The sequence below is a fragment of the Streptomyces sp. NPDC048211 genome, assembly GCF_043202315.1.
GTDB lineage: Bacteria > Actinomycetota > Actinomycetes > Streptomycetales > Streptomycetaceae > Streptomyces.
The window spans coordinates 1-458439 of sequence record NZ_JBIDAD010000003.1; the positions used below are offsets into that span (position 1 = coordinate 1).

The 458439-nt window shown below is 70.2% G+C and carries 387 protein-coding genes and 25 pseudogenes (1 of these 412 only partly in view); 202 read left to right on the forward strand and 210 right to left on the reverse strand.

Features of this window, described 5'->3' with window-relative positions:
* Positions 1 to 78: 78 nt before the first annotated feature.
* Together ACGFZA_RS12770 and ACGFZA_RS12775 are read right to left on the reverse strand one after the other, a co-directional pair.
* Entirely contained in the window at positions 79 to 303 is a 225-nt protein-coding gene (locus ACGFZA_RS12770; protein WP_393678909.1) for a YrhB domain-containing protein, read from the reverse strand.
* Between the two features lie 282 nt (positions 304 to 585).
* Positions 586 to 1005, reverse strand: coding sequence for a DUF6193 family natural product biosynthesis protein (locus ACGFZA_RS12775; protein ID WP_393678910.1), 420 nt, complete (start codon positions 1003 to 1005; stop codon positions 586 to 588).
* 863 nt (positions 1006 to 1868) lie between these two features.
* Between ACGFZA_RS12775 and ACGFZA_RS12780 the strand changes: the two genes are divergently transcribed.
* A complete protein-coding gene (locus ACGFZA_RS12780; RefSeq protein ID WP_393678911.1) occupies positions 1869 to 2498 on the forward strand; it encodes a DUF6000 family protein in 630 nt (209 codons plus the stop codon).
* Between the two features lie 2 nt (positions 2499 to 2500).
* Positions 2501 to 2905, forward strand: a complete 405-nt coding sequence (locus ACGFZA_RS12785) for a DUF5958 family protein (protein WP_393678912.1) — start codon at positions 2501 to 2503, stop codon at positions 2903 to 2905.
* Between the two features lie 65 nt (positions 2906 to 2970).
* On the opposite strand, the gene ACGFZA_RS12790 is transcribed toward ACGFZA_RS12785, so the two are convergent.
* Both ACGFZA_RS12790 and ACGFZA_RS12795 read right to left on the reverse strand, forming a co-directional pair.
* Positions 2971 to 3150, reverse strand: coding sequence for a hypothetical protein (locus ACGFZA_RS12790; RefSeq protein ID WP_393678913.1), 180 nt, complete (start codon positions 3148 to 3150; stop codon positions 2971 to 2973).
* 345 nt (positions 3151 to 3495) lie between these two features.
* The gene (locus tag ACGFZA_RS12795) at positions 3496 to 3921 is read right to left on the reverse strand and encodes a hypothetical protein (RefSeq protein ID WP_393678914.1); all 426 of its coding nucleotides are present in this window, start codon (positions 3919 to 3921) and stop codon (positions 3496 to 3498) included.
* A 317-nt stretch (positions 3922 to 4238) separates the two neighbouring features.
* On the opposite strand from ACGFZA_RS12795, the gene ACGFZA_RS12800 reads away from it, so the two are divergent.
* From ACGFZA_RS12800 to ACGFZA_RS12825, 6 genes and pseudogenes are all read left to right on the forward strand, one after another.
* The gene (locus ACGFZA_RS12800) at positions 4239 to 4895 is read left to right on the forward strand and encodes a site-specific integrase (protein WP_393678915.1); all 657 of its coding nucleotides are present in this window, start codon (positions 4239 to 4241) and stop codon (positions 4893 to 4895) included.
* A gap of 16 nt (positions 4896 to 4911) precedes the next feature.
* Positions 4912 to 5397 (forward strand): hypothetical protein, encoded by a 486-nt coding sequence (locus ACGFZA_RS12805; RefSeq protein ID WP_393678916.1) that lies wholly within the window; start codon positions 4912 to 4914, stop codon positions 5395 to 5397.
* Between the two features lie 130 nt (positions 5398 to 5527).
* Positions 5528 to 5794 (forward strand): annotated as a pseudogene (locus tag ACGFZA_RS12810) (Tn3 family transposase); the annotation flags it as partial.
* 48 nt (positions 5795 to 5842) lie between these two features.
* The gene (locus ACGFZA_RS12815) at positions 5843 to 6340 is read left to right on the forward strand and encodes a DUF4265 domain-containing protein (protein ID WP_393678917.1); all 498 of its coding nucleotides are present in this window, start codon (positions 5843 to 5845) and stop codon (positions 6338 to 6340) included.
* Between the two features lie 165 nt (positions 6341 to 6505).
* A complete protein-coding gene (locus ACGFZA_RS12820; protein ID WP_393678918.1) occupies positions 6506 to 7516 on the forward strand; it encodes a recombinase family protein in 1011 nt (336 codons plus the stop codon).
* A gap of 26 nt (positions 7517 to 7542) precedes the next feature.
* Positions 7543 to 7785, forward strand: a complete 243-nt coding sequence (locus ACGFZA_RS12825) for a helix-turn-helix domain-containing protein (protein ID WP_393678919.1) — start codon at positions 7543 to 7545, stop codon at positions 7783 to 7785.
* 17 nt (positions 7786 to 7802) lie between these two features.
* On the opposite strand, the gene ACGFZA_RS12830 is transcribed toward ACGFZA_RS12825, so the two are convergent.
* Positions 7803 to 8288, reverse strand: a complete 486-nt coding sequence (locus ACGFZA_RS12830) for an XF1762 family protein (RefSeq protein WP_393678920.1) — start codon at positions 8286 to 8288, stop codon at positions 7803 to 7805.
* A gap of 160 nt (positions 8289 to 8448) precedes the next feature.
* Between ACGFZA_RS12830 and ACGFZA_RS12835 the strand changes: the two genes are divergently transcribed.
* Positions 8449 to 9504 (forward strand): hypothetical protein, encoded by a 1056-nt coding sequence (locus ACGFZA_RS12835; protein ID WP_393678921.1) that lies wholly within the window; start codon positions 8449 to 8451, stop codon positions 9502 to 9504.
* A gap of 207 nt (positions 9505 to 9711) precedes the next feature.
* The gene (locus ACGFZA_RS12840) at positions 9712 to 10251 is read left to right on the forward strand and encodes a hypothetical protein (protein WP_393678922.1); all 540 of its coding nucleotides are present in this window, start codon (positions 9712 to 9714) and stop codon (positions 10249 to 10251) included.
* Positions 10252 to 10270: 19 nt separating this feature from the next.
* Here ACGFZA_RS12840 and ACGFZA_RS12845 read toward each other — a convergent pair.
* Positions 10271 to 10644 (reverse strand): annotated as a pseudogene (locus ACGFZA_RS12845) (transposase); the annotation flags it as partial.
* Between the two features lie 47 nt (positions 10645 to 10691).
* On the opposite strand from ACGFZA_RS12845, the gene ACGFZA_RS12850 reads away from it, so the two are divergent.
* Both ACGFZA_RS12850 and ACGFZA_RS12855 read left to right on the forward strand, forming a co-directional pair.
* Positions 10692 to 11503 (forward strand): IS5 family transposase gene (locus ACGFZA_RS12850; RefSeq protein WP_393679673.1). Its coding sequence is split into 2 segments (ribosomal slippage): positions 10692 to 11034 and positions 11034 to 11503, totalling 813 coding nucleotides; the frame shifts between segments, so codons are not numbered across the junction.
* A gap of 74 nt (positions 11504 to 11577) precedes the next feature.
* Positions 11578 to 12177: an SMI1/KNR4 family protein gene (locus tag ACGFZA_RS12855; protein ID WP_393678923.1), complete on the forward strand. Its 600-nt coding sequence runs from the start codon at positions 11578 to 11580 to the stop codon at positions 12175 to 12177.
* A 28-nt stretch (positions 12178 to 12205) separates the two neighbouring features.
* Here ACGFZA_RS12855 and ACGFZA_RS12860 read toward each other — a convergent pair.
* Positions 12206 to 12858 (reverse strand): annotated as a pseudogene (locus ACGFZA_RS12860) (transposase); the annotation flags it as partial.
* Between the two features lie 146 nt (positions 12859 to 13004).
* Here ACGFZA_RS12860 and ACGFZA_RS12865 point away from each other — a divergent pair.
* Positions 13005 to 13891 (forward strand): annotated as a pseudogene (locus ACGFZA_RS12865) (IS5 family transposase).
* A 64-nt stretch (positions 13892 to 13955) separates the two neighbouring features.
* Here ACGFZA_RS12865 and ACGFZA_RS12870 read toward each other — a convergent pair.
* The 3 genes from ACGFZA_RS12870 to ACGFZA_RS12880 all read right to left on the reverse strand — a co-directional run bounded on the left by ACGFZA_RS12870 (position 13956) and on the right by ACGFZA_RS12880 (position 15658).
* Positions 13956 to 14705, reverse strand: coding sequence for a class I SAM-dependent methyltransferase (locus ACGFZA_RS12870; RefSeq protein WP_393678924.1), 750 nt, complete (start codon positions 14703 to 14705; stop codon positions 13956 to 13958).
* A gap of 230 nt (positions 14706 to 14935) precedes the next feature.
* Positions 14936 to 15103, reverse strand: coding sequence for a hypothetical protein (locus ACGFZA_RS12875; RefSeq protein WP_393679715.1), 168 nt, complete (start codon positions 15101 to 15103; stop codon positions 14936 to 14938).
* A gap of 60 nt (positions 15104 to 15163) precedes the next feature.
* The gene (locus ACGFZA_RS12880; RefSeq protein WP_393678925.1) at positions 15164 to 15658 is read right to left on the reverse strand and encodes an RrF2 family transcriptional regulator; all 495 of its coding nucleotides are present in this window, start codon (positions 15656 to 15658) and stop codon (positions 15164 to 15166) included.
* 119 nt (positions 15659 to 15777) lie between these two features.
* On the opposite strand from ACGFZA_RS12880, the gene ACGFZA_RS12885 reads away from it, so the two are divergent.
* From ACGFZA_RS12885 to ACGFZA_RS12900, 4 genes and pseudogenes are all read left to right on the forward strand, one after another.
* Positions 15778 to 17220 carry an MFS transporter gene (locus ACGFZA_RS12885; RefSeq protein WP_393678926.1) on the forward strand — a complete coding sequence of 481 codons (1443 nt, stop codon included), beginning with the start codon at positions 15778 to 15780 and terminating at the stop codon, positions 17218 to 17220.
* A gap of 816 nt (positions 17221 to 18036) precedes the next feature.
* Positions 18037 to 18129, forward strand: a pseudogene (locus tag ACGFZA_RS12890) (IS5/IS1182 family transposase); the annotation flags it as partial.
* A gap of 161 nt (positions 18130 to 18290) precedes the next feature.
* On the forward strand, positions 18291 to 19421 hold the full coding sequence (locus tag ACGFZA_RS12895; protein WP_393678927.1) for a hypothetical protein: 1131 nt from the start codon (positions 18291 to 18293) through the stop codon (positions 19419 to 19421).
* Positions 19422 to 19693: 272 nt separating this feature from the next.
* Complete coding sequence (locus tag ACGFZA_RS12900) at positions 19694 to 19873, forward strand: hypothetical protein (protein ID WP_393678928.1); 180 nt, start codon at positions 19694 to 19696, stop codon at positions 19871 to 19873.
* Positions 19874 to 20043: 170 nt separating this feature from the next.
* On the opposite strand, the pseudogene ACGFZA_RS12905 reads toward ACGFZA_RS12900, so the two are convergent.
* Positions 20044 to 20800, reverse strand: a pseudogene (locus ACGFZA_RS12905) (transposase family protein).
* Between the two features lie 816 nt (positions 20801 to 21616).
* On the opposite strand from ACGFZA_RS12905, the gene ACGFZA_RS12910 reads away from it, so the two are divergent.
* The gene (locus ACGFZA_RS12910; RefSeq protein ID WP_393678929.1) at positions 21617 to 22228 is read left to right on the forward strand and encodes an RNA polymerase sigma factor; all 612 of its coding nucleotides are present in this window, start codon (positions 21617 to 21619) and stop codon (positions 22226 to 22228) included.
* A gap of 412 nt (positions 22229 to 22640) precedes the next feature.
* Positions 22641 to 23171, forward strand: coding sequence for a CU044_5270 family protein (locus ACGFZA_RS12915; protein WP_393678930.1), 531 nt, complete (start codon positions 22641 to 22643; stop codon positions 23169 to 23171).
* Between the two features lie 239 nt (positions 23172 to 23410).
* On the opposite strand, the pseudogene ACGFZA_RS12920 reads toward ACGFZA_RS12915, so the two are convergent.
* From ACGFZA_RS12920 to ACGFZA_RS12930, 3 genes and pseudogenes are all read right to left on the reverse strand, one after another.
* Positions 23411 to 23719 (reverse strand): annotated as a pseudogene (locus tag ACGFZA_RS12920) (transposase); the annotation flags it as partial.
* A 16-nt stretch (positions 23720 to 23735) separates the two neighbouring features.
* Positions 23736 to 24005 (reverse strand): transposase, encoded by a 270-nt coding sequence (locus tag ACGFZA_RS12925; RefSeq protein ID WP_393678931.1) that lies wholly within the window; start codon positions 24003 to 24005, stop codon positions 23736 to 23738.
* Between the two features lie 289 nt (positions 24006 to 24294).
* Complete coding sequence (locus ACGFZA_RS12930) at positions 24295 to 25011, reverse strand: DUF2993 domain-containing protein (RefSeq protein ID WP_393678932.1); 717 nt, start codon at positions 25009 to 25011, stop codon at positions 24295 to 24297.
* A gap of 588 nt (positions 25012 to 25599) precedes the next feature.
* On the opposite strand from ACGFZA_RS12930, the gene ACGFZA_RS12935 reads away from it, so the two are divergent.
* Positions 25600 to 26550, forward strand: coding sequence for a methylenetetrahydrofolate reductase (locus ACGFZA_RS12935; RefSeq protein WP_393678933.1), 951 nt, complete (start codon positions 25600 to 25602; stop codon positions 26548 to 26550).
* 48 nt (positions 26551 to 26598) lie between these two features.
* Here the strand turns inward: ACGFZA_RS12935 and ACGFZA_RS12940 are convergent.
* Both ACGFZA_RS12940 and ACGFZA_RS12945 read right to left on the reverse strand, forming a co-directional pair.
* Positions 26599 to 27099 (reverse strand): annotated as a pseudogene (locus tag ACGFZA_RS12940) (transposase); the annotation flags it as partial.
* Positions 27100 to 27153: 54 nt separating this feature from the next.
* Positions 27154 to 27684 (reverse strand): transposase family protein, encoded by a 531-nt coding sequence (locus ACGFZA_RS12945; protein ID WP_393678934.1) that lies wholly within the window; start codon positions 27682 to 27684, stop codon positions 27154 to 27156.
* A 116-nt stretch (positions 27685 to 27800) separates the two neighbouring features.
* Between ACGFZA_RS12945 and ACGFZA_RS12950 the strand changes: the two genes are divergently transcribed.
* The 3 genes from ACGFZA_RS12950 (at position 27801) to ACGFZA_RS12960 (ending at position 29335) form a co-directional block, all read left to right on the forward strand.
* Positions 27801 to 28463 carry a transposase gene (locus ACGFZA_RS12950; RefSeq protein WP_393678935.1) on the forward strand — a complete coding sequence of 221 codons (663 nt, stop codon included), beginning with the start codon at positions 27801 to 27803 and terminating at the stop codon, positions 28461 to 28463.
* 324 nt (positions 28464 to 28787) lie between these two features.
* On the forward strand, positions 28788 to 29066 hold the full coding sequence (locus ACGFZA_RS12955; protein ID WP_393678936.1) for a hypothetical protein: 279 nt from the start codon (positions 28788 to 28790) through the stop codon (positions 29064 to 29066).
* Positions 29063 to 29335, forward strand: coding sequence for a hypothetical protein (locus tag ACGFZA_RS12960; RefSeq protein ID WP_393678937.1), 273 nt, complete (start codon positions 29063 to 29065; stop codon positions 29333 to 29335). The genes ACGFZA_RS12955 and ACGFZA_RS12960 overlap by 4 nt, the downstream gene beginning before the upstream one ends.
* A 175-nt stretch (positions 29336 to 29510) precedes the next feature.
* Here ACGFZA_RS12960 and ACGFZA_RS12965 read toward each other — a convergent pair whose 3' ends face one another.
* Positions 29511 to 30080, reverse strand: a complete 570-nt coding sequence (locus ACGFZA_RS12965; RefSeq protein ID WP_393678938.1) for a transposase domain-containing protein — start codon at positions 30078 to 30080, stop codon at positions 29511 to 29513.
* 140 nt (positions 30081 to 30220) lie between these two features.
* On the opposite strand from ACGFZA_RS12965, the gene ACGFZA_RS12970 reads away from it, so the two are divergent.
* Both ACGFZA_RS12970 and ACGFZA_RS12975 read left to right on the forward strand, forming a co-directional pair.
* Positions 30221 to 31453: a PP2C family protein-serine/threonine phosphatase gene (locus tag ACGFZA_RS12970; protein WP_393678939.1), complete on the forward strand. Its 1233-nt coding sequence runs from the start codon at positions 30221 to 30223 to the stop codon at positions 31451 to 31453.
* Between the two features lie 254 nt (positions 31454 to 31707).
* A pseudogene (locus tag ACGFZA_RS12975) lies at positions 31708 to 32042 on the forward strand (helix-turn-helix domain-containing protein).
* A 58-nt stretch (positions 32043 to 32100) separates the two neighbouring features.
* Here ACGFZA_RS12975 and ACGFZA_RS12980 read toward each other — a convergent pair.
* Both ACGFZA_RS12980 and ACGFZA_RS12985 read right to left on the reverse strand, forming a co-directional pair.
* Positions 32101 to 33003 carry a prenyltransferase/squalene oxidase repeat-containing protein gene (locus ACGFZA_RS12980; protein WP_393678940.1) on the reverse strand — a complete coding sequence of 301 codons (903 nt, stop codon included), beginning with the start codon at positions 33001 to 33003 and terminating at the stop codon, positions 32101 to 32103.
* 137 nt (positions 33004 to 33140) lie between these two features.
* On the reverse strand, positions 33141 to 33707 hold the full coding sequence (locus tag ACGFZA_RS12985) for a hypothetical protein (RefSeq protein ID WP_393678941.1): 567 nt from the start codon (positions 33705 to 33707) through the stop codon (positions 33141 to 33143).
* A 928-nt stretch (positions 33708 to 34635) separates the two neighbouring features.
* Between ACGFZA_RS12985 and ACGFZA_RS12990 the strand changes: the two genes are divergently transcribed.
* Positions 34636 to 34974, forward strand: coding sequence for a hypothetical protein (locus ACGFZA_RS12990; protein ID WP_393678942.1), 339 nt, complete (start codon positions 34636 to 34638; stop codon positions 34972 to 34974).
* A gap of 115 nt (positions 34975 to 35089) precedes the next feature.
* Here the strand turns inward: ACGFZA_RS12990 and ACGFZA_RS12995 are convergent, their stop codons facing one another.
* Positions 35090 to 36106: a LacI family DNA-binding transcriptional regulator gene (locus ACGFZA_RS12995; protein ID WP_393678943.1), complete on the reverse strand. Its 1017-nt coding sequence runs from the start codon at positions 36104 to 36106 to the stop codon at positions 35090 to 35092.
* A 115-nt stretch (positions 36107 to 36221) separates the two neighbouring features.
* Between ACGFZA_RS12995 and ACGFZA_RS13000 the strand changes: the two genes are divergently transcribed.
* Positions 36222 to 37073, forward strand: coding sequence for a phytanoyl-CoA dioxygenase family protein (locus tag ACGFZA_RS13000; RefSeq protein WP_393678944.1), 852 nt, complete (start codon positions 36222 to 36224; stop codon positions 37071 to 37073).
* Between the two features lie 121 nt (positions 37074 to 37194).
* Here ACGFZA_RS13000 and ACGFZA_RS13005 read toward each other — a convergent pair.
* A pseudogene (locus ACGFZA_RS13005) lies at positions 37195 to 37389 on the reverse strand (IS630 family transposase); the annotation flags it as partial.
* Between the two features lie 163 nt (positions 37390 to 37552).
* Here ACGFZA_RS13005 and ACGFZA_RS13010 point away from each other — a divergent pair.
* Both ACGFZA_RS13010 and ACGFZA_RS13015 read left to right on the forward strand, forming a co-directional pair.
* Positions 37553 to 38305, forward strand: a pseudogene (locus ACGFZA_RS13010) (IS3 family transposase); the annotation flags it as partial.
* Between the two features lie 34 nt (positions 38306 to 38339).
* Complete coding sequence (locus ACGFZA_RS13015; RefSeq protein ID WP_393679676.1) at positions 38340 to 38606, forward strand: transposase; 267 nt, start codon at positions 38340 to 38342, stop codon at positions 38604 to 38606.
* A 15-nt stretch (positions 38607 to 38621) separates the two neighbouring features.
* Here ACGFZA_RS13015 and ACGFZA_RS13020 read toward each other — a convergent pair whose 3' ends face one another.
* Entirely contained in the window at positions 38622 to 39062 is a 441-nt protein-coding gene (locus ACGFZA_RS13020) for a hypothetical protein (RefSeq protein ID WP_393678945.1), read from the reverse strand.
* 203 nt (positions 39063 to 39265) lie between these two features.
* Here ACGFZA_RS13020 and ACGFZA_RS13025 point away from each other — a divergent pair.
* Positions 39266 to 39436 (forward strand): annotated as a pseudogene (locus ACGFZA_RS13025) (IS3 family transposase); the annotation flags it as partial.
* 389 nt (positions 39437 to 39825) lie between these two features.
* Here the strand turns inward: ACGFZA_RS13025 and ACGFZA_RS13030 are convergent.
* Complete coding sequence (locus ACGFZA_RS13030) at positions 39826 to 40734, reverse strand: helix-turn-helix domain-containing protein (protein WP_393678946.1); 909 nt, start codon at positions 40732 to 40734, stop codon at positions 39826 to 39828.
* Between the two features lie 121 nt (positions 40735 to 40855).
* On the opposite strand from ACGFZA_RS13030, the gene ACGFZA_RS13035 reads away from it, so the two are divergent.
* From ACGFZA_RS13035 to ACGFZA_RS13055, 5 genes and pseudogenes are all read left to right on the forward strand, one after another.
* Positions 40856 to 41278, forward strand: a complete 423-nt coding sequence (locus ACGFZA_RS13035; RefSeq protein ID WP_393678947.1) for a hypothetical protein — start codon at positions 40856 to 40858, stop codon at positions 41276 to 41278.
* Positions 41275 to 42315, forward strand: a complete 1041-nt coding sequence (locus tag ACGFZA_RS13040; protein WP_393678948.1) for an NAD(P)-dependent alcohol dehydrogenase — start codon at positions 41275 to 41277, stop codon at positions 42313 to 42315. Before ACGFZA_RS13035 ends, ACGFZA_RS13040 begins: the two co-directional genes overlap by 4 nt.
* 352 nt (positions 42316 to 42667) lie before the next feature.
* Positions 42668 to 43035: pseudogene (locus ACGFZA_RS13045) on the forward strand (VOC family protein).
* Positions 43036 to 43255: 220 nt separating this feature from the next.
* The gene (locus ACGFZA_RS13050; RefSeq protein ID WP_393678949.1) at positions 43256 to 43921 is read left to right on the forward strand and encodes a DUF1772 domain-containing protein; all 666 of its coding nucleotides are present in this window, start codon (positions 43256 to 43258) and stop codon (positions 43919 to 43921) included.
* 21 nt (positions 43922 to 43942) lie between these two features.
* Positions 43943 to 44377: pseudogene (locus ACGFZA_RS13055) on the forward strand (transposase); the annotation flags it as partial.
* Between the two features lie 22 nt (positions 44378 to 44399).
* Here ACGFZA_RS13055 and ACGFZA_RS13060 read toward each other — a convergent pair.
* The 3 genes and pseudogenes from ACGFZA_RS13060 to ACGFZA_RS13070 all read right to left on the reverse strand — a co-directional run bounded on the left by ACGFZA_RS13060 (position 44400) and on the right by ACGFZA_RS13070 (position 45763).
* On the reverse strand, positions 44400 to 44579 hold the full coding sequence (locus ACGFZA_RS13060; protein WP_393678950.1) for a hypothetical protein: 180 nt from the start codon (positions 44577 to 44579) through the stop codon (positions 44400 to 44402).
* A 272-nt stretch (positions 44580 to 44851) separates the two neighbouring features.
* A pseudogene (locus ACGFZA_RS13065) lies at positions 44852 to 45313 on the reverse strand (PQQ-binding-like beta-propeller repeat protein); the annotation flags it as partial.
* A gap of 324 nt (positions 45314 to 45637) precedes the next feature.
* Positions 45638 to 45763 carry a hypothetical protein gene (locus tag ACGFZA_RS13070; RefSeq protein ID WP_393678951.1) on the reverse strand — a complete coding sequence of 42 codons (126 nt, stop codon included), beginning with the start codon at positions 45761 to 45763 and terminating at the stop codon, positions 45638 to 45640.
* Between the two features lie 23 nt (positions 45764 to 45786).
* Here ACGFZA_RS13070 and ACGFZA_RS13075 point away from each other — a divergent pair, with 23 nt between their 5' ends.
* Both ACGFZA_RS13075 and ACGFZA_RS13080 read left to right on the forward strand, forming a co-directional pair.
* The gene (locus ACGFZA_RS13075) at positions 45787 to 46077 is read left to right on the forward strand and encodes a TetR-like C-terminal domain-containing protein (protein ID WP_393678952.1); all 291 of its coding nucleotides are present in this window, start codon (positions 45787 to 45789) and stop codon (positions 46075 to 46077) included.
* Between the two features lie 446 nt (positions 46078 to 46523).
* Positions 46524 to 47249 carry a DUF2625 domain-containing protein gene (locus tag ACGFZA_RS13080; RefSeq protein WP_393678953.1) on the forward strand — a complete coding sequence of 242 codons (726 nt, stop codon included), beginning with the start codon at positions 46524 to 46526 and terminating at the stop codon, positions 47247 to 47249.
* A 74-nt stretch (positions 47250 to 47323) separates the two neighbouring features.
* On the opposite strand, the gene ACGFZA_RS13085 is transcribed toward ACGFZA_RS13080, so the two are convergent.
* The 4 genes from ACGFZA_RS13085 to ACGFZA_RS13100 form a co-directional block, all read right to left on the reverse strand.
* Entirely contained in the window at positions 47324 to 47965 is a 642-nt protein-coding gene (locus ACGFZA_RS13085; protein WP_393678954.1) for an SRPBCC family protein, read from the reverse strand.
* 76 nt (positions 47966 to 48041) lie between these two features.
* On the reverse strand, positions 48042 to 50465 hold the full coding sequence (locus ACGFZA_RS13090) for a xanthine dehydrogenase family protein molybdopterin-binding subunit (RefSeq protein WP_393678955.1): 2424 nt from the start codon (positions 50463 to 50465) through the stop codon (positions 48042 to 48044).
* A gap of 5 nt (positions 50466 to 50470) precedes the next feature.
* Positions 50471 to 51007, reverse strand: a complete 537-nt coding sequence (locus tag ACGFZA_RS13095) for a (2Fe-2S)-binding protein (RefSeq protein ID WP_385272602.1) — start codon at positions 51005 to 51007, stop codon at positions 50471 to 50473.
* Positions 51007 to 51876 carry an FAD binding domain-containing protein gene (locus ACGFZA_RS13100; RefSeq protein WP_393678956.1) on the reverse strand — a complete coding sequence of 290 codons (870 nt, stop codon included), beginning with the start codon at positions 51874 to 51876 and terminating at the stop codon, positions 51007 to 51009. The genes ACGFZA_RS13095 and ACGFZA_RS13100 overlap by 1 nt, the downstream gene beginning before the upstream one ends.
* A gap of 137 nt (positions 51877 to 52013) precedes the next feature.
* On the opposite strand from ACGFZA_RS13100, the gene ACGFZA_RS13105 reads away from it, so the two are divergent.
* Both ACGFZA_RS13105 and ACGFZA_RS13110 read left to right on the forward strand, forming a co-directional pair.
* The gene (locus ACGFZA_RS13105; RefSeq protein ID WP_393678957.1) at positions 52014 to 53108 is read left to right on the forward strand and encodes an XdhC family protein; all 1095 of its coding nucleotides are present in this window, start codon (positions 52014 to 52016) and stop codon (positions 53106 to 53108) included.
* 75 nt (positions 53109 to 53183) lie between these two features.
* Positions 53184 to 54467 carry a TetR family transcriptional regulator gene (locus ACGFZA_RS13110; protein WP_385272594.1) on the forward strand — a complete coding sequence of 428 codons (1284 nt, stop codon included), beginning with the start codon at positions 53184 to 53186 and terminating at the stop codon, positions 54465 to 54467.
* A gap of 801 nt (positions 54468 to 55268) precedes the next feature.
* Here ACGFZA_RS13110 and ACGFZA_RS13115 read toward each other — a convergent pair.
* On the reverse strand, positions 55269 to 56141 hold the full coding sequence (locus tag ACGFZA_RS13115; RefSeq protein WP_393678958.1) for an SMI1/KNR4 family protein: 873 nt from the start codon (positions 56139 to 56141) through the stop codon (positions 55269 to 55271).
* A gap of 763 nt (positions 56142 to 56904) precedes the next feature.
* Here ACGFZA_RS13115 and ACGFZA_RS13120 point away from each other — a divergent pair.
* Positions 56905 to 57324 carry a hypothetical protein gene (locus ACGFZA_RS13120; RefSeq protein ID WP_393678959.1) on the forward strand — a complete coding sequence of 140 codons (420 nt, stop codon included), beginning with the start codon at positions 56905 to 56907 and terminating at the stop codon, positions 57322 to 57324.
* Between the two features lie 300 nt (positions 57325 to 57624).
* On the opposite strand, the gene ACGFZA_RS13125 is transcribed toward ACGFZA_RS13120, so the two are convergent.
* The 3 genes from ACGFZA_RS13125 to ACGFZA_RS13135 all read right to left on the reverse strand — a co-directional run bounded on the left by ACGFZA_RS13125 (position 57625) and on the right by ACGFZA_RS13135 (position 61312).
* On the reverse strand, positions 57625 to 58860 hold the full coding sequence (locus ACGFZA_RS13125) for a glycoside hydrolase family 64 protein (protein ID WP_385272562.1): 1236 nt from the start codon (positions 58858 to 58860) through the stop codon (positions 57625 to 57627).
* Between the two features lie 996 nt (positions 58861 to 59856).
* Positions 59857 to 60267, reverse strand: coding sequence for a cupin domain-containing protein (locus ACGFZA_RS13130; protein ID WP_393678960.1), 411 nt, complete (start codon positions 60265 to 60267; stop codon positions 59857 to 59859).
* A gap of 28 nt (positions 60268 to 60295) precedes the next feature.
* Positions 60296 to 61312, reverse strand: a complete 1017-nt coding sequence (locus tag ACGFZA_RS13135) for a zinc-dependent alcohol dehydrogenase family protein (RefSeq protein ID WP_385272556.1) — start codon at positions 61310 to 61312, stop codon at positions 60296 to 60298.
* Between the two features lie 263 nt (positions 61313 to 61575).
* Here ACGFZA_RS13135 and ACGFZA_RS13140 point away from each other — a divergent pair, with 263 nt between their 5' ends.
* The 3 genes from ACGFZA_RS13140 (at position 61576) to ACGFZA_RS13150 (ending at position 65564) form a co-directional block, all read left to right on the forward strand.
* Entirely contained in the window at positions 61576 to 62475 is a 900-nt protein-coding gene (locus ACGFZA_RS13140; protein ID WP_385272553.1) for a helix-turn-helix transcriptional regulator, read from the forward strand.
* Positions 62476 to 63298: 823 nt separating this feature from the next.
* Positions 63299 to 63964, forward strand: coding sequence for a nitroreductase (locus tag ACGFZA_RS13145; RefSeq protein WP_393678961.1), 666 nt, complete (start codon positions 63299 to 63301; stop codon positions 63962 to 63964).
* Positions 63965 to 64574: 610 nt separating this feature from the next.
* Complete coding sequence (locus ACGFZA_RS13150; protein ID WP_393678962.1) at positions 64575 to 65564, forward strand: GNAT family N-acetyltransferase; 990 nt, start codon at positions 64575 to 64577, stop codon at positions 65562 to 65564.
* 144 nt (positions 65565 to 65708) lie between these two features.
* On the opposite strand, the gene ACGFZA_RS13155 is transcribed toward ACGFZA_RS13150, so the two are convergent.
* Both ACGFZA_RS13155 and ACGFZA_RS13160 read right to left on the reverse strand, forming a co-directional pair.
* Complete coding sequence (locus tag ACGFZA_RS13155; protein ID WP_393678963.1) at positions 65709 to 65957, reverse strand: hypothetical protein; 249 nt, start codon at positions 65955 to 65957, stop codon at positions 65709 to 65711.
* Between the two features lie 364 nt (positions 65958 to 66321).
* Positions 66322 to 67365, reverse strand: coding sequence for an SGNH/GDSL hydrolase family protein (locus ACGFZA_RS13160; protein ID WP_385272541.1), 1044 nt, complete (start codon positions 67363 to 67365; stop codon positions 66322 to 66324).
* Positions 67366 to 67802: 437 nt separating this feature from the next.
* Between ACGFZA_RS13160 and ACGFZA_RS13165 the strand changes: the two genes are divergently transcribed.
* Complete coding sequence (locus ACGFZA_RS13165) at positions 67803 to 67982, forward strand: DUF6191 domain-containing protein (protein ID WP_385272539.1); 180 nt, start codon at positions 67803 to 67805, stop codon at positions 67980 to 67982.
* 307 nt (positions 67983 to 68289) lie between these two features.
* Here ACGFZA_RS13165 and ACGFZA_RS13170 read toward each other — a convergent pair whose 3' ends face one another.
* Together ACGFZA_RS13170 and ACGFZA_RS13175 are read right to left on the reverse strand one after the other, a co-directional pair.
* A complete protein-coding gene (locus tag ACGFZA_RS13170; protein ID WP_393678964.1) occupies positions 68290 to 68652 on the reverse strand; it encodes an SRPBCC family protein in 363 nt (120 codons plus the stop codon).
* Positions 68653 to 69291: 639 nt separating this feature from the next.
* Entirely contained in the window at positions 69292 to 69795 is a 504-nt protein-coding gene (locus ACGFZA_RS13175) for a lamin tail domain-containing protein (protein ID WP_385272533.1), read from the reverse strand.
* A 142-nt stretch (positions 69796 to 69937) separates the two neighbouring features.
* Here ACGFZA_RS13175 and ACGFZA_RS13180 point away from each other — a divergent pair.
* Positions 69938 to 70072: pseudogene (locus ACGFZA_RS13180) on the forward strand (AAA family ATPase); the annotation flags it as partial.
* A 2-nt stretch (positions 70073 to 70074) separates the two neighbouring features.
* Here the strand turns inward: ACGFZA_RS13180 and ACGFZA_RS13185 are convergent.
* Positions 70075 to 70860 carry a GNAT family N-acetyltransferase gene (locus tag ACGFZA_RS13185; RefSeq protein WP_393678965.1) on the reverse strand — a complete coding sequence of 262 codons (786 nt, stop codon included), beginning with the start codon at positions 70858 to 70860 and terminating at the stop codon, positions 70075 to 70077.
* A gap of 93 nt (positions 70861 to 70953) precedes the next feature.
* Here ACGFZA_RS13185 and ACGFZA_RS13190 point away from each other — a divergent pair, with 93 nt between their 5' ends.
* A complete protein-coding gene (locus ACGFZA_RS13190; protein ID WP_393678966.1) occupies positions 70954 to 71127 on the forward strand; it encodes a hypothetical protein in 174 nt (57 codons plus the stop codon).
* A 137-nt stretch (positions 71128 to 71264) separates the two neighbouring features.
* Here ACGFZA_RS13190 and ACGFZA_RS13195 read toward each other — a convergent pair whose 3' ends face one another.
* Positions 71265 to 71633, reverse strand: a complete 369-nt coding sequence (locus ACGFZA_RS13195; protein WP_385272524.1) for a nuclear transport factor 2 family protein — start codon at positions 71631 to 71633, stop codon at positions 71265 to 71267.
* Positions 71634 to 71730: 97 nt separating this feature from the next.
* Between ACGFZA_RS13195 and ACGFZA_RS13200 the strand changes: the two genes are divergently transcribed.
* The 6 genes and pseudogenes from ACGFZA_RS13200 (at position 71731) to ACGFZA_RS13225 (ending at position 76595) form a co-directional block, all read left to right on the forward strand.
* A complete protein-coding gene (locus ACGFZA_RS13200) occupies positions 71731 to 72273 on the forward strand; it encodes a winged helix-turn-helix transcriptional regulator (protein WP_385272521.1) in 543 nt (180 codons plus the stop codon).
* Positions 72274 to 72668: 395 nt separating this feature from the next.
* Positions 72669 to 73136, forward strand: a complete 468-nt coding sequence (locus ACGFZA_RS13205; protein ID WP_393678967.1) for a hypothetical protein — start codon at positions 72669 to 72671, stop codon at positions 73134 to 73136.
* Between the two features lie 24 nt (positions 73137 to 73160).
* Positions 73161 to 73376 (forward strand): hypothetical protein, encoded by a 216-nt coding sequence (locus ACGFZA_RS13210; protein WP_385272515.1) that lies wholly within the window; start codon positions 73161 to 73163, stop codon positions 73374 to 73376.
* A gap of 271 nt (positions 73377 to 73647) precedes the next feature.
* Positions 73648 to 74217: a hypothetical protein gene (locus ACGFZA_RS13215; protein WP_385272512.1), complete on the forward strand. Its 570-nt coding sequence runs from the start codon at positions 73648 to 73650 to the stop codon at positions 74215 to 74217.
* 38 nt (positions 74218 to 74255) lie between these two features.
* Positions 74256 to 74499, forward strand: a pseudogene (locus ACGFZA_RS13220) (transposase); the annotation flags it as partial.
* Between the two features lie 335 nt (positions 74500 to 74834).
* Positions 74835 to 76595 (forward strand): RICIN domain-containing protein, encoded by a 1761-nt coding sequence (locus ACGFZA_RS13225; protein ID WP_385272509.1) that lies wholly within the window; start codon positions 74835 to 74837, stop codon positions 76593 to 76595.
* 87 nt (positions 76596 to 76682) lie between these two features.
* Here the strand turns inward: ACGFZA_RS13225 and ACGFZA_RS13230 are convergent, their stop codons facing one another.
* From ACGFZA_RS13230 to ACGFZA_RS13245, 4 genes are all read right to left on the reverse strand, one after another.
* A complete protein-coding gene (locus tag ACGFZA_RS13230; RefSeq protein WP_393678968.1) occupies positions 76683 to 78503 on the reverse strand; it encodes a glycoside hydrolase family 2 protein in 1821 nt (606 codons plus the stop codon).
* Between the two features lie 68 nt (positions 78504 to 78571).
* A complete protein-coding gene (locus ACGFZA_RS13235) occupies positions 78572 to 79471 on the reverse strand; it encodes a carbohydrate ABC transporter permease (protein WP_393678969.1) in 900 nt (299 codons plus the stop codon).
* A gap of 2 nt (positions 79472 to 79473) precedes the next feature.
* On the reverse strand, positions 79474 to 80406 hold the full coding sequence (locus tag ACGFZA_RS13240) for a carbohydrate ABC transporter permease (RefSeq protein WP_385272500.1): 933 nt from the start codon (positions 80404 to 80406) through the stop codon (positions 79474 to 79476).
* 22 nt (positions 80407 to 80428) lie between these two features.
* Positions 80429 to 81799 carry an extracellular solute-binding protein gene (locus tag ACGFZA_RS13245; protein ID WP_393678970.1) on the reverse strand — a complete coding sequence of 457 codons (1371 nt, stop codon included), beginning with the start codon at positions 81797 to 81799 and terminating at the stop codon, positions 80429 to 80431.
* A 267-nt stretch (positions 81800 to 82066) separates the two neighbouring features.
* Between ACGFZA_RS13245 and ACGFZA_RS13250 the strand changes: the two genes are divergently transcribed.
* On the forward strand, positions 82067 to 83137 hold the full coding sequence (locus ACGFZA_RS13250) for a LacI family DNA-binding transcriptional regulator (RefSeq protein ID WP_393678971.1): 1071 nt from the start codon (positions 82067 to 82069) through the stop codon (positions 83135 to 83137).
* A 280-nt stretch (positions 83138 to 83417) separates the two neighbouring features.
* Here ACGFZA_RS13250 and ACGFZA_RS13255 read toward each other — a convergent pair whose 3' ends face one another.
* Together ACGFZA_RS13255 and ACGFZA_RS13260 are read right to left on the reverse strand one after the other, a co-directional pair.
* Positions 83418 to 83735: a metal-sensitive transcriptional regulator gene (locus ACGFZA_RS13255; protein WP_393678972.1), complete on the reverse strand. Its 318-nt coding sequence runs from the start codon at positions 83733 to 83735 to the stop codon at positions 83418 to 83420.
* Positions 83732 to 84133: a DUF302 domain-containing protein gene (locus ACGFZA_RS13260; RefSeq protein ID WP_393678973.1), complete on the reverse strand. Its 402-nt coding sequence runs from the start codon at positions 84131 to 84133 to the stop codon at positions 83732 to 83734. The genes ACGFZA_RS13255 and ACGFZA_RS13260 overlap by 4 nt, the downstream gene beginning before the upstream one ends.
* 120 nt (positions 84134 to 84253) lie before the next feature.
* Between ACGFZA_RS13260 and ACGFZA_RS13265 the strand changes: the two genes are divergently transcribed.
* From ACGFZA_RS13265 to ACGFZA_RS13280, 4 genes are read left to right on the forward strand one after another with little or no spacing between them, the layout of a single operon-like run.
* Complete coding sequence (locus ACGFZA_RS13265; RefSeq protein ID WP_393678974.1) at positions 84254 to 85627, forward strand: rhodanese-like domain-containing protein; 1374 nt, start codon at positions 84254 to 84256, stop codon at positions 85625 to 85627.
* A 30-nt stretch (positions 85628 to 85657) separates the two neighbouring features.
* A complete protein-coding gene (locus tag ACGFZA_RS13270) occupies positions 85658 to 86017 on the forward strand; it encodes a rhodanese-like domain-containing protein (RefSeq protein ID WP_385272482.1) in 360 nt (119 codons plus the stop codon).
* Positions 86014 to 86757, forward strand: coding sequence for a sulfite exporter TauE/SafE family protein (locus ACGFZA_RS13275; protein ID WP_385272479.1), 744 nt, complete (start codon positions 86014 to 86016; stop codon positions 86755 to 86757). The genes ACGFZA_RS13270 and ACGFZA_RS13275 overlap by 4 nt, the downstream gene beginning before the upstream one ends.
* A 35-nt stretch (positions 86758 to 86792) precedes the next feature.
* Complete coding sequence (locus tag ACGFZA_RS13280) at positions 86793 to 87362, forward strand: rhodanese-like domain-containing protein (protein ID WP_385272476.1); 570 nt, start codon at positions 86793 to 86795, stop codon at positions 87360 to 87362.
* 399 nt (positions 87363 to 87761) lie between these two features.
* Here the strand turns inward: ACGFZA_RS13280 and ACGFZA_RS13285 are convergent, their stop codons facing one another.
* Complete coding sequence (locus tag ACGFZA_RS13285) at positions 87762 to 91484, reverse strand: S8 family serine peptidase (RefSeq protein ID WP_393678975.1); 3723 nt, start codon at positions 91482 to 91484, stop codon at positions 87762 to 87764.
* Positions 91485 to 92733: 1249 nt separating this feature from the next.
* Between ACGFZA_RS13285 and ACGFZA_RS13290 the strand changes: the two genes are divergently transcribed.
* Positions 92734 to 93582 carry a universal stress protein gene (locus ACGFZA_RS13290; protein WP_393678976.1) on the forward strand — a complete coding sequence of 283 codons (849 nt, stop codon included), beginning with the start codon at positions 92734 to 92736 and terminating at the stop codon, positions 93580 to 93582.
* A gap of 347 nt (positions 93583 to 93929) precedes the next feature.
* Here the strand turns inward: ACGFZA_RS13290 and ACGFZA_RS13295 are convergent, their stop codons facing one another.
* The 6 genes from ACGFZA_RS13295 to ACGFZA_RS13320 form a co-directional block, all read right to left on the reverse strand.
* The gene (locus ACGFZA_RS13295; RefSeq protein WP_385272464.1) at positions 93930 to 94535 is read right to left on the reverse strand and encodes a dihydrofolate reductase family protein; all 606 of its coding nucleotides are present in this window, start codon (positions 94533 to 94535) and stop codon (positions 93930 to 93932) included.
* A gap of 1027 nt (positions 94536 to 95562) precedes the next feature.
* Positions 95563 to 97683, reverse strand: a complete 2121-nt coding sequence (locus ACGFZA_RS13300) for a phosphocholine-specific phospholipase C (protein ID WP_393678977.1) — start codon at positions 97681 to 97683, stop codon at positions 95563 to 95565.
* A gap of 510 nt (positions 97684 to 98193) precedes the next feature.
* Positions 98194 to 98535 carry a thioredoxin family protein gene (locus tag ACGFZA_RS13305; protein ID WP_385272458.1) on the reverse strand — a complete coding sequence of 114 codons (342 nt, stop codon included), beginning with the start codon at positions 98533 to 98535 and terminating at the stop codon, positions 98194 to 98196.
* A 363-nt stretch (positions 98536 to 98898) separates the two neighbouring features.
* On the reverse strand, positions 98899 to 101124 hold the full coding sequence (locus tag ACGFZA_RS13310; RefSeq protein WP_393678978.1) for a hypothetical protein: 2226 nt from the start codon (positions 101122 to 101124) through the stop codon (positions 98899 to 98901).
* A 479-nt stretch (positions 101125 to 101603) separates the two neighbouring features.
* Positions 101604 to 103304 (reverse strand): protein kinase, encoded by a 1701-nt coding sequence (locus ACGFZA_RS13315; protein ID WP_393678979.1) that lies wholly within the window; start codon positions 103302 to 103304, stop codon positions 101604 to 101606.
* 509 nt (positions 103305 to 103813) lie between these two features.
* On the reverse strand, positions 103814 to 104110 hold the full coding sequence (locus ACGFZA_RS13320) for a winged helix-turn-helix transcriptional regulator (RefSeq protein ID WP_393679678.1): 297 nt from the start codon (positions 104108 to 104110) through the stop codon (positions 103814 to 103816).
* Between the two features lie 139 nt (positions 104111 to 104249).
* On the opposite strand from ACGFZA_RS13320, the gene ACGFZA_RS13325 reads away from it, so the two are divergent.
* From ACGFZA_RS13325 to ACGFZA_RS13340, 4 genes are all read left to right on the forward strand, one after another.
* Complete coding sequence (locus ACGFZA_RS13325) at positions 104250 to 104915, forward strand: carboxymuconolactone decarboxylase family protein (RefSeq protein ID WP_393678980.1); 666 nt, start codon at positions 104250 to 104252, stop codon at positions 104913 to 104915.
* Between the two features lie 2 nt (positions 104916 to 104917).
* Positions 104918 to 106645 carry an L-aspartate oxidase gene (locus tag ACGFZA_RS13330; protein ID WP_393678981.1) on the forward strand — a complete coding sequence of 576 codons (1728 nt, stop codon included), beginning with the start codon at positions 104918 to 104920 and terminating at the stop codon, positions 106643 to 106645.
* Entirely contained in the window at positions 106587 to 107000 is a 414-nt protein-coding gene (locus ACGFZA_RS13335) for a nicotinate-nucleotide diphosphorylase (RefSeq protein ID WP_393678982.1), read from the forward strand. The genes ACGFZA_RS13330 and ACGFZA_RS13335 overlap by 59 nt, the downstream gene beginning before the upstream one ends.
* A gap of 65 nt (positions 107001 to 107065) precedes the next feature.
* Positions 107066 to 107359, forward strand: coding sequence for a DUF1330 domain-containing protein (locus tag ACGFZA_RS13340; RefSeq protein WP_385272440.1), 294 nt, complete (start codon positions 107066 to 107068; stop codon positions 107357 to 107359).
* Between the two features lie 851 nt (positions 107360 to 108210).
* Here ACGFZA_RS13340 and ACGFZA_RS13345 read toward each other — a convergent pair.
* Positions 108211 to 109176, reverse strand: coding sequence for a zinc-binding dehydrogenase (locus ACGFZA_RS13345; RefSeq protein ID WP_385272437.1), 966 nt, complete (start codon positions 109174 to 109176; stop codon positions 108211 to 108213).
* A gap of 166 nt (positions 109177 to 109342) precedes the next feature.
* Between ACGFZA_RS13345 and ACGFZA_RS13350 the strand changes: the two genes are divergently transcribed.
* From ACGFZA_RS13350 to ACGFZA_RS13360, 3 genes are all read left to right on the forward strand, one after another.
* The gene (locus ACGFZA_RS13350; RefSeq protein WP_393678983.1) at positions 109343 to 109972 is read left to right on the forward strand and encodes a TetR/AcrR family transcriptional regulator; all 630 of its coding nucleotides are present in this window, start codon (positions 109343 to 109345) and stop codon (positions 109970 to 109972) included.
* Between the two features lie 361 nt (positions 109973 to 110333).
* On the forward strand, positions 110334 to 110825 hold the full coding sequence (locus ACGFZA_RS13355; RefSeq protein ID WP_385272431.1) for a DUF2975 domain-containing protein: 492 nt from the start codon (positions 110334 to 110336) through the stop codon (positions 110823 to 110825).
* Positions 110825 to 111052, forward strand: a complete 228-nt coding sequence (locus tag ACGFZA_RS13360) for a helix-turn-helix domain-containing protein (protein WP_385272428.1) — start codon at positions 110825 to 110827, stop codon at positions 111050 to 111052. Before ACGFZA_RS13355 ends, ACGFZA_RS13360 begins: the two co-directional genes overlap by 1 nt.
* Before the next feature lie 285 nt (positions 111053 to 111337).
* Here ACGFZA_RS13360 and ACGFZA_RS13365 read toward each other — a convergent pair whose 3' ends face one another.
* On the reverse strand, positions 111338 to 112405 hold the full coding sequence (locus tag ACGFZA_RS13365) for a glycoside hydrolase family 43 protein (RefSeq protein ID WP_393678984.1): 1068 nt from the start codon (positions 112403 to 112405) through the stop codon (positions 111338 to 111340).
* A 193-nt stretch (positions 112406 to 112598) separates the two neighbouring features.
* Entirely contained in the window at positions 112599 to 113096 is a 498-nt protein-coding gene (locus ACGFZA_RS13370) for a TspO/MBR family protein (RefSeq protein WP_393678985.1), read from the reverse strand.
* A 159-nt stretch (positions 113097 to 113255) separates the two neighbouring features.
* On the opposite strand from ACGFZA_RS13370, the gene ACGFZA_RS13375 reads away from it, so the two are divergent.
* Positions 113256 to 114260: a YdcF family protein gene (locus ACGFZA_RS13375; RefSeq protein WP_393678986.1), complete on the forward strand. Its 1005-nt coding sequence runs from the start codon at positions 113256 to 113258 to the stop codon at positions 114258 to 114260.
* A gap of 285 nt (positions 114261 to 114545) precedes the next feature.
* Entirely contained in the window at positions 114546 to 115184 is a 639-nt protein-coding gene (locus ACGFZA_RS13380) for a hypothetical protein (RefSeq protein ID WP_385272416.1), read from the forward strand.
* A 587-nt stretch (positions 115185 to 115771) separates the two neighbouring features.
* On the opposite strand, the gene ACGFZA_RS13385 is transcribed toward ACGFZA_RS13380, so the two are convergent.
* A complete protein-coding gene (locus ACGFZA_RS13385; RefSeq protein WP_385272414.1) occupies positions 115772 to 116950 on the reverse strand; it encodes a PP2C family protein-serine/threonine phosphatase in 1179 nt (392 codons plus the stop codon).
* A gap of 336 nt (positions 116951 to 117286) precedes the next feature.
* Here ACGFZA_RS13385 and ACGFZA_RS13390 point away from each other — a divergent pair, with 336 nt between their 5' ends.
* Positions 117287 to 117496: a DUF6480 family protein gene (locus ACGFZA_RS13390; protein WP_393678987.1), complete on the forward strand. Its 210-nt coding sequence runs from the start codon at positions 117287 to 117289 to the stop codon at positions 117494 to 117496.
* Between the two features lie 269 nt (positions 117497 to 117765).
* Here ACGFZA_RS13390 and ACGFZA_RS13395 read toward each other — a convergent pair.
* Positions 117766 to 118966, reverse strand: a pseudogene (locus tag ACGFZA_RS13395) (spore photoproduct lyase family protein).
* A 404-nt stretch (positions 118967 to 119370) separates the two neighbouring features.
* A complete protein-coding gene (locus tag ACGFZA_RS13400) occupies positions 119371 to 119607 on the reverse strand; it encodes a DUF2945 domain-containing protein (RefSeq protein ID WP_385272408.1) in 237 nt (78 codons plus the stop codon).
* A 486-nt stretch (positions 119608 to 120093) separates the two neighbouring features.
* Between ACGFZA_RS13400 and ACGFZA_RS13405 the strand changes: the two genes are divergently transcribed.
* The 3 genes from ACGFZA_RS13405 (at position 120094) to ACGFZA_RS13415 (ending at position 122226) form a co-directional block, all read left to right on the forward strand.
* A complete protein-coding gene (locus ACGFZA_RS13405; RefSeq protein ID WP_371604899.1) occupies positions 120094 to 120171 on the forward strand; it encodes a 50S ribosomal protein bL37 in 78 nt (25 codons plus the stop codon).
* A 908-nt stretch (positions 120172 to 121079) separates the two neighbouring features.
* Positions 121080 to 121352 (forward strand): hypothetical protein, encoded by a 273-nt coding sequence (locus tag ACGFZA_RS13410; RefSeq protein ID WP_385272404.1) that lies wholly within the window; start codon positions 121080 to 121082, stop codon positions 121350 to 121352.
* 457 nt (positions 121353 to 121809) lie between these two features.
* Positions 121810 to 122226: a hypothetical protein gene (locus ACGFZA_RS13415; protein WP_385272401.1), complete on the forward strand. Its 417-nt coding sequence runs from the start codon at positions 121810 to 121812 to the stop codon at positions 122224 to 122226.
* 148 nt (positions 122227 to 122374) lie between these two features.
* Here ACGFZA_RS13415 and ACGFZA_RS13420 read toward each other — a convergent pair whose 3' ends face one another.
* Entirely contained in the window at positions 122375 to 123553 is a 1179-nt protein-coding gene (locus tag ACGFZA_RS13420; protein ID WP_393678988.1) for an alpha/beta fold hydrolase, read from the reverse strand.
* Positions 123554 to 123697: 144 nt separating this feature from the next.
* Here ACGFZA_RS13420 and ACGFZA_RS13425 point away from each other — a divergent pair, with 144 nt between their 5' ends.
* Complete coding sequence (locus tag ACGFZA_RS13425) at positions 123698 to 124294, forward strand: hypothetical protein (RefSeq protein ID WP_393678989.1); 597 nt, start codon at positions 123698 to 123700, stop codon at positions 124292 to 124294.
* A gap of 461 nt (positions 124295 to 124755) precedes the next feature.
* Here the strand turns inward: ACGFZA_RS13425 and ACGFZA_RS13430 are convergent, their stop codons facing one another.
* Both ACGFZA_RS13430 and ACGFZA_RS13435 read right to left on the reverse strand, forming a co-directional pair.
* Positions 124756 to 124917 (reverse strand): hypothetical protein, encoded by a 162-nt coding sequence (locus ACGFZA_RS13430; protein ID WP_385272390.1) that lies wholly within the window; start codon positions 124915 to 124917, stop codon positions 124756 to 124758.
* Between the two features lie 103 nt (positions 124918 to 125020).
* A complete protein-coding gene (locus ACGFZA_RS13435) occupies positions 125021 to 125590 on the reverse strand; it encodes an SMI1/KNR4 family protein (RefSeq protein WP_393678990.1) in 570 nt (189 codons plus the stop codon).
* Positions 125591 to 126142: 552 nt separating this feature from the next.
* Between ACGFZA_RS13435 and ACGFZA_RS13440 the strand changes: the two genes are divergently transcribed.
* Entirely contained in the window at positions 126143 to 126775 is a 633-nt protein-coding gene (locus ACGFZA_RS13440; protein ID WP_393678991.1) for a DUF2461 family protein, read from the forward strand.
* A 200-nt stretch (positions 126776 to 126975) separates the two neighbouring features.
* On the opposite strand, the gene ACGFZA_RS13445 is transcribed toward ACGFZA_RS13440, so the two are convergent.
* Complete coding sequence (locus ACGFZA_RS13445; protein WP_393678992.1) at positions 126976 to 127665, reverse strand: TetR/AcrR family transcriptional regulator; 690 nt, start codon at positions 127663 to 127665, stop codon at positions 126976 to 126978.
* 141 nt (positions 127666 to 127806) lie between these two features.
* Here ACGFZA_RS13445 and ACGFZA_RS13450 point away from each other — a divergent pair, with 141 nt between their 5' ends.
* Together ACGFZA_RS13450 and ACGFZA_RS13455 are read left to right on the forward strand one after the other, a co-directional pair.
* Positions 127807 to 128658, forward strand: coding sequence for a patatin-like phospholipase family protein (locus ACGFZA_RS13450; RefSeq protein ID WP_393678993.1), 852 nt, complete (start codon positions 127807 to 127809; stop codon positions 128656 to 128658).
* A 34-nt stretch (positions 128659 to 128692) separates the two neighbouring features.
* The gene (locus ACGFZA_RS13455; RefSeq protein WP_393678994.1) at positions 128693 to 129874 is read left to right on the forward strand and encodes a cytochrome P450; all 1182 of its coding nucleotides are present in this window, start codon (positions 128693 to 128695) and stop codon (positions 129872 to 129874) included.
* Between the two features lie 288 nt (positions 129875 to 130162).
* Here ACGFZA_RS13455 and ACGFZA_RS13460 read toward each other — a convergent pair whose 3' ends face one another.
* The 6 genes from ACGFZA_RS13460 to ACGFZA_RS13485 all read right to left on the reverse strand — a co-directional run bounded on the left by ACGFZA_RS13460 (position 130163) and on the right by ACGFZA_RS13485 (position 139028).
* Entirely contained in the window at positions 130163 to 130453 is a 291-nt protein-coding gene (locus tag ACGFZA_RS13460) for a hypothetical protein (RefSeq protein WP_385272373.1), read from the reverse strand.
* A gap of 245 nt (positions 130454 to 130698) precedes the next feature.
* Positions 130699 to 131529 (reverse strand): TIGR02569 family protein, encoded by an 831-nt coding sequence (locus ACGFZA_RS13465; RefSeq protein ID WP_393678995.1) that lies wholly within the window; start codon positions 131527 to 131529, stop codon positions 130699 to 130701.
* 465 nt (positions 131530 to 131994) lie between these two features.
* Positions 131995 to 134742, reverse strand: a complete 2748-nt coding sequence (locus tag ACGFZA_RS13470) for a phosphoesterase (protein ID WP_393678996.1) — start codon at positions 134740 to 134742, stop codon at positions 131995 to 131997.
* Positions 134743 to 134746: 4 nt separating this feature from the next.
* Positions 134747 to 136117, reverse strand: a complete 1371-nt coding sequence (locus ACGFZA_RS13475) for an ABC transporter permease (protein WP_393678997.1) — start codon at positions 136115 to 136117, stop codon at positions 134747 to 134749.
* Complete coding sequence (locus tag ACGFZA_RS13480; protein ID WP_393678998.1) at positions 136114 to 137055, reverse strand: ABC transporter ATP-binding protein; 942 nt, start codon at positions 137053 to 137055, stop codon at positions 136114 to 136116. The genes ACGFZA_RS13475 and ACGFZA_RS13480 overlap by 4 nt, the downstream gene beginning before the upstream one ends.
* Before the next feature lie 785 nt (positions 137056 to 137840).
* Entirely contained in the window at positions 137841 to 139028 is a 1188-nt protein-coding gene (locus ACGFZA_RS13485) for an MFS transporter (protein ID WP_385272358.1), read from the reverse strand.
* An 88-nt stretch (positions 139029 to 139116) separates the two neighbouring features.
* On the opposite strand from ACGFZA_RS13485, the gene ACGFZA_RS13490 reads away from it, so the two are divergent.
* From ACGFZA_RS13490 to ACGFZA_RS13505, 4 genes are all read left to right on the forward strand, one after another.
* Positions 139117 to 139878 carry a DeoR/GlpR family DNA-binding transcription regulator gene (locus ACGFZA_RS13490; RefSeq protein ID WP_385272676.1) on the forward strand — a complete coding sequence of 254 codons (762 nt, stop codon included), beginning with the start codon at positions 139117 to 139119 and terminating at the stop codon, positions 139876 to 139878.
* 166 nt (positions 139879 to 140044) lie between these two features.
* Positions 140045 to 141133 (forward strand): LacI family DNA-binding transcriptional regulator, encoded by a 1089-nt coding sequence (locus ACGFZA_RS13495; RefSeq protein ID WP_393678999.1) that lies wholly within the window; start codon positions 140045 to 140047, stop codon positions 141131 to 141133.
* Positions 141134 to 141255: 122 nt separating this feature from the next.
* On the forward strand, positions 141256 to 142257 hold the full coding sequence (locus ACGFZA_RS13500) for a phosphotransferase family protein (protein WP_393679000.1): 1002 nt from the start codon (positions 141256 to 141258) through the stop codon (positions 142255 to 142257).
* 50 nt (positions 142258 to 142307) lie between these two features.
* Entirely contained in the window at positions 142308 to 143702 is a 1395-nt protein-coding gene (locus tag ACGFZA_RS13505; protein WP_393679001.1) for an MATE family efflux transporter, read from the forward strand.
* 743 nt (positions 143703 to 144445) lie between these two features.
* On the opposite strand, the gene ACGFZA_RS13510 is transcribed toward ACGFZA_RS13505, so the two are convergent.
* Positions 144446 to 144970, reverse strand: a complete 525-nt coding sequence (locus ACGFZA_RS13510; RefSeq protein ID WP_393679002.1) for a hypothetical protein — start codon at positions 144968 to 144970, stop codon at positions 144446 to 144448.
* Between the two features lie 682 nt (positions 144971 to 145652).
* Positions 145653 to 147197, reverse strand: coding sequence for an alpha/beta hydrolase (locus tag ACGFZA_RS13515; RefSeq protein ID WP_393679003.1), 1545 nt, complete (start codon positions 147195 to 147197; stop codon positions 145653 to 145655).
* Between the two features lie 554 nt (positions 147198 to 147751).
* On the opposite strand from ACGFZA_RS13515, the gene ACGFZA_RS13520 reads away from it, so the two are divergent.
* Complete coding sequence (locus tag ACGFZA_RS13520; protein WP_393679004.1) at positions 147752 to 148648, forward strand: hypothetical protein; 897 nt, start codon at positions 147752 to 147754, stop codon at positions 148646 to 148648.
* A gap of 248 nt (positions 148649 to 148896) precedes the next feature.
* A complete protein-coding gene (locus ACGFZA_RS13525) occupies positions 148897 to 149691 on the forward strand; it encodes a hypothetical protein (RefSeq protein WP_393679005.1) in 795 nt (264 codons plus the stop codon).
* A gap of 124 nt (positions 149692 to 149815) precedes the next feature.
* Here the strand turns inward: ACGFZA_RS13525 and ACGFZA_RS13530 are convergent.
* Positions 149816 to 149965, reverse strand: a pseudogene (locus tag ACGFZA_RS13530) (IS5/IS1182 family transposase); the annotation flags it as partial.
* Between the two features lie 53 nt (positions 149966 to 150018).
* Complete coding sequence (locus tag ACGFZA_RS13535) at positions 150019 to 150255, reverse strand: DUF6924 domain-containing protein (RefSeq protein ID WP_393679006.1); 237 nt, start codon at positions 150253 to 150255, stop codon at positions 150019 to 150021.
* A gap of 1014 nt (positions 150256 to 151269) precedes the next feature.
* Between ACGFZA_RS13535 and ACGFZA_RS13540 the strand changes: the two genes are divergently transcribed.
* The 3 genes from ACGFZA_RS13540 to ACGFZA_RS13550 all read left to right on the forward strand — a co-directional run bounded on the left by ACGFZA_RS13540 (position 151270) and on the right by ACGFZA_RS13550 (position 153874).
* Positions 151270 to 152013, forward strand: a complete 744-nt coding sequence (locus tag ACGFZA_RS13540; protein ID WP_393679007.1) for an IPT/TIG domain-containing protein — start codon at positions 151270 to 151272, stop codon at positions 152011 to 152013.
* A 256-nt stretch (positions 152014 to 152269) separates the two neighbouring features.
* Entirely contained in the window at positions 152270 to 153211 is a 942-nt protein-coding gene (locus ACGFZA_RS13545; RefSeq protein ID WP_393679008.1) for an IPT/TIG domain-containing protein, read from the forward strand.
* Positions 153212 to 153409: 198 nt separating this feature from the next.
* Positions 153410 to 153874: an Ig-like domain-containing protein gene (locus tag ACGFZA_RS13550; RefSeq protein ID WP_393679009.1), complete on the forward strand. Its 465-nt coding sequence runs from the start codon at positions 153410 to 153412 to the stop codon at positions 153872 to 153874.
* 398 nt (positions 153875 to 154272) lie between these two features.
* On the opposite strand, the gene ACGFZA_RS13555 is transcribed toward ACGFZA_RS13550, so the two are convergent.
* Positions 154273 to 155442 (reverse strand): HEAT repeat domain-containing protein, encoded by a 1170-nt coding sequence (locus tag ACGFZA_RS13555; RefSeq protein ID WP_393679010.1) that lies wholly within the window; start codon positions 155440 to 155442, stop codon positions 154273 to 154275.
* Between the two features lie 165 nt (positions 155443 to 155607).
* Here ACGFZA_RS13555 and ACGFZA_RS13560 point away from each other — a divergent pair, with 165 nt between their 5' ends.
* On the forward strand, positions 155608 to 156147 hold the full coding sequence (locus tag ACGFZA_RS13560) for a hypothetical protein (RefSeq protein ID WP_393679011.1): 540 nt from the start codon (positions 155608 to 155610) through the stop codon (positions 156145 to 156147).
* Positions 156148 to 157217: 1070 nt separating this feature from the next.
* Here the strand turns inward: ACGFZA_RS13560 and ACGFZA_RS13565 are convergent.
* Positions 157218 to 157673: a MarR family winged helix-turn-helix transcriptional regulator gene (locus tag ACGFZA_RS13565; RefSeq protein ID WP_393679012.1), complete on the reverse strand. Its 456-nt coding sequence runs from the start codon at positions 157671 to 157673 to the stop codon at positions 157218 to 157220.
* Between the two features lie 132 nt (positions 157674 to 157805).
* Between ACGFZA_RS13565 and ACGFZA_RS13570 the strand changes: the two genes are divergently transcribed.
* Together ACGFZA_RS13570 and ACGFZA_RS13575 are read left to right on the forward strand one after the other, a co-directional pair.
* Complete coding sequence (locus tag ACGFZA_RS13570; RefSeq protein ID WP_385272311.1) at positions 157806 to 158021, forward strand: hypothetical protein; 216 nt, start codon at positions 157806 to 157808, stop codon at positions 158019 to 158021.
* Between the two features lie 335 nt (positions 158022 to 158356).
* Positions 158357 to 159562: an RNA ligase gene (locus ACGFZA_RS13575; RefSeq protein ID WP_393679013.1), complete on the forward strand. Its 1206-nt coding sequence runs from the start codon at positions 158357 to 158359 to the stop codon at positions 159560 to 159562.
* Positions 159563 to 160289: 727 nt separating this feature from the next.
* Here ACGFZA_RS13575 and ACGFZA_RS13580 read toward each other — a convergent pair.
* Positions 160290 to 161189, reverse strand: a complete 900-nt coding sequence (locus tag ACGFZA_RS13580) for a methyltransferase domain-containing protein (RefSeq protein WP_393679014.1) — start codon at positions 161187 to 161189, stop codon at positions 160290 to 160292.
* Between the two features lie 575 nt (positions 161190 to 161764).
* Here ACGFZA_RS13580 and ACGFZA_RS13585 point away from each other — a divergent pair.
* Positions 161765 to 162838 (forward strand): alpha/beta hydrolase, encoded by a 1074-nt coding sequence (locus ACGFZA_RS13585; protein ID WP_393679680.1) that lies wholly within the window; start codon positions 161765 to 161767, stop codon positions 162836 to 162838.
* Between the two features lie 595 nt (positions 162839 to 163433).
* Here the strand turns inward: ACGFZA_RS13585 and ACGFZA_RS13590 are convergent.
* Positions 163434 to 164012, reverse strand: a complete 579-nt coding sequence (locus ACGFZA_RS13590; RefSeq protein WP_393679015.1) for a suppressor of fused domain protein — start codon at positions 164010 to 164012, stop codon at positions 163434 to 163436.
* Positions 164013 to 164227: 215 nt separating this feature from the next.
* Positions 164228 to 164992 carry a dienelactone hydrolase family protein gene (locus tag ACGFZA_RS13595; RefSeq protein ID WP_385272297.1) on the reverse strand — a complete coding sequence of 255 codons (765 nt, stop codon included), beginning with the start codon at positions 164990 to 164992 and terminating at the stop codon, positions 164228 to 164230.
* A gap of 693 nt (positions 164993 to 165685) precedes the next feature.
* Here ACGFZA_RS13595 and ACGFZA_RS13600 point away from each other — a divergent pair.
* The 10 genes and pseudogenes from ACGFZA_RS13600 (at position 165686) to ACGFZA_RS13645 (ending at position 173443) form a co-directional block, all read left to right on the forward strand.
* A complete protein-coding gene (locus ACGFZA_RS13600) occupies positions 165686 to 166741 on the forward strand; it encodes a GDSL-type esterase/lipase family protein (RefSeq protein ID WP_393679016.1) in 1056 nt (351 codons plus the stop codon).
* A gap of 572 nt (positions 166742 to 167313) precedes the next feature.
* Positions 167314 to 167733, forward strand: coding sequence for an HIT family protein (locus ACGFZA_RS13605; protein WP_393679682.1), 420 nt, complete (start codon positions 167314 to 167316; stop codon positions 167731 to 167733).
* Positions 167734 to 167895: 162 nt separating this feature from the next.
* Positions 167896 to 168153, forward strand: a pseudogene (locus ACGFZA_RS13610) (transposase); the annotation flags it as partial.
* 52 nt (positions 168154 to 168205) lie between these two features.
* Positions 168206 to 169189, forward strand: coding sequence for a GNAT family N-acetyltransferase (locus ACGFZA_RS13615; RefSeq protein ID WP_393679017.1), 984 nt, complete (start codon positions 168206 to 168208; stop codon positions 169187 to 169189).
* Positions 169190 to 169564: 375 nt separating this feature from the next.
* Positions 169565 to 170323 carry a hypothetical protein gene (locus ACGFZA_RS13620; RefSeq protein ID WP_393679684.1) on the forward strand — a complete coding sequence of 253 codons (759 nt, stop codon included), beginning with the start codon at positions 169565 to 169567 and terminating at the stop codon, positions 170321 to 170323.
* 141 nt (positions 170324 to 170464) lie between these two features.
* Positions 170465 to 170701 (forward strand): annotated as a pseudogene (locus ACGFZA_RS13625) (hypothetical protein); the annotation flags it as partial.
* A gap of 100 nt (positions 170702 to 170801) precedes the next feature.
* Positions 170802 to 171110, forward strand: coding sequence for a transposase family protein (locus ACGFZA_RS13630; protein WP_393679018.1), 309 nt, complete (start codon positions 170802 to 170804; stop codon positions 171108 to 171110).
* Positions 171111 to 171198: 88 nt separating this feature from the next.
* On the forward strand, positions 171199 to 171444 hold the full coding sequence (locus tag ACGFZA_RS13635) for a hypothetical protein (RefSeq protein WP_393679019.1): 246 nt from the start codon (positions 171199 to 171201) through the stop codon (positions 171442 to 171444).
* 797 nt (positions 171445 to 172241) lie between these two features.
* Positions 172242 to 172412, forward strand: a pseudogene (locus tag ACGFZA_RS13640) (IS5/IS1182 family transposase); the annotation flags it as partial.
* Between the two features lie 134 nt (positions 172413 to 172546).
* Positions 172547 to 173443, forward strand: coding sequence for an alpha/beta fold hydrolase (locus ACGFZA_RS13645; protein WP_393679020.1), 897 nt, complete (start codon positions 172547 to 172549; stop codon positions 173441 to 173443).
* Positions 173444 to 173495: 52 nt separating this feature from the next.
* On the opposite strand, the gene ACGFZA_RS13650 is transcribed toward ACGFZA_RS13645, so the two are convergent.
* Together ACGFZA_RS13650 and ACGFZA_RS13655 are read right to left on the reverse strand one after the other, a co-directional pair.
* On the reverse strand, positions 173496 to 173669 hold the full coding sequence (locus ACGFZA_RS13650) for a hypothetical protein (protein WP_393679021.1): 174 nt from the start codon (positions 173667 to 173669) through the stop codon (positions 173496 to 173498).
* A 195-nt stretch (positions 173670 to 173864) separates the two neighbouring features.
* The gene (locus ACGFZA_RS13655) at positions 173865 to 174431 is read right to left on the reverse strand and encodes a TetR/AcrR family transcriptional regulator (protein ID WP_385272277.1); all 567 of its coding nucleotides are present in this window, start codon (positions 174429 to 174431) and stop codon (positions 173865 to 173867) included.
* Between the two features lie 147 nt (positions 174432 to 174578).
* Between ACGFZA_RS13655 and ACGFZA_RS13660 the strand changes: the two genes are divergently transcribed.
* The 3 genes and pseudogenes from ACGFZA_RS13660 (at position 174579) to ACGFZA_RS13670 (ending at position 178088) form a co-directional block, all read left to right on the forward strand.
* Positions 174579 to 176048, forward strand: a complete 1470-nt coding sequence (locus ACGFZA_RS13660; protein WP_393679022.1) for a DHA2 family efflux MFS transporter permease subunit — start codon at positions 174579 to 174581, stop codon at positions 176046 to 176048.
* Positions 176049 to 176181: 133 nt separating this feature from the next.
* On the forward strand, positions 176182 to 176835 hold the full coding sequence (locus ACGFZA_RS13665) for a CatB-related O-acetyltransferase (RefSeq protein WP_385272670.1): 654 nt from the start codon (positions 176182 to 176184) through the stop codon (positions 176833 to 176835).
* An 84-nt stretch (positions 176836 to 176919) separates the two neighbouring features.
* Positions 176920 to 178088: pseudogene (locus ACGFZA_RS13670) on the forward strand (macrolide family glycosyltransferase).
* A 309-nt stretch (positions 178089 to 178397) separates the two neighbouring features.
* Here the strand turns inward: ACGFZA_RS13670 and ACGFZA_RS13675 are convergent.
* The 5 genes from ACGFZA_RS13675 to ACGFZA_RS13695 form a co-directional block, all read right to left on the reverse strand.
* On the reverse strand, positions 178398 to 179264 hold the full coding sequence (locus ACGFZA_RS13675; protein WP_385272664.1) for a GNAT family N-acetyltransferase: 867 nt from the start codon (positions 179262 to 179264) through the stop codon (positions 178398 to 178400).
* A gap of 460 nt (positions 179265 to 179724) precedes the next feature.
* Positions 179725 to 180600, reverse strand: coding sequence for an endonuclease/exonuclease/phosphatase family protein (locus ACGFZA_RS13680; RefSeq protein ID WP_385272271.1), 876 nt, complete (start codon positions 180598 to 180600; stop codon positions 179725 to 179727).
* A 257-nt stretch (positions 180601 to 180857) separates the two neighbouring features.
* Positions 180858 to 181883, reverse strand: a complete 1026-nt coding sequence (locus ACGFZA_RS13685) for an iron-containing redox enzyme family protein (protein ID WP_385272268.1) — start codon at positions 181881 to 181883, stop codon at positions 180858 to 180860.
* Positions 181864 to 182112, reverse strand: coding sequence for a CDGSH iron-sulfur domain-containing protein (locus tag ACGFZA_RS13690; RefSeq protein ID WP_385272265.1), 249 nt, complete (start codon positions 182110 to 182112; stop codon positions 181864 to 181866). Before ACGFZA_RS13690 ends, ACGFZA_RS13685 begins: the two co-directional genes overlap by 20 nt.
* 13 nt (positions 182113 to 182125) lie before the next feature.
* Entirely contained in the window at positions 182126 to 182812 is a 687-nt protein-coding gene (locus ACGFZA_RS13695; protein ID WP_385272262.1) for a HemK2/MTQ2 family protein methyltransferase, read from the reverse strand.
* Between the two features lie 778 nt (positions 182813 to 183590).
* On the opposite strand from ACGFZA_RS13695, the pseudogene ACGFZA_RS13700 reads away from it, so the two are divergent.
* Positions 183591 to 183929 (forward strand): annotated as a pseudogene (locus ACGFZA_RS13700) (SRPBCC family protein); the annotation flags it as partial.
* A 379-nt stretch (positions 183930 to 184308) separates the two neighbouring features.
* A complete protein-coding gene (locus ACGFZA_RS13705) occupies positions 184309 to 185487 on the forward strand; it encodes a PP2C family protein-serine/threonine phosphatase (protein ID WP_385272256.1) in 1179 nt (392 codons plus the stop codon).
* A gap of 39 nt (positions 185488 to 185526) precedes the next feature.
* Here the strand turns inward: ACGFZA_RS13705 and ACGFZA_RS13710 are convergent, their stop codons facing one another.
* The gene (locus tag ACGFZA_RS13710) at positions 185527 to 185682 is read right to left on the reverse strand and encodes a DUF6131 family protein (RefSeq protein ID WP_385272253.1); all 156 of its coding nucleotides are present in this window, start codon (positions 185680 to 185682) and stop codon (positions 185527 to 185529) included.
* A 388-nt stretch (positions 185683 to 186070) separates the two neighbouring features.
* On the opposite strand from ACGFZA_RS13710, the gene ACGFZA_RS13715 reads away from it, so the two are divergent.
* Positions 186071 to 186283 (forward strand): hypothetical protein, encoded by a 213-nt coding sequence (locus ACGFZA_RS13715; protein WP_385272250.1) that lies wholly within the window; start codon positions 186071 to 186073, stop codon positions 186281 to 186283.
* A gap of 210 nt (positions 186284 to 186493) precedes the next feature.
* On the opposite strand, the gene ACGFZA_RS13720 is transcribed toward ACGFZA_RS13715, so the two are convergent.
* Positions 186494 to 187315, reverse strand: coding sequence for a maleylpyruvate isomerase N-terminal domain-containing protein (locus ACGFZA_RS13720; RefSeq protein WP_393679023.1), 822 nt, complete (start codon positions 187313 to 187315; stop codon positions 186494 to 186496).
* A gap of 150 nt (positions 187316 to 187465) precedes the next feature.
* On the reverse strand, positions 187466 to 187960 hold the full coding sequence (locus ACGFZA_RS13725; RefSeq protein ID WP_393679024.1) for an HIT family protein: 495 nt from the start codon (positions 187958 to 187960) through the stop codon (positions 187466 to 187468).
* Positions 187961 to 188698: 738 nt separating this feature from the next.
* On the opposite strand from ACGFZA_RS13725, the gene ACGFZA_RS13730 reads away from it, so the two are divergent.
* The 3 genes from ACGFZA_RS13730 to ACGFZA_RS13740 all read left to right on the forward strand — a co-directional run bounded on the left by ACGFZA_RS13730 (position 188699) and on the right by ACGFZA_RS13740 (position 192441).
* The gene (locus ACGFZA_RS13730; protein ID WP_393679025.1) at positions 188699 to 190111 is read left to right on the forward strand and encodes a family 2B encapsulin nanocompartment shell protein; all 1413 of its coding nucleotides are present in this window, start codon (positions 188699 to 188701) and stop codon (positions 190109 to 190111) included.
* A 109-nt stretch (positions 190112 to 190220) separates the two neighbouring features.
* Complete coding sequence (locus ACGFZA_RS13735; RefSeq protein WP_393679026.1) at positions 190221 to 191549, forward strand: family 2 encapsulin nanocompartment cargo protein terpene cyclase; 1329 nt, start codon at positions 190221 to 190223, stop codon at positions 191547 to 191549.
* Positions 191550 to 191553: 4 nt separating this feature from the next.
* Entirely contained in the window at positions 191554 to 192441 is an 888-nt protein-coding gene (locus ACGFZA_RS13740) for a geranyl diphosphate 2-C-methyltransferase (RefSeq protein WP_385272235.1), read from the forward strand.
* Positions 192442 to 192697: 256 nt separating this feature from the next.
* Here ACGFZA_RS13740 and ACGFZA_RS13745 read toward each other — a convergent pair whose 3' ends face one another.
* The 6 genes from ACGFZA_RS13745 to ACGFZA_RS13770 all read right to left on the reverse strand — a co-directional run bounded on the left by ACGFZA_RS13745 (position 192698) and on the right by ACGFZA_RS13770 (position 201355).
* A complete protein-coding gene (locus ACGFZA_RS13745) occupies positions 192698 to 195034 on the reverse strand; it encodes a glycoside hydrolase family 3 N-terminal domain-containing protein (RefSeq protein WP_393679027.1) in 2337 nt (778 codons plus the stop codon).
* 55 nt (positions 195035 to 195089) lie between these two features.
* Complete coding sequence (locus tag ACGFZA_RS13750) at positions 195090 to 197024, reverse strand: cellulase family glycosylhydrolase (RefSeq protein WP_393679028.1); 1935 nt, start codon at positions 197022 to 197024, stop codon at positions 195090 to 195092.
* Positions 197025 to 197165: 141 nt separating this feature from the next.
* A complete protein-coding gene (locus tag ACGFZA_RS13755; protein WP_385272661.1) occupies positions 197166 to 198167 on the reverse strand; it encodes a LacI family DNA-binding transcriptional regulator in 1002 nt (333 codons plus the stop codon).
* 89 nt (positions 198168 to 198256) lie between these two features.
* Complete coding sequence (locus ACGFZA_RS13760; RefSeq protein ID WP_326734094.1) at positions 198257 to 199084, reverse strand: carbohydrate ABC transporter permease; 828 nt, start codon at positions 199082 to 199084, stop codon at positions 198257 to 198259.
* A 13-nt stretch (positions 199085 to 199097) separates the two neighbouring features.
* Positions 199098 to 200039 carry a carbohydrate ABC transporter permease gene (locus ACGFZA_RS13765; protein ID WP_385272226.1) on the reverse strand — a complete coding sequence of 314 codons (942 nt, stop codon included), beginning with the start codon at positions 200037 to 200039 and terminating at the stop codon, positions 199098 to 199100.
* Positions 200040 to 200071: 32 nt separating this feature from the next.
* Positions 200072 to 201355 carry an ABC transporter substrate-binding protein gene (locus ACGFZA_RS13770; RefSeq protein ID WP_393679029.1) on the reverse strand — a complete coding sequence of 428 codons (1284 nt, stop codon included), beginning with the start codon at positions 201353 to 201355 and terminating at the stop codon, positions 200072 to 200074.
* A gap of 357 nt (positions 201356 to 201712) precedes the next feature.
* On the opposite strand from ACGFZA_RS13770, the gene ACGFZA_RS13775 reads away from it, so the two are divergent.
* Complete coding sequence (locus ACGFZA_RS13775) at positions 201713 to 202246, forward strand: GNAT family N-acetyltransferase (protein WP_393679030.1); 534 nt, start codon at positions 201713 to 201715, stop codon at positions 202244 to 202246.
* Between the two features lie 194 nt (positions 202247 to 202440).
* Here ACGFZA_RS13775 and ACGFZA_RS13780 read toward each other — a convergent pair whose 3' ends face one another.
* The 6 genes from ACGFZA_RS13780 to ACGFZA_RS13805 all read right to left on the reverse strand — a co-directional run bounded on the left by ACGFZA_RS13780 (position 202441) and on the right by ACGFZA_RS13805 (position 227808).
* On the reverse strand, positions 202441 to 202998 hold the full coding sequence (locus ACGFZA_RS13780) for an SMI1/KNR4 family protein (RefSeq protein ID WP_393679031.1): 558 nt from the start codon (positions 202996 to 202998) through the stop codon (positions 202441 to 202443).
* A gap of 232 nt (positions 202999 to 203230) precedes the next feature.
* Positions 203231 to 204121: an aminoglycoside phosphotransferase family protein gene (locus ACGFZA_RS13785; RefSeq protein ID WP_385272214.1), complete on the reverse strand. Its 891-nt coding sequence runs from the start codon at positions 204119 to 204121 to the stop codon at positions 203231 to 203233.
* A gap of 220 nt (positions 204122 to 204341) precedes the next feature.
* Positions 204342 to 204842, reverse strand: coding sequence for a hypothetical protein (locus tag ACGFZA_RS13790; RefSeq protein WP_393679032.1), 501 nt, complete (start codon positions 204840 to 204842; stop codon positions 204342 to 204344).
* 232 nt (positions 204843 to 205074) lie between these two features.
* Positions 205075 to 212649, reverse strand: coding sequence for an amino acid adenylation domain-containing protein (locus tag ACGFZA_RS13795; RefSeq protein WP_393679033.1), 7575 nt, complete (start codon positions 212647 to 212649; stop codon positions 205075 to 205077).
* A complete protein-coding gene (locus ACGFZA_RS13800) occupies positions 212646 to 227162 on the reverse strand; it encodes an amino acid adenylation domain-containing protein (protein WP_393679034.1) in 14517 nt (4838 codons plus the stop codon). The genes ACGFZA_RS13795 and ACGFZA_RS13800 overlap by 4 nt, the downstream gene beginning before the upstream one ends.
* 427 nt (positions 227163 to 227589) lie before the next feature.
* A complete protein-coding gene (locus ACGFZA_RS13805; protein WP_385272201.1) occupies positions 227590 to 227808 on the reverse strand; it encodes an MbtH family protein in 219 nt (72 codons plus the stop codon).
* A gap of 736 nt (positions 227809 to 228544) precedes the next feature.
* Between ACGFZA_RS13805 and ACGFZA_RS13810 the strand changes: the two genes are divergently transcribed.
* Entirely contained in the window at positions 228545 to 228925 is a 381-nt protein-coding gene (locus ACGFZA_RS13810) for an FKBP-type peptidyl-prolyl cis-trans isomerase (protein ID WP_385272198.1), read from the forward strand.
* Positions 228926 to 229201: 276 nt separating this feature from the next.
* Here ACGFZA_RS13810 and ACGFZA_RS13815 read toward each other — a convergent pair whose 3' ends face one another.
* Positions 229202 to 230572 carry a DEAD/DEAH box helicase gene (locus ACGFZA_RS13815; RefSeq protein ID WP_393679035.1) on the reverse strand — a complete coding sequence of 457 codons (1371 nt, stop codon included), beginning with the start codon at positions 230570 to 230572 and terminating at the stop codon, positions 229202 to 229204.
* Positions 230573 to 231056: 484 nt separating this feature from the next.
* On the opposite strand from ACGFZA_RS13815, the gene ACGFZA_RS13820 reads away from it, so the two are divergent.
* Together ACGFZA_RS13820 and ACGFZA_RS13825 are read left to right on the forward strand one after the other, a co-directional pair.
* A complete protein-coding gene (locus ACGFZA_RS13820) occupies positions 231057 to 231542 on the forward strand; it encodes a potassium channel family protein (protein ID WP_393679036.1) in 486 nt (161 codons plus the stop codon).
* A 362-nt stretch (positions 231543 to 231904) separates the two neighbouring features.
* Positions 231905 to 232417 (forward strand): tetratricopeptide repeat protein, encoded by a 513-nt coding sequence (locus tag ACGFZA_RS13825; RefSeq protein WP_385272189.1) that lies wholly within the window; start codon positions 231905 to 231907, stop codon positions 232415 to 232417.
* Positions 232418 to 232616: 199 nt separating this feature from the next.
* Here ACGFZA_RS13825 and ACGFZA_RS13830 read toward each other — a convergent pair whose 3' ends face one another.
* On the reverse strand, positions 232617 to 233288 hold the full coding sequence (locus ACGFZA_RS13830) for an enoyl-CoA hydratase-related protein (protein WP_385272186.1): 672 nt from the start codon (positions 233286 to 233288) through the stop codon (positions 232617 to 232619).
* Positions 233289 to 234294: 1006 nt separating this feature from the next.
* Here ACGFZA_RS13830 and ACGFZA_RS13835 point away from each other — a divergent pair.
* The 6 genes from ACGFZA_RS13835 (at position 234295) to ACGFZA_RS13860 (ending at position 237711) form a co-directional block, all read left to right on the forward strand.
* Complete coding sequence (locus ACGFZA_RS13835; RefSeq protein ID WP_385272183.1) at positions 234295 to 234930, forward strand: sugar O-acetyltransferase; 636 nt, start codon at positions 234295 to 234297, stop codon at positions 234928 to 234930.
* 227 nt (positions 234931 to 235157) lie between these two features.
* Positions 235158 to 235319, forward strand: coding sequence for a hypothetical protein (locus ACGFZA_RS13840; protein ID WP_385272180.1), 162 nt, complete (start codon positions 235158 to 235160; stop codon positions 235317 to 235319).
* A 72-nt stretch (positions 235320 to 235391) separates the two neighbouring features.
* Complete coding sequence (locus tag ACGFZA_RS13845) at positions 235392 to 236045, forward strand: hypothetical protein (protein ID WP_385272177.1); 654 nt, start codon at positions 235392 to 235394, stop codon at positions 236043 to 236045.
* 54 nt (positions 236046 to 236099) lie between these two features.
* Positions 236100 to 236420: a hypothetical protein gene (locus ACGFZA_RS13850; protein ID WP_385272174.1), complete on the forward strand. Its 321-nt coding sequence runs from the start codon at positions 236100 to 236102 to the stop codon at positions 236418 to 236420.
* 163 nt (positions 236421 to 236583) lie between these two features.
* Positions 236584 to 236721 (forward strand): hypothetical protein, encoded by a 138-nt coding sequence (locus ACGFZA_RS13855; RefSeq protein ID WP_393679037.1) that lies wholly within the window; start codon positions 236584 to 236586, stop codon positions 236719 to 236721.
* 108 nt (positions 236722 to 236829) lie between these two features.
* Positions 236830 to 237711 (forward strand): NmrA family NAD(P)-binding protein, encoded by an 882-nt coding sequence (locus tag ACGFZA_RS13860; protein ID WP_393679038.1) that lies wholly within the window; start codon positions 236830 to 236832, stop codon positions 237709 to 237711.
* Positions 237712 to 237747: 36 nt separating this feature from the next.
* Here the strand turns inward: ACGFZA_RS13860 and ACGFZA_RS13865 are convergent, their stop codons facing one another.
* Positions 237748 to 238281: a LysR family substrate-binding domain-containing protein gene (locus ACGFZA_RS13865; protein WP_393679687.1), complete on the reverse strand. Its 534-nt coding sequence runs from the start codon at positions 238279 to 238281 to the stop codon at positions 237748 to 237750.
* A gap of 541 nt (positions 238282 to 238822) precedes the next feature.
* On the opposite strand from ACGFZA_RS13865, the gene ACGFZA_RS13870 reads away from it, so the two are divergent.
* Positions 238823 to 242731, forward strand: a complete 3909-nt coding sequence (locus tag ACGFZA_RS13870; protein ID WP_393679039.1) for a glycoside hydrolase family 2 TIM barrel-domain containing protein — start codon at positions 238823 to 238825, stop codon at positions 242729 to 242731.
* Between the two features lie 315 nt (positions 242732 to 243046).
* On the opposite strand, the gene ACGFZA_RS13875 is transcribed toward ACGFZA_RS13870, so the two are convergent.
* The 4 genes from ACGFZA_RS13875 to ACGFZA_RS13890 all read right to left on the reverse strand — a co-directional run bounded on the left by ACGFZA_RS13875 (position 243047) and on the right by ACGFZA_RS13890 (position 247587).
* Complete coding sequence (locus ACGFZA_RS13875; RefSeq protein WP_385272162.1) at positions 243047 to 243457, reverse strand: SgcJ/EcaC family oxidoreductase; 411 nt, start codon at positions 243455 to 243457, stop codon at positions 243047 to 243049.
* 106 nt (positions 243458 to 243563) lie between these two features.
* Complete coding sequence (locus ACGFZA_RS13880) at positions 243564 to 244544, reverse strand: sigma-70 family RNA polymerase sigma factor (RefSeq protein WP_393679040.1); 981 nt, start codon at positions 244542 to 244544, stop codon at positions 243564 to 243566.
* A 202-nt stretch (positions 244545 to 244746) separates the two neighbouring features.
* Positions 244747 to 245427, reverse strand: a complete 681-nt coding sequence (locus ACGFZA_RS13885) for a vWA domain-containing protein (protein WP_385272655.1) — start codon at positions 245425 to 245427, stop codon at positions 244747 to 244749.
* A gap of 336 nt (positions 245428 to 245763) precedes the next feature.
* The gene (locus ACGFZA_RS13890; protein ID WP_393679041.1) at positions 245764 to 247587 is read right to left on the reverse strand and encodes an NAD-binding lipoprotein; all 1824 of its coding nucleotides are present in this window, start codon (positions 247585 to 247587) and stop codon (positions 245764 to 245766) included.
* A 725-nt stretch (positions 247588 to 248312) separates the two neighbouring features.
* Between ACGFZA_RS13890 and ACGFZA_RS13895 the strand changes: the two genes are divergently transcribed.
* On the forward strand, positions 248313 to 250151 hold the full coding sequence (locus ACGFZA_RS13895) for a cellulase family glycosylhydrolase (RefSeq protein WP_385272154.1): 1839 nt from the start codon (positions 248313 to 248315) through the stop codon (positions 250149 to 250151).
* A gap of 187 nt (positions 250152 to 250338) precedes the next feature.
* On the opposite strand, the gene ACGFZA_RS13900 is transcribed toward ACGFZA_RS13895, so the two are convergent.
* Together ACGFZA_RS13900 and ACGFZA_RS13905 are read right to left on the reverse strand one after the other, a co-directional pair.
* The gene (locus ACGFZA_RS13900) at positions 250339 to 250773 is read right to left on the reverse strand and encodes an SRPBCC family protein (protein WP_385272152.1); all 435 of its coding nucleotides are present in this window, start codon (positions 250771 to 250773) and stop codon (positions 250339 to 250341) included.
* 80 nt (positions 250774 to 250853) lie between these two features.
* On the reverse strand, positions 250854 to 251234 hold the full coding sequence (locus ACGFZA_RS13905) for a VOC family protein (protein WP_385272149.1): 381 nt from the start codon (positions 251232 to 251234) through the stop codon (positions 250854 to 250856).
* Positions 251235 to 251516: 282 nt separating this feature from the next.
* Here ACGFZA_RS13905 and ACGFZA_RS13910 point away from each other — a divergent pair, with 282 nt between their 5' ends.
* Positions 251517 to 252398 carry an oxygenase MpaB family protein gene (locus ACGFZA_RS13910; protein ID WP_393679042.1) on the forward strand — a complete coding sequence of 294 codons (882 nt, stop codon included), beginning with the start codon at positions 251517 to 251519 and terminating at the stop codon, positions 252396 to 252398.
* Positions 252399 to 252439: 41 nt separating this feature from the next.
* Here ACGFZA_RS13910 and ACGFZA_RS13915 read toward each other — a convergent pair whose 3' ends face one another.
* The 5 genes from ACGFZA_RS13915 to ACGFZA_RS13935 all read right to left on the reverse strand — a co-directional run bounded on the left by ACGFZA_RS13915 (position 252440) and on the right by ACGFZA_RS13935 (position 259955).
* Entirely contained in the window at positions 252440 to 255529 is a 3090-nt protein-coding gene (locus ACGFZA_RS13915) for an alpha-mannosidase (RefSeq protein ID WP_393679043.1), read from the reverse strand.
* An 89-nt stretch (positions 255530 to 255618) separates the two neighbouring features.
* On the reverse strand, positions 255619 to 256794 hold the full coding sequence (locus tag ACGFZA_RS13920) for a glycoside hydrolase family 76 protein (protein WP_393679044.1): 1176 nt from the start codon (positions 256792 to 256794) through the stop codon (positions 255619 to 255621).
* Positions 256795 to 256867: 73 nt separating this feature from the next.
* Positions 256868 to 257698, reverse strand: coding sequence for a carbohydrate ABC transporter permease (locus tag ACGFZA_RS13925; protein WP_385272137.1), 831 nt, complete (start codon positions 257696 to 257698; stop codon positions 256868 to 256870).
* A 2-nt stretch (positions 257699 to 257700) separates the two neighbouring features.
* On the reverse strand, positions 257701 to 258642 hold the full coding sequence (locus ACGFZA_RS13930; protein ID WP_393679045.1) for a carbohydrate ABC transporter permease: 942 nt from the start codon (positions 258640 to 258642) through the stop codon (positions 257701 to 257703).
* Positions 258639 to 259955 (reverse strand): ABC transporter substrate-binding protein, encoded by a 1317-nt coding sequence (locus ACGFZA_RS13935; protein ID WP_393679046.1) that lies wholly within the window; start codon positions 259953 to 259955, stop codon positions 258639 to 258641. The genes ACGFZA_RS13930 and ACGFZA_RS13935 overlap by 4 nt, the downstream gene beginning before the upstream one ends.
* A gap of 270 nt (positions 259956 to 260225) precedes the next feature.
* Here ACGFZA_RS13935 and ACGFZA_RS13940 point away from each other — a divergent pair, with 270 nt between their 5' ends.
* The 11 genes from ACGFZA_RS13940 (at position 260226) to ACGFZA_RS13990 (ending at position 275317) form a co-directional block, all read left to right on the forward strand.
* Positions 260226 to 261938, forward strand: a complete 1713-nt coding sequence (locus tag ACGFZA_RS13940; RefSeq protein WP_393679047.1) for a class I mannose-6-phosphate isomerase — start codon at positions 260226 to 260228, stop codon at positions 261936 to 261938.
* Positions 261935 to 262861 carry an ROK family protein gene (locus ACGFZA_RS13945; protein WP_393679048.1) on the forward strand — a complete coding sequence of 309 codons (927 nt, stop codon included), beginning with the start codon at positions 261935 to 261937 and terminating at the stop codon, positions 262859 to 262861. Before ACGFZA_RS13940 ends, ACGFZA_RS13945 begins: the two co-directional genes overlap by 4 nt.
* 55 nt (positions 262862 to 262916) lie before the next feature.
* Positions 262917 to 263933: a LacI family DNA-binding transcriptional regulator gene (locus tag ACGFZA_RS13950; RefSeq protein WP_385272122.1), complete on the forward strand. Its 1017-nt coding sequence runs from the start codon at positions 262917 to 262919 to the stop codon at positions 263931 to 263933.
* 74 nt (positions 263934 to 264007) lie between these two features.
* Positions 264008 to 267088 carry an alpha-mannosidase gene (locus ACGFZA_RS13955; RefSeq protein ID WP_393679049.1) on the forward strand — a complete coding sequence of 1027 codons (3081 nt, stop codon included), beginning with the start codon at positions 264008 to 264010 and terminating at the stop codon, positions 267086 to 267088.
* A 240-nt stretch (positions 267089 to 267328) separates the two neighbouring features.
* A complete protein-coding gene (locus ACGFZA_RS13960; RefSeq protein ID WP_393679050.1) occupies positions 267329 to 268129 on the forward strand; it encodes an alpha/beta fold hydrolase in 801 nt (266 codons plus the stop codon).
* A gap of 2 nt (positions 268130 to 268131) precedes the next feature.
* The gene (locus tag ACGFZA_RS13965) at positions 268132 to 269379 is read left to right on the forward strand and encodes a PP2C family protein-serine/threonine phosphatase (RefSeq protein ID WP_393679051.1); all 1248 of its coding nucleotides are present in this window, start codon (positions 268132 to 268134) and stop codon (positions 269377 to 269379) included.
* Between the two features lie 390 nt (positions 269380 to 269769).
* Positions 269770 to 271524, forward strand: a complete 1755-nt coding sequence (locus ACGFZA_RS13970) for a diacylglycerol kinase family protein (RefSeq protein WP_385272110.1) — start codon at positions 269770 to 269772, stop codon at positions 271522 to 271524.
* Positions 271525 to 272478, forward strand: coding sequence for a YihY/virulence factor BrkB family protein (locus tag ACGFZA_RS13975; RefSeq protein ID WP_385272107.1), 954 nt, complete (start codon positions 271525 to 271527; stop codon positions 272476 to 272478). It begins immediately after the preceding gene.
* Positions 272479 to 273252 (forward strand): phosphatase PAP2 family protein, encoded by a 774-nt coding sequence (locus tag ACGFZA_RS13980; RefSeq protein ID WP_385272104.1) that lies wholly within the window; start codon positions 272479 to 272481, stop codon positions 273250 to 273252.
* A 698-nt stretch (positions 273253 to 273950) separates the two neighbouring features.
* Positions 273951 to 274214, forward strand: coding sequence for a hypothetical protein (locus ACGFZA_RS13985; RefSeq protein ID WP_393679052.1), 264 nt, complete (start codon positions 273951 to 273953; stop codon positions 274212 to 274214).
* A 197-nt stretch (positions 274215 to 274411) separates the two neighbouring features.
* On the forward strand, positions 274412 to 275317 hold the full coding sequence (locus tag ACGFZA_RS13990; protein WP_385272098.1) for an NAD-dependent protein deacetylase: 906 nt from the start codon (positions 274412 to 274414) through the stop codon (positions 275315 to 275317).
* 178 nt (positions 275318 to 275495) lie between these two features.
* On the opposite strand, the gene ACGFZA_RS13995 is transcribed toward ACGFZA_RS13990, so the two are convergent.
* Complete coding sequence (locus ACGFZA_RS13995; RefSeq protein ID WP_393679053.1) at positions 275496 to 277424, reverse strand: rhamnogalacturonan lyase; 1929 nt, start codon at positions 277422 to 277424, stop codon at positions 275496 to 275498.
* Between the two features lie 276 nt (positions 277425 to 277700).
* Here ACGFZA_RS13995 and ACGFZA_RS14000 point away from each other — a divergent pair, with 276 nt between their 5' ends.
* Positions 277701 to 278783: an NAD-dependent epimerase/dehydratase family protein gene (locus ACGFZA_RS14000; RefSeq protein ID WP_393679054.1), complete on the forward strand. Its 1083-nt coding sequence runs from the start codon at positions 277701 to 277703 to the stop codon at positions 278781 to 278783.
* 3 nt (positions 278784 to 278786) lie between these two features.
* On the opposite strand, the gene ACGFZA_RS14005 is transcribed toward ACGFZA_RS14000, so the two are convergent.
* Positions 278787 to 279893: a sensor histidine kinase gene (locus ACGFZA_RS14005; protein WP_385272090.1), complete on the reverse strand. Its 1107-nt coding sequence runs from the start codon at positions 279891 to 279893 to the stop codon at positions 278787 to 278789.
* Positions 279890 to 280654 (reverse strand): response regulator transcription factor, encoded by a 765-nt coding sequence (locus ACGFZA_RS14010; RefSeq protein WP_385272087.1) that lies wholly within the window; start codon positions 280652 to 280654, stop codon positions 279890 to 279892. The genes ACGFZA_RS14005 and ACGFZA_RS14010 overlap by 4 nt, the downstream gene beginning before the upstream one ends.
* A gap of 192 nt (positions 280655 to 280846) precedes the next feature.
* Here ACGFZA_RS14010 and ACGFZA_RS14015 point away from each other — a divergent pair, with 192 nt between their 5' ends.
* Genes ACGFZA_RS14015 through ACGFZA_RS14025 form a run of 3 tightly spaced genes read left to right on the forward strand, consistent with a single transcriptional unit; the run spans position 280847 to position 283031 of the window.
* Complete coding sequence (locus tag ACGFZA_RS14015) at positions 280847 to 281551, forward strand: glycosyltransferase family 2 protein (RefSeq protein ID WP_393679055.1); 705 nt, start codon at positions 280847 to 280849, stop codon at positions 281549 to 281551.
* Positions 281548 to 282225, forward strand: a complete 678-nt coding sequence (locus tag ACGFZA_RS14020; RefSeq protein ID WP_385272081.1) for a DUF2064 domain-containing protein — start codon at positions 281548 to 281550, stop codon at positions 282223 to 282225. The genes ACGFZA_RS14015 and ACGFZA_RS14020 overlap by 4 nt, the downstream gene beginning before the upstream one ends.
* On the forward strand, positions 282222 to 283031 hold the full coding sequence (locus ACGFZA_RS14025) for a class I SAM-dependent methyltransferase (RefSeq protein WP_393679056.1): 810 nt from the start codon (positions 282222 to 282224) through the stop codon (positions 283029 to 283031). The genes ACGFZA_RS14020 and ACGFZA_RS14025 overlap by 4 nt, the downstream gene beginning before the upstream one ends.
* 325 nt (positions 283032 to 283356) lie before the next feature.
* Here the strand turns inward: ACGFZA_RS14025 and ACGFZA_RS14030 are convergent, their stop codons facing one another.
* Positions 283357 to 284667 carry a molybdopterin-dependent oxidoreductase gene (locus ACGFZA_RS14030; RefSeq protein WP_385272075.1) on the reverse strand — a complete coding sequence of 437 codons (1311 nt, stop codon included), beginning with the start codon at positions 284665 to 284667 and terminating at the stop codon, positions 283357 to 283359.
* A gap of 203 nt (positions 284668 to 284870) precedes the next feature.
* Here ACGFZA_RS14030 and ACGFZA_RS14035 point away from each other — a divergent pair, with 203 nt between their 5' ends.
* The 3 genes from ACGFZA_RS14035 to ACGFZA_RS14045 all read left to right on the forward strand — a co-directional run bounded on the left by ACGFZA_RS14035 (position 284871) and on the right by ACGFZA_RS14045 (position 288060).
* Positions 284871 to 286265 carry a hypothetical protein gene (locus tag ACGFZA_RS14035; RefSeq protein ID WP_393679057.1) on the forward strand — a complete coding sequence of 465 codons (1395 nt, stop codon included), beginning with the start codon at positions 284871 to 284873 and terminating at the stop codon, positions 286263 to 286265.
* A gap of 115 nt (positions 286266 to 286380) precedes the next feature.
* On the forward strand, positions 286381 to 287052 hold the full coding sequence (locus ACGFZA_RS14040; protein WP_393679058.1) for a HEAT repeat domain-containing protein: 672 nt from the start codon (positions 286381 to 286383) through the stop codon (positions 287050 to 287052).
* Positions 287053 to 287055: 3 nt separating this feature from the next.
* Positions 287056 to 288060 (forward strand): HEAT repeat domain-containing protein, encoded by a 1005-nt coding sequence (locus ACGFZA_RS14045; protein WP_393679059.1) that lies wholly within the window; start codon positions 287056 to 287058, stop codon positions 288058 to 288060.
* Positions 288061 to 288143: 83 nt separating this feature from the next.
* Here the strand turns inward: ACGFZA_RS14045 and ACGFZA_RS14050 are convergent, their stop codons facing one another.
* Complete coding sequence (locus ACGFZA_RS14050; protein ID WP_393679060.1) at positions 288144 to 289193, reverse strand: zinc-binding dehydrogenase; 1050 nt, start codon at positions 289191 to 289193, stop codon at positions 288144 to 288146.
* Positions 289194 to 289284: 91 nt separating this feature from the next.
* Between ACGFZA_RS14050 and ACGFZA_RS14055 the strand changes: the two genes are divergently transcribed.
* Entirely contained in the window at positions 289285 to 289839 is a 555-nt protein-coding gene (locus ACGFZA_RS14055) for a TetR/AcrR family transcriptional regulator (RefSeq protein ID WP_385272060.1), read from the forward strand.
* A 50-nt stretch (positions 289840 to 289889) separates the two neighbouring features.
* Here the strand turns inward: ACGFZA_RS14055 and ACGFZA_RS14060 are convergent, their stop codons facing one another.
* Entirely contained in the window at positions 289890 to 290327 is a 438-nt protein-coding gene (locus tag ACGFZA_RS14060) for a glutaredoxin domain-containing protein (RefSeq protein WP_385272058.1), read from the reverse strand.
* A 204-nt stretch (positions 290328 to 290531) separates the two neighbouring features.
* Complete coding sequence (locus tag ACGFZA_RS14065; RefSeq protein WP_385272055.1) at positions 290532 to 292055, reverse strand: catalase; 1524 nt, start codon at positions 292053 to 292055, stop codon at positions 290532 to 290534.
* Between the two features lie 532 nt (positions 292056 to 292587).
* Here ACGFZA_RS14065 and ACGFZA_RS14070 point away from each other — a divergent pair.
* Positions 292588 to 293076: a flavin reductase family protein gene (locus ACGFZA_RS14070; protein ID WP_393679061.1), complete on the forward strand. Its 489-nt coding sequence runs from the start codon at positions 292588 to 292590 to the stop codon at positions 293074 to 293076.
* Positions 293077 to 293314: 238 nt separating this feature from the next.
* On the opposite strand, the gene ACGFZA_RS14075 is transcribed toward ACGFZA_RS14070, so the two are convergent.
* Positions 293315 to 293485, reverse strand: coding sequence for a hydrophobic protein (locus ACGFZA_RS14075; RefSeq protein WP_326734156.1), 171 nt, complete (start codon positions 293483 to 293485; stop codon positions 293315 to 293317).
* A 337-nt stretch (positions 293486 to 293822) separates the two neighbouring features.
* Here ACGFZA_RS14075 and ACGFZA_RS14080 point away from each other — a divergent pair, with 337 nt between their 5' ends.
* Both ACGFZA_RS14080 and ACGFZA_RS14085 read left to right on the forward strand, forming a co-directional pair.
* A complete protein-coding gene (locus ACGFZA_RS14080) occupies positions 293823 to 294476 on the forward strand; it encodes a class I SAM-dependent methyltransferase (protein WP_385272048.1) in 654 nt (217 codons plus the stop codon).
* A 107-nt stretch (positions 294477 to 294583) separates the two neighbouring features.
* Positions 294584 to 295474 carry an LLM class F420-dependent oxidoreductase gene (locus ACGFZA_RS14085; RefSeq protein ID WP_393679062.1) on the forward strand — a complete coding sequence of 297 codons (891 nt, stop codon included), beginning with the start codon at positions 294584 to 294586 and terminating at the stop codon, positions 295472 to 295474.
* A gap of 171 nt (positions 295475 to 295645) precedes the next feature.
* On the opposite strand, the gene ACGFZA_RS14090 is transcribed toward ACGFZA_RS14085, so the two are convergent.
* The 4 genes from ACGFZA_RS14090 to ACGFZA_RS14105 all read right to left on the reverse strand — a co-directional run bounded on the left by ACGFZA_RS14090 (position 295646) and on the right by ACGFZA_RS14105 (position 300572).
* Complete coding sequence (locus ACGFZA_RS14090; RefSeq protein ID WP_385272042.1) at positions 295646 to 296095, reverse strand: spore-associated protein; 450 nt, start codon at positions 296093 to 296095, stop codon at positions 295646 to 295648.
* A 125-nt stretch (positions 296096 to 296220) separates the two neighbouring features.
* A complete protein-coding gene (locus ACGFZA_RS14095) occupies positions 296221 to 297393 on the reverse strand; it encodes a serine hydrolase domain-containing protein (RefSeq protein ID WP_385272039.1) in 1173 nt (390 codons plus the stop codon).
* A 226-nt stretch (positions 297394 to 297619) separates the two neighbouring features.
* The gene (locus ACGFZA_RS14100; protein ID WP_393679063.1) at positions 297620 to 298873 is read right to left on the reverse strand and encodes an amidohydrolase; all 1254 of its coding nucleotides are present in this window, start codon (positions 298871 to 298873) and stop codon (positions 297620 to 297622) included.
* A gap of 157 nt (positions 298874 to 299030) precedes the next feature.
* Complete coding sequence (locus ACGFZA_RS14105) at positions 299031 to 300572, reverse strand: isocitrate lyase/phosphoenolpyruvate mutase family protein (RefSeq protein ID WP_393679064.1); 1542 nt, start codon at positions 300570 to 300572, stop codon at positions 299031 to 299033.
* Positions 300573 to 300638: 66 nt separating this feature from the next.
* On the opposite strand from ACGFZA_RS14105, the gene ACGFZA_RS14110 reads away from it, so the two are divergent.
* Entirely contained in the window at positions 300639 to 301316 is a 678-nt protein-coding gene (locus ACGFZA_RS14110; RefSeq protein WP_393679065.1) for an ArsR/SmtB family transcription factor, read from the forward strand.
* Between the two features lie 173 nt (positions 301317 to 301489).
* Positions 301490 to 301948 (forward strand): nuclear transport factor 2 family protein, encoded by a 459-nt coding sequence (locus ACGFZA_RS14115; RefSeq protein WP_393679066.1) that lies wholly within the window; start codon positions 301490 to 301492, stop codon positions 301946 to 301948.
* 36 nt (positions 301949 to 301984) lie between these two features.
* Here ACGFZA_RS14115 and ACGFZA_RS14120 read toward each other — a convergent pair whose 3' ends face one another.
* The gene (locus tag ACGFZA_RS14120) at positions 301985 to 304009 is read right to left on the reverse strand and encodes a prolyl oligopeptidase family protein (RefSeq protein WP_385272025.1); all 2025 of its coding nucleotides are present in this window, start codon (positions 304007 to 304009) and stop codon (positions 301985 to 301987) included.
* Positions 304010 to 304149: 140 nt separating this feature from the next.
* Here ACGFZA_RS14120 and ligD point away from each other — a divergent pair, with 140 nt between their 5' ends.
* Positions 304150 to 305118 (forward strand): non-homologous end-joining DNA ligase, encoded by a 969-nt coding sequence (gene ligD, locus ACGFZA_RS14125; protein ID WP_385272022.1) that lies wholly within the window; start codon positions 304150 to 304152, stop codon positions 305116 to 305118.
* A 44-nt stretch (positions 305119 to 305162) separates the two neighbouring features.
* On the opposite strand, the gene ACGFZA_RS14130 is transcribed toward ligD, so the two are convergent.
* A complete protein-coding gene (locus ACGFZA_RS14130) occupies positions 305163 to 306257 on the reverse strand; it encodes a protein kinase family protein (protein WP_385272019.1) in 1095 nt (364 codons plus the stop codon).
* A 305-nt stretch (positions 306258 to 306562) separates the two neighbouring features.
* Between ACGFZA_RS14130 and ACGFZA_RS14135 the strand changes: the two genes are divergently transcribed.
* From ACGFZA_RS14135 to ACGFZA_RS14150, 4 genes are all read left to right on the forward strand, one after another.
* Complete coding sequence (locus ACGFZA_RS14135) at positions 306563 to 307366, forward strand: methyltransferase domain-containing protein (RefSeq protein WP_393679067.1); 804 nt, start codon at positions 306563 to 306565, stop codon at positions 307364 to 307366.
* A 128-nt stretch (positions 307367 to 307494) separates the two neighbouring features.
* A complete protein-coding gene (locus tag ACGFZA_RS14140; protein ID WP_393679068.1) occupies positions 307495 to 308019 on the forward strand; it encodes a GNAT family N-acetyltransferase in 525 nt (174 codons plus the stop codon).
* Positions 308020 to 308140: 121 nt separating this feature from the next.
* Positions 308141 to 308551 carry a VOC family protein gene (locus tag ACGFZA_RS14145; protein ID WP_385272010.1) on the forward strand — a complete coding sequence of 137 codons (411 nt, stop codon included), beginning with the start codon at positions 308141 to 308143 and terminating at the stop codon, positions 308549 to 308551.
* A 140-nt stretch (positions 308552 to 308691) separates the two neighbouring features.
* Complete coding sequence (locus tag ACGFZA_RS14150) at positions 308692 to 309195, forward strand: helix-turn-helix transcriptional regulator (protein ID WP_393679069.1); 504 nt, start codon at positions 308692 to 308694, stop codon at positions 309193 to 309195.
* Positions 309196 to 309348: 153 nt separating this feature from the next.
* Here the strand turns inward: ACGFZA_RS14150 and ACGFZA_RS14155 are convergent, their stop codons facing one another.
* Positions 309349 to 309900 (reverse strand): DinB family protein, encoded by a 552-nt coding sequence (locus ACGFZA_RS14155; protein WP_393679070.1) that lies wholly within the window; start codon positions 309898 to 309900, stop codon positions 309349 to 309351.
* 411 nt (positions 309901 to 310311) lie between these two features.
* Here ACGFZA_RS14155 and helR point away from each other — a divergent pair, with 411 nt between their 5' ends.
* Entirely contained in the window at positions 310312 to 312456 is a 2145-nt protein-coding gene (gene helR, locus ACGFZA_RS14160; RefSeq protein WP_393679071.1) for an RNA polymerase recycling motor ATPase HelR, read from the forward strand.
* Between the two features lie 114 nt (positions 312457 to 312570).
* Here the strand turns inward: helR and ACGFZA_RS14165 are convergent, their stop codons facing one another.
* Entirely contained in the window at positions 312571 to 314127 is a 1557-nt protein-coding gene (locus ACGFZA_RS14165) for a polysaccharide lyase family 1 protein (protein WP_393679072.1), read from the reverse strand.
* A 715-nt stretch (positions 314128 to 314842) separates the two neighbouring features.
* On the opposite strand from ACGFZA_RS14165, the gene ACGFZA_RS14170 reads away from it, so the two are divergent.
* Positions 314843 to 315934, forward strand: coding sequence for a PucR family transcriptional regulator (locus ACGFZA_RS14170; RefSeq protein ID WP_393679074.1), 1092 nt, complete (start codon positions 314843 to 314845; stop codon positions 315932 to 315934).
* 138 nt (positions 315935 to 316072) lie between these two features.
* Here the strand turns inward: ACGFZA_RS14170 and ACGFZA_RS14175 are convergent, their stop codons facing one another.
* From ACGFZA_RS14175 to ACGFZA_RS14185, 3 genes are all read right to left on the reverse strand, one after another.
* Positions 316073 to 317473 (reverse strand): carboxylesterase/lipase family protein, encoded by a 1401-nt coding sequence (locus tag ACGFZA_RS14175; RefSeq protein ID WP_393679076.1) that lies wholly within the window; start codon positions 317471 to 317473, stop codon positions 316073 to 316075.
* 119 nt (positions 317474 to 317592) lie between these two features.
* Positions 317593 to 318468, reverse strand: a complete 876-nt coding sequence (locus ACGFZA_RS14180) for an alpha/beta hydrolase family protein (RefSeq protein WP_393679078.1) — start codon at positions 318466 to 318468, stop codon at positions 317593 to 317595.
* Between the two features lie 252 nt (positions 318469 to 318720).
* Complete coding sequence (locus ACGFZA_RS14185; protein ID WP_393679080.1) at positions 318721 to 320250, reverse strand: long-chain fatty acid--CoA ligase; 1530 nt, start codon at positions 320248 to 320250, stop codon at positions 318721 to 318723.
* 139 nt (positions 320251 to 320389) lie between these two features.
* Between ACGFZA_RS14185 and ACGFZA_RS14190 the strand changes: the two genes are divergently transcribed.
* Positions 320390 to 321607: a PucR family transcriptional regulator gene (locus tag ACGFZA_RS14190; protein ID WP_385271984.1), complete on the forward strand. Its 1218-nt coding sequence runs from the start codon at positions 320390 to 320392 to the stop codon at positions 321605 to 321607.
* A gap of 181 nt (positions 321608 to 321788) precedes the next feature.
* The gene (locus ACGFZA_RS14195; protein WP_385272652.1) at positions 321789 to 322934 is read left to right on the forward strand and encodes an MFS transporter; all 1146 of its coding nucleotides are present in this window, start codon (positions 321789 to 321791) and stop codon (positions 322932 to 322934) included.
* 106 nt (positions 322935 to 323040) lie between these two features.
* Here the strand turns inward: ACGFZA_RS14195 and ACGFZA_RS14200 are convergent, their stop codons facing one another.
* Both ACGFZA_RS14200 and ACGFZA_RS14205 read right to left on the reverse strand, forming a co-directional pair.
* Positions 323041 to 323856 (reverse strand): phosphotransferase, encoded by an 816-nt coding sequence (locus tag ACGFZA_RS14200; protein ID WP_393679083.1) that lies wholly within the window; start codon positions 323854 to 323856, stop codon positions 323041 to 323043.
* A 236-nt stretch (positions 323857 to 324092) separates the two neighbouring features.
* Positions 324093 to 324827, reverse strand: a complete 735-nt coding sequence (locus ACGFZA_RS14205) for a DUF4232 domain-containing protein (RefSeq protein WP_393679085.1) — start codon at positions 324825 to 324827, stop codon at positions 324093 to 324095.
* 211 nt (positions 324828 to 325038) lie between these two features.
* Here ACGFZA_RS14205 and ACGFZA_RS14210 point away from each other — a divergent pair, with 211 nt between their 5' ends.
* Positions 325039 to 325266, forward strand: coding sequence for a hypothetical protein (locus ACGFZA_RS14210; protein ID WP_385271975.1), 228 nt, complete (start codon positions 325039 to 325041; stop codon positions 325264 to 325266).
* A gap of 150 nt (positions 325267 to 325416) precedes the next feature.
* Here the strand turns inward: ACGFZA_RS14210 and ACGFZA_RS14215 are convergent, their stop codons facing one another.
* Positions 325417 to 326127: a DUF6215 domain-containing protein gene (locus tag ACGFZA_RS14215; protein WP_385271972.1), complete on the reverse strand. Its 711-nt coding sequence runs from the start codon at positions 326125 to 326127 to the stop codon at positions 325417 to 325419.
* 177 nt (positions 326128 to 326304) lie between these two features.
* Complete coding sequence (locus ACGFZA_RS14220) at positions 326305 to 327573, reverse strand: MFS transporter (RefSeq protein ID WP_385271969.1); 1269 nt, start codon at positions 327571 to 327573, stop codon at positions 326305 to 326307.
* A 97-nt stretch (positions 327574 to 327670) separates the two neighbouring features.
* On the opposite strand from ACGFZA_RS14220, the gene ACGFZA_RS14225 reads away from it, so the two are divergent.
* Positions 327671 to 328054 carry an ArsR/SmtB family transcription factor gene (locus ACGFZA_RS14225; protein WP_385271966.1) on the forward strand — a complete coding sequence of 128 codons (384 nt, stop codon included), beginning with the start codon at positions 327671 to 327673 and terminating at the stop codon, positions 328052 to 328054.
* A gap of 158 nt (positions 328055 to 328212) precedes the next feature.
* On the opposite strand, the gene ACGFZA_RS14230 is transcribed toward ACGFZA_RS14225, so the two are convergent.
* Entirely contained in the window at positions 328213 to 328623 is a 411-nt protein-coding gene (locus ACGFZA_RS14230) for an SRPBCC family protein (RefSeq protein WP_385271963.1), read from the reverse strand.
* Positions 328624 to 328739: 116 nt separating this feature from the next.
* Between ACGFZA_RS14230 and ACGFZA_RS14235 the strand changes: the two genes are divergently transcribed.
* Positions 328740 to 329480: a DUF6193 family natural product biosynthesis protein gene (locus ACGFZA_RS14235; RefSeq protein WP_393679090.1), complete on the forward strand. Its 741-nt coding sequence runs from the start codon at positions 328740 to 328742 to the stop codon at positions 329478 to 329480.
* Between the two features lie 41 nt (positions 329481 to 329521).
* On the opposite strand, the gene ACGFZA_RS14240 is transcribed toward ACGFZA_RS14235, so the two are convergent.
* Together ACGFZA_RS14240 and ACGFZA_RS14245 are read right to left on the reverse strand one after the other, a co-directional pair.
* Positions 329522 to 330205, reverse strand: coding sequence for a class F sortase (locus ACGFZA_RS14240; protein WP_385272649.1), 684 nt, complete (start codon positions 330203 to 330205; stop codon positions 329522 to 329524).
* 141 nt (positions 330206 to 330346) lie between these two features.
* Positions 330347 to 330868, reverse strand: a complete 522-nt coding sequence (locus ACGFZA_RS14245) for a hypothetical protein (protein WP_385271957.1) — start codon at positions 330866 to 330868, stop codon at positions 330347 to 330349.
* Between the two features lie 347 nt (positions 330869 to 331215).
* On the opposite strand from ACGFZA_RS14245, the gene ACGFZA_RS14250 reads away from it, so the two are divergent.
* Entirely contained in the window at positions 331216 to 331923 is a 708-nt protein-coding gene (locus ACGFZA_RS14250) for a DUF2470 domain-containing protein (RefSeq protein ID WP_393679093.1), read from the forward strand.
* A gap of 96 nt (positions 331924 to 332019) precedes the next feature.
* Here ACGFZA_RS14250 and ACGFZA_RS14255 read toward each other — a convergent pair whose 3' ends face one another.
* On the reverse strand, positions 332020 to 332886 hold the full coding sequence (locus ACGFZA_RS14255) for a serine hydrolase (RefSeq protein WP_393679096.1): 867 nt from the start codon (positions 332884 to 332886) through the stop codon (positions 332020 to 332022).
* A 44-nt stretch (positions 332887 to 332930) separates the two neighbouring features.
* Positions 332931 to 333803, reverse strand: a complete 873-nt coding sequence (locus tag ACGFZA_RS14260; protein ID WP_393679690.1) for a LysR family transcriptional regulator — start codon at positions 333801 to 333803, stop codon at positions 332931 to 332933.
* Between the two features lie 197 nt (positions 333804 to 334000).
* Between ACGFZA_RS14260 and ACGFZA_RS14265 the strand changes: the two genes are divergently transcribed.
* Positions 334001 to 335653 carry a penicillin-binding transpeptidase domain-containing protein gene (locus tag ACGFZA_RS14265; protein WP_393679098.1) on the forward strand — a complete coding sequence of 551 codons (1653 nt, stop codon included), beginning with the start codon at positions 334001 to 334003 and terminating at the stop codon, positions 335651 to 335653.
* A gap of 48 nt (positions 335654 to 335701) precedes the next feature.
* Here ACGFZA_RS14265 and ACGFZA_RS14270 read toward each other — a convergent pair whose 3' ends face one another.
* The gene (locus ACGFZA_RS14270) at positions 335702 to 336202 is read right to left on the reverse strand and encodes a hypothetical protein (RefSeq protein WP_393679101.1); all 501 of its coding nucleotides are present in this window, start codon (positions 336200 to 336202) and stop codon (positions 335702 to 335704) included.
* Positions 336203 to 336630: 428 nt separating this feature from the next.
* Here ACGFZA_RS14270 and ACGFZA_RS14275 point away from each other — a divergent pair, with 428 nt between their 5' ends.
* Positions 336631 to 337269 (forward strand): DUF1707 domain-containing protein, encoded by a 639-nt coding sequence (locus ACGFZA_RS14275; protein ID WP_385271945.1) that lies wholly within the window; start codon positions 336631 to 336633, stop codon positions 337267 to 337269.
* Here ACGFZA_RS14275 and ACGFZA_RS14280 read toward each other — a convergent pair.
* The gene (locus ACGFZA_RS14280; RefSeq protein ID WP_393679103.1) at positions 337196 to 338386 is read right to left on the reverse strand and encodes an alkene reductase; all 1191 of its coding nucleotides are present in this window, start codon (positions 338384 to 338386) and stop codon (positions 337196 to 337198) included. The two genes, ACGFZA_RS14275 and ACGFZA_RS14280, sit on opposite strands and share 74 nt — an antisense overlap.
* Positions 338387 to 338438: 52 nt before the next feature.
* Between ACGFZA_RS14280 and ACGFZA_RS14285 the strand changes: the two genes are divergently transcribed.
* A complete protein-coding gene (locus ACGFZA_RS14285; RefSeq protein WP_385272640.1) occupies positions 338439 to 338822 on the forward strand; it encodes a MerR family transcriptional regulator in 384 nt (127 codons plus the stop codon).
* 158 nt (positions 338823 to 338980) lie between these two features.
* Here ACGFZA_RS14285 and ACGFZA_RS14290 read toward each other — a convergent pair whose 3' ends face one another.
* Complete coding sequence (locus tag ACGFZA_RS14290) at positions 338981 to 339553, reverse strand: winged helix-turn-helix domain-containing protein (protein ID WP_393679105.1); 573 nt, start codon at positions 339551 to 339553, stop codon at positions 338981 to 338983.
* Between the two features lie 87 nt (positions 339554 to 339640).
* Between ACGFZA_RS14290 and def the strand changes: the two genes are divergently transcribed.
* On the forward strand, positions 339641 to 340300 hold the full coding sequence (gene def, locus ACGFZA_RS14295) for a peptide deformylase (RefSeq protein WP_385271936.1): 660 nt from the start codon (positions 339641 to 339643) through the stop codon (positions 340298 to 340300).
* A 194-nt stretch (positions 340301 to 340494) separates the two neighbouring features.
* Here def and ACGFZA_RS14300 read toward each other — a convergent pair whose 3' ends face one another.
* Complete coding sequence (locus ACGFZA_RS14300) at positions 340495 to 341040, reverse strand: MOSC domain-containing protein (protein ID WP_385272637.1); 546 nt, start codon at positions 341038 to 341040, stop codon at positions 340495 to 340497.
* A gap of 5 nt (positions 341041 to 341045) precedes the next feature.
* Positions 341046 to 341360, reverse strand: a complete 315-nt coding sequence (locus ACGFZA_RS14305) for an NIPSNAP family protein (RefSeq protein ID WP_385271933.1) — start codon at positions 341358 to 341360, stop codon at positions 341046 to 341048.
* Between the two features lie 216 nt (positions 341361 to 341576).
* On the opposite strand from ACGFZA_RS14305, the gene ACGFZA_RS14310 reads away from it, so the two are divergent.
* Positions 341577 to 341765 (forward strand): DUF6381 family protein, encoded by a 189-nt coding sequence (locus ACGFZA_RS14310; RefSeq protein ID WP_385271930.1) that lies wholly within the window; start codon positions 341577 to 341579, stop codon positions 341763 to 341765.
* 124 nt (positions 341766 to 341889) lie between these two features.
* On the opposite strand, the gene ACGFZA_RS14315 is transcribed toward ACGFZA_RS14310, so the two are convergent.
* The 7 genes from ACGFZA_RS14315 to ACGFZA_RS14345 all read right to left on the reverse strand — a co-directional run bounded on the left by ACGFZA_RS14315 (position 341890) and on the right by ACGFZA_RS14345 (position 346737).
* Complete coding sequence (locus tag ACGFZA_RS14315; RefSeq protein ID WP_385285082.1) at positions 341890 to 342288, reverse strand: DUF6221 family protein; 399 nt, start codon at positions 342286 to 342288, stop codon at positions 341890 to 341892.
* 188 nt (positions 342289 to 342476) lie between these two features.
* Positions 342477 to 342923: a nitroreductase family deazaflavin-dependent oxidoreductase gene (locus ACGFZA_RS14320; protein ID WP_393679111.1), complete on the reverse strand. Its 447-nt coding sequence runs from the start codon at positions 342921 to 342923 to the stop codon at positions 342477 to 342479.
* Positions 342924 to 343059: 136 nt separating this feature from the next.
* Positions 343060 to 343572, reverse strand: a complete 513-nt coding sequence (locus tag ACGFZA_RS14325; protein WP_393679113.1) for a GNAT family N-acetyltransferase — start codon at positions 343570 to 343572, stop codon at positions 343060 to 343062.
* A gap of 131 nt (positions 343573 to 343703) precedes the next feature.
* A complete protein-coding gene (locus ACGFZA_RS14330) occupies positions 343704 to 344219 on the reverse strand; it encodes a lytic polysaccharide monooxygenase auxiliary activity family 9 protein (RefSeq protein WP_385285077.1) in 516 nt (171 codons plus the stop codon).
* 377 nt (positions 344220 to 344596) lie between these two features.
* Complete coding sequence (locus tag ACGFZA_RS14335) at positions 344597 to 345112, reverse strand: DinB family protein (protein ID WP_393679115.1); 516 nt, start codon at positions 345110 to 345112, stop codon at positions 344597 to 344599.
* A 41-nt stretch (positions 345113 to 345153) separates the two neighbouring features.
* Positions 345154 to 345936: a DUF4389 domain-containing protein gene (locus tag ACGFZA_RS14340; RefSeq protein WP_393679117.1), complete on the reverse strand. Its 783-nt coding sequence runs from the start codon at positions 345934 to 345936 to the stop codon at positions 345154 to 345156.
* Between the two features lie 180 nt (positions 345937 to 346116).
* Positions 346117 to 346737, reverse strand: a complete 621-nt coding sequence (locus ACGFZA_RS14345) for a VanZ family protein (protein ID WP_385285072.1) — start codon at positions 346735 to 346737, stop codon at positions 346117 to 346119.
* 182 nt (positions 346738 to 346919) lie between these two features.
* Here ACGFZA_RS14345 and ACGFZA_RS14350 point away from each other — a divergent pair, with 182 nt between their 5' ends.
* The 3 genes from ACGFZA_RS14350 (at position 346920) to ACGFZA_RS14360 (ending at position 350712) form a co-directional block, all read left to right on the forward strand.
* A complete protein-coding gene (locus ACGFZA_RS14350; RefSeq protein WP_393679120.1) occupies positions 346920 to 348449 on the forward strand; it encodes an SDR family oxidoreductase in 1530 nt (509 codons plus the stop codon).
* Between the two features lie 68 nt (positions 348450 to 348517).
* Complete coding sequence (locus tag ACGFZA_RS14355; protein ID WP_393679122.1) at positions 348518 to 349891, forward strand: cryptochrome/photolyase family protein; 1374 nt, start codon at positions 348518 to 348520, stop codon at positions 349889 to 349891.
* 131 nt (positions 349892 to 350022) lie between these two features.
* Positions 350023 to 350712, forward strand: a complete 690-nt coding sequence (locus ACGFZA_RS14360; RefSeq protein WP_385285068.1) for a DUF1275 family protein — start codon at positions 350023 to 350025, stop codon at positions 350710 to 350712.
* A 179-nt stretch (positions 350713 to 350891) separates the two neighbouring features.
* Here the strand turns inward: ACGFZA_RS14360 and ACGFZA_RS14365 are convergent, their stop codons facing one another.
* Positions 350892 to 351155: a type B 50S ribosomal protein L31 gene (locus tag ACGFZA_RS14365; protein WP_393679125.1), complete on the reverse strand. Its 264-nt coding sequence runs from the start codon at positions 351153 to 351155 to the stop codon at positions 350892 to 350894.
* A 68-nt stretch (positions 351156 to 351223) separates the two neighbouring features.
* Positions 351224 to 351388 (reverse strand): 50S ribosomal protein L33, encoded by a 165-nt coding sequence (gene rpmG / locus ACGFZA_RS14370; RefSeq protein ID WP_393679127.1) that lies wholly within the window; start codon positions 351386 to 351388, stop codon positions 351224 to 351226.
* A gap of 242 nt (positions 351389 to 351630) precedes the next feature.
* Between rpmG and ACGFZA_RS14375 the strand changes: the two genes are divergently transcribed.
* Together ACGFZA_RS14375 and ACGFZA_RS14380 are read left to right on the forward strand one after the other, a co-directional pair.
* Entirely contained in the window at positions 351631 to 351924 is a 294-nt protein-coding gene (locus ACGFZA_RS14375) for a hypothetical protein (RefSeq protein ID WP_385285064.1), read from the forward strand.
* A 346-nt stretch (positions 351925 to 352270) separates the two neighbouring features.
* Positions 352271 to 353731, forward strand: a complete 1461-nt coding sequence (locus ACGFZA_RS14380) for a PP2C family protein-serine/threonine phosphatase (protein WP_393679130.1) — start codon at positions 352271 to 352273, stop codon at positions 353729 to 353731.
* A 163-nt stretch (positions 353732 to 353894) separates the two neighbouring features.
* On the opposite strand, the gene ACGFZA_RS14385 is transcribed toward ACGFZA_RS14380, so the two are convergent.
* The gene (locus ACGFZA_RS14385) at positions 353895 to 355391 is read right to left on the reverse strand and encodes a hypothetical protein (protein ID WP_385285060.1); all 1497 of its coding nucleotides are present in this window, start codon (positions 355389 to 355391) and stop codon (positions 353895 to 353897) included.
* A 231-nt stretch (positions 355392 to 355622) separates the two neighbouring features.
* Between ACGFZA_RS14385 and ACGFZA_RS14390 the strand changes: the two genes are divergently transcribed.
* Positions 355623 to 356762: an aminoglycoside phosphotransferase family protein gene (locus tag ACGFZA_RS14390; RefSeq protein ID WP_385285058.1), complete on the forward strand. Its 1140-nt coding sequence runs from the start codon at positions 355623 to 355625 to the stop codon at positions 356760 to 356762.
* 99 nt (positions 356763 to 356861) lie between these two features.
* Here the strand turns inward: ACGFZA_RS14390 and ACGFZA_RS14395 are convergent, their stop codons facing one another.
* Positions 356862 to 358193, reverse strand: a complete 1332-nt coding sequence (locus tag ACGFZA_RS14395) for an N-acetylmuramoyl-L-alanine amidase (protein ID WP_385285057.1) — start codon at positions 358191 to 358193, stop codon at positions 356862 to 356864.
* A gap of 402 nt (positions 358194 to 358595) precedes the next feature.
* Between ACGFZA_RS14395 and ACGFZA_RS14400 the strand changes: the two genes are divergently transcribed.
* Positions 358596 to 360809 (forward strand): germacradienol/geosmin synthase, encoded by a 2214-nt coding sequence (locus tag ACGFZA_RS14400; RefSeq protein WP_385285056.1) that lies wholly within the window; start codon positions 358596 to 358598, stop codon positions 360807 to 360809.
* Here the strand turns inward: ACGFZA_RS14400 and ACGFZA_RS14405 are convergent.
* The 9 genes from ACGFZA_RS14405 to ACGFZA_RS14445 form a co-directional block, all read right to left on the reverse strand.
* Positions 360785 to 363019, reverse strand: a complete 2235-nt coding sequence (locus tag ACGFZA_RS14405; protein WP_393679693.1) for a glycoside hydrolase N-terminal domain-containing protein — start codon at positions 363017 to 363019, stop codon at positions 360785 to 360787. The genes ACGFZA_RS14400 and ACGFZA_RS14405 overlap by 25 nt on opposite strands.
* A 300-nt stretch (positions 363020 to 363319) precedes the next feature.
* Entirely contained in the window at positions 363320 to 363820 is a 501-nt protein-coding gene (locus ACGFZA_RS14410) for a hypothetical protein (RefSeq protein WP_018550733.1), read from the reverse strand.
* Between the two features lie 93 nt (positions 363821 to 363913).
* Complete coding sequence (locus tag ACGFZA_RS14415) at positions 363914 to 364324, reverse strand: ACT domain-containing protein (protein WP_385285055.1); 411 nt, start codon at positions 364322 to 364324, stop codon at positions 363914 to 363916.
* Positions 364325 to 364534: 210 nt separating this feature from the next.
* Positions 364535 to 364756, reverse strand: a complete 222-nt coding sequence (locus ACGFZA_RS14420) for a superinfection immunity protein (RefSeq protein WP_385285053.1) — start codon at positions 364754 to 364756, stop codon at positions 364535 to 364537.
* A 215-nt stretch (positions 364757 to 364971) separates the two neighbouring features.
* Positions 364972 to 365232, reverse strand: coding sequence for a DUF397 domain-containing protein (locus ACGFZA_RS14425; RefSeq protein ID WP_393679135.1), 261 nt, complete (start codon positions 365230 to 365232; stop codon positions 364972 to 364974).
* 173 nt (positions 365233 to 365405) lie between these two features.
* Positions 365406 to 366572, reverse strand: a complete 1167-nt coding sequence (locus ACGFZA_RS14430; RefSeq protein ID WP_393679137.1) for a thiolase domain-containing protein — start codon at positions 366570 to 366572, stop codon at positions 365406 to 365408.
* A complete protein-coding gene (locus ACGFZA_RS14435; RefSeq protein ID WP_385285049.1) occupies positions 366565 to 367617 on the reverse strand; it encodes a thiolase domain-containing protein in 1053 nt (350 codons plus the stop codon). The genes ACGFZA_RS14430 and ACGFZA_RS14435 overlap by 8 nt, the downstream gene beginning before the upstream one ends.
* Positions 367618 to 368559, reverse strand: coding sequence for a Zn-ribbon domain-containing OB-fold protein (locus ACGFZA_RS14440; RefSeq protein ID WP_385285048.1), 942 nt, complete (start codon positions 368557 to 368559; stop codon positions 367618 to 367620).
* 15 nt (positions 368560 to 368574) lie between these two features.
* Positions 368575 to 369375 (reverse strand): crotonase/enoyl-CoA hydratase family protein, encoded by an 801-nt coding sequence (locus tag ACGFZA_RS14445; protein ID WP_385285047.1) that lies wholly within the window; start codon positions 369373 to 369375, stop codon positions 368575 to 368577.
* A 165-nt stretch (positions 369376 to 369540) separates the two neighbouring features.
* Between ACGFZA_RS14445 and ACGFZA_RS14450 the strand changes: the two genes are divergently transcribed.
* From ACGFZA_RS14450 to ACGFZA_RS14460, 3 genes are all read left to right on the forward strand, one after another.
* On the forward strand, positions 369541 to 371169 hold the full coding sequence (locus ACGFZA_RS14450) for an acyl-CoA synthetase (RefSeq protein ID WP_393679140.1): 1629 nt from the start codon (positions 369541 to 369543) through the stop codon (positions 371167 to 371169).
* Between the two features lie 142 nt (positions 371170 to 371311).
* Positions 371312 to 372385: a nitrous oxide reductase family maturation protein NosD gene (locus ACGFZA_RS14455; protein ID WP_393679142.1), complete on the forward strand. Its 1074-nt coding sequence runs from the start codon at positions 371312 to 371314 to the stop codon at positions 372383 to 372385.
* Between the two features lie 35 nt (positions 372386 to 372420).
* Positions 372421 to 373482 (forward strand): methyltransferase, encoded by a 1062-nt coding sequence (locus ACGFZA_RS14460; protein ID WP_393679144.1) that lies wholly within the window; start codon positions 372421 to 372423, stop codon positions 373480 to 373482.
* A 73-nt stretch (positions 373483 to 373555) separates the two neighbouring features.
* Here the strand turns inward: ACGFZA_RS14460 and ACGFZA_RS14465 are convergent, their stop codons facing one another.
* The 7 genes from ACGFZA_RS14465 to ACGFZA_RS14495 all read right to left on the reverse strand — a co-directional run bounded on the left by ACGFZA_RS14465 (position 373556) and on the right by ACGFZA_RS14495 (position 378873).
* The gene (locus ACGFZA_RS14465) at positions 373556 to 373888 is read right to left on the reverse strand and encodes a TcmI family type II polyketide cyclase (RefSeq protein ID WP_385285040.1); all 333 of its coding nucleotides are present in this window, start codon (positions 373886 to 373888) and stop codon (positions 373556 to 373558) included.
* Positions 373889 to 373963: 75 nt separating this feature from the next.
* Positions 373964 to 374443, reverse strand: coding sequence for an SRPBCC family protein (locus ACGFZA_RS14470; protein ID WP_385285039.1), 480 nt, complete (start codon positions 374441 to 374443; stop codon positions 373964 to 373966).
* Between the two features lies 1 nt (position 374444).
* Complete coding sequence (locus ACGFZA_RS14475) at positions 374445 to 374702, reverse strand: phosphopantetheine-binding protein (protein ID WP_385285037.1); 258 nt, start codon at positions 374700 to 374702, stop codon at positions 374445 to 374447.
* A 38-nt stretch (positions 374703 to 374740) separates the two neighbouring features.
* Positions 374741 to 375979 (reverse strand): beta-ketoacyl synthase N-terminal-like domain-containing protein, encoded by a 1239-nt coding sequence (locus ACGFZA_RS14480; RefSeq protein WP_385285035.1) that lies wholly within the window; start codon positions 375977 to 375979, stop codon positions 374741 to 374743.
* A complete protein-coding gene (locus tag ACGFZA_RS14485; RefSeq protein WP_393679148.1) occupies positions 375976 to 377244 on the reverse strand; it encodes a beta-ketoacyl-[acyl-carrier-protein] synthase family protein in 1269 nt (422 codons plus the stop codon). The genes ACGFZA_RS14480 and ACGFZA_RS14485 overlap by 4 nt, the downstream gene beginning before the upstream one ends.
* Positions 377241 to 377675, reverse strand: a complete 435-nt coding sequence (locus ACGFZA_RS14490; protein WP_326734226.1) for a cupin domain-containing protein — start codon at positions 377673 to 377675, stop codon at positions 377241 to 377243. Before ACGFZA_RS14490 ends, ACGFZA_RS14485 begins: the two co-directional genes overlap by 4 nt.
* Positions 377676 to 377751: 76 nt before the next feature.
* Positions 377752 to 378873, reverse strand: a complete 1122-nt coding sequence (locus ACGFZA_RS14495) for a SchA/CurD-like domain-containing protein (RefSeq protein WP_306068699.1) — start codon at positions 378871 to 378873, stop codon at positions 377752 to 377754.
* Between the two features lie 264 nt (positions 378874 to 379137).
* Between ACGFZA_RS14495 and ACGFZA_RS14500 the strand changes: the two genes are divergently transcribed.
* Complete coding sequence (locus tag ACGFZA_RS14500; RefSeq protein WP_393679151.1) at positions 379138 to 380772, forward strand: FAD-dependent oxidoreductase; 1635 nt, start codon at positions 379138 to 379140, stop codon at positions 380770 to 380772.
* A 15-nt stretch (positions 380773 to 380787) separates the two neighbouring features.
* Here ACGFZA_RS14500 and ACGFZA_RS14505 read toward each other — a convergent pair whose 3' ends face one another.
* The gene (locus ACGFZA_RS14505; RefSeq protein WP_393679153.1) at positions 380788 to 382311 is read right to left on the reverse strand and encodes an alpha/beta fold hydrolase; all 1524 of its coding nucleotides are present in this window, start codon (positions 382309 to 382311) and stop codon (positions 380788 to 380790) included.
* A gap of 131 nt (positions 382312 to 382442) precedes the next feature.
* Here ACGFZA_RS14505 and ACGFZA_RS14510 point away from each other — a divergent pair.
* Positions 382443 to 382795, forward strand: a pseudogene (locus tag ACGFZA_RS14510) (phenylacetate--CoA ligase); the annotation flags it as partial.
* Positions 382796 to 382863: 68 nt separating this feature from the next.
* Here ACGFZA_RS14510 and ACGFZA_RS14515 read toward each other — a convergent pair.
* The gene (locus ACGFZA_RS14515; RefSeq protein WP_393679155.1) at positions 382864 to 384363 is read right to left on the reverse strand and encodes an acyl-CoA synthetase; all 1500 of its coding nucleotides are present in this window, start codon (positions 384361 to 384363) and stop codon (positions 382864 to 382866) included.
* Positions 384364 to 384513: 150 nt separating this feature from the next.
* Here ACGFZA_RS14515 and ACGFZA_RS14520 point away from each other — a divergent pair, with 150 nt between their 5' ends.
* Positions 384514 to 386931, forward strand: a complete 2418-nt coding sequence (locus ACGFZA_RS14520) for a penicillin acylase family protein (protein ID WP_393679157.1) — start codon at positions 384514 to 384516, stop codon at positions 386929 to 386931.
* A gap of 91 nt (positions 386932 to 387022) precedes the next feature.
* Here the strand turns inward: ACGFZA_RS14520 and ACGFZA_RS14525 are convergent, their stop codons facing one another.
* Together ACGFZA_RS14525 and ACGFZA_RS14530 are read right to left on the reverse strand one after the other, a co-directional pair.
* Positions 387023 to 388564 carry an acyl-CoA synthetase gene (locus tag ACGFZA_RS14525; protein ID WP_393679159.1) on the reverse strand — a complete coding sequence of 514 codons (1542 nt, stop codon included), beginning with the start codon at positions 388562 to 388564 and terminating at the stop codon, positions 387023 to 387025.
* Positions 388561 to 389670, reverse strand: coding sequence for an NAD(P)H-dependent flavin oxidoreductase (locus ACGFZA_RS14530; protein WP_393679161.1), 1110 nt, complete (start codon positions 389668 to 389670; stop codon positions 388561 to 388563). The genes ACGFZA_RS14525 and ACGFZA_RS14530 overlap by 4 nt, the downstream gene beginning before the upstream one ends.
* Positions 389671 to 389864: 194 nt before the next feature.
* On the opposite strand from ACGFZA_RS14530, the gene ACGFZA_RS14535 reads away from it, so the two are divergent.
* A complete protein-coding gene (locus ACGFZA_RS14535) occupies positions 389865 to 391727 on the forward strand; it encodes a serine hydrolase (RefSeq protein ID WP_393679163.1) in 1863 nt (620 codons plus the stop codon).
* Between the two features lie 206 nt (positions 391728 to 391933).
* Here ACGFZA_RS14535 and ACGFZA_RS14540 read toward each other — a convergent pair whose 3' ends face one another.
* Positions 391934 to 392791, reverse strand: coding sequence for an alpha/beta fold hydrolase (locus ACGFZA_RS14540; protein WP_393679165.1), 858 nt, complete (start codon positions 392789 to 392791; stop codon positions 391934 to 391936).
* Between the two features lie 99 nt (positions 392792 to 392890).
* Here ACGFZA_RS14540 and ACGFZA_RS14545 point away from each other — a divergent pair, with 99 nt between their 5' ends.
* Entirely contained in the window at positions 392891 to 393301 is a 411-nt protein-coding gene (locus ACGFZA_RS14545; protein WP_393679167.1) for a winged helix-turn-helix transcriptional regulator, read from the forward strand.
* Positions 393302 to 393584: 283 nt separating this feature from the next.
* Here the strand turns inward: ACGFZA_RS14545 and ACGFZA_RS14550 are convergent, their stop codons facing one another.
* Both ACGFZA_RS14550 and ACGFZA_RS14555 read right to left on the reverse strand, forming a co-directional pair.
* Complete coding sequence (locus ACGFZA_RS14550) at positions 393585 to 395933, reverse strand: ABC transporter permease (protein WP_393679169.1); 2349 nt, start codon at positions 395931 to 395933, stop codon at positions 393585 to 393587.
* On the reverse strand, positions 395930 to 396652 hold the full coding sequence (locus ACGFZA_RS14555) for an ABC transporter ATP-binding protein (protein WP_393679171.1): 723 nt from the start codon (positions 396650 to 396652) through the stop codon (positions 395930 to 395932). The genes ACGFZA_RS14550 and ACGFZA_RS14555 overlap by 4 nt, the downstream gene beginning before the upstream one ends.
* A gap of 161 nt (positions 396653 to 396813) precedes the next feature.
* On the opposite strand from ACGFZA_RS14555, the gene ACGFZA_RS14560 reads away from it, so the two are divergent.
* Both ACGFZA_RS14560 and ACGFZA_RS14565 read left to right on the forward strand, forming a co-directional pair.
* Positions 396814 to 398178: a sensor histidine kinase gene (locus ACGFZA_RS14560; RefSeq protein ID WP_393679173.1), complete on the forward strand. Its 1365-nt coding sequence runs from the start codon at positions 396814 to 396816 to the stop codon at positions 398176 to 398178.
* The gene (locus tag ACGFZA_RS14565) at positions 398175 to 398873 is read left to right on the forward strand and encodes a response regulator (RefSeq protein WP_393679174.1); all 699 of its coding nucleotides are present in this window, start codon (positions 398175 to 398177) and stop codon (positions 398871 to 398873) included. The genes ACGFZA_RS14560 and ACGFZA_RS14565 overlap by 4 nt, the downstream gene beginning before the upstream one ends.
* Positions 398874 to 399031: 158 nt before the next feature.
* On the opposite strand, the gene ACGFZA_RS14570 is transcribed toward ACGFZA_RS14565, so the two are convergent.
* Positions 399032 to 399469, reverse strand: a complete 438-nt coding sequence (locus tag ACGFZA_RS14570; RefSeq protein ID WP_385285008.1) for a VOC family protein — start codon at positions 399467 to 399469, stop codon at positions 399032 to 399034.
* 607 nt (positions 399470 to 400076) lie between these two features.
* On the opposite strand from ACGFZA_RS14570, the gene ACGFZA_RS14575 reads away from it, so the two are divergent.
* Positions 400077 to 401465, forward strand: coding sequence for an endo-1,4-beta-xylanase (locus ACGFZA_RS14575; protein WP_393679176.1), 1389 nt, complete (start codon positions 400077 to 400079; stop codon positions 401463 to 401465).
* A 140-nt stretch (positions 401466 to 401605) separates the two neighbouring features.
* Here ACGFZA_RS14575 and ACGFZA_RS14580 read toward each other — a convergent pair whose 3' ends face one another.
* Positions 401606 to 402688 carry a LacI family DNA-binding transcriptional regulator gene (locus ACGFZA_RS14580; protein ID WP_385285006.1) on the reverse strand — a complete coding sequence of 361 codons (1083 nt, stop codon included), beginning with the start codon at positions 402686 to 402688 and terminating at the stop codon, positions 401606 to 401608.
* Between the two features lie 225 nt (positions 402689 to 402913).
* Between ACGFZA_RS14580 and ACGFZA_RS14585 the strand changes: the two genes are divergently transcribed.
* From ACGFZA_RS14585 to ACGFZA_RS14635, 11 genes are all read left to right on the forward strand, one after another.
* Positions 402914 to 404182: an ABC transporter substrate-binding protein gene (locus ACGFZA_RS14585; RefSeq protein WP_385285004.1), complete on the forward strand. Its 1269-nt coding sequence runs from the start codon at positions 402914 to 402916 to the stop codon at positions 404180 to 404182.
* Between the two features lie 144 nt (positions 404183 to 404326).
* Positions 404327 to 405163: a carbohydrate ABC transporter permease gene (locus tag ACGFZA_RS14590; RefSeq protein WP_385285002.1), complete on the forward strand. Its 837-nt coding sequence runs from the start codon at positions 404327 to 404329 to the stop codon at positions 405161 to 405163.
* On the forward strand, positions 405150 to 406073 hold the full coding sequence (locus ACGFZA_RS14595; protein ID WP_385285000.1) for a carbohydrate ABC transporter permease: 924 nt from the start codon (positions 405150 to 405152) through the stop codon (positions 406071 to 406073). Before ACGFZA_RS14590 ends, ACGFZA_RS14595 begins: the two co-directional genes overlap by 14 nt.
* 45 nt (positions 406074 to 406118) lie before the next feature.
* On the forward strand, positions 406119 to 406883 hold the full coding sequence (locus ACGFZA_RS14600; RefSeq protein ID WP_385284998.1) for an SDR family NAD(P)-dependent oxidoreductase: 765 nt from the start codon (positions 406119 to 406121) through the stop codon (positions 406881 to 406883).
* Positions 406871 to 408658 carry a heparinase II/III family protein gene (locus ACGFZA_RS14605; protein WP_393679180.1) on the forward strand — a complete coding sequence of 596 codons (1788 nt, stop codon included), beginning with the start codon at positions 406871 to 406873 and terminating at the stop codon, positions 408656 to 408658. Before ACGFZA_RS14600 ends, ACGFZA_RS14605 begins: the two co-directional genes overlap by 13 nt.
* A gap of 3 nt (positions 408659 to 408661) precedes the next feature.
* Positions 408662 to 410641 (forward strand): hypothetical protein, encoded by a 1980-nt coding sequence (locus ACGFZA_RS14610; protein ID WP_385284995.1) that lies wholly within the window; start codon positions 408662 to 408664, stop codon positions 410639 to 410641.
* Positions 410642 to 410643: 2 nt separating this feature from the next.
* On the forward strand, positions 410644 to 411246 hold the full coding sequence (locus ACGFZA_RS14615; RefSeq protein WP_393679182.1) for a hypothetical protein: 603 nt from the start codon (positions 410644 to 410646) through the stop codon (positions 411244 to 411246).
* Positions 411243 to 412322, forward strand: coding sequence for a DUF1565 domain-containing protein (locus tag ACGFZA_RS14620; RefSeq protein ID WP_393679184.1), 1080 nt, complete (start codon positions 411243 to 411245; stop codon positions 412320 to 412322). The genes ACGFZA_RS14615 and ACGFZA_RS14620 overlap by 4 nt, the downstream gene beginning before the upstream one ends.
* Positions 412319 to 413470 (forward strand): SGNH/GDSL hydrolase family protein, encoded by a 1152-nt coding sequence (locus ACGFZA_RS14625; protein ID WP_393679186.1) that lies wholly within the window; start codon positions 412319 to 412321, stop codon positions 413468 to 413470. Before ACGFZA_RS14620 ends, ACGFZA_RS14625 begins: the two co-directional genes overlap by 4 nt.
* Before the next feature lie 10 nt (positions 413471 to 413480).
* Positions 413481 to 415907 (forward strand): polysaccharide lyase 8 family protein, encoded by a 2427-nt coding sequence (locus tag ACGFZA_RS14630; protein ID WP_393679188.1) that lies wholly within the window; start codon positions 413481 to 413483, stop codon positions 415905 to 415907.
* A 4-nt stretch (positions 415908 to 415911) separates the two neighbouring features.
* On the forward strand, positions 415912 to 416886 hold the full coding sequence (locus tag ACGFZA_RS14635; RefSeq protein WP_385282678.1) for an acetylxylan esterase: 975 nt from the start codon (positions 415912 to 415914) through the stop codon (positions 416884 to 416886).
* Between the two features lie 28 nt (positions 416887 to 416914).
* Here the strand turns inward: ACGFZA_RS14635 and ACGFZA_RS14640 are convergent, their stop codons facing one another.
* The 7 genes from ACGFZA_RS14640 to ACGFZA_RS14670 form a co-directional block, all read right to left on the reverse strand.
* The gene (locus tag ACGFZA_RS14640; protein WP_385282680.1) at positions 416915 to 418459 is read right to left on the reverse strand and encodes a phytoene desaturase family protein; all 1545 of its coding nucleotides are present in this window, start codon (positions 418457 to 418459) and stop codon (positions 416915 to 416917) included.
* 55 nt (positions 418460 to 418514) lie between these two features.
* Complete coding sequence (locus tag ACGFZA_RS14645; RefSeq protein ID WP_393679191.1) at positions 418515 to 420758, reverse strand: tetratricopeptide repeat protein; 2244 nt, start codon at positions 420756 to 420758, stop codon at positions 418515 to 418517.
* 17 nt (positions 420759 to 420775) lie between these two features.
* Positions 420776 to 421675: an oxygenase MpaB family protein gene (locus ACGFZA_RS14650; RefSeq protein WP_393679193.1), complete on the reverse strand. Its 900-nt coding sequence runs from the start codon at positions 421673 to 421675 to the stop codon at positions 420776 to 420778.
* Positions 421676 to 422134: 459 nt separating this feature from the next.
* Positions 422135 to 423799: a sigma-70 family RNA polymerase sigma factor gene (locus ACGFZA_RS14655; RefSeq protein ID WP_393679195.1), complete on the reverse strand. Its 1665-nt coding sequence runs from the start codon at positions 423797 to 423799 to the stop codon at positions 422135 to 422137.
* A gap of 105 nt (positions 423800 to 423904) precedes the next feature.
* Positions 423905 to 425083 carry an acyl-CoA dehydrogenase family protein gene (locus ACGFZA_RS14660; protein WP_393679197.1) on the reverse strand — a complete coding sequence of 393 codons (1179 nt, stop codon included), beginning with the start codon at positions 425081 to 425083 and terminating at the stop codon, positions 423905 to 423907.
* Between the two features lie 103 nt (positions 425084 to 425186).
* Positions 425187 to 426344 carry a methyltransferase gene (locus ACGFZA_RS14665; RefSeq protein ID WP_393679199.1) on the reverse strand — a complete coding sequence of 386 codons (1158 nt, stop codon included), beginning with the start codon at positions 426342 to 426344 and terminating at the stop codon, positions 425187 to 425189.
* A 128-nt stretch (positions 426345 to 426472) separates the two neighbouring features.
* Positions 426473 to 426670, reverse strand: coding sequence for a hypothetical protein (locus ACGFZA_RS14670; protein ID WP_385282696.1), 198 nt, complete (start codon positions 426668 to 426670; stop codon positions 426473 to 426475).
* Between the two features lie 239 nt (positions 426671 to 426909).
* On the opposite strand from ACGFZA_RS14670, the gene ACGFZA_RS14675 reads away from it, so the two are divergent.
* A complete protein-coding gene (locus tag ACGFZA_RS14675; protein ID WP_385282699.1) occupies positions 426910 to 427734 on the forward strand; it encodes an endonuclease I family protein in 825 nt (274 codons plus the stop codon).
* Positions 427735 to 427883: 149 nt separating this feature from the next.
* Here the strand turns inward: ACGFZA_RS14675 and glsA are convergent, their stop codons facing one another.
* From glsA to ACGFZA_RS14690, 3 genes are all read right to left on the reverse strand, one after another.
* Entirely contained in the window at positions 427884 to 429254 is a 1371-nt protein-coding gene (glsA, locus tag ACGFZA_RS14680) for a glutaminase A (RefSeq protein WP_393679202.1), read from the reverse strand.
* Positions 429255 to 429267: 13 nt separating this feature from the next.
* On the reverse strand, positions 429268 to 429780 hold the full coding sequence (locus ACGFZA_RS14685) for a hypothetical protein (RefSeq protein ID WP_385282705.1): 513 nt from the start codon (positions 429778 to 429780) through the stop codon (positions 429268 to 429270).
* Between the two features lie 136 nt (positions 429781 to 429916).
* The gene (locus ACGFZA_RS14690) at positions 429917 to 430411 is read right to left on the reverse strand and encodes a DUF1269 domain-containing protein (protein WP_385282708.1); all 495 of its coding nucleotides are present in this window, start codon (positions 430409 to 430411) and stop codon (positions 429917 to 429919) included.
* Positions 430412 to 430532: 121 nt separating this feature from the next.
* Between ACGFZA_RS14690 and ACGFZA_RS14695 the strand changes: the two genes are divergently transcribed.
* Together ACGFZA_RS14695 and ACGFZA_RS14700 are read left to right on the forward strand one after the other, a co-directional pair.
* Positions 430533 to 431648, forward strand: a complete 1116-nt coding sequence (locus ACGFZA_RS14695) for a chemotaxis protein (RefSeq protein WP_385282711.1) — start codon at positions 430533 to 430535, stop codon at positions 431646 to 431648.
* Between the two features lie 76 nt (positions 431649 to 431724).
* On the forward strand, positions 431725 to 432048 hold the full coding sequence (locus ACGFZA_RS14700; RefSeq protein ID WP_362545656.1) for a plasmid stabilization protein: 324 nt from the start codon (positions 431725 to 431727) through the stop codon (positions 432046 to 432048).
* Positions 432049 to 432108: 60 nt separating this feature from the next.
* Here ACGFZA_RS14700 and ACGFZA_RS14705 read toward each other — a convergent pair whose 3' ends face one another.
* The 7 genes from ACGFZA_RS14705 to ACGFZA_RS14735 all read right to left on the reverse strand — a co-directional run bounded on the left by ACGFZA_RS14705 (position 432109) and on the right by ACGFZA_RS14735 (position 441106).
* The gene (locus ACGFZA_RS14705; RefSeq protein WP_393679206.1) at positions 432109 to 434496 is read right to left on the reverse strand and encodes a phosphoketolase; all 2388 of its coding nucleotides are present in this window, start codon (positions 434494 to 434496) and stop codon (positions 432109 to 432111) included.
* A gap of 33 nt (positions 434497 to 434529) precedes the next feature.
* Positions 434530 to 435942, reverse strand: a complete 1413-nt coding sequence (locus ACGFZA_RS14710) for an NADP-dependent succinic semialdehyde dehydrogenase (RefSeq protein ID WP_385282716.1) — start codon at positions 435940 to 435942, stop codon at positions 434530 to 434532.
* A 184-nt stretch (positions 435943 to 436126) separates the two neighbouring features.
* Positions 436127 to 436636 (reverse strand): ATP-binding protein, encoded by a 510-nt coding sequence (locus ACGFZA_RS14715; RefSeq protein ID WP_393679208.1) that lies wholly within the window; start codon positions 436634 to 436636, stop codon positions 436127 to 436129.
* A gap of 190 nt (positions 436637 to 436826) precedes the next feature.
* A complete protein-coding gene (locus ACGFZA_RS14720; RefSeq protein ID WP_393679210.1) occupies positions 436827 to 438926 on the reverse strand; it encodes a xanthine dehydrogenase family protein molybdopterin-binding subunit in 2100 nt (699 codons plus the stop codon).
* 143 nt (positions 438927 to 439069) lie between these two features.
* A complete protein-coding gene (locus ACGFZA_RS14725; RefSeq protein ID WP_385282724.1) occupies positions 439070 to 440056 on the reverse strand; it encodes an FAD binding domain-containing protein in 987 nt (328 codons plus the stop codon).
* Complete coding sequence (locus tag ACGFZA_RS14730) at positions 440053 to 440619, reverse strand: 2Fe-2S iron-sulfur cluster-binding protein (RefSeq protein WP_393679213.1); 567 nt, start codon at positions 440617 to 440619, stop codon at positions 440053 to 440055. The genes ACGFZA_RS14725 and ACGFZA_RS14730 overlap by 4 nt, the downstream gene beginning before the upstream one ends.
* 94 nt (positions 440620 to 440713) lie before the next feature.
* Positions 440714 to 441106 carry a hypothetical protein gene (locus tag ACGFZA_RS14735; RefSeq protein WP_393679215.1) on the reverse strand — a complete coding sequence of 131 codons (393 nt, stop codon included), beginning with the start codon at positions 441104 to 441106 and terminating at the stop codon, positions 440714 to 440716.
* Positions 441107 to 441306: 200 nt separating this feature from the next.
* On the opposite strand from ACGFZA_RS14735, the gene ACGFZA_RS14740 reads away from it, so the two are divergent.
* Complete coding sequence (locus ACGFZA_RS14740) at positions 441307 to 441639, forward strand: DUF6479 family protein (protein ID WP_385282731.1); 333 nt, start codon at positions 441307 to 441309, stop codon at positions 441637 to 441639.
* A gap of 170 nt (positions 441640 to 441809) precedes the next feature.
* Positions 441810 to 442637: a VOC family protein gene (locus ACGFZA_RS14745; protein WP_393679218.1), complete on the forward strand. Its 828-nt coding sequence runs from the start codon at positions 441810 to 441812 to the stop codon at positions 442635 to 442637.
* Between the two features lie 12 nt (positions 442638 to 442649).
* Here the strand turns inward: ACGFZA_RS14745 and ACGFZA_RS14750 are convergent, their stop codons facing one another.
* From ACGFZA_RS14750 to ACGFZA_RS14760, 3 genes are all read right to left on the reverse strand, one after another.
* Entirely contained in the window at positions 442650 to 443162 is a 513-nt protein-coding gene (locus ACGFZA_RS14750) for a DUF6328 family protein (RefSeq protein WP_385282736.1), read from the reverse strand.
* A gap of 133 nt (positions 443163 to 443295) precedes the next feature.
* Positions 443296 to 443787 (reverse strand): GNAT family N-acetyltransferase, encoded by a 492-nt coding sequence (locus ACGFZA_RS14755; RefSeq protein ID WP_385282738.1) that lies wholly within the window; start codon positions 443785 to 443787, stop codon positions 443296 to 443298.
* Between the two features lie 47 nt (positions 443788 to 443834).
* Positions 443835 to 444239, reverse strand: a complete 405-nt coding sequence (locus ACGFZA_RS14760; protein WP_385282741.1) for a DUF1992 domain-containing protein — start codon at positions 444237 to 444239, stop codon at positions 443835 to 443837.
* A gap of 237 nt (positions 444240 to 444476) precedes the next feature.
* Here ACGFZA_RS14760 and ACGFZA_RS14765 point away from each other — a divergent pair, with 237 nt between their 5' ends.
* Entirely contained in the window at positions 444477 to 445052 is a 576-nt protein-coding gene (locus ACGFZA_RS14765) for a hypothetical protein (RefSeq protein WP_385282745.1), read from the forward strand.
* Positions 445049 to 445621 (forward strand): hypothetical protein, encoded by a 573-nt coding sequence (locus ACGFZA_RS14770; protein ID WP_393679222.1) that lies wholly within the window; start codon positions 445049 to 445051, stop codon positions 445619 to 445621. The genes ACGFZA_RS14765 and ACGFZA_RS14770 overlap by 4 nt, the downstream gene beginning before the upstream one ends.
* A gap of 195 nt (positions 445622 to 445816) precedes the next feature.
* Here the strand turns inward: ACGFZA_RS14770 and ACGFZA_RS14775 are convergent, their stop codons facing one another.
* The 3 genes from ACGFZA_RS14775 to ACGFZA_RS14785 form a co-directional block, all read right to left on the reverse strand.
* Entirely contained in the window at positions 445817 to 446617 is an 801-nt protein-coding gene (locus tag ACGFZA_RS14775; protein WP_385282750.1) for a tyrosine-protein phosphatase, read from the reverse strand.
* 414 nt (positions 446618 to 447031) lie between these two features.
* Entirely contained in the window at positions 447032 to 447385 is a 354-nt protein-coding gene (locus ACGFZA_RS14780; RefSeq protein ID WP_385282753.1) for an SHOCT domain-containing protein, read from the reverse strand.
* Between the two features lie 52 nt (positions 447386 to 447437).
* A complete protein-coding gene (locus tag ACGFZA_RS14785; RefSeq protein WP_385282756.1) occupies positions 447438 to 447866 on the reverse strand; it encodes a DUF6325 family protein in 429 nt (142 codons plus the stop codon).
* A gap of 270 nt (positions 447867 to 448136) precedes the next feature.
* On the opposite strand from ACGFZA_RS14785, the gene mutA reads away from it, so the two are divergent.
* Genes mutA through meaB form a run of 3 tightly spaced genes read left to right on the forward strand, consistent with a single transcriptional unit; the run spans position 448137 to position 453217 of the window.
* Entirely contained in the window at positions 448137 to 449993 is a 1857-nt protein-coding gene (mutA, locus tag ACGFZA_RS14790) for a methylmalonyl-CoA mutase small subunit (protein WP_393679225.1), read from the forward strand.
* Entirely contained in the window at positions 449993 to 452194 is a 2202-nt protein-coding gene (scpA, locus tag ACGFZA_RS14795) for a methylmalonyl-CoA mutase (RefSeq protein ID WP_393679227.1), read from the forward strand. Before mutA ends, scpA begins: the two co-directional genes overlap by 1 nt.
* Before the next feature lie 12 nt (positions 452195 to 452206).
* Positions 452207 to 453217 carry a methylmalonyl Co-A mutase-associated GTPase MeaB gene (gene meaB / locus ACGFZA_RS14800; protein WP_385282764.1) on the forward strand — a complete coding sequence of 337 codons (1011 nt, stop codon included), beginning with the start codon at positions 452207 to 452209 and terminating at the stop codon, positions 453215 to 453217.
* A 173-nt stretch (positions 453218 to 453390) separates the two neighbouring features.
* Here the strand turns inward: meaB and ACGFZA_RS14805 are convergent, their stop codons facing one another.
* The gene (locus ACGFZA_RS14805) at positions 453391 to 454272 is read right to left on the reverse strand and encodes a GNAT family N-acetyltransferase (RefSeq protein ID WP_393679230.1); all 882 of its coding nucleotides are present in this window, start codon (positions 454270 to 454272) and stop codon (positions 453391 to 453393) included.
* A 343-nt stretch (positions 454273 to 454615) separates the two neighbouring features.
* Between ACGFZA_RS14805 and rho the strand changes: the two genes are divergently transcribed.
* Positions 454616 to 455764 carry a transcription termination factor Rho gene (rho, locus tag ACGFZA_RS14810; protein WP_393679233.1) on the forward strand — a complete coding sequence of 383 codons (1149 nt, stop codon included), beginning with the start codon at positions 454616 to 454618 and terminating at the stop codon, positions 455762 to 455764.
* Positions 455765 to 455781: 17 nt separating this feature from the next.
* On the opposite strand, the gene ACGFZA_RS14815 is transcribed toward rho, so the two are convergent.
* The 3 genes from ACGFZA_RS14815 to ctaD all read right to left on the reverse strand — a co-directional run.
* Positions 455782 to 457146 carry an NAD(P)/FAD-dependent oxidoreductase gene (locus ACGFZA_RS14815; protein ID WP_393679235.1) on the reverse strand — a complete coding sequence of 455 codons (1365 nt, stop codon included), beginning with the start codon at positions 457144 to 457146 and terminating at the stop codon, positions 455782 to 455784.
* A gap of 133 nt (positions 457147 to 457279) precedes the next feature.
* Positions 457280 to 457627: a hypothetical protein gene (locus tag ACGFZA_RS14820; RefSeq protein WP_385282774.1), complete on the reverse strand. Its 348-nt coding sequence runs from the start codon at positions 457625 to 457627 to the stop codon at positions 457280 to 457282.
* 29 nt (positions 457628 to 457656) lie between these two features.
* Positions 457657 to 458439, reverse strand: the end of a protein-coding gene (gene ctaD, locus ACGFZA_RS14825; RefSeq protein WP_385282777.1) for a cytochrome c oxidase subunit I. It continues 1047 nt past the right edge of the window; only the last 783 of its 1830 coding nucleotides appear in the window; its start codon lies off the right edge, out of view; its stop codon occupies positions 457657 to 457659.

The window sequence follows — 458439 nt, forward strand, 5'->3', positions numbered from 1 at the left end:
GGCACGAAGATGACCTCTCAGGAGCGTCGAAGCCGTCATCTTGCCACTGGACCTTGTCGTGCCTGCCTCCACCATCATTTACGGGACAAGTCTTAGGTACGGCCCGTTCCCTGCGAGCATGAACTCCGGATTCCGAGTACGCACGAACTCCTCGGACGTCCAGGAGACGATCCACACCAGTTCGTGCTCCTCGACGTCCACCACAGCCATGCGCAGTGCGTCCGCACCCGCAGCCCGCCACCTCTGATAGTCGCGTTCCAGTTGTTCCTCAACGGCCCGAACGGCGGCTTCTCGCTCGATCACGCCTGAAGCATTCCGCACGGGACCGGCCCCGGCCAGTGATTTCCCGCGGCCTGTAGGGCCGCGTAGGGACAGCCACCTGAACTCCTTGCCCAGGAGTACGGCAGCCGCGGAACAAGTGCTCTGTGCCAGTATCGAAGAAGCTCGGGTGCTGCCTTCTCCGAACTACTGATGGGTGGTCACTTGGATCTCCCCACTCGCGGCCACCTGACGGGCAGCTATTTGGCCGCGAGGTTACTGACTGCCCGTAACAAGATTCGGCCTGTCTCTTCCTGTCCTGATGCGTCACTCATCCCTATCGGCGGTTCCCGCAACAGTTGGACCCAGCCCTGTGGGGAGGCAGGACATCGCCGCAGCGACCGCCTCTTCGGCCGTGGCCGTCTCGCCGATCACGATGGAGTGGGGATGCTCCATCACGAGGTACGGGCCGCCGTTGCGCGACGGAGCGATGGCCACCTCGACGCGAAACGGGAACCCAGTGCAGGAGCTGAAGCCGAGCGTCCAGTGACTGGAGAACACGTAGAGCTGTCGAAGCTTCGGATCGGCATGTGCCGCTTGCACCAGTTCGCCGAAGGCAGGGAAATCCGGGGCCTCGGCAGCCTCTTCCCGCATCGTGCGCCATTGCAGCTCAACGACCGAGGCCGGACCGCGTTCGAGAGCCTCGGCGCGCTCGCTGACAAGCAGAAACGGCAGGTCGGCCCGCACTTCCCGCAAACTCGTGCCCCGATCCATGCCGCACCAGCCCTGACGACATCGGCCAGGTCAGAGGCGGCTCCCGTGATGAGCTCAATCCCCTGGCCCCAGCCGGAAATGCCGAACCAGCGGTCATCTGCCCCGATGTAGACGGACAGCGGCCGGCGCCCCGGGACCGACGAGGCGATACCCGCCGAAACGGGACTCCCGTCCTGGGTTACCACTGTGAGATCGATGCTGAGTTCGGCGGCCAGCCGTTCCAGCGCGGCCGCCAGGCTGTCGGCCGCAGCCAGGTCGGGATAGAGATCAGAGTTCACCCGCACAGTCTGCCGTCGCAACGCCGCGCGGGGAACGGCGATCAGACCTGGCTGGGAGCAGCTAACTGTGTGCGCGTAACTCCGCGTGACCGCCGCTGCCAGCCCGGGGAACGTGACTGGCCGCCGGTGGGGACCGTAAGTGGGGAATCGCTGGCCGTGCGCGGGTAAATGATCTTGGGGGCGGCATGCCGTTTGCGAAGGATCCGGCGGTGTGGAGACCGTGGTAGCGCGAGCAGCAATCTCTCGGAAGGTAGGAATTCCCAGGTCGACAGACTGCTGCTTCCGAGAGATCTGGGCGTCGAGTTGGGCTAGCTTCTCCTCGGCGTGGGTCAGGCTGCTCTGCAGCCCTTCGATCTCGCCGAGCCCAGCCTTCCCTTTCGGCTTCCAAGATGCGCGTGAGGAGGTTGTCGCGGATTTCGACAAGCCGGGGACGTTCTGTCACGTGGACGATCAGGGCAGGGCATCGGACACAAGCTTCTCTGAACCAGTAACTATGGTCCGTTGAGGAAGTCGGCAAACCTGTGGCACATGAGTACCGTGCCGGGCCAGGATGCGGCTATGCGTGATGTCCAGAGCGATCCCGAGTTGCAGGATGTGGTTCGGCGGATCGTCACGCCTGATCGGCGATACCTTCGGTTGGGCGGGAGCGTTTTCCGGTTGAGCCCGGTTGATCGCTCCGCGTTTGTGCGGGATCTGGCTCAGGCTGCGTACGAAATCACTCCGGCGGAGCTCGGCGTCCTCTTCGAGGGTGGATGGCGCGAGCGCAAGACTGCCGCCTGGCTGGTTGCTGCGGCCCACAGGTCCGAGTTCCGCGAGCTCATAGGCCGGCTCCTGCTGGCCAGCGAGGGGCCGTATGCGGGCGCGGCATACTGCGTCGCCCTTGCGAAGTTCGGTACTGCAGCGGACGCCGAACTGTTCAGCACATACCTTGATCACTACTTGTCGCGTCCCGACCTCGACTACGACCAGGCAGTCGTCCTTGGGACGCTTCTGTACCTCGATGAGATTCTCGGCTCCGAGTACACGACACGGTTCCTTGCCCCGGCCGGTCCCTGGGACCGATGGCTCGAAGTCCGGGCCGTGGCGGCTCTCGACCCGCATGACTGTCGGCAGGCCGTGCAGCAACTGTGCGCTTTCGTTGACGAGACCGCTGAGGGCTTCGCCGCCTCACTGGCCTGCGGGAGCTGATCATGACCGAGCGAGACATCATCCTCAACGAACTCGCCCAAGGACTGCACCCGATGGCACAGGGCATCGAGTGGTTCGACACCCACAGCCCGGAGGAGCAGGCCGAGATACTCCTGTTTCTACGCCACCACTGCGTGCAGGCGCGCGCCATCACCGAAGACGGGCCGGAGAGCATCCGACGTGCCGGGCTGCGCCCGACACACACGCCTGCGGTGCTGATCGCCTGCGGCCCGATCGATCAGCAACTGGGGAAGATCGCCGGCCTCGCCCCTGCCGACGAACGCCGCAAAGCGTTCCGGCTCCTGGTCGCGGTGCTCGGGGTCGCGGACGAACGGCGCCGCGAGCGCATCTGTTCCGGTGGATGCGGTCACTGGTGGCACAACCTGCCCGTAGCCAGCGGATGGTGAACGATTTCCCGCCGCTGTTATCTGCCCCTGGACTCGATCTGCGGCAAGACGGGCTGCGGTCAGTGTCATGCGCTCGTGTCGCCGGCGTCGGAGTCGATCACCGCGCTCAGGGCCCGCAAGGCGCCATCGTATTGGTGACGGTCGAACTGGAACGGACCGAATGCCATGTAGTCGCGCGTCTTGCGGTGCGATTGCTCAAAAGCGTTCCAGGTTACGAGATCCACTGTTGCGGTGATGCGCGCCATGAGCGGCCAGCACCCCCGGCCAGCACCCCCACTCGCCGCATTCACAACCGAGGACGGGAGTCTTTGGCCCCATCGCACTGGTGGACAGTCCAAGGAAGTGGTTCTGCATCGGGCCCAACCGGAAGAACTCTGGGATCAGACCGCCGTAGGCATCACGAGCCGGCTGCATCCCGGCCGCGATCTCGAACTCATCGATCAGCTCGGTGAGGGGCGCTCCGTCGACGTGGGGGACGACCACGAGCAGACCCCTGTCGCCACGGTGCTGGCAATCGAACCGGATCGCGGATCTCCACCAGGCGGCCGCGCTGGGCGGGGTCGGGGCGCAGGAGGGAGCAGCCGACAGAGTCAGGAGCGCCCATGCTCGCGGTTGAGCTCGTGGTAGCCGCGGAAGTCGAAGAACCGCAGGCCGTCGATCATCGCTCCAGACAGGATTTCCGGCAGGGTCCAAGGGTGGGGGGTGTAGTCGTCCGTTGCCACGCCTCCATGCTCAAGCAGCAGCGCGATCATTCGGTGAACCTCTGCGGTGCCGTCGATCCGCCCGGAGATGTCGATCTGCACCGCCCAAGTGGGGTGATGTCCGACGGCCGCGTCAAGGATCGCCACATCCTCGGGATCCCAATCGGAGAAGAGGTAGCCGGTCTGCTCATCGTCGATGTCGATGTAGAGGTTGCCGTCCAGAGTCCACGGATTGCGCTGCTCGGGCAGATGCCGATTGAGCGAGGCGACGGTCGCAGCTCGCTCACCTGCGGGAAACACGAAGACAGTTCGCATGGGTTGGAGCGTAGGCAGTTCAGCTTCGTGGCGACCATGGATCTCAGGGACGGTGCTGGTCCGTCGACGCAGTGGTGTTGCGGATGGCGACGTCGGCGAAGGTCGGCATGTCGAGATCGACTGTGGAGGGTCGGCGGGCTGCTTCGGCATCGAAGCTGGTCCAGCTTGCCTTGCGCGCCGGTGAGGCTGACCTGGAGGCCCTCGACTTCGCCCAGCCATCCTTCCCGCTCCGCCTCAGCGATCCGGGCGATCAGGTTGTCACGGATGTAGCAGGCGGGTGCGTACAAGGCCGGCGAGAGGGATGGCCCGGCCGACCAATGCCTCACCGCCCTGCTCACCTACGCCGGCCGCGCCCTCGGCACCAGCCTCTGCACTACACCCCGCACGACTTCCGCAGAATCTTCGTCACCGACGCCCTGCGCTCCGGCCTGCCGCCGCACATCGCCGCCCGCATCTGCGGCCACCAGACCGTCGACACCACGCTCGGGTACGCCGCGATCTACCCGGAGGACGTCATCACCCACCACCGGGCCTTCATCGCCCGCCGCCGCTCGCTGCGGCCCAGCGAGGAGTACCGCGAACCCACCGCCCAGGAGTGGCGCGACTTCCTGGACCACTTCGAGCTGCGAAAGGTCGCCCTGGGCGTGTGCGCACGCGACTTCGGCATCCCGTGCGTCCACGAGCACGCCTGCATCCGCTGCCCCGTCCTTCGGCCCGACCCCGCGCAGATGCCCCGGCTGCAGGTGATCCACGCCAACCTGGGCGACCGGCTCCGCGAGGCCAAGGAACAGGGCTGGCTCGGCGAAGTCGCCGCGATCGAGGCCAGCCTCGCCGCCGCCGAGCACAAGCTCGCCGCCATGCGCGACCTCGCCACCCGGCACACCACCGTCCACCTCAGCATGCCCGACTTCCGCAGCGTCGTCGCGCGCGTCGACTCCGAGCGGCCAAACGAAGGTGCGAAGCAGCAGGTCTAAGGACTACAACGAGGAGATGACCGTCTTCCTCTGTTCCAAGTGCGGCACCGCGATCACGCCGGAGCTGACCGAACTGGCCGCCGTTCCCAACGTCTCCGGCGACGAACGCGACCGGGACAAGGAGACACGCCGGGCACCCTCCACCGTTCCGCGGGGCCGCCACGTGATCGATCCCGAGCCCTGGGGGACTCCCTACGTCGTGCAGGACGACCAGGAGGACCCGAAGCCGGCCCAGTCCCGAGGGCCACTGGTCTGCCGCGAGGAGGGCTTCGTCATCTCGGCGGGCATCCCGGGCACGGTGCTGATGCACCCGGAGGACGCCCCCGACCTTCAACCGCTCCCCAACTGGGAGAACAGCACCGGCTGCTGCGGGCCCACCGGCAACGAAGGACTCAACCGAGCCTGCCCTTGCGGCGCCGCGGTCGCGACGCTCGCGGCGGACTGCTTCGGGCCCTACGAACTGCACCTCGCCCCTGTCCGGACCTACGCGTTCTCCCGGTAGGCCCGCGCAACGGCCGCCCCGGAGCGTGACACGCCCGGGACGGTCGTTCACCCAGCTACTTCACGACTACTTTCAGTGGCAAACGCACTTCGCGGACGAGCTCAGCGTCGAGCTGGGCTAGTTCGGATAAGACCAGCTCGGCGCGCTCGGCCTGGTCCTCAACGCCATCGTCCTCTGGACCACGAAGTACATCGACGCCGCCGTCACCCAGCTCCGCGCCGAGGGCCACGAGCTGCGGGACGAGGACATCGCCCGCCTTTCCCCGCTCAAGCACGCGAACCTCAACGTGCTCGGCCGCTACAGCTTCAACGCCTCCACCCCGGCCGCCGGCGCCCTGCGCCCGCTGCGCGACCCGGTCGCGGCCGGGCTCGGGCTGGATGAGGACGACGAAGAGTAGACGGGACCTCGGCCTCTCCCCAGGAGCCGGACTGTAGATGATGGCGTGGTGACGAACATCAGCGACGCCCATGTGAAGGTCCACTTCCGGGTGGAGATTGACGAGGACGGCTGGCCGCCCGCAAGCGTTGAGAGCCTCTGGGCAGTGGACCTCGGCGACGGAACAGTGCGTCTCGACAACACCCCATGGTTCGTCCGCGGCATCGCGAGCGGCGATGTCATCGGCGTGGACGTTGACGATGACGGCTTGCGCTGGGCCGGGGAGACCGTTCACCCCTCCGAGAACTGCACCGTCCGGTTGATCGTGCTGAAGGACGGTGGCTCTGAGGCGGCCCGGGAGACCGTGCTGGAGACCTTCCACCGGCTCGGTACCACCGGCGAGGGCATCGAGCAGTTCCGGATGGTCGCGCTCGACGTCCCTCCGGGAGCGGACATTCAGCGGATTCGCAAGCTGCTCGAACACGGCGAGGCGAAGGGTTGGTGGCACTGGGAGGAGGGATGTGTAACTGCCGCTTGGAAAGCCAGTGCAGACACGAAGAACGAGTGAGCACAGCGACAACGAAGGGTGCGAACTTGGGACCACTCTCACAAATGTTCCTCTGTGAGAGTTCTGCGAGAGCTCCCGGAGCGATCACGTTTCCGCAGGTCGCCGTTCGCAAAAGTCCTCTCGAAACCCGCACGTTGTGCGAGGCACTTCTGAGAGCCTTTCCGGATGGATCTCACGCCCGATCGGGCCGCATTGGCGGTAGAACGGCACAAATGCTCGAACTGTGACGCTCCCGCCGGCTCCGCCTGCCGCACCCGCGGCGGGAAGACCGCCGCGAAGTACCACACCCCCCGCTTCGTACTCGTACCCGCGCTCCGTGAGGAACTCGAAGTCCTCGTCCCCGCCGACCGCCACCCCGGCCGCGCGTGGAAGCAGGGCCCGGCGCTCGCCGTCGTACCCGCGCCCTGCACCGAGCGCCCGGTCCGCATCGGGTACGCGAGGACATCGACCGCCCGGCAGGAGCTGGCGAACCAGCTCGAAGCCCTGCACCGCGCGGAGTGCCACAAGGTCTTCCAGGAGCAGATCAGCACCCGGGTCAAGGTGCGGCCCGAACTAGAGAAGGCGCTCACGCTGGCCCACCAGTTCAAGGAGGCCGCGCCCGAGACGCCCGTCATCCTTACCGTCCACGAGCTCAAGCGCCTCGCGCGCAAAGCCGCCGAGCTGATGACGCTGTCCGCCGAGCTCCAGGCCGGCGGCATCCAGCTCGAACTCCTCACCGGCCCGCTCACCGGGATCTACGACCCCAACGGCATGGGCGCCATGTTCTTCGCCGTCCTCGCCGTCGCCGGGCAGATCGAGCGCAACTACATCCGGGAAAAGACCCTCGAAGGCCAGGTCGCCGCGGCGGCCAAGGGCAACCACGGCGGACGCCCGAAGGTCATCGACGACGACATGCTCACCTTCGCCATCGCGCTGAAGGACAAGGGCGTCCCCGTCCCCGAGATCGCGAAGAAGCTCACCATCAAGGACGGCAAGAACGCGGGCAAGTCCCCCTCGGTTGCCTCCCTCTACCGGGCGTTCGCCGAAGCCGAGCAGGCCGCCGCAGTGGACGACAACCTGCCGCTGCGGCCCAAGCCCGTCCGGATCCGCCGGCCCGAGGACCCGCTCACCCCCGAGGAGGTCGAGCTGCGCGACCGCCTCCAGGCCCAGCCCCACCCGAACGCCGAGCTGCGGTAGTCCTGCCCACGACCTGCCTCGATCCCATGATCACCGGCTTAGCGTTAACCGCTGTATCGCTGTTCCCCAAGGCCGAGGTTCAGCGGCGCATCCTCGCGTTCATCCGGGGCGCCATCGCCGACACGGGCGAGGCCCCGACGGTCCGGGAGATCGCCGCCGGCGTCGGGCTGCGCTCCCCCTCGACAGTGAAGTACCACCTGGGCAGGCTGGAGGAAGGCGGGTACCTGAGCCACGAACCAGGGCGCCACAGGTCCATCCGGCTCACGTAGAAGAGCGCGGCAACGGCCTATGGGGCTTCCCGCAGCATCCGGCCGATCCGGTCCGTGCCGTGGGACTCGCGGGGGCGGCTGCGGCAGTTCCAGCCCTGTCGTGACGCGCGCTGCGCGATGATCCGCCACCCGGCGCCGCGCAAGCTGGCCCCGCTCTCCCCGTCCTGTGTGTACGTGACGAGACGCGTGTAGCCGAGGGCCTTCGCTGCGCGCCATGCTGCGCCGTACAGGTGCGAGTTCGCGTTGACCGTGCCGTCCGTGGCCGTGCGGGTGACTTCGAGGGTCTGGCCGTTGTCGAGCATCCGTGCCACCGGGCGGCCGACCATGGCAACCGCGCGCAGCACGCCAGCTTCGTCGGCAGCGCCCACGCAGAACACTGCTCCGGCCGGAGGCTTGTGGTGTCGGTGCCACTCACTGACGAACGCCTTGGCGTCCTTCTGCCTGATCGGCACAAGGTGCAGTCGCAGTCGCCCCGGATCGGCGCCGGGGGTCGGTCGGGGCACGGAGTCCTCCACGGTGCGGGGGCGCTCTGCTGCGCCCCGCAGGCCGGCACCATGCGGTTCTCAGGCCGTTACCGTCCCCGGCTCGGCTGCTGGCCGGGGGTCCGCCTCGAATCTGCAAACTGGGTGCGCGCGGCAACGGCAAGACGGAGAATCAGGGCCCATGGACACGGAACAAGCCGTTCGGCGCTTCGGCCCTCAATTCGTCGCCGAACAGCGCAGCCGCTACGGCAGGCGTCCGCCGGAAAGTCGGATGCTCTCGTACGACCTGGCGGTGCTGGACGAGTACGAGCCCTGGCGGGCCTGGCTGGACGAACAGCTCGATCTCCTGCCGGGCGCCGCCGCAGGAGTCTTCGCCGCGAACCTGTGGCGAGACCAGAACTTCTGGCCCTACGTCATCGAGCTGGCCGCTGGGGCGGCACTGCGGCAGCAAGGCTTCGGCGTGGAGTACGAGCGACGATGGGGAAATCTGACACCGGACTGGACCGTCGTGGATGGAGGCGGCGCACCGGTGGCGCTGGTGGAGGTGCTTACCCACAGCCCCCCGAAGGGCACGTTCGCCAAGATGAAGGCGTGGCACGCCCTGGTCGAGCGTCTGAAGCAGGTGCCGGTCCCCGTCGTCCTGACTGTGGCCGGTGACCCCTCACGGCCCCTCGCTGCGCCCGATGCCCGTACCTCGAAAAGGATCGCGCTGGACCTACGCAACGCCCTGCTCTCACCCCTGCACCTGACTGTCTTCCGGAGCCAGGGTTACACCTTCCTGCTCCAGGCGGACCGGAACACCGGCCAGACCATGCAGGCGCCCGGGATGAGCACCATCCTCATTCCCCCGAGCAACGTGGCCGGCGTCGTCTCCGCCCGATCGGTCACTGCCGGAATCGAGGAGAAGGTCCGCAAGTATCGTGCGCTCGCCCAGGAAGCCGGACTTCCACTGATCGTGGCTGCGGGCGCGCACAAGTTCACTGGCCTTCACGTTGAGCAGCTTGACGACCTGCTCAAGGGCTCCCCCACGCTGCGCTTCCAGTTCAACTACGGCGACCCGTTCATCAACGCCCCCGTCGAAATAGATCCGTCCAACCCGCCGCGCTGGACCATGCCCCCCGAACTGGCTGGCGTGCTCTGGGTGAACAACGACTTCCCCTTCGCCACCGCATGGCGCCCCAACGCGAACACACGGACTCCCGCTCCGCCCGCACTCATCGCTCCACCGGTGGGCTGATACAGAGGTGGCCGAGAGCCCAGGACACTAGGGCGCGTATCGAGTCGCGATCAATCGGTGGGACTCGGCTTGTTGGCGGGGCGGCGTGTGCGGCCCCAACATCACCAGGCCATACCAAGGCCACCGAATCGGGCGGGTCCGGTAGACCCGCTGGACAGGAGCACCACTACCGTCTCCGCTGCTGAGTGGCGTGTAGCGTGTCGCGGCATGACGCTGCCGGAGCTGCCTCAAAACAGTGCCCTGCTTGACCTGCTGCGGCTGCAGGGGGTTCCGGAAGAGCGTGGTGCCTATGCCCACGAAGGGTGGGAACTGCATACCCACCCTGATCTGGTCGAGAGACTTGAGGGCCTTGCTCCCCAGTGGCCTGTCCTAGCGACGTTCGGGGTGCCGGTGCTCGCAGCCAAGGGCATCGCCGCGGTCGTTGCGTGGGGCGTGGGCATCCTGCTGGTGCGCCTTCCCGAAGCACCGACCGAGGCCCTGGAGCTCGCGGAAGCATGCCCGCCGCTGACGGATCCCGGCCAAGGTTGGTATTCGGTCTGCCCCTGGCAGAGTGAGCTTCACTCGGCGGAGTCCCAGGCCCAGCTGTCGCTGTTGATCCGGCATGCGCTCTCGCACGCGGCGACCCTGTCGGAGGACGACAGCATCGACTGGCAGGGGCGCCCGGTGCAGGCTCCCGGCGCACGCAAGGGGAAGGCCGCGGGCAGACGACCCAGCAGGGTCCAGGGCGGACGCGGGCGACGGCGCTAGGGTGCCGAACGGGTCATGATTACCGGGCTCCCCTGGTGAGGTCTTTGATCCAGATTACCGAGGCACGGAGGTGTAGTCCGGCGAGGTAACTCTCGGGGGGGTCTTGTCGTACCGGATGGCGATGCCGCGCCAGGCTTTCAGCTTATTGATCAGCCGCTCGACGGTGTTCCGTTCTTTGTAAAGGTCGTCGTCGAGGTTGATGGGCCGGCCACCCCTGGACCCCTTTCTCTTGCGGTTGGCGGCCTGGTCAGCCTTCTCCGGGATGGCGGCCTTGATGCCGCGTCTGCGCAGGTAGGCTCGGTTGCCGCGGGACGCATACGCCTTGTCGCCCGCAACAGCATCGGAGAGAGTGCGGGGCCGGCCAACGAGTCCGCGGATCCGGACCTTCCTAAGAGATCGTCTCAACTGGCTTGATCACTAAGCTGACGGCCGTGATGGCGATGGTGGAACGTCTGGTGCCGGACGGGCTGTGGGAGCTGTTCCAGCGGGTGGTCCCGGCTGCGCCGGTTCGTCCGCAGGGCGGCGGTCGTCGGCGCTACGGCGATCGCGAAGTACTGGCCGCGATCCTGTTCGTAGCCACAACCGGCTGTACCTGGCGACAGCTACCGCCAGGCTTCGGCCCGTCCGGGGCGACCGCGCACCGCCGCTTCACCGAGTGGAGCCGGGCCCGAGTATGGGGCAAGCTCCACCGCCTGCTCCTGGACGAACTCGGCGCACGCGGGGAGCTGGACTGGTCCAGGTGCGCAATCGACTCGGTGAACATGCGCGCAACAAAAGGGGGGATCTGACGGGTCCGAATCCCGTAGATCGCGGCAAGAAGGGGTCAAAGATCCACTTGATCACCGAGCGAACCGGTCTGCCCCTCTCGATCGGGATCTCCGCCGCGAATACCCACGACAGTCAGGGTCTCGAACCCCTCGTACGCGGCATCCCGCCCGTCCGCTCACACCGTGGACCGCGTCGGCGACGGCCCGCCAAGCTCCACGGCGACAAGGGGTACGACTACGATCACCTGCGCCGGTGGCTGCGCTCACGGAACATCACCCCGCGCATCGCGCGCAAGGGTATCGAGTCCTCCCAGCGCTTGGGCCGCTACCGCTGGACTGTGGAGCGGACGGTCGCCTGGCTTGCCGGGTGCCGCCGCCTGCACCGTCGCTACGAACGCAAGGCAGGACACTTCCTCGCCTTCGCCGGCATCGCTGCCGCTCTGATCTGCTACCGCAGACTTGCGAAGGTCATCACCTCGACGTGATCCGTAGAGTACGGCTCTAGAGGGTGCGGCCCCAACGCGCTGGACCGCACCGCGGACATACCGTCGAGGAACTCATGACTGACTACCTGGCCGCCGTGTTGGAGATGCTCGGCCCGGCCCAAAACCGCTACGCGGACCCAGCTGCCTGGGACCGACTCCACGCAGAGCTCGGCATAGAACTTCCGCTCGACTACAGGGCCCTCGTGGACGCGTTCGCCCCCATCCAGATCAACGGGCACCTGTACCTCTCCCACCCCGCGACCGAACAGTGGAACCTGGGCCAAAACATTCGCAGCACGATCAAGGCGTGGTCCGAGGTGCCGTGGGACGACCTCCATCTCGACCCGGACGAGGACCCCCGCCAGCTCTTCGGACTCGACGAGCTGAGCTTTGGCACCCGCAACGGGCTGTGGCCGATCGCGAGCACCGACCGAGGCGAAACCATCTTCCTGATCGCTGCCCCTGAGGCTCCGAGGTACCTGGTGAGCTATGACGAAACCTGGGCAGAGCACCGCATGAGCTTCGCCGAATGGCTCTACCGCTATCTCATCGGCGAGGACATGAGCGGGCCCAACAGTGCAGCCCTTTACCCGGGCCCCGTGAAGTTGGAGCGCCTTCCGATGTCCGCTGACGAACGCACCGTCCCTTGGTACGGCCCAGACCGCGGCATGTGAGAGGCCGCCGCTCCAGTCACAGCAGCTACCTAATGAGATCACTTCTAAGGACAGGGATGAACTGCGGGCTGTCGGCTGCCTGTCCGGCAGTCAGGATGAACGCCAGTGGACGACACTTGCGGTCAGCGGCGAGGTGAACCTTGCTGGTCTGCCCGCCCCGTGAACGCCCAAGGAGAGCCGCTTTCAGTCGGAGCTTTCGGCGCCGCTGGACGCGCCGTCGCTCCTCGCGGTCAGGATCTGCTTCGACGTCGTGTCCGCTTTGTTCTTCGAGACCGCCCCTTTTGATCTGGCCTTCTCCTCTTCGGCGGCTGCCTACTCCATGGCGGCAAGCATGTCCTCGCCAAGGTGCATCCCGGCGGCATCATGGTGGGCACGCGCGGTGGTGGAGTCGATGCTGACCAGCGACAGGTCCACCTCACCCCGCTTCGCAGCCTCCGTAATCAGACTCTCCAGCAGGGCCTCGAACACGCCAGCGTTACGCCACTGACGGAAGCGGTTGGAAACGGCCGACCAGGCACCGAACTCCTGCGGCATCTCCCGCCACTGCCCGCCGGTCTTGAACCGCCAGATCACACCCTCGAACTGCTGCCGCAGCCGCTCGGGATACGGACCGTACTCACCGACCGGCAGATGCGACCCGATGAACTCCCACTCATCATTCGTCAGTTGCGCACGCGTCACCCAACACGATCTACCTCATCAGGCTCCGCAACGCGGGCGGGTCTCGCCGATTGATCGCGACTCGATACGCACCCTAGGGCGCGTATCGAGTCATGATCTGCGGGATTCGCCCTCACTCCACGGCGTGATCCGGTAGATCGTCTTGCGTGACGCGAGTGCAACTGACTGATGCGGAGTGGGAGTTCATCGGGCCGTACCTGCCCATCGGTGAGTACAACCGCTTCCGCCAGTGGCGGGACGCGGGAGTGTTCGAGGCCCTGTTGGAGGGGCTGATCGCCGAAGCAGCGAAGCGGGGCGAGGTGGACCTGTCGCTGGTCAGCATCGACTCCACCACTGCGCGGGCTCACCACGACGCTGCCGGGATACACCTGGACGAGGACGTCCTCACCGCACTGGAGGAGGTTGCCACCCAGGAGGAGAAGGCCAGGTCAAAGGGGGCGGCCTCGAAGAACAAAACGGGCAGGCAGTCGAGAGCGATCCCAAGCGGAAGGAGCGACGGCGGATCCGCCGGCGGCGCAAGCTCCGGCTGAAGGCCGCCCTGGGACGCTCCAGGGGTGGGCAGACCAGTAAGGTCCACCTCGCTGCCGACCGCAGGTGTCGCCCGCTGGCGTTCGTCCTGACCGCGGGGCAGGCCGCGGACAGTCCGCAGTTCATCCCTGTGCTGGGGAAGATTAGGGTCCGAGGGCCCCTCGGACGCCCCCTCACGCGGCCGGACGCGGTCGCCGGCGACAAGGCATACTCATCGCGCGGCAACCGCGCCCACCTGCGGCAACGCGGCATCAAGGCAGTCATCCCGGAGAAGAGGGACCAAGCCGCCAACCGGGAGAAGAAGGGCTCCAGAGGCGGTCGACCCGTCGGTCACGATGCCGACCTCTACAAAGAGAGGAACACCGTCGAGCGCATGATTAACAAGCTCAAAGCCTGGCGGGGCATCGCCACCCGGTTTGACAAGGCACCCGGCAGCTACCTCGCCGGCCTGCACCTGCGTGCTTCGATGATCTGGATCAAAGACCTCACCCGTACCACCCAGTGAGTGCAGCTCGATACACGCGGGTGACCTGACAGTCACCAGCCGCTGGCGTCGAAGACTTGCCCGGTCAGAGCGGGCCAGCCGTCCTGTAGACGGAGACGTGGGAGCGCGACTCTGCGGTGAATTCCTCTCCCGTCCAGTCTGCGTGCCTGGACTCCAGCGTCATTCCGGCCAGCTCGGCCATCAGGTCGAGTTCAGCCGGCCAAATGTATCGGTGTGGGCTGCGAAACAGGCTGGCCTCGCGGCCACCGTCGGCGTCGAAACCGAAGTGGTACGAGACGACCTGCTGGCGCAGAACATCGTAGGTGTCGAGCCCGATATAGCCCGGTGCCGACCCAAAAACCACGCCCTGCTGACCTGGCGCCAACTTGCGAAGCTCGGGGACCCACAGCTCGATGACGAACCGCCCACCCGGCGCGAGGTGGCGTGCGGCGTTTCGGAAGCAGGCAACCTGCTCAGCCTGCGTGAGCAGGACCGAGATGCCGTTGTAGACGAGGTAGACGAGCTGGAACTCGCCCGGGACTCGCGCAGCGACCATGTCGCCGACGACGACCGGAATGGCCGCCTCGTCCGCTTGGGTACGGAGCTGATCGACCATCGGCTTCGACAGCTCGATGCCACTGACCGAGACTCCGCGCTCCGCGAGCGGCAGTGCCACCCGCCCCGTCCCGATGGCGAACTCCAGCGCCCGCCCGCCCCCGGTGAGCTCCGCCAGGCGGTCCACCGTCGGCCCCAGCACCTCCAATGCGAACATGCCGGTCCCAGGGGTGTCGTAGCTCTGAGCGGCCTGGGCATCCCAAATCTCACTTTGAAGCATAAGCAGCGATGATTGACCACCGTCCGAGGAACGTCAACGCACTTTCTCCACAGCCGAGATGAGGGCGCGCCACCGCGGGCTCCTATTCGGCTCAACGATGGCACCCCGAGAAGCACCGGCGATGCTCTACGTTCCGGCCAGGCCCATGACGTGACGTGCCCCTCTCCCACACTGGTGGACACCTTGGGGCGGACTCAAGCGGTCACATTGATCACGACTCGATACGCGCCCTAGTCCGCGCCGGAGCCCGCTTCGAACGCGGCCAGCTCATTGAGCGTCCCGAGGCCCTCGTCGCTTGACCTAGCGACGTCTCGGAGCAGGTCGGCCCAGGACTCGGCGGACTCTCGGTAGCCGTCGGCCATCGCGATCAGCTCCTTGGCGCCGTCACCTCTGGACACCTACGGCCTCAGCGCCAGCCATCAGGCACCGGCACGTGAAAACGCTTCTGTTGGGGCCTCCTACACGAAAGCGGGCAGTGGACCGGAAGGGTCTTTGAGCCAGGCGCGGGCGCGCTCGCGCAGGATGACGGGGAGCCTGCTGCTGAGGTCGGCGACGGTGACGCCTCGCAGGGAGTCGCGCCAGGCGCGGTCGGCGTCATACATGACCTGTGCCACACCACACGGCGTCTCGCACCGTTCGACGGGCAGGGCGCAGGCGCCGCGCTGCCGGATTTCTGTACAGACGAATGGGGGTGCCGAGCCCTCGATGGCCTCCACGATGTCGAGCACGGTAATGCTGTCGGGGGTTCGTGCGAGGCGGAATCCTCCGCGTGGCCCGGAGGAGGCAGCCAGGACGCCGCTGCGCACAAGGGATTTGAGGTGCTTGGCCAGGTAGGCGTCCGGTAGGCCGTAGTACCCGGCCAGCATCGTACGCGGCACGGCGGCACCGTCCTCTGCGTGTGCGAGCAGGAGGCAGCAGTGCACTGCCCACTCGACACCTTGCGACAGCTTCATGCCGGCCATCCTAGTTGATGGATATAGAGTATCGATGATATCGATGTTATGTGACGAACTTAGACGCTCCGTCCGAGACGCCTTGGCCTGCAGGTCGTCCCGCTCCTCGTGAGTGGCGCATGCTTGCTGTAGCACTGACCGCCACCTTCATGGCGAGCTTTGACCTCTTCATCGTCAATGTCGCCACCGAGACACTGCGCGCGGACCTGAGTGCGAGCGATGCCGAGTTGGGGCTCGTCGTGTCCGGCTATGCGTTCACGTACGCGGCAGGACTGGTGACCGGCGGCCGGCTCGGTGACCGGTACGGCTATCGGCGAATCTTCGTGACCGGCATGGCGTCCTTCACATTCGCCTCACTGCTGTGCGGCCTCGCGCAGTCTCCGGCCCTGCTTGTCATGGGCCGCCTCGCGCAGGGCCTCGCGGCCGCCGCGATGGTGCCCCAGGTGCTGTCCCTAGTCACGGCGCGTTTTCCCGCGGCCCATCGGGGCCGGGCAACAGCCTGGCACGGCGCAGTCAGCGGAATGGGCGCGATCGCCGGACAACTGGTCGGCGGCGTCATGCTGGAGGCGAACATCCTGGGCCTTGGCTGGCGCATGGTGTTCCTGGTGAACGTTCCTGTAGGCGCCGCTGCCTGCACGCTCGCAGGCAGCCTCTTGCCGAAACTGGTGGGCGCACGTCACCGGTTCGACCCGGTCGGCGCCACCGCGGTCACCCTGACGCTTGCCCTGATCCTCGCACCTCTGTCCCTGGGCCGGGACGAGGGGTGGCCCGGGTGGGCGTGGGCTTGCCTGGCTGCGTCCGTACCTGCCGTCTGGCTGACCCTGCGCTGGCAGAGGACGCTTCGGGCGCGGGGCGGCGAGCCAGTGCTGGACCCGTCCCTTTTCCGTAACCGCCCGTACACGACGCTTGTCAGCGCCGTCGGCCTTTTCCAGCTGTACTTCGGCGCATATATGTTCACATTGGCGCTCCTTCTGCAGGCAGGCCTTGACGCAAGTCCCCTCGCAGCGGCCCTCACCTTCCTCCCCCAAGCGGTGCTCTACAGCATCGGCTCGCTGCTCAGTGGGCGGCTGACGGCCCGGCACGGCGCAGTGGTTCCGGAAGTCGGAGGGATGCTGATCACTCTGGGGCTGGGGCTCCTCGCCGCGCAGCTGGTCCTGACGGGGAACCACACGGAGGCCGTGGACCTGATTCCCTCTCTCATCCTCGTCGGACTCGGCAACGGCCTTCTGTTGCCAGCGCTGATGGGCGCGGCCCTGTCCCACGTAGGCCCGCAGGAAGCAGGCGCAGCGTCGGGTGCCCTCAACACTGTGCAGCAATCGGCAAGCTCCGTCGGGGTGGCCTTGTTCGGCACGATCTTCTTCTCCGTAGCGGGGCATGGGCTGCGTGAGGCATACGCCGCGATGGCTACCGTCACGTTTGCCTTCATCGCCCTGACCGCAGCGTCGGTGGTCCTCCTGCGGACAAGCTGGGCGAAGACCCCGGCTCTCCCACGGATGGACGCAGCAACGTCGTTCGGAGACGAAAGGTCTGCCCCAAATCAGAACGACATGCCTCCCTGTTAGCCGAAGGCCAGGGCACTGCCTCCGGTGCGGCGGCTGAGACGGGCCGGGAACGTAGGCGCCCACGGACGTGCTCACTCCGACGGGCACACTTTTGCCGTGCCCGGGAGGCGCACCGAGGCGGAAGACAAGCAGCGCCGGGCCGCGCAGCGCGAGGTGGAGCGCCGGTTCTGCACGCCGTGGGGTGCAAGTTCAGTGACGAGTTCGGAGACAAGGCCACGGTGCGCGGCGGGACCTGGACGGCCGGGGACGCTTCGGTGTGCATTCAGTGCCGCGTTGATGACGTCGCCCGCCGGGATGCCTTCGCCGGAGCCGCCTGCATTGAGGCCGCCGGACCGCCAGAGCGGGAGGACGACCCCGGGTTGGGGCCGGGGCTGGTTTCGCCAGCGGATCGGACAACGCCGAACCGCACCCGGGCGATCACAGATCCGGGTGCGGAGCGTTTGCGTGCCTCGCCACGGCATCCCGGGACGGGCGCGTACGCCGGGGCGATGCCGCAGCCCGGGTGTGCATGCGTTGGCCGGGAGGTTGCCCGTGCAGAGCAGTCCTCGGCCGTGGACTGTGATCGGTGGAGTGCTCATGCGTTTCACCCACATCCGTAGATGCCGCTCTCGGGCAGCATCTCCCCGGATATCTTCCGGTGTATGTCACCGGGGCCCGACCGGCGACCCGGTGCACCACCGGCGCGAAGGCGGAGGCGGTGCCGCCTCGTACCGGTGGGCGTGGCCGCCGCGCCATTCGCCCCAGACCGCCCCTGCGCAGGAACTCGACGACGTCGTGGTCGTCGTGGACGAGGCCGGCGATCTGCCCGCGATACCGCGACTCGGGCGCCACCGCTGGACCATCGAACGGACCACGTCTTGGCTCGCCGGCTATCGACGACTCCACCGCCGCTACGAACGCAAGGCGACCAATCCCTGGCCTTCACCAGCATCATCTGCGCCCTCATCTCTACCGCCGATTCGCCACCGCATTCAGGCGTACTCTGTCGCGAGATCGAACATAGGCGAGTGGCAGTTCGCCGGAGGAAGGAACCATGCCGTGCCCCCGCTGGGCTGCCTTGGGGGGGAACCATGAACGACGACCGTACGGCACTGCCGCGGCGTGCGACCTGGTGGTGCCGGGTGACAGGAACGGCGGCGCTGGCGGCGGGGGCACTTACCACCCTCTGCCTGCTCTTCCCGACGCCCGAATCCGGCGTCGGGAGCGACCTGGTGGTTCGGTACGCGGTCCTGACCGCATTCCTCACCACCCTCTGGTGGGTCGGTGCGCTTCTGGCCTCTCCGCTGGTCCTTCCCCCATTGTCGGCCGATCCCGGCCGCGCGGCCATACCCGCCCGGCTGCCACGCCGACGCAGGATGCGGGCGATGCTCATACCCGGGTTCATGCTGTCCGTGCTCCCGCTCGTTGTGGCCCGCACGATAGGCGCCCACGCCGGACCGCTGGCACCTGCCATGAACCTGATCACAGTGGTCGCCGGGTTCGTGTCTCTGTATCTGCTGCGCCTGTGGGTGGTCAGCCTTTTCGCCGGTGGCGGCCCTCACGCGGGCCCGGCCGAGCTGCGTAGGGATGCCGCCGCCGGTACGGTTGCCGCCCGCCGGGTCCGGGTGGGCAAGGCCCAGTGGGACTGCGAGGGCAATGTGACCTGGCCGGCGCGTCGGCTGTCGCTCACGGCCGACGACCAGACCTTCGCGCTGCGGACCGCGGACGAGAAGAACACAGCCTTCCGCTGGCTCGACCTCGAACCAGGCATCGCCCTTGAGGGCCGATACGGCTGGCTTTGCTGGGCCGCGGCTGGCGGATCCTGGGGCGAACCGACGGAGGCGATGGGCGCAGCCCTGATCACGGACGATGGATACGTAATCTGGGGCGTGACTGATCGCTACGCCGCAGAGTCGGCGTACGCGCCGGAGTACGCGCAACCCACCACATCCCGCCGCGTTCGCCGGGCCCCCCGCACCTCCCAGTACCGCGCCGCCGCGCACCTTCCCGCGCTGGCCATGGCCGCGGCGACGCTACTCACTCTCGTCATGGCCGAGCGCGGACCGGGACCCGACGCGGTGGCGTGGATCTTGGCCCTGATAGCCGCGTACACCGGCGTGCGCGGCATCTACCGCTTCACGGAGGACTTCGACACGACTCCGGGCCCCGGCTGGCTGCAATCGACGACCGAGAGGGCCCGGCGCCCACGCCAGGACCCATAGGCCACGATCTCCCGGTGGGGCGCTGCTCACCAGACACCTGCACCGCCGCGCCTGACTGCCCGCGCCCTCTGGCGCCCCGGGCCTTCGCGCCTACCAGCACCACACCGCGGGGCGGGAACAGTGCTGTTTGCGCTTCGGGTGAACCACTGGCTTCGGCTACTGCTCGATAAGCCCTCTACGCGACGGTCGGGCGCACCGGGTTCGAACCGGTGAGGGCCTGGCCAAAACCGACGGCCTCCAGGGCGAAGGAGGCGTCGCACGGATCCGGGTCGATGCTGCACAGGAGTGACCGCAACGGCGATGCGCTCCACGGCATCCGCGAGCAGTTCAGGCATCCGCAGATCGGAGTCGGCGAACTCGGCGGCTGCTTCGATGTCGTCGGACTCTACGGCCCGCAGGTAGCTGAAGGCGCTGAGCACCGCGTCGCGTCATCGGGTCGAGCGGCGCGGTGACGGTGCCAGGAAGCCCAAGCACCGGAGGACTTCGACCGGACCTCGACGTCGGGAGCTCCTGCAAGCACTCGGGATCTTCCAGAGGGCTACGCCCGAACAGCTGTGGAAGCTGACCCGTCCGGACAACCAGCACGACCGGCTCACGCGGGACAACTGAGCCCTTTCCAACCTCACGCTGACACGCGGTGAAGGACAAGAACGGCCTGGACGATCGCGGTGACGCGGTTGGTGCTGCAGCGGAGCTTCCGCAGAAGGCGCCAGCCCCTTGAGGGTGGCCATGGCCTGTTCGCCGAGGCGGCGGATCTTGGCGTGGGTGCTGTTGTGCCGGCGCTTCCATCGCTTGAGGCGGCGGCCTCGGAACGGGACTCGGACGGGGTGGCCGGCCCCCTGGTACGCCTTGTCCGCCCAGCACTTCAGCTCGGCTGCGGCGAGCGCGTCGATGATCCCGTGGGTCCGTGCGGCGCTCAGGTCGTGGCCTGACCCGGGCAGGGCGGGGGACGCCCACAGCAGCCGTCCGAACGGGTCGGTGAGAACCTGGACGTTCATGCCGTGGCGCTTGTGTTTCCCGGAGTGGTACGGGGTGTCGGCGACGATCCGGTCGATCGCCAGGAGGGTGCCGTCCAGGATCACAAACTCCTTCATCCGAATGGTCTTCATCGCCTCGGTCAGGGTCGGGGCGAGGGCGGCCAGGACTTCGATGACCTCGCGTATGTAGTGGTAGACCGTCGCGACGCCGATGCGGAACCCGGCGGCGAGCTGGGCATAGGTATCGCCGCACCGCAGGTGAGCCAAGGCGGGCAGGGCCTGTCGGCCTGCGGACAGACGCCGCCAGCACGTTCCGTTCTCTCGCCGCCGGGCATGCAACCGAGCACTCAGATAGCGCAGGGTGCGGCTGGACAGATCAATCGACGACGGGTGGACAAGCACGCGAAGCTCTTGGTGGGGCACGGTGGATCTTGGTCGTGGACGCCTCCTACCAGGAGCTTCATCGCGTTGCAGAGCCGCCCAAGTGACGGACACCGCCGTCAGGTTGGAAACAGCTCACTGCATCGCCCTCCAGCGGCAGCTGGATTCGTCACGGCCCCGAGATGGGCCCGGGCAAGACTCGTCATGCAGATATCCGCGGCGCGTCAGTCCAGTCGAAAGATCACTCGAATACTTCTACTTCGCTATTTCTGGGACGAACCTTTCACTCAACTCGCCGTCAATTTCGTCGGTGGCGAGGGCCGCCACACCGTGCTGCGCCGCGAACCGATGCGCCACCCCGTCGCTGTCACGCATCGCTGTGGTCATCGATCGCCATGACGAAGCGCTCCACACGCACACCGCCCTGGCTGCCCACCATCCGCCGTCCGGCCCGATCACCCAGCACCCTGGCCCGGGCACTACCAGCGGTACAGGCCTCGCCCACGACGTTCTCGCAGCCCTGGGCAAGCCGCCCATGCTCCCGGGCCCGCTTTCCCGGCGGCCGTCAGCCCGCCTGGGAAGCTGCCACGGCCTGGATGACCGCCCTGCCCGCAAGCCGGGTGACCGTCCTGCGCGCGCTCCGCCTCACCGCCCCGCCGTGCGATGAGCCTGCTGCAGCTACAGGCCCTTTCCGGTGTCCACCTGGCCTTGGCCTGCCACCGCCCTCACCTTCCCGCCGTTCTGCACCAGAGGCACGTGGTGGGATTGAGACGCTTACCTGACTCCCGTGACGCAGATCACGGGAACCGGCCCTCGGCGTACGGACAGTCAAGGGGCGTGGACATACAACTGAGGCCGCGCATAAGAGCCGGCGACCACGAGGCATTCGGAGAAATGTTCGACGCGTGCTCCCGCTCCGTCTACAACCACGCATACCGGCTGACGGGTGACTGGGGGCTCCCCGAGGACATCGTCTCGCTGACCTTCCTGGAGGCATGGCGGCTACGCGGGACGGTGGAGGAGGAGGGCGGATCGCTGCGGCCGTGGCTGCTCGGAATCGCGACCAACGTCACCCGCAACACCCGGCGGGCCGCGCGCCGCCACTCCGCGGCCCTGGCGCGGCTTCCGCGCCAGCAGAGCGTGCGGGACTTCTCGGACGAGGTCGCGGGACGGATCGATGACTCCAAGCAGCTCGCCCTCGTGCGGACGGCCCTCGATGCCCTGCGCACGCCGGAGCGGGAGGTGCTGGCCCTGTGCGTCTGGGCGGGCCTCGGCTACGCGGCGGCCGCGCTGGCACTCGGCCTGCCGGTAGGGACAGTCAGGTCCCGGCTGTCGAGGGCCCGCACGAAACTCGCGCTTGCCCTGGAACCGGACGGCGCGCGCGGACAGGAAAGAGATGACCGCACCACTTCGGTCAAGCCCAGGCCCATTCAGGAGGGAAACCGATGAACCACGTTCCTCAGCTCCCCGAGAGGGACCTCCCGCCGGGTCACCACCACGTTCTCAAGGAGCATCTGATGCGTGAGATCCGTATGGACGCAGCAACTGGCGCCAACCCCCGAGCAGGCCGTGCGCGGTGGCTGCGCCCGGCCGTAGCCGTGCCCGCGGTCGCTGTCACAGCTGCTGCGGCGACCTTCACAGGCGTGCAGGTGACAGGCCCTGACGCCGAAGGCACGAGAGCAGAGCCGACGCAGGTCGTGCAACTCCTCGATGACATCGCGCTCGCGGCCGAGAAGACGGATGCGCCGGGAACGATCCACGACAACCAGTACGTGTACGTCGACAGCAAGGTGGCGTACGCCTCCACAGCGGCCGACGGCACTACCGTGCCGAAGCTCGACCCCGTGCACCGCCGACCGGTGTGGAAATCTGTGGACGGTGCCGCAGCGGGCTGGTCCGCGAGAAGCTGCCGTACCTGCCCGGCAAGGGCGAGACGAAGCTGGAGCGTGACACCCCCGGCGTCGCAAGCAACACGAACTACCGTCACCTCCAGACCCTGCCGACCGACCCCGCCAAGATGCTCGACTGGCTCCACAAGGCGAGCAGCGGCGGCAAGAGCGAGGACCAGAACACTTTCGTCCTGGTCGGTACCCTCTCGCACGAAACTCTCATGCCGCCCAAGGTGGCTGCTGCGCTCTACCGAGCCACCGCGAAGATCCCGGGAGTCGTCGTCCACGACGCGGTGGACGCGGCCGGGCGGCACGGGATCGCGATCGGGCGCGAGGACGCCGGAGTCATGGAACAGCTCATCTTCGACAAGAAGACCAAGACATTCCTGGGGGAGCGCGAGGTCGCGGTGCGAGATGCCGGCCAGATGAAGAAGGGTGATCTGCTCGGTATGAGCGCGGTCATGCACCGCATGGTCGTCGACGGGCTCGGCCAGCGGCCGTAGGAACGCGAAGAGCGCAGAACGGTGGCCGTCGTTGGCCCCTGCAAGGCCTCGTCTGCCCAGTCAAGGACCAGGTCTCGCGTGCACCAGGTCTCGTACGCGTTCCTCGGTTCAGGGCGATTGTGCTTGTCATAGCCGAGATGGTCGGCGATCTCGCCCTCCAAGGGCAGACTCCAGCAGCCGCTCGGCCTGGGACCGGGAAACCAGCGCCTCGGTCGCCTGGTCATCTCGGCCACAGGAACAGGGGGCCGTCGCCCGTTTGTGGGGCGGCGGCCTTCGCTGCGCCCCACTCGTGGATGCGCCCGCACGATGGTGGAGTCGACGGAAACGTCCCAGTCGATCTCGCCTGCAACGTTGGCCGCGGCCTGGACCTGCTGGAACAGACGCTCCCACGTCCCGTCGGCTGACCACAGCCGGTGCCGTTCATAAACAGTCTTCCACGACCCGAACCGTTCGGGCAGGTCACGCCGCTGCACGCCGGTCCGCACGCGGTGCAGAATCCCGTCGATCACCGCCATAAACTCACACGAGTCCTGACGAATGGTGCGTATCCGACCGGGACCTCGCTCACCCGAAGGTCCGAGAAGAGCAAGGCCACCTGGTGCGCGTTGGTTTCAATGGCACCTCGCGTCGTGCTCGTGCCGCCCACAGCGTCTCGCCAGAGAGCGCCAGCACGTCTGAAATCAGCTCCGTCAGAGCCGTCTCATCGTTGAGAACTCGACGTAAAGGTAGACGCGCGCCCTCGGCATCCAGCACCACGCAGTGGTGGTGTTCCTTGCCGAGGTCCACACCGGCCCAGATCTGGGACACGGTCACCTCCGCCAGCTCGTCGTCCAATAGCAGTCCCGCAGACGACCTCGCCGACGTTGTCCTACGAAGCGATCAAGTCGCGTATCCCCATTAGCGGTCGAGTCGTCGCGGGGCTCCGGGCGGCCAAGTTCTTTGAGCCATCCAACGGCGACAAGCTCACAGCCATACCCAGAACCCCCGGGTCCGTCGATCTTACGAATCACCGACTCAGACCCACGCTTGGAAGGTAGGACAAGCTAAGTCGGGTATCCGGAGGGGGCTCCGCGTCCTCGGATACCCGGCTGCGGGTCGCGCCACGTCATCGGTGCGCGGCCCGTCACCTCGTGTACATCGAAGAACCGAGCACGACCTGGTGGCCGGTGATCCCGAAGTTCACCCCCGACGGCGCGGAACGGGCAGCGGTGAAGCCGGCGTTCCGCGGCAGGGACACCCGCCACACGTAGGAGCGTCCGCCGATGCCCGGCACCGCGACGCTGATCTCGTCGCCCTGCGCCAGCAGACTCCCGCCGGTGTCGACCTCACGGCCCTCCCAGGTGCCGCTGACCCGGATACGCGCCTCCTGCCCGTGTGACCCGGCCGCTGGACCGACGGTGAGCGCCCCGCCCTTGCCCATCAGCCGCGTGATCACACCGGAAAGCGCCTCATAGGAGAAGGACACGTCGCCGGTAACCAGGTTCGCCTGCGCCGTGCGGGAGGACAGCGAGGTGACCCTCACGTCGTGCAGGTCGAGGGCGAGCTTCCGCACGTCGAGGTAGTCGCCCTGCGCGTTCGACGTCGTGTTAAGCGAGAAGTTCCCCGCGCTGATCGTGACATGGTCGAGCTCGCGGCCAGCCGCCTGGCTGAGGAACGGGAAACCGTGGATCGACACATGGGTGTAACCATCCGTCGAGCCCGAGCCGTATCCGTACTTCTGCTGCGCGAGCTGAGCCGCCTCCCCCTCCGCGAAGTGCACCGCGACCCGGTCCGCCACCGTAAACAGCACAGCCAGGCCGACGGCCACGATCGCGAGCACCCTGACCCAACGCCGCCTCATTCCCCTGCCCCCCATCCCACTGCCGCGCCCCCCTGGCAGCGACCACGCCGCCGAACAGACACACGGCGACGGGGCATAGTATCCGCACGGCCCGAGGCCGCGTGCCCACCATCGGCGGACTGAACCGCCCCACGTTTCTCAGCGGCTGGTTTGTGCGGTTTCAGGTGATGGTCGTCCGGACGCCTGCGAGCCGGTGGCGACAGCGTATGTGCCGGGTCGGACACAGGTCACGCATGTGGTGGTCAAAGTGCCACCGTGACGGGCCCAGGGGTCGTGACCATCCGTTGCAGTCGAACGATGCCGTCACCATCCGCGACGGCTTCCCAAGATCTGTGCCAGAACCCACTTCGGTTGCGTGGTGTGCTGTCGGGGCCTGGCTCCTTCGCATCCGCGGGTAAGACAGGGGGCGTCTGGCCGGAGAGCGCCCTGCGGATGCCGGCCGAGTTATTGTCAAATCCTGTGGATCTGATCAACGCGGTCGTTCCATCGGAGCCTTGTTTTGGTTCCCTCGGGCAAGAGCGGTCGAATCCGGTCTCACAGAGCGGCGTTCGCCTGCTGCCTGGTGAATGGGCTGGTAGCTTCCGCGACATGATCGACCACAGAGACAGCACGGCTCTCCGGACGCTGGTGACCAACGCCGACGCCGAAAGCGGCATCCTGCTGTTCGGCATCACGCCGCCGCGTCTGAGCACCGCCCCCGAGCGGATACGGGAGATCACCGCGGCCACGTTGGCACGGTTGGACTTCCTCGACCTGGACGGTCTGGCGCTCTACGACATCGACGACGAGAGCGACCGCAATCCTGCGGAGCGGCCGTTTCCATACCTGCCGACCATGGACCCCGCCGCCTACCACGCGGAATACCTCGGCGAGTGGAACCGCCCTGCGGTTATCTACCGGTGCGTCGGCAAGTACCCCGAGGCGGAGCTGCGGACTTGGCTGCAGATGGCCGACACGGACCGAGTGCTCAGCGTCTTCGTCGGTGCGGCCTCGAAAGACAAGACGGTGCGGACCCGCCTGTCCGAGGCGCAGGCCCTGCGCCGCGACGTCCGCCCGGAGCTGCTGCTCGGCGGCGTCGCCATCACCGAGCGCCCCGACGAGCATCTGCGGCTGCTCGCCAAGCAGGAGGCGGGATGCGCGTACTTCATCTCGCAGGTCGTCTACAACGCCGACGCGGTGAAGAGCATGGTCTCCGACTACTACTACGCCTGCCGCGAGCGGCGGCTCGCACCCAAGCCCGTCGTGTTCACGCTCTCGGTATGCGGCTCTGTGAAGACGCTGACGTTCCTCAAATGGCTCGGAGTCGACGTGCCACGCTGGATTGAGAACTCGCTGCTCCACGCCGACGACACCCTGGCCGAGTCGTACGAGCACTGCTTGGCCAACGCCCGTGACCTGGTCGCCTTCTGCCGCAGGCTCGGCATGCCGTTCGGCTTCCTCGTAGAGAGCGTATCGATCCGCAAAGTCGAGATCGATGCCTCGGTCGCCCTCGCCGGCGAGGTGAGCGGACTGCTCGGGCGCGGTCGACCATCCGTATGAGGCCGGCCATGAACGTGCAGGTGTCAAGTTCTCTGATCATGACGTAGCTCAGGCTGCTGTGACTTCCTCACGCTCGAAGAGGACTCCCTTCTCGAAGCGGGCTCCGACACGGACCAGGGAGACCAGGTGAGGCGCGTTGACCGCGCGCCATCGGGCCTGGGCGGACTCGACGAGCTTGAAGACCATCGCGAGGGCAGCGTCCGGGCTGCCGGCCCCGCGGGTGACCTTGGTTCGAAGCTTGACCGTGCTGAAAGTCGATTCAATCGGATTTGTCGTGCGCAGATGGACCCAATGCTCCGCGGGGAAGTCGTAGAACGCCAGCAGCTCGTCGACATCGCCGGTGATCTTCTTGACGGCCTTGGGCCACTTCGCCCCGTACGTCTTCTCGAACGCCTTGACCGCCTTGTCCGCGTGCGTGCGGTCCTCAGCGTTGCAGATCTCCTGGAGAGCCTTCTTCGCGCCGGGCTGCGCGGACCTCGGCAACGCGTTCATGACATTACGGATCTTGTGAACCCAACACCTCTGGCGCCTGGCCTGCGGAAACACCTCTGCATGGCCTGCGGGGCTCCAGGTCGACCAGGATGGGTGCCGTGCAAATCGCCTTTACGGAGCGAAATCGTCCACTCCAAGCACTCTGACCAGGTCCGGAGGCGGTTCGGGAACGGCGCGTAGGGGCTGCAGGAGAGTGTCCTTCGCGACCCGGATGCTCAGCGCGGCAGCCAACCGCGCCCCCGGCCGCCCTGCCAGCGTCAGCGCGATCGAGGTGAGCACCGCGCGAAGCAGCGGGGTGTATCGGGCGCGGGGGCTGGTCAGCCCGGGGATCTGCTCGGCGAACGTCACCGCTGAGCAACGGGTGGTGAGGCATCTGAACCGGCGTACCGTCAGCTCGATCGCGACCGGGGAACCGCCGACAGGAGCGTCAGCGAGTCGTCTCACGTACCGGCCGTCCACTCGCCACGACGGCATCATGCAGGCCGGGCATCTCGCCGGGAAAGTCAGGCACGACGTACGAAACGTGACCAGCCCGGCTGCCCGCTCGATCGACTCCACGACCACACCTGTCAAATGCGGTAGCAACCGCCCCAAATCCCCTGAACCGCACCCCAGAGACTGCCCAGCTCGGTCGGGTGACATCACAAGATCCTCGACAGAGCCCGTAATTCCCCAGGCAGAAGTTCATGTAATTCCCCAGGCTCCCGGTCGTGGCCCAGGTTTCTCGGGCCGACGACGCTGCTCGTTAGAGTGCCTGCATGTCGAAGACGAGCGTGAGCAACGAGACAGGCAGCCTGCTCTGCCTCTGGGTGGAACCGTGGGGAACTGACCACTGGATGCGTCCGGGTGAGGAGTTCACCGTCGTGACCGAGACGGAGCCCGAAGAGTCGCCGTTCAACGTCGTCGTTCATGATCAGGGCATCACGGTGTGGGCGAATTCGGTAAGTGACGCCGAGGTCTTCGACAAGATCGGCAATCCGGCGCCGTGCGGGCATCAGTGGCCTGCCGACGCCGGATTCTCACCGATCCGGTCGTCAGGTGAGTGGCTTGACGGGCCTGTCGGTGGGGTTCTTGGGCCGCTTGTTCGGGCGGTAGCTGGGGCTGTTCATAGACGGTTCCGTACCCGAACCGGTGTTCCGTGGCGGGACGTGCCGGAGCGATACGGGCCCTGGGCCAGGTCGTACGACCTGTTCCGGCGTTGGCAACGGGACGGCGCCTGGCAGCGGATCTTCAGCGAGCTGCAGGCCCAGGCCGACGCCCAGGGCCTCATCACCAGGGACCTCAACATCGACTCCACCGTGTGCCGCGCCCATCAGCACGCCGCCGGAGCGCGGAAAAGGGGGACCTCCAGGTTGAGCCGCCCGGCGGGATCAGCGTCGAGTCGGACGATCACGGCCTCGGCCGCTCGCGCGGCGGCCTGATCACCAAGCTGCAACTGGCACGATTTGGTCGAGCACGACCACCGACGGCAGGCCCCGGCGTGAAGGGGAATCGACCGCATCTGGCTTCGCCGGGGCAGGAAGTGGGGCGGTGTGCGTGCCCCGTCGGCCGGCGATGGGTGTTTGCGCTTGCCGAGCAGTTCGGTCTCCTTGTTTCGCCGCCCCGGAGCTCCGGTGCCGGGAGGTGTCCGTGTCGTGCGGAGAGGCAGTCACACGTTTCCGGTCCAGCCTGCGAACAGCGCGATGCAGGCGACACTGCGCGCGGTCGTGTAGGACACTCGAAGTCCCCCGACCTGGAGGACGAGTATGAGCGCCCAGCCCGAGACCCCGCGAGACCGTCGCATGCCTGGCATTCCGCATACCATCAACGCCATCGCAGATGCCCTCGACGGTCCCGACAGCACCCGTTTCAAAGCGGAAGTGCTGGCCGCGGAGGAAGCATCCGTCCCCGGCGTAATGCGCCGCTGGTGGAAGACAGCCATGATCAACCGTGTCCCCGAGGCCGCACGCAGCCGTGCGAACGCCGAACGCGGGAACTCCCTGCTGTCCGTGGACGATCTCATCGCCCGCATCAACATCGCATGAGTTGGAGCGTCTGGACCGAGGAGATCCCTGCGCAGACTGTTCTCGACATGCCAGTTGAGCTTCGGGGAAAGACAGCGTATTTCCTGAGAGCACTGGCGATCGAGGTCGCAGGCGCGCTTGATCTCGGGCGGCGCCCGCCCGGCGACCCGATGGACGATATCGGTGTGCGGTACTCGCTGGAAGTCCCCGGGGAGCCGGTCATCATCGAGTACATGATCATGCGAGACGCGAAGGAGATCCGCATTCCCGTCCTCGTCTGGTTCTACTGAGCGTGCAGGTACGCCAGTCAGGTCTGTGAAGCACGCTCCGGCGAAGTTCCGGTCGCCCAGCAGCATCCCGGGCGCAGCTCGCCGGTCAGGCGGTCGGCGTATTCCAGCTCACCGGTGGTGGCCGGGCCGAATGCTGCCCCGATCAGCGCCCGGGTCCCGCAGGCCACCAGTGCCGTCAGCCGGATCTGCGGATAGCCCCCGGCCAGCCCCGCTGTTGCACCGCTGTTTGGAGAACACGGCGAGATTCGCCGGGGTGTCCGGCACCGGCAGCGTCCTGTCGACCGCCACCACCAGCAGCCCGCGCCACCGCGTCGCGACCGCTGTCGTGGCCACCGGGCCGCGGACCAGGTCGAACAGTGCCTTCAACGGTGCGGCCCCCAGACGCTGACGGGCCTGTCGTAACGCGCTGCCTGACACACCCCAGGCCCGCCAGACCAGCGCACAACCGGTCGAAAACCTGCCGATAGCCCAGCTCAGCGAACAACGCTCCGGCCAGCAGCAGATAGACCGTGACTCGTGCCGGTACCTGCCGGACCCGCCGCTGAACAGTCCCGGTCGCTGCCAGCACTTCATCGACCATCTCGAAAGGCACGATCCGGGTCAGCTCGCGCTCACCCAAACTGCATAACACCAGGTCAAAACCATGCCCACTGTGCAGATTCACCGACCGGCGACACAATTGCTCGGTGTCCGCCGTACGCGGGTCCAGGAGCTCGCCGGGGTGACCGGAGCCAGCAGGTGACATGCCGCCTATGGCGCAATGGGGCCCTGGGTGGTCGGGCTGGGTCACGCTGTGGGCGTTCGGCCGCTGTTACGTCGGGATCCCGCGGGTCCAGTGCGACAGGTTTCGCGGGACACGCTGTTGTACAAGAGGCGAAGGGCGTCGTGAAGCACTCCGGGATCGACTACGAGGCGGTTTTTCAGGCCTTGCCGGCGGCAGCGGCCCTGCTCACCACCGACCTGGTGTACGCAGACGTCAACGAGGCTTATCTGCGCGCGTCGGGGCGCACCCGAAGCCAGATCGTCGGCCGCTACATGTTCGATGTGTTCCCGGACAACCCCAACGATCCCGCCGCGAGCGGCACGCGTAACCTCCAGGCGTCGCTGCTGCGGGTGGCGGCCACCGGGGAGCGTGACGCCATGGCGCTACAGCGCTACGACGTCGAGGACCCCGACCGGCCCGGCCGGTGGGAGGAGCGGTACTGGAGCCCGGTCAACGCCCCGGTCGTCGACGCGGACGGGCAAGTGGCGCTGGTGCTGCACCGGGTGGAGGAGGTCACCGAACTGCTCCGCGCCCGTGGCGGGCGCTTCGGCGGGGAGGACCGGACCAGGGCTCTGGAGGCCGAGCTGTACACCCGCGCCCGGGAGCTCCAGGAGGTCAACGAGCGGCTGCGCCGGGCCCACGCCCGCGAACGCGAGGTCGCCCTGAGCCTGCAGTCCGCGATGCTCCCCGCGCCCGGCCCGCTGGGCCGCCACCGTGGTGCCGTGCGCTACCAGCCCTCAGTCGGGTCGCTGAACGTGTGCGGCGACTGGTACGACCTGGCCGAACTGCCCGGCGGGTGTTTCGCGGTCGCCGTGGGCGACGTCGTCGGCCACGGCCTGACCGCGGCGGGCGTCATGGGCCAGCTCCGCAGTGCGCTCAGCGCAGCCGTCCGTGTGGCCGACGGCCCCGCGGCGGCCCTCGACGCCCTCGGCCTCTACGCCCGCTCGGTGGAGGGCGCCGAGTCGACCACCGCTCTGCAGACGGTCATCGACGGCGACAGCCGCACCGTGACCTACAGCAGCGCCGGCCACCCCCCGCCCGCTCTGCTGCACGCCGACGGGACAGTCGAGTTCCTCGACCGGGCCACCGACCCGCCGCTCGGCGCCCGCTTCGAGCACGTTCCGAGAATCCAGGCCGAAGCGGCCTTTTCCGAGGGCGCAACCCTCGTTCTCTACACTGACGGCCTCATCGAACGCCGCCGCGAGGACATCGACACCGGTCTGAACCGGCTCGCCGACTGCCTCGGCCGTCACGGACAGGCGGATGCGGACACCCTCGCGGACACCCTGCTGGCGGAACTGATCCCCCCGGGTGGCAACACGGACGACACCGCCCTGGTCGTCGTCCGCCTGTGACCGGGCCGCGCAGCAGCGTCCCGGACCTGCACGCGCACCCGGTGACGTGCCGTTGCGCGACGGTCCTCAGGCGAGGCTCCCGTTGCTCTTCAGTTCGGCTGTCCGGAGCGGTTCGTGCAGCAGTAGGTCGGACACGCCTACGGCTCGACGACAGCCTTGTACACGTGGGTGTCTGACGAGTACCGCAACCGGCTGATCGAAAGCGCGCTGCGGCGACGGCTGGAGGCCCGCACGAAGCAGGAGAGGGCGCTGTCGTGGTGAAGCGCATGGGGAATGTGTGGAACCTGCGTCGGCTGATGGCCGAGCGGGACATGTTCCAGACCACCGATCTGATCAAGCCCTGGCCGAGCACGGGGTCCATCTCTCCCGAGAGCAGGTCTACCGCCTCGTCACTCAGGTCCCGCAGAGGCTGTCGATGGACGTGCTGGCCGCGCTCTGCTCGATCCTCCACGTCACCCCGGCGAACCTGATCACCGTCACCGAGACCTACGTCCAGGTCGCGAAGACGACCGCGACGGGCGAGACCACCACCGCCGCAAAGGCCCCGTCGGCACGCCGAGTACGCCTGACCCGACCGGGAGACCAATGACGGCCCCCGCCTCTGCCTCGGACACCTGGCGCCGGTGCACCGTGTGGTGCGGGGGTGGTCACGGTTCCAGGCCCGTTCGCGTGTGCCGCGTCCCGCCGTCGCAGGCGGCGAGGGCCAGCAGTGCCCAGATGTCGGCGAAGACGGGGGCGTCGAACAGCAGGGGGCGTGGTGCGACCTGGTCGAGCAGCGCGGTGAATCCGCCCTCACGCTCCTGGCGAGACAGTAAATGTTCTACCCCGTCGCGTACGACGGGGTTCTCGGTAACGTGACGTCCGGTGGCGGACAGGGCGAGCAGGGAGTAGCACGTGCTGGTCGTGTCGCTGGGGTCGCCGGGCCGGTATCCCCAGCCGCCGTCGCTGTTCTGCGCCTCGGTGAGGAAGCGTGCCGCGGCGTCGCTGGCCCGGTCGATGCGCTCGGCCAGCGGGGTACGGGTGGTGTCGGGGAGCGAGTCCAGGGCTTCCATGGCCCGCCAGATGGTGTTGGCTTCGCTCAGGCTCCAGCTCCGCTCGAATGTCCCGTCCGGGTGCTGGGCATCGAGCAGCCATCGCCCCGCACCCCGCAGCAGGCCGGTGTCCTGACCGCCCGCCCCGGTCAGCGCGCTGAGGGCGCCCCCGGTCATGCCGGCCTCCGAGGGGTCGCCGCGCGTGTAGGTCGGGAACCCGCCGTCCTCACCCACGATGCCGCGGAGATACTCCGCAGCATCCGCCAACGCGGGCTGGTGGCGGGCAGGGGCCACGGTGGCCAGGCACGCGACCACGTATGAGGTGGTGTCCACATCGCTGTGCCCCATGCTCTCGCCGAACGTCCACCCGCCGTCGGGCGTCTGCTGCGTGATCAGGTAGCCGCACAGCCGGTCCAGCAGCGCGGGTTGTGCCTTCGCGCGGGCCAGGGCCAGGCCGGCGACCGCGGTAGTGAACACGTCCAGGTTCGCGATGCTCGGCACCCCGCCGTCACGGTCCATGGAGGCGAGGACACGCCGCGCTCGATGAGCGGGTCGTCCGGGGCGCAGCACTGTGCGGCAAGCAGGGCCAGCAGGTGCGCGGTGGTGTGGTTCTCCCACACCGGTGCCCTGCTGGAGTCCAGCAGGTCCAGCAGGCGTTACCGTTCGGGTGCCGTGATCTGTGAGGCGGCGTCGAGCCCGTGTGTGACCAGTACCCGGACGCTCAGCATCGTCATCTCGATCCAGGTGACCGAGTTGTCCTGGCCCGGGGCCTGACGGACCGGGCGCAGCATCGCCGGGTCGAAGCGGACAGCGCCGACAACAGCCAGGTAGACGTCGAACAGCAGGCGCTTGCGGGCGCGGGAGAAGTGGTAGAAGGCGGCCAGTAGTTCTTCCCCGACCACGTCGGTGGTGAGCGTCGTACCGTGCAGGACGGACCGCACGAGTGCCCGGTCGAAGCCGGTGGGCTGCGCCTGCGGTGCGGCCAGATGCTCCAGCAGGCGCCGAAGCTCGTGCGGGTGGGTGCCGCGGCGGCGCAGCAGCACGGCCAGCAGCGCGGTTTCCAGGGTGCGGCCGGAACATGGCCGGCGTACGGCACCACTCGCATCGACGGCCGCACTCAGGTGCGCGACCGCCCTGGAGCGAGCGGCTGCAAGTCCCGCCCCGATGGGTGCCGGTATGGAACCCGGGTAGGCAGTGGCTGGTTCCTTGTCGTTCTGCAGCATGCGTCACGCTCCTTGCCACAGGGCTGCCCCTGCGGGCCGGCATTCGGACCGAACCGGTGCAGTCGACCACCGCAGGAAATCCCTGCGGTCATCCCGCTCCTACCGCACCGCCGCGACGGACCGAGCGGCGGTTCCCGCAGACTTCGGACAACCAGCCACGCAGGCGGAAGGCCGAACGGATACCTGAGCCGTAGAAGAACGTACAGGCGCACATTTCGAGAGACCGCCCCGCCGGGGCCAGCTCCTCCGAACGGGTGACAGCCCTATTGACACCCTGCCTCCGGCTCGCCCGCAAGGACCGGCGGGCTTCCACGCTCCGCGCGTTGCAGGGCCTGGGCCACCACGGCCGCGCCACGCGTCGCGACCGACGCCGACGCGGCGGGCATGGTCGCCAGACCCGCCGCACACAGCGCCGCACCGGACCGCGCCGGGCGACGAGCCTGCCGGAAAGAGGGACTCACGCGGCCATGCGTTCCCCTGCCCGGTCCCCGCAGGCGGGCCTGGGACACGGCGCCGTAGTCGAGCTCGAAGAGGCGCACGTCGCTGGTCTTGGTCGGCCACGCGAGCCCGCAGCCTTAAGGGCTGCTGAGGGGATGTCGGCTTCACCCACGCGGTGGTTTTCCGGCGGTGCCCCGACTGCCAGGAGCACAACATCGTGCGCAGACGACTTCGTCTGCGTCGTCTGCGGCAGCGATCTACCGGCGGCGTGCATCGTGGGCCCCACCGCGTGACGCCCGAGGGCCACAGCCTGGCCTCCGCCGGGTGAACTTCCCGCGCTCCCGCGTATGGGCGAACATTACCCGGAGGCGGAATAGAGGACCGTGCGGCCGGGACAGGTAGCTGCCATGACTCTCCTGCGTAACTGGCGGCCCCGCACCAGCGCGATCCTCGCGGCAGCTGTCCCTACATCGAGAAGTGAGGGGACACCATGGGCACGAGCGTGACTGACGAACAGATCCGGGCTTTGGCCGCAACCGCGAAGCCCTACAGCCTGGCGCTCCTTCAGTGGAGTGCGGAGCGGGCCCCGGACGGGGCGGACGCAATTGAATGGGAACACCAGCGGCGCATGGTGTCGCTGCGCGCCGAGGGAGTGATCGCCATCCTGTGCCCGGTCGCCTCCGACACCATGGCCGGTGTCGCGATTATGACCGTGCCGGCTGAGGAGGCCGCAGAGATCATGGCTGAGGACCCTTGCGTGCGAGCGGGGATGATGCGTTGCGAGGTTCACCCGTGCCACGGCTTCCCCGGAGACGCCCTCCCTCTATGAACCACGCACAGATACCGCGATCCCACACCATCGATGGCACGCAGCCGAGCGTAGCTCGCATGCACAACTGCTTTGGCCATACGCCCAGGCCTGCCGCCGCACCGGCCAGCCCCGCTCAATCCGTCGGACCGCTGCTGGCGCGTCTGTCCAGGAGGTGGGGGATCACGATGTCGAGGGGTGGCACCGTCGAGGCGGGGCTGTATATCCGGTCGGCGAGGCATTGCAGGGCGCGCTCGGCGATCTGGCGCTTGTCCGGAACCACCGTGGTCAGGGGTGGGTTCGCGTACCGCCCGTCCTCGATCCCGTCGAATCCCACCATGGCGATGTCCTGCGGAACACGTACGCCTCGCGAGACGGCGGCATGAAGCGCGCCCAGAGCGAGTTCGTCACTGAACGCGAAGACGGCGTCAGGCTGCTTGTCCGCCTCCAGGAGCGCCGTCATCGCCTGCGCTCCGTCCTTGCGGTGCAGTGTGGTCACCGACCGTTCCAGGGTGGGGTCAGGCTTCAGCCCGGCGCGACGCAGCGCCTGTCGGTAGCCCGCCAGCCGCTGCCTGGCGGTCTCGTTACGCAGATGGGGCTGCACGCCGATTGCGGCAATGCGCTTGCGCCCGCTCCGGAGCAGGTGCGTCGTGGCCTCATCGGCGGCGAGAACGCTGTCGACGGCGACACGATCGGCCACTCCGTGAGCCGCCTGCTCGCCGAGCAGCACGACCGGCACTTCCCGGGAGCGGCCGGTCAGTTCCTCCGGGCCGAGTGACCAGGGGCTGACGATGAGGCCGTCGACCAGACGACCGCCGGCCCCTTCCAGCAAGCGCCTTTCCGCCTCGCTGTCACCGAAGGTCTGATCGATGACAACGGTCCACGACCTTTGCTGAGCAACTTCGACGATCAGGCCGGCGAGCTCGCCGAAGTAGGGCGAGTGGAGTTCGGGGATGACCAGACCGATCAGCCCGGTACGGCCGGCACGCAGGTTGCGGGCAGCGACATTCGGACGGTAGCCCAGTTCGTCCAGGGCGGCCTGAACCCGGGCCCGCGTCTCGTCGGCCACGGCCCCTGAACCGCTGACCACGTTCGAAACGGTGCGCGTCGAGACCCCGGCGAGGGCGGCGACATCTTTCAGACGACTACTCACGGTTGGCATCTTCGCACGTGACGATCACTGGCACCAGAAGTCCGAGCCAGCTATTGCAACGTCGCATTCCACGTTGCAACATGAGCGCAGTCATCGCAGCACAAGGAGGCGCACCATGAGCGCGCACAACTTCCCGGGAATCGCCGTCAGCGAACTGGACATCGACGTCTCACCAGACGTGGAAGCCCTCTACAGGGATGGGATCACCGCACGTAAGGGCGCCTTCACCACGACGTGGGCGGATCAGCTCGGTGCAGACGTGGACACAGCGTTCAAGGACGCCCTGAGCCGCCCTGGCGGCGCCGTCGGCCGCGGCCCCAACCGGTTCTACGTCGAGATTCACCCCGAGCAGATCAGGGGCTTCGTAGAGCTGGTGGAGCACCCCTGGGTACGGTCACTGTGCACCGCGACGCTGGGCCCGCACTACCGCATCGTGGAGCTCGGATTCGACGTCCCGCTGGAGGGCGCCGTCAACCAGCCGTGGCACCGCGACTTCCCCATCCCCGACGAAACGCGTCGCGAACGGCGTCTCACCTCCCTCGCGTTCAACGTGACCACCGTCGACACAGCACAGGACATGGGACCCTTCGAGATCGCTCCGGGAACCCAGTGGGACGACAGCCCCGAGTTCGAGCACGGCATGTTCCCACCCAGGTCGCACTACGGCCGCTACCAGGGGCGAGCGGTCCGCAAGTTCCCTCAGCGCGGCGACATCTCCGCCCGGACCGCGCTGACGATCCACCGCGGGACCACCAATCACTCCGCCAAGCCCCGCCCCGTCCTGGTTCTGGGAATCGATGGACCGGAGGCGACCAACGGGGACCGGCACGACACCGCAGTCACCCGCGCCTACTGGGACGCTCTGCCCGAGCGGGTACGCCGACACCTCGACTGCCCCGTCGCGGACGAGCTGACACCCATGACACAGAAGCACACCATCGAGGGTCTGGTCATGGGAGATGCCTGAGGCGACCGCCGCGCCGGAGGTCACCCATGCCGGCATCGGCCGTCATCCCCCGCAGGTCTACGCGGTGGCTGCCGCGTCCGCGCTGGGCGGCCTGCTCTCTTCGGATACGACACAGGCATCAGATCACGTCCCGGATCCGGTCCGCGCTGGCGAACGTGGCCTCGGCGATCTTCGCCACGGGCATGCCCTTGGCGGACAGCAGCACTATCTGGGCCCGCCACCAGGTCACCACCGACCCGGTGCCCCTGCAGTTGGTCCGCAGCAGCCGTCTGCCCTCGGCTTCATCGATCTCGCGGGCCCGCACGCGCTCCGCCATCGGCCCAGCCTGGCGCACGTCGCTCCGTCCGAAGCTGCACCCGGACGGCGCGTCACATCTGCGACTGAGCATGTAGTTGAGGAATTGCCACCTGCTGTGGTGAGCCTGGCGCTTCGACGTCGTCAGTGAAGGCGCGCAGCAGATGTTGTACCAGCAGCGCCAGGCCGCCCGGATACGGGCCGTGCACCAGGAATCGGACGGCACCTACGGAGCCCCGAGAATCACCGCCGAACTCCGGGAGACGGGCGGCGAGGCGGTCAACCACAAACGCGTCGCTCGGATCATGCGGGCGTCCGGGATCGAAGGGGTCCGGTTGCGCCGCCGGTACCGCACCACCGTCCCCGACCCGGCCGCGGCCAAAGCGCCGGACCTGATCCGCCGCGACTTCACCGCGGACAAGCCCAACACGAAGTACGTCGGCAACGTCACCTACCTGCCCATCGGGGGCGGGAAGTTTTGCTACCTGGCGACCGTCATCGACCTTGCCTCGCGGCGTGTGGCCGGCTGGGCGATGGCCGACCACATGCGCGCGAACCTCGTCACCGACGCCCTCGCGGCGGCGGTCCGCACCCGCGGCAGCCTCGCCGGATCGGTCATGCACACCGACCACGGAGCTCAGTACACGAGCAGGATTTTCGACCAAGCTTGCAGGTCAGCAGGGGCACTGAGAAGCATGAGCGCGGTCGGCTCCAGCGCGGACAACGCACTCGCCGAGTCCTTCAACGCGACCTTCAAACGCGAGACCCTCAAGGGACGAAAGAGCTGGCCGACCGAGCGCGAGGTCCGACTCGACACCTTCCGGTAGCTCCACCGCTACAATACCCGACGCCGGCACTCCCACCTCGGACAACGATCACCGATCGCCTTCGAAAACACCTTCCACCTCACACCAACTAAGCTGACACCAGCCGCATAACCCGTGTTCAGGATTCAGGGTCACGGCCCATGCCCTGCTCGGCGACAAGGGCTATGACTCCAATGCCCACCGCGACGAGCTGCGACAAAGGCGGATCCTGCCTGTCATCTCACGCAGGGAATCACAGGACATCAAAGGCATGGGCAAGCTCCGCTATGTCGTGGAGCAGACTTTCGCCCTACTTCATCAGTTCAAACGTCTCGCCGTCCGCTGGGAACGCCGCACCGAACTCCACGACGCTTTCGTCTCTCTGGCTTGCAGCCTGATCTGCTGGCGACGCCTCAAGAAGGCTTCATCATGATGGTGTTACGGGCTCTCACGGCTTGTCGCGCCACTGTGAAAATTTTAGGCCGGGTCCAAGCTTGACCGAGGTGACGTCGTCGACTCGTTGGTTCGGAGTGTGCTCGCTGGTCGAGCTCTCTATCGATCCTTCGGCGAGACCCCCTTGATGAAAGGGAACCCGGTCGACGACCTCGCCCTCATCGTTGAGAAAGTCCAGGGTGCCCGTAATGGTGTTGTAGTGCTGTTCGCGCAGAATGCCGTCTACCGTCATCCGCACCGTCTTCCCCTTCCCCGAAGGGCGGGACAGGTGCAGATGCTCACGCGCCGCCCGAGCCACCGCGGGTGACGTGGCTTCCGTGTTGACCGGGAAGGCCTCGTCACGCTTGTCGTCCAAGGCGTAGAGGAGCAGGCTGAGCAGTGCGGCAGACAAGGCCGCTACGGCGGCCCACGACAGAAGGCGTGATCGGCGAGACATCCTGGCATCCTTGCACGTCGTCTCCGTGCCCTCCCTCCCATGGCCACTACAATTCCGTTTGTCGACTTCGTCGGCCGCTGGTGTGGAGTCCGGGCGCGCTGCCACCATCCCGGCCCTGACCGGCCAGGTCGGCAACCGCCTTCGGCCGTCGTCACACCGGTCACGACCAGCCAGGGACGCCTAACAAGATCGTGTTCCGAGCTCTCAAGGGACGAAAGAGCTGGCTCAACGAGCGCGAGGCCCGACTCGACGCCTTCCGATGGCTCCACCGCTACAACACCCGACGCCGACACTCCCGCCTCGGACAACGATCACCGATCGCCTTCGAAAACACCTTCCACCGCACACCAACTACGCTGACACCAGCCGCATAACCCGTGTTCAGGATTCGGAATCAAGGCCCCTCGCGGAACTCCTTGGGATACGACTTGGGCACTGCAACATCCTTCCAGGCCGCCTCCCAGCAAGCCAGGTCAAGATGTCACCGGATCATCCAGTAGTCCTCTCGCTGCGTGAGCACCCGCAACTCGTCGCCCCGGCAGGCACCCCTCTGGCTGGGCTCGTGGCTGCAATGGCCGCCGCGGCAGCGCTCGTGCGGCGTGCCCCCGGCTCCGGGCTCCGGGCTCCGGGCTCCGACCAACGGCCCGCGCTGGTGGGAAGGGCTGGCGCTCCCCAACCGGCACCGCAGAGGTCCCTTGCGGGGCTCGTCCGTACACGCGCTCAGCTCCCCATTCAATGGCTGGCCTACTCGAATAAGTACAGGTCAGACATCGAATGGGGAGCTTTCGGTGTGCACGATGCCGGCACTTGCGGGGCTAACCCCCGGCCCCCGCATCCTCTGGACGCCCGCGCTCGGACCGCAGCTCACCCATCGCTCGAGGAGTTCGGCCAGCATGGCACTCGTCGCTTGGTCAGCCGGTAGGAACGCCTCAAGCCGTAGTTCGGCGATGGTGACGTCGATGGCGGTGCCGAAATGGGTGAGCGTGGTGATGAGCGTCAGCTCCCTGTCGTCGGCGGGATCGTGTGTTCGCAGGCGCAGCGGTACGGCGAAGCCGAGGTGGTGCGGTGACGGGCACGGGCGTGGTGGTGCCAGGCCGATGAGTTCGTGGGCCAGGCGTTGGAGTTGGTCGTCCGGGTTGCGCACGCTCTCGGCTTGGACGCTGTCGATGATGTGCCACGCCCACTCGTCGAGGTTGACGATGCGCGGTGCGAGGCCCTGCGGGTGCAGCAGCACCCGGGGAACGTTCACCGGTGGTACGAGCAGATGCGGAGCCACACCGGCGGCGAGGGCGTGGAAGGCGGTGTTGGCCGAGACGAGGTCACCGTGTCGGTCGACGACCACCGCCGGATACGGCAGGTGGCCGTGCAGGATCCGTTCGAGGGCGGTGCGAATCGGAGCGAGTTGGGGGTCGTCCAGGCGGGTCTGTGGGTAGACCGGTGCGAATCCGGCCGCCAGGAGCAGTTCATTGCGCTCGCGGATCGGCACCTGCAGGGCTTCGCCCAGCCGGATGATCATTGATCGTCCGGGGGCTGACCGTCCGCTCTCGATGAAGCTGAGGTGCCGCTGTGTGGTTCCGGCGCGCATGGCCAGTTCCAGCTGGCTGACGCGCCGCCGGGTGCGCCACTCGCGCAACGCTCCGGCGAGACCGTCCCTGCTCGATTCGCTGATCACCCCTCTTGTCTAACCCGTCCGGCTATTGATCCGCGATTCCCTGCGAGGAATTGCCGCGTGACGGCTGGCGGCTGCACGGTCGTTGCCGCACACCGCCCATTCGCAACCGAGGGGAACAGCCATGGCTGACATTGACATCCACGACCTCACCGACCGCTACGTCGCGGTGTGGAACGAACCCGACGGGGAGCGGCGCCGCGCCGCGATCCGCGAACTGTGGTCCGCCGACGCCGTCCACGTGCTGCAGCCTCCCAGCGAGATCCTGCGGACCGCTGAAGGGCTGGGCTTCGACCGTCTCCTTCTGGAGGCGCGCGGCCACCGTGCGCTGGAGTTCCGCGTGACGCGGGCCCACGAGGAGTTCGTCGCGGCGGGCACCTTCGTCTTCCGGTCGCGCAACAACAGCGACCGGCTCCGCGACGTCGTCAAGTTCAACTGGGAGATGGCCCCCCGGGACGGTGGTGAGGTCGCCGGCGTCGGGCTGGAGATCCTCGTGCTCGGCCCGGACGGCCGCATCGTCAGCGACTACCAGTTCATCGAGGGATGAGCGCGTCGACGGCCGCGCGCCCGTCGATGGTGCGCAGCTACCACCTCACCACCGGCGGCGGCATCGATGGCCTGTCACTGCGTACGCACACACCCCGCACCCCCGGGGCGGGGGAGGTCGCGGTCGCGGTCCATGCCACCTCGCTCAGCTTCCGGGAACTTCTGGTGCTGCGGGGGCAGTACGTGCTGCCTGTCGAACCGGACGTCATACCCGTCTCGGACGGTGCCGGTGAGGTCGTCGCCGTCGGACCGGACGTCCGGCGGGTGCGCCCAGGCGACCGCGTCACCGCCGCACTGTTCCCGCGGTGGTTGGACGGCCCGCTGGAACCGTCGTACCTGCCGCAACTGGGTGGCTCGCTCGACGGAATGCTGACGGAACTGGCCATCCTCCCCGAGGCTGCCCTGGTGCCCGTCCCCGACCACCTCTCCTACGCCGAAGCGGCAACTCTGCCCTGCGCCGCCGTCACGGCATGGAACGCCCTGACCGGCGACGGCCGCGGAGTCCAGCGCGGACAGACCGTACTGGCCACCGGCTCCGGCGGCGTGTCGCTGTTCACGGTGCAGTTCGGCAAAATCCTGGGCGCCAGAGTGATCGTCACGACAAGCTGCACGGACAAGGAACAGCGCCTGCGCGATCTGGGCGCCGACGAGGTGATCAACTACCGCGACACCCCGAACTGGCACACCGCCACCCGTGAACTCACCGCCGGACGAGGTGTCGACCGCGTCGTCGACACCGCCGGAACGCTGGAGCAGTCGCTGAAAGCGGTCGCCGTCGACGGACACATCGCCCTCGTCGGGTCTCTCTCCGGCAACTGGCCACCGATCGAACCTCGTCTGCTGTTCGGCGCCGCCGCTACGGTCCGCGCGCTGGCCGTCGGCAGCCGCGCGCAGTTCATCGCGATGAACAACGCCATCACCGCGCATCGGCTCCGACCAGTCCTCGACCGGACGTTCTCGTTCGAACAAGCCGCGGCGGCGTACGAGTACTACGCAACGGCCGGCCCGTTCGGAAAGGTGATCATCAAGATCAGATAGGCGGCGAGCGCACAGGCCGGGCATGGGCGGGAGAAATGGGGAGAGTCCCGCGTGCCGAACTGCATAGGGGCATCCCGCAGTGCGGCAGCGCCTCCCTCCGGTACGGACCCTCACACGGGGAAGCCGCATCGGTGCGCCCCCTGTGAACCGCCGCGCGCCAGTCGGCGAAGCTGCCGTCGGAATACCCGGCACGGACTTCGCCTCGCTGTGTAGGCATGTGCAACCCGTGCAGCCAGGTTCAGGCAATTTGAGGCACTGCCAGCCGCTCGGGCTCGGCATGGCTGAGACACCGATGAGTTCCCCGTCGTCGAACGGTCTATCCGGCGACCCGACCGTTCCCGATAGGAGTGCCATGTCCACCATTCAGCCAGTGATCCTGACTGCCCATCGCGATGTTCTGCTCGGCTTCTATACACAATTGTTGGGCGCTGAGGAGATCTTCCGGGTACCTGCGGAAGGACCGGCCTTCTACCTCGGCCTACGCATCGGCGACACCGACCTCGGATTGGTGGCCAAGGAGAACCGGAAACCGGGGCGGCACTGCGGATCCTGCTCAGCATCGGTGTCGACGACGTCGACGAGACGCTCACCCGAGTGGAGGCGCTCGGCGGAACGGACCGCAGCGGCCCCAATGACATGCCGTGGGGACAGCGCGTCGCCCACATCCAGGACCCTGACGGCAACGCGGTGAACCTCACTCAGCCGATCCCTGCCCGGTGACGCTCTTCCGCGGTGCCTGGGGCAGTCGTTGACTACTTGGCGCCCGCGGGCGTCACGGCCTCGCCCGCACACCCGTTCACCGCATCCCCGACGATCGCAACGCCCACCCCGCACGCGGCGTCCGGCGCACCGCCCTGGACCGCGCCCCGCGCGCCTTGCGCTGACTGCGGCCCGCCTACCGCACCGCCGCCACTCTCATCTTGAACGAAAGGCAACACGTGTGAAGAACCTCCAGCAGATCACCCTGATACTGAGTGCCCTCGCGACCGGCTTGATGGCCGGCCTGTTCGCGGCCTTCGCCTACTCCGTCATGCCGGGCCTGGCGCGCTCGTCCGACCGGACTTTCGTCGAGGCGATGCAGAACATCAACAAAGCCATCCTCAACCCGGTCTTCATGTTCCCCTTCATGGCCGCAATCCCCCTGCTCGGCCTTGCGGTCGTCCTGGCCTGGCGCGGCCACGGACGGGCCGCGCTGCCGTGGCTGATCGCCGCGCTGGTGCTCTACCTGCTCGCCTTCGTGGTCACCAGCGGCCTCAGCGTCCCCCTCAACGACCAACTCGCCAAGGCGGGCAGCCCCGACCACATCAAGGACCCCGCAGCCGTACGCGAGAACTTCGAGAGTGCCTGGGCCGCCTGGAACATCGTCCGCGCACTGCTCCACACCGCCGCCTTCGGCTGCCTGCTGTGGACGCTGATCGTCTTCGGCGCACATTGGACGCAGGAGGCCGCAGACGCCGCCACCCTCACCCCACGACCGCTCGCCGCGGAGCAGCCCGACGGCGGCATCCACCCCGGCCCTGAGCCGGTCACGGGTAGCCCCACGGCGCACGTGGGACCGACGCTGCAGGGGCAACGGGCTCCTTGGGCCCCGGGCCCGCGCCGGTAGGCTGTCCGCACGGCTGGGAACGGCCGCAAACGCGGCCTGGCCGTGGACGTCCTCGGCCTGGTCATCACAGTCGTCGTCCTCGCCGCGAACACCCACGACAACGCCGCGGGCATCGTCCTGCTGGACCAGGTCGCCGAGCACGCCGGCGGCACCGTCCGCAGAGCCCTGGCCGACCAGGGCTTCAAGAACCAGGTCGTCGCGCACGGCGCCGGCCTGGGAATCGATGTCAAAATCGTCGCACGCAACCCACAGGTCAAGGGGTTCGTGCCGCAGTCGAAGCGGTGGAGGGTCGAGCAGACCTACGGCATCCTGATACTGCACCGGCGCCTGGTCCGCGACTACGAGCACCACCCCTCCGCCTCCCGCGTCTATTGGGCGATGGCCCACGTCATGACCCGACGCCTCACCGGCGCGAACGCCCCCACCTGGCGCGAGACGCAGACGGCGACAGCGTGAACCTCCAGCCCCTGCTCGACGCCTAGACCTCCAGGAAAACGCCGCCCGGGCCCTTGCGGACGACCTCCGCGCACAGATCCACGACCTGCAGACCCGGCTGCGGGAGGCCGAGATCCACCTCGAACACCTCGCGATCACCCGCAAGACCGTCACCGGCCTCGCCGACCGGCTCCCGGCCGGCCCGCCGGACCTGCCCGAGCACCCGGACTACCCCCGCATCCTCGACGCCTTCAACCAGACGACCGGGCCGTTACGGCCAAGGACGTCTGCAAGGCCCTCGACAATGAACTGCTGCCGAAGATCGTCGAAGGCACCCGCGCCAAGCTGAAACGCCTGGTCAAACTTGGGATCCTCACCGAGGCCGTCACCGGCAACTTCGCCAGGAAGCAATAGCCGACGGAACCCGCGCCAGCGACCTCGCTGAAACCTCAACCAGAAACGGACATCAAATTACGAACCGTCCACTTAGGGTCGTCACTTTTGGAGGGCGTAGACGCTGCCGTCTTTGCTGCCGCCGTAGACCGCGTCGGACGCTACCGTTGGCTGGGCCTCCAGGCCGGCCTCGGTGGCGAAGGCCCAGCGCTGGTGGCCGGTCCGGGTGTCGAGGGCGTAGAGGTGGTTGTCCTCGCTGGCGGCGTAGACCAGGCCGTCCGCAGCGACTGGGGACGGGACGAAGGTGTTGCTGGTGCGGAAGGTCCAGCGCTTCTTGCCCGTCGCGGCGTCCAGCGCATACAGGTTGGCAATCTCGTCGCCGACGTAGAACACACCGTCGGCGACCGCCGGGGCGCAGAAGGAACGGTATCCGGGGACGGGTGGCTTCAGTTTGGTGCCGGTGACGGCCCAGCGCTGTGTCCCCGTTGTCGCGCTCAGCGCGTAGAGGCGGTTGCTGGACACGTAGAGCACACCGCCGGCCGCCACCGGGGCCGCGTTCACGAGTTCGCCGGTTTGGAATTCCCAGCGTTCTCCGGTCCGCTCCTGTACGGCAGCCCGTACCCGCTGAGCGCCGAGGAGATCACGCAGGTCTCGGGGCGACTGCGCTGATAGCCGCGGTTCAGCCGGCCATGGCCGCCACGATGCGGGGCAGGGGCTCCGTTTCGGGGCCGCCGCCCCAAGCGGTGGAAACGCTGCCACAACACCACCCACGCCAAGGTCCGTTGCCTCGACGAGCAGGCCACGGCCACCCTCAAGGGGTGGCCGTGGCCTGCGAAGGCTCCGCTGCAGAACCAACCGCATCACCGATCTGGTGAAGGCTCTGCGCGCTCAGAACATGCCGTTCTGATTGCGTGCCTCGTCGGGGATCTGTTGCATGACGTCCCAGTGTTCGGCGATCCGTCCGTCCTCCAGGCGGAAGATGTCGACGATCGCCGTTCCAGGGCCGCCGGGCACACGACCACCCTGGGCTCTACAAGGTGCTGCACGAGAGCAGCCTCAACCAGCGCACGGACATGCGCTTCAAGGAGGAGCTCGGACGTACGACGACGGCCGCGGTCCAACGGTGCATGAACGCCGGCCTGGCCCCAAAGGACGACGCCTCTACGGTGGCCCTCGACCTACGCGCCGCTGTGCACGGCGCGGTGTCCATGCGGATCAACCAGCCCGATCAACACTGGCCCCCACTGGAGGACCAGGCCGATCGCTTCCTCCGCAAGCTTGTGGGCACGTCTCCGGACTCAGTCCCCGAAGCCACAACCGGGGAGTAGCCACCGTGCCGGCGGGCAGCAGAAGGGCTTCGAGAGCCCGGGAGTGAAACGGGTCCCCTTCTCCGAGCGCCCGCCTGAGACCAGTCGGCCGAACTACCCCGATCGAACCGACGTCCACCATGATCGGTACGGCAACAGCCACTGACACCGGACCCGCCCACGGCCCGACCGCCCCTACGCCCTCGCTGCCCGCGAGGCTCTAGCCGCTCTCCTCACAAGGGCCAGTCCGAATCGAGGTCCATCCCTACTCGGCCCTGCCCGCCGACCCGGCCTGAGCGCGGCGCGGAGTGCCCGGAAAATCCGGCGGGCACCCCGCCGATCCCGCCGCGCGCGGCTGCCTGTCGGCAAAGGTGAAGAAGAGGGGAGGGTGCGGAGACGGCGACCGCCCCGTGCCGTTCACCGCCCCGCGGACCCCGGGCACCCATGGCGGGTGCGATCATCCTCGGATGCGAGGAATCGACGAACTGGCGCGGGTGGATGATCCGGCGTGGCCCGAGCTCCGGGAGATGCTGTCGGCAGGCTCCGTGCCCGTCCAGGTCCTGCCGGCGGACCCGGACGAGAGCCGCCGGACCCTGCTTCAGTTGCAGGTCACGGCGCGATCGACACTGGGGTCCCTGGCGTGGAACACCGGTGGGCTGCTCGTGGACGGCGGATGGGTGCGGGTGCTCGGCGGCGGGTCCCCCGCGAGCGGCGGGATCGCGAGCCTTGCGCAGGCCAACCGCTTCCCTGCGGACCTCGATCCCGCCTGGCATCCCACGGCCGGTCTCGTCGTCGGGTACGACGTGATCGGCGGCGTGTTCGCGCTGAACGGCGGCGACCCCGCTGCGGCCGGGCGTCCGGGCGCGCCCGGGCAGATGACGTACTTCGCTCCCGACACGCTTGAGTGGGAGGTGATGGAGATGGGCCACTCGGTGTGGGTCACCTGGATGCTCTCGGGCCGTCTGGACACCTTCTACGACGGGCTGCGCTGGCCCGACTGGCGTGCGGAGACCGCGGCCCTCACCTTCTCGCAGGGCATCACCGTCTATCCGTTCCTGTGGTCCAGGGAGGCGCGTGCCGATCTCGCGGCCACCAGCCGACAGCCCGTTCCGATGCGTGAAGTCGTCGGAGTCGCGGCGGACTTCGCCCGGCAGATGGGGCCGGCCGACCCGGGGTTTCTCGGCGACCTGTGACCGGGGCGCGCAGCGCGGCGACCCGCACCGGATCGCTCGCCCCGGATCACCCGCCCCCGATCGCCGCCCGCGGCTCAGCCCCGTGAGCGCCGGCGCAGCGCCTGAATGATCACGGCCGCGAAGAGTACAGCCGCGGCCGGGGCGGCGGCCTTCCTGAGAAGGACGGGCAGTGCCGCCGCGCCGAGGTCGACTGCTTCCGGCTCGGGTGCGAGCCCGCTCCGGAGAGCCGATGCCGGGGTCGCTGCCGCCGGGGTCGCCGAGGCGGTGCCGGGTCCGGCGTCCCGCAGCATGTCTTCGAGCCGGGTGGCGAACTGCTGCACAATGCGGTCCCCGACCTCGGTCATGATGCCCCGGCCGAACTGCGCGGGCCGGCCGGTGATGTCGAGGTCGGTACGGACGCGCACCAGCGTGCCGGCCGGGGCAGTGCTCAGGGTCGCGGTGACCGTGGCCGACGCGGTACCGGAGCCGCGGGTCTCGCTCCCGCTCAGGTCGAGGAGCATCGAGCGGGCCGCGTCGTCGCGGCTGAGGGTGCCCTCGCCGCGGTAACTCATCTGCACCGCGCCGACCTTGACCTTGACGCGGCCGGTGAACGTGTCGCCGTCGAGGGTGTCCAGCACGGCGCCGGGCATGCACGGGGCGACCCGGTTCAGGTCCTGGAAGAGAGTCCAGGCGTCGTCGACGCCGGCCGGGACGGTGAAGGAGTGATCAAGTTGCATGGTTGTCCAATCAGGGGGCGGCCGGCGGCACCGGGCCGTGGGCGGGAGGGAGGTCGGGTACGGGCGTGGCCGCGGCTCAGCCGGCGGCAGCCGTGCGGATGAGCGCGCGCACCCGGCTGGGCGAAAGCGGGCCGCGGTGCACGACCACGCCGTGGGGGCGCAGCGCGTCCTCGACCGCGTTGGCGAGTACCGCCTGCGGGGCGATGGCACCGCCCTCGCCGAGTCCCTTGACGCCGAGGTCGTTCATGGGGCTCGGGGTGAAGATCTCGTCCATGTCGAGGTCCGGGATCTCGGAGGATGTGGGCACCAGGTAGTCCATGTAGGTGCCGGTGCGGGGCTGGCCGTCGGGGCCGTACACCATCTCTTCGTACAGGGCGCCGCCGATACCCTGGGCGATGCCGCCGGTGACCTGCCCTTCCGCGATCATCGGGTTGACGATGTTGCCCGCGTCGTGGACGACGACGTAGTGCAGGATGTCGACCTCACCGGTCTCCTCGTCGACCTCGACGACGGCCGCGTGCGCGCCGCTGGCGACGGCGAAGCCCGGTGGGCGGAAGTGGACGGTCTCGCTGAGCTCGGTGCCGTGGCGCCCGTCGGTGGGTTCGGGGGTACCGGGCAGGGGCGCCTTGCCGGCCAGTTCGGCCAGGGTGATGGCCGGGCCGTCCGGTGCGGCGGCCGATATGGTTCCGTCGCTCAGCCCGAGGTCGCACGCCGGGACGCCGAGGCGGCGGGCAGCTGCTTCGACGATCTTCTCGCGGACGAGCAGGCCGGCCCGGTGGGTCGCGTTGCCGGCGTTGACGAGGGCGCGGCTGGCGATGGTGCCGACGCCGAACGGTGTGGCGTCGGTGTCGCCGCCGACGACGTCGATGGCCTCGACCGGCACTCCGATGGCGTCGGCTGCTATCTGGGCCATGGAGGTGCGGTGGCCCTGTCCTTGGGAGGGGGCTCCGATGGCCAGCCGCACCCGGCCTCGCGGGGTGATGTCGATGCGGGCGGTCTCGAAGGGTCCGAGCCCGGTCGCCTCGATGTACATGGCGAATCCGATTCCGACGCGCTTGCCGTCGCGGGCGCCTTCGCGCTGCCGCTCCCGTACCCGCTCGACGTCGGCTTTGGCGACGGCGCGGCGCAGCAGTTCGGGGAAGTCTCCGGAGTCGTAGGACTGCGGGTCGCCCGAGCGGTCCACCAGGCCGGTCGCGTACGGCATCTCGTCGGGCCGGACCAGGTTACGCGCCCTCAGTTCCTCGGGGGCGATGCCGAGTTCCGTGGCCAGCCGGTCCATGGCGCGTTCCATCGCGAAGACGGTCTCGGGGCGTCCGGCTCCGCGATAGGGGGTGGCGAAGGTGGTGTTGGTGAGCGCGCCGACGACGTCGATGTGGACGTTGGGGACGCGGTAGGGGCCCAGCAGGTGGCACAGGGAGTTGTACGGCACGACGAGGCCGGTCATGTTGTACGCGCCGAAGTTGACGGTGATGCGGTCGCGTACGGCGAGGAGGCGGCCTTCGGCGTCCGCGGCGAGTTCGATGCGGTGGATCTGTTCGCGGGCGTGCGAGGAGGCCGTGAGGTTCTCGTTGCGGTCCTCGCGCCACAGGACGGGACGGCGGAGGAGGCGGGCGGCGTGGGGGACGATGAGTTCCTCGACGTAGAGGATTCCCTTCTGCCCGAAGCCTCCGCCGACGTCGGCCGCGATGACGTGGACCCCGGCCGGTTCCAGGCCGAGGGTGTGGGCGACGGCGTCCCGCAGCCGGTGCGGGGTCTGGGTGCCGGACCAGACGGTGAGCCGGCCGCTGTACGGGTCGACCTGGGCGGAGACGGCGCGCGTCTCGATGGGCGAGGCGACGTACCGGTGGGCCTCGAACCGTTCGCTCACCACGGCGTGCGCCCCGGCGAACGCCGCTTCCGGGTCGCCGACGCGGGTGGCGACGGCGACGGCGGTGTTGTCAGGCAGGTCGTCGTGCAGCCGGACGGCGTCGTCGGCGAGTGCCTGTTCGGGGTCGACGAGCACGGGCTGCGGGGCGTACCGGACGTCGATGAGTTCCAGGGCGTCCTCGGCCAGGTAGCGGTTCTCGGCGAGGACGACGGCGACGGGCTGGCCGACGTAGAGGACCTTCTCAACGGCCAGCAGTGGCATGGGGGTCATCCGCACCGTCGGATCGAGCAGTTCGGCGAGCCCCGGCGGGGTGCGCAGTTCCTCCTTGTTCAGCATCGCGGGCAGACCGGCCACGTCGTCGCCGGTCCATACGGCGACGACGCCTGGTGCGGCGAGCGCCGCGGTCACGTCGACGGACTCGATACGGGCGTGCGCGTGCGGGCTGCGCAGGAAGGCGGCCTCGACGGCTCCGGGGAGGGCGAGGTCGTCGACGTAGCGGCCGTTGCCGCGCAGCAGCCGGTCGTCCTCGACCCGCGGGACGGACCGGCCGATCCAGGCGCCGGCGCCGGAGGGCGCGGAGGCGGAGGCCGCGGAGGCGGAGGCGGAGGGCGCGGAGGCGGGGGTCTGGGACATGGGGGTCACTCCCCGAATCGCTCGTCGAGTGCCTGGCAGACGGCACGGCGGATGTTGCGGTAGCCGGTGCACCGGCACAGGTGGCCGCTCAGCGCGTCGGCGACCTGTTCGTCGTCGGGGCGTGCGGGCTGCTCGGTCAGCGCGGTCGTCGTCATGACGAATCCGGGTGTGCAGAACCCGCACTGCATGCCGTGGCATTCGTGGAAGGCCCGCTGCACGGGGGTGAGCGGGGAGTCGGCTGAGGTCAGCCCCTCGACGGTGCGCAGTTCCGCGCCGTCGCACTGCACGGCGAGGGTCAGGCAGGTGCGCACCGGTTCGTCGTCGACCAGGACGGTGCAGGCTCCGCAGACTCCGTGTTCGCAGCCGACATGGGTGCCGGTGAGTCCGAGCCGGTCGCGCAGGAAGTCGCTGAGCAGCAGGCGGGACTCGACCTGGGCGGTGACGGGCCGTCCGTTGACGGTGAGAGTGACCGTGTGCCAGGCGGAGGGTTCGGCGAGCGGCGGTGCGAGCGCGGCGAGCGGGGTGGGTACGGAAGGGGTCATCAGCAGCGCTCCCAGGCGGTGGTGCAGGCGCGGACTAGGAGGTGGGCGGCGCCCTCGCGCCGGTACTCGGCGGTGGCGTGGACGTCGTCGGCGGGGGTGAGGTGGGTCAGTGCGGCGTGGGCTGCGGCGGCTCGCGCCCGCTCGCCGGCATCGCTGCCGACGAGTGCCTTCTCGGCGGCGGGCAGCCGTACCGGTACGGGGCCCGCGCCGCAGAAGACCACGCGGGCGTCGCGGACGGTACCCGCGGCGGGGTCCCGTTCGAGGACGACAGCGACGCCGATGGTGGCGAAGTCGCCATGCCTGCGGGTGAGTTCTTCGAAGGCCCAGCCGCGGGAGGCCGGGGCCGGCGGGAAGACGACCTCGGTGAGGAGTTCGTCCGCCTCGACGGCCGTGGAGAAGGTCGCGACGAAGAAGTTCCCGGCGGCGACCGTACGGGTACCGCGTGACCCGGTGATCACGAAGCGGGCGTCCAGGGCAAGTGCGGCGGTGGGGAGTTCGGCGGCCGGGTCGTGGTGGGCGAGACTGCCGCAGACCGTGCCCCGGTTGCGGATCTGCGGGTGCCCGATGTGGCCGATCGCGGCGGCCAGCAGCGGCCATCCCTCGCGTAGGGCGTCGTGGGCGGCGGCTCGGGCCTGCCGTACGGCCGCTCCGATACGGAGCCGGCCCGACCCGTCCACGTATAGGCGGCCGAGCTCGGGGATCCTGCTGATGTCCACCAGCACCTCGGGCCTGGCGAGGCGCATGTTCAGCATGGGTATCAGGGACTGGCCGCCCGCGACGACCTTGGCCTCGCGCTCCTCGTCGGCGAGGAGCGCGACCGCTTCGCCGACGCTGCCGGGAGCGGTGTAGTCGAACGGTGTGGGTTTCAACTGGTTCCACCGGACCTCTCGTGTCGTCGCTCCGTGGCGTTCGACACGGACGGATTTATCTAACTCCTGAAATGATTTACCTTAAAGTTTCTTCTTGGCAAGGGGTTGCCCGACATTCACGGCCCTCGGAGGGCGAGATGCGACACGTCATAGACCAGGCAGTCGCCTGGCAACGTTCCGGAATCCGCTTCGCCATGGCGACCGTCGTACGGACGTGGGGCTCGTCCCCGCACGGTCCGGGCGCGTCGATGCTGGTGTCGGAGAACGGCCGTGTCGTCGGCAGCGTCTCCGGCGGCTGCGTCGAGGCCGCCGTCTGCGCGACGGCGGAGGAGGTCCTCGCCGGCGCCGCCCCGGTGCTCGAACGCTGGGGTGTCGGCGACGAGGACGCCTTCGCGATCGGTCTGACCTGCGGCGGAACGATCGAGGTACTGACCCGCGAAGTAGAGGCGGACGCCCCTCTCGCCCGGCTCGCCGCCGACATCGCGGCCGGAAGGCCGGTGGCTCTGGTCACCCCCTTGGACGGCAACGGCTGCCTGGTCGTCGGGGGCGGGACGACCACGGGATCGATCGGCGACGCACAGGCGGACCGGGCGGCGTCCCTGGCCGCCGACGGCCTGCTCACCCGTGCCATCACTGGGCTCGTGACCAGCGGAAACGACTCGTCGGACGATGCCTGCTGCACGCCCGAGCGTGAGCTGCTGGTGCAGCCCGTCGCCTCCCGGCCCCGCCTGCTGATCTTCGGCGCGGCCGAGTTCGCCCGCCCGCTTGCGGACCTCGGCGCCGCGCTCGGCCTGCGCGTGACGGTCTGCGACGCCCGGCCGGCGTTCGCGACCGCCGCGCGCTTCCCGAGCGCCGACGAGGTCGTCACCGAGCGGCCCGACCGCTGGTTCCGCGACCACGAGCACCTGGTCGACACCTCCACCGCCGTCTGCGTACTGAGCCATGACACACGTTTCGACGTGCCGGTCCTCACTCTCGCCCTGCGCAGCGGGGCCGGGTACGTGGGCGCCATGGGAAGCCGCCGGACCCACGAGGACCGGCTCGGGCGGCTGCGCGCGGCGGGCCTGACCGACGCGGAACTGGCACGGCTCCGTTCCCCGATCGGGCTCGACCTCGGCGGCCGCGGACCGGAGGAAACGGCCCTGTCGATCCTGGCCGAGATCGTGTCGGTGCGGCGCGGCGGGACCGGACTCCCCCTCACGGTGAGGTCGGGGCCGGTCCACGGAACGTAACGATTTTTGAACGGCTGTTTTTATGAACGCTCGTTTAATCTGGACCTTGTGAACCGAGTGGACCCTGTAGAGCCAGTGGAACCCGAGCAGCCCGTGCAGTCGGAGAACGAGGGGCGTGCGCGGCCGGCCCCGGACCCGGCACGCGCAGCCGGCACCGCGGCCCGGCGGTCGTCCCGGCGCCGCCCCGGCTCCCACGACCCGGAGGGCAACCGCAACGCGGTTCTCGACGCTGCCCGGCGGCTGTTCGGCGCGCAGGGCTACCGGGGCGTGGGCGTACGCGCCATCGCGGCCGAGGCCGGGGTGACGCCCGGTCTGGTGATGGCCTACTTCGGGACCAAGGACGGTCTGTTCCGTGAAGCGGTGGGCAGCGGCTCGGGCGTCACGGACAACGTGCTGTCGGCCATGGCCACCGATGCCGGCGAGCTTCCCTCCGCCCTGGCCCGTGCCTACCTCGACCGCTGGGACCGTCTGCCGGCCGACGATCCCTGGCCGGCCCTGATCCGCTCAGCCGTCGGCCACCCGCCGAGCGCGGAACTCCTGCGCACCATCCTGGAGAAGCAGGTCGGCGAGCCCCTCGCACGACTCCTCGGCGACTCGGCACAGGCCGAGGTGCGCACGGCCGTCGTCCGGAGCGTCCTGTTCGGCGTGATCATGGAGCGCTATCTCTTCGCCCACGAACCCGCCGCCTCGGTTCCGACCGAAGAACTGGCGCCGGCGCTGACAGCCGTACTCGCCACCGCGTTCGGGGACGCCCTGGACCACGCACCACCGCCCCCTTCCCTCGACAAGGCGAACAAGGACGAGGAGGTGAACGTGGATGCGGACGCGGACGTGGACGCGGCCGATGCCGCAGACCGTGACACGGACGACGACGAGCGCCGTGGTCCCGTGGTGGTCGCGGCCGGGCCCGCGGACCACTCCCCCGCCACTCTGTTCGCGCGGCTCGACGAATGCGCCGCCGCGCACCGGGCGCTGGTCGGCCGAACCCTCCGGGCCTACGGCATCAGCGCACCCGCTTACGAGGTGCTCTCCGTTCTGCGGGACGCGGGCGAGCCGTACCGCCGCACGACCGGAGAGGTGGCCGCGGCCGGCACGGCGCGCGCGGGCGGCCTCACCCAGCACGCGGACCGCCTGGAGGCGGCGGGTCTCATCCGGCGGGAGCGCGACGCGGACGACCGCCGGGTCATCCGGCTGCGCCTCACACCGCAAGGCCTAGATCTGGCCGAGCGGCTGAACGCCGCTCGAACGGCGCAGGAACAGGCGCTCCTCGCCGGCCTGACCCCGGCCGACCGGCGCCGGCTCGCCGCGCTTCTCGGCACGCTGGGAGAGTCGCTGGGGGGCGGTGACGCGGGGCGGTGACGGGGTGGAGGTACGGTCCCAGCGAGGGGGCAAGGATCTGAAACCGACCGGGCGCCGCGGACCCTTCACCCCGTGCGGGCCGGGTGCGTAGGGTACGTCCGGGCCGCGTGCGCGGGGTACGTGCGGCCTGGCCGGTTACGGAACTGCCGTCTCCAACCACACAACCATCCGGCCTGAATCCGCCGCCGTCGAGTGGTCATCCATCGGTTGACCTGTGCGGTTGGGCAGGCCAGCAAGCACGCTCCAGCAAGGTCAGGTAGTGCGCTCCGGGGCCATATGCCGTGCTCAGTCACAGCTGGTGTGACTGAGCGCTGTAGTTGGCCCCTCTGGCCGACTACAGCGCTCAGCTCCCGTGGGGGGTGTGGCCCAGCCGGCTGGATCAGAGGGCCGAGGTCTCCCGTGATGAGTGTTTGTGTGATCTTGGGGCGGTCCCAGAGGGCCAGGATCTCGTTCGCGAGTGCCGCCGCGGGCAGGTGGTCCTGGTATCGCACCTTGATGGCTGCCGCCTTCAGGGTGCGCGGGACGGCACCGGCGTCCAGGAGGACGCGCCATTCCTCGGCGCCGATTTCCAGGAACTCCAGACCGGTGAGCTCAGCGACCTCCAGAGGGTCGGCCAGTGTGCCGGGCATGGCGGTCAGAGTGCGTAGGAGGGGTAGTCCGACGACAGGCCCGAGCCTGAAGGGTGTGCCGTGCCTGGCTCTGATGGACAGGACTTCCAGGGCGGGATGGGCGGCAGCCTCGATGGTCTCAAGGCTTCCGGGGCCGACTTCGGCCGCAGCCGGGAGCCGGTCTCCGCGGCAGTCACGGACTTCTTCCCGCATCCGGCCCAGGACGAAATCGGTGAGGGAATCGGCCACTAAGGGCTGCGAGGCTCTGTTCATGGTCAATCAGGATGATCTGCCCGTAGTAGCCGACGGGGCCGGGGGTCAGATCGACGGCGTATTCGTCACCGCCGTTGCCTCCGAAGCCGATCCAGCCGGGTGAGCCGGGTGAGCCGGCCAGGCCCTGCACCGCGGCATCGGACCCCGTGCTGACCGTGTGCCTGGCGCCGTGCTCCCAGCCAGGGTGACGCGCTGCCGCGTCGACGCTGTACAGGTGCCCCAGGCCGGAGAGCTCGCAGCCGACCGCTTCGCCGGCCCGGTTCGCCTCCTCGAAATCGCAGTTGTCGTCGCCGTACACCCGTGCCACCCGGTACAGCACCTTGAGTTCGTCGGACAACGTGATACCAAGGCGCGCTTCCGCAGCGGCGATCTCCTGCTCCGTCGCTCCGACGGCGCCGGGAAGCCGCTCACGCAGCGTCCGCTCAAGCAGTTTCGGATCCGCCGATGGCGCCGGCACTGCTCCGGGTACCGGATCGGGAGGGCGAAGCCAGGGGGCGGCAAGGGAGCTGTCGGCCAAGATGAGCACTCCCAGGTCCGGGTAGCCGTGAACCGGCTCCACGACCGGGCTCGGCCAGACCAGGCCGAGCGTGGTACGGCCATCCGGCTCAGCCTCCGCGCTGAACGCGATCTCCTGAACTCCGCCGCGTGCGAGTGCCCGCTGTACGTCCCGCACCGCTGCCCGCGCTGTCGGCGCCATGGATCCCCGGTACGCCAGGCTCGTGCCGTACTGGCTGATGCGTCCTGCGACACGCGCCGGCCGGGCGGCACGCCGTTCCGTGTCGTCGGACAGCATGAGCCGGAGCACAGGTTCCCAGGTTGCAAAGTCGGACACCGATGACAAGGGAGGTCTCTGATCAAGCATGTGCAGACCGTATGCGGAGCCAATGACAGGCGAGCCGCCGGGCCGCTGCTCGCCAACACCCCAGGCGAGAGATAGGGACCCACCCTGCGGTCGAGCTGCCTGAGCTGGGGCAACCCCAGGTCAGCGATGTGGGTCTTGCTTCGGGCCCGGGCCTGATCCATGGCCGTCAGCTTCTTGCAGGCTGCATGGAGTGGCCTTCGCCCCTGATGTTGGACACACTCTGAATCCTGAGGACCTGAGAACGGACATCTCGTGGTCATGAAGAACTACCCGCCGGAGTTCAAGGAGGACGCGGTCGCGCTGTGCTCACCAGCAACCGGGCGCCCAACGACTGGTATCCCCTCTTCCGTCGTCGCCGAGTCACTCCTCGACCGGCTCATCAACACCAGCCACCAGGCCGTCATGAACGGCCCCAGCTACCGCGCGAACAAACGCCCCAAGAACCCCACCGACAAGCCGCCCAGGCCTGCGATCACCTTGAAGGATGAGGCATCCCCCTCGCCGGCTTCGAGGGGGATGCCTCACAAGCGAGGAAGAGAAGGCGGTCCTGCTGAGCCACTTCCGGCGCCGTTGTCAGAGTTCGCGCTCCTTGGACGACAAAGACGCGGCACGTCCTCTCGCAGGGAGAAACCGACAGGTCAGAGTGGGAAATTGCTGGCATTCTGGTGCCATGGAACCAACCGACGATCAAGATTTGAGCGATGCGATCAGGGAGGCGAGTTCGCCTGCATGGTCCGTCAGGGCCTCTGCAGGACGGCTCCTGGCGGCAGCGTCTCAGATCGAGGCCGTCGCCGGTGTCCTCCACAGCCTCCTCCTCGACACACAGGACACCGCCGTGACCTCCGAAACGGCGACCGCCCTCCTGGCCCGCAGGGACCTGCCCGGCCTTCGTGCCGTTCTCGCAGCCCGCGCTCAGGCGGTCGACGTTGGAACCGCCGACCAGCTCAGCGCGGAACTTGACGGCGACCTACGCTGGATCACCTACGACGGCCACGCCGAACTCATCCAGCAACTCCAGACACTGACGTCCGATGCAGACCCAGAGGTTCGCGACGAGGCTCAGCGACGACTCTCGCTCCTCCGCGGATCAGACGGGGGACTCTCGGCCGACTGACCCTCAACGACAACGGGACCTCGCCCGGACGGAGCACCCCCGAGGGCCCTCCAGAGAAGCAGAACCTGCGGAATTGCGTGAACTTACCCCTGGGAAATACGCGATCGTCGACACGCGGGCGAGATCCCCGTCGCCCGGCTGTGGCACGCGGTTCCGCCGTACCGACGATCTGCGCAGTGTGGCTGAGGCTGCTGAAGACGTACCGAGGGTGAAAACCGGCCCCAGCGTCCTGCCCCGAGCGTCGGCATGACGAGGGCCCGCCGCAGCCCAGGCTGCGGCGGGCCCATGCACGGACAACTCCTAGTTGAACGGGTCCAGTGTGATGTACGCCTGCTGCGGGTCGCCGTCGTGCACGAGCGATTCGTGCGCGCCCACATCGTCGAAGGCGAAGCCGTAGGCCTTGCCGTCGGCCATCTGGGCGTGGATCTTGGCGGAGTAGTGATTGGTGACTGCGTCCTTGTAGAAGTTCGCGTCATTCGCGTCGGGCTGGTTGGGGTTGCTCAGCAGCGTCGACCGGTTGTAACCGGCGCACAGGGTGCGGGAGATGGGCCCCCGGACCAGGTCATTGGGCGCGTCGAGGAGCTTGTAGCAGCCGAAGATGCTGTCCGAGTCGGGCTTCTGGAAGCTGGTGACGACCGCTCCCGAACTGTTGGTGAAGTTCATGGTGTTGCCCTGAACCCGTCCGAAGTACTTGGTGTTCGGCTGGTCCCCGAACGGCTGGACGGTCAGCGTCTGCGAGGAGTACTTGCTCCAGACCCGGTTGACGTAGTCGTTCATGACGGAGGCCGGCAGCGCCCCGGCCTCGATGCCATGGCCGGGGGCGAGCGCCCGCAGGATCGTCCCGTCGGATCGGGTCCTGATGAGCCCGCCCCAGCCGCCGGACTGGCTGCGCAGGGAGTCGAAGAACGCCTTGTAGCCACCGGGCTTGAGGTGGCCGGTGGTCAGGGTGGTGCCGTTCGGGCGCTTCACCCCGACCGCGTAGGGGGCCGAGAACATGTCGACCTGGGTGCTGTTGATCCACAGGCCGGCGTCGTTGAGCGTGTACTCGGTCCAGTTGAAGAGGATGTTCGCGTTCGGGTCGCTCGGGTTCTGCACCGCGGGCTGCACCAGTCCGCCGGTAGTGAGCTTGAAGACCAGCTTCTGGCCGTAGGAGAAGTAGACCCGGCCGGAGAACTTCGGCATCCGGATCGTCTTCGACTGACCGTTGGCCGGGCCCGCGATGGATGCGTCGGGAGCGGGCGTCGGGGGGTTGCCACCGGCGGGCCACGGATGGAAGGTGCCGTTCGCGTCGGCCCAGCCCTGGCGCCCGGACGAGAGTTCGGTGCCGATGACGTAGACGTGCACCTGCTCGCCGCGTCCGGAGTTGTTGGTCAGCGTGAGCGGGATGGTCGTGGGGACGGCCGCAGCCTCGGTGGCGGCGGTGACCTGGGTGGCGACAAGACATCCGCCGGCCAGCGCGAGCGCGGCGGCCAGGGCGGCGACCCTGGGGCGGCGGGCCCGGTGCGCGCGTCGGGCGGAAGGAAGGTTGGCAGACAAGCTCTACTCCTCATCCGGAAGGCCGTGCTGTGGAGGTAACCGGTGTGAGACGCCCGAAGCGACTCTGAGAGCGCTCTCAGGATGGTTTCTGGAGCGTATCGATCGGTCAGGAACACGTCAATGTTCTGGTCTGGACCAGAATTCTCTGCCGCCCGAGGCAGAGGAACAGCGGCGAGGACTCGGTCGGAATGATCGACAGAACGTCGCCCCACATGGGCTCACGCACTCGTCGGGCACAAGCGTTCGGCGGGCTGCCGCGATCGTAGGGCCACGTGCGGCTGGTCGTTCCGCCGTGTCCCGCACCCGCATACTTGGGCTGTTCGCCGACCGGGTCGCAAGCTCACCCTACGACCCCGCTCGCGATGAGACCGATGCCTCACGGGCCGCCGCCGAGGCGTTCTGGTCCGAGGTCGGCGCACTGGTCGCGACCCGCGGCGGGGTCTTGCTGCAGGAGCGTCCGACCGGCATCGCGCACCGCTGGCACCTCCTGACGGCTCCTCACGAGATCAAGGCTGCGTATGGGCGTCTGGCCCCACGGGCGCGGCCCACGGTCTGGCCGGACCTCACTGACGACGTCGAGGCGATCCGCGCCGCCGTCCCGGTGCGGATCGCATTCAGCCGCTCGGCCAGCACCGTTGGACTGGAGTGCTCGGCGGCCGCATACGCGCTGTCGGCGGCGAACGCGATCGAGGGACCGGCCGCCTTGGGGTTCGGGCGCACGGCGCAGGAGCCGTCGCCGGTGAAGCCGCGGGCCGGAAACCCTCACCGCCCAGGCCGGCCACGAGGGCATCGAGGTGGCCGGCGTTACGGGAGACGGGAACGGCGTTGTAGCCGACGGCACCGAAGCGGAACGCTGCAGCCAGCCCCGGACCAGGGACTGCGCCGAAAGGGGCGATAGAGGTCACGGGGAGCCTGTCACGGGGGCCCATTGACGAGCACGTCACGGGCCGGTCCCGCCGCGATGTTGTGCGCGGCGTCGGGCGGCACCCGAGGCTGTCAGTCGGTGACTGGGGTGGCGGCGTACTCCTCGTCGGTGACGGGGTTCAGCCAGTGCACGACGTCGTGGGTGTCGTCGCCTTCGTTGATGGCCAGGTGGACCATCAGGCGGTTGGGGGCAGCGCCGTGCCAGTGCTCCTCGTCGGCCTCGAACAGGACGCGGTCCCCGGGCCGGATGACTTCCACCGGCCCGCCGCGGCGCTGGCACAGACCGACGCCTTCGGTGACGAAGACGGTCTGGCCCAGCGGGTGGCGGTGCCAGTGGGTGCGGGCGCCGGGCATGAAGTGCACCAGGCTGGCGGTGACCCGGGACGGGCTGGGGGCGGCGGCGACCGGGTCGATGTAGACGTCGCCGGTGAACCAGTCGGCGGGGCCCTTGGCGGTATCGATCGAGCTGCGGGTGATCTGCACGGGTGCTCCTTGTGCGGTGAGTGGGAGGTCAGGGCTTGAGGAGGGTCTTGATGGCACGCCGCTCGTCCATCGCCTTGTAGCCCTCGGCGACCTGCTCCAGGGGGAGGGTGAGGTCGAAGACCTTGCCCGGGTCGACGCGGCCGGTCAGGACACGGTCGATGAGGTCGGGCAGGTAGCGGCGTACGGGGGCGGGCCCGCCGCGCAGGCCGACGTGGGAGAAGAACAGCTCCTGGCCGTCGACGGCGACCCCGTGGGGGACGCCGACGAACCCGACGTTGCCGCCCGGCCGGGCGGCGTGCAGCGCCTGGCCCATGGCCTGGGCGGTGCCGACGCACTCCAGTACGGAGTCGGCTCCGATGCCGCCGGTCATCTCCTTGATCCGGGCGACGCCCTCCTCGCCGCGTTCGGTGACGATGTCGGTGGCGCCGAACTCGCGCGCGAGCTTCTGGCGGGGTTCGTGCCGTGACATGGCGATGATCCGCTCCGCGCCCATCTCCCTGGCCGCGATCACCCCGCACAGGCCGACCGCTCCGTCGCCGACGACCACGGCGGTGGAGCCGGGCCTCACCTCGGCAGCGTCCGCGGCCCACCAGCCGGTGCCCATCACGTCGGACACGGCAAGCAGACCGGGCCACAGCTCCTCGCCCGGCACCTCCTTGGTGGCGACCAGGGTGCCCTGGGCGTTGGGGATGCGGACGTACTCGGCCTGGCAGGTGGACATGAACTCGCGGTTCAGGCAGTTCGACTGGAAGCCATTGCGACAGTTCGCGCAGGTGTTGTCCGAGGTCGCGAACGAGCCGACGACGAACTGGCCCGGCTTGACCGAGGTGACCTCCGACCCGACCTCCTCAACGAAGCCGACGTACTCGTGGCCCATGGGATGTGCGTGCTCTGTCGGCTCCGCGCCGCGATAGGGCCACAGGTCGGAACCGCACACGCAGGTCACCGCTGTCCGGATGACGGCGTCGGTCGGCTTGAGGATCTTGGCATCGTCCACGGTCTCGAAACGGATGTCACCGGGGGCGTGGATCACTGCTCCGCGCATGAGGGAAGGCTCCTTGCCTGCTGATGCCTGCCGGCACCAGGAAGGTTCCGGCAGGCATCCGAATGGGTGATGGGCCCCGGCGCAGTCAGCGACTCCGCCGACTGCGGGCCCAGGGACCGGCGCCCGGCCTGCCCGCTGTGACGGGCGGCGCCGAGCGCCACGTCATCCAGGTAACCCCCATCCCGCGCGGGCAGCGAGTCACTGACAAGGGGTGTACCAGCAGTACACCCCTCCCACCCCGGGCAGGCCGTACCTTCGAAGGCATGGACAACCACGAGGAGGTCCGCGAGTTCCTCACCTCGCGGCGAGCCAAGATCACACCCGAGCGGGCCGGACTGCCCGCAGGCCCCCGGCGCCGCGTTCCCGGCCTTCGCAGGAGCGAGGTCGCCGCCCTGGCTGACATGAGCGTCGAGTACTACGCCAAGCTCGAACGCGGCAACCTCGCCGGCGTCTCCCCGTCCGTCCTGCAAGCCCTCGCCCGGGCCCTCCAGCTCGATGACGCCGAACGCGCCCACCTGCTGAACCTGGCCCACGCCGCCGACGGATCCGACGTCCTCAACCGCCCCCGCCGACGGCGTACGAAGGACCAGTGGCGGCCGCACCGCAGCCTGCAATGGACCCTGGACGCCATCACCGCAGGTCCCGCATTCGTCCGCAACGGCCGCATGGACATCCTCGCAGCCAATCCGCTCGCCCATGCCTTCTACACCGACGTCTACGCCGCCCCGGGTAACCAGGCGAACCTGGCCCGCTTCAACTTCCTCGACCCCGCCTCGCGCCGCTTCTACCCCGACTGGGACCTCTTCGCCGACGTCGCGGTCGCCATCCTGCGCACCGAAGCCGGGCGCAATCCGCACGACAAGGACCTGCACGACCTCGTCGGCGAGCTGTCCACCCGCAGCGAGGAATTCCGCACCCGCTGGGGCGCCCACAATGTCCGGCACCACGGAACCGGCACCAAACGGTTCCACCACTCGGCCGTCGGAGAGCTCACCCTCGCCTTCGAGGGCCTCGAAATGGCGGCCGAACCCGGCCTCACCCTCACCATCTACACGGCCGAACCCGGCTCGCCCTCCGAAGAGGGACTGCGCCTGCTCGCCTCGTGGGCGGCCACCCAGAACAGCGACAGCCCGTCCACCACCAGCGAGAATGCGGGTCGTTAGCGACACCACGCCAGGGCAGCTGGATACCGCAGCACCATGGTGGTCACCTCACATGGTGCCCGGCGCGGAGCTGGTCCCCGACGAGCGTCACCTTGCGGTCTTCTCGTGGCGGTGTTCATGGGATGGCCCAGCTTCAATCGGGCTCTCGTCCGGTGTCTCGCGGGCCCGGAATCCGGGGCCTGCTGAGCCGCTGCGAGTTCTTCGCGGGTCTGCTCCAGCTCCAGGGACAGCTCGGTGGGGACACGTACCAGTGCGCGAACCTTCACGATGTGGACCTGCGGGTGAACGACCGTGCCCACGGCCGGTGGTCTCGACGTGCAGCTAAGGGCTGTCCCGCAATTCCTGGCGGGCGCACGACGACAGCTACGGCACCTCGCCGCGTTGTCGAAACGCCCGAATACATCCAGTATGCGGGCGCCCCTCCGCCTTGCGATGCACCGCATCTGACGCCGCGCGCTGATCCACCAGGAATTGCGGGACAGCCCTTAGCGGCGGCGCGCGGGCTTCGTCAAGCGCGTTGGCTACCGCTACAGGTGGGATAGGCCCCGTTACTGCGGTGCCAGCTGCGGGGGCCCAGCTCGGGGCCGATTGCGCACTGAGGCATCTCATGCAGCCCTCTACGGCGTCACACCTGTCCCAGCATCCAGTGGAATCATCGCGGTCGTCACCGCCGTCGTGACCGTCATCGCCCTCGTCAAACGATAGGAAGAGCACGCTGTATCCGCCGCTGGCGCCCACGTCGGATTCTCGGTTCCGGCGGTGACCGCTCGGTGCTGACGTCTGAATGCGGTGGGGGCCCGATTAAATGAGAGGACGCGAAGACATGGACGTGTATGAGGCCGTGAACAGTCGCCGGGCAGTGCGGGCATTCAGCGATGAGCCAGTGCCCGCGGAGATCTTCGAGCGAGTGCTGACCGCAGCGACGCGAGCTCCGTCCAGCGGGAACCTTCAGCCGTGGCACCTGTACGTCGTGACTGGTGACCCATTGGCGGAACTCAAACGGACCGCGACAGCCAGGGCACTCGCGGGGGACCCGGGCGACGAGCGTGAGTACCCGATGTACCCGGACGGGCTGGCCTCGCCATATCTGGACCGTTTTACTGCTGCCGCCGCCCAGCGCTACGAATCGCTCGGCATCGAGCGCGACGACCCGGACCGGCCCAGAAAGATCGCCACCTTGAACTCGGAGGCGTTCGGGGCGCCGGCCGTACTGTTCTGCTACCTCGACCGGACGATGGGGCCCGGACAGTGGGCGGACGCGGGGATGTACCTGCAGACAGTCATGCTGTTGTTGAGGGCCGAGGGGCTGCACAGCTGCCCCCAGGTGATGTGGACCGTGTACCGGGAGACTGTCAGCCGGGCAGTCGGCGCTGACGGCGGGCTCGTGCTGTTCTGCGGCGTCTCCGTGGGTTTCGAGAAGGAGGGTGTCCCGCAACTACGCACCGTGCGTGCGGACATGACGGAAACCGTGAGCTTCATCGGAACGTGAACTTCAACGGCAGAGACGGCCAGGGCTGGCCCTGGCCCCTTGACCTGCACGGGGGCGACCGGGACCTGAGCCCGGACATCTCGTCCGGGCTCAGGGCTGGGACGAGAAGTACGCACGGGCCCTGGCGCTCACCAGCTCACCAGCTCACCAGCTCACCAATGAGCATCCGCATTTCCACGAGTTCCTCCACCTGGACAACGACGGCTGACCACTGAGGACCCGCAACTACCCGCACGACAGCGGCCCGTGAACCCACCGAAAGACCCTAGATGTCCGGATCCGCCAGTGCGACTGTCGCGTACTCCCGGGAGACGAGCCCCCGCCTGCTCCGGGTAGGCGGCACAGCCGCCACGATGCAGCAGTGCCATGCAGAGGAGCGTCGGTCATGGCTCGCTGCTCCCGGGGGTGTGGTCGTTAACGCTCTCCCCTGCTGTCGTCACTTATGACGGCCGTTGATCTGGCCCGTCAGGGAGTGCGGTGAGTGACGACACACTGTTCGCCGTGTGATCCGGTGACGGATCGAGGGGCGCGGCAAAACCCGTTGTTGGCGGGCAGTGCGGCGTGGGATAGGTGGTGGCAGTTCCATTGCCGTTGATCCTGGAGAGCCCTCGTGACCACAACCGTCCACCCCGTCGATCCCTACGACGACGCCGCGCTGCGTGCCTGGTATGCATGCTTCCGGGAGGGGGCCGTGGCCGGGCGCACCGATCCCCTCGTCGACTCCTTCGGCAGCCTGGCTCCCCGGCTGCGCGACCGGAGCGAGGCCGCGCCGCGCAGGGTCCGGGCAGTCGCCGCATACGAGGGCGGGGCCGTCGTCGGGGCCCTGCTGCTGGAGTTCCCGCTGACGGAGAACCGGCACGTCGCCGAGGTCGAGATCGACGTGCCGCCAGGCCATCGACGCCGAGGCGTCGGCGCTCTGCTGTTCGAACACGCCGTGGACGTGGCGCGGGCCGAGGGCCGCACCACTCTGTTCGGCGAGGTCCCGGTCCCCGACGGAACCGGCCCCGACGGAGCGCCGGGGTTGCGCTTCGCCGAGCGGCACGGCTTCAGCGTCGAACACGGCGAGGACCACTACGTGCTGCCGCTGCCGGCGGACGGCGCCGCGCCGGTCCGGGACGGCTACTCCTTGACCGGCTGGGTCGGCCCCTGCCCACAGGAGCACCTGGCCGCCTATGCCGCCCAGCGGACCGCGATGGGCCGCGACGTGCCGACCGGCACTCTCAACGTGGAGCCCCCGGTGTGGGACGGGGCCCGGGTCCGTGTGGCGGAGGGCCGGCACGTGAAGCAGGGATTCACCCCCGTCGTGACCATGGCCAGGGGGCCGGGTGGCGAGTACGCGGGCTACACGCTGATCCTTGTGATGGCCGACCAGGACGGGCAGGTGCTGCAGGGCGACACCCTGGTGCTGCGCGCGCACCGGGGTCACGGCCTCGGCGCTGCTCTCAAGGCCACCAACCTGGCCCGGCTGGTGGGGGTGTTCCCCGGTAGCACCCGCGTCCACACCTGGGTCGCCGGCACCAATACCGCCATGCTGGCCGTCAACCGCCGCTTCGGCTTCCGTCGAGTCGACTCCGAGGCCGTCGTCCAGCGACGCCTCTAGATGGCGGTGAGGAGGCGCGGCTGCTGTACTCCAGACGCCTCGCGATCCGCGGCATCCCTCTCTTCGGGCTTCGTCGTAGGGTGCCGGGGCGTGACGGTGGGGCGGGCGAAGCGGCACCATCGTGCACCGCTTCGGGGTGGAAGGTCAGCGGGCGGTTTCCCTGACGATCCATTGAGCGAGGTCGTCCACGGTTTCCGGCAGCTCGTGTCCCTGGTACCGAAGATCGACGTCCAGGTCATGTCCCAGGTGGGTCAGCACGCGGAAGTACTGCCGCGTGTCGAGGAGTACGCGGAGGCTGCTGTCTGCGGTGACCGTGTCTTCCGGGACGCCGGATTCAGCGGCGATGCACGTCGCGGCGGCGCTGAGCGCCTTGTCGTACGGAATTCTTTCCATGATCCGGATCGTAGATGCGGCACTGCTGCGACACCTTGGGTCAGCATCTCCCTCACCCGGACGTGTGGCCGGGGTACCTGCTTCCCGGACGGTGGCCCCGGGAAGCAGGTCGGCAGGAACTCTGTTGCGGCCACGCAGGGCGGGCCGAAGCCGAGGATGTGGTGGTTGCCACGGCGGCGTAGGGTGCCGGGGCGGGGCTGAGGGTGAGGCCTCGCCCCCGCCCCACGGACGTCAGTGGGTCGGAACCGGTGTACCGGACGGCGCGCTGGTCGATGCACCCCGTCCGGTACCGTCCGGCTGAGTGCCAGAGCGGCGCCGCGGGAGAGGGCCGCGCTTCCCCGCGGGGTGCCGGGGCCCCGTGCGATCAGCGTTCGAGGAGGGCGATGCGGATGGCCCGTTCCACGTGGGCAGCGGTGTTGGCGTGGCCCTCGGCGTTGGGGTGGACCAGGGTGACGCGCTTGCCGATCGGCCCGCAGTTGAGCGGGGTGCCGGGGAGCCTGGACGGCCAGTAGTCCTCGGCGTCGCCGCAGATCCCCTCGACCCACTTGGTGCCTGCGGGCTGGCAGGCGTCGTGGCCCACGCTGGAGGAGTAGACGTCGACGTAACGGTCGCCGAAGAAGTCCGTGACCCGCTGGATCGTGCTGTTCAGCTGCTTGAGGACGTCGTCACGGAGCCAGTCGACGTCGGCGTGCGTGATCGGGCCGAGCTCGGTGAGGGAGAGGCGGTTGCAGTCACTGCTCCGGTCCGGCAGGACCGCCGGGTAACCGACCGTGATCACCCTGGCGTTGGGCGCTGCCTCGTGCACCTGGGCCAGCATCTCGATGTACTCGTCCTGGACCCGGGCGAGCTTATCCTCGATGCTCTCCTCCCCCTCGGGGGGATTGGTGTAGTGCTCGCGGCAGGACTTCCCGACCGTGCCTGTTTCGAGGCATTTGAGGAGCATGCCGCCGAAGGGGAGGCTGTTCCCACCGACGCCGATCGTGACGATGTCGGTCCCGTCGTTGAGGTTGGCCCGCTTGATCTGCGGGTCCACCTCGGGCCAGCCGTCGGCCGGAGGCTGGACCGGGCTGATCGGCTTCTGCTTGTCCTTGGCGATGTCGGCGATGGTGGCGTTGCCGCAGCTGACATTGTTCAGGTGGACAGGTTTGCCCGGGGGGAACTCCGCGAGTTCCCGGTCGACGACGTCGGGATAGGCGTTGGTGGTCCGGTCGCAGCCGTCCCGCGACGGGTCGCCGAGCGCGGGCAGCGGGTCACCGACGAACCCGCCGGCGGTGTACGAGTCGCCCAGCGCGGCCCACACGTACTGGTCAGCCGCGCCGGCGGAGACCGAGGGCAAGACTGCGGCCGCTGTCAGCGTGAGCCCCATGACCAGCGCTCGGGTGCGCAGGCGGGAGACAGGGTGTCGCATGGATCCTCCAGGATCTGCAAAAGACGCCCCGGGCCGGATCGGCCCCAGGGCGGAAGGCACCTCGACCAAGATCATCGGCATCGGCGCTCCGCCCCTTGGGCAAAAACGGCCCTAGCGCCCCGATCGAGCTAAGTATTCAGATCATTCGTGCCGCCATCTGTCGCCATCTGCCAACACCCCACCAGGGCAGCCGATCCCGACAGTTTCCAGAGGGCCGGGCGCCCCCCGGCACCAGGCCGGCCAAGGCGCTCAGGCGAAGCAGAGCCGGAGTCGACCGAGGCCGACAAACTGGTGAGAGCCGCGCTGGGTTCGAGGGGAGTACCTGATCCACATGAGCAGCGATCACACTGCATCGCAGCACCGAGGCCTCTGCGGAGGGGCGACCCAATGAGCTGCGACATGCCCTCGCGTCCCGTACACCGTGTCATGGGCTGGGCGTGGGAGCCTCGGTCGCCGATGAGCTGCATGCATTCCTCAACTCGGCGAAGCGCGAAGAAATCGAACACCGCGGGGAGCAACAGGTCCTGAAAGACGACGCTCTGCACGGGACGCCACCCCGCATGGGGGTGGACCTGGAAGCCGGTACAGCGGTAATCCGGAGGAAGCCGAAGCCCTGAGCACGCACGGCACATTGGCCACCGATTCGCCACCGTCGGACGGTCCGCTCCCGGAAAGATCACCAAGAGCCGGATCGATGGTCCCGAAGGCATGATCTCTCCCACCGCACTGCCTCATGTACAGCCGGCCGGACTGCCTGCCACGGCCGGCGGAACGAGACAGACCCCGCGGTGTGGGTGCTGGCCGCCTCGGTGCCGGGCCCGCTGACCGGGGCCGACGGCCTTCGGCGCGTACAGAGTCCGCGACTGTCGCGCGCTCATGATCAATAGTTCAGACCGTCACCTGGCACGGCCCGTCATGGCCGGCTCATTGGTCCACCAGACGGCGCAACGCGCGGTGCGCCAGCAGCGCATACGCCCATACGACCGGGGCAGGGCCGTCGATGCGCAGCTCGGTCTCCGTGCCGGACGGCGTGCCGGCCCGGACAGCGTGCCACAGACGCATGCGCACCGGACCTGCTTGGACCCGCCACCGCCAGGTTCGGGCCTGATGGTCGACGGCCTCGACGACGAAGGCGACGCTCGGCCCCGCCACGGGCACCACCCGACCACGCATGCCCGCTCGCAGCTCCGCCTCCGTCTCCACAGCCCGGATCTGCGGAGCCCACATGGGCCAGGCCGCTGTCCGGACGTACCGCTGCCAGACCGTCTCCACACTTGCCGCGCCCACAGCGCGCACCGTTCTTCTCACCCTCCCACCATGCTCACAGAAGGGGAGCATGTGCTGGTCGGACAGGCCGCCCAGAAACAGACCCGTTGGCGGCGGCCGGACCGGTAGCAGCAGACGGGGACTTCGACCGGCTGCACCGCGTCCTCCTCGCGCAGCTGAACCCGGCCGGCTCGACGGGGCAGGAGCGTGTGTGGACGGTTCTCATACCGCGCGCAAGAAAGGGGGCGCCGGCACCCATTCCGTCGCCGGTCGACCACCGAAACGGGGCAGCTCACACCACCGATCGGCAACGACCCGGCACCCCGCTCAAAGCCGTCACGGGGTGATCTCCAGGGCCCGAGCAACGGGGTTTTGCCGACCAACAGGGTCCCGCACATGGATAACGCGGAGCTGAGCCCTCCGAACGGCACATCTCTCAGGCCTTCCCCCGCGGGGGCCGGTTGATGCTCGTCAGTCGGCGGACGAGCACCCCGAATCAACTGGCAACTGGGCTCCGGAGCGAACGGTCCGGGCAGAGGTCATCCGCGATCTACTCCCCCAGTATGCCGGGCAAGGTGTCAGCACTACATCTGACCGGTGCCCGCATCCCCGGCCACCTCGACCGTCGGCACGGACACGTCGCTCACCCCATCAGCGCTATCAGCCGTGGTAAGTGATGTAGCCGTTGCCGTCGCGGTCGTTGGCGTTCTTGGTGTACGAGTGGACGTCGGCGCGGGCGCCCGACGTCTTGTAGAGATAGATGGTGTCCTTGTCGTTGTTCCAGATGAAGTTGCAGTTCTGGCGGTAGGCGACGTTCTTGGCGTCGGAATCGGTGCCGTGTCCACCGCGCAGGCTGACGTAGTCGCCTGGCTGAAGGTAGTGGGACGCTTTGAAGGTGAACTTGTTGCCGGTGGCGTCCTTGACGACGTAGCCCTTGAGATTGACGGTCGTCGTGCGCGAGTAGTTTTTGATCGTCAGGTACTCGCTCTTGCTGTTGCCGCCCGAGCACTTGTTGGAGTCCTTGCCCGGTGCGTCGTACTGGACACCCTTGATCTTCAGGGCTGAGGAGTACTCGGCTGCCTGCGCAGGAGCGGCGGCGGTGAGGCCGAGCGCGATGACCGAAGCGGCAGCCGCGGCGCCGGCAATGGCGTGACGGGTGTTCATGAGGATTCCCCCTCAGTGGTACGGACAGAGCGTGCTGGAGCCTACCGAAACATGTGCCTGCGGCGTGAAGGAAATCTGAAGAATATGTGTGCAGCGCTCCGGTGGCCTGCCCTGGACATCCCTACGGGGCAGGCAGCAAAACGACACCGACCCCCGCCTCTGCGCGGCCGGCGTCGACCGCCTCACCTTCAACGGCACCGTCATCGAGACCGGCGACGACTCCTACCGCCCCGCCAGTACCCACGCACGAGCCGAAGAGCTCGCCAAGGCCGGCTGAGCTCAGGGTGACCACACATACGGCGTCGTCGTGGTGACCGCGTGCAGTCCAAGGCGGGTGAGGATCGGGGCACTGTCCGCTGAGGCGTCGACGTAGACGTAGGGGACATCACGGTCGGCGGCGAGTTGGGCTCGGTGGGCGACCATGGCCCGGTAGATGCCCTGTCCGCGCCATTCCTTGAGCGTCGAGCCACCCCAGAGGCCGCCGAAGTCGATGCCTTCCTTGAACACCAGCCAGGCGGCGCAGACGACTTCGGTGCGTGCCTCGGCAACGAGGACGATGGTGTTCTCTGGGGCGTTCTCGATCCGGGCGGTCAGGTCGTCAGCGAGCCAACTCCAGTCCTCGCCCCAGACGACGCTCTCCATAGCGGCGATGCGCTGAAGGTCCGATCTGGCGGTGACACGGCGGAGCGTGACGCCGTCGGGCAGAACGGGGTCGGCGGCAAGGTCTGCGGACTGGCCGATGAGCACGGTCTCGCTGTCCTCGGCGACGAAGCCGGCCGCCGTGAGTCGGTCGGTGATGTCGGCAGGGAGATCATGGGCGCGGGTCTTCCATTCGACCGCCTCGCCACGGGCAGCGTAGAAGTCACGCTGCTGCGCTATGAGCGGTTCGAGTTCTTCCCCGCACACACCGAGGTCGCGTGGGCCCGTGACGAAGCCACGGTGCCACCCGACGACACGGGTCAACGGGCCGTCATTTTCGATGCGGGCATTGCCGCCGGGCGGGGTGACACCACGGAGCTGGGCGTCATACGCGGTGCGGAGTTCGTTGATCAGAGCGTCCTTCATCCGAACACTGTACGGGCCGGGTGGAGTGATGGAACTCCGGTTGAAACCACGGGAACATCAGGCTGCGCGCCGGTGAGTGTTGCGGTGTCGCGAGTGCCCACCACCCTCAGTCCTGACGAGGAACAGGACGCCCGCTATGCGGTGACCGGCGCCAGCGATGCACTCCCTCGCTACGACACCCCGCCGCGCGACGGCGATGAGGTGCTGATCTTGCTTGCCGACCGGCCCTCCGCCACCTGCATGCGCGGCCCCACGGACGTCCGGTGACCGGCATGTGAGTGTCTCAGAGGTCAGCCCGTGGTTCTCGGTTCATACGCGGGGCGGCGACTGACGCAGGGGCACTGATCCTCTCGGCGTGCGCGCAGCGGCTGACAACACCGAGTCGCCCCACTGCCGCGCATCCCTCAGCGGTAGTCGTTCTCCTTGAGCGGGATCACCCAGGCGCGGCGTTCGCAGATCAGTCCGTCCCGCATGCGGAACACCTCACCCATGGTCATGCGCATCACGGTGTTCTCGTCGCCCACGGCCACGCTGCCGGCGATCTCCGCCATCACCACGTCCCCCTCCTCGATCATGCGCACGACTTCCAGCTTCGGCGGGGAGACGAAGCCGGGACCTTCGATCGCGGCGTCGTAGGCCTCTTTGCCGGTGAGGTTGAAGGCGCCGTAGACGGTCCACTCGATGTCGTCGGTCAGGCAACTGAGGATCTGGGCATGGTCGTTCCTACGGAAGCCATCAAGGTAACGCTCGACGGTCTGCTTATTGCGGGACATGGCACCTACCCCCTCGGGACCGCTTGCGCTTTGCAAGCGGTCCCGACCTTAGGCAAGGGTGCTGGTAAAATGCAAGCGGTAGCGTGGAGAGGACGACATGAAGGTCAAACCGCAGGCCGAGGGTCACTCGGGGCCGCGCTCCGCATGCCCGATCAACGCCGCCGTGGAGGTCTTCGGGGACCGCTGGACACTCCTCGTACTGCGGGACATGATCTTCGGGGACCGACGGCACTTCCGACAGCTCCAGGCAGGTTCAGAGGAAGGCATCGCCTCCAACATCCTCGCCGACCGGCTCGCACGGCTCGTCGATACGGGCCTGCTCACCCGCGACGACCCGGGCCCCGGCCGCCGCGCCACCTACAGCCTCACCGAGCCCGCCATCCAGCTTGTCCCGACTCTGGCGCACATCGGCGCCTGGGGCGTACGCCACCGCCCCACCACCCCGGACAGGCAGGCCGGCGCCGAATGGCTCCTGGCAGCAGGGCCGGAATTCTGGGACGACTTCATGGCCGAACTGCGCGAACGCCACCTGGGTATCGCCCGGCCCGAGAGCCCCCTGCCGCCCGCCTCCGAGCGGATGACCGCCGCGTACGCCCAAGCCCTGGCCGAGGAACGGGCCTCCGACCACGACACCGTGTGACCACAGGACCCACCGCACGCACTCCGCACTCCGCACCCCGCACCCCGCACCCCGCACACGGTGCCGCCCTCACTCCGGCGAGTAACGGATGCGGTTGCCCCAGGGCCCCGTCGGCCGACATCTGACCGATGGCGACCGCGACCGGCAACACCCGGGAGGAACTCCGGAGATTCCGGGTGCCGCAGTTCCTGCGCCGCCTCCTCTGCTCGTGCCTGTACCTGTGCCCGTACCCGTACCTGGGGAACGAGCCGGCGGATGACGGAGCTGCGGCCCTCCTCCGCCGGAACGGGCCTCCGTTACGCGACACAGCCTTGTGGGAAGCTCACGTCCGCCGTGCCCGAAGCCTGTAGAGGCACACCAAGTACCTTGTGTTGCAGACGTGTTGGAATGCTTTCATGGCTACTCCCGCTGGTGAAACCACGCGCCTGAGCCCGGCCGGGTTCACGCACCGCTTGCGTGCCGACATCGAACGGCTGAGAGACGAGGCGACACGCCAGAGAAAGCTCGCCCACCGCCGCGCCGAGTTCTGGGCCAGGACGGACATCGTCCTTGGTTTCCCCGCAGCCCTGTTCGCCGCCACGGCGGGAGCAGCAGGACTGACCTCGGCGGACGTGCGCGTTCCCGCCGCCCTCGCCGCTCTGGCCTCTGCCGGGTTCGCGGCCGGAGCGGGCTTCCTGCACAGCGACACCAGGCGCCGCGCCAACAAGCGCGCCCGGCACGCATGGGCCTCGGTCGAAGCCAAGGCCATGGTGGCACTGGGCCAGCAGCATGTAACCCACCAGGACCTCAGTGACCTGCTGGAATGCCGCCAGGCCGCGCTTGCGGCCTACGACAACGAGGAACCCCAGCCCGGGTCGACGTGATCCCTGCGGCTGGTCGCCCTGCTGGTGCAGGCCGTCGACTTCGACTTCATCCTTGCCCGGCACTTCCTGCTGCGCGGATTCTTCAGCTCGGTCGACGACCTGTCACCCGGGGTGGCCTCCATCGAGGGCATCCGCCTGCACCCCCTGCGTGGCGACGCTCCCGCCATGCGTTTCGCGCACGCCTCCGACACCCCGTCGAACGCCCTCTACCCCCGCGACTTCTCCCCTTCGAGACACTGAACGCCTTCGTGCAAGCCGACCGCACGGATACGGTCGACCCCTACATGCACGGCGTCCTGGCCGCCCTGGGCATCCGCAAGGGCGAGGGCTTCGCCCCGGCACCCCGCCACCGGGAACTGCTCGGCCTGGCCGCGCAGACCGGCTGGAAGACGGCCAAAGAACGACGATCTGCATCGGGTTCGCAGGCTGGTCACGGCTGCTCGCCCCTCTTCCGGAGTTTCTCCGACTATGGCAAGATCAACCTCCTTTGCCTGTTCCTACCGGGGGGATCATGCGCCACCTCACCACCGCTTCCACGCTCACGGCCGTCTGCTGGCTCAGCCTTACGGCCTGCACGGCAGGCGACGACCGGAGTACACCCGAGCCTCGCCCGCAGCCCACGCTGAAGCTGGGGCAGAGCGCGGACACCGCAGGTGTCGGAGGCCGAGGGGATGCCCAGATCACCGCGGATACCGTCGTCTACGTCGACAGCACTGGATTCGGCGCGCCGGAACACGGCCTCTTCGCTGTCGTCAACTACCAGTCGCGCAATCGGACCAAGTCGCGTGTGACGACGACCGCCGAACAGGGCGGCTGGCGATGGAAGACCGCCGATGGACACACCTTCACGGCGAGGAACAGCAAGGCCGCGGCAGAGGTCGCCCCCATCGGATTCAGCGAAGGCGGGGCGGCCCTTCCCGCCGAGACAGGTCACCAGGACGTGGCTGTCTTCGACATCACCGCAGCCGAGAAGGGCGGCACGCTCATCTACGTCGACGGCGACGGCACCGCCTTCCGTTGGAAGGTCCCTGCGAGCAACTCCGGTTCTGCGGTTCCCGCGTTGAAATTCGCCCTGAGCTAAGACCGTGTCCCACGTGGGTTCGGCGCGCTAGCCCGAGCATGCGGCGGGGTACGTGGAGTTGGGTTGTTCCGGACGGCCTGTGGGACATCACGGAGCCGCTGATCCCGCCGTCGAAGGTGCAGGCACAAGGCGTCAGGACTCAGGACACGCCTGGTGAGCCGCTCTTTGCGGTGATCATCTAAGTCCTGGTCAACGGGTGCCCCTGGCGGGCGCCCCTTCCGTGCTTCGGGACCGTCGCGGTCGACCGCCCACCGCAGGTTCCTGATCTGGTCACGAGTCGGCTTCCCGGCCGTGCTCGCGGCGGGCGAGGTGGACTGGCTTCACCTGGGGGACGGCTCGCAGGCCGCGGGACGGCGGTGCGACGCCCCTTCGTCGCGGCGGCCACCGGTCCGGAACCGGCGGCGTCCGCCTGGACCGGATGAGCCGACAACAGGGGACGCACCCTTATTTACATCGATGTACATGCGGCCCTACTGTGACGCCGTCAGCACGTTCGTAGGCCCGCGGGGACCACTCCCGCCCGTAGTGCGCGCCCTTGAGCAGTTCCGAGATGCCGAACGCCGCGGTACACATCCCGGCCGCCTGTCACGCCTCCGTTTCCCCGAGGAAGGAACCCCGTGCTCTCCTTACACCGACCACCCCGTTCCGGAAACCAGCGCTCGTTCGCCGCCCGCCCGCCGCGCCCCTCCCCCACGACCGTCGGCCGCCGCATCCGTGGGACGATGCGTGCCTTACTGCCGGTCCTCGCGGCCGTGCTGGGCCTGTTGCTCGCCGCGTCCACAGCCGCGCCGGCATCTGCCGTCACGTCCACCGCCTCGGTCAGCGGTCCTTCCGGGGCCCTCGCCGCAGCCACCGGCACGCCACTGGGCAGCGGGACCGGCCTCTATCCAAGGGCCATCCGGCTGGAGCACAGTGGCGCCGCCAACGGCCGGGTGCTCGCGAGCGTCGTGACCTTCGACGGGAACAACGGCATCGGCGCCATTCACGAGAGCACCGACGCCGGCGCGACCTTCCGGCAGGTGGGCAGGGTCGCCGATCCGGAGTCGGCGGCCGGGCAGGGGCTGTGCTGCTCCACGTTGTTCGAGCTCCCCCGCCAGATCGGGACCATGTCCCCCGGCACGCTCCTGTGGGCCGCCTCGGCCGGGCAGGACGAGCCGGACCGGCGTATGGCCCTGCGTGTGTGGCGGAGCGGCGACGTGGGCCGCACCTGGTCCTACTTGTCCTCCTGCGCCACGGCGACCGGGACGGGCGGCCTGTGGGAACCGGAGTTCTCCGTTGCCGCCGACGGCGCACTCGTCTGCCACTATGCCGACGAGACGGATCCGGCCCACAGTCAGAAACTGTCCGCCGCGCGTAGTTACGACGGGATCCACTGGCAGGACCGCCGCGACACGGTGGCCGGCGGCTGGCAACCGGACCGGCCGGGCATGCCCATGGTGCGCAAGCTGCCGAACGGCACGTACTTCATGAGCTACGAGATCTGCAATCCGGGCGGGCAGTACCAGTGCGTGGTGCACTACCGCACGTCTCCGGACGGATGGGACTGGGGCGACCCCGCCTCACTGGGGTTCCGTCCGGAGACCGTGGACGGCAAGTACTTCCGGGCCGCTCCCACCATCGCCTGGGCCCCCGCGCCCGGCGGCGGACCGAACGGCCGGATCCTGCTCGTCGGCCAGCAACTCCTCAACCGTGACGGCACACCCGCCGCGGACAGCGGGCGCACCATCCTCGCCAACACGGAGAACGGCACGGGCCCGTGGTACGAGATCGAGGCCCCCGTGCGGGTCACCGCGCCGACGGCGACCTACTGCCCGAACTACAGCTCCCCGCTGCTGCCCTCCGCGGACGGCCGGACGGTGCTGCAGATCGCGACCGACTGGGACGGCACCGTCTGCCGCCCGTACGTGGCCACCGGCCCGGTCACCGGCAGCGGTGACGCGGCCGGAGTCGTGGACGGGGCGCTGTACCGGCTGGTCAACGCCAACAGCGGCCACTGCCTGGACGTGGCCGGTGACTCCCGCGCCGCGGGCGGCAACGTCCAGCAGTGGACCTGCAACGGCCTGGCTCCGCAGCAGTGGACCCTGCGTGCGCGCGGAGGTGGCGCCTTCACCCTCACCGGACGCAACAGCGGCCACTGCCTGGACGTGGAGAACGGTTCCGCCGCGCCCGGGGCGAACGTACGCCAGTGGTACTGCAATGCCCAGGCCGCGCAGGACTGGCGGCTGGAGAACGCCGGGCGGGGGTACTACCGCTTGGTGGTGACGTCCGCCGGACAGTGTCTGGACGTCGCCCAGGGGTCCCGGACGGCTGGGGCCAATGTCCAGCAGTGGACCTGCAACGGCCAGCAGCCGCAGCTCTGGCGGCTCGAGCGGGTCTGAGATCTCGCGGTGCCCGCCCCGGTGGTAGGGGCGGGCACCGCGCTTTCGTCCCCGTCAGCCGGAGCGGGCACCGCTCACGCGTCCCCGTCAGCCGGCGTGCGGCTTCTCGATCGCGGCCGGCCGCAGCTGGGCGTCCCGGACGCGGGCGATGTCCAGTTTCGTGCTCCGGTCGAAGCGGTAGACGCCGTTCTGCTCCTGGAAGACATCGGTCAGCTGGGTGTAGCAGTAGCCGAACATCTCCGGGTCCTCCAGCAGCACGCCGGTGAGGCCCGCGAAGCGCTCGTGGAACTCGTCCTCGGTCCGCACCCGGTCGCCGTAGCCCCAGGAGACGGTGCGGTCGCTGCCCGACTCCCCGGCGGCGGCCTCCGGGTCCCACCAGATCCCACCGAACTCGCTGACGAAGTAGGGCTGGCCCCTGTACGGCTGCGAGTAGGCGGCTCCGGTCTCGTGGGCGTTGACGAAGGGCTCCCCCTTGGCAAGGCCGGAGACGAGCTTCCGGAAGGCGGCGGGGTCCTGCTCGTAGCTGTGGGAGTCGTAGATGTCGGTTTCCAGCACCCGGTGGGAGTAGCCGGAGGCATCGATCACCGGGCGGGAGGTGTCCATGGCCTTGGTGGCGAGGAACATCGCGCGGGTCACGTCGTCGAGCTGGGTGATGCGGTCGTGGAGTTTCTGATAGGTCTCGTTCAACGGGCACCAGCCGACGATCGAGGGGTGCGAGTAGTCGCGTTCCACGGCTTCGAGCCACTGGGCGACGAACGAGGCGTCGGGGCGCTGGTTGTCGCCCGAGGAACCGCCGATCTCACATCCCCAGTCGCCGAACTCGCCCCAGACCAGGTATCCGAGCCGGTCCGCGTGGTAGAGGAAGCGCTCTTCGAAGACCTTCTGGTGCAGCCGGGCTCCGTTGAAGCCTGCTTCCAGGGCGAGTTCGATGTCACGGACCAGAGCCTCGTCCGAGGGGGCGGTCATGAGGCCGTCGGGGTACCAGCCCTGGTCGAGGACGAGGCGCTGGAAGCGGGGGCTGCCGTTGAGGAGCACGGTCCTGCCCCGGACGGAGACGGCGCGCAGGCCCGCGTAGCTCTCGACGGTGTCGGCCACTTCCCCTGCGGCGTCGAGGAGTTCGAGCCGAAGGCCGTACAGGAAGGGGTCCTCGGGGCACCATTCGCGGCGCCGGTCCTCTGGGAGGGCCAGGTGAAGACGGGGCGCCAGGTCCAGGTCGGCGCGGGTCTCGGCACGGCAGACCTCGCCCGCGTCGTCGCTGAGGACGGCGCGTATCCGGTGGCCGGGGCGGTTGGCCGACAGGGGCAGTTCGAGGGAGAAGGCGGCGCCGGCCAGGTCGGGGGTGATCCGCGGGCGGCGGAGGTGCGCATCGGGGACCGGTTCGGCCCAGACGGTCTGCCAGATGCCGGTGGTCCGGGTGTAGTTGCAGTCGTGGTTGGCGTACTGGACCGCCTGCTTGCCCCGGGCCTGGGGGCCGGACTTCGGGTCGCGGGCGCGGACGGTGATCTCCACCTCCCGGCCGACGGGGAGGTGACCGAGGTCGGCGGTGAAGGGAGTGAAGCCGCCCCGGTGGCGTACCGCTTCGGTGCCGTCGACCCAGACAGTGGTGTCGTGGTCGACCGCCCCGAAGTGCAGCAGCGTCCGGCGTCCGGCCCATGCCTCGGGCGGGGTGAACCGCCGCCGGTACCAGACGGCTTCCAGGAAATCGGTGTCGCCGACACCCGACAGCTCGGACTCCGGGGCGAAGGGCACGAGGATCTCGCCGGTGAGGTCACGGTCGAGCAGTCCTCGTTCGAGGCCGCTGTCCCCCTGATCGGTCTCGAACTGCCAGGTCCCGTTGAGGTTGAGCCAGTCGCGGCGCACGAACTGCGGTCGCGGGTACTCCGGACGGGGGACGGAGGGGGTGTGCACAGGGGCTCCAGTCGGATGGTGAGGGCGGCCGGCCGGACGGCCGGCGCGCGGACAGAATGTCGGTGGGGTCAGCTTCCGCCGAGGCCCGTCGTGGCGACGGAATTGACGATGCGCCGCTGGAAGACGAGGAACATCACGATCAGCGGGAGCGCCGCCAGGAGGGCGGACGCCATGGCCTGGGCGTACTGGATGCCGTACGCGTCCTTGACGGTGGCGAGGCCCACCGGGAGTGTCATGAGGTCCGGGTCGTTGGTGACGACGAAGGGCCACATGAAGTTGTTCCACGCCCCGATGAAGACGAAGATCGCGACGGCGGACACGATCGGGCGGGACAGCGGGAGCACGATCGACAGGAAGACGCGGAGTTCGGAGGCGCCGTCGATGCGCGCGGCGTCCTCCAGCTCCCGGGGTATGCCGTCGAAGAAGCGCTTGAGGATGAAGACCATCATGGGCGCGACGACCTGCGGCAGGATGACCGCCGCGTAGGTGTCGACCAGGTGGAACATCGTCATCTGCTCGAAGAGCGGGACGATGAGCAGTTGCGGCGGGACCATGATCGCGGCGACGGTGACGGCGAGGAGGGCACGCCTCCCCCGGAAGGTTCCCCGGGAGAACCCGTACGCGGCGAGCGTCGAGACGGCCACGGTGAGCACGGTGACGAGGGCGGCTATCAGCACACTGTTGAAGGCCCAGGTGGGAACGTTGCCCCGCTCCAGGATCTGCCGGTAGGCGGAGAGTGTGAAGGCTCCCTTGAACGGGGACAGACCCGACTTCATCACGTCCTGCTCACTCTGTACCGAGGTCGCGACCGCCCAGAGGAAGGGCAGCAGCCAGACGACGGCCAGGACGGTCAGCGCTGTCGAGGCGAGTACACGGGGCACCCGTCCGTGGCCGAGCAGCAGAGGTGACCCGGACTCCTCGCGGTGCGGCCGGCGGGGGCGGCGGACGGGGGTGGAGATCGCGGACACGATCAGCCCTCCTGACGGAAGAGTCGGAGCTGCACGACGGAGACGACGATGACGATCGCGAAGAAGACGTAACTGACCGCTGAGGCGTAGCCCAGCCGGTATCCGGTGAACCCGACGTCGTAGACGTACTCCAGGATCGGACGGGTGGAACTGTTGGGACCGCCCTTGGTGAGGATGTAGATCTGGTCGAACACCTTGAGGGACGCCAGGACTTGGAGCATGGCCACCAGAACGGTGGTGTGGCGCAGCTGGGGCAGGGTGACGGACCACAGCCGCCGCCAGGCACCGGCGCCGTCGAGCGCGGCGGCCTCGTCGTAGGTGACGGGCAGGGACTGCAGGGCGGCGAGGTAGAGCAGGAAGTTGAAGCCGACCGTCCACCAGACGGTGAGGGCCGCCACGGACCACATCGCCACCGATTCGTCGGAGAGCCAGCCTACGGGCTCCATTCCCAGGGACGTCAGCAGTTGGTTGCCGAGGCCGATGTCGGGCTGGTAGAGCCAGGTCCAGATGAGGGTGACCACCGTGACGGGCAGCAGGTATGGGGCGAAGTACGCCAGCCGCCAGGCCCATTGGCCGGCGAGGCCGCTGTGCACGAGCAGGGCCATGGCCAGGGCCACCAGGACGAGGGGGACACAGGAGATCAGGGTGAAGAAGGCGGTGTTGCCCAGGCTGCTCCAGACGTCCGGGTCCTCGAACGCCTCGGCGTAGTTGGCGAGGCCGACGAATGCGGGCTCGCGGAGGGTGAGGGAGGTGTCGGTGAGGCTCATCCAGAGGCCCTGGACGATGGGCCAGACCAGGAAGAGTCCGAAGAACACCAGGAAGGGAAGGACGAACAGTGCTCCGCCTCCCGTGAGGGAGAACCGGCGCCGTGGCGCGGGCCGGGGTGCGGAGAGTTGCGGTGGTGCCGGGGCTCCGGCGGGCGCGGTGGTGGTCACGATGCGGCTCCTTCGGCTGTCGTCAGGCGACCGGATTGGGCTGGCGCAGCAGGGTGTCCGCTTCCCGGACCATCTGCCGTACCGCCTTCTCGGCGGAGGTGTTGCCGAGCAGCGCCGACTGGAGCGGCTGGCACATGCGGTTCTGGAAGTTGCCACCGGCCCCGGCGAACCAGTTCGGCGGGTCGAGTACGGCGATCTCGCCCGCGGCCGCGTACGAGGACTGGGGGTCGAGCTCCGCGTACTCGGGGCGGGACTGGACCGGCAGGTAGGCCGGGATGTGCCCCGCGCTCGCCCAGGTCAGGCTCTGCTTGACGATCTCGGCGATGTACCGGTGGGCCTCGCGGCGCCGGGCCGGGTCGGGGTCGTCCTGGGCCGGCAGGACGAAGCTGTGCGAGTCGGCGTAGACGGCCGGCCGGCCGAAGACCTGTGGGAAGGGGGCCGCGCCCAGGTGCTTGATGCCAGACTTCCGGAACGTGGGCAACTCCCACTCCCCCGCCATGATCATGCCGCCGCGGCCGTCCATGAACGCGGCCATCGCACCGTTGTAGTCGAGGTTGTTGGGGTTCGTGCGGCCGTCGAAGAGCTGCTTCATGAAGGTCACGACCTTCACCGCGGCCTCGATGTCGATCTGCGGCGGGCCGCCGTCGGGCAGGGTGAAGGACGCGCCGGTCTGGGCGTACAGCGCCGCGAACTGGCGCCAGCTCTGGGCGGTGTCGGTGACGTGCCCGAAGAGGATGCCGGATGTGCCGGTGACCTCGGCGAGCTTCTTCCCCGCGTCCAGGAACGCCTCGGGCGAGCCCATCGGTGCCAGGTCGCCTGATGGTTCGAGCAACCCGGCCTTGCCGGCCACGTCCTTGTCGTAGAAGACGATGAAGGGGTGGACATCCAACGGGATCGCGTAGACCGTGCCCCGGTGCTGGGCGCGCTTCCACACCGCGGGCGCGAAGTCCTTTTCCGATACGCCGAATTCGGCGAGGAGCTCCAGGTCGAGGGAGTCGAGCAGACCGCCTGGGGCGTATCCGGCCAGGCGTGACAGATGCAGCACGGCCACGTCCGAGGCGCGTCCGCCGGCCGCCGACATGGCGAGCTTGGTGTAGTACGACGGGCCCCAGTCCAGGATCGTCCGGTCCACGTCGAATCCGTCGGCTCCCCGGGAGACGGCCGCGATCATCTCGTCCATCAGCATGCCGTCGCCGCCCTGGAAGAGGTCCCAGACCTTCAGCGCGGAGGCGTCGGCACGGGCGGGCGAGGCGCAGCCGGTCAGCGGCGCCGCGGCCAGCAGCGCCGCCGCTCCGGCGGTCCCGTAACGCAGCAGCCCGCGGCGGCCGATGCCCGGCGCACGGGCCGGGTCCCCGGTGCCGGGCAGCCCGCGGGCAGGGGGTGCAGAGTTCATCACTGACCTTTCGACGGCCGGACGACGTGCCCGGCCGATGGCATGCGCCATCGGCACGGCAGCCGTCGGCCGCCCGCGCACATCAGGTGATCCGCGCCGGATCTCCCGGTGCGGTGACCTGTTTTTACATCGATGTACATTGGCTGTAAAGAGCTGCGTCGTTACCTGTGCGGGTTACTCCCCCGCGTCCGCCGCTCCGGATCCGTCCAGGGCACGCGGAAGGCTGCCGCATAGACTCGGCGCGTACCGAGGACGGGGAGGTTGCGGGTGGCACGGCCGAGGATCAAGGACGTCGCACGGCATGCGGGGGTGTCGGAGAAAACGGTGTCCAACGTGCTCAACGACTACGTCCATGTGTCCGACCGGACCAGGCGGGTGGTGCAGGAGGCGATCGACCACCTCGGTTACCGCATCAACCTCGCCGGACGGCACCTGCGCAGCGGACGGACGGGCATCATCGCCCTGGTAGTGCCCGAACTCGACGTCCCGTATTTCGCGGAACTGGCCCGCCATGTCGTCCGGGAGGCCGAGAGGCGCTCCCTGACCGTGCTGATCCACCAGTCCGGCGCGGACCGCGAGAAGGAGAAGGCGGCGTTGGCCGGTTTCGGTTCGGACTTCGTGGACGGCGTCATCCTCAGCCCTCTGGCCCTCGCGCCGGAGGACCTGCACGCGCACTCCGGGCCTCCGCCGACCGTCCTGCTGGGCGAACTGCTGACCGACGGCGCCGACCATGTGGCGATCGACAACGAGCTCGCGGCCCGCGAGGCCACCGAGCACCTGCTCGCGCTGGGACGCCGGCGCATCCTCACCGTGGGCGGGCGGGACGACGGGTGTGTCGGCACCGCCCAGGCGCGCACCCGCGGATACCGCGCCGCCCTGGCAGGGGCAGGCATCGCCTACGACCCGGCGCTCCTGCTGCCCGTGGAGGCGTTCCACATGAGCGACGGGGCGGCTGCCGTGCGCCGGGTACTGGACGAGGGGGTGCGGCCGGATGCGCTGCTGTGCCTCAACGACCAGCTGGCACTCGGGGCGTTGCGGGCGCTGCGCGGCTATGGGGCGCGGGTGCCCGAGGACGTGGCCGTCGTCGGCTTCGACGATGTCGAGGGCGGCCGGTTCAGCGTGCCGTCCCTGAGTACGGTCGCACCGGACAAGGAGGCGATCGCCCGGGTCGCCGTGGACCTTCTCCTGCGCCGCATCGACGAGGCCACGCGCCCGGAGCCCCGGCCGGACGACCTGGGTCGCCCCGGGTCGGTGTCCCCGCAGGACCGCGTCGTGGCACACAGGCTCGTACTGCGCGAGAGCACGGAGGGGGCTGGGGGGCGCGACGGAGAGTGGTGATCAGCGCTGCTCTTCTCATGGTGGCGGGGCGCGACGGATCATGGTGACCGGTTCCTCCCTCCTCATGGTGGAGCGCGACGGAGCATGGTGACCCGCTCCGCCCTCCTCATGGCGGCGGGCTCGCTGTCGTTCTGCGCGAAGGGGACGCTCCTCGCCTCCCGCCGGACGGGGACGACGAGGTGTGGAGGCAGGCGGCCCGCGGGAACGTGGCTCCGATGCCGTCGAGCGAGCCCGCAAAGTCGCGTCCGTCACACCCCGTTGCCGGAGCGGCGTGCGGCGATCAGGCCAGGGTGAGGAAGAGCTTTTCGAGTTCCGCCTCGTTCATGGCGGGGGTGCCCCCGTCCTCGGGGGCGGTCAGGCATTCACGCATGCGGCCTGCGATGATCTTGAAGCCCGCACGGTCCAGTGCGCGGCTGACGGCGGCGAGCTGCGTCACCACGTCGCGGCAGTCGCGGCCTTCCTCGACCATGGTGATCACTCCCGCCAGCTGCCCTTGTGCGCGGCGCAGGCGGTTGAGTACCGCCCGGGCGGAGGCTTCGTCCTCGGCGGCCGCAGCTCCGGCGGATTCCGGGGGCCGGTTCGGCAGGGTCGGGTTCATCCGTTGAGCTCCTCGGCGAGTTCGGTGAGCGCGTTGTCCAGCCTGCGGGTTGCCTCGTTCGCGACCGGAGTCATGGCGTCCAGGCCGGTCAGAGTGACCATGATGGTCGGGTCCACCACCTGCACCACCGTCTGCGATCCCTCGCTCCGGATCACCACGTTGCAGGGCAGCAGGAGTCCGATGCTCCGGTCGGCATCGAGGGCCTGCCCTGCCAGCTGAGGGTTGCAGGCGCCCAGGATCAGGTAGTCCCGCATGTCCCGGCCGAGCTTGGCCTTGAGGGTTGCGGCCATGTCGATCTCGGTGAGCACCCCGAAACCCTGCGCGGCAAGGGCCTGCTTGGCGGCGGTCACCGTACGGGGGAAGTCGGCGTGGACGCGGATGGTCCGGTCGTATCCCATGTTCTTCCTTCCAGTCTGGGGCGAATAGGGCGATTCACCCTCCCACTATACCCCCGGGGGTAATCTGTTACGGTCGATTTAATACCCAGGGGGGTATTACTCCGAGAAAGTGAGCGGCACATGTTCTTCGTCGACACCATCGAGATCGAGGGCCTGGGAAACCGGCACTACCTGGCCGGAGGCGCCCGGGCCGCGGTGGCGGTGGACCCGCCGCGTGACATCGACCGGGTGATCGCGGCGGCCGCCCGACGCGGGGTGCGCATCACGCACGTGGTGGAGACGCACATCCACAACGACTACGTGACGGGCGGCCTGGAACTGGCCCGGGTGACCGGCGCCGCCTACCTGGTGCCGGCCGCCGCCCACGTCTCCTTCACCCGCGTCCCCGTCAGCGACGGCGACGTGATCGAGCTGGACCGGGAACTCGCCGTGCGGGCCCTGGCCACCCCCGGTCACACGCCGCACCACACCGCCTATGTCCTGGAGGAGGGCGGGACGCCGGTCGCCGCGTTCACCGGCGGTTCCCTGCTCATCGGCACCGTGGGCCGTCCCGACCTGGTCGAACCTCGCCTCACCGAACACCTCGCCCGGGCCCAGCACGCCTCCGCTCACCGGCTCGCCGCGGAGCTCCCCGATGACACCTCGGTCCTGCCCACCCACGGATTCGGCAGCTTCTGCTCCTCCGGACAGGCCGAGGGCGACGCGAGCACCATCGGCCGGGAGAAGACCATGAACGCCGCCCTGGCCCAGGATGTCGACTCCTTCGTCGCCGACCTGCTGGCCGGCCTGGAGGACGTCCCCGCCTACTACGCACACATGGGGCCTGCCAACTCCGCCGGCCCGGACCCCGTCGACCTGACCGCGCCCCGCCGTGCGGACGCCGAGGAGATCGCCGGCCGCCTCGCAGCCGGCGAGTGGGTCGTGGACCTGCGCAACCGTGTCGCGTTCGCCCAGGGCCACGTTGCCGGCTCGTTCAACTTCGAGGCCGACGGCAAGATCGCCACCTACCTGGCGTGGATGATCCCCTGGGGCAAGCCCGTCACCCTGCTCGCCGAGACGCCCCAGCAGCTCGCCGATGCGCAGCGCGAACTGGTCCGGGTCGGGATCGACCGCCCCGCAGCCGCCGCGACCGGCGCCCCGTCCGACTGGCTGCGCCCCGGTGATGCCGCGGCCTCGTTCCGCCGTGCGGCCTTCGGCGACCTGGCAGCCAGGCTCTCTCGGCCGGAGGATCTGCCGGTGGTCCTGGATGTGCGCCGCGATTCCGAGCGTGCCGGCGGGTACATCGAGGGCTCGGTCCACATTCCCGTGCACACGCTGCACCGGCGGATCGACGAGGTGCCCGCCGGAGAAGTGTGGGTGCACTGCGCCGGCGGCATGCGGGCCGGGATCGCGGCCTCGCTGCTGGACGCAGCCGGGCGCGACGTGGTCGCCGTCGACGACGGCTTCGACCAAGCCGCGGAAGCCGGCCTGGCCCTTCGCACCGTCAGCTCCTGAACCCTTGTCGACACCGGGAGGAGTCCCACCATGCCCATTTTTCGAACCGGCCCCGGTCGCCTCGGCGTTGTCGAGGCCCACCACATGCTCCAGGCAGCCACCGCCGTACTGCTGGACGTACGCGAGACCGAGGAATGGCAGGCCGGGCACATCTCCGGCGCACAGCATCTGCCGTTGTCCGGACTGACGGCCGGAGCGGAGGTGCCAGGCGCGCCGGCCGGCTCGCGCCTCGTGCTGATCTGCCGCTCCGGGCAGCGTTCGCAGCATGCCGCCCGCCTCCTGCGCGAACGGGGCGTGGACGCGGTCGACGTCACCGGCGGCATGAAGGCGTGGGTCGGCCAGGGACTACCGGTCCAGGACACCGCCGGGGCAGCGGGAACCGTCATATGAGTGTGCTCGTCCTCTCCCTCCTGGCGGGAGCGGTGGTCGGCCTGGCGCTGGGCGGACTCGGCGGGGGCGGCAGCGTCCTGGCCGTACCCGCGCTGATCTACCTGCTCGGCTTCAGTCCCGTCGCCGCCACCACCGCGAGCCTGATCATCGTCGCCGCGACCTCCATCAGTTCCCTGGCCGCCCATGCCCGGGACGGCAACGTCCGCTGGCGGGCAGGGCTGCTGTTCGCTGCCGCGGGCATCGGCCCCGCCATGCTCGGCGGCATCGCCGCCGGCCGTATCCCTCCCTCCGTACTGACCGCCGCCTTCTCCGTGATCGCCGCTCTCGCGGCCTGGCGGATGCTCCGCCCCAGCGGGCCCGCATCAGACCGCTCCGTCCGGCCGACCAGGGCCGCAGGAGCCGGCGCCGGCCTGGGCGCCGTCACCGGCGTGCTCGGCGTCGGCGGAGGCTTCCTCGCCGTACCGGCCCTCGTCGGCGTCCTCGGCATGCGCATGAAGGCCGCCGTCGGCACCAGCCTCCTGGTCATCATCATCAACTCACTGGCCGCACTCGCCACCCGCTCAGGCACCGCCGACGGCCTCGACTGGGCCGTCATCGCCCCCTTCACGGGAGCCGCGGTACTCGGCGCCTGGGACGGCAAACGCCTCGCCACGAAGATCTCCGGCAACCGCTTGCAGCACGTCTTCGCCTACGTACTGCTCGCAGTGGCCGCCTTCATGCTCCTCGACACCCTCGTCTGACCCAGCCTCACCGAACCGAAGGACAGAACAGACCCATGAACTCCACTCTCACCACCGGCGCCGTGCGCGATCGTCTGCACACCTTCGTCGTGATCGACGTACGCACCCCCGGCGAATACGCCGGTGGGCACCTGCCGGGCGCCCACAACATTCCCCTCGACGACCTCGCACACGCCCTGCCCGCCCTCCGCGAGGCTGCCGGCCGCAGCGACCTGCTCATGGTCTGCGCCTCCGGCGCCCGCTCGCAGAACGCCGGCATCACGCTGTCCTCGCACGGCATACCCGCCGCCAGTCTCGAAGGGGGAACCGCAGCCTGGGCCTCGGCGGGCGGAGAACTGCACCGCCCCACCGCCACCGCAGCGCCCACATGGGCCATGGACCGCCAAGTCCGCCTCACAGCAGGCTCCGTCGTGCTGCTCGGGCTCCTCCTCGGCCAGGTGATCCACCCCGCTTTCCAACTGCTCTCCGCAGGCATCGCCGGCGGCCTCGTCTACTCCGCCCTCTCCAACAGCTGTGCCATGGCGTCCCTGCTCGGGAAGCTTCCCTACAACCGCACGAACCGCACCGACCTCGACAACACTCTCGCCGCACTAGGACACAACTGACGGCGAAGGGCGCAAGGACAGCTCAGTGGGTGTCGGCTGCCTGCCCCGGCGTGACGAGTGGCGCCGCACGTCGTACGAGACCGGGCCTACGCCTACGCCTTCGGCTGCAGGCGCGGGCGCGGACGCCGGTGAGCGTCCCGGCGACGCGGCGGTCCGGGTTCTCAGCGGCCCATTCCTGCCGGTCACGAAACCGGAAGCCGGCAGAAGGTGCCGATCAGGATGAAGGGCTCGGGCCGTCGCCCTCCGACGGGAGGGAGGGCGCTCGCCGGCGTGCCACTGTCCGGACCCGCCGTGGGAGAGCCCTCGGCCCATGAAACCCGCTGCCTCTGTTCCCCCGGTGCCGGGCCGGGGGAACAGAGGCAGCGGTCGTACAACGGTGGGTTCAGGCGCTTCTCCGGCTCATCGCACCCGTACCGCGTCGAGCACCGTCTGCTCGACGCTGCTGCCCGCGGAGTCGGTACCGCTGATGCGCAGCGAGACGGTGGTGGCCCCCTTGGGCGCGTGTACCCGGGTGTGCACGGAGTCGGCGTCCCGGTCCGACTTGGGAGTCGTCCAGGTCGTACCCCGGTCGTAGCTCAGTTCGACCTTCGCCTCGGTGAGTCTGACGGCGCCGCCGCCACCGTTGCGGAACCCCACGGCCAGATCGTGGGATGCGCGGGCCGACACCGAGGAGTCCAGGCGCACGCCCTCCAGGTCGTAGTCCGCCTCCAGCACGGGCAGGGCCACCGGGTCTTCGCCGGCGGGGCGCTGCGAGGCGAAGGTCCAGGCGGTGTGGGACTCGGTGCTCACGTTCCACCAGGACGCCTTGCGCTTGAAGTCGAACTCGAAGCGGTACGTGGTCCGGGCGTCCGGCAGGTTCTGGAGCACGACTCCGGGCTGGGCCCTGGTGCCGGTGAGCCGGCCGTCGGCGTAGACGCGGAAGGCGGTGGTGTCCGTGCCGTTGCCCCACGTTGCCTCTCCGTTGGTGCCGTCCGCGGACTGCCCCATACCGAAGAAGACCTTCATGGAGTCCCGGGTGCGGGCGGGACGGGAAATCGAGCTGGGGCTGGTGACCGTCGACGGGGTGCCGGGGTGAACGACCGGCTTGAGCCAATCGGTCCGATAGGTGCGTCGGGGCTCGTAGCTGCGTGCGTTGTCCGCGTACATCTCCTGGCCGCTGGCGGGCTCGTACAGGCGCTTCCACGTGGTGTCGCGCGCCGTTACGTACACGGTCCGGGCTGTACCGGGATGCGAGGAGGTGAATCCGCCACCGCCGATGCCGGTGAGGGTGGAGTAACCTCCCCAGCTCTCCTGGGCATTGCCCAGGGTGGCGGGGTCGGCTGCGGATGTGTGGTCGCTGACCTTCAGTGCGGCCAGGTCACGCAGGGTGGGCCGGTAGGTCTCGTCCGAGTGGATGCCGTCGTGGTGCGCGCTCAGGAGCTGGTACTGGTAACTCGGGCTCTTCTCCCCGCGCAGGCGAACGGTGACGGTCGAGCGCGCGGACTGTGCGGCGATGCTCGCCCCGACCGAGGCGGGCACGCCGAACACGGGCATCGCGGCCGGATAGACGTTGTCCAGTTCCTCGTCCTCACCGTTGACCACCATGACGGCGGCGGGCTTCGCCGCCGTGACGCGGCTCAGAAGCGTGTAGGAGTCCGCGATGTCACCGAGTCGCACCATGGCCAGCTTGCCCGCGGGATCGTGCGCGGCGATGTCCTCGTCCGAGCCCGCGCCGAGGTCGACGACCGGCAGCGTGCGCTTCCCGTCGAAGGTGGAGGACCTGCTGAAGTGGCGGGCCTTCAGGTCGAGTTTCCGTCCGCGCAGCAAGGCCTCCCCGGTGAGCGGGGGTGCCTCCAGGGACCACATGCTCGAGAAGTCGATTCGCGCGTCCCCGGCAGGTGTGGAAGGCAGGGCGTACGTGTCCTTGCCGATGCCCGCGATGAGTGTGATGCCCGCGCCGGTGGTCTGCTCGTCGGCGGCCAAGTTGACGGTGACGATCCGGCCGAGCTGCTCGGTCGGCCGGGGCGTGTCCGCCTGGACGGGTACTGCCTTGGTGCCGTCGACGGTGAGGTCGATGCCGTGGTCGGTGACGTCGACGTCGGGGAAGCCGAAGCTGACGACCTGGCCACCGTTGATGAGGTGTCCGATGGCCGCGTACCGGCCGGGCAGCACGTGCGCGCTTGCCACCCCTTGGGAGTTGGGGGTGAGGCTGACCGGCGGAACGCCCACCGTCCCCAGGCGGTAGAGGAGGATCGAGGACGCGGCGGCGGCGGGAGCGCCGTTGTGAACGGTGCCCTTGAGGCGCACGCTGTACGTGAGGATCTCGCGGAGGAAGCCGACTGTGGCGTGGGCCGCGACGCCCTCGCCGGTGGCGGTGATCGTACCCGTGTAGCCACCGATCGCGCCGGCGCTGTCGGGGTCGAGGGTGACGGAGACGTCCTTGGCGCCGCCCGCCGGAACGGTGATGCTGTCGGCGCCCAGGCTCATGGCGCCGGGGAGGGCCTCGCCGTCGTCGCGCCGGAAGGAACCCGCAAGCGCGAGGGTCGCGTCCTGGTGGCCGGCGTTGTGGAAGGTGACGGTCCTGGTGAGCGCGCCGGACGCGACGCCGTCGTTGAGGCGGCCGAAGGAGGCGTTGTCCGCCCAGACGGTCTCCTGGAGCGAGGCAGGGACGTCCACCCGCCCCGAGCCCTCGGCGAAAGCTCCGTTTCCGGAGACCTTCGCGCTGGACATGAGGACGCCCTTGAGATCGGCCGCCTTCCAGTCAGGACGACTCTGTGCGAGGAGCGCGGCGGCGCCTGCGACGTGCGGGGTGGCCATCGACGTACCGCTCGCCGCCGTGTAAAAGGCGTTCACCGGAGTGCCCATGGTGGTCCCCGCCGCACGGGCGGCGACGATGTCCACGCCGGGACCGGCGATGTCCGGCTTCAGGGCGTGGTCGCCGAAACGAGGGCCCCGACTGGAGAAGGAAGCGATCTTGTCGTCCCTGTCCACGGCGGCGACGGTCAGCGCGGAGTCCGCGACACCCGGGGTGCCGAGCGTGGTCGCGGCAGGTCCCTCGTTGCCCGCGCCGACCACGAACAGGGCGCCGGTCGTACGGGTGAGGTTGTCTACGGCGACGCTCACGGGGTCGGTGCCGTCGGAGGATTCGACGGCACCCAGGCTCATGTTGATCACACGCGCGCCGCCGTGCGCCGCCCACTCCATCCCGGCGAGGACCGAGGAGTCGTTGCCTCTGCCGGTGTCACCGAGGACCTTGCCGACCATCACGTCGGCGCCGGGAGCCACTCCCTTGTACCTGCCGTCCGAGGCGGCACCCGAGCCGACGATCGTGGAGGCCACATGAGTCCCGTGGCCGACGCGGTCCACGGCGTCCGGGGAGTCGGAGAAGTTGCGGATCTCCGTGATACGTCCCTCGAGGTCCGGGTGGGTGGCGTCGATGCCGGTGTCGAGGACGGCGACCTTGACACCCTTTCCGTCGTAGCCCGCCTTCCATGCCTCGGGGGCACCGATCTGCGGCACACTCACATCGAGTTGAGCCTTGACCTTCGCGTCAAGCCACACCTTCCTCACACCGTCCGCCAGTCGTGTGTCGGTGGCACCGTCCGCGCGCGCTCGCAGACCCGACCAGAGGCGACGGGAGTTCTCGGGCGGCACCTCGGCAGCGAGGCCTCGAACGGCCTTGAGTTCACGGGTCTTCCGCGCGCCTTCCGGGGCCCGTGCCGAGCCGTCCGCGTTCTGGACGATGAGCGGCAGGTCGGTACCTTCCGCGTAGCCCTGTTCGATGAGCGCGTCGATGTCGAAGAGACGCTCGTCGAGAGCATCGGCCCGGATCAGTTCGCGGGCCGACTCGGGGATCACGGTGATGTCGTCGCCATGGCGCTCGACCGCGGCCCGGGCGCGGGGATCATGGTCGGCGGGGACGAAGCCCACCGTGGCCGACTCCCCCTCCCCGGTGACGACGACGGTGTCACCGGTGATGAGCCGTACGGTGTGCACCTGCGCATCGGAGTCGGCAGACAGCGGGGCACCCGAGATCAGGGGACCCGGATGGCCTGCGGCTCCCGCCGGAGCACCGCTGATCGCGGCGCTCACCAGAGCGGCCGCAAGGGCGAGCGCGGTGATCGGTATCGAAGGTCTGAGCATGAGGCGGGGGGCTCCTTCCAGGAGCTGGGTGAAGATCACGAACAGGACAGCGGTAGTCGGGGACCGGGGCTACGTCACATGCACCGTGTGGAGGAGGGTCTGCTCCAGGGAGTTTCCCACCGAGTCGGTGCCATTGACGCATACGGGAATCCCCTTCGAGACACCGGGGGGTGTGGACAAGGCTTCTGACACTGTTGCGGATCTCGGCTGCCTTCAGGACCACAGTGTGACTCCGCTGCCGTCCGCCACCTCGGCCGAGCCCTTGACGGGGCTGGCGTCGGGGGCGCCGAAGTCGCGGGAGGGGGTGGTCTGGTGGTGGAACCTACCCACATCGACACACGACTTGAGGTCGACGTCGCTCAGGTCGTAGTCGGCCTGGAGGAGCCCGATCCTGTCCCTGACTCCCTCTCCCTCTGCCCCAGTCGCAGTCGCAGTCGCAGTCGCAGTCGCAGTCGCAGTCGCAGTCGCAGTCGCAGTCGACAAAGTGAAACACTGCCGGGGCAGCGGGAACCGCCATATGAGCGTGCTCGTCCTCTCCCTCCTGGCGGGAGCGGTGGTCGGTCTGGCCCGTGGGGCCGGGGTCCGACCGTCCTCACCTCGCACCTGACCCTGCTCAGAGCGAGGTTGGAAGTAGGCTCAGTCAGCCATCGCGACCGTCCGGCGGCGTACGCGGATCGAGCACGGCCATGTCGTCGTGGCCGTCACGTGGGTGATGACCTGCCAGGGCGGCGCGGCAGGCGGGGATCGCGGCGAGCGAGTTCGTCCCGTTCGTGCAAACCGTCTTGGCGCTCGCCGACTCCGTCCGCGTAGAGGATGACGGTGCTGTTCGCCGGCAGCATGAAGGAGTGGTCGGGCCGTTGCAGCGTGACGGCTCCCCGTACAGGCACCCCGGGATCCGGCCGCCCGGATGTGGCGGGCGTGTGCTGCGTGCGGGTTCGCTGAGTACCCCGTCTTCCGGGGAGGGGCGAGCAGGCGTTCCGAGGGAGCCGGCAAGCCGTCGGGCACCAGGCGCCGGGCCCTCCGTCCCGCAGAGCGGGGTCGAATCGGGCGTTTCATCACTGGCTCCCGGAGCGACGGAGGGAGCTGTGGCTCGCCGACCACCGAAACACAAATTAGCCATACGGCGCAAAACTGGGTGAAACGCCTACTCTTCGGTGGGGGAAGGTGTCGTCGCTCTGCTCGATGCCAGGCCCCGTATCGCTTGGCGAGTGGTAGTGCCGCGTCGCCTGTCCACGTGTGAGGAGACATCGTGCAGCAACCCATCATCGTCGGAGTCGACGGCACAGCGGACAGTCTGCTCGCAGCCGGATGGGCGGCTGGTGAGGCCCGCCGTCGAGGGGCGCCGCTCCTTCTGCTCCACGGGCACCAACCGTTCTTCGCCCACGATGCCGACAGCGCACATCAGGCGGCACAGCAGGCCCTCGACGGTGCCCTGGCCTGGGTGCGCGACCACTATGACGATGTCGAGGTGAGCGCCGAGCTGATTGCCCAGCCCGAGGCCGAGTTGCTGAGCGAGCGCGGCCGCGAAGCGCAGATGATCGTCCTCGGGTCCCGCAGGCCGGGTCCGGTGACCGGGTTTCTCCTCGGGTCGGTCGGTCTTCGCGTTCTGAGCCTGGCCGTCTGCCCCGTGGTGATGATCCGTGGCGGTGAGGTCAGCCGACGTCCGCAGAAGGGCGAGGTCGTGGCGGGCGTCCCCAAGGAGGAGAACGAGGCAGAGGTGGTCCTCGACTTCGCCTTCCGGGCAGCAGCGGCACATGGCGTCCCTCTGCGGGCGGCGCGGGCGTGGGATCTGCCTGCCATGTTCACGAACCAGTCCGGGGTCATGGGCCTCTCGGACAGGCCTGGCGAACTCGAGGGGGCACACCGTCAGGAGCTGGTCGGCCTTTTGAAACCGTGGCGCAGGCGCTACCCCGAGATCGCCGTCACCGAACACATCGAACTGGGATTCGCCGCGGAAATGCTGGTGTCGCTGGCCGCCGGCGCTCAGCTTCTGGTCGTCGGGCGGAGCAGGAGGACAGGCAGCCGCTATGTCGGGCACGTCGTCCATTCGACACTCCACTTCGCCAACGCTCCCATCGCCGTCGTCCCCACGAAGTAGGCATCTATCAGACGGGATCCCGCTTCTCTCTCGCGACGACGTTCTCGGATACAAGTTCGGACAGCCGCCGGCCCGCCACGGCGATGAACTCACGGCCCATCGCCCACACCACGGAGAAGGACTCCGACAAGAAGCGCCTCGCGGACCGCGGAGCACTCAAGGGCCGGACCGTCATCCTCCTCTGAAATCGTGCCCAGGGCCCCTCTGTCCGTGACCGCCATCCCCGGCTGCGGGCTACGTACCGGTGCCCGGCCGCTGTCGCAGGCCCTCGCTCCGAGGCTGTGATCAACAGGTCGGGCCCGGCGGCGCCGGCCGGGCTGCCGTACGGACCGGCGGACGCAGCGTCGTCACGCAGGGACGCCGAGGGGCGGGTGCTCAAGCACTCGGGGCCTGTACTCGACCATTTGGGTACGGCCGTCGAAGGTGCGGTGCTCGATCATGTCGAGGGCAACGTCCGGATAGCCGTCGTAGATGCGTTCCTCACCCGTGGCCCCGGTGATCACCGGGAACATCACGACCCGGAAGCGGTCGACGAGTCCGGCACTCAGCAGCGACCGGCACAGGCTGAGGCTGCCGATCGTGCTGAGGAGCCCCGAACCACTCGACTTCATGGCGCGGACCGCCGCGACGGCGTCGTCGCGGACGATCGCGGAGTTGGCCCACGTCAGTGGCTCCTTGAGAGAGGAGGAGAACACCACTTTGGAAGCCTGCGTGAGCCCGTCGACGGACGCCTCTTCCTCGGGCCTGAACTCGTCCTGGCCACTCGGGACCTCGCCTGCGGCGAAGCCCGACATCAGGCGATACGTGTTCGCTCCCATCAGGTAGGTGACCTCGGGCTGCTCGCCGAGCCATGCGAGGTACTCCGGGCCTTCGAGGCCCCAGAATCCCGGCCATCCCTCTCCTGATGCGTAGCCGTCGAGGGAAGTGATGAAGTCGACAAGAAGTTCCGACATGACGGTGTCCTTTCCGAGGTCTCACAAGATTGGACCGGTCGGAAGCCGAGAACTCATCGGCCGCCGGGCCGGCGAGGGTCAGCCCTTGAGGTAAGTCGCTGCGGCGCTGATCCACCAGGGATTACGGGACAGCCCTTGGTCAAAGGTGATCCGGTGCGTATGTTCCTCCGGTCTGCCTGCTGACTCAGGGAAGCCGCGCGGTGTCAGCTGACGGGGATCGGCACGCCTGCTGGCAGACCTCGCCGGCAACATCACCGCGTTGAGCACGATCTTTACCACCCCACCGCGGCCGCTCGACATCACCGCGCTCTTTCGTCAGCCGACCCCGCCGGCGCGCACGGCAACCCGGCTGCACCCGCGGCCGGGGTCGGCGACCGTGCACGGCAGCTCCGTCGGCGGACCGCTCCGGTGGCCCACCGACGAGGGCTATTGCCACGTTGCCCGTGGCCCGGCTCTACGCTCGCGACATCCCCTTCCCGTGCCCGCCCGGCGCGGACGCGAAGGGGTCCGGTGAGCCCTCGCGAAAGTTCTCCGTGCCGGCGCGTACGCCACAGTCGCCACCGCGATCGGCTCTCCGGTCAGCGGCCTTGGCCCACTACCGGACGATCCGAACGACGGGCCTCAAACCGGGACTCAGCGTTGACGCGGTTGCGGACGGTGAGAGCCGCCAGGCCGCGGAGGATGGGCTCCGTGACGTGGGAGGCCATCTCGATGCCGGCGGAAGCTCCACGTTATGGAGCACGCCCGAGCTCCCGGGTGCCGGGTGCGGGTGTCCTGTGCCCCGGCACCCGGCACCCGGCCCAGCCGTGGACCGCTTCGCGCGTGAATGCCGCGATGCTGACCAGCAGGGCCAGGACGACAAGGACAGCCTGGACCAGCCCGCTGCAGCTGAAGAGCGCGTGCCGGGACCCCGAGCTCGCGAGGGCGAAGCCGCCCGTGACTCTGTGCCCCCGCCTGACGCCGGAACGGCGGGCCGCCGGAACGGCGGGCCGCCGGAGAAGAGGGGCGCCCACCGCCCGGACCCGGGTCAGCCCGAGACGCTCGCCCGGCCGTTCTCGATGTGCCCCATCAGCCGACGCCGGAAGGCGTCATCCCCGCTGACCGTGATGTCCAGGTCGTACCAGCCATGCGCGTCGGCCGCAGAGTGCACCACCGTGCGGCTGCGCCCCGGCTTGACCTTGACGGTCCTGGTCCAGTCACTCAGGTCCGCCTCGTCGACGTATCCCCGGGGCCGCACGATGAAGGTGAGCGCCGTCCGGCCCGTGTTGCTCAGCGTGAGATGCAGATCGCGCTCACGGGCGTCGACCCGCGACGCGACCTCGGCCGGGGCACCGTCCTTCGCGGACCCGGCGAACTCCCGACGGAAGCCGTTCGGCCCCGTCACCGTGAACCTGTACGCCGCTCCGGTGACCGGCACCGTCCACTGTGCCGTGCCCTTCACGTCCCGGTGCTGCGGTACGGGGAACTCGCCCGCGTACGGATACAGCGCGAAGTGCGCCGACGCATGCCCCGTGTTGCTGAGGGCCAGCCGCACCGCGCCATCCACCACCTTCGCCTCCGCGTCCGGCTGGTACGGCAGTGCACGGGCCGGGCGGGTGCCCTGCTCCTGCACCGGCATGTGCTGCACGGCGGGCGGCATCGGCGACCAGCGGCCACTGAACGGCGGGATAGCGCCCGGCTGCTCCACCTCGGGTCGGCGACGTCCTCGCGAGAAGTCGAAAGCAGAGGTCAGGTCGCCGGTGACGGTACGCCGCCAGTCGCCGATGTTCGGTTCCTTCACCCCGGTCCAGCGCTCCAGGAACCGGATCACAGAGGTGTGGTCGAAGACCTCGGAGCAGACGTATCCGCCCACGGTCCACGGCGACACGACGAGCATCGGCACCCGCATGCCAAGACCTGTGGGCTTGCCCTCCCACTGCTCCTCGGTCACCTCGGGCGAGGCGACCGGCGGCGGCACGTGGTCGAAGAAGCCGTCGTTCTCGTCGTAGTTGATGATGACGGCGGTGTGCCGCCACACATCGGGGTGCTTGCCCAGCGCGTCCAGGACCTTGTAGACGATCGTCGCGCTGTGGATCGGCGAGGAGACGCTCGGGTGCTCCGAATCGACGGCGGAGGGCACCAGATAGGAGACCTCCGGCAAGGTGCCCGCCGCCACGTCCCTGGCGAACTCGTCGGCCAGCGTTCCTGTCTCCACCCGTCGCAACGCCTTCTCGAAGAGGCTGCGTTCGCCCTTGTCCAGGGTGGCGACGCCCTCCTCCAGCAGCCCGAACAGCCGCTCCCGCTCGGCTGCGTCCGCGTCCCGCACGGCGGAGTAGAACGACTCCATGTACGTGTGCCCGCCGGTCTTCGCCAGCGCCTTGCGGGCGATGGCCTTGAAGGTGGCGAAGAACTCGATCTGGTTGTCGGTGAAGTTCTCCCATTCGGTGTACGTGCGCCAGCTGCGGCCTGCCTTCTCCAGCCGCTCCGCGTAGGTGCCCCAGTCGTATCCCGGGTGGGTGCCCTCGTCGTACGCGTCATTGCCGACGGCCCGCTTGCCGTTCGGCTCGTTGCCCGTCTTCCCGCTCCACAGGTGGTTGCGGTTGGGGCTGGTCGAGGAGTGGATGGAGGAGTGGTAGGCGTCGCAGACCGTGAAGGTGTCGGCCAGCTCGTAGTGCAGCGGGATGTCACGGCGGTCGTAGTACGCCATGGTCGCGGCCGACTTCGCGGATACCCAGCCGTTCATCCACCCGCCGGCCCACGCCTTGCCACCGCCGCTCCAGGAGTGGTCGAGCGCACCGATGTACTGAAGATCCTTCTTCTGCGTCTCGGCGGCGCCGCGCACCGGGAACGGCAGAACGGAGGTGCCCAGCGGTGCGGGCTGCTCGAAGACCGGCTTGCCGGAGGGCAACTCGACGGCGTTGCGGTCACCGAAGCCGCGTACGCCCCGGAGCGTCCCGAAGTAGTGGTCGAAGGAACGGTTCTCCTGCATCAGGATCACCACATGCTTGATGACTCCGAGCCCGTCACCGCCTCCGGACCCCGCCGAATGTGCAGGCTGGGCGGCCATCGCGGCCTGCAGAGAAGGCGGCAGCAGCGACCCCGCCGCCGCGGCGCCGAGCGCACCGCCGCCGAACGCGAAGAGCCGTCGCCGTGAAATGTCCGTGGTCAAGTTGAGCCTCCCGAGTCCTGTCGTACAGCCGGGAAGCTAACCAAGCCGGGTGGCGCGGGGAAGGATTTCGTACGGCGTCGCGGTGAACCTCCAACAGGTCGTGCAGGAAGTCCAACCGTCCAGCACGCACCCCGGGCAGACCCGCACCGCCCCGTCCTCACCGCTCGCCGACGAAATGGCCGGGCTGCCGGCCATCCTGCGAGACCGGGGAACCCTGCCCGTTGCCGCTTTCGCGCAGCAATGAGTACGCCTGCTCGGCCTGCGGCGTCGCCGCCCGAAGTCCCTCCACGCCCCACAGCGACACCAGGCCCCGCCCGGAACTGTCTTGAACGTGTGCATGCCCCGGTGCGACGCCTGCGCCTGGCGCTGGGTCGAACACCGGCCACCGCCCGGAAGGTGTCTCGAAACCGATTCGTCAAAGGATGCGCGGTTCAGGATGGGTGCCGGCCCCTGAGTGTCGGCGGGCTCTGCTTCCGAACGAGCCATGCGCATTCGCCGCACTGTCGGCCATCAGATGTGTCCCTGAAGAAACTCCTCGATCTCGGCCGTGGTCAATGGGCCCGTGACGAGCGCCGTCGCCTCCCTCTCCTCCTTCAGCAGGACGCAGGACGGGGCGCCAGTGATCCCGTAACGCCCGGTTGCCTCCGGACAACGCGACATGTCGGTCCGCACGACGGTCAAACGGCCCACGTACTCCTCGGCGATGGCACCAACGACGAGGTCCATCGCCCGGCAGGGCTCGATTGCCTTGGGCCATGTCCCGATGAAGTACGCGAGAACCGGCACCGCGCTCATCCTGAGGATGAAATCGAACTCCGCGTCCTCACGGGGCTGGTGAACCCGCCTCGTCATGGATACTCCTGACCTTGTTTCCCGGCTTCCTGTCCCCATCATCCCCCGCACGGCGCGGCGGTCCGACCTGAACACGGTCCGCCGGCTGCGCCGGACCACCAGGAGCCGAGCGGGCACAGCGACCTCTGCCTCAGCTCTGACCTGCAGCTCTGACCTTCAGCTCGCAGGGGCGACTGCACGCCTGTGTCACCAGACCCTCACCCGGGCCGACCGCTCCCGTTGCGGGGAGGTCGGGTGGTTGGTAGGTCGAGGCGAGGTTTCGTGCGTCGTGGTACGGCCGGGGGCCGTGGGCGTGAAGGGCCTCGATGCGCCGCTTGGCCTCTCATCTCACGCAGGGTGCGGGCCGGGTCTTGCTCAGCGATCTCATCGACGCCCACGGGGCCAGAACAGGTACCCAAGCCCGAGAGCCGCGATGAAGATGGCGGATACGCTCCCCGCCGCCCACATCGCCGCGTCTCGTGACTGGAAGAACCCTGCCTGCAGGACCTGGACCACACCGGACACTCCGGCGGCCGCGATCACGGCCAGGAACACTTCCAGCTTCGCCCGCTGCCTGCCTTCCCGTCGCTCCTCCTCCTGGGTCTCCTGCTCCTCGCGCTGCCTGGCCAGTTTGGCGATGCTCGTCCCGAGCTGGTCCTTCGCCACCTCCTCGATCATGGCGTTCAGCTCCGCGACCCGCTGGTGAAAGGTTGACCCGTCCAGTACCCGCCGCAGGACGTCTGCCACGACTGGCGACGAAACCAGCGAGGGCGAGCGGATGAAGGTGATCGTCGATCTGACCGACGTCGCAAAGTCGTTCAGACGGACTCTCTCAGCGTCGAGTTCGTGCGCGAGCGCTCGCAGCGCCTGCGAACTGCCGCGCTGGTCGCGCTCCGCTGTGTCCACCCGCGCTCTGAACGCCTCCACGCGCTGGTAGTGGTCGACTAGTTCCAGGGACCAGCCCGTAAACAGCCCGTCGAGGGAGGCGACGAACTCCACGATGTGGCCTCGGCTGTTGTGTGTGAAGTCTGCCATCCCAGGGGCAATGATGGCCGTGGTGTTGGAGGTCCGCACGATCTGCTCGCCGGTCAGCCCCGTCATGGTGGTGGTCAGGTCGCTGGTGGGCGTGTACCGAGCCCACTCCGCGATGGAACCAATCAGGTGCGTCACCGGGTTGGTCAGCAACTGGGCGCCCATCACTCCCTGGAGGCCGGCGGCGGTGTGCACCTCCTGACGTGTTTCCCCGGCCGGCCCCCGAGTGGTGGTGGCCGCGTTCACCGCGACGACGACGTGGAACATCCCCGGACTTGCCAGGGCGCGCGAGCCGGCCCGGCCCTCGGCGTCACCCAAGCGCTCGCACACGTCCTCAGCAAGGTCCAGTGAGAGTTCAGACAGGCGTCGCCACTGAGCGGACCCCCCGGAGAAGGCTACGCGGGTGGACCCGTACTCCGGCGCCGCTCGCAGAGTCGCCGCGTAGAGGACAGCGGGGCCGGCATCCGCGATCTCCCGGCTGAAGCGCACGTAGTGGTTACCGAGCCGGGAGAAGCGGATCTCGGCCCGGACCCGCTCCAGCAGACAGCCGTCCGAGCTGCTGATAAGCACGTCAGGAAGCTCGACCAGCGCGCCGCCGTAACGTCGTTTGAAGGCATCCGAGCCGTTCCAGACGTCGTCCAGGTTCAGCGAGCTGTTGACGGAGACCGGCCTGGTTCCCCCCAGCGCCCAATAAGCACTCTGCGTGGCGACCGCGTCGAGCACCTCCTCGGGCGCCACGCCGCGCACTGCGAAGGGATAGAGATACACGATCTTCCCGTGCTCCACGCGCAGCCACTGAGCGTCCTTCCGCTCTGCCAGCGACAGTAACGCCAACCGGTGCGCCCGCAGTTCGCTCAGGTAACCGTAGTCAGTGACGTGAGCCCCGGCTTCAGCCACTTCGATCTGCGCAATCGCCTGGTCGAGCGGCTCGCCCGTCGCAAGGAACTCCTGGACTCCGCGCACCGCGCGGGCGACCGCCACCCCGCACACGTCGTCGATCTCCGCAATCCGCACGAGGAGGTAGTGGCTGAGATCGGGATGCCCGCTTGCTGCCTGCCGCGCGAGCTCGCCAGCTTCGCCGGCCTTCACCACGGCCGCGTTCAACGCCGCCTCCTGGGCGTCCAGCTGCCCGGTGACCATCGCGTTCTCCGCTTGGATTTGCGCCGCGACGCTCTCCATCAGAGCCACCACTGCCCGCCCTGACAGCTGGTCCGAAGCATCCAGACGCGCCCCGCGCTCCCGCAAGCACCGGGCGGCTGCCGCCAGCGTCTCCCACAAGGGCTCAAAATCGTAGGAGATATTCCACTCCGCTTCCACCGCGGTGAGGACGAACAACAGCAGGAACGGAACACCTCCAGGCGCGATCGCCGCCTTCTCCCACTGACGAAGGATCTCGGCAGCAGCCGCCTCGGTCCGGTCAACGGACCGACGCCCCCGCGGAGGATGATCCGGAACCGGATGAACATCCCACTGCGGCAGCACGACCAGGCGTTCGGTCTCCACCTGCAGACCTGCCAGCCACTCGCGTAACGGCCGTAACTCCCCCGCGGCCAAGGCTTCCATCATGGGTTGGTGCACCCTCAAATGGTAGATGTCACCGTGCTGCGGAGAAGGCACTTCCGGAAGTGTGGGAGGCGGACGCGGCCCTTGGCGAGCTGGGCCGGTTCGTCTGGATCACTTCCGCCGGCCGAGGTTGTCGTTGATGATGTCTGTGCGACTCGCCACCGCATCAGCGCTCTGACCTCGGCCTTCGGCGTCCTTGCCGACGTGATGCTGGTCGTTGCGGGCGTCAGTGAGTACCGCTCTGGAGCGTCGGTCCTCTGGCTCGTGGCTGGCACCGTGATCATGCTCAGCGCTTCGTACACGCTCGTGCGGGACTCTCAGCGGATCCGTACTGGGCCGACCGACTGACGGCGGTGCCGTTCCCATCAGTTCAATCGTTGTTCGTGTGTGCCGTTGACTGACGTGTGGTGGCCGTGAAGCGAGCCGTTACTCCCGGCGGAGGTAACCGGTCCGCGCGCCTGTCCAGGAACCGACCGGGCGGGAAGGAAACGCCGTCAGGCACCCTCCCGGACGGCCTTGACCGTCACCATCTGGGCGTCGGGAAGCAGGAGCTCCTCTCCCGACTGCGTCGTTCCGACCAGGCCGCCGTCGACGAAGCGGTTCGGGACGACGACCAGGAAGAGGTATCCCCCGCCCTCGGGCGCGAAGCAGACCTCGATCAGCCGGCCCCGCCGCATCGCCCGGTCGACGACCTGGAAGGCCTCCCGCCGTTCGTCCGCCCAGGACCGCACTCTGAACCGCCGCTCCAGCCGTCGGGGCCGCCACACCTCGACGTACACGCCGTACACGCCCGACAGGACACCGAGCGCGACGAAGGCACCGAAGCCGCCGACCACGATCAGACCTGAGGTGCCCACGGACTGGCCGGCTTCACGTCCCGAGGCGATCAGGACGATCGCCACCAGCCCGACGAGCAGTACCACCACACCGGCGAAGACGGCGAGGAGCCTCCCCCAGGTCAGGCCACGGGAGATCACGTCCCCCGACAGCAGTCGGGTCGGTGCCAGGGTCTCGGGCGGGAGCCTGGTGGGCGGATGGTGGGCAGCCGCCGCCCGACCGTGGACAGTCCCGCGCGCACCGTCCCCTCCCGCCGCTTCACGCGTCACGGTGTCCGCGGCCCTCAGGCCGGACGTCACCGCGTCGTCGGTCACGGTGCCCGGTGAAGCGTGTCCCATCCCGGCCTCCGTGCCCGGCGTCGAGCCGTCGGGCGTCATCCGTTCCGTCATGGCCTCGTCCAGACCGACGACGGTGGCGCCGCCGGGACCGGAGCTGGCACCGGGAGCGCGAGCCGTCGAGGGCGGCTCCTCGGGCACGGCGTGCTCGGGCGGCGCGTCCTCGGGCGGGACGGACCTCGGCAGCGGAAGGTCCGCGAGCCGCTCCCGCACCGCCGCCGCGCTCGGCGGCCGGCGCTCCGGCCGCTTGGCGAGGAGTTCCAGCAGCAAGGCGTCCCATGCGGGCGGAAGTCCGTCCCTGCGCAGGCCCGGCGCGTCGGGCGCCTCGTCCATGTGCTGCCGCAGAATGACCTGCCAGGGCCCGTCGGAGAAGGGCGGCCTGCCTGTGAGCGTGGCGTACAGGAGGCAGCCCAGGGAGTAGAGATCGCTGCGTGCGTCGACTGCGCCTCCGCCGCCCGCCTGCTCCGGGGACATGAAGGCGACGGTGCCGAGGACGTGGCCTGTGCGGGTGAGTGTCGTCAGGTCGAGGCCGGTGGCGTCGAGTCGGGCGATGCCGAAGTCCAGCACGGTCACATGCCCGTCGGGGCCGATCATCACGTTCGCCGGCTTCAGGTCCCGGTGCACGATTCCCGCACCGTGCATGGCCGCGAGCGCCTCGCAGATCTCTCCGCCCCACCTGGCGACCTCGGACAGCGAGGGTCTTCGTGCGGCGAGCACCCGGTTCAACGGCTCCCCGGGGATCTCCTCCATCACCAGATAGAGCACCGGGCGCCCGTCCACGACCGCCTCCCCTGCGTCGTGCGTCTCCACGATGTGCGGGTTGCGCAGCAGGGAGGCGACCTGGATCTCGCGGCGGAACCGGCTGGCCGGCTCCGAGGTCGCCCCTTCGGCCAGACCCGTCACCGTCTTCACCGCGACCCGGCGCTGGCGATAGGTGTCCGTGGCCCGCCAGACGGTGCCCATGCCTCCGGAACCGAGCGGCTCACCCAGCCGGTACCGTCCCCCGAGCAGCGTCCCCCGCATACCAACCTCCTTTGCACGGAGCCCCCTTGACTGTGCGCCGGATCATTCTCGACCGTACTCCCCCGCGCCGCCAGCGCTTGGGGAACGGCCCCGGACACTGGGACACGAGCCGCGCGGGTTCCCGCGACAGCCCCGAGCCGAGCACGCCGATCGGCAACCACACGCTCGCCCGCACCCCACCCCACCGCCCTCCAACAGAGCGCGGCTCTCCACTTGCGCACGGCCCAGGACGCCGAATCCGCCGGCCCCGCGGCGTGCAAGGCACAACCGGGCTACGCCGCCCGCCTCACGGCCACGGGGACGCCCCCTGATCCCCACGATTGATCAGAGGCGGGCGCGGTCGAAGACTCTTGCCGCAGGAATGACTCATGCCCAGATGCACTCGGCCGCGAAGCCGAGGACGAGCCGGTCGGGCCGGTCGGGCCGGCCCGTGTTCTCAATGGCGAGCGATTCCCGCGGGAACTCCGACTTACGGGCGCAGCACGGCTCCACCTGGCCGGACGTGACCTCTAGGTCTCCGTGGACTCCTGAGCGTTGCGTTCCAGCTCCTGTGCCCAGGTGATCGCCCACTCGTCGAGCCGGCTGAAGGCGCCACTGAGTTCTGTTCCCAGCCGGGTGAGCTCGTAGCCGTCGGCCGAGGAGGTGATGATCCCGCTCGATGTGAGTTCACGGAGGCGCTGGTAGAGGACGCTGGATGACAGCCCCTCGCACCGCGCCAGCAGCGCGCGGGCGCCGAGTGGCCCCGGGCGCAGCTCCCAGAGAATGCGCAGGGCCCACCGTCGGCCGAACAGGTCCAACGCGGCCATGAGAGGGCGGCCGGTCGTCGATCCACGTACCGGTATCCCTGGGCGTGGTACCGACATGGCCCTCCTTGCGTTTCGTTATTAGAAACATTAGCATCCACTCGGCGTTTCTGATTTCGAAACGAACTCGATGGGAGAACCGATGTCTCGGATAGCCCTGCTGGAACCGCCGTACAGCGACCGGGCCGGCGAGCTGCTCGCGCGCATGATGCCCGGGGACGCCCAACCGATCGGACTGTTCCGGATGTTCGTCCGCAACCTCTCGATGGCCGGCGCCATGCACGGGTGGGGCCGCTACGAGTTGGGCCGGCAGCTGACGCTGACCACGCGGGAACGCGAGATCGTCATCGACCGGACGTGCGCGCGGTGCGGCTGCGAGTACGAGTGGGGCGTGCACATGATGACGTTCGCCGAGCGGGTCGAACTCACCCGCGAGCAGGCGACGTCACTGGCGTACGGCGGTCCGGGTGATTCGTGCTGGACTTCCGAGCCGGAACGGCTGCTCATCCTCGCTGTCGACATGTTGCATGAGCGTTCCGACATCGATGACGCGTTGTGGGCACGGCTGGCCTCGGTCTTCGATGACCTCCAACTGCTCGACCTGCTGCTGTTGTGCGGGTGGTACCACGCCGTCAGCTTCGCAGCGCGCACCGCACGCCTACCGCGAGAGCCCGGCGCGCCACGCTTCTCCGACTTCACCGAGGCCCCCGACGGCCACGGCGGCGAGGAGGAACTCCGGGTGGCCGCACGGGCCGGCACCACCCGCGATGCCGCGCACACCCCACTCACCTCCGGGGGCTCCCAGTGACCGTGTCCGCCGCAGGAACGGGAACCACAGCCGGCCTGCGCCTGCACGCACCGGCCCCGGGCTGGTCGATCGACGCGGACGTCGTGGTCGTCGGATCCGGCGTGGCAGGTCTCACCGCGGCCCTGCGCTGCGAGGCGGCCGGCCTGCGCACCGTCGTCGTCACGAAGACCGGCCTGGGTGACGGCTCCACGCGCTGGGCCCAGGGCGGCATCGCGTCAGCCCAGGGCGAGGGCGACACCCCTCAGCAGCATCTGGACGACACGCTGGTCGCCGGGGCCGGGCTCTGCGACGAGAACGCGGTCCGTGCCCTGGTCACCGAGGGCCCTGACGCCGTACAGAGGCTGATCGACACCGGAGTCCACTTCGACACCTCACCCGAGGGCGACCTCCACCTCACCCGTGAGGGCGGCCACCACCGACGCCGCGTCGTCCACGCGGGCGGCGACGCCACGGGGGCGGAAGTCTCCCGCGCACTGGTCGAGGCGGTGCGGGCCGCGGCCCTTCGAACGATCGAAAACGCCCTGGTTCTCGACCTGTTGACGGATATCGAGGGCCGCGCGGCAGGCGTGACCCTGCACGTCATGGGCGAGGGCCAGCACGACGGAGTCGGCGCGGTCCGCGCACCCGCCGTCGTGCTGGCCACCGGCGGAATGGGCCAGGTCTACTCCGCGACGACCAACCCCTCCGTCTCTACGGGCGACGGCGTGGCGCTCGCACTGCGCGCCGGCGCAGAGGTCTCCGACCTTGAATTCGTCCAGTTCCACCCCACCGTCCTCTTTCTGGGCTCCGGCTCCGAGGGGCGACAGCCTCTGGTCTCCGAGGCGGTACGGGGCGAGGGCGCGCACCTGGTCGACGCGACCGGTACCCGCTTCATGCTGGGACAGCACGAACTTGCCGAACTGGCCCCCCGCGACATCGTCGCCAAGGCCGTCACCCGCCAGATGCAGCTCCATGGCACCGAGCACATGTACCTGGACGCCCGCCACTTCGGCAGCGAGATGTGGCAGACCCGCTTTCCCACGATCTTCGCCGCCTGCCGCAACCATGGCATTGACCCGGTCAAGGAGCCGATCCCCGTCTTCCCGGCAGCTCATCACGCAGCGGGCGGCGTACGCACCGACCTGCACGGCCGCACCACCGTCCCCGGCCTCTATGCCTGCGGCGAGGTGGCGTGCAACGGAGTCCACGGCGCCAACCGCCTCGCTTCCAACTCTCTTCTGGAGGGCTTGGTCTTCGCGGAACGAATCGCGGAACGCATCGCGCAACACATCACGGCGACGTCCCACAACCGCCCCGAACCGGAGGCCCCCAAGGGCAGCACGCTCCCGCTCCTGGCTCCCGAGTCCCGCCTCGCGATCCAGCGCATCATGACGAGGGGAGCCGGAGTGGTCCGCTCGTCGTCGAGCCTCGCCGAGGCTGCCGCGCGTCTCGAATCGATCAGGGCGGACGCCGACGCCGAAACCCCCGACGGCCGCAAGCCTGCGGTCCCCGGCGTCGAGTCCTGGGAGGCGACGAACCTCCTGTGCGTGGCCCGCGCCCTGGTCGCCGCCGCGCAGAGCCGCGAGGAGACACGTGGCTGCCACTGGCGCGAGGACCACGACGACCGCAAGGACGCCACCTGGCAGCGCCACTTGATCGTCACCATGCGCCCCGACCGTTCCCTCGCGGTTCGTGCCACAGCCGCAGCGGAATTCCCTCCGACCCTCCTTCCCCCACTCCAGGAACAGTGACCGTGACCACGGTGTCACCAGTGCCGTCGACAGCATCCGCGAGAACATGGCATCGGAGGGAAGGGCCGTGGCCATCGAAGTGGAGGTGGCCACGATTGCTCAGGTTCGCGAAGCACTGCAGGCCGAGCCGTCGTGGATCATGCTCGCCAACATGACGGTTCCGCAGTTGGCCGAGGCCGTCCGCCTTCGACGCGAGCTGGTACCCACCTCCGAGATCAGGCTGGATGCATCGGGCACGATCACCTTGGACGACCTGCGCGCGGTCGCGGAAACAGGTGTCGACGCCATCTCTGTCGGTTCGCTGACCCACAGCGCGCCGGCCATGGATCCGAGCATGCTTCTGAGCATCGATTGATCTTGAAAGACCATGAAGTGTGCATGCGAAGTCAGACAAAGGAAGTCGCGAACAGTGGAGGTCTCATGGCCAAGGGCTATTGGGTCAGCTCGTACCGCACCATCACCGACCCCGAGAAGCTGGCTGCCTACGACAGGCTGGCCCGTCCGGCGGTCCAGGCCGGGGGCGGACGGGTCCTCTCCCGTGGCGGCAGGGTCGTCGCACACGACGCCGGCATCGCCGAGCGCACGATTCTGATCGAGTTCGACAGCTTCGACCAGGCGGTCGCGGCACACGCGAGTCCGGCCTACCAGGAGGCGCTGGCCACGCTCGCGGACGCCGTCGAGCGCGACTTCCGCATCATCGAAGGCCTCGACTGACGCCCGACGCTGCGTCAGCGAGCACCACGGAGTCCGCTGTCGGGCCCACCACGGCTCTTCCGCGCCCCGCACCCTCGCGAAGGACGTCAGGCCGGTCGCGTCAGTAGCGACATCCGGATCGGCGGCGGTTCGCGGGGTGCGGCGGCGCGGACATCGGTTCCAGGAGCGGCCGCAGGCAGCGTCGGGCCACTTCGCCGTGAGCCGCCGGTACGCGCAGTCTGCGCATCGGCGTGCCGCCGGCTACCGAAGGTCCGGCCAACGATGCCGCTGGACTCGTTCCAGGTCATGGACCGAGGGCAGAGACGTCGACTCCCACCCCTCACAGCGGCTTTTCTCCCGGTCATGGGTCTCGATGGGGGCGCCCTCCGGCACCTGGCGTTCCGGGGACGGGGCCGCCCGCATGCGGGCCGGCGGCGGCTCAAGGCGGGTCACCTCCGCGGGTGCTTGGTTCTCCGGCGCCGACGTCCCCCGTCACGAGCACCGGCAGCCGTCCTGCTGCTGTTTGACATGCCGAAGCCACATCGAGGCTCGGCCGGTTACGGCTTCGTGGCGAACATGCCAGTGTCGGCCTCAGTGAGGATGCCGAGTTCTGCCTTCCGGCTCGCGACCCGGTTCGATGGCGCCTCACGTCTACACCTGCGTCGCCGAGGCGGTCGAGGTTTGCCGCCCACACCCCGACCTCGCAACCGCAGTCCGCAATGGACCCGCAGGGTTCGTGACACACGGCACCTCCTGGCGATCGACCGGAGCGCCACCGACCGCCCCTTCTGCTCGGGCGAGGAAGAGAAGGATGGTCGGAAAGATCGCCGGAAGCGGGTCCTGTTCCGTCGACCGGGCCTCCCTCCCCTGGCTCAGGGGGCCAGTACAACCCTGCCGAACACCTCTCCCGCGTCCATCATCCGGTGAGCCAGCACCGCTTGGTCCAGCGGCAGCACCTCGTGCACGACTGTGCGCAGCCTCCCGTGAGCGGCATCGGCGAACTGAGCCGACCGCACGGCCTGCCTGTCGAGGATGGGCACCGTGTCGGAGCTGAAGGTGGCGAACGACAGGGACCGGCGGAAGGCGTCCAGCAGCCGCATGCCGAAGTCTGCCGGCGGTTGCCCGCCGACCACACCGACGGACACGAACCGCCCGTTGGAATTCAGCCGGTCCAGGAAAGCGGGAAGCCGGGGACCTCCCACGACATCGATCACCACGTCGAAGCCCGACGGTGCGTTGGGGCCGGCGCCCTCGCCGGAGCGGTCGAGGATGTGGGTCGCGCCCAGGTCTCCGAGTCGGGCGCCGCGCTCCGCCGATGAGGTGGTGACCGCCACCGCGGCCGCGCCGCCCCTGACTGCGAGCTGGACCGCTGTGATCCCGATGCTGCCCGCCGCGCCGCGCACGAGCACGCTTTCACCGGGCGTGAAACGGGCGTGTCGCAGAGCGAAGTGAGCGACCACGCCGGAGCCTCCCAGAGCCACCGCGTCGGTGCCGCTCAGGCCGTCCGGCAAGGGCAGGAGTTCCTCGACCGCGGCGACAGCCATCTCGGCGTAACCACCGGACACCCCGGTGAACGCCCACACCCGCCGACCGATCCATGAGGTGTCCACGCCCCCTCCCACCGCGGTGACGCGTCCCGCGACCTCGCTGCCGAGGAGATGGCCCTCCTGAAAGCCGTAGGCAGCGAGTATTCCGCGGCGGATCACGGCGTCCACGCCGCCCACCCCGGCGGCTTCCGTGGCGATCAGCACCTGCCCGGGGGCAGGCACGGGCTCGGGCAGGTCGACGACTTCCAGACCGTCGGGGTTTCCGAACTCCCTGATCACGACGGCTTTCATCTCTACTCCTCGGGTCGGTGAACGTACGGGGCGCAGCGTCTGCGAGCGTGGGCGGCGAGCCCCGCCCCACCGAGCGAGGCAGCGTGAGTGAGGTTCCGGGACGCGCGGCATGACCACCATCGGAACGTAACGGACGCCCCCGTCCGTTTGACTGAAACGAGAGACCATGACCGGCCGTTTGTCTCACCCTTCCCGTTCCGACGCCCGCGACAACCGGGCCCGCATCCTGGACGCCGCCCGTACGGTGTTCGGCGAGAAGGGGCTGGGTGCGCCCATGCGCGAGGTCGCCCGGCACGCAGGCATCGGCCCCGCCACGCTGTACCGGCACTTCCCGACCAAGCAGGCACTGGTCCTGGAAACCTTCGCCGCGCAGCGGCGAGCCTGCCATGCAGCCATCCGCGACGCCCTCGCAGACTCGGATTCCTGGCATGGATTCCGGAGCCTGATCGAGCGGATCTGCGAACTCCACGCGCACAGCCGCGGATTCGCCGACGCCTTCATGACGGCCTTTCCGGAAGCCGTGGACTTCGCCGCCGACCGGGAGCGGACTGTACACGCGGTCGCCGAACTGGCCCGTCGCGCTCAGGAGACGGGCCAGCTGCACTCCGGCTTCGTGGTCGACGACCTGGTCCTGATGCTCATGGCTCACAGGTGCGTCCAGGACGCGCCGCCTGCCGCCCGGCTCGCGGCTTCGCGCCGCTTCGCCGCCTACGTGATCAAGGCATTCCGCGCCGAACCAGCGACAGAAGCGCCTGCCCCACTGCCGCCGGCTCCGCGCCTGCAGCACCCGCAGTAGCCCACCACGCCCGCTCTTGCCCGCCGGCGGGCCAGGCTGCCACCGTGCCGCAGTTCTCCGCGGCGCATGTCGTGAACAACACGCAGAACACCCTCAACCCCCTTGCCGCCAGGCACAAGCGCCGAGTGTTGTCCTCGAACCCCCACGATTACACCACCGTCACCATGCCCTCCAGGCGCGTTGGAAGATCACCCGTGCGCTCGAAGACGGTCATTTCTCAGCGGGCCTGCTCGGTGTCGGCCGCGCGCCGTGCGACGCGAGCGGCCGACAGTGAACGCCGCTGGTCGAGGCTACGAGCAACCCTTGCCTCGCCTATCGAAATTCGATAGATTTCCATCGTAGATCGATGGAAGGATGAGTCATGGGAAAGCTGGCAGTGCGCTCGCTGCGCGCCGTCCTCGTGGTGGTGCTCACCGGCACCGTGTTCGTGCAGGCATTGATGGTGTGGGCGTTGGTCAGCGGAAACGATCCGGAGGACGGGTCGCTCCCGCTGACCCCGCTGCGCGTGATCACGATCCTGGGCATCGGCACGGCCCAGTTCGCGCTGGTCTGCGTATGGCGACTGGTCACGATGGTGCGACGCGGAACCGTTTTCTCCCACGCCGCCTTCCGGCACGTGGACGGCATCATCGGCGCGATCGTCGCAGCAGCGCTCGTGTGGTTCGCGGTGACGGCCGTCAATGCCCCCGGCCAGCGGGACGACCCCGGCGTCACCCTCATCATGGGCGGAATCGGCGTGGCCATCCTGGGCGTCGCGCTCATCGTGCTCGTGCTGCGGATACTGCTCGCCCAGGCCGTCACACGTGATGTCGAAGCGGCACAGATGCAGGCCGAGTTGAACGAGGTGATCTGATGCCGATCGCCGTCGATATCGACGTGATGCTGGCCAGACGCAAGATGTCCGTGGGCGAGCTGGCGGAGCACATCGGGATCACGCCCGCCAACCTGGCGGTACTCAAGAACGGCCGCGCCAAGGCGGTGCGCTTCACGACGCTCGCCGCGCTCTGCGAGGTGCTCGAATGCCAGCCGGGCGACCTGCTCCGCTGGGAGGCCGAGGCCGAGGACACCACGGGCGAATGAACCGTTCCTGCGGGCGCGGACTCGCCGGTCCTGCTCGCCATGGGTCGACCCGTCCCACTGCGTGACACCGCCCGTGCCGTCCGCAGCAGCAGAAAGCGTGCCGTCCGGGCTGACGGCCAGGGCGGTGGTGCCTTCGGCGGTCCGTGTCTCAGCGGATGGCCGGCGCCGGAGCCTCCGTGGCCGCGGCCGCGCACGCATCCCGCGCCTTGCCCCGGCGACCGTCCCTCCCGATCCTCCTGGCCGACGCATCGGCTCGGCAGGTCATCTCGGCCGCAGTCCGCCTCCCTACTCGAAGAACTTGAGGCTCCAGCCCGTGTCGGCAGTCGGGCCGGGGACGTTGGCGCGGCTGTAGGTGGTGTTGCCCCACCAGGCGAACGTGCCCGTGTACCAGTAGCGGTTCTCCCAGGCGTAGGGCGTTCCCTTCGGTACGGCGTGGAACATCAGGGGGAACCTGGGGCCTGCGGGCGGACTGGTGTTGATGTCCCCGTTGAGCAGGACGAAGCTGTGATGGCCGGGACCGTTGACGTACAGCGTCGGATCCCAGCCGGACATCATCGTCGCGCGGCTGGAGCCGAACAGGCAGCCGTTCGACTTGTACCAGTCCCAGACGTACGTGGGGTCGCCGCCGGCCCGCAGCCGAAGGTCGGCCACGCAGTACTGGTCGCTCCAGCTGCCGTTGGCGGAGTACGTGATGTGCAACTGCCCGTTCGGATCCTTGATGGCCTCGGGGCCCTCGTTGATGAACGGGTTGCCCACGACTCGCTCCCAGCTCTCCCGCGGCTGCGAGATGACGTGGCGCGCCCCGGTCGGCGCGGTGGGGCTACTCATCCGCGCTATGTAGAGGTTCTGCTCGACGTTGGTGTCGCCTGCCCAGCCGGACCAGACGAACCAGCGCTGCCCGCCGAAGGTGAACAGGGTCCCGTCGATGGCCCATTTGTTGTCCGGCAGGGCGAGCTGACTCTCGCCGGTGTAACCGCTGTCGGGGCTCGCGGAGCTGATGACGTACATCCGGTGGGCAGACCCACGGCCGGCCGAGAAGTAGATGTAGTAGCGACCGCCGTCCGTGACGATCTCCGGAGCCCAGACCTCCCCGCGCCCGGCCGAGTCCGACCACACCTGCCGAGGGGTCGCCGACGCCAGCGCACCCGTCGAGGGCGCCTGCCGTACGGCGATCCCGCCACCGGCCGACTGCACCGACACATAGGTACTGCCGACCCGGATCACACTCGGATCCGCTGCCCTGATGGTCTGTTCCGCCTGGGCCTGCTCGGCGGACGACAGCGTCATGACGACAGCGAGAACACCGGAGAGCGCAACGGCGGCGGCGCGGGAAAGAAGGCGGGTGAGATTCATAGGTCCCGTTCCATGGTCGGCCTCCGCTGTGACGCGCGAGTCGGCGGCGGTGTTTACATCGATGGAAGAGCGCCCCCACAGCATCGCGATTCGACCTGGACATGTCAATGCGCTGTGCTGCTGGTTCACACCCCGGCTCATCCCGCTTCCCGCACGGCTCCGCTTCGACCGGCCCTGAGTGACCACCGCCTGATCAGCGCATGTTCCGGCGCCTGATGTCGGCATTCAGGAGCGTGGCGAACCCGCACCAAGCGGCGTACGGGGTCAGCGCGAGAGCGGCCGTGCGGTCAGCCTTCGCGACGCGGCCGATGAACTCGGCGTTGCTCACGTCGAGCAGAACGGTCCCCACCAGCCCGGCCTGTGTACTGCGCATGCGGAAGAACAGCCAGTTCCACGCCGTGTTCGCTGCGAGGTTCGTGCCGAGACTCACCGCCAGCACCCTGCGCTCCTCCGGGCGGGCCGCCAGGAGAGCCCGGCCACCGGCCCAGGCGATGCTCGCGTAGAGCGGGGTCCAGACGGCTCCGAAGGCCCAGGCAGGCGGTTGCCAGGGCGGCTTGGACAAGGACCGGTACCAGCGGGTGTCCGGCGCGACCGCCCGGCCACCGAGGGCCGCCGCCACCGTCACCCCCGCAGCGGTGGCCGCATACGTCTTCCACCGGCCCGACGCCGGCTGCCGCTCGCCTTCGCTCATCAGCCTCATGTTGCTTACCCCTACCCGTTCCAGCCCGGGCGACAGCCTGTCCTCCCCCACGAGAGCAGCGGCCCACGTGTGCTCCCGGACTTCCGCGTCGGCGATCCGTCCTTGCCGGGGCACCCGCGGGCCCAGCTCCCAGCCGCCTAGCATGTCGGCATGTTGGCCTACGTCCCGGCGTTCTTGATCTTCCTCGCCTTCTGTGTCGGCACGCTCCGCGAGCGCCGCCGTTTCAGCAACGCCGTCCTCCTCGGTCTCTCGTTCGTCCTCGCCGCAGCCGCCTGGCTCACAGAACTCGCCCGCTCGCAACCCGCGACGGGGAGGGAGATCGGCGTGGTGCTGTTCCTTCTGGTGTCGGTGGGCATCGTCATCCTGGCGTGGTTCTTGATCTCGAACGGCGTGACCATGGTGCGCAAGGAGGGCAGAAGCCCTGCCAACCTCCTGTCCCTGTTGGCAGGGCTTGCCCTGGTGGCCCTTCTCGCCCTGATGACCACAGCACTGACCCTGAAGAACGAAACCCTGATGGTGGTGACAGGCACAGTCCTGGCGCTGGCCGGTTACATCGCCTTCCTGTTCCTCTGTTTCATCGCGTACGCCTTCCTCTACGGACGTCTCCACATCCATCGCAAGGCCGACTACGTGGTGGTCCTCGGCGCCGGCCTCATCAACGGCGTCACGGTGTCGCCGCTGCTGGCCAGCCGCCTGGAGCGGGCCCGAGCCGTTCATACGAGGCTGGCGGCGCGAGGCCGGCAGCCCGTGCTCCTCGCCTCCGGCGGACAGGGCCCGGACGAAAGCCTGCCGGAGTCGCACGCGATGGCCGACTACCTGATCGAGCGCGGGTTCCCGGCTGCCCTGATCGAGCGTGAGGACCGCTCCACGACGACAGAGGAGAACCTGAGGTTCAGCAGATCCATCATGGAGAAGGCGCATCCCGACTACCGGTGTGTGGTCGTCACGAACAACTACCACGTCTTCCGCGCCGCGGTGACCGCCCGCCGGACGGGAGTCCGAGGCCAGGTGGTCGGGTCACCCACTGCCTCGTACTTCTGGCCCAGCGCGATGATCCGCGAGTTCGTCGCGATCCTCCTGACGTACTGGCGCACGAACCTCACCATCTGCCTCCTGCTCCTCCTGGGCGGGGTGGGCATCTGGCTGCTGAGCTGATCGGGCCCCGCTCGGCATCCTGCCGCCGGCCTGCCGCCGGCCTGCCGCCCCGTACGTACCGTCCCGTGTCGCGCTGGACATCCAATGGTTCAGCGATGTGGGCGGCGCATGGCTCCTCGACCTCGGCGTGGTCGCGTCGATCACCCGGGCGTCCCAGGCGTGGCGTGACGGCCGCAGCCCGGAGGCCGAAGACCGCTTTGAACCGTACGAGGCCGCTCCGGAGCGGTGTTCGGCGTACGGCGGCGTTACCGGTCAATCCAGGGCGGGCGGGCCAGACTGTCGGCCATGGCACAGGAGCGATTGCACTTCGACGGATGGATCGGGGCTGTCGGCACGACCTCGGGGACGCGGCTCGTGTGGGGACATTGGCCGCGGTCCCCGTTCGGGGCGTTCAGCGACGTCATGATCGAGCACCCGGACGGAGAGCGCTGCCTGCTGGCCCCCTCCCGCAGGATCGCCGAATTCGTCGCGGACACCTACGTATTCGAGCGCGTGGAGGTGGTCCCGGTGGACGTGAGGCGTGAGGGGACCCGTTGGTACGTCGGAGCGGGGCCGCTGGTGCTCGACGTGGTCACCGGTTCCCGGACCGCCCTGGGGCTGTTGCTGTGCGCGGTGCCGGCACCCCTGGCCCGCAGCCGCACCTGGGCCGCGCTGTGCGACGTACCGGCCCGTCTGCTGCCCGGTGTGCGCACGCTGGGGAGCGCGGGCCCGGACCGTCGCGAGTGGTACGGGGCCCGGGACCTGCACCGTGTCCGGGCCGCGACCGCGATCCTGGACGGTCGCCCTCTCGGAGGACTCGCTCCCGTCGACCCACCGGTCACGTTCGGGTTCGGGTCGGCGCCCCGCGTCCCGGCGGTGGTCCGGGTCACCTCCACCGTGGAGGTCACCGTGCCCCCGGGCCGGGGGCCCACCTCCACCGGCTGACCGTCCCGGCCCGCGGGACTACGCAATGTCGCGCGGGTGTTCGCTTGCTCCCGGTGAGCGAGCGACGAGCGAATGCGCGCATGGCCGGCCACCCGGGCGTGCCGGTCGATGGTTGGCCCATCGCGACGAGAAGGCGTCGTCCACGCACGGGTACAGCGAGTCCACTCCGCCCTCCGGCGCCACGGTCCGGCGGTCGTACAGCCAGTCGCCGAATGTCTGCGGGACAGGTGCAAGGAAAGCCGCGAGCGTCGGGCAGGACGAGGAACGGCCGATGGCTGCCAGTCGCTCACGCAAGGCCGGTCAGCCCTCCAGGCGCGGCGGGCCGGGGGCCGCGCGGGCGGGCCGCCGCGTCGGTCCACGGCCGCCCCCAGGGCGTGCGGTGAAAGTAGTGTCGTCCGGGAGGGCGGGGCTCGCGGCGTCCGGTGCGGTGCATCGCAAGGCGGAGGACCGCCCGCGTACTGGACGCACTCGGGCGACCCCGACAACGCGGCGAGGCGCCGTGCCAGACGCCGCGCGCCGGACGGGACCTTCACCACACGCCCCGGGCCCCCGGCCAGTTCGAAAGCCCAGCGAACTGCTCGCGTGGGTCACCGCTGCCGGGCGGGTCTTCGCCGGGAATTGCCGTGCCAGTCCAGGATCAGGACCGTCGCGTCGTCCTTGAGGCTGCCCTGGCAGGCATCCAGCACGGTGCGGGTCAGGCTCCGAACGGCCTCCCGCGGATGCTGGGTACCGGTTTCGCGAATCACCGAGGGCAGATCGGCGGCGGCCGCATCGCGATCCTGCATTCCGTCGGTGAGCAAGACCAAGCGGTCTCCGGGACGCAGGTGGAGTTGCTGCAGGCGATAGCCGGTCGGGGCCATCACACCGAAGGGCAGATTGACGGCGAGCGCGACTTCTTCGACGACCCCCTCACGCAGCCGAAGGGGGCGCGGGTGACCGGCGTTGACCAGCTCACACAGGCCCGTGTCGAGGTCGACACAGAGCAACTGCCCGGTGGCGAGACCACGACCGTGACTGAGCATGGCCTCGTGGGCATGGCTCGCCTGCTTGAGGGCGTCGCAACCGCTGCGGCGGGCCTGCCGCAGCGCTCCGACCAGCAAGGTGGCCAACAGTGCGGAATCGGTGTCGTGGCCCATCGCATCGGTGATGGACAGGTGCAGAGTGCTGCGGTCCAGCGTGTAGTCGTACGTGTCGCCACCGATGTCGTCGGCCGGGATCAACCCGGCGGCAAGCGTGAACTCGGCCGCCTCGCAGCAGGGGGCCGACGGAAGCAACTGGTGCTGGATCTCCGCGGCCAGGCTGGTCCGGGTGGTGCGCCGGCCCAGATGGTACAGATCGGTGAAGCGGCGGTCCGTGACGATGATGTAGGCCAGCGCGTGGGCGGCCTCGCGGACCTGCCGGAGCGCGGTCTCGCCCCCGGCCTGCAGCGTCACCTCCAGCACGCCGATGCGGTCGCCCCGGTTGGTGACCGGTGTGATGACCCGCCTGCCGCCGTCCGCGGCGGCTTCGACGTGCTGGCGCTGACTCTGCAGGACCTGATCGTAGAGACTTCCCCGCAACTCGATGGGCTCGGCAGGGTCGTCTGCGGCACCGGTCGCGGTCAGGCGCACCAGGCGCTCACCTATCAGGTCAACGAACAGGAACGACACCCGCTGCGCCCCCAGACGCTTCTGCAGGTCATGAGCCACCACGTCGACGGACTCACCGGGCGGGGCGGCCTCCGCAGCGGCCAGCAGTTCGCCCAGTTCCAGATCCATGCCCTCCACAGCAACCTCCTATCGGTTGCCGCACCTCCTTCCCTGCATCCCCGAATCCTCACCTCGTCACTGCATTGCGCCTGATCAGGGCAGCAGTTCGGCTGCCTGACCGGATGCCGCAGCCAGTGCTACGGCTGCCGACCGGCGGGCAGAGCCGCGTTCGGTGGTGGCATGGGCGGTACACCGACGCCCGTGCACCCCGGGGCACTCTGCGCCTATCGATGAGCGACAGTGCGTCACAACGGGTGGGCCCGGCGGCACGGCAAGGTCCCCGGGGCAAGGGATTCCGCCCGGGAGCGGGCTCTCAGCTTCCGGCGGCCCGCCGCGTCGTCGCACGCTGCGGGAGTGACGGGATGGAGAGAAGGTGGAGGTATGGCTATGTCACTGAACCCTCCGGGCGAGACGCCACCGGCCGAGGGCTCCATAGGCGAGGTCCATCAGCAACCGGCGGACGGAGGCATCTGGGAACACCCCAGGTTCTGGGCAGGGCTGATCCTGCTGGGGTCGATCTTCTTCGCCGCCTACTTCATAGGGCGCATATTCGGCTACGGATGACTCCTGGTCCTCGGCGGGCGACGGAACCCTTGCCGACGGCAGCGAAACGTCGGCCGCCAGTCTTCGACCACAGCGCACTCACGGCCGGGACGTCGGCTCCGGCCCGCCGGCACACTCGGCAGCGACGCCCGTGGAGGCGCGCTACTGAGACCGCGCCCGGCCAGGTGCTCCCTGGAGCGAACGACGACAACGTGACAGGCGCCGTCAGCAGGCGCGGAGGCCACACGCGGGTCGGCTCGGCAAGGATCGGCACGGCTCGGCACCCTCGCTCAGAAGGCGTACCTGACCTGCAGCCATGGCGCATGGGTGGACAGCAATCGTCGAAGCCGGGTCAGCGCTTCCTGTTTGACCGCCAGCGAGTAGCGCACGTTGACGGCTCCGTTCTGCGAGCGCTTGGTCTCCTGCGCCTCCGGCCGCCACAGCACCTCCTCGGCGCGGGGGGTGCCAGCCCAGGTTGACCTCGTGAAGCGTCTCGTTGTGCGTCAGCATGATGATCTCGGCAGCGGCCTGACGTTTCACGCGGGTGGGCAGGACGTCGTCGAGCCGCGTGAACAGTTCGGCCCAGTCCATTTGCCATCCCGGTCGCAACACTACGGGCGAGAGATTGAAGTGCACCTCGTAGCCGGCGTCGAAGAAGTCGGTGGCTGCCGCGATCCGCTCGTCGATCGAACTGGTTCGGATGTCGAGCAGACGGGCGTCGTGGTGGGGCATGAGGGAGAAGCGCACCCTGGTGCGGCCCTGCGGGTCGAGCGCGAGCAGGTCGGGGTTGACGAACTTTGTCGCGAAGGACGCCTTCGCCGAGGGCAGGCTGCGAAAGGCTGCGATGAGATCTGCCGTGTTGTCGCAGACCAGCGCGTCGACGGAACAGTCTCCGTTCTCGCCGATGTCGTAGACCCATGCCTGCGGATCGCACTGGTTGGGCTCCGTTTTGCGGCCCTGGGCCCGCACGTGGCGGCGGACATGGGCCACGATCTCCTCGATGTTGGTGAACATCGTGATGGGGTTGGCATAGCCCTTGCGGCGCGGGACGTAACAGTAGGCACAGGCCATGGCACACCCGTTGGACGGGCCCGGGGTGATCCAGTCGGCCGACCTGCCGTTGGGGCGTGTCCGCAGCGTGTGTTTCACACCGAGGACAAGCGTGTCGGTCTTGATACGCGCCCAGCGGGCGATGTTCCCGTCGTTGCCGTGGAGCGCGGGAATGCGCCAGTGGCTCTCGACTTCGGTCACGCGCGCTTCCGGGAGCCGGGCCACGATCTGCCGGCCCCGCGGGGAATCCAGAGCGGCCGGCTCCGCGTAGATCTCTCGCACGTCGAGCATCCGGCGGGCCTCCGGCCCGTCCCGGAAGGCCGGCTGTGCCGCACGTTCCGGGACCGAGTCCGACCACCCGAAGAGCGGCAGCTGTCGGGGCGCTCCCGACCCGTCTTCCGCCGGCTGCTGATTCACGCGTGTCTGTCCAATCCAGGCCATGCGACGCAGGCGGGTGCTCAAGCCGCGATTTCCGCTCGTCCGCTCTGTTTGCCATGTCGCGCCGGAGCGGCAGTCGCGCGATGCGCGGTTGGTCCAGCGGACATCGATATTACGGAACCTGCCCTGTCCCCCGCCGTCGAGAGCGTGGTGTTCGAACCCGCCGAGCGGCCCCGATGACCTTGCGCAGAGGGGCAAGGCACGCATCACCGAACTGCAGTTCGCGGATTCTCGGCAGCTGACGGCCGGTCGGCCCGACACCTGACCGTGGGCTCTCCTGCGCTGTTCTCGCACCCCACTTCGTGAGCACGCTCGGCGCCGGGCCACTTGGCCGGCGCTCCTGCGCTCGTGTCACCGGCATGGTTGCGGTGACCGACCGCATCCTGGCGCGCTCGTCCGCCGAGAGCTCATGCGCTGTCCCTGCCCTTCCTCCTACGCAGTGCCTCCGGACGGTGGACGGCCTTCTTGCCCGTTCCGGCGCTGCGTACCTCGTACTGAGGGTCTTCCTCGGAGGCGTCCACCGTCCTGCCCGCCACCTTGCCCCGCTCCTGCACCTTCCGGGTCACGGAGCCTTCCACGTCATGTCCATGGCTTCGCCAGGTGACATCGTCGCCCTTGGACAGTTCCTTCTCTTTCCCCGCCATGGCGAGCCCTCCATCCAGTCGTGCCTGGTTCGGCCGCCGAGCCGTCGTGCCCTTGGCCGACCAGTCCAGGATCGTGGCTGTGTGCCCTTCGCGCACGATGACGGAGTGCGCCGACCCGCTTGACCTGCGACGGAGCAGACGGCACTGGGTTCGGCCCGCCCCCTTGACCGCCCAGTCGACGGGACATCGATATTGCTACGGATCCACGTCGCGCAAGGCTGGGCCGGACACTTTCGGTCCGGGAAACCCACCCGCCCGGCACGTCACCGAAGCGGTGTTGCGCCGACGACGCTCCCAGCCGACCACGTGAAGGTCGGACACATCCTGACCGCAGGTCGAGGGGGTGAAGACGAACGCGGCGAGTCACACCACTCAGGTGCACGTACCGAAAGAGTTTTTCCCCGCGCGAGTGGGTAGGGGCTCTGTGATCGCCATAGGCGACAAACCAGCAGAAATATTCGAACGATGCAGATCAGGGAGAGTTTGATGTCCTCGAAGCGACGTCGGAAGAAGAAGGCCCGCCGTAAGAACGGCGCAAACCACGGCAGCCGTCCGCAGACCTGAGGGGCGCCCACACATCCGGGGACCATGGGTGACACCTGCCCGAAGTCCCCGGATGCGCGCCAGGCCGACGAGGCGTCGTCCGCCCAGGCCGGCGCCCCACCTGCACGGGATGACTCGGCCAGAACCTTCGCCGACCTGTCCCGGGGCAGGATCGAATCCACGTAGCCGGTGTCCACGCGCAGAGCACGGCCGCCCGCCGCCCTTGGTCACCGCGGCGCACGAGGCAACCGGGTGGACCACCAGATGAGCGATCTTCTCCGGTGCGAGGAGATCGCCGCGGGCAGTCACTCCGGCCGCTGGGCTCGTATGAACGCGTGTATACGCCTCTTCCCACGGAAGTCCTTGTCGACCACCCCGTAGACGCACTCTTCGACACCGCCGGGCGAGATCGCCCGGCGCGGCGACGCATTCCACCTCCGGCGAATGTTCGCGCAACCGCTCGACTGCGACTGGTACGGATTGCTGCGGCCGTTGACCGCTACACAGGCGCCCGCGCCAGCGAGTCCGACGGCGATGTTCGCGCCGACCCCCTGCGTGGAGCCGGTGACCAGGGCTGCACTTCCGGTGAGATTCACGCGCAGGGCAGTCGGCTTACGTGGATACATAAGGTTCAATCGCCCAAGAATGAGCAGCCAGCTCGATACCCCTCGTCCGCCTGATCGGGAGTGATCGGTACGAGGGCCCACGCCTCGGCATGGCTGTCCCGGGCTGGCATATCCGGAGAGGCTCCCGGCCGCACCGAAGCCGAACGCGGGCCCTCCGCCTGCGGGAGTGTCTACCGAAGGCCAAGCCACACGGCACCCGAACCGAAGCAAGTCCCCGTGTCCCAGAGGCACTTCGGGGTACCCGTGGTTCAGACCGGTCCGATTCGCGTGCCGGCCCCGGAGTGATCACGAAGGAGTGGACACATGACGACCCAGTACGGCAATCATCCGACCGGACAGCAGCCCTACGGCACACCCCCGAGTGCTACGACCGGCAACGTACTGAGCATCATCGCGATGGTGCTGGGCGTGGTCTCACTCGTCTTCCTGCCCATCGTCTTCGGTGTGGTCGGCCTGGTGCTGGCCATCGTCGCCAAGACGGTCCGGCACGAGCGCCTCGCCGTTCCCGCCATCGTGGTCAGCGCCGTGGGCCTGGTCGGCGGGATGATCCTCGGAGCCATAGTGGCCGGCTCCTGAACCGCGGCTGTGCCGGCTGTCATGCCTACCGGGCAGCACCGCACACAGCGCACCAGCCGTTCTGCGTCCTCATCATGAGCGCCCGAGAGTTGCTTCGGGCCGGGAGACACCGCAGAGCGGCTGGACCGGTCGGGGAACCGTACCGCCGCTCCGTACCGCCGCCCCCTCCCTTGGGCCCTGAACCCGCTGTCAGGTAGCGGTCCGGCCGTTGCCGCACAAGGACCGTGGAGGCCTTGCCCCCATCACTGAGCTTTCGCCGCCGCACGTGCTCTTCAGAGCCTCTGGCATGGTGCTCGGCCGGGAAGCTCGTGCTGGTCGCGGCCGGCAGTCTGCTGTCTTGACCGCCCGTCAGTGGGTGGCTCGGAGGTCCCGTCACGCCGGCCCCACACGAAGCGTCGCGCCAGGGCGATACGGTGACTTCATGCGATGGATGCGCAGCAGGGGGAAGGGAGTCACCTTGGTCGACGGACCTGATGAGAGCGGTCAACGAGGCCCCGATCCGAGACCGGACCTGGCACGGCGCTCGGCACCGTTCCTGCCCGCTGACATCGAGATCCGGCAGGTGTTCATCTGCCAGAGCGCGCCGAACTTCTTGTACTTCGTCGTCACCTATCTCACCGGACTGACGATGTTCGTGAACAAGTACCGTTGCGTGGCAGTCACCCAAGACGCCATTTACGTGTTGGACAGTGGCAAGCTGTCCGGCGGCGCCGGCCCACGGCGTCTCGCGGGCACGATGCCACGGCAGACCCGGCTCGGTCCGGTCTCCGGCCGTTGGGGGCAGGTGAGCATCCTTGGCGAGCGTCACTGGGTCCACAAGCGCTTCCACGCCCAGATCGCTGCTGCGGACAGGGAGACCGGTCTCGCTCGATGAAGCCTCACCCTCTTCGGCGTGCTGGTCGGAGGGGCCGGCGTGAGGTATCTCCGGGGACTCGTGCTGGGTCATGGGCGGGGGTCTTCGGTCTTGATCGGTCTGAGCCCTTCCTGGGCCGTTCGGCCCAGGAAGGGCGAGCGGATGGTGTTCAGGGTTCGAGCAGGAGCCCGAGGACATGGGCGAACTCTGCCGGCTCGGCGCTTGCGCCGAGGTGGTTGCCGGGCATGTCGATCAGAGGTAGGTCCAGAAGTTCAGCAAGCGCTCGGGTCGCCCGGCGCGCCATCTGGTGATGGCTCAGCGAGCCGGCGCACAGCGTCACCGAAACGCGTCGGATGGCCTCGGTGTCGGGGACGTAGAAGACCGTGGGTCCCGCCATCCGCCCCAGGAAGTAGCGGTTCTTGTCGAGTTCCTTGCCCGGCAGCTCGGGTAGCGCCATATGGGCGGGAGGTGTCTGATCCGGTCCTGTGTGGTGGGCCGCGGCGCTGAGGTCAAAGAACTCTTGCACTGCCCGCTGAGGATCAGCCTCCGCGACTGCGAAGGCTGCTGCGGCTCGGCCCGCCAGGTCTGGGTCGTCCAGGAGAGACACGAGGGGCGGCTCATGCAGGACGGCCCGGCCGACCATGTCAGGGTGCTGCTTGCCCAGCTCCAGCAACGTAACGGCGCCACCGCTTGTACCGACGAACAGGGCGGGCTCCCCGGTGAACCTGTCGACGAGGGCGGCAAGGTCCTCGGCAAGGACCTCAGGCGTGGGCGCAGCCATCCCTGGGACGGCGCGGCTGGCCCCTATGCCACGCGGGTCGTGGGTGACGACGGTAAACCGGTCGGCAAGTTCATGCGCCAGCGCTGCGAAACCGGCCCGCCCAGCCGGTGCGCCGACGAGGAAGAGCAGGGGTCCCTCACCCTGGACGCCGAAGGCGATCGTGCAGTCCGGTCGGTCGAGAAGGTCCGCCGGACTCGTGATCCGCTCAGTGAAGTCCGCGATCTTCCGAGTGATGACATCGAGCGCACGGTCCAGTTCCTCGCGCCTGTCGTGGACGCGACGGCGATGAGCTGTCAGCAACTCCACTCGGAGCCTGGCCGGATCAGCCACTTTGTCGTCGGCGCCTGTGAACTGCGCGATATCGGCCAGCGGCATGCCTGTCTCCCGGAGATGAATCAGCATGCGGATCAGCTCGACGTCGGCCGTGCTGTATTGGCGACGCCCCGCGCTGTCGCGCCGTGGAGACGGTACGACCCCGTGACGTTCGAAGTACCGCAATGTATCGGGGGCCAGACCGATCCACGCCGAGACCTCCGCGATGCCGAACGGTTCATCTCTCTCATTCATGCCTTGAGCCTCGCCCCTGGACCCCGGTACAGGTCAAGCGCTCGTCAGTCGGCCGCGGTTCAGCGACCTGTCCGGTCAGTGCAGCCGGCCCGGATCCCGACCGGGGAAGCGCAGCCTGGCATCCACGTGGCCGACAATGAGCGCATGAACGTCCCTGAACTGCTCGAATCCGTTTCCCTGCTCGTTCCGGAAGACTCCGCCACCGAGAACGACATCACGGTGCGGGACATCTGGGACTACCTCGTCCACGACGAGTGGGAGATTGCCCTGGGCCTGCTGGAGGAGCTCGGGGACGGTCGCTCGCTCCCTCTGGCGTTCTGGGAGAAGCTCGCTGACGCGGCCGAGCAGCTCCGGCTGGAGCGCAGCGCCACGTGGTGTCATTGGCGGTGTTCCGAGATCCGCAACGGCGTGATCCGGGCGGATCTTACGCTCCGTCCTGCCAACGAGGGGCGGCGCACGACGCCGTTCTCCGGCGCCGGTGTTCTGCGGCCCATGTGGGACATCGGCCACCTCTCGCCCACCGGTGGACGTGCGGTCAGCATTGCCCGGCTCTGGGTTGAGGACGTGCCCTGTCTGGAGCCCGGCGGGCGAGCCACGGTTCGGCTCGTGCCTCTCACTCCTTCCCACTGGACGCACGTCCGGCCCGGCCAGCAGATCACCATGCACGAGGACCGGACGGTGGCCGGCACCGCGGTCATCCTGGAGGTTCATCGCCCTGCCACCGCCATGACCGCAGGGTGACGTCCATTGGCCACAGCGTCCTTCCCTGGTGCACGTATCTCTGTGCTTGGTGACGCATTCACAGGAATACGCGACAACCGCCTCTCGGTGGCTCGTCAGCGGCCGCCTCCACGCCTGCGTTGGTGGACATCGATGACCTTGCACGGCAGGCGGTGACAAGGGCCGTCACATCGTGCGCGAGACGTTCCGTGTGACCATCGGCGGAGCCCATGCCGGGCTCGCCATAACCATCTTCATCGTGGTCTCGTTTGCCGCCCTCGGCGGTACCGTATGGGCTCTGATCATTGGCGGAGCGGTTGCGTTCTGGTTCGCCGTTGCCGTCTTCTCGGTCGTCGGTGGCGGCCGCCACGGGTGGGCCGCGGCCAAACGCGCTTACCTCATGACTTTTCGGCTGGGCCGGTTGGCTGTGATCTCCGCAAGGGCGTGGCCAACGCCGGCTGCAGCATCGGTAGCTCCGCCCGTCATGGACCTTCTCCGATCGCGGCGACAGGAACTGTGGCTTCGAAGCGGGCGGAGAGTTCGCCGATCAGGGTGGCGACCGCCCGGTGGCGCTTGAGGCGATTGATCGCGCGCTCGATCTTCCTCCTCCGGGCCCGCTGCAGCCCCAACCGGATGACCGTCATCGCCGCAGCCGTCCTTACCCTGGAACGTCAAACGCTGATGAATCCCATGGACATTCCAGGGTGAGTACGGATCGGCAATGGCCGTCATCCAGTTGGGAACGTCTCACGACCATACAAGTCGACCTTCGGTGACCCGACAGACCGGGTAGCTTCCCTCGGTGATCTGCGTCAACTTCTCCGCTACGGAATCGAAATACTGGGCCATCGATTCGTACTCGCCCGTGACCGTGACCTCACCCACGAACCACTTGCCGACGCGTCCGTCCCGCACATCGATGAACTTTCCCATCCAGCCGTCCTGGTCCGACAGGAACGGAATCCACTCGTTACGCCAGAACGGATTGTCCGGCTGGTCCGGAGGGTCGAATCCACCGGGCCTGGAACGGTTCGCGTAGAGCCTCTCCATCGCCCGGATGCCCAGAAAGAAGCTTCCCTCGTCGGGGAACCCGTCGAAGCCGCAGCATGCCACTTCGTCGTCGACGTCTTCCTCCGGCAGATCCAGATCGTTCTGCAACAGCCACGTCCGCAGGTCCCCATGCAGGGAGATCCCCATTCGTTCCTCGGCTGCCGCGAGCATCTGCTCCGTAGCGGGCCCTGGCAGATCCGCGTGATCGGCCGGCGCGTGCTCCCGAAGAAGACTCATCACACGGGACCAACTCACAGCCACACTCATCGCACTCTGCCCTCTCCATAGAGATGTCTCCGTCCGACTACACCCATGAGGAGGTTGGGAAGTACCGGCCGGACAACCATGCAGGGATGGTACTTCGAGCGTGCGTTCCATCCGGCCTGCGATCATCTTCCGCCCCGAAGCGCAGGATCGGCCCTCATCAAAGTGACCGTCCGCGACTTCTCGCAGAAGCGCTGCCTCGCCCTCCCGCACCTGCCCCCGCCAGCGTCAGCGTTGCCCAGCTCTGCCGGGCCGGGCCCGGCGGCGACTGTTCCGTCACCCAGGTCCCGCAGGCACAGGAACCGACCACGCCGCACGTCATCTGCCTGCTGCCCCAGCACCGCGCCGACTGGAGCCCACCTGATTCCACGGCATCCAGCAGACCGCCGCCCGCCCGAATCAATGGCACGCCAGTACGAGCATTTCTTGTTCGCATGCCGCGCGCCCAGTTCCTTCTCAAAAGCCTCACCGCAGAACGCTCGCAGGTCGTCCGCACCAGTCCCACGCTCTTCACGCGCGGCTCTCGCGAACGACCGGCTGGGCTATTCTCCGCGCATGCGCGAACAGTTCACCGGCTGGCCGGAACAGGCCATGGACGTGTTGTGGCAACTCCAGGGCGAACCGAACAAAGCCACCAGGGAGCGCTACCGCGCAGACCGTGAACGTCTGGTCCGGCAGCCCATGATCGCCCTGCTCAACGAGGTCGCGGACTTCGACGCCCGGTACGAGGACTTCTCGGTGTGGCACTTCCGCACCGGCTCCTGGTGGTGGCAGCACCAGAGCGCGGTGATCCGACTCGGCCGCAAGATCGAGCTCGGGCTCCGGTTCTCTCTGGACGGCCTGCGGATCCAGGGCGCCTGGTGGTATCCCGATCCCGGCCAGGTGGACATGTTCCGCAGGGCCGTGGCCGCCGAGGGCAGCGGCTCCGAACTGTCAGCCATCGTCGAGGAGGTGCGCCATAGGGGCTACGAGATCTCCGGGGACATGATGAAACGCCTCCCGCGTGGCTATCCGGCCGACCACCCCCGTGCGGACCTGCTGCGCCACCGTTCACTGATCGCCGCCCGTTCTCTCGGCTGCGAGGAATGGCTGCACACCCCCGTAGCGCTCGAACGGGTGCTCTCGGCGGCCAGCGATCTGGACCCCTTGCTCATGTGGCTGGTCCGCCACGTCAAGCGCGCCGCCTGACATCGCTCCCGGCCGACGGACTGACCATCTGGAGCCGTACTTCAGAAGCCGGTGTCACGGAGGAGGATTCGGCCGCCGGTGAGCGACACAATCCCCCTGCCCAGGGCGGGACAGGCCGAGAACCAGCAGGCCACGCGCGCAGGAAACGTCAAAGGTTCTGGTGGTGACTCAGGCCGGCAGGCCTGGGCTCCCCGGAGCCCTCACTCATCGTTCAAGCCCTTCAAGGGCGCCCGGTGCGGGCCCAGTTCCCTGAGGACGTCGCCGAGCTGGGGGGCTGTGAGGGCCCGGCCCGGCAGGGGGAAGGGCGCCGGGCGCAGGCCGTCCAGGAGCAGGGCGAGGGGGCGGTGCCAGGCGTCCGGCGCAGTCGCGGCCGCCAGGGCCGGGACGGCGCGGCCCAGAGCGGCCAGCGCGAACAGGACGTCCTCGGTGGTCACGTCCGCGCGGACGGCGCCCTCCTGCCGCCCGCGCTCCAGCAGGAGTTCGATCGTGTCCCGGTTGTGCGTGTGCACGGCGTCCAGCGCCTCGACGCCTTCGACGTGCGTGGTCATGAGGTCGTTGGTACCGCGGTCGGCGGCGAGCGCGTCGAAGACGGTCCGGAGGTAGTCGTTCAGCCCCGTCCAGGCGTCCACGGCCGTCCGGGCCCGCTCACCCGCCTCCGTGGTGCCGGTCAGCTGATCGCGGAAGACGGCGTCGACGAGGGCCGCGCGGGTGGGGAAGTGCCGGTAGAGCGTCGCGTTGCCCACGCCGGCCCGGCGCGCGATCACGTCCAGCGGCGCCTGCAGCCCCTGCTCGGTGAATACCTCGTGACCCGCCTCCACCAGGAGCTGCCGGTTGCGGCGCGCGTCGCGTCGCTGGGGGGCCGTTCCCTCACCTGTGCCGATGACGATCATCCTCCGAAAGAAGTGGGGAGCTATCCCCAGTACTGATGCTATCGTCGGAACGCGAAGTGGGGACCACTCCCCATTTCATGGGTGGTCCCCGCGGGGAAGGGACCACCCCGACTACGTTCGTGCGCTCGGGAGAGGATCGACGTGAGCGGAAGCGGCACCGGAACCGCACTCGTACTCGGCGGCGGAGGGCCGGTCGGCGGCGCATGGCTGACAGGCGTGCTCGCCGGGCTCGCGGACGCGGGCATCGACCTCCACCGGGCCGACGTGGTCATCGGCACGTCGGCGGGTGCTGTCTTCGGCTCCCGTCTGGCCTGCGGCCAGCCGCCCGGCGAGCTGTACGAACGCCAGCTCGCCGGCGACGACCGCATCGATCTCCACGTCACCACGGCCCAGACCCTCCGTTTCCTCCGGGCGGCCCTCGGTTCCCGCGACCCCGAGCGCTCCGTACGACGCCTCGGCCGTGCCGCCCTGGCCGCGTCCACCGCACCCGCCTCCGAGATGTACGACGCCGTGCGGACGCTGCTGTGCGGGGCAACGGACTGGCCGGCACGGGCCCTGCGGATCTCCGCAGTCGACGCGGTGAGCGGCGAGGTGAAGGCCTTCGACGCGGACACGAAGGCCGGCCTCGTCGACGCGGTGGCCGCGAGCTGTGCGGTACCCCTGGTCTGGCCGCCGGTCGCGCTCGACGGCCGGCGCTGGATCGACGGCGGCAGCCGCTCCACCGCCAACATCCAACTGGCCCGCGGCTACGACCGGGTCCTGGCAGTCGTCCCCATCCCCAACGCCGTCGGCCCACACCCGGGCGCCCGGCAGCAGGCAGCCGACCTGGCCGCCGGGGGAACTGTCGTGTCCCTGGTGTGCCCCGGCCGTACCGATCGCCGGGCGATGGGCCGCGACATGACAGCGAACACCCGCGTCCCCGCAGCCGCTCGCGCCGGATACGCCCGTGCCACGGCGCTGGCAGCCGGGGTGGCGGACGCATGGCACGACTGACTCCCGGACAAGCCCCTCACCGAAAGGTCACAGCATGCAGTCACCCACCCTGGAGGAACTGGCACCCCGCGGCCATGACCTGGCGAGGGATCCCTATCCCGTCTACGCGGCGCTGCGGGCCAGGGGTCCCGTGCACCGCGTGTCCGTTCCGGGCAGCGGGGAGTGCTGGCTGGTCGTGACGCGCGACGCGGCCAGGGCCGCGCTCACCGACCCGCGACTGCGCAACGACATACGCCACTCCTCGGCCTGGCGGACCGACGGTGGCCACGCCCTCGGCCTCAACATGCTCCAGAGCGACCCACCCCGCCACACCCGCCTGCGCGGGCTGGTGGCGCCGCACTTCACGCCGGAACGGGTCGCCGCCCTGCGACCGGGGATCGAAACGGTCGCTGCGGAGCTGCTGGCCGCGCTGCCGCGGCAAGGGACCGCCGACGTGGTGAGCGGGTATGCGCTGCCGTTGCCCGTCACGGTGATCTGCGACCTGCTGGGTGTTCCGGCTGCGGACCGCTCTTCCTTCCACGACTGGTCGAACGAGCTGGTGACACCCACCTCGGCCCAGGCGGCAGATTCCGCGGCCGCCGACCTGGCCGCCTACCTCACAGAACTGACGGCACGGAAGGCGGCCGCCCCGGACGGCACCCTGCTCAGCGACCTCGCAGCCGACTCCTCCCGCCTCACGCCCGAGGAACTCCTCGGCATGGCCTTCCTGCTCCTCGTCGCGGGCCACGAGACAACAGTGAACCTGATCTCGGGAACACTGCACGCCCTGCTCGCCAACCCTGAGCAACTGGAACTGCTGCGCTCCGACGTGAGCCTCACCCCCGCCACGGTGGAGGAGTCCCTGCGATACAACTCGCCGGTGCACGCCTCCGCATTCCGCTTCGCAGCCGAGCCCCTGGACCTCGCGGGCACTCACATCCGCGCCGGTGAAGCGGTCCAGATCTCCCTTGCCGCGGCTTCCCGCGACCCGCGCCACTTCCCGGACCCGGACCGCTTCGACATCACGCGCCGGGCGTCGGGCCACGCGGCTTTCGGCCACGGACTGCATCACTGCATGGGCGCCCCACTGGCCCGCGCCGAAGCCGCGATCGCCCTTCGCCTACTCGTGGAACAGCGCCAGGCGATGGCCTTCGCCACCGACCCCGCGCAACTGAGTTGGCGGACCGGCACCCTGCTCCGGGGGCTGACTGCATTGCCGGTCCAGTTCCACTGCTGACGAGCTCAAGCTCGGCAAGGGGCGAGAAATCGAGCTGCGGTCCAGCGACCGCGCCTCCTGCAACGATGCGTTCACGAGTCGCGACCGTGTTGCGCAGAACGGCGAGCGCCCCCTTCGACCACTGCCGAGCGGGCTCGATGGACGACGAGCTCCACAAGCACCACCTGGAGCAGGACGATGTCGCCTCCTCGGTGGCCGCGCTGGGCGGGCGCCCCGGACGCCGCGCCACTCCCCCAGCATCCGCAGCTCATCGGCACGCCGGTTCTTCAGGCTCTTCGGCTACCGGCATCAGTACGTGGCCGGCGGACCCTCGGAACTCTCGTCATCAGTCATCCGGTGTGCCTCCACCAACTGATCGATCTCCTCGGGAACCCCGTACAGCGCGTCCAGAACCAGACCCCATGCCCGGTCCCGCAGCTCCTCCGGCACCTCGTTCTCGATCTTCTCCGCAAGCCTGTCGATCTTGGAGTCGGCGTCGTACTCAGTGCCCGTGGTCGGCGCGGACACCACTGCCCACACCAATCGGCCCGCCCCGGCCGCAGCTCGGCCTATGTTGCCGAACACCGATCCGACACCCATCTGCGTGCCCTCCCTTGACCGTTGGTGTCCCGCCGAAAAGGACTGCCTCAGTATGCGGGGCGTGCCGGCGCACCGCTCCAGAAGCTGTATGTCAACCGTACTGAGCGTGCGGGCCGAACGGGTCTCCCTCGACCCTGACCCTCCACCGCGCGAAGCAAGCCGAGGTCGCACGCCCCGCCAAGAGGACCGTCGCCAACCTCGGCATCCCACGTCCCCGTCACGATTCCACTGGAGCCTGACCCGTGCTACCCGCCGATCCGCTCTTCAACGAACTGAGACACGCGCGTGAACCTGAGCAACTCCTCTTCAGCCAGCGCACCGTCGTGTCCCACCAGTACGCCCAGGGCGACCAAGCGGAAGATCAACGCCCGCAAGAGCATCTGAGCGCCCTCGGTGCCGGGGACCGCCGAGTCCACCAGGCGGGTTCCAACCTGGTGATAGAGCAGGCCATCGACCACCACGATCGCATCCGCATAGGCGACCGGTCGCCAGTACGGCGAGAAGTCAATGATCGCGGGGGCGTGGCCAGGCGCGAAGAGAACGTTTCCCGTCAGGTCGCCGTGGATGAGCTGAGCACGCGCTTCCACGGGTTCGCGGAATGCTTGCAGCCTGGTGACCAACTGCTCTACCTGCGCGGGTACTTTCGTTGTCGTCTCGCCCCAGGCAACTCGATCAGCGACCGCCCACGGGTGCTGGTGCACGTCCAGTCGATCAGGTCGTGGCACGTCCCGCAGAGCCTCGTGGAAGGCTCTACCCGCAGCCAGCAGGGAATCCCACCTACCGGCGGGACCCGGCTCGCCCGTCACAAAACGGGTCGCCGCCCATCCCTCGACGACGTATCCCCCGTTCACGGAGCGCAGAAACCGCGGGACACGAAAGCCCCGTCGCCCCTGCAGCCCGTCCATCAGCCTCGCTGCCCACTCGACGTCCGTGCTGTCACCGGCCGGCTTCAGCACGACATCGCCTACGCGGACACTCTGGCCCTGGCCTCCTTCGAGCGGCTCAGGCCGTCCAGTGAGCTGGAACGCCTTCAGAACGGACGGCGGCGGCAGGGCTGTGTCAGTCGCAGGATTCACACCGCGCATCCTTCAGGACCGACACGGCCTCACGCACCCCTTTTTTCAGGGGACCGGCTCACGCCTCCGCTCCATCCCTTCGGGTGAAGTGCAGAGAAGGCCGCACCTCTGCCCGCACCGCCGAGCAATCGCGTACCGGCAGTCCTGACCTGCCGTCGGGGCCGAAACATCCCCCGGATTCCTGCCCTCGGTCGTATCGGTCTTGTGGGGTGCCGGCCAGGCGGCACGGGATGAAGCCCGCCGCCCAGCGGCACCTCCTCCTCAACCGTGAAACACGGTGCCCCATCGCCGTGTCCAGACGCTGCGCCCACACCGAGGAAGAGGAACGGGCCGCCGGTGAGACCGACGGCCCGTCACGAAGGATGGAGGCCAGTACGCCGTCGACGCCTGTCAGCGTCTCGGCCGCCTTCCGTCGCCGCTTCGGATCGAGCGGAGACGGAAGGCAGACCGACCGGTCCGCCCGGGTCAGCCGTCCGATTCCGCGGAGGGGATGTAGGCCCCGGGCACGTCATTGGGCGGGAAGATCTTCTTCTCGCCGGGGTACGGCTGCTTCCAGTTGTGCGTCTCGTACCAGGTGAAATGGTTCATCTGGGCGGGATTCGCGTAGTCGGGCACGGCGTTGGGGCCGGTCAGCCGCTGCTTGGACTTCCAGGTGTCCCACTGCGACGCGAGTGGTTGCATGGCCGCGGGCACCTTCGCGGACGGCACGGCCGCCGCTTCGGGGTTCTGGGGCGCCGGTGTGTCGAGTCCGCAGGCGGGCGGGGTCGCCAGGCCGTCGGTCAGCGGGGTGCGGTTGGCGAGGGCGGTGAACGGAGCCCGATTCGCCTTCCCGGTGAACGCCCCGGTCATCGGGGTGGCCGCGCTGTCCTTCTGGTTCATCGGGTGGATCCCGAGGATCTGCTCGATGGTGCGGATCATCGTGATCTGTGTGTAGTAGTGGCTGTCGACGACACCGCGCCGGGCGTAGGGGCTGATGATCTGGATGGGAGCCCTGTGGCCGTCGACGTGGTCGAGGCCGGCCTGGGAGTCGTCCTCGACGACGAAGATCGCGGAGTCCTTCCAGTACGTGCTGTGCGAGATCTCGTCGACCATCCTGCCGACCGCGAGGTCGTTGTCGGCGACCTGGGCGGCCGCGTTCGCGGGACCGCCGGTGTGGTCGCTGGACAGCCAGAACATGTTCAGGTTCGCGGGCCCGTTCTTCTCGAAGTCCCGCTTCCAGATCCCGTACCGGTAGACGTCGGGAACGCTGGTGTCGAACTTCGGGAAGCCGTGCACCGATACGTCGTTGAGCGACGGGATCGGGGACGACGAGATCAGCGGGTAGGCGGTGTCCTGGCCCGTCGCTTCCATGTTCTTGCTGTCGCAGTACAGGTTCTGCCAGCTCGCGCCCGACGGCTTGGTCAGGAACTGCTGGAACTCACCGAAGTCCCGCACCGTTTTGCCTGCCGCCTGCGCGCCGGTCCAGAGGAAGCCCGTCCGCTGGTGGCCCAGGGCGTCGTCCTCGGTGTCGTAGCTGCGCAGGTACTCGCCGGCCGAGGATTCCGTGTACTCGGGGTTGTCCGCCTGCATCAGCCAGTTGTGCCCCTCGGCGGAGTTCGTACCGATGTCGTAGGTGTTGTCGTACAGCCCGAACTGCTTGGCGAGTGCGTGCTGGTTGGGTGTCACGTTCTCGCCGAACTGGGTCAGCGACGGGTCGCCGTTGCCTTCGGGGATGTCGCCGAGGACCTGGTCATAGGTCCGGTTCTCCTTGACGATCATGAAGACGTGTTTGATCGTCGAGGGATCGCCAAGGCGGGCCGGTACGGGGACGGGCTTCGCCCTGCTGCCGTGCTTGGCCACCTCGACCGAGCCGGGACTCCAGCCGTTCTGCCGGAAGACCTTGGCCGTCTGTGCCCTGATCGTCCTGTCGTCGGGCAGCGTGAACCGCGTCAGGCTCGACGTCGTGTCGTGGGTCGCGTGCCCCGCGGCGGTGGTGGGACGGCGGGCGTCGATGCCGCGGGTGTGGGAGACCAGGACCTGCTTGCCCACGGGGGTGATCTCGGCCGGGAAGTAGTCCGTCGGGAGCAGACCGACGTAGCTGACCGGTTCCTGCGGGCTCGTGTAGCGGTAGACCGCGACCGCGTTGGCACGGCCGAGTGTGACGAGCAGGCGGCCGTCGTCGGTGAGCGTCACCGCGTTTGGCTCGTACCCCACCGAGGCCTCCGGCCAGGGCCGGGTGGCGATGGTCTGCACGACCTTGTTGTCGGCGGTCCTGATGACCGACACGTCGTTGGTGGCGGTGTTGGTGACGAAGACGACGCCCTTCTTCGCGTACAGCGCGGTCGGGTGCAGTCCGACGTCGATGCCCGCAACGGCCGCGTCCGGCTTGCTCAGGTCGATGACGCTGACCGTGCCGGTCGTGGTGGCCGCGGTGACGGGGTCGGCCGGCACCGGCGTGTTGTAGGAGTTGATGGTCGTGTCGCCGGCCTTCGCCGGGCGTCCGCCCTCGTTGCTGACGTAGAGCCTTCCGCCGGTCAGGAGCATGTCGCGCGGGGCGTTGCCCACGGGCCAGCTCCGCTCGACGGCGCCCGTCGCCGCGTCGATGGCGACCACGCGGTTCTGGCCGTTGACCGCGCCGTACACGGTGGCTCCGTCGGGTGAGAACACCGCCTCGCCCACCAGCGCGTGCCGGGGCCCGTCCGCCGGGATGGTGACGGTGACCGGGTCGGCGACGCTGCCGTCCGGGTTCACGGTGAACCGGGTGTAGCCATCGGGCTGCCCCAGCCACAGCTGTTTCCCGTCGGGCGAGTACGTGGGGCCTTCCTGCCCCACCGCGTTGCCGGCGATACGAGGGACGGACGACGCGGCGCTGCTGACGAGCTGCTGCACCTTCCAGCTCTTCAGGTCCACGATGGACAGGGCCGCACCGCCGTCCGTGACCGACGCGGCGAGATGCGTGCCGTCCGGACTGACCGAGGACGACATGATCTTGCCGTTGTTGATGACCAGGCGTTCGCCGTACGGGTCGATGTACTGGTCGCTGGAGACGACCTGGCCCTGAGGGGTGCTCTGGCCGACCTGGTCGGTGCCGAACTGCTGCGTCCTCGCGAAGGCGGTTCCCGCGGCGGTGAGGGCGAGAGCGGTGATACCTGCGGTCACCAGCGGTATCCGGCCGACGCGTCTGCCGAGCAGGCGGTGGCCTTTCCCGGGCCGCCTGCGGCGTGTTACCTGCATGGAGTCATCCCTTCTCGGTGCCGAGCAGTCCGACATTGCCGTCGAACTGCCACAGCGGATTGGGTGTGTCCCCGGCAGGGGTTCGCACCAGGAAGTAGCCGTTCACTTCCTTGGGTCCGTCGCCATCGGCCATGAACCGGCCGTCCGGGGTGACGTCGAGTTGGTAGATGGCCGTCCCGGTGGCCTCGATGCCGGGCAGGTGCCAGGACACGACGCAGCGCCAGTCGTTGCCCGGCCCCTGCGCACCGTCTGCGACGCTGCCCTTGGTGCAGGCGGCCGTGGCCCCCAACTGCGCCTCGGTGACGTCGGGGCGGTGGAGCTGCCCGGTCTGCTGGCGATACAGGTGGGCGAAGGCCGTCGCGACCGAGCGTTGGATTTTGTTCTGCTCGATCCCGGAGCCGTTGGCCGTGGTGGTCACGGCGATCACGCCGACTGTGAGGGCAAGGAGCCCGGCGAGCGGAAGGGCACCGGCGGTGATGGCGCGGAGGGGCGAGCCGTCGTCGCTCTGGCTGGTGAAGTCGCGCCGCATGAAGTGCAGGTACGCCAGAGCCGTGGCCAGCACCGCCCAGACGAGGCTGACCGCCATACCCGCCATGAGCGGAGCGAGCTGTGCCGGGCTGGCGAACAGCCCGTTCCAGGAGATGAACGCGTAACCGGGCAGCGCGAGGCGCACCGCGACGGGAAGCGGCAGCATCTGGACGAGCTGCATCGCGAGCGCGACAAGTGCGGGCAGCAGCAGTCCCATCGGGGAGCGCCCGAGCATGACGGAGCCGAGCAGTCCGATGGCGGAGAGTGCCAGGGTCGGGGCGAGGACGCAGGCCCATGCGAGCAGCACCTTCAGCGCGGCGTCCGACGCCGTGAGGAGGTGGCCGTCGAGGCCGACCAGTGGTCGGTTGCCGACCGCCAGGACTCCGCCGGCCAGGCTGGAGCAGACCAGCCCGGCCACGAGCAGGAGGATGACGGTGAGGCTGGCCAGCGTCTTCGTCACGAAGATCCGTCGGGGCGACCGGACGGCCACGAGCAGATGGCGCCAGGTGCCGAGCCGGTCCTCGGAGGCGAACACGTCGCCGGCGACGAGCGAGGTCAGCAGCGGGAGCGCCCAGGTGCCGGCGAAGCCGAGGACGACGAGCGGCCCGGCCCACCCCGTGGCGTGCATCCAGCGGCCGAAGAGTGTGTCGACGGGCAGGGAGCTCTGCCGGCTCACCGCGGCGACGAACAGCGCGGGCGCGATCCAGCAGGCGAGCGTCACCAGCCGGATCCGCCACTGCGAGACGAGCTTGACCAGCTCGAAGCGGTAGCCGCGCGCCAGCGAGACAGGGCGCGCGGGGTTGCCCAGCGCGGGTGCGTCGTGGACGGGGGTCACGGTCGCGGTCATCGAACATCCTCCTGCTGCTCGGTGAGGGAGAGGAACGCGGCCTCGAGCGGCGACACCACAGGGGCGAGTTCCCGCAACGCGACGCCGGCGTGGACGAGTTGCACCACCAGGTCGTCGAGGGCGGGCACCACGGTGCGCACGACGAGCGCCCCGCTGTCGGGCACCGGCGCTGCGTCGTCGACGATCTGCATGCCCGCGGTACCGGCTGCGAGCCTACGGGCGGTCGCCGGATCGGAGGTGAGCACGCGGTATTCGAGCTCGGGGTTGCCGGCGGCCAGCCCGCTCAACGGGCCGGAGTAGACGACGCGTCCTGTGGCGAGGATGGTGACCTCGGAGCACAGCGATTCCAGGTCGTCCATGCGGTGGCTGGAGAGCACGACAGCGGTGCCTTGTGCCGCAAGCCGGGTGAGCACACTGTGGATGTGCTTCTTCCCTGCCGGGTCGAGGCCGTTGGAGGGTTCGTCGAGGACCAGCAGCCGGGGCCTGGTGAGAAGGGCCGCGGCGAGACCGAGCCGCTGGCGCATCCCCAAGGAGAAGCCGCGGGCCCGGTCGTCCGCGACATCCGTGAGCCCGACCTGCCCGAGCACCTCGTCGATCCCCGCCGTCTGCGCGTCGCGGCCTCGCAGGGCGGCCAGCGCGGCCAGGTTCTGCCGTGCGGTGAGAGAGGGGTAGAGCCCCGGCCCGTCCACGAATCCGGCGACACCGTCGGGAGCGGTGAGCGCCCGCCCGACCGGCGTTCCGAGGATCTCGAGCCGGCCGCTGTCGGCGACGGCCAGACCGAGCAGAAGGCCGAGCAACGTGGTCTTGCCGGCACCGTTCGGGCCGACGAGACCGTGGATCTGTCCCTGCGTCACCTCCAGGTCGACGCCGTCGAGCGCGACGACGTCACCGAAGCGTTTGGCGATCCCACGAGCCCGGATTGCGGGGAGAGTATCCATGAGTCCCTTCCTGGAAAGACCTTCCAGGACACTAGATGTGGGACACATCCATACCGGGGAAGCGGAGTTGAACGAACAGGGAACGGGAGGAGTCCGGTGTCGGCCGCACCGGTGACTTCCATCGGTTCGCCCGGTTCGCACCTCACCGGGCGCTGCCGTCGGAACGATCCCGGGCGCTCGCGGCCGCACGACTTCCGCCACCGACGCACCCGGCCTCCCGAACCGTCTCGCCGGAGTCCGACCGAGCAGAAGGCCGCTCCACACCGATCCGCAGGCGCGGCCTCGCCCCGTACCCGTCCGCGTGTCGCGTTCGCGCGCCCCGTCGAGCGAGGAGGACACCATGACCGACGACAGCGGCTCTGGGCATACCCGGAGGCCGGCGCGCAGCTGGGTATCGGCGTCGGCGTTGCCCGATACCGGAGGAGTCGGGGGCAGACTGCCCGCTCCCGAAGAGCCGGGGCAGTCTGCCCGCACGCGGCATCAGGACCGGTCTGCACGACCTGGACCGGGCATGTCCGGGGTCCGCCGGACAGAGCCCGGGTGACCGATCCGCCGTTGGCGACGACGTTCTCCGTACGCGTCGGGGATGGCGTGGTGTTCCGCCAGGTCACTGCTCCAGAGGGTTGGTGCCCGCTGGAGGTGGATTGGCGGCAGCGATCAGACGAACGACTGCGAGGGGCCGGCGGGCCGGGCGCACTCCTGAGTCAGCCGTGCCCGGCTACTCAGGAGAAGCCTGTGCGGCGCGGAGTCAGGCCGCGCCACACAGGCGGTCAGGGACACAGAGCTCAAGGCGTCCGCTGGACTGTCCGCAGCTGGTCCGACGGTGCGTGCGTGCGCAGGATTCCGGCGGCTGCGGCGGCGATCGCACAGAACAGGGCCGGGAGCAGGAAGGTGTGGTTGAGGTCGACGAGGTGGGTCAGCCAGCCGATGATCGCGGGGCCCGCGAGCATCCCGACGTAGCCGAGGCCGGCGACCCGCGACACGTTGGCGCCGGCGGCAGCGGGATCAGTATGTCCGGCAGCACTGAACAGTTGCGGAACCGTGCCCGACAGCCCCAGCCCGAACAGTGCCCAGCCTGCCAGTGCCGCCCAGATCCAGGGGGTGAGAGCCACGACGGTGATGCCGATGGCGGCCATGCCGGCGCCGTATCGCAGGACGGCGACTGACCCGAACCGTGCGGACACGCGGTCCGCCAGAAGCCTGCCGACGGTCATCGTCGCCGCGAAGGTTCCGTAGGCGAACGCGGCGGTGCCTTCCGGTGCGTGCAGGACGGTCTTGAGGTGCAGGACACTCCAGTCGTTCGCGGCTCCCTCGCACAGCATGACCAGGAACGCCAGGACGGCCAGGAGCCAGATCCTGGCGGGTACGGCTGCCTTCCTGCCGTCGGCGTCGCCGGGGGCCGCGGATTCCGCCGGTGCGACCCGCAGAAGGCCGGAGGCTGACCCCAGGGCGACGGCGATCCCGAGGACTGCGGCTACGGCCAGCGTCGGTGCCGGACCCCAGCCGACGCCGATGGCGGCGGCTCCGACGAGAGCGGCGAGGACACCTCCTACGGAGAACGTGGCATGGAAGGCTGACATGACCGGCCGCCGATAGGCACGCTCCACCTGAACAGCGTGCGCGTTCATGCTCACGTCGAGCGTGCCGTTGCCGAAGCCGAAGACCAGCAGGGCCACTCCGAGGATCCAGGGTTGCTCGGCCAGTCCGGGCAGTATCAGGGTCGTGCTGCACAGCACACCGGCCAGGGGGACGACGGTGCGCGGGCCGAACCGGTCGGCCAGGCGGCCGCCCAGTTGCATGCCACCGAAGGCCCCCACCCCCAGCAGCACGAGGAATCCTCCGAGGGCCGCGTGGCTGATACCCACGCGAGCCTCAATGGCTGGGATCTGCACGACCCACATGCCCAGCAACGTGCCGTTGAGGATGAAGTAGACGAACGTCACAGCACGGGCGACGCGCAGGGATTTTTCCATGCGAGCACACTAACGAACACATATACCGTTTAGTCAATCCGCTTTCGAACATCTTCTATGTTCGATCAGAATGGTGTTCAATCGCGGTATGAACACTGCGGACCGCCATCGCCTGATCGCCCGGACCGTTCACGAGGCAGGGACGGTCACGGTCGGCGAACTCGCCGCACTGACAGGCGCCTCGGACATGACCGTCCGCCGCGACCTTGATCATCTGGCGGCCCAGGGCATCCTCGAGCGACAGCGCGGCGGCGCGCGCACCCTGCTGCTGAGAGGGGATGAACCACCCTTCGCGATGCGCGCCCACGAGGCGGTCGACGCCAAGCGCCGGATCGCGGCCGAAGTGTGCTCGCTCATCACAGACGGCGAAACCGTCCTCCTGGACAGCGGGACCACCTGCGTGGAAGTCGCGCGGTTGCTGCGCGGACGGAAGGTGACCGTGATGCCGCTGTCGCTTCAAGCCATCCGCCTGTTCAGCGACCCTCCGGGTGAGGCCCGACTGCTGGTACCAGGCGGAAGCCCCCGTGCTGCGGAGGGTGCACTCACCGGCCCCCTCACGCTCGCCTCGCTGGCAGCGCTGCGCTTCGATACCGCCGTCATCGGCTGCTGCGGCCTCAGCGCAGCAGAGGGGCTGACTGCCTACGACCTCGACGAAGCGGCAGTCAAGAAGGCGAGTATCGCCTCCGCCCGCCGCGTCGTCCTCGCCGCCGACGGCGGCAAACTGGGCCGCACCGCCCATGCCTACGTCGGCCCCGTAACCCACCTGCACACCCTGGTCACCGACACGGCGGCCCCCACGGCTGAAGTCGGAGCGCTCGAAGCAGCCGGCACCGTCGTCCGGGCCGTGTGACGGGACAGTGGTGGAGAGCATACGGAGTCAGCCGCCCCGCCCCCGCGAAGCGACAGGAGGGCCGGCGGCCCCGCATCCCCGATCTGCCACCTTCCTCACACGGACCCCGCTGCCTGCGGCGACCGTGAGAACAGCAACCGCCGCGCACACGCCCAGGACCGCCACGATGAAGGATGTGGCCCAGCGCTCCGGTGTATCCGTGTCCACGGTCTCCCGGGTGGTCAATGCCACGGGGTACGTGAAGGCCCATACTCGGCTACTGGTCGAGAAGGCCATCACGGAGCTGGGGTTCGTGCCGTCGGGGGCGGCTCGCGGGCTGGTGGCCCGGCGGTCCGGGCTTCTGGGCCTGTGTCTGCCCGATGTGGGTCCCGCAGGCCCTCCGCGGAAGCCGGTCCCGCGCCGCTCCCAAGTCGAACTGGTCGCCGATTTCGGGCATGCGCCTGGAGGGACTGTCCGGGGAAGCCAGTACTTCGGTGAAATCCTGCGCGGGGCGGAGTACGCCGCGTGGGAGGCGGACTACACGCTGGCCGTGACGGTTGCCAGGCCACCCCAGGCAGAAGCACGCATCCGGGACTTGGCCGGGCAGGTGGACGGCCTGGTGATGGTCGCCGGAACGCTGCCGGACACCCTTCTGGAGCATGTGGCGCACCGGGTTCCCGTCGTGCTCGTCGCAGGCCGTCGGACGTCGGGCGGCTACGACCATGTCGGAGTCGACAATGATGAAGGGATCCGGACTCTGGTCGAGCACCTCGTGAGCGCACATCGGCTGCGGGACGTGCGGTTCGTCGCCGGTCCTCCAGGCACTCCCGATGACATCGACCGATTCCGGGGATTCCGTGCGGCGGCGCGCCTGCTGGGGCTCTCTGTACCCATGGAGCCGGTACTGCGCGGTGACTTCACTCGCGAGGGCGCTCGCCGGCTGGCCGAGAAGGTCGTGGCCGACCATCGCAGCGGACGTGGCCGTCTTCCCGAGGCCCTGGTGTGTACCAACGACGAGACGGCGCTGGGGTTTCTCGACGTGCTGAGTGCTGAGGGTGTGAGCGTGCCGGGTGAGGTGGCAGTCACCGGATTCGACGGCAGCGACGGCGCGCGAACCTGCTCGCCGCGGTTGACCACGGTCGAGCAACCGGTGGCGGATCTGGGGCGGCTCGCGGTCAGCGTCCTTCAAGCGTGTCTGGCGAATCCACGCCTGCCTCGCCAGGACCTGGTCGTGCCTTCACGTGTTCTGCTCAGGGAGAGCTGCGGGGTCCACTGACCCGGCGCGGTCATGTGGCAACGTTTTCCTACTGCGGCGGCGGTGGTTCGGCCTACGGTGTTCGACGCCGGGAGGTGTGATCTGGTCCCGGAATTCAGAGCCGAGGGAGCATCGTGGACGCCGTGACGGAGAGCATCACCAAGAACCGGCAGTCGCCGCAGGTTCTGCGGAAGATGATCGAACGAGCCTACGGAAGTGATCAGATACCCGAGGGGGATGCCTTTGCCGTGGAGATCACCCACGGCTGGTTCAACGTCGCCTATCGGGTCCGGCTGCGGGACGGGCAGCAGACAGTGCTGAAGATCGCCCCTCCTGCGGGCGTGAGGGTCCTGACCCGCGAGAAGGAGATGATGCGCAACGAACTGGCCGCGATGGCGCTGGTGAGCGAACGCACCAACGTTCCGATCCCCCAGGTCGACTACGCCGACCTGTCCCGGGAACTGGTCGACGCGGACTACTTCTTCATGGAGTACATCGACGCGGACAACTTCGGCATCGCCACGGCGGAGGGACGTCTCTCGCCCGATGTCGTCGCTGCGGGGAGCCGGGAGCTGGGCACGCTCAACAGGGAACTGAACTCGATCGTGGGCCCCCACTTCGGTCCGCTGCAGGGCCCCGGATCCGGGACGTGGCGCGAGGCGTTCACGCAGATGATCGAGGACACCCTTGAGGACGGTCAGCGGGCGGGCGTGGACATCGGCCGGCCCTACGACGACATCCGCGAGGTCCTGGCCGGGAACGCAGCGGTCCTCGATGACGTAACCGAGCCCCGGTTCGTCGAGCTCGACCTGTGGACGAAGAACTCGATGATCAGAGGAGGACGGATCGTCGCCGTCCTCGACCATGAGCGTGCGGTCTGGGCCGACCCGCTCATGGAGGCCGGATTCACCGGCATCGACCTGCCGGTGTTCGGCGATCCTTCCGACTTCATGAGCGGCTACGGCCTGGGCCGACTGTCCGTCTCACAACGCACCCGACGGCGCCTGTACTCCCTATACCTGGCTGTCATCATGATCGTGGAGACGAAGTACCGGGGCCATCAGGACATGACCACCTATGACTTCGGCCGCGCCCAGCTCGACCTCCTGATGAAGCAGTTCGGCTCCACCCCGGCACGGCCGTGACGCCTTCGCGTGACGAACCCGCCACCCGGCCCGCGGCTCCCACGGGCGCTGTGCACGAGAGACAGTCCGAGCGTGCCGCCTCACTGGGCACCCGGCCCATCGGACGCCTGCTGTGGAGCACCAGTACGCACACCACCATGTCGGTCGCCACGTACGGCATCTATGCCCTGACCAACGCGTGGTTCGTCTCCCGGGGCGCCGGCTCCGACGCACTGGTGGCCGTGAACATCGTGTCGCCCGTCCTGCTGATCCTCGGCGCGGTCTCCACGACGGTCGGCGTCGGGGGCGCCTCCCTTGTCTCCCGCAGCCTCGGCAGCGGGAACCCCCACCAGGCTGCCCGCGCGGCCGGCAACACCTTCGTCGTCTACTGGTCCGCCGCCGTGATCATCACTCTCGTCGGCCTGCTCGCCCTCAACCCGCTGCTGAGCCTTCTCGGAGCCAGGGGCGACGTTCGTGACCCCGCACACGACTATGCGCTGATCATGCTGGCCGGGGCCATCACCTCGACCGGCTTCTCCAGCCTCGTCCGGGCCGAGGGCCGCCTGCGCTTCTCCACGATGCTGTGGGTACTGCCGGTCCTGACCCAGATCACCCTCGATCCGTTGTTCATCTTCGGTCTGGGCTGGGGCGTACGCGGCGCCGCCCTGGGCACCATCGCCGGTCAGGCCCTGTCCATGACGATGAGCTTGTGGTTCTTCTTCGTCCAGCGCGACCGCCCCTATCGCATCACTCCGGCCGATCTTCGCCCGCACGGCCCGACGCTGCGTGAACTGGTGGCGGTGGGCACGCCCTCGTTCCTTACCGGCCTCGGGGCCACTCTTGTCACGCTGATCGCCAACTACCGTCTGGCGGAGCACGGCAGCCCGGAAGCGCTGGCCGCTTACGCCACGGCTGTCCGTGTCACCATGTTCGTCCTCATGCCGCAGACAGGCATCGCCCAGGGCATGCAGCCGCTCATCGGCTACAACGTCGGCCGTGGCCTGACCGAGCGGGCCGAGCGCGCTCGCGTCCTCGCCCTCCGCGCCAGCGTCCTCTACGGAGCAGCGGCCTGCTTGCTGCTCCTTGCCGCAGCGGACACGCTTGCCGCTGCTTTCGCGGACGCTCCGGATACCCGAAGCACCACCGCTGCGGTGATGCGCGTCCTTGCCCTGAGCTACCCCTTCGCGGGCGTGCCTGCCTTGCTGTCCACCTACTTCCAGGCACGAGGAGAGTCACGGCCTTCCTTCGTGATCTCGGTCGGCTCCATCCTCGTCGTCCAGGTCCCGGCCCTCCTTCTCCTCAGCTCCTTCGGAACGCATTGGCTGTGGGTGAGCTTTCCCACCGCGGCGCTTCTGTCCGCTGCGGCAGCCGTACTCGTTCTTCGCCGCGTACGTGCGGGAGATCCACTGCGGCACCCCCGGAGGACTGCCCCGGGCCGTTCGGGTGACTCGGGTGTCTCGGGCTAGGCCGTGTCTGGGAAGCGGCTGCTGTGCCTTGCTCCGTGCCGTGATGATTTCGGTGTGGGGCGAGGGAATCTTTCGGATGGCCGGTGGGCGGTCAACGGGGTGACAGCCCGCAGTTCATCGCTGTGCTGGAGGCCGTCGCGTGCCGCGGGTCGTCCTCGCGTTCGTCCGCTGCGGGTGCGTGGTGACCGGGCCTACTCGTCCCGCGCCAACCGCGCCCATATGAGACGCGGGGGTATCCGGTCCACCATCCCGGAACCGATTGATCAGGCAGGGCATCGCAGACGCAGCGAATCAACAGGCGGACCCGCGCATCCAGACTGTTCGCGATCTTCGTTCCGGAGAGACCAGTTGGTCGGGGCGGGAGCTCCGACGATTCATCCTTGGCCGCAGCGCTTCGGCAGCCGCGAGAGGCCCTGACTCCATGTCCGCGGCCTGACTTGCGGTCGCCATGTGAGGACGGAGCGGTGATCGTCGGGCCGGCGCACATGGGCTGTAGCTGCTTGCCCCCGGGCACGGGCCGTCCAGAGTCAGGCGGACAACGGTCCGGGTATGAAGGACGTCCACCGTCCAGGCGGCATCAAGCCGCTCAGCCCGTGCCCAGCTCTGGGACCGAGAAGTCACTGGGCCGACTATCACTGCGCAGGTGCCGGCTCTCGCTCTGCTGTCCCGGTGCCGACTCTGTGGCCGACGCCCGCTGGTCGTCGCCCGTCTCACTGGCGCTGACCTTGCTGCCTACGTCAGGGTCAGGAAGAGTCCTCCATGCGAGTGAGGGTGAAGACCAAGGACTCGACGTGCTCCGGGGATCCCTCGCTCCCGTCCGAGAAATCCTTGAACTCCAGGACCACGGCGTCCTTGTCTCTGCGTACCTTCACCCTCTCGCCGAGGCTGGACGACCAGCCGCCGTGCATGGCGTAGTCCCGGGAAAGGGCATCCTTGGCAGGCTTGGGCACGGAAGGAACGCTGTACGGGTTCTGAGCCGCGTTCTCGCTGTCGACGCCGTCCATGATGACCATGAGGCGCGAGGCGTCGTACTCCCACCGGCCCGAGAGTCCCAGCCGGGTCTCCGACCACGTGCCGTCGCCCGTGATGACCAGCTCTCCCTCGATATCCGTGTTGGTCGTAAACCTCCAGGATCCTTCGGCGAACGCCGTGATCGCCTTCTCCACCGGATTCCCGCACCCCGACAAAGCGGAAGCGGCTACTCCGGCCAGCAAGTACCGAAGCGCTGTCCGCCGGCCCACTAAGGCAACCAGGTCACGCCTGTTCATATGACCCTCCCCCGTCTGGAGCACCCTGCACCGATGCCCCACTCATCCGATCCTCAGAGCGGCAAGGGTGCGCCAACGCACTGCCGATGACAAGGCGGCCACCGGCCAACCCGCGGGGTCCGGTTCAGCGCGCCCACATGCCGGCCGCCCGGCCGGCCCGTAAGCGGGAACGGGGTTCTCCGGACAGACCCATCCACTCGCTCATGCCCTGACGACACCGCCTACCTGCTCGGTTCGGTCGCGCAAGCACTGTCCGGCGACGGCGTCGCTCGCTCAGCGGGCAGGCGGCGGACGTGCACAGCCGGTGTGGCCACGGCTCGGCCGGAACCGTTGCCGGGGCCGCCGTCGCGCATCGCGGCTCCAGCCGTGTCGCGAGCAGGTGCCGGGCCACTCGGTCGCGGACGGTGTCGGCGGCTTCGATCGCCGCGGGTAAGGGTGCCGACGCGCTGCACCCCGTACTCCGGCAGCGCCGCATCCACGGTCTGGAGCGCGGTGAAAGCGAGTGCGGATGCCGCCCAGGCCGGGCCCGCGCCCGCGCTGCCCGCCTCCACCGGCTCCGTGACCCGGCCGTGCGCCTTCGCGGTGCCGACTACCGGCGACTCCCCGGCCTGGTGGGTGACGGCGACGACAGGAGGCGAGCGAGCCAGTGGCCCGACGGCCGCCCGGCGGATCCGTACGGACCTCAGGACATGCTGCCCCGGCATACCGTCCCCGGGGCCGGGGTGCGGCCCGTGCGGAGGTAGTGGTCGACCGCCGCCGCGACGCAGCGGTTCTGCGGGTATGTGCCGTGGCCCTCTTCCTCGGCCGTCAGGAGGACACCGACACCGTCGCCCAGAGCGCGGGCCATGTGCTGAGCGCCGGAGTAGGGGGTGATCGGGTCGCCGGTGCCGCCGACCACCAGGACGGGAGCCGCGCCCTCGGCGTTCACCGGGAGCGTGGCGTGCTCGCCGTCGAACGGCCAGTCGTAACAGAGGTAGACGCCGCTGGACCAGGCCGCACCGAAGACGGGCGAGGCGGCTTGGACGCGGGCCCCGTCCCTGTCCAGGCGTTCGGGGCCGTGGCGCAGGCTGGAGTCCGCGCAGGTGATCGCGGTCCTGGCGACGAGGGTGTTGTCGAGCGGGGTCGCCGCGAGGTCCGCGGAGCCCATGTCGTCCGCACCCTTGCGCAGTGGACGGCCGTCGTTGTGGTCGATCAGCGCGGTGAGGGCCTTGGCGAGCGGCGACCAGCCGTCCCTGCCGAGGCGGAGATGGTCGCTGACGGCGTTCGCGAGGTCGTGGGCGTCGAGGCTGTATCCGCCGCCGGCAGGGGCCGGCTTCTTCTCCAGGCGGTCGGCCAGGCGCGCCATGCGCCGAGCAGCCTCCTCGGGTCCGTCGCCGGTCGGGCAGTGGCGGATACGGGCGGCACAGTGCGCGGCGAACCGGTCGAACGCCGCCTGGACCGCCTTGACCTGCGACACCTGCTCCTCATCGAGGCTCTCGGTCGGATCGACGGACGCTTCGAGGACGAGCCGTCCGACGTGCGACGGGTACAGGTGGGCGTAGACCGCGCCGAGCGCCGTTCCGTACGAGACACCGAAGTAGTGCAGCCGCTCGTCGCCGAGGAGGTAGCGCATCAGGTCGAGGTCGCGTGCGGTGTGCGAGGTGCCGATGTACGGGAGGAGCGCTGCGGAGTGCTCGGCGCAGGCGTAGACCCCGACGTCGCCCGCGGTCTTCCCGCAGCGCACGGGGATGGTCGCGCCGACGCCGCGCGGATCGAAGGACACCAGGTCGTAGCGGTCGAGGAACGGCTGGTACTGGTTGAGGTGTTCGGGCAGTCCGCTCACGCCGGACACGCCGGGGCCGCCGAAGTTGAGGAGGAGCGAGCCGATGCGCCGGGCGTTCGGACCGGTGGCCTTGAGGCGGATCAGGGCGACATCGATCGTCCTGCCGTCGGGTTTCCGGTAGTCGAGGGGGGCCTTCATGGTGGCGCAGTCGTAGCGGGTGCGCGCGGTGGGCGGCGAGGTGCAGCGGGACCAGTGGAGGTGCTGGCCGGTGGTGAGCGCCGTGGGCAGACCGGCGGGCGGGTTGTTCGCGGTGAACTCGGTACGCGGCTCCGCACTCCGGCCGCGAGCATCATGCTGAAGCCAGGCGCCGACGGCCCCGATCACCGCGAGGACGACCACGGCGATAATTCGTGTGCCGGCCGAGAAGCCCGGTCCGCGGCTTCCGGTCGAATGTATGTCACTCATCGAAAACCCCGCACTCCCACCCCTGGACGCCCGCCCCTGGACGCCCACATGACCGTACCCGTGATCGTCCGTTCGTCGAATGGGTGCAGGGTACAAGCCGCCCCCGCAAGCACGGCTCACGAGAGTGCCCGGCAACTCTCACCTCCCCGGCAACCGCATTGCGCTGCCCCCACTCGCGCTGTTGCCCGGATGACACCCCGCACGCCTCCCCGGACGTGTGTGAGGAACCCGTTCTCAGGCTCCCGCTCCATCTCCGCAGTGCCGCACCACGCCGCGCACCTGGCTGGGTCGGCTGACAGAGCGGACCGACGGATCAGAAGGTTGATCGCCCCGCCCGCAAGAACAGGCACTGCACGGCTCCACAGACGTCGGTTCAGTGCCGCAAGAAGTGAACGCAGCCCGAGTGACGCGATGTTCACGCTCTTCACCGAGCGGACCTTCCTGAGAGAGTACGCGCGCTTGAGGCGTCAATGGCATGCGAGAGGTTCGTAGCCGTGTGGAAGCCTGATGGCGTTGCGGCACGGGTTTGCGCGCGGCCGCATAGCCTGTGGTTCATGAATCTGGATGCTGAACTCAGCGCGCTGGCAGCCCAAGAAGGGCTCGCCGCCGACCTGGTTCGGCGTCTGCTCCGGCACCCGGAAGCCCGCCGCTCGGTCGCGTTGCTGCGCCAGGACCTGACCGAGCAGTTGATCGAGGAGATCATCGAGCTCGGCTCCGCACGTTCCCTCGCGGCCAACTCCTCCGTGCCCGCCCACGTCAGGGCCCGCTTGGCGGAGCACCCTGAGCCGTCGGTCCGGTGCGGGGTCGCCGCAAGTGTCGCGGACGAGCCGCCTGGGTTGCTGGCCCGGTTGGCGGACGATCCGGACCCCTCCGTGCGGTCGTTCCTCGCGATGAACGACCATCTGCCGCCGAAACTGCTGGCTCGCCTGGCCGCAGACCCAGAGCCCAGTGTGCGGTCGTCGATCATCCAGCACTGGCGCGCTGCCCCGGACCGGGTGCGTCGGGCTCTGCTGACCGATGCCGACCCCTACGTCCGCAGGAACGGTGTTCTGGCGTACCCTCCGCCGGCGGACCTGCTGCCAGGGCTGCTCGCTGATCCTGCGACCCGTGCTGCCGCCGTGACGTACGCGGCCCCGTCGCGTGAACTGGCCACCGACCCGGATCCCGCCGTACGCGAGGCCGTCGCTGCCCATCCGGACCTGCCTACCGGTCTGCGTGATCTGCTGAAAGATGACCCGGACATCTTTGTCCGCAACGCGATCTCGGCCCGCCCGGACACCCCGCCGGCTCTTCGTGAGCAGATCGTGGCCACCATGGAGCCCGACAGCCCCCTCGCTGAGTGGGCCCTGTCGTTCCGCCGCAACCCCCACGCGTGTCCCCCACCGGCACCGCCCCCACCGGTATACACCCGCGAACAAGCGGAGACGCTCCTGGCCAAGGCCAACCTGTAGACGTGGCCGGGTCCTCCGGGGCAAGACCCGACATCGGTAGGTCTCCACGCGCTGGGCGAACGGTCCGATGGAACATCTTGCGTTGTGCAGTAACCGCCGAAGCAGAACGGGGTGCCGGCCCACCGCCGCTCGGCTCGCCTGCGCCTGTTCGTGCCGCCCGTCGCCGCCGTGTGGTGCGCCGGGCCTGACGTGTACGCGGCGTTCTATAGTCGCCCGGGTCGACCGTTTTCATGGGGGGTCCCGAACACATGCAATCCAGGAGATCATTGGCCGGCGTCCTGCTGAGCGCCGTCGCCGTGCTGCTGCTCACCGCCTGCGGCACCCAGCAGGCGGGGGCCGGGGCGCCGACGGCCACGGAAGCGCCGCACTGGCAGACGTTCGCGCCGTTCCGCGTGACTGCCGCCCGGCTCTCCGACGGCGGGCGGCAGCTCAGCGTCGACGCAGAGGTGCCAGGCATGGGGAAGACCTGTGCGCGTGGACTGAAGGCTGTCGTGACCTCCACGTCGAAGCGCACGGTGTGGGTGCAGGTCACCTTCTCCGCCCTGACCGGCGACCCGGACGCCGACTGCTCGAAGACCGCGACCGGCACGGGGAAGGTGCGGCTGCCGTCCGCGCTCGGCCACCGCGAACTGGTCGTGGACAACAACACGACGTTCACCGCGGACGACGCCGACCTGCCCGACCTGCGCCTGTGCGGCGACCGCGGCTGCCACCCGGCGCCCACCGGCTGCACGCCCACCTCCTACGATCAGGCGGTGGCGGCGCTCGACGTGCCGAACCACACCTCCCGCGGCGAGGAGCACTGCGACGGGAAGTGGCTGGTGTTCGACGTGTCCTCGCGCATGGGCCCGGCCTGCGCCGAGGGCGAGGCTCCGGGCTGCGGGGCGAGCCTGGGCGACCGGTGGTTCTTCCGGGCCGAGAAGTCGGGCTGGGTGCCTCTCGCACGCGGCACGAAGGCGGGCTGCGCCGACGTGCACCGCGTCGAGCCCGCCTTCCCGGCCGCCCTGTGCGCCGACCTGCCCACGCTTCGACGCTCGAACTGAACACCATGCCAGGCCCGTCGCGCTGTACGGCCCGCAGTCTGATCACACGCGACAAACTCGGGCGTCCAGTAGGGCTTTGTCACGTACCTGAACAGTTGCTCGCCTGGTTGTTTCCTGTCGGGATGGACGAATACGCCTTGTCCGCGAGAACCGTCGCGGGTGTCGTTCGCGGTCTACCGACCGGCCGAGGCACCCGGGCCCCCGCCCCCATCACCTCCGGGAATGCCGGGGCGTCACCAGCCTGGCCAGGGGTGGTAACGATGGCCAGCGGGCGGTAGGGACGAACGACTCCGTTTCTGCCGAGGCGACGGCCGCCCGCTGTTCCGGTCAGATGGGCCGCAGTACGTGATCAGGCTCTTCGGCGGCGGCCCCGGCGTACCCTGCGAAGTTCACGTTGCCGAGCGCCAGGTCCAACTGGACGCCGTGCACGGCGGCGGGTACGGCTCGAAACTCCCTGGGCTCCGGAGACTCGATGAGTAGTTCCTGGTAGTAAACGGGGTCAAGCGTGCTCTCGTCCTCCCAATGGGTCGGCAGAGCCAGCAGCGCCCGCGTCGGCAACTGCATCGTTTCGCGGTCAGTGAGCCCTGTCCGCCCGCACGCGGTCGGGGAGGACACGTTGGCCGCGCGGGCCCGCACTGTCCCGCCGCGATCACGATCGGCATGGGCCTTTGGCCCTGCTCGACGGCCAGGCGCAGCTTGGTGGTGAACCCGCCATACATACATCCCAGCCCGTGATCACCCGGCTCGGCGAACACGCCACCGGCGGTCTTCTCGGCAGGTCAGCCCGCTTCCGGGCTCCGGCCGCATGCTGATGGGCGGGCATACCCTGGAGTCGACGCCAAGGTCCCACGCAATCGCGCCCTTCGCGTCGGCCAGTGACTGGAGTCGGGTGAGGACCCGGCGCCGACTGCCGTCCCGCTGCCACCGGTGGAACAAGTCGTAGCCCCGGCCACCACGGCCCCGTACTCGACGGGCGCGTCCTCTGGGGAACACCGCTCCGACCCCGGAACGCACGTCCGGACCCGGAACCGTATGTCGTCGATCAACTACTGCCGGGACCAGACGGGCGGCCGCATCGCATTCGTCCCCTTCGGTAACGCCGACTCCAGTACTGCCCGCTCATCCGTGAGGCCCGTCGGACGCGTGAACCGAGATCAGTCACAGCCCGAGACCCGCTTTCGATACGCGGCCAAGCGCACGGCCGCGCTCCATAGTTCATGACCACAGGTGGCCGTTGCCGAGCGCTCCCGGCACGGCCCGGCAGGTGACTGTGTACCACCGGAACGCGCTGCCGCACGCCGGGCGCGCTCCGCCAAACGGTTGATACCGCGTCAATTCCCTTGGTAGAGGAATCACTCTGATGGGTCAATTCAGTTGTCTGCAGCAATGGGTGATGGTCCATCGAGTCCTCGCGGACAAGCCTCCCTCACGGGACTGAAGTCATCCCGTCCGGACGGGCCTCCGCACATCCCCATCTGCCAGTGGGCCGACCTATCGGCCTGGGCCGGTTCGGCACGTCCGTGGATCGGAACACCCAGTCGCTGCTCGGAGAAGACATCCGAGTGAGAGGAACCCCTCATGCCCATCAGTCCCAACCAAGGCTCCACCAGCGGCGGAACAACCGTCACCATCACAGGCGTGAACCTGTCCGGTGCCACCGCCGTCCACTTCGGGTCCCGGACGGCCACGATCACCGCGAACACCCCGACCTCGATCACCGTCATCGACTCCGCGGGCTGCGGCGTCGTCGACGTCAATGTGACGACCGCGGGAGGGACGAGCAACTCGCTCCCCTTCTTCTACATCAGCCCGCCGATCGCGGTATCCCTCGGCCCGGACTCCGGTCCCACCGCAGGCGGCAACACGGTCGACATCAACGGCTACGGCCTCTCCACGGCCGGCAACGTGACCTTCGGCTCCAACAGCGCGACTCCGACGGTCGTCTCGGACAGCCAACTGTCGGTGGTGGTTCCGTCCGGTAGCTCCAGCGGTTCCGTCGACGTGACCGTCGCCACCACCGGGGGTACGACCGCTCCCCTCACGTACACCTACGTCGACGCGCCGACACTGGTCTCGCTCACACCTGCCTCGGGATCGGCTTCCGGCGGCACCTCCGTGACCGTCAACGGCACCGGCCTCACCTCCACCACGGACGTCACCTTCGGCGGCACCACCGCATCCTTCGCAGTACTGAACAACACCACCCTGGTGGCCGTCACGCCGCCCGGCACCGCAGGTTCCGTCGATGTCGTCGTGACCACCAAGGGTGGCAGCGCCACCGTCAGCGACGGCTTCACCTACACGTCCGGCCCCGGCATCTGACGGCGTCTCGAACGGCACAGCCGCGCATGGCCTCGGTTGACTCCCGTCCACCGGCCCATGCCCAGTGAAGCGCTGCGGGCGGCACCTACGCCCGCCCGCACCGCTTCCGCGCCCCAGCCCGCGCTCCGCAGTCCGCAGTCCGCAGTCCGCAGTCCGCAGTCCAGCCAGGCCGACCACACGCCTTGGAGTCACCGTGGCCCCTCCCGTCCTCACCTCGGTCGTACCCAACACGGGTCCCTCTGCAGGCACCAATCCCGTGACCCTCAGCGGAAGCCAGTTCACCGGTGCCATCGCCGTCACGTTCGGCTCCGCAGCCGCCCTGTCCTACACGGTCAACACCCCGTCGACCATCACGGCGACCGTCCCACCCGGAACCGGCACGGTGAACGTCACCGTGCGCACACCAGGCGGACTCAGCAACGCCCTTGCCTACGCCTACGCACCCACGCCGGCTCTCAGCGCGATCACGCCGAACCAGGGGCCGACGTCCGGCGGGACCAGCGTGATCCTTACCGGCACCGGCCTCACCGGAACCACGGCCGTCACCTTCGGCAGCACCCCCGCAACCTCCTACACCGTCAACTCCGCCACCCAGATCACCGCCGTCGCCCCGGCCGGCACCGGCGCGGTGGCGGTCACCGCGACCACCGTCGGCGGCACCTCGGGCCCGGTGTTCTTCTACTACATCAACGCGCCCTCGCTGCTTTCCGTCTCACCGACCGAGGGGCCGACGTCCGGCGGGACCAGCGTGATCCTCACCGGCACCGGCCTCACCGGAACCACCGCCGTCACCTTCGGCAGCACCCCCGCAACCTCCTACACCGTCAACTCCGCCACCCAGATCACCGCCGTCACCCCGCCCGGTACCGGCTCCGTCCCGTGCACCGTCACCGGTCCCGGCGGCACCAGCAACTCCGTCATCTACAGCTATCTGGCGGCGCCTGCGCTCACCGCGCTCTCGCCCTCGCAGGGGCCGACGGACGCGGGCGCCTCCGTGACCCTGACGGGCACCGGGCTGACCACGACACTCGCGGTCCGCTTCGGCACCACACCGGCGGCCTTCACCGTGGTGTCGGACACGACTGCGATCGCGATCGCCCCCGCGGGACCGGCGGGTTCAGTACTGGTGAGCGTCACCACGTCGGGTGGCACCAGTAACTCGCTCGCCTACCAGCGCGTCGCGCCCCCCGCGATCTAACCGTCGGCATCGGCGCCACCGCTCGTCGCCATTCGAGCGAGCTGATGACTCAGGTGGGTCCACCAGGACCCGCGCCTACCGCATATGCCAACAAAAGCGGCCTAAGGTCACGCCCCGAACCGTCAGGCGGGTCCCGCTCGACGATCAGACCTAGGAGGCCCCTCAGTGAAAACACGTCTTGCACGCAAAGTCGGACTCGTGGTCACCGTAGCGGCGGCAACACTGCTGTCCCTCGCTACATCCGCTGCAGCCGCCGATCCCTCGTCGACCACGGTCCAGGCCACGCCTGCCGCGGCGACGACCGGGCAGTTGGTGACCCTCGACGCGACGGTGACCTGCAGCTCGGACCCGAGCGACGGCCTCGGCGTGTCGTTCTTCGACGGCACGGAACTCCTGGCGACCGCACCCGTCTCCACCGACGGGCACTCCTCACTGACCACCGGTTTCACGACCACCGGAACACGCACCATCACCGCCGCCTACAACGGCGACGACAGTTGCAGCGCTTCACACGGCACCACCACCATCACCGTGTCCCAAGCCCCGCCTCCTCCGGCCGACAACCCGGGCTGCCTGCTGTGCGGGCTGATCGGATTTCACGTCGGAGACGTCCAGAACGTGGTCAACGTCAACAGCCACAATGTGACGCGCATCGACAAGTGAGCCCGGCCGCCGGGCCGCTGGACGCGCGAGGGGTGCCACGGGCCGTGGCACCCCTCGTCCGTCCGTGACGAGGGCACCCACCGGGCGGATGTCCGGGGCCGGCCGCGCCGGTGAGAACGGGGGGTCCCGGCGAGGCCGGGGTGGAGGCGAATGTACTCGGCGACGGACGCGCACTTCGGCCCGGAGAGCGTGATGCTCGCGCGTCGGCAGCAGGTGGCCGGTCCTGAGCCGACTGCGGCTGTACGCGGCCTCGGCTCGGACCGACGCAAGGCAATGCGTGTCGCAGCCTCCCGATCTCCCGACATCAGCTCTTGGAACACGCCTGCACCCAAGCGTGCTGCTCTCCAGCCCATCCTCGTGCCGCCATTCCGCGGACCGGGCGAACTGGGCGAACAGGGTCACAGCAACGCCGCGATGCCCTCCCGGTTCTCCGGCAGCCCGGCCGCGCGAAACCACAACACGTTCCCCGCGACGGAGGCCGTCGCCTCGTCGGTGTCCACAAAGGCCCGCAACAGGTCACGTTGGGCGAGGGTGAGCGGGTGGGCCGGGTCGTATCCACCGGCAAACGCTCTGAACAGGATCGGCCCGCATTCGTAGTCGATGATCGACATGCCGCCCGCGGCCACGATGGTGACCGCCACAGGTGCCACCTCCTCGAAGGTTTCGGCCAGGGCGAGAGCGGACCGCAGCACCGTGAACCGGAACCACCCGTCGAGCCCGGGCAACGGCTCGGGGAACCAGCCGTCCGTCGTCCGCGGGTCGCGCAGAGCGTCGAGGAGGACGGCGAGAACACGTGGCCGATCAGCATGCGCAGGACCGAGCGCGGCGCAGACCCGCACGGCCGGGTCGGAATCGGCGAGCAGGTCGGAGGTGTCGACCCCCCACACGCCGAGCGCCCGCGCCACGCTCGCGCGCTCCCGTCGCCCCGCCGCATCGCCCAGTCGTGCCTGTAGCAGCCTCGCGGCCCGCGGTATCCGGTCGGCAAGCCCTGGGGCGAAGAGGAACTGCACCGCGGCGCCGAGCGCGGCTTCGCGGACGTGGGGATCGGGAGAAGAGAGAAACGGCTCGACGGCGTCGTACAGGGTGGGGCGTATCCCCCGACAGGCGTGCAATGCGGCGAGCTCCTCGGGGTCGTGTTCGCGTCGTGTCTCGTCGTGCCAGGGCACCCATTGCCAGTCGGTTCGGGCGCGCATCGGGTCCTCCCCGTAGGTGGCCGACTCGGCAACCTGCCCGAGCCAGACGAGCAGAGCGGCCCGCAGGCTGCGCGGCGGCCCGTCGTCCCACGGGAAGTGCCCCCCGTGCTCGGCCAGGCTTATCGGGTGTTCGAGGATCGCGGCGACGAACAGCGCCGCGGGCGCGGTGACGGTGTACAGCGACCCTTGGTGCAGCACACCCATGTCCAGCGCGGCCAAAGCCTTGGACCGAATCTCGGGATCCTCGTCCACGAGGGCGCACAGGGAGCCCGGTACGTCCTCAGCGGAGCCGTAGGCGTGCTGGAGGGACCCCCAGTTCGTTCGCAGCAACAGTTCGCGGGCCGTTTCCGGCAGCCCGCTCAGGATTCGCGCCATCCGGGCACTCCCGCTATCGGTCATACACGCACCCTGCCATCCCCCACTGACAACGCTCCCTCCCCGGTGGCGATACGAGCGGGGCACGCCCCCGCTCTGCCGGTCAGTCCGCTGTGTTCGCATCCTCGACAGAGCGCTGCGCTCCTGCTTCGCCAGGGTGCGACCATGGCCACCGTCCACGCCCACGAACCCGCCCTGCTGGACCCCAAAGGCCCCGCGATCACAGCAATCGCGTGCACCGTCGGCGCGGTCCTGTCGCTCGGAGCGGGAGGGGCCTTTGCCTACATCACCGTCCACACTGTCGCCGACTTCAATGAGACCGGCAGTGGGTGGGTATGGGCCGGCGTCGGCCTTGCGCTGGTCGCGGCGTTCGTCGCCTACGTCGGGTTGTCCACGATCCTCTTCGCCCGTGCGGAACGACAGGCCACGCTGCAGCTCGCCGTCTTCGGGGTCGACGCGACTGCCCTGGTACTGACAGTCGCCTCCGCCCCGCCGACCAACGACAACTACTACCAGGTCCGGCTCCTGATGCGATTCAACGGCCCCGGTTTCGAACCCTTCGAGTGCGCCAGCGAAGTCCCGAAGTACCAATTCGGCAGGGCCACTCAGGGGACGGTACTGCCCGCCCGGGTCAATCCGGTCACCCGCGCGTTCACCATCGAGCGACCGCCTGCGCCCTCGGCCCCCACAGCCGGAAACACATAGCTAAGGGCTGTCCCGTTATCCCTGGTGGATCAGCGCGCGGCGTCAGATGCGGTGCATCGCAAGGCGGAGGGGCGTCCGCATACTGGATGTATTCGGATGTTCCGACAACGCGGCGAGGTGCCGTAGCTGTCGTCGTGCGCCCGCCAGGGATTACGGGACAGCCCTTAGCATGTTGATCACGCCCATAGCTTCGAAGCTGCCAGCCGGGCGGTTGACTTGTTCTGTTCGCCTCGGGGCCGGGAGTCCGGCTCGTCAAAGTCGTGACAGTGGAGAGGGTCAAGTCATGCTGACCGCGTCTGTCAGGTACTCGGCACAGTGTTCCGGCTGCGGTTCGGAGCTGGAGTGCGTCGGCGTTCAGGCGTTGGTCGGACACAGCCTCGAATGGGACATCGGCTACCACTGCTCCGGCTGCGGTGACGCTCTGTTCGAGTGCGGGCCAATAGGAAGCGCCCTACCGCACGACCTGCGCCGGCGCCTTCTGGCCGAGCACGGCGAGGCACGACTCGTACTCCGTGATCCTCACGCCAGTCCGGTTCGCGTGATGAAGGTTCTTCGCGCCGAACTCGGCGGGGATCTGGCCCAGACGAAGAGGACACTCCAACAGATCCGGGTCGGCATGTTCGTAGGGACGATGCCCGAGGTGGCTCTCCTCGCCCTTCGACTGCGTGCCGCTGGTGTCGAGGCTGAGGCCGAGTGTCCGCGACAGCCCGACGAGGACTCAGCCGGTCGGCCACCGTCAGCCGCTGATCCGCCGCAACCGCGGCACCGGTGAGGAGTCCAGGAGTAGCACCGCAGGCCGGGCGAGGGCAGGTTGGACGTGATGCGGAGGCTTCTCGTCCCACCCGGTGCCGTGATGCGATCCGCCGAATTCCCCACCACGACCGGAGTCGCCACGCGCTCGCTCACCCCCGGCCGCTTCCCGGCCTCACCGAGGTTGCAGCCCGCGACCCAGCCGTCTCATCTTCGGAACCGGCAGGTCTCCGCGCCTGCTGACCGGAAGAAGCGATACCTGTCCGGGCACACGTGAGGACGGCGACGGGCGAGGTGGCCGGCGCCCCGAGGACGGAGTATCAGTTGATGGCCGAGTCGCTCTGATCGACGGGCTCGCTCAGCAGCTCGCTCGCCGCCCGGTGAACCTTCGCCAGGGCGTTCAGGAGGGTTTCGCGTTCGTCTTCGGTCAGATCCGCGGTGACCCTCTCCTCGATCAACCGCCTTTCCGCTTCGACCGGTTTCTGGAGCACACGCCCCGCGTCAGTGAGCCAGAGCCGGACGAGGCGGTTGTCCCGGTCGTCGCGGCGACGGGTGAGCAGCCCGGCCGTTGTCATCCGGTCAGCCATCTTGACGACGGTGGGCGTGGTGACGTTCAGCGCCGCGGCGACTTCGCCGGGAGTGCTGCCGTCCCGCTCCCACAGCAGCGCGAGCAGGTAGTTCTGTCCGACGTGCAGTCCATGGCGTCGCATGGCCGCGTCGGCCAGGGCCCGGAGCACCTTCGACGTTCTGCCGTGCATGTCCAGGAACTCAGACATCGGTGCCTTTCGGTGATGAGCGGGAGCGGCTTCGCGAGCGAAGCAAAGTCGATTGAAGGGTAATCATTCACCGGCTAACGTCCCCGTCGACTCGTTGGACGGCAAACGACTCAGGGAAGCCCCTGATGATAAGTGACCACACCGGCCGAGGCCGTACGTTTCCGCTTCCCCAACGGGGCGCCCCAAGCCCTCGCCGATGCCCTCGCCGAAGGCTTCCAGCTCATGCGCGCCGACACCGTCGGGTTCCGGACAAACTCCGTCGAGCACCTTCTCGGACGCAAGCCGCGTACCTTCGCGGACTGGTGCGCGCGGCATGCCGATGCGTTCCGACGGGACATAACCGCCTGAGCCGGCGGACACTCGCGCCCCCCTTCTCCGCGACTCGATAGACCGGTGATCTCGCCACGCAGGTCCGCGCCACCCGCCCGGTAGGCCTGCCCCTCGAAGCGCGCCATCGAAGATGACTGCCCGCGGCGACAGGGCCGAGCACCAACCTCGGGTAGGTGACCGGGTTATCCTCCAGGCGGTCGATCCCGTTCTCCATACCGCAAGGTCAGAGACTGTGCCGTACCCCCTGGTGGATCGGCGCACGGCGTCTGCCGCACTGCCTCACGTGGCAGAGGGGCGCCGGGCGAGGTGAACGGTGCCGTTCCGCACCCATCAGCACCCGAACCCCTGGAGACATGATGGTCATACTCGGCGACTTGTTCGACCCCGCCGATCTGGCTGCGGCCATCGAAGCCGGTCACGTGACCCGCCGACCGCACCCGACGCTGCCCCTGTCGATCTACACATACACACGTGCAGCCCAGTACGCCGCCGCGTGGACGCCGGTCACCCTCAGATGCCGCGGCCTCGTCGCGGACGACCGGAACGGTCAGGTCGTTGCCCACTGCCTGCCGAAGTTCTTCAACACGGTTGAGCACCACCATGACAAGCCCTATGCTCCCGCCCTCCCCGACGAGCCGTTCGAGGTGTACGAGAAGGTCGACGGATCGCTCGGCATCGTCTTCCACTACGCCGGTCAGTGGCACGCCGCGTCGAAGGGGTCGTTCGCCGGCGAGCAGGCAACGTGGGCGCAACAGTGGATCGACGCCCACGACACGAGCCTCCTGGTCGAGGGCTTCACCTACATCGCAGAGATCATCTACCCGGAGAACCGGATCGTCGTCGACTACGGCGACCGGAGCGACATGGTTCTCCTCACGGCGTTCGACAGCTCCGGTAAGGAGATTCGGCTGTCGTCGGTTGCCGACCACTGGGAGCCGATCGGGTCGGTCATCCGTACCTGGGGCGCTGTGCCGCTGCCGGACCTCCTGAAGCTGACCGAGGCGAATGCCCGCCCGGACGGCCGGCCGGTTTCCGGAATGGCCGCGGAGGGCTACGTCATTCGCTACGCCTCCGGGCTGCGGACGAAGGCGAAGTTCGCCGACTACGTGCGCCTCCACAAGATACTTACCGGCATCACGGAGCGGGACATCTGGCGTTACCTCGGTATGCAGCGATTCGCCGACCAGGATCCGAAGAGCGTGGCGAAGGCGCTCGGCTGCCCGGTAGCGGAGGTTGCCGCGTTCGGCGCGGCGGGCGTGGGACCGCTCGACGCTCTGCTGGAGCAGGTGCCCGACGAGTTCGACGCCTGGGTGCGCAGTGTCGCCGCCAGCCTGGACAGCCATGCTGCCGAGTGCGAGGTACAGACAAACCAGGAGTACGCGGTGATTGCGCATCTTGCGGGCGACCGGGGGGAGTTCGCCCGCGCCGCACAGCGCGTCAAGGACCATGGTGTGCGTGCCGCCATGTTCCTCATGCTCGACGACAAACCGACGGGGCTGCATCTATGGCGGTCGATCAGGCCCGAGACGTCGGCCGCGTTCGCCGCCGACCCCCTCTGACGTCCCCGTGCTACATCGGTTCCGTCCGTGGCCGATGCCTTCCAGGACGAGTGCTGCCCGGCGCGACGGCCCCGCCGGTGCGGGGTACGGCGCCCGGGTTCGACCAGGTCGGCCCGCCTGGCGGTCACGCGGTGAACCGCCGGGCGCCCAGCGCGGTTTCGATTGTCATGAGAGCGTCGGCGAGTCCGTCCATGAGCCCGGGGGCTGCCGCCGGGGACCTTGCCGACAGCGCGACGCGGCAGCGGCCACCAGGGCTCGATGTCGGCCCGGTCGGACAGCAGGAGTCGCATCCGCGCAACGTCGCCGAAGGTGCGCTTCGCTCAGAACAAGGCAGCCTCGTTGGGGGGCGGGCACTGCTCGGCCTGCTCCACCACGTCGTAGCGGATCGTCATGCCGGTGGAGTCGCATCCGGTCGCCCCGCACCCATGAGTCCAGGGCTGTCACATACGTCGCGGCCACAGCCGATCCGTTCCTCGAACGTCGAGTCGCCGAGGCTGGAATGTCGCTCTGTCATGCGCCGAACGGCACGACCGTAGTGATCAGGGACCATGCGTGGCCGGGCTCGGCCGCCCACGCGGATCACGGCCGGTCGAGAACTCCATGATCATGGCCTCCGTCGCGCGTGCGCGGACTGATCCGGCTCCGGTGACACGCCGCGCGCACGTGCGCGAGCTGTCCGGTCTTCCTCAGCGAACAGCTCGGTGGGCACGTCGGGCAACGCCTCGATTCATACCTGGCCGAGCACCGGAGGGTGTTCGACCGGGCGGCGGCCCCAGGCCGAGATCAGTGGCGCGAGTGTCAGGTCGAGCCGGCCCGAGTCGATGGCGGCCAGGTGCGCGTCGATCTCGGCCTCGTCGGCCAGGCCCGCCGCGAGCAGCTCGCCGCGCACGTGCCGGATCGTCGACGCCTCCAGCCGGTCGCAGGCCATCCCACCGACCGGGAAGGAGCCCGCCGCGGCAACATCCACCAGACCGGCATCACGCAGTGCCCGTGGCAGTGTCCGGCCGTAGCTCAGGTCCGCGCCGCGGCGTGTCAGCAGCTCTCTGACCGCGTCGCGAAGCCGGTTGGCGCGCTGTTGCGCGGGGCCGCTGTCGTCCAGGCACGCCAGCGGCTGCAGAGCGGTGTCGGCGTCCTCGACGAGCAGCCGGCCGCCGGGCCGCAGCGCTGCCACCATCGTGGCCAACGCACGAGCCCGGTCGGGTACATGGACCAGCACGAGCCGCGCGTGCACCAGGTCGAACGTCCCCGGCTCCGGGGGCGGATCTGCGGCGACGTCATGCCGGCGCACCTCGTACCCGTCGCCCGTCCTCAGCCACGACGGGTCGATATCCGTGGCCAGCACGTGCCCTGTCGGACCGACGACCGCCGAGAGCGCCTCCGGAACACTGGGGCCGCCGGCCCCCACCTCCCAGACGCGCGAGCCGGCCGTGACCCCGAGCCGATCGAAGTGCCTGCGCGTCACCCCGTCGAACAGCTCGGCCAGCCAGACGAATCGCTCTCCCGCCTCGGCACGCGCGTTGTCCAGCAAGTACCCGCGGGCGGGGGCGGACTCTCCGCCCCACGCGGCAGTCCCGTCTGTCGGATCCGGTCGGCCACCGACGTGCGGTGGGCGGGGAAGGGAGGTCATGACCACATAGTCAACCTTTCCGGGTCACCCGCGCCACGACGACGGGAGAGGGATGCCTCACACAGCCGCCGAACCCCTCACGTCTTCCAGCACCGTTCTGCACCGCATCGTCCTGTGCGCGGGGAAGGCTCCATGCCATGAGGCCCTCACGGGCTGCGCACCCGGTGCGGGACGGCGTGCGTACCGGACTGTCGTCCACTGCAGGTTCGAACCGTTCCGGACGCCTCCGGTCACGACACAGCGACCAGGCGAAAGGCAGCGCCAGTCGCTGCCGTTCGGTTGCCACACCATGCGGCACTGTGCGACCGGGTCGGCGAACCGCATGACACGGCCCAGCTCCCGCAGTCGTCCAGTGGGGGCCTGGGGCGTTGTCCACAGCGTGGCCCTCCTCCTCGCCGCTTGGCCGGACCACCTCAAGTACGGCAGCACAGACGGTACTTCGCCCAGCCGACGTCACTCCATCCGTGGTACCACAGAGGCTGTTTGCCAGGTCGAGTGTCGAACGGGGTGTCGTGGTGGCTGTGGGCTATCTGGTGACCGTGGTGTTGGCCATATTGATTGTGGTGTTCTGCTTGGTGCGCATACGCGGGCCGAAACCGCTCTTCTATTTCAGCTACCGCCTCGGCCTGGTCTTCAACGAGATCCCGCACGTCGCTGTCTACGCACTGGTGGCATCGACGGCGCTGGCCTTCTCGGAGGGCGATATCGCCACTGTCGGCGACCGGGTGAGCGTGGGCGTGGCAGCGGTCGCGGCTGCCGGGCTCGCGGTGGTCGCCCTGCGCGGGGTGCGGACGGCGTCCGTGGTGCGTGTGGCCCTGGACGACGCGCTCGGCTCCGGCACGGGGACGCGCCGACGCCCGCCGCTGGCACGCATCCTGCTCAGGCCCGTCTTCCGCCGTCGCCGTGACGTCCGGCGGGTGGCCAATCTCAGCTACGGGGACGGAGGCCGCCGCAACCTCCTCGACGTCTACCACCACCGCTCGCGCCCCGAGGGCGGCTCCGTAATGATCCACTTCCATGGTGGCCACTACGACCAGGGCCGGAAGGACACCCAGTCGCTACCCCTGCTCTACCGGCTCGCCGGCCAGGGTTGGGTCTGCATCAGCGCCAACTACCGGCTGCGGCCCGATTTCCCGCATCCCGCCCATCTGATCGACGCGAAGAAGGTCATCGCCTGGGCGCGCGAACACGCGGCGGAGTACGGCGCGGCGCCTGCGGCGGCCGTGTTCGTGGCGGGTAGCTCGGCGGGTGGGCACATGGCGGCCCAGGCCGCTCTGACGCCCAATGAACCGGCCTACCAGCCCGGGTTCGAGGAGGCTGACACGTCGGTGACCGCCGCCGTCCCGCTCAACGGCTTTCTCGCGGAGTACTTCGACGGCGACCCTGCGACCTCGCCGGTGAACCTCGTCCGAGCGGATGCCCCACCGTTCCTCATCGCGCACGGGGACATGGACGAGCTGGTGGACACCGAGAACCCCAGGGCGCTCGTCACCGCTCTGCGCTCCGTCTCCACCTCGCCGGTCGTGTACGTCGAACTTCCCGGCGCGCACCATGCCTTCGACCTCTTCCACTCGTTCCGGTTCGAGGCGCTGATCGACGGCATCGAGGATTTCGCCGCGTGGGTGACGGCCCGGAAGGAGTCGGCCTAAGGGCTGTCCCGTAATCCCTGGCGGGCGCACGACGACAGCTACGGCACCTCTCCCCCGTAGCCTCAACGGCACGGGGGGACCCCCTCCGTTGTCGGAACGCCCGAATACATCCAGTATGCGGACGCCCCTCCGCCTTGCGATGCACCGCATCTGACGCCGCGCGCTGATCCACCAGGGATAACGGGACAGCCCTTAGGAACGCTTCGCACGATCCTGTTGATGTGACCTGGTCGGACTTGTTGCCGGGGTGCCGACTGGACAGTGGATTGCAGGCGATGAGCTCGGGGCGTTGATCGCGCCGTTGTTTTGCCGGGGCGGACGAGGTTGCCCCGGACTCGCCCGCCCACCCCGCGCCGCCGACGGGCCATGCCCGACGTGATCGCCGTGCTGCGGAAGCATCGAGCGGAATTCGGGGCCGGACCTTCGGCCGGGCATGGCAGCTTTGAGGGTGGGCCCGCAGTCACGACGCGGACCCACCCGCGCCCCAAGCGGCCTGCCGCAGCCCTGCACCGCCCACCCGCACCGCCGCGTTGCACCGAGGCGGCGGGTGGACGGCCGGAACGCCGTAACCGCCGGGAGCGGTTCGGTCTGCCTCTCACACCACCGATGCCCGGAAAGGATCAGTGGGAATGATCTCCGCCTCGTCGAAAAGCTGCTCCAACGCCTCATGACCCTCACGCCTGCGGAACTCGATCTCGGCCGCCGTCACCGGCAGGGTCCACAGGATGCGGGCATGCCCCGCAGGCAGCGGACAGTGTTCGAGGTCAGGTCCATGGAGATAGGGCAGGCTGATCAGCAGGTGGTCGCAGGTCGAGCCCGGCACCCATGGTTCACCGATCGGCATACTGTGCTCGAGGTCGAGCCGATGCCCACCGCAGTGGTAGTACGCGATCATGGCCATGAGATCGACAAACCGCTGATCGCGGACATGAGTGGTCATGACGAACTCAAGCCCCTGACCGTCACTCTCCCTCGCACCCCAGCACCCGGCTGTCACATAGGCCCATCCGGCGCTGCCTGGACCGGGGCCGACAACGAGAACGCGTAGATCGGGCACGACCTCGCGCCGTTCCGGCCCGAGGTCGCAGACGACTGCCTCAACGGAATGGCCGTGGAAGAACGCCCGAACATGTGACTCGACGGTTTCGACGGCCAGGAGCCTCGCATCACTCACCGCGCGATCCACGCAAGGAGATCGATGGGACATTCATCAGCTTCCATGGCGCCGAGGCCGGATGGCAGCACCAGTTCGACTGGAGAGACGGTGACCTGACTCATGAGCCGAGACGCTCCGCTGGGCGCGTTCCCCGAGGTGGGGTCGCCCAAGTTGAAGTACTTGCTCACATCAGCCTCTCAGCCCTGGTCATAGGGAGCCGACGTTACGGCCAGTCAGCCCTTCACGGAAATCGAGCCAGAACCACCGCCCAGATCCTCCGTAACGGGCATGCACTCGGCGAGCAGGTCGACGACATCGCGCCAGGCTCGCTGCGCGTGCCGTGGGTGGTAGCCGACGCCGGGACGCACGGCATGCCCGACCGTCGGGTGGTGGAAGGCGTGCAGGGCGCCGCCGTAGACCGCGAGGCGCCAGTCGACCCCCGCGGCCTGCATCTCGGCGGTGAACGCGTCCCGCTGCGCGGGCGGCATGATCGGGTCTTCCGACCCGACCCCGGCCCACACCGGGCAGCGGATGCGCGCGGCCTCGCCCGGTCGGCCCGTGGTCAGTGCGTTGACTGTCCCGATCGCGCGCAGGCTGACGCCGTCCCGCCCGAGTTCCAGCCCGACGGCGCCCCCGGTGCCGTAGCCCACAGCGGCGATCCGGTCGGGGTCGGTCCGCGGTTCGCTGCGCAATACGTCGAGCGCAGCATGGCCGATGCCCCGCATCCGGTCGGGATCAGCAAGCAGCGGTAGGCAACGGGCCAGCATCTCCTCGGGGTCACCCAGATAGCGCCCGCCGTGGAGGTCGAAAGCCAGCGCTACATATCCCAGCTCGGCGAGAGCTTCGGCCCGGCGGCGCTCGACGTCGCTGAGCCCCGTGCCCTCTGGTCCGAGCAGCACCGCGGGCCGGCGGTCGACACCGGCTGGGAGTGCGAGGTGCCCGATCATCGTCAAACCGTCCGCCGGATACTCGACCGTGCGTGTCGTCATCGTCGTCATGAGACGGGACTGTAGTAAGCGACGAGCCACGTCCGGCCGGTGTTCAGCCGCTGGCAGAACACCGCAGAATATCCCTCTGCAATACGGCGAGGGCTCACGGGAACCGTCCCGAATCCCGTTTCCACGGCCACGCTCTCGGATCACACGCCCAGGCCGCGGTGTTGGAGGCTGACCCTCGAAGCCCGATTCCGGCGCATACCGACGCGCTCACGCGAAGGGCGCCACCAGCTCTGGTTCGCCTCACGGTTCAGGCGTCGCCCGGTCGAGGGCGGCGGAGATCAGGTCATGCCTGTGCAGCAACGGTATGAAGCCGACGTCGAGGTCGGGGCCGTACGCCTCGGGCTGGATGCCGCGTTCGTGGTTTGCTGTCCTCGCCGAACCGGTTGACGTGCTCGGCCAGGTACGGCGAGATGTCCGCCGGGTCGTCCGAGTCGGCCTCCCCCCTCCTCCAGCAACTGGCGGACGGTCTCCGCGATGTCCACCGCGTTTGCCAGGGCAGCACCGACGAACGCTCGCCGCTGGCGGTTCGGCCCCGGGATGGCGTTCCGGCAGCAACGAGGACGCGCTGTCCCCCGTCGCGATATTGACGTGTCAGCGCCAATCGTGACTTGATGAACGCAGCACCTGCATGGGAGCGCTCCCATGAACAGGCTCACCGCACTTCCGCTTCCGCCCCTTCGGGAAGGACAATCCGTGCGCAGCAGACGCCACCCCCTACTCGCCGCTCTACTGGCCACCCTGTTCGTTTTAGCCGCCGGCTTCGGCCTGACCGGCGCCCCGCCCGCCGCGGCCGCCACCGCGACCCCGGTCCGGATCATGCCGCTGGGCGACTCCATCACCGGCTCACCGGGCTGCTGGCGCTCCCTCCTCTGGGACCAACTACAGAAGGGCGGTTACACCGACATCGACTTCGTCGGCACACTGAACGCCCAGAGCTGCGCCCTCACGCACGACGCCGACAACGAAGGCCACGGCGGCTTCCTGGCCACCACCACCGCCGACCAGAACCTGCTGCCCGGATGGCTGGCGGCGACCGCGCCGGACATCGTTATCATGCACTTCGGTACCAACGACGTCTGGAGCAGCATCGCGCCGGACACCATCCTTGCCGCATACACCAAACTGGTCGGCCAGATGAGGGCCGCCAACCCGGCGATGAAGGTGCTGGTCGCTCAGCTGATCCCGGTCAATCCGAGCAGTTGCGCCGAGTGCGCCGCCCGGACCGTCGCCTTCAACCAGCGCATTCCGGCCTGGGCCCAGGGCATCACCACCGCACAGTCTCCGGTGACCGTCGTCGATCAGTGGACGGGCTTCGACACGGCCACCGACACCTACGACGGCGTCCACCCCAATGCTTCCGGCGACGCCAAGATGGCAGCCCGTTGGTACCCCGCGCTGTCGGCCCTGCTCACCCCGGGAGAGCCCGGAGAGCCGGGAGAACCCGGGAGCGGTGGCTGCTCGGCGGCCTTCCGGACGGTGTCAACGTGGCAGGGCGGCTACCAGGGTGAGGTGACGGTCACCAACGCCTCGTCCACGGCAGCGATCTCTTCATGGGCCGTGACCCTCGCGCTACCGGAAGGCAGCCGCCTCACCCAGGTCTGGAACGGCACACTGACCGGGGCGACGGTGCGCGACGCCGGGTGGAACGGCACGCTGACGCCTGGGGCGAGCACCACCTTCGGCTTTCTCGCCAGCACCTCGGACGGGGCGGGCACGCCATCGCTGACGGCCCTGTGCTCGGCATCCTGATCCCCTGCTTCTGCTAACAGGTCGCATGGCCGGATGCTTTGACGCCCGAGTGGGCGGCGAAGCATCCGGCTCCGCAGCACCTGTACGGCGCACGTGAGCGAAATATCCTTCAGCGCCCCGGGGCCCCTGGAGGTCGGCTTCGGCACTTCCGCCGCTTGCGCGAGCGCGGCCGTGAAGTCGGCGTCGCGGACGGCAGCCGCGATGACGAGCGTGGTCCGTCCGCGCCTGTCCCGTACTGACCCGTACTGACCCGTCGGAGTTCGGCCCGGGCGCATCGATCCAAGGTACGTCGCTCCGGGGTACAACGCGCGCCGTTCGGTATCGCCGTCTCCTTTTCCCGCCACCACCGCAATCTCACCAGCCGCAACGCCGGAACGTGGCGTCCGACTCGTTGAACGGTCGCAGATGCCCGCCGCAGGAGGAGAGTTGCGGGCGGGCCTCACCGTTCGGGATCATTCGTTCGTGTCGAATGGCGGGCCCGTACACGACCTTCCGGCCGGCTACAGGTTCCCGCCGGACCGCAGCACGGATCCGCAGGCTTCCCTGTCGTGGCTCTGGCAAGCTCGGACCGCATGGAATGCACCTTCTGCCGACTCATCCGGAACAACGACGCCCGGTGGGTGACACGCGGGCCTGTGGCCTGCGCGTTCGCGCCGCTGGATCCTCTCGCGCCAGGGCACACCCTGGTGATTCCCACGTCCCACCAGGCAGACATCTTCGACACTCCCCCGCAGGTCTTGGCGTGCACGATGGCGCTGGTCCAGCGCGTTGCCGAGACGATGCGGACCGTGTTGAGGGCCGGAGGCGTGAACATACTGAGCGCCAATGGGCCCGGCTCGGAGCAATCAGTACCCCATCTCCACTTCCACGTGGTTCCGCGCTGGCCGGACGACGCGTTCTCCACCTGGCCCGACCGACAGTCCCGTCACCAGATCGCCGGCGACCCGGTCGCGCAACTCGCCCAGGCCATGGCTGCCACCCACGCGACGTGACCACACACAGAGTGTGGGACGAGAACACCTGGTGCTGTGACCGGAAGGGTTCGCCGACTGGGAGCGGGCAATCAGTTGGAATGGGCCGGGCAGCCTGCGAAGACGTGGGGAGATCGCGCAGTGGCGATCGCCCTGCATGACTTCGGTGGTGAGCACTCGCTGATGCTCCATGCCGGTGAAGTCCGGCTCGGGCAGGCGCACTCGCACGTCCTGGTCCTGCCCGGCGTGCGCCTGGATGGCACCACGGGGCTGATCGCCCTGGCCGAGGGCCTGCAAGAGTCCACCGAGTCGTGGGCCGACCTGCTGGGCGGCTGCCGGACACGCTGTATGCACGACGCCGAACTGGTGGTCGGCGACGGCGCCATGGGCCTGTCGAGGGAGCTCGCCGGGGTGTTCCCTGCCGCGCGCCCGCAGAGGCGCCGGGTTCATGAACAGGTGGCGGATCTGCCTCAAAGTTCGAGATCATCCGATCATGTCGGATCACACGCCAGGACAGGACCTCCCAGCCGGCTTCGGGTTCCGGCCGTATCGGGGCGACGAGGACCACGGCCCCATGGTGGCGGTGCGGCTGGGATGCGTCGAACGGGACCGGGTCGACGCCCGTTCGGTTGTGGAAGGGCTCCCGACAGCGGCCGAGATCGCCGAGGCCTCTGTCAAGCTGGACGAGCCGTCCAAGGACCAGGTCCTGGTGGTACGCGACGGAGGCATCGTCGGCTACTCGACGATCCGGTGGTGGCAGGAGCGGGACGATACGTGGCTTTACCTGCACCGCGGTTACCTCTTGCCCGAGCATCGCGACCAGGGCATCGGGTCAGCCATGCTGAGCTGGGCCGAAGAGCGGATCCGCCGGCTCGTCGAAGACCATGGCACGGCGCGGACGGCAGTGATCGGTGCGAACGCCATGGTCTCCGAGCAGGACGCCACGGCGCTTCTGCTCTCAGCCGGCTACCGACGTGTCTTCAGTCTGGTCGAGCTGGAGCTGAGCGATCTGCAGCAGTTGCCCGAGCCGGGCAACGAACTCCCGGCCGGGATAAGGACAGGGCCGATCGGGACCAGCCACTACCGTGCGGCCTGGAGGACGGTCGTCGATTCGTATGCGGGCACCGGTTTCACTCAGAAATGGTCCTTCCAGGATTTCGTCGACACCGCCGAGCCGGCATGCTGGCGGGCTGCGTGGAACGGGAAGGACATGCTCGGCGTGGCCCTTTGCTCCATCCGCAGCCACGACCACACCGTGGGCGAGGTGGAAGAGCTGAGCGTCCGAACGGACCAGCGACGCCTCGGAATCGGCCGGATCCTGCTGCTGGAAGGGCTGCGAAGCCTTCGCGAGCAGGGTGCAATGACGGCCAGGCTGTACACGGGCACGGCAAATCCGCACCGGTCCTACGATCTTTACGAGAGCGTGGGGTTCCGGAGACAGAACGAGTATGTTCGTTACCGCAAGCCGCTCGCTTGATCGACCGGTCATTGGACTGTTCGGTCGGTCCACAGAATTTGACCATTCCTCGCGATCACCGGCGTCCACGTGGTGTCCCTGATCCGCTCCGGTGGCAGGGTCGAGAACGGCGTCCTGGTCGAGCGTGAGGAGCAGGCCGCGTGAGCATCCACGACATACTGCAGAGTGCGGACGAGCACGTCCGCTCCGCGGCCTGTCTCGGCAAGCTGCAGCAGGTCTGCTCTGCCGCTGATCCTGTGATCCGTCTCTGGGCAATCGCGAGCACTGCAAGAGTCGAGACGCTGCCATGCTGATGACAGTCGGGATCCTGACCCGGTAAATTAGCGATCTTCGGCCGGCGCAAGCTCCCGGAGTCCCCAAAGGCAAACGCCCATGATGAACCTCGATCAGCCCCGCGCACGACTTCGCCTCGACGCCGCGCTGGACGGCCTGGCCGTTACGTTCCGCGGGATGACCGCTCACCCCGACGAGTCCAACTGCGAGTGCCACTGGGGTAGCGCGGAAGACCTCGCGCAGCTCAAAGTGGCGGACTCGGAGCTGGACCTCGATCTCCTGCAGCGCACATGGCAGGCCATCGACTGGAGCGATCATGCATCCGTGCTGCGCCGGATCCTGCCCCAGTTCGCCTCTGCCCTCGTCAGCGGCCTCATCGAGCCCCTCTTCGGCACGGAGGAAGTCGGGCGTTCATTCGCTCTCGGCCACTGGCAGCAGTGGCCTGCCGAGCACGCCACTGCAGTGGAGGAATTCCTGCAGGCATGGTGGGCCTGCACCCTCACCGATCCGGATCCCGCCGTACCTGTGCATGACCTCCTCGTCCTTAGTGCCGAGGCAACGGGCACGCTGAGCCCGTGGCTCAACACCTGGCAAGCGCTGAGTGGCCCTGTGGCCGACCGACACCTGGCCGAAGCGGCAGCGCGCTGGGAGTACGAACTGCTCGGTGACCAACTTCCATGGCGGGCTTGGGAGAACGAGGAAGAGATGCGCGCCGAGCTGACTGCCTGGCTTGTCCGCCACACGCCTGGCCGGCTTCGTGCCTATGGCGCATCCGAGGATCTACTTCACCGGATACGCCTGCTCGGCGTTACCGGACCCGACCGCTGGGAGGACCCGCACTGGCCCGGTCACCGCTACTGACCCACCGAACCGCACACCTGTCCGCCTATCCAGGCACGTGGGCCCAAACAGGCCGCGTCACAGGATCTGCGGCAGAGCCGGAAGTGGTGATCGTCCCGGTCGGGCCGTGACATGAGAAGGACCGGGCGGGTTGGGTGAGTTGTGCAGCTGACCTGGGCCCGTGCGGCCTGTTCCCATCCTGCCTTGTCGGGTGTCTCCCGCGCACATTCGGCGAGTTGTTCGCCGAGCTCGCCAGAACGTGGGAAGCAGCCAGGCAGTCCACGCTGCGAGCAGCACGCGGCGGACAGCGCAAGCGGGCGGAAGGGGCCGGCCGCAAGCCCAAAGCTGGTCTTCTTCGACCGGCTGCTCGTCACCCTGGTCCACCTGCGACACCAGCTGCCGGACGAGGTCCTCGCCGAGCTCTTCGAGGTGGACCGCTCCACGGTCTCCGACGGCGATCCGGCAGCTCCGCCCGCTCCTGGCGGCCCGCGGCTTCGCGGTGCCCGACCGGCCCTGCCTGCGGCTCAAGACGCTGGAGGACGTCTTCGCCTATGCCGAAGCGGAAGGTGTCGAGATGCGGCTCGATGGGGCCGAGATGCAGGTCGGGCGCCCACAGGCCGGGCGTCCCGGACGCCGTGAGTTCGTCTCCGGCAAGCGCAGGCAGAACACCATCAAGACCACCACCTTCAGCGACGGCCAAGGCCGCATGCTGCTGTCCGGCGTGGTCCGCCCGGGCCGGATGCACGACCAGACCGCCGTCCGCACCGAGGGGGTATCGCCGAGCAGTTCCGCAACAGGCCAAGCGTGAAGGACAAGGTCGACTCCGGATACGCAGGGCCGGCCAAGGAGTTCCCCGGCCAGGTCAGCGCACCGCCCAGGAAGCCCAAGGACGAGGCATGCGAGGCGACAAGTACGCCTGGCACGAGACGCGGCGGCGGCAGTCCTCGGCCCGGATCTGCGTGGAACACACCAACGCTGAGCTCCGACAGCGGGCACCCCTTCGATGGTTCACCGGACGCCGCGACATCTATGCCGAAACGCAGCTCGCGATCGCCTCCCCGGTCTCTGACCGATCCGCACAGCGGGTCACCCGCCCAGAGACGAGCACCGAACTCGTCCTCATCCGCGACGTGACCTGCTGATCAACCACCAGCCGAACCGCCAGGCCGGCACGCCCGAATCTCAATTTTCCCCCAGGCCGAAAGGGCTGTCCCGATGCGGCCCCAACCGTATGACGTGGATCCCGAGGCCGTTCTCTCACTGGAGCGGCAACGCTGAAGAATCTCAATCCGGCCACCCGGCACGTTGTTGTCCGTCGGCCTGTGCGGTGGCGTCGGGCTCCCTTCCCCGAGGAGCTTCCCGGCGCGCCCGGCGGATTGGTGACGGGCCGTTCGGTTGAACTGGTCGACTCGGAGGCGTACAACCATGGCGCCGAGGGCCCCGGCGAGGCTCGATGTGCTCCACTTACTCGCGCCGACGGCCCTGCTTCCTCGCTCGCGGATCAGCAGGACCACCCCGGCGGGAATCCTGTTGGCTCTGCACCCTCCGCATGCGGTGCGTGATGCAGACTGTTTCGGCTCCTGCCTGTCTGCCACGGATGACTGGAGCACTGGGCAACCGACGGGAGTGAGAGAAGCTGACGCTCAACAACCGCCGAGGCGCGGCCCGGGTGTGAGAGCCGCCCGTGCGGCGGCATCCACGCGCAGACTGACGGTTTCGACGCTCACGAGAGGCCATCCTCGTGCCTACGCCTGCCGACTACCTCGCTCTGGCGCATGCCGAGAAGGACATCGTTGTGCTGAAGCGCCTTGCCCGATGCCCGTATCCCTTCGTCTGTGGCGCCTCTGTCCGTCCACGCCACCTGTTTCACCCGCGGTTGGCCCGCGGTTGGGCCATCGTGTCTGAGGCACCTCTCCGATCACTGCTGAGATGATCTTGGATCGCTGGTGTGATCGCCCCCTCGGAGCCGTCCGTGGCACCCGTTCGCCCGACCATTCGGGAAGTGGGCGACGGCCCGCGGCGCGAGGGTGCGGAGGTGGTCCGCGGGGATCGGGCATGGAGCCTGCCGCCGGAGGACCGGGCCCTGTTGGTCACGACCCACTGGCGCACGACCGGACCACACCTGACCGGACCGGACCGGACCGGACTCTGACTGGCGGAGCAGAGAGGTGAGCAGGAATGGCGCAGGTCACGCGCCAGATAAATGGGCGCGCTCCAGGGCCGATGCCATGGCAGGATTCATGTATGCCGAACGTTGTCGTGTCCCCCGAGGTATCCATCGCGTACGAGAGCTTCGGAGACCCCGGGGACCCACCCGTCCTGCTCGTGATGGGTTTCGGTGCACAGATGCTCGCCTGGCACGAGGACTTCTGCCAGGCGTTGGCGGACCGCGGCCGGTACGTGATCCGATACGACAACCGCGACTGCGGGCTGTCGACCAAGTTCGACGACCACCCCGTCGACATGGGCAAGTTCATCGCGACCGTCAGCGCGGGTGACATCCCCGCCGCCCTCGCGATGGTCCCCTACCGGCTGCGCGACATGGCTGACGACGGCCTCGGCCTGCTCGCCGCGCTCGGCATCGAACACGCCCATGTGGTCGGGACGTCGATGGGAGGAATGATCGCCCAGACGATGGCCCTCTCCTCCCCGGAGCGGGTCCTCACTTTGACGTCGATGATGTCCTCGACCGGCGAGAGTGAATACGGCACGTCCAGCGCGGAGGCCCAGGCGGTGCTGTTCGCTCCGAAGCCCGCCGACCGTGCGGGATACGTCGCAGCGGTGGAGAAGGAGTTGGCGTGGGCTTCCCGACGGTACGGAGACGCCGCGACGCTTCGTGAGCTGGCCACCCTGAGCTACGACCGCTCGTACTACCCCGCGGGGATCGGACGGCAGCTCGGCGCGATGATCCTCAGCGGCTCCCGCGCGGACGCCCTCCGCGAGCTGCGGGTACCGACGCTGGTGATCCACGGCTTGGACGACACTCTGATCGACCCCAGCGGTGGCAGGCGCACTGCGGAGCTCGTGCCTGATGCCGAGCTCCTGCTGATCCCCGACATGGGTCACGACCGCCCCCGGGAACTGTGGCCGCAGCTCATCGACGCCGTGGTGTCCCACACCGACCGAGCGGGTCGTCCGTAGCGCGCCTGCGGCCCACCAACGCCGGGCAAAGCGGAGTAAGGCGGAGAAAGGGTCACACCGTCGCCCAGCAGCCGACGAACATCCGGCACTCCCCCTCCACCAGCATGTCGTCATCGACAACGGCGCCACCGACACCCGACTCAGTCGTCGGCCGGCCCTGCCCGACAGCGGCGACAGCCGCCAGGCGTGACTGCTCAGGCGCGAAGGCCGCCTTCGGCTCGGCCATGAACGTCGCCGACGCGGACTCTCCGGACACCGGAATCGCAGTGACCCACCGAGGCCGTACGTGCGAGAAGTTGCCCGCCTGGTCACGCGACAGGCCTGACGGCTGGATGCCGGGACGGTCGGGCGCGTGCCGACGGGCACCCGACGCTGCCCGCGCCACCGCGCCCGATGGCCGGCCACGGGCACCGGGTTGAGGTCACAGCATGCGGTCGACCAGCCCGTCGATGTAGTCCGGGGCGAGCGGGACCATGCCGAACAAGACGCGGATGTACATCGGGGCCAGGATGTGGTCCAGCACCTCGGACGCGTCGGGTGCGTCCTCGCCACGATCGCGGGCGCGATCGAGCATGGCCTGCAGTTGGCGGGTGCGTTCGGCGCGGAGGGCGGCACCTGCCAGCAGGCCCTGTCGTCCGCTGCTCGACAGGGCGACGGCCAGGTGCAGCACCGCAGGACCGTCGGGTCCGGTGATCTCGCGTGCCACTTGGGCCGCGTACGTGCGCAGATCGCCGGCGAGGCTCCCGGTGTCCGGCATCGGGGACTGCGTATTGAGGCGGGTCAGCGCCACGTCGGTGAGCAGCGTTTCCAGGCTGCCCCATCGGCGGTAGATGCTGCTGTCGGCCACCTCTGCGCGCGCTGCGACCTCGCCGACGGTGAAGTTGCCGTAGCCGCGCTCGCTGATCAGGTCGGTGACGGCCTGGTGTACCTGCGCGCCGACGCGGGCGCTACGTCCTCCGGGCCGCCGGGCTCGCTCTCGCTCGTTCATACCCCCCACCTTAACGCAGTGGAGACTTGCGTTTGCGAGGCACCCTCCCTATAGTTTACTAACGCAGTCGCCGACTGCTTTAGGTTGTTCGGGCGTATCGCACCCACGTCGACCACGACCGCGCAACCAACGACTGAGGGGGATCTCATGACGCCATCGCATGCGACGACAGGCAGTCGACCAAACCGGGCCGTGCTGCTCACGGTGACTTGCCTGGGTCAATTCATGGTGCTGCTCGACAACACGATCGTCGGAGCGGCACTGCCCGACATGCAGCACCGATTGCACACTCAGCTGACCGGCCTGCAGTGGATCGTCGACGCGTACGTACTCCTGGTCGCCATGCTGCTGCTGTCCGGCGGCATCTTCGCCGACCGGTTCGGACGCAAACGGGTGTACCTGACCGGCGTGGCCGTCTTCACCGCAGCGTCGGTGCTGTGCAGCCTCGCGCCCTCGCTCGGCTGGCTGATCTTCGGCCGGGTGCTGCAGGGCATCGGCGCCGCGGCGCTGAGCCCCGCCTCGCTGGCCCTGCTCGCCGCCGCCTATCCCGTGCCGCAGGAACGGATCAAGGCGATCGGGCTGTGGGCCGGATTCAGCGGCATCGGTCTGGCCGCGGGCCCCGTGGCCGGCGGTGTGCTGACAGACGCCTTCGGCTGGCCCGCCATCTTCCTGGTCAATCTGCCCATCGGCGTGGCCCTCCTGCTAGTCGGTGTGCGCAGTCTTGAAGAGGCCCGCAATCCGAGCGCCCCCTCCATCGATGTCCCGGGGACGGTGCTGTCCGTGCTGGGGGTGGGGGCGCTGACCTACGGGCTGATCGAGGGTGGCGCCCGCGGCTGGACCTCGCCGGTCATCCTGGGCAGCTTCGCCGCCGCGGTGATCCTCCTCGCCGCCTTCATCGCCGTCGAAGCGCGCAGTTCCGCACCGATGCTGCCGCTGCGGCTGTTCCGCCAGCGCCTGTTCACCGTGTCCAACACCGCCATGGTCGTGGTGGGGTTCGCGCTGATGGGCTCGTCGTTCTTCTTCTCCCAGTTCTTCGTGTACGTCCAGGGCAGCTCGCTCCTGCGCGCCGGCCTGCAGACCCTGCCGCTGTCCCTCGCCATGGTGATCGTCAGCCCGTACGCGGGCCGGCTCGCCGCCCAACACGGCTTCCGCATCGTGGTCACCGCCGGCCTGGCCCTCGCCGGCCTGGGACTGCTGGCGCTCGGCACGGTGCACGCCGACACCGGCTACGGGCACGTGTGGTGGCGGCTGTCACTGGCCGGCATCGGCTTCGCACTGGTCATGTCCCCGCTGACAGGCGCCGCCATGCAAGCAGTCAGCCCGCAGGAGGGCGGCCTCGCATCAGGCATCAGCAGCACCACCAGGCAGATCGGCGCCGTGCTCGGTGTGGCGGTACTCGGGGCCGTCGTCCGCGCCCGCCAATCCGGCGGCGCCTCGTTCGAGGCCGGCCTCAACAGTGCCTTCCTCGCCGCCGGCATCGTCACCTTGGCCACCGCGGTGTTCACCGGCCTGTGGCTGGCGATGTCCCAGCCTGCGGAAGGCTCCGCGACGCTACGACACTCCCCCGGGCCGGATGCGGTCAACGCCTCGAACAAGGCACCTGCCAGGAGTCGTTGACAACAACAATCGTCTCGGAGGGGCGGCGTTCCGGTGAAGGCCCTCTGCCGGGACACCTCCCCCCACGCACCGAGATGACGCCCACCAGGTCCACCAGGTCCACCAGGTCCACCAGAGAGGAACCTCTTCCCCTATGCCGCCCGTTCCCGCTGACCCCACTGTGCTCCACCCGATGCCCGAGTACCCGCGCGTGGTTCTGCTCAAGCCGCTGGTGAAGTCGCCCCTGATCGAGGTCGGTGACTTCTCCTACTACGACGATCCGGACGAGCCGACCGCATTCGAGACACGCAACGTTCTGTACCACTACGGCCCCGAGCGACTTGTCATCGGCAGGTACTGTGCGCTGGGGACCGGCACCCGGTTCATCATGAACGGCGCCAACCACCGCATGGACGGTCCTTCCACCTTTCCGTTCCCCACCATGGGCGGCTCCTGGGCGGAGCACTTCGATCTGATCACCGGCCTGCCCGCACGGGGCGACACGGTCGTCGGCAACGACGTGTGGTTCGGACATGGCGCCACAGTCATGCCAGGCGTACGGATCGGCCACGGCGCGATCATCGCCGCCGGCGCCGTGGTCACCAGCGACGTCCCCGACTACGGCATCGTCGGCGGCAACCCTGCCCGGCTCATCCGCACCCGCTACGACGCTGCGGACGTCGCCCGGCTCCTTGCCGTGGCGTGGTGGGAGTGGCCCGTGCAGCACATCACCAGGCATGTGCGGACGATCATGTCGGGGACCGTCGCCGCCCTGGAGGAGGCCGCCGCACAGATCGAGCAGCCCTGACACCGCGTCCTCGCCACACCGCCGGCATCCGTCCGCACCAGAAACGAGTGATCGCCCGTGTCCCCTCGCCGCGTCCATATCGCCATGGTCGGCATCCCCATCGTCAGCCATGTCCTGCCCGGCCTCGCGCTCATCCAGGAACTCGTGGCCCGCGGGCACCGGGTCACCTACGCCAACGACCCGTTCGTGGCCGACCGGATCGAGTCCACCGGCGCGGAACTGCTGCCCTGCACCTCCACGTTGCCCGTCGCCGACAACAACTGGCCTGCCGACCCCATCGCCGCAGCGAGCCTCTTCCTCGACGACGCCGTCCAGGCGTTGCCGCAACTGCGTGCCGCCTACGACGACGATCCGGCCGACCTGTACCTCTACGACATCGGCGCCTATGCCGCACGCGCCCTGGCCGAAGCGCAGGGCGTCCCGTCGTGCAACTGTCTCCGACGTTCGTCGGATGGGACGGCTACCAAGAGGAAGTCGCGGCCCATCTACGGAAGCTGCCCGGCGCCGACGCGTACCAGGACAGGTTCGCACGGTGGCTCGCCAACTGCGGTGCGGGCACCACGGACGTGGACACGTTCTCCGGCCCACCCGCGCGGGCCCTCGCCCTCATCCCGAGAGCGATGCAGCCGCACGCCGATCGAGTCGACACCGACACGGTGACCTTCGTCGGCCCCTGCTTCGACGCCCGAGCGGACACGGATGGCTGGACCCGCCCCGCATCCGCGGACAACGTGCTGCTCATCTCGCTGGGCTCGGCGTTCACGCAGCAACCCGCCTTCTACCGCCAGTGCATCGCCGCCTTCGGCGACCTGCCCGGCTGGCACGTCGTACTCCAGATCGGCAAGTACACCGACCCCGAGGAGCTCGGCACCATTCCGCCCAACGTCGAAGTGCACTCGTGGGTCCCCCAGCGGGCGATCCTGGAACAGGCCGACGCCTTCGTCACCCACGCGGGCATGGGCGGCTGCGGCGAAGGACTCCTCGCGGGCGTTCCCATGATCGCCGTGCCGCAGGGGGCCGAGCAGTTCATGAACGCCGACCGACTCGTGGAACTCGGCGTCGCCCGCCGTGTGGACACCGCTGACGCCACCGCCGAGGTCCTTCGTGCGGCGTTGCACGACCTGGTCACAGATCCGGAACGCGTCGACCGGTCACGGCAGTTGCAGGTCGCCGCCCGAGCCGAGGGGGGCACCTCGCGCGCTGCTGACCTGATCGAGGACATGCTGGCCACCGCCCTCGGCGCCGCGCATTGAGGCTGGCGCTTCCACGATCCGTCAGGTGATGGCCTTCGGCTCTTCCCCAGACTGCCGAGCAGGCCGAGCGTCGCCGACGACGAGCCCTGATCGTCATCCGGATTGCGGGAGTGGGCCCGCGGCAGGACGGCGAGGGACGTGTGCCCAGCCCGGGTCCCTTGGGGATTCGCTGCGCTTCCTCATCTCGAAGCCCGTTACCGCCGCGGTCAAAGGGACGAGCGCAACCCGCGACGGTGGATGAGGAACCGGGACCCACACCCACCAGACGATCCCCACCCCGGACTGACGCCCTGGCGAGCAGCCCCGGCGTCAGGCCGGCCGGACCCGGTCCCGCACCTCCGGCTGCTCCTCGAACCCGGCCGCCCTGTACGTGGCGACGCCGCCGGCATTGGAGCTCGGAGTGCACACACGTACGCTCGACGAGCCCATCTCACGCAGCGCGGCCGCCCCGGCCAGAGTGATCGCCCGGCCGTAGCCGCGACCGCGGTGGTCCTCGTGGACGCCCATCGGCTCGACCAATCCGGGCCTCCCCCTTCCGGCCGACCACACTGTCACCACCGCCGCCACGCAGCCCTGGGCGTCATAGGCGCCCAGGCAGCGGGCGTCGGCGTAGAAGGGTCCCGCCGACATCGCGTGCCAGTAAGCGCGCGTGGGCCGCGAAGTGCTGAAGGCCGACCGCAGGACGTCGGCGAAGTCCTGCGCCTGCTCCGGGCCGATCGGCCTGATCCGGACGCCGGGGTCCTCCACCGGCTCGGTGAGGTCGCGGAAGAGCGGAGTCCACGGCTCGTCGACGCTCCATCCTTCCTTGCTCAGAAGGTCGTGGAGCAGCAGGCCCTGCGGGGCCTCGATGGACACGGCTCCTTCCGGGAGCACGCCGCGCTCAGGAAGCGAGAAGTCCTCGACGAGCCGCCGCGCCAACTCCTCGTCCCGGAAGGCGCCCGGAGCGACCGTCATCCGGACCAGCGTCGGCGAGTCGAGCATCCCGACCGCGCGTATCCGGCCGTCCCGACTCCAGGTCCGCACCACCGCGGCCGTCTCGGCCGTTCCGAACCGGTAGTTCCAGCCGATGTCCCCGCCATGCAACTGCATCGGCGCTTCGTCGCACTGCCATTCCCGCAGGGCGGCCTCGGCCTCGCCCACTCCGTGGACAGTCGGCGTGCCCAGCACAATTGTCATGGTCAAGATCAGACACTCCGTCCCGAAGGACCGCAACCGGTTAACCGGGCCGCATGCTGCTCCCGCAGCGGCTCGGCCGAGAGCTTCTCCTCCCGCATTGGCTCAGCCTCTTCGGTATCCCCCGTCCAGCGCGGCGCACGATGATCCGCTCATGCTCGTCGGTCCTCCGTGCGCGGGAGCGTCAGCGCACAACCTCCGACGGCCGGCGACGTCGCGAAACCCGCACCTCCCGGACCATCCGCACCTCGCACTGCCGCCCCCACGACCGACACGAGCACGCCGAAGGCACGCACACGCCAGGTCCGTGACCAGCGTCGTCACCATGCGCAGCGCCTCTTGGGAGTCAGTCACCTTCTGTGACTGCGGACTTGAGCCGGCGGGCCCGCGCAGCCGGGTAGGTACTCGCCCCTCCGTCTCGTCGTGGGGCACCGGCAGAACCCGCTCGCAGCGCCGGACCCTGCTACGCCCACCTCAGATCAGCCTGCACCAGATCGTGGTCCGAGTACGGAGTGAGATGCACACGGTGCTCCAGCGGGGCGAAGCCGCGCAGAAAGATGTAGTCGAACTTGCTGCGCCAGTCAGTGGTCGGCTCGCACGCACCGGCCGCTGAGGGACCGCAAGCGGCGTCCGCGTCCTTGGCCAGGCCCCACATCCCGGTGAGTTCGACGGCATCCGGCACCGCGTTGAAGTCACCGAGAACAATCGTGCGGTCATGCCGGGCGATCGCCTTCGCAAGTACGTCAGTCTGCTTCGCGCGGACCGATTCCTGACGCCGCTGGGCCAGGTGCGTGTTGAAGACCCGGACGGGCCGGCCGTCCACGAGAGTGGTGACGGCCATGTACCCACGGTCCTCGGAGCCGCCGTCGGGGTACTCCACGTTCACGTGGTCGGTCATCGGAGCGGCCGAGAGGATCGCCTGGCCAAAGCCCCCCGGACTCCACGGCACTCCCCCGCAACGGCCCCAACTCCGCAGAACCGAGCCGTACTCGACGTGGTAGACCAGCCCGTACTGATACTGCAGATGATCCCGGATCCTCTCGACGTCGCCCACGCACGCTTCCTGAAGCCCGATGACCTGAGGTGCGTACGTCGCGATCTCCGCCGCCCGGCCGAGGTTCTGTCCGCTTCCCTCGCAGGGATTGCAGAGGTTCCACGTCATGACGCGGTTCGGCACGGCCTCCTGGGGAGCACCGGCCGGCAACGGCTTGGCTATGTGGGCCACGCTCGACGCGCTCGGGCCGGCGAGCAGCAGGCAGGCCACGATCAGCGCGCCCGCGAGCCACCGTGCACCGGTTCGGGTCACCCTGTACCTCCTCGAAGTAGGGACACACGCCATGGAGCGAGGTCTCCCCGCACGAGGTTATGTGACGGGTCGTATGCAGCACATGAGTGCCCGGAACGAAGGTCGGGTTCGGATGCGCAGGGTTCTCCTGGCGTGCCCGCACGGCTCGGTCCTCGTCGCCGGTCCGTGCGTGGGCGTCGACGGCGGTGGCGGGGCCCGGGGTTCGCCCGGCAGCCCTGTCGGTCGGTTCGATGTCCGTCGGAGTGGGGCGGGCCGGCACACGCACCGAGCACACGGCCGGGGACTCAGTGCTACAGCCGGGTGGCACCATCACCGTCGAGCAGGGCCGACCGCCCGGTCTGCCAGGCGTTCAGCAGGTGAGACGCCAATCGGCCCTCCATGTGCACCGTGGCGTCGGCTCCGAAAGCCACCTCGGTGTCCAGGCTCGGCTCCTCGGCGAGCAGGCCGCCGATGACCTCTCGGCGCACGACCTGTTCATGAACGGCGTCCGCCTCCACATGCTCGGTGTAGAAGCGTTCGGCGGCGGGCCCGGCCCCGACGCGCCGCATCGCCGCAGCAAGACGGCGGGAGCCTGGCGACGAGGTGATCTCCACGCACGCGAAATGGCCGACCAGTGCGCCACGCAGGGCTCGGTGCAGACCGAACAACGTCATGAGGTTCACGACGGCGAGCGCGGCGGCCGGTGCCACTTCCACGTAGTGGCCGTAGCGGGTGTCCAGACCCACGTCCTCCATGAGGTCGGCGAAGAGCTGGGCATGAATGTTCTCGGCCCGCCCCGCGCCGAATTCGTCATATTCGATGGCGACCATGCCGGCCTTGGCCCGCCCGCGCAGCCGGGGGATCACCCAGGCGTGCGGATCCGCCTCCTTGAGGTGGTAGAGCGAGCGCAGGGCGACGTACTCGCGGATCTGCCACAGTTCTCCGTCGTGCTCAAGGTGGTGGGAGACGCTGCCACGCCGGTCGGTGGGCTCGGTCAGCAGCTCCCCGATGGCCTCATCGGCGGAGCGTCCGGGAAGGACATCGGTCCGCAGCGCCCTCAGGAACCGCCGCTCGAGCGCCCGGCGCAACGGCATCAGCTCCGGGTCCCACTCCCGGTCCTCGGCGACTGCGGCGAACCCTCTGTAGTGCAACTCGTAGAGCATGTAGAGGGCCAGCTGCAGGTCCTCTCCGTACGGATCCGCAGCCGCGACCTCGTCCGCCCCCGGAGGGACATGCTGCGGTGAGGCAAGCGCGGCGAACAGGCCGGCCGAGAGCGGCCCTCGAGGACGTGGCATGGCGGGGCCGACCGGATCGTGGTCAGTGGTGATCGCCGTCATGGGTGTCCTTCGGGTCGATCCCGGAAGACCGGTCGCCTCCCTCGCGGCTGCCGGCGCCGGGAGATTTCGTCCGCCGGCGGTGACTGGTGTCGCACCAGGGATACGCGCGGCTCCGGCGGCAGGTGCAGACGGCAACGACGAACCGGTCGGAAGAGGCGACCGAGCCGTCCTCCTGGACGATCTCGACCGGCCCTTCGATGAGAATCGGGCCGTCGCGCACAACGGTCATACGCCTGGCTCCGTCAGCTTCTTTCGGCACGAATGACCACCAGTTCCTCTGCGTCTTCGCCGGCGCCGATCAGACCCCGGGCCCGTAGCCAGGGCAGTCTCTTGGTGATCACGGGCCCGTACGGTACGTAGGACCGCTCGGTCACAGCGCAACGCAGCCCGGAATCCATCATTCTGCCGAGCGTCTCGTCGACGCCGCAGAGTCCGGAGTGCACCACGAGCAGTACGCCGTGCGGCCGCAGAACATCCCGTGCATGGGCGCAGATCCGGTCCAGGGTCTGCCGTCCGCCGTGCCCGGCGTCCCAGGCGACCGCGGATCTGTGGGTGCGGGTGCGTCGTTCGTAGGGCGTGGGCACGTACGGCGGGTTGCTCACCACGAGGTCGAAGCGCTGACCGGCGACCGGCCCCGTGAGGTCACCGTGCACCACGCGGATGCGGTGGCCGGAGCGGGCTGCGTTCATCCGAGCGGTCATCACTGCTCGCCAGGAGATGTCGGTCGCTGTCACCCGGGCACGCATCCGCGCCGCCAGGAGAGCGAGCGCGCCGCTTCCGGTGCAGACGTCGAGCACTTCCATGCCCGCTGTGACCCCTTCGGCACCAAGAGCCCTGGCGAGCAGGTAGGTGTCGGCCTGCGGGGCGTAGACCCCCGGCAGCGTCCACACGGTGCCGAAGTCGACGGGCGGAGCGGCGGCGGTCGTCATCGGAAGCCTCCATGGGGACGCAGACAGATTCGTATTCCCGCTCGCCTCGCCAGGCGCGCGCCCACCCATTCAGGTTCGGCCCGCTTGTTGTCCGCCGCCACTGGAGCTGCGGTCTCCGGCGTTCTGCCCCGTGGCTGCCGGGGCGGGGCGGCCGCTCTGCCGCTCGGCGCCCGATCAGCTTGCACCCACGTCGTGCACGGACGCGCGGGCGGGCGAAGCCGGACCCAAGGCTGTCCCGCACACCCTGGCGGGCGCGCGACGACAGCTACGGCACCTCTCCCCCGTAGCCTCAACGGCACGAGGGGACCCCCTCCGTTGTCGGAACGCCCGAACACATCCAGAACGCGGACGCCCCTCCGCCTTGCGATGCACCGCATTTCACTCCGCGCGGTAATCCACCAGGAATGGCGGGACAGCCCTTAGCGTGAGAACTCCTATCGAGCAACGCGACACTTCGGACGACGGAGACAGGCATGGCCGTGCGGCACCGGTTGATCAGAAAACCTCCGGCAGACGTCTGGGAGGTCCTCTCCGACGTTGCACGTTACGGGGACTGGGTCGTCGGCGCGGCACGGGCCGAGGTGGACGAGGGGCAGTGGCCGAAGCTGGGGGCTAAGGGCTGTCCCGTAATCCCTGGCGGGCGCACGACGACAGCTACGGCACCTCGCCGCGTTGTCGGAACGTCCGAATACATCCAGTATGCGGACGCCCCTCCGCCTTGCGATGCACCGCATCTGACGCCGCGCGCTGATCCACCAGGGATTACGGGACAGCCCTTAGCCTGCGGTACGAGATCAGGATCGGGCCGTTCACCCTCCACAACCGGACCGTGGTGCGGCGAAGCGAACCCACCGCACTCCTCGAACTCGAGGCGGACAGCGGACCGCTGGGGACCGCGAGGATCGCGATGGAACTTCGGCCTTGGGGCGAACACACCCTGATCATCTTTGATGAACACCCTTTGCGTGGTGCGGGAGGTGCTCTGCACAACGGCCTCCTGGACGCGGCCCAGCAAGTGAGGCACCGCGCGATGCTCCGCCGCCTGGCCCGGCTCTGCGAGGGCGATGAAGGCCCGGCCCACACCACTTCCGTGCGACCACGGCCACGCAGAGCGTGAACCAGCTCCGACCTGGACACCCCCGCTCGACCGGGCGAGGTCCCGTCCATCGGGGCGGGAGCACGTCACCCCGGACACCGTAGTGACAGGAGCGGGCACCAGTGAACTGGCCGCGGCGAATCCCCTGGTCGGCAAGGCCGGGAGCACTGAGATTCTGAAGTTCTGAAGGCCCGGATCGGCCGCCGAGGAGCGGTACAGAACGTTCCAGGATGGACCCCGAGTTCGCCAGTGACCTCTTCGGCGTCCAGTAGCGGGGTCGGCCGGCTCATGTCCGTGCTCGGCCGGAGCTGCGGTAACCAGCCCGCCGCGCGCCGGTCACGCACCCGAGTGAGACTACTCAGGTGGGACAGACGCACGAGGAGAGACGAGAGGCGGCGGGATGACGGCGTCCGCGACCGATGACCTTCTGGGCGACTTCCTGGCCGACCCGGCGAATTCGGCCCTCGACCTGTCCACGGCCGTGGACCGCTGCTCCAGGGCTCTTGGCCTGCAGCATTCAGTGGTCTATCTGAGCGACGTCCAGCAGCGCGTCCTGGTCCCCTTGACGGGGCATGGCCAAGACCTCCCCATCGACGCCTCCCTTGCGGGCTGGGCCTACCGCAGCCAGGCCTTGCGGGTGGAGGAAGGAGAGATGGGCGAGCTGACGGCGTGGCTGCCTCTGGTGGACGGTGCCGAACGTCTGGGGGTGCTGGCGGTTCTGTCGCCGACGATGGACGCCGTGCTGCTACGCCGCGCGCGGGCCCTTGCCTCCCTCCTGGCCATGATGATCACGTCCAAGCGGTCCTACAAGGATTCGTTCGTACGGCGGACGCGCACCGAGCCGATGGAGTTGCCCGCCGAACTGCTCCGGGCGTTCCTGCCGCCCCGTACGATCGGCACGGCGAACGTCGTGTCGACGGCTGTCCTGGAACCGGCATACGAAATCGCCGGAGACGGATTCGACCACGCCCTCACGGCTACGACCCTGCACGCGTCGATCCTCGATTCGATGGGGCACGACCTGACGTCCGGCCTCGCCACTTCGGTCACCCTGGCCGCTTGCCGCAATGCACGCCGGACGGGAGCCGATCTCCCCCAGCTCATCGAGAGCGTCGACTCGGCACTGACGCAGTGGCTTCCCGAACAGTTCTGTACCGGTGTCCTGGCCCAGCTGGACCTGGCCTCGGGCGAACTGCGCTGGAGCAACTGCGGACATCCGGCACCGCTGCTCATCCGGGACCGGGCGTTGGTACCGCATGCGATGGAGAAGGAGGCGGATCCGCCCATGGGTTTCCCCTTCGCCTTCGTGTCCGGTCCGCGTCAGGTCCACCGGATCACCCTGGAGCCCGGGGACCGGGTGCTGATGTACACGGACGGCGCGACCGAATCACGCATGCGCAACGGAACGGAGTTCGGCCTGGAACGTTTCGTCGACTACGTCGTGCGCGCCGCCGCGGCCGGAGAGCTCGCACCCGAGACTCTGCGCCGGCTCATCCATTCCCTTCTGGAGTCGGAGAGCACCGGCCTCCGCGACGACGCGACCATTCTGATGTTCGAATGGAAAAGTCCACAGCCCTGAGTCCTGCGGCGATTCCCCGGTAGGCCACCCCGTCGACGGTTACCAGTAGTGGCGCCGACCTCCCACCGCATGCCCCAGGGCACCGAGCACCCAGAGCACCGCGCCGATGACAAGCAGGATGACCCCGATGGTCCACAGGACGGAAATTCCCGCGACAAGTCCGATGACGAGCAGAACGACGCCTACAAGGATCATGACGTCCTCCATTCAAGCTATGCAGCACATGCAGCACATATTCAGAGTAGTTGCCATACGAGCCGAGGGCCTTCCGGAGCGAAAGAGGCGAGAGGCGGTGACGGCGCTCCCCCCTCCCGCGCAGCCTGTTCCAGGCACTGCACGCGTCTCTCTATCGAGGCAGGCAGAAATACGGACAGGTGCGAAGCCGCCGACACCCTTGTTCGCCGAGCAGTGAATCCGCCCTCTGCTGCATCCATTCCGGGGCGAGCATTCACATGCAATCGCTCACTGGTTGACCGCTTCAGCACGTCGCGATCCGGAAGACGACCGGCCTGGTTCTGTCGGAAACCCACCACGCCCTCATATACTCCAGTCCCGGTTCATCCGCCCCGTTTCAGGAGGTGTCGTGCAACCCACGGTAAAGTTCTGCTACACCTGCGACTCCGACGAACCACACCGCCCCCTCACCGGGAATGAGAAGACCTGGCTCAAGGAACGCACGGGCCGCAGAAACGTCGACGAATTCATCATGTGCAAGGCGCCGAGCTGTCGCAATGTGCGCAGCGGATTCAACAAACGCCCGTTCGATCCCGTCATTCGCGTACCCCTGCCCGATTAGGGGTTGTCCCGTAAGCGCTGACTGCGCAGTGGATGGCGGCGCATTGTGGGCGCTCACTGGATTCCCTGATCAGAGGGTCAGGATCTTCCCGAGGCAACCCGGAGCCAGTCGCGCCTCCTCACCTCCGTGGCATCCGGGTTCCGGAGCGCCCTGTCTTATGCATCGCCCTCAAGGTGATCCGCGGCGTTCGCAGACAAGGGCTCAGTCCGCCTACAGCACACGCAAGGCGTGGTTGATGTCACGCTCACGCCTCGCCAGTGCGTGCAACACGGCCTGATCACCGTGCCGTTCACGGGCGGCCGCGACGAGCACGTCGATCGCGATGCCGAGCGCGGCTTCGGGGGCGGGGGTGCGGGCGCCCACGCTCAGCGCCAAGTCCTCCAGATGAACGGCCAGTTCGACACACCGTGTCTGCAGGTATCCGTCAAGGAGCATCTCCTCCCCGGACCGGTGGAGGACGGCGACTCGCCGGTCGGCCGGCTCCCCTGTCAGCCGCTCGGACAACCGCTGCCACGCAGCCCGCGCCTGCTCGGCGACGACGGCGGGACCGGCCGTGGCAGTTTCCTCACTGCGTGCACGCACGCCGACGTTGAGCTCGGAGTCGGGTGTGGATGTGCCCTTGAGCCTGGCGTAGTAGTGCACAGGTGTGACTGGCTCCGCGCCGTCCACCTGACCATCAAGGAACCATTCGACCTGCAGAATGCTGCGCGCAAGGTGACCGGCCAGCCCACCGACCGACATCCCCGGCAGCACAGACTCCTTCTGCCAGCAGAGCGCCACCCCTCCTTCCGCCAGGAGTTGCGCGGCTCTCTCGACAGCCAGGAGGTATGCCTTGCGTGTCTCGGAACTCGTCATGGCCGACATGGTGCCCGCACAGTGATCGCCACCACGAAGCTGTCCATTCTGACATCGAAGTCCAGCATGCGAACCTTGGGCTTTCGCCCTGGAGCCGATCCGGGTGTCCAACTTCAGCAAGCGAATGATCAGGCCACTGACTGGTGTGTTCACGACGTCGGAGCCGTCCTGGGTCACCCCGTTCACCGGGCCGAGCCCGCGCCTATGGCATGTCGGTCGCCGCGATACGCCGCAAGACGACGAGGTCGCAGCGTGCACGACCGTGGGGCCTGCCGTCGGTGGATCGGATGCCACGGGACACGGCCTACTGGCACCGGATTCCGCCGCTCATCCCGTGTTGAGTACACCCCGCGCGACAACCGCTTCACGCAGACGCACGGCCGTCGAGGCCGCCTGCCCCGGCGACAGCGCCAGGACCCCGTGCTCGGTCATCAAGGCATGGAACTGCTGCTCGCGGTAGGGAACGCCGGGTGGCAGGCCGGCGATGTGCCAGTGGAGGTGGGCATTGCCCTGCTGACTGCCGAGCGAGTACAGGTACGTACGCTCCGGGCCGCAGACCGCCTCGACCGCGAGGGCGATCTCCCGGACGAACAGCATGAGACGGCTGTACGCCTGCTCGTCCAGGTCGCGCACAACATGCTCGACGTGCACCTTCGGCGCGACCAGGACCTTGCCCGGCACCGTGGGCCACCTGTCCAGGAACGCGACGTGATCAGCATCCTCAAAGACCGTCGCATGCGCGTACTCCGGGTCACCGGCCAGGAACGCGCAGACGAAGCAGGGACCGCTACGGGTCCGCGCCACGTAACTCTCAAGATCCATCGGCAGTCGCTCCGTTGACACGTGCGCACCTCTCGGTAGATGTACACCAGTCTGTCGCAGGCCCCTCCCGGCACCGGCGCGAAAAGGCCATCGGCTCGAGATCGTGGAGGACTGGTGAGCGACTGCGGAGCCGCCTCGCCACGACCGCCCCGACCCCGCCCACACGCCTCCCCTCGCACCGGCCCGTACGGCGAGGGTTGCGGGTCGCGGGAGCGCCCGGTCGCGAGTGCACCGGTACCGCCCGACGATCGGGCTGATGGATACCCACTCACCCGGGACGGCATCGGCCGCGCCATCGCGGATCTCATACCCGGCCCGGTCCCCGGATTCATCGCTGTCGCGATTCCGACGTGGTACCGCGAGACCGTTCGTGATAGCCACGGAGGGGGACGGCCCCGAACACTCACCCCCGACCGGCCCTACTGTCCGGTGATAGTGCGGCTGTGCGGCACTCGTGCCGTCCCTCCCGCTCACCGGCCCCGCGCGGAACCTCTTCGGCCGTTCGCCAGGACCCGCCGCAGAGCGCGGCTCAATCCCGTGGGTACCCGGCCAAACATCGCACGGACGCGATCATCGTATCGAGTTAATGTCCCCGGTTTTCCTTGGTCACGCGCCGTGGCCGGCCTCTAGGGTTCTCGTGGATCTGAACGGATTCCCGTACTTACAACCCTTTTCCTCCTCTTGCCCAACGGCGTCCGTATACGCACGTTGCCGCCCTGACCAAGGAGAGCTTGCCCGATGACTGTTGAACCGAGTTCGGACGTACGACTGGAACTGCCCCGGCAGTCCAGTCTGGGCACGGCGGCGGCCCGCAACCTCGCCAGCACGACCAAGTCCGCCCCGCAGATGCAGGAGATCACCTCACGCTGGCTGCTGCGGATGCTCCCCTGGGTGGAGACCAAGGGCGGCGCCTACCGGGTGAACCGCCGCCTCACCTACACCGTCGGCGACGGGGTCGTCGAGTTCGTCCAGGACGGTTCCGGAGTCCGGGTGATCCCCCGTGAACTCGGCGAACTGGCCCTGCTGCGCGGCTTCGACGACGTGGAGGTGCTGACCGCTCTTGCCGATCGATGCGTCCAACGGGACTTCCACACGGGAGAGACGCTGGTCGAACGCGGAGCGCCTGCGGATGAGCTCCACCTGATCGCTCACGGACGCATCGGCCAGAGCACCGTCGGCAATTATGGCGACGAGGTCGTCCTGGACGTACTCGCCGACGGCGACCGGTTCGGGGAGAACGCGCTGCTGGACGAGGACGCCCGGTGGGAGCAGACAGCCGTCGCCGAGACGTCGGGCACCCTGCTGACCCTGTCGCGCGCCGACTTCGCGGCCGTGCTGTCCACCGCCCCAGGTCTGCGGGAGCATGTCGACCAGTTCGCCTCTCATTCCCGCCACCGGCAGAACCATCGCGGCGAGGCGGAGATCGCGATGTCGGCCGGCCACGTCGGCGAGCACGAACTCCCCGGCGCGTTCGCCGACTACGAGCTCAATCCGCGCGAGTACGAACTCTCTGTCGCCCAGACGATTCTGCGCATCCACACCAGGGTCGCCGACCTCTACAACGGGCCGATGAACCAGACGGAGGAACAGCTCAGGCTCACCGTCGAGGCGCTGCGCGAGCGCCAGGAGCACGAGCTGATCAACAACAGGGAATTCGGCCTGCTCCACAACGCCGACTTCAAGCAGCGCATCCAGCCGCACTCCGGCCCGCCCACCCCGGACGACATGGACGAACTGCTCTGCCGCCGCCGCGGTTCCAAGTTCTTCCTCGCGCACCCCCGGACCATCGCGGCGATCGGACGTGAGTTCAACTCGCGCGGTCTGTACCCGGACCACGTCGATCTCGGCGGCCAGCAAGTGCCTGCGTGGCGCGGGGTCCCGATCCTCCCCTGCAACAAGATCCCGATCACCAAGGAGAAGACCAGCTCGATCCTCGTCATGCGTACGGGTGAGGAGAACCAGGGCGTCATCGGTCTTCATCAGACCGGGCTCCCGGACGAGTACGAACCCGGTCTGTCCGTCCGCTTCATGGGCATCGACGAGAAGGCGATCATGTCCTACCTCGTCAGCACCTACTACTCCGCCGCCATCCTCGTGCCCGACGCGGTCGGCGTGCTGGAGAACGTTCAGATCGCGCGCTGGCCCAAGTAGCGCATCCGGCCGGCCAAGGCATGTGTGACGCCCTCCATGCCGTCCGGGGCGGTCACATGGTGTGCCCGGAGGGCCTCAGGACAACCACTCACCCACCGAGGAGCCATGGATGCCCGCACCTGAGCTGACACCTCCGCAATCGAACCTGTCGGAGGCTGCTACCCACTTCGGGGCACGTGTACTGGCCGACGCCGCGAGCCGGGCTCGCGACATCATGGCGGTCATCAGCGGCCCGTCGGGTACGCCCCTTCCGCCCGCATCCCCTGAGGTCTCCGCACCCGCACCCGCACCCGCACCCGCACCGATTCCGCCCGACGCCCCGCCGACCGGGGCACCTGCGGCAGGCACCGGCCTGGATCGGATCCTGCGCGGCCCGAGCGGCCTGGGGACGGCCGGTCTCCGTCTCTTCGGACGAGAGGAGCCGCTGACGCCTTCGGAGCCGTCCGTCGACACGGCGGAGGGCCGTCCGGTCCCTGGCCTGTACTACCACGCGATCCCCGAACCCGACCCGGCGCGGGTCCAGGAGGTCAGCCGACGCATCAAGGCCTGGGCCCTGGACGAGGTCTCCCTGTATCCCGATGAGTGGGAAGACCAATTCGACGGCTTCTCCGTGGGGCGGTACATGGTCGGCTGCCATCCCGACGCGCCCACCATCGACCATCTGATGCTCGCCACACGGCTGATGGTGGCGGAGAACGCGGTGGACGACTGCTACTGCGAGGACCATGGCGGCTCACCCGTCGGCCTCGGTGAACGGTTGCTGCTCGCGCACACCGCCCTCGACCCCCTGTACACGACCAAGGAGTACCAGCCGCAGTGGTCGGAGTCGCTCCACGCGGACGCTCCTCGGCGCGCCTACCGCTCGGCCATGGAGTACTTCGTCCGGGCGGCCGGCCCTTCCCAGGCCGACCGGCTGCGGCACGACATGGCGCGGCTGCACATGGGGTACCTCGCCGAAGCGGCCTGGGCCCAGTCGGACCACGTCCCGGAGGTGTGGGAGTACCTGGCGATGCGCCAGTTCAACAACTTCCGTCCCTGCCCCACCATCACGGACACCGTCGGCGGGTACGAACTGCCCGCGGACCTGCATGCCCAGCCAGGCATGCAGAAGGTCATCGCTCTCGCGGGAAACGCGACAACGATCGTGAACGACCTGTACTCGTACACCAAGGAACTCGACTCTCCCGGCCACCACCTGAACCTTCCCGTCGTCATCGCCGAACGTGAGGGTCTGTCCGACCGGGACGCCTATCTGAAGTCGGTCGAGGTCCACAACGACCTCATGCACGACTTCGAGACCGAAGCCGCGGCGCTCGCCGTCTCCTGCCCCCTGCCCAGCGTGCAGCGCTTCCTGCGGGGCGTGGCCGCCTGGGTCGACGGCAACCACCACTGGCACCGGTCCAACACCTATCGCTACAGCCTGCCCGACTTCTGGTAAGAGAATGGACTCATCTGTGACCCACACCGAACTCACCGACACCGCCCTGCGCATTCCCGGCCCGACGACGCCCTACCAGGGCGACATCGCCCGCTACTGGGACGGCGAGGCCCGGCCCGTCAACCTGCGGCTCGGCGATGTCGACGGCCTGTACCACCACCACTACGGCATCGGTGAAGTCGACCACGAGGCGCTCGGCGACACCGCGGACAGCGCGAGCGAGAAGAGGCTGATCGCCGAGCTCCACCGGCTGGAGTCGGCCCAGGCGGACGTCCTGCTGGGGCACCTCGGGGACATCGGACGGGACGACACCCTGGTGGACGCCGGCTGCGGCCGCGGCGGCTCGATGGTGATGGCGCACCAGCGCTTCGGGTGCAAGGTCGAAGGTGTCACGCTGTCGGCCAAACAGGCCGAATTCGCCAACGGCCGCGCCCGGGATCTGCGCATCCAGGATCACGTCCGCGCCCGTGTCTGCAACATGCTGGCCACGCCCTTCGAGACCGGGTCGGCCGCGGCATCGTGGAACAACGAGTCGAGCATGTACGTCGACCTGGACGACCTCTTCGCCGAACATTCCCGTGTCCTGTCGGTCGGCGGTCGCTACGTGACCATCACCGGCTGCTGGAATCCGCGGTACGGCCAGCCCTCGAAGTGGGTCTCACAGATCAACGCGCACTTCGAATGCAACATCCACTCACGCCGTGAGTACCTGCGGGCCATGGCCGACAACCGCCTCGTGCCGCAGGCCGTCATCGACCTCACTCCCGACACACTGCCCTACTGGGAGCTGCGGGCCACGTCTTCGCTGGTGACGGGCATCGAGGACGCGTTCATCAACTCCTACAGGGACGGTTCCTTCCAGTACCTTCTCATCGCCGCCGACCGGGTCTGACCTGCTCTCGACCCGGATCCTCTTCACGGGGCACGGCCACTGCCACCGCCGTGACCGTGCCCTGTTACGGGCGGGCCACCGCGTCGTCCCGTCCGGACAGGCCCGGCGGCGGGGGCGCGCCTGGTCCGGCCGTTCGGGGTGCGCCGAGGGGGACCGCCCCGCTCCCCCAGGCATCCGGCCCTGTTTCCCCACGACATCCGGCCCCGTTCCTCCCCTGCAACGGAGGAGCGGGGCCGTGACCCCCGGCACCGGCCGTTCAGCCGATCGGGTCGGCCCGGACAGTCAGCCGGGCGCCGCGGGTCCGGTCGGACGACGGGCCCGTCTCCACCTCGAACTCCCCCGGCTCCGCGGCCCGCCGCAGGTCGCGCGTGACCGAGGCCAGGGTCCGTTCCTCCACGGGGAAGGAGACCTCGGCCCGCTCTCCGGGTTCGAGGGCGACCCGGGCGAAGCCGCGCAGTTCCCGGACCCTCGGCCATGAAGAGCCCCCGGTCACCCGGCGTACGTAGAGCTGCACCGTCTCCCGCACCGGCCGGCCGCCGGTGTTGCGGATGCCGACCGTGCACACCAGCGGCTGCGCTGCGGCACGTGTGCTGTTCGGTGCGCCGGTGGTCAGTTCCGCTGCCGTGACGGACGTCCGGGACAGGCGGGGGGTGCCGTATTCGACCGTCGTGTAGCTCAGCCCGTGGCCGAACGCATGGCGGGCGGTCGCGGGCTGGTCGACATAGCCGCGGTAGCCGTGGTCCTTCCCGTTGTAGTGGACCGGCAGCTGAGCCGCCGAGCGGGGCACCGATACGGGCAGCCTCCCCACGGGATCCGCCGTGCCGAACAGGACGTCCGCCACGGCCCGCCCGCCCCAGGGGCCGGGATACCAGGCGCTCAGCACCGCCGCGGCCCGGCCGTCGAGGTCCGGCAGCGCGTGCGGACGGCCCTGGACCAGCACCACGACGACGGGAGTCCCTGTCGCGATCATGGCATCGAGCAGGGCCGACTGGCCTTCCGGAAGGGCGAGTTCCGCCAGGTCCACACCTTCTCCGCAGGTCATCTCGACCGGATTGCCCGAGGTGACGACCGCTGCCCCATTGGCGTCGAAGCGGGTTCCCGACTCGCGGGCGCTCGATCCACCGAACACCACGACCGCGACATCGGCCCCGGCGGTGAGCGCGACGGCGCCGGGCAGGTCCGACAGGTCGCCACCCACGAGCCCGCTCCCCCGGGCATCAACGATCTCCGTGCCCCGGGGCGCCGCCGCCTTGAGGCCGTCGAGGACGCTGATGCCCGTGCCCGGTCGCTGGGGCGCGGTGTAGTCGCCGATCTGCTGCGGTACAGAGTCGGCGTTCGGGCCGATGACCGCGATCCGGCGTGCGCGTTCGCCGAGCGGGAGTGTCACACCGTCGTGCGTGAGCATCGTGACCGATTCCCGGGCGATGCGCTCGCTCAGCCCTTCGGGCCCCGGCGTGGGGCTGCGCTCCCCGGTGTACGGGTTCTCGAACAGGCCCAGCCGGAACTTCAGGGCGAGCACCCGGCCGACCGCCGTGTCCAGAGCGCCCTCGTCCACGAGTCCCCGTCGCACGGCCTCCTCCAGGCGGGGGAAGCTGTCGTCCCACAGGCTCAGGTCCGTGCCCGCCTCCAACGCCATGGCGCCTGCCGCCACGGGGTCGCCGGCCAGCCTCACCAGGCGATCGAGCGCCAGCCCGTCCGCCATCACCAGACCGGTGAACCCCCACCGTTCACGCAGGATGCCGGTGAGCAGTTCCCGGTTGGCGGCGCACGGAATCCCGTCGAACTCGTTGTACGCGGCCATGACGCCTGCCGCCCCGGCGCGGACCCCCGCCAGTGCGGCCTCCAGGTGGATCTCGTGCAGTTCGCGGGCGCCCAGTTCGGTGGCCGCGCTGTTGCGGCCGCCGACCGTGGCGCCCTGCCCGGCGAAGTGCTTGAGGACGACGGCGGCCCGGTCCGGCCCGATGAACTTTCCGGGTGGCCCCTGGACACCGCGCACCAGGGCCTCCGTGAACCGCGCCGCGAGGTGGGGGTCCTCGCCGAAGCACTCCTCCGCGCGGCCCCAGCGCGGATCGCGCACCAGGTCGAGTGCGGACACCAGCGCGACGTGACCGCCGCGCGACCTCAGCTGCGCGGCGGCGAGCGCGGTGGCCTCCTCGTACAGGTCCGGGTTCCAGGTGGCGCCGACCGCCAGGTTGACCGGGAGCAGCGTGCCGTCCAACGCCTGGAGACCGTGCGGCATCTCCTCGACCAGCAGGACGGGAATCCCGAGCCGGGTGGTCTCCACGACGTGCCGCTGCACGGCGTCGGAGACACGCGCCCCGTCCGCCGCACCGATGCCCGTGGCCGCGGTGACGCCCGACCAGGGGTCTGCCCGCTGCAGTCCGTAGAGGGCTCCCATTCCGTCGAAGGCGGCCACCTCGGTGCGGAACGCGTCGGTCAGGTGGTGGCCCGAGGCGTCGCGTTCGTACGCGTCCCAGCCGTACATCCGCTGGTTGACCTGTCCCACTTTCTCGGTGAGCGTCATCCGTGACAGGAGGTCGCGCACCCGGTCGGCTATGGGCGCCGCGGGATCACGGAAGAGCGGCTGGGACATCGGGTGGCTCACTTTCACGGGCGGTGGGGCATGCGGGGCGGTCAGGGGCGGTCGGTCAGCGCAGTTCGAGGACGCGCACCCCGTACGGGGCGATCGTCACCTCCACCACCGGTTCTCCGCCCGACAGTTCGCGCAGTTCACCGTCCGCCGACGGGCGGACGGTCAGTTCGTCGGCCGACTGGCTCACGAGCCAGACGAAGCGGGTGCCGTCCTCCCGGACCAGCGTGTCGGCCGCGATGTACGGCGAGCCGGCCGTCACCGGCCGTGCGGCACCGGCGAGTTCGGCGAGCGCCGCGTACAGCCGGTGGGTCTGCTCCGGGTTGGCCCGCGCCGTCCGGGCCGCCATGTGTTCCAACGGATAGGTGGCGAGGACCGTTCGGCCCTCGCCCGTCTCGTGGCACAGCAGGGCCGGGCGGCCGTGCGCGTCGGTGGCGACGACGCGCGCGCCGGCCGGGACGACCGGCAGGTAGGCACGGCTGTCCTCGTTCCCGGCGACGGGGAACGTCAGGGTCTCGCCTGCGGTGATGGAGCCGAAATCCTCCGTGAACGTCATTTCCAGGACGTCGTCCTCGATCGGCTCCGCGACACCGTAGGAGAGCTGCAGTTCGACGCCGAACAGGCCGTCCAGATCGTGGAACCAGGGGCCACGCGTCGCGGGGTGTTCCCCCGAGCAGAAGGAGAGGTAGACGGTGGCACCCTCGCGGGCCCTCCGCTCCAGTGCCCGCCGGGTGCGGGTGGTCAGCTGTCGGGTCGAGGGCAGCAGGTACAGCGCGGCGTCGTCCGGCAGCCCGTCGGCCTCCCGGGCGAACGCCACGGGCAGGTCCGCGCCACGTGCGGCCACGTACGCCTGGTGGAGGGACGTGAAGATCAGCGGGCGGTCCGCGGGCCTGCTGTAGGGGTAGCCGCGCTCAAGGAACGCGGGGACGACGAGGGCGGCGTCGGCGTCGGTACGGCGGCAGCGGGCGAAGTCGACCTCCTTCAGGACCTCGGCGAAGGCGGCCAGTTCCCGCAGGGGCTCCTTGGGCCGGCCGGTGTGGTCGGTGATGCCGAAGTGCATCTCGAAGGGGTGGTGGTCGTACGGGGACTGCTCCCACAGGTCGTCGTAGTCCGTGTTGTTCCAGGCGATCCAGCCGGTGGCGCCGCCGAGCAGCGAATTGTGCAGGGTCTGGCGGTAGAACACGCCCGCGTTGGCCGCGGAGACCACGTCGGTCGACAGTCCGAACTCCTCCAGCACGACCGGCTGGCCGGTCACGGCGGCGAGTTCGCACTCGAACGCGGCGCGGTAGTGCTGGCGCGGCCGGTCCGTGTCGGAGCGGTAGACGTGCGGCCCGACGAAGTCCACGTAATCGGCGGTGTCCCGCAGCGAGAAGCCGTTGTCCCGGCCCGTGACCTCGATGCCCCAGGCGCCGTCGCCCAGCGAGACGGGCTGGGTGCCGCCCGCCGCGCGCACCGCGTCACACATGAACTGCGCCCAGGCGGTGACGACGTCGCTGGAGGGCGGGTCGACCTGGTAGATCCGGCCGTAGCCCGGCATCTCGTTGGTGATCAGCCAGCCGGTGACCGCGGGGTGGTCCTTGAAGCGGCGGGTCATCTGGGAGACGAACCACGCCTGACGCCCGACGAGCCACACGTCCTCGTACAGGTCACGGTCCCCCCGCCAGGCCGGGTCCCAGTTCTCGCCGGACATGTGGCCGACGATGAAGGTGGGGACCGTCCCCATCCCCGCCTCCGTGTGGGCGTCCAGGAAGTCGCGGAAGCGCTCGCAGAGCTCCTCGTCGATCCGGCCGGGCTCCGGGTGGAAGTCGGGCCAGTAGAAGAAGGACCGGGTCATGTTGAGTCCGTGGTCGCGCAGGACGGCCAGTTCCTCGCGGACGGTCTTCGGGTCGTAGTTCCGCCACATCAGCGGGCCGCCGGTGCGGGACCAGAAGTTGGCGCCGAGCCAGGGAAGAACGGCGGAGTCGTGGGTGAGCTGGGCGCTGTGGCGTCGCATGGTCGGGTCCTGACCTCTTCGATGTGCGGGGGTGGATCATCGCGGCGGGTGAACGGCCGGCGTGGGCCGGGCCGGAGCCGCGGGACGGGGCGGGGTCTCGGGCGGCGGGCCGCGCGCGGGGTGCGGTGGGGAACTCATGCTTCAGGGCCCGGTGGGGAGGGGGCCGGTCGACTCCCGGACCACCAGGCTCGGGCGTCCGTCGAGGGCCGGCGGTGGCACGTCCTCGCCGCACTGGACGAGGAGCGCGCGGGCAGCGGCCGCACCGACCCGCTGCACCTGCTGGTCCACGGTGGTCAGACGGGGGTGGAGCCAGCGGCCGAGCGGCAGGTTGTCGTACCCCAGGACCGATACGTCCTCCGGCACCCGCAGCCCGCTGCGCTGGGCCGTACCGATGCCGCAGACCGCCATGGAGTCGTTGGGGAAGACCAGCGCGGTGGGCCGGTCGGGGAGGGCGAGCAGTTCCTCGGTCACGGCGACGGCCGCCTGTTCGGTGAAATCGGTGTGCCGGACGGCCACGGGGCTCAGTCCGGCCGCGTCGAGGGCTTCCTCGAAGGCGGCGCGGCGCAGCCGGGTGTGCACGAGTTCGGGCGGGCCCGCGACGTAGGCGAGGCGCCGGTGGCCGAGTTCCAGCAGGTGGGCGACGGCTTCGCGGACGCCGGCGTCCTGCTGCCCCAGGCCGACGCCGGGCACCGGTGACTCGGAGTCGGTCGCGCCCAGCAGGACGGCGGGCAGGCCGAGTTCCCGCAGCAGGTGCGGGCGCGGGTCGTCGGCGCGCGCGTCGGTCAGGACGGCGCCGTCGATGCGGCCCTCGGCGGCCAGCCGTTCGTACAGTGCGTTCTCCTGGGCGATGTCGGCGACCAGGTGGAGCAGGAGACCGTAACCCCGGGGGGCGAGCTCGCCCTCCAGGCCGGTGATCAGTTCACTGAAGTGCGGGTCGGCGCCGAGCACGTCGGTGGGGCGTCTGACGACGAGCGCGATCGTGCGGGTGCGGGCCCTGCGCAGGGCCGACGCTGACGCGCTGGGCGACCAGCCGAGTCCGGCGGCCGCCTCCAGGACCCGGCGGCGGGTGGCCTCGGAGATCCGTCCGGTGCCGTTGACGGCCTGGGAGACCGCGGCGGTGGACACCCCCGCCGCCGCGGCCACGGCCTTGATCGTGGGCCGGCCGGTGGCCTGGGCCGGTGGTGTGCCCGCCGTGCCGTCCGATTCCTGGGTACGCCCCTTGAGACGTTCCTTCACATCTTCACCGCCCCGCTCACGAGTGCCTGTTGCATGCGCTTCTGGAGCACGGTGTACACCACCCAGACGGGGACCAGTGTCAGGACCGTGCCCGCGGTCAGGATGCCGTAGTCGGTGCCGGTCAGGGACTTGAGGGTGGGCAGCGCGACCTGGACGGTGCGCTGTTCGGGGTCGGGGCCGATGATGACGAGGGAGTACAGGTACTCGTTCCAGAACGTCAGGAAGTTCAGGAGGAGGATCGTCGCGATCCCGGGCATGCACATGGGGGTGTAGATGTGCCGCAGGACGGCGAACGTCGACGCCCCGTCCATCCGTGCCGCCTCCTCCATCTCGCGCGGAATCGTCCGCATGAACTGGACGAGGATCACGACGGACAGCGGCATCGCCGTGGCCGGCAGGAACAGGACCATGAAGGCGCGGGTGTGGAAGAGGCCGGTCGCCGCGGCGAGGAGGAACGTGGGGAAGAGCGCGGCGAACGTGGGGACCAGGAACCCCAGGGAGAACACCCGCTCCACGAAGGCGCCGAGGCGTCCCTCGGTACGGGCGATGGCGAAGGCCGCCGGAATGGCCAGGGCCAGGGTGAGCACCAGCGCGAGCGCGGTCACGAGCACCGAGTTGACGATGGCCGGGCCGAGATCCGCGGAGGAGAACGCCTCCCCGAAGTTGTGCGGGGAGAAGGACGTGGGCAGGGAGAACGGGCTCCCGAAGATCTGGTCGTTCGTCTTGAACGCCGAGACCAGCAGGTAGTAGAGGGGCACAACCAGCAGTGCCGCGTACAGCCACGCCAGGATGTGGGCCGGCAGCCAGGACCTTCCGAACTTCATGGAACCGCTCCGATCAGTAGTTCTGGCGGAAGACGCGACGGATCGTCAGCAGCCCGGCCAGACCGACCAGGAACAGGACCACGCCGACGGTCTGGCTGTAGCCGAGGTCGGCCGCGATGAACGCCTTCTGGTAGACGAGGAAGGACAACGTTGTCGAGGAGCTTCCCGGGCCGCCCTGCGTGAGCAGGAGTACGTTCTGTGCGGATCCGAACAGGGTCCACAGGAACTGGAGCATGGTCACGACGCCGACGAAGTCGCGGATGACGGGAAAGTGGATGCGCCACATGGCGCGCCAGTGGCCGGCGCCGTCGAGCTGCGCGGCCTCGCCCAACTCGTCCGGCACACTGCCGAGCCGTGCGGCGAAGAGCACAGCGGTGAAGCCGATGCCGCTCCACACGTCGAGGACGATGAGGCAGTACAGGGCGGTGGACGGGGAGGCGAGCCAGGCGTCGGTGAGCGAGCCCAGACCGGCCTTGTCCAGTGCGCCGTTGAGCATTCCGTCCGGCGCGAGGACCGCGTAGAAGACCATCGCCTTGGCCGGGGTGGAGATCAGGCCGGGGATGAAGAGCAGGTAGCGCAGGGCGCGGTGCCCCGGCGGCTTCTGGGCGACGTAGTAGCCGAGCATGTACGCGCACACGATCATCACGGGCAGGGCCACGACCAGCTGCGTGGCGGTGTTGCCCACCGAGTCCCAGAAGACCGGGTCGTCCAGGACGGTCCGGACGTTGTCGAGACCGGCGAAGGAGACGGGCTGGAGCATGCCCGGCCAGTGCAGGGCGGCGATGACGAAGATGGCGACCAGGGGGCCGACCATGAACACGAGGTACCAGACCAGCGCCGGCACGGCGAGGACGACCCCGGCCTGCTTTCGTCGGGCGGGCCGTGCAGGAGGGGGCGAGGGCGGTGCCGGCCGGCGGGCCGTGGCGCCGCCCGGGGCGGACGAGAGCAACGTCATGAAGGAACTCGCAGAGGGCTCGGGCGCGCGGATCAGGCCGTGCGGTAGGCGGATTCGAGGGCGGAGCGCACGGCGGCCGCGCTCGTTCCCCGGGTGAAGGCGGTGCTGGTCGCCGTGATCAGCGGCTGGGTGGCCGTCGGGGGGACGTACAGGTCGGGCAGGAGGACCTGGCCGACTCCGTCGCCGAGCTGCTGGGCCTTGGCCACCAGCGGGAAGTCCTTGCTGACGGTGTCGGTGACGAGCGCCATGTCCCGGCCGCTCTCGGTGATGAAGCGCGAGACCGTCTCGGGGCGGTACATGAAGCGCAGGAACTTCTCCACCGAGGACAGCTTCTTGACACCGTTGGGGCTGATCCAGAATCCGATGAGGGTGTGCGAGCGCAGGATGGTCGGCTTGCTGTGCGAGGCACCGGGGGCCAGTGGCCAGCCGCCGATCTCCGTGTGTCCGGCCGCCTTCGGTGCGACCTTCGCCAGCGCCGAGGACATCGCGGACTGGATGGCCGCCGCCTCGGTGTTGTACTGCGTGGTCATGATGTCCGAGGTCAACCCCTGCGCCTTGTCGGCGAAGACGCCGGCGTCGCGCAGCTGGACGAAGTAGTCGATGCCCTCGCGGGCTCCCCTGCTGCCGCTGAAGTCGCCGCTCGTGTAGACCTTCCTCGCCTCGTCGAGCGTGAGGAAGGTCTGGATGATCTGGGCCAGCAGTTTCTGGCCGGTCCAGTCGTTGCCTCCGACGGTCACCGGGGCGATGCCCTTGGCACGCAGTCTGCGCGCGGCCCCGATCAGCTGGTCGCCGGTGGTGGGCACGGAGTCGACGCCGGCCCGCGCGAGCAGGGCGGTGTTGAAGGCGACGGGCCAGTTGGTGGCGAAGTAAGGGAAGGCGCGGAGCCTGCCCTTGGCATCGGTCCATTCCTCAAGGGCGGCGGGCAGTACGCGTTCGCGGAGCCCCCAGTCGTCGAGGTAGCCCTTCACGTCGACGGTGGCCCCGACATCGGTCCAGGCCAGGGTCTTGTCGTAGAGGTTGACCATGACCACGTCCGGCTCCTTGCGGGCCAGCCGGGAGGTCTCGTACACCTGGGGAAGGTCGTCCCCGTTGACGAGATTCTTGATCCGGATGTCCGGATTCTCCTCGTGGAACGCCTTGACGACGGCCTTGTAGGTGGGAGAACCGGGCGCGGTGGTGCCGAGCTGGGTGTGCACGAGCAGGGTGCCGGGGTCGGAATCGGCCGAGGCGAGTGTGGAGCAGCCGGACAGAGCGGTAGCGGCGGCAAGGCCGGAGCCTGCTGCGAGGAAACCGCGCCGGCTCAGGGATGAGCGCACAGCGGGATGTCTCCAACCAGGACGTTAACCATGTGGTTAATCGATGTACCAGTGGGCTGCGAGAAACCTAGAGCGACTTGCCGGAACGGTCAACCCCCGGTTGCACATGATGAAAATCCGGACATCCCGGTCGAGTTGGGGCCACCTCCGGGACTCCCCCGGTATCGCCCGACTGCGCAACCTCGCCCTCAGCGGATGCCGGGGCCCCATTTCCGGCGTCGACTCCCCCTTCGGAGAGCAGTTGATACGCGCATAGATCACGCAAACGCCGCCCTCGTCCGCGTCCAGCCGTCTCAGGGCCTCGTCAGCCGCTCCCGACGCTGTCGGCCACAGACCGGCGGAGTAGGTTGGCTCGCCATGCGGTACTTCGGGCAGGACGTCCTTGCATGCGCCGACGAGCTCGCCGAGGCGTACGTCGAGATCTTCACCTCCTCTCCCTGGGAGCACCGGGACGCCGGGACGGTCCGGGCAGCGTTCAGGGAACGGCTGGAGACGGACGCGCACCGGCCGGGCTTCCGCGCGCTCCTGGCCATGTCGGAAGACGGTGAGGTGGAGGGCTTCGTCACGGGGTGGACCACTCAGGCTCCGTTCCGTACCGATCGCGCCTACGGAGAGGTGACCCGGCGGCTCGGCGCCGACCGGGTGAACGAACTGCTGGTCGGTGCCTTCGAGATCGACGAGCTGGGAGTACGGTCGCGGGCCCGCGGCACCGGTCTTGGACGTCGGCTGCTGTCCGCGCTGACCGATGCCGCGCCGGGTGGCCGGGCGTGGCTGCTGACCTGGAGCCAGGCGCACGACACGCTTGGGTTCTACCACCGCTCCGGATGGCAGGAGCCGGAGCCCGTTCCGGGCCACGAGACAGACGTGGTCGTGTTCCTGTCTCCGAGCTGATCGGGCGGCGGCCACGCGCGATGCCGCCCGAGGATCCGGGCCGGCCCGGCCGGAGCGGAAGGCTCATTCCCGCAGATCAACCGCCGTGCTGTCCGTACGCCGGGCGCCTTCCCGATGCCGACGCGCCAGAGGGTGCCGTGATCATGCCCAGGCTGACGGCGGCCGCTCCATCGGGACGGGGTGTCGGCGTCTCGCTATGCACCGGGGAGCAGCCGGCTTGCGCACGCTTCCCATGGCTGAGGCTCGGCCAGGTCGTCCCTGTCGACGGCGTCCTCCTCGAACCAGCCCGCCCCCGCGAGCCACGTCTCCAGCCACGCCGCGAAGCCGGAGGAGTCGAGGAACCAACACTGTTCCCACGATCCGCCGCTGTACGGGTTCGGCTCGAAGAGCAGGACCTGGCCGTCTTCGCTGAGACAATCGACGGCCGCGTACATGGCACAGCCCCAGGTCAGGATCGGTACGACGCCCTCGGGCCATTGCGGGTACTCCGCGCCGACGGACGCCTGACGTCGCGTCAGGTACTCGCCCACGACGCTGGATCCCGGTCCGAGCAGGGGCAGCAGTCCGTAGTCGGGGCCGAAGCCGCCGTCGGCGACCTCGCGATACAGGCGCGCGAGCAGGGGATGCAGCGCAAGGCCCAGTTGCCTCTCGGCCGCAACGATCCGGGCATCGTCGACAGGCGCGGGAAGATCCTTGCTGTCCGAAGCGGCCCGGGTGGCGACGCGTCGGACGAGGTCGTCGAGATCGGTCATGGCCGTGATGCTGTCAGAGCACACTGACATGTCGACAGTCGGGCCTCCGGGTGCAAGGTGAGCCCAGCGTGGCCGGAGCCCAAGGGCTCAGCTCCGCCCGTTCGATCGGGGCCGCGGGAAGCGTGCGGTCGTGGACCTGGTGTCGCCACCACTCACCGTGACCGGCACCGCGACGGAGACCGGCTGTCGCCGGCCCTGAACCAACGTCGAGGGCCGTTCGAAGAAGCGTGTGTCAAAGTCCCTTCAGAACACGGTCGAGGGCCGCCCGCCCCACGGGTCCCCAGTTCGGCTTGCCGCCCGGAAGGCCCCGTTCTCCGTTCTGCCCCATGAGCATCAGGAAGAGGCTCTTCATGGCGGCGAGCCCGCGGGCGCGCCGGATCGCCGACTCGTCCGCATGCGCGTAGGTGTCGAAGAACCGAGACGCCGTGCCCGCGGGGAGCAGCACCCATGCGGCGGCGAGGTCCCATGCCGGATCGCCGGCGAACAAGCTGCCGAAGTCGACGATGCCCGAGAGCGTTCCGCCCGAGACGACGACGTTCGCGGGATGGAGGTCGCCGTGCACCCATACCGGCGGCCCCTCCCACGCGCGGGCCGCGACGGCGTCGTCCCAGACGGCCCGGACTTCGGCGGCGATGTCACCGGGGGCGACGGCCTGGAAGAACGTCTCGAAGCTCTCCGTGCAGTTCCTGGGGTGGGCGCCGCGATCCTGAGCCACCGGTGCCTCGGCGGGCGCCTCCACGTGGAGCGCCCGGAGGAAGCCCGCGAGCGTGTCGGCTGCGTGGTTGCCGCGGCTGATTTCACCGAGGTCCAGCGGCTCGCCGGGAACCCACGTCATCACGGTCCAGTGCTTGGGAAAGCGCTCGGACGGTTCACCGAACCGCACCGGGGTCGGCACCGGGAGCGGCAGGCGCGGGGCCAGCACGGGGAGCCACCGCCGCTCGTTCAGCTGGAGCTCCGGTGTGGGGTCCATGCGCTGCATGCGCACGGCCAACTCGTCCCCGAGACGCCACATCTGGTTGCCCCAGCCGCCCGCCACCTCGCGGATGGCGAGTCCGGCAAGGTCTGGATGCTGATCCTGGAGCAGGTCGCGGACCAGGTCCGCCGTGATCGCGATCTCGGTCATGCGACGTCACAGTACCGAGGCGGCCGGCGGAACGGTTCCGGTACTCCGGAACGTCCCACTGTGATCCTTTTCGGCCCCGGGTTCCGCGTGCCGCCGCGGGGGCGCGAGGGCAGTGGGACCGATGAGTGCAGGCCATCCCGGAAATCCTCATCGCCCGGCGGCTCACCGTGACCGGCGCTGCCTCAGGACCGGGCGGGGCGCCGGGCAGGGGGCGACGTGCTCACTGGGGCAGGTTGGCCTCGGCCGCCCGGCCGAGGATGTCCGCGCAGGTGGGTGACGGCACCGGCTCCCGGGCGGCGAGGACGGTCAGCGTGTGGCGCACCTCCGTACTCAGGCGAAGAAGTTGGTGGCTGGACCGGCCTCCCTTGTAGGTGTAGAGCCGGACGACCTTGACGGCGATCTCGTCGTGGTCGTCGGCGAAGGTGTCGGGGAGCCCGGCGAGCAGTTCGAAGTCGTGCTTGCCGGTCACCGCTTCGGCCACGGTGCTGAGGGGCAGGGTCCCGAATTCTGCTGCGGACAGGGAAGCGTCGACCGCGACAGCGTGGGCGGCCAGGGCCGCGAGGGTCTCGATGATTCGATGCCCCACCGTCGTGTCGACGCCCCAGGAACGCAGCCGCTGCCGGCGGCGATCCTGACGCCACGGCTCCTGGTCCATGAGCGGCAGCACGACGCGCCCCAGGTGGACGCAGTGACGCCACAGCGTGTCGTGGTCCGCGGTCATGTCCGCTCCTCTCCGGCGTGGTCAGGGGCCCGCCGCCCAGGCATGGCGGGCCACCCCCCTGCCTCCCGCACGCAGCACACGTGAAGTGCAACGCTGTTCGCCACCGGCCGGAGGGAATGGGGCAAATCACCGGGGTGGGGGTGCCCGCAGGTGGCCGCTGCGGTTGCCGACAGCCCGGCAGCCCGCATCTCCGCCGCGCCGGGAACCCGGCCGGGGAGCCGGGTGTCGCAGGCTACGACCTGGCCGGTACCCCCGGAGCGGGAAGGAAGCCTGATCCGTGGAAGTACGTCAGATAGCGGATCAGGATCTCGTCGGTCAATGGTGGCCGACGAACGCCCAGGCCGGCTGCCGCAGCGGCTGTCCGCCGGGAGTCGAAGCGGCGCCGGTCCGTCGCCTCGTGCCGGGTCCGTCCCTCGTCGCCGAGGAACAGCTGCGCCGCGTTGTCGGGTTGCGCCGCCACTCGCGCCTGCCACTCCGCCGCGGGAACGGTGCGCAGGTCGTGCCCGAGGCGGACGGCCGCTTCGAAGACCCGGTCCAGGCCCGGCGCGTCGGGGTTGGTGAGGTGGTACGTCTCCGCACCGGTGCTGCCGGACAGGGAGAGGGCCACGACCGCGGCGCTGACGTAGTCCACCGGGACCCAGTCGGTCGATCCGTAGGGCAGGTCCGGGACCGCGCCCGCCTGGAGGCAGCCCTTGACGAGCTGCCAGAGCAGGTCGCGGTCCTGGCAAGCACCGGTGCCGGTGTCGCCGCTGATGCGCCCGGGCCGGTGGATGGTCACCGGCAGTCCGCGTTCACGGGCCAGCCCGATGAGCTGCTCGGCGACCCACTTGCTCTGCGCGTACCCGTCCGGCAGGGCCGGAGAGGGCCCCGTCGGTGTCGACTCCGTGATGGTGACGGGGTGGGGACCCGGGGCCGGGGCGTACACGCCGGTGGTCGAGATGTAGTGCATCCCGGGTGAGGCCGAGTCGGCGAGCAGCCGCAGCAGTTCCTCGGTGCCCGCCACGTTGGGGGCGCGCAGATCACCGTACGCGGCGGCGAAGTTGACGCGCGCGCCGTTGTGCACGACCGGGCCGAGGCGACGGACCAGGGCGGTGCGGTCCGCGGGTGACAGCCCGAGGCCCGGGGCGGCGAGGTCACCCGGGACGGGGCGGATCAGGTCCGCGTACCGGGGGCGCCACAGGCCGTAGCGCTCCAGGTTGGCCCGCAGCCGGTGTGCCGCGCGGTGGTCGTCCTCGGCGCGCACGAGGCAGTCGACGGGGCCGCCGGTCGTCTCGATGAGGTCGCGCAGGAGAAAGGCGCCGAGGAAGCCGGAGGCCCCGGTCAGAAGAGGACGGGCTGCGGGGCGCAGCGTTCTGCGCGCGGGGGCGGCGGCTTCACGCCCCGTGCCGGAGATGTCCGAAGCCAGCCGGACCTCGGCGGCGAGGTCCCGATCGGCCGCCTCGTCCTGGTGCTCCTCCCCCGCCTCGCTCCCCAGCAGCCGGGCGACGCCTTCGACGGTGGGCGCCGCGAACAGCGCCCGCAGCGAGGGGCGCCGGCCGCACCGCTCCCCGATGCGCCGGGCCAGGGTCACGGCGAGCAGCGAGTGGCCGCCGAGGGTGAAGAAGTCGTCCGTGACGCCTACCTCGGGTACACCGAGCGTTTCCGCGAACACCTCGCACAGGGCTCGTTCGCGCGCGGTGCCGGGCTTGCGGCCTCCCGCCGGCGCCGCGTGGTGGGGCGCGGGCAGAGCGCGGCGGTCCGTCTTGCCGTTGGGGGTGACGGGCAGTGCGGCGAGGCTGACATGGGCCGCGGGGATCATGTGGTCGGGCAGGGTCGCGGCCAGGTGCGCGCGCACCTCGGCCTCGTCCGGTCCCGGCGCTCCGTCAGCGGGCACGGTGTACACGACCAGGCGCCGGTCGCCGGGGCGGTCCTCGCGGACGGCCGCACAGGCTGCGGCCACGCCGGGCAGGGCGGTGAGCGCCGCCTCGATCTCACCGAGTTCGATGCGGAAACCGCGGAGTTTGACCTGGTCGTCGACCCGGGAGACGTAGAGGAGTTCCCCGTCCGTCGTCCAGCGCACCAGGTCGCCGGTCCGGTACATGCGGCCGCCCGCGCGGTCGAACGGGTCGGCCACGAACCGGGACGCGGTCAGAGCGGGCCGGTCGTGGTACCCCCGGGCGACCCCGTCGCCGGACACGTACAGCTCACCGGCCACGCCGGGCGGCACGGGTTCCAGCCTGTCGTCCAGGACGTGGACGCGGGTGCCGTCGACGGGGGCGCCGATGGACACCGTGCGGCCGGGGGCGAGCGGGCCGTCCGCGTGCTGGAAGGCGCTCATGGTGGCGCAGACGGTCGTCTCCGTCGGGCCGTACGCATTGACGAGGAACCGGTCCCGCGCCCAGGTGTGCACCAGGGCGGGCGGGCACGCCTCGCCGGCGAGTACGAGCGTGCTGCCGGCGGGCAGCGAGCCGGGCGGCATCACCGCGAGTGCGGCAGGCGGCAGGGTGAGGTGGGTGATGCCCCGCTCGCGGACCAGGCCGGCGAGGGTGGGGCCGGGCAGCAGGGCGTTCCGTTCGTCGATCTCCAGGCAGGCCCCGGAGAGCAGGCCCATGCACAGTTCCCAGAACGCGGCGTCGAAGCTGACGGACGCCATGTGCAGCACACGGCTGGCCGGGGTGACGCGCAGCCGCTCGCTCTGGGTCCTGGCCATGGCGCCGACGCCTCTGTGGGTGACCACGACGCCCTTCGGGCGTCCGGTGGAACCCGATGTGTAGATGACGTACGCCGGGTGCGCCGGGTCCGGGGAAGGGGCGGGAGCGGTGCGGGCAGCGGAGTGCGTGCCGGTGGTGGAGCTGTTCCCGGGCTCGTCGGCGTAGAGGTGCGGCACGGAGGACGCGGGGAGGCGGCGGTGGATGGCGGAGGTGGTGAGGAGCAGACGCGGCCGGGCGTCTTCGAGCATGTAGGACAGGCGCGCGGCGGGGTAGTCGGGGTCGAGGGGCACGTATGCCGCGCCCGTCCTGAGGACGGCGAGCAGGGCCACGACGAGCCGGTGCGTGCGCGGCAGGGCGACGGCCACCCGGTCTTCGGGGCCGATGCCCTGTGCGGTGAGGCGGTCGGCGAGGGCGTCGGCGAGGGTGTCGAGTTCGCCGTAGGTGAGGGTGGTGTCCGCGTCTCGGACCGCCGGGGCCCCGGGGGTGCGCCGTACCCACTGCGCGAACAGATCGGGAAGCGTCGCCTGGGGCCGTTCCCCGACGGGCCCGGCTCCCCAGACCGCGAGGCGGGTGCGCTCGGCAGGTGTCAGCACGTCGTACGTGTGCAGCGCACGGTCCGGGTCCGCGCCGACCGCGTCGAGCAGCAGAACCAGCCGGTCGGCGAGGGCCTGGACCGTGGTCGCGTCGAAGAGTTCCGTGGCGTAGTCGACGGCGGCCCGCATGCCGCTGGGGGCGCCGGTGTCGTCGTAGGTCTCGGTGAAGGTGAACGACAGGTCGAACTTGCTGACCCCGGCATCGACCCGCACGTCACTGACGGTGAGACCGGGCAGGTCGATGGATGCGGCAGCGGTGTGGTTCTGGAGGATCAGCATGGTCTGGAAGAGGGGGTGGTGGCTCTGCGAGCGCGAGGGGTTGAGCAGTTCCACCAGACGCTCGAAGGGAACGTCCTGATGCGCGTATGCGGACAGGTCGAACTCCCTTACCCGCTGCAGCAGTTCACGGAAGGTCGGGTCGCCCGTGAGGTCCGTGCGCAGCACGAGCGTGTTCACGAAGAAGCCCACGAGGTCCGAGGCCGCCTCGTCGGTGCGCCCGGCGACGGCCGTGCCGAGCGGGATGTCGTCTCCGGCACCGTGCCGGGACAGTACGGTCGCCAGGGCTGCCTGGAGCACCATGAAGAGGCTGCATCCGCTGGTCCGGGCGAGGTCCGCGAGCCGCCGCGAGGTGGTGCGGTCGACGGTGAAGTCGTACGTGGCTCCCGTGTGCCGGGGCACGGCCGGACGCGACCGGTCCCACGGCAGCTCGATGATCTCCGGAAGGCCGTTCAACGCACGCTTCCAGTAGGTGAGTTGATGGGAGACGACGCTGTGGGGGTCGTGCTCGTCCCCGAGCAGGCGGCGCTGCCAGAGCGTGTGGTCGGCGTAGTCGACGGCCGGCGCGGTCAGCGCGGGGTCCTCCGCGCGGATCCTCGCCCGGTAGGCGGAGCGCAGGTCCCGGGCGAGGGGCGCGAGGGACGAGCCGTCGGCGGCTATGTGATGGATCACGAGCACCAGGACGTGGGCGTCGTCGGCCAGGCGCAGCAGGGTTGCTCTCAGCGGGAGTTGACGCTCGATGTCGATCGGCTCGGCCATGACGGCTCTGATCCGGTCGGCGGCCTTGTCCTCGTCGACGGCTTCCCGTGCGAACGGAGGACGGACGTCGTCCGGGGCGGTGATGTGCTGGTGCGGCCCGTGGTCGTGCTCGGGAAAGACGGTGCGCAGGGCGGCGTGCCTGCGCAGCACGTCGCTCAGGGCCCGGTGCAGGGCGTCGGTGTCGAGCGGTCCGTCGATGCGTACGGCGAGGGGGATGTTGTACGTGGCGGAGGGGCCTTCGAGCCGGTGGAGGAACCACAGGCGCTGCTGGGCGTACGACAGCGGGAGCGTGGCAGGGCGCTCCTGGGGGACGAGTGCGGGGCGGGCGGGGCGGTTCTCGTTCTCCAGGGCGGTGGCGAGCGCGGCGACGGTGGGATGGTCGAAGAGGGTGCGGATCTCGGTCTCGGTGTCCAGGACGGTGCGCACGCGGCCGACGAGCCGGGTGGCGAGCAGGGAATGGCCGCCGAGGGCGAAGAAGCTGTCGTCGACACCCACGCGTGGCACGCCGAGCACGTCGGCGAAGAGTCCCGCGAGGATCTCCTCGAGGGCGCTGCGCGGACCCCGGCCGTTCGTGCCGGACGCCGTGGCGGGTGCGGGCAGCGCGGCCCGGTCGAGCTTCCCGTTGGGAGTCAGTGGCAGGGCGTCGACCGGCTGGATGACGGCCGGCACCATGTAGGCGGGCAGGTGGTGTGCGACGTACGCGGCGAGCGGCCCGGGTTGCGGCGTGTGTCCGGGGGCGGGGACGACGTAGGCGGTGAGGGTCCGGTCGCCGGGCAGGTCCTCGCGGACCAGCACGGCGGCGGCGCCCACGGACGGGTCGGCGCGGAGCACCGTCTCGATCTCGGCCGGCTCGATGCGGTGGCCGCGCAGTTTGATCTGCTGGTCCGCCCGGGAGAGGTAGTGCAGGGTGCCGTCGCTGCCCCAGCGCACCAGGTCGCCGGTGCGGTACATGCGTGCCCCGGTGCCGGCGAAGGGGTCGGCGACGAACCGGGTGGCGGTGAGGCCGGGACGCCCCAGGTATCCGCGGGCGACGCCGGCGCCTGCGATGTACAACTCCCCTTCGGCACCCTGCGGCACGGGCCGCATCGCCGCGTCCAGGACGTAGGCGCGCATCCCGTCGAGCGGTCGGCCGATGGGCGCCGCACCGCCGGGATCGGCGCCGGGACGCACACGGTGGACGGTGGCGAAGGTGGTGGTCTCGGTGGGCCCGTAGACGTGGAGGACGACGGCGTCCGGGTGGGCGGTGGCGAGGCGCTGCAGGACGCCGGGCGCGGCCGCCTCGCCTCCGGTGGCGACCAGACGCAGCAGTCCGAGGGCGTCCGTGTCGGTGTCGGCCAGCACGTTGAACAGGGCGGTCGTCAGGAACGCCGCTGTCACGCCGTGCCGGGTGACGAGGTCCCGGAGCACGGCGGGCTGGAGTGTCCCCTCGGGCGCCACGACGACGCGGCCGCCGTTGAGGAGCGGGGCCCAGATCTCGAAGGTGGAGGCGTCGAAGACGTACGCCGAGTGCATCAGTACGGCGTCGGCGGCTCCGTCGTGCCAGTTCCGGTCGGCCGCGAGGGCTGTCACGTCGGTGTGGGTGACGCCGACGCCCTTGGGCAGTCCGGTGGAGCCGGAGGTGAACATCATGTACGCGAGCCGGGCGCCGCCCGTCACGGCCGGGAGGGTTCCGGGGGTGTCCGGGCCTCCGTGCCGGACACGGCCGGCGGCGTCCACGGTCAGCACGCTGACGCCCGGGTCCAGTTGACGTACCCAGGGGTGTGTGACGGCGTCCTCGTCGACGATCAGGACGCGCAGGCCGGCCACCTCGGCCACACGGTCGAGCCGTTCGGCGGGCCAGCGCGGGTCGAGCGGCACATAGGTGGCACCTGCGCGCAGGACGCCCAGGGAGGAGGTGACCGTGGCGGTCGAGCGGGCCACGAGGATGCCGACGCCGTCCTCGGATCCGGTTCCGAGCCCGGCCAGAGCGCGGGCCAGACCGTCCGAGAGGTCACACAGCTGCCGGTAGGTCAACCGTTCCCCCGCGCCCGCCACGGCCACCGCGTCCGGGTGCCGGGACGCGCGCAGGGCCACGGCGTCCGGGATGCTCGGCTCCCCTGCTTCGGAACGCGGCCGGGCGCCGGTTCCCTGGGAGAGCAGCGCCTCGCGCTCTCCGTCCAGGAGGAGGGGAACGGTGTCGGCGCGGCGGTCGAGCCCCTGCGCCATCACCGTGAGCAGACCTCGCAGCCTGGCGACTGTGCGGGCCACCTCTTCACGGTCCAGGACGGCAGCCCGGTATCCGAAGGTGATGCGCAGGGTGTCACCCGGCGCGATGGTGAGGGTGAGGGGGTAGTGGGCCGCGTCCGTGCCGCTGAAACCGGTGACGGCGAGGCCGGGCAGTCCCCGCTGCGCGGTGCGCAGGGCCTCGTCGTCCATCGGGTAGTTCTCGAACACGGCCAGGGTGTCGAAGAGTTCGTCCAGGCCGGTGACACCCCGTATCTCGGTCAGTCCCAGGTGCTGGCTGCCGAGGAGGCGTCCCTGTTCCTCCTGGAGCCGGGTCAGGAGTGCGGCCAGGGTTTCGCCGGGTGCGGTGCGAAGCCGTACGGGCACGGTGTTGATGAACAGGCCGACCATCGACTCGATGCCGGGGATCTCCGGAGGGCGACCGGACACGGTGGCACCGAACACGACGTCGTGGCGTCCGGTGAGATGGCCGAGTACAAGGCCCCAGGCGCCCTGGACCAGGGTGTTGAGAGTGAGCCGGTGGGCGCGGGCCGTCTCCCGGAGCCGGTGCGTCGTGGCCGCGTCCAGGTCGAGGACGAGCGTTTCGGGCAGTTCGGCGGTGTCGCGCGCACTCGCGCCGCGGGATCCCGCGAGCAGGGTCGGGGTCTCGATTCCGGCCAGGGCGGTGGACCAGGCATCCAGGGCGGCGCTGCGGTCCTGCTGCGCCAGCCACTGGAGGTAGGTGCGATAAGAAGTGACGCGCGGCAGGGCGCTGTCGTCCCCCTCGGAGGCGTACAGCGCGAACAGTTCCCGCACGAGGAGGGGCATCGACCAGCCGTCGAAGAGGAGGTGATGACTCGTCATGACGAGGCGATGGCGTCGTGGCGCGGTACGCAGCAGGGTGAACCGCATCAGCGGCGGAGTCGTCAGGTCGAAGCGGCGGGTGCGGTCGGCGGCGAGGAAGGCGGTGAGTCGTTCCTCCGTCGTGCCGGTGCCCTCCGCGACGGTCAGGTCCCGCTCCTCCAGCGGCACGGGAACCTCGGCGGCGACGGCCTGGACGGCCTCGTCGAGATCCTCGTGGAGGAAGCCGACCCGCAGGTTGGCGTGCCGGCGCAGCAGGCTGCCGATGGCGGCACGCAGTGCGGGTACACCCACGAAGCCTTCGAGGTCGAAGACGAACTGCGCGGTGTAGACGTCGACGTCGTGGGAGTCGTACAGGGCGTGGAAGTGCATGCCGGCCTGAAGCGGCGTCAACGGCAGTACGTCTTCGAGTCGGAACCCGGTCACTTGCGGCCACCCCATTTGTTCTGCAGTCGGTCGATCTGTGCCTGGTCGAGCGAGACCAGGGGAAGGTCGGACGGTGTGTAGCCGCCCGCGTCGGGTCGTTGTGCGTGCTCCGCGATGGCGCGCAGCGCGCGGACGAACGCATCGGCGAGTGCGCCCACGTCCTCCTCCTTGAGAAGGTCGCTGGGCCAGGTCCAGCGGGTCACCAGACGCGGACCGTCGGGCAGGTCCTCGGTGTGCGCGTTGATGTCGATGACGTGGTGCACCGGCATGTCCGGGTCCTGGCTCCGTGGCCCGCCGCCGTCGAGCACGACGTCCCAGTCGGAGTCCCCGGCGTGATCCCCCGGTTCCGGTGAAGCGACGTACCGGCCGAGGTAGTTGAAGCCGATCTGGGGTTCGGCCGCCGTCGCCAGCAGGGGGCGCGTGGCCGGGTCGAGGTGGCGCAGCATTCCGTAGCCGACGCCATGGTCGGGCACGGCCCGCAGCTGTTCCTTGACGCGTTTGACGGCGCGTTCGACGAGTGCGGCGTCGAAGCGTCCGGGGTCGCGGGCGTCGACGGGTCCGGGGTCGAGCCGGACCGGGTAGAGGCTCGTGAACCAGCCGACCGTACGCGACAGGTCGAGGTGGTCGGCGATCTGCTCGCGGCCGTGGCCCTCCAGGTCGAGGAGGACCGCGGTGCCGTCCGGCCGGGTCCCGCCGGGGGCGGCGCGTCCCGCCCGCCAGGAGCAGACGGCGAGGGCCAGTCCGGTGAGCAGGACGTCGTCCACTCCGGCGTGGAAGAGGCTGGGGGCGGTGGTGAGAAGGGACTGCGCCCAGGTGGCGGGCAGGTGGGTGACCAGAGTGCGTGTCCCGTCGGCTGTGTCCAGGTGGGGATCGAGCGGCCGGTATCCCAGCTGCGGGTCGGGCGTGTTCAGCACGCCCTGCCACAGCGGGAGTTCGGCCTGCCGGGCGGCGCAGCGCGCCTGGGTCGCGAGGAGGTGCGCCCAGGCCCTGTAGGGCGTGGTGACGGCAGGCAGCGCCGCGGCCGGGGCGGGGCGCTCGTCCCTGTCCGCGGGCTCCGTGACCGTCTGCCACGCGCGGGCCAGGTCGGCTGCGATGATGCGCCAGGAGACCGCGTCGACGGCCAGGTGGTGCACGACGAGCAGCAGGCGCCCGCGGTCGCGCGGTCCGGCATCGCCCCAGACGGCCTCGATCACTAGTCCGTGCGCGGGCCGCAGGCGGTCGCGCACCTGCTCGCCGGCCTCGGTGACGGCGGCGCGGGCGCCTTCCGCGTCGAGGCCGGTGATGTCGACCCGGGTGAAGCGGTGGCGGGCCTGCACGGCACCGGGTGGCAGTGCTTCGAGGACGGGTTCGCCGCCGGCGGGCCGGTTCACCCGCAGGCGGAGCATGTCGTGGTGGTCGATGAGCAGTTGGAGTGCGGCGACGAGCGTGTCCTCCCCGGCGCCCGCGGGTGTGCGGAGCACCCCGGACTGGTTGTAGCCGTCCGTGCTGCCGGGCCGCTCCAGGAGCCAGGCGGCGATGGGCGTGGGCGGCATCTCGCCGGTGCCCTGTTCCGCCGGTTCGGCGGTGTCCCGGCCGAGCGCGGTGGCGGCGGCCGCGATGGCCTCGGGAGTGCGGTGAACGAACACGTCGCGGGGGGTGATTCCGAGCCCCGCCTCGCGGACGCGGCTGACGAGCTGGATGGAGAGGATGCTGTCGCCGCCGAGTGCGAAGAAGTCGTCGTCCGTGCGGACGGCCGTGCTGCGCAGGACGGAGCCGAACACGTCGCACACGACGCGTTCCTGTGCGGTGCGCGGCTGCCCGCCCGGCCTGGTGGCGGCGGGGCGCTCCGGGGCGGGCAGGGCCCGGCGGTCGGTCTTGCCGTTGGGCAGGAGCGGCAGCGCGTCGAGGGCGACGAAGAGGGCCGGCACCATGTACGGCGGCAGGGCCGATGCCAGCCGTGTGCGCAGTTCGGTGCCGGCCGGACTCGCGGCGCCGCCGCGCCTGTCGGCAACGGTGTAGGCGACCAGGCGGCGCTCGCCCGGCCGGTCCTCGCGGACGAGGGCGCAGGCGGCGGCGATGCCGTCGAGCGCGGTGAGCGCGGCCTCGATCTCGCCGAGCTCGATACGGAAGCCGTGCAGCTTGACCTGGTCGTCGGCGCGGGAGACGTAGGTGAGGAGCCCGCCGGCATCCCGTCGGACGAGGTCGCCCGTGCGGTACATGCGACTGCCGGCCGGGCCGTACGGATCGGCGACGAACCGTGCGGCTGTGAGGCCGGGGCGCCCCAGGTAGCCGCGCGCGAGGCCGTCACCCGCGATGTACAGCTCACCGGCGACACCCGGCGGCACCGGCCGGAGCCGCGGGTCCAGGACGTAGGCCCGGGTGTTGGCGACGGGGCGGCCGAGCGGCACGCCTCCCTCCGCCGCGGCGGTGTCCGTCTCCCCGAAGCCGTGAAGGTGCGCGGTGGCGTCGATCGTCGTCTCGGTGGGTCCGTACAGGTTGTGCACCTCGGCCCGCCAGGCCTGCCCCGCACGCGTCGCCAGGGACCGGGTCAGGGGTTCACCGCCGCACAGGACGGCACGCAGGGTCTCGGGCGCCTCGTCGGGGCCGGTCTCGGTGAGGACGAGCGAGAGATGCGAGGGCACGAACTGCACGAGGGTCGCGCCCTCCTCGCGCATGCGGGCCAGCAGTCCGGCCGGGTCGTGGTTGAGCGCGGGCGGCACGGGGCAGGTGGAGCCGCCGTGCAGCAGCGGCAGCCAGGTCTCCCAGACCGAGGCGTCGAAGCTCGGCGAGGTACGGGCCAGGACCCGGTCCGCGTAGGTGAGGCCGAGATGGCCCGCCATCCACGCCATGTGGTTGACGAGGGAGGCGTGGGTGACGACGACACCCTTGGGGCGGCCGGTGGAACCCGAGGTGTAGATGACGTAGGCGGCGTCGAGCGGTTCCGGCGCAGTAGCAAAAGGCGCCGCGCGCCCGGTGGACCAGGAGGCACGGTCGTCGAGGGCGAGGCAGGGCACGGACGACGCGTACCGCGCGGCTCGGGCGGTGCCGTGGGTGAGGAGCAGCGCCGGCCGGGCGTCGTCGAGCATGTAGGTGATCCGGGCCTCGGGGTAGGCGAGGTCGACCGGCAGGTAGGCGGCCCCCGCCTTCGCCACCGCCAGCATCGCGACGACCTGGTCGGCGGTGCCTTCCAGGGCGAGGGCGACGAGGTCACCGCGTCCGATGCCCCGGTCGTGCAGGTGGTGCGCCAAGTCGTCGGAGAGTGCGTCCAGTTCACCGAAGGTGAGCCGGTGCGCACCAGCCCGTACGGCGATCGCGCCGGGGGTCCTGGCGGACTGTGCCCGGAACGCCGCGGGCGCCGTGCGCGCCGTCACGGGCCGGACCGGGCCGTGCGAGGCCCGTTCCAGGCCCGCCCGCTCCACCGCGTCCAGAACGCCGACCGAGTGGACACGCCGGCCGGGGTCGGCGGCGAGCAAGGCGAGCAGGCGGGTGAGGCGCGCGGCCAGGGCGTGCGCGGTGGTGCGGGCGAACAATTCGGTGGAGAACTCCAGGACGCCGCCGAGACCGGCGGGCCGGCCTGCGTGGTCGTGTGCCTCGGTGAAGGTGAAGGTCAGGTCGAACTTGCTGATCCCGGTGTGCACGGGCTGCTGCGTCACCGTGAGACCGCGGAGGCCGACGGTGGTGTCCGCCTGATTCTGGAGGACGAGCATGGTCTGGAACAGCGGATGGTGGTTCTGCGCCCTTTCCGGGCTGAGGGCATCCACCAGCCGCTCGAACGGCACGTCCTGGTGGGCGTAGGCCGCGAGGTCGAACTCTCGCACCCGGTCGATCACTTCGGCGAAGGTGGGATCTCCTGTCAGGTCGGTCCGCAGGACGAGGGTGTTGACGAAGAAGCCGACCAGGTCGTCGAGGGCTTCGTCGGTGCGTCCTGCGACGGCCGTGCCGAGGGGGATGTCCTCACCTGCGCCGTGCCGGGACAGCAGCACCGACAGGGCGGCCTGGAGCACCATGAAGAGGCTGCACCCGCGGGCGCGGGCGAGCTCCGCGAGGGCCCGGTGGGTGTCCGCGTCGACGGGGAAGGCGAACGCGTCGCCGCGGTATGTGGTGACGGCGGGGCGCGGCCGGTCGTACGGCAGCGCGAGCAGGTCGGGGGCGTCGGCGAGTGCGGTGCGCCAGAAGTCCAGCTGGCGGGTGGTCTGGCTGGTGGGGTCGTCGTCGGCTCCGAGCAGCGTGCGCTGCCACAGGGTGTAGTCGGCGTACTGGACGCGGAGTTCCGTCCAGGAGGGTTCCTCGCCCTCGGCGCGTGCCGTGTAGGCGTCGCCGAGGTCGCGGGCGAGCGGGGCGAGGGACCAGCCGTCGCCCGCGATGTGGTGGACGAGGAGCACGAGAACGTGGGTCTCGGCGCCGATCCGCAGCAACCGGGCCCGGACGGGCAGTTCGGCACTCACGTCGAAGGGGTGCGCCACTTCGTCGGCCAGGACTTCGTCGAGGCGGGCGGGGTCGGTGTCGCGGGGCGTCAGGTCCAGGTCGGCGCCACTGGCGTCGAGGACCAGCTGGCGCGCCACGCCGTCGGTCTCGGGGAAGACGGTACGCAGGCTCTCGTGGCGTCCGACGATGTCCGCGAGGGCGCTCTGCAGGGCGTCCTGGTCGAGCGGGCCGTCCAGACGGAGGACCATCGGCACGTTGTACGTGGCGGAGGGGCCTTCGAACCGGTTGAGGAACCACAGGCGCTGCTGGGCGAAGGACAGCGGCAGCGGATCGGGCCGCCGTTCGGCTCGCTCCAGCGGGGCCCTGGCCTCTTCGGCGCCCCGCAGAGCGGCGGCGAGGGCTGCGGGCGTGGGGTGCTCGAAGACGGCCCGGACCTGGACCTCCACGGCGAGCGCGGTACGGATGCGGGCGGCGAGCCGGGTGGCGAGCAGGGAATGGCCGCCCAGGGCGAAGAAGTCGTCGTCCGTGCCCGCCGCGTCGAGGCCGAGCACATCGGCGAAGAGTGCGCAGAGGATCTCCTCGTGCGCGGTGCGGGCGGCGCGCCCGCGCACCGGTACGTCGTGCGCGGGTACGGGCAGGGCCCGCTGGTCCACCTTGCCGTTGAGGGTGAGCGGAAGCGCCTCGATCAGGACGAACGCGGAGGGCACCATGTAGGCGGGCAGGGACCGGCCGACGGCCCGGGCGAGCTCGGCGGAATCGGGTCGTGGTCCGGTGGCCGGCACCACGTACGCCACGAGCCGCCGGTCGCCGGGTGCGTCCTCGCGGACGGCGGCGAAGGAGTCGGCGACGCCGTCGCAGCAGGCCAGCACGGACTCGATCTCGCCGAGTTCGATGCGGTAGCCGCGCAGCTTCACCTGGTTGTCCGCGCGGGTGACGTAGGCGATCTGCCCGTCACCGGTCCACCGGACGAGGTCTCCGGTGCGGTACATGCGCCCGCCCGCCGGGTCGAACGGGTCGGCCACGAAGCGTGCGGCCGTCAGCCCCGGAAGCCCGGTGTACCCGCGCGCCACGCCGCGGCCCGCGAGGTACAGCTCGCCCACCACACCCGCAGGGACCGGGCCCAGCGAGCCGTCGAGGACGTAACCGCGCATGCCGTCCAGGGTCCGTCCGATGGGCGGGGGGCCCGGCGGCAGGTCGGCCGCCACGTCGTAGCGGGTGGCGAAGGTGGTCGTCTCGGTGGGTCCGTACACATGCAGGACGCGCACACCCGGCGCTGTTCCGGCCACTCGCTGCATCGCGTCCGGGGAGGCCAGTTCCCCTCCGGCGCAGACGAGCCGGAGGCCGGCGAAGGCGCCCGGATCGGTCTCGGCGATCACGTTGAACAGGGCGGTGGTCAGGAAGACGGCGGTCACGCCGTGCTCATGGACGGCGTCGCCGAGGACGGCGGCCTCAAGGACGCCCTCCGGTGCGACCACGACCCTGCCGCCGTTCAGCAGAGGAGCCCAGATCTCGAACGTGGAGGCGTCGAAGACGTACGCCGAGTGCATCAGCACCGCGTCGGCGGTGCCGCCCTGCCAGGCCGAGTCGGCCGCCAGCGCCACCACGTCGGCGTGCGTGACCCCCACACCCTTGGGCGTACCGGTCGAGCCGGAGGTGAACATCACGTAGGCGAGGGCTCCGGGACCCGGAACGGCGGCGGGGCGGCACGGCCGCTCCGGCGCGCCCCGCAGGATCCGGCCGAGCCGGTCCACGACGACGACCGGTACCCGCTCGGCCATCGCGGTCACCCATGGGGAGGCGAAGGCGTCCTCGTCGACGACGAGCACGCGCACGGCCGCCACCCCGGCGACCTGTTCGAGCCGCTCCCCGGGCCAGCGCGCGTCCAACGGGACGTACGCGCCGGCCGCCCGGACCGCGCCGAGCGACACCGCCACCACGGCGGGCGACCGGGTGAGCAGCACGCCGATCCCGGACTCCGGGGCGATGCCGAGACCCGCGAGGGCGCGGGCGAGGTCGGCGGAGATCCGGTCGAGTTCGGCGTACGTGAGGGCCGTGTCGTCGCCCGCGACGGCCACCGCGTCGGGTGTGCGGCGCGCCTGTGCCATGAAGAGGCCGGGCAGGGTGGCGTCGTCGAAGGCGGGCAGGGAGCGGCCGGTGCCCCAATGGGTGACACGGGCGTGCTCGCTCCGCGTCATGAGGTCGTGGCTCCCGACGGGCAGTGCCGGCTCGGCGGACGCCTGCTCCAGGAGCCGGAGCAGGCGGTCAGCGAGTGCCACGACGGTGGAGCGGTCGAAGAGGGCGGTGGCGTACTCGATTCCGGCGGTGAGGCCCGCTTCGCCGGGCTCCTCGCCGAAGGCGAAGGTCAGGTCGAACTTGCTCAGGCCGTTGTGGACGAGCCGGTCCACGACGGTGAGGCCGGGCAGGTCGGGGCGGGCGGTCTCCTGGTTCTGGAGGACCAGCATGGTCTGGAACAGCGGATGGTGGTTCCGCGCGCGGACGGGGTTGACGCTCTCGACGAGGCGCTCGAAGGGGACGTCCTGGTTCGCGTAGGCGGCGAGGTCGAACTCCCTGACCCGCGCCAGCAGTTCGAGGAAGGTCGGATTGCCGGACAGGTCCGTGCGCAGGACGAGGGTGTTGACGAAGAACCCGACCAGATCCTCCAGCGCCTCGTCCGTGCGTCCGGCGACGGGCGAGCCGAGCGGAATGTCGTCGCCCGCGCCGTGGCGGTGCAGCAGTGCGGCAACCGCCGCCTGGAGCACCATGAACAGGCTGCTGCCGGACTCACGCGCCAGGCGCAGGAGTTGAGCGTGCAACGGAGGCGGCACGTCGAAGGTGTGGACGTCTCCCCTCGGGTCGATGATGGCCGGACGCGGCCGGTCCAGGGGCAGGTCGATCAGCCCGGGCAGGCCCGCGAGGGCGGTGTGCCAGTGGTCGAGCTGCCGGCGCAGGACGCTCTGCGGCGCGATGCCGTCCCCCAGGGCGGCATGCTGCCAGAGCGTGTAGTCGGCGTACTGGAGCGGGGTGCCGGCCGCGCGTTCCGGCTCCCGGCCCGTGAGACGGGCCGCGTAGGCCTCGCCGAGGTGACGGGCGAGCGGGGCGAGGGACCAGCCGTCGCCCGCGATGTGGTGCAGGACGAGCACCAGGACGTGACGGCCGGGCGCGGAGCGCAGGAGCAGGGCCCGCAGCGGCGGATCGGTGACGACGTCGAACGGTTCGCGCACGGCGGCCAGGACGGCCGCCTCCAGGTCCGCGGGCGCCGTGCTCATGACCGGCAGGTGCGGTGCCACGTCGTCGACCGGAAGAACCCGTTGGTGCGGTACGCCGTCGCGTTCGGGGAACAGGGTGCGCAGTGCCTCGTGGCGTTCCATGACGTCACGTAGGGCGGCCCGCAGTGCGTCCGTGTCCAGGGCGCCGTCCAGTTCGAGGACGAGCGGGATGTTGTAGGCGGAACTGGGACCTTCGAGCCGGTTCAGGAACCACAGTCGTTGCTGGGCGTAGGAGAGCGGCAGCGGATCGGGCCGCTGTGCCGTGGGCACCACCGGGGGGTGGGCGCGACTCTGCAGATCGAGGACGCGGGCCAGGCCCGCGACGGTCGGGTGCTCGAAGAGGGTGCGGACGGCTGTCTCGGCCCCCAGGACGGTCCGGATGCGGCTCACGACCCGCATGGCGAGGAGCGAGTGCCCGCCGAGGTCGAAGAAGCTGTCGTGCGGGTTCACGAGCGGCCTTTGCAGGACGTCGGCGAAGATGCCGGCGAGCAGACCCTCCTGGAGGGCGTGCAGGCCCGCTCCGTCGCTGACGTCGGATTCCGCCGGCGGCGCCGGCAGGGCCCGCCGGTCCGCCTTGCCGTTCGGCAGGAGCGGCAGGTCGTCCAGGATGACGACGGCTCCGGGCACCGCGTAGTGGGGCAGGGTCTCGGCGAGGGCGTCGCGCAGGGTGACGGGGCGCAGGGCCGGGTCGCCGGTGACGGCGTAGGCGACGAGGCGGCGCCCGCCTGTCCCGTCGTCACGGATCACGGCGCAGGCGGCCGTGACGCCGGGGCATGCCAGGAGCGCGGCCTCGACCTCGCCCAGCTCGATCCGGAATCCGCGGAGTTTGACCTGGTCGTCGGCGCGTGCCACGTAGTCGAGCAGACCGTCGCGGTTCCACCGCACGAGGTCGCCCGTGCGGTACATCCGTGCGCCCGTGCCGTCGAACGGGTCGGCGACGAACCGTGCGGCGGTCAGGCCCGGGCGGTCCAGGTATCCGCGGGCGAGGTTGGGGCCCGACAGGTAGAGCTCACCGGTGACACCGGGTGGTACGGGACGCAGCCGGCTGTCGAGGACGTAGGCGCGCATGGTGTCGACGGGGCTGCCGATCGGCACGGTCTCGTACGGCGTGCCGTCCGCCCGCCCGCTGTGCGCAGGGCCCGCCACCCGGTGGGCGGTCGCGTCGATGGTCGCCTCGGTCGGCCCGTAGAGGTTGTGCGCCTCGGCCCGCCACAGCCCGGCGATGTCGTCGGCGAGGGTGCGCGGGAGCGGTTCGCCACCGCACAGCACTGCGCGCAGGCCGGGCAGCGGCGCGGAGTGTGCTGCCTCGGTGAGGACGAGGGTCAGGTGGGACGGCACGAACTGGGCGACGGTGACGCCGAACCTGCTCATCCAGGAGACCAGGGTGCGGGGTTCCATGTTGGCGCCGTCCGGCAGCACGCAGACCTCGGCGCCGTTCATCAGCGGCAGCCACAGCTCCCAGACGGAGGCGTCGAAGCTGGAGGAGGTGCGGGCGAGGACCCGGTCGTCCGAAGTGAAGTCCAGGTGCCGTGCCATCCAGGCCATGTGATGGGACAGGGCGGCGTGCGGCACGACCACACCCTTGGGGCGGCCGGTGGAGCCCGAGGTGTAGATGACGTACGCCGGATCCGCCGGACCCGGAGGGTCCGGGAGGGGCCCGGTGGGGTGCGGGGACCGGGCCTCCTCGCTGTCGAGGGCGAGCCACGGAATGTCGCAGGCGGGCAGACCGGCGTGGACGTCGCCGGTGGTGAGCAGCAGGACGGGGCGGGCGTCGTCGAGCATGTGGCTGATGCGGGCGGGCGGATACTGCGGGTCGACGGGCAGATAGGCGGCGCCGGCCCGCAGCACGGCCAGCATGGCGACGACGGTGTCCACGGACGGCGGTGCGGCGATGGCCACCCTGCTCTCGCGGCCAGCACCGCGCTCACGCAGGACGTGGGCGAGGGCGTCGGCGCGGGCATCCAGTTCGGCATAGGTGAGGCGCGTGTGCGCGTCGCGCGCGGCAACGGCATGCGGAGTACGCACGGCCTGTTCCCGGACCGCTTCCGGGGCGGTGCGGGAGGGCAGCGGCTGCTGCGCGCCGCGCCCCTGGGCGAGGAGGCGGTCCCGCTCCCCCGGGGTCAGCGGGTCCAGATCGCTGACGGCAAGGCCGGGTTCGGTGACGGCCAGGGTGAGGACGCGGGCGAACCGGGCGCACAGGGCGCGGGCGGTGTCGGCGTCGAAGAGGTCGGTGGCGTATTCCAGGTAACCGCCGATGCCTCCGGCACCGTGCCGGGTGTCCGCGGCGGTACCCGCTGCCGGGTCGGCGGGCCCGTTGGATCCGGGAACCTCTCCTGGTCTGCCGCCCGGTCTCTCTGCGGCTTCGGTGACTTCGGTGACTTCGGTGAGCGAGAACGTCAGGTCGAACTTGCTGCCCCCGCGGTGCCGGGATCGGTCGCGGACGGTGATGCCCGGCAGATCGAGGGCCACCTGCTCCTGGTTCTGCAGCACCAGCATGGTCTGGAAGAGGGGGTGGTGGTCGCCGGACCGCTCAGGATTGAGGGCCTCGACTATCCGCTCGAAGGGTATGTCGCCGTTGCTGAGGGCGGCGATGTCGAATTCCTTGACCCGGTCGAGCAGTTCGCGGAACGTCGGGTCCCCGGACAGGTCGGTGCGCAGGACGACTGTGTTGACGAAGAACCCGACCAGGTCGTCGAGTGCCTCCTCGGTGCGCCCGGCCACCGCGGTGCCCAGCGGGATGTCGGAGCCCGCACCGTGCGCCTGCAGCGTCACGGCGAGGGCCGCCTGGAGCACCATGAAGGGGGTGCAGCCGGCAGCGCGGGCGAGCCGGATGAGAGCGGTGTGTGCGGGGGCGGGCAGCTCGAACGGCACAGCGGCGCCCCGATGGCTGGGCACGACCGGACGAGGACGGTCGAGAGGCAGGTCCAGCAGGTCGGGGGTGCCCCGCAGCGCGCCCTTCCAGAACGAGAGCTGGGAGGCGGCCAGGCTGTCCGGGTCGCCGTCGTCTCCGAGCAGCCGGCGCTGCCAGAGGGCGTAGTCGGCGTACTGCACGCGCAACGGGGCCCAGTCGGGCGTGCCCGTGCCTTCTCTCCTGGCGCGGTAGGCGGTGCCCAGGTCACGGCTGAGCGGGGCGAGGGACCAGCCGTCGGCGACGACATGGTGGAGAACGAGGACCAGGACGTGGCGGGCGGGGCCCAGGCGGAGCAGATGGGCGCGGACGGCGGTGTCGGCCGCGAGGTCGAAGGGCCTGATGGTCAGGCGGCGCAGCGTTTCGTCGGCCCAGGCGTCGGCGGTCTCCTCGGCCGGTGGGTACTCGACGACGAGAGGGACGAGCGTCGCGGCGGTGTCGGCATCGAGGACTTCCTGGCGGGCGACGCCGTCGTGCTCGGCGAAGACGGTGCGCAGACTCTCGTGGCGCGCGACCACGTCGGCGAGAGCGCCGCGCAGGGCGTCCGTGTCCAGCGGTCCGTCGAGTTCGAGGACGAGCGGAATGTTGTAGGTGCCCCCGGCGCCCTCCGCCCGGTTGAGGAACCAGAGGCGCTGCTGCGCGAAGGCCAGAGGGATCGCGTCGGGGCGTGGCTGCGCGGCGAGGACGGGCCGGGCCGCGGCGGTGGAGTCCAGGGACGCGGCCAGCGAGGCGACCGTGGGGTGGTCGAAAAGCGTACTCAGGCCGAGTTCGGTGCCCAGCGCTGCACGCACCCGGCCGGTGAGGCGGGTGGCGAGAAGGGAGTGGCCGCCCAGGGAGAAGAAGTTGTCGTCGATTCCGACCGCGGTCACGCCCAGGACGTCGGCGAACAGGCCGGCCAGGACTTCCTCGTAGGCGGTGCGCGGTGCGCGTCCCGTGGTGGCGGCGGCGCGGGGGGCGGGCAGCGCGGGGCGATCGACCTTGCCATTGGCGTTGAGGGGCAGCGCGTCGAGGGATACGAACGCGGAAGGCACCATGTACGCGGGCAGGGCGCGCCCGACCCGGCGGGCCAGGGCGGAACCGTCCGGCCGGGTGCCGGGGGCGGGCACGACGTAGGCCACGAGACGGCGGTCGCCGGGCGTGTCCTCGCGGACAACGACGCAGGCGCCGTGCACATCCGGGTCCGCGAGCAGGACGCTCTCGGTCTCGGCCGGTTCGATGCGGAACCCGCGGAGCTTGATCTGGCCGTCCGCGCGCCCGACGTACTCGAGGTCGCCGCTCGCGGTCCAGCGCACGAGGTCGCCGGTACGGTACATGCGGCCACCGTGTGTGCCGTACGGGTCGGCGACGAACCGGGTGGCGGTCGGCGCGGGGCTCCCCTGGTATCCGCGGGCCACGCCGTGCCCGCTCACGTACAGCTCCCCGACGACGCCGGGCGGCACCATGCCGAGGGCGTCGTCCAGCACGTACAGACCCATCCCGTCGAGGGCCCGGCCGATGGGGGGCACGCCCGCGGTGCCGGCGGCGACCGGGTGCCGGGCGGTGAAGGTCGTGGCCTCCGTGGGGCCGTACACATGCAGGACGAGCGTCGCGGGCGCGGCAGCGGCCACTCGCTGCATCAGGTCCGGGGTCGCGGCCTCGCCCCCCGCGGCGACCATGCGCAGCCCGGCGAACGCGGTCGGATCCGCCTCGGCCACCACGTTGAACAGCGCCGTCGTCAGGAAGAGCGCGGTGACAGCGTGCCGGTGCACCATGTCGTGGAGTACCCGGGCCTCCAGGACACCGCTGGGCGCTACGACCACGCAGCCGCCGTTCAGCAGAGGCACCCAGGTCTCGAAGGTGGAGGCGTCGAAGACGTACGCGGAGTGCAGCAGCACCGCGTCGCACACGCCGTCCTTCCAGGTGTGGTCGGCCGCCAGCGCGAGGACGTCGGCATGGGTGACGCCGACGCCCTTGGGCAGGCCGGTGGAGCCGGACGTGAACATCACATAGGCCAGCAGGTCGCCGCGGGTGAGGCACGGCAGCGGGCCCGGTCGTGGCGGAGCGCCGCGTAAGACGCCTCCGAGAGCGTCGACGACGATCACCGGCAGGTCGGTCGCCTTCTCCCGCACCCAGGGCTGACCGGCGGTGGCCTCGTCGACCACCAGGGCACGGACGTGGGCGGCCCCGGCGACGCGGGTGAGCCGTTCGGCAGGCCAGGCAGGGTCCATCGGTACGTACGCCGCTCCCGCCCCGACGGCGCCGAGCGTGGCGGACACGACAGCCGCCGAGCGGCCCACGAGGACACCGACGCCGTCCTCGGCACCGACGCCCCAGCCCGTCAGGGCACTCGCCAGCCCCTTCGCCGTCCGCGCCAGCTCCCGGTACGAGAGTGTGACGGTGCCGTCCACCACCGCCCGGGCGTCCGGCGTCCGGCGTACCTGCGCGCCGAACGCTTCCGGCAGGCTCGCGGCCACGGCTTCCGCGGGCAGTGCGGTGCCCCGGCCTTGCGCGTGCAGGAACGCGGTGGTGGTCCCGTCGACGAACGGCAGGTCGCGCAGTGGGGTGTCGGCGTCCGCGTCGGCCAGAGCCGACAGGAAGGAGATGACGGCCTGCTGGTGCAGCCGCACGTCCTCGGGAAGGTACAACTCCCGATTGGCGTCGAATCCGATCAACGGGCCTCTGCCTTCGGCCCGTTCGGAGACGAACAGGGACAGGTCGTCGACCGGCCCGATGGACAGCACGCGGGAGGCACCGGGGCTGCCGGCGAAGTCGAGGTCGTAGTCGTAGCCCATGATGTTGACGACGACACCGGTGAGGCGGGCCGCGTCGTCGGCCATGTTCAGCTCACGGGCGAGCTGTTCCCGCGAGAACCGACGATGGCGCAGGGCCCCCCGCATCTCGGCGGCGACGGCGCGGACGAGGGTGCCGACCGTCATGTCGGCGGCGACGGTCAGGCGCAGCGGCAGGATGTTGGCGGTCATGCCGACGATGTGCCGGAGCCCTCCGTGCCGGCCGTTGGAGGCCAGGCCCACGGTGACCTCCCGCAGCCCTGTGACCCGGCCGACGTACGCGGCGACCGCGCTGACGAGGACGGCGCTCCAGGTAGTCCGGTGGGCGGAGGCCAGATGGCGCAGACTGTCGAAGACGGCGACGGGCAGTGTCTCGCCGGTGTGCAGCCGGACGTCCGGCCCGTCGAGGGCCGCAGGTGGCGGAGCGTCGGTGCGCCGGCGGATGAGCGCCCGGCCCGCTGGAGCATCCGGTGCGCCCCCGGCACCGGCCGGGTCCGCGACGCGGGCGGTGACCAGGTCCGCGAACCGCCCCGTCCAGTAGGCACGGTCGGCCTCGTACCGGTCCGAGCCGCGGTAGGCCGTCTCGTCGGCGATGAGGTCGCGCAGCGGTGCGGCGGGCAGCTCGGCCTCGGCGAGGTCCTCCCCTCGCAGCGCACGCCCGTAGAGGTCGGCCACGGTGCGGGCGAAGACGGCACCGCCGAGGCCGTCGACGACTATGTGGTGGAATCGCACGTACCAGTAGTGGAGTCGGTCGCCCAGACGCAGCAGCGCGAAGTGGTGGTGCGGGGCGTCGAGGCTGTGGGCGACCGCCATGTCGTCGGCCAGGTAGCGTTCGGCCGCCGCGGCGGGATCCTCCGCGTCGGACAGGTCGACCACGCGGAGCCGGCTGATTCCGGCCGGGGAACGACGGACGACACGCTGGCGGACGGTCTCGTCGCTGACGACGAACTCAACGTTGAGGCTGTCGCACAGCGCCACAGCCCGGTCGAGCGCTGCGGCGAACAGCGGCTCGTCGAGGCCTCCCCGGATCTCGAAGCACTCCCCGATGTTGTATTTCGGACTGTCCGGCTCGACCAGTTGTCCGTACCAGACGCCTTGCTGAGCTGCAGTAATCCCAAAGGATTCTCCGGGAACCGTGTGCGGGGGAAGAGAGCCGTTTTCGCGCATGCCGAGTCACACCTTTGGGGAGAGTTTTCGGGGACGAAGAAGGCAGGCCGAAGCCGGGCGTGCCGGTGTTGCATCCATTACCGAATGGGCCGGTGAGAACACAGAGATACATCACGGCACCCGGAGCATCGGGCAGCGCCGGGATCCTTGCCGACTCAGGCACCCGGCAAGGCACTTCGCTGCCTTCGAGAACCAGAGACGAACCACACAACGGTTCACCGATGATTCGCGACAGCCACAGGAAAGAGGTATGAGAACTTACGGGCGAGCAATGACCGATTATCACTACCTCCTGATCGAGTTTGCTCGAATGGGAGCAGACTCGATCAGGAGTAGCGTCGGAACCCGCCGCCCCACCGGGGGCAGGCGACACCTTCGACGATCAGGGGGCCCCTATCAGGTGCCGGCCACCACGATCGGGAGACCTCTATCCGGTGCCGGCCTCCATCGCCCGCACCAGGCTGGTGGGGCGCATGTCCTTCCATGCGGCCTCGATCGCATCCAGACACTCCTGGCGCGATCCCTCGGGTCCGCCCACATTCCAGCCGCCCGGGACAGCAATGTGCGCCGGCCACAGCGAGTACTGACCCTCACCATTCACCAGCGTCACGAAACGCCCCGACTCGTCATCAAAAGGATTGCTCACGACCGCCCCCTGACTTGTTCTCATGCATTCCATGCCATGTTCATCAGCAGCATGCGTACGGAGATCAATTCTCCACACCCAGACCACCGAGTCGCCCACCCCTCGCGGTGCACTCTCGGCCACACATGGCGGAAATACGTTTCGCCTTGAGATACCGATGCCATGCCAACGGGCCTGCCGAGGTTTCCCGGCTTAACCCGCTCACGCCAATCACCATAGATGACCCTCAACAGCCGAAGACGCAAATCCAGCCCATTACTTACCCACACCTTAGGGAGCCGACCGGGCAGCGGGTCGCCCCGGACATATGCCATCCCGCCCCCAACGGAAATATCCAGCCACCCCATGCCCTTATTGTGCGCGTATCACTGAAAACGACCCGAGCAAATCCGGATAGCCGCCGGCGTGCGCCCGCAGACTCTCCGTCACGGGCAGATCGCGCCGCGCTCCCGTGCGCCGGTCACGCGCCCCGCCGCAGCGCCGACCGGATCCCGTCCGCCACCGACGTCCGCGGCGCCACCGACGCATGAGGATCGGTACGTGGCCAGCCGGTCCACCACGTGTGCCGTCCGGGCACGCGCCAGCACGTCCCGGCACGCGGGGCATCGTGCTCCGCCGGGCTTGCTGCGCCCCGGGAGATCAGCGTGTGCGGCAGCGGGATGATCTACTGCCCGGAGTGACCATCCGCCCGGCTGGTCTGGATGACAGCTTCCTGCCGCGAGTGAATGAGACTGCGATGAGTGAACTGACGAAGCCCGAGATCGACCTTCCGGAGGGTGACGCTCCCACCGAGCTGGCGATCCGCGACCTCGTCGTCGGAGACGGGCTCGAGGCGAAGCCGGGCAGGGTGGTCCACGTGCACTACGTCGGGGTCACGTTCGAGTCCGGAAGGGAGTTCGACGCCTCCTGGGACCGGGGCCGGACGTTCAAGTTCGCTGTGGGCGGGGGCAAGGTCATCAAGGGCTGGGACCGCGGGATCAGAGGGATGAGGGTCGGCGGCCGGCGCGAGATCATCGTTCCCCCGCGCCTCGGCTACGGCAAGCAGTCACCCTCACCGTTGATCCCGGCGGGCTCGACACTCGTCTTCGTGGTGGACCTGCTCTCCGTCGCGGTCTGAGGCTTTCCGCTTCCCGGCCTCTCCGCCCGGAAGCAGGGCCGGGCAGGCAACACCCGGCACCCCACGCCGGTTCGAGGGAACCGGGGCCACGCCCCTCAGCGACCCGACCACCGGCTGCGACGGCTCCCACTGGGCCGACGGATATACCTCACGGCGACTGCTTCCACCGGGCCGGTGCCGCCGTTTCCCGCAGCACATGGGCTCGGGGCCCGCTGCCATCGCCCGACGGCACGTCGGACAGGTGATCTCTTGAGGCGTCGGGGGCGGTGCTCCGGGTCAGCGGCTCCTGCGCACCCTGGCCGCCGCGCGTGCTTCCGCCGCCTTGCGGGCGTCGGCCGTCTTGCGGGACTCCTTGGGGCGGCCCGGACGAGTGCCCATGCCACGGAAGGGGGCGTTGCCGCCGCCCTTCCCTTCGACGGGCGGGCGCTTCGCCCCGGTGATGGCGGTCAGCTTCTCCTCGCCGGAGCGGACCTGGGTGACCGTCGGCCGGATCCGGGCGTCGGTCATGATCCGGTTGACGTCCCGGCGCTGGTTCGGGGTGACCAGCGTGACCACGTTCCCGGTCTCCCCCGCGCGGGCCGTCCGCCCGCCACGGTGCAGGTAGTCCTTGGCGTCGGCCGGGGGGTCGACGTTGACGACGAGGTCGAGCGCCTCGATGTGAATGCCCCGCGCCGCGACATTGGTGGCGACCAGCACCGTGATGTCGCCCTCCTTGAACTGCGCGAGCGTGTGCGTGCGCTGCGGCTGCGACTTCCCGCTGTGCAGGGCGCCCGCCCGTACACCGCTGGCCCGCAGGTGCCGGGTGAACTGGTCCACGCCGGCCTTGGTGTCCAGGAACATCAGGACCCGGCCGTCCCGCGCCGCGATCTCGGTCGCGGTCGCGTACTTGTCGGCGGGGTGGACGTTCAGCACATGGTGTTCCATCGTGGTGACCGAACCCGCCACGCGGTCGAGCGAGGCGACTACCGGCTCGTGCAGATAGTTCTGCACCAACTGGTCGACATTGCGGTCGAGCGTGGCCGAGAACAGCAACCGCTGTCCGTCCGCGCGGACCTGGTCCAGGATTTCCGAGACCTGCGGCAGGAACCCCATGTCGCACATCTGGTCCGCCTCGTCGAGCACCGTGATCCGCACCTGCTGCAGATCACAGGACCGTCGCGATACGAGATCGGCGAGCCGCCCCGGCGTCGCGACGACGACTTCGGCGCCGGTCCGCAGCAGCGCCGCCTGCCGGTTGATCGCCAGCCCGCCGACCACCGTCGCCAGCCGCAGGTCCAGCGCCTGCGCGTACGGCGCCAGGGCGTCGCTCACCTGCTGCGCGAGCTCCCGGGTCGGCACCAGGACCAGGGCGAGCGGCCGCTTCGACTCCGCTCGCATGCCTGCCGTCCGCGCCAGCAGCGCGAGCCCGAAGGCAAGCGTCTTGCCGGAGCCGGTCCGCGCGCGGCCGAGGACATCACGGCCGGCCAGCGCGTTGGGCAGGGTCGCCGCCTGGATCGGGAAGGGCTCCGTCACGCCGAGGCCGGTCATCGTCGCCGTCAGTTTCCGCGGCAGCCCGAGTGCGTCGAAGGACTCGGCGGGCGGCAGACCGGAGGCAGCCGTCTGCGGCGTCACGAGTTCGCCCGTCTGAGCCGGCGGCTTGGCGTTCATGGGGGGAACCTCTCTCCGTCTGGCGCCCGGAACGCGCCGGGGCCCGTACCCCTCGGTACGGGCCCCAACGGTTCTGAATCGTGTTCCCAGTTTACCAGCGGGCACCCCGGCCCATTCCGGCCGTCGGCCCGCCTGCTCCGTGCGACCGCCTGCCGGCACTCCGATCCCGGGCGAGGGACCGGGGCCGGGGCCGGAGCCGGAACGGAGGCGAGGACCCGTCGACTGGGCATGTGGACCCGGTCCGGGCTCCGGTGACGCCGGCGCGGACCGGGATCGCCGCCACCCACGGGTAGGCCGCGCACGGTTGGGCGAATGCCGCGAGACGCGTAGGAGGTGCATCGGCCCGCCTTCGGCGGCAGACGCCGGATGCCGGACACGGATGCGGTCCTCACCCCTTCCCCGGCGTGTGTCGAGCCGCCACCGCGCAATCGCGCGGGTAGCGTCGCTGGAACCCTTCCTGTACGTCGCCCCGGGGGATCTGCCCGTGCAGCAATCGTTCTTCCAACTGCTCGCCCGCCTCCTGAGTGACCCGCGGTGGCGCGCCTTGCACTTCCGCGCTGCGCTGGGCGTCACGTCGGCGACCGCCGCTGTTCTGCTGGCCGGCTCGGCGCTCGTGGTGCCCGCCGAGCGAGGCGCGACGGGTGCGAACATCACTTCGTACCCCAAGGCCATCTGGTGGTCCATCGAGACGGCGACGACGGTCGGGTACGGCGATCTGTATCCGGTGACCGCCTGGGGCCGGGTCATCGCCTCCGTGACGATGCTGGCCGGGATCACCGCTTTCGGCATCATCACCGCGGCCATCGCCACCTGGTTCGTCGGCCGTGCGCAGAAGGAGGCCCACAAGGTCGGCACGGCCGTCCGGCGCTACAGCCACGAGGGCGAGGATGCCGTCAGCTCGGAGTTGCGGATCCTTCACCAGAGGTTCGATCGCGTCGAGCAGTTGCTGGATCGTCGCGGCGAGCATTGACGGGACCGTCGCCGCGCTCGCCTCGGAGGTGGGCGACGACGGGCCTGCGGACCCGCTCCCGCACGAGGCCGAAGCTCTGGGCGAGCCGTGCGCCGGAAGGTCGGCTCGGCGCGGACGGCACGGCGGTCATCGCCCGGGCTCCGCCGGCCGGGGCTCGTAACTCCCCGTCTGCACGGCCGGTCGGCCGGTCTGCCGATCTACCGATCTGCCTGACTATCTGTCCGTCCGGCCGCCCGTCCGTCCGTCCGTCGATGCTGTCAGAGCCTGCGTCGATACTGACGCCGCACCGGACCGCCTGCGGCCAAGGAGGCTGAGATAGAGTCAGTCGATCTTCAGGTTCGTACGCATGGGGGGCTGCGGCAATGACCACGGACGTGACGCCTGAACTGGCCGAGGCGATCCAGCGGGGCTACGACCGGCGAGACCGGGCGAACATGGCGCCGACCATCGCCTACTTCCAGTCGCTGCTCGCCGAATCCCCCGACCACCCGGTCCTCGTGTACGAGGTCGGTGGCGCATACGACACCGCGGGCGAGGAGGAGACCGCCCGTGGCTACTACGAGCGGGCGCTCGCCCTCGGCCTCGGCGGCGACGTCCTGCGCCGGTGCCTGTGCCAGTACGCCAGCACCCTGCGGTGGCTGGGCGAGCTGGACGAGTCGCTGGCCGTGCTCGAACGCGCCCGCAGGGAATTCCCCGACTCCGACTCCGTACGCGTCTTCCGTGCCCTGACCCTCAACGAAGCCCAGCGGCCGGACGAGGCGGTGGCCGAGTTGCTCACCGTCGTCACCGAGCACGCGGAGGTCACCGACCTCGGACGGTGGGCGGCCGGGCTCCACGGTCTGGCCCAGTGGCTCGCCGACGGCCGTCCCGCGTAGGAGGCCCCCTTCGGCCCGGTTCGCGGTCGTCCCGGCCCGGTCGCCGGAGAGGCGGACGAGTGCGTCGTCAGCGCGTGCCCGTCAGCCGATGGCCATGGCCGTCTCCGCATGCGGTATCCGGCCGAGGCGGGCGGTCAGCGCCCCCGGAACGCATATGTCCCGAGGGCGCGAGGCGGTGGGGTCCGGAAGGTGCCGGTACTCAGCCGAGGGGGTTGGTGGTGTCGCGCAGGGTGGCCAGGGCCGGGGCATACATCCGGGCCTTGATCGTGCCGAGGGTGTCGCCGGCCCTGTTCAGCTGCGCCTGGGCGATCTCGATCGCGGTGGAGCGCACGGCATCCTCACCGACCGCTTGGTCGACGATGCCGACGGCCGCCGCGTCGGCTCCGCCGTAGCGGTGGGCGGTGAGCATGGCCTTGTGCGCGGTCTGCGGAGCCAGCCTGGACTGGATGAGAGCGGCCATGCCGGGAGTGAAGGGGATGTTGATGTCCGCCTCGGGCAGGCACCAGTACCCACGGTCGGCACGCATGACGCGGAAGTCGTGGGCGAGGGAGAACATCGCCCCGGCGGCGAACGCGTGTCCCTGCAGAGCCGCCACCGTGATGACCGGCAGCGACAGCATCCGCGCGAACAGCTCGTGGACGGAGACGACGTAGTCCCGGTGCTGTTCGGCGTGGGCGAACAGCCAGTCCAGGTCGAGCCCGTTGGAGTAGAACTTGCCGGTGGCTGCGGTGACCAGGGCGCGGGGGCCTTCGGTCTTCTCCACCTCATCGAGCGCGGCGCCGACCGCGGTGAGCCAGTCGGGGTGGAAGCGGTTCTCTCCGTCTCCGAGGTCGAGGACGAACACGTTGTCCTGACGGTCGAGCGAGACCATGGCGACTCCTTCGAGCTGTACTGACTGGGTGAAAGGCTGCGGACTACGACCGGGGCCGGGGCTCGGCTCCGGGTCGGCCGCGCAGGGCGTGGAGGAGAAGGTCGTGGGTCTCGGCCGATGCCGCCTCGATCGGAGCGGTGTTCTGCTCGGCCCGGCACACGATCACCGCGCTCTGGCCGCAGCACGGTGAACGCGCCGAGCCGGCGGCCGCGCTCCTCGGCCAGGCCGTGCCGGACGCAACAGCACAGCGAGGCTGAGGATCATCTGGCCACGGCTGTCACTCCGGCGCGGACTCACCCGCTCCCCCACCTCCCCCACGACGGCACGGCCCGCCACAAGCGAGCTACCTGCAAGTAACTTATGGGGCGGGCATAGAACATTCAAGAGGGGCAAGGTGATGATTCGCTGCCGGCTGCGAACCACTCATCCTCCGGCGGGCTCGCAGGGGTGACGCGGCCGCCCACCGGCCAGATCCCGTCCCGGCGTCTCACCCGGCAGGGATGCCGAGGCCCCACGCTGACACTCCCGGACTCCTGGGGCGAGCATGATCGGGCGCGCTCCCGAGCTGCCCAGGTCACCACATCGGCGACCGAGCCGCCGCAACCCGCAGATCCGAACCTCCGCATCCGCATCCGCGGCTCCCTACCGAGCGGGGGTCCGCTCGATGCCGTTCCCGCCCCGTCTCTCCATCCGCGGCACCCAGCGCCGCAGCGCCAGGCGGCAGAACGGACTGCGCGCGGCGCGAAGCCCTCCCGCGCGAGTCCGCCCGCCGCTGACGTGGCTTCGGGGCGCCGGTCCCGTCCCCGGCGCCCCGCCCGTCGGCACCGCCTTGGCGGCCGCCCCTTCGTAAGTGACGTACACAGGCTGTCTGTTGTGAAGCGAGGCCGCATCGCCGTGACCGGGTAAACAGTGTCGGCGAACCGCGCACTCCCCTTAGGCTCTGGGCGCAGTCGATCAGGGGCACCTCAGCCCTGTGCCCGAGAATCAGACAAGGAAGTGTCCCGCCGTGACGGACGTACGCAACGAAGAAGTCCTTGCCAAGATCGCGAAGGGGCTCGTCTACACCGAGTCGGAAGCCGCCTTTCAGGATTCTCTGCGGCGTACGGAGGAGATCTTCGAGTACAACCGGACTCCTCCGAGCGAAGCGAAGAGGCGGCGTGCGCTCCTCGTCGAGATCTGCGGCTCGCTCGGCGAACGTACGGTGCTGTTGCCGCCGTTCCACGCCGGGTTCGGCAGCAACGTCCACATCGGTGACGACTTCTTCGGCAACGTGAACCTGACGTTCGTCGATGACGTGGAGATCCGTATAGGCAACGATGTCATGATCGCCCCCAGCGTGACGCTGACCACGACGGGACATCCCGTGCATCCTGCGCGCCGGGCCGACTTCGGACGCTTCTCCGAGCCGATCGTGATCGAGGACAAGGTGTGGATCGGCAGCAACGTGGTCGTCCTGCCCGGCGTCCGTATCGGATACGGATCGGTCATCGGCGCGGGAAGCGTCGTCAGTCGCAGCATTCCCCCGATGACGGTGGCGATCGGCGCACCGTGCCGGGTGGTCCGCGAGATCACGGACGAGGACCTCACCACACGTTCGGCCGGACACGAGGGCCGCCCGGCACGCCCACTCACTGGCGAGTGATGCGGCCATACGCGTGAGACGCGCGCTGAGCTGCGGATGCCTGCCTGGACGGCATTCCGTCGAGGACCACACGGATGCTCGGCGCAACGAGCGACCGCCTGTCAAGAACGCCACCGGCACTGTCTACGTCGATCCCGGCCGCCACCACGTCCTGGAGATCCGGCGGGACCGACTTGAAGTGCGCGACGGCACCAGTAGGGTCCTCCTTCGCTCACGATCCGTCCTCGATGGCCGAACGCGTCGGCGACATGGTCCGGCTGACGCTCGACGCCCACGGAACGGACGACGGTCCGGTGGCCGACCTGTCGGTAGACCATGTACGCAGGCTCGTCGCCGGCGCCCACCAAGACATGCAGGACCCTCTTCAGCCTTGCCGGAACCCGGGCTGAACAGCATCTGCCGGCACACGCTGCCGCCATCAAGGCCGCCCTGGCCCGAGCACTGGACCTGACACCCACACCATGACCAGCTTCCTGACCCACCGAGAGCGCGTGCACGACGCCCGCCTCCCCCTGCACAGCCGGCACAACGCGCTGCGGACCTGCACCACTCAGTTCGCTCCGTACGGCTTCCGGGCGACGTACCACCACCTCACGCTCAGCGCCGCGATCCCCCGGCGCCTGGAGGCGGACCCGGACGCGCTCGTGCGGGCGGTGGAGGAACTGCAAGAGGCACGAGTGCTGTGGCTCGCACGGGCGGAGCAGTACGCCGCGCAACGCCGGGCGGACAAACGAGCCGGAAGGCGGGCTGTTCCGAACCCGCGACCGTGGTGGCTGCGGAACACGTGGGACGGCCCGGATCGCGCCTGGCACCTGGACCCGTCCCGCCATCCGTCGCTGCGACTGCCTGAGTACGTCCGGCGGCAGAACGCGATTCTGGACGGCGCCGAGCCGCCCGGCTGCCCGGCTTGCGGGGATGAAGGACCGCGGAAGCTGACTTCGACCGGGCACGGCTGGATCGAGCTGTGCCGTGCGTGCGCGTGGGTGTCGGCGCGCTGTCCGTGCGGGCAGTGGCACCGGCACATGCCGGAGATCCAGTTCAGCTGGAACCGCATCTGGCAGCGAGCGCACATGAGCGATGACGGCACACCGAACCCGCATTGGCCTGCGGGCTGAGGGTGGTGCGAAAATGCAGGTGAGGTCCCGGGGCGAACCTGGGACCCTGAGCGCATGCCTCGACGGATCATGTTTGTTCAGCTGAAGACGGGTTACGACACCGACCGCGGGCCCTCATGGATCGGGTGGGTGGACTTTTCAAAGACGTGGGGGACCGTGTACTTCCACGGGCGAACGCTGCGCCGTGCAGGCGGAATGTTCGATGCGAACTTCTATGACATCGAGACCGGCGAGGAGTACTGGGTCTCCGGCCCGAAGCGGAACCGTGCCGATACTCGCTACGCCCCCTCGGACCCCGAGATCGAGCCGGACGCCGCCGATGCCTATGGCGCCTTCTTGGACGGTGCGCCTCTGCCGGGCCGGGAGAACGGCTAAGGGCTGTCCCCTGAGTGGTGTCCGGCCGGGTTCCGGCGGTCAGCTGGAGCTGGGTCGCTCCACTCCGACTACCAGGAGAGGTACCAAGCGCCGCCGAACGGCTCGTACGACAAGCTCATACCTTGATGAACTCAGCGATCTACGGGGCGATTCCCCCCGGGCCATGACGACGCCCGCCATGGTTGAGTCCGGGCAGGGGCAGGGTGCGATGGTCGGCCTCCGGCAGGACCCCGGTGACGGCGAGGGCGGAGCGCTGGAACGCGGCACGGATGACGGACAAGTCACGATCAGCCAGTTGTGATGTCGATCACGAATGCTAAACCTCAAGTGCCATTGAGGTTACAGGCTGTTCCTCATCGAGGGATGGCCACCAACAACCGTCCCGCACTGCGCTGTTGAGGAGACTTTGATGCGCGAGAACCGCGTCGTTGTGGTCACCGGGGCGACCAGGCGGCAGGGGGGCGCCACCGCTCGCGCGCTGCTATCCCGCGGCTGGGAGGTGCGGGCCCTGGTACGTGACCCGGACAAGCCGCAGGCGCTGGCGTTGAAGGAGGCCGGGGCGGTGCTGGCACGCGGCGACCTGGACGACGACGCCTCGCTGGACGCGGCCCTGGCCGGGGCTTACGGCGTGTTCAGTGTGCAGACCTTCACCGGCCCGGACGGATTCGTCGGCGAAGTACGCCAGGGCAAGGCGGTAGCGCAGGCGGCGGCTCGCGCCGGTGTCGCACACTTCGTCTACAGTTCCGTCGACGGCGCCGATCGGCCCGGCCAGGTGCGGCACTTCGCCACCAAGGGCGAGGTCGAACAGCACATCGAGGCTCTCGGGCTGCCCGCGACGATCCTGCGGCCGACGTTCTTCATCACCAACTTCGAGCGCCTCGGCCCGCAGTGGGTCGACGGAGAGCTCGTGTTCACCATGGCGCTCGCCCCGCAGACCCGACTGCAGATGATCACCCCGGACGACATCGGGACCCTGGCGGCCGACGCTTTCGACGCCCCGGCCGACCACCTGGGCCGAACCATCGAGATAGCCGGGGACGAACTCACCGGTCCGCAGATCGCCGAGGTCTTCGCCCACGCCGCCGGCCTCCCGGTGCGCTTCGTACCCCAGCCGATCGAGCACATCCGCGCTCACAGCGAGGAGATGGCCGCGATGTTCGACTGGTTCAACACGATCGGGTTCCGCGCGGACGTCCCCGCACTGCGCGCGGCGCGGACCCCCCTGGCCACGCTGCAGGACTGGGTCGGCGCACACTGGTCGACGCCGACGGAACCGACACCAGCCACCTGAACCATCCTTCGTGGCGCAGGCCGCCGAGTGCTTCGGTCAATGGTCGGACACGCTGCAGGGCCTGTCCGGCGCATCTTGGCCGAGAGCCGCCAAGATGCCTGGGACCAGAGGGTTCGGATCGGTCTTGCGCCACGCCACGGCGACTCGTGTCCGCACGGTGTCGGGCTCGATCCTGCGGAAGGCAACGCCTTCGAGACGGATCCGGCGGATGCTCTCCGGGGCCAGCGACACGCCGAGACCAGTTCCCACCAAGGCGCAGACGGTCTGCCATTCCACAGCGTGCTGGGTCACTTGGGGGACGAAACCCGCAGCGATGCACAGTTCGCTGATCTGGTCGTACAGCGGCGGGCCGACGGCACGAGGCAGGAGCACGAAGGGGCAGTCCGCCAACTGCTCCACCCGGACAACTCGTTGTGCCGCGAGAGGGTGCGAAGCAGGCAGGACAGCCACGAAGGGTTCGGTCAGCACGGTCTCGAACCGGAGCTCCGCGTCATGGGCAGGCGGCTCTCGCAACAGGCCGATGTCGATCGCCCTTTCGCGCAGGGCGGCCAGTTGCGGCGTGGTGGTCATCACGCCCGGCAGACCACCACGTGACCGTACGACCCGACCCCGCGAACCCGGAACGGAGGACGCGGAACCCGGAACGGAGGACGGGGAACGCGGAACGGAGGACGGGGAACGCGGAACGGGCCGCCGCCCGGACCGCTGGTCGCCCGCACGATCCGCAACCGGGAGCTGACCGCCGGGGCCGTGTCCGGCGCCGCCGGCCTGTCGGCCGGCACCTGGACCCAGACGCCGCTCCGCCCTGCACAGCTTGGGCGCAGGCCGGTGCCAGGTGCCGATTCGGCCATTCGCATGGCGTGGAACCCCACCGTGGATCATGGACGACGCGTTGCGGGCGACGAGCGAGTCCTTGCTGCCACCGTGGCCGGAGCGGTCGCGGCGGTGCCAGGTGGCCCGGTTCGACGCAGGGCGCCCATCCGTCAGAAAACAACAAAATCTGACGTTGTCATTGTGGTGGTTGTGTTCCCTTTCTAGGGTGGGTGCGTCTCAACAGGTGTTATGCACCACACCAGTTGCACACATCGGAACCCGAGGAAGGCCCCCCGTCATGCCACACTCGAACCCGACCCCCCACTCCCACCTTGGCTACGTGAGCCGCCGCCGTCTCCTCGAAACAGGCGCTGCCGTGCTGGGCGGACTCGCCCTGTCCGGTGCGCTGCCGGGCGCCCGCGCCTTCGCCGCCGGTGCCGTACGCGACGTCCCGGCCGACGGCGACGAATGGAACGGGCGCATCGACGTCTTCCGGCTCGGCACCGAACCCCCGCATTCCACTCTCATGCCGTACGCGAACCTCAAGCAGGCTCTCGCCGCCGACCGCACCACGTCCCCGTGGCGCCAGAGTCTCGACGGCACCTGGAAGTTCGCCTACGTGGACCGTCCCGCCGACAAGAAGCAGGACTTCTACCGCACGGATCTCGACGACTCCGGCTGGGAGACCACGCCCGTCCCCTCGGCCTGGCAGCTGCACGGCCACGACTATCCGGTCTACGTCAACATCACCTACCCGTGGTGGGGGCCCAACGGACTCGGCGAGGACGCCCAGCCGCCCGCCGCGCCGACGCTGTACAACCCCGTGGGCCAATACCGACGCACCTTCACCGTGCCCGGCGGCTGGGCCGACCGGCGTACGTTCCTGCACTTCGAGGGCGTCAAGTCCGCCCACTACGTATGGATCAACGGCCACTTGGCCGGCTACCACGAGGACTCGTACACCCCCGCCGAGTACGACATCACCCCGTACCTGAAGGACGGCACCAACCACATCGCCGTCGAGGTCTACCGCTACTCCGACGGCGACTGGCTCCAGGACCAGGACATGATCCGGCTGAGCGGCATCTTCCGGTCCGTGTACCTGTACTCGACACCCGGCGTGCATATCCGGGACTTCAAGCTCGACACCCCGCTCGGGAACGGGTTCACCACCGCCGAGCTGTCCGTCACCGCGCAGGTCAAGGACTACGCGGGCGACGGCGGCGGCGCCGCCCACACGGTCGAGACGCAGCTGTACGACGCCGACGGTCACGCGGTATGGGCACGGCCGCTCGCCCAGCGCGCGGCACCGACCGGCGGCGAGGTGACCGTCAACGGCACCAAGGCCGTCCCCTCACCGCGCCTGTGGTCCGCCGAGGATCCGTACCTGTACACCGCCGTCCTCCAGCTCCGCGACCCCTCCGGCAAGGTCGTGGAGACGCTCTCGCACCGGGTCGGTCTGCGCGAGTTCGCACTCAAGGACGGTCTGATGCGGATCAACGGACAGCCCGTCACCTTCCGCGGCACCAACCGTCACGAGATGCACCCGGAACGTGGTTCGGCTCTCAGCCGTGCCGATCTGGTCGACGACGTCACGCTCATCAAGCGGCTCAACATCAACTCGGTCCGCACCTCGCACTATCCCAACAACCCGCTCTGGCTGGAGCTCGCCGACGAATACGGTCTCTATCTCGTCGGCGAGACCAATCTGGAGACGCACGGTGTCCGCGACCAGTACCCGGCCAGCCGTGCGGACTGGACGCCGGCCTGCGTGGACCGCGCGCAGAACATGGTCCACCGCGACAAGAACCATGCCTGCGTCGTCATCTGGTCACTGGGCAACGAGGCCGGGTCCGGTTCGTCCTTCCGCGCCATGCACGACTGGATCCGCTCGTACGACCCGACTCGCGTCATCCAGTACGAGGGCGACGACGGACCCGCCACCAGCGACATCCGCTCCAGGATGTACGAGTCGCCGAGCCGCATCGAGGGCCGGGCGACGGACACCTCCGACACCCGGCCCTACGTGATGATCGAGTACGCCCACTCGATGGGCAATTCCACGGGCAACTTCAAGGAGTACTGGGACACCGTCCGCCGCTACGACGTCCTGCAGGGCGGCTGGATCTGGGACTTCGTCGACCAGGCACTCAGCTGGCCGACACCGACGCGCAAACTGCTCACGGAGACCGGGCCCGCCGGGCTGAAGGGCGAGGTGATCAATCCCTCGGGCTCGTTCGGCCACGAGCTGGGTGTGAGCGGCGCGACGGTCTTCGCGCGGGACGACCGGCTCGACCTGACCGGCTCGCTCACGCTCGAAGCCTGGATGACGCCGCACGTCCGTGGCTTCCACCAGCCGATCGTGGCGAAGGGCGACACCCAGTACGCCCTGAAGCAGGCCGACAAGGGGCTGGAGTTCTACATCTATGCGAACGGGCAGTGGATCGCGGTCTCCTGGACGACCCCCGACGACGGCTGGACGGGCAAGGAGCATCACGTCGCGGGCGTCTTCGACGCGGACGCCGGAACGCTGACCCTGTACGTGGACGGCGACGCGAAGGCCACGAGGAGCACGGCCGCCTCGGGGCCCAGCAGTTCCACCGCATCGCTCTCCCTCGCCGGTGAAGTGGAGAACCCGACACGGGAGTTCAGCGGTACGATCCGCCGGGCCCGGGTGTACGCACGCGCCCTGAAGGCCGCCGAACTCGCCGACGACGGCCGTGGTCCCGGCGACGACGGCGTGCGCTTCTGGTTCGACGCGCGGACAGCCCGGTACGAGCAGAAGAAGGCCCGCGCGAAGACCTTCCACGCCTATGGCGGCGACTGGGGCGACAACCCCAACGACGGCGCGTTCGCCGGCGACGGCATCGTCCTGCCCGACCGCCGCCACACCGGCAAGGCGGCCCAGGTCAAGCGCGTCCACCAGACGATCCGCGCGAGCCTCGCGGAGGGGTCGGCGCCCGGCCGGATCACTCTCATGAACGACAACCTCTTCACCAACCTGCGTTTTTACAAAGGCAGTTGGGAACTTGTGGCCGACGGCGAGACGGTCCGGCGCGGCACGTTCAGCCGCGAACAGCTCGATGTGGCGCCGCTGAACACCAAGACCGTCACGCTCCCCGTCGACCTGCCCGGCAACCCCGCGCCCGGGACGGAGTACTTCCTCCAGCTGTCCTTCACGACGAAGGAACGCACACCATGGGCCGAGGCGGGCTTCGAGGTGGCGCGGGTGCAGTTGCCCCTCGACGTGGAAAGTCCCGCGATCGAGCCCGTTGCCTCCACCCAGGTGCCGAAGCTGTCGTACCGGAGCGGTGACGCCGACGTCGTCGTCACCGGGCACGACTTCGAGGTCGTCATCGACAGGTCGACGGGGCTCATCACCTCGTACGAGGCAGCCGGGACGAAGCTCCTCGATTCCGGCCCGGTCCCCAATTTCTGGCGCGCCCCGACCGACAACGACCGCGGGAACGGCCAGCACACCCGCAACCAGACCTGGCGGGACGCGGGCGCACGGCGCACGGTCACCGACGTGACGGTGCGCGGTCTCGACGCGCACACTGTCGAGATCACGGTCAAGGGCACCCTCCCCACGAGCACCGCCTCGGCGTACGGCACGACCTTCACCGTCTTCGGCAACGGCGAGATCAGGGTCGACAACACGCTCACCCCGGGCGCGCCGTCCCTTCCGTACATCCCCGAGATCGGCACGATCCTGCACCTGCCGGCAGCTCTGGAGCGGTTCCATTACTACGGTCGCGGCCCCGAGGAGAATCACTGGGACCGCAAGGACGGTACGGATGTGGGGCGTTGGTCCGGAACCGTCACCGAGCAGTGGTCCCCGTACCTGCGCCCGCAGGAGAACGGGAACAAGACCGACGTGCGCTGGGCGGCGCTCACCGACCGGCACGGTCGCGGCCTGCTCGTCAGCGGCGACGGGCTCCTGGAAGTCAACGCCTCGCACTTCACACCGGAAGACCTGTCCGTGGGTGTCCGCCACGACTACCAGCTCACGCCCCGTGATGAGGTGATCCTGCGGGTCAACCACCGGCAGATGGGTGTCGGGGGCGACAACAGCTGGGGGGCGCAGACACACGACGCGTACAAGTTGCCGGCTGACCGGGACTACACGTACACCTACCGGCTGCGTCCGCTCAACGACGTGCAGCACGCGACGGCCCTGTCACGTCGGCCGACGACGCTGGGCTGAAGCCGCCTCCTGACCCAGGGATGGCGGCGAGGTGACTGCGGCCCGGTGGAGGTGGGCCTGCTCGTCGGTTCGCACGGCCGGGCCGCGCTGCTGCTTGTGCCCGTTCCCACAGCGCTCGACCGGGTCCTGCCCGCTTGTACGCCTCGGCGTACAAGCGGGCGGCCGGCGGCCGGTGCGGTCGTCATTGCTGCGTTGCCGCGGGTCGCCAGGACTCCGTGCACCACCGCGCATGACGCCACTCCGACCACGGGGTTCGTGTCAGGGAGCTCATGCCCCGGCACGCCGCACGCACCGGGGCCGGGGGTGGGGAAGTGTTCACTGGCCGGGCGCCAGCACCGGGCTGTTGTGATAGGCGGCAATGAGCCACCGGCCGTCCCGCTTCTCGAAAACCCAGGTCGCGTTCACCCTGCCGGCCTCCGGGACCTCGGTCCGGCCGGGGAACAGGATGCCGGATTCGCTGACGACGATCGCGGCGTCCCTGCCGACGAAGCGGAGGCCGATGTGCCGGTTGCGGGTCGAGGTGCCCTTGAGCGGCCCGGCGAAGCCCCGGTCCATACTCTCGCGGATCACTTCGCGGCCGTCGCGGAGCGAGCCGGTCATGATGGCGGTCGCGTCCGCGGTGTAGTCGGCGACCATGCGCTCGGCGTCGCCCTCCTCCCACGCGCGGTAGGAGTCGTCCAGGACGGCCTGGATGGCGGCCTTGTCTTCTGCGCGGCTGTCGGACATCGGTTCTCCCTTGTGATCGGCTCACCGGTCTTCCGGCGAACTCGTCACTACATACCGACGGCAGGGCCCGGACTCATCGCGCCCGCGCAGAAAATCCGGGCGGGGGTCAGGTCGTCGCGAGTCCCTGAGCGTCGAGCCGGGCCGCCAGCCCGAAGGACGCGAAGACCTCGGAACCCTGGAACACCGAATTCCGGCTGATGCCCGCGGCGGTGACGGTGAAGATCTGGAGCGTATGCAGCTCGTACCCGTCGGCGACGCGCCGATAGGCGGCAAATCCTGGCTGGCCGTTGGCCGCGACCGGCTCCAGCGACCATTCCGTTCCAGCCGCCTCGAAGACCCAGTCCATGAACAGGCCGTAGTTGCCCGGTCCGGTGAACCAGTTGAGCATCGGCGGCATCTCCATGATCACGTCCTCGGTGAGCAGCCTCTTGAGGCCCTCCACGTCGGCGCGCTCGAACGCCTTCATGTAGCGATCGACCCAGGCGCGCTGTTCGGCCGTCGACGGCTCGCCGAGCAGGTCCTGTCGCACCCCGGCCTGCTTCACCCGGGCACGTGCCCGTTGCAGGGAGCTGTTCACCGATATGACGGTGGTACCCAGGATGTGCGCTGACTCGGAGGCGGAGAAGCCGAGTACGTCACGCAGGACCAGCGCACCGCGCTGTCGCGCCGAGAGGTGCTGAAGTGCGGCGGCGAAGGCCAGGCGCAGGCTGCTGCGCTCGATCACGGCCCCGGCCGGATCGCCCACGTCCACCATGGAGTCCGGCAGCGGCTGGAGCCAGCCGCGGCCCTCTCCCGGCACGAGCCGCGCGAGCGGCTCCGACGCTGCCACCAGGCCCGACGGCAACGGGCGGCTGCCACGGGCCTTCAAGGCGGTCAGGCAGACGTTCGTCGCGATCCGGTAGAGCCAGGTGCGCACCGAACTGCGCGTCGGGTCGTACTGCTCCCGCGCCCGCCACGCTCTCAGGTACGTGTCCTGGACCAGGTCCTCGGCGTCGTGGGCGGAGCCGAGCATCCGGTAGCAGTGCGCCAGCAACTCCGAACGGAAAGGCCCGATCAGGCGATCGAAGTCTTCTGCCTGAACCGTCACGCGCCCCCCTCGCCGCTGCTGTCGACTGCACGATACCCGCGGGAATACGGCATCCCGTGTGGGCCGGCCAGGATGACGGCGCCCCGTACGGGCCGGCCGGCCGTCGGGACGCTCCTTGCCCGCCGGCGCGCCATGGACGCCCTGCACGGAGCACCGACCGGGGTCCGGAGTGACCCGTCACGCTTCCCCGCGCCATGGGCACTCACTTCCGGTGCAGAATCCCGGCGGTGCGAGCGTTGGCCAGCCAGCGGGGGAACTCACCCAGCAACCGGTCGTACAGGTCGGTGTCGGAATGGGAGCGCGGGTCGCGCCCCGCGTGGAAGAACCCGGCGTTGTCCACCGCACGCTTCGCGGGAACTGCGAGATCATCAAGTCGGTGCAGGAAAGCGAACTCGTTGTCGTCGGGGTTGCCGAACCCCACGAACTGCCAGAAGAGCGGGAGCTTCGCCGCCTTGCAGACATAGCGTTCAGCGGCGAACCGGCTCGTCGGCCCACCGTCGGTCTGGAAGATCACCAACGCCGGATCACCGCTGCCGGACGCCTGGTAGTGGTCGATGACTTCGTCCATCGCCCAGTGGTAGTTCGTACGTCCCATGTGGCCGAGGTTCTGGTGGAGTTTCTCGATCCTGCCCTCGTACCGGCACAGGCTCACGTCACTGACGCCGTCCACGTCGGTCGAGAAGAACACCACCGGGACGACACCGTCGTCATCCAGGTGCGCGGACAGTGCCAGGACCTGCTCGGCCAGGTGCTGTACGGTCCCGTCGCGGTAGTACGGGCGCATGGAACCCGAGCGGTCCAGCACCAGGTACACCGCGGCCCGCACCCCCTCCAGCGTACTTTTCCGCAGACTCACCGCCGCGCTCCTGTAGAGGCTGACCATGCCGGGAGCCGTCGCCTCGACCTTGGCCAGGCTGATGGCGGAGCCGGACTCCGGCTGCGAGCTCGTCCTGCTCAATCCCGTTCTCCCCACTGCTCTGCCGGACCAGCGGCCACGGTCGCACCGCTCGACCGGCATCGGCCGGCCCGGCACCGCCTCGCATGTGCGGTCCGTATCCGTCGGCCAGGATGACACGGCCCGGCGGCGCCCGGCCGGTGGTTCACCGCCATGGCCCCGGCGGCTACGGGTCCGCTCGGCAGTCCGAAGGCCCTGCCCCGGGGAAGGCGAAGGCCGTGAAGTCGAGGGAGGAGGGCGCGACTTCCGGCCGGTGGCTCGCCGTCACGAGTGCCCGGCCATCACGATCACCTCGTCGTCCGCGCTCCAGTACCGGACCGCGGCCTTGGCGGGGTTGAGGCGCACCTCGTGGTCGATCCCCACCCGGGCACGGCCGCGGCTGCGGTATCCGATGGCGCACTCCCCGCGGCGCGAGGCCGCCTCCACGACCGTGGCGAAGGATGCCTGCTCTCCTGGACGGACGTAGTCGCCGGCGGGCTTGAGGTGGATGGCGTTGCCCCGCGGAGCCAGTAGTTCCCCGAACAGCTCGGCGAGATGCCGGTTCTGGGAGATCTGAGCCGTCAGGAGCCCGACCAGCTTGCCACTGACGATGAAGTCGGCACCGACGCCGGCGGGGGCGAGAACCCGGTTGCGGTCGTCGGTCATCTCGGTGACCACCCGGACCGGGACCCCCGACGTGCGCTCATGGTCACGCAGGAGCAGCAGCGTCACCAGCGTCCGGTCGTCCGGTGAGGCGGAGGCGGGCCCGTGATCGGGGCCGAGGACGATGACACCGTCGTAATCGATGAGGTCCACGCCGTTGACGGTCCCCGGAAGGGTCGGATCGCCCGGACCGAAGGTGACGGTCAGCGCGGGAACGGCCGACGCGGCGGCCTCCCGTACCTCCGCGGCCAGGCCCTCCCCGCCGTGGGCCACGACGTGGACGACGGAGCCTGCCGCGACATGGCCGGAGAGGTGACGCAGGATGTGCCGGGCGCGGCGGTTCCAGCCCAGGAGAAGCACCCGTTCGGGGCGCACTGCGGCCGGTGGACGGTCCGCCATCACCGACTCGTCGAACGGGGCGGGTTCATCGGTGGTGACCGTCGTGTCGTCGTCCTGGGCGATCACCACGAGCCGGTCGCCCGGGCGCAGGACGGAGGTGGGCGGCGGGTTCAGGTGGAGAGCCCCGTCCCTTCGTACGACCCCGACCACACTGGACGTGGGGCATGCCCGCAGTACTTCGGCAAAGACACGGCCGGTCTGACCCGGTGCGTCGACGACGTAGAACTCGTCACCGGCGAAGTCGAGCAACTCCTGGTAGACGAGCGACAGGCCGGGCTGCCTGGCGCACTGGGCCACCAGCCGGGCGGTGATGTCGTCGATCTCGAGCACGACCGCGCCGGGACCGGCCGCGAGTTCGGCGGCGAGACGGTACCGGGTGTCCCGCACCACCGCCACGGTCCGCACCCGGCTGTCGTCGACTGCGGTCCGCAAGGCCAACAGGTTCTTGACGATCTCCGCGTCCTCGTCCGGGTGGTCACGCGGCAGGATGAGGACGACGTCCGCCGTGGCCGGGCTGACTCGTACGAGGGCGGCCGGGTCGGTGGGCCGTCCGTTGCGGCAGACGATCCTCGTCCGGCCGGTGTCCCCCACCTCGCCGCGCAGTTCCTCCTCCATCTCGGTCACGTCCCGGTCCGCCAGGATCGCGACGGCGCCTCGGCGCTGGTTGGCGTTGGCTGCGACGAGTTCGGTCACCACGGTGAAGATCTGGTCCGACCAGCCGAGCACGACGGTGTGACCGCTCTCCAGCACCGTGGAGTGGCCGCGTCGCAGGGCGATGAGCTCCTCGGTGATCGCTGTGGTGATGAGACCGACGAGGGTGGAGACGTAGAAGAGTGCCATCAACGCCAGCAGGACCGACAGGGCGACCCGCAGCGGTGAACCGACCTCTCCTCCCAGCCTGAGAGTCTGCCCGACGCTCCGCCACACGGCCGCCGTCTTCGCCTGTGCCGTGCCCGGGGCCCGGTCGTCCGTCCACACCAGCAGCGCGCTCACCGGAACGACAACAGCCAGGCAGGCGGCGGCGAGCCAGCCGATGAGAACGGTCACCCCCTTCGCCAGCGTGTTGTCGAACCAGTACCGGGCGCGCGCGTACCTCGGAGAACGTGGCGGTGTCCCCTGCTCCGGGCGAGGTGCTCGGGCCGGTGCGCTCCGTGGCTGTCTCTGCTTCCCCACGCGGGCGCCGTCCGCGCTCCGGCGGCCGCCCCGACTCTTGATCATCCTGTACACAGCAGCAGCGTGGGGAATCACTTCCTCCGCCGCACGGGTATCCGGCGGCGTTCATCCGATAGGGATCAGAACCGGGGAAACGGCTGGGGGCCGACCGGGGCCCGGCGACCGACCGTGTCCGGGCCACGCCCGGCAAAGGCCGCTGAACCGGCACGGGCGACCAACCCCTTGCAGGACGGAAGGGGCTCCGGGAACGCATCACGGCTCCCCCGAGCGCGGCCCGAGCAACTCCTCGGCAGCCAAGACGTTTCGTGCGACGCGGGCGGCCGCGGGCGGGGGCTCTTGATCACCCCGCTCGGCCACCGGACCGCACCGCCGCCGGGGCCGGCGCCCGGGCGGGCGACACGCCTTCAAGTGATGAACTCTGCACACCCCATTGACATGCCCATTGCTCTATCGCTTTTATGGCGCCGGGCCGCAAGCCATCGGCTCCCGCCCCCGGAGGAACGAGAGTCCACCCCGGGGCCGGGACCGGCGATCGCTCGCGCCACCACCATCCCCCATGCCATCAGCGGCACGGTACGCGACAGAATGGGAGCGCTCCCATGATCACGTCGCCGGGCCTTGCCGACGAGAGAGGAACCAGCACCGTGCTCCACCCTCTCCGCCTTCTCCGACGAGCAGTCAGAACGGTCACCGTCACGGCGGCCGCTCTCCTCCTCCCTCTCGCGGGTTCCCAGGTGGCCACCGCTGCCGCCGCCGCGCCGGGTGCCGGGTACTGGCACACCAGCGGTCGTCAGATCCTGGACTCCGCCAACCACCCGGTCCGTATCGCCGGGATCAACTGGTTCGGCTTCGAGACGTCCAACTACGTGCCCCACGGCCTGTGGTCCCGCGACTACAAGAGCATGATCGACCAGATGCAGTCGCTGGGCTACAACACCATCCGGCTGCCTTACAGCGACGACATCTTCACCGGCACGGCACCCACGAGCATCAACTACTCCGCGGGCATGAACAGCGACCTGCAGGGCCTCGACTCGCTGGGGGTGATGGACCGGATCGTGGAGCACGCGGGCAGCATCGGCATGAAGGTCATCCTCGACCGGCACCGGCCCGACGCCGCCGGCCAGTCGCCGCTCTGGTACACCGCGTCCGTCCCGGAGTCCACCTGGCTGGCCAACCTCAAGGCGCTGGCCGGCCGCTACGCCGGCGACGACGCGGTGATCGGCATCGACTTGCACAACGAACCGCACGACCCCGCCTGCTGGGGCTGCGGCGACACCACGAAGGACTGGCGGCTGGCAGCACAGCGCGGCGGCAACGCCGTACTGTCCGTCAACCCCGCTCTGCTGGTGTTCGTCGAGGGCGTTCAGACCTTCAACGGGGTGTCCGGCTGGTGGGGCGGGAACCTCATGGGTGTCGGCCAGTACCCGGTCGAGCTGAGTGTGGCGAACCGCGTCGTCTACTCGGCGCACGACTACGCGACCAGTGTCGCCCAGCAGCCCTGGTTCGGCGACGCGGCCTTCCCGGCCAACATGCCCGGCGTCTGGGACAAGTACTGGGGCTACATCTTCAAGCAGAACATCGCGCCGGTATGGGTGGGCGAGTTCGGCACCACGCTCCAGTCCGCCACCGACCAGAAGTGGCTGAAGGCACTGGCCGACTACCTCCGGCCGACAAGCCAGTACGGCGGCGACAGCTTCTCGTGGACCTTCTGGTCCTGGAACCCCAACTCCGGTGACACGGGAGGCATCCTCAAGGATGACTGGACCACCGTCGACACCGTGAAGGACGGCTACCTGGCGAGTATCAAGGCCCCCGGATTCGGAGGCGGAGGCGGAGGTGACGGCGGCGAGACCCAGGCCCCTTCGGTTCCGGCCGGCCTCACCGTCACCGGAACCACCAGCGCGTCGGTCTCGCTGTCGTGGACGGCGTCGTCCGACGACACCGGGGTCACGGGTTACGACGTCTACCGCGGTTCCACCAAGGTCGGCACGGCCACCGGAACCGGTTACACGGACTCCGGTCTGACGGCCGGGACCTCGTACGTGTACTCCGTCCGGGCACGCGACGCGGCGGGCAACACCTCCGCCGCGTCCGCCCCGGTGACGGCCACCACGTCCGGCACCTCCGGCGGCACCGGCGGATGCACGGCCTCGTACACCGTCAACGGCGACTGGGGGAACGGTTTCGGCGTGGACGTGACCGTGACCAACACGGGCACCACGAGCGCCGCCGCATGGAAGGTGAGCTGGACCTGGTCGGGAAGCCAGAAGGTCACGAACATGTGGAACGCGGTCTACACGCAGACCGGATCCACGGTCGGCGTCACGAGCTCTCCCTACAACGGCAGCCTGGCGCCCGGTGCGCACACGAGTTTCGGCTTCCAGGGAACGCCTGGCGCAGGCGGCGTTCCGACCGTCAGCTGCACCACCTCCTGACGCGGCAGGACACGTCCGCCCCGGCCGGAAACACTTCCGCCGGGGCGGGGTGCCGTGCCGGTCGTTCAACTTCTGCAAGGCTCCGGGGTTCACCCGGTCCGCTTTGCCGACCGGGTAGGAGCGGGTGCGGAAATCGTGGCCGCTCGCCGGGAGACCGCCCCGCTGTCGCTGTCCTGCGACAGATCCTTCAGTACAGGTCGCCCACGGCGAGCCGCTCGGCCAGCCTCTGGAACTCACCGAGGTCGTAATTGGCCAGAACCGAGTCGAGATTGGTGAGGGCTCCCACGTGCTCGATGAATCCCTGGGGGTCGTATTCGATCTGCAGGGTCAGCCGGCTCGATTCGTCGTCCAGCCGATGGAAGGTGACGACGCCGGCGTGGTGCACGCCCTGCGTCGTCTTCCAGGCGATCCGGTCCTCCGCCACTACCTCGGTGAGTTCAGCGACGAAGCTCTTCTCGGCCCCCGGCAGGGCGAGCTGCCAGGCGAAACGGCGCTCGTCCAGTGGATCGACGCGCTGGACATGGCTCAGGAACCTGGGCCACTGCGCCACATCGCTCCACAGTGCCCAGCTGATGGCCACCGGGGCCTTGATGTCGACGGTCTCGACGATCGAGGAGGACATGAGGTCTCCCTTCGTAGGTTCTTCGCGGGATCACAGAGCCCGTTCCCGCACATCGCGACAGGGGGGGTCCGTCCGGCGTATCAGGCAGGTGTGGCCAGCGCGAACGGATGCCCGGCGGGATCGGAGTAGAGGCGCGTGTCCCGGACGCCCCCGTTGTTCTTCGTGTCCATGGGACGCGCGCCGAGACCGACCGCCTCGCGCTCCGCCTCGTCCATGTCCTCACGTGCCACCAGGATGCGCAGGTGGGCCTGCTGGGAGTCATCGGGGCGCGGCCAACTGGGGGGCGCGTAACCGTGATCCCTGCGGATCGCGAGATGCACCCCCGTGTGGCCCACGACTTCGACGGTGTCGAGATCGTGACCGACGTGAACCTCCGCGTTGAGCAACACGGCGTAGAAATCGGCCAGTTCCCTCGGCTCCGCACAGTCCAGCACCAGCACGCTCGTTTTCGGCACCGCCATGGCCATCCTCCTGTTTCGCGGGATCCGGGCTCCGGACGTCGTTCCGCGTACCCGCACCCGAGGGCCGCACACCCGGCGGCCGGACGGAACGACGGTCCGAGGAGTCCGGCACTTGTGTGCGAGCCCTCGTGGTGAGGCGTACGGATCGTTCCGCATGGGGTCGGCATGGGGGGAGGAACCCGGGACGCCATCGGCGCGGCCATGGCTCTGTGTATGGCTTCCCCTCCGCTGACTGCACCGGTGCGCGCCGGCCGGCACCGGCCGTGAGCGCATACTGGCCTTATGGACTCGTCCACGCGTGCCGCCTTTGGCCTGCGGGCACGACTGGGCAGCGCGATATTCGCCCAGGTCGCAGGTCCCGCAGGGCCGGAGAACCGCGCCCGCATCCACGGAGAGCCCGGCCCCCGCTGGTTCGGCCCGGACCGGCCGATTCGCGCGGTCCACGGTGATGCGTCGATGTTCATCGGTGGGCTCCGGGCCCTGCTGCTCCAGTCCTTGCACCCGTTGGCCATGGCCGCCGTGGAGGCTCATTCCGGTTACCGGGGCGACCCTTGGGGGCGGCTCCAGCGCACCAGTACCTTCCTCGCCGTGACGACGTACGGAACAGCGGACGACGCGCAGCAGGCGGTCGACCACGTCCGTGCCGTACACGGCCGCGTGCGCGGGACGACCCCGCGCGGGGAGTCCTACCACGCCGCCGATCCGCACCTTCTCGGCTGGGTCCATGTGGCCGAGGTCGAGAGTTTCCTGCTCGCCCACCAGCGGTTCGGAGCAGAACCGCTCGATGCGGCCGGGTACGACGGCTACATCGCCGACACGGCGCGAGTGGCGCAGGCACTGGGCGTCACCGACCCTCCGCGCAACCGCCGGGAACTCGCTGCCCGCCTCGGGGACTACCGGGGTGAACTGCGCCCGACGAAGGAAGCCCGCGAGGCGGCACGCTTCATTCTGCTGCACCCGCCCCTGCCCTGGGCTGCCCGAGCCCCCTATGCCGTCCTCGCCGCGAACTCCGTCGCCGCCCTCCCCCGGTGGGCCCGTACGTCACTGGAGCTGCCCCGGCTTCCCACTCTCGCCGAGGCGTGCGTGACCCCGACCGGGCGAGCGCTCACCGCCGCGATTCGCTGGGCGATGGCGCCCTCCCGCCCGCCCGTGCAGTCGGCGTGACCGCCGCCGTACCTCGCGCCCGCCCCGCCTCATGAACCGCCTCAGAGGCGCAGGAGCACCGCCCGCGTTCCCAGCGTCGGCACGTCGAGCGTCGTCGCGCCCTCCGCATCCGGCTCCAGGAGCTCACCGGCCGCGCCGAGGTAGTCGGCCGCCACGGTCTCCGTGACGGGAAAGCCGGGGGTGATCCGGCAGGCGACCGGCTCCTGCGCGTAGGACTGGAGCCTGACCAGCACCTGTCCCGGGGCGGGAACCGTCAGCCCCACGACGCGCACGCGCGGATCTCCGACCGTCAGGAGTTCGTAGGAGGCGTCCGGCCCGGCGTTCTCCTCGCCCAGCGCGCGCACGGCCAGCAGGGGGCGGCTGCCGGCAGCGGCCGTGCGCATACCCAGCTCGGGGCCGGTGGTGTGCGGGGCGTGCCCGAAAGCCACGCTGTAGCGGAACACGTGGTCGAATGCCTGCTCGGAGGGGAAATTGGTGTCCCAGATGTTGTTGTGCACCCAGGAGAAGAGGGTGCCCGGCTCGTCCTGGGCCAGCGACTGCGGGTAGGGCGCGTACGGAATCGCGATCCCGCCCACCTGCACCAACGGGGCGTCCTGCGTGGCCACGGCGGCGACCAGGGCCTCCTCCTCGAAGCTCACCCAGCGCCGTACGGCACGCATGTGGCGCGCCGATCCCGGCACCGTCGGAAGACCGGTGCCCGTCATCCCGCCGGTGGCCTCCATGCGGACGACCGGCTCTGGCATGGCGAAGGGGAAGGCGAAGAACGCGCTCTCCTTGGTCAGGGTCGCGCCCTTCACGATCCGGTTCTCCAGATCGATGCGCGCCTGCCCGTGCGGGAGGTGTACGCGCACCCTCAGCAGGTCCGTGCCGGCCGGCGCGCACTCGTAGATCAGCGTCTCCCCGGTGGCGTCGCCGAAGCGGTCCACCAGCGCGGCCGGAGGGGCGGCCGTCCGGGAGGCGAGCAGGTGCATCGACCCGTTCGCCGTGGTCTTGCTGGACTGATGGTTGAAGCCGCCGGCCGTGGCGTACTCGTCGTACACGTATCCGTTGAGGCCGAGCGTCGCGTCCTGCCGCACCAGTTCCCGGCCGGTCCGCTTGTCGATGACGGAGCCGATCCACGCGGCACGCAGATCCACGCTCACCCGCAGGAACTCGTTCTCCAGCACGGTGGGCTCCGCGGCGCCGGTCGCGGCGGCCGCCTCTGTTTCCTCCCCCGCGACGATGTCCACGCGGACAGCCCCGTGCGCGGGCACGTCGGCCAGCCGGAACAGAAGGAATCGTCCGGCGGCCCGGTGCAGTTCGTTCGTCTGGGCCTTCTGGGTGTACCGCAGCACCGAGCCGTCGCGCGCGTCGAGCACACGGACCGGATCTTCCAGCGGGACCGTGCTCTCCGGAAGGAACAGCCGGACCGTCTCGGAACGGGGCCAGCTGCACGTGTTGGTCACGTAGTAGCCGGCCGCGGTGCCCGCACGCGGCGAGAGGCGGCCGCCGAGTGCCGCACCGGCGCCGTCGAGCAGCGTCTTCGCGTCATCGTGGGCACGCAGCGCCTGCGCGTACTTCCAGTGCCACTGCCGTTCGCCGGACGCATGGCCGTGGTCGCCGTGCGTCCAGGGGTCACCGCCGCCCCAGGTGTGTTCGTTGAACAGGGAGGCGGCCCGGTAGACCTCGGGAGCCGACGCGGTGATTCCGGCCGCCGCCGCACCGAGGATCTCCGCGTGCCCGGCCACTGTCTGGGCGTCGGCGAGCGCCGCCTGACCGTCACGGGTGGCCGCGAGCGGGACGGCACCGGCGCCGACGCCGTCCACCCACCAGTCGCTCCAGTCGCCCTCGAAGGTCTCCAGCCGGTCCCCGTAACGGGCTTCCGCGTCGACGAAGAAGTCCTCGTTGCTGGAGGTGCGCAGGGTGGGGAAGGCCCATTCCTCGTTCCACCGGCGCACGGTGTCCGCGATGACGCGGCGCGGCGGGCCGTTGTCCGCGAACTTCCCCAGCACCCGCAGGTGCAGGATGTCCCAGGGGTACGGATCGCCCTTGAACTCCTCGTCCAGGACCGGGAATCCGGGGATGCCGCGCCCCTCGTGCGGGTACTGATGGGCGGCCAGTGCCGACAGGTAGGGGGGCAGGAGGTCGTCGACCCGGTCGAAGGACTCGTCGAAGCCCAGGATCGAGCCCTCCATGTACGCCAGGCCGTGCGGGGTGTCCGTGCGCCACACCAGCACGCTGCGACCGCTCGGCGCCTGCCACCGGAACAGCCTGGGCAGTTCGCCTCCGCCGGTGTGGTGGGGCACCGCCCGGCCGGCCCAGTTGTGCGCCACCGAGAGGTAGCGGATGCCGCTGTCCGCGAGTACGTCGGGCAGTCCGACGACCTGCCCGGGGACGTCCGTCTGCATCGCTGTGGTGATGTCGATCCCGTGCCGTTCACGCAACTCTCGTACGGGGCGCAGGAGTTCGTGCAGCTCGTCGGTGGAGCAGGTCTCCGTGTGCAGGTTGAACGGCATCGCGGTCAGCTCGATACGGCCTTCGCGCACCCGCTCCAGGAACCGGGCGACCTGCTCCGGCGGACGGTTCTGCGACCAGTTCTCGAAGCTGAAGAAGCCCTCGACCGCCCAGCGGAACTTCGACGCGTCGGGCCGGTCGTCCGTCGCACGGCACAGTTCGAGAAGGGAGTCGAGGTACTTGCGGCCCTCGGCGAGCACCGTCCCCTGCGGGTCCGTGTATCCGATGTCGAGGTGGGCGTGCTGCACCAGGTGCAGCGTCCAGTGCCGCTGCGGGGTCAGCAGCACCTCGATGTGCTCACCCGGCGCCAGTTCGGGCAGCTCCACCCGTACCGGGAGGGGCGAGTCGGCCTCGGGGACCAGCAGCCGGGTATCGCCGTCGGGGCCGGGTATCAGCTCGCAGCGCAGGGGCGTACCGGACAGGGTGGTCACGTGGGCCCGTGTGAGGGGACGGCCGGCCCCCACCCGTACGGACTGCAGGAGTCCGCCGTCGCCGTCATGACGCAGCAGTGGCTCGCAGGAGAACCTGACGGCGTGTCCGCCGAGAACGCCGGTGGCGCTCACGCCGCGGTCGCGCAGGATGTCGCGGGCGATGTCGGAGTCCCACCAGGAAGGGCGGGACAGGTCGGGGCGGGGCATGGAGAGGGTTCTCCGCTCTGGCGTGGTGTGCCGGTTCGGTGTGTTCGGGGGCGGGGTGGAACGTGGGGCGGACCGCGGGGTGTGCGGGGTCAGGAGCCGTCGGTGGCCAGGCCCGCGAAGATCTGGACCATCGCGGACTGTTCGAGGGTCTCCGCGGGGGCGGACGCGTCGTAGTCGCCGCCGCCCGAGGGCTGGAAGCGGAAGAGACCGTTCGACGGGTCCCGGTTCTCCTTCCAGGTGCGTTCCGCGTACGCCTTCTCCACCTGCAGGTAACCCTGGCCGGGGTGTTCTGCGGCCAGGATCCGGAGGTTGTCGAAGTAGATGGCGTTGAAGATCGCCGGCTGGTCGTGCAGGCGCTCACCCTGCTTCCAGTACGCGAGCGATCCGTCCGCGTCCTGAACGGCACGCTTGAGGTAGGAGCGGTCCCCGGTCACCTGGTACAGCGTCGTCGCGGTACCGATCATGGCCCCGGAGTTGTAGGTCCACAGGGTGGGGTTGATGGTTCCGTCGTCGCCGCGGCTATTGCGGTAGAGGCCCGGGGACTCGCGCAGGCAGGACCAGTTCCACTCGTACCACTTCCGGGCGCTGGCCAGATAGACGCTCTTGTGCGTCTCCTGATGGAGTCGGGCCGCGAGTTCCGCGGCCAGGCCCGTCACATTGGCGGCGCGCATGGTGTTGGCCGGGGAGTCGACCCAGTCCATCCCGCCGGGGCACGCCTTGGCCGGGTCGTCGTCCCAGCCGCGGCTGACGATGTCGAAGGTCAGCTCCGCCCGGTGGAGGTACGTGGTGTTCCCGGTGGCGCGGTACTGGTCCAGCAGCGACAGGCCCACCACGGAGTTGTCGTCGTAGAAGACGTCGCCGCCCTGTCCGAGCGGGGCGGGGAGGTACGAGTCGTAGCCGGGGCGGCCGTCGCGGGGTTCGAAGTAGAGCTCCAGGGTGGCGAAGCGTTCGGCCGCGTCCGCCGCGTAGGTGTCACCCGCGCCCGGAAGGCCGGCCATACCGACCGTCGCGGCCGCCGCCTCGCGCAGGGGCCAGAGGTAGGAGTGGGCGTTGTCGGTGCTCGGGCTCGGGGTCTTCTCCCGGTACAGGCCGTGGTCGGCCGCTCCTTGGTACAGGTGCTTCTGGAGTGCGTCGTACGTGTGGACCGCGCGGTCCTTCCACGGGCCCGTCGCCGGCGGTGCGGCGGCAGCGGGCGCGGGAGCGAGGGCGGTGCACAGCAGCGGGGCGGCGGCCAGCGCGAGGGCGGTGCGGGCGGGGATCTTCACCGGGGGTGCCTGCCTTTCGGGGTTCGGCTCGGGGCGTCGGTGCGGGGACGGGTGCGTACGGCCTCGGCCGGGATCAGCCGAGCTTGAGACTGCTGACGAAGAAGCGCTGCGCGGAGAAGAACAGGACGACGGTCGGCAGCGAGACGAGCAGAGCTCCGCCCAGCACGACCGGGGGCCCGACGTTGGAGTAGTTGCCCTGGAGTTCGGCGAGCGCGGCCATCACCGGGCGGATGTTGCGACTGGTGGACAGGGTGATCCCGAAGAGCAGGTCGTTCCAGACGGCGACGAACTGGAAGACGAACGCGGCGACCATCGCGGACCTGGACAGCGGCACATGGATCTGCCAGAAGACCCGCCACCAGGACGCGCCGTCCAGCCGCGCGGCCTCGATCACCTCGCCGGGCAGCGTCTGGGCGAAGTTGCGCATGATGAAGTACGCGAAGGGGATCGCCACGGCGACGTAGACGAGGAACAGGCCGATCTGGGCGTCGTAGAGGCCGGTGCGGGCGTACGCGAGGAACAGCGGCCGCAGGAACACCTGGAGAGGAAGCAGCGTGCCCGAGTAGATCAGCCAGAACCACAGGGCCTTGCGCTTCACGGGCATGATCACGGTGGCGAAGGCCGCGGTCGTGGCCACGACGATGGCCGCGGCCGAGCTGGTCACCGCGTACAGCAGGCTGTTGCCCATCGCGGGGCCCAGCCTGGCCCGGGTCCATGCCTGCGACATGTTGTCGAACAGGCCGAAGCCCCCGTGCGGCAGCCAGTGCGGGCTGCCGCCGTACTCGGCGGCCGGCACCAGGGCGTTGACCACCAGCAGCCAGGTGGGCACGGCCCAGAGGAGTGAGACGAGGACCAGGACCGTGTTACGGACGGCGGTTCCGGCGGAGATACGGCGGGTGGTCATGCTCATGCGCCTTTCGGGGTCAGCTGGCGCCGCAGATACAGCCACGAGGCCAGCAGCACGATGACGGTGAGGACGACGGCGACCGCCGCCCCGGCGCCGGGACGCAGCGCGAGGAACGTCTCCTGGTACATCGAGACCGCGAGGGTCTCGGAGTTCCGGCCGGGACCGCCCTGGGTCAGCACCCAGATGAGGTCGAACGACTTCAGCCCGTTGACCAGGCTGCTGCCGACGACGATCACGGACACGGTCCGCAGCTGGGGCATGACGACGTACCAGAACTTCCGCAGACCGTCGGCGCCGTCGAGGGAGGCGGCCTCCAGGGTCTCCGGAGGGATGGTCTGAAGACCGACCAGGAAGAGGATCACGGCCACACCGGTGGACTGCCAGGTGTTGGCGACGATCATGACCAGGGTGTTGCCCGGCCATTCGAGGAGCCAGGTCTGGGCGAACGAGCCGAGACCGAGCGCCTGGAGGGCCTGGTTCGCCGCACCGTCCGTGGTGAGGATGAAGTTCCACACGACGGCCACGGCCGATCCGGAGATCGCGTACGGCAGGACCACGAGCAGCCGTGCCACCCGCGACCACCCGGACCGACTGGTCATCACCGCGATGCCCAGGCCCAGGACCAGCGGGAGGGCAACGGTGCCGACGACCCACATCAGCGTGTTCTCGATGGACTTCGCGAGGACCGGATCGCTGAGGAACAGCCCGTAGTTGGTGAGCCAGGTGAAGGAGGAGACCCTGCCGTCGCCGAAGAAGCTTCGGTACAGCGTCACCGCGAACGGGGCGAGGAGCAGGGCGGCGACCAGCAGGACGGCGGGTGCCAGGAAGCCGGCCCCGGCCAGCCTGTCCCTCAGCCTGCGCGGGGGTGTACGGATGGGCGTGCGGGGCGGCGGGACGGGTGAGGGGGCCGTCGCGGGGCGCCTGTCGACTGCCGATGTCATGATTCGTCCTTGTTCCAGGCAGCCCATTCCTTGGAGGCCCGGCTCGCCATGCTGCGCAGAGTCGCCTCGGGTGACATGGCCTGCGTCATGAAGGCGCCCAGGTCGTCGGTGTTTCCCTGCATGAGATTGGGCGGCCCGGACTGTCCGTAGCGGGGCAGCTCGGTCCAGTGCTCGCGCAGCGCCCTCTTCCTGAGGCGGGCGAGCACGGGGTTGGAGGTGACCGCCTTCGGGTTGGCCGAGCCGTCCTGGAGGAAGTCGGTCCACACCCGCTGGACCGAGGGGTGCAGCCAGTGGCCGGCGTTGGCCATGGCCGCGTCGTGCGACACGGCCCTCTCGGGCACGGCGAGGACGCCCGCCTCGGTGATCACCGATCGCTTCGTGGAGGAGTCGACCGGGGGCAGGACGAAGGCGTCGAAGCCCTCTCCCGGCTTCATCCCCGCCGCCGCCAGTCCCTGCGACTGCCAGGAACCGTGCAGGAACATGCCGACCTTGCCGGTCTTCAGCGCGGCGGGCCCGTTGTTCTGGTCGAAGTCGGCCGGGGTCATCCAGCCCTTCTTCATGAAGTCCTGCCAGATCTGCATGGCCTTGTGCGCCTGCGGATCGGTGTACCGGGCCCGGCCCGCGATCAGGTCGGCGTAGAAGACCGGATCGACCTTGCTGATGAGCTCCTCGAACCACTCGTACGCGGGCCAGTTGCCGCTCTGGGTGGCGACGAACGGGGTGACGCCGGACTTCTTGAGCACCTCCGCGTTGTGCAGCAGCTCGTCCCAGGTGTCCGGCGCCCGCAGTCCGTGCTTGTCGAACAACCGCGTGTTGTAGAACAGCACGTAGTACGACTGGTAGAGAGGCACGCCGTACACGGCGCCCCGGTAGGACATCGCGTCGCGCAGGGACGGGGTCACCCAGCCCTTGCGCTCGTACGCGTCCCACATCCGGGTCAGGTCGCTGAGGCTTCCGGTACGGGCGAGCTGCTTGAGGTTGTAGCCCGACTGCCACTTGATCAGGTCCGTCGCCTTGGTCGTCTGCAGGGAGATCTGCGTGACCTGGGTGTAGGCGGTGGGGTTGGGGTTGGACAGCGGGCGGAGCGCGTAGCCGGTGAGCGTCTTGAGCTCGCGCCCGGCCGACACGTATCCCGCGTCCCAGGTGGCGTTGTCATTGGCCAGTGACGTGGTGCCCGGTATCGAGGCGGTGCTGTCACCCCGTGCGCAGCCTCCGGCCAGCACGGCAGCCGCTCCGGCGCCGAGGCCGGCCAGCACGGTGCGCCGGCGGAGCGGGGGAGACGACTGCTCTGTCGTCTCGCCGGTTGATCTCATGGGTTCACTTCCCTCCGGATCCCGGCGGGGATCCGTGGCTCTGGGGTGCGGTGTGGAGATCCACCGGATGCGCGCACTCGTTCGTCTCCGCGCTCCGGGTTGCCAGGATGTTAACGACACCACGAGATCGAAACAAGGGTTTCTCTTCGATACACGTAAATCCGCACTTCAACAGCAAGATAGGCGAGCCACTGCACTACACATCTTGTTCGCGCTGCGTGTTATCGATACCATTCACCTGCTTGCCGGTCCCCGTCCTCAGGAGCTCCTGTGCATCAGCCTCGTCCCTACGAACGCAACCCTCGGTACGCCGCCACCGGCGGCACCGTCATCACCGGCTGGGCGGCCGCCGCGGCGGACCTGCCGACAGCCTCCACGGTCCTCGCCCTCGACGGGCCGGCCGCACTGGACTGGGAGGCGGCCGCCGGCTCCCTCGCGGCCGCTCTGCGCGCCCGGGGCAGCGAGGTCACCCTGTGCGACGTGCGCGATCTCTGGTCCGCGGCGGCCGTCGAACGGCTCTGCGTCCCGGGCGCCGGCGCGGACCCGTTCTTCCTGCCCCTCGCCGAGTTCTCCATGAGCGACCTCTTCGAGACGCCCCCCGTCCAGCCGCGCCCGCACTCCGGCGTCCTTCTCGTGTTCGGTCCGGGCGCCGCACTCTCCGAGCCCGACCTGCTGTGGTGGGCCGACCTGCCCAAGCGGTACGCCGAGGAGGCCGTCACCCGGGGTGATCTGCCGCTCGGCGCCAACCTCGGCCGCCCCGGCATCCCCGGTGAGCTGCGCAGCCTCTTCTACACCGACTGGCCCGTCGGCGACCGCCACCGCGACGCCCTGGCTCACCGGGTCGACCGGTGGGTCGACCTCCAGGGCGAGCAGGGCCCCGCCTCGTTGGACGGCGCCGCCGTGCGGGCCACTCTCGCCGCACTGGCCACCGGACCCGTCCGGACCCGCCCCTTCTTCAACTCCACGCCGTGGGGCGGACAGTGGGGCGTGCGGGAGCTCGGCTTCGAGCCACGGGGCGGCAACACGGCCCTCGGTTACGAGCTCATCGCCCCCGAAGCGGGAATCCTGGTCGGCCAGGACGAGGCGGCCCAGGTGGAACTGCCCTTCCAATTGCTCTGCGAACTCCACCCCGAGGAGTTCCTCGGCCCCGACGTCCACCGCCGCTACGGCACGTCCTTCCCCATCCGGTTCGACTACCTCGACACCGTCGGCGGGGGCAACCTGTCCCTGCACCTGCATCCGCGGGAGCGGTACATGCGGGAGACGTTCGGCTGGCCGTACACCCAGCACGAGACGTACTACGTGACCGCGAGCGAACCCGGTGCACAGGTCTATCTCGGCCTGCGGGACAGTACGGACGTGGACGTCATGCGCAAGGAGGTGGAGGCAGCGGCGGCGGACGGGCTCCCGCTGCGCGTCGAGGACCACGTCATGAGGCACCCGGCGGACACCGGGCAGCTCTTCATGATCCCGGCGGGCACTCCGCACGCGTCCGGGGAGGGCAATCTGGTCCTGGAGATCAGCGCCACGCCCTACCTCTACTCCCTGCGCTTCTACGACTGGCTGCGCAAGGGAACCTCCGGTGCGCCGCGACCGCTCTCCTACGCGCACGGGTTCGCCAACCTCGACACCTCGCGGCGCGGCGACGACGTCCTGAAGGACCTCGTCCAGCAGCCGCGGACCCTGCGCGAGGGGCAGGGCTGGCGCGAGGAGGTCGTGGGTGCGCTGCCCGACATGTTCTACGCGGTGCACCGCTTCGTGATCGAGGGACCCGAGGCCGCCGAGGACGACACCGAGGGCCGCTTCCACATCCTCAACGTCTCGGCGGGTGACGGCGTGGTCGTGGAGACCTCCGGCGGTCTCCGTCACGACCTCGCCTTCGCCGAGACCCTCACCGTGCCCGCGTCGGTCGGCCCGTACCGGCTGCACCCCGTCGGCAGCCGGCCGGTGCACGTGGTGAAGTCCCTGGTGACGCAGGTATGAGTCACGTTCCCGTACTGGAGATCGGCGGAACCCATGTGACGGCCGCCGTCATCGACACCGGGGCCGGGCTGCCCGTCCCCTTCTCGGCCGTACGGCAGCCGGTGCCCGCCGACGCGCCGGCCGGTGAACTCCTCGACGCGATCGCCGCGGTCGCCGACCGCGTGGAGGTCCCGGCGGCCGCACACTGGGGCGTCGCGATACCGGGCCCCTTCGACTACGCCGCCGGCATCGGGCGCTTCCGGGGAATCGGCAAGTTCGAGTCGCTGCACGGCGTGGACGTGGGCGCGGAACTGCTCGGACGGCTCCCGGGGAAACCCAGCGGTATCAGCTTCCTCAACGACGCCGACGCCTTCGCCATCGGCGAATACCGGGCGGGCGCGGCCGTCGGCCGACGCCGTGCCGTGTGCCTCACGCTCGGCACCGGCGTCGGCTCGTCCTTCCTGGACGGCGGACACCCGGTGGTGGAGGGCCCCGACGTACCGCCCGGCGGCAGGGCCCACCGGCTCGCCGTCGACGGGCTCCCCCTGGAGGAGGTGGTCTCGCGGCGTGCGATCCGCAGGTTCTACGCCGAGGCTGCCAGGATTCCCGACGCCCACCGCCTCCCGGACGTGCACGACATCGCCCGTTCGGCCCGCTCCGGTGACGCACACGCCCTGCGGACGGTCCGGCACTGCTTCGGTGCGCTCGGCCGGGCGCTCGCGCCCTGGTGCGAGAGGTTCCGCCCGGACCTCCTGGTCGTCGGAGGGTCGATGACCGGATCCTGGGACCTCGTGGGACCCGCCGTCCGGGACGGCTTCGAGTCGTGGGCGGCGGGGGCCGCGCCCCGTACCGTCACGGCCCTTCGCCCTGCCGACGCACCGCTCATCGGCGCCGCCCACTGGGCTCTGCGCACGTCCGCCGGCACTCCCCCGGTGCGGACCTAGAATGACGGCGTTCGCACCCCATCGGCCGCATGACGAACCCGCAGGAGAACCACCCATGGCACAGCACCGGTCGGGCGACGCCGGCGCCCCGACGATGCGCGACGTGGCCGCGAGGGCCGGCGTCAGTGCCATGACGGTCTCCCGGGTACTCAAGAACGACGCCCGGGTCAGCGAGGCCGCGCGGGAGCGCGTGCTCGCCGCCGTCGAGGCGCTCGGCTACCGGCGCAACGAGACGGCGCGCAGTCTGCGTCTGGGCGGCAGCGGGATGATCGGACTGGTCGTCACCAACCTGGCCAACCCGTTCTACTCACGTCTGGCTCTGGGTGTGCAGGAGGTGGCGTCCGAGCACGGCCTGCGGGTGCTGCTGAGCAACACCGCGGAGCAGGTCGACAGGGAACGCGGGCTCGTGGAGGACCTGGCGTCCCGTCAGGTCGACGGCATGATCGTCGTTCCGGCCGGCAGCAGCCACCGCCATCTCGCGCCCGCGGCGCTGCGCGGCATGCCGATCGTCCTGGCATCCCGGCCGCCCGCCGGGATGGACGCCGACTGCGTCCTGGTCGACGACTTCGGCGGCGCCGAGCAGGCCACCGGACAGCTCATCGCCGACGGCCACCGCCGGATCGGCTTCCTGGGCAATCCACCCGCCCTGTACACCGGCGCGGAACGGTTCCGCGGGTACTGGGCCGCCCACGAGACGGCCGGGATCGAGCCCGCCGAGAGCCAGGTACGGCGCGGGCTCACCGACGTGCCCACCGCCGAGGCCGCCGCACGCGCGCTGCTGGACGCACCCGACGCACCGACGGCTCTCTTCTGCACCAACAACCGCCTGACGCAGGGAGCCATCCGCGCCGTGCGGGCGCTCGACCGACCGGTCGCGCTGGCCGGCTTCGACGACTTCGACCTCGCCGACGTCCTCGGTCTGCCGCTGACCATCGTCTCGTACGACGCCGACGAGATCGGACGGCGGGCGGGCCAGATGCTCATCGACCGGATCAACGGCTCGGCCGCCGAGCCGATCCCCGCCCGCCGGACCGTCGTACCCACCCACGTCATCCGCTACGGGACGCACTGACTCAGCCCCTGCCGCCCCTTCCACGGCACCGGCATGCCCTTTCGCCTCCCCGTACATCCCTCACGGAGGACCCCATGCATCACGACCGAACGGTCACCGAACGCCGGCTCGCCCGCGTACTCGACCTGCGCCTGCGGCCCGCGGTGTACCGCGAGAGCCTGCCCCTGGACATCGCGATATGGGAGGTCGGCGGCGAACCCGTGCCCGTGTCCGACGGGATCGCGGCACCGTACGAACCGGTCCGCACCGGCGCGGCATGGGGACCGGCTTGGTCCACCAGCTGGTTCCGGATCAGCGGCACGGTTCCCGCCGCCTGGGCCGGACAGCGCGTCGAGGCGGTGCTGGACCTCGGGTTCGGCACCACGCAGCCGGGCTTCTCCGCCGAGGGCCTCGTGTACCGCGCCGACGGAACGCCGGTCAAGGCGCTCAACCCCCGCAACGCATGGCTGCCGATCACCGAACGCGCCTGCGGAGGCGAGGAGTTCGTCTACTACGTCGAGGCAGCCGCCAACCCGGTGATCTTCGACTCGGGCGCCGGGGGCGACCCCTTCGTCCCGACCCGGTCCGGCGGTGTCGCCCCCTGGCTGCACGGCGGCAGCGCACCGGACGAGCCGCTCTACCGGCTGAACCGGATGGACCTCGCCGTCTTCGACTCCGTCGTCTGGGAACTCGTGCAGGACCTGGACGTGCTCGGCGGTCTGATGCACCAACTGGCCGAGGACTCCAGTCGGCGCCGGCAACTGGCGCACACCGTGGACCGTGCCCTGGACGTCATCGATCTCCAGCACATCGGCAAGAGTGCCGCGCGCGCCCGTGAGATCCTCGCTCCCGCGCTGGCCTCCCCCGCACACGCGAGTGCCCACCGCATCTCCGCCGTGGGCCATGCGCACATCGACACCGCCTGGCTCTGGCCCGTACGCGAAACGGTCCGCAAGGCGGCCCGGACCGTCGCGAACGTCACCGCCCTGATGGACGACCACCCCGGCTTCCGCTTCGTCATGTCGCAGGCGCAGCAGCTCGCCTGGCTCAAGGAGCAGCGGCCCGAGGTGTTCGCCCGGGTGGTCGAGAAGGTGCGCACCGGGCAGTTCCTGCCCACCGGCAGCCTCTGGGTGGAGCCCGACACCAATCTCTCCGGCGGGGAGTCGCTGGTCCGGCAGTTCGTGCACGGGAAGCGTTTCTACCTGGAGGAGTTCGGGGTCGAGACGAAGGACATGTGGCTGCCCGACACGTTCGGATACAACGCTGCCCTGCCCCAGCTCATGAAGCTGGCCGGCATCGAGTGGTTCCTCACGCAGAAGATCTCCTGGAACACCACCAACGCGTTCCCGCACCACACCTTCTGGTGGGAGGGCATCGACGGCACCCGCATTTTCAGCCACTTCCCTCCCGTCGACTCCTACAACGGCGATCTCTCCGGCGCCGACATCGGGCACACCGAGCGCAACTTCCGGGACAAGGGCGCGGCCAACCGTTCCCTGGTCCCCTTCGGCTACGGCGACGGCGGCGGTGGTCCCACCCGCGAGATGCTGGCACGCGCGCGAAGGCTGGAGGACCTCGAAGGCTCGGCCCGGCTGGAGATGGAGGGCCCCGCGGAGTTCTTCGCCAAGGCCCGGGAGGAGTACACGGACGCCCCCGTCTGGGTCGGCGAGCTCTACCTGGAGCTCCACCGCGGCACGCTGACCAGCCAGCTCGCCACCAAGCAGGGCAACCGGCGCAGCGAACACCTGCTCCGGGAGGCCGAGCTGTGGGCCGCGACCGCGGCCATGCGTGCCGGCCGGCCCTACCCGTACGAGCTGCTCGACCGGGTATGGAAGACCGTGCTCCTCCATCAGTTCCACGACATCCTGCCCGGTACGTCGATCGCCTGGGTGCACCGCGAGGCCGAGGAGACGTACGCGGAGGTGGCCCGGGAGCTCGGCGAGGTCATCGACACCGCTCAGCGCAGCCTCGCGGCGGGCGGCGACGGGACGGGCGGTGAGACCGTGTTCAACGCGGCGCCGCACGCCCGGGACGGCGTTCCCGCGCTGGGCGCCTCACCGCGTCGGCAGGCTGCCCGCCCGGTCCCCGCCCGGCCCACCGGGGACGGCGGGTTCGTCCTGGATAACGGCCTCGTACGCATCACGGTGGACGCCCGGGGCCTGGTCACCTCCGCCCTCGACGTGACGGCCGGACGTGAGGCGCTCGCGCCCGGCACGGTCGGCAACCTCCTCCAACTCCACCAGGACTTCCCGAACCAGTGGGACGCCTGGGACGTCGACGCGTTCTACCGCAACACCGTGCGCGACCTGACCGAGGCGGACGAGGTCGGCGCCGTCGCCTGCGGCGTACGGGTGGTGCGCACCTTCAACGCCTCCCGCATCACCCAGGTGCTGCGACTCGACGAGGGCAGCCGCCGTCTCGACATCGAGACGGACGTCGACTGGCAGGAGTGCGAGAAGATCCTCAAGGCCGCCTTTCCGCTCGACGTACGGGCTGCGGAGTCCAGCGCCGAGATCCCCTTCGGTCATGTGCGGCGCCCCACGCACACCAACACCTCATGGGACAGCGCCCGGTTCGAGATCTGTGCCCACCGCTACCTGCACCTCGCGGAGCCCGGCTGGGGCGCTGCCCTGGTCAACGACTCCAGCTACGGCCACGATGTGACACGGGACGTGCGGCCCGACGGCGGAACCACCACGACGGCCCGGATCTCTCTCCTGCGTGCCCCGCTCTTCCCGGACCCCGACTGCGACCGGGGGGAACACCGGCTGCGCTACGCGCTGGTCCTCGGCGCGGACATCCACGACGCGATCCGCGAGGGGTACCACTTCAATCTGCCCGAGCGCGCCGTCCCCGGTGGTGCCGCTGTCGAGCCCCTGGTGCGGATCGATGAGGACGGCGTCGTCGTCGAGGCGGTCAAACTCGCGGACGACCGTTCGGGAGACGTGGTCGTGCGCCTCTACGAGTCCAGGGGCGGACGCGTGCGGGCCACCCTCAGGGCCGGATTCGCCGTGGTCTCCGCACGGATCACGGACCTGTTGGAACGTGACCTGGAGGGTGAGCCCGCCGTGACCTTCCACGGGTCCGACGTCACGCTGTCGCTGCGGCCGTTCCAGATTCTCACCCTGCGCCTGGTACCTGCCGGCCAGGAGGTCGCGGCTGCCGGCGCGCGCTGAGGCCGGCAGTCATGAAGGGCTCGCCCTGCCGCCGAGGACGGGAGGGCTGAGCCGGCGGACTCCACGGCCCGGTGACGTGCGAGCTCTCTGTGACGTGGGGGAACGTTCAGTGAACCCGTCGGGGGCCGGCAACGGACGGCCGGAGAGCATGCGCGGACTCCGGCCGCCCTGCCGGTGCCGGTGGGCCGCCCTTCTCCGGCTGAGCAGGCCGTCACGTGCGGAGAGTGTCAGGATGTCCCCATGGACGTCCGGACGAGGAACCGCATATCGGTGACGGGCCGGGAGGGCGGCCCGGTGGTCGTGCTGGCCCATGGATTCGGATGTGATCAGAATCTGTGGCGTCTCGTCGCGCCCGCGCTGGAGGAACACTTCCGGGTGGTCCTCTTCGACCATGTGGGAGCGGGGCGCTCCGATCTGTCCGCCTGGAGCCCCGAGCGGTACTCCACTCTGGACGGCTATACGCAGGATGTCATCGAGATATGCCGGGAGCTCGGCCTCGGGCCCGTGACGTTCGTCGGGCATTCGGTCAGTTCCATGATCGGCGTCCTTGCCGCCACGCAGGAGCCCGGGCTCTTCCACAAACTGATCCTTCTCACCCCCTCGCCTTCCTACATCGACGACGGTGACTACCGCGGCGGATTCAGCGAGCAGGACATCGACGAACTCCTCGAGTCGCTGGACAGCAACTACCTCGGCTGGTCCGCGACCATGGCACCGGTGATCATGGGAACCCCCGAGCGCCCCGAGCTGGGTGAGGAGCTGACCAACAGCTTCTGCCGAACGGATCCGGAGATCGCCCGGGTCTTCGCGCGCGTCACTTTCCTCTCCGACAACCGGGCGGACCTCGCCGAGGTGACCGTGGCGACCCTCGTCGTCGAGAGTGCACGCGACACGATCGCCCCGCGTGAGGTGGGTGCCTTCGTCCACGCGCAGATCCCGGGCAGTCGGCTGGTCACCCTGGACTCGACGGGCCACTGCCCCCAGCTGAGCGCCCCCGAGGAGACGGCCGAGGCGATCATCGCCTTCGTCCAGGGGCCGTAGCGGTGGGCCCGGGCGGCGAGGAGACCGACGGACTGTGGGCGGCGGGCGACCGTGACCAGGAACAGCTGTCGTTCTCCGCCCTGCTGGAGGACAGTGCGGAGGACCTGTACGAGAACGCGCCGTGCGGCTACCTCTCCACACTGATGGACGGGCGGATCGCCAAGGTCAACGGAACCCTGTTGAAATGGCTCGGCTACCGCCGGGAGGAGCTGGTGGGCCGCAGGAAGTTCCCCGACCTGTTGACCGTCGGGGGCAGGCTGTACCACGAGACGCACTTCTCACCGCTGCTGCGCCTGCAGGGCGAGGTCAGCGGCATCGCGCTGGAGCTCAAGGCCGCCGACGGCAGCCGGCTGCCCGTCCTGGTCACCTCCACCGTCAAACAGGACCGCGACGGCGAACCGTTGCTGATCCGCACGACCCTTCTGGACGCCCGTGACAGACGCGCGTACGAGCGTGAACTCCTGCGTTCCCGCGGAGAAGCGGAGCGCGACCGCGAACGACTCCAGCGCCTCGCCACGACGCTCCAGCGCACCCTGCTCCCGCCGGTTCTGGAACCGGTTCCGGGTCTGGAGGTTGCCGCGCACTACCACTTCGCCTCTTCCGACGAGGTGGGCGGGGACTTCTACGACCTGTTCCCCCTGGCTGACTGCCGCTGGGGCTTCTTCATAGGAGACGTACGCGGCAAGGGCGTCGACGCGGCCGTGGTGACGTCGTTGGCCCGGTACACCCTGCGCGCCGCAGCGGTCTCCGATCCGGTACCGGCCACCGTCCTGGCCAATCTCAACACCGCGCTCAACCAGCGGACGCAGGAGGAGGAACCGCGGTTCTGCACAGTGGTCTTCGGTCTGCTGACACCCGGGCGGAACGGCACAGGATTCCACATCGTCCTGGCCGGCGGCGGGCACCCGCCTGCCCTGCTTCTGCGTGCCGACGGCAGTGCCGACTACCGGCCCACACCGGGCGGCCAGTTGGCCGGAGTGGTGCCGGACGCCCAGTTCACCACGGTCACCATGGACGTGGGTCCCGGTGACACGCTGCTGCTCTACACCGACGGTCTGATCGAGGCGCGTACCCCGAACGCGGGTGAACGGTACGGCGACGAAGAGCTCCTGGACTTCGCCCGGGCGCTCGCACCCACCTCGGCCACCGACGTCGTCGAGGCCCTCATCGAGCTCCTGGACTCGTTCGGCGAAGGTCGCGACGACGACACCGCGCTCCTGGCGATGAGCGTGCCCCCGGCCGGACGATAGGCGCTCCGGAGCCGGCGCCCGGACAGATCCGGCCCGAGGTGCGTGGTCGCTCCGGCCGGTCCGGGCACCGGGCCGCCGCCCGGACCGGTCCGAGCCCGCCCCACCCCTGCCGCACGCCTCATGGACCGGCCGTCCCCTCAAGCCGAAGCCACCGTGCGCGCTCCCGCCGTGTCTCAGCTGTCGGCGCCTCGGCGGCCGGGCACATTCCCCGGCGCGCCCTGTCCCCGCCGTCGGGCCCTTGATCGCGGACACGTCCTGGGCGCGCCCCCGCTGCCAGGCACGGTGCGCATGCCTGGCGGGCGGTTCTCGGGGCAGACGACGGAGCACCGGAAGGGCCGAGCCAGCGCCCGACCACCGCAGCTGTCGCGCAGTACCGAACACGGGAGCGCCATGCCTACCGCCCTGCCGGAAAGACCGGTCCGCAGGTCCACACCGCCCGGTGCCGTCCGCCGGCCCGGGCGGTCCCCCGCCCTGACCAGTGGCAGCGGCCCGGCCGCCGCCAGAATCGGTGCGATGACCGTCTGCCAGGCGGCCCTGATGGTGGGCCTCGGTCTCCTGATCACCGGACCCGCCGCCGGCATGTGGCCCCTGACCGCTGAGGACCGCGTCAACGAGGGTTTCGAGCACCTGCGCAACGGCGGCCTCAACGACGCGTCGCTCATGGCGTCGGAGGCGGGCAACACCGCCACGGTGATCATCATCACCGTCCTGGCCTGTCTGGGACTGATCCTGATACCCCGGCTGCCGAAGTGGCGGGAGGCGGTGTTCCTCGCCGTCTCCGTATCGCTCCAGGCGCTGGTGTTCCTGGTCATCAGTACGTCCGTGGACCGTGACCGGCCGGACGTGGACCGCCTCGACGCCTCACCACCGACGGCCAGTTACACCTCCGGCCACACGGGCGCCGCCACGGCTCTCTACGCGGGCCTCGCCGTTCTGGCCCTCTCCCGTATCCGGGGCCGTCGGCGGAAAGTGGTGGGCGCACTGCTGATGCTCGTGCCCCTGCTCGTGGCGGTCGCACGCCTCTACCGGGGGATGCACCACCCTACGGACGTCCTCGGCGGACTGCTGAACGGCAGCCTGTCGCTCCTGATCGTCGGCCGTGCCCTGCTGACCGACGGAAACAGTCCCGCCCCTGCGCCGTCGAACGCCATGGAGGTCGCCCTGAAGGCGGCGGAGGAACGCTCCGAACCCGTGGCGGGCCACACCGTCGTCATCGTCAATCCGACCGTGACCGACGACGCGGAACGCGAGACCGTGCGGCTGGTCCTGGAACAACACGGCCGCCACTCCGTGGAGTTCGTCTCCACCACCGCCGACGACCCGGGCGGCGGCCAGGCGGCGGCCGCGGTCCGCGGCGGCGCGGCGCTGGTCGTGGTCTGCGGCGGCGACGGAACGGTCCGGACGGTGGCGGACGCCCTGGCCGGCACCGGAGTCGGCCTGGCCGTGGTGCCGTGCGGCACCGGCAACCTGCTGGCCCGGAACCTGGGCCTGCCCCTGCACCCCGCGGACGCCCTGTCCGCCGCGCTGTCGGGCGGCGCTCGCCGGATCGATCTCGGCCGGATCGAGGGCGACGGACTCCCGGCCACCCGCTTCACCGCCATGGCCGGCGCCGGACTGGACGCCGCGATGCTGGAGAACACCGGAGACCGCGCGAAGTCCGTCATCGGCTGGCCCGCTTACGTGGTGGCGGGCGTCAGCAGCCTGCGAGCACCCCGGATGTCCGTATCGATCCGGCTGGACCACGGGCCGGTCCTGCACCGCACCGCCCGCATGGTGCTCCTCGCCAACATAGGCAGGGTGCAGGGCGGCGCGGCCCTCGTCCCGGCCGCCGAGCCCGACGACGGGCTCCTCGATCTGGCCGTCTTCGATCCGCACGGCCCCACCGGCTGGCTGCGCGCCCTCGGCATCCTGCTGCGCGGCCGCTCGACACCGCCCCGCCCCTCCGCGCAGGGCAGCTTCCCGCCCGCCGACGGCGAGGCCGCCGGCATCCCGGTGGAGTACTTCACGTTCCGCCGCGCCGAACTCCGCTTCGCTCCGCAGCAGCCGCGCGAGATCGACGGAGATCCGGCGGGGCCGGGCCGGCTGCTCGTCGCCGAGGTCGAGCCCGGGGCGCTGACCGTGCTCCTGCCGTCGGGGGGCGAGTGAATGGGCACCGCGACCCGGGTACCGCAGACCCGCGACATGGCGGGGGACGAACTCTCCGCCGACGAGGCACTGGCCTCGCTGCGCCGCTACGGCCGCTGGGCCCTGGTGCGTGACTCCTTCATCCGCTTCCGCTACGCCGACGGATTCAGCCACTCCCGCGCGCTGGCCCTGCAGACCGTTCTCGCCGTCATACCGCTCGTCATCGCTTTCGTCGGCCTGTCGGCCTCCCTGCACACGGAGAACGTGGGAAGGCTGACGGAACTGACCATCCACCGCATAGCCGCCGGGCCGAGTGCCCAGGTCGTGGACGACGCGCTCGACCGCAGCCGGCGACGCGCCGGGGAGGGTTCGCAGCTCACGCTCTGGTTCGGCCTGGCCTTCTCGCTGGTGAACGTCACCACGGCGATGTGCCAGATCGAACGCGGCGCCAACCGGATCTACGGTGTCGAACGTGACCGCCCCTTCCACCAGAAGTACTTCCGCGGACTGGTGATGGCGCTGGCTGCCGGGATCCCCCTGGGTCTGGGGTTCATCCTGATGGTGGTCGGCGGCGACCTGGCCGCGGCCGCCGTGACGGTCTACGGGCTCGGCGAGGGCGCCGGGCACTCCTGGGACCTGTTGCGCTGGCCGTGCGGGCTGCTGCTCGCACTCATCTCCGCGAGCGCGATCTTCCGCCGTTCTCCTCGTCGCAGGCAGCCCGGCTACACGTGGCTGGCGTTCGGAGCGGCCGTCTACCTGGTGCTGTGGACCGTCCTGACCTGGCTGCTCAGCCTGTATCTCTCGGTCAGCGGGTCCTTCGACACCGTGTACGGCCCGCTGAGCGCCTTCATGTCGCTGCTCCTCTGGGCCTATCTGACCTCCATCGCCCTGTTCTTCGGCCTCTCCTTCGCCGCGCAGCTGGAGGCCGCCCGTGCCCGTCGGCCCGGTCCCATCCACCCCGATCCGGGAGCATGAATGGTCGTACGAGCGACAGGGTCGCTACTCCGTGAGCGCCGCGCCCGAGCGGCCGACCGCAGATTCGGTGTCCGGCTGTCCGGCGCGGTCGCCGTCGCCGCCCTCTCCGCGGTGCCCTTCGGTCTTCTTCTCGTCCTCGTCGAGGGCCGTTGGCGGCCGTTGCGCGTCATGGACGCGGGTGCGGCACGGCGCCTGCACGAGACCGCGCTCGCACACCCCGCGTGGACGGGCGCGCTCCGTTTCCTGTCCGACTGGGTCTGGGATCCGGCGACGCTTCGTTGCGCGGTGGCCCTGCTGACGGCCTGGCTGCTCCGGCGCCGCGCCTGGCGGCTGGCCGCCTGGTCCGCCGTGACGGCGGTGGCGGGTGCCCTGACCGGGCTGCTGGTCAAGACCGTGGTCGAGCGGGCCAGGCCCTCTTTGGACGACCCGGTGGCCCGTGCACCGGGCTTCTCCTTCCCCTCGGGGCATGCCATGACCGCCACCACCTCGTTCGCCATCCTGATGCTCGCCCTGCTGCCGCTGGTACACCGTCGCTGGCTGAGAACCCTCTGCTGGAGCGTGTCGGTGCTGTCGGTGGTGGGCGTGGGCTTCACCCGGGTCGCGCTCGGCGTCCACTGGTTCAGCGATGTGGTCGGCGGCTGGCTCCTCGGTCTCGCGGTGGTGGCGTCGACTGCCTGGGCGTTCGAGGCCTGGCGCGCCGATTCCGGCCGTCGCCGCAGCGCGGTGGCCGAAGGCCTGGAGCCCGAACTGAACGAGGCCGCCCCGGAACGGTGAGCAAGGGGCGGCGGCACCAGGGGCCGTGGCATGCACGCCCCTCCCTAGGTCGCCCACGTGACTCCTCGATCCGCCCGCACGCATGCCGCCTCACCGTGCCCTGCCGACGGCCGCCTCTCCGGGGCCGCCTCACGGAGCGCGAACCGGCTCGGGACTGATCGGTGCCGTGCCCCCTGTCCGGATCACCCCTTGTGCACACGAGGTCATGGACCGGATACCTGCTGTCATGTCTGTCGATCGCGGCAGATGCGGGGCCACGTGGGGGATCCTGCCGGACGGGGCGCGGCCCGGCACCGTCCTGTCGGCCGGCCGACGCATGGAGGCACCCGGCGTCCGGCTCGGACGTGGCCGGTCTCCACCGTCCCACCGGTGCTCCAGGAGTCGACGTGAACCGGAAGGGTGCGGTGGCCACGATCGCGGAGGCGCGGGGCCTCAAAAACGGGCTCAGTCCCGCGCTGCTCCTGGCAGGGATGCTCGCCGTGGCGGGCTGCTCGACAGCCGAGCCCGCCGACAGCGCTGAGAGAACTACGCGTGCCGCCGCGGAGGCGAGTGCGTGCTCGCTGCTGAACGCCGAGGATGTCCGGCAGGCTTTCGGCGCAACGGACTCCTTCACCGGCACGCGGCCCGATGCCGTTGACGGGAGACGTCCATGGGGCTGCACGTGGGGCAGCCGGAGCTCCTACGCGAGCGTCGGAGAAGTGAGCAGCGAAGACTACCGTGCGGGAATCAAGGCACCCGGCGTACGTCTCGTCCCCCAGAACATCGGCTCAGGAGACTCCTTCGCCGTCTATCCGGCGGACGACCACAAGCCCATGGGATTCGCTTTCACCACAGGTGACCGGTCCTATCACCTGGAGGTGATCCCGGCGCGCGACGGGGACTACCCGAGATACGAACAGGGCGACATCGGCACGAAGCTGCTCCGACTGCTCATCCCGGCCATCGAGAGCAGCCGGAACTGACGTCCGGCCGCGCGGGGCACCCGTCCGGCGGACGGGCCCCTGCCCTCGGAAGTCCTCCCGGGGAGCGCGCCGATGCTCCCGGCCGGTGGAGGTCCGCCGGGCGCCACGTCCCTTCCCTGCCGGTTCCCCCGCTCAGCCGGAGCGGGCCGTCGACGGCGCGAGCAGGTGAGGGCCGCCGTGTTCCGTACCCTGGAGACATGCGCATGCGCCCCACCCTGAGCTGGTCCCCCACCGAAGACATGCCCCCCGCCACCACCGACCTGGCGCCGGTCGCCGACGCGCTGAGCACCGGCGGTGTGCTGGTGCTCAGCGGGGCCGGTATCTCCACGGAGTCGGGCATCCCCGACTACCGCGGCGAGGGCGGGAGCCTGAGCCGGCACACTCCGATGACGTACCAGGACTTCACCGGCAGCGCCCAGGCCCGTCGCAGGTACTGGGCACGCAGCCACCTCGGCTGGCGTACGTTCGGCCGCGCCCGCCCCAACGCCGGGCACCGGGCCGTGGCCGCGTTCGAACGGCACGGCCTGCTCGCGGGTGTGATCACCCAGAACGTCGACGGTCTGCACCAGGCCGCCGGCAGCCAGGACGTCGTGGAACTCCACGGCAGCCTGGACCGGGTCGTCTGTCTCTCCTGCAACACGTTCAGCTCGCGCCGCGCACTCGCCCGACGGCTGGAGGAGGCGAATTCGGGCTTCGATCCGGTGGCCGCCACGATCAATCCGGACGGCGACGCCGATCTCACCGACGAGCAGGTCGGGGACTTCCGCGTGGTGCCCTGCAGCGTCTGCGACGGCGTCCTCAAACCGGACGTGGTGTTCTTCGGCGAAGCCGTGCCCCCGCCCCGGGTCGAGCACTGCCGCGAGCTGGTCCAGGAAGCGGCCTCGCTGCTGGTCCTCGGCTCCTCGCTGACGGTGATGTCCGGGCTCCGGTTCGTCCGCCAGGCGGCCCAGGCCGGAAAGGCGGTGCTGATCGTCAACAGGGACCTGACCCGGGGCGACCGGCACGCCGTCACCCGTATCGCGCTCCCGCTGGGGGCGGCTCTCACCACCGTGGCAGGCCGCCTCGGCGTCCTCGACGACGACGAGGCGGCCGAGCCCGCGTAGACGGGTGGGGTGCTCCGGGCGTCGCCAGGAGCGCCACGCGTCTCCCGGCACCCGGCACCCGGCACCCGGTGCATCATCCGGGTGCCGGTGACACGGCGTCCGGCGAGGGCGTGGCGGAGAGCGGGCTCAGGCGTACACGGCTGTGGCCCTCTCGCCCACCGGGACGGCCCGTGCCGCTCTACTTCGTCCCGAGGTAGTAGCTCACCTGCGGCGGCTGGTTGTAGCCGGTGTTCTGCCAGGCCGCCCCCAGGCGGTACACCGGGTCGTGCATCAACGTCGGCAGCCGGTACTCCGTCGGATGCGGGGTGCTGTAGAGCCGCAGCGCCGTGGAGTCGGCGTTCCGCCAGATCATCTCCTCGCGCCAGTCGCCGAGCAGATCGGCGGAGAGCGCCGGGTTGCCCTTGGTCCAGTTGTCCGACTTCGCGTCCTGGTCGTACCAGATGCGGGTCAGTTCACTGTCGCCGTCGTACTTCAGGACCTGTCCGTAGCCGACTCCCGCCGAACCCGACCAGCGGTGATCGAGCAGCTCGCGGTTCGCGTCACCGTCCCACCAGATCGCGGAGTTGTACGAGGCGCCGCCGCCGAACGCCGGAACACTGCCGCTGATCTCCGTGCCCTTTGCCGTGTACAGGCCGCCGCCGCTCGACCAGCACTCGGCGCCGGCGTACTGCCGCGTCAGGTCCGCGCAGATACCGCGCCCGACATCCGTGCCGGTCTTCCGGCCCCACAGGACCTGGCCCGTCTTCGCGTCGTGCATCTCGAAGCCGTACGCGGAGTCCGTGTGCTCGTGCACGTTGAAGGACTCCAGGCCGGGGCGTGCCGGATCCAGGTCCCCGACGTGCAGGGCGTCACCGTGGCCCAGCTTCGTGGTCCACAGACCCGAGCCGTTGTCGTCGACGGCCATCGCGCCGTACATGATCTCGTCCCTGCCGTCACCGTCGACGTCGGCGACCGCGAGGTTGTGGTTGCCCTGCTGGTCGTAACCCTTCCCGTAGTTCGTCGAGCTGTTGCTGTCGAACTTCCAGCGCCGGGTCAGTTCCGAGCCGTTCCAGTCGTACGCGGCCAGCGCGGTGCGCTCGTAGATGCCGCGGGTGAAGACCATGCTGGGCTTCGTACCGTCGAGGTAGGCGGTGGCGGAGAGCAGCCGCCCTTCGCGGTTTCCCCAGGTGTCACCCCAGTCGGCCGCGGAGCCGCGGGCGGGCTCGAAGGGCACGGAGTCCATCACCTTGCCGCTCTCGCCGTCGAACACTGACAGGTACTCGGCGCCGCTGATGACCGCGCAGTTGTCTGCGAGGTGCGAGGCGTTCCCGTCACCGATGACGGTGCCGGCCGCGTCCTTCGACCCGTCGGAGGTCCGGACCGCCATCTCCGCCCTGCCGTCGCGGTCGTAGTCGAACACCTGGAACGAGTCGTAGTGGCTGCCGCTGCGGACGTTGGTGCCGAGGTCGACGCGCCAGAGCCGCCGGCCGCTCAGTTCGTACGCGTCGAAGAGCGTCGGCCCCGTGCAGGTGCCGGAGTTGGCGACGTCCGTCGCGTTCGACGGCACCCACTTGACGACCAGCTCGTACTGGCCGTCGCCGTCCAGATCTCCCACCGAGGTGTCATTGGCCGAGTAGGTGTAGGCCACGCCGTCGCGCGTGGAGCCGCCTGCGGGCTTCTGCAAGGGGATGTCGAGGCGCCCGGAGCCCCACACGCCCGCCTTCTCACCCGGCTGTTCCGTGCCGTTCACCACGGCGCGGATCTCGTACGTCGACGACGCGTCGCCTCCGCTGTCCAGGTAGTTCGTCTTCAGCGTCTCGTCGATCAGTGCGCCGCCCCGGTAGAGCCGGAAGGACACGTCCTCGGGATCGTCGCCGAACATCCGCCAGGTGACGAGCGTTCCTCCGTCGGCGGGTACCGCCACCAGGCCGCGGTCCAGCCGCTCGGCGATCCGGGCGGCGGACAGCGCCTTCGTGGCGCTGTTGACGGGAGTGGACGGAGCGGGGGCGGCGTCCGCGGGCCGGTTCGCCGCCAGTGTTCCGCCCGTGCCCACGAGAACCGTGACGAGGGCCGTCGTCAGGAGTACACCGCTGCGGCGTCGGCGCGATGGACGAGGAGCTGGGGACATCGGTACCTCACAGTCGGGGGGCGGGGACACCAACCTGTCGCCGCGGCCGCCCGGAAGGTTGCCGCGTGGGGAACCACGGTGACGGCGGTCACCGGCCGTGGGTCCTCGCGAAGGCCGCGGCCCAGCATCCCGGTGTGGAGCCGGTGGCGCGCGCGAAGCCCTTCGACGCCGCTGCGCGCAGGGTCACCGGACGGCGCTCCGGCGCACTCTTACGGTCCCGTGACATGCCGTCGTGGAAGCGCACGGCTCGTGTCCCCGCGCCCTAACGTGGGGCCCATGCGTGTACTGGTTACCGGCGGAGCCGGGTTCATCGGGTCGGAGATCGTCCGGACCCTCGTGTCGGCCGGGCACGAGGCGGTGGTGCTCGATGCCCTGCTCCCCTCGGCGCACGGCGACGCCTCGGCCCTGCGCGCCGGCGTCGGCACCGACGGGCGGACGATCATCGCCGACGTGCGTGACCGCGAGGCCGTGGACGGTGCGCTGAGGGGCGTCGACGTGGTGTGTCACCAGGCGGCGATGGTCGGCCTGGGGAAGGACTTCGCGGACGCCCCCGCGTATGTGGGATGCAACGACCTGGGAACGGCCGTGCTGCTGGCCGCCATGGCGGCGGCAGGGGTCCGGAGTCTGGTGCTCGCCGGATCGATGGTGGTCTACGGGGAGGGCCGCTACGCGTGTCCCCGTCATGGCGCGGTCCGGCCCGGCCCGCGCGCGGAGGCCGACCTGGCGGGGGGCCGCTTCGAGCCTCGCTGTCCGGACTGCGGTGCCGAGCTGGAGCCCGGGCTGGTCACGGAGGACGCGCCGGCCGACCCGCGCAATGTGTACGCCGCGACCAAACTCGCCCAGGAACACCTGGCCGCGTCCTGGGCCCGCGCGTCGGGCGGCCGCGCGGTGTCGCTGCGCTACCACAACGTGTACGGGCCCGGGATGCCACGCGACACCCCGTACGCGGGTGTCGCCTCCTTCTTCCGTTCGGCCCTGGCCCGCGGGGAGTCCCCCCGGGTCTTCGAGGACGGCGGCCAGCGCCGCGACTTCATCCATGTACGGGACGTGGCCGCCGCGAACGCCGTGGCGCTGGAGGCGGTCGCCGCACGCGGTCCGGGGACCTTCGCCGCGTACAACACCGGCAGCGGCCGGCCGCACACCATCGGCGAGATGGCCGCGGCTCTGGCCTCGGCCCACGGGGGGCCGGCACCGGTGGTCACGGGTGAGTACCGGCTCGGGGACGTACGCCATGTCACGGCGGACTCGCGTCGGCTGCGCGAGGAACTGGGCTGGAAGCCGGAGGTGGGATTCGCCGAGGGCATGGCGCAGTTCGCGGTGGCACCGCTGCGGGAGACGGCCGCGGGTCTGTCCGTCTGAGGCTCACGCCGACGGCAGGATCACCTCGAAGCAGCAGCCGCCGGTGACGTTGCGGACCTCGGCCCGGCCGGAGTGCGCCTCGACGATCCCCCGCACGATGGCGAGGCCGAGGCCCGCCCCGGCCGGGGGCGTGCGGGCGTGAGTGCCGCGCCATCCGGTGTCGAAGACCCGGGGAAGATCCTCCTCCGGGATGCCGCCGCAGCCGTCCGTGACCGAGAGGACGACCCCGCCGGCCGTACGGTGTGCGGCCACCGCCACGGTGCCGTCGGCGGGGGTGCGGCGGATCGCGTTGATCAGGAGGTTGCCCAGGACCCGGCTCATCTCCTTGCCGTCGACCTCCACGGGCACCGCCTCGACCCGGTCGCCGACCAGCCGTACGCCGTGCTCGCGGGCCAGCGGGTCGGCGCCGGCGAGCGCGTCGCCCACCAGGTCGTAGACGGAGATCCGGGTGGGGCTGAGGGTGAGCGACCCTGCGTGGATGCGGGAGAGTTCGAAGAGGTCGCCGACCATGTCGTTCATCCGCTCCACCTCGGTGCGTATCTGCCTCAGGTAGCGCGGCGAGTCGACCGCCATGCCGTCCTCCAGCGCCTCGGACATGGCCCGCAGTCCGGCGAGCGGGGTGCGCAGGTCGTGCGAGATCCAGGCGACGAGTTCACGCCGCGAGGTCTCCAGCGCGCGCTCCCGTGCGCGTGAGCTGTCGAGCTTGGCGCTCGTGGCGGCCAGTTCGTTGGTGAGCGCGGCGAGTTCGGCGGTGGCCGGGGTGGGGGGCGCCGCGAAGGTGCCGCCGTCGCCGAAGGAGCGGGCGGCGAGGGTCAGATCGCGGCTCCTCGCCGCCACCCATCGGCCGAGCAGCATCGCGGTGGCGAGCGAGACGACGGCGGCCATGGCGACGACGGTGGTGACCACGGTGAGGTCGTGCGGCGACAGGAACATCGCCCAGGCGACGGCCAGTGTCCCGGCGAGCATCGCGGTGACGGCCACGGCGGCCACGACGGTCAGCGAGACGACGAGCGACCGGTGCCGGGACAGCCGCAGCGCGAATGCGCCGAGCAGACCGGCAGCGGCGGCGCCCAGGAACGCGAAGAGCGCGATGAGGAGGATGTCGGTCATGACGGCGTCCCGGGGCCGACGGAGCCGGCGGCCCGGTCCATGGGCAGGTCCATGCGGTATCCGACGCCCCAGACCGTACGGATCAGTTCCGGGCGGGCGGGATCGGCCTCGACCTTCCCGCGCAGACGGCGGACATGGACGGTCACGGTCGACAGGTCCCCGAAGTCCCACCCCCAGACCCCGCGCATCAGCTCCTCCCTGGTGAACACCCGGCCCGGGTGGCGCAGGAAGAAGGCGAGCAGGTCGAACTCCCGCAGGGTGAGGGCCAGGGGCCTGCCCTTCCAGGTCGCGTGGCGGGCCGCGGGGTCGAGGACGATCCCCGCGCCCCGGACCGGTGCCGGGCGTCCGGAGGGTGCCGCGTCCGCCCTGGCGCGGCGCAGCACGGAGTCGACGCGCAGGACGAGTTCGCGGGGGCTGAACGGCTTGGTGACATAGTCGTCGGCCCCCGTTTCCAGACCGAGGATGCGGTCGTCCTCGTCGCCGCGTGCGGTCAGCATGATGACCGGCACGGGTCCGTGCGCCCGCATGCGGCGGCAGACCTCGAAGCCGTCCATGCCGGGCAGCATCAGGTCCAGGACGGCCAGGTCGGGGCGGCGGGCGGCGTACTGCTCCAGCGCGGCCGTCCCGTCCGCCGCCCGGGTCACTTCGTACCCGGCCCGGGTCAGGTAGCCGGTGACCACCTCGGCGACCGTGGGATCGTCGTCCACGACGAGTACGTGACCGCGGGCGGGGGCGCCGGGGTTCGTGTCGAGCGCTGTCATGGGCCTGTCCTCTGCCGGAGTCGCGGCGCCGGCGGGGACGGGCGCCGGGGTGTCCGGAGTCGTCTGCATGACACCACCTTGGCACCGGCCAAGGCGTGCTGGGGACGCCCGGGGGCCGCCGCCCGGCGACGTCCGCATTTCGTAAGAATCCAGTACCCGAATTGTCGGTTATCGCTCCGTAGGGTGATCCGGGTGAACTCTCCATCGGATACTTCCCACCCCTGTGCTGACATCGTTCTTCCCTGTCTGGACGAGGCCGCCGCGCTGCCCGGAGTCCTGGCCTCGGTCCCCCGTGGCTGGCGCGCGATCGTTGTGGACAACGGATCCACCGACGGCTCGGCGGAGCTGGCCCGGTCCCTCGGCGCGACCGTGGTGCATGAGCCGCGGCGGGGCTTCGGCGCAGCCTGCCATGCGGGGCTGCTCGCCTCCGAGGCGGAGTTCGTCTGCTTCTGCGACTGCGACGGCTCGCTGGATCCCGGACTGCTGACCGGCTTCGTCCGCCGGATCGCCGATGGGGAGAGCGACCTGCTGCTCGGCCGACGCCGCCCCGAGGGGCACGGCGCCTGGCCGCTGCACGCACGGCTGGGCAACGCGGCGCTGGCCAGGATGGTGCGCCGCCGCACGGGACTGCGACTGCACGATCTGGGGCCGATGCGGGCCGCGCGCAGGACCCACCTGCTGGCCCTCGGTCTCACCGACCGGCGCAGTGGGTACCCACTGCAGATGGTGGTGCGCGCCGCCGACTCGGGCATGCGGGTCACCGAGACGGACGTCCCGTACCTGGCGCGGACGGGGAAGTCGAAGGTGACCGGCACATGGCGGGGCACGTGGCACGCGGTACGCGACATGCGGGCCGTGCTGGGTGAGCCTCCGGTCCTGGTGGAGGCCGCGCGATGAGCGCCGCTGAGCCCGCCGTCGCCCGGCCGGCCCCGGCCGGGACGACGACGCTGCTGGTCATCGCGAAGGAACCGCTGCCGGGCCGGGTCAAGACCCGGCTCACCCCGCCCTTCTCCCCCGTCGAGGCCGCACGACTCGCCGAGGCATCGCTCTGCGACACCCTGCGTACCGTCCGCGGGCTGCCCGCCGCACGGCGCACGGTCGTCCTGGACGGGGCACCGGGCGCGTGGTTGCCCCCCGGCATCGAGGTGGTGGAACAGGGTGCGGGAGGTCTCGACGAACGGCTCGCCGCCGCGTTCGGCGCCTGCACCGGGCCGACCCTGCTGATCGGCATGGACACCCCCCAGATCACGGCGGCCCATCTGGCACCCGCGCTCGCACCGGGGGCCTGGGACGGCTGTGACGCCTGGTTCGGCCCCGCCGAGGACGGCGGATTCTGGGCCCTCGGCCTGGCGGAGCCGGACCCCGCCCTCCTGCGCGGGGTACCGATGTCCGTGCCCGAGACAGGCGCCGTACAACGGCGCAGGCTGGTCGATGCCGGTTTGACGGTTCGCGACCTCCCCCGGCTGCGGGATGTGGACACGGCGGCCGACGCCGCGTGTGTCGCCGCACTCGCACCGCACGGTCTGTTCGCCGCCGAACTCGCCCGGCTGACCCGTGAGGCGGTCCGATGAGCCGCACGGGCCAGGACCGCGGCGTGCTGAGCCCTGCCCACCCGGACGTCACCTCATGGGGCACCGACCCGTACGCCAACGCCCTGCGCAACGGATGCGGGCCGCTCTTCCTCCGCCGTACGGACGGCTGGCTGCTGCCGCTGGACGTCGAGCGCTGGTGCGCGGGGGCGGATGCGGCGGATCTGTCGGCGCTGCGCCGTTGCGAGGGGCCCGTCCTGGACATCGGGTGCGGTCCCGGGCGGCTGGTCGCAGCGCTGGCGGCCCGCGGCCACCGGGCGCTGGGCGTCGACGTCAGCGAGGCGGCGGTCGACCGCACGCAGCGACTGGGCGGTTCCGCCCTGCACCGGTCGGTCTTCGACCCGTTGCCGGGCGAGGGACGCTGGGGCACCGTCCTGCTGGTCGACGGCAATGTCGGCATCGGCGGCGACCCCCGTCTCCTCCTGCACCGCACGGCGGGCCTCCTGGCCCCGGGCGGGCTTCTGATCGCCGAGACCGCTCCGCACGACATCGACGAGCGGGTCCACGTGCAACTGGACGACGGAGGTGCGTCGGGCGCCGGGCCGGCGGCGGCAGTCCCGTTCCCGTGGGCCCGGCTCGGCACACCCGCGCTGCTGAGATACGCCCGCCCCCAGGAGCTGCACCCCGTGGATCAGTGGGACGTGGACGGCCGCTCCTTCGTCTCCCTGCGACGCGGCCGGACCGTCCGCACCACGAGCCAGAGCCCCGACAGCAGGAACAGCGCGGCCGTGATCAGCAGCCAGTTCCCCAGGAACACGTCGGGAGACAGTCCGCTCGCCGGCTCGTAGCGTTCCGTCTGCCGGGTGATCAGCGGGAACCACACGAGCAGCAGCAGCCCGGAGAGGAAGGCCGGCACCCGGACGAAGTTCACCGAGCCGGGGTGCCGGCCGCAGCACCGGCGCAGCAGCCGGTCGGCCGACGCGTAGACCGGTACGAGCACGAGGTCGTGCACGAGGGCCGCGCCGACGAACCACACGAGGACGCCGAACGTGTCCCCGGCCAGCAGCCGCACCCCGGCGTATCCCGCGAGGGCGAAGGAAGCGGCCAACAGGACGAGGTGCAGGGGCCCTTCCCCGTACCGACGCCGCAGAAGAGGTCGCAGGTCCGCGCTGTTCACAGCTCTCCAAAGGTCAGCCGGGCCACCCATTTGGTGTTGAGCACACCGGGTGCCGCCGGGACGATGATCCGCGCCGGGTATCCGTGATCGGGTGACAGATCCTCGCCGTTGACCTGGAGGGCCAGCAGCGAACGCGGGTCGCGCACCTGGTTGTCGCGGAGTGCCGCGCGGCGGAACGCCCCGCGGCGCTGCACCGATTCCACCAGCACGCCCGGTGGGTGGTCCGGATATCCGGCGAGGGCCGCCAGATCCCTCAGCGGCACGCCGCGCCACCACTGGTCCGAAGTGGACCAGCCCTCCACACAGGCGATGGGGAGCGCGGCACTGTGCTGTCTCATGGCCAGCAGTTGCGTCCGGGTGAACCGGAGGTCTCCGGCCGGGCCGCTGACGGTGAGCAGCCATCCCTCCCCCGTGTCGGTCGCGGTGATGCCGACCGCGGCGGCCGTCTTGTTGATCTGGAAGCCGTTCGGGCCGGAGCCGGGCTCGGCGGCGCCGTGCGGAGTGAGCAGGGCCAGACGCCTCAGTGGTCCGTCGAAGCTCCGTCCGGCCGACGTGATGAGCAGGACCAGTGAGCCCGCACCCACCATGGCCAGCGCACCCCGCCGGGACAGCGTCGGCGCGTCCGGAGCCGGGGACTGCAGGCCGTCCCCCGGAACCGTCTCGCTCAGTCCACCCGATCGCAGCACACGGACGGCCTGCGGCACCCGGAGACCGGCATGGGCGAGGAATGCCGCGAAGAACACCCAGGCCCCGTAGAAGTGGAGAGGGTAGAAGGAGCCCGGGAACAGATACTCCAGCTGGATGTTGAGCAGCCCGGTGAGGAACTCGAACAGCGCTCCGCCCACGAGGAGGAGCAGCGAGATCCGCTCCAGCGCGTGGGCGACGGAGCGGACCGGCGGCAGGGCGAAGAGCCGGGGAACCACGGACCACAGTTTCGCCAGCAGGACGGGGACGAGGACGATCCCCACCGTGACGTGGAGCCCCTGGGTCACCCGGTACAGCCAGTGCGGGCCGGTCGGCCAGGCGAACAGGTAGAAGCCCAGCAGCCCCTTGTCCGGCGTCTTGTCGTTCACCGGGTTCAGATCCGGGTTGTAGGCCGCGTACGACACCAGGCCCGTCACGAAGAGCAGAGTGATCCCGCCGAGCAGAACGAGGCCGAGCACGGCGGTGAACCGGACCCCGCGTACGGGACTGCGCCAGAACCCGGGCGCCGAAGGGAGACGTCCGGACAGGGCCGCGGCACGGCCGGAGGAGAGTCGGGAGAGGAAAGCGGGAGGTGTCGGACTGTTCCGACGGCTGTCGCCCATGCCCTGACGCTATGCCCGGGACACCGGGGCGGGGCGGTCACGACTCCTGACGAAACGATGACGTCCCCCCTCGGAAGGTATGGGAACCGGACGTCCCGCCCAGCGGCCCACCCGTCCGACGGGGCGGGCCCGAAATCTGACGGTTCGGTGACGCGCCCCGTCGACACGCGTCACGGCGGCCACACCGTGCGTACGGTGCCAGCGTGAAGACCGAGGACCGCACCGAGCACATCACCGAGCCGACGCCCGTACAGCGCACCGGACACCGCCGCGACCTGGCAGCCGCCGGCGCGGGCGTCGTCCTGGTCACCGCCGCCGCGGTCATCGGCCGCGCCATCGAGAACGCCGACCACACCCTGTACGTCCACTGGCCACCGCTGCTCGCGTCCTGGTACCCGCACATCGGCCCCGGCACGGCGGCCGCGCCCGTCGTGGCCGCGGCCGTCGTCGCGTACGGCCCCGTACTCGCCGTCCGGCTGCGCTGGCGGACGCTGCTTCTCAGCTGCTACGCCGCCTCGCTCGCCTGGGTCTTCTCGCTCGCGCTGATCGACGGCTGGGGACGCGGTCTCGCCGAGCGGCTCACCACGAAGCACGAGTACCTGAGGGTCATCGGCCGCTTCGACGACATCGGTGCCGCGCTGCACGGCTTCACCGACCACATCCTGATCGGTCCGCCGGGCAACTGGCCCGCCCACGTCGCCGGACATCCTCCGGGCGCGACCCTCACCTTCGTCCTGCTGGACCGCATCGGGCTCGGCGGCGGCGCATGGGCCGGGGTCTGGTGCATCGTGACCGGCGCCACCGCGGCGGTGACCGCCCTGGTCGCCGTCCGTACCGTGGCGGACGAGCACACCGCCCGCCGCGCAGCGCCGTTCGTCGTCCTCGCGCCGGTCGCGGTGTGGGCCGGCGCCTCGGCCGACGGCTACTTCACCGCGGTGGCCGCCTGGTCCGTGACCCTGCTGACCCTGGCCGCGACCCGCACGGTCCGCAGCCCGGCAGCCGCCGCACTGGGTGCGGGCCTGCTGTTCGGCCTGGTCTGCTACCTCAGTTACGGTCTGACGCTCATCGCCCTGCTGCTCGTCGCCGTCCTCGTACTCACCCGGACCGCCCGGCCGCTCCCCCTCGTCGCTCTGGGCGCTCTGGTGGTGCCGGCCGCCTTCACGCTCGCGGGCTTCAACTGGTGGGAGGCGTACCAGTTGCTCCTCGAGCGCTACTCCCAGGGGGCGGGCGGATTCCGCCCCTACTCCTACTGGGTCTGGGCCAATCTCGCCTGCACCGCGATCGCCGTCGGCCCGGCGACGCTCGCGGGCCTGCGCCGGACCGCGGCCGGGGCTCCGGGCGCGGCACTCGGCCTGCGCACCGGGGCCACGGCTCCGCGGCAGCGCCTGGTCCTGCTCGTGTCCGTGGCCCTTCTCGCGCTGCTGGCCGCCGACCTGTCCGGAATGAGCAAGGCGGAGACGGAACGGATCTGGCAGCCCTTCATCCTCTGGCTGCTGCCCGCCACCGCGCTGCTGCCGGCACGGGGCCGGCGGGGCTGGCTGGCCGCTCAGGCGGTCGTGGCGCTGGCGGTCAACCACCTGCTCTGGACGGGTTGGTGACCTCTGCTCCGGAGTACGCCCGGAATGCGGCAGGTGACCCGCTCGCGCGCAGCGGGCCCGGCTTGACCTTGACACGGTGACAGGGCTTTCACTGCTTGCCGAGGAGGTGGTCCGGATGACGATCACACAACGCGACACGGACACGAGCCGAGCGCTCCAGGGGCTGGAGGACGGCCGTGCGTCCGTGCGACTGCGGGCCGCGCTGGAGCTCGGCACGACACCTGACCCACGCTCGGTCGACACGCTCATCGAGCGGTGCGCGACCGAGCCCGAGTTCTTCGTCCGCGACATGCTGACCTGGGCGCTGACCCGCCACCCGGTGTCCCTCACACTTCCGCGGCTGGTTCAGGAGGTCGGGTCGGAGCGTGCGCAGGCACGGAGCCAGGCGCTGCATACGCTGTCCAAGGTCGGGGACCGGCGGGGCTGGCCGGCGATCACACGGCCGCTGCTGTCCGACGCCGACCCGGAGGTGGCACGCAGCGCCTGGCGGGCCGCGGTGGTGCTCGTCCCGGAAGGCGAGGAGTCCGCTCTGGCCGCGGCTCTGGCGACGCAGCTCGGTCGCGGCGGGCGGGAGACGCGGCTGAGCCTCAGCCGCGCTCTGGTCGCCCTGGGCGACGCGGCCGATCCCGCTCTGCGTACGGCCACGGAGGTCGCTGACGCGCACGTGCGCGTACACGCGCTCGCCACACAGCGGATGCTGCGGGACCCGGACGCCGGATTCGATTTCGCGGTCGAGGAGGCGAAGCGCGTCGTGGCACTCGGCGGGTCGGGCCAGGAGGGACGATAGGCCGTGTTGATCGGTGAGGTGGCGCGACGGTCCGGGGTCAGTGCCCGCATGCTCCGGCATTACGAGTCGCTCGGCCTGGTGCGGCCTTCCGGTCGTACGGGTTCCGGATACCGGGAGTACTCCGGGGAGGACATCCGGCGCATCTTCCACATCGAGAGCCTGCGCTCGCTGGGACTGTCACTGCGTGAGATCGGGCGCGCGCTCGACGATCCCGGCTTCACACCCTCGGAGCTCGTCGGCGGCCTCATCCGTCAGACACGCGAGCGCATCGATGCCGAGACCGAACTGCTCACGCGGCTGCACCGGATCGACACCGCGAACCCCGCCCGCTGGGAGGACGCCCTCCAGGTCGTCGCACTCCTCCAGGCGCTGGGTTCGCAGAGCGCCGGAGTACGCCAGCGCGCGGCCCTCTCCTCGGTCCACGAGACTCCGGTACCCGTGGCAGCCCTGGTTGACGCGGCACTGAGCGAGACGGATCCGAACGTCGCCGGAGCTCTCAGATGGGCGCTCGCCCGGTCGGGCGACGACGGCTCGGGGCTGCTGGCGGAGGGGCTGGCGTCACCGGACGCCGCGGTGCGGGAGCGGGCCGTTCGCTCCCTCGCCGAGATGCCTGGCGAGGAGGCTGCCGCACAGTTGCGACAGGCCCTCGTGCACCCCGACATCGTGGTCCGCAGGTATGCGGCACTGGCGCTCGGCTCACGTGGAACAGCCGACGCGGTGCCGACGCTCCTCGACATGATCGTGGAGGGGGAGAACGACACCGATGCGGCCGATGCGCTGAGCCTTCTGGCGGGCGACACCGCGACGGCGGACCGGATCGCGACCGGGCTGGTCGACCGCCTCGCCCGGAACACGTCGAAAGCGCCTGCGCGCGGACGGCTGACCCAGGCGCTGGCCGCCGTTCCGGGGGTGACGGCGACACGTGCACTCGTCGAACTGTCGCACGACGAGGACCGTGCCGTCGCCCTGACCGCGGCCTGGCTTCTTCAGCGACGCGACACACGGTGACGCGTCTCGCGGCGGCAACTGCCTGCGACGGCTCCGGATCGGGCCCCGTCCCGGAGCCTTCCGTGTGCCCGCCGGGCGCAGACTCAGGGGTGCATGACGATCTTTCCCACGTGGCCCCTGCGAGAGAGTTCCTCCTGCGCCCGAGCGGCCTGGTCCAGTGAGAAGGCCGCTGCGATGACGGGCTGGATCTCCGCCCGCCGAGCCAGCTCCATGAGGAGGTCGAAGTGCGTGGGCGTGTGCATCGCGGAACCGATGACCTGGGCGTTGTGCAGGTAGAGGCGGCGCACATCGAACGCCACGCCGTATCCGCCGAGTGCGCCCGCGATGACCCACCGGCCGCCTTCGCGCAGCAGCGGAAGCCCCTCGCTCACCAGCTCGCCGGCCACGACGTCGAGTGCGACGTCGACGCCCTCCGGGGCGGCGGCGCGGATCTGCCCGGCGATGTCTCCCGCACGGTCGACGACCTCGTGCGCACCGGCTTCGCGCACCGCTCCGATCTTGGGTCCACTGCTGATGGCGATCACCCTCGCGCCACGCGCTCGGGCGATCTGCACCAGCGCGATGCCGACGCCGCCGGACGCTCCCGAGACCAGGGCGGTCTCCCCCTTCCGCAGCCGGCCCCGCTCGATCATGCCCAGCGCAGTGCCGTAGGCGGTCGGCAACGTCGCGAGCTGGTCGTCCGTGAGCGGAGATTCCGTCACGTCGTGCACACGCTTCACCGGCGCTGTCACGTACTCGGCGTATCCGCCGTCGCGTTCGCTGCCCATCAGGCCCACCGGGTTGGCGTCCGGTCCTGCGGTGTCGTAGATCGCGGGGTCGACGACCACGCGGCGCCCGACGAGGCTCCCCTCCACTCCGGTCCCGACGGCCACGACCCGGCCCGCCACGTCGGCGCCCTGGATACGCGGGAAGTCGATCGGGCCCCGCCAGCCCGACAGCGCCTTCGGGTCGTCCGGGCGCCCGTAGGCGCCCTCACGGGTCCACAGGTCGGTGTTGTTCAGCGCTACGGCGGCGACCCGGACCAGCACCTCCCCTGCCCGCAGGGCGGGGACGGCGACCCTGGCCGGCTCAAGGACCTCCGGGCCGCCGTGCCTGGTGATGCGCACCGCTCGCATGGACTCCGGCACACCCATCGCTTGACCTCCTCGCAGGTATACTGATCTGTGAACATCTCCTACCGTACACCGATCAGTGAAGGGCTCTGCCATGCAGGAAGCGCGGCCTATGACACCGGCCGGCCGGCGCATCGTGGCGGCCGCCGACGAGTTGTTCTACAACCGCGGAATCACGGCGGTCGGCGTGGATCTGATCGCTGAGCACTCAGGCGTGACCAAGCGAACCCTGTACAACCGGTTCGGTTCGAAGGACCATCTGGTGGCGATCTACCTCACGGAACGCGACCGGCGCTGGAGGTCGCTCGTCCTCGACGCCGTCGACGCCGCCGGCACTCCCGCCGAGGCCGTCACCGCCCCCTTCGAGGCGCTGCGGACCTGGTGCGAGACCAACACCCGCGGGTGCGCCTTCATCAACGCGCTGGCCGAGCTCCCGGACCCCTCGCATCCTGCGCACCGCATCGCCGCGAACCAGAAGCTCTGGCTGCTGAACCTGTTCGGAGACCTCGCCGCCGCAGCGGGCTGCTCGCGCCCGGCGGCGCTGGCGACCCGACTCCTCGTACTGCACGAGGGGGCCGTCGCCACGCAGCCCCTCGCGCTCGACTGCCTTCCGGAGAGCACCGACCTGGCACGACACCTGGTTCGAGGCGCATCACCCCGCCGCTAGTGCGTCGTCGACGGGTGCGGGGGTGGGCGCCGGCGTCGCACGGCACCCGGTCATTCCCGGGAGGAGATCTGTTCGCGCACCCAGGCGACATCAGGATTGACGTGCGGCCGCCCAGCCACGAAGACGGTCGGCACGGTCTCATTGCCGTCGCACGCTTCTCGCACCGCCGCCGCCGCGGCCGGATCACGCCAGATGTCGACCCAGTGCATGTGGCGGGCGCTGCGGCCCAGCCGGATCCGCAACCGCAGGCAGTACGCGCACCCCGACCGCCAGAAGACGACCGGCCTCCCGTCGGCCGCGCTGCGGCGTTGCGCCTCCAGCGCACCGACCGACCTCGGGAAGATCAGGGGTGAGTTCACGCCTGCGAGCAGAGCGAACAGCACAAGGATCCCTGCGCCCTCTCCCGGGCTTCCCGTCACGAACAACCCGGCCGCGACGAGTGAGCCGCACAGCAGGAGCAGCATCGGCTGAATCCACGAGCGCATCATGGTGACGCAGGCTATCGATGAGCCGGAGCGCTTCTCCAACCGGAGTGCTCGTACGGGCTCCGCAGGGCGCCGAGCGTCCTGCGGAGCCCGTCCCGGACGGCCCGTACCCGGTCAGGATCAGCTGGCGGTGTACCCGGTCATCCGTCTCCGTACGCGGAACCCCGGCGCGGTTGACGACCGCGCCGGGGTTCCGCGCATCCGCTGTCAGGCCTTGGCCTGCATGTTCCGTCGTGCGGGGTTGCCCTGCTCCGCCGCCTTGGGGTCCTTCTCGTCCGCCTTGGCGCGTACCCCTTGCTCGATCCGCTCGCCGATCGACTTGTCGACGTTGGACCAGTACTCGAAGGCGCGTCGCAGAACGGGTTCTGTCACCCCGTTGAGGAGGTGGCCGACGACGTTGTCCACCAGACGCTCGCGGGCCGCGTCGTCGAGGACCTCACGCACCAAGGTGCCGGCCTGGCCCCAGTCGTCGTCCTCGGAGTGGGAGACGTAGGCGGACCGGGTGATGTCTCCGTCGGCGTACCAACTGGGCGGGCTGCCGTAGCGGGCCGTGTCGGCCGCGGGCCCGCCCTTGGAGTTCGGCGCGTAGACGGGATCGGTCGTCTTGCGGTACGCCATCGCCCCGTCCTTGGAGTACGTGTTCACGGGGACGACGGGCGCGTTGACGGGCAGCTGCTGGTAGTTGGCGCCGATCCGGTAGCGGTGGGCGTCCGCGTACGCGAACAGCCGGGCCAGCAGCATGCGGTCCGGGCTGGGGCCGATGCCGGGGACCAGGTTGTTCGGCTGGAAGGCCGCCTGCTCGATCTCGGCGTGGTTGTCGGTGGGGTTGCGGTCCAGGGTCATCCGGCCGACCTCGATCAGCGGATAGTCGCTGTGCGGCCACACCTTCGTCAGGTCGAACGGGTTGAACCGGTACTCCGCGGCATCCGCGTACGGCATGACCTGTACGTGCAGGGTCCAGCTCGGGAATGCGCCGTCGCGGATGTGCTCGAAGAGATCGCGCGTGTGGTAATCTGTGTCCGCCGAGGCCATCTGGTCGCCCTCGTCCTGCGTGAAGAACTCGATGCCCTGGTCCGTCTTGAAGTGGTACTTGACCCAGAAGCGCTCGCCCTGCGCGTTGATCCACATGTAGGTGTGGGAGGTGTAGCCGTTCATGTGGCGCCAGCTCCGGGGGATCCCGCGATCGCCCATCAGCCACGTGACCTGGTGGGCCGTCTCGGGCGAGAGGGTCCAGAAGTCCCACTGCATGTCGTGGTCGCGCAGATTGTTGTCCGCGCGGCGCTTCTGGGACCGGATGAAGTGCTGGAACTTCATCGGATCCTTGATGAAGAACACGGGGGTGTTGTTACCCACCATGTCGTAGTTGCCCTCGCTGGTGTAGAACTTCACCGCGAAGCCCCGGGGGTCACGCCAGGTGTCCGGGCTGCCACGCTCGCCCGCGACCGTGGAGAACCGGGTCACCAGCTCGGTCCTGGCCCCCGGCTGGAACACCGCCGCCTTGGTGAACGCACTGACGTCATTGGTGACCTCGAAGTGCCCGAAGGCTCCGCTGCCCTTGGCGTGGGGCTGGCGTTCAGGGATCCGTTCGCGGTTGAACTGCGCCATCTGCTCAATCAGGTAGGCGTCCTGCAGAAGGATCGGGCCGCCCGGCCCGACGGTGAGCGAGTGTTCGTCGCTCTCCACCGGCGCCCCGGAATCGGTGGTGGTCGGCTCATGCGAGGCGTCGGTCATCAGGCTGCCCTCCATCTTGTCGCTGTACGTACGTAACCCGTCACGCCACACGAGCGGAACGGCGTCGCGCTAGCTCGATTAGCCCGGATCGGACAGTGCCAAACCTGGGTGAAAGGAATATTTCGTCATTCTGCCCGACTCCTCCACTCAAGGCGCGGCGCCCGTGCAGCCCACCTGTCCCGAATCGGGCGGCCTGCTCCTCGCCACCCGGCCGTCGTCCGACCGTGGGGCGGGCAGGGAGTCGTCCGACCGTGGGGCGGGCAGGGAGGGGACGCCGGGAGGCCGGGCCCCCAAGGGCGGCGCCGCGGGCACGCCGGGACCGGGGAAGGACGGCGACCGTCCGGGACGGCTCCCCCTGCTCCGGCCGCTTCCCACCGCACCCGTCCGCCGTTCGGGCGAGATAGGGCCGGGAACCGGTCCCGACCGGCGAACCCACGGGCCGTGCCGCGTAGAACGGGCGGCTTGAGCCGTACGTCCGTCGCAGCCTTGAACGCCACACCGATCCGAGCCCGTGGACAAGGAGCCCAGAACCGTGACCGCCTTCGATCCGTTCACCGATGCTCTCGATGCGCCGCTGTACGTCGTCACCGCGGCGGCCGACGACGAACGGGCCGGCTGCCTGGTCGGCTTCGCGTCGCAGTGCTCGATCCGGCCCGCCCGGTTCGTCGTGTGGCTCTCGAAGGCCAACCGGACCTACCGCGTCGCCGCCCGCGCCGAGCGGCTCGCGGTGCATCTGCTCCGCCATGACCAGGGTCATCTGGCCCGCCTCTTCGGCGGCATGACCGGTGACAGGACCGACAAGTTCGCCCGGACGGCATGGCACCCGGGCCCGGGCGGCGCTCCGGTCCTGGACGAGGCACCCGCCTGGTTCGTCGGCCTCGTCGAGAACCGCGTCGAGGGCGGCGACCACGTCGGGTTCCTGCTCGCCCCCGAGGCGGCGGAACACCCCGCGGACGACGGCTTCCGCCTGCTGTCCCTGACCGATGGCCTCGACATCACACCGGGACACCCGGTGAGCTGACCGGAGACTTCGCATTCGCCCGCCCCGAGGGAATACGGACCGGACCGGGCAACAGCGCATCCGTTTCTCCACGGAATTCCCGTACGGGCCTCCCGGCGTCGATCCCGGATATCCCGTACCGCATCCCCCCGCAGGCCGGGTCGGACACAAGAGTGCCCCCGGACGCCGAAATGCGGGGTGCCCCCGACCGAATGTCGGGGGCACCCCGCACTTCTCACGACTGAACGGTCACTGCCGCCTACCAGCGGTACCAGCGACCACGGCGGCCGCCCACTCCGGCGGAACGCATGACGAAGCCGAGCAGCCATACAGCCAGCACGATCACTGCCACGATCCACAAGGCCTTCAGAGCGAATCCCGCACCGAACAGCACGAGAGCGAGCAGAAGAACGAGAAGCAGGGGAACCATAGTTATCAACCTCCAGAGCATCGAGTGCCCTGGCCACCCTCGATCATGCACTCGAAATACAGTGTTTCTCCCCAGGAATTGCGGGAAATAGACTCCGCTCGGACGTCACCTTCGGCTCCGGCCTCAGCCTCGGAACTCCGCACGGCCCCCGACCGTGCGTCGACTCGTTCGAGGCATGCCGTGTCACGCGAAGCGACTGGACTCCGCCGTGTCATCAGCCCCTGTGCCCCGGACCGGCGGCCTCCCGGGCTCCACCACGGGCCGGGCCGAAAGAGCGCCCAGAACACCGCACTTCACTCCGCTCCGCCTCCGGGGGTCAGGAACTACGCTCGCGGGCATGGTCGAACACGATGCCCTCAGCGCCACGCGCGAGGCTTACGACGCAGTTGCCCTCACCTACGCACAGCTGTTCCGCGACACGCTGCACGACCGGCCCCTGGACCGTGCGATCCTGGACGCCTTCGCCGGCCTCGTCCGTGCGAGCGGGGGCGGCCACGTCGCGGACCTCGGGTGCGGACCTGGTCATATCACCGCCCATCTGGACACGTTGAATCTGACGGCTTTCGGTGTCGACGCCTCCCCCGCGATGATCGAGCTGGCTCGCCAGGCCCATCCCGGCCTGCGGTTCGACGTGGGTTCGATGTCCGCGCTGGACATCGCTGACGGCGCGTTGGGCGGCGTGCTCTCACGCTGGTCCGTCATCCATACTCCGCCGATGGAACTCCCCCTCATCCTGGCGGAGTTCCATCGGGTGCTGGCACCGGGCGGCCATCTCCTGATCGGCTTCTCGGCGAGTGACGATGCGTCTCACCCGTCGCAGGTCTTCGATCACACCGTCGCGCCCGCCTACCGCTGGTGGCCCGACCACCTCGCCGCGATGCTGCGCACGTGCGGACTGGCCGAGGTGGGCCGGATGGTCCGCGAGCCCCAGCCCACCGATCAGCGCCAGTTCCGCGAGATTCAGCTGATCGCCCGCAAGGCCCGGGCATGAGCTCTCCGCCCCGACGCCTGATCGCACCTTCACAGGCCCCGTCGACCCGCACCGCGTACAGCGTGACGTGCGGGGAATAGCGGGCATGCGTCGCTGTTGATCACCGTATGACTTCCAAGACACGTGAGGCGTACGGACAGATCGGCATCTGGAGCGGTGCCCTGCACCGGTCCCGGGCGGACGACGCGGGGAAAGCGGCGATCGCGGAGGCGGTCGCCGAGCTCGACGAGCTGGGATACGGCACGCTCTGGATCGGGGGCAGCCCCTCGGCCGACGACGCGGCCGCCGTCGTCGCCGCCACCCGTACGATCACGGTAGCCACGGGCATCCTCAGCATCTGGGACCACACCGCGGCGGAGGTGGCAGCCCGGATCGCGACGCTCGACGCGTCCGCCCGCGACCGGTTCGTCCTCGGCCTGGGGGTCAGCCACGGCCCGATGGTGCCGCAGTACGCGAAGCCGTACAGCGCGATGGTCGCCTACCTCGACGCACTGGATTCCGCCACCCCGCCCGTGGGCGCGGGCCATCGGGTTCTGGCGGCACTCGGCCCCAAGATGCTGAGGCTCGCGGCCGACCGCACGCTCGGCGCCCACCCCTATCTCGTCACCGCCGAGCACACCGCGGAAGCCCGCGAGGCACTCGGCCCCGACGCGCTGCTCGCCCCGGAACTGTCCGTCGTACTCGACACCGATCTCGACCGGGCCCGCTCCACCGCGCGAGGCATGCTGGCGAGGTACCTCGGCCTGCCCAACTACACCGACAACCTGCTGCGCCTGGGATTCACGGAGAGCGACTTCGAGGGCGGCGGAAGCACGCGTCTCCTCGACTCCCTCTTCGCCCTGGGCGACGCCGAGAAGGTGAAGGACCGGACCCGGCAGTACCTCGACGCAGGCGCCGACCACGTCGCACTTCAGGTGATCACGGCCGAGGAGGGCAGCGCGGGCCTGCCGCGGGCCGAATGGCGGGCGCTGGCCGAGGCCTTCGGCGACGAGTTGTAGCGAACGACCCCTCAGAAGGACTGCCGGCCTTGGGTGTCGTCGCGGCCGCCACCCCGCACCCCGTCGATCCGGAGGTGCGCGGTGGCGGCTGCGGCGGCCCGTCGGCCTCTTGGCGGACCGGCTTCACCCCATCGCCCACAGGGCCGGCGGACCGCCCCGGGGACGTCCGGGTCAGCGAATCTCGGTGACCCGGTGTTCGACGCGCGCCGCGCAGTTGGAGTTGTCCACCGACACGTACACGTTGGCGATGCTGCCACCCCAGCTCACGCAGTGGCCCTTGCCGTAGACGTAGGCCGGACCCGCGTACGACGTGTAGTTCCCGGAGTCACCGGCCCACTCGTCGGTGTCGGGCACGTAGATGTACGTGGAGACCTCCTTGGCCGTGCCCGGGTTGGCACGAATGGTCGCCACGCAGTTCTTGCCGTTGGTGGAGTTGTACGTCAGGTACACGGTGCCGAGCGAGCCGACCGGCACCGAGTTGACGGTCTTGTACGCCTTGCCGCAGACGCCCTGCGGCGTGACGTTGGGTGCGGCGGAGGCGGCTGTGCCGCACACGACCGTGGCGCCCACCACCAGCGTGCTCAACGCCCCCGCGACCGCGATACTACGCATGCTTCCCATTTATCCCCCTTGTGTCTTCGAGAGCGGAATACTCCCACTTGATGTGACCCACGGGTGGCAAGGATGGTTGTACCCCATACGCCCTGAGATGGACGGCGAGGAACTCGGTCCCGCCCGTGTCCGGGTTACGGCTCGCGCAGCAGCGCGCAGACGAAGTTCTCCTCCACGGCCCGTACCCGCTCCAGGAGTTCGGGTTTGTTCGTCTTGTTGACCTGGGTGGTCAGGGAGAAGGTCAGTGACCGCTTGCCGTCCGGTGTGGCTGCGACCAGCTGTGTGTAGCCGGGGAAGTTGCCCGTGTGGCCGTACACCACGCCACAGCGGGTGGTGTACCGGAAGATCGCCAGACCGGCCTTGTTCCTGCCGGGGCCCGCGGGTTCGGACGCACCGTCCACCCAGCGCAACTGCTGACGACGTGTCCGGTCGGAGATCAGCGTCCCGCCGGCGTAGCCGCGGATGAAGGCCGTCATGTCCTTCGGCGTCGAGATGATCCCGCCCGACGCCCACACGCCCGACGCGCTCAGTGCCTCGCTGACGTCCTCCGGCGGGGTCGGCGGGGTGACGTCGTAGCCGTGCATGTACGGCTCGGGCATCCGGTAGCCCTGCGGCAGGCTGGTGCTGCGCAGGCCCAGCGGGCGGTACACGAGCTGGGCGAGCAGATCCTCGTAGCGGCGGCCCGTCACCGCCTCCGCCATCAGCGCCACGGCGATGTTGTCGGAGTTGGAGTAGGCGTACCGGGCCCCCGGGCGGAACAGCAGCGGCTCGGCGGCGACGAAGTCCAGCAGCCGGCGGGAGTCGAAGTGACGGCGTGGGTTCGCGGTCAGCAGGTCCAGGAACGCGGGGTCGGCGGTGTAGTCCGGCAGTCCGCTGGTGTGGTTCAGGAGCTGGCGCAGCGTGACCCGGTGCCAGGCACGCGGCAGCCGGGGGAGCACCCGGCCGATGGTGTCGTTCAGCCGCAGCTTCCCGCGGTCGACGAGTTGGAGGGAGACCGCTCCGCTGTAGGCCTTGGCCGTACTGGCGATGCGCATGTGGTCGGTGGCCTCGATCGCGCGGCCTGTGCCGGTCTCGGCCACGCCGGCCCGGACGACTTCGGTACGGGACCCGCGCCTGAGGACGGCAATCGCTCCGGGCGGCCCACCGGGTGCGGTGGTCAGCTCCTGCAACTGCCGTCGCAGTGCGCGGTCGTGGTCGGCGGGGACATCTGCGGCGTAGGCCGGGGCATGCACCGGCCCGGCCAGGCAGGCAGCGGCCAGCAGGGTGACAAGGGGCAGGCGGAGCTGCGGGAAGCCGGGAAGCGGCACGGGAGGACTCCTGGGCGTGAGCGCGGTGGAACGTCCAGCTTCACCCGTCGGTCCGCAACCCGCGCGCGGCTCTGCTCCATCCGGCCGAGCGCGACACGCCCGCCGATGCGGGGGTCACGTCATGCTTGCCGGCCTTGTCCGACCGCCGCCCGCCGCGCCCCGGGCGCGGGTCCGGGCCCCCGCCCGGGGCCGGGCGCGTCGGTGCGGGTCCCCCGGCCGATCGTCGTCACACCTTGCCGAGCCAGGTCAACGCCGCCACGACCAGGGCTTCCACGCCGGTACTCAGCGTCGGTTCGATGACCGGTGCGAAGAGCGCGGAATGGTTGCCCGGCAACTCGTCCATACGTCCCTCGGCGAACGCGGCGACCGTCGACTCCGTCTCCAGGCCGCCCCAGAACCAGAACACCGTCGGCACGCCGAGTGCCTCGCCGAACACGCCCACGTCCTCGCTCGCGTTCACCTGCGGCATCGGCAGGATCCGCTGCTCGCCGAAGTGCGCGGAGAAGGCCGCCACGGTCGCTTCCGTGGCCTCCGGTTCACTCACGAGAGCGGGGGCAGAGGCGAACCAGGTGAAGTCCGGCGGTTTCTGGGCACCGCTCGCCTGCGACTCCCCCACCACGATGCGCTCCACCGCACTGCGGCCCAGTTCGCGTACGGCCGGGGTGAAAGTGCGGATGTTGACACCCAGTTCCGCGGTCTCCGGGATGATGTTGTCCTTGGTGCCGGCCTTCATACGCCCCACCGTCACCACGGCGGTCTCAGCCGGCGGGACCTCTCGGGCGACGATGCCCTGGAGCCGGGTGACGACGTTCGCCGCCATCAACACCGGATCGATCGCGGCCTCCGGCCTGGACCCGTGGCCGCCCCGGCCGTGAAGCGTGATGTTCAGCGAGTCGGCGGCCGCCATCACCGGCCCGTTGCCGTAGCCGATGAATCCGGCCGGCAGAGGTCCGACGTGCTGGCCCAGGACGATGTCCGGCTTGGGAAAGCGTTCGAACAGCCCGTCGGCCACCATTCCGCGGGCGCCGACCGCCAGTTCCTCGGCCGGCTGGAAGACCACGAGCAGGGTTCCGCTCCACTGTTCGCGGGCCTGAGCGAGCAGGGCGGCGGCGCCTGTCAGGCACACAGCGTGCATGTCGTGCCCGCAGGCGTGCATCACAGGTACTTCATGTCCCTCGCCGTCCACGGCTCGCGCCGTGCTGGCGTACGGCAGCCCGGTCTTCTCCTCGACGGGCAGCGCGTCGAAGTCCGCGTGCAGCATCACGACCGGGCCGTCCCCGTTCCGCAGGACACCCACCACGCCGGTGACGCCGACCTGCTCGGTGACCTCGTCGAATCCTCCGGCCCGCAGGCGCTGAGCGAGCAGGGCGGCGGTCCGGGTCTCCTGGAGCGACAACTCCGGATGGCGGTGCAGGTCCCGGTAGAAGTCGGCAAGGCCCTCGCGGATGTGTGGCAGACCCTCAGTCACCGTGCTCGCCATGTCGCGTTCCTCCTCCGTGCCGGTCCGGGCACCGTACCTTCCGCAGTGGTGGACCGCATGACGGCACCCGCTGTTCCGGAGCGGCCTCCGCCTGTGCCGGCTTGGAGCGGACACTGCCGCGACCGGTTGCGGTCACCGACCGCCGGGGCCGGAGACGTCAGACGGGCTCCCGCCCCGTGCCTGCCAGTGCCTGAACCTCGGCATAGGACAAGGCACACGCGTCGGAGGGGCGTCCGTCCCGGATGGCGGTCGCCGTGGTCACGGCCGTCGCGAGCGCCGTGCGGTAGAGCAGTGAGCCGAGGCTGACCCGGCGCACGCCCAGCGCGGCCAGTTCGGGGAGAGTGGGGCCGGCCGGTGTGTACAGGATGTTCAGTGGCACGACCAGCGCCGAGATCAGTTCGGCGATGCTGTCCGGATCGGACAGCCCGGGGACGAACACCCCATCGGCGCCTGACTGTTCGTACAGGGCGAGGCGCGTGGCGGTCTCGTCCTCCTGGCGGGCCGCCCAGTGGGTGTCGGTCCGTGCGTTGACGAACAGTTCAGGCACCGCGCTCTTGACCGCGGCGATCTTCGCCGCGTGCACCTCCATCGGCGCGAGTGTGCCGTCGGCGCGCCCGTCCTCGAGGTTGATGCCGGCCGCGCCCGCGTCGTACAGAGCCCGTGCCCTCTCGGCCACTTCCTCCGCGTCGTCGCTGAACCCGCCTTCGGCGTCGACGGTGAACAGGAAGCGGCCCTCTCCGAGGCGGCGAGTCAGCGCCAGGGTCTCCTCGAACGTCGCGGCCACCCCGTCCGGCAGGCCTGCGGCGGCGGCCACGCCCAGGCTCGTGGTGCCCACGGCGGGGAAGCCCTCGGCTGCCAGCGCCGCGGCTGAGGCGTAGTCCCAGGCGTTGGGCAGCAGCAGTGGAGCGGTCCGGCGGTGCAGGCGGGCGAACGGGGTGAGGGGGCGCCGCAGCAGGCCGTCGGCCAGCGCGAGGGCGTGGGCCCGGCCGGGACAGACGCGGGGCGGAGCGCCGAAGGTGAGGAGCGACGGGTGTGCGCGGTTGGCGGCCGCCAGGTCGAGAAGCACCACGTCACCTTCGGCGATGTGGCGGCCGCCCACTCCGGTGGCTGCGACGGCGACGCGGCGCATGGCGCTCACCGGCGGCATGTCCCGCAGGATCCTGGAGAGCGGAACGCTGCTGTGGTCAAAAGCGGTGTCGACGAGCGCTGCCGTGGCCCCGCACGCCTGGACCAGGAGACCGATGAGGTTGGCCGCGGACTCCCGTGCGGCCTCGTTCGACGGGGGTGGCGCGAGCCACCGCACGAGCGCGGCCACCGCTTCGTCGGCGGCTGCGTCGTCACCACCGAAGTAGACCCCGGCCACCACGGTCACCGCCTCGGCCACGGCTGTGGGCCGCGGCAGTCCCAGGGCGTCCGCAAGAGTACGCACGACGGCGACCCGGGTCTCTTCCCCGGGCGCCACGGCGGCCGCCCGGCGCAGCGCTTCGGGTGTCAGACGGGCCAGCTCGGCCTCGACCAGGGCCCGGCGCCGGCGGTGTGCCTCACCGTGGCTGAACCGGGCCACGGTGGCACGCAGCCAGGCGACACCCGCCCCGGCCGGGCCGTCTTCCGCGGCCGGCAGTCCGGGGACGAGGGCCGGGTCGGTGAGCGCGGACCGTACGTCCTCGAAACGATCGAACTCGTGCGTCGTGTGCGTCATGGCTCTCACGCTAGGGCTGGAACGGTTCGGCACTGCCCGAACCGTTCCAGCGGCATCATGGGCTGTATGTCCTCACTCTCCGAGACCGCTTCTCTGCTTGCCGACCACACCCGGGCCACCTTCTGTCAGGCTCTGCTCGACGGCCGGGCCTGGACCGCGGGCGAACTGGCCCGGAGTGCCGGAGTCAGCGCGTCCACCGCCAGCGAGCAGCTCTCCCGTCTCGTCGAGGGCGGCATCCTGGCCGAGGAGCGGCAGGGCCGGCACCGTTATGTACGGCTGGCCGGCCCCGAGGCGGCCGCCCTGATCGAGGCCGTCGCCTCGTACGCCCCGGGCGCCCCCCGGCCGCGGAATCTGCGCCAGTCGGTACGGGCGGGCGCCGAGGCGCGGGCCAGGACCTGCTACGACCACCTGGCCGGTGAACTGGGGGTGCCCCTGGCCGGGGCCATGGTGTCCCGGGGGCTTGTCTCCGACGGATCCGGGCCGGCCGTCACTCCGGCGGGCCTGGACTGGCTGGCCGACGCCCTCGGCTACCGGCACCCCGCGGGCTCTCGCCGGCCCCTGGTGCGGAGTTGTCTGGACTGGACCGAGCGCCGGTCGCATCTGGCCGGCGCGGTGGGTGCGGCACTGTGCGCCACGGCGTTGGAGCGGCAGTGGGTACGGCGGATCGGGTCCGGCCGGGCGGTGAAGGTGACCGTCGTAGGGGCCGACGCCTTTCGGGAGCTGTTGGGTGCGGAGGTGACGTGAAGCACCGCTGTGCCGTGGACGAGCCCGGGGTCCGGCTGCCGACCACCTCCGGGGTAGCCGGCAGCCGCGGATTACCTCCGGGGTAATCGACGGCTTCTTCCCTCTCCCGGCAGGATCGGGCACAGCGGCGGGAACCCCCGCCGGATATCCGCCCCAGCCGCAAGGAGCCCGTTATGGCCGTCAAGCCCGCAACTGCCGAGCCGAGTTCGGCACCGGCCGCGGTCCCCGCCGACGAGACCACCCTGGCTGTCGTACAGGCCTTCCTCGCCGCACGGCTGGCAGGCGACACCGCGCGGCTCACCGCGCTCTTCGCCGATGAGGTCGACTGGCTGCTGGCCGAGAACCCCGCTGTCCCGTGGATCCGGCCGCGGTCCACCGCCGCCGAATGCGCGGCCCAGGCAGCGGAGCTGGCGGCGTACACCGTGGCCGAGGACGCGCGTGCCTCCGTCGAGACCTTTCTCGTCGACGGAACCGAAGCGGTCCTGATGGGGCACCTGTCGGGAACCGTACGGGCGACGGGCAAGCCCTTCAGCGGCCCGTTCGCGCTCCACCTCACCGTGGAGGGCGGCCGCGTGACCCGGCACCACCTCTACGAGAACAGCCTGTCGATCGCCGAGGCCTGCACGCCGTGAGGGGCGCGGCCGTGCCCGGCCCCGGTGATCTGCCGGTCAGTCCAGGGCCGGCGGGGAGAGGTGCCGCCACAGGAAGGTGTGCATCAAGGCGTTGTTGTGGGCGGACTGTTCGTTGTCGCCCGCGCCCGCGTGCCCGCCGCCGGTGTTCTCGTGGAGCAGGACGCGGTGACCGAGTTCGCGCAGCCGTGCGGCCGCTTTGCGGGCGTGGCCCGGGTGGACGCGGTCGTCACGGGTGGAGGTCGTCAGCAGCAACGGCGGGTAGGCCCGGCCCGCGGCCAGCCGGTGGTACGGCGACATCCCACGCAGGTGCTCACGGTCGTCCCGGTCGTCCGGGTCGCCGTACTCGGCGATCCAGGAGGCACCTGCGAGGAGCTCGTGGAAGCGGAGCATGTCCAGCAGCGGCACCTGCGCGACGATCGCGCCGAACAGTTCCGGGTAACCGGTGACCATCGCGCCCATGAGCAGTCCGCCGTTACTGCCCCCCGTGGCGCCCAGCATCGCCGGAGTGGTGATGCCCCGGGTGACGAGGTCGGCGGCGACGGCCGCGAAGTCCTCGAAGGCCCGTGCCCGGTCGGCGCCGAGCGCGGCCCGGTGCCAGCCCGGTCCGTACTCACCGCCGCCCCTGATGTTCGCGATCACGTAGGTTCCGCCCCGCTCCAGCCACGCGCGGCCCGTCACCGCGCCGTAGTAGGGGGTGAGCGAGACCTCGAAGCCGCCGTATCCGTAGAGCAGGGCGGGGCCGGGGCCTGTACGCGTGCGGTCCGGGCCGATCACGAAGTACGGCACGCGGGTGCCGTCCCCGGAGATCGCGAAGAACTGCTCCACGGCCAGGCCCGTCGTGTCGAAGCGGGCCGGAGCCTGCTTGAGGATCTCCGTACGGCCCCCGATCGTCCCGTGGTAGAGCGTGGACGGCTGCAGGAAGCCGGAGACGTCGAGGAAGAATTCGTCGGAGACGTCCGGGTCCGTGTCCACCACGGTGACGGCGGAGAGCTGGGGAACGTCCGCGAGCGGCTCGCGCGTCCATCCGGCGCCGGGGCTGGGGGTGAGGACCTCGATACGGGTGCTGACATCGTGCATCGTCGCCAGGATCAGGTGGTGACGGGTCCACGAGTGCCCGGCCAGAGCCGTCCGCCTGTCGGGGGTGAACAGCACCTCCGGGGTCCGGTCGCCCGCCAGGAAGGCGTCGAAGCCGAAGGCCAGCAGTGAGCCCGCCGGGTGTCCGAGCCAGTCGGACTTCAGAGTGACGATCAGATGCTCGCGATGGGCGTACGCGCTGGCGTCGTCCGGGACGTCGATCCTGACGAGCGAGGTGTCAGGGGCGAGCAGATACGTCTCGCTGTGGTGGAAGTCCATCGACCGGGAGACGAAGTCCCGCTCGAATCCGGGTGTGGAGTCGTGCCAGCCCCCGGCCGCCACGTCCCGCGTCCCGCCCTCGAAGACCGGCTCGGACGCTTCGAGCGGGGTGCCGCGGCGCCATCTGCGAACCGTCCGCGGATAGCCGGAATCGGTGAGGGAGCCGGGACCGAAGTCCGTGCCGATGAAGACGGTGTCGGCGTCGATCCAGCCGATCCTCGTCTTCGCCTCCGGCACCTGGAAGCCGTCCTCGACGAACGTCCGGGTGCCGAGGTCGAACTCGCGGACCACCACGGCGTCCCCGCCGTCGCGCGAGAGACTCACCAGGGCCCGTCCACAGTCGGGACGGCGGACCCGCGCACCGGCCCACATCCACTTCGTGTCCTCCGCTGCGGCGAGCTCGTCGACGTCGAGGAGGATCTCCCACCGGGGAGCGTCCGTGCGGTACTCCTCCGGTGTCGTACGCCGCCACACACCTCGCGCGTGCTCCGCGTCCCGCCAGAAGTTGTAGAGGAACTCCCCGTGGCGTGAGGCGTAGGGGATCCGGTCCGGCGCGTCCAGCACCTCCAGCAGGCGGTCCTTCAGCGCGGCGAACCCGGCGCCGTCCGCCAGTGCGGCCTCCGTCTCGGCGTTCCGCTCGGCCACCCAGGCGAGCGCGGCCTCGCCCTCGATGTCTTCCAGCCACAGGTACGGGTCATCAGTGATCACCACAGAATTGTGCAGGCTCGCCGGGCCGGGCGGGGAACCGGATCCGTCCGGGGAGCCGGAGCCCGCCCGTTCCGGGATCTCGGTGCCCGATCCGGCGGCCTCCCTCTGCGCAGATCCGCCGGGCGTCCGATCATCGGGCCATGGTCCCGAATCCTTCCGGCGCCCTCTGGTCGCCGCCGTCGATCGCACCGATGCTGGCCGTGCCGGGTCCGCTGCCCGTGCCCGACACGGACTGGGCGTTCGAAACCAAGTGGGACGGTGTCCGCTGCGTCCTGAGCACCACGGGCGACGGCTCGGTCCGCCTGACCTCGCGGGCTGGCAACGACATCACGGTGACCTACCCGGAACTGCAGGCGCTGGGGCGTGAACTACGCGGACGCGGTGTGGTCCTGGACGGTGAAATCGTGGTCCTCGACCCATCCGGGCGGTCCGACTTCGGCCTGCTCCAGAGCCGGATGGGCGTGGTCAACCCGCGGCGCGCCGGCCGCCTCGCACGGGACTGCCCGGTCCATCTGATGATCTTCGACGTCATGTACATCGACGGTCATGAGCTGCTCGGCGCCTCGTACGGCGAGCGCCGCGAAGCACTGTCCGCGCTGGGGCCTGCCGGACCTCACTGGTCGGCACCCTCATCCGTGCACGGCCGCGGCGCACAGGTGTGGGACGCGGTGGTCCGTGAAGGCCTGGAGGGCGTGGTGGCCAAGAGGCTCTCCTCGCCGTACACGCCGGGCACCCGATCGGCTCATTGGCGCAAGACGAAGCGGGTGGAGTCCCTGGACGTGGTCATCGGGGGCTGGACCCAGCGACGGGGCTCCGCCGCAGGTGTGCCGGGGGCGGTACTCGTCGGCGTGGCGGGTCCTGCCGGGCTGCGGTACGCGGGCTCGGTGGGATCGGGGATGTCCGAGCGTGAACAGAGCGAACTCACGGCGTACTTCGCGGTGATCGCACGATCGACATCCCCGTTCGCGGACCCGGTCGACGTGAGCGGCGCGCACTGGGTGGAGCCGCGGCTGGTCGCCGAGGTCACCGCAACGGAATGGACCAGGGCCGGCCGGCTGCGGCATCCGGTCTGGCAACGGCTGCGGCCGGATCTGACCCGGCTGGACTGACAGACGTCCGACGCTCACGCCCGGTGCCTGCAACGGAGTTGCCCTCACGCCCGCCCGCAACCCGCGGAGGACTGTCCATCGGCCAGGGTGCGCCGGATCTCTGCGGCAGGGAACGGAGTCCGCTTGCTCTCCTTCACCAGCTGTCGGTGGAACTCGTCCAGCACCGCAGCCATCGCGGCATGGCGTTCGATGATCGCGCCGATCCCCGGGGGCACGCCGGTGGGCCGGCGGCCGGCGGTCCACTCGCGGAGGAAGGGGCCGAGCTCCGCCCCACCCCTCACCACTTCGGGCAGGTGGTGGCGCAGCAGGTGGCAGGGGGCGTAGGCGCGGTCGTACAGGAGGTGGTCAGCGAGAAAGGCGGTCTCCTGCGGCGCGAGGTCGAAGCCCCGGCTGAGAGCGAGGCCGAAATCCGCGAAGTAGACCTGCCTGCCATCGGTGAGCACGTTGGCGAAGTGCGTATCGAAGTGCACCAGCCCGCGTGCGCCCATGAACTCCGTTCCGCGCAGGAGCGCGTCCTCCGCCCACACGTAGGAGTCGTCCATGTCCAGCTCCGTCCCCTTTCCGTCTCGTGCCTCCCGGAGCCAGGCGCCGAGCGTCCAGGGGATGTGTTCCAGGAACAGCACCAGACTGGACGAGGACCGGCCGATGGCTTCCAGCCGGCGGCGTACGGCGGAGGATCCCTCCCAGTGGGCCACCGCCCCCTCGATGCCTCCGAACTCGTCGACGAAGGAGTCCGGTGCCCGGTCCGGAAGGACCCGCCAGTGGTACGTCAGCGGGAAGCCCCCGTACTCACCGCTCAGGACCCAGTCGGTGGTGGTCAGGTGTGCCGCCAGCTCCCGCCAGGCACCGAATCCCGCCGATCCCACCCCGTACTGGTAGAAGAGCGGGAGCTCGAACAGGTTGGCCGTCGAGCGGTGGTACTGCGACGCCAGCTCCACATCGGTCAGGGGCACCCGCTTCACGAAGACACGCGTACCCGCTATCTCGATCTCGGCCCGCCTGCCCCCGATTCCCGAGCCGAGTTCAGGCGCGGCGGCGATCATCTCCGCCAATGCACGGTCGCTCAGCAGGGAAAGCCGCTCCCCCACCACCGTGTGGGCCGCCGCCCGCGCGACACCCGGTGCCTCGTTCTGCTCCATGGCGACTCCTGTCCTGCGTGAGGTCCGACCGCTGCCGATCCTGTCAGAGGTCACCGCACGGTTCACGCGGCCGTGATGGCCGACGGACGCGGAGAGGTGGCAGGCGGCGCGGACAGCCGCGCGCCCTCGGCAGCGCCCGAGGCCACGGCGCCGCGGAAGACCCGGTACGCGTCACCGCAGGCAGCCCCGTCGGGCCCGCCCGGTCGCCGACACCGCGTTGCGGTCCGCGGTGCTCCGCAACCGTCGGTCTCACCGGCGCGGGCCTCTTACCCCGCCCCATCTGCGGCGTCTGACAGGATCGCGACATGGCTGAACACGACACGGAGCGCGGTTACCTTCTCGACAACCAGCAGTCGGAGGCGGGCATCCGCTTCGGCGCTCTCAGCGCACTCTTCGATCCGGTGACGTTCCGTCATGTCGACCGGCTCGGGATCACCGCCGGCATGCGGTGCTGGGAGGTCGGCGCCGGCTCTCTCTCGGTACCCCTGGGGCTGGCCGAGCGGGTCGGGCCGACAGGATCGGTGGTCGCCACGGACATCGACGTGTCGTGGACCCGGGGCGTCACCGACGACGTGATCGTGGTGGTGCGCCACGATGTGGCCGCCGACCCGCCGCCTCCCGGCGGTTTCGATCTCGTCCACGCCCGCCTGGTCCTGGTGCACGTCACCGATCGGGCCGAGGCGCTGCGCCGCATGGTCCAGGCGCTGCGGCCGGGAGGCCGGCTGCTCCTGGAGGATGCCGACCCGGGGCTCCAGCCGCTGCTGTGCCCGGACGAGTCCGGCCCCGAACAGCGGCTCGCCAACCGGCTGCGCTCCGGCTTCCGCGCGCTGATGGCCGCTCGCGGCGCGGACCTCGCGTACGGCCGGACCCTGCCCAGGCTGCTGCGTGAAGCCGGTCTGGAGGACGTGGAGGCCGACGCGTACTTCCCGATCACCTCGCCCGCGTGCTCCGTCCTCGAGGCGGCGACGGTGCGGCAGATCCGGCCCCTTCTCGTGTCGGAGGGGCTCGCCACCGAGGAGGAGATCGACCGCCATCTGGCCGCCATCGCCACCGGCCGTCTCGACCTCGCCACCGCTCCGATGATCTCCGCGTGGGGGCGTCGCCCCTGACGCACTGTTCGCTCGCCGGTACTCCCCGAGGAAAGAACGGCGTCGCACCACTGGTCGGGTCCGCGGTCGGCATCCCGGTGCGACATCGCGGCGACGGGTGCGGGGAACGCCCGTGCGAAGATCGCGAGATGAACACGCTGCTCTTCCGTCCTGCCGGTGAGGGCGACCTTGCCGCTGCCGTGCGGCTGCGCGACGCCGCCGCACGCTGGATGCTTGCCCGGGGCGTCACGGGCCAGTGGCAGCCGGGCGAGCTGGGCGAGGACCACTTCCGCCGGATCTCGGAGACCGGGGAGGTGTGGCTCGCGGAGGCTGCCGGCCGCGTGGTCGGGGCCTGGGAGCTGTGGTGGCAGGACGACGATGCCTGGGGGCCGCAGCCCCCGACGGCCGGCTACGTGCACCGGCTCATGGTGGACCACAGCAGTGCCCCGGCGGGGACCGGCCTGCAACTGCTGCGCAGGGCGGAACGACGCGTGGCCGAGGCGGGCCGCCCGTTGGTACGTCTGGACTGCCTCGCCGGTAACGCCCGTCTGGAGGCGTACTACCTCGACGCCGGATACCGGGTTGTCGGGCACAAGGAGGGCAAGCCCCAGCCGGGCGGTCCGCCCAAGTCGTTCACGCTCCTCGAAAGGTCCGTACGGGACGGTGGGAGGTAGGCGGGGCCGGAAAGCAGCAAAGGGCTGTCATGAAGAAGACCGGGAATCAGGCGGGGATCGGGCGGGAATCGGTCAGGAATCAAGAAGCGCGGGTCCCAGGCGCGGCTCTAGCATGATCGTCATGGACATCAGCATTCACACGAGCTTCCTCCCGCACGACGACCCGGACGCGTCGGTGGCCTTTTACCGCGACGTTCTCGGCTTCGAGGTCCGCAGCGACGTCGGACAGGGCAAGATGCGCTGGATCACGGTCGGCCCCGTCGGACAGCCCAGCACGTCCATCCTGCTGGCGCCGCCCGCCGTCGACCCCGGCATCACCGAGGCCGAGCGCCGCACCATCACCGAGATGATGGCCAAGGGCACCTACGGATGGATCCTGCTGGCCACCCCGGACCTCGACGCCACGTTCGAGAAGGTGCAGGCGGGCACCACCGAGGTCGTCCAGGAGCCGACCGAGCAGCCTTACGGAATCCGCGACTGCGCCTTCCGCGATCCGGCGGGAAACCTGGTCCGCATCCAGGAGCTGCGCTGAACCGTCCGGTCATCGGTCCGGCCGCGAGGTCCGGACCGCGACCGCCGGCGGGTGGACCGGCGGCCGTCCCGCCCGCTCGGGACCCGTAACCGCCGCCGCACCCCAGCAACACACAAGGACGTCGACGAAACGGAGCTCACATGTGTCACCCCGGGTGGGGGCGCGCACGCATTGCGGCGCAGCACCTGAGCGACCTCGCACGCCTGCGTCGCGTACGCGACCGGATCGACCGGGAGTACGCGCGGCCGCTGAACGTCGAAGCGCTGGCCCGCGGCGCGAACGTGGCGGCCGGGCAGCTCAGCCGCCAGTTCAGGCTGGCCTACGGCACGTCCCCGTACGCGTATCTGATGGCCCGTCGCATCGAGCGCGGGGCTGCCCTGCTGCGCCACGGTGGTCTGAGCGTCGCCGCGACCCGACGCGCGGTCGGCTGCCCGTCGCCGGGCATCTTCCGTACGCGCTTCACCGAACTCGTCGGCGTACCGCCCCACGTCTATCGGAGCCGAGCGACGGCTACCGCCGCGGCGACGACGCCGTGGGTGCCGCAGCAGGCGGAGCGACCGGTCGGGCGGCAGGAGAGTGCCGCGACCGCTTCCGGACGACGTACACCGACCGGCGCCGTCGGTCCGGAACCGGTGCTGGCGTAAGCGGGGTCGCAGCCGGCCTGCCTGCGCCCGCAACGCCGCCCTGCAAGGGGCGCGTGACGCGCCGGCGGCAGGCCCCGCCCCTATGGGCGTCGGCGCGTCCACGTGGGCCGCAGGCGCCCGGCCGACGTGCTCCGGCGGCGGCACGGCCCGGAGTCACAACCCCCTGGATCCGTCGATCCGTTCGCGCAGCAGGTCCGCGTGCCCGTTGTGGCGGGCGTACTCCTCGATCATGTGGAGCAGCACCCAGCGCAGCGACACCGTTCCGCGCCAGGCGTCATGGCCGTTGATGTCGAGGTGCGGTGCCTCCCCGACCAGCCGATCGGCGAACGCCACCTCGGCCCGCCAGGCCGCCCAGGACGCCGCGACCGTTTCCGGGCCGCAATCCACCGTGTCGAAGTCACCGTCGGCGTTGTCCCCGGAGCAGAAGAGGGGCGGGGCATCGTGCCCCGCCAGTACCCGGCGGAACCAGCGGCGCTCCACCTCCGCCAGGTGCCGGACCAGGCCGAGCAGCGACAGCGTGGACGGCTCCACGGAGCGCCGGGCCAGCTCCCCTTCCAGACCGGCACACTTCATCTCCAGGGTCGCTCGCTGGTCCCCGAGGAAATCGATCAGCATGGACCGTTCGCCGGCGGTGCCCGGACCACTGAACCGGCGGTCGGGACCGGCCCCGGCGAATACCTCAGCTCGTCTGCTTGATGTGACCATGCCCCCATCATCCCGTCCCGGTGGCGGGTGGATAAGAGGCGTGGTGCTTGGACGGGACTTGAGGGGGAGGTGACTCTTCTCATCGCTTCCGCCTGTTCGGCAGGACGATGTCGGTCTCACAGTCACTCTCACCGATAGCGAAAGGGAATACCCACCTCTCGCCACTCTCAACTTATAGCGCAGTGGGGGGCTTGCGGCAAGGCCCCCGTCATGACGCAGAATCACTCGTCGCTGCCAAGAAGTCGCGGAAATGGGAGATTCACGGAGTGCATATGTTCTTGCCGGTTTGCGGGTTGCCCGGTGACGGCGGCCCGGTGGGGCACGCCTGGCGGTGGAGGACGCCGCACACCGACGCGCACAAGTGCGCACCGACGGAATTCTCGGGCTCGACCTCGGATCGGAACTGCTGACATGAACCCAGTGACCACCAGCGTGTTCGGCCTTCCCGACCGCCTCTCCCCCAAGGCCGACCCTGAGCTGACCGCCGGCGACGAGGAGCACTTCGCGGCCGTCGCCGCATGCCTCGCACAGTCGGTCGCCGAACTGTCCGCGCGCCTCGACGCCGAGCGCAGATCGCCCGGCGGCATGGGACGCCAGGCGATGGACCGGGACATCGAGATCCACCGGCTGACCGCACGGCTGCGTACGCTGCGCCGGTTCGGCCTGGACCTGTGTCTCGGACACATGGTCGCCACGGACGGCTCCGAGCCCGTCTACGTCGGACGGCTCGGGCTTACGGACAGCACGGGCCGTCGGCTGCTGCTCGACTGGCGCTCCCCCGCGGCCGAGCCGTTCTTCGGAGCCACCCATGCCAACCCGATGGGGCTGGACAGCCGCCGCAGGTATCGCTGGACCCGGGGCCGTATCAGCGACTACTGGGACGAGGTGTTCACCCCGGACGGGGCGGTCGGGCACGCGGCGCTCGACGACCAGTCCGCCTTCATCGCCACGCTGGGCGGCAACCGGTCGGCGCGGATGCGCGATGTGCTCGGCACCATCCAGGCCGATCAGGACGCCATCATCCGCGCGGGCTCCCGTGGCGCGCTCGTCGTCGACGGTGGTCCGGGTACCGGAAAGACGGTCGTCGCCCTGCACCGTTCCGCGTACCTCCTCTACTCCGATCCCCGCCTCGGTCACCACCGCGGCGGCGTCTTGTTCGTCGGTCCGCACGAGCCCTACCTGGGTTACGTGGCCGACGTGCTGCCCAGCCTCGGGGAGGAGGGAGTACAGACCTGCACCCTGCGCGACCTCGTCACCGAGGGAGCCGCGGCGGTGGCCGAGGCGGATCCGGACGTGGCCCGCCTGAAGTCGTCCGCGGATCTGGTGAAGGCGATCGAGCCGGCCGTCAGGTTCTACGAGGAGCCCCCCGCCGCGGGAATGACGGTCACGACCCTGTGGTCGGACATCCGGCTGAGCGCCGACGACTGGGCTGTGGCGTTCGAAGCCGCGCCCGGCACCCCGCACAACGAGGCGCGGGACCAGATCCTGGAGGAACTGGTCACGATCCTGGTGGACAGACACGACGGCGACGCGCCGGACGAACTGCTCCGCAAGTCCCTGCTGCAGAACCGGGAACTGCTCGCGGTCTTCGACCGGGCGTGGCCGCTGATCGAGGCAGCCGACCTCGTCGGAGACCTGTGGTCGGTTCCCGCCTACCTGCGGACCTGTGCCCCCTGGCTGAGCCGCGACGACGTGGCACTGCTCCAGCGCGCGGACGCCCGGGCCTGGACGGTGTCCGACCTGCCCCTCCTGGACGCCGCACGCCAGCGGCTCGGTGACCCGGAGACGTCGCTGCGCCGGCGCCGGCACAACGCCTCCGTCGCCGCCGAGCGCGCGCACATGGCCCACGTCATCGACTCCCTGCTGGAGGCCGACGCCGACGGCGAAGGTGCGGTCACGATGTTGCACGGACAGGACCTGAAGGACACCCTGGTCGACGGATCCGCGCTGCCCGGCGGGGAACCCGACCTGCTCGCCGGACCGTTCGCGCACATCGTCGTGGACGAGGCCCAGGAACTCACCGACGCGGAGTGGCAGATGCTGCTGCTCCGCTGCCCCTCGCGGAGCTTCACCATCGTCGGGGACCGCGCCCAGGCCCGGCACGGCTTCACGGAATCATGGCGGGAGCGGCTGGAGCGGGTCGGTCTCGACCGGGTCGAGCTGGCCTCCCTCAGCATCAACTACCGGACGCCGGAGGAAGTGATGACGGAGGCGGAGCCGGTCATCAGGGCGGCGCTCCCCGATGCCAACGTGCCTGTCTCCGTCCGCAGCAGCGGCATTCCCGTCGTCCACGGATCCACTGCCGAGCTCGACACCGTCCTCGCTACGTGGCTCGCCGCACATGCGGAGGGGATCGCCTGCGTCATCGGCGATCCCGCGTTCCTGGCCACGCCCCGGGTCCGCTCGCTGACCCCGGAGCTGTCGAAGGGGCTCGAGTTCGACCTGGTCGTCCTCGTCGACCCGCAGGAATTCGGTGAGGGCGTCGAAGGAGCGGTCGACCGCTACGTCGCGATGACCCGGGCGACCCAGCGCCTCGTCGTCCTCACGAGCTCCTGACGCGGACCGGCATGACCGCCGCTGCGGTCATGCCGGAGTCGTATCCGCGTGCGTCGCCCGCCGCCTGTCCGGACCCGTCGCTGCCGGGTCCGGACAGAGAGTGCGGGGCTGCCGCTATCCGGCGTAGGTCTCGAACTCGGCGATCTTCGGGGTGCCGGTCGAGCCGGTGATCTCGAAGGTGATCTTGCGCAACGAGGTCTTCGGGATCGTGATGGCGCCCGCGCCGCTGCCGGAGGTCAGTACGGCTCCGGTGTCGCCGTTGACCACCTTCCAGGATCCGATGCTGCCGGCGGAACCCGACGCCTCCCGGATGTTGACCGAGGAAACGGCGGTCGCCGAGGCCCACTTGACCGAGATCGAGCCGGTGGCTCCGGCGGGCGACCAGTAGGTGCTCAGGTTGCCGTCCCGCACGTTGCCGTAGCTCGTCCCGTCGGCCTTGCTTGTCCCGTCCGAGCCTGCCCCGATGCTGAGGTTCGTCCCGGCGGGGGTGGTCGGGTCGGTCGGGTCCGGAGTGGGGTCGGTCGGGTCGGGAGTCGGGTCGGTCGGGTCCGGGGTCGGCGTCTGCGTCGAGCAGTTGCCGTCCGACACCTTCAGCCCCTTGTTGGCGCCTGCGGTCTGGGCCACGATGCCGGGCACGCAGGATGCCGCGTCGAGGCTGTAGGCGTAGGGGATGCTGACGGTGGTGTTGGACTTGGGGTCGGGCCCGGCCGGGTTGTTCTCGCTGCCGGGGGCGGACCACGTCACGTTGTCGAAGGTGTTGCCGCTGACCTGCCAGTACCCGGCCGCGTCGGTGTAGAAGGTGCCCAGGACGTCCTTGGAGTCCTTGAAGTAGTTGTTGTCCACCTTGGCGCGGGCCCCGGCCCGGGAGTTGATCCCGGACTCGTTGAGCTTCACGTAGTAGTTGTTGTAGATGTGGGCGATGCCCCCGCGCAGCAGCGGGGTACGGGAGTCCAGGTTCTCGTACAGGTTGTGGTGGAACGTGACGAAGCCGTTCGACAGTTCGGTCTCACTCGACCCGATGAGGCCACCACGGCCGGAGTTGCGCAGGGTGCTGTAGGACAGCGTCACGTACTGCGTGTTGTCCTTCATGTCGAAGAGGCCGTCGAATCCCTCCGACTCCCCGCCCGACGCCTCCAGGCTCGCGTGATCGACCCAGACGTTGCGGACGTCGCTCTCCATCCCGATGGCGTCGCCGCCGTTGGACGTGGGCGAGCCGGACTTCTTGACGTTCTTCACGGTCACGTTCTGGATGATGATGTTGCTGGACTGGCGTATGTGGATGCCCAGTTGGTCGAAGACGGCGCCGCTGCCGACACCGACGATCGTGACATTGCTGATCTGCTTGAGCTCGATCACACCGGCCGCGGTGTTGCAGCTGTCGCCGGACACCTTGGCGGTGTTGCCGTGGTTGATGGTCCCCTCGACCTCGATGATGATCGGGGTACTGCTGCTGGCCCGGCTGCACAGGGCCTGGTGGATCGCGGTGCCGGTGGTGGCCCGGACCGTCTGCCCGCCGGCACCGCCCGTGGTGCCGCCGTTCTGGGTCGCGTAGCCGGTGGCCCCACCGGTCGCGGCCGATGCCGAGGGCATCGACACGACGACACCGGTCGCGGCGGCAAGGGCGGCCGTGCTGAGCGCCGCGTACAGTCGCAGTGCGACTCGCCTCTTCATGATGGTTTCTCCCTGTTCGTCTTCTGGGCCGGGGCGCGGAATGGCATGCCCATGTCAGTTAAAGGTCCGGCGTACGCCGGCTGCCGACTTCGTGCCGGACATGCCCTGATCTGCGCGGTTGCGGGTGCTCTTCTTCGGTGCGATCGAACGGGCCGCGCCATTGCGGCCTGGAGCTGCGCGTACGTCGGCGCCGGTCGCGGGATCACCGCCACCGACACCACAGGAAGCCGCCGCCTTCGAAACCGTGCGGGGTGACACGGTGCGCCGTCGTCGTGGCGCACGTCCTCGACCGCGGCATGCCCGCACCGCGGGTACAGCCCCGCGCCGGATCGATGGCGGCTCGCTCGCGAAGTCACGGCAGCGCCATGGCCTCACGGTCACCGGAACGGAGTTCAGAAAAAAGGGAAAGCGCTTTCTGGTCGTGAGAATAGGACTGCTTCAGCCGGGCTGGCAAGACTCTGGACACCCCGACCCCCGGAAGCGCTTCGACTGATGCACCAACTGCCCTACGATCACTGGATTTAGAGGTGAATTCAGGGCACGTTCGGCCGGACCCAGAGGCCATGGATCCCGCATCTCACCGGATGATCCCCGCGAAGCAAGCGCGTTCTTCCGGGACCTCACCTGTGTGCAAGGCGTCTCCTCGGGAGGAGCGGTGATTGACGGAAGCACGAGGCGGTGTGACGATGCGCCGATGCCTGGCCTACATGCGCGGATGGCTGTCCGCAGCGCCGATCTCACCGCGACCGTGATCGATCGCTGCGCGGCGGAGGTGCCGTTCTACGGGGAACTCCCCCGGCGCACCCTGGACGGTGAGGTGACGCGGTCCATCACGGCGGTACACGCGCTGCTGCTGCGGGCGCTTCGTGACGGCGGCGCCATGGACGCGGGTGACCTGACCCGGCTCATCGAGTGGTCGGGGCGCCGGGCCGAGGAACGGGTGCCGCTGGAGGCCGTGATCGCCGCCTATCTCATCGGTGCCGAGGTGTGGTGGCAGGCCCTGGCCGAGACGGCGGAGCCCGAGGAGCTGGCCGGGGCGGGCACCCGGCTGCTCGCTTGGCTGCACGCGGCCATGCCCGCCGTCGTGCTCGCTCACCGCAACGCACAGGAGGACATCCACAGCGAGGACAAGCGGGCACGGCGGGCGTTGCTGACCGCGCTGCTGGCCGGCAGGCCGTACGAGGAGCTGGCGGAGGCGGCAGGCGTCACGGTGACCGGAGAGCACGAGGTCGTTGCCCTGTCGTTCGAGTCGAATCCGCCCGCCAGGCTGGTGCAGTCCTGCCTGGAGGCCCGCGCCGGTGTGCCGGTGCTGATGGACCACGTCGCCGGGATCGCGCTGCTGCCGGGCGGTTGTGACGTGCTCGGCCTGCCGGCCTCGCTCGGCAAGGAGGTGGGCCAGCGCGTGTTCGCCGCCGCTGCGCCGGCCGTTGATCCCTCCGCCGTTCCCGCAGCCGCCGCGGAGGCCGGGCGCGTACTGGAGCTCGTACAGCGGCTGGACCGCCCACCCGGGTTGTACCGGCTCGACGACGTACTGCTGGAATACCAGCTCGCGCGCCCCGGTGACGCCCTGCTGCGCCTGGCCGCCAAGCTCGACCCGCTGGAGGAGCATCCGTACCTGCTGGAGACGCTGCGGGTGTTCGTCGAGCATGGCCACAACCGCCGCCGGAGCGCCTTGGAGCTGTGCGTCCACCGCAACACGCTGGACTACAGGTTGCACCGGGTGAGCGCACTCACCGGGCTGGACCTCGCGGTCCCCGCCGATGCGCGGCTGCTCCAGGCCGCGCTCGTCGCCAGGGATCTCGCCTGACGGGTGGCCCGGTCCCGCCGGACCGGGGAACGGACCTGATCCCGCTCCCTGAGCCTGCCTGATCCGGCACCTGGTCCAGCCGAAGGCCCCGGCCGGGTGGCCGGTGCCCCCTCCCGGCAGGCCCGGCCGGTCACGCCGTCAGAGCCAGGCCTCAAGTTCTTCCTGGCGTGGCGCGAGAACCACACCCGTACCGGGATGGTCGAAGACCATGACCGGCCGGCGCGCGTCCCAGGCGGACCAGCCCGGGTCTCCGGAGACAGCGAACGCGATCCAGGCCCGATGCATGACGTCCGCCAGCGGCTGAGGCGCATCCGGTCCGGTGAGCCCTTCACCGTGGCGGAGGTTGTCGAAGACGAAGCCGATCTCCAGCGCATGGCACGCGCCCAGTTCCATGACGGGCGAGCGCCAGGCGAACTCGTACAGGAACGTCCGGGCCGGCCGCGCGTCGGCAAGACGGTTGAGCGGCCCTCGCAGCAGGAGGTCCGTGGCCATCTCGCCGAGGATCTCCCCGGGCTTCGCGCCCGGTCTGGCCGCCCGGTACAGCCGGGCGACACGCCCCGGGATCCGGAACTTCAGCAGCGCCAGCCGCAGGGAGAATCCGCTGACGCGGTCCACCGCCCCGCTCGGCACGAACCACAGCCGGTACTCCTCCCGGTTGGCTCCCATCAGCAGATCGACCGTGGGCGGCGAGGGGTGGGCCGGAACCACGTCGTCGTCGACCACGAGGTGGAATCCGGGGCCTCCGCTGATCGGATCGGCTTTGCCGACGACCTCGTCCTGTGCGTCCAGCAGCACCGCGCCGTCCACCTGTGCGAACGCCTCCGCCGTGGCGGGCACCCGCAACGCCTTCGCCATCGCCTGCACGGTCTTCGCGCCCCGGCTGCGCGACACCGTCTGCGGTGGTCCGCTCTGCAGGATCGCCCGTTGGAACAGTCCTGCCGCGCGAGGGCTGGTGATCAGGGCGGCGATGCTGATGGCCCCGGCGGACTCCCCGCACACCGTGACGTTGTCCGGGTCGCCGCCGAAGGCCTCGATGTTCTCCCGCACCCAGGTCAGAGCCGCGATCTGGTCCAGCAGGCCCCGGTTGTCGGGTGCGTCGGGGAACACCCCGAACCCCTCGACACCCAACCGGTAGTTCACCGTGACCAGGACCACGCCGTCGCGCGCGAAGGCCCGGCCCTCGTACAGCGGCACCGCGCCCGAGCCGTTGCGCAGGGATCCGCCGTGGATCCACACCATCACGGGCAGCTGCCCGCCACCGGCGTCTGGACCCCAGATGTTGAGGTTGAGGCACTCCTCCCCCGGGATGTCCACGTCGGGGATCAGCTCGTCGAGCGGCGGCCGGTAGGGGCGCTGCGGCGCGGTCGGCCCGTAGGCCAGCGCGTCGCGCAGTCCCTCCCAGGGTTCGACGGGCGCCGGGGCGCGAAAGCGGTGGGCTCCGAACGGCGCTGCGGCGTAGGGGATTCCGAGGAAGGTGGCGATTCCTTCCCGCACGCGGCCGCGGACCTTGCCCTGGCACGTGGTCGCGATGACGTCCATGTCGGTCCTTTCACGAGGTGCGCCCGCCTCCCCCCGTCGCGGGAGCGCACGGAGGGAGGCGGATACGAGGGGGTGTGGGCACCACAGGCATTGTGGTGCCCCGGTGCGCGTCACGCCTGTTACGGACTGACGGCCGGAATGTTCAGGGCCAGGCCGTTGCGCCGCACGTCGGACCAGGCGGTGGAGTCGGTGCAGATGCCACAGGCGGGGCCGAAGAACTGGGCACGGGCCGCCTGGTCGCCCATGAGCTGGGCACGGAACCACGCCGTGGTCGGTGCGGCGAACGGGCCGGCGTCTCCCACGACCGTGAAGTGGTCGGCTCCGCGCACTTCCCCGTACAGGGCCGGTATGTGGTCGGCCGCGTTGTAGAAGGCCTTGACGAGGAAGGGGAAGACGATGCTGTCCTTCTCACCTGCCAGGAGGAGAGCGGGGACGTGCACGGAGTTGATGTCGGCGAGCGGGCCGGGCTGGATGGGCAGGATGGTGTCGATGCGGGGATCCGAACCGACGACGATGGCGGCCGCGCCGCCCTGTGAGTGGCCCGATGCGCCGATGTGCTCCAGGTCGACGTGGTCGCGGAAGATGCTGTCCGGGTCGGAGTTCCTGCGGGTGAGCATGTCGATGCCCGCCCGCATGGAGATGCCGAGATTGGACTGCGGGGTGTTCGCCGCGGCGACGATGAAGCCCTGGCTGGCCCAGTGCAGCAGCAGGTCCCGGTAGACGACGGGGAAGGCGAAGGTTCCGTTGCCCCACACGATGACGGGGTGGCGGCGGTCGCTGTCGGCGATGTCACGCGGGTAGTACAGGGTGGTGACCGCCCCCACTTCGACAGCGGTGGCGTAGGGCCCGGGGGCGCCGAAGTCAACGGCGGCCGACGCCGCGGGGGCACTGGCGCTGGCGGGGGCGGGTGACGGCGCTGCGCCCGCGCCTGCCGACGCGGACAGTACGAGGGTGAGTGCGGCCAGCGGGACGAGCAGTTTCCTTCTCCACAACACGGCGACTCCTGACGTCGGGGCGAGCTGGTTGATTCATCCGGATCACATCGGTGCCTGATGGCACATCCTGGGGGAGCGATCGGCGGCCGTCTCTGCGCAATCGCGGCAATCACCGACGACGGGGTTTGTGCAATGTGCCGATGCCGTCGGTCGTGGGCCGGATGGTGTCCTGCCCTGTCGGGTCACGGGCTCTTCGGCGGATCCCGGACCCCGGTCGGTCCCGCGAGCGGCGCTCGCACGCTCTGCGGGCGGTCAGGCGGGTGCGGCTCCCCCGCCGGTCTCCGCGGTCAGTTCGCGCTTGAGGATCTTGCCGGTGGACGTCAGGGGCAGACTGTCGCGGAACTCCACGCTGCGGGGGTACTTGTAGGCCGCCACGCGCTCGCGGCTCCAGGCGATCAGTTCCTCTTCGCTCAGCCGCTCTCCGGGCGCGAGGATGACGAACGCCTTGACGTCCTCCCCGTGCGTGGCATGGGGTACACCCACCACGGCGGCCATGCTCACGGCCGGATGCGTGATCAGGACCTCCTCGACCTCGCGCGGGTAGACGTTGAAGCCACCACGGATGATCAGGTCCTTGACCCGGTCCACGATGTAGTAGTAGCCGTCCTCGTCCCGCCGGGCGATGTCTCCGGTACGGAACCAGCCGTCACGCACCACCGAGGCCGTGTCGTCGGGCCGCCGGTAGTAGCCCTTCATGATGTTGTGCCCGCGGATCGCGATCTCGCCCGGACCACCGTCGGGGACGGCCTGCCACGCGTCGTCGATGAGCTTCATCTGCACACCCCACACCGGCCGGCCGATGGACCCGGGCCTCGGCGACAGCCCGGGCGGGTTGAAGCAGGCGACGGGCGAGGTCTCCGAGAGTCCGTACCCCTCCTGCACTCCCACGCCGAAGGCCTTCCCGAACTGCCGGAGCACCTCGACGGGCAGGGCGGCTCCCCCGGAGACGGCGGTACGCAGGTGCTCGGGCGGTGCCCCTCCGTCGAGGGCTCCGAGCGCGCCGAGCAGGGCCCAGTACATCGTCGGGACCCCCGCGAAGAACGTGACGCCTTCGCGGTGCATCAGCCGGAGGGCCTCCTCCGCGTCGAAGCGGGGCTGCAGGACGAGGGTGGCGCCCCGGAGCAGCCCCATGTTCATCACCGCGCTCTGGCCGAAGGCGTGGAACAGCGGGAGGGAGGCCAGCATCACCTCGTCCTCCGCCGCCGTGAACAGCCGGTCGGCGACCATGGCGTTCATCGCCATGTTGCGGTGGGTGAGCTCGGCTCCCTTGGGCCGTCCCGTCGTGCCGCTCGTGTACAGGATCACGGCGGTGTCCTCCGCCTCGGTGGCCGCCGTCTCGACGGGCCCGGCACTCCCGGACCCCGTGTGCGAGATCCGGTCCAGCAGGAGGAAGTGCTCGCAGCCGGGCGCCTGGTCGAAGCCCGCCTTCCCCACCTCGGCCAGAGGCAGCTGGGGTGTTCCCTCGAAGCAGAGAAAGGCTGTGGCACGGGAGTCGGTGAGGTGGTAGGCGACCTCCTGCGGGCGCAGTAGCACATTGAGAGGCACCACGACCGCCCCGGTCCGCAGGATGCCGAAGTAGGCGGCCGGGAAGTCCGGCACGTTCGGGCAGGACAGCGCCACCTTGTCGCCCCTGCCCACGCCCAGGCGCCTCAGCGTGCCGGCGATGTCTTCGGACCGTGACAGCAGCTCGGCGTAGGTCAGCCGGGTGTCACCGAGGACCAGCGCGGTTCGCTCGGGGTACTCCTGGGCGCTGTGCTCCAGCAGGGACGACAGGTTCAGCATCAGTTCTCCTCAGCGGCTCGTGAGGAAATGCTGAGGCACAACAAGCCCGGTACGTGGTGGGCGGACGACCTCGGATCCGGCACCCGTCTTGTGCGTCTGCACAATCGTGGTCCGGGGGGTGAACCGTATGCTGGCCGGCATGCCAGAGCAGCACGCCGATGGCGGCCTGATCGTTCCTCCGCTGTTGTCCGTGTGTGCGGCGGGGCTGGTGGAGCGGGTCGACGCCCTCGCTGACGACCTGTTCCGTGCGATCACCGCGGAGATCTCCCCCTACGCGCAGTTGAGCGAGGAGGTCCGGGCCGACGTACGCGACTTCAACGAGCGCAATCTGCACGAGCAGCTGACGTGCATGGCCGACCGCCGGCCGGTGCGCACGGACTCCACCCGGCAGTGTGTCCGCCGTCGCGCCACACAGGGCGTTCCGCTCGACGCGGTCCTGCACGCCTTCCGCATCGGCTACCGCTTGATGGCCCAGGCCCTCATCGAGCGCGCCACGCAACAGCCCGGCACGACGATGGATGACATCGCCCAGGCGTCCATGTCGATCTGGTCCCTGCTGGACGCCGCGTCGCAGACGGTCAACGACGTCTACCGGGAGACCCTGGTGGGTCTGGCCCGAGCGGATGAGCTGCAGCGGCTGTTGCTGCTCGACGCGCTCCTCACCGGAAAGACGGCCGACTGGGCGAGGCTCGGCGGCACCGCGGCCTCCCTGGGGCTGCCCGAGCAGGGGCCGTACATCTGCGTCGTCGCCGAGCACAGTGACGGCACGGCGATGGAACAGGTCCTGCTGCGCAGCGGACTGCGCTCGGCCTGGCGCCCCCGCCCCGACGGGCTGGCGGGCATCGTCGCACTGCCCGACCCCGCTCTCTCCTCTGGTTCCGCCCGTGTTCCTGGAACTTCGCTGGTCCTGGAAGCGGTCGGCGCCGCGGTCACGGGGCGCGCCGGTCTGAGTCCCGTGTACACACGGCTGCGCGAGAGCTCCGACGCGCTCCGCCTCGCCACGCTGGCCCGGGCCTCGCTGCCTTCCGGGACGCACGGGGCGGTGACGCTCGATCACGACCCGGCCGCGGCCCTGGTCGCGGCCGGGCACGACCTGGCGCTGCGGCTGGGCATCGCCCTGCTCGATCCGGTCCTCGCCGCACCGGACCGCAAGGACCTCATCGAGACGCTGACGGCGTGGCTGGAGTCCGAGACCGGTTCGACCACCGAGATCGCGGAGACCCTCTACTGTCACCGCAACACGGTCCGCAACCGGCTCGACCGTGTCTCCCGCCTCACCGGCCGCTCCCTGCTCCGGCCCGCCGACGTCGCCGCCCTGTACGCCGGGGTGCGGGCTCTCAGGCTCCGTACACGCTGACTCGCCCCCGTGTGTCCGGCCGCCGTGGGGATGAATTCGGTTGCGGCGGGGCCGTCGGGCCAGGTGAGCTCGGTGCATGGACGATGAGGCGCAGCAGGTGCATCGGGCGAGGACGTCCAGCGACCGTACGCGCACGCCGCACCCGGCGCCATGGCGCAGAGCGGCGGTGCTCCTGGCCCTGATGCTTGCTGCCTTCACCTTCAACACGGCGGAGAACCTGCCGATCGGCCTTCTGGACGTCGTCTCCGAGACTCTGCGGGTGCCGGTGCCGGCGGTCGGTCTCCTCGTCACCGGCTACGGCCTGACGGTGGCCGTGGCGTCTCTGCCACTTGCCCACTTCATGCGGGCGGTGCCCCGGCGCCATGTACTCACGGGCCTGCTGGCCGCCCTGGTCGTGTCCAGTCTGGCAGCGGCCGCGGCGACCTCCTACGGCCCGCTCCTCGTGGCCCGGCTGCTGACCGCGCTGGCCCAGGCGCTGTTCTGGGCGGTGATGGGGCCGGTCGCGGTGGGTCTGTTCGCGCCCGGGGTACGGGGCCGGGTGGTCGGGGCGCTGTCCGTCGCCGGTTCGCTCGCACTCGTACTCGGTGTTCCCGCCGGGACCTGGCTGGGCCGGCGGAGCGGCTGGCCGGTACCGGTGAGCGTACTGGCGGCTCTGGGGTTCGTCTCCCTGGTGACGATCGCCGCTCTTCTGCCGACCTCCCGTCCGGAGGAGGAGCACGCCGCCTACGGAGTCAGGCCCGATGCCCGCCGGTTCGGGACGGTGCTGGCGGCCGGGACCCTGGCTGCTACCGGGGCGTTTGCCGGATTCACGTACGTCGTAAAGTTCCTGGGCGACGTCAGCGGGTTCCCGCCGGACACGGTGGGCGTCCTGCTCGTGGCCTTCGGGACGGCGTGTCTGGCCGGGGTGAGCGTCACCGGGGCGTTGCTGGACCGCTTTCCGGACCTCACGCTGACCGCGGCCGTGACCACGCAGGGAGTGGGTATGGCCGGCCTGTACGCGGCCGGAGCCGACCCGGTGGCCGCGGTGGTGTTCCTGATGCTGATGGGCGGTGCGCTCGGGCCGGTGTTCATGACCACCCAGAACGCGATGCTGCTCAGTGCGCCGCGCCGTACGGACATGGCGCTGGCCGCCAACTCCGGTTGCTACAACGCCGGGATCGCGGCGGGCGCGGCGCTCGGCGGGCTGATCCTTCCGGTCGCCGGCGTGCGGGGAACCTTCCTCGCCGGTGGGCTGCTGACCGCCTGCGCGTGCACGGTGCTGCTCGTCGGACGGCTGCTGCCCGGGCGGCAGCGGCGTGAGCATCGGGTGTCAGACGGAGGACACTGATCCAGCAGCGCGGCACGGGAAGGCCGAGCTCGTTCATCAAGGGGTGTACCCGAGGTGCGGCAGAAGGCCGCGTGCTCCCCCGCGTCCGTTGCTCGGCGAATCCCCTTCAGTCCAGAAGAGCGGCCGTGAACATCTCACGGTGGGCAACCAGCCATCCCTGCATACGGTCCCAACGTCGCCACCCGCCACGGTCGGACAGTGCCTGGGTGAAGACGGGGTCACCGTCGGCCACCCGGTCGGCGACGAAGGCGCGGCAGGATGCGGTGGCCTGTTCGATGACGCCGGGCAGTTCAGCGCGTTCCTCAGTGGCGAGGCCATAGCTGTCGGCGAGGATCCGCAGGCGCGTCGCAGCGTCCAGCCCTTCGGGATAGGAAACTGCCGCGGACACGGGATCGACCATGGGAACCCAGTAGCGGGCGGTCATGGCGACGTCCCACAGGGGTCGGCCGGGTGCCGCCTGATCGAAATCGATCAGGGCCGCGGCACGGCCGTCGCGGAACACGACGTTGTCCGGGCACACATCGTTGTGACACAGCATCGTCCCTCCCTCCGGATCGGCCAGGTCCCGCGGCCATTCGACGCGTGTGTCGACCTCGATGGACCGGCTGGCCCCGTGCAGGCGGCGCAGCAGGCTTCCCACCGATCTCAGCGCGCTCTCCGTCATCACCCAGCGCGGAAACGGCGGCAGGGCGACGTCGCCAGCAATGAAGGTCAGCTGCTCACGGCCGTCGTCGGTGAGACGTACGGGTGTCGGAGCGGCGTCGAAGCCCTGCTCTTCGAGCGCGCGGAGGTGGGCGTGGAGAGCACGTGCGGTGCTCGGCGCCGGGCGTTCCACCAGGTCGCCGTGGCGGAATACCGCGCCCGCGTTCGTCATGCCGCCGACGAGCGCTTGGCCCGCCGTCTCATCGCTCTCCGCTGCCATGCCGATCACGCTACCGGCAGATCGGGGATGCGGGGGAAGATCTCGAATCGGCAGTCGAACTCAGCGGCTCTCCATGGCACTTGACGCGCGTCACAGTGGCCTCCGTACGGACATGTCGACGTCGGTCGCGGCTTCCCGGCAGCGGAGGCGGCCGAGCCGTCGTGCGGTCGTGCCGTCGAGGCCACCGGCCCGGGTCCCGTGACCGCAGCCCGGCCGAGGGTGCCTCGTGCGGCGTCTCAGCGAACCACTGCCGTGGTCGTGAAGCGGTCGCCGCAGATGTGGAGCTGGGTGGCCCGCAGGGTCAGGGCCTCCCGGGAGCCGGGAGGGTAGACGCGCAGGTAGTCGGGCCGGCGCCAGCATCCGGAGTCCTTGATGCCCTGGTTCAGGGTGTGCAGGGTCACCCCTGCGGTCTTTCCGGGACCGATGACCGTCAGCTCCCGCATGGCGCCCTCACGTTCGGCCGGCACGCCGATCGCGCTGCCGTCCCGCCTGATCAGCGAGACACCGGGGAAGCCACGCAGGGTGCACGAGGTGGAGGACTTGTTCGCGAACGTGAGCCGGTAGTAGATCTGTCCCGCGCCCGCGTCGGCACGGCCCAGGCTCATGGTCAGGCCGTCGGCCGTACAGCGCCGTGCCGCCGAACCGGCCGGAGCGGTGGTACTGGTGGTGGACGGTTCCTGGGCGGTGGATTCTTCAGGGGCGCCGGTGGCCGCGGCAGGGGCGGACGAAGCCCCGCCGGAAGGCCTTTCGGCACCCTGCGCGGAACCGCCGGGCGCGGAACCCGTCGCGCCGGGCGGTCCGGCCGAGGCCGGGGTGCCGCCGCAGCCGGCCGCGACAAGGGTGAACGACGCGATGGCGACCGGGACGAGGACATGCCGACGGAGTGTGCGAGCCCTGCGGGCAGTCCTCCCGCTCAGCGGCCGGCGTGATCGCTCGGACGGTGGTGGAGTGGTACGCGAGAGTGAACTCATACCTCTCACCTGCTCGATTTCGCGCCGTTCGAACCTGTCGCGTTCGCACACCGGTACGACATCCGGAACGCGAGGAACCAGCAGAGGGAGCTGTCGTCGGCAAGCCCCTCCTCAGCAGGGAAATCGTCATCCATGCGGGTGACTTGGCCCGTCAGGGACTATCGCGCGGGTGGGCCGGCGGCTATCCCTGTCGTTCGTGATGAAGAACCTGATGCGCACTGCCGCGGCAGTCGCACTGACCGCCCTGCCCCTCACCCTGACCGGCCCGGCGCACGCCGCGGCCGGCCCCGCCCTCTCGTCGGCGGGCCCTTGCGCGTCCGTCGCCGCACCCATCGGACATCTCTGTGTCCCCGCACCCAAGCAGTGCTTCACGACGCCGTGTCCGCAGTACGACATCGTGCCGCTCCTGCCCGAACCGTGGCCGGACGCACGAGCCTGACCGCCCCGTTCACCGAGGCTCGTTCACCGTCGCCGGCTCAGGCCGACGAGGCGGACCAGTGCAGGGAAGCGAGGGCCACGGCAGCCACAGAGCACCGCACGTCGCCCCGCGGCAGTCGTACGCGAACGGGGCCGACAGGCCCTGGACCGGTCATGTCCCGGCAGCCCACCCCCGCACCGTCGGCAGGACCGACTCGGCGACGCGGAGCACCGCCGCGTCGTCCGGCACCCTTCCGTCCTCGCGCCACAGGACCACTTCGTAGGAGCCTCCCCTGTCCTTCGCGTCCCGTGCCACCACGAGTGCGCGGGCCGGGACACCGGGACCGCTCGTGGTGTCGCCCCCGTCGAGGCGGAGACCGATGCTGATGGTCCGGTCCGAGTAGAGGACCGCCGGCCGGTCCAGAACCTTCCGCTTCTGCGCGGCGTCGCCCAGCAGCGTGGCGTACGTCCCCACCGGCAGACGGTCATAGGTGGCCGTCAGCGTCACGGTGTACGTCCCGAGCTGGACGCGGGCCGAGGGGGTGGCCGTCTCCGTGCCGCCCGCGCGTGCGACGGAACCGTCGCTGCCGCTCGCGGACTTCGCGATGTCGCCCGGTGTGCCCAGCAGTTCAGCGAGGTCGGCACGGTTCAGCGCCTCGCACAGCTGGGCCCCGGAGGCCTGCCGCGAGGCGCCCTCGGACTCCTTCGGCTTCTGATCGGGCTCGCCGCCCGAGCACGTGGCGGGCCCGGGGTCGCTCGCCGGGGAGGATGTCTCCCCGATCGCCCACAGCCCGGCGCCGAGCGCCGCCACCAGTGCGACCGCGGCGAAGGCCTGCCCCCAGGGCCCCGCGCCCTTCGTGGGCGCGTTGATTTCGTCGGCCATGTCCCCCCACCTGCCATGATCCACCGATACGTGCCCGGGGACATTAACCCATGATCATCTCGCGGACAAGGCGGTTACCGGCACCCGCGAACGCCTCTGCCGTTCCCCGGACCGCCACGCGTCCTCCGCGTTCCGGGCGGGATCCGAGGCGTCGCGGCCCATGCCTCGCCGGGCCCCTCAGGCCGGTTCCGCCGCCTTGCCCCGGCCGGCCGTCACGACCAGCCCTCCGACGGCCGCGAGGCCCATGAGAACCACGCCGAACACGGTGGCACCGCCGGTCAGGCCCACGGCGTCACTGAGGTAGCCGGCGGACACGGGCAGGACACCCGCAAGAAGGTAACCCCCCACATTGAGCGCGGCGTTGGCCTCGGCGAGGCGTTCGGGAGGCACGGCGGCGTTGAGCAGAGACAGGCCACCGAGTTGCCCCATGCCCTGACCGGCCCCGGCGAGCAGCGCCGAGGCGACGAGGATCGGCGCCGACGAGGCGTGCACCGCGACGATCAGCGTGATCATGCTCATCGCGGTGCCGATCGCACCGGCCGCGAGAATGGTGTGCCGGGGCAGACGCCGGACGGCGAACTGCACTCCGGTGGCGGTGAGGAACATGGCGAACGCCATGCCCCCGGCGACGATCCGGCTGGTGGTGCCCAGCAGTCCCGAGAGGAGCGAGGGGCCGAGGGAGAGCACGAAGGAGGTGGCGGTGAGTCCGGGCGCGAACACGACGACACCCTGCATGAGTTGACGGCCACTGCCTCGTGGCACGGCGGGCACGCGCATCCAGGCACCGCCCTTCACGGGCGAAAGCGGACGCCGGATCGGCATGCGCAGCACGACGAGCACCGCGGTGACGAGCAGCACGGCCTCGACGACGAAGACGGTGACGGTCGGAGCGGGCAGGGTCTCGGAGAGGACGCCGGCCATGAAGGGGCCGAGGCCGGCGCCGAAGACCATCGCGCACGAGGCGAGCAGGGCGGCGAGCCGCTTGCGTTCGGGGCCGGCCACATCGGTCACCGCGGCCATACCGGCCGACACCACAGCGCCGACGGCGACGCCCGCGAGCAGCCGGCCCACGATCAGCGCGGCCACGCCGGTGGCAGTCGCGAAGACCAGGCACGCCAGGAGCGCAAGCAACAGGGCGGGGAGCAGCACCGGCTTGCGCCCGATCCGGTCGGACACCACACCGGAGACGAGGAGCGAACCGATGAGACCGACGATGTAGAACGCGAACACGACGGTCAGGGTGCCCTTGGAGAAGCCGAAGTCACGTTGCCACACCACGTACAGGGGTGTTGCGGCGTTCGAGAGAACGAAGACGGCCGTGACCGGCCACGCGGCGAGCCACACCCACCACAGCGGAGCGGCGCTCCGGCCGTCGGCCCTGGCGGGCCCGCCTTGGCGACCCACGCGGCCGGCGGCCCGGACGGATGCGGTCCGATTTCTGGACATAATTGTGCCTTCCGACGTCCTGAAGTACGAGTTGAGTCGAACTTAGCATGCAGTACGATAGAAGTCGTACATAGGAATCGAGCCACGAGGAGTGCCCGTGCCACCGACCGCGCGCCGTACCGCGACCGCCGCAGGCAAGGCGCTTCCGGAGCCGCCCGGCCTGCCCGAACCGCTACCGGAACCGGCGGTCGAGGACCTCCGCCTGGAGACGGTTCTCGCCGCGCTCAGCGACCCTTTGAGGCTGACGATCGTCCATAGGCTCCTCGTGGAGTCGGAGCAGTTCGATCACTCCTGCGGCTGGTTCGGTTTCGACCGGCCCAAGTCCTCTCTCACACACCACTTCAAGGCGCTGCGGGAGGCGGGAATCACGCGCCAGCGTCAGTACGGGCTCGAGCGCCGCAGCCATGTACGCGTCGATGACCTCAACGCCCGCTTCCCGGGCCTGCTCGACCTGGTCACGGCTTGGACCCCTCCGGCCTGACCGTCCTGGTCCGGCGGTCGGACAGGCCGGAGGGCGACGGTTCCTCAGGCGGACTCCGGACCGCCCTGAGCGCGACGGTTCCTCAGGCGGACTCCGGACCGCCCTGAGCGCGACGGTTCCTCAGGCGGACTCCGGACCGTCCTGAGGTCGACGGTTCCTCAGGCGGACTCCGTCAGGTCCCTGAGCCGCCCCAGGTCGGCCGTAACCATGTCGGCGTCGCGCCGGAAGTCGGCGTCGCTCACTCCCGGCCGCCGCCGCAGGGTGAACACGACCTCGCTGCCCGTGCCGTCCGCGATCACGCGAACCGGGTTGTGGACGGTCTCCCCGGAGGGCAGCGTGACGTCGTGGTCGAGCACGCCCAGCTCGTTGCGGGGAGTGAAGGCAACGACGACGCGCCCCATCGGGGAGGACTCCGCGACCCATTGGCCGTCGATCTCCTCGATGGAGTCTCCCAACCCGTGGGCCCACTCCGGAAGATGGGCCGGATCGGAGGCATAGGCGTAGACAGCATCGACGGGGCTGTCGATGTGGATGCCGATATGGCGCGATTCTCCTGCGGTGCTGTTCATGACGGCGAGAATATCGGGCACTCTCCTCCTTCTCTTGAAGGAAACGGACACGGCCCAGGGCGCGATCGCCTTCGGGGCTGCCGCAACGTCGCCCGTGGCCTGGCACACTCGGCCCCATGACCGCGCAGCATCACCCCACCGCACCGAACGATCCCCTGCGCGTCTACGCCGCGCACTATCCCGATGTGGTGCGGTCGGGATCCCTGCGCGACGCCCTGCAGGGCGAATCCGACCGCGGGGGCCACGGGCTCACGGTCGAGTTGACGCCCTCACCCGGCTGGCGTCACTCGGCGGCGACGGTGGCCGCCGAGGGCCGCTCGGCCATGGCCCACATGGCACTTGAGGTCCGCAGCTTCTCCGTCGACTGCTGGAGCGGCGGCATCCGCATGGCTACGGGTTCGACGGACGACCTGTCCGCGGTCGCCGGTGCGATGAGCACCTGGTTGCGCGCATCCAGGGTGCGTGATCTCGTGACCGAGTGGCCTCTCATGCGAACCTGGGAGCTGGCCGAGGCCCATGAGCGCGGCGAAGCCGTGCCGACACGCTGGCGCCAGCTGCGTGAGGCCACCGGACGCCCACAGGACAGCGCTCTGCATCAGCTCGTCGAGGCCGCCTTCGCCCAGCCGGCGCTCCGGGCTCTGTCGCCGGGACGAAGCACGTACTGGCTCACCTTCAGCCGCCGGGCCGCGCCGCCCATCTGTCACGATCTGCCGCGTGTCAGGCCGTTGAGGAGCGGCGGCTACCTGATCGCGTGCGCGGACGGGCGGCAGCAGGAGACGAACGAGGCCGCGGAGGCCGTCGCGCTGATCGTGGCCGCCCTCCCCGACGACGTCCGCCGGGGGCCTGAGGGGCCGTGACACCGAGGCGCTCAACGACCTCCGCACCCCCCATCGCCCCGTCAGCGGGCGTCCGTGAGACGCGCGTACGCGACGACGTTGCCGTCGTAGCCCGTCTTCCGGGAGAAGCCGCCGCCGCAGGTGAGCACGCGCAGTTCCGGATCGGAGGTGTTCGCATAGACGCGGTCGGCCGGAAACGCTGCCTTACTGACGACCTCTACGGCATAGACGGAGAAGACCGCCGTGGTGCCGTCGGTGCGGCGGATCTCGATGCGACGCCCCTTCTCCAGTGCGCCGAGGCCGTAGAAGACGGCGGGGCCCGTCCTGTTGTCCACGTGCCCCACGAGCACGGAGGTGCCCGGCTCACCGGGAGTGACGGAACCGTCGTACCAGGCGGCCAGGTTGTTGTCCGTCAGGGGTGGTGCGTCGATCCAGCCGTCCGCGCCCAGGCCCACCTTTCCGACCGGGGCGTCGACGCCGAGGAAGGGGATCGTGATCCGTGCGGGCAGCGCACGGGTGAGGGGCTCGGGGGGCGGCCCCTTCGGCCAGGCGCCGGCACCCGAGAAGCCGGACCTGTCACCCACCGCCGACGCGGGTTGCGGAGGGCCACTGCCGCCGCCGACGCCGTGCCGGATCAGGGACAGACCGAGCAGCAGGGCCACGACAAGCGTGCCCCAGCCCGGGCCGCGGCGGCCACCCTTGCCGCTTCCGCCCCGGCCGTCCGCGGGGGCACGGCGGCCGAACAGGCCCCGACGTTGCCGTTCCGGGGGTTCGGCGGGTTCGATCCACTCGTGCCACACGGCTCTGTGCACGTCTTCTCCGGATGTCGGTCCTGTGGTGCCCGGACCGGGCCCGCGAAGGGGCCCGGCCCTTCGGCGCTCTCGCGGTCAGGCGCTGCTGCCGGAACGCCGGCGCATCTTGTGGGCGCCGAATCCGAGCGCGCCGGCGACGAGAGCGACACCCGCGCCGATCTCTCCCGGACTCATGTCGGAGAGGCTGCCACCGGCGCCTGCCCGGACGCCGTTGCCGGGCATCACCGGGCTGGTGGGGTCGGCGTGGCCGGAGCCCTCACGAATGGTCAGCGGCGTGGTCCCCTTCTCGCCCTTGCAGTCGAAGGTCACGTCGTACTCGGCACCGGGCTTGGCGTCGTCATCGACGCGCGCGGTCGCCGAGCGCCCCTCTTCGAGCGTGACGGTGTCGAAGACGCCCGAGGTGACGGTCACGGACGGGACCTCGCACCCGGTGGCATTGAGCGTCACGGTTCCGCCGGGGGCCACCGTCGACGGGGAGACCGTGAAGCCGAACGACGTGATGTTGTGGTTCCCGTCGTCGGCAAGGGCCGCCGGAGCAGCGACTCCGAACGCGGCGGCACCGAGCAGGGCGACAGAAGCAGCACGTATCACGCGCATGATGTTTCTCCGGATTCTCGAGAAGCAGCTGTGGACCTTTTGTCCGCACAAGCGAGCAATACCCCTCGACTTGGGCGACGCTAGGTGCCCCCCGGAGGGCTCGCCAGTCGGCCACCGCGGGGCGGCGCCGAATGGAGCAGCGCCGCCGCGACGCGCCCGGATCGGGGGCACACGCCGTTCGGCCGCACGCCGATTCCGTCACCCGACCACCCCGCGGCGGCCAAAAGCCGGCGGCCCGTTCCGGCCACATCCCGCCCCTGCCCCATCACACTCAGAACGTAGGTTAGGTTAGGCATACCTAAGTAACCATCATCGGATCTCGCCACCCTCCCCTCAGGAGACCCTGGATGCGCCCTTTCAGCGCCCGCACCACGCAGCCGACTCCCGCCGAACGCATGCGGTCGATCCTCGTCGCCGCCCATTCGATGACGGTGGTGAGTGACGGCCTCGACCCCGTCGAGGTCCACCGCCTCGACGGAACGGGCGCCATGGGCCACATCCACCTCCACGAACCCTCCGGGGCAGGCCCCGCGCATCCGGCCGCGCCCGTCCCGGTCCGGCTGGAGTTCACGGACATCGCACCGACGCCCGTACGCGACCGGCTGCGTGCCCGCGTCACGATGACGGGGCTGCTGACCGCCCGCTACGACGCGGATGCCACGGACAGCATCTGCATGGAGTTCGGCCAGGCGGTTCTGGACGACGGCGACGGCCGCACCTTCGTCTCACTGTCCGCGCTCCAGGAGGCCACTCCCGATCCGGTCACCACGCACGAGGCGGACATGCTCACCCACCTCGTGGACAGTCACGCGGAACTCGTGCCGTTGCTGCTGCGCCTCGTCCGCCCCAGGCCGGACAAGAACATGCTGCGCGCCCTGCCTGTGGCTCTGGACCGGTACGGCATCACTCTGCGTCTGGAGTACCGCCGTGACCAGCGCGACGTGCGGCTGCCCTTCGCGACACCCATGACCGGGATGAACCAGGCCGGCCCCCGGATCCACGCCCTGCTCACAGCCGCCCGTCGTGCATCCCATCCGAGCCGGCTCTTCGCCTGACGGCACGCGAAGGCGGCCGTCGCCGTGACCGCGACGGGCCGGCGACGGCGCTGCTCGCCGCGTGGCTCGTCGGCGCGGCCACGACGAGACACCCGCTCAGATACCCAGGGTTCCCTGCAGCTCCTCCACGGCGGCCCGCGCCGCCGCACCGATCACCGCGTCGGCGCGGGGCAACTTGCTGTCGGCCCGGGCCGCTTGGGTGAACACCACCGCCGTGTAGACACTGCCGTCGGCGAGTTCGACGACACCCGCCTCATGGCGCAACGCGCCGAAGGTGCCGGTCTTCCCGTAGACGGTGACGTCGTCGTAGGGGAAACCGGAGGCGAGCCGGTGCGTCCACGGCTGACTGCGCATGACTTCGCGCATGTAGGCGCAGCGCTCCTCCGAGGCGGCCCGGCCGGTCCAGATCGCGCGCAGCAGGCGGGCCATGTCCGACGCCGTGCTGGACGCCTTGAACGCGGGGTCGTACACGTCCATCGGCACGACGGCGTCGTTGTCGCTCACGCGTGCCATCGCCGCGTCCAGCGACCTGGCACCCGTCTCCGCGACGAGCCGGCGGAGCGTGCTGACGACTCCGCCGTGGATCCGGGTGTCAGGCATGCCCAGGTCCCTGCACATGGCGTCGACCGCGTCGGCGCCGACCGCCCGGAGAACGGCGGCGGCCGCGGTGTTGTCGGAGATACTCATCATCTGCGTCACCAGGTCGCGCAGTGACATGGTGACGGGGTCGCCGAGGATGGAGACACCGGTCGGGCCGGGGACGCGGTCCGCGGGTTCCAGCGTCAGCCGACGGCACGGATCGATCAGCCCCGCATCCGCGAGCCGGCAGAAGGCCGCCATGAGCGGCATCTTGTAGACCGAACCCACCGGCAGGGGTTCGTCGGGGTCGATGGCCACCTCGACCGACGGACGGTGCAGCCCCGCCACGTGGAGCCAGCCCCGGACACCCGCGTCGTCGAACATGCCGCGGATGGTGCGCTCCACACCCGTTGCACGCCGTGCCGCCTTCACAGCGCCGCCTTCCGGACCAGTGCGTCCTCCAGCAGTCGCGCCGCCCTCGCCGTCTCCACCGAACCGGGACGTCGCGGGTTCCACGCCACCCGCAGCCGCAGGGGCAGCGGGGGCTCCGTCGCCGCCCGGCGCTCGACGCCGGAGGCCGTCAGCGCGCCGTCCGCCGTGACCAGTACGGCCTGACCCGATGCGACCAGGGCGAGGCCGGCGCGCTCATCGGCGACCACCACGGTCTCCACCCGGCGGCCGCGGCCGGCCAGGGTGTCGATGAACAGGTCATGGGCCGCCGGCGCCTCGGCGCGCGGGCGCACGGCGACGGGGAGCCCCAACGGCACCGCGCCACCGCCCTGTTGGCAGTCCGCGGGAACGAGGACCCAGGTCGGCAGAAGGATCACGCGGCCCGCGGCCAGACCGTGCAGCACCGAAGGGTGCCGGATCACCGCCAGGTCGAGGCGCCCGGCCTCGACATCACTGAGCAGCCCGGACGTTGACGCCGTCACCATGCCTGTCCTGGTCCGCTCGCCGGCCCGGACCAGCGCGGCAGCGACATCGGCTGCGAGCGGCGCCGGCACCTCCGGGGTCAGCCCCAGTCGCAGCCGACGCCCGTCCGCGTGCTCACGGGCGCCGGTCTCCCGGAGTTCCGCGAGCGCCGCCAGTGCCCGGCGGGCGTGCGGAAGCAGCAGGGCCCCCTCCTCGGTGAGGAACACCCCGCGCTCGCGCTCGAACAGGCGAACACCGAGCAGCGCCTCCAGCCTGCGCAGACCTTGTGAGAGCGGTGGCTGAGTGATGCCCACCCGCTGGGCGGCCGTGCCGAAGTGTTCCTCCTCCGCCAGTGCGACAAAGATTTCCAGGTGCCGTTCGGTCAGCACTGTGCCCCCTGACATGCGGCGATATGAATGTCGAATCCCCTTGATGTCGAGAGCATATTCGACATGCGGACGGGCAACGGGTTTGACTCCGGCGGGGGTTGACCGCGGGGGGCTGTCGAAAGCCTGCCCGCACGCCCCGTTGACGCCGGGGGTCGACCCGGCAGGCCGATCAGGCAGGACCCAGAACGGAGAGCACCTTGACGCGTGCCCGCAGCCGGAACACTCACCCGGGACACGGACCGCGGCGCCGCGGGAGGCGGCTGCTCGGCATCTTCACAGCCCTCCTCCTGCTGGCCGGCGGCGGGTACGCCGCCCTCAGCCTCCGGGGCGGCGGCGCGAAGCAGGACGATCCACAGGTGACGGCCGCCCGGAAGCCCTTGACGGCATTCCTCGCAGCATGGGCGGAACACGACGCGAAAGGGGCCGCCAGTCATACGGACACACCCGACAACGCCGCGTCGCTCCTCACCTCGGTACTGACCAACCTCAAGCCTTCCAAGACCACCCTGGTGAGCGGCGACGGCCGGAGGAAGGAGGACGGGAAAGTGCTCTTCCCGTTCTCCGTGGCCATGCAGGTGCCCGGTGCGGGCGAGGTCACCTGGCGCTCCCGGGCCGAGGTGAACCGCACGTCCGGGACGTGGAAGGTCGAATTCACCTCGCCGATGATCCACCCGGAACTGAGCCCGGGGCAGACACTCGCGCTGAAGTCGGACGGCGCCCGGGCCAAGGTGCTCGACAGCCGGGGCCGGCCGCTTGAGGCCGCGTCACTCGTGGGCGTCGTCGACCCGGTCAGCGGCAAGGGCACGTCGGGGCTCGAGGCCCGGTACGACAAGGTGCTCTCCGGCGGGAGAACGGCCGGCAAGTCCCTCGTCGTCGCGGACCGGCAGAGCGGGCGCGCGGTCAAGAACCTCGGCCCGGCCGCGCGGGCCGAGGGCCGTCCGGTACGCACCACCATCGACCCACGCATCCAGAAGGCGGCGGCCGATGCCGTGGCCGAGGTGGAGAACAACGCGGCCATCGTCGCCATCAACCCGCGCAACGGCCACATACTCGCCGCCGTCAACCGGCCCGGCGGCCTCAATCGCGCTCTCGAAGGGCGCTATCCGCCCGGCTCCACCTTCAAGGTCGTCACCACGGCGGCTCTGCTCAAGGGCGGTACCCGGCTGACCGACAGCGCGGCCTGCCCGAAGTTCGCGCACGTGAACGGCCAGCGCTTCGAGAACCAGAAGCAGTTCTCCCTCCCCGCCGGCTCGACCTTCACCGATGTCTTCGCCCAGTCCTGCAACACCTACTTCGTCAACGCCCGCGGCAGGCTCTCCAGCACCGATCTGCGGGATGCTGCGCTGGCGTTCGGGATCGGGGGCACCTGGGACGTCGGCACGACCACGTACGACGGCAGTGTCCCGGCGACGACGAGCGACAACGACAAGGCGGCCGCCACCATCGGTCAGGCCCGCGTCCAGGCGTCCCCCCTGGTCATGGCGTCGATCGCGGCCACCGTCAAGAACGGCACATTCAGCCAGCCGGTCCTGGTCCCGGACGCGGTGAAGAAGAAGTTCACCGCGCCGGCGGCGCTCGGCGCCGAGGTCACCGGGCAGCTCCGCGAGCTGATGCGCGCCACGGTGACCTCGGGTTCCGCCCATGCGTTGCGGGAGCTTCCCGGCAGCCCTCACGCGAAGACGGGAACGGCCGAGTTCGGTACCGGCAAACCGCCCCGCACCCATGCCTGGATGATCGGTTACCAGGGCGACTCCGACCTTGCCTGGGCCGTCCTCCTGGAGGACGGGGGGTCCGGCGGCGCCGACGCGGGCCCGGTCGCGGCACGGTTCCTGCGCAACCTGGCCCGCTGAGTCGGCCACGGTCCCCGGACGGGGCGCTGACCGCCGCCGAGGCGGGGGTCAGCGCCCCATCCCGTTCGCTGCCGCCCGGCTCAACAGCGGCTCAACGAGGGCGGGTTGCACGCCCATAGCCAGAAACGCCAGGCGTCCGGCCACCCTCCGCTCGACCTCGAAGCGGTGGAAGGCCATGAGGAGCGACTGCGAGACCATCACGTTCAGCTCCGTCACCTCGCTCCACGCCACGCCCCCTCCTCGCGGCCGGCCGAACAGGTCGGTGCCGACCAGGCCGCCCGTGAACAGGTAGCACCTTCGGAGCCCGAACCGTGCGGACATCAGGCCCCATGCGCGGGTGAGCCCCCACACGACGAGCACGACCCCGATGACGATGCCCGTCTCGGTGAGGGCCGCCGCGGGCCGCTTGACCACCAGGAGGACCAGCAGCACCAGGCAGAGCGTCGTGCGCGCCCGCCGTCCTGTCTGTGCGAGCGCGCCGCCCACTCCCGCTACGGCGTATTCACCGCACGCCTCGCCCAGCCCGAACCCGTTCATGTCCGATCTCATGCGAACCGTCTCCTCGGGGGTTGTGCCACGGCCCACTCGGCCGTGACGGACAAGCACGCCATCGCCTCGTCCTCGCGATGAGTTCGGCGAGCAGCCGGGCCCGGGGAACCATCCGGGTCACATCGACGTACTCGGAGTCCGCGTGGGACCGTACACGTCGCGCTGCCCACCACTCTGCTCCCGGCCGCCCTGGACCTGCGCGACCTGCTGCGTGCCGCGGTCGGCCCCCAGGATCCGGTGGACGGACCGGTCCACTGAGGGCGGCCCGGCCGCGGTGAGCGGACTGCCGTTCCCGTGTCCGGGGTCCGCTGAGGGCTGGCCGCGGTGAGCGGACTGCCGTTCCCGTGTGCGGCACAGCCCCACCCCGGCCAGGTGCGCGCGCGATCAAGGACGTTGCACGACCCCGGCACCTCGGCCAGAATGCAGGCATGACAGGTGAACTTCCGTCAGCCGACGACTCCTCAGGTCAGGGGACACGGCCCGAGCTGCGGGCATCCGACCGGGATCGGGACCAGGTCGTGGAGATCCTTCAGGTTGCCGCCGGGGACGGCCGGCTCACCGGCGTCGAACTGGACGAGCGCCTGGACGCCGCACTGTCCGCGCGCACCATGGGCGAGCTGGCCGGGCTGACCGCCGACCTGCCCTCGGAGGGCATGCCGCCGCAGGCGAGGGAACTGGTCAGGATCGACCAGCGTTTCGGCGACGTCAGCCGTACGGGCCGCTGGCTCGTTCCGCGCCGGATGGAGATCCGGCTGATGTTCTGTGACGCGAAGCTCGACTTCACCGACGCGGTGATCACCCACAGCACCCTGCACCTCGATGTCGATCTGCGCGTCGGGGGAAACCTGATCCTGGTGACCCGGCCGGGCATCGTCGTCGACACGGACGGTCTGACGCGCAGCAGCGGAGAGATCAGGATCAGCCCCGATTCCGGTCAGGGCACACGCCGTTCCCTGCACGTGCGACTGACCGGACAGTCCCGCGGCGGTGACATCATCGCCCGGCCCCCGCGGCGGAAGTTCTCGGAACTGATGCGCCGCCGCTCTCCGAAGGCCGACGGCCGCTGAGGCGCCGCGCGCCTCCGAGCAGGGGATAGTCGTTGTATCCCTCCTCCCCGTGCACGTGCATCAGGAACTCCGGGCGGATGTCGTTGAGCGGTGCTCCTGTCCGCAGTCGCTCCACGAGGTCGGGGTTGGCGAGGAACCCGCGGCCCAGCCCGATGAGGTCGGCGCCCTCCGCCAGGAGCCGTTCCCCGCGCCTCATGCCGCCGTCGGCCGCTGCCTCCTCGCGTGACAGAGCCGGGTTGGCGATCAGCGTGCCGGGCCAGGCCCTGCGGATCCCCGGGAAGAGGGGTCCGTCCACATCGGCCCGGACCAGATGCAGGTAGACGGGGGCGATGCGCGCGAGTGCGGGCAGCAGCGCCGCGTAGATCTCCTCGGTGTCGCCCTCTTCCACACTGTTGACATCCGCTCCGGGCGAGATGCGTACGCCGACCCGGTCCGGGCCGATCGCCTCCGCGACCGCCCGCACCACCTCGACGGTGAAGCGGATCCGGTTCGCCGGCGGACCGCCCCACTCGTCGGTCCGGCGATTGGTGTTCCCGGCCAGGAACTGGTGCAGCAGATGGCCGTTGGCGGAATGCACCTCCACACCGGCGAAGCCTGCTTCGACGGCGTTGCGGGCGGCCGTGGCGAAGTCGGCGATGGTGGACCTGATGTCCCGCGACGACATCTCACGGGGCGCGACGCCTTCCCGGAGCCCGCCCGGTGTCGGCAGGGACTCCGGGAAGCGCACGACCGACGGCGCGAGCGGGATGTGGCCGCTGGTGTCGGGATGCCCCACCCTGCCTCCGTGCTGCAACTGGAGGAACATCGGGCTCCCGCCGGAGGCTGCCACCGCTTCGGTGACCCGGCGCCATCCGGCGATCTGTGCGGGACTGTGGACACCCGGGATGTGGGGGTAGGTCTGGCCGACGGCGTTCGGTGTCGTGCCCTCGGCGATGATCAGGCCGGCCGAGGCGCGTTGCGCGTAGTGAGTGGCCATCAGTTCGCCCGGGACGCCGTCGGCGCTTGCCCGGTTACGCGTCAGCGGCGCCATGACCAGGCGGTTGGCGAGTGCGAGGCCGCCGAGGCGGGCGGATTCGAAGAGACGGGATGCGGCGGGTGCCTGCTGTGTCTGCGTCATGCCGGTACCGTAGAACCTGACATTGATGTCAGATTCAAGTCGTGAGGTGGGCATGCGGATCGGTGAACTGGCGGCTCGCACCGGTGTCGGCGAGCGTTCGCTGCGGTACTACGAGGAACAGGGGCTGCTGGCGGCCGACCGGACACCGGGCGGTCACCGTGACTACCCCGAGAGGGCCGTCGACCGGGTCATCCGCATTCAGGAGCTCTTCGCGGCCGGCCTCCACAGCTCGAAGATCGTACGGATTCTTCCCTGCATGCGCGACGAGGACGGCGGCCCGTCCCTGCGCGCCACTCCGGAGCTGGTCGCCGAGCTCACCACCGAGCGGGAGCGCATCGACTCCATGATCAACGACCTGATCCGCTCCCGTGAGGTGCTGGACGAGGTCATCGACACGGCGTCAGGCCGCTCTCCCGCTCCTGCGGAACAGACGTAGCTCCGAGGCGCAGTGCGACCGTGACGGCAAGCGGCGTACGCCGGCGCGGTTGGCGCACGCCGGGCCGGCGGGAGCGGAGGGTCCGTCGCGCCCGCACCTTCACTCAGCGGTGGCGAACCGAGCACCGGCCCCGTCGCGTACGCTGCCCGGCCGGCGGCTCACCGGCCGGGCAGCGTGAACAGCCGGGCGACCACGGCCACCGGCTCCGTGCCGTCGGGGCGGGCGGCCGGCCCTCGGTCCCGGTCGCGGTAGCCGTCCAGCAGGCGGCGGATCGAGGCGCCGAGTTCGACCGTCTCCGCCGGGGTCAGATGGACGACGGCGCTGAAGGACTCCTCGTGCTGCCACTCCCCCGGCGCCTGCTCCCGGTGATCCAGCCGGAGCCGATCGCTCATGTCCCGCGGCCCGCGTACCGGCGCGGCACGCTCCTCCGGCTGTAGCGCGAACGGCCCGTCCGGCTCTTCGGGCGGCGCCCAGCGAAGCCGCCACGGCCGCGCCCGGCCTCCGTCGTGCGGCGCCTCCTCGATGAGGCCGTGCCGGGCGAGCTGGCGCAGGTGGAACGAACACAGACCGGAACTGTGGCCGAGGCGCGCGGCGGCCTCGGTCGACGTGACCGTGCCGGCCTCGGCGAGCAGATCCAGGAGGGCAACGCGCAGGGGGTGATCGGGGAGTTGTCGGCGAGCGCGATGCAGTCGGGGGTCGGCACAGGGAACTTGGCGGTTCTCGTCGCTCATTTTGCAAAGGATGCTACTTTGCAAAGCATTCGGTCAAGCTGCTCCGCGGGCCGGCGTCGGAGCATGTGCGGAAGGCGTTGATAGTCCATGGCGGTTCGGTTCGACAACACGGGGCAGGACCGCCGGGTGCGCGTGATGGGAGAGCCGGTGGCGTCCTATCCGCGGCTCGCGCCGGAGACCGAGCGCGGTGCGGTGCGCCGCATCACCGTGGTCGGGGAGGAGATCCTGCGGCGTCGGTGCCGCGAGGTCACCCGGTTCGGCACACCGGAGCTGTCGCGACTGATCGACGACATGTTCGCCACGAACCAGGTGGCGGAAGGCGCGGGACTTGCCGCCAACCAGGTCGACGTGGACCTGCGGTTGTTCGTGTGGGACATCACGGACGAGTGGGGAGTACGCCATGTCGGGCACATCGCCAATCCGGTCCTGCTGGAGATTCCGGCCGGGGAGCGCCGGCTGATCGAGGAGACGGAGGGGTGTCTGTCCGTTCCGGGTCCCTACCGTGTGGTGCCGCGCCTCGACCGTGCCGTCGTACGGGGCCGGGACCGGAACGGCGCACCGCTGGAGATCGAGGGCCGGGGCTATTTCGCGCGATGCCTTCAGCACGAGACCGACCATCTTCGCGGTCAGCTGTATCTGGACCGGCTGGCCCTGCGGGAGCGAAAGACGGCCCTGCGCGAGATGGCGGCGGCCAAGGACGAGATGTTCGCCCGGCGGGCGGCCGCTGCCGAGAAGCTGGGCAAGTAGCACCCGTCGCTTCGCACGGCGGTCCGCCCTCCCGTACCGCTCAGGGCCTGTCCCGTGGTTCCTGGCGGGCGCGCGGGCCCAGCTGCACGTTGTCGGAACGCCCGCATACATCCACGTATCCGGACACCCCTCCGCCCTGCGACCCACCGCATCCGACGCCGCGCGCCGGTCCACCAGGGATGACGGGACAGCCCTCAGACCCGCTCCAGCGGTCGGTGCGGGCCCGCGGGCAGATCCACGCCGATCGGGTCACCGGGCCGCACCCGGCCCCCCTGCCGCACCACGCCCATGATCCCCGCCTTGAAGGTGAAGTCCCCGGTCCCGGGATCGATCTCGAACATCTCGTTCAGCAGACCCGGCCGGAACGCGTTGATCTTCGCGCAGGGGTTGCGCAGCCCCGTGACTTCCACGACGGCTTCCCCGCCCATGTTCAACAGCGCACCTGTGGGCAGGCCGAGCAGGTCGATCCCCCGGGTCGAGACGTTCTCGCCGAGCTCGCCCGGGGCCACGGCGTACCCCTTTCCCGCGAGTTCGTCGAAGAGCTCCTCGTGTATGAGGTGCACCTGGCGCAGATTGAGCAGCTCCGGTTCGTACGTCATGCGGAACTGGTGCTTGATTGTCTTCCCCGCGTGGACGTCGTCCTCGACGCCGAGACCGGCGAGCAGCGTGATGCCCGCCCGGTTCGGCTTGCTGAACGCGTACGTCCCGTTACTGCTCACTGCCGTCACGCGCGCCGGCACGGCGCTCACTTCTCCGTCGCGTCGAGGGGGCGCAGGAAGCGGCGTTCGTACCGTCGGATGCAGCGCGTGCGGCGGGCCAGTTCGAAGGCGGCCTGGCACTCGGGATCGGTGACGCTGTCGGCCCGGTAGCGCTCGTACTCGGCGAAGCCGGGGAACGAGAAGAGCGCGTAGGCGATGTCGCTGTCACCCTCGCTCGGCAGGAAGTAGCCGTGGTGGGTGCCTCCGAACCGGTTGACGAGTACGACCCACCGCCGGCCGTACTCCTCGAAGTCCTCGATGCGGTCGGGGTCGATCTCGTACTTCAGATGAATGGTGATCACCGACGACATGATGCCTCAGGGGATGCGCGTCCCGAACGGGCGGACTCCCTGGGCGGTCCACGGCTCGGCCGGGGACGGATCCCTGGTCTCCGTGTACGCACTGCTTCCGTACGGGAGCAGTGTTCTCGTAGCGGCGGGTGACCGTTCGAGATGCAGGTGTGGGGACCCGCTGATTCGCTGGTGTGGTCGGATCTCCCCCGAGACCCAGGAGCGATCATGAGTGTTGCGGATGAAACCGGCGGCCGCGCGGAGCGTATTCGCGCCAAGGCGCAGGAGATGAAGGAGGCGGCCGAGCGTGTCTCCGATCCGCAGGAGCGCCGGCGCCTCGAGGACAAGGCCCGCAGGCTCCAGGAGCGGAGCGATCAGGTGTCCACCAAGGGCGAGGACGGCACGAAACCGCTCTGACCGCCCCCTGGGCGCCCGCCGGTCCCCTCCTGCGGCACGAGTGCGGTCGGCCCGTTGAGCGGGTGGCGGGCCGGGCTCCGGCTCTCGTGCCGCGGCAGGGGGAACCTCCCGCGGCACGGTGGCCCTACTGCGTGAACCGGGGCAGCCACTTCACCTGGTAGGCGGGGTGCCCCGCGTGTTCCGCGGCCATCTGCCGGACCACGAACCCCAGGCCGAAGGCCCGGCCCGAAGGGAAGTCCCGCTCGGGGCGGTCGACGTCCAGGGCGGCGACCTCCGCGTACTCGTCCAGGAGCACCCGGCTGGTCTCGACGCGCTGGAGCGTTCGCGCGGGGTCCTGCAAGGCGATGTGATGGTCGTAACCGTGCGTCCTCAGCGTGAACGCGATGGCGCCGGTCCGGTCGTGGATCTCGCCGGGTACCTCGGCCGGGCACCGCCAGCCCTCGCCGCCGGCCGCGCGCGCGACCTCTTCTTCCTCGTCGAGGCGCGCCCGGACGAACGCGACCAGCTCGGAGTTCTCTGTCATCTGGTTGTGCATCCTTCCGCTCGGCCCCACGCCTCAGGAGCCGTGCTGGAGAGTATCCCGTCGCACGGTCCGCACCGGTGCCCGAGGGCCCGAGCGCGACCGTGGTGTCCCGGCCGCCTTGCGGCCCGACGGGCCGACCGCGCCCCTTGCCGGGGCGCGTCCGGCCCGTCCGCAGCCACCCGTGCCGCTCAGTGGCCGCCCTGCACAGGCTCCAGGACGAAGACCGGGATCTGCCGGTCGGTCTTCTCCTGGTAGTCGGCGTAGTCGGGATACGCCGCGACGGCACGCTCCCACCAGAGCGCCTTCTCGTCCCCGGTCACCTCACGGGCGGTCATGTCCTGGCGCACCGGGCCGTCCTGCAGTTCGGCGCGCGGGTCGGCGACGAGGTTGTGGTACCAGACAGGGTGCTTCGGCGCCCCGCCCTGTGAGGCGACCACCGCGTACGAACCGTTGTGCTCGACCCGCATCAGGGGCGTCTTGCGGATCTTCCCGCTCCTGGCACCCCGTGTGGTCAGGACGATCACCGGCATGTCCCGCATGGTCGTCCCCTCCGTCCCGCCCGAACTCTCGTACTGCTCGACCTGTTCACGCACCCAAGGGGTGGGGCTCGGCTCGTACTCGCCCTGCAGCGGCATGGCAGCTGTCCCGTCGTCGATGTCCGTCCACGGCGCTTCGCCGGCCGCGGACCCTCATCATGGCTTCAACATCACCGGCCACCGAAAAATCCCGGTCCCGCCGACGTGTCGGTCCTTCCAGGGCGGCCGGCACGGGTCATTCGGTGTCGGCGTAGCCCATGGCCCGGTTCATCCCGATGGCGCTGTCGTTCGCCGGATGGTGGAAGGTACGGACCCTGCGAATGCCGCACAGCCTGGCGAATCCCATCCCGTACGTCTTCATGGCGATCGAGATGCCCCGGCCTCGGTAGGACGCCCGCACCCCGGTCATCTCGTTGAAGAGAAAGTGCTCGTGGCGGGAGGTGGCGGCCATGCCGATCCAGTCGTCACCGTCCCGCGCGATCACGACGCCGCGCGGATCGTAGGAAGGGACGTCGAACCTGCGCGCGCAGAACTCCTCGTACGAGAAGAATTCGCCCCGTTCCGGGATGTCGGCCGAGCACTCCTTGTTGAGCTCGTACAGCGCGCGCCGGTGCTCCGGAGTGTCGCCGAGTTCGGCGAGCGTCGTCAGGCGGATCCCCTCGTCCCGGCACGTGGTCACGTACCGCTCGAACCGGTCCGTGTCGAACGCGCTCAGGTCCAGTTCCAGCCTGACCCACTGACCGGCCATGGTGTCGCCCTCCGTACGTCCCGCACATCGCGTCGCGGTCCGTGTGCCGGCGACGCCGTCGGAGCCCCCACCCTACGCAGAGCGGGGGCTCCTGTTCTTGTCGGTGTGCGTGTGACGGATGGTGCCGGCGTTCAGCTGACGTCGACGTCGATGCAGGCGTAGAAGGCGTTGGACGTGTCGGCGATGTTCCACACCGCGAGGACCTTCTGCCTCCCGGTGTGGCTGCCGAAGTCCACCTGGTGGGTGACCGTGGCGCCGGGCTGCGCGCCGTTGTCGTTGAACTCGGCGATCTTCTGGCCACCGGCGAAGTACTGCCAGGTGCTGGTGGAATGGCGGGCGGTCAGCACCCACTGGAAGGACGTGCTCCGGCTGACCGGAGTGACCTGCCAGCCCTTGGAGTCGTCGTCGAGTTCGGCGAACCTGCTGTTGCCGCCGCTACAACTGGTGAGCCCCTTGGGGCCTTCCACGCTCTGGGGCTCGTATGTGATGTCGCCGCAGCTGACCGTTCCTGCGGCGCACTGGGCCTGCCTGCTGGGTGGTGACGAGATGTAGCCGTGGGCGCTGGCGGAGCTCGCCGGGAGGCTCAGGGCGAGCACCGGTGCGAGCAGGGCACCGATGACCGCGGCGGTCTTCCTTTTCGCGTGCATGCTTCTCCTTCACATGAGGCGTCGCTGCACGCGGGCGGACTGTGGGGAGCCCGGAAGCGGCAGTCCAGCCTCTCAGGTGTGGGGCCAAGAGGCGCGAAGGGCACGGCAGGAACGCGTGGTCGGATACGCCCCGGAAACGGGGTGTCCGACACCGGCCCTGCACTTGGACTAGACCATACCCATCGGAGTGCGGCCGTCAAGTGCCCCGCGAGCAAAGGGAGTTCGGCGAAGAAGGGTTCGGCGCGCGAAGTGGCTGGATCGGTACGGTCGCGGGCGGCCCGGCCCGAGCACGGCCGGCAGGCCGAACGGCTGCGGCAGGGCCGCGGGCGCGCGGGCGGCTCCCCGACCGCGCTGCCCCAGGTCGCGGCCCCTCTGCCTCAGTCCCCGGTGACCCCGTCCAGCCGCTCGCGCACCAGATCGGCGTGGCCGATGTGACGCGCGTACTCGCCGATCATGTGGACGTGCACGAGGCGCAGCGAGAAGACCTCGCCGTTGTGGACGAACGTGTCGTCGAAGGACGCACCCGCGACGATCTCGTCCGCCAGTCGGCACTCCTCGACGAGCCGGGCGTGGTCCTCGGCCGCCAGGGCCGGATCGAGGTCCTCGAAGTCCGCGTCCTTGCCCTTCTGCGGGTCGTACATCGGCGCCAGGTCCTGACCGGCGAACCGCTGCCGGAACCAGGTGCGTTCGACCTTGGCCATGTGGCGCAGGAGGCCGAGCAGTGACAGGTTCGACGGCGGCGTGGTCCGCTCGGCGAGCTGCTCGCCGGTCAGGCCGGCGCACTTCCGGAGGAGGGTGGCGCGGAACCAGGCGAGGTACCCGGTGAGCATCTCCCGCTCTCCGGCCACGAGTGAGCCGCCCGTGCGTGTGGCTTCAGGTGCTGTCCATGTCATCGGGTGATCATGCCTGCCGGCAGGCGGTTCGCACGAGGACTTCAGGCCTGCATGTGGTAATCGACGTCGTCGGACGACGAACGGGTCACGGACGTCGTGATGCTGCCGATGAGCCCGATGACGAGGAAGAGGACCAGCAGCGCCTTGCCCGCGGTGCTCATGACCAGGGGACGGGTGGCGGAGCGTCCCTGCCGTTCCGGTACGGAGAGTGCGTCCTCGCCGAAGAATCCCTTGGGGTAGGCCGGGCTGAGCATCGAGACGTACGCGGACACACGCATCTCGTAGCGGAGCGTCGCCGCCGTGGCCTCGAAGAGCGGACGGGGCATGCGTCCCAGGATCAGGGTGATGAGCCACCACACGAACCCCAGGGCGTACCAGCCGTACGTGGCGAGACTCTGTACGACGGCGGCGGGGATCACCAGGATCAGCCGGAAGAAGACCGCCAGTCGGTTGAGCCGCGTCGGACGGACGTCGATCCGGACGGGGTGGTCCGGAGGCTGGGTCAGGGTGAACGGCGGATAGCTGTCGACGAGGAGCATGCCGCTCGCGGCGACCCGCGTGCGGTAGGCGAGGGTCGCCGCGAGGAAGCGGAAGACGGGTTCGGGCAGCCGGCCCAGGACCAGGGCGGCGAACCAGCCGAACACGACCGTGAAGAAGGCCGCGATCTCCAGGAAGAACAGCACGATGAAGTGCGGGATCAGCAGCAGGAGACGGACCAGGACGGTGAGTCTGCGCTGGCGGGACGGCTCGATGATGTCCAGCACCGGCAGGAACTCCTCCGCGTCCCCTGCACGGCGCCCCGGACTCCACTGCGCGTCGGCCATGTCCATCCCCTTCGGCGGGTGATCCGTACGCCTGCGGCACGCTGTGGCGTCACCCCACGCTGGGACGGCCCGGGCGGGCCCGCAATCGGCCACGGGCCGATCGAGTGCCCGCCGGTGTCCGGTCGGCCGTCCCGCCGCCGGGCCCGTCCGTCGGGCCCCGGCTTCGGATCCGGTTTCGGGTCACCCCTTGCGCACGCGCATACGGGTGAAGCCCGCCCGCGCTCCCTGCCGCGCCCGCGTCCAGGCCGTGGTCGCCCGTCCGGCCGGCTTCGTGGTCCGCGGGCGGACCGAGGCCGGCCGCCGGGTCCGGGCGGGGGCGTCCGTGCGCCGGGGTTCGGCCGCGAGCACGTGGTAGCGGTGGCTCAGACGCCGGCCCAGCAGCAGATACCCGAGCAGTGCGCCCGTCGTGTTGAGAATGACGTCGTCGATGTCGAAGGCCCGCCCCGCGACCAGTGCTCCCTGCACCAGTTCGACCACCACGATGACCAGGACGGTCAGCAGGACCATGCGGATCATGCGCAGCCGTCGTGGTACGAGGACGGGCAGCAGGACGCCGAACGGCATGCCCAGCACGAGGTTGCCGCCGGCCTGTTTGCAGGCGGCGAGGAAGGTGTAGTCCTCGGCGTACTGCCGGAGCGAGCGTCCCGGATGGAGATTGGACGTGACGAGATCCTCGGAGGCGGGCGACGGTGTGAGCGTCACCTTCGCCAGCACGACGGAGAAACCGACCATGGCCACGAAGGCCGCCACCAGGATGGTGATCCGGAGCAGGACACGACCCCATGCTCTGCGGCGCGTCACGTTGCGCGCGTCTCTTCCCGCCTCTGCGTTCATGGGCGACAGGTGCCCCCGACGGGCCGCACCACACCTGCCCCGCCGCACCGGCGCATGCGACGTGGGCGGGCGCGGGCCAGACTGGTCGGAGCGGCCGGGCACGCGGGAGGCCCGGCGGGTACGGCAGGACGAACCGATGCGGAGATCTCATGACGAGCGACCGCGGGAACCAGCCTCCGCACTGCCTGGTCACCGGCGCCACCGGGTACATCGGAGGGCGGCTGGTACCGGAACTTCTGGCGGCGGGGTACCGGGTGCGCTGCCTGGCCCGCAGCCCGGAGAAGCTGCGGGACTACCCATGGGCGGGCGAGGTGGACATCGTGCGCGGCGACGTCACCGACGCGCAGTCGCTCGCGCCGGCCATGCGTGACATCGACGTGGCCTACTACCTGGTGCACGCCCTGACATCCGGCGGCGGCTTCGAGGAGACGGACCGCAGGGCCGCCACGGTCTTCGGGGAGCAGGCGCACGCGGCGGGGGTGGGCCGGATCGTCTACCTCGGCGGCCTCACTCCTTCCGACGTACCCGACCAGGAGCTGTCCCCGCACCTGCGGTCGCGGGCCGAGGTCGGCAGGATTCTGCTGGATTCCGGCGTCCCCACCACCGCGCTGCGGGCCGCGGTGATCATCGGATCCGGATCGGCCTCCTTCGAGATGCTGCGCTATCTCACGGAACGGCTGCCCGTCATGGTGACGCCGAGCTGGGTGTCCACGCGGATCCAGCCCATCGCGGTGCGGGACGTGCTGCGCTATCTGGTGGGCAGTGCCCGGATGGAGCGGGAGGTGAACCGTACGTTCGACATCGGCGGGCCGGACATCGTCACCTACCGCGACATGATGCAGCGGTACGCGGAAGTGGCCGCCCTTCCGCACCGGCTGATCCTCCCCGTACCGATGCTGACCCCCCGGCTGTCCAGCCACTGGATCGGCCTGGTCACCCCCGTGCCACGCTCGATCGCCCGTCCGCTCGCCGAGTCCCTGCGGTACGAGGTGGTGTGCCGGGAACACGACATCGCGCGGTACGTCCCCGACGGCGCGGGGCAGCCGTTCGGCCTCGACCGGGCGCTGCGGCTGGCACTGCAAAGGGTCCGGGAGGCACGGGTCACCACCCGGTGGTCCTCCGCGTCGGTGCCCGGGGTGCCCAGCGACCCCCTGCCCACCGACCCCGACTGGGCCGGCGGCAGCCTGTACACGGATGTGCGCGGACTCGACGTCGACGCGTCCCCCGAGGCTCTGTGGCGGGTCGTCGAGGGGATCGGCGGCGATCACGGCTGGTATTCGTTCCCGCTCGCCTGGGCGGTGCGCGGGTGGCTCGACCGGCTGGTGGGAGGAGTGGGGCTGCGACGTGGACGGCGGGACACCGACCGCCTGCGCGTCGGCGATTCGCTGGACTTCTGGCGTGTCGAGGAGATCGAACCGGGCCGCCTGCTGCGGCTGCGCGCCGAGATGCGGCTGCCGGGCCTGGCCTGGCTGGAGATGTACGCGGAGCCCGACGGCCGGGGACGGTCGCGCTACCGCCAGCGCGCACTGTTCCATCCACGCGGGCTGCTCGGCCACGCGTACTGGTGGAGCGTGTGGCCCTTCCACTCGGTCGTGTTCGGGGGGATGGCCCGCAATATCGCCCGTACGGCGGCGGGCTCGGCGTCACCCGAACCGGCGAGGGCCGCGGTGTCGCCCTGACCGGTGTGCCCATGGACGGTCCGGGGACGGCAGCATGACACGTCCCCGTCCTTCCCAGGAGTTGCGCCATGACCGTATCGGTCGTCCTGTTCACCGCCGATCTCCGGCTGCACGACCATCCACCACTGCGGGCGGCGCTCGCCGCGTCGGACGAGATCGTGCCCCTGTTCGTCCGGGACAGCGCGATCGAGGCGGCCGGGTTCGGCGCCCCGAACCGCCTGGCGTTCCTTGCCGACTGTCTGCGGGATCTCGACGCCGGGCTGCGCGAGCGGGGCGGCAGGCTGGTCATCCGTTCGGGTGATGTCGTCGAGGAGGTCGGCCGGATCATGGCGGAGACCGGTGCGGCGGACGTCCATCTCTCGGCGGGCGCCAGCGCGTACGCCCGTCGTCGTGAGGAGCGGCTGCGCGTGGCGCTGGAGTCCGACGGACGGCGGCTGCACGTCCACGACGGTGTGGTCACCGCGGTCGCGCCCGGCGCCGTGACGCCGGCTGCCTCGGACCACTTCGCCGTGTTCACGCCGTACTTCAGGCGCTGGTCCGCGCAGCGGGTCCGGGATGCCTTCGCCGCACCCCGGACCGTGCGGGTCCCGGACGGCCCGGGGTCGGAAGCCGTGCCCACCCGCGGCACGGTTTCCGGGGTGTCGGAGGGGCTGGCCGAGGGCGGGGAGCGCCGGGCCCGCGCGCAGTTCACCGCATGGCGGCGTCACGGGCTCGCGGAGTACGAGGAGGGGCACGACGACCTGTCCGGCGACGCGACGTCCCGGCTCTCGCCGCACCTGCACTTCGGCACCCTGTCCCCCGTCGAGCTCGTCCACCGGGCCCGCGCCGTCGAAGGGGCCGGGGCCGAGGCCTTCGTCCGGCAGCTGTGCTGGCGCGAGTTCCATCACCAGGTCCTCGCGGCCCGGCCCGCCGCGTCCCGGGAGGACTACCGCACCCGGCACGACCACTGGCGGTCCGAGGCGGAGGCCGCCGACGACATCGAGGCCTGGCGGCAGGGGCGCACCGGCTACCCGGTGGTGGACGCGGCGATGCGGCAGCTGCGCCACGAGGGCTGGATGCACAACCGCGGCCGGCTGCTCACCGCCGGCTTCCTGACCAAGACGCTGTACGTGGACTGGCGCGTCGGCGCGCAGCACTTCCTGGACCTGCTGGTCGACGGCGATGTCGCCAACAATCAGCTGAACTGGCAGTGGATGGCCGGGACCGGTACGGACAGCCGCCCCAACCGGGTGCTCAACCCCGTGATCCAGGCCAAGCGGTACGACCCGGACGGCGGCTACGTCCGCCGCTGGGTGCCGGAGCTGGCGTCGGTGTCCGGGCCCGCCGTGCACGAGCCGTGGAAACTCCGGGGGAACGGGCGCGACCTTCCCGGCTATCCGGAGCCGGTGGTGGCGCTCTCCGACGGGCTGGCCCGCTTCAGGCAGGCGCGCGGCCTGGAGTGAGCGCCGGTACACGCTCCGGCGCGGGAGCCGGTGCGCCGCCCGGACCAGCCGGGATGCCGTGGCGCCGTGTCCGCCGCGCCACGCCGGGGACAACGCCCCATGGCAGGCCGGGCGACGGCGAAGATGCTGACGTGCCGACTCCCACCGCATCCACCGAACCGGCCGGCCGCGACACCGAGGACGGTTCCCGCGCCCATGCGGCGCTTCTGCTGCTGTCGGCGGCCTCCGGAGCCGCGGACGCCTTCGTCTTCATCTGTGTCGGCCAGGTCTTCGCCGGTGTGATGACGGGCAACCTGGTGCTGCTGGGGGCCGCTGCCGCGGGGGCCGGCGAGGAGGGAGTCGCGTTGCGTGTGGTCACCGCGCTGGTCTCGTACGGATGCGGGGTGGCCTGGGGCGCGGTGGCCGGGGAGCGGATGTGGTGGCGGCTGCCCGTCATGCTGCTGATCGAGGTGGTACTGCTCACCGCCGGCGCGGTGCTGTGGGCGTGCGGCCTGATCACGTCGGACGCGGACCGCCTGGGCTTGCTGGTGGTCATGGGGCTCGCGATGGGCATCCAGGGCCGCGTCCGGGCCACACCCACGAACTACTTCACGGGAACGCTGACCTCTCTCGTCGCACGGCTGGCCCAGGCGTCGTGGCGTCGTGGCGACGCCTGGGTCGCCGGCCGGCTGCTCGCCGTCGTGGCGGGCGCGGCGCTGGCCGCGCTGACGGTGCGGCTCTGGCCTGCTTCGGGGGCCGTGTCCGCTGCGGGTCTGGCGGCCGCCGCCCTGTTCCTCGGAGCTGCCGGACGGCGGGCCGTCACGGCGGCGGGCCGGGCGTAGGCCACGGACAAGGGGAAGCCCCGGCCGGATCGGGGGAATCCAGCCGGGGCGGCTCTGGTGTGGGCGCTCAGCGCGTCATCCACATATAGGTGAACGATAAATCATCCGGTCGCGTTCCCGGGAATCCGCACTCCGGACTGTGATCCAGAGCACGGACAGCCGGGCCCGGGGAGTCGGCGTCATGCGCCGCCGGAGGGCGCCTGGGCGCCGTAACGGCGGTTGAACTGCTCGATCCGGCCGGCCGTGTCCAGCACCTGCCGGTTCCCCGTGTAGAAGGGGTGGCTCGCAGATGAGGTCTCCACGTCGATGACGGGATAGCTCCGGCCGTCCTCCCACGTCACCCGCTGATCGGAATCCGCGGTGGAACGGGTGAGGAAGGCCGCCCCCGCGGCGCGGTCACGGAAGACCACCGGACGGGAGACGGGGTGAATTCGGGACTTCATGGGCATTCCTTCCCGGGTGCGAGAGAGGGCGGACGGCGAGAGCCGCCCGGCGACGGTCGGGGCCGCGGTCAGCGTTCCTCGCGGAACAGGACGTGCCGCCCGGCTGCGGGGTCGTACTTGCGCAGGACCAGGCGGTCGGGGTTGTTGCGACGGCTCTTGCGCGTCACGTAGCTCTGACCGGTTCCGGCGGTCGAGCGGAGGGTGACGACGGGACGGGCCTCACTGCGGGCCATGGGCACCTCCGGACTCCTGGAACGGATCCCGGCCTCTTGATGGGAACGGGATTCGTTTTCGTTCTGGTCATGTAACGCGGGCACCCCCACGGGCATTCCCGGCCCGTCGGACACTTCCCGCCAGGCGTCCGGGCGCGTCACCCGAACCCCACGGCACTCTCCGTCCGGCCGTCACGCGAGGTCGGGACGCTCGTTGATCGCTGTGCCCGGCATCGCAGCCGGCTTCCCGAGGAACGTGAGCCATGCGCCTGAAGAACACCCTGACCACCCTTGCGGCCACCGCGATGATCGCCGCCTGTTCGATGACCGCGGCAGGACCGGCGGCCGCCGCCGGGGACACCGCGCCCGCCTGCGTGGCGCGCGACGTGATCAAGCAGAACAAGACCGCCTGGACGACGAACAACTGCGGCCGGAACATGCACATCCAACTCGTGATCAACAACGGTCCCGACAGGGCGTGCTGGACCACCTCCCCCGGCGAGACCCTCGAATGGAAGTGGAAGATGGGTTCGTACGGCCGTATCGCCCTGTGCTGACACCGCGGGCCGCCTCCACCCCGGCGGCCCGGCCCACGGAGCTCCGGAGCCCCCGCCGGACGGCGGGGGCTCCGGCCCGCATATGCCCCCACGCGGGTCCGCAAGCGCCGCGCGAACCGGCGGACACGGGCGCGCATCGGGCGCCAAGCGCCTGATGACTTGCATCAACACCCGCGTTCAGCAAGGGTGTTCGACGAATCAGGGTTCCGGCCAGCCGCTGGCATATGCCGGATGCAAGAACGCATCGAGTGTTGCCAAAGCCCTTACGGGCGCCTGCGGGCTGTGCGACAGTCGTATTCGGTCCACCCTCAGACCTGGTTGTACCGCGCCTGTATCGGAGTACGACATGCCGCCCCACCCCTCCGCGGACCGCCCCGCCCCCCAGCCGCCCGAGCGCGATGCCGTCGACGCGTTGATCAACCGGACGCAGCGGCTGCGCGGCGATGTGGACGCGGTGCGGCGGGACACCGCCCTGGTCGACGAGGACGACCCTCAGGTGCGCTGGCAGCGCGCCCTGTGCGACCTGGCGGTCCATCAGCTCGACGATCTCGGCGCGCATCTGGGCCAGCTCAGGCAGGGACTGCCGTCGGAGGCCGCGGAGCAGCTCGCGGCCGGGGCGGCGCTGCTCGTGGACCGCGATGCACCGGCCGCCGAACAGCCGGGTTCGCTGATCGGCCGGGTGGGCAGCGCCGAATGGAATCTGCTGACCGACGAGGTGAGCTGGTCCGACGAACTCCTCCAGATCTTCGGCCGCACGCCCGAGGCGGGGCCGCTCTCGCTCGACGAACTGCCCTCCGTGCTTCTGCCCGAGGACCAGCCCCTGCTCACCTCGCTGGTGACGGACTGCCTGGTCGACGGCAAGCCGATAGACGGCGAGTTCCGCATCCTGCACCCCGACGGGCGGGTCAGGACCTTACACATGATGGGCGAGCCCGTCCTCGACGCGGACGGCTGCACGGCCTCCATGTGGGCGGTCCTGCGCGATGTCAGCGCGCTGCACCGCAGCCAGCAGGTCGTGCACCGGACCCAGGAATCATTGCGCCGCCAGCAGCACATCGCCAGGACCGAGCGCCGGATGGCGGTCGAACTGCAGGAGGCCGTGCTCCCTCCCTGGCGGGGCTCGCTCAGCCTTCCGGACCAGGGGCCCGGGTCGCTGGACATCGCGGCCCACTACCTGCCGTCGGATTCGAGCGCCCTGATCGGCGGCGGCTGGTACGACGCGATGGAGCTTCCGGACGGCCGCACACTGCTCACCGTCGGCGATCTGACCGGTCACGGCATCCAGGCCACCTCGGCCATGGCGATGATCCTCGGCGCGCTGCGGGGCATGGCGGTGGCCGGGATCGAGCCCGGAGCCCTGATGGGGCACCTGAACCAGTTACTGGAGACATCCATCCAGCCCGCCCTGGGCAGCGCGGTGTGCTGCCGGTTCGACCCTGCCACCCTCACGCTGGACTGGGCGCAGGCCGGCCACCCGGCACCGCTGCTGTTCCGCAACGGAGCCGGGCGCCCGGTTCCCCCGCCGGACGGAGTGCTCCTCGGAGCGGCGTCCGGAGTCGCCTACGAGCAGGACGAATTGCACCTGCTGCCCGGTGATGTGCTGGTACTGCACACCGACGGCCTGGCCCGGGGCACGGGGATCGCGCACAACGGTCTCCGCCCGGGCACGGAAACACTGCTCGGACTCGCACCGCGCTTCGCGGAGGCCCGTACGGCACAGGAATGCGTACGGACCGTCGTCGAGGAGTTCGGCGGCACCGAGCGGCTGGACGACGCGTGTGTACTGATCGCACGCGTCGGTGCGTAGCGACAGCACGGATACGCCACGCGTCAGGCGGGGCGCGGCCACGGAGCTCAGGGCACGGCACAGTTCCGCCGCAGGCCGGGTGACCCCACGACGCAGTGTCCGAACGGGCAGTGAGGAGCGATGGTCTGTCGACGCGGGACTTCGTCGTCGCCGCGTCCAAGGATCAGATCTCTGAACTCCTGGGCCTCTTGATGAGGGTGCTCTGGGGCAGAGAGAGCTTGATCTCCTCGCGCAGGTCCTCGATCTTCGCGTAGCCCGCGAACTGGCCCGTCAGCCGGTACATTTCGCGCAGCCGGTCCCAGGTGCGGTGCGAGGAGGTCTCCCCCATCGTCACCAGGGCCAGCCGGGCGTACCGGTCGGCCTGCTCGGGGTCGTCGGCGATGAAGCAGGCAGAGGCGAGCGAGATGTAGTCGAAGATCTTGGAGCGCTGGCGTCCGTTGACCCGCAGTTCCAGCGCCTGCTTCGCATGACGCTGCGCGGTGACGGCGGCCGAGGGCTCGTGCTCGGCGAGCGTGCGGAACGCCAGGGCCTGCATGCCGTGCAGATCGGCCTCGTCGAACATCTGCATCCAACTGGGCGGTGGCACATCGCCCTTGTCGGAGGTGAAGAGCTCCTCGGCCAGGCCGAGGGTGCGCCGCATGGCTTGCCCCCGGCCCATGGAAGCCTGCGCCCAGGCCTCGATCGTGTGCAGCATCGCCTGGGTGCGCGGCAGGACCATGTCCCCCGAGCCGGTCTTGGCGAGTTTCATGAGATCGAGTGCGTCGTCGGGACGGCCCAGATGAACCATCTGGCGGGCCGCCCGGGAGAGGGCTTCGCCCGCGCGAGGGCGGTCACCACCCTCGCGCGCGGCGTGTGCGGCGATGACGAAGTACTTCTGGGCCGTGGGTTCGAGGCCGATGTCGTGGGACATCCAGCCCGCGAGGACGGCGAGGTTGGCTGCGACGCCCCAGAGACGGCGCTGCAGGTGGTCGGGGTGGCGGTAGGCGAGCATGCCTCCCACCTCGTTGAGCTGGCCCACTACCGCCTTGCGCTGGAGGCCGCCGCCGCGGGAGGCGTCCCAGGCGCGGAACACCTCCACGGAGCGCTCCAGCGCCTCGATCTCCTCCGAGCCGATGGGCGCGGCCTCGTACCGGTCGTAGCCGGCCGGATCCGCGTGTACGGGGTCGTCGATGCGTGGTGCATCGGCCGCCAGTACGGGGTCGGTGTGCAGCCAGTCGTGCATGGGGCCGGCGATCGTGGAGCCGGCGGCGAGCGCGGCGCCCGCGCTCACCAAGCCGCGTCGGTTGAGCATGAGGTCCATTCCCGTGAATTCGGTGAGGACCGCTGCCGTCCGCTCGGGCGCCCACGGGAGTTGGTCGGGATTGTGTTCCGTCCCGGCCTCTCGCCGTTTCCCCACACGCCCGCGTCGGCCGAACCCGAGGTCCTCGATGGTCACGACACGACCGAGCCGCTCGGTGAACAGAGCTGCCAGCACTTCGGGCACGGGATCGCGTGGGGACTCCCCCATGTCGATCCATCGCCTTACGCGCGAGGTGTCGGTGGCCAGCTGCGGGTGGCCCATGGCCGCCGCCTGCCGGTTCACCATTCTCGCGAGTTCGCCCTTGGACCATCCGGCAAGGCCGAACAGGTCCGACAGGCGGGTGTTGGGTTCTCCGGTCACGTCAAGCCCCCAGGTTCTCGGCTGTGTTGACAGTAACCCCCTGTCAGATGCCTTGCGACTATTCGCCAGGGTTCGCCAGGGTGCGCCACATGGTCTGCCACCCGCAGGTCGGTGTCAGGTAGGAAAGCGCCACCCCGCCCGGCAGCCCTAGGTACTCCCCAGGGTGCCGAACGGCCGCCGGCCGGGGCGGCGCACGCAACTTGTCGGCGCACGAAGGGATCTGTCAAGCCCATGTACACAGCATCGTCCTCCGTGTCCGCCCCACCCCGGCCGCTGCGTCCCCTGGGAGTGGGTGGCGGACCCTATCTCGACCCCCGCGCCGTCGTCCCCGCGCCCGGCATCGGCCGGACCCGGCGCATGGCGGGGCCGGGTTCCCCCTCGCTCAGCGGAAGACTGGACCTGTCCGGCCCGCAGGGCGCCCAGTTGAGGATGGCGATCGCCTCGGTGCACCGGATCTGCCCGGAGTTCAACCCGGTGCAGGTACTGCGACGCAGCGGGCGTTCGGTGCTCCTCGTCGGTTCCACCGGCCGCGCGACCGCGGTCGCCAAGTGTTTACTGGACCACTCCCCCGCGTGGTCGGAGCGGTTCCGCCACGAAATAGCGGCATACCGGGCGTTCGTCCGGCACCGCCCGCCGGTCCGGGTGCCCCGGCTCATCGCGGCGGACCCGGAGAACTGCACCCTGGTCATCGAGCGGATGCCCGGACGGGTGGCGGCACTGACCAGGCACCCCTCCGAGGCCCCGCCGCGGGCGGATCTGAGGGCGGTGCTCGGCGCGATCAGCCGGGTCAACGCCTGGCGTCCGCCGGCAGGCCTGTTCGACGCCCCGCTGGACTACGCGGCACGCATCGCGCGCTATCACGAGCTCGGTCTTTTCACCGACCGTGATCTGGGAGACCTTCAGAAGCTGCTGCACGGCCTGGCCCATGCCGGGGGCCGCCAGGGCATGGGGCAGTTCTGCCACGGCGACGCGCTGCTCTCCAACATCCTCCTGTCACCCACCGGTCCGGTTCTGGTGGACTGGGAGCACGCCGGGTGGTATCTGCCCGGCTACGACCTGGCCACGCTCTGGGCGGTCCTGGGCGACGCGCCGGTGGCGCGGCGTCAGATCAGCCAGCTCGCCCAGGTCGCGGGTCCTGCGGCGCGGGATTCGTTCCTGGTCAATCTGATGCTCGTGCTCACGCGGGAGATCCGTACGTACGAGACGGCCCTTCAACGGGCCATGCGGGACACCGCCGCGCCGGCCAGGACGGGCCAGGACCGTCCGGGTGCGCTCTCGTCGGGCGAGGAACAGCGACTGCTCCTGCGCCGCCTGCACGACGACTGCGCCATGGCGCGGAGTGCCGTTCGAGCCGCGGTCGGCACTCGCTGACCTTGCCCGACGGGGGATGCGCGCTGCGGGTCCGGTGCCGACACACCGGGCCCGCAGCGCGCTGTTGTGCTGCCCTGCCTCCTTGGAGCGTGTGACCGCTCAGCGTGCGCGGACGATGTCCACGTCGGATGCCTTCACGAAGGCGATGCGGTGACCGATCTGGACGGTCACGTACTTCTCCTTGCCCTGGAAGTACGCGTGGTCCAGGGGGTACGAGGAGTCGATGGTCGGCGCGTAGAAGAAGCCGGTGGGGGCCTCTCCGCCGCCGGGGTAGGACTGGCCGGCCTTGATGGTGTACTGGAGGGCCGTGCCCACCCGCTGGTCCGCGAAGTCCGCGGGGTACTCCGACTTCTCGGGGTACGCCACCCCGTACACCGGCACCTCCGTCCTGCCGGCCTTCGGCCGGACGACGTACCCGGCGGTGGGGGTCGTGGTGCGGGCGTGGTCCGGGGTACTGAACCACGCCTTCTTGCCGTACCACCAGATCGCCGTCCAGCCGGGTGCGTGGTCGGCGACGACGGCCTGCTGGGTGGCGCTGATCTTGCTGCCCCAGTCGGCTGCGCAGTTGGTGCCGGGAGAGCCGTCGGTGTGGATTCCCGGGTCGGAGAAGAGCGGCGACGCGGCGGAGGGTTCCGTGTGGAGCGGGACGGCACTGGAGCCCTGGACCGGCAGGTCGACGCCCTTCTCGCAGTCACGGAAGGCCTGTTGGTTGTCCTTGAACCGCGGGCTGACAGTGATGAGTTCGCTGCCCTTGTGGGCTGTCGGCACGGTGGGCCTGCCGAGGAGCGCCATGAAGCGGTTCCAGTCCCAGTAGGTGCCCGGGTCCCAGTGCATGCCCTTGGTGCCTGCGGCGCTGGTGGGCGGCACTCCGTCGTGGCCGATGATGTGCTGGCGGTCGAGGGGAATGTCGTACTTGGCGGCGAGATAGCGCACGAGCGCGGCGGTCGAGCGGTACATCTCGGGGGTGTACCACGTCGCTCCCTCGGTGGCGACGCCCTCCTGCTCGATCCCGATGGAGTGGGTGTTGAGGTACCAGTTCCCGGCCTGCCAGGCGACGTCCTTGTTCTTCACCATCTGCGTGACATGTCCGTCACCGGAACGCACCACGTAGTGGGCCGACGTCTGCTTCAGCGGGTTCTGGAAGATCTTCAGAGTGGTGTCGAAGTCCTCCTCGGTGTCGTGGAGGACGATGAACTTGATCTTGTTGCTGTGCGGCCGGTCCGCGGTGTCGTAGTTGCCGTACGTCTCCTTGTCGGCCGGGTCGCCGGTCTGCTGGTAGGCCGCGGGGACCCAGTCGCATGCGAGACCGCGCGGGCACTCCGGCCGCACCCCGTCCGCGCCGGCCTGTGCCGCGGGACTGAGCAGCGCGAGACTCAGCGCGCCGGCGGTACTCAACGCGAGTGCGAGTCTGGTCCTCTGCTTGGACGTCATGACAACCCTTCTTGGAGCTGTGCGTTTCCCGAGCCGTACGTGTCGAGAGGTCTTCGTGTTCCGATCTCGTGTTCCGTCGTGCGCGCACACTCTCTGACCTGAGGTGACAGCACGTCAAGAGCGTTGTGGGAGGCGCGGGTCGAACCAGTGGACCAGACCTGTGGCGGGTGCCCTGACCTGCGGACGGAAAGGAGCGACGGGATTCTGACGGTGCCGCGTTACCTGAGTTTTACGCGGCTGCGGACCATCCGGCGTGATCCGGGACCGTCCCCCGAACGGGCGTACTCCTTGTGTGACTAATAGTCGCCGCGCGTGCCCCGAACGGCCGAAGGGTAGGGCTCGCGCGGACACGACCGCACCGCGTGACACTCACGCGGAGGCTCACCGAAAGGCCGGACGTACATGGCACAGCCCTTCACCCTGCCGGACTTCTACGTTCCGTATCCGGCGCGCCTCAATCCGCATGTCGAAGAGGCGCGACAGCACACGAAGTCGTGGGCGCGGGCCATGGGGATGCTGGAAGGGTCCGGTATCTGGGAGGAGAAGGACCTCGACTCCCATGACTACGCGTCGCTGTGTGCGTACACGCACCCCGACTGCTCGGCCGACGCCCTGTCCCTGGTCACCGACTGGTACGTGTGGGTCTTCTTCTTCGACGACCACTTTCTGGAGCTGTTCAAGCGCACACCGGACCGCGAGGGCGGCAAGGCGTACCTGGACCGGCTGCCCGCTTTCATGCCGATGGAGCGGGGCGCGCCCACACCTGAACCGGTCAACCCCGTCGAGGCGGGGCTCGCGGATCTGTGGGCGCGGACGGTACCCGGCATGTCGGACGCCTGGCGGGAGCGCTTCGCCGAGGCCACGAGGAACCTGCTGAACGAGTCGTTGTGGGAGCTCGCCAACATCAACGAGGGCCGTATCGCCAACCCCGTCGAGTACATCGAGATGCGCCGCAAGGTGGGCGGCGCTCCCTGGTCGGCGGGGCTGGTGGAGTACGCCGCGGGCGCCGAGGTTCCCGAGGCGGTGGCGGGTGAACGGGCGCTGCGCGTACTGCGCGACGCGTTCTCCGACGGGGTCCATCTGCGCAACGACCTGTTCTCGTACCAGCGGGAGGTCGAGGACGAGGGTGAGAACAGCAACGGCGTCCTGGTCCTGGAGCACTTCCTCGGCTGTTCGACGCAGGAGGCCGCCGAGGCGGTGAACGATCTGCTGACGTCGCGGCTGCAGCAGTTCGAGAACACCGCGCTGACCGAACTGGGCCCGCTCTGTGCCGGGAAGGGCCTCGACGCGGCGCAGACGGCGGCGGTGTTCGCGTACGTCAAGGGACTGCAGGACTGGCAGTCCGGCGGCCATGAGTGGCACCTGCGCTCCAGCCGCTACATGAACGACGGCGGGGCCGCGCGGGCCGCGCCCGGCTTCGGGATGGCCGCCGCGTCGATCCGCTTCACCCCTCGCTCGGAATCCGCGAGGCTGCGCAGCCAGTCCCACCTGCCGTTCCGGCATGTCGGCCCGTCCCTGCTGCCCGACTTCGATCTTCCCTTCGGCACGACGCTCAGTCCGCATCTGGACGGAGCCCGGGAGCGGATGGTCGACTGGGCCGGCCGCGTGGGCATCCTGGAGGCTCAGCCGGGGGTGCCGGGCTCGCACATCTGGGACGAGGTGCGGCTGCGGGCGATCGACCTGCCGCTGTGCGCGGCCGGCATCCATCCGGACGCCACCCCTGACGAGCTCGATCTGTCGTCGCAGTGGCTGGCCTGGGGAACGTACGGGGACGACTGGTTCCCAGTGGTGCACGGCCGTACCCGAGACCTGGCGGGAGCCCGGCTGGCCAACGAGCGGCTGTCGCTCTTCATGCCCCTGGACGGGGCAGCCCCGCCCGTACCCGTCAACGCGCTGGAACGCGGGCTGGGCGACCTCTGGGCGCGCACCTCCGCGCCGATGGACGAGAGCGGCAGGCGCGCGTTCCGCACGTCCGTCGAGGAGATGACCGCCAGCTGGCTGTGGGAGCTCGCGAATCAGGCACAGAACCGGATTCCCGACCCGGTGGACTATGTCGAGATGCGGCGCATGACGTTCGGATCGGACCTGACGATGAGTCTGTGCCGTCTGGGGCACGGCAGGAAGGTACCGCCGGAGGTCTACGGGAGCGGCCCGCTGCGGTCCCTGGAGAACGCGGCGGCCGACTACGCCGCGTTGCTCAACGACCTGTTCTCGTACCAGAAGGAGATCGAGTACGAGGGCGAAGTGCACAACGGTGTCCTGGTGGTGCAGAACTTCTTCGGGGTGGACTATCCGACCGGGGTGGCGATCCTGCACGACCTGATGAAGTCGCGGCTGCGCCAGTTCCTGCACGTCGCGGAGAACGAACTTCCGGTGCTGTACGACGACTTCGCTCTGGACGCCGAGGCGCGGGAGATCCTCGCCGGATACGTTCAGGAGCTGAAGCACTGGATCGCGGGCATCCTGATCTGGCACCGGGACTGCCGGCGCTACCGCGAGGAGGATCTGCGGCGGGGCACCGCGGCCCCGTGGCACCTGGGCGGTCCCACGGGGCTCGGCACGTCGGCGGCGCAGGTGACGTCGTTGTTCGCTCAGTTCTCGGCGGTCAGCGTGTAGCCCCGTCCCGCGCGGGCTCTGATCACCTTCTCGCCGCTGGTGAACAGGGTGCCGCGGACGGTCAGGTCGCGGGTCCGGCTCGCCGTGATCACCACACGGCGGGCCCGGCCCGCGGCCCAGGTGATGTCGACGGTGAATCCTCCCCGGGCGCGCAGTCCCCGCACGGAGCCGTCCGGCCAGGCCGCGGGGAGCGCGGGGAGAATCTCCACAGCGTCGTGGTGACTCTGCAGCAGCATCTCCGCGACACCGGAGGCGGCGCCGAAGTTCCCGTCGATCTGGAAGGGCGGGTGGGTGTCCCAGAGGTTGGGCAGGGTGGAGTTCTTCAGCTGCTCCGCGAGCATCTTGTGCGCGTGGCTGCCGTCCCGGAGCCGAGCCCAGAAGTTGATCTTCCAGGCCTTGGACCAGCCGGTGCCGCCGTCTCCGCGGGCGCCCAGGGAGACCTTGGCGGCTTCGGCCCAGGTGCTCCCGGCCTCGATCTGGCGGCCGGGGTGGAGGCCGAAGAGGTGGGAGACATGACGGTGGTCGTCGGCCGGGTCGTCCCGGTCGGCCTTCCACTCCTGGAGCTGGCCCCAGGAGCCGATGCGCAGGCCGGGGTCGAGGCTGTCGAGGGCCGTTTCGAGACGGCCGCGGAAGGCGGGGGCGTCGCCGAGCGTGCGGGCGGCCTCCAGGGTGCTGGTGAGGAGGTCGTGGACGATCTGCTGGGACATCGCCGCTCCCGCGGTGAAGTCCCCGTGCTCGGGTGAGTAGCTCGGGGTGACGACAAGGAGTCCGTCGCGCGGGTCGGTGCGCAGGTTGGCCAGCCAGAATTCGGCGGCTTCCCGCATCGCCGGGTAGGCGGTGGAGCGCAGGTAGTCGGTGGAGCCGCTGAAGCGGTAGTGCTCGTACATCTGCTGGGTGAGCCAGGCGGCGGCCTCGGGGAACCAGAAGGCGGTGGACCAGTCGTGGACTCCGGTGAAGCCGTACGGGTTGGTCTCGTTGTGCACCACCCAGCCGGCGGTGCCGAACATCTCCTTCGCCGTCCTGCGGCCGGGCTCGCGCATGGCCTCGATGTACCGGTCGTAGGGGGCGGTGGTCTCGGCGAGGTTGGTGACTTCGGCGAGCCAGTAGTTCATCTGGAGGTTGATGTTGCTGTGGTAGTCGGCGGACCAGGGCGGGGTGGTCGAGTTGTTCCAGACGCCCTGGAGGTTGGCGGGCAGCGAGCCGGCTCGCGAGGAGGCGATCAGCAGGTAGCGGCCGTACTGGAAGAAGAGCGCCTCCAGGGCCCGGTCCGCGGCGCCGGTTCCACCGGTGTAGGCGCTCAGCAGCTGGTCGGTCGGCAGGTCGGGCAGTTGCTGACCGATGTCGAGGGCGACTCGGTCGAACAGGGTGCGGTGGTCGTTCACGTGAGCGTCGCGGACGCGCTCGTACGGGGTGGCCGCCGCGGTGTCGACGGCGGCCGTGACGTCCGTGTGCGGGTCCTGACCGCGGTAGGCGGGAAAGGTGTCCGCGTAGTCGGTGCCTGCCGCGAGGAAGAACCACGCGCTGTCCGCTCCGGTGACGGTGAGGCTGCCGTCGGCCCCCGCGGTGACCTCGCCACCGGTGGTACGGACGCGGATCTGGGCCTCGAAGCGCAGGCCGTTGTCCTTGAGGGCGCCCCGGACGGTGAGACGGTCCCCGGCGGCTGATGCACTGAAGTCGCTGCGCGGCGAGGTGTACCGCAGGGTGAAGGTCACCTGCCCCGGACGGTCCGCGCCCAGCCGTCCGGCGATGACGGACCCGGGGTGAGAGACGAAGAACTCCCTTGTGTGGGCCACCCCTTCATGCGTGTAGGCCACGGACGCCAGGGCGGTGCGCAGGTCCAGGCCGCGCCGGTACGAGGCATCGGGGGCGGCCGGTGCGCCCGGCATGTCGAGGTGCAGTTCCCCGAAGACCTGGTAGGCGCCGTAGCCCCGGCGCGACTGTCCGAGTTCGGCGGCCACGGCATCGGGACCGATCGCGCCTTCCCTGTCGAGGCGCTCCTGCACTCCGGCGAGTGCGCCGGGTCTGGGAGTGGTCCAGTTGCCGAAGTCGTACCCCTGGGACGAGCCGGGGCCGCCGGTCCAGAGGGTCTTCTCGTTGAAGGTGAGGAGTTCGGAGGCGAGCGTGCCATGGACACTCGCCCCCAGGGCCCCGCCGCCGATGGGCAGGGACTCGCGCTCCCAGTCGGCAGCGGGCGTGCGGTAGTGGAGCACCGGGTTCGGCAGCTCCGCCTTCTTCTTTCCGGTCGTCGATTCATCGGAGGTACCGGCGGCGGCCGCCGGGCCGGAGAGTGCGGGAACTCCCAGCGCCAGAGCGCCTGTTACGCCGATCGCTGTCTTCACCGTGGTACGTCGCGTCATCCCGGATGTCATGCCGAACGACGCTAGAGGTCCGACGACTGCACGGACAAGACGCATGACAAAGCGGCCTCTTGGACGGAGGCCGTCGGCACTTGGACGGAAGTGAAACCGCCGGGCCGGGCGCCGTGGGGCGGCCCGGCGCCCGCGCCCGGCTCAGCCCTGCTGGAAGAGCTCGGCGGGCAGCGGCTTCAGAAGGGTGTACAGATCGTCGGTGATCGGCCGGTCCCAGCTGGCGATGGTGACGAGTACACCGTCGCTGCGGTCGAACTGAACGCAGGAGATCCGGCTCTCGGAGAGCTTCACACGTCGGACGATCAGCAGGTTGTCGCCCTGCATGACGGGCATGTCCTCGGTGCCGGTGACCTCGACCGGCTCGTCGTTCTCCAGCGCGAGCAGCAGCTGCGCCACCTCGAAGGGGACCTGGCCCTCCTCGGTCTCACGGGCGGGCGAACCCTCCGGGAGGTTGCCGATGATCATCGCGGGGCCGCGGCCGCCGAACAGGTCGTAGCGCAGGAAGACACCCTGACAGCTCCCGTCGGGAGCGGGCAGCAGACCGGCGCCGAGGTTGCCGGGCCAGTCGCCCGGGTCCATGGCCAGGACGTCGAAGTCGGGGCCCGCGGGTGTGGCGGCGCTACGGCGGCGGAGGAAGGACATGGAGACATGTTACGTGTCCGGGCCCGCCTCGCCGAGCCGGGCCCGGGCGGCCCACCGCCGTTCCCCCACGCCGCAGGGCCCGGGCGGCCCCGGTCACCCGGCTCCGGACTCGGCGGCCAGCCCCTCCAGGACGGCGACCGCCTCGGCCGCCCGGTCGTACGGAACGAAGAGGTGGTCGTGGTGGAGTCCGGCGACCACGTTGCAGCTGATGCCCGCGTCGGTGAGGGCGAGCGAGACGGCGGCGGTCAGCCCGACGGCCTCCAGCGCCGAGTGCACACGGAGGGTGATCCAGCCGGCCGGGTAGTCGGCGGTGGTCAGCCCGGCGGCCGCGGCCTCCTCCTCCGGGAGGACCACCGTGAGCCCTTCGCTCTCGCGGACCGTGACGACGGGGGCGGTGCCCTCGGGCACGACACCGCCGGGCGCGGCCGCGTAGACATAGCGCCCCGGGTGCAGCTCGGGACGCAGGTTGCTCAGCAGAACACGAAGATCGCTCTCACCTGTCACCCCGCCACGCTACCCACCGTGTGCGATGCCGCCGGTGAGGACGTGCGACACCGGCGCGGTCGCCGGACACGTGCGGGTGGACCCCACCCCCGACCGGGGGACGTGGCCACGCTCCACCGGCAGCCGCGCCAGTCGTTCGGGGACGGCAGGACCCACGGTGACGTTCACGCGCTCCAGGGCCGGACGATCGCGGACGGGTCCGGGCGGCGCCTACAGACGGGGCTGCTGCTGATTGCTGCGCGCCGCCATGGCCAGCGCGACGACCCAGCCCACCAGGGTCCAGCCCAGGAACAGATTGATCACGAACACGGAGCCCTTGTTCGGCACCCCTCGCGAAAAGGCGACAAAGGCCGGCACGAAGTAGGCCAGCACAGCTATCAGCCCTAACGCGAGGACGAGAACACCACCACTACCACTCACAAGATCCCCCATGCTCCTGGATGTGAAAGACCCATTCTCCATGCCTGTGAACAGATGTCCACACCGCGTCACCGCCGCGTTCGGCGGTGTCAACGGCGGTTCCGCCGCCCCCTGTTCACCCTCGGACCGCTTCAGGAAAGGGCATGATCAGTCGCCCTGCCCGGCCCGCCCCCGGACGGCGGACCGCGCCCGTCCGGCCCGGGGCGACGGGAGACCGGTCCGCCGGATCACACCGCACCGCGTGCGGCCCCGGCGTCGAACTCGCCGTGCCGGGTGTTCACGACGAAGGCGCGCCATTCCAGGGGGGTGAAGACCAGCGGGCGGCTGGCGGGGCGCCCGGCATTGCGCATCGCGATGAATCCCTCCACGAACGCGATCTGGACGTCTCCGATGCCCCGACTACCCGAACGCCAACGGGCGTTGGTGAGGTCGATCTCCGCTTTGTCCCAGCCGGCGAAGGGCTGCTGGGGCCTCGTCCTTCGAGCCATATCGGCTCCTCACGCTCGTCGTGTGCGGCCGGAATGAGCCTGAGGGCTGCCCCGTCATCCCTGGCGGGCTCGCGAGGTCCGGCCTGATCCCAACGAAAGACCCTATCCACCGAGGGCGGTCCCGGACAGGCCGCGGAACGCGGTGGGTGCGGCCTGTCCGGAGGGTGTGCGGGTCAGCCCGTGGGCGGTTCGGACCCGACGAGCCACATGGAGAAGAACTGGGCTCCGCCGCCATAGGCATGGCCGAGCGCGCGGCGGGCCCCCTCCACCTGGTGCTCCCCCGCCTGCCCCCGTACCTGGAGGGCCGCTTCGGCGAAGCGGATCATGCCGGAGGCGCCGATGGGATTGGTGGAGAGCACCCCTCCCGACGGGTTGACGGGTAGATCGCCGTCGAGTTCGGTGACCCCCGCCTCGGTCAGTTTCCATCCTTCGCCCTCGTCGGCGAAGCCGAGGTTCTCCAGCCACATCGGTTCGTACCAGGAGAAGGGCACGTACATCTCGACGGCGTCGATCTCCCGGCGCGGGTCGCTGATCCCGGCCTGCCGGTACACGTCGGCGGCACAGTCCTTGCCGGCCTGCGGGGAGACGAAGTCCTTGCCGGCGAAGAGGGTCGGCTCGCTGCGCATCGCTCCGCCGTGCACCCAGGCGGGCGGGTGCGGTGCGCGTTCGGCGCCGGCACGGTCGGTAAGGATCATCGCGCAGGCCCCGTCGGAGGAGGGGCAGGTCTCCGAGTAGCGGATCGGGTCCCAGAGCATGGGCGCCGCCTGGACCTTCTCCAGGGTGATGTCCGGGTCGTGGATGTGCGCGTACGGGTTCTTGAGGGCGTTGCGCCGGTCCTTGTACGCGACGAGGGAGCCGACGGTGTCGGGCGCCCCGGTCCGGCGCATGTAGGCGCGCACATGGGGGGCGAAGAAACCGCCGGCGCCCGCCAGCAGCGGCTGCTGGAACGGAATGGGGAGCGAGAGGCCCCACATCGCGTTGGACTCCGACTGCTTCTCGAAGGCGAGCGTGAGGACGGTGCGGTGTACGCGGGCCGCGACGAGGTTCGCGGCGACGAGTGCGGTCGAGCCGCCGACCGAGCCCGCGGTGTGGACCCGGAGCATCGGTTTGCCGACCGCGCCGAGTGCGTCGGCCAGGTAGAGCTCCGGCATCATCAGGCCCTCGAAGAAGTCGGGGGCCTTGCCGATGACGACGGCGTCGATGTCCGCCCAGGTCAGCCCGGCGTCCTGGAGGGCGGCCACGGCGGCTTCGCGGACGAGGCCGGCGAGCGAGACGTCGCGGCGGGCGGCGACGTGCTTGGTCTGGCCGACGCCGACGACGGCCACGGGCTCCTTAGGCATGAGCACTCTCCCCTTCGAGGACGGCGACCAGGTTCTGCTGGAGGCAGGGCCCGGAGGTGGCGTGGGCGAGCGCCCGGTCGGACTCGCCGCGGTGGATGCGGGCGGCGGCCTCGCCGAGCCGGATCAGCCCGGCGGCCATCACCGGGTTCGCGGCGAGCGCGCCACCGGACGGGTTGACCGTGACCTCGTCGCCCAGGCCGAGCGCCTTGCGGAGCACTACTTCCTGGGAGGTGAACGGTGCGTGCAGTTCGGCGGTGTCGACGGGGCGGTCGAAGACTCCGGCGCGTTCGGCGGCGAGCCGGGTCGACGGCGATTCGGTCAGTTCGCGTACGCCGAGGCCATGGGCCTCGATGCGGTGGTCGATGCCGCGGATCCAGGCGGGCCTGGCACAGAGCGCCCGTGCGGTGTCTCCGGCAGCGAGGATCACGGCGGCGGCGCCGTCGCCGATGGGCGGGCAGTCGCCGGTCCGCAGAGGCTGGACGAGGTAGTCGCCGGCCGGAACGGCGCCACTGAGCTGCGCGTGCGGGTTGTCCGAGGCGTCCGCGCGGCTGCGGGTGGCGATGGCGGCGAGCGCGGCCTCGTCGGTGTCGCCCGCGTCGATCAGCGCCTGGGCCTGGAGCGCGGCGAGTGCGACGGAGTCGGGCCACAGCGGGCCGGTGTAGTACGGGTCGAGCTGCCGGGTGAGGACGTCCCGCACCTCGCCGGGTGAGGACTTCCCGTACGCGTAGACGAGGGCGGTGTCGGCCTCGCCGGTCTGGATCTTCACCCAGGCCTCGTACAGGGCCCAGGCGCCGTCCATCTCGACATGGGACTCGGAGATCGGCGGGTGCGCGCCCACGCCGTCCAGCGCCATGGTGAAGGAGAAGGCCCGGCCGGCGAGGTAGTCGCTGGAGCCGGAGCAGGTGAAGCCGATGTCGCTGGTCCTGAGTCCGGTCGCGTCGAGGACCTGGTGCAGGATGGGCATGAGCATCTCGACTTCGGAGAGCTCGTCGGTGCGGCGCAGGTGGTCCGTCTGCGCGAAGGCGACGATCGCTACGTCCCGCATCTAGACCAGCTCCTTGTACGCGTCGTAGTCGGCGTCCGGCTCGCCGGTCGGTCGGTAGTGGTCGGGGTGGCGGTTCCCCTCGGACCAGACGGGTTCGACGCGCAGCCCCATCCGTACCTGGTCGTACGGGATGCCGCCGATCCGGGCGTGCAGGGCGAGGTCCGCACCGTCCAGGGCGATGTGCGCGTAGACGTAGGGGACCTCGATGTCGAGGTTCTTCGCCTTGATGTTGACGACACAGAAGGTGGTGACGGTGCCGCGCGGTCCGACCTCCACCCGTTCGTCGGTGGCGACGCCGCAGGTGGGGCAGGCGCCGCGCGGCGGGACGTACACCTTGCGGCAGGAGGGGCAGCGTTCACCGACGACGCGCCGGCCCGCGAGCGCTTCGAGGTACGCGCTCTGCGCACGGCCCGGCGAATAGGTGTAGTCGAGACGCGCGGGGGTGACGATCCCGGCGACCGGGTCCGCGAACTCACCGTCGTGCGGGGCGGATCCGCCCGGCTCGCCCTCGTACGGTTCGAAGCAGGCGATGTCCGTGATGGCGCCGGAGCGGGTCCCGGCCCAGCGGACGCGGACCCTCATTCCGGAGCGGACGGCCTCGGGCCCGGGGGCGTCCAGCACGTGCAGGAGCGCGGTGTCCGCGCCGTCGAGCCGGACGAGCACCCAGGCGAAGGGGGTGTCGAGCGGCTGGTCGCGGCGGGGGTGCGGGTTCCAGGCCCAGGTGGTGACCGTTCCGGTGGCCGCGACCTCGACCAGCTCGCGGATCTCCTCGGCGGTGACGGGGTCGTACTCGACGGGCGGGACCAGGACCTTGCCGTCCGTGGTCCGGACGCCGAGCACGGTGCGTTCGCGCAGTCCGGTGAGGAAGGCGCTCTGCACCGGGCCGAGGGAGCGGGTGAAGGGGAATTCGACCACCAGCGGTGCGCTGAGGACGTCGGGCACGGTGCCTCCTATGGGTCAGGCCCGCCGGTAGACGGGCGGGCGCTTCTCGGCGAAGGCGCGGGCGCCCTCCTTGGCGTCGGCGGTGGCGAAAACGGGCCAGCCGCGCTTCAGTTCGGCGGCGAGGCCGTCGGTCTCGGTCATCTCCGCGGTCTCGTACACCGAGGCCTTGACCTCTTCGACGGCGAGCGGGCCGCAGGCGTTGATCTGTTCGGCGACGGCCAGGGCGGCCTCCAGAGCGGTGCCGTCGGGGACGACCCGGCCGATCAGCCCGATCCTGGCGGCTTCATCGGCGGTGTAGGGGCGGCCGGTCAGCAGCATTTCGAGCGCGTGGGTGCGGGCGATCTGGCGCGGCAGCCGTACGGTCGATCCGCCGATGGGGAAGAGGCCGCGCCGGACCTCGAAGAGGCCGAAGGTGGCGCTCTCCCCCGCGATGCGGATGTCGGTGCCCTGCAGGATCTCGGTGCCGCCGGCCACGCAATGGCCCTCGACGGCGGCGATCACCGGCTTGCGGGGGCGGTGGTGGCGCAGCATGGCCTTCCAGTGCAGATCGGGATCGGCCGTCATCCGCTCCCGGTACTGCTCGCCCTCCATCCCCTTGCCGGCGAGGGCCTTGAGGTCCATTCCGGCGCAGAAACAGCCGCCGGCTCCGGTGAGGACGACGGAGCGGACCTCCTCGTCCCCGTCCGCGGCGAGCCAGCCGTCGTACAGGCCGACCAGCATCGGCAGCGAGAGCGCGTTCTTGCTCTCGGGCCGGTTCAAGGTGAGCACCAGTGTGGCGCCTTCGCGCTGCACGGTGAGGTGTTCCGTACCGCCCATGGTCTGTCTCCCGTCTCAAGGCTAGAACAGGTTGCAGTAAGCGGAGTTGCAGTTCAATAGTTTTCTGACAGAGAGTCAGATTTCTTACCGGGCCCCCTTCCCACTTGTGCCGGTCGGCGCTCTAATGACCGCCGAGCCACTCAGCAACCGGGGTCAGGAGGAACGGTGGAGTACAACCTTGCCGACCTGTTCGAATCGGTCGTCGACGCTGTCCCGGAACGCGAGGCGCTGGTCTACCTCGACCATCCCGGGACGGGCGCCGAGCGCAGGCTCACCTACGCGGAGCTCGACGCCGCGGCGAACCGCGTCGCCCACCACCTCATCGAAGCGGGCATCGGCCCGGGCGAGCACCTGGGACTGCACCTCTACAACGGCATCGAGTACCTCCAGACCGTGCTGGCCTGCCTGAAGGCGCGCATCGTCCCGGTCAACGTCAACTACCGCTACGTCGAGGAGGAGCTGGTCTACCTCTACCGCGACGCGGACCTGACGGCCCTGGTCTTCGACGCCGAGTTCGACGAGCGGGTCGCGGCCGCCGCACCCCGGGCGCCGAAGCTCCGCCACCTCGTACGGGTGGGCCCGTCCGCCGACGGCACACCCGGGCCCGACGCCGTCGCGTTCGCCGAGGCGGAGGCCGCCGGGGATCCCGGACGCGGCTTCCCGGCCCGCTCCGCCGACGACCAGTTCATCATCTACACGGGCGGCACCACGGGCATGCCCAAGGGCGTGATGTGGCGTCAGGAGGACCTGTTCTTCTCCGGCCTCGGCGGCGGAGCGCCGACCGGCGACGCGGTCAGGACCCCGCAGGAGCTGGCCGAGCGGGTGGCCGCCGGCGGGGAGGGCATCACCTTCTTCCCCACTCCCCCGCTGATGCACGGAACCTCGACCCTCACCGCGTTCATCGGCTTCAACTTCGGGCAGCGGGTCGTCGTGCACCGCAAGTACGTGCCGCACGAGGTGCTCCGTACGATCGAGAAGGAGAAGGTCACCAGCGTGTCACTGGTGGGCGACGCGATGCTGCGGCCGCTGATCGACGCGTTGAAGGGGCCACTGAAGGGCACCGACTGTTCGGCCCTGTTCTCCGTGTCCAGCTCGGGCGCGATCATGTCCGACTCGGTGCGGGCGGAGTTCCAGGCACTGGTGCCCCACGTCATGCTCCTCAACAACTTCGGCTCCTCCGAGTCCGGCTTCAACGGCACCGCGACCGCCGACTCCGGTCCGGAGAACGGCTTCCGGCTCCGGGTCAACGCCCGTACGGCGGTCGTCGACCCTGCGACGTACGAGCCGGTGTCACCGGGCGAGCCGGGGCGGATCGCCCAGCGCGGCCACGTACCGCTGGGCTACTACAACGACCCGGGGAAGACGGCCGAGACGTTCTTCCGCAAGGGCGACGAGCGGTGGGTGCTGCTCGGCGACATGGCGACCGTCGACGCCGAGGGCATCGTGACGGTGCTCGGCCGGGGTTCGCAGTGCATCAACACCGGGGGCGAGAAGGTGTACCCGGAGGAGGTCGAGCAGGCGCTCAAGTCCCATCCGGACGTGTACGACGCGCTGGTCGCGGGCGCTCCCGACGAGCGGTGGGGCAATCAGGTCGCCGCCGTGGTGCAACTGCGGGAGGGCGCCGACGCGCCGACGCTCCGCGACGTCCAGGCCCACTGCCGCACCCGGCTCGCCGGCTACAAGATCCCGCGCCACCTGGTCATCGCGCCGCAGATCCAGCGCTCCCCCAGCGGCAAGGCCGACTACCGGTGGGCCCGCACGGTCGTCGCACCCCGCCCGGCCGCCGACCGATAGGGGGGCGAATCACCCGAGTGCCCGGCCTCGCGTCCACCACGGGCGCGGGGCCTTCATGACGGCGTAAGCCATTCGGGCACGCCCCGTGCCCAACCGGGCACCCTGCGTGGCATCGGGGGGTGATCGCCCATAGCTTCGGCTCATGAGGAAACGACACATCAAATGCCTCGTGAGCATCGCAGCCGCCTCGGCCGCCGGACTGGGCGTCGTCGCGCCGTCCGTGCCGGCCGCCGCCGCGAGCGGCCATGTGGTGCGTCCGGGCCAGTCGATCCAGGCAGCGGTGGACGCCGCGCGACCCGGTGACACCATCGTCGTCCGTCCCGGCACCTACCGGGAGAGCGTGCTGATCACCACGCCCGGGCTGACCCTGCGCGGCTCCGGGGACCGTACGGTCATCAAGCCGGGCGCGAGCGGGACGCAGCCGGACAACGCCTGCGCGAAGGCCGGCAACGGCATCTGCGTCCTGGGTACGTCCGGACACACCGTGGACGACGTCTCCATCAGGTCCCTGACCGTCTCCGGCTTCACCAGGAGCGGTGTCTGGGCGTCCTGGACGGACGGGCTCACGGTCCGCTCGGTGACGTCCGCGTCCAACGGCGTCTGGGGCATCGCACAGCAGCGGTCCACCCGCTCCGACATCCGCCGCAACACCGCCCGTGCCAACGGGGACGCCGGCATCTTCGTCGCCAACAGCGTCGACGAGGAGGGCGGCGCCACCGACACCGAAGGCACCCGGGTCCGGGGCAACACCCTCACCGACAACCGGATCGGGTTCACCGCACGGCGTGTGCGGAACCTTTCGGTGAGCGGCAACACCTTCACCGCCAACTGCAGCGGCGTGTTCGTCGTGGGCGACGAGGGGACGCCGAAGGCCGGCGCCATGACCATCCGGTCCAACCGGATCACCGAGAACAACAAGTTCTGCGCCGCCACCGAGCGGCTGCCGGCGATCCAGGGCTCCGGAATCGTCCTCACCGGCACCGAGACCACCGAGGTGCGCTCCAACCTGATCCGCGACAACGTGGGTGCCACACCGCTCTCGGGCGGCGTCGTGCTGTTCAAGAGCTTCGTCGGAGCGAAGAACACCGACAACACCATCAGCGACAACGTGGTGACGGGCAACCAGCCGGCGGACCTGGCCAATGAGGACACCGGTACGGGCAACCGCTTCACCGGCAATGTCTGCACCACCTCCGCACCGGCCGGAATGTGCTGACCCGTGTCCCCCCGCACAAGGAGAAGCGAGACGGTATGACCACCGTGAGCACCACCCCCACCACCACACCCGTCCAGCCCGTCCCGACCCCGCAGCCGGCCATGCGCCTGCGCGAGATCGTGTTCGGCGCGGCCCGCTCCGCCGCCGTGCGCGCCGCGGCCCGGCTGGGTGTCGCCGACGCACTGGGCGACACGCCGGCCACCGCGGCCCAACTGGCCGAGGTGGTGAAGACCGAACCCGTGCCGCTGCAGCGGCTGCTGCGCGCCCTGTCCTGCTACGGCATCTTCACCGAGCACGCCGACGGCACCTTCGCCCACACCGACATGTCCCGGCTGCTGCGCGAGGACGACCCGAACAGCCTGCGAGCCATCTCCCTGTGGTGCACCGAGCCCTGGACGTGGGAGGTCTGGCCCCGGCTGGACGACGCGGTGCGCTCCGGCGGCAACGTCTTCGAGGACGTCTTCGGCAAGGAGTTCTTCGACTACCTCCACCAGGACGCCCACGAGTCGGCCCAGGTGTTCAACCAGGCCATGACGACCTCCAGCGTGCAGTCCGCGCTGGACGTCGCCGCTCTGCTCGACCTCACCGGGGTGTCGTCGGTCGCCGACATCGGCGGCGGCCAGGGACACGTACTGGCGAGCCTGCTGGAGAAGCACCCGTCGGTCAGCGGAACCCTGATGGACCTGCCGGGCGTGGTGGCCCGGGCCGACGAGCGGCTGCGGGAAGGCGGTTCGCTCGCCGGCCGGGCCAGCATCGTGGCCGGTGACTGCCGTGAGGGCATTCCGGTCGCGGCCGATCTCTACATCATCAAGAACATTCTGGAGTGGGACGACGACAGCACCCGCCGGGCGCTGCGCAGCGTCCTCGCCGCGGCGCGTCCCGGGGCCCGGGTCGTCGTCATCGAGAACCTCGTCGACGACACGCCGTCGATGCGGTTCACCACCGCCATGGACCTGCTGCTGCTCCTGAACGTCGGCGGTGCCAAGCACACCCGGCAGAGCCTGGTCGACCGGCTGTCCGACGCGGGGCTGAGGATCGGCGAGATCCGGCCGGTCAACCCGTATCTGCACGCCTTCGAGTGCGTGGTCCCGGACTGACCCGTCCGTTCCGGGCAGCACGGAAACCGCCCCGGGTCCGGCCGGAAGGCCGGACCCGGGGCGGTCTTGCGCGTCAGACGGCGGAGTCGCTCTCCCACCGGTAGAACTCCTGCGCCATCGCGTCCTTCGGGCCCCGCCATGTCTGCGGGTCGTAGGGGCTGACGAAGGCGGTGAGCCGGTCGCTGATGTCCTTGAACGCCGGGTGGTCCGTCACCTTGGCGATCTCCGGGCCGGGAGGGCGCTCGGACTCGATCAGGTGCAGATAGACGTCGCCGAACTGGAACAGCTTGCGCCGGGTGACGCCGACCAGGTGCGGCAGCTCACTGCTGTCGGAGGCGGCGAACAGCTCGGCGATGTCCGGCGCCGACTCCGGCGCCATCCGGGCGACGATCAGAGCGTGGTGCATCGGGTGATGCCTTTCTGGTACCCGGCCCGGTACCCGGCCGGGCGCCGGGTGGCCGGACCGTCTGCGGACGGTACGTCAGTTGGCCGGGACGGAGGCCGTCCGGCGCTCGCGGTCACGCTGCTCGATCTTGTCCCGGATGAGTTCCATCTGGACACGCGAGTTGCGGTTGATGTTGTCGGTCATCCACGCGTCGTCGACCGGGGCGTCGGGACGCATCGCGAAGTCCTGCGTCCACCGCATGCGCGTGCCGCCGGGAGCCTCGGAGTACTCCCACCGGATGTCCATGTGCTGGAACGGTCCGGGCTCGACACGGCGGGCCCGGACGGTGCGTCCGGGGCGGTCCGTGGTGCGCTCGGAGACCCAGCTCCACACCTTGTCGTTCTCGTCGGGGTGCATGGTCAGGCGGAAGGTGGTCCGCTCGCCGTCGCGCTCGGTGACCTCGACCGAGGCGTACTCGCTGAACAGCTGGGGCCAGTTCTCCAGGTCGTTCGTCATGTCCCAGACGAGGTCCAGGGGGGCGGCGATGACGATCTCGTTCTCGGTGTGTCCGGACACTTCAGGCTCCTGTCATGAGGCTGTTGTTGACGAGGTCGAGGAACTCGCGGGGCGTCTTGCAGCGGTCGGCGTCTGTCGGCAGCGGCTGCCCGTGCCGGTTCTCCAGGACGCCGACGATGCCGAGCAGGCCCAGCGAGTCGAGGCCGAACTCGTCGAAGGCGGTGCCGGACCGGTTCTCCATCTCCTTGGGGTCGACGGTCAGTCCGGCGCCCTTCTTCATCAGGACGGCCAGCTCTTCGTACGTCAGTCGATCGGTCATGAGGGGCTTCTCCTTCTCACGAGGGGTTTCGGTGAGGCTTACGCGGGGCGCCGGAGCACCATCGCCGCGTTCGAGCCCATGAGGCCGCGGCTGAGCACGAGGGCCGTGCGCAGTTCGGCGGGGCGGGCCCGGCCCATGACCAGGTCGAGGTCGTGGCATACCTCGAACACGTTGGGCGTGGGCGGGATCAGGCCGTTCTCCATGGCGAGAACGGCGGCGGCCGTGTCGAGGACGGGGGCTCCGCAGTAGGCCCGTCCGATGCCCGTCTTCGGTGCGGTCACCGGGACGCGCCGGCCGTGCGCGCCGAGCGCGTCGGCCAGGGCCAGCGCCTCTGCCCGGTCGGCGGCGGGGACCCCGAGGGCGTCCGCGAAGACCACGTCGATCTCCTCGGGCGCGCAGCCGGACTCCCGCAGCGCGCCGCCGATGGCGTGGGCGAGCCCCTCGCGCGACTCCTCCCACCGCATGGCGGTGGTGAAGGTGGCCGCGTGACCGGCGATTTCCGCCCTGACCCGGGCGCCGCGCTCGCGGGCCGCGCCCTCCTCCTCGACCACGAACATCGCGCCGCCCTCGGCGGGCACGAATCCGCAGGCGTCCGAGGTGAACGGGCGGTAGGCCCGCGTCGGGTCCTCTGCGGCGCTCAGGTCGCGGTAGCCGAGCTGGCAGACGACGGAGTAGGGCGCGAGGGGTGCCTCGGCCGCGCCGACCACCACCGCGTCGGTGCCGCGCCGGACGGACCGGTCGGCGTGCGCCAGGGCGTCGAGGCCACCGGCCTCGTCGCTGGCCACCACCGCGCACGGCCCCTTGAAGCCGCCGCGGATGGAGATCTGGCCGGTGCTGGCCGCGTAGAACCAGGCGATCGACTGGTAGGGGCCGACGTACTTGGAGCCCTGGCCCCACAGCCGCTGCAGCTCGCGCTGGCCGAACTCGCCACCGCCCGAACCGGCCGCGGTCACCACGCCCACGCTGAACGGCGCCTTCTCGTAGTCGGCGCGGCCCAGGCGCGCGTCGTCCAGGGCCATGTCGGCCGCGGCCATCGCGAAGTGCGTGAATCGGTCGGTCTGGACGAGGTAGCGCTCCTCGATCAGCGAGACCGGGTCGAAGCCCCTGACCTCGCCGGCCACGTGCAGCGGCAGTTCCTCGCATCCTTCGCGGGTGACCCGGTCCAGGACGCTCATGCCTTCCTGCGTCCGCTTCCAGAAGGCTTCGGTGCTCGTGCCGTTGGGGGCGACGACGCCGATGCCGGTGACGACGGTACGCCGGGCCTTGTCGGTGCTCATGGTGTCCTCCCACCGGTCCTGGTCAGGGCCACCGCGGACTGGAATCCACCGAATCCGCTGCCCACCGACAGGACACTGCGCAGCTTCAGCGGACGTGCGGTGCGGGGCACGTAGTCGAGGTCGCACTCGGGGTCCGGTGACTCGTAGTTCGCCGTGGGCGGCACCACCTGGTGGACCAGCGCGAGTACGCAGGCGGCGATCTCTATCGCGCCGATGGCCCCGAGCGAGTGGCCCACCATCGACTTGATGGAGCTCATCGGCACGTCGTGGGCGTGCGCGCCGAGCGCCCGCTTCACGGCGGCGGTCTCGTGCCGGTCGTTCTGCTTGGTGCCCGAGCCGTGCGCGTTGACGTAGTCGATGTCCGCGGCGGCGATCCCGGCGTGCCCGAGCGCCCGGTTGATGGCCTCGGCCATCTCCAGCCCCTCCGGGGTCAGCCCGGTCATGTGGTAGGCGTTGCCGAAGGTCGCGTAGCCGGCGATCTCGCAGTACACCGTCGCGCCGCGGGCGCGGGCGTGCTCCAGTTCCTCCAGGACGAGTACGGCTCCGCCCTCACCCATCACGAAGCCGTCGCGGCGGGAGTCGAAGGGCCGGGAAGCGTGCTCCGGGTCCTCGTTGTTGGCCGAGGTCGCCTTGATCGCGTCGAAGCACGCGACGGTGATCGGGGTGATCGGGGAGTCCGACGCCCCGGCGATGCACACGTCGACGCGGCCCTCCTCGATGGAGTGGAAGGCGTAGCCGATCGCGTCCAGGCCGGAGGTGCAGCCGGTGGAGACGGTCTGCACCGGTCCGTGCGCGCCGACCTGTTCGGCGACCGCCGCGGCAAGCGAGCTGGGTGAGAAGGCGCGCTCCAGATGGGGCCCGGCCGGGCGGTGGTCGACGTCCCAGCGTGCTCCGCTGCCGCTGACGGCGACGTAGTCGTGCTCCAGCCGGGTGGTGCCGCCCACCGCGGTGCCGAGCGAGACGCCCATGCGCCACGGGTCGGTCCGCTCCGGGTCGAGGCCCGCGTCGGCGAGGGCCTCGCGGGCGGCCACCATCGCGAACTGCACGTAGCGGTCCGCCCGGGCTACCTCCTCCTCGTCCAGCCCGTACGCCGCCGGGTCGAAGTCGCACTCGGCGGCGATCCGGGACCGGAAGCCGGCCGGGTCGAAGAGGGTGATACCCCGCGTCGCGGTGCGGCCGTTGGAGAGCAGGTCCCAGAAGGCCGGGGTGCCGATGCCGCCCGGGGCGACTACGCCGACGCCGGTGACGGCCACACGCCGGGTCATGAGGCTGCCTCGGTTCGTTCTGGCGGCGCGCCCCGCTCCGCCGACTCGGTGACCTCGGTGTCGACGTGACCGAGTTCCGGACGGGGCGCGAGCGGGCCGAGGTGGAAGACCATGCGCGCCTCGACGTCACCGACGTTGCGGAAGCGGTGGCGTACGTTCAGGGGGATCAGCAGTCCCTGATCCGGCCGCATCGCGTACGGCTCGCCGTCCAGGTCCACTTCGAGCAGCCCGTCCACGACGTAGACGAACTCCTCGGAGTACGGGTGGTAGTGCTCCGCGATGCGGTCGCCGGGCTGAATGATGGCCAGCCCCATGAAGCCGCTGGTGGCGCCCACGGCCGTCGGGGTGAGGAGGGCGCGCAGGTCACCCCCGCGCCTGGTGTTGGGCTGGGTCTCACTGAGGTCCACGATGCGTGGCCGGTGCATGGTCATGGCTGCTTTCCTCCTGGCGCATGGCGCGTTGTGTCGACGGGTTGAGCGAGAACCCCCCAGGGTGCTGCTGCGCGGCTCAGGACTCCGCGGCCCGCCGGTCGGTGATCAGCTTCATCTCGGACCGGGCCAGGAATCGTGCGGCGTCCTCGTCGCTCGACGGCACGGCGTTCGCCTCGCCGTCGAGGAGGCGGGCGAGCCGGGCGGCCTTGCCGGGGCCGTGGATGCCGAGGGCCTTGGCGGGCTGCGCGTCGAGCGGGCCGCCCACCTCCAGCAGACGGACCACGATGTCGTCGCGCTGGAAGATCGTGCTGCTCTCGATGGGGCTGCCGGTGTTGTCGGCCTCCTCCTCGTCGTGCTCTGCCAGGAGGCGGGCCAGCGCCATTCCGCAGCCCTCCTTGGCCTGGTAGAACAGCGCGTGGCGCTTGCGCTCCCCTGCCGCGTGGCGGCCAGTCGTCACGTGGTGGACGGTGGGCAGGGCCGCCCGGGTGAAGAACATCCTGGCGGAGTCGGGGTCGGCCAGGTCGCGGTCCTGCTCCAGGTACGGGTTGATCGCCTCCTCCACGGCCCGGACCTCGGGCTGCCGGGAGACGTGCCGCAGGGCCGCGAGGAGGTCGCCCTCGACCTCGACCGCGCGCACCACCCGGTTGCCGTGCATGAACAGCGAGGTGCGGCGCAGTCGGGTGTGCTCGTCGACCCGGGCCTGCGGGGAGTCGTAGTCGGCGAGGATCTTCGCGACGATCTCCTCGGTGCCCGGCTTGACGGTGAACGTCAGCGCGTGGCGCACCACCCCGTCCCCGAGGCGGGGCGCGGCCTGGAGGCCGCCCTTGACGGGCTCGAAGCTCTCCTCGAAGGCCGCGCCGGTCTCGCGCAGGACGCTGAAGCGCAGCGAGCGGGTGTCGCGCACGCAGCTGTGCAGTGGCTGGACCGTGGCGACGTGGTCCTCGCTGTTCACCCAGGCGAGGAAGGGCGGCGCGCTCTCCCACTCGCTGGTGATGAGCCATTGGGACGGGTTCTCGATGGACTGGCACAGCTGGTCACTGATGTGGCCGGGGATCGAGGCGACCTGGTTGCGCATGTGCTCGTACGCCTCCAGGAACTGCTTCTGGGCGCCGTCGTGCAGGTCAAGCAGCAGGATGACCCGCAGCCTTGATCCGTCGAAGGCGGACTGGGAGGTCCGTTCCGAGAGGGTGGTGGTCATCTTGCGAACTCCTTCGAGGCGAGGGGAGAACCGGCCGGGCCGGTGGGGAACCGTCGAGTGGGGGGCGGAGCGGGGAAACTCCCGGCGGATGCGCACAGTCCTCCCGGACCGTGGGCGACGTCTCCGTGACCGATCGTGAAACGCTGGTCCGGCTGACGCGAGATTTATGAACCGTTCAGGTGAGCGGGCGTCCGAACCGCTCCGACGAGGCTCCGACAAGGGCATGGACACTGCATCTGTACGGCGTCCGAGCTGGAGCAACTCATGAACGAGAACGTCGACGTCCAAGTACCGGTCCTCATCGTGGGCGGCTCCCTTGTGGGCCTGTCCGCGTCCCTCTTCCTCGGCCGGCTCGGCGTCGAGCACCTGCTGGTGGAGAAGCACGCCGCCACCTCGACACATCCGCGGGGCCGCGGCAACAACGTCCGCACGATGGAGATCTTCCGCAGGGCCGGGGTGGAGCCGCAGATCCGTGCGGCGGCTTCGGTCCTGGCGGAGAACCACGGAATTCTGCAAGCCGGATCGCTGACCGGTGACGACCAGGAGTGGCTGTTCAAGGAGATCGACCCGGGCGGCGCGCTCGCCCGCTTCAGCCCGAGCGGCTGGTGCCTGTGCAGTCAGAACGACCTGGAGCCGGTCCTCCTGGACCGGGCCCGGGAGCAGGGCGGCGATCTGCGGTTCTCCACGGAGCTGCTCTCGTTCGACCCGGACGGGTCGGGGGTGGGTGCGGTCCTGAAGAACCGGGAGACGGGTGAGCACACCACCGTGCGGGCGGACTACCTGATCGCTGCCGACGGTCCGCGCAGCCCGGTCCGCGAGCAGCTGCGCATCGACCGTTCGGGTGCGGGTGAGCTGTTCCACAACGTGAGCATCACCTTCCGCTCCCGCGGACTCGCCGATGTGCTCGGCGACCGGCGCTTCATCGTGTGCTACCTGACCAATCCGGAGGCGGACGGAGCTCTGCTGCCGGTGGACAACGAGCGGGAGTGGGTGTTCCACGCACCGTGGCAGCCGGGCCGGGGCGAGACCCTGGAGGACTTCACGGACGAGCGGTGTGCGGCGCACATCCGCAAGGCGGTCGGAGCGCCGGATCTCGATGTCGAGATCACCGGCAAGGCGCCGTGGCACGCGGCGGAGCGGGTGGCCGACCGGTACTCAAGGGGCCGGGTCTTCCTCGCCGGCGACTCGGCGCACGAAATGTCGCCCACCGGGGCGTTCGGCTCCAACACCGGCATCCAGGACGCGCACAACCTGGCGTGGAAGCTCGCGGCCGTGCTGCGCGGCGAAGCCGGTCCGGGCCTGCTGGACACCTATGAGGCGGAGCGGCGGCCGGTGGCACGGGCGACGAGCGAGCGGGCCTCGGCGCGTTCGGGCGAGCACAGCCACCCGGGGTACGCGGCGCCGCCGACCGTGGGCGGCGGGAAGCGGGGCGGGATGCTGAACGTGGCGCTGGCCTACCGCTACGTGGACGGCGCGGTGTTGGGCGTCGGCCCGGACCGGCCGGTGGTGCCCGAGGGCGTGCAGCTGACGGGCGAACCGGGCAGCAGGGCACCGCACTTGTGGCTCCGCAGGGCCGGTGAGCGGATCTCCACGCTGGATCTGTACGAGCGGTCGTTCGTGCTGCTCACCGACGCGGCGGACGTGGCGTGGCGGCAGGCGGCCGCGCGGGTCGGCGAGCGGCTGGGGGTTCGGCTCGACGCATTCGGGATCGGCACCGGTCCGGGCGGCGATCTGGAGCCGGAGGCCGGTGCCGGGTGGGCCGAGGCGCACGGGACGAGCGCCGAGGGCGCCGTGGTGGTGCGCCCCGACGGGTTCGTCGCCTGGCGTGCGGAGTCGGGTGTCGAGGACGCCGAAGCGGCTCTGTACGAGGTCATGGTGGCCCTGCTGCGCCGGGACTGACGCCGGGCTGCGGGCTCAGCCGACGCCGAACGACCGGAGGGCCGCGAGGAACTCCTCCGGTCGTTCGGTGTGCACGAGATGGCCCGCGTCAATGGTGACGAGGCGGGCGTCGGGGATCTGCCGGGCCATCCAGGCGAGGTCCTCCTGGGCGATCTGGCTCCCGGGCCCGCCGCCGATGACGAGCGTGGGTGCGGTGATGTCGGCGAGGCGCTCGGATGCCTCCGGATCGGGTTCGTTCAGCTGGGCGTTGGTGGACGGCACGACGGGCCAGTCGAAGTCCAGCTCCCCGCCGGGGTGTTCGACGGGTGCGCGCGGCGGGTCGAGCGGGAGGGGCGGCGGCGCCTCCTCGATGACGAGGCGGCCGATCAGGCCGGGCTGCCGCTCGGCGAGCAGATAGGCCGCGGCGCCGCCCATGGAGTGCCCGACGACGGTGGCACCGGAGAGATTGCATGCCTCCAGGAAGGCGTGCAGGTCGTCGCGGAACAGCTCGAAGGAGTAGCGGCCGGGCCAGTCGCTGAGCCCGTGGCCGCGGAAGTCGAAGGCGTACACCCGGTGTCGGGTGGCGAGGCGTGCGGCGACGGTGGCCCACGTCGTGCTGTCGCCGCAGCGGCCGTGGGACAGGACGACGGGCGGTGCGGACGGGTCACCCCATACCCGGTAGGCAAGCCGGATGCCGCCCGCCTGCACGCTGTGCACGCCCGGGTCCAGGAATGCGGTGACGGTACGGACGAACGCACCCGGGTCGTCCAGCCAGGGGAAGTGTCCGGCGGCGCGCTGCACGGCGAACTCGGAGTCCGGGAAGAGTGCGGCCAGTTCGGCGGCCCGGTCGGGTGTGGTCAGGCCGTCGTACTCGCCGGTGAGGACGAGCACCGGGGCCGGGAACTCCCGCAGGGCCGCGACGGTGGCGGGAGGGTCGAACGCTGCTGGCCCGTAATAGCCCTGTGCGGCGACTGCGTTGATCTGACCGGCTGAGCGGGCGGCATGTTCCTGTGCCGCTTCGTCCCACCGGCCGTAGAGGAACGGGCGTGCCGTGGCGCGCAGTTCGTCGGTGAGGCGCCCTGCCCAGATCTCCTCCAGAGCCGGGAGCGCCTGCGCGTACCAGGGTTCGGCGCTGCGCAGCGCGGCGGCCTGACGGGCGTCGCGCTCCACGAAGGCGAATCCGGTGGCCTGTGTTCCGGGGGCGACGAGGATCATGCTGCGTATGGCCTCGGGGTGACGCGCGGCGTACAGCGCGGCAAGGTCGCCGGCCGCCGAGTGGGCGAGCAGGTCGACACGTTCGAGGCCGAGGTGCCGGCGCAGCGCCTCGACGTCCTCGACGAGCCGGTCGCAGCGGTAGGTGGTGACGTCGTCGGGTACGGCGGAGTCCCCGGTCCCGCGCAGGTCGAGCACGACCAGCTGTCGCGTGGCGGCGAGTCCACCCAGGTCTCCGAGATAGGCACCAGCTCTCATCGCGCCGCCCGGCAGGCAGATCAGCGGTGCGCCCTCCCCCATGACGTGATAGGCGAGCTCGGTCCCGTCGTACGTGTGGAAAGTCTGCATGGACCCATCCAAACAGGGCCGACCGGGTGACGCAGCTCTGTTCGGTACGGGCGTAGCCGTGGCACGCACCGGATGCGTCACCCCTCTTGCCACGTGGGGGAAGATCCTGGATTACTGCTCCAGGAGGGATCACCGCCCGCGTCTTCCGGCGGATGGAGAAGGTCACCGGGCGCAGTGACGACCTGGTGATCCTGCGCGGGGTGAGCCTCTTCCCGACCCAGGTCGAGGAGATCGCGTACGCCCGGGGTGTCGCCGCACCCAGCTCCGGCTGACGCGCCGGGGCCGCCTCGACGTGCTGACGGTGCGGGCTGAGGCCCGGGCCGGGGCGACCGTGGAACAGCGGGCGGCGGCCGCCGCGTCGGTCGCGGCGGCCGTCAAGGACGGCATCGGCGTCTCGGTCGGGGTCGAGATCCTCGATCCCGAGACGCTGGAGAGATCGGTCGGCAAGTTCCGGCGCATCGTCGACGAGCGGGAGCAGCCGTGACGTTGACGCCGTTCCGCTGTGGCAGCCGGTACAACTCGTCGAGGAGCGAACGCGGTTGCCGCACCAGGTCAGGCGAAGCGGTCGCGGAGCTCCCGCTTGAGGATCTTTCCGCTGGCGTTGCGCGGTAGTCCGTCCACGAACACGATCCTCTTCGGAGCCTTGAAGTGGGCGAGCTTCTCGCGTGCGTGGCTGATCAGTTCGGCCTCCGTCGACTCCCCGCGCAGGACGACGACGGCGGTGACCGCCTCGATCCAGCGCTCGTCGGGCAGCCCGACGACCGCCACCTCGGCGACGGCGGAGTGGGTGTACAGCGCGTCCTCCACCTGGCGGGAGGCGACGAGGACGCCGCCCGAGTTGATGACGTCCTTCACCCGGTCGACGACCGTGAAGTAGCCTTCCGGGTCGCGGACGGCGAGGTCACCGGAGTGGAACCAGCCGTCGCGGAACGCCTCGGCGCTCTCCTGGGGCTTGTCCCAGTAGCCGCTGCACAGCTGGGGTGAGCGGTAGACCACCTCGCCCGCGGTGCCGTCGGGGACGTCCTTGCCGTCCTCGTCGACGACCTTGGCCTCGACGAAGAGGACGGGCCGGCCGCAGGAGTCCATCCGGCCCTCGTGTTCGTCCGGTCCCAGGACGGTGGCGAGCGGGCCGATCTCGCTCTGGCCGAAGCAGTTGTAGAAGGCCAGCCCCGGGAGGCGCTCGCGCAGGCGTTCCAGTACCGGGACGGGCATGATCGACGCCCCGTAGTACGCCTTGCGCAGTCCGCCGAGATCGCGGACCGTGAAGTCCGGGTGGTTGGCGAGGCCGATCCAGACCGTGGGCGGCGCGAACAGGCTGTCGGCCCGTCCCGACTCCACGAGGTCGAAGATCCGTGCCGCGTCCGGGGCGTCGAGCACGGTGTTCTCCGCGCCGACGGCGAGGTAGGGCAGCAGGAACACGTGCATCTGCGCGGAGTGGTAGAGCGGCAGCGCGTGCACGGGCCGGTCTGTGGCGCGCAGGTCGAGGGCGGTGACGGCGCTGACGTACTCGTGGACGAGAGCGCCGTGCGTCATCATCGCGCCCTTGGGCAGGGCGGTGGTGCCGGAGGTGTACAGCAGCTGGACGAGGTCGTCGGCGGCCGGTTCGTGCGCGGGCGCGAAGGGGCGCGGGGTGCCGAGTTCGTCCAGGAGGGATCCGGGGGCGTCGCGCAGCGGCCGGACGGCGTACCCCTGCGGGACGCGGCCGGCGAGGTCCGGGTCGGTGAGGACCAGGGAGCTGCCGGACTGGTCCAGGATGTACGTGAGGTCCTCGCCGGTGAGGTTCTGGTTGACCGGCACGTGGATCAGCCCGGCCCGGGCGCAGGCGAGATACGCGATCAGGTACGCGTCGGAGTTGTGGGCGTAGGAGGCGACCCGGTCCCCCGGGTGCAGCCCGTGGCCGTCCACGAGGACGGCGGCCGCGGTGCTGACGGCCTCGTCGAGACCGCGGTAGGTCCAGGCCCGGTCGGCGTACCGCAGGGCGGTGCGCTCGGGGGTGCGCCGTGCGCTGCGGGTCACGACTCCGTCGACTGTGCTGCTGCGTACACCGGTCATGGCGTGATCCTGTGCGGCCGGGGCCCCGCGGTCAAGGGCCTTGATACCGGCCGGGATGTTGACAGGCGTGCGGGAGTGCTGGCTGAGTTGCCCATGACGTCTCGAACTCCTGAGTAACCGTCTTTCGCGCCAGTAGAGTTGGGAGGACCGATGCCCCTCCGGAACCGTCTGAGGATTCTCGCCGTATCCGGTCTCGCGCTGTTCACCGTGTCGGCGTCACTGCCGCCGGCCTCGGCGCTGACCACCCGCACCCACCATCCGTCGGGCGGCGGTCTCTCCGCCGTGATCCGCTACACCGAGTACGGCATTCCGCACATCGTGGCGAAGGACTACGCGAATCTGGGCTTCGGCAACGGCTGGGCCCAGGCCGCCGACCAGGTGTGCACGCTCGCCGACGGGTTCGTCACGCTGCGCGGTGAGCGGTCCCGGTACTTCGGTCCGGACGCGGCGCCGGACGGTTCGCTGTCCTCGGCGACGAAGAACCTGTCCAGCGACCTGTACTTCCGCGGGGTGCGCGACAGCCGCACCGTCGAGAAGCTGCTGAAGGTGGCGGCTCCGGCCGGGCCGAGCCGTGCGACGAAGGAACTGCAGCGCGGCTGGGCGGCGGGCTACAACGCCTGGCTGGCGCAGAACCGGATCACGGACCCCGCCTGCCGGGGCGCCCGGTGGGTGCGCCCGGTGACCGCGCTCGACGTCGCGGAGCGTGCCTTCGCGCTCTCCGTGCTCGGCGGTCAGGGACGCGGCATCGACGGCATCACGGCCGCGGAGCCGCCCGCCGGCGCACCGGCACCCGCTCCCCCGGCCCCCTCCCCGGGCGACGCGGCGGACGCGGCGGCGCGGCTGCTGTCGACGCAGAACGCGGACATGGGGTCCAACGCCGTGGCGTTCCGCGGCAGTACGACGGCCAACGGGCGCGGCCTGCTCCTCGGAAACCCGCACTACCCGTGGCAGGGCGGGCGACGGTTCTGGCAGTCCCAGCAGACGATTCCCGGCGAACTGAATGTGGCGGGCGGATCGCTGCTCGGCTCGGCGACCATGTCGATCGGACACAACGCCGACGTCGCGTGGAGCCATACGGTGGCCACCGGGGTCACCCTCGATCTGCATCAGCTGACCCTCGATCCGGCCGATCCGACCGTGTACCTGGTGGACGGAAATCCGCAGCGGATGACGGAGCGCACGGTCTCCGTCGCGGTCCGGGGCGGCGGGGAGGTGACCCGCACCCAGTGGTGGACCCGCTACGGCCCCGTCGTCACCTCGCTCGGCGCGGGCCTGCCGCTGCCCTGGACGCGGACTGCGGCGTACGCGCTGGGTGACCCCAACGCCGTGAACCTGCGCTCGGGAGACACCGCACTCGGCTTCAGCAAGGCCCGTTCCACGGCCGGGATCAAGGAGGCGCTGCGCCGTACGCAGGGTCTGCCGTGGGTCAACACCATCGCGGCGGACGCCTCCGGTCACACGCTGTTCTCGCAGTCGCAGGTGCTGCCGAGGATCACGGACGAGCTCGCGCAGCGGTGTTCGACGCCGCTGGGCAGGGCGACGTACCCCACGTCCGGACTCGCGGTGCTGGACGGCTCGCGGAGCGACTGCGCGCCGGGGTCGGACCCGGACGCGGTGCAGCCCGGGATCTTCGGCCCGGGCCGGATGCCGACGGTGGAGAACGCGCCGTACGTGGAGAACTCCAACGACAGCGCCTGGCTGACGAACGCGGACGCCCCGCTGACCGGTTACGAGCGGGTCTTCGGGACGGTCGGCACCGCGCGCTCCATGCGGACCCGGGGCGCCGCCCGGGACGTGTCCGCGATGGCGGACGCCGGCCGGCTGACCGTCGCCGATCTGCAGGACCAGCAGTTCGCGAACCGGGCGCCGGCCGGTGAGCTGGCGGCGGCCGGTCTCGCGGGCGCGTGTGCGGCGCTGCCCGGCGGCACGACACCCGGGAGCACGGGCACACCCGTCGACGTGTCGGCGGCCTGCCCGGTGCTGCGGGACTGGGACCGGAGGTTCGACACCGGAAGCCGGGGGGCGCTGCTCTTCGACCGCTTCTGGCGCAGGGCGGGGGCACTGCCGGCGGCGGAGCTGTGGAAGGTCCCCTTCTCCCCCGCCGACCCGGTCGGCACACCGAACACGATCGACGCCGCGGCTCCGCGCGTGCTGGCGGCCCTCGCCGACGCGGTGGCCGAGCTGCGGAGCGCGGGCGTCGCGCTGGACGCCCCGCTGGGCGAGCACCAGTCGGTGCTGCGGGGCGAGCGGCGTATCCCGGTCGGCGGCGGCACGGAAGCGCTGGGCGTCTGGAACAAGACCGAGGGGGTGTGGGACGCGGCAACGGGCGGCTACACGGACATCTCGACCGGCTCCAGCTACATCCAGGCGGTCGGCTGGGACGGGGGTCCCTGCCCGGTGGCGCGCACTCTGCTCACGTACTCCCAGTCGTCGAATCCGGGGTCGCCGCACTACGGCGACCAGACGGAGCTGTACTCGGGCGAGCGCTGGGTGACCTCCCGGTTCTGCGAGAAGGACATCGCGCGTTCGCCCGCGTTGCGCGTGGTGCGGGTGCACGAGCGCCGGTAGCCCCGTCGGGTCACACGCCGGCACCCGGACCGCTGCGGTCCGGGTGCCGGCGTGTGACCCGGCGGCCGGTGGTGCCCGGCCGGCGCACTCCTCAGCTGTGGCCCTCCCAGTACGGTTCCCGCAACCGTCGTTTGTACAGCTTGCCGTTGGGGTCGCGGGGCATCGTCGTGATGAAGCCGAGGGTCTTGGGGCGCTTGTAACCGGCGAGCAGACCGGCGCAGTGCCCGAGGATCTCGGCGGCCAGCCCGTCGCCCGCCTCGTGCCCCTCGGCGGCTTCGACGACGGCCCTGACCTCCTCCCCCCAGTCGGCGTGCGGAATGCCGAAGACGGCCGCGTCGGCGACCGCGGGGTGGGTGAGGAGGGCGCTCTCGATCTCAGCGGGGTAGATGTTCACCCCGCCCGAAATGATCATGTCGATCTTGCGGTCGCGGAGGAACAGGTAACCCTCCTCGTCCAGCACACCGAGGTCGCCGACGGTGAAGAAGTCGCCGATGCGGTTCTTCTTCGTCTTGCCCTCGTCCTTGTGGTAGCTGAAGCCGCCGGTGCTCATCTTCATGTAGACGGTGCCGAGTTCGCCCGGCCCGAGCCGGTTTCCGTCGTCGTCGAAGACCGCGAGTTCACTGATCGGCCAGGCACGGCCGACGGTACCCGGCTTCTTCAGCCAGTCGTCGGCGGTGGCGAAGGCACCGCCCCCCTCGCTGGCCGCGTAGTACTCCTCGACGCACCGGCCCCACCAGTCGATCATGGCCCGTTTGACGTGGTCGGGGCAGGGGGCCGCGCCGTGGATGGCATGCCGCATCGCCGTCACGTCGTACGCCCGTTTCACCTCGTCGGGCAGGGCGAGGAGACGGTGGAACTGGGTCGGGACCATGTGCGTGTGGGTGCAGCGGTGGGTGTCCATCGCCCGCAGCATGTCCTCGGGCGACCACTTGTCCATCAGGACGAGGGGGTGGCCGATGTGCAGGGCGGCGCCCGCGAACTGCAGCACGGCGGTGTGGTAGAGCGGCGAGCAGACCAGATGGACGTTGCCGTCGAACGGCTTGATGCCGAAGATGCCGAGGAAGCCGCCGAGGTAGCTCTCCTCGGGAAGCTTGCCGGGCAGCGGCCGGCGGATGCCGCGCGGGCGGCCGGTGGTGCCGGAGGTGTAGTTCATGACCCAGCCCAGCGTGCGCCCTTCCGGGGGCGACACCGGCCGGTTCTCCAGCAGTTCGGCGTACGGGCGGAAGCCGTCGACCGCACCGACTCCGTAACGGTGGCTCGCGGGCAGTTCCGCCTCGTCCGCGGCGGCGGTGGCGGCTTCGGTGAAGCGTTCGTGGGCGATGAGCACCTTGGCGCCGGAGTCGGAGACGATCCAGGCGATCTCCGGGCCGACGAGGTGGTGGTTGACGGGGACGAGGTAGAACCCGGCCTGTGAGGCGGCGAGGTAGGCGGTGAGGAACTCGACTCCGTTGGGCAGGACGACGGCGAAGGCGTCGCCCTCTTCCAGGCCCGCCGCGCGCAGTCCGTGGACCATGCGGTTGGCCTCGGCGTGCAGCCGCCCCGCCGTCCAGTTCTCCCCGTCGGGTGCGACCAGGACCCTGCGGTCGGGGTCGGCGGTGGCCTGGGCCCAGAAGCCGTTGGGCGGCTGATTCATGAGGCGCTCCGTCCCGCGATGCGGTTGATCCGGTCGATGGCCCGCTCGAAGCCACTGGTCAGGTCGTCGAAGACGGCCTGCACACTGCGTTCGGTGTTCATCCGTCCCACGATCTGGCCGACGGGCGTGCCGAGCAGGGCGCCCGTCTCGAACTTCTGGATACGGGAGACGGCCTCGGCGACCAGGAGTCCCTGGAGCGGCATGGGCAGCGTGCCGGGTCCCGCCGGGTCGTCCCAGGCGTCGGTCCACTGGGTACGGAGCTGACGCGCGGGCTTGCCGGTGAGGGCGCGCGAGCGGACGGTGTCGCCGGAGCCCGCGGCGAGGAGTTTGTCGGTCAGCGCCCGGGAGTGCATGTCGGCCTCCTCGGTGGTGAGCCAGAGGGAGCCGAGCCAGACGCCCTGGGCGCCCAGCGCGAGCCCGGCCGCGATCTGTTCGCCGCTGCCGATGCCGCCCGCGGCAAGGACGGGCAGCGGGCCCACGGCGTCGACGACGTCCGGGACCAGGACCATGGAGGCGATCTCCCCGGTGTGCCCCCCTGCCTCGTACCCCTGGGCGACGACGACGTCGATGCCCGCGTCCGCGTGGTGCCGGGCGTGCCGGGCGCTTCCGGCGAGGGCGGCGACGAGGACGTCCTGGCCGTGAGCGCGGGCGATGACATCGGCGGGGGGTGAGCCCAGCGCGTTGGCGAGGAGTCCGATGGGGTAGTCGAACGCCACATCGAGCTGGTTGCGGGCGACTTCCTCCATCCAGCCCGTGATGCGCCATCCCGAGGCCTCGCCCTCGGCGAGTTCGGGGACACCATGTCTGGCGAGGGTCTCCTGGACGAACTTCCGGTGGCCGGGCGGGATCATCGCCTCCACATCGGCCTCGCTCACGCCCTCCACCTTCTTGGCGGGCATGACGACGTCGAGGCCGTAGGGCTTGCCGTCCGTGTGTTCCTGCATCCAGTCGAGGTCGCGTGCGAGGTCGTCGGGGGCGGTGTAGCGGACCGCGCCGAGTACGCCGAATCCTCCGGCCCGGGTGATGGCCGCCGCCACCGCCGGGAACGGCGTGAAGCCGAAGATGGCGTGCTCGATCCCCAGTTTTTGACTCAGCTCCGTCTCCATGGGCGGCAGGATGCCGCAGTCCGACAGACGAGGGAAGAGATTTTCTGATGCTGTGTCAGATTCTTTGTGACTCCGGGGCCTACGGGACGGCGGAGGGGGCCAGTACTCTCTGCTTCGGCAGGAAGTTTCACACTCGGAAGAGATTTCGAAAATTACTTTCAGGCACGCTTTCAGGTAGAGGGAAGAGGTTCCGGATGACCGAGGACACGGCAGGCGCGGGCATCAGCCGGAGGAGGCTGGGCGGTGGGATGCTGGCCCTGGGCGGAGCACTCGCCCTGGCGCCCATTGCGTTCGCGGAGGCGGCGTCTGCCACGGAGTCGGGGGCGGGGTCGTCGGACATGGGTACAGAGGCCGCTGCGGGGACGCCGTCGAGCCGGAACAGGCCGACGCTGCGGCGTGGATCGGCCGCCCGTGCGGGGCTGTTGCAGGAGCCGCTCGACCGACTGGTCACCGAGGCGGAGCGCTACCTCGCCGACTCCCCCAAGCACCCCTGGTACGCGGGCGCCGTACTGCTCGCCGGACGGGGCGGGACCGTCGCCCTGCACCGGCCGATCGGCAAGGCGGTGCGCTATGCCGCGTACGACGAGAAGACCGACACGGGCGTGGAGTTCCCGGCCGACCAGCAGATCCCCATGGCCGAGGACACGGTATTCGACCTGGCATCGGTGTCGAAGCTGTTCACCTCGATCCTGGCCGTGCAGCAGATCGAGCGCGGCACACTGGAGCTGGAGGCGACCGTCGCCTCGTATCTGCCGGACTTCGCCGGCGGCGGCAAGCAGGACATCACGATCCGTCAGCTGCTGACGCACACCTCGGGGTTCCGCGCCTGGATCCCGCTCTACAAGGCGCCCACCCGGGAGGGGAAACTGGAGCTGATCTGGAGCGAGGTGCCGGCGAGCCCGCCCGGCACGGCGTACCTCTACTCGGACCTCAATCTGATCTCCCTCCAGCTGGTGCTGGAGAAGATCACCGGCCGCACCGAGGACGTACTGCTCCGCGAGCAGATCACCGCTCCGCTCGGGATGCAGCGCACCCGCTACAACCCGCCGGCCTCCTGGAAGCCGAAGATCGCCGCGACCGAGGACGCCCGGCTCCCCTGGTCCGGGCTGGAGCGCGGACTGGTCTGGGGTGAGGTCCACGACGAGAACGCGTACAGCCTGGACGGGGTCGCGGGCCATGCCGGGGTCTTCTCCTGCGCCTGGGACCTGGCGATCCTCGCCCGCACCCTGCTCAACGGCGGGGTCTACGGCCGCGCGAGGATCCTCTCGGCCGCGTCGGTGGATCTGCTGTTCACCGACTTCAACACCGCGTTCCCGGGTGACGCCCACGGCCTCGGCTTCGAGCTCTACCAGCACTGGTACATGGGCGCGATGGCCACCCCGCGCACGGCGGGCCACACCGGATTCACGGGCACGAGCCTGGTCCTCGACCCGACCACGGACTCGTTCCTGATCGTGCTGGGCAACTCGGTCCATCCGGTGCGCAACTGGCGCTCCGGCAGCGCGCCCCGGGTCGCCACCGCCAACCAGATGGCCCGGGCGGTCGCCGTCCGGCCGGCCCGGGGCCGTACGGCATGGTTCTCCGGTCTGGCGAGCGCCTCGTCCGCCACCCTGGCGCTCCCCCCGCTCGCCCTCGCGTCCTCGCGGGCCCGGCTGAGCTGCGCCCTGTGGTGGGACACCGAGCCGGGCTCCGACTTTCTCTTCCTGGAGGCCTCGGCGGACGCCGGAGCCACGTGGCAACCGGTCCCGTTCACCACGGGTCCGGCCTCGCGCAAGGGGCAGAACCAGAAGCAGGAGCAGCGCGAACCGCATCCGGCGGGTTCGGTGTCCGGCTGGTCGGGCCGGGTCTGGCACCGGCTCGAAGCCGACCTCGCACAGTGGAGCGGCGCGGAGTTGCGCCTGCGCTGGCGGTACGCCACGGATCAGCTGTACGTCGGACGCGGGGCGTACGTGGACGCCATCCGGATCGAGGACGGCGGCCGCACGGTCTTCGACGAGGGCAGACCGGCCGACGCCCGGCGCATCGAGGCGAACGGCTGGACCGCTTCGGCGAACTGACCGGCACCTCACGAAGGGCCGGGGCGGCCGGGCCCGGCATCCACGCGTACGCAGCGCGTCACAGCCCCCGTCACCGCTCCGGCCCTGCAGCCCCGCAGGCCGCAGCATGTCCCTGAGGGCTGTCCCGCCACACGGGCTTGACGGCGGCGCGAGGATCCCGGACCGCGGGCGAATGCCCGTGGCGCCGACCGGCCGCCCCGCCCAGGTCACTCCGGCAGATCGGCGGCGAGAAAGGGAGCAAGGAGCGCGAGCAGTGCGTCGGGGCGGTCCAGCGGGATGATGTGGCCGCAGTCCTGGAGGTGGTGTCCGACCAGGTCGTCGGCGAAGGGGCGGAGCTGGCGTTCGAGGCCGGTGCCGACGGGGTGGGAGCCGACCGTCATGGTGGGCACGGTCAGCCGGGCCGTCGCTACGGCATCCTGGAGCTGCCGCGCGCTGGTGGGCAGGGCCCGGTAGGAGGAGAAGGCGCAGCGCAGGGCCTCGCTCCCGGTGTACGCGTGGACGAAGGCCGCGCGGATGTCGTCGGGGATTCCTCGTCCGAGGGTCCCCGAGTCGAGGAACCAGTCGAGGTACGGGGCCTCGTTGCCGGCCAGAACGGTCTCGGCGAGGCCCGGGACACCGTGGAAGCCGAACCACCAGGGGGCGCCGCCCGCGAAGGTGTCCTCCGCTCCGGGCAGTCGGCCGAGCAGCGCCTCCATCACCACCAGGCGCCGGACGCGTCCGGGCCGGCGCAGCGCGAGCAGGACGGCGGGGGCGGTGCCCGCGTCGATGCCGACCACTGCCGCCGAGGTCTCACCGAGCGCGTCGAGCAGCCCTTCGGCGTCGGCGGCGAGGGTGCCTGCGTCGTAGCCTTCGACGGCACGTTCGCTGGCACCGAAGCCTCGCAGGTCGGGTGCGATGACGCGGTACTGCCCGGCCAGCCGGCCCATGATGCCGCTCCAGAGCCGCCAGGTGTGCGGAAAGCCGTGCAGCAGGAGCACCGCGGGCCCGTCCCCCGCGATGGCGACGTTGAGCCGGACGCCGTTCGTCGCGATGCGGTGCAGTTGATGGGCGGTGGTGACGGACATGAGGGCTCCTCTTATGGTTACCATTGGTGACCACATAACGATAGGTAACTGTCCAGCTGCCGCCCAGACGGCACTTTCCGGGAAGGTGGTGAGCTCCAGGTGACCACCCCGGCACCACGGGCCGCCGGTAGCCCCGTGCGCGGCGATCTGTTCGATCCCCAGTGCCCGACACGGCAGTTGCTCGACCGCCTGGGTACGAAGTGGACGTCCATGGCCGTCAAGACGCTCGCCGATGCCGCACCGGACGAGGTGCGCTTCGCGGAGCTGAGACGCCGGATGCCCGGCGTCTCGCAGAAGATGCTGTCCGTGACGCTGCGAAGCCTGACCCGCGACGGGCTGGTGTCGCGCCGGGTCGAACCGACCGTGCCGCCGCGGGTCTTCTACCGGCTGACCGGACTCGGGCTGTCCCTGGAGGCCGCGCTCGCGGGTCTGCGGTCCTGGGCGGAGGAGCACATGGCCGAGATCGACCGCGCCAACGAAGCCGCCGGCCAGGAGGCCGACGAGGCATAGCGGGCCGGGTTCCGCGCTCGGCGCCGACGGCTTGCAGGCGTACGGCCGACGGCATCGCCCTCCCGGGACAGCACACCCGGCAGGGCGTGTCCGGTCGTTCGTACGCCTGCCTTGCGCAGGGACCGGCCGCACTCCGGCACCTGGCCGTCGCGGACGTACTCCGGCCATCGGCCGTCACAGCCGCCGGTCGCCGCACGCCGCGGGCGCGGCATCGCCGTCCGTTCCCCGCACGGGGCACGCGCTTGCGGCGACGGACGGCGGCGCGCCCCGGGAACCCGGCCTGCTATTCGGTGCGCAGCGCCGTGGCCGTCCGGGCCCTGGCAGCCCACCCGGCGGGCAGAAGCGCTCCCAGGGTGGCGATGAGCAGGCCACCGAAGGCGAGCGGGAGCAGTTGGGCCCCGTGGTAGACGGCCATGACGGAATCGGGGAGACGGAGCCCCACGCTGTCGCCCATCGCGGGCATGACCCAGCCGTGCAGGGCAACGCCGAGCGGCACGCCCAGCGCGCCCGCGCTCAGTCCTGTCACGACGACCGAGGTGAGGACCATGGCGATCGTCTGGCGGGGAGTCATGCCGAGCGCCTTGTGGACTCCGAGTTCCCGGATGCGCTCGCGGGTGTCGAGCAGCACGCCGTTGAGGACGCCGAGGGCGGCCACGGCGACGAGCATCAGCGTGAGGATCGCGGACAGCGCGTTGAGTGTGACGACCATGTCGCCGCCGGCGGAGAGGCCGCCAGCCCGGGCGGTTGCCCCCAGCGGTGCCAGGTCCTTGTTCAGCGCGTCGACGTACGCGGGCACATCGGTGCCGGACGCGACGGCGATGTGATGGCTCGAATCCGTCAGGCCGGGATGTGCGGCCGTGAGGCTTGTGGCGTCGGTGAAGACCTGCATGCCGTCGTTGCGCGGGTCGAGGACCTCGCCGACGATCCGGACCGCGACGGGCTCGGCCAGGCCGTTCAGGGTGAGGGTGTCGCCGACGCGCGTGCCGGTCGCGGCCAGGAAGGGAGACGGGACCACCGCCTCGCCGGGCTTGTCGATCCAGCGGCCCGAGACCATGGTGTAGCCGCCCCAGGAGGCGTCGCCGGTGAAGGCGGTCACGTCGATGGTGCCGGTCAGGCCGGCCACGGCGGCCCGCACCGTCGCGGCGCTGTAGTACTTCCCGGTGCCTGCCGCGGCCCCGATGGCCGTGGCGACCGCGGCGGGATCGGCCCTCGGCCGCTTCGCGGGGCCGGGGCCTCCGGGGCCGAAGTCCGGCGGGGGCGCGGGCACGACGACATCGGCGGCGGCGTGGGCCTTGGCCTTCATCACCAGGCCGAGCGAGGCGCCCATCCCCACGGTGAACGTGACGGCGACGGCACCGAACAGGACCGCCGTGCCCATGGCCAGTGCACGGGCGGGTCGTGCGAAGGGCCGGGCGAGGCCCAAGGAGACCGGCTGCGGCAGCGGCAGTCGGCCGGCCAGGAGGACGGCCCACCGGCCGCGCCCCGCCGAAGCGTTGCGCCCGGCGGCGAGTGCGTCGGCCGTACGCAGCCGGCCGGCCCGCCCGGCACTCGCCCACGCCGTCGCCGCCACCAGGCCGAGCACCCCGGCGATCACCGACAGGTCGACCCGAGGTGCCACGGACAGGGACGAGGTGCCGTAGACCTCCTCGGTCCCGGCCAGTACGGGGAGAGCGAGGAGGTGTCCGGCGAGGACTCCGAGGGCCGTACCCACGGCGGCCGGGATCAGCGCCTGGCCCACGTAGGCCCGCACGACCTGGGCCGGGGTGAAGCCGATGGCCTTGAGGATGCCGATACGGCGCGTTCCCGTACCGACGGCCGATGCGACGACGTTGCCGACGATGAGCACCGACATGACCAGGCCCAGGGCGCCGAAGGCGATGAGGAACGGAACGTAGAGCGCGGTGTCGCGCTCGGCGGTCTTCCTGACGGTGAGCCACGACTGTTCGCCGACGGCTGCTCCCGGCGGCAGGGCGCCCGTCACGCCCTTGCCCCCCGCGGTGATCTGCGCGGCAGTGCCCGCGTGGGCGAAGCGGTAGAGCATCTGGTAGCCGCCGCTGCCGGGCGCGGTGAGCGCCGGCATCTGGGAGGGGACCACCCAGGCGTCCGCGGTCTGCGTGACCGAGCGGGCCACGCCGACCACCGTCAGGGCCGGACCGCCGGACAGGGCGGGGAAGGTGAGCTTCGTGCCCAGTTCCGGGATGAGCCAGGAGTCGGCGGACAGCACGAGCTCGCCGGAGCGCGTGGGCCACCGCCCGTCGAGCAGCGCCAGCGCGTCCACGTCCCGGCCTGGACCGCCCCGGCCGACCACGGTCATCGGCCACCCGGGGCCGGACCCGTCCGACTTCGGAAGGACCGTCGCCGTACGGAAGGGCCCGGCCGCTCCGCTCACTCCTTCGGCGTGCGCGGACGTCGAGAGCTGTCCGGCACGTGCCTTGTCCGCGTCGATCTGTACGGACAGATGCGCGCCGTGCTGCCGGGCGAAGGCGTCGTCGAACGGGGCCCCTGATACCTCGAGCAGCGTTCCGCCGAGGACGGAGGCGGCCACCGCCATCATCGTGGCGAGCCCGATCACCAATGCCTGCACCCGCCGTCGTCCCACCCCCGAGCGCACCACTGTGCCGAGCGCGCTCATCGGGCGGCCCGCTCGTGGGCGGCCTCCGAGGCGGCACGCGGGGTCCGGACGTCCTCGGTGATCCGGCCGTCGGCGATCCGGATCGTACGGTTCGTGCAGGACCGGGCCAGAGCGAGGTCGTGCGTGACCACGACGATGGTCTGGCCCTCGGCGTTGAGGCCGGTGAGCAGCCTGCTGACGTCCTGTCCTGAGGCCGTGTCCAGGGCCCCGGTCGGCTCGTCGGCCAGGAGCAGCGCAGGCCGGTTCATCAACGCCCGGGCCACGGCGACGCGCTGCCGCTCGCCGCCGGACAGCCGCCCCGGGTACGTCCGGGCGTGCCGGCCGATGCCCAGCAGCTCCAGGAGTTCCGCCGTCCGGCGGTGCGCCTCGCCACGTGTCATGCCCGCGAGACGCGCGGGCAGGACGACGTTGTCGGTGACGGTCAGATCGTCGAGCAGGTTGAAGAACTGGAAGACCATGCCGATCTTCGACCGCCGGTACAGCGCCGAACCGGTCTCGCCCAGCTGGTCCACCCTCACCCCGTCCACGGTGACGGTCCCCTGGTCGGGCCGGTCCAGACCCGCGATCAGGTTGAGCAGTGTGGACTTGCCGCTTCCGGACGGGCCGAGGATCGCGACCGCCTCGCCGGGCCGCACGGTCAGCGACACCTCGTGCAGAGCGGGCGGGCCGTCGTCGTACCGGCGGCTCACCCCGCGCAGTTCGATCACCGGTGTGGTCATGAAGAGGCTCCTCGCGTAGGGGCAGTTGGCTGGGTGAACGCTAGGAGCGGGACCGCCCCGCCCGCGTCCCCCGCCCGAGCCCATTGCCGTCCGGCGTGAGGACGAGCTCCGCAGACGTCATCCCTGCGATGTAGGCGGCTGATGTACCCGGGGCGGCGGGAATGCCCGTCGGGACGGACGCCGCGTGTGCGCGCGGCGGCGACAATGAACCGGTGAGGGACGTACGTACGACACTGGAGCGGCTGCGGGATTCCGCCCGCCGGGCGGTCCGCGACGCAGGGCTTCCGAGCGGCCCGCCGCCGCGGCCGGTCCGGCGCGCCCGGCAGTTCGACGCGCTGCTGGCGCTGGTTCTCGGAATCACCACCGTCTACTACGGCATCGACAACGCCAACAACATCGTGGTGCGGGAGATCGCGCCCGGCGTGGTGTACGTCGTGCCGCGCCCGTCCGGCGCCGACGGCCTGGCCTTCATGGTGGCCCTCGCGGCCATCGCCTCGGGCGCCCTCGCCGTGCGCCGCCGCTACCCGCTCGCCGTGCTGTGCGTCGTGACGGCCGCGACACTCGCGACGCCGCAGAGCGTCCTGCGGCTGACGTTCTACGCGTTCGTCATCGCCGTCTACAGCGCCGCCGTGTACAGCCCGCACCGGGTGGCGACCCTGGCGGCGCTGCCGTTGTCCGTCGTCCTGGTCGGCACCTCGGGGAACTCGGTCACACCGATCGTCCCGAACGAGTACATCGCCCTGCTGATCCTGGTTCCGATGGCCGTGGCCGCACTCGGCCTGCGCACCTGGAAACTGCGAACCGGCGAGGGCCGCACCCGGCTCTCCGCGCTGGAGCGCGAGCAGGCCGCGGCGCTGCGCCGGGCAGTCGAGCACGAGCGGGCCAGGATCGCCCGCGAACTGCACGACGTCGTGACGCACAACGTCAGCGTGATGATCATCCAGGCGGGAGCGGCACGTACCGTCCTGGAGACGTCCCCCGAGCAGGCGGGCGAGGCGCTGCTCGCGGTCGAAGCGGGCGGGCGGGCTGCCATGACCGAACTGCGCCACGTCATGGGGCTGCTCACGATGGCCGACGAGGACGAGGGCGCGGACACAGGTGCGGGCCTCGCGGACTCGGTGGCGGAGCTGTCGCCACAACCCGGCCTGGATCAGGTGGAAACCCTGGTGGGACGGGTCCGGGACACCGGACTGCCCGTCGATCTGACCGTGACCGGCCCGTCCCGCCCCCTCCCGCCCGGCCTCGAACTGGCCGCCTACCGCGTGGTCCAGGAGGCGCTGACCAACACCGTGAAGCACGCGTCCGGCGCGACCGCCGCCGTCACCGTCGAATACGGCGAGGACCGGCTCCGGGTGGAAGTCGCCGACACCGGTGGGCACCCGGGCGCGGACGCGCCCACCGGGAACGGCCGGGGACTGATCGGGCTGCGCGAGCGCCTGGCCGTCCACGACGGAACCCTGACCACCGGGCGGCGGCTGACCGGCGGTTACCGTGTCGAAGCGCTGATCCCCTTGGAGGCACTGTGACCGAGCCGCTGCGCGTGCTCCTCGCCGACGACCAGACGCTGGTCCGTACCGGATTCCGGATGATCCTCGGCGCCGACGGCATGGACGTCGTCGCCGAGGCGGCCAACGGTGCCGAGGCCGTCGAAGCCGTCCGGCGCACCCGGCCCGACGTGGTCCTGATGGACATCCGGATGCCGGGGACGGACGGGCTGGAGGCCACCCGCCGCATCCTCACCGGCGCCCCCGGCGAACCGCGCGTCATCATCCTGACCACGTTCGACCTCGACCGGTACGTCTACGCGGCCCTGTCCGCCGGCGCCAGCGGCTTCCTCCTCAAGGACGTCACGCCCGAGCACCTGACCGTCGCCGTCCGCACGGTGCGTACCGGCGACGCTCTCCTGGCGCCGGCCATCACCCGCCGCCTCGTCCAGCGGTTCGCCCGGCGCGGCACCGACACCGTCGCCCCGCACCGTGACCTCGCCTCGCTCACGCCGCGCGAGATGGAAGTCTTCGGTCTTCTGGCCAGAGGGCTGAGCAACGCCGAACTCGCCGCCCGTCTCCACCTCGCCGAGACGACCGTGAAGACCCATGTAGCCCGCATCCTCGCGAAACTGGGGCTCCGTGATCGCGTCCAGGCGGTCATCGCCGCCTACGAGACAGGACTGGTCAGCGCAGGCGGGCAGGAAGCCACCCCGCAGTCCACCGAGCCGACGTAGACCGCGCCGGGTGAACAGCCGGCAGCAGGACGGCAGTCCGCGCCGGTCCGGGGTGCCGTCTGACGCCTCGCCGCACCTCCGCCGCCACAGACCTCGCCGCACCGGCCGTCACACTCCTCGGCGCACCTCCACCGGCACAGCCCTCGGCGCACCGGCCGTCACAGCAGGCAGAACTCGTTGCCCTCCGGGTCCGCCATCATCAGGTGATCGGGGCGGCCCTGGGCCTCGTACTCATGGATGACCGTCGCCCCCGCGGCAGTCAGCCGCTCCAGGCTCTTCAGCACACGCGGCCACCGCACCTCCCACGGCACCTCGCGGCCGCCGCCCGCCTGCACATCCAGATGCAGCCGGTTCTTCCCCGCCTTCGACTCGGGCACCTTCATGAAGGACAGCGCGGGCCCCTCGCCGTCCGGGTCCGACAGGTAGGCGCCGTCGTCCCACTCCGCCTCCGGGACGTCGTAGTGGGCGAACCATTCCTCCCAGCTGCCGAACCCCTCCGGCGGCGGCTTCCGCGCGTACCCCAGGGCGAGCGCCCAGAATTCCGCAAGCCGCGCGGGGTGCGCGCAGTCGATCGTCAGGCTCCACCGCGTTCCCATGAATCCCTCCCTGCCCCTGGCAGTGCGGCCGGCACCGCGACCGGCCCCGGGTGAACCGATCGTGCCACGCGAGGGAGCGGCAATCCACGTGATCCTGCGCAAGATTCTTTTGGGACCGAAATATTTCGATCCGACGGGGCTGAATTTTCGATGCAGTTGCCATCCGATTCACTTACGTGAGCGCAGTTGTCGCAGCTCAGACAGGGCGCCCCCGAAAGTCACTCCAGAATTGCAGGAACCTTTCATTCGACCACCTCACGCAACCTTCGGACTACTTTCGTAACCCTCAGCGGCGATTGTCCCCATGCGCCCCATCCGTCATCCCGACAGGCCGAGAAGCGAGGCGTATAAGTGCAGGTCACAGCGACACAACACAGCAATGAGCGACTTAACATCGCCGAAATATTTCGGAAATGCAGCGTTGACGAGTTGGTCCGGCGCGCGCATACTCTCCCTCGCTCCCCTGCATCACCGATCAACTTCGCTCCACGGAACCGCCGTCGAACGGCGCGCTCCCTGGCGGACGAAGCGCTCTGCGCACAGTTCCCCCACCCCGTCCGGGCGGCCCGCTCAAGCCCGCCCGACGACCGGAAGAAGGTGTTGGAAAGTGATCGTCAATTCATCGCACGGTGGCGACGCCGCACGTCCGCGGCTGCGCTCACGGGCACGCAAGGCCGGCGTGCTCGCCACGGCGGGCCTGCTCACCGCGGCGGCGGTCCTCTCGCTCGCCGGCACCGCCGAGGCCGCAACGACGCTCGGGGCGTCGGCCGCCGCGAAGGGCCGGTACTTCGGCACCGCGGTCGCCGCCAACCACCTGGGCGAGTCCGCGTACGCCTCCACCCTGGACACCGAGTTCACCATGGTGACCCCGGAGAACGAGATGAAGTGGGATGCCGTCGAGGCGTCCCGCAACAGCTTCAGCTTCGGCTCCGCGGACCAGATCGTCAGCCATGCCCAGGGCAAGGGCATGAAGGTGCGCGGTCACACCCTGGTGTGGCACTCGCAGCTGCCCGGCTGGGTCAGCGGGCTCGCAGCCACCGATCTGCGCTCGGCGATGAACAACCACATCAACCAGGTGATGGCCCATTACAAGGGCAAGATCTACGCCTGGGACGTGGTCAACGAGGCGTACCAGGACGGGAGCAGCGGGGCCAGGCGCAGCTCGCCCTTCCAGGACAAGCTCGGCAACGGCTTCATCGAGGAGGCCTTCCGCACCGCCCGTGCCGCCGACTCGGGCGCCAAACTCTGTTACAACGACTACAACACCGACGGCCAGAACGCGAAGAGCAACGCGGTCTACGCCATGGTGAAGGACTTCAAGCAGCGCGGTGTGCCGATCGACTGTGTCGGCTTCCAGTCGCACTTCAACAGCAACTCCCCCGTCCCCTCGGACTACCAGGCCAATCTGCAGCGATTCGCCGACCTCGGTGTGGACGTGCAGATCACCGAACTGGACATCGAGGGATCGGGATCGGCGCAGGCCGCGAGTTACACCAAGGTCGTGAACGCCTGCCTGGCCGTGACCCGCTGCAACGGGATCACCGTGTGGGGCATCCCGGACAAGTACTCGTGGCGCAGCAGTGGCACCCCGCTGCTCTTCGACGACAACTACGGCAAGAAGCCGGCGTACACCGCCGTGCTCGCGGCACTGGGCGGCACCGGCGGCGGGACCGACCCGGGAACCGGCGGCGGCGCCTGCACGGCCACGTACACCAAGACCAACACCTGGGGTGACCGCTTCAACGGGCAGGTGACGATCAAGGCCGGCAGTTCGGCCATCAGCACCTGGACGGTGCCCGTGACGGTGACGTCACCGCAGAAGATCAGCACGACCTGGAACGGCACACCGTCCTGGGACGGCAGCGGCAACGTGATGACGATGAAGCCGAACGGCAACGGCAGTCTGGCCGCCGGCGCCTCGACGTCCTTCGGGTTCACGGTCATGACGAACGGCAACACGTCGGCGCCCGTCATCGGCGCCTGCACCACCTCCTGAACCACCGGCCCGAAGCCGGGCGCGGGGTGCATCGGCGCCCCGGCAGTCCCGTCGGTCACCGGCGTGAGGGCACCGTCTCCCGGACGGTGCCCTCGTGGTCGTAGGCAGACCGGCGCGGCACGGGCGGACGCGCCGGGAACTCACCGGCGCGCATAGGCCTCGCCCGACGCCGCCACCTCGGCGGGCGCGGGCGCCGTCGACTCCCTGACCACCAGTCTCGGCCTGATCAGGAGCGAACGCCCGGCAACCGGCGCGGAGTCGATACGGGCCCGCAATTGCTGGAACGTCTCGGCGGCCATCTCCGGCAACGGCTGGCGGACCGTGGTCAGCGGGGGTTCGAAGAGGTCGGCGAGCAGGATGTCGTCGAACCCGACCACCGAGACGTCCAGCCCGGCGTTGCGGCCGGCGTCCTTCGCGCCCCGGCAGATGCCGATGGCACACATGTCGTTGATGGCGACGAAGGCGGTGGGCGGGCGCGGGCCGCACAGGAGCTCGCGGGCGGCCTTGCGTCCCAGCTCCGCGGCGTCCTTGTCACCGAACTCGGCGGTGTCGGCGCCGGGCCACACCACGGCGTCGGCCGGATCCAGGCCCGCCGACTCCAGTGCTGCCCGGAAGCCACGCAGCCGCTCGCGGCGGTTGACGCTGTTGACCGAGCCGGAGACGAACGCCAGCCGACGGTGGCCCAGCTCCAGCAGATGACGGGTGGCGAGCTCCGCGCCCATCGCGTTGTCGACGCTGATGGAAGCCAGTGACGGCGGATCGCCCGCCTGGGCGGTGCGGTCGAAGGCCACCATCTTCAGACCGCGGCTGAGCAGTGGGGCCATGTGATCGAGCGAGGGCAGCGAGGAGCAGAGCACCACACCGCTCACCCCGTCGGCCAGCAGCTCCTCGCCGTACTTGAGCTCGCGGGCCGGATCACGCTCGCTGTTGCAGAGCAGTACGTGGTACCCCTCGGCCAGCGCGATGGCCTCCAGCTCCCGGGCGAGCGCCCCCCAGAAGGGGTTGGCGACGGACGGCACGATCAGGCCGATGACCTTGATCCGACCGGTGCGCAGCATGCGCGCGGCGCGGTTGGGCCGGTAACTGAGCTGCTCTATCACCTGCTCCACGCGAGCCAGGGTCGCTGCCTGCATACGGTCCGTACGTCCGTTGAGGACGTTCGACACGGTGCTGGCGGATACACCCGCAGCCTCCGCGACTTGATGGATCGTTACCCCGCTCATGCCACCTCCGGTTCGGAACGTGTTCGCCAGACTAGTGTACCGATTTACTGAACTCTCTTCACCGGTACACCCGTTAACTTTCCCGAAAATTGTTGTGCATCAGCTGTTGACGCGCCTCTCGGGGCGTTCTTAGTCTCAGTGCATCGATTTACCAGCGCTTCCCAGCCATGGCCGGGATGCCATCGCTGGATCGATCCACTGTCTCCACCTCAAAAGGGGTGCCCAATGGAACTCAAACGACGGTCGCTGCTCGCTGCCATCGGTGCCGGTACTGCTGCGGCCGCGCTCAGCGGCTGCGGGACCGGCTCCACGGCCGCCGGCTCCGCCGATGGTCCCGCCGAGGGCGAGATCACGCTGCTCACCCCCATCTTCGAAGGTGCCGACGGCAAGACGCTGTTGGAGAAGGAGATCATCGGCGGCTTCCGGAAGAAGTACCCGGACGTCAAGGTGAACGTGGACTACACCACGTACGCGCAGCTCAACGAGAAGATCACCACGGGCATGGCGGGCGGGCTGCTGCCCGACGTGCTGATGATGGGGGTCGGCTGGATCCCGCCGTTCGCCGCCAAGAAGGCGATCGCCCCGCTGCCGGAGAAGTTCGCCACCGCGCACGACTACGAGAAGCGGGTGCTGGAGCCGTCGCGCTACGACGGCAAGCTCTACGCCCTGCCGGTGGTCCTGGACACCCGCATCGTCGTCTACCGCAAGGACCACTTCGCCGAGGCCGGCATCAAGAAGACTCCGGCCACCTGGGCGGAACTGCGGGCCGTGGCCAAGCAGCTGACGAAGAAGGGCCGGCACGGTTTCGACCCGTTCTCCATCGATTTGCGTCAGTGCTGGGAGACCTTCCTGTTCGCCAACGGCGGTCAGCTGTTCAGCGCCGACGGCAAGAAGGTGCTGTTCACCGACAGCCGGGGCATCGAGGCACTGCAGTTCTTCAAGGACCTGATCCAGGACGGCTCCGCCGACTACACGAAGAAGACGGCTGCCGGTGCACCGTCGAACGTCCAGACCGGCCAGGCGTCGATGATGATGACGACGAGCGCCCTGTGGGAGCAGGTCCGTGAGCAGAACCCGGAGCTGCTGAAGGACGACACGCTCGGCGCGTTCGTGCTGGCCAACCGCAAGCCGGCGATGCTCCAGGGCGGCACCCTCGTCACCCAGTCGGCGAGCTCCAAGCACCCGGCCGCCGCGCGCGCCCTGGTCGAGTACCTCGCGACCCCCGACTCGATCCTGGGCGCCGCGAAGCAGCGCGGCTCGGTACCGGGGCTCAAGGATCTCAACGAGTCCGGGTACGTGAAGGAGAACAAGTTCGTCGATCTCTCCCTCCAGAACATGAGCGCGGCCTGCTCCGAGGGCGGCACCGCGGCCTGGATGGAGATCCGCGAGAAGATCAAGCCGACGCTGGAGCCGGCGATCGTGGGCGGTCAGTCCGCGAAGGACGCCATCGCGGAACTCGGCCGTCTCGCCGAGGCCGCCATCGGCCGGATGTGAGGCGCCACTGTGGGAGCTGTATCCGTACTGAAGGCACGGCCCGCCCGGCCGCCTTCTGCGCCTGAGAAGACCCGGCCCGCGAAGCAGCGGGCCGGCAGGACCCCGACGGGTCCGGGACGCCGCAGGCAGCGGGCCGGGATGCTGATGGTGGCACCCGCCCTGCTCCACGCCGCCCTCTGGATCGGGCTGCCTGTCGTCGCCTCGGTCGTCCTTGCCTTCACGAAGTACGACGTGCTGACGCCGCCGCAGTTCGTGGGGCTGGACAACTTCCAGGAGATGATGCACGACGCGGTGTTCCGCAAGTCCATCGTCAACACCGTCATCTACACGTTCTTCACCGTGCCGTTCGGCATGATGCTGGGGCTGCTGCTGGCACTGGCCCTGCACACGGGCCTGAAGGCGCGCGGCATCTTCCGCACCGCGATCTTCCTGCCGCAGGTCACCGCCACGGTGGCGATCGCCCTGGTCTGGCTGTGGATCTACAACCCGGGCAACGGACTGTTCAACGCCCTGCTCTCGTTCGTCGGGATCGACGGTCCCGCCTGGCTCTCGTCGACCACCTGGGCGCTGCCCTCGGTCATCCTGGTCGGAGTCTGGCAGGGCATCGGCATGAAGATGCTCATCTACCTTGCCGCGCTCCAGTCCCTGCCGAGGGAACTGTACGAAGCGGCGTCGGTGGACGGCGCCTCCAAGACGCGGCAGTTCTTCTCGATCACCCTGCCGCTGCTGAAGCCCGCGACGTTCTTCGTGCTCATCACCTCGATGATCAGCGCGTTCCAGTCGTTCGACCAGATCTACATCCTCACCGAGGGCGGGCCCGCCAACAGCACCACGATGATGACGTACGAGATCTACAAGTCCGCCTTCCGGGAATTCCGCGTCGGCTACGCCTGCGCCCAGTCCCTGGTGCTGTTCGTCCTGCTGATGGGCTTCACCCTCGTCAACCGGCGGATCATGGGAGGTACCCGTGGCCACAACTGAGCTGCACAAGCCCGGGGTCGCACGCACACCCCGCCCCGCGGCGAAGGGGAAGCCGCTCACCGTCGGCCGGATCGCGCTCTATGTGACGCTGTCCGTGATCTCCCTGCTGATGGTGGTGCCGTTCATCTGGATGGTGCTGACCTCGCTCAAGACCCCGGTGGAGATCGCGTCGCAGGACGCCGGGCTGCTGCCGGAGCACTGGGACTTCAGCAACTACGGCGAGGCGCTCAAGGCCGCGCCCTTCGCCACCTACGCCCGCAACAGCTTCATCATCGCGGCCAGCCACACCGTGCTCAACCTGGTGATCGCCTCGATGGCGGGGTACGCGCTGGCCCGGATCAGGTTCCGGGGCAGCGAGGTCATCTTCTACCTCTTCATCGCGGCCCTGATGATCCCGACCTACACCAAGGTGCTGCCCGAGTTCCTGATCGTCCGCTTCATGCCGCTGGCCGGCGGGAACGACCTGTTCGGCCAGGGCGGCAGCGGCTGGCTCGACACCTGGTGGGCGCTCATCGTGCCCGGTGCGGTCACCCCGTTCGCGGTCTTCCTCTTCCGGCAGTTCTACCTGGATCTTCCGGTGGAGCTGGAGGAGGCGGCCCGGCTGGACGGACTGGGCGAATTCCGGATCTACGCCCGGATCATGACGCCGCAGGTCAAGCCCGCGCTCATCACGGTGGCGCTGCTGACCTTCGAGTCGTCCTGGAACAACTTCCTGTGGCCGCTGCTGGTGACCCGGACGGACAGTCTGCGGGTCATCCAGGTGGGGCTCTCCGTCTTCAAGACGGAGAACGGCCCCCAGTGGCACTTCCTGATGGCGGGCACCACGCTCGCCACCCTGCCCATGGTCGTGCTCTTCCTCATCGGCCAGCGCTACTTCGTGCAGGGCTTCGCCACCGCCGGTCTCAAGTGACCGGTCCCGGTCCTCAACGGCCGGTTATCGAAAGGGTTACCCCCCATGTCTGCTGATCTCCAAGGTTCCCGCGCGCTGGTGACCGGAGCGGGCCACGGCATCGGCCGCGCCATCGCCGTCGCCCTGGCCGAGGCCGGCGCCGACGTCGCCGTCCACTACCACTCCTCCGCCGACGAGGCCGCGAAGACGGTCTCCGCGATCGAGGCGCTCGGCCGCAAGGCCAAGGCGTTCCAGGCCGACGCGACGGTGACGGCAGAGGTCGACCGCCTGGTCGAGGAGGCCACCGGATTCCTCGGCGGACTGGACGTCCTGGTCTGCAACGCCGGTCATCTGATCGGGCGGGCGACCATCGCCGACATGTCCGACGACCACTTCGACCGGGTCATCGACACCAATCTGACCTCGACGTTCCGGACGGTGCGGGCGGCGCTGCCGCATCTGAAGGAATCGTCCGCCGGGCGCGTCATCACGATGTCGTCGCTCGCCGCGCACAACGGCGGCGGCCCCGGCTCGGTCGCCTACGCGGCCGCCAAGGCCGGCATCCGGGGCTTCACCAAGGGCCTGGCCAAGGAACTCGGCGGCAGCGGGATCACGGTGAACACCGTCGCGCCGGGCTTCATCAAGGGCACCGCCTTCCATGACACGTTCACCGCGCCGGCGGCGCAGGAGGCGATGGAGGCAGGCATCCCGGTGGGCCGGGCCGGCACGCCTGAGGACGTGGCTTCGGCCGTCGTCCACCTGGCGTCGCCCGCGTCGGGCTTCCTCACCGCGACCACGGTGGACATCGACGGTGGCGTATGGCCGCGTTGAGGCGGATCGCGCGGGAGCGCGGCGGCTGGTGGCACGCGTACGTCTGCCCCGCGCACGGGGTGGAGCTGGACCACGGTGATGTGCTCGCCGGGGTGTTCCCGGAGGGCGGTGCGCGCTGTGCGTACGGCTGCCGGGTGGACAACGAGGCGGTGCGCGGCGCCTGGCTGGTGCTGTCGCACCAGGCCTGGGCGCGCCACCTGCGGGTGCTCGCCCACGGCGGAGAGCGTGATGAGGCGGTGGCCCGACTCGTCGAGTACACCGCTCTGTACGAGGAGCTGGCCACCGCGCAGCACGGTGAGGCGCAGGGCTGGATGCTGCGCGGCCGGCTCTTCCACCAGGCGCTGACGGACGCGATCTGGGCGGTGAACATCGGCCACACCGTCGTGACGCTCGCCGAGCACGGCACGGATGACCTGTCGGGGGTGCTGCCGCTGCTGGACTCGTTGGAGCGTGCGGCCCTCGATGCCCGAGCGGTGCTGGTCGGGAAGGGCCAGCTCGCCTCCAACTACACCGCGTGGCTCAACGCCGCGGGCGCCGCCACCGGGCGCGCCGCCGCGGCGGTGCGGGGGCAGGAGTGGGACGGGCGCAAGGAGTGGCTGGAGGGCGACAGCGGGCTGTACGCGCATCTGCGGGTCGCGGTCGCCGAGGACGGCTGGGAGTGGGAGGGCAGTACCTACTACCACGGGTTCGTACTGCGGGCGGCGCTGCTGGCGCTGCGGGGCACCGATCCGGCGTCCCTCCCCTCGGATGTGGTCGGAGTACTGGCCGGGATGACGGACGTGCTGGCGGCGATCGCCACACCGGGCGGCATTCTGCCCGCGCTGCACGACGGCCCTTATCTGCGTGCCCCGCTGGCTCTGGAGTGGCTCGAACTGGTGGCTCTTGCGCAGCAGTTGGTCCCCTCTGCCGCTCTGGGAGCGGTGGCCGGCCGGGCCCGTGCCGAGCTGGGCACCGCCGACGACGGACTGGACCGGGCGCTGGGCGGCTGGTTCACCGGCCCGCCGCTCCCGGAGCGCCCGGCGCCCGGAGCGCTCGCCCTGTTCGGTACGGCCGGCTACGCGGTGCTGCGGGTCGCGGGCATCCACGCACTGCTGGACTTCGGTCCGCACGGCGGTTCGCACGGCCACCGGGACAAGTTGTCCCTCTATCTCTATGGCGACACGACGCCCTGGCAGCCCGATCCGGGGCAGGTCCCCTACGCCCACGCCGAGTTCCGCGATCTGTACGCCTCGACCGAGGCCCATCCGGCGTTCCGGGTGGACGGCCTCGAACAGGCGGAGTGCATGGGAGCCCTGCTCGGTTCGGACGACCGGTCGGTCACCGCCGAGGTGACGACGGCGTACGAAGGCGTGCGCGGGGTCCGCCGAATCGTGGCGGGTGACGGCTATCTGGTGGACCTGCTGACCGTGACCGCCACGGAGTCCCGGCACATCGTCGCCCAGTTGCGCCCCGGCACCGCGCTGGACGTGCAGATTCAGGCGGCCGGCGCGGTGCGCACCACCTGGTACGGCGACGAGACCCTGCACGGCTGGCACACGCACCGGGCCGACGTGCCCGTGCGCCCGGTGAGCCGGCCGGGCCCGGGGCCGGCCGACGACCCGCAACGCGTACGGACCCGGGTGGACTTCGCCGCCGACACCGACCGGGTCACGTTCGCCTCGGTCTACCAGGCCGCCTCGGCCGGTCCCGCGGTGACCGACGTACAGCTCGACGGCGAGGGACTGACGGTCTGCCAGGCAGACGGCAGCACCGCGCTGTTCCGGACGGAGGACTGACCCTTGTTGCTCTCGGCGACCCCGCCGCCCGGGCCGCGTCCCGCTCAGGAGAAGCGGCTGTACGAGGAGGCCGCCCGCCACCGCGGGCTGACCCCGCCGGTCACGCACCCCCTGGCCAGCATCACCTGGCTCGGTCCCGCGGCCTCCAACCCGGCGCTCGCCTACCGGGTCGGCGGCGACCCCGCGCACCTGGCGGAGAGCCTGCGCTGGATCGAGGCCGCGGTGCGGCTGCCGCACTGGGGCCGGGCCCATATGCCGGACCACGACCTGGATGCCGGCTGGCTGCTGCACCATCTCTCCCTGGCCTACCGGTGGCTCGGCGACGACCTGCCGGACGGGGTACAGGCACTCCTGCGGTACAAACTGCTGCTCCAGGGGCGGCGGATGTACGAGTTCGCGGTCACGAGCGAGGGCAGCTGGTGGTCGTCGTCGTACTGGCAGAACCACAACTGGATCTGTTACGCGGGTCTGGCGACGGCCGGATACGTGCTCGGCAAGGAGGAGTGGACCGAGCGCGCCAGGGACAACCTCGGGACCGTCCTGGACCTGATGCCCGAGGACGGATCCCATGCCGAGGGCGTCGTCTACTGGCGTTACGGCGTCCCGTTCCTCGCGATCCACCTGGACCTCCTCAAGGAGGCGGAGGGCGTCGACTGGTGGGACCGGGGCGGCTTCATGTCCCGGACGTTCCGCTACCGGCTGCACCAGACGGCTCCCGGCTTCGCGTTCAACGTCGATCACGGTGACTGCCACGACCGGCGCAGCGGCCACAGCGCCGGGCTCTACTACCGGCTCGCCGCCCAGTACGCGATCCCGGAGGCCCAGTGGATGGGCGATCTGGCGTCGGGCGAGCTGCTGTGGGCGGAGGCGGCGGAGAGCGGCGTGCGGCCGGGCATCCTGCCTGAGGCCTACCTCGAATACCTCTGGTACGACCCGTCGATGCCGGCCGTCCGGCCCACCGAGACACGGGCGTTCTTCCCGGACCTCGGGCTGCTGGCCGCGCGCACGGGATGGGACGACGACGCCACGCTGGTGTCGTTCAAGGCCAGCCCCGGGGGCGGCCACCGGGCGTGGGAGACCGCGGAGAAGCACCGGGTGGAGCGGGGGTGGGACACCCTCAACCAGGGGCACCACCACCCCGACTCGGGTTCGTTCGTGTTGGTCTCGCAGGGCGCGTTCCTCGCCGTGGACGAGGGCTACAGCAACCGCAAGAAGGCCGCGCACCACAATCTGCTGCTGGTGGACGGGCAGGGGTTCGCGGACGAGGACCGGTACCACGTCTACCGCGACATCCCCTTCGAGCGGCAGGCCCGCCAGCGCGATGTGCTGGTCGCCGCCGACTGCGGATGGGCGCACTCCACGGCCGAGATCGCGGCGATGTACGACCCCGCGCTGGGGGTGCGGCGGCTCGACCGGACGCTGGTGTTCACCCCGTCGGGGCGCCTGGTGCTGCTGGACATCGCCGAGGCGGATTCGGCACGGGAGTGGACGTTCCTGCTCCAGACCGACCGGCCGACCGAGCCGCAGCGGGACGGCAGCCGGCTGATCCGCTCCGGGGCGGCCACTGCCCGGTTGCGGCAGTTCGCGCCGGACGGCGCCCGCGTCACCGCGGAGGTCACCGAGGTGGAGGCCAATCCGACGTCGAGCACGCCGGAACTGCGCCTCACCCGCACACTGCACACCCTGCGCTCGACCACGGCACGGTCGGCCGAGGGGCTGTTCCTCACCGCCATCGCCCCGGGCACGGAGACGGACGCGGCCCGGGTCCCGTGCACGGAGGGCCAGGGCGTGGCCTTCGGGCCCGAGACCGTGCTGCTCTCCCCCGTCACCCGGCGGATCCGCGCCGCCGGGGTCCACGCCGATGCCGCGGCCGTGCTGCTGACCGAGGGCGACGCGCCCTGGGTCGTGGCAGCGACCCGGCTGGAGCTGGACGGCCGCGTGCTCCTCGACGTGGCCGAACCGTACACAGGAAAGGTCGGCTGATCATGCAGGCATCCCTCTCGTCCGGCTGGCCGACGCTGCTGCGGCGGCTGGAGTTCGTGGCCTACCCGGCCGCCGCCGGGGCCGCGTGCGCCGTGCTGTCGCTGGGAGTGGTGACCTGGCTGCCCGCGCTCGCCGCGATGGCGCACGGGCTCCAGCGGTGGCGGGCCGAGGGGGACAGCCGTTGCGTCGTCCACACCTTCAGGGCGTTCCCGCGCTACTGGCGCGCCCTGTGGCGGCACTCGCTCGTCTCGACGGCGGCCGGGGGCGTACTGGCCGCCAACATCGTCCATCTGCTGGGCCGTTCGGAGCCGTGGACCTTCGTGCTGCTGGCTGCCCAGGCGGGCATCGCGGCCGCCCTGGTCATCCACCACGTGGCGTTCGCGGCCGAGGCCGGCCGGGCGCCGGAAGGCACCGTCCGCGGCTGGACCCGGGGCGCGCTGGCGCTCGGCTTCGGTTCGGCCGCCCGGGGCACCGCCCTGCTCGGCGCGGTGGTCTCCGCCGTGCTCCTCTCCCTCGTCGTACCGCTCGGGCCACTGCTGCTCGGTCCGAGCATTCCCGTACTGCTCGCTCTGTCCTTCGCTGATCCCAGGAGGCACACCCCATGAGCCACGCACTGCGTACCACCCTCGTCGCCGCGCTCGCCGTCGGCGCCCCGCTCGCCCTCCCCCCGTCGTCGGTGGCCGCCACGGTGGCCACCTCCTACTACGTGTCGCCGAGCGGCAGCGACACCAACTCCGGTACGTCGGCGGGCTCCCCGCTCGCCACGATCCAGAAGGCGGTCGATCTGGCACCGGCGGGCGCGGTGGTGAACCTCGCCGCCGGTACGTACAAGCAGGATGTGGTGACGAAGCGCGCCGGGGTCACCCTCACCGGCCCGGCGAACGCCGTGGTGAAGGGGGCCGGTGACGCGCGGATCATTCAGGTGCAACACGACTCGACGACGCTGAGCGGCTTCACCGTGGACGGGCTGTACGGGTCGTCCACCGATGTGGCGGGGTACCGCCTCAAGCTCATATATGTCATGAGCACGACCCCCGGCAACGGTGTGGGCGGTCTGCGCATCACCGGGATGACGCTGAAGAACGCCGCCGACGAATGTCTGCGGGTGCGCTATCTGGTGACCGGCGCCGACATCTCGGAGAACACCATCACCGACTGCGGTGTCGCCGACTTCAGGTTCGGCGGCGGCGGCAAGAACGGCGAGGGCATCTACCTCGGCACGGCTCCGGAGCAGCAGGGCGCTAACGGGGCCCCGGACGCCGCCCCCGACATCAGCAGGAACAACCGCATCCACCACAACACGATCGCCACGCGCGGCAACGAGTGCGTCGACGTGAAGGAGAACTCGACCAACAACTACGTCGAGTACAACGACTGCAGCCAGCAGAAGGACTCCAGCTCCGGCGGACTCGACGCGCGCGGAAGCGGCAACATCTTCCGCTACAACACCATCCACGACAACACCGGCGCGGGCATCCGGCTCGGCGGCGACACCGCGACCGACGGCATCGACACCAGCGTCTACGGCAACACGATCACCGGAAACGCCGGCGGCGGGATCAAGTTCATGCGCACACCGCAGGGCCCCGTCTGCACCAACACGATGAGCGGGAACACCGGCGGCGACGCCGTGGGTACCTACGGCAGCGAGTACGCCCCGACCGGTGCGTGCCCGCAGTGAGCGGGCAGGGACCCGCGAGACGCGGGGTGCTGACGGCGGCGGCCGGACTGGCCGCGGTCATGGCGACGGCGCCGGGCGCGCAGGCCGCCGAAGGACCGGGCGCCGGTGCGCGCCGCACGCGCTGGACGACCTCGTGGGCGACCGCGCAGACCGCGCCGACACCCACCGACGCCGTGGCGAGCGCAGGGCTGACGCAGGGCACGTTCACCGCGCACGTACGCCTGTCGGCCGGCGGGCAGGTCCGGCTGCGCTACGGGCACGCCTTCGGCACGGTGCCGGTCCTGATCGGCCCGGTGACCGCGGGCGGCAGGCCCGTGACGTTCGGCGGGAAGCGGCAGGCCTGGATCGCCGCGGGCGCCTCGCTGACCAGTGACGCGGTCGCGGATCTGCGGGCCGCCGAAGCCTCCCTGCTGACGGTGCGCACCGAGCTGCCGGGCCCCACCGGGCCGTTGTCGTTCCACCGCAACACCCATGCCTCGCACGACGTCGACGGGGTCCGCACCACTTCGGTGTACCTGCTGACGGGTGTCGAGGTGACGGGCGCGCACGGGCCGGTGATCGCGGTGCTGGGCGACTCCATCGCGGAGGGCGTCGGCACACCCGACGACTCCGATCTGCGCTGGCCCGACCAGCTCGCCAGGCGGCTGCCGGGCGCCGCGGTCGCCGATCTCGGGATCAGCGGCAACCGGGTGCTGCTGGACGACGCCCGGTTCGGGCCGGGCGGACAGGCCCGCTTCGACCGCGATGTGCTGTCCCTTCCGGGGCTGCGGACCGTCCTGATCCACCTCGGGGTCAACGACCTCCAGCAGCCGCCCAGCCAGACCGACCCGGCGCTCGTCCTGGCCGGCTACCGGCAGCTGGTGCTGCGCGCCCGCGACGCCGGGCTGCGGGCGGTCGGCGCGACCATCGCCCCCTTCGGCGGCTGGACCCGCTGGACGCCCGAGCTGGAGACCGTACGGCAGCGGGTCAACGCGGCCGTGCGGACCGGCCGGGTCTTCGACGCCGTCGCCGACTTCGACGCCGCGCTCCGCGATCCGGACCACCCGGAGCGGCTGCTGCCCGCCTACGACAGCGGCGACGGCCTCCACCCCACCCCTTCCGGCCATGCGGCGCTCGCCGCGGCCGTCGACCGCCGACACCTTCTGTGAGGGCCGCACCATGAAGCCAGGCACCAACCGAGGCACCACCGGCACCACCACCCGCCGCACCGTGCTCGCCGGTGCGGCCGCACTCGGCGCGGCCGCCGCACTGCCGTTCACCCTCGCGACGGGCTCCGCGCACGCCGCGGACCCGGTCGACGACGCCGCCTCGCTGCGCACCCGGTGGCACACCCTGCTCACCGGCGGCCCCGGACTCGACCTCGCCGACCCGCAGATCGCCGCCGCCGTGGCCAGGATCGGCAAGGCCGCGACCACGTCCGCGAAGGGCCTGGACCCGTCCCGTACCGACGGGCTCTTCCCCGACCTGACCAGCACCACGCTCTCCAACCACGTCACGACGTCGTTCAAGCGGCTCGCCACGGTCGCGACCGCGTGGGCCGTCCCCGGCACCGCCCAGTACGGCGACACCGCGCTGCGGGACCTGCTCCTGGCAGGCATCGACTGGATGCTGACGAACCGCTACGGACCGGAGCACACCCGGTTCGACAACGACTGGGACTGGGAGATCGGCTCCGCGCTCGCGCTCAACGACGCGACGGTCCTGCTGTACGACGCGCTCGGCTCCGAGCGGCTCGGCCGGATCAACGAGGCCGTCCGCGGCTACACCCCCGACCCGAACCTGTGGCGGGCCGACCGGCAGATCGCGACCGGCGCCAACCGGGTGTGGATCTCCACCGTCGTCGCCGTGAACGCGGTGCTCCGCGACAGCGGCGACGACCTCGTCCGGGTCCGTGACGCTCTTTCGGACGTCGAGGGTTCGGGCGCCAACAGCGTCCTGGCCTTCAACGACGCGAGTGCGGCGGCCGAGGGCACGGGCGAGGGCTTCTACTCGGACGGCTCGTTCCTCCAGCACTACAAGCACCCGTACAACGGCGGCTACGGCAAGGAGCTGCTGAACAACCTCTCCCGGCTCCTGAACCTCCTCGCGGGTACCGCGTGGACGGTGACCGACCCCGACCTCGACCACGTACGGCTCTGGGTCGACGAGGGTTTCGACCCGCTCCTGGCGCGCGGCGACGTGATGGCGTCGGTCTGCGGCCGCGAGATCGCCCGCCCGAGCAAGCAGGGCCACGTCTCGGCGCAGACCGTCATCGAAGCGGTGGTACGGCTGATCCCGAGCTTCCCCGGGGAGACCGCCGACCGGTTCACCGCCCTGGTCAAGCAGTGGATCGCCGAGGACACGTACCGCGACTTCCTCGCCGTCACCGACCTCGCCTCCCTCGTCGCGGCCCGCGACGTCATCGCGTCATCGGTGCCTGCCCGCGGACCGCTGGTCGCCCACAAGCAGCACCCGCGGATGGACAAGGCGGCCCACCACCGGCCCTCGTTCGCCCTGGGCATCTCCGCGTACTCCTCCAGGATCTACAACTACGAGTCGATCCAGAACGAGAACCTGCACGCCTGGCACCTCTCCGACGGCATGGTCCTCCTCTACACGAACGACCTCGGCCACTACAGCGAGGACTACTGGCCCACGGTCGACCCCACCCGGCTGCCCGGCACCACCGTCCTCGCGGGCCGGCCCGCCGACGCGGCGGGGCAGCGCACGACCAGCACCGCCGACTGGGCGGGCGGCACCGCGCTGCCGGGGACGACGCTCGGCGCGTACGGCATGGAACTGCGGGCGTTCGGCAGTTCGCTCCAGGGCCTCAAGAGCTGGTTCTGCCTGGACGACGTCATCGCCTGCGTCGGCTCCGGCATCACGTCCGACGCGGGCACGGCCGAGACCGTGGTGGAGAACCGGAAGCTGCACGACCCCGCGGCGGCCCTGCTCGTCGACGGCCGGGCGACGCCGGCGGACACCGGCTGGTCGGCGCAGCTCGAGGAGGTGCGCTGGCTGCATGTCGCCGGAACCGGCGGCTACGTCTTCCCGGAGCCCGTCACCCTGAACGGCCTGCGCGAGAACCGGACCGCGACCTGGCGCGAGATCAACCTGAAGTACGGCACGGACACCTCCGTCACCCGCCCGTACCTGACGCTGTGGCAGGACCACGGCACCGCCCCGCAGGGAGCGGGCTACTTCTGGCTGCAGGCGCCGATGGCCTCCGCCGAGCGTACGAAGCAGTGGTCGTCCGCGCCCCCGGTGAAGGCGGTCGCCCGCACCACGGCCGTGCACGCTGTACGCCGCTGCGCGGACGGGCTGCTCGCCGCGAACTTCTGGGCCGCGGGCACCGCGCAGGAGCTCACCTCGGACGGGCCGGCCTCGGTCCTGGTCCGGCCGGAGGGCAAGACGGTCACCGTCTCCCTGTCCGACCCGACGCAGCTGCGGTCCTCCGTCGTGCTGGACCTCGCGCAGCGCAATCTGAGCGTCGTCGCGGCCGACCCGGGCATCACGGTGGCCCCCACCGGCACCGGCATCCGCATCACCGCCGCCACGTCTGCACTCCACGGCGCAACCCTCAACCTCACCCTGAAGAGGAGCTAGACCCTTGCTGTTCGACATGCCCCTGGACCGGCTGCGCGACTACCGGCCGGAGCCGGAGGAGCCGGCCGACTTCGACGCGTTCTGGGAGAAGACGCTCACCGAGACGGCCCGCCACGCGCTGGACGCCCGGTTCGTCCCGTACGACGCCGGGTTCGCCACCGTCGACGTCGTCGATGTGACGTTCCGCGGCTGGGGCGGACAGCCGGTGAAGGCGTGGCTGATGCTCCCCCGGGCCCGCTCGGGCCCGCTGCCCGTCGTCGTCCAGTACATCGGGTACAACGGCGGCCGCGGTATCCCGTACTCCTGGCTCACCTGGAGCGCCCTGGGCTACGCCCATCTCGTGATGGACAACCGCGGGCAGGGCGGTGGCGGCAAGAACACCGCCGACACCGTGGACATCGGCCCCGAGGGGAACGGCTCCTCGTCCCCCGGCTTCCTGACCCGGGGCATCGAGGACCCGTACCGGCACTACTACCGCCGGCTGATCACGGACGCCGTCCGGGCCGTCGACGCGGCGAAGGCCCATGACGCGGTGGACGCCTCGCGGGTCGCGGTGCTCGGCGGCAGTCAGGGCGGCGGCCTCGCGCTCGCCGTGGCGGGGCTGCGGGACGACGTCGTGGCGGCCGTCGCCGATGTGCCGTTCCTCTGCCACTACCGCCGCGCCTCGCAGATCACGGACGCCGGGCCGTACGCGGAGATCGCCCGCTGGCTGTCCGGGCACCGCTTCCGGACGGACGAGGCGATGGAGACGCTGTCGTACTTCGACGGGGTCAACTTCGCGGCGCGGGCGACCGCTCCGGCGTGGTTCTCGGTGGGGCTGATGGACAAGATCTGCCCGTCGTCCACCGTGTTCGCCGCCTACCACCGCTACGCGGGCCCGGCGCAGATCGAGGTGTTCACGTACAACGGGCACGAGGGCGGGGCGGAGTACGACCTGCCGCGCAAGATCGCCGCGCTGCGCGGGGCGTTCGGTCAGTAGCGGACGGACGGGGGTCAGCGGGTGGGGTTCACCGGCCCAGCGCCGCCATCGCGGCGTTGTGGCCGGGCACCCCGCTGACCCCGCCGCCGCGCACCGCACCGGCGCCGCAGAGCAGGACGTTGGCGTGCGCGGTCTCCACGCCCCACCGGCCGGTGGCCGGCGTGGCGTACGGAAAGGCGAGGTCCCGGTGGAAGATGTGTCCGCCGGGCAGCCGCAGGTCCCGTTCGAGGTCGAGCGGTGTCTTCGCCTCGATGCACGGCGCGCCGTCCGCGTCGCGCGCCAGGCAGTCGGCGAGCGGCTCCTCCAGGTGGGCGTCGAGCTCGGCGAGCGTGGCCTTGAGCAGTGTGGCGCGGGTAGCGTCGTTGTCCGCGGCGAACAGGCGGGCCGGGGTGTGCAGGCCGAACAGGGTCAGGGTCTGGTAGCCGCGGGCCGCGAGATCCGCGCCGAGGATCGAGGGGTCCGTGAGCGAGTGGCAGTAGATCTCCGAGGGCGGGGCGGCCGGGAGCCGGCCCGCTGCCGCATCCCGGTAGGCGTCGGCCAGTTGCCCGTACCCCTCGGCGATGTGGAAGGTCCCGCCGAACGCCTCGCGCGGGTCCACGGAGCGGTCCTTGAGCCGGGGCAGCCGGGTGAGCAGCATGTTCACCTTGAGCTGGGCGCCCTCGGCGGGTGGGGGCGGCGCGTCACCGAGAAGGGCGGCGAGGGCCTCGGGTGAGGCGTTGACCAGAACGCGGCCCGCCCCGACGGTCGACTCACCGCTTCCCGTGCGCACCGTCACCTCGGCGTGCGTCCCGTCGGTGTCGATGCGGACGGCCTCGTGCCCGGTACGGATCTGCGCACCGGCGGCCAGGGCGGCTCCGGCGAGCGCGTCCGTGAGCGCGCCCATGCCGCCGACCGGGACGTCCCAGTCGCCGGTGCCGCCGCCGATCACGTGGTAGAGGAAGCAGCGGTTCTGGAGCAGTGAGGGATCGTGCGCGTCGGCGAAGGTGCCGATGAGCGCGTCGGTGAGCACGACGCCGCGGACGAGGTCGTCGGCGAAGTTGTCCTCGACGGCGACCCCGATCGGCTCCTCGAACAGCATCCGCCAGGCGTCCGCGTCGCCGATCCGCTCCCGCAGCGCGTCGCGGGTGGGCAGCGGCTCGGTGAGCGTGGGGAAGACCCGCTCGGCGACCCGCCCGGTGAGTCCGTAGAACCGCTGCCACGCCTCGTACTCCCGGTCGGAGCCGGTGAGCGCGGCGAAGGAGTCGCGGGTGCGGTCGCCGCCGACGAGCAGCCCGGTGGCGCGCCCGTCGCGGACGGCCGGGGTGTATGACGAAACCGTCCGTTTGCGTACGGCGAAGTCCAGCCCGAGATCGCGGACGATCTTCGGCGGCAGCAGCGACACGAGGTAGGAGTAGCGCGACAGCCGGGCGTCGACCCCGGCGAAGGGGCGGGTGGAGACGGCCGCTCCGCCGGTGTTGGCGAGCCTTTCCAGGACCAGGACGGACTGTCCGGCGCGGGCGAGGTAGGCGGCGGCGACCAGGCCATTGTGGCCGCCGCCCACGATCACGGCGTCATAGCTGTCTCGTACGGGCATGCCCCTTGGTAACACGGACACGCGGTGCGGACCAGGGCCCCGCCGGACGCCGCCGTCAGGGCGACGGGATGCCCCGCTGCTGACGCAGCGCCGCCACCTGCCGGTAGAGCTCGACGGCCTCGGAGCCGCGGCCGAGTTGTTCGAGGCAGTGCGCCTCGTCGTTGCGGCCCGCGAGCGTGTCGGGGTGGTCGGCCCCCAGGATCCGGGTACGGGCCTCGGCGACCTGCCGGTACACCTTGAGGGCGTCGGCCCAGCGCCCGAGCCAGCCGAGACCCACGGCGACCTCGCGGCGGCTGACCAGGGTGTCGGGGTGGTCGGCTCCCAGGACGCGCTCGCGGTGTGCGCACACCTCGCGGGATTCGGCCAGCGCCTCCTCCCAGCGGGCCAGCCGGCCCAGGTTGACGCCCAGGCCGTGGCGGGCGCGGAGGGTCTCGGGGTCGGCGGGACCGCTGACCCGGGTCCGGTCCTCGACGAGGCCGCGGTAGAGCTCCAGGGCCTCGGCGCTGCGGCCCAGCCGGCCGAGACTGATGCCGACCTCGTAGCGGGCCGCGAGGGTGTCGGCATGGTCCGCGCCCAACGCCTGCGACCGGGCCCCGACGACTTCCCGGTAGGTCTGCAGAGCCTCCTCCCAGCGGCCGAGCCGGCCCAGGGTGTACCCGACCTCGTAGCGGGTGACGAGGGTGTCGGGGTGGGTGGCGCCGAGCAGCCGGCCGCGCGCCGCCGCCACGTCGCGGGCCATGGCGTACGACTCCTCCAGCCGGCCGAGCCTGCTGAGGTTGAACGCCAGGTTGTGGCGGCAGCGCAGGGTGTCGGGGTGGTCGGTCCCCATCGAGCGTTCCCGGGAGGCGAGGACGGCGGCGTACAGCTGGTGGGCCTCGAAGTAGCGGCCGAGCCGGCCCAGTACGTACGCCATCTCCTGGCGCGCCGCGAGGGTCTCCGGGTGGTCGGGTCCGAGCGTGCGTTCGCGGCCCCGGGCGACGCGGTCGAACTCCCGCAGCGCTTCCGCCGGACGTCCGGTCCGGCTGAGGGTGAACCCGACCTCGTACCGGCTGGAGAGGGTCTCGGGGTGGTCGGGGCCCAGCACGTTCTCGCGTTCGGCGGCGACCGCGCGGTGGACCTCCCCCGCCTCCTCCCAGTGGCCGAGCCTGCCCAGGTTGAGGCCGGCACTGTGGCGGTTGGCGAGTGTCGAGAGGAGTTCCGGGGCCGGGGTGGGCCGCGCGGCACCGGCCGGCCGGCCGGTGCCGGTGGTCCATGCGCCGGTCAGACCCGCCGCGTGGTCGAACGGACCGGGCCCGCCGGTCGCGCGGCCGGCCGCCTTGTGACCGGTGGTCATCCCGCGGGTCCAGTCCGGCAGGCGCGGTGGGAGGCCGGCCGGCCCGCCGGGCCGCGTCACCGGGGCCGGCGGGGCGAGGAGCACCTGACCGGTCGGTTCCGGGTGCGGCTGTTCGCCGGTGCGACCGCGGGCGATGCGGCGGCGCAGGTCGCCCGCGTCGGCGGGCCGCTGGTCCGGCGTCTTGGCCAGCAGTTCCAGGACGACGCGGTCGAAGAATCCCGGCAGTTCCGCGCGGTGGGTGCGCAGCGGTTCGGGCGCGGTGTCACGGTGCCCGACGAGCACGCCCCAGGCGTCGTCGAGGTCGAACGGCGGGGCGCCCGTGGCGATCTCGTACAGCACGCAGCCCAGCGAGTAGAGGTCGCTGCGGTGGTCGATCTGGCCGCCGCTGATCTGCTCGGGCGACATGTAGTGCGGGGTGCCCATGGCGATGCCGACACCGGTGAGCCGGGAGGTGACCGAGATGTCGTGGCCGAGCCTGGCGATGCCGAAGTCGCAGATCTTCACCGTCCCGTCGGCCAGCCGCATGATGTTGGCGGGTTTGAGGTCGCGGTGGACGATGCCCTGCTGGTGGGTGTAGCCGAGGGCGTCGGCGACCTGTTCGGCGATGTCCACGATGTCGTCCACGGGCAGCGGGTGCTGCTCGTTGTCCTCCAGGAGCTGGCTCAGGTTGCGGCCGTCCAGGAGTTCCATCACCAGATAGAGCACGCCCTCGTGCTCGCCGAAGTCGTGGACGACGGTGACGCCCCGGTGCTGGAGGGCGGCGGCGACCCGGGCCTCCCGGCGGAATCGCTCGCGCAGGATGCGGGTGAAGTCCCGGTCGTGCTGCGGGCCCATCGGCTTGAGGCATTTGACGGCGACCTGCCGCCCCAGCGATTCGTCGCGGGCACGCCACACCTCGCCCATGCCGCCACGCCCGATCAGATCGAGCAGTCGGTACCGGCTCTGGATCAGCCTGGTTTCCGCCATCCCCGCTGTCGCCCCCGTCACTCCGCCTGCTGTCGCTGCGCCCTCCCCGGCCCGTCCAGTATGGCTGCCTGCCTTTTGAGTGTGTACGGGGTGGGGCGGCTGCCGGGTCCGAGTCGTGCCATCGCGTTCACGATGTGACCGGGCGGGAGCTGCCAGCGCAGCTTCGACGGGATGCAGCGCAGGACGGTTCCCGTGGTGCGCAGGCGACGGTCCACCGTGCGCGCAGGCGGTACGGGTCTGCCGTAGAGCTCATGCGCGAACGGGGGCAGCGACTGGTAGGCCAGGGTCGCCACGCGCCGCCACAGCACGGCGCGCGCCGGTATCAGCAGGGGGTGGACCGGCGGCCGACGCAGGAAGTCGTCGACCTCCAGTGCCTCGGGCGAGGAATCCAGTTGGGGGCGTACCCGCTCGAAGTAGGCGGCCAGTTGCGCGGTGGTCGCGGGGACTTCGGACGGATCGAGGCCGACGAGGCGGGCACCGGTGCGCTGTTCGTCGACGTACCGGTCGGCCTGCGCGTCGGTGAGCGGGTAGCCGGAGCGCCGCTCGACCTGGAGGTAGGAGTCGACCTCCGCGCAGTGCACCCACAGCAGCAGGTCCGGCTCGTCGACGCCGTAGGTCTCACCGGTCACCGGGTCGGTGGCCTTGAGGAGCCGGTGGATCCTGCGGACCCGGGCTCCGGCCTTCTCCGCGGCTTCGGTGGTGCCGTAGCTGATCGTCCCGACGAAGCCCGCCGTACGCATCAGCCGCCCCCAGGCGTCCTTGCGGAAGTCGGAGTTCTGCATGACGCCGCGCACCGCGCGCGGGTGGAGCGCCTGGAGGTACAGGGCCCGTACCCCGGCGACCCACATCATCGGGTCGCCGTGCATCTGCCAGGTGACCGATGCGGGCCCGAAGAGCCCGGGGTCGGGTTCCGTCATGTGCTCCTGCCTCCCGTCTCTCCCGCTCCGCCCCGCACCGGCGCGCGCGTCGAGAGCGGGCGTTCCGGGCCCGGATCGCCGCGCCGGAACGGCCTTCGCCCAGGATCCGCTGTCCGCCACCACCCCGGCAACTCCCCGCCGGTGACATCGTGGTGCGTACCCTGCCGCGCACTTCGCTCACACGTCCCGCGAGCGGAGCAGCGTGCACCCCCGGCCCGCAGCCCGCATGGCCCACCCCCCGATTCCTTCCCGGGGCCCGTGCGGGAACCGGCCCGACGCCGACCGCCGTCCGGACCGCGAGGGCGGCGGTCGTCGGGGCGGTCCGCCGGAGGAACCGGTGCCGGTCCGGGTCCGTCAGGACCTACGGGAGCCTGACCAGGTCCGTCAGGGGCTGCGGGGTCCTGACCGGCGGGGGCGCATTCGGGGCCGGCGTCAGCCGTTCCGCCTCCGTCGCACGGTTCAGAGCTTCGCGCCGAAGTCCTGGGTCCACCACGGTCCGCCGGGGCCCTGGTGGATGCCGATCCCGATGTCCTTGAAGTCGCAGTTGAGGATGTTGGCACGGTGGCCCGGGCTGTTCATCCAGGACTCCATCACCGCTTCCGGTGTCTGCTGGCCGCGCGCTATGTTCTCGCCGTACGTGGACCAGCGGTACCCGGCGGCGGTGACGCGCTGTCCGGGGTCGGCGCCGTCGGGGTTGGTGTGCTCGAAGAAGTCCCGGGCCGCCATGTCGTCGGAGTGGCGCTGCGCCGCGTCCGTGAGCTGCGTGTCCTCCGTGAGCGGTCCGCAGCCGGCGGCCCCGCGCTCCTTGTTGACCAGGGCGACGACCTGGGCGGCTGTGCTCACGGGGGCCGGCGGTGCGGCGGAGGTGCTCGGCACGCGCGGCGTGGCCGTCCTGGGCGGCGCCGGAGGGACGCTCCTCTTCGGCTTGCGGCTCGGCGTGGCCGAAGCGCTCTTCTTCGCGGACGGCGAGGGCGACGCGGACACGGACGCGGACGGAGAGGCCGACGGTGACGTGGTGGCCGGGGTCTCGGGTGCGGCGAGATCGACAACGGGCTCGGCCGAGGTGCGCGACGCCGCTTCGTCCTCGCCTCCGGTTCCGGGCCCGAGGGACACGTACCAGAGGCCCCCGCCGGCGACGCACGCCGCCAGCACCGCCCCGCCGACCGCCCGACGCCGCACGGTCTGCCTGCGCCGGCGCGCTTCGGCGCGCGAGGTGCCCCGCCCTGACCCGTTCCGCCCGCCCGGGGACCGGTGCCGGCCGGGCCCGGCGGGTATCGCCCCGTCGCCCGAGGCCGCGCCGAGCGGGTGCGAGACGGCGACGGATGCCCTCGCGTCCGGCGCGGGCCACAGCGCGAGCAGGGCGACGGGTGCCGCGACCAGCGCCAGCCCCGCGAGCAGGCCCTCGGCGGGCATCAGGCCGCTGCGGTGTCCGGCGCACCGGAAGCAGTCACCGGCGTGCCGGGCTATGCGCTTGCGCCACAGGGCCGAAGGCCGGCCGTCCCAGGTCGCGAGGACACCGCTGAGTTCCTCGCAGGGCGGCTGCGCGTCGAGCGCCCGCACGACGATGCGAGCCGTCTCCAGCTGCGCCTTCATCCGCTGCACCCGGACCGCCGCGTACTGCGGAGAGAGTTCCAGTGCCTCGGCGACCTCGGTGCGGGTCAGTTCGCCCGCGCACTCCAGCCACCACAGCGACAGCAGACCCCGGTCCTCCGGCTCCAGCCACCGCGTCGCACGCGCCGTCTCCTGACGCTGCCCGGACAGTTGCAGGCGCATCATCGTCAGATCGACGAAGTCGGCCCCGGGGTCGGCGACCTGCCCGGCCTCCTCCAGCGTGCCCGGCGCGCCGTTGCGGCCCTGCCAGTACGCGCGGACCTGGTTCATCGCGATCGCCACCAGCCACGAGCGGAAGCTCTCCGGGGCCCGCAGGCCTCCGAGCCCGTGCAACGCCCGGAGCATGGTGTCCTGCACCACGTCGTCCACGTCCGCCGAACCGTTCAGGGCCCGGCCCACGATGTTGTAGACGAGCGGAAGGTACGCGCTCGCCAGCTCGTCCCTGGCCCCCGCGTCCCCCTCGCGGGCGGCGGTCACCAGTGCCGCCGGGTCCACCGTGTGCTGATGGCTCATGAAGAAGTTCCCTGTCCCGTAGACCGCCGATGATGCCCGATGGCTGGGAGACTGCCGAGGGCGGCCCGGATATCAGTTATTCAGGAACGGGATTTCCCGAGGTCGTCAGCGGCGCACGCGGGGCATCCCGAGGCCGATCCACGAAATGATCTCCCGCTGGATCTCGTTGTTGCCGCCGCCGAAGGTGAAGATGACGGCGGACCGGTATCCGCGTTCGAGCTCGCCGTGCAGGACGGCGCCCGCGGAGCCCTCCTTGAGCGGGCCGGCCGAGCCGACGACCTCCATGAGCCAGGCGTAGGCGTCACGGCGCGCCTCGGAGCCGTAGACCTTGACGGCGGAGGCGTCCTGCGGGGTGAGGGTGGCGTGCTGGACGGCTGACACCATCTGCCAGTTCAGGAGCTTCATCGCGTCGAGCCGGGTGTGCGTGCGGGCCAGACGGGCGCGGACCCAGCCGAGGTCGATCACGCGGCGGCCGTCGGCGAGGCGGGTGTCGGCGGCCCAGCGCCGGACGTTGTGCAGGGCGCGGATGGCCATGGTGCCGTGGGCGGCGAGGGTGACGCGTTCGTGGTTGAGCTGGTTGGTGATGAGCCGCCAGCCCTTGTTCTCCTCGCCGACCCGGCGGGAGACGGGGACGCGGATGTTCTCGTAGTAGCTGGCCGTCGTGTCGTGCGAGGCCAGGGTGTTGATCAGGGTGCAGGAGTAGCCGGGGTCGGACGTCGGCACGAGGAGCATGGTGATGCCCTTGTGGGGCGGGGCGTCCGGATCGGTGCGGGCGGCGAGCCAGACCCAGTCCGCGGTGTCTCCGTTGGTCGTCCAGATCTTCTGCCCGTTCACGACGTAGGTGTCGCCGTCGCGGACCGCCCGGGTCTTGAGCGCGGCGAGGTCGGTGCCCGCGTCGGGTTCGCTGTAGCCGATCGCGAAGTCGATCTCTCCGGAGAGGACCTTGGGCAGGAAGTAGGCCTTCTGCTCTTCGGTGCCGAACTGCATGATCGTCGGGCCGACCGTGTTGAGGGCCATCAGCGGCAGCGGGACACCCGCCTGCGCCGCCTCGTCGAAGAAGATGAACTGTTCCATCGGGGACAGACCGCGTCCGCCGTACTCCGTGGGCCAGCCGACGCCCAGCCAGCCGTCGGCACCCAGACGCCTGATCGTCTCCCGGTAGAAGCGCTTCTGGGCGGCGGGGTCGGCGTAGCGGGCATAGGCGTTGTCGGGTACCAGGGCGGCGAAGTACGTATGCAGTTCGGCACGCAACTGCTGCTGTTCAGGCGTGTATTCGAGGTGCACGGCCCCTCCAGGAGTCTCGCTTCGCGTCGCCCGTGTGCGGCGGCGCACACAGTAGAACGTGTTGCAAGAATCCGGAAGGGGCGCGGGCACCCGGGCGTGACCGTCAGCGCTTGACGGCGCGCAGCACGACGAATTTGGGGTCGCCTGCCACCGTGGTGCAGTTGCCGAAGATCCGGCGCAGCTGCGTGTGGTAGCCGAGGTGCCGGTTGCCCACCACCCAGAGTTCGCCGCCCTGGCGCAGCGCGGTGCGCGCCCCGTGGAACATGTTCCGGGCGGTCGCGTCCGTGGTGGCCTGGTGCGAGTGGAACGGCGGGTTGCACAGGACGAGGTCCGCACCGGCGGGCTCGGCGCCGGTCAGCCCGTCGGCGACGACGAAGCGGGCTCCGGCGTCCGCCGCGGTGTTGGCCCGGAAGGTCGCCTCCGCCGAGGCGAGGGCCTGGTACGACTCGTCGATGAACGTGAGCTCGGCGTTGGGGTTGGCGAGTGCGGCGGCGAGGCCCACGACTCCGTTCCCGCAGCCGAGGTCGACGACCCGGTCGGGGCCGGTGCGCACCGGCAGGTGCTTCAGGAAGAAGCGGGTGCCGATGTCGAGCCGCTCCGCGCAGAAGATTCCGGCGTGGTTGACCACGGTGCGGCCGGCGACGGTCCCGACGTCGTCGGGCAGCTCGTAGCGGTGCGGCCAGGGGCTGGGCGTACGCACCAGGGTGGGATCGGGCGCGCAGTGGATGAGCCGGGCCTTCTTGGCCGCGAGCGAGGTGCGGGTGGGGCCGATGATCCGCTCGAACAGTTTGAGGGTGGAGGTGTGGATCTCCTTCACCATCCCCGTGCCGATGACGACGGTGCCCGCGTGGACGGCGGGGGCGAGCCGGTGCAGCTGGTCCTCCAGGAGCGCGAGGCTCTTGGGCACACGGACGAGCAGGACGTCGATACGGTCCGGCGGGGTCTCCCGGGCGGACAGCAGGCGCACGGCATCGGTGTGGGCACCGTTGCGCTCCAGGTTCGCCGCCGTCGCCCGCTGCGCCAGGTAGGAGTCGGTGATCTGTACGGGGCGGTGCGCGGCCAGCACCGTACTGAGCGCGCCCCAGCGGTCACCGACGATCACGAGGCGGCCGGAGATATCGACCGGTCCGGCCCCGTCGATCCCTTCCAGGTGCCGGAGCAGGTACTCGTCGGCCGCGTCCCAGGCCTGGAACGGGTCGCGGGGGTTCTCGGGGAATCGGGCGAGGTCGTAACCAGCCCCTGACGTCGTCAAACGGTTCATATTGCGTTCAGGCTATCCGAGCGGCGCCGTACGCCCGCACAGCCGGCGGATACCGTGCGCCCCACCACGCGCCGCGGCGGGCGCCCTCGTGCCACCGGCGTCCGCCGCGAACACCCGGCCGCGAGTGGTTACGGCAGTTGCTTGTCGAGGGCCGCCCGGCCCTCTCTGGCCAGCCGGCGCTCGGCCCACTCGAGATTGCGGGGTGTCAGGTCCCGCCCCGAGGCGAGCACCACGTCCTCCGCCGAAGGATTGTCGCTGGCACCTGTGTGCAGAAGGCTGTCGGGGGTCACGCCCCGTACGGATACGGATTCGGGCTCGTCGCTCATGCCGCCTCCTCGTCCTTGCGGCAATTCTCGCCCCGCGCCGACGGGTGCGCATCCGAGACCCACGGGGCCCGGCCCCGACCCTCACTTGACCTGCACATGATAGGTACGCAGCGTTCACACCTCGGTCACGGTGCGTGTGGAAGGCTCCCGCTGACCACCTAGTAACACGACCACCGCGGAGCCGTCCCCCACCCTGTGACGGCGCCGCGGTGCCCGTATTTCCGGAGAGGACACCCCACATGTCCCGTCGTCACCTTTCCCACCGGCGCCCGCTGCTGGCCACGCTCGCCGCCTTCGCGGTGCTCGCGGGCACCGCGGCCGCCGCGCCCGCCGCGACACCACCGGCCCCGGCACCGTCCGCCACCCCGCTCGGCGCGCTGGACGACACGTACTACCAGGACGCGCTCGGCAAGACCGGCACGGCGCTCAAGGGCGCCCTGCACACGATCATCAGCGACCAGACCAAGCTCACCTACAGCCAGGTCTGGGACGCACTCAAGGCCACCGACGAGGATCCCGACAACTCCTCGAACGTGATCCTGCTGTACACCGGGCGCTCCGAGCCCAAGAGCGACAACGGCGGCAACGTCGACCAGTGGAACCGCGAGCACGTCTGGGCCAAGTCCCACGGTGACTTCGGCACGGCGACCGGCCCCGGAACGGACATCCACCACCTGCGCCCGGCGGACGTCTCGGTCAACTCCACGCGCGGCAACAAGGACTTCGACAACGGCGGCACCGAGCTGAGCGAGGCGCCCGGCAACTACACCGACAGCGACTCCTTCGAACCGCGCGACGCGGTCAAGGGCGACGTGGCCCGCATGATCCTCTATATGGCGGTGCGCTACGAGGGCGACGACTCCTTCGCCGACCTCGAACCCAACGACAGCGTGTCGAACGGCTCCGCCCCGAACATCGGCCGGCTCTCCGTCCTGAAGACGTGGAGCGAGCAGGACCCGCCGGACGCCTTCGAGCAGCACCGCAACGACGTCATATTCGACCAGTACCAGCACAACCGGAACCCGTTCATAGACCACCCCGAGTGGGTGGAGTCCATCTGGTGACGGTCCCCTTCTGACCCGCCCCCGGATCCTCTCCGGTTTCGGCGACCCCGTCGTCCCGTTCATCGCCGGCTTGTTCGTCGTCAGTACGGGGCTGACGACGGCGGGGGTGACCACCTGGACCTGCTCGTGGTGCCGCTGGTCCGGCCCCTTCAGGGCGTGTTCGGCCGAGGCGCTGCGGCGGCCGGGCCCGCGACCGTCTCCGTGCACCAGGTCACGGCCTCCTCGCGGGAGCCGAAACGACGCGGGCCCCCGGACTCGTCGCCCGGTCCGCAAAGGCGCCCGTCCGGGTCGGCCACAGCGGTGCGCCGGCCGTCGTCGGCGATCCGGGCCAGTCCGCTGCGCAGCATCGCCCGGGCGACGGTGTCGATGTCCGTCACCCTCACCAGGTCGAGCACCACGGCGCCGGTCCGGCCGCTCGCCGCCTCGTCCAGGGCGTACAGCACCCGCTCCGCCGCGGTGAAGTCCAGAGCGCCCTGGGCGGCGGCGACCGCCACCCGTCCGCGGCGGACGCGCTCCCGCTCGCCCGTCGGCGCGGCGGGCAGGTCGTCCGCCGTGGTGACCAGGGTGACGGTGGAGCCCGCCAGCGCCGGGTTGTACATGAGATGCAGGCCGAGCCGCTCCGAGAGCATCCCGATCGCCCGGTGCCCCCGCACGGAGGTACCCGTCGGATCGAGCAACGGGCTGTACGTCGCCAGTCCGAACCGTGCCGGTCCGGCTGCGATCAGGCCGCCGGACACCCCGCTCTTGGCCGGCAGTCCGACTCTGAGCAGCCAGTCGCCCGAGGAGTCGTACATGCCGCAGGTCGCCATCACGGCCAGCACCTGGGCGGCGACCGGCTCGGACACCACCGTGTCCCCGGTGAGCGGATTGACGCCGCCGTTCGCCAGGGTCGCCGCCATCGCGGCGAGATCCAGGGCCGTGACCCGTACCGCGCACTGACGGAAGTACGTCTCCACCGCCGCCACCGGATCCACGGGCAGGGGGCCGGTGGAGCGGATGAGGTAGGCGAGGGCGCGATTGCGGTCCCCGGTGGCCGCCTCGGAGGCGTACACCTCCTCGTCGACGTCGAGCCTCCGGCCGGCGAACCGGCTGAGGCAGTCGAGGATGCGTCCGAACCGCGGGGCCACGGGAGTGTCGGGGATCAGCGCGGTGGTCACGATGGCGCCCGCGTTGACCATGGCGTTGTCCGGGCGTCCGGTGCCGTGTTCCAGGCTGATGGCGTTGAACGCCTCGCCGCTGGGCTCGGCGTTCACCCATCGGGACACCTCGTCGAGGCCCAGGAGGGACAGGGCCAGGGCGTAGACGAACGGCTTCGACACGGACTGGACGGTGAACGGCACCCCGGCGTCGCCCGTGCTGTAGCAGTGACCGTCCATGCTGATCAGGGCCAGCCCGAAGGCGCCCGGGTCGGCGAGCGCCAACTGCGGAATGTAGTCGGCGAGTTCGCCCTCGTCGACATCGGCAAACCTGGCGTGCAGTTCTCGCAGCGCGTCCGTGACCGCACCGGTGGCGGCGCTCACCGTGCTCCCGCCGTCAGCCGCGCTCGGCCTGGGCGATCCGGGGGAACGACTTGACGCCTGCGGCCTTGCGGCTGTTGGCGTGCTGGCTGACCGTGCGGTTGGGCGGCGCGTCGGCGAAGCCGAGCACCACGGAGTCGAGCACCTTGCCGGAAGCGTCCACGAACTCCACCCGCACGGCGTAGAACGCGGCCTTGTCGCTGCGGTTGGTCACCCGCACGAGAGCGCTGCGGAACTGTTCCGACGGCGCGACCGGGAGGCCGTTGACGGAGACGTCCCCGACGGCATTGCCCTTCCCCTCGACACCCTTCAGTGTCGTCACGGCCTTCTGCCGGTTACGTTCCACATCGGCGGAGACCGAGGCGGCGAACTCCTCCTGGGTGCGCCGGCTCTCGGTGGCCGAGGGCGAGGAGTCCGGCTCGGCGGACACCGTACGGGTGCTTCTGGCCGTGCCCTGCGACGAGGTGTCGGAGCTGTCGCAGGCGGCGGCGCCTGCGACGATCACCGCGGCGAGCACGGCAGGGGTCATTCTGCGGACTGTGCGGCCGCGGAGGGCGCGCCGCACGGGGCTGGTCTGGTTCACGGACGCTCCGTCTGCTCGGAAGGACGAAAGGAAGTAGGGGCAGGCGAGGTGGGGGCCAGGCGGGGCGCAGGGGCGCGGGTGGTCATGCCGCGTCCTCGCCGAAGATGTCGCGGAGCCGCTCCTCGCTCCGTGTGTCCAGATTGCTGTGGAGCAGTTCGGCGCCGCCGCCCGGGAGCGCCTCGCTGATCCGGTCGGGCACCTCGTTCATGGTGAGCAGGAACAGGGCCGACGTCCCGGGTGTGATCTTCTCCTTGACCTCGGCGATGAAGTCGTCGTCGATGCCGACGTCGGCCAGCTTGCCGCCGAGCGCTCCGGCGGCCGCGCCGATGGCCGCGCCCAGCAGCGGCATCAGGAAGATGAGCCCGAAGAGCATGCCCCAGAAGGTGCCGCTCAGGGCGCCCGCGCCCACCAGGTTGAGCAGCTGCTTCGTGCGCGGCTTGGCCCGGTCGGCGGGCCAGCTCACGACGGCGGCGTCCAGGATCTTGATCAGTCCCTCCTTCTGAAGGGACTTCAGCGTCGTCTCCACGTCCTCCGCGCCTTCGGCCGACTGGAATTTCCACACGGTGAGCGTGGACATCGCGCATACCTCCCGAACCCGGAATGACCAACTCGCCCATATTAGGATCAAAAGGTATGAATTGACTCGTCGAATCACCCGCTCCGCACCGCAGTGCGCACAAGTCCCCGGGAGGGAACTGATGGATACGGACGCCCTGACCGCCGGTCTGTTGCAGAAGCTCCGCGCGGCCAAGCCCTATCCGGCCCTGTCCCTGACCATGCCGACCCACCGCCGCGCACCGGACAACGCCCAGGACGCCGTACGGCTGCGCAATCTGGTGTCCGAGGCGGGCAACCGGCTCGACGCCGATCCCGAGATCACCCGCGAGGTGCGCGCGGCAATCAGGAAGCAGCTCGAACGGGCGGTCGACGAGATCGATCCGCGCCGCGCGCTGGACGCACTGGTGCTCCTCGCGACGGCGGACGAGTACCAGATCTGGCAGCTGCCGCGCACCGCACCCGAACGGGTGGTGCTCAGCGACACCTATCTGACCCGCAACCTGGTCGCCGCGAAGGCCCAGGCCCGGCCGTTCTGGGCGCTCACTGTGTCGGCCGACCACGCCGCCCTGTTCAGCGGGACGTCGGACGCCGCGCACGAGGAGCACATCGGCGGCTTCCCGCTGACCGCCCCGCGTGAGGCGCCCAACCCGCAGCGCGAGGAGCGGATCGGCGACACCCCGAGCACCTTCAGCGACGAGGAGACCCGGCAGTTCCTGCGCACGGTCGACGAGAAGCTGCGCGGGGTGCTGGCCACCGATCCGCGCCCGCTCTACCTGGTCGGCCTCGCTCCGGCGCTCGCCCTGCTCGACGAGGTCGGAGAGGGCTCCAAGGACGCGGCCGGCCGCGTCACGAAGGGTGCGCCGGCCGACACCTCGCCCAGCGATCTGCTCACCGAACTGCGGCCCGCGCTGGAGGCCCGGCAGAAGCGGTTCGCCGCGGAGATCGACGGCAAGCTGGACGAGGCCCGGGGACGGCGTGCCTTCGCCGGCGGCCTCGACGAGGTGTGGGCCGCCGTACGGGAGGGCCGCGCCGGCCTGGTGGCGGTGGAGGAGCACTACCAGCAGACGGTCCGGGTCGACGAGGAACACCTGGTGCCGGTGAGCGGCGACGCGGCCGACCCGGCGGACGAGAGGGTCCGCGAGGACATCGTCGACGAGCTGGTCGAGGCGGCGCTGGACAGCGGCGCCGACGTGGTCTTCGTCGCGGACGACTCGCTCAAGGAGCACGGACGGATCGCGGCGGCGCTGCGCTACTGAGCGGACGGCTCCGGCCCGGCCTCGCTTGTCACACTGGAGGAGTCCCGGGCCGCAGCCCCCGAGAGGAGAACGCATCATGCCACGCGGATCGAATCCGAAACGGGAACGGCAGTACGAGCACATCAAGGAGAGCGCCCAGGAGCGCGGTGTCGGCGAGGACCGGGCGGAGGAGATCGCCGCCCGGACCGTCAACAAGGCGCGTGCCCGCGCCGGTGAGTCGCGGACCGCGAGCCGTACGTCGACCGAGGACATCTCGTCCTCGCGGCGCGGCGGGCTGCGCTCGCACAGCGGCGCCCAGGGCCCTACCCGTGACCAGCTCTACGAAGAGGCGAAGCACAAGAACGTCAAGGGCCGTTCGTCGATGACGAAGGCCGAGCTGGCCCGCGCGGTCGGCCGCTGACCCTCGCAGGCACACCAGCGGGCCCGGACGGATCCCCCGTCCGGGCCCGCTGCGCCGCGCTCACCCCTCCCAGGTCCAGTCGGCGACCTCCGGCAGGTCCGTACCGTGCGCGCGGATCCAGTCGTGGTGGCGGTTGCGGGTGTCCGCCATCTCCTGGCGCACCGCCACCGCGCGGACCCCCAGGCCCGGGACACGGTCGATGACGTCCATGACGAGGCGGTAGCGGTCGAGGTCGTTGCGGACCACCATGTCGAAGGGCGTGGTGGTCGTCCCTTCCTCCTTGTATCCCCGGACGTGCAGTTGGGCGTGTCCGGTACGGCGGTAGGCCAGCCGGTGGATCAGCCAGGGATAGCCGTGGTAGGCGAAGATCACCGGCTTGTCGCGGGTGAAGAGGGCGTCGTACTCGGAGTCCGGCATCCCGTGCGGATGCTCGGCGTGCGGCATGAGCCGGGCCATGTCGACGACGTTCACCACGCGCACCGAAAGCTCCGGCAGATGACGCCTCAGCAGACCGGCGGCCGCCAGGGTCTCCAGGGTGGGCACGTCCCCGGCGCAGGCGAGCACGACATCGGGTTCGCGGCTGCCGTCCTCCGTCCCCGCCCACTCCCAGACGCCCGCACCCCGCGCGCAGTGGGCACGGGCTTGGTCGAGGGTGAGCCAGTCGAAGCTCGGCTGCTTGCCGGCCACGATCACGTTCACGTAGTCGCGGCTGCGCAGTGCGTGGTCGGCCACGGAGAGCAGGGTGTTCGTGTCCGGGGGCAGGTAGACGCGTACGACCTCGGGGCTCTTGTTCAGGATGTGGTCGACGAAACCCGGGTCCTGGTGCGAGAAGCCGTTGTGGTCCTGGCGCCAGACGTGCGAGGTGAGCAGGTAGTTGAGGGAGGCGATGGGGCGGCGCCAGGGCAGCCGCCGGGAGGTCCGCAGCCACTTGATGTGCTGGTTGACCATCGAGTCGACGATGTGGGCGAACGCCTCGTAGCAGGAGAAGAGTCCGTGCCGGCCGGTGAGCAGGTAGCCCTCGAGCCAGCCCTGGCAGAGGTGCTCCGAGAGGATCTCCATGACGCGGCCGTCGCGGGCGAGGTACTCGTCCGTCGGGAGCGTACCCGCCTGCCAGGCCTTTCCGGTGGCTTCGTAAAGGGCGTCGAGGCGGTTGGACGCCGTCTCGTCGGGGCCGACGACCCGGAAGTCCCGCCGGTCGGCGGTGGCCGCCATGACGGCTTCCAGCAGCCCGCCGAGAACCCGGGTCGGCTCGTGGAGAACCGTCCCCGGCTTGTCCACCTGGACGGCGTGCTCGTCGAGGGGCGGCACCGGCAGATCGCGCAGCAGCAGACCGCCGTTGGCGTACGGGGTCGCGCCGAGCCGCGCCTCGCCCTCCGGCACGCAGGCGAGGACCTGGTCCGTGGGGCGCCCCTCCGCGTCGAAGAGTTCCTCCGGGCGGTAGGAGCGCAGCCATCGCTCCAGCTGCCGCAGGTGCGCGGGATTGTCGCGGACCCCGGGCAGCGGGACCTGGTGAGCACGCCAGGTCCCCTCGACGGGCACTGCGTCGACCTCGGCGGGTCCCGTCCAGCCCTTCGGGGTGCGGAGCACGATCATCGGCCAGTGCGGGCGTCCGGTGTCGCCACCGGTCCTGGCCGCGTGCTGGAGCTGGTGGATCCGGTCGACGGCACGGTCCATCGCGGCGGCCATCGCCCGGTGCACGGTGAGGGGGTCGTCGCCCGACACGTACAGCGGCTCGTGTCCGTAACCCCGCAGCAGGGCGTCGAGTTCCGGCTCCGGGAGGCGGGCGAGCACGGTCGGGTTGGCGATCTTGTAGCCGTTGAGGTGGAGAACCGGAAGGACAGCCCCGTCATGGACGGGATCGAGGAACTTGTTGGCGTGCCAGGAGGCGGCGAGCGGTCCGGTCTCCGCCTCGCCGTCGCCGATGACACAGGTGACCAGCAGGTCCGGGTGGTCGAGTGCGGCGCCGTAGGCATGGGCGAGGGCGTAGCCCAGTTCGCCGCCCTCGTGGATGGAACCGGGCGTCTCCGGTGCGACGTGGCTGGGCACGCCGCCGGGGAAGGAGAACTGTCTGAACAGCAGCTCCATGCCCGCCTCGTCCCGGCTGACGTCGGGGTACGTCTGCGAGTAACTGCCCTCCAGCCAGGAGTTGGCGAGGACGGCCGGACCGCCGTGCCCGGGACCCCAGACACACAGCGCGTCGGTGCCGCGCGAGGCGATCACGCGGTTGAGGTGGGTGTACACGAGGTTGAGCCCCGGCGAGGTGCCCCAGTGACCGAGGAGCCGGGGTTTGATGTCCTCGGGGACGAGTGGGCGGGTCAGCAGCGGATTGGCCATCAGGTAGATCTGGCCGACGGCCAGATAGTTGGCGGCGCGCCAGTGCGCGTCGAGCGCGGCGATCTCTTCGTCGGTCGGGCCGGTCGTCGATGAGGACGGCGGGACGTCACTCATGGTCACCTCTCTGCGGCGTGGGCGGTGGTCCGGCTACCGCGGCTCGGGGCCGTACCAGACGGTGGTGGCGTTGCAGAACTCGCGGATGCCGTGACCGGCGAGCTCACGTCCGTATCCGGAGCGCTTCACCCCGCCGAACGGCAGTGCGGGATGAGAGGCCGTCATGCCGTTGAAGAACACGCCGCCCGCCTCCAGGTCGCGGATGCAGCGGCGGCTCTCCTCGGCGTCGCGGGTCCAGACGTTGGAACTGAGCCCGAAGGGCGTGTCGTTGGCCAGCGCCAGGGCTTCGTCGAGGCTGTCGGCCCGGTAGAGGGTGGCGACGGGGCCGAAGGTCTCCTCGTGGTGGATGCGCATGGCGGGAGTGATCCCGGAGAGGACGGTGGGGGCGTAGAACCAGCCCCGCTCCAGTCCGCCGGTCAGGCCCTCGGGCCGGCCTCCGCCGCACAGAGCCGTCGCTCCGTGGCGTACGGCGTCGTCGACGAGCTCCTCCAGGTCGGCACGCCCCTGTTCGCTGGCGAGCGGACCGATGTCGGTGGTCTCCTCCAGCGGGTCGCCGACGGTCAGGTCGCGCATGCCCACGGTGAATCGCTCCGCGAACTCCTCGTACACCTCCGTGTGCACGATGAACCGCTTGGCGGCGATGCAGGACTGCCCGTTGTTCTGGACCCGGGCGGTGACGGCGGTGCGGGCCGCCCTGGCGACATCGGCCGAGGGCAGCACGAGGTAGGGGTCGCTGCCGCCGAGTTCCAGGACGGTGTGCTTGACCTCGTCGCCCGCCACGGCCGCGACGGCGCGGCCGGCCGGTTCACTGCCGGTCAGGGTGGCCGCGGCCACCCGGCGGTCGCGCAGAATCCCCTCCACGGCTCCGGAGCCCACCAGGAGCGTCTGGAAGCAGCCGGCCGGAAAGCCGGCCCGGCGGAACAGGTCGCCGAGGTACAGCGCGGTCTGCGGCACGTTCGACGCGTGCTTGAGCAGCCCGGTGTTGCCGGCCATGAGCGCGGGTGCCGCGAACCGCACGACCTGCCAGAGGGGGAAGTTCCACGGCATCACGGCGAGTACGGTGCCCAGCGGCCGGTAGTGGACGTAGGCGCGGGACGCACCGGAGTCCTCGACGTCGGCCGGTGCGGGGTGCTCGTCGGCGAGGAGTTCCTCGGCGTGGGCGGCGTACCAGCGCATGGCCTTGGCGCATTTCGCGGCCTCGGCCCGGGATGCCTTGAGGGGTTTGCCCATCTCCAGGGTCATGGTGCGCGCGATGTCCTGCTGGTCCTCGTCCAGGAGGTCGGCGGCACGGTTCAGCAGCCGGGACCGTTCGCCGAAGCCGGTGGTGCGGTACGCGCGGAAGGCGGCGTCCGCCGCGGCGAGCCGCCGCTCGATCTCGTCCGCCCCCTGGGCGTCGAACGTTCTGAGGGTCTCGCCGTTCGCGGGGTTGACCGTAGCGATGGGCATGACTGTGGCCTCCTTGCCTCGGTACCTCGACCGTGCCGCGCCTCGGACGACGGCGCAACGCGGGCCGCCGCCATCCGCATACCCGACCGGCGCGGACCATGCATGCGTGAGGCATGCGATCCGCGCCGGAAGGGGCAAGAAGGGGGTGGGGACGGGTGCGTGGGGCCGCTCCGTGCCGCGTGCCTCAGACGAGGGCGGGGGCGCCGGTCCGGACCGGGACGGCCGTGGGGAGGTGGTCCTCGACCACGACCGCCGGCGGCCGGCGGAACTCGCGGACCTCGGGCAGCGGCGGCAGCGGCACCAGCTCGATGTGCTGCGGCTCCTGCGCATAGCGGGTGAACCAGACGACCTTGCCCTCAGCCGTCCGGCAGGTGCCCCAGCTGTCACTGAGGGCCATGACCCGGCTGAGGCCGCCGCCCTCCTGGAGCAGCCGCGGCATGTCGGAACCGTTGTCGGCGACGGAGACCGTGAGGTGCCGTCCGGACCAGCGGAGTTCGAGGACACAGGTGTTGTCGTCACCGACGTGCCGCTGGACGTTGGTCAGCAGCTCTTCCACAGCACGGCACACGGGCCGGATGTGGAGTTCGAGACTCCAGTGGCGGAGGTGTGCGGCGACGATCCGTCGCAGCTGGGACACACGCTCTGCCGATACCTGGAGTTCGACCAGATAGTGCCGGTCGAGTGGAACGGTCATCGTCGAGGCTCCTCACATCGAGGCCCACATGCTTCGCCCCGTTGAACAAACGACCCCCGAATACGAAGAGTGAGCAGATGTCACTTCTGGGTCACTCCTTAGGGTGAGGCCGCAGAGCCAGTCGCGCAACACAACCGCTCGCACACCCCCGGTGACCGGCCGCTTTGCGTCCGGGAGCCGCCGACCGCCGTCAGTGCAGAGCGGCCAGCAGCCGGTCCGGGGTGAGAGGAAGGGTGCGCAGCCGGACGCCGGTGGCGTGATGGACGGCGTTGCCGATGGCCGCGGCCGCGCCGACGATGCCGATCTCTCCGATGCCCTTGCTGCCCATGGGGTTGAGATGCGGGTCGTCCTCGTCGATCCAGTACGCCTCCAGACCGGTCGCGTCGGCGCAGGCCGGCACGTGGTACGAAGCGAGATCGCTCTCCGTGAAGTCGCCGAAGACGGGGTCGACGGTGCTGCCCTCGGTCAGGGCCATACCGAGCCCCATGGTCATGCCACCGATGAACTGGGAACGTGCGGTGCGCGAGTTGAGGATGTGCCCGGCGGCGAAGACCCCGAGCATTCTGCGCACCCGGACCTCACCGGTCCGGGAGTCGACGGCGACCTCCGCGAAGTGGGCCCCGAACGCGTGCCGGGCGTAGGGGGATTCCGCGGCCGTCTCCTCGGTGGTGTCGGCCGTGACGGTCACTCCACCGGCCGGCAGCGCTCCGGCGGTCGCGCCGAGCCGCTCTGCGAGCGCTCCGGCCGCCTTGTGCACGGACCAGCCCCAGGAGGCGGTGCCCGAGGAGCCGCCTGCCACCGGAGCGTCCGGCAGGTCGCTGTCACCGATGTCGACCGTCACGTTCTCCACCGGCGTCTCCAGCACGCGGGCGGCGATCTGGGCGAGTACGGTCCGCGCGCCGGTACCGATGTCGGTGGCGTTCACGGCGATGCGGTACGAGCCGTCGGGGGCCGCGTGTGCCGTTGCGTGGGAGGCCCCGGCGTAGACGGGGTACGTGGCGGCGGCGACGCCCGTACCGAGCAGCAGGGGGCCTTCCCGGCGGACTCCCGGACGCGGGTCGCGGTCGTCCCAGCCGAAACGTTTCGCACCGTCGCGGAGGCACGCGGCCAGATTGCGGCTGCTGAAGGGCTTGGCGGAGTCCGGCTCGGCGGCCGGATCGTTGCGCAGCCGCAGTGCGACGGGGTCGGTCCCGAGAGCCGAGGCCAGTTCGTCGACGGCTGATTCGAGGGCGTACATGCCGGGCGCCTCGCCCGGGGCGCGCATCCAGGACGGGCTCGGGACGTCGAGCGCGGTGACCCGGTGGACGGTCCGGCTGTGGGCCGATCCGTACATCACGCGGGCCGGTACGGCGGCCTGCTCCACGAACTCCTTGACGGTGGAGGTGTGGGTGACGACCTCGTGGGCCACCGCGGTGAGGGTCCCGTCGCTCTCCGCGCCGAGCCTGACGCGCTGCAGTGTGGGCGCCCGGTGTCCGACGACGGCCGCCATGTGGCGCCGGGGGACGGCGAGCTCCACGGGGTGGCCCGTGTGGAGCGCGGCCATGGCGGCCAGCACGGCCTGCGGACGCGGTGTGCCCTTGCTCCCGAAGCCGCCGCCGACGTGCTGCGAGATGACGGTCACCTGGTCCGGCCGGAGTCCGAACACGGTGGCGAGGCTGTCGCGCACCTTGGTGGCGCCCTGGCTGGAGTCGTACAGCGTGAGGTGTCCGTCCGGCGACCAGTGGGCGGTCGAGGAGTGCGGCTCCATGGGGTGGTTGTGCAGCGGCCCGATCGTGTACGTGGCATCCACCTGAACGGGTGCGGCCGCGAAGGCGCGGTCGAAGTCACCGCGCTCACGCACGGCCGGGTACCCGCCGTTGGCGGTCTCCGGGGTGTAGAGGCCCGCGTGGTCCCCGGTGAGGACGGCATCGTGCGCGGCCCTCTCGTAGGTGATGTGCAGCGCCTCGGCGCCCGCTCGCGCGGCTTCGAGGGTGTCGGCCACCACGAGGGCGATCTGCCAGCCCCGGTGCGGCACCCGGTCGTTCTGGAGAACGGCGAGGATCGGGTCGTCCGGCTCCGCGGTCCGTGGGGCGTTCTCGTGGGTGAGGACGGCGCGGACACCCGGGAGGGCGAGCGCTTCGGCGGTCCGGATCGCGGTGACCCGGCCGCGGGGCACGGTGGCGGGCACGGGCCAGGCGTACAGGCAGCCGGGCAGACCTCGCTCGGCGGAGTAGCGCGCGGCACCGGTCACCTTGTCCCGGCCCTCGCGGCGGACGACGGGGGCGCCCGGCGGCTGGGGGGCGTGGCTCATGGCGGGAATCCTCGGCTCTTCGGGGGGACACCTTCTGGCAGGCGTCCCCGGGGGCAGGCGCCCGTCGCAGCGGGCGCCTTCGGGAAAAGGCATCTGCAGGAGCGGGCACCCTCAGGGGTCGGCACCCTCGGTGGGAGGCACCTTCAGGGGCTGGCAGCGAGTGCGGCCAGGGCGTCGACAGCCAGGTGGCGGGCCAGCGTCACCTTGAACGCGTTGTCGCGCAGCGGACGGGCGGCGGCCAGTTCTGCGTCCACCGCGCTCAGGTACACGGCGTCGCCTGCGGGCGCGCCGCGCAGCGCCTCCTCGGCGGTGCGGGCGCGCCAGGGCCGGTGGGCGAGCCCGCCGAACGCCAGCGCGGCGTGCTCGATCCGTCCGTCGCGTACACGCAGGACGGCAGCCACCGAGGCCAGGGCGAACGCGAACGAGGCGCGGTCCCGGGCCTTGCGGTAGAGGGAGACCGTGCCGTCGGGGAGTGGCGGCAGGATCACGTCGGTGATCATTTCGTCCGGCCGGATCACGGTGTCCGTGGCCGGGTCGTCCCCGGGCAGCCGGTGGAAGTCGGTGACGGCCACGGTCCGTTCGCCGTCCGGCCCGTGCAGGAGCACCGCGGCGTCGAGGGCCGCGAGGGCCACGGCCATGTCCGACGGGTGGGTGGCGACGCACTCGGAGGAATGGCCGATGACCGCAAGGTCCCGGTGGGCACCCTCGCGGGCCGGGCAGCCGCTGCCGGGTTCCCGCTTGTTGCAGGGCTTCGACGTGTCCTGGAAGTACGGGCAGCGGGTGCGCTGGAGCAGGTTCCCCCCGGTGGTGGCGGTGTTCCGCAACTGCCCGGAGGCGCCGGCCAGCAGTGCCTGGGAGAGAGCGGGGTAGCGGGTACGCACGGCGGGATGGGCGGCCAGGTCGCTGTTGCGAACGGTGGCCCCGATGCGCAGTCCCCCGTCGGCGGTGTCCGTCACCCGGTCCAGCGGCAGCCGGCTGACGTCGATGAGGAGGCCGGGGCTCTCCACACCGAGCTTCATCAGGTCGACCAGGTTGGTGCCGCCCCCGAGGAACCGGGCACCGGGATGACCGGCGCTCTCGCGGACCGCCTCGGCCACCGATGCTGCGCGCAGATACGCGAAGGGCTTCACGGCGCGACATCTCCGATCGCCTCGACGATACGGGGGTACGCGCCGCACCGGCACAGGTTGCCGCTCATCCGTTCACGGATCTCGGCGTCGTCGAGCGGCACCGGAGCGGTCACGGGCGCGGTGGGCGGGGTGGCGTGGGACGGAAAGCCGTCCTGCGCCTCACTCAGTACGCCGATGCCCGAGCAGATCTGGCCGGGCGTGCAGTATCCGCACTGGAGCGCGTCGCGCTCCAGGAAGGCCTCCTGCAGCGGGTGGAGCCGGCCGCCGTCGGCGAGCCCTTCAATGGTGGTGATCCGGGCTCCGTCCTGGGCGACGGCCAGAAGGAGGCAGCTGTTGACCCGCCGGCCGTCGACGAGCACGGTGCAGGCGCCGCACTGACCGTGGTCGCACCCCTTCTTCGCCCCGGTCAGGCCCAGGTGCAGGCGCAGGGCGTCGAGGACCGTGGTGCGGTGGTCGAGCGTCAGCGTGCGCTCGGTTCCGTTGATGTCCAGGGTGACGGCGGAACGGTGGCCGGTCGCCCGCTCCTCCCCGTCGCCGCCCCTCCCCCGGCTGGTCGGGTCCACGTGACGGCACCTTTCGACAGAGGTCGTTTTGCCTGTTTTCTACCAGTCGCGCGACGACTCCGCGTCATGAACGGGGCAGGCGGAAGCATCCGGCCTACTTGTTCTCCAGCCGCAGCCGGACCTCCTCCTCCTGGTCACCGGAGACGGTGCCCACGACCTGCACGGAAAAGGCGTCCGCCAGGCTCCGCCGGAGCCGGTCGACCGCCCAGTAACCGCCCTGCACGTCGGCGGTGACGGGCGCGCCGAGCCGCACCGGTCCGCTCACCACCAGGGCTTCGGTGACATCGACGGTCACGACCCATGCCGTGGGCCGCTTGCCGTCGACTTCCTGCGGTACGTCGACCGAGGCACGGTCGGTGGCGAAGGCGGCCCGCAGCACATCGAAGACCGTGCGCGCGTCGTCCTTCTCGCACCCGCTGACGACGACCGACACCTCACGGCCGTCCAGGCTTTCCTCGGACTGCTGCTTGTCCTGTGTGCTGTTCACCGCGGTTCCTTCCCGAAGGGGTCACCTCCAGGCTCGCCCCTCGGGCGGAGGCCTGCGACACGGGCGGCCCGGAAGCGCTGCGGGTACCTGAGACGAACGACGCCATACCGTTTCAAACACTTTGAGCTGTCATATCCACTTAAAACATGAATTCGACGCCAGAGTCGAGTGAGACCCCCGCCCTGGGGTATCCGGCAAGCATGGACGTATCGGATGGAGCCCTGAATTCCCTGGCCATCACCCTCGCGGACGGACGGGGCGCGACCGGGGCGGTGCTGGGCGTGGTCGGCGTGATCCTGGTGGCCGTGCTGATCGGCGCCGTCTGGCTGGGCAGGCGGCGGCGCGCCGAGGAACTGCCGCCGCCTCTGCCCGAGGAGCAGCCGGTGGCGCCGGACCACCGCACCCATGTCGAGGAGCGCGATGTCCACGGGGACGACGCCTTCCCCGCCGACGGCCGGGGCCTGTCGCCCTACGAGCTCGGCGACCACGGGAGCGAGACCATCCACCGGGACAACGACGAGCAGCGCGACTGAGCGGTGCCCCCCGCGGTCCGGGCGGCTTTCCGCCCCCGTTCTTCCCGGGGTGGTGGCCGTGCCGGTGAAGGGGCCGTGTGTTGCGGGAGCGACCGCCCGCGGTAAGGCTGGTGAAGGCCCCAAGGCCACCGGCACACACCTGCCGCACTCCCCATGAAGGCAGTAGGACCATGACGGGAAGCACCCCTGGCACGGCATCCGCGCCCGCAACGCTGACCGGGCCTGCGGCACCCTGCTGGGTCAATCTGATGACCCGGAACCTGGATTCCGCCCAGAGGTTCTACGGCCCGGTGATGGGCTGGACGTTCCGGCCGGGCAAGCTCGGCCAGGAGTTCTCGGTCGCCCGGCGCGGTGACGTACCCGTCGCCGGGATCGGCGCCGTGGCGACCACCTTCAGCGTCGCGGTGGCGTGGACGCCGTACTTCGCCGTCCAGGACGCCAACGCGACCGCCGCCCGGATCCGTGAGCGCAGCGGCACCGTGGCCGTGGGCCCACTGGCCCTGGGCAAGGGGCGTGGCGCACTGGCCGCCGACCGGGAGGGCGCGGGGTTCGGCATCTGGCAGCGGACCGCTCCGGCGACCTCACCGCCCGCCCCGGACGGCCATGCGCATGCCTGGCTGCGCCTGCACACGCGGAGCGCCTTCGACGCCGCGATCTTCTACGGCGAGGTCCTGGACTGGGCCAGCGGCCGGCCCGGCTCCTGCGAGGTGGCGTACGCCAAGGACGAGGTGATCGTGGAGTGCGGCGGCCGCCAGCTGGCCCGGATCAGTTCGGGCGCGGTCGAGGCGGCACCCGATCCGTTGGTCCGTCCGCACTGGCAGGTGAACTTCCCGGTGGACGACATCGCCGCCGCCGTCGCCGCGGCGCATGAGCACGGAGGTTCCCTGGTCGAGGACCTGTCACGCCCCGAGGGGCGCGAGGCGACCCTGATCGATCCGGACGGCGGGATCTTCACCCTCACGGACGCTCACAGGGCCGGGGCCGGCACCACGGCCTGACCACGGGCGCCGTCAGCTCTCGCGGCGGCCGTGGGAGCGGGCGAGCGCCCAGGCCGGGAAGACGAACCAGCAGACCACGAACCACAGCGCCATTCCGCCGACCAGCCAGAGGGCGAGCGCGTTGTGCAGGGCGACGCGCAGGATCAGCAGGAGCGCCGAGCACATCGTGCAGAACAGCAGGATCAGCCCGATCACGGTCAGGCGTGACGCCCAGGTGACCGTCTGGGGCTTCAGCCGCCGCCCGGTGAGCAGCCGGTGGTAGGACACCGGCCCGATGAGCGCTCCGGCCGTGGCGGAGCCGAACATCACCGTGATCACGTAGATCGTGCGGTCGGTGTCGGAGAGGTCGGCGAAGCGCGGCTGGAAGACGACAGCGAGCAGAAAGCCGAAAAGGATCTGCACGCCTGTCTGGGCTACGCGCAGTTCCTGGAGCAGGTCGGTCCACCGGCGGTCGGCCCGCTCCTCCGCCGTCTCCCGGCGCCCCCATCCACCGCCCTCGCCGTGCTCCTCCTCGGGTGGGCTCACGCCGGTCCTCCTCCGGTCCACGCAGCGCCTGTACGTTCCCGTTCCCACACGGTAGACCTCCGCCCGGGCCGGGGCCTGTCCGGCGAGCGGGCCGCCGGCCGCTGTCGCGGGACCTCCGGCACCCGGCCCGGTCTCAGGCGACCGGCAGCACCAGTTCGGGACGGTCCCACATCACCGCCGGCGGTGCGGCCCTCACGGTGCCGGTCCGCCGGGCTCCCACGCTCGTGTAGAAGCCCTCGGCCGGCGGATGCGACACGATGCGCACCTCGGTGAGTCCGGCCTCGAACGCCGCGTCCTTCAGGTGCCCGATGAGCAGACGTCCGACACCTGCTCCCTGCGCGTCGTCGGCGACGAACATGAGATCGAGTTCGGGCGGGTCGAGGATCAAGGCGTAGAAGCCGAGCAGCCGATCGGTGGATTCGCCGACGGCCGCGAAGACTCTGTGCGTCTCGACGTAGTCGTGCCCCACCCGGTACCCGGCGACCATGGGGGCGTACGGCCCCTCGTAGGCGCGCGAGGTCCGGACCAGCCGGGTCATACGCTTCGCGTCCCGGGCGGCGGCCCGCCTGATCCCCACCTCTTCACCCAGAACGCGGCGAGCGCGCGACGTAATACCTGATCTCATAGAGTGAGTATTACGCATTCGAGAGGGGCAGGAAGCCGCCGCCCCTCTCAGGCGGAGCGCCGGGCCGTACGCCACTCCTCGACCAGGGCCTCGACGTCGAACGGCTTCAGATTCAGGAGCGGTCCCTGCGGCGGGCGCCTGACGGCCTCGGCGATCTTCTCGTTCATCCCGGTCAGCATCCGTCGCACCTCGGCCTCGGTCCGCGTCCCGGGCACGGCCGCGAGGGTGTCCTCCGCCTCCTTGCGCAGGGCCAGCGAGGGCGGGAGCACGGACATGCCCTCCCGCTGCATCTTCGCCTTGATCCACCACGCCTCGTCGTACGGGCGGTCGAGCCCTTCGAGGGGCTTGCCGAACCCCGGCAGCTCGGCGAAGTCGCCGCGCTGCTCGGATTCGCGAATCTGCTTGTCGACCCAGGACTCGAAGCTGACGCCGGCGGGCTTGCGCTCGGTCACTGTGATGCTCCTTTCGGAGATGCGTGTGATGCAGCCCCTCCACCCTACCCAGGGGCCGTACGGCAGCGTCCGGAGCCCGCCGGGAACACAGCCGGGGCAGGCTCCGGGTCTTGAACGCGGGCGGCGGGGTACACGAGGAGCACGCCGGGCCGACACGGCTCCGGGACACGACCCGAAAGGGATGGTGAGAGTGGAACACAGCGACCTGCGGACCGAGAACCGACAGGAGTGATGACCATGACGACCGTAGTGATCATCGTCGCGATCGTCCTCGTCGCGGCCTGCGCACTGGCCTTCCTCCACACACGGCGGACGGGCGGGCACGGCATCCGACGCCGCTTCGGCCCCGAGTACGACCGGACCGTCGAACGCCACCACGGCGACGCGAAGGCCGCCGAACGCGAGCTGCACGAGCGGCTGAAGCGGCACCGCTCCCTGCACGAGCGTCCGCTGACGCCCGAGGCACGCGCACAGTACGCGGACCGCTGGACACGGATCGAAGGCAGCTTCGTCGACGCCCCCCGGGAGGCGGTCGCCGAGGCGGACGCCCTCCTGGCCGAGCTGGCCCGCGACCTGGGCTTTCCCGACGGCAAGGACTTCGGGGAGCAGAGTGCCGCGCTCTCCGTTCACCACGCCGAGCACGTCAACGGCTATCACCGGGTGCACGCCGCCAAACGCGGCGACGGCGACACGGAAGACATGCGGGAGGCGATGCTGGAGGCCCGCGGCCTGTTCGACGTGCTCGTCTCGAACGGCACGGACCGGCCGGTACGCCGGCACCCGCACCACGCGGAAGGGAGTGGCACGGCATGACACACGACACCGGATCCACACCTCGTATCCCCACCGAGGTCCCCGAAGTGGCGAAGAAGCCCCGGGCGGCCTCCGACCGCGCGACGGACGAGCGCACAACGGACACCCGCGCGGTGGACGCCGGTCCCGCGGCCACCGGAGCAACAGGTACCGCGCGCAAGCCGGATGACCCGCGGACCGGGCAGCCGCGCATGAAGGCCCCTGCCGCGGCCGCTCTCCCCGGTGACGGCATACCGCCGAAGCCGGCGGCCGGCCCCGCCGGCACGCCGTCCACCGAGGCGAGCGCACCCGGCGCCACGCACTCCCTCTTCCCGGACGGTGGCCACGACCGGCACTCCGAGCGCCTTCAGCACGCGGTGAGCGAGTTCGTCGAGAGCCCCCGCCGCGCCGTCGAGGAGGCGGAGAGCACGTTCGACAGCGTGGTCGACGAGCTCACGGACGCGCTCAGGGAGTACCGGCACACGCTCGGCACGGCCGGACGGGACGCCGGTCCCGGCACGCGGACCGAGGAGTTGCGGGTCACCCTGCAGCACTACCGGGACCTCACCGAACGGCTGCTGAACGTGTGAGGCACGCCGCCGCCCCCCGCGGTCCGGCAACGGGGCGACCGGACACCTCACGCGCGGCTTCGCCCTTCGCCTCCCGTACAGGTACGCCTTCTGCCGCCGGTGCGACGCGCCGGCGGCAGAAGGCATGTTCCCGGTCCGCAACGCGCGGACGGCAGAAGGCGTGTCGCGTTCTTTGAACGCCATGCCGGGCTCAGGTCACCGGGCGGTCACCACGAGCTCGCCGCGCAGCCTCCGCAACGCGGCTTCGGGCAGGCGCAGGCCCTCGCGCGCGTAACCGTCGAGCCCTCCCCAGCGCTCGTCCATGGCGTCCAGCGCCGTGTCCAGGTACTTGGGCCGCACCTCGATGATCGCGGAGGCGATCTCCGGGTCCCCGCCCGCGTCGAGGTAGTTCTGCACGGACGGCCGGAAGGCGACCCGCATCACCGGGTTCACCGCGAGGAACTCCGCCCGGACGTCATCCCGCGAGGCGCCGAGCAGGAGCAGCAGCAGCGCCGCCGCCCAGCCCGCACGGTCCTTGCCCGTCGTGCAGTGGAAGAGCACGGGACGCGCGGCGTCGTCGGCGGCCGTCTCCAGGAAGGCGCGGTAGGCCGCCGCCGCCCGCGGCGAGAGCACCACCTGACGGTACGTCTCCGCGAACATCTCCTCGGCCTTCCCGCCGCCGAGCAGCCGCTCGGTCTCGACCGGATCGGCGAGCAGCGAACGCAGCCGGGCCGGCGCCACACCCGGATCGTCCCCGAGCACGTCGGCGACGAACAGCCGGGCCCCGGACGGCAGACGGTCGGGAGCCGATGCCCGCTCGTCCGCGGTCCGCAGGTCGACGACGGTACGGATCCCGAGCCCGGCCACCGCCGCGTCCTGCGCCGGATCGAGCCCGCTGAGCTGGCCGGAACGCAGCACGGCGCCCGCGCGCATCTGCCGGCCTGCTCCCAGAGCGATGCCGCCCAGATCCCTCAGGTTGAGAACAGAGGCTGCCGGGACGGCCCTGGCGGTTTCCACGATGAACTTCCTCTTTTCCCGACACGGATCCGAAATTGATTTCGGCCTGGCCGGATCAAAAGTCGCATGACGCCGGGAAATCGACAAAGGTAAAACGCCGATGATCATCAATCGGTCTGCCGGCCGGACCGGAAGCCGGAACACTGGGCCGTGCGGGGCCTTCCGGCCCGGCGCGCCGCGCATCCGCTCAGGGACGGAAAGCGAACGGAACATCCAGCGCGGCGGCCCATGGGCACAGACGCGGGGGCGCAGGCGAACTGCTGCGCGATACGGAATACAGCTTCGCGCCACCGCGCGTGTGCGCCGCTTGGCGCGACGGGCTGAACGAGCCCCTGCCATCGATTCCGTTTTGATCCGGGCCGACCGCCGCCCCGCGAAGAATCACCGCGAAGCCAATCGCCGCCCCGCGAAGATTCATTCCGCCAGAAGCCTTGTCTTCTGCGCCTCGAACTCGGCATCGGTCAGGATGCCCTGCTTCTTCAGCTCGGCCAGGCGTTCCAGCCGGCTGATCAGATCATCGGCGGGCGGCTCGGCGGCCTGCGGCTGGGCGGCCTGTTGTTGAGCTGCCCGTTGCTGGTCGGCCTGTTGCTGCGCGGCCTGCATCTGCATCTGCTGGCGCATCTGCTCCTCGGCCATCCGTTCGGAGTCGTCCTCGGCGAACTTCGCCTGCTGGCGCCGCTGGACACGCCCGCTGACCGCCGAGGCGGTTCCCGCGACGACGGCCGTGCGGGCCGCCGCCCCGAGCAGGCCGGGCCCTCGACGGTTCATTCCGGGTCCTCGAAAGATCGGCATGTCATACGCCTTTCGGTGGGATGCGTGGTCAGCGTGTGGAGGCTGCGGCGGACAGGGCGGCTTCCGCGACGTCGGCGGGGATCCGTTCATGGGCGACGAGCTGACCGCCCGAGGCACGGACCGCCTCGGTGAGCGGCAGCGCCCAGAGGTCCTCCCACACGATCAGCGCCGCGGAGCTGCCCGGCGGCACGCTCTCGCCCAGGGCCCGGATGTCGTCGCCGTTCAGCAGGCCGGTGACCTCACCCTCGACCGGCTCGAAGGAGACGAGGTCGTCCGGGTCGAGAGCGTCCAGCTCGATGATCTCGATCGCGCCGTCCTCGTCCCGGTGCACGAAGGTCAGGTCGATGATGCGCACCGCCTTCGACGCGACCACCTCGGCCAGCGCCGGTGCGATGGCACCGGTGAACCGGCTGCCGGGAAAGGCGACGACGAGGTACTCCACAGGTCCCACAGCCACGGGCGTGTCCTCTCCGGAAGGATGAATTGCCAGCAGCATAACTTCGGACATATATCGCCGCACCGCGACAAATCCCCACCCCCAGAGGATGCGACACGCGGCGCCGGTCGGCGCGTCGGAGCGTTCGGGGGTGTCCACCCGCCGGCACCCCGGCGGTGGCGCGGCAACCCGGCTACGCGACCGTACGTAAAGGATCAAGCGCGCTGGGAGAGGGCAAGGTCACAGGCCGAGCCTCTGCTGCCCCTCGGAGACCTGCCCTAGCATCTGGGCATGACGGTCCTGCCTGCCGACGGGCTTTCGTTGGCCGCCGAATTCCCTGATCCCGCCCACGAGCAGTGGCAGAGCCTTGTCGAAGGCGTGCTGCGCAAGTCGGGCAAGGACGTTTCGGGTTCGGCCGCCGAGAAAGCACTGTCCACCACGGTGGAGGACGGGCTCATCACCCGCCCCCTCTACACCTCGCGCGACGACGCGCCCGATGCCGGCCTCCCGGGCTTCGCCCCCTTCACCCGCGGCAGCACACCGCAGGGCAGTACGGCGGGCGGCTGGGGTGTACGGCAGCGGCACGCCACGACGGATCCCGCCCGGCTCAACGAGGCCGTGCTCGGGGACCTGGAGAACGGCGCCACCTCGCTGTGGCTGACCGTGGGGGGCGCCGGCGGCGTGCCTGTCTCCGGTCTGGCGCGGGCACTGGAGGGCGTCCATCTCGATCTGGCTCCTCTCGCGCTCGATGCAGGCGACGAACTCGACGCCGCGGCAACGGAGTTGCTCAGGCTCCACGCCGAGCGAGGCGTACCGGCTGACGCCGTGCGCGGCAGCCTCGGGGCCGACCCGCTGGGGCGGGCCGCCCGCACCGGCGGCGAGGCGGATCTGACCTCCGCCGTCCACTGGGCGAAACACTGCGCGGCCGGGTTCCCCGGACTGCGGGCGGTGACCGTGGACGCGCTTCCGTACCACGAGGCAGGCGGCTCGGCCGCCCAGGAGCTGGGCAGTTCGCTGGCCACGGGTGTCGCCTACCTGCGGGCGCTGACCGAGGCCGGCCTCGGCGTCGAGGAGGCCTGCGCCCAGTTGGAGTTCCGGTACGCGGCCACCGCCGACCAGTTCCTGACGATCGCCAAGCTGCGAGCCGCGCGCCGGCTGTGGGCGCGGGTCGCCGAGGTGTGCGGGTCGCCGGAGGCCGGGGCGCAGCGCCAGCACGCGGTGACCTCACCGGTGATGATGACCCGGCGCGATCCGTGGGTGAACATGCTGCGGACCACGCTGGCCTGTCTGGGCGCCGGCGTCGGCGGTGCGGACACCGTGACCGTGCTGCCCTTCGACCACGCGCTGGGCCTGCCGGACGCGTTCGCCCGGCGCATCGCGCGCAACACGTCGACGATCCTGCTGGAGGAGTCGCACCTGGCCCGGGTCATCGACCCGGCGGGCGGCTCCTGGTACGTGGAGCGGCTGACCGACGAACTCGCGGACGCCGCCTGGGCGTTCTTCCAGGAGATCGAGCGGGCCGGAGGTCAGGCCGCGGCGCTCGGCTCCGGCCTGGTCGCGGAGCGCATCGCGGCCACCTGGGCAGCTCGTAGCAAGGATCTGGCGCGGCGCAAGGAGCCGATCACCGGCGTCAGCGAGTTCCCGCAGCTCGCGGAGCGCACGGTGGAGCGCGAGCCGTTGCCGCCGGTCACGGCGGAGGGCGGCCTTCCCGTGGTCCGTCGCGACGAGGCCTTCGAGGAGCTCCGCGCCCGTTCGGACGCCCATCTGGCGGCGACCGGTGCCCGGCCGCGGGTGTTCCTCGCCGCGCTCGGCCCCGCCTCGGCACACACCGCTCGCGCCTCGTTCGCCGCGAACCTGTTCCAGGCGGGCGGCATCGAACCCGTCCACGAGCCGGTCCAGGTGGACGCCTCGTCGGCCGCCGCAGCCCTCGCAGCCGCCGGGACGGACGTGGTGTGCCTGTGCTCCAGCGACGCCCTTTACGCCGAACAGGCCGCCGATGTCGCCGAGGCGCTCGTCGCGGCCGGGGCGCAGCGGATGTACCTGGCCGGACGGCCCGGTGCGTACGCGGGTGTCGACGAGTACGTCTTCGCCGGCTGTGACGTGGTGTCCGTGCTCTCTTCCGTTCTCGACCGTATGGGTGTGGCGTAATGCGGATCCCCGACTTCTCCGACATCGAGCTCGGCCCGGGCGGCGGCGCCGAGGTGACCGAGGACCAGTGGCGTGCCGCGGTCAAGGAGTCCTCCGGGACCTCCGACGGCGACCTTCTGTGGGAGACCCCGGAGGGCATCGCGGTCAAGCCGCTGTACACCGGGCAGGACCTGGAGGGGATCGACTTCCTCTCCACGTACCCCGGGGTGGCGCCGTATCTGCGGGGCCCGTACCCGACGATGTACGTGAACCAGCCCTGGACGATCCGGCAGTACGCGGGTTTCTCCACGGCCGAGGAGTCCAACGCCTTCTACCGCCGCAATCTGGCGGCCGGGCAGAAGGGCCTCTCGGTCGCGTTCGACCTGCCGACCCACCGCGGCTACGACAGCGATCACCCCCGGGTGACCGGTGACGTCGGCATGGCCGGTGTCGCGATCGACTCGATCTACGACATGCGCCAGCTCTTCGACGGCATCCCGCTGGACAGGATGTCGGTGTCGATGACGATGAACGGCGCGGTCCTGCCGGTGCTGGCCCTGTACATCGTGGCCGCCGAGGAGCAGGGCGTAGCGCCTTCGATGCTGGCCGGGACCATTCAGAACGACATTCTGAAGGAGTTCATGGTCCGCAACACCTACATCTATCCGCCGAAGCCCTCGATGCGGATCATCTCCGACATCTTCTCGTACACCTCGCAGAAGATGCCGCGCTACAACTCGATCTCCATCTCCGGCTACCACATCCAGGAGGCGGGAGCCACCGCCGACCTGGAACTCGCCTACACCCTGGCGGACGGCGTGGAGTACCTGCGCGCCGGGCGGGACGCCGGACTGGACGTCGACGCGTTCGCCCCGCGGCTGTCGTTCTTCTGGGCGATCGGCATGAACTTCTTCATGGAGGTCGCCAAGCTCCGGGCGGCCCGGCTGCTGTGGGCCAAGCTCGTCAAGGAGTTCGAGCCGAAGAATCCCAAGTCCCTTTCACTGCGCACCCATTCGCAGACCTCGGGGTGGTCGCTGACCGCGCAGGACGTGTTCAACAACGTCACCCGCACCTGTGTGGAGGCGATGGCCGCGACCCAGGGCCACACCCAGTCCCTGCACACCAACGCCCTCGACGAAGCACTCGCCCTGCCCACCGACTTCTCCGCCCGCATCGCCCGCAACACCCAGCTCCTGCTCCAGCAGGAGTCCGGCACGGGACGGGTCATCGACCCCTGGGGCGGCAGCGCCTACGTGGAGAAGCTGACCTACGACCTGGCCCGCCGCGCCTGGCAGCACATCGAGGAGGTCGAGGCCGCCGGCGGCATGGCCAAGGCCATCGACGCCGGCATCCCCAAGCTCCGCATCGAGGAGGCCGCGGCCCGCACCCAGGCCCGCATCGACTCCGGCCGCCAGCCCGTCATCGGCGTCAACAAGTACCGCGTCGCCACCGACGAGAAGATCGACGTCCTCAAGGTCGACAACTCCTCCGTGCGCACCCAGCAGCTCGACAAGCTGCGCCGGCTGCGCGAGGAGCGTGACGAGCAGGCCTGCCAGGACGCGCTGCGCGCACTGACCGCAGCGGCCGGGCGGGAGCCGGGGCCCGGTCTTGAGGGCAATCTGCTGGCGCTGGCCGTCGACGCGGCGCGGGCGATGGCGACCGTGGGCGAGATCTCGGACGCCCTGGAGAAGGTCTACGGCCGGCACGCGGGCCAGATCCGTACGATCTCCGGTGTGTACCGCAACGAGGCAGGGGAGTCGCCGTCCGTGGACCGCACCCGCGACCTGGTCGACGCGTTCGAGGAGGCCGAGGGACGCCGGCCGCGCATCCTGGTCGCCAAGATGGGCCAGGACGGCCACGACCGCGGCCAGAAGGTCATCGCGACGGCCTTCGCCGACCTGGGCTTCGACGTGGACGTCGGCCCGCTGTTCCAGACGCCGGGCGAGGTCGCCCGGCAGGCGGTCGAGGCGGACGTGCACATCGTGGGCGTCTCCTCCCTGGCCGCCGGCCACCTCACGCTCGTACCGGCGCTGCGTGAGGAGCTCGCGGCCGAGGGCCGTGAGGACATCATGATCGTGGTGGGCGGGGTGATCCCGCCGCAGGACGTGCCCACCCTCCTGGACATGGGGGCGGCAGCCGTGTTCCCCCCGGGCACCGTGATCCCGGACGCGGCCCACGATCTGGTCACACGACTCGGCGCCTCACTCGGCCACGAGCTGTGAGCCGCTGACCCGATGGCTCCGAAGATCGATCTCGACAGCTATGTGAAGGGGGTACTCGACGGGAAGCGGGCGCACATCGCGCGCGCCATCACCCTCGTCGAGTCCACCCGGCCCGATCACCGGGCACTGGCACAGCAGTTGCTGCGCGAGCTGCTGCCGCATTCGGGCCGGGCCCGGCGCATCGGTATCAGCGGCGTGCCCGGCGTCGGCAAGTCCACGTTCATCGACGCCCTCGGCACGATGCTCACCGGGCTCGGGCACCGGGTCGCCGTGCTCGCCGTGGACCCGTCGTCCAGCCGGACGGGCGGCTCCATCCTCGGCGACAAGACCAGGATGGAGCGGCTCGCCGTCGACCCGGCGGCCTTCGTACGCCCCTCCCCCACCGCAGGCACGCTGGGCGGGGTGGCGAAGGCCACCCGGGAGTCCGTCGTGGTGATGGAGGCGGCGGGCTACGACGTGGTGCTGGTGGAGACGGTCGGCGTCGGCCAGTCGGAGACCGCTGTCGCCAATATGGTGGACACGTTCCTGCTGCTGACGCTGGCCCGTACCGGTGACCAGCTCCAGGGCATCAAGAAGGGTGTGCTGGAGCTGGCGGACGCCATCGCGGTGAACAAGGCCGACGGCCCGCACGAGCGCGACGCCCGCTCCGCGGCACGCGAACTGGCGGGCGCGCTGAGGCTGATGCACCCGGTGGACGCGGCGTGGACCCCACCGGTGCTGACGTGCAGCGCCCGGGAGTCCAGCGGCCTGGACACGTTGTGGGAGCGGCTGGAACAGCACCGGGCCCTGCTCGAATCGACGGGCCGCCTCGCGGCCAAGCGGAGTGAGCAGCAGGTCGACTGGACCTGGACGATGGTGCGGGACGACCTGCTGGACAGCCTGCGCGGCCACCCGGGCGTGCGTGCGCTCGCGCCGGAGCTCGAACTGCGCGTGCGGGAGGGCTCGTTGCCCGCCACGCTGGCCGCCGAGCAGATCCTGGAGGTGTTCCGGGGCCGCGGACGGGCGGCCCCTGACGGTGACTAGGGCGTGTTTTGAAAGTCCCGTCCGGCTCGCGACGCCTGGCACGGCACCTCGCCGCGTTGTCGGGATCGCCCGAGTACGTCCGGTACGCGGGCGACCCTCCGCCTTGTGGCTCACCGCACCGGACGCCGCGAGCCCCGTCCTCCGGGCGGACGACGCTACTTCCACCACACGCCCTAGAGGTCGAGCTGGTACTCGACCGAGCGGTGCGTCGCCTCGTATCCGAACGCGTCGTTGATCCGCCGCATGTACGTGTTGCTGTCGGCGGTGTCCGCGAGCAGCCCGCCCAATGCGGGGTGGCGCTCGCGGGCCCGCAGGATCGACGCGGCCTTCATCAAGCGCGCGAGGCCGTGGCCCCGGTGCTCGGGCAGTACGCCCGTTCCGTAGTGCTGGCCGTCGCCCTGCCCGTCGCCCGGCACGACGAGTTCGGTGAAGCCCGCGATCGTCCCGTCGCTCTCGTCGACGGCGGCCACGGTGTGAAGGTGGTCGCCGCGGTCCTCGACCGCCCGCGCCACGGCCCTCACCCGGTCGACGTCCCACACGACGGTTCCGTAGTCGGTGTCGTCCATGGGCATGTCGTCCATGGCGCGGCGCGACGCGGCGAACGTCTGCGCCAGCGGAGCGGGCACGGTGCCGTCCCAGGACTCCAGCCGGTAGCCCGGATGCGGTTCCCGGGTGATGGCGGTCAGGGCCGCGCCGTCCACCGCATCCAGCGACAGCCGGGCGTAGGTGAGGGTGAGGACCTTGCGCAGCCCTCTGGCCCGCAGGAACCCGTCTCCCGGGGTCCCGGCCTCGGTCTGCGCGACGACGGAGCGCCGGCCGTGCTCCCGGGCCCCCCGGACCGCCGCGTCGAGCAGCTGCGAGCCGGTGCCCTTGCGGCGTTCCGCCGGGTGCACGTGGAGTTCCAGTTCGGCGAGGTGATCCTGTCCCTCCCGGGTGAAGACCCGCAGGAACGCCGATCCGACGGGTGACCCCGTCTCGTCGGACGCCAGCCACGCCAGGCGGTAGTCGTCAGCGCCACGGTCGGGATCGGTCAGGGCGGTGAGATGTATCGGCAAGGTGACTCCGGAGTCGGGGGAACGGCCGGAAGTACGAAACCACCCCCTGCTCCCCCACCGCAATGGGTTACCCGCACCACATCGGCCACCGCTGCCCGGCGGGCGTGCTACATTGCAATCGGTACATGTGCATACCTCTCCTTCAGGTTCCGGTACCGATTCACCTTCACCACGCTGATGCGCCCGTCCTTTCCGACCGGCGATCCAGCTTCATCGCATTGCTTTCCCAGTCCGGCACGGGTTTCTCCCACCGGCCTTTCCTGCCCGTCGTCCGGGGCGTGAGATCTCCGCCCCCGTCTCAGCCGGGCCCCTTCATTCGCATGTCCGCGAAAGGACCACCCGCATGACCACCACACTCGAACACCCCGTCACCACCACCGCCCGGCCCGCGGCCGCCACGGCCGCCGCCGGCATCCTCGACATCACGCAGCAGGGGCACGGCTCCCTGCGCTCCGCCGGCGGACATCCCGCCCCCGGGGACGTACAGGTCCCCGCGGCACTCATCCGCACGTACGGTCTGCGCAAGGGCGATGTGGTCGAGGGCGCCTGCGAGCGGCCCCGTGCCCTGAACGCCGTCGCACGCGTCAACGGCCTGCCTCCGCAGTCGCTGCGCGGACGCCCGCACTTCCGCGACCTCACCCCGCTCCACCCCCGGCAGCGACTGCGCCTGGAGACACCGTCCGGCAGCCCCTCGACGCGCATCGTCGATCTGGTCGCCCCGATCGGCAAGGGACAGCGCGGGCTGATCGTCGCACCCCCCAGGACCGGCAAGACCGTCCTCCTCCAGCAGATCGCGGCGGCCGTCGCCGAGAACCACCCCGATTCCCATCTGATGGTGGTGCTCCTCGACGAACGCCCTGAGGAGGTCACCGACATGCGCCGCTCGGTGCGCGGCGAGGTCTACGCCTCGACCTTCGACCGGCCCGCCAAGGAGCACATCGCCCTCGCGGAACTCGCCCTCGAACGCGCCAAGCGGCTCGTCGAGCAGGGCCGGGACGTGGTCATCCTGCTGGACTCGCTCACCCGCCTCTGCCGGGCCCACAACAACGCGGCGGGCCAAGGCGGACGCACCCTCAGCGGCGGCGTGGACGCCGCCGCGCTGACCGGTCCCAAGAGGCTCTTCGGCGCCGCGCGCCTCACCGAGGAGGCCGGCTCCCTGACCATTCTGGCCACGGCCCTCGTCGACACCGGCTCCCGGGCCGACGAGTACTTCTTCGAGGAGCTGAAGGGCACCGGCAACATGGAACTCCGGCTCGACCGCTCACTGGCCGAGAAGCGCATCCACCCGGCGGTGAACATCGCCGCTTCCGGCACCCGTCGCGATGAACTCCTCGTATCTGCAGAGGAGTTGACCGCCGTACGAGGACTGCGCCGGGCGCTGCACTCCAGGGACGCGCAGGCGTCCCTGGAGGCGCTGCTCGACCGGATCCGGCGCACCGAGGACAACGCAGCCTTCCTGCGCCTGATCCGCACCACCGTGCCGTCCGCCTGACGGACCCGGGTACCGGATCACTTCATCCGGGCGTTCAGGGACGCGGTGTGTTCACGGACCTGCTCCGGGGTGAGGTAGCTGTCCGTGTACTCGAAGTCCCGCAGTGTCGCGGGCTTGCGGGACTGGAATCCCGTCCGGACGAAGTCGTCGCCCGCCGCGGCGTTGATCAGCCAGTTGGTCATGACGCGGGCCTTGGCCACGTTGGTCCGCAGCGCCGACCAGTGGTAGCCGCGGGCCACGGCCTGAGCCGTGATGCCGTGCATCTCGATGCCGAGCGGCTTGGAGACCGCGTCCCTGCCTCCGAGGTCCACCACGAGCCCGAGATCCTTGTGGACGTACGGCCGCAGCGGCTGATGGCGGAGCGTCGCCAGCAGGTTGTCGGCGAGCCTGCGGCCCTGACGCATCGCGTGCTGGGCCGTCGGCGGGCAGACCGCTCCGTCGCCCTTGACCAGGTCCGGCACGGCCGCCACGTCGCCCAGCGCGAACACGCCGTCGTATCCGGGCAGGGTCATCTCGGGTGTCACCGCCAGCCTGCCGCGCACCGTCTCCGCGTCGAACGTGGTGACGAGCGGGCTCGCGGTGACACCGGCCGTCCAGATCAGCGTGCGGCAGGGCAGCACGCGGCCGTCGGTGAACGTCACCTTGTCGGGCCCCGCCTCGGCGACGGAGACACCCAGCGACACCTCGATGCCGCGGTCGCGCAGGACCTTCAGCGCGCTCTCGCCGAGCTTGTCGCCCAGCTCGGGCATCAGTTTCGGGGCGATGTCGATCAGATGCCACTTGATCAGCTTCGGGTCGAGCCGTGGATAGTGCCTCACCGCGTTACTGGTGAGGCGTTGCAGGCAAGCCGCCGTCTCGGTTCCCGCGTACCCGCCGCCGACCACCACGAACTGCAGCCGGGAGGCGCGCTCCTCCTCGTCGTTGCTGGCGTCCGCGAGGTCGAGTTGCGCGATCACGTGGTCGCGTACGTACGCCGCCTCGGCCAGCGTCTTCATTCCGCGGGCGTTGTCGAGCAGCCCGGGGATGTCGAAGGTACGGGTCACGCTGCCCGGGCCGAGCACGACGTAGTCGTACGGCTCGTAGACCACCTCGTCAGTGATCTTGCGGATGACGCAGACCTTCGCCTTGGGGTCCAGTCCGATGGCTCCGCCGGGGATGATGCGCGTACGGTGCCGGCTGCTCCGTCGCAGTGACACGGCGACGGACTGCGGGGTGAGGACACCGGAGGCGACCTGCGGCAGCAGGGGCAGGTAGAGCTGGTACGAGAACGGTGCGACGAGCGCGATGTCCGCTTCGCCCGGACGGAGCCCGCGCTCCAGACGGCGTACGCACTCGACCCCGGCAAATCCGGCTCCGACAACGAGAATCCTGGGTCGTGCCACAGTGTTCGTCCCTTCTCGGGGGCTGCACGGTCGACCGTTCGCCTGCCCCGTCACACGCGCCCGTCACCTCTCATCTTTACGAGACGGGCGCGAGTCCGCCTGCTGGGACGGCAGAACGGACGACCCCGGCGGGCTATCTGGCCAGGTACGCCATGGCCGTGCAGGCCCCTCCCGCCACGCCCGCGCAGATCACCGCGGCGGCGACGCACCGGGTCCTGAGCCGGTGATAGCGCTCGCTGTACTCACCGCGCAGTTCGGCGGCACGGACCGAGACGCGGACGAGCATCGCCCGCGAGGCGGCGGCCCGGTCGGCCGTGTAGACCCGCTCCACGTCCTCGCGCTGGGCCGTCGTCAGCCACGGAAGCGCGTCGGTGAAGCGGCGGGCGCGCCGTCGTGCCTCCTCGATCTCGGCGTTCCACAGCAGATAGCCCTCCATCTGGGCCAGGCCGCGGGCGCTGTCCTTCTCGGGATCGGGACCCATGCGTCTCTCCTCTTCCCCGGCGGTCCTGCTCACGCCTGCCTGTCCCCCGGCGCCACCGTCTCGGAGAGGTCCCCTCGGTTCGCGGCCTCGTCGAGCTCGCGTACCGAGGGGTGGTGCAGGTCGAACGCCGGGGATTCGGAACGGATCCGGGGCAGCGTGTGGAAGTTGTGCCGGGGCGGCGGGCAGGAGGTCGCCCACTCCAGCGAACGGCCGTAGCCCCACGGGTCGTCGACCTCGATCTTCTTGCCGTACTTGGCGGTCTTCCAGACGTTGTAGAGGAAGGGCAGCATCGACAGGCCGAGCAGGAACGAGGAGATCGTCGAGATCGTGTTCAGCGCGGTGAAACCGTCGCTGGCGAGGTAGTCCGCGTAACGACGGGGCATCCCCTCTGCGCCCAGCCAGTGCTGCACCAGGAACGTGCCGTGGAACCCGACGAACAGGGTCCAGAAGGTGATCTTGCCGAGCCGCTCGTCCAGCATCTTCCCGGTGAACTTCGGCCACCAGAAGTGGAATCCGGCGAACATCGCGAACACCACGGTGCCGAAGACGACGTAGTGGAAGTGCGCGACCACGAAGTACGAGTCAGAGACGTGGAAGTCCATCGGCGGCGAGGCCAGGATGACTCCGGTCAGACCGCCGAAGAGGAACGTCACGAGGAAGCCGATCGACCAGAGCATCGGTGTCTCGAACGACAGCGAGCCCTTCCACATCGTGCCGATCCAGTTGAAGAACTTCACCCCGGTGGGCACCGCGATGAGGAACGTCATGAAGGAGAAGAACGGCAGGAGCACGCCGCCGGTGACATACATGTG

Excerpts from the sequence above, each read along its gene's own strand:
- ACGFZA_RS13635 (WP_393679019.1), top strand. The coding sequence starts at position 171,199 with ATGCGAGGCGACAAGTACGCCTGGCACGAGACGCGGCGGCGGCAGTCC.
- ACGFZA_RS14200 (WP_393679083.1), bottom strand. The coding sequence starts at position 323,856 with ATGGCAGCGGAGAGCGATGAGACGGCGGGCCAAGCGCTCGTCGGCGGC.
- ACGFZA_RS14705 (WP_393679206.1), bottom strand. The coding sequence starts at position 434,496 with ATGAGTGACGTCCCGCCGTCCTCATCGACGACCGGCCCGACCGACGAA.
- ACGFZA_RS13270 (WP_385272482.1), top strand. The coding sequence starts at position 85,658 with ATGCCCATTTTTCGAACCGGCCCCGGTCGCCTCGGCGTTGTCGAGGCC.
- ACGFZA_RS14100 (WP_393679063.1), bottom strand. The coding sequence starts at position 298,873 with ATGGCGAGCACGGTGACTGAGGGTCTGCCACACATCCGCGAGGGCCTT.
- ACGFZA_RS14765 (WP_385282745.1), top strand. The coding sequence starts at position 444,477 with ATGACGACCGTAGTGATCATCGTCGCGATCGTCCTCGTCGCGGCCTGC.
- ACGFZA_RS14080 (WP_385272048.1), top strand. The coding sequence starts at position 293,823 with ATGGTCGAACACGATGCCCTCAGCGCCACGCGCGAGGCTTACGACGCA.
- ACGFZA_RS13490 (WP_385272676.1), top strand. The coding sequence starts at position 139,117 with ATGAACACTGCGGACCGCCATCGCCTGATCGCCCGGACCGTTCACGAG.
- ACGFZA_RS14460 (WP_393679144.1), top strand. The coding sequence starts at position 372,421 with ATGACCACCGTGAGCACCACCCCCACCACCACACCCGTCCAGCCCGTC.
- ACGFZA_RS13895 (WP_385272154.1), top strand. The coding sequence starts at position 248,313 with ATGATCACGTCGCCGGGCCTTGCCGACGAGAGAGGAACCAGCACCGTG.
- ACGFZA_RS13350 (WP_393678983.1), top strand. The coding sequence starts at position 109,343 with ATGACCGGCCGTTTGTCTCACCCTTCCCGTTCCGACGCCCGCGACAAC.
- ACGFZA_RS13470 (WP_393678996.1), bottom strand. The coding sequence starts at position 134,742 with ATGCAGGTAACACGCCGCAGGCGGCCCGGGAAAGGCCACCGCCTGCTC.
- ACGFZA_RS13865 (WP_393679687.1), bottom strand. The coding sequence starts at position 238,281 with ATGACCACCACGCCGCAACTGGCCGCCCTGCGCGAAAGGGCGATCGAC.
- ACGFZA_RS12825 (WP_393678919.1), top strand. The coding sequence starts at position 7,543 with ATGATCACCGGCTTAGCGTTAACCGCTGTATCGCTGTTCCCCAAGGCC.
- ACGFZA_RS14650 (WP_393679193.1), bottom strand. The coding sequence starts at position 421,675 with ATGACGGAACCCGACCCCGGGCTCTTCGGGCCCGCATCGGTCACCTGG.
- ACGFZA_RS12800 (WP_393678915.1), top strand. The coding sequence starts at position 4,239 with ATGCCTCACCGCCCTGCTCACCTACGCCGGCCGCGCCCTCGGCACCAG.
- ACGFZA_RS13215 (WP_385272512.1), top strand. The coding sequence starts at position 73,648 with ATGCGCCACCTCACCACCGCTTCCACGCTCACGGCCGTCTGCTGGCTC.
- ACGFZA_RS13810 (WP_385272198.1), top strand. The coding sequence starts at position 228,545 with ATGAGTGAACTGACGAAGCCCGAGATCGACCTTCCGGAGGGTGACGCT.
- ACGFZA_RS14365 (WP_393679125.1), bottom strand. The coding sequence starts at position 351,155 with ATGAAGTCCCGAATTCACCCCGTCTCCCGTCCGGTGGTCTTCCGTGAC.
- ACGFZA_RS14445 (WP_385285047.1), bottom strand. The coding sequence starts at position 369,375 with ATGGGCGGTACGGAACACCTCACCGTGCAGCGCGAAGGCGCCACACTG.
- ACGFZA_RS14290 (WP_393679105.1), bottom strand. The coding sequence starts at position 339,553 with ATGAGCGACGAGAACCGCCAAGTTCCCTGTGCCGACCCCCGACTGCAT.
- ACGFZA_RS13105 (WP_393678957.1), top strand. The coding sequence starts at position 52,014 with ATGCGACACGTCATAGACCAGGCAGTCGCCTGGCAACGTTCCGGAATC.
- ACGFZA_RS14380 (WP_393679130.1), top strand. The coding sequence starts at position 352,271 with ATGCCGCCCCACCCCTCCGCGGACCGCCCCGCCCCCCAGCCGCCCGAG.
- ACGFZA_RS14435 (WP_385285049.1), bottom strand. The coding sequence starts at position 367,617 with ATGCGGGACGTAGCGATCGTCGCCTTCGCGCAGACGGACCACCTGCGC.
- ACGFZA_RS13840 (WP_385272180.1), top strand. The coding sequence starts at position 235,158 with ATGGCCGAACGCGTCGGCGACATGGTCCGGCTGACGCTCGACGCCCAC.
- ACGFZA_RS14320 (WP_393679111.1), bottom strand. The coding sequence starts at position 342,923 with ATGCCGCTGCAGGGCGAGTACGAGCCGAGCCCCACCCCTTGGGTGCGT.
- ACGFZA_RS14325 (WP_393679113.1), bottom strand. The coding sequence starts at position 343,572 with ATGGCCGGTCAGTGGGTCAGGCTGGAACTGGACCTGAGCGCGTTCGAC.
- ACGFZA_RS13095 (WP_385272602.1), bottom strand. The coding sequence starts at position 51,007 with ATGACCCCTTCCGTACCCACCCCGCTCGCCGCGCTCGCACCGCCGCTC.
- ACGFZA_RS14355 (WP_393679122.1), top strand. The coding sequence starts at position 348,518 with ATGACCGTATCGGTCGTCCTGTTCACCGCCGATCTCCGGCTGCACGAC.
- ACGFZA_RS12820 (WP_393678918.1), top strand. The coding sequence starts at position 6,506 with ATGGATCTCACGCCCGATCGGGCCGCATTGGCGGTAGAACGGCACAAA.
- ACGFZA_RS13445 (WP_393678992.1), bottom strand. The coding sequence starts at position 127,665 with ATGATCGTCATCGGCACAGGTGAGGGAACGGCCCCCCAGCGACGCGAC.
- ACGFZA_RS13680 (WP_385272271.1), bottom strand. The coding sequence starts at position 180,600 with ATGGCGTGTGTCCCTACTTCGAGGAGGTACAGGGTGACCCGAACCGGT.
- helR (WP_393679071.1), top strand. The coding sequence starts at position 310,312 with ATGAACCCAGTGACCACCAGCGTGTTCGGCCTTCCCGACCGCCTCTCC.
- ACGFZA_RS13970 (WP_385272110.1), top strand. The coding sequence starts at position 269,770 with ATGCCTACCGCCCTGCCGGAAAGACCGGTCCGCAGGTCCACACCGCCC.
- ACGFZA_RS13620 (WP_393679684.1), top strand. The coding sequence starts at position 169,565 with ATGAACCTCGATCAGCCCCGCGCACGACTTCGCCTCGACGCCGCGCTG.
- ACGFZA_RS13185 (WP_393678965.1), bottom strand. The coding sequence starts at position 70,860 with ATGAAGGACGCTCTGATCAACGAACTCCGCACCGCGTATGACGCCCAG.
- ACGFZA_RS13850 (WP_385272174.1), top strand. The coding sequence starts at position 236,100 with ATGCCTCGACGGATCATGTTTGTTCAGCTGAAGACGGGTTACGACACC.
- ACGFZA_RS13785 (WP_385272214.1), bottom strand. The coding sequence starts at position 204,121 with ATGACCGAGATCGCGATCACGGCGGACCTGGTCCGCGACCTGCTCCAG.
- ACGFZA_RS13665 (WP_385272670.1), top strand. The coding sequence starts at position 176,182 with ATGCCGCCCGTTCCCGCTGACCCCACTGTGCTCCACCCGATGCCCGAG.
- ACGFZA_RS13935 (WP_393679046.1), bottom strand. The coding sequence starts at position 259,955 with ATGAGATCAACCGGCGAGACGACAGAGCAGTCGTCTCCCCCGCTCCGC.
- ACGFZA_RS13280 (WP_385272476.1), top strand. The coding sequence starts at position 86,793 with ATGAACTCCACTCTCACCACCGGCGCCGTGCGCGATCGTCTGCACACC.
- ACGFZA_RS13035 (WP_393678947.1), top strand. The coding sequence starts at position 40,856 with ATGGCTGACATTGACATCCACGACCTCACCGACCGCTACGTCGCGGTG.
- ACGFZA_RS14600 (WP_385284998.1), top strand. The coding sequence starts at position 406,119 with ATGTCTGCTGATCTCCAAGGTTCCCGCGCGCTGGTGACCGGAGCGGGC.
- ACGFZA_RS13815 (WP_393679035.1), bottom strand. The coding sequence starts at position 230,572 with ATGAACGCCAAGCCGCCGGCTCAGACGGGCGAACTCGTGACGCCGCAG.
- ACGFZA_RS13440 (WP_393678991.1), top strand. The coding sequence starts at position 126,143 with ATGCGCGAACAGTTCACCGGCTGGCCGGAACAGGCCATGGACGTGTTG.
- ACGFZA_RS14230 (WP_385271963.1), bottom strand. The coding sequence starts at position 328,623 with ATGAACAGCACCGCAGGAGAATCGCGCCATATCGGCATCCACATCGAC.
- ACGFZA_RS12965 (WP_393678938.1), bottom strand. The coding sequence starts at position 30,080 with ATGTCACCTGCTGGCTCCGGTCACCCCGGCGAGCTCCTGGACCCGCGT.
- ACGFZA_RS14335 (WP_393679115.1), bottom strand. The coding sequence starts at position 345,112 with ATGACATGGACAGCACCTGAAGCCACACGCACGGGCGGCTCACTCGTG.
- ACGFZA_RS13885 (WP_385272655.1), bottom strand. The coding sequence starts at position 245,427 with ATGGTCAGCCTCTACAGGAGCGCGGCGGTGAGTCTGCGGAAAAGTACG.
- ACGFZA_RS13990 (WP_385272098.1), top strand. The coding sequence starts at position 274,412 with ATGCGCATGCGCCCCACCCTGAGCTGGTCCCCCACCGAAGACATGCCC.
- ACGFZA_RS14710 (WP_385282716.1), bottom strand. The coding sequence starts at position 435,942 with ATGCCCATCGCTACGGTCAACCCCGCGAACGGCGAGACCCTCAGAACG.
- ACGFZA_RS13750 (WP_393679028.1), bottom strand. The coding sequence starts at position 197,024 with ATGCGACGCCACAGCGCCCAGCTCACCCACGACTCCGCCGTTCTTCCC.
- ACGFZA_RS14060 (WP_385272058.1), bottom strand. The coding sequence starts at position 290,327 with ATGATGCGCTCGTGGATTCAGCCGATGCTGCTCCTGCTGTGCGGCTCA.
- ACGFZA_RS14645 (WP_393679191.1), bottom strand. The coding sequence starts at position 420,758 with ATGGCGGAAACCAGGCTGATCCAGAGCCGGTACCGACTGCTCGATCTG.
- ACGFZA_RS14315 (WP_385285082.1), bottom strand. The coding sequence starts at position 342,288 with ATGACAGAGAACTCCGAGCTGGTCGCGTTCGTCCGGGCGCGCCTCGAC.
- ACGFZA_RS12960 (WP_393678937.1), top strand. The coding sequence starts at position 29,063 with ATGAGTTGGAGCGTCTGGACCGAGGAGATCCCTGCGCAGACTGTTCTC.
- ACGFZA_RS14525 (WP_393679159.1), bottom strand. The coding sequence starts at position 388,564 with ATGAATCAGCCGCCCAACGGCTTCTGGGCCCAGGCCACCGCCGACCCC.
- ACGFZA_RS14150 (WP_393679069.1), top strand. The coding sequence starts at position 308,692 with ATGTGTCACCCCGGGTGGGGGCGCGCACGCATTGCGGCGCAGCACCTG.
- ACGFZA_RS14395 (WP_385285057.1), bottom strand. The coding sequence starts at position 358,193 with ATGACGTCCAAGCAGAGGACCAGACTCGCACTCGCGTTGAGTACCGCC.
- ACGFZA_RS13295 (WP_385272464.1), bottom strand. The coding sequence starts at position 94,535 with ATGTCGGAACTTCTTGTCGACTTCATCACTTCCCTCGACGGCTACGCA.
- ACGFZA_RS12795 (WP_393678914.1), bottom strand. The coding sequence starts at position 3,921 with ATGCGAACTGTCTTCGTGTTTCCCGCAGGTGAGCGAGCTGCGACCGTC.
- ACGFZA_RS13730 (WP_393679025.1), top strand. The coding sequence starts at position 188,699 with ATGACTGTTGAACCGAGTTCGGACGTACGACTGGAACTGCCCCGGCAG.
- ACGFZA_RS13370 (WP_393678985.1), bottom strand. The coding sequence starts at position 113,096 with ATGAGCGAAGGCGAGCGGCAGCCGGCGTCGGGCCGGTGGAAGACGTAT.
- ACGFZA_RS14005 (WP_385272090.1), bottom strand. The coding sequence starts at position 279,893 with ATGACCGACATCCTCCTCATCGCGCTCTTCGCGTTCCTGGGCGCCGCC.
- ACGFZA_RS13540 (WP_393679007.1), top strand. The coding sequence starts at position 151,270 with ATGCCCATCAGTCCCAACCAAGGCTCCACCAGCGGCGGAACAACCGTC.
- ACGFZA_RS13710 (WP_385272253.1), bottom strand. The coding sequence starts at position 185,682 with ATGATCCTTGTAGGCGTCGTTCTGCTCGTCATCGGACTTGTCGCGGGA.
- ACGFZA_RS13455 (WP_393678994.1), top strand. The coding sequence starts at position 128,693 with ATGCAGTCACCCACCCTGGAGGAACTGGCACCCCGCGGCCATGACCTG.
- ACGFZA_RS13340 (WP_385272440.1), top strand. The coding sequence starts at position 107,066 with ATGGCCAAGGGCTATTGGGTCAGCTCGTACCGCACCATCACCGACCCC.
- ACGFZA_RS14755 (WP_385282738.1), bottom strand. The coding sequence starts at position 443,787 with ATGAGATCAGGTATTACGTCGCGCGCTCGCCGCGTTCTGGGTGAAGAG.
- ACGFZA_RS14630 (WP_393679188.1), top strand. The coding sequence starts at position 413,481 with ATGAAGCCAGGCACCAACCGAGGCACCACCGGCACCACCACCCGCCGC.
- ACGFZA_RS13645 (WP_393679020.1), top strand. The coding sequence starts at position 172,547 with ATGCCGAACGTTGTCGTGTCCCCCGAGGTATCCATCGCGTACGAGAGC.
- ACGFZA_RS13855 (WP_393679037.1), top strand. The coding sequence starts at position 236,584 with ATGACGACGCCCGCCATGGTTGAGTCCGGGCAGGGGCAGGGTGCGATG.
- ACGFZA_RS13535 (WP_393679006.1), bottom strand. The coding sequence starts at position 150,255 with ATGCAGTTGCCGACGCGGGCGCTGCTGGCTCTGCCGACCCATTGGGAG.
- ACGFZA_RS13605 (WP_393679682.1), top strand. The coding sequence starts at position 167,314 with ATGGAATGCACCTTCTGCCGACTCATCCGGAACAACGACGCCCGGTGG.
- ACGFZA_RS13285 (WP_393678975.1), bottom strand. The coding sequence starts at position 91,484 with ATGCTCAGACCTTCGATACCGATCACCGCGCTCGCCCTTGCGGCCGCT.
- ACGFZA_RS14135 (WP_393679067.1), top strand. The coding sequence starts at position 306,563 with ATGGCTGAACACGACACGGAGCGCGGTTACCTTCTCGACAACCAGCAG.
- ACGFZA_RS14675 (WP_385282699.1), top strand. The coding sequence starts at position 426,910 with ATGTCCCGTCGTCACCTTTCCCACCGGCGCCCGCTGCTGGCCACGCTC.
- ACGFZA_RS13090 (WP_393678955.1), bottom strand. The coding sequence starts at position 50,465 with ATGTCCCAGACCCCCGCCTCCGCGCCCTCCGCCTCCGCCTCCGCGGCC.
- ACGFZA_RS14495 (WP_306068699.1), bottom strand. The coding sequence starts at position 378,873 with ATGACCACCACCCTCTCGGAACGGACCTCCCAGTCCGCCTTCGACGGA.
- ACGFZA_RS14220 (WP_385271969.1), bottom strand. The coding sequence starts at position 327,573 with ATGTCCAGAAATCGGACCGCATCCGTCCGGGCCGCCGGCCGCGTGGGT.
- ACGFZA_RS12885 (WP_393678926.1), top strand. The coding sequence starts at position 15,778 with ATGCTTGCTGTAGCACTGACCGCCACCTTCATGGCGAGCTTTGACCTC.
- ACGFZA_RS14090 (WP_385272042.1), bottom strand. The coding sequence starts at position 296,095 with ATGGGAAGCATGCGTAGTATCGCGGTCGCGGGGGCGTTGAGCACGCTG.
- ACGFZA_RS13020 (WP_393678945.1), bottom strand. The coding sequence starts at position 39,062 with ATGTCTCGCCGATCACGCCTTCTGTCGTGGGCCGCCGTAGCGGCCTTG.
- ACGFZA_RS13135 (WP_385272556.1), bottom strand. The coding sequence starts at position 61,312 with ATGCGCGGAGCAGTGATCCACGCCCCCGGTGACATCCGTTTCGAGACC.
- ACGFZA_RS14475 (WP_385285037.1), bottom strand. The coding sequence starts at position 374,702 with ATGACCGATCGACTGACGTACGAAGAGCTGGCCGTCCTGATGAAGAAG.
- ACGFZA_RS12895 (WP_393678927.1), top strand. The coding sequence starts at position 18,291 with ATGAACGACGACCGTACGGCACTGCCGCGGCGTGCGACCTGGTGGTGC.
- ACGFZA_RS13555 (WP_393679010.1), bottom strand. The coding sequence starts at position 155,442 with ATGGCGCGAATCCTGAGCGGGCTGCCGGAAACGGCCCGCGAACTGTTG.
- ACGFZA_RS13380 (WP_385272416.1), top strand. The coding sequence starts at position 114,546 with ATGGCACAGGAGCGATTGCACTTCGACGGATGGATCGGGGCTGTCGGC.
- ACGFZA_RS13080 (WP_393678953.1), top strand. The coding sequence starts at position 46,524 with ATGCGAGGAATCGACGAACTGGCGCGGGTGGATGATCCGGCGTGGCCC.
- ACGFZA_RS13595 (WP_385272297.1), bottom strand. The coding sequence starts at position 164,992 with ATGACGACGATGACGACACGCACGGTCGAGTATCCGGCGGACGGTTTG.
- ACGFZA_RS14255 (WP_393679096.1), bottom strand. The coding sequence starts at position 332,886 with ATGTTCGACGACGCGGGTGTCCGGGGCTGGCTCCACGTGGCGGGGCTG.
- ACGFZA_RS13775 (WP_393679030.1), top strand. The coding sequence starts at position 201,713 with ATGCGGTACTTCGGGCAGGACGTCCTTGCATGCGCCGACGAGCTCGCC.
- ACGFZA_RS13160 (WP_385272541.1), bottom strand. The coding sequence starts at position 67,365 with ATGCGACACCCTGTCTCCCGCCTGCGCACCCGAGCGCTGGTCATGGGG.
- ACGFZA_RS13480 (WP_393678998.1), bottom strand. The coding sequence starts at position 137,055 with ATGGATACTCTCCCCGCAATCCGGGCTCGTGGGATCGCCAAACGCTTC.
- ACGFZA_RS13575 (WP_393679013.1), top strand. The coding sequence starts at position 158,357 with ATGATGGTCATACTCGGCGACTTGTTCGACCCCGCCGATCTGGCTGCG.
- ACGFZA_RS14685 (WP_385282705.1), bottom strand. The coding sequence starts at position 429,780 with ATGACCCCTGCCGTGCTCGCCGCGGTGATCGTCGCAGGCGCCGCCGCC.
- ACGFZA_RS14555 (WP_393679171.1), bottom strand. The coding sequence starts at position 396,652 with ATGACCACACCGGTGATCGAACTGCGCGGGGTGAGCCGCCGGTACGAC.
- ACGFZA_RS13360 (WP_385272428.1), top strand. The coding sequence starts at position 110,825 with ATGCCGATCGCCGTCGATATCGACGTGATGCTGGCCAGACGCAAGATG.
- ACGFZA_RS13560 (WP_393679011.1), top strand. The coding sequence starts at position 155,608 with ATGGCCACCGTCCACGCCCACGAACCCGCCCTGCTGGACCCCAAAGGC.
- ACGFZA_RS13275 (WP_385272479.1), top strand. The coding sequence starts at position 86,014 with ATGAGTGTGCTCGTCCTCTCCCTCCTGGCGGGAGCGGTGGTCGGCCTG.
- ACGFZA_RS13320 (WP_393679678.1), bottom strand. The coding sequence starts at position 104,110 with ATGGCCGCGTTGGACCTGTTCGGCCGACGGTGGGCCCTGCGCATTCTC.
- ACGFZA_RS14620 (WP_393679184.1), top strand. The coding sequence starts at position 411,243 with ATGAGCCACGCACTGCGTACCACCCTCGTCGCCGCGCTCGCCGTCGGC.
- ACGFZA_RS14570 (WP_385285008.1), bottom strand. The coding sequence starts at position 399,469 with ATGGGAACGCGGTGGAGCCTGACGATCGACTGCGCGCACCCCGCGCGG.
- ACGFZA_RS14715 (WP_393679208.1), bottom strand. The coding sequence starts at position 436,636 with ATGACCGTTCCACTCGACCGGCACTATCTGGTCGAACTCCAGGTATCG.
- ACGFZA_RS13740 (WP_385272235.1), top strand. The coding sequence starts at position 191,554 with ATGGACTCATCTGTGACCCACACCGAACTCACCGACACCGCCCTGCGC.
- ACGFZA_RS12835 (WP_393678921.1), top strand. The coding sequence starts at position 8,449 with ATGGACACGGAACAAGCCGTTCGGCGCTTCGGCCCTCAATTCGTCGCC.
- ACGFZA_RS13040 (WP_393678948.1), top strand. The coding sequence starts at position 41,275 with ATGAGCGCGTCGACGGCCGCGCGCCCGTCGATGGTGCGCAGCTACCAC.
- ACGFZA_RS13615 (WP_393679017.1), top strand. The coding sequence starts at position 168,206 with ATGTCGGATCACACGCCAGGACAGGACCTCCCAGCCGGCTTCGGGTTC.
- ACGFZA_RS14560 (WP_393679173.1), top strand. The coding sequence starts at position 396,814 with ATGCCCGTCGGGACGGACGCCGCGTGTGCGCGCGGCGGCGACAATGAA.
- ACGFZA_RS14040 (WP_393679058.1), top strand. The coding sequence starts at position 286,381 with ATGACGATCACACAACGCGACACGGACACGAGCCGAGCGCTCCAGGGG.
- ACGFZA_RS14740 (WP_385282731.1), top strand. The coding sequence starts at position 441,307 with ATGGACGTATCGGATGGAGCCCTGAATTCCCTGGCCATCACCCTCGCG.
- ACGFZA_RS14665 (WP_393679199.1), bottom strand. The coding sequence starts at position 426,344 with ATGAACCGTTTGACGACGTCAGGGGCTGGTTACGACCTCGCCCGATTC.
- ACGFZA_RS13660 (WP_393679022.1), top strand. The coding sequence starts at position 174,579 with ATGACGCCATCGCATGCGACGACAGGCAGTCGACCAAACCGGGCCGTG.
- ACGFZA_RS13695 (WP_385272262.1), bottom strand. The coding sequence starts at position 182,812 with ATGACGACCGCCGCCGCTCCGCCCGTCGACTTCGGCACCGTGTGGACG.
- ACGFZA_RS13950 (WP_385272122.1), top strand. The coding sequence starts at position 262,917 with ATGGCACAGCACCGGTCGGGCGACGCCGGCGCCCCGACGATGCGCGAC.
- ACGFZA_RS14700 (WP_362545656.1), top strand. The coding sequence starts at position 431,725 with ATGCCACGCGGATCGAATCCGAAACGGGAACGGCAGTACGAGCACATC.
- ACGFZA_RS13910 (WP_393679042.1), top strand. The coding sequence starts at position 251,517 with ATGGACTCGTCCACGCGTGCCGCCTTTGGCCTGCGGGCACGACTGGGC.
- ACGFZA_RS12805 (WP_393678916.1), top strand. The coding sequence starts at position 4,912 with ATGACCGTCTTCCTCTGTTCCAAGTGCGGCACCGCGATCACGCCGGAG.
- ACGFZA_RS14010 (WP_385272087.1), bottom strand. The coding sequence starts at position 280,654 with ATGACAGCGCTCGACACGAACCCCGGCGCCCCCGCCCGCGGTCACGTA.
- ACGFZA_RS14430 (WP_393679137.1), bottom strand. The coding sequence starts at position 366,572 with ATGCCTAAGGAGCCCGTGGCCGTCGTCGGCGTCGGCCAGACCAAGCAC.
- ACGFZA_RS13435 (WP_393678990.1), bottom strand. The coding sequence starts at position 125,590 with ATGAGTGTGGCTGTGAGTTGGTCCCGTGTGATGAGTCTTCTTCGGGAG.
- ligD (WP_385272022.1), top strand. The coding sequence starts at position 304,150 with ATGGTCCCGAATCCTTCCGGCGCCCTCTGGTCGCCGCCGTCGATCGCA.
- ACGFZA_RS14235 (WP_393679090.1), top strand. The coding sequence starts at position 328,740 with ATGACCGCGCAGCATCACCCCACCGCACCGAACGATCCCCTGCGCGTC.
- ACGFZA_RS13525 (WP_393679005.1), top strand. The coding sequence starts at position 148,897 with ATGCAATCCAGGAGATCATTGGCCGGCGTCCTGCTGAGCGCCGTCGCC.
- ACGFZA_RS14400 (WP_385285056.1), top strand. The coding sequence starts at position 358,596 with ATGGCACAGCCCTTCACCCTGCCGGACTTCTACGTTCCGTATCCGGCG.
- ACGFZA_RS13260 (WP_393678973.1), bottom strand. The coding sequence starts at position 84,133 with ATGGGATACGACCGGACCATCCGCGTCCACGCCGACTTCCCCCGTACG.
- ACGFZA_RS13765 (WP_385272226.1), bottom strand. The coding sequence starts at position 200,039 with ATGACGTTGCTCTCGTCCGCCCCGGGCGGCGCCACGGCCCGCCGGCCG.
- ACGFZA_RS14170 (WP_393679074.1), top strand. The coding sequence starts at position 314,843 with ATGGCTGTCCGCAGCGCCGATCTCACCGCGACCGTGATCGATCGCTGC.
- ACGFZA_RS12870 (WP_393678924.1), bottom strand. The coding sequence starts at position 14,705 with ATGCTTCAAAGTGAGATTTGGGATGCCCAGGCCGCTCAGAGCTACGAC.
- ACGFZA_RS13485 (WP_385272358.1), bottom strand. The coding sequence starts at position 139,028 with ATGGAAAAATCCCTGCGCGTCGCCCGTGCTGTGACGTTCGTCTACTTC.
- ACGFZA_RS14590 (WP_385285002.1), top strand. The coding sequence starts at position 404,327 with ATGGTGGCACCCGCCCTGCTCCACGCCGCCCTCTGGATCGGGCTGCCT.
- ACGFZA_RS13345 (WP_385272437.1), bottom strand. The coding sequence starts at position 109,176 with ATGAAAGCCGTCGTGATCAGGGAGTTCGGAAACCCCGACGGTCTGGAA.
- ACGFZA_RS13900 (WP_385272152.1), bottom strand. The coding sequence starts at position 250,773 with ATGTCCTCCTCGATCGTCGAGACCGTCGACATCAAGGCCCCGGTGGCC.
- mutA (WP_393679225.1), top strand. The coding sequence starts at position 448,137 with ATGACGGTCCTGCCTGCCGACGGGCTTTCGTTGGCCGCCGAATTCCCT.
- ACGFZA_RS14780 (WP_385282753.1), bottom strand. The coding sequence starts at position 447,385 with ATGAACCGTCGAGGGCCCGGCCTGCTCGGGGCGGCGGCCCGCACGGCC.
- ACGFZA_RS14340 (WP_393679117.1), bottom strand. The coding sequence starts at position 345,936 with ATGGCCGACGCGCAGTGGAGTCCGGGGCGCCGTGCAGGGGACGCGGAG.
- ACGFZA_RS13315 (WP_393678979.1), bottom strand. The coding sequence starts at position 103,304 with ATGCGGGGGACGCTGCTCGGGGGACGGTACCGGCTGGGTGAGCCGCTC.
- ACGFZA_RS13650 (WP_393679021.1), bottom strand. The coding sequence starts at position 173,669 with ATGGCCGAGCCGAAGGCGGCCTTCGCGCCTGAGCAGTCACGCCTGGCG.
- ACGFZA_RS12945 (WP_393678934.1), bottom strand. The coding sequence starts at position 27,684 with ATGTCACCCGACCGAGCTGGGCAGTCTCTGGGGTGCGGTTCAGGGGAT.
- ACGFZA_RS12785 (WP_393678912.1), top strand. The coding sequence starts at position 2,501 with ATGACCGAGCGAGACATCATCCTCAACGAACTCGCCCAAGGACTGCAC.
- ACGFZA_RS14285 (WP_385272640.1), top strand. The coding sequence starts at position 338,439 with ATGCGGATCGGTGAACTGGCGGCTCGCACCGGTGTCGGCGAGCGTTCG.
- ACGFZA_RS13145 (WP_393678961.1), top strand. The coding sequence starts at position 63,299 with ATGGACGTGTATGAGGCCGTGAACAGTCGCCGGGCAGTGCGGGCATTC.
- ACGFZA_RS13085 (WP_393678954.1), bottom strand. The coding sequence starts at position 47,965 with ATGCAACTTGATCACTCCTTCACCGTCCCGGCCGGCGTCGACGACGCC.
- ACGFZA_RS13725 (WP_393679024.1), bottom strand. The coding sequence starts at position 187,960 with ATGGATCTTGAGAGTTACGTGGCGCGGACCCGTAGCGGTCCCTGCTTC.
- ACGFZA_RS13675 (WP_385272664.1), bottom strand. The coding sequence starts at position 179,264 with ATGACAATTGTGCTGGGCACGCCGACTGTCCACGGAGTGGGCGAGGCC.
- ACGFZA_RS12955 (WP_393678936.1), top strand. The coding sequence starts at position 28,788 with ATGAGCGCCCAGCCCGAGACCCCGCGAGACCGTCGCATGCCTGGCATT.
- ACGFZA_RS13515 (WP_393679003.1), bottom strand. The coding sequence starts at position 147,197 with ATGAGTGACATACATTCGACCGGAAGCCGCGGACCGGGCTTCTCGGCC.
- ACGFZA_RS12780 (WP_393678911.1), top strand. The coding sequence starts at position 1,869 with ATGCGTGATGTCCAGAGCGATCCCGAGTTGCAGGATGTGGTTCGGCGG.
- ACGFZA_RS13175 (WP_385272533.1), bottom strand. The coding sequence starts at position 69,795 with ATGAACACCCGTCACGCCATTGCCGGCGCCGCGGCTGCCGCTTCGGTC.
- ACGFZA_RS13205 (WP_393678967.1), top strand. The coding sequence starts at position 72,669 with ATGGCTACTCCCGCTGGTGAAACCACGCGCCTGAGCCCGGCCGGGTTC.
- ACGFZA_RS14655 (WP_393679195.1), bottom strand. The coding sequence starts at position 423,799 with ATGAGCCATCAGCACACGGTGGACCCGGCGGCACTGGTGACCGCCGCC.
- ACGFZA_RS13425 (WP_393678989.1), top strand. The coding sequence starts at position 123,698 with ATGAACGTCCCTGAACTGCTCGAATCCGTTTCCCTGCTCGTTCCGGAA.
- ACGFZA_RS12980 (WP_393678940.1), bottom strand. The coding sequence starts at position 33,003 with ATGGACCGTGACGGCGGGGTGCCGAGCATCGCGAACCTGGACGTGTTC.
- ACGFZA_RS13195 (WP_385272524.1), bottom strand. The coding sequence starts at position 71,633 with ATGTCCCGCAATAAGCAGACCGTCGAGCGTTACCTTGATGGCTTCCGT.
- ACGFZA_RS14720 (WP_393679210.1), bottom strand. The coding sequence starts at position 438,926 with ATGAGCCACGCCCCCCAGCCGCCGGGCGCCCCCGTCGTCCGCCGCGAG.
- ACGFZA_RS14065 (WP_385272055.1), bottom strand. The coding sequence starts at position 292,055 with ATGACCGACGCCTCGCATGAGCCGACCACCACCGATTCCGGGGCGCCG.
- ACGFZA_RS14155 (WP_393679070.1), bottom strand. The coding sequence starts at position 309,900 with ATGGTCACATCAAGCAGACGAGCTGAGGTATTCGCCGGGGCCGGTCCC.
- ACGFZA_RS13925 (WP_385272137.1), bottom strand. The coding sequence starts at position 257,698 with ATGACCACCCGCCGTATCTCCGCCGGAACCGCCGTCCGTAACACGGTC.
- ACGFZA_RS13140 (WP_385272553.1), top strand. The coding sequence starts at position 61,576 with ATGGACAACCACGAGGAGGTCCGCGAGTTCCTCACCTCGCGGCGAGCC.
- ACGFZA_RS14210 (WP_385271975.1), top strand. The coding sequence starts at position 325,039 with ATGCGCACTGCCGCGGCAGTCGCACTGACCGCCCTGCCCCTCACCCTG.
- ACGFZA_RS13825 (WP_385272189.1), top strand. The coding sequence starts at position 231,905 with ATGACCACGGACGTGACGCCTGAACTGGCCGAGGCGATCCAGCGGGGC.
- ACGFZA_RS13420 (WP_393678988.1), bottom strand. The coding sequence starts at position 123,553 with ATGAATGAGAGAGATGAACCGTTCGGCATCGCGGAGGTCTCGGCGTGG.
- ACGFZA_RS14540 (WP_393679165.1), bottom strand. The coding sequence starts at position 392,791 with ATGTCCGTCACCACCGCCCATCAACTGCACCGCATCGCGACGAACGGC.
- ACGFZA_RS14175 (WP_393679076.1), bottom strand. The coding sequence starts at position 317,473 with ATGGACGTCATCGCGACCACGTGCCAGGGCAAGGTCCGCGGCCGCGTG.
- ACGFZA_RS14310 (WP_385271930.1), top strand. The coding sequence starts at position 341,577 with ATGAGTGTTGCGGATGAAACCGGCGGCCGCGCGGAGCGTATTCGCGCC.
- ACGFZA_RS14165 (WP_393679072.1), bottom strand. The coding sequence starts at position 314,127 with ATGAAGAGGCGAGTCGCACTGCGACTGTACGCGGCGCTCAGCACGGCC.
- ACGFZA_RS13790 (WP_393679032.1), bottom strand. The coding sequence starts at position 204,842 with ATGACCGCGGACCACGACACGCTGTGGCGTCACTGCGTCCACCTGGGG.
- ACGFZA_RS14140 (WP_393679068.1), top strand. The coding sequence starts at position 307,495 with ATGAACACGCTGCTCTTCCGTCCTGCCGGTGAGGGCGACCTTGCCGCT.
- ACGFZA_RS13875 (WP_385272162.1), bottom strand. The coding sequence starts at position 243,457 with ATGTCCGACAGCCGCGCAGAAGACAAGGCCGCCATCCAGGCCGTCCTG.
- ACGFZA_RS13410 (WP_385272404.1), top strand. The coding sequence starts at position 121,080 with ATGACGACCCAGTACGGCAATCATCCGACCGGACAGCAGCCCTACGGC.
- ACGFZA_RS14270 (WP_393679101.1), bottom strand. The coding sequence starts at position 336,202 with ATGAGATCGGACATGAACGGGTTCGGGCTGGGCGAGGCGTGCGGTGAA.
- meaB (WP_385282764.1), top strand. The coding sequence starts at position 452,207 with ATGGCTCCGAAGATCGATCTCGACAGCTATGTGAAGGGGGTACTCGAC.
- ACGFZA_RS13430 (WP_385272390.1), bottom strand. The coding sequence starts at position 124,917 with ATGACGGTCATCCGGTTGGGGCTGCAGCGGGCCCGGAGGAGGAAGATC.
- ACGFZA_RS14820 (WP_385282774.1), bottom strand. The coding sequence starts at position 457,627 with ATGGGTCCCGATCCCGAGAAGGACAGCGCCCGCGGCCTGGCCCAGATG.
- ACGFZA_RS14615 (WP_393679182.1), top strand. The coding sequence starts at position 410,644 with ATGCAGGCATCCCTCTCGTCCGGCTGGCCGACGCTGCTGCGGCGGCTG.
- ACGFZA_RS14530 (WP_393679161.1), bottom strand. The coding sequence starts at position 389,670 with ATGGAGACGGAGCTGAGTCAAAAACTGGGGATCGAGCACGCCATCTTC.
- ACGFZA_RS14020 (WP_385272081.1), top strand. The coding sequence starts at position 281,548 with ATGAGCGCCGCTGAGCCCGCCGTCGCCCGGCCGGCCCCGGCCGGGACG.
- ACGFZA_RS13800 (WP_393679034.1), bottom strand. The coding sequence starts at position 227,162 with ATGCGCGAAAACGGCTCTCTTCCCCCGCACACGGTTCCCGGAGAATCC.
- ACGFZA_RS14145 (WP_385272010.1), top strand. The coding sequence starts at position 308,141 with ATGGACATCAGCATTCACACGAGCTTCCTCCCGCACGACGACCCGGAC.
- ACGFZA_RS12935 (WP_393678933.1), top strand. The coding sequence starts at position 25,600 with ATGATCGACCACAGAGACAGCACGGCTCTCCGGACGCTGGTGACCAAC.
- ACGFZA_RS14185 (WP_393679080.1), bottom strand. The coding sequence starts at position 320,250 with ATGCTGAACCTGTCGTCCCTGCTGGAGCACAGCGCCCAGGAGTACCCC.
- ACGFZA_RS12985 (WP_393678941.1), bottom strand. The coding sequence starts at position 33,707 with ATGCTGCAGAACGACAAGGAACCAGCCACTGCCTACCCGGGTTCCATA.
- ACGFZA_RS13955 (WP_393679049.1), top strand. The coding sequence starts at position 264,008 with ATGCATCACGACCGAACGGTCACCGAACGCCGGCTCGCCCGCGTACTC.
- ACGFZA_RS13495 (WP_393678999.1), top strand. The coding sequence starts at position 140,045 with ATGAAGGATGTGGCCCAGCGCTCCGGTGTATCCGTGTCCACGGTCTCC.
- ACGFZA_RS14465 (WP_385285040.1), bottom strand. The coding sequence starts at position 373,888 with ATGCACCACGCTCTGATCGTCGCCCGGATGGCGCCGGAGTCGGCGCCG.
- ACGFZA_RS13905 (WP_385272149.1), bottom strand. The coding sequence starts at position 251,234 with ATGGCGGTGCCGAAAACGAGCGTGCTGGTGCTGGACTGTGCGGAGCCG.
- rho (WP_393679233.1), top strand. The coding sequence starts at position 454,616 with ATGACCACCACACTCGAACACCCCGTCACCACCACCGCCCGGCCCGCG.
- ACGFZA_RS14500 (WP_393679151.1), top strand. The coding sequence starts at position 379,138 with ATGAACGAGAACGTCGACGTCCAAGTACCGGTCCTCATCGTGGGCGGC.
- ACGFZA_RS13375 (WP_393678986.1), top strand. The coding sequence starts at position 113,256 with ATGTTGGCCTACGTCCCGGCGTTCTTGATCTTCCTCGCCTTCTGTGTC.
- ACGFZA_RS14485 (WP_393679148.1), bottom strand. The coding sequence starts at position 377,244 with ATGACCCGGCGTGTGGCCGTCACCGGCGTCGGCGTAGTCGCCCCGGGC.
- ACGFZA_RS14585 (WP_385285004.1), top strand. The coding sequence starts at position 402,914 with ATGGAACTCAAACGACGGTCGCTGCTCGCTGCCATCGGTGCCGGTACT.
- ACGFZA_RS12880 (WP_393678925.1), bottom strand. The coding sequence starts at position 15,658 with ATGAAGCTGTCGCAAGGTGTCGAGTGGGCAGTGCACTGCTGCCTCCTG.
- ACGFZA_RS14480 (WP_385285035.1), bottom strand. The coding sequence starts at position 375,979 with ATGAGCACCGACAAGGCCCGGCGTACCGTCGTCACCGGCATCGGCGTC.
- ACGFZA_RS13960 (WP_393679050.1), top strand. The coding sequence starts at position 267,329 with ATGGACGTCCGGACGAGGAACCGCATATCGGTGACGGGCCGGGAGGGC.
- ACGFZA_RS13305 (WP_385272458.1), bottom strand. The coding sequence starts at position 98,535 with ATGACGAGGCGGGTTCACCAGCCCCGTGAGGACGCGGAGTTCGATTTC.
- ACGFZA_RS13520 (WP_393679004.1), top strand. The coding sequence starts at position 147,752 with ATGAATCTGGATGCTGAACTCAGCGCGCTGGCAGCCCAAGAAGGGCTC.
- ACGFZA_RS14280 (WP_393679103.1), bottom strand. The coding sequence starts at position 338,386 with ATGACGCAGACACAGCAGGCACCCGCCGCATCCCGTCTCTTCGAATCC.
- ACGFZA_RS13930 (WP_393679045.1), bottom strand. The coding sequence starts at position 258,642 with ATGACATCGGCAGTCGACAGGCGCCCCGCGACGGCCCCCTCACCCGTC.
- ACGFZA_RS14770 (WP_393679222.1), top strand. The coding sequence starts at position 445,049 with ATGACACACGACACCGGATCCACACCTCGTATCCCCACCGAGGTCCCC.
- ACGFZA_RS14330 (WP_385285077.1), bottom strand. The coding sequence starts at position 344,219 with ATGCACGCGAAAAGGAAGACCGCCGCGGTCATCGGTGCCCTGCTCGCA.
- ACGFZA_RS13780 (WP_393679031.1), bottom strand. The coding sequence starts at position 202,998 with ATGACCGATCTCGACGACCTCGTCCGACGCGTCGCCACCCGGGCCGCT.
- ACGFZA_RS13000 (WP_393678944.1), top strand. The coding sequence starts at position 36,222 with ATGAGCGCGCACAACTTCCCGGGAATCGCCGTCAGCGAACTGGACATC.
- ACGFZA_RS14250 (WP_393679093.1), top strand. The coding sequence starts at position 331,216 with ATGCGCCCTTTCAGCGCCCGCACCACGCAGCCGACTCCCGCCGAACGC.
- ACGFZA_RS13155 (WP_393678963.1), bottom strand. The coding sequence starts at position 65,957 with ATGGAAAGAATTCCGTACGACAAGGCGCTCAGCGCCGCCGCGACGTGC.
- ACGFZA_RS14110 (WP_393679065.1), top strand. The coding sequence starts at position 300,639 with ATGTCCTCACTCTCCGAGACCGCTTCTCTGCTTGCCGACCACACCCGG.
- ACGFZA_RS14275 (WP_385271945.1), top strand. The coding sequence starts at position 336,631 with ATGACAGGTGAACTTCCGTCAGCCGACGACTCCTCAGGTCAGGGGACA.
- ACGFZA_RS14050 (WP_393679060.1), bottom strand. The coding sequence starts at position 289,193 with ATGGGTGTGCCGGAGTCCATGCGAGCGGTGCGCATCACCAGGCACGGC.
- ACGFZA_RS13735 (WP_393679026.1), top strand. The coding sequence starts at position 190,221 with ATGCCCGCACCTGAGCTGACACCTCCGCAATCGAACCTGTCGGAGGCT.
- ACGFZA_RS12840 (WP_393678922.1), top strand. The coding sequence starts at position 9,712 with ATGACGCTGCCGGAGCTGCCTCAAAACAGTGCCCTGCTTGACCTGCTG.
- ACGFZA_RS14130 (WP_385272019.1), bottom strand. The coding sequence starts at position 306,257 with ATGGAGCAGAACGAGGCACCGGGTGTCGCGCGGGCGGCGGCCCACACG.
- ACGFZA_RS14640 (WP_385282680.1), bottom strand. The coding sequence starts at position 418,459 with ATGCCCGTACGAGACAGCTATGACGCCGTGATCGTGGGCGGCGGCCAC.
- ACGFZA_RS13690 (WP_385272265.1), bottom strand. The coding sequence starts at position 182,112 with ATGACCGTTGTGCGCGACGGCCCGATTCTCATCGAAGGGCCGGTCGAG.
- ACGFZA_RS14085 (WP_393679062.1), top strand. The coding sequence starts at position 294,584 with ATGACTTCCAAGACACGTGAGGCGTACGGACAGATCGGCATCTGGAGC.
- ACGFZA_RS13405 (WP_371604899.1), top strand. The coding sequence starts at position 120,094 with ATGTCCTCGAAGCGACGTCGGAAGAAGAAGGCCCGCCGTAAGAACGGC.
- ACGFZA_RS13510 (WP_393679002.1), bottom strand. The coding sequence starts at position 144,970 with ATGAACAGGCGTGACCTGGTTGCCTTAGTGGGCCGGCGGACAGCGCTT.
- ACGFZA_RS14490 (WP_326734226.1), bottom strand. The coding sequence starts at position 377,675 with ATGACCATGCACCGGCCACGCATCGTGGACCTCAGTGAGACCCAGCCC.
- ACGFZA_RS13915 (WP_393679043.1), bottom strand. The coding sequence starts at position 255,529 with ATGCCCCGCCCCGACCTGTCCCGCCCTTCCTGGTGGGACTCCGACATC.
- ACGFZA_RS13945 (WP_393679048.1), top strand. The coding sequence starts at position 261,935 with ATGAGTCACGTTCCCGTACTGGAGATCGGCGGAACCCATGTGACGGCC.
- ACGFZA_RS13580 (WP_393679014.1), bottom strand. The coding sequence starts at position 161,189 with ATGACCTCCCTTCCCCGCCCACCGCACGTCGGTGGCCGACCGGATCCG.
- ACGFZA_RS13565 (WP_393679012.1), bottom strand. The coding sequence starts at position 157,673 with ATGTCTGAGTTCCTGGACATGCACGGCAGAACGTCGAAGGTGCTCCGG.
- ACGFZA_RS13705 (WP_385272256.1), top strand. The coding sequence starts at position 184,309 with ATGACGGCGTCCGCGACCGATGACCTTCTGGGCGACTTCCTGGCCGAC.
- ACGFZA_RS14455 (WP_393679142.1), top strand. The coding sequence starts at position 371,312 with ATGAGGAAACGACACATCAAATGCCTCGTGAGCATCGCAGCCGCCTCG.
- ACGFZA_RS13745 (WP_393679027.1), bottom strand. The coding sequence starts at position 195,034 with ATGTCCCAGCCGCTCTTCCGTGATCCCGCGGCGCCCATAGCCGACCGG.
- ACGFZA_RS13655 (WP_385272277.1), bottom strand. The coding sequence starts at position 174,431 with ATGAACGAGCGAGAGCGAGCCCGGCGGCCCGGAGGACGTAGCGCCCGC.
- rpmG (WP_393679127.1), bottom strand. The coding sequence starts at position 351,388 with ATGGCCCGCAGTGAGGCCCGTCCCGTCGTCACCCTCCGCTCGACCGCC.
- ACGFZA_RS14515 (WP_393679155.1), bottom strand. The coding sequence starts at position 384,363 with ATGACCGGTGTACGCAGCAGCACAGTCGACGGAGTCGTGACCCGCAGC.
- ACGFZA_RS12950 (WP_393678935.1), top strand. The coding sequence starts at position 27,801 with ATGTCGAAGACGAGCGTGAGCAACGAGACAGGCAGCCTGCTCTGCCTC.
- ACGFZA_RS14550 (WP_393679169.1), bottom strand. The coding sequence starts at position 395,933 with ATGAGCGCGCTCGGCACAGTGGTGCGCTCGGGGGTGGGACGACGGCGG.
- ACGFZA_RS14420 (WP_385285053.1), bottom strand. The coding sequence starts at position 364,756 with ATGGGGGATCTTGTGAGTGGTAGTGGTGGTGTTCTCGTCCTCGCGTTA.
- ACGFZA_RS14605 (WP_393679180.1), top strand. The coding sequence starts at position 406,871 with ATGGCCGCGTTGAGGCGGATCGCGCGGGAGCGCGGCGGCTGGTGGCAC.
- ACGFZA_RS13830 (WP_385272186.1), bottom strand. The coding sequence starts at position 233,288 with ATGGTCTCGCTCGACCGTCAGGACAACGTGTTCGTCCTCGACCTCGGA.
- ACGFZA_RS13255 (WP_393678972.1), bottom strand. The coding sequence starts at position 83,735 with ATGAACCCGACCCTGCCGAACCGGCCCCCGGAATCCGCCGGAGCTGCG.
- ACGFZA_RS14580 (WP_385285006.1), bottom strand. The coding sequence starts at position 402,688 with ATGAGCGGGGTAACGATCCATCAAGTCGCGGAGGCTGCGGGTGTATCC.
- def (WP_385271936.1), top strand. The coding sequence starts at position 339,641 with ATGGCGGTTCGGTTCGACAACACGGGGCAGGACCGCCGGGTGCGCGTG.
- ACGFZA_RS13265 (WP_393678974.1), top strand. The coding sequence starts at position 84,254 with ATGTTCTTCGTCGACACCATCGAGATCGAGGGCCTGGGAAACCGGCAC.
- ACGFZA_RS14390 (WP_385285058.1), top strand. The coding sequence starts at position 355,623 with ATGTACACAGCATCGTCCTCCGTGTCCGCCCCACCCCGGCCGCTGCGT.
- ACGFZA_RS13355 (WP_385272431.1), top strand. The coding sequence starts at position 110,334 with ATGGGAAAGCTGGCAGTGCGCTCGCTGCGCGCCGTCCTCGTGGTGGTG.
- ACGFZA_RS13475 (WP_393678997.1), bottom strand. The coding sequence starts at position 136,117 with ATGACCGCGACCGTGACCCCCGTCCACGACGCACCCGCGCTGGGCAAC.
- ACGFZA_RS14000 (WP_393679054.1), top strand. The coding sequence starts at position 277,701 with ATGCGTGTACTGGTTACCGGCGGAGCCGGGTTCATCGGGTCGGAGATC.
- ACGFZA_RS12790 (WP_393678913.1), bottom strand. The coding sequence starts at position 3,150 with ATGGCGCGCATCACCGCAACAGTGGATCTCGTAACCTGGAACGCTTTT.
- ACGFZA_RS14245 (WP_385271957.1), bottom strand. The coding sequence starts at position 330,868 with ATGCGCGTGATACGTGCTGCTTCTGTCGCCCTGCTCGGTGCCGCCGCG.
- ACGFZA_RS13980 (WP_385272104.1), top strand. The coding sequence starts at position 272,479 with ATGGTCGTACGAGCGACAGGGTCGCTACTCCGTGAGCGCCGCGCCCGA.
- ACGFZA_RS14670 (WP_385282696.1), bottom strand. The coding sequence starts at position 426,670 with ATGAGCGACGAGCCCGAATCCGTATCCGTACGGGGCGTGACCCCCGAC.
- ACGFZA_RS14695 (WP_385282711.1), top strand. The coding sequence starts at position 430,533 with ATGGATACGGACGCCCTGACCGCCGGTCTGTTGCAGAAGCTCCGCGCG.
- ACGFZA_RS14115 (WP_393679066.1), top strand. The coding sequence starts at position 301,490 with ATGGCCGTCAAGCCCGCAACTGCCGAGCCGAGTTCGGCACCGGCCGCG.
- ACGFZA_RS14025 (WP_393679056.1), top strand. The coding sequence starts at position 282,222 with ATGAGCCGCACGGGCCAGGACCGCGGCGTGCTGAGCCCTGCCCACCCG.
- ACGFZA_RS13760 (WP_326734094.1), bottom strand. The coding sequence starts at position 199,084 with ATGAAGTTCGGAAGGTCCTGGCTGCCGGCCCACATCCTGGCGTGGCTG.
- ACGFZA_RS14030 (WP_385272075.1), bottom strand. The coding sequence starts at position 284,667 with ATGGGCGACAGCCGTCGGAACAGTCCGACACCTCCCGCTTTCCTCTCC.
- ACGFZA_RS14745 (WP_393679218.1), top strand. The coding sequence starts at position 441,810 with ATGACGGGAAGCACCCCTGGCACGGCATCCGCGCCCGCAACGCTGACC.
- ACGFZA_RS14195 (WP_385272652.1), top strand. The coding sequence starts at position 321,789 with ATGCTTGCTGCCTTCACCTTCAACACGGCGGAGAACCTGCCGATCGGC.
- ACGFZA_RS14520 (WP_393679157.1), top strand. The coding sequence starts at position 384,514 with ATGCCCCTCCGGAACCGTCTGAGGATTCTCGCCGTATCCGGTCTCGCG.
- ACGFZA_RS13995 (WP_393679053.1), bottom strand. The coding sequence starts at position 277,424 with ATGTCCCCAGCTCCTCGTCCATCGCGCCGACGCCGCAGCGGTGTACTC.
- ACGFZA_RS14205 (WP_393679085.1), bottom strand. The coding sequence starts at position 324,827 with ATGAGTTCACTCTCGCGTACCACTCCACCACCGTCCGAGCGATCACGC.
- ACGFZA_RS14055 (WP_385272060.1), top strand. The coding sequence starts at position 289,285 with ATGACACCGGCCGGCCGGCGCATCGTGGCGGCCGCCGACGAGTTGTTC.
- ACGFZA_RS14350 (WP_393679120.1), top strand. The coding sequence starts at position 346,920 with ATGACGAGCGACCGCGGGAACCAGCCTCCGCACTGCCTGGTCACCGGC.
- ACGFZA_RS13685 (WP_385272268.1), bottom strand. The coding sequence starts at position 181,883 with ATGACGGCGATCACCACTGACCACGATCCGGTCGGCCCCGCCATGCCA.
- ACGFZA_RS13365 (WP_393678984.1), bottom strand. The coding sequence starts at position 112,405 with ATGAATCTCACCCGCCTTCTTTCCCGCGCCGCCGCCGTTGCGCTCTCC.
- ACGFZA_RS14690 (WP_385282708.1), bottom strand. The coding sequence starts at position 430,411 with ATGTCCACGCTCACCGTGTGGAAATTCCAGTCGGCCGAAGGCGCGGAG.
- ACGFZA_RS13870 (WP_393679039.1), top strand. The coding sequence starts at position 238,823 with ATGCCACACTCGAACCCGACCCCCCACTCCCACCTTGGCTACGTGAGC.
- ACGFZA_RS13460 (WP_385272373.1), bottom strand. The coding sequence starts at position 130,453 with ATGGGTGTCGGATCGGTGTTCGGCAACATAGGCCGAGCTGCGGCCGGG.
- ACGFZA_RS13200 (WP_385272521.1), top strand. The coding sequence starts at position 71,731 with ATGAAGGTCAAACCGCAGGCCGAGGGTCACTCGGGGCCGCGCTCCGCA.
- scpA (WP_393679227.1), top strand. The coding sequence starts at position 449,993 with ATGCGGATCCCCGACTTCTCCGACATCGAGCTCGGCCCGGGCGGCGGC.
- ACGFZA_RS14535 (WP_393679163.1), top strand. The coding sequence starts at position 389,865 with ATGACCGAGGACACGGCAGGCGCGGGCATCAGCCGGAGGAGGCTGGGC.
- ACGFZA_RS14410 (WP_018550733.1), bottom strand. The coding sequence starts at position 363,820 with ATGTCCTTCCTCCGCCGCCGTAGCGCCGCCACACCCGCGGGCCCCGAC.
- ACGFZA_RS12855 (WP_393678923.1), top strand. The coding sequence starts at position 11,578 with ATGACTGACTACCTGGCCGCCGTGTTGGAGATGCTCGGCCCGGCCCAA.
- ACGFZA_RS12900 (WP_393678928.1), top strand. The coding sequence starts at position 19,694 with ATGCTGCACAGGAGTGACCGCAACGGCGATGCGCTCCACGGCATCCGC.
- ACGFZA_RS13245 (WP_393678970.1), bottom strand. The coding sequence starts at position 81,799 with ATGAACTCTGCACCCCCTGCCCGCGGGCTGCCCGGCACCGGGGACCCG.
- ACGFZA_RS14375 (WP_385285064.1), top strand. The coding sequence starts at position 351,631 with ATGCGCCTGAAGAACACCCTGACCACCCTTGCGGCCACCGCGATGATC.
- ACGFZA_RS14075 (WP_326734156.1), bottom strand. The coding sequence starts at position 293,485 with ATGGTTCCCCTGCTTCTCGTTCTTCTGCTCGCTCTCGTGCTGTTCGGT.
- ACGFZA_RS12930 (WP_393678932.1), bottom strand. The coding sequence starts at position 25,011 with ATGAGGCGGCGTTGGGTCAGGGTGCTCGCGATCGTGGCCGTCGGCCTG.
- ACGFZA_RS13115 (WP_393678958.1), bottom strand. The coding sequence starts at position 56,141 with ATGCTGTCCGACGACACGGAACGGCGTGCCGCCCGGCCGGCGCGTGTC.
- ACGFZA_RS13325 (WP_393678980.1), top strand. The coding sequence starts at position 104,250 with ATGTCTCGGATAGCCCTGCTGGAACCGCCGTACAGCGACCGGGCCGGC.
- ACGFZA_RS13400 (WP_385272408.1), bottom strand. The coding sequence starts at position 119,607 with ATGGCGGGGAAAGAGAAGGAACTGTCCAAGGGCGACGATGTCACCTGG.
- ACGFZA_RS14215 (WP_385271972.1), bottom strand. The coding sequence starts at position 326,127 with ATGGCCGACGAAATCAACGCGCCCACGAAGGGCGCGGGGCCCTGGGGG.
- ACGFZA_RS12990 (WP_393678942.1), top strand. The coding sequence starts at position 34,636 with ATGGGCACGAGCGTGACTGACGAACAGATCCGGGCTTTGGCCGCAACC.
- ACGFZA_RS13975 (WP_385272107.1), top strand. The coding sequence starts at position 271,525 with ATGGGCACCGCGACCCGGGTACCGCAGACCCGCGACATGGCGGGGGAC.
- ACGFZA_RS14105 (WP_393679064.1), bottom strand. The coding sequence starts at position 300,572 with ATGACGCACACGACGCACGAGTTCGATCGTTTCGAGGACGTACGGTCC.
- ACGFZA_RS14505 (WP_393679153.1), bottom strand. The coding sequence starts at position 382,311 with ATGCAGACTTTCCACACGTACGACGGGACCGAGCTCGCCTATCACGTC.
- ACGFZA_RS14425 (WP_393679135.1), bottom strand. The coding sequence starts at position 365,232 with ATGGCTCGAAGGACGAGGCCCCAGCAGCCCTTCGCCGGCTGGGACAAA.
- ACGFZA_RS13845 (WP_385272177.1), top strand. The coding sequence starts at position 235,392 with ATGACCAGCTTCCTGACCCACCGAGAGCGCGTGCACGACGCCCGCCTC.
- ACGFZA_RS13860 (WP_393679038.1), top strand. The coding sequence starts at position 236,830 with ATGCGCGAGAACCGCGTCGTTGTGGTCACCGGGGCGACCAGGCGGCAG.
- ACGFZA_RS14190 (WP_385271984.1), top strand. The coding sequence starts at position 320,390 with ATGCCAGAGCAGCACGCCGATGGCGGCCTGATCGTTCCTCCGCTGTTG.